This window comes from Paenibacillus sp. FSL H8-0332 (assembly GCF_037963835.1).
GTDB lineage: Bacteria > Bacillota > Bacilli > Paenibacillales > Paenibacillaceae > Paenibacillus_AQ > Paenibacillus_AQ rhizoplanae.
Map to the genome: position 1 here is coordinate 288,358 of NZ_CP150145.1, position 461,373 is coordinate 749,730.

Consider the following 461,373-nt stretch of genomic DNA (forward strand, 5'->3'; position numbering starts at 1 on the left):
GCTGCGAGTGCCATCATAAGGCATGGCTTGAAACATGAAGCATCACCTTCCTGTACCTTGAGTCAGTATGAATCCCATAACTGTTAACTATCAAGATAGTACAGGGAAGCGTAATACGTCAAGTATTAACGAAGGATTAACAGGTTTTTCCGCTTAGTGGAAGGAGAGGAAGATGCAAGCATTGCTTAAGGGCGGATGTTTCCGCGAACTCAGGGCAGGGTAATGCTTTTATAAATACAACAGGCTAGTAGCCAGAAGGAGTGAAACATGCGCGCCGACGTACAGAACTTGTTTATTGGAATCCACATGCTCTATTGTGCACATGAGAAGGATCTGAAACTAACGGAAATGCTGCCGGAGCTGGAGAAGCTGGGGTACCGGGTGGCGGAGCGCGAAGTGAAACAGGAGCTGGAACGGCTAACCCAGGAGAATTTCCTTACAGCCCATGGTGATGCTTATAGTATCACGGGAACGGGAATTGAAGAATTCAAAGCCATTCAGGCCAAGCTTGGCGTGCTGTGCACCGAGGTGCTTAAGCCGGTTAAGGCAGCGGGTGCGTCAGGTTAAGTCTGAATGCGGCTGCACGAAATGGGACATAACATTTGGCATTAGGTACAGCGTTTGACCCTGTGGCGGCAAGCCATGGGGGCAGACGCTATTTGTGATGGGTAAGCGGGAGTGACAGGTAAACGCGCCGCTCGGGCAGAATAAGATGTATACTGATAGGGTTGAAAGGGGACCGGAACATGTATGTGTGCGGGGGTGTTATCCCGGAATTAAGCGGACGGAGGGTGCGTCTGCGGGCGATGCTGCCCGCAGACGCGCAGGCGCTGTTTGGGATTTGGAGTCATCCGGCGGTAGCGCCCTGGCTGGATGGCCCGCCTCTGTCCTCTGTGGAGGATGCAGAAGCACTGATTGATCTGCTCGCGGAGTGGGCTGTGGAGGAAGAGAGCCTGCGCTGGAGCATCCTTGGCCCGGAAGGCATTGTCATCGGCAGCTGCGGCTATAACCACTGGCAGCTGCAAGGTGCCTACCGGGGAGAGATCGGCTTCGAGCTGTCACCGGCTGCTGTGCGCCAGGGGTTCATGCGGGAGGCGCTGGAGCTGGTGCTTGCGTTCGGCTTCCAGAGCATGGGGCTGAACCGGATCGAAGCCTTGTGCCATCCGGACAACCTTCGCGCAGAGCGGCTGCTTACGGGACTTGGCTTCCAGCAGGAAGGCTTGCTGCGGCAATACCGGCATACGGCGTCCGGTTATCAGGATGTAGTGATGTATTCCCTGCTGCAAGGAGATACGGGCGCAGAAGAGAGAATATAGAGAATATAGAGAATATAGAGAGAAGGTATGGATTCATTGAGTTCAATGGGGGACAAGCAGCGGAAGTTAATATTGACAGGCGTACTGCTGGCTACATTTCTGGCAGCGATTGAAGGGACGGTAACGGGTCCGGCGGGTCCGGCTATCGTAGGGGATTTCCAGGGGATGCAGTGGCTGAGCTGGATCTTTACAGCTTATCTGCTGGCGATGGCAGTGACCACGCCGATTTTTGGCAAGCTGAGTGATCTGATCGGGAGGAAGCCCGTGTTCATCGGCGGCGCCGTAGTTTTCCTGGCAGGTTCGCTGTTATGCGGAGTCTCGCAGAGTATGCAGCAGCTGATTATTTACCGGGGGATTCAGGGGATCGGTGCCGGGGCGCTGATTCCGATGACTTTTACCATTATCGGAGATATCTACAGCCTGAAGGAACGGGCGAAGACGCAGGGGCTGCTTAGCTCGGTGTGGGGGATTTCTTCGCTGGTCGGGCCGCTGCTTGGCGGTTATGTAGTGGATTACTTAAGCTGGCGCTGGGTATTCGTGTTCAATCTGCCCTTCGGACTGCTGTCGATTATCTTCATCTCACGGTATCTGAAGGAAGAGAAGGTCCGCCGCAAGACGAAGATCGATGTAGCCGGAGTGCTGCTGTTCGCTGCGGGCATGGGGGCACTGCTGTTTGGCCTGACGACTGGAGGACAGAGCCTGCCTTGGACTTCTCCGCTGCTGCTGGCCATTCTCCTGGCGGCTGTTCTGCTGCTGGTGGTGTTCCTGTTCGTGGAGCGCCGGGCCGCCGAGCCGATGCTGCCGCTGGAGCTGTTCTCCATCCGTAATATTGCGGTCTCTACAGGTGCGAATCTGCTGGTCAGTACGCTCATTATCGGCTTGTCTACGTATGTTCCGCTGTGGGTGCAGGGCGTATTCGGCAAAAGCGCCGCCCTCTCGGGCCTGCTCCTGGCGCCGATGTCGGTCGGCTGGATGCTGGGCTCTATCGCGGGCGGGCGGATGATTCTGCGTGCAGGCACGCGCCGCACGGGAATGCTCGGCCTGTCGCTGATTGTTATCGCAGCCGTGGGGCTTACGCTGATGAATGCAGACTCCTCGCAGCTGCTGCTTCTGGTGCTGATGCTCTTCTGCGGGGTGGGCTTCGGCTATGCCTCGACAGTCTTCACCATAATCGCCCAGTCCTCGGTGCAGCATGAGCAGCGCGGTGCGTCTACGGCACTGAACACCTTCACCCGCTCACTCGGGCAGACCGTCGGGGTGGCAATCTTCGGTTCTTGGCTGAACTTCAGTATTGACCGGAGCCTGGCGGAACAGCCGGGAGCCGCCGCCTCCGGCGCGGATATCAACCAGCTGCTTAACCCGCATAGCGGAAGCGAGCTGTCCGGGGAAGCCTGGAGCAGTCTGCAAGGTGCGCTGGAGGGCGGTCTGCACTCCCTGTTCATCGTAATGGCCGTGTTCGCTGTGATATCCTTGGTGATCTCGGTGCGCCTTGACCAAGGGGTGCCTTCCATACAGGAAGTAAGCACACCTTCGAAGCGTTAAGCTTCTCTTTTTGAACATACAAAGAAATCGCTCCTTTGGGGATGGATGGCGGACCTTCCATTTACCAAAGGAGCGATTTTAATGGTAGTGAATATAATCACAACCTCCGATTCCTCAACTACCCTTATTTGCGCGGGAGCGGAGAGAGCTTCTCAGCCTGCAGGCCCATCTTCTTCAGAAGCACAATCATCTGTTCCTTCTCTTCGTCACTGAGTCCGCTGAAGGCCAGGTGCAGGCGCTCCGAGTACTTCGGATACATCTCGTTCATCAGGCGTTCGCCCTCGGTAGTCAGCTCGGCAAAAATAACACGGCGGTCGCTAGGGCAAGGCTTACGCTGCAGGTAGCCGCGTTCTTCCAGCTTGTCGATCACATAAGTAACGTTACCGCTCTGAAGCAGCAGCTTGGCACCGATCTGCTGGATCGGCTGTGGTCCTTTGTAAAAGAGAACCTCCATGACTGCGAAGGCCGTCGGGTTGAAGCCTTCAATCTTGCTGCCGGTTACAGCATGCTCGTTAATACTCTTGAAGGATTTGGCAAAAACTCTGTACAAATGCAGGGTCAACTGAGTATCGCGTTCATAGGATTGTATCATGCTTCTCCACCTCTATTGTTAATCGTACGGGCTTATCCGCACGGTTTGGAATACTTGCTTCCTGATATCTAGCTTTACAATACGTCAAACAAAGTTTGAAGAACATGTCATTTGTCACAATAAGCACACTTTTAATAATGAAAAATTGAACAATCTTTTGAAGGACGGGTGAAGGGTGAAAATTATTGCAGCAAAGGTCCGTCCAGGGTGCTATGATCGCATTATATTGAATGACGATACAGGAGATGGAGAGATACATGGAAGAGACAGAAGGCTCAGAGGAACAGAAGGCTCCGAAGCAGACGGAGGACCGGATCAACAAGTATTACGACGACGATGATGACTACGATGATGAGGATACCGTGCTTGATGTAGTGATTGAGGAAGCGGGCTATGAGGCAGGAGATATCCGCATCTCAGGAATCTCTTTCCAGGTAAGAAAGGGCGAGCTGCTGGGACTGATCGGACCGAACGGGGCCGGCAAAAGCACTACGATCAAGACGCTGCTAGGTCTGCTGAAGCATGCCAAAGCCCGGGTGAAGCTGGGCGGCGAGAATAAGTCCTACGCCTACGTGCCGGAGCAGCCGGTATTCTACGAGGACCTTACGCTGTGGGAGCATCTTGATCTGGCCGCTGCCGCCTACGGCTTAAGCTATGAAGCCTTCGAGTCCACGGCTGAACAACTGCTTGTACAGTTCAGCATGACCCATGTGCGCGATGATCTGCCGGCGGGCTTCTCCAAGGGGATGAAGCAGAAGATGATGCTCATGCTCGGCTTCCTGGTACAGCCGGATGTCTATATTGTGGACGAGCCGTTCATCGGGCTTGATCCCAGGGCCACCAAGGATTTCCTGCGCCTGCTGGAGGCGGAACGGGAGCGCGGTGCCGGGGTGCTGATGTCCACGCATGTTCTGGATACAGCGGAGAAAATCTGCGACAGCTTCATTCTGATCTCCGGAGGCAAAATTGCCGCCGAGGGGACACTTGCGGCAATACGCGGGGAAGCGGGGCTGCCGGAGGGATCGCTGTTTGATTGCTTCGACGAATTAACATGAGCCGGAATTCATTTGCGTTCCCGGCTGCAAGGAATCTCTTAAGACGAAGACTATTTTCCCATTTCCGGGAGCAGACTGCTATTATCCGTACGGCTGTAGACTGGACAGTCCTGCTGTATATCCTCATCCCGGGGGGCCTCCTCGGCGGCCGCTTCTATTATGGCTACTGGAGCGGCAATCTTCCGGGGTGGTTCAGCCATGTACCCTTTGTTGTTGTGCCTTCGCTGCTGGCCATTCTGCTGGCAACCGGAGGGATCGTACTGCTGCTCCAGGAAGGCGATCTGCTGTTCCTGCGGCAGCGCCAGAACTGGATCAGTACGATCCTCAAGGGCGGAATGGTCTATAGCCTAGCTGTAACTGCGCTGAAGATGGCGGCGGTGTACGTCATTCTGCTGCCGTTTCTGATCCGCGGCTATGATCTGAGCGCGGCAAGCACCTATGGTCTGCTGGTGCTGACCATAACCTGCAGCTGGGCTGTTAAGCTGCTGGGCCATATCGTCAAGGTGCAGCGGCAGGGCTTCCGCCGCCGGCTGTGGCTGATCCTGGCGGTGGCCGTACCCTGCGGGATCTACCTGCGTCTCGCGCTCTTCTGGAAGGACAGTCCGGCCCTTCTGTTCCTGGCGGCTGCCGGCTACGCGGTTGTGACCGTCCTGGCATTCAGAGCCCGCTTGCGCCTGCGCGGCACGTTCGTGAACGATGTGCGCGAAGACTACAAGCAGCGGATGAGAATTGCAGCGATTCTGCTGCGCCGTGTGCTGGATAAGCCGCGGCCGACGCGCTATAAGCCCTGGATCTTCCGCAAGTCGCAGCCGCTGCTGGCTTCGAAGTTGCCCGAGAGCCGCTTCGCTGCCGCGGGGATGAAGGCGATGCTGCGCAATCCGGCCCATCTCAAGCTGTATTTGCAGTTCACCGGGGTGTCGCTGGTGGCCATCCTTATTGTGCCGGTAGTGCTGAAATGGCTGCTATACGCCATCTTGACGAGTATGATGGCCTACTGGCTGACCTCCTTCTGGAATCTGTTCTCCGGGGATGATTATATCGGCATTCTGCCGTTCACCAAGGAACAGAAGGCGGACGCCGGTTCCAAGGCGATGCCCATTCTGCTGACGCCCTTCGCCGTCCTGTGCTCCGCCATGCTCTGCATTCCTGCCTATGGCTGGTGGGGCCTACTGATCTTTATCCCTGTAGGAGCAGCAGCCGGAATCTGGATCGGACGTATCTTCAGTGTCATAAGATTTGCAAGATAACAGCAAAGAGCCTTCCTCCACAAGCCGGGGGAAGGCTCTTTGCTGTTCTGGCTGTTCTAACTATAAGCACTGCTTATCCGCCTTACTGCGCCGCCGCATGCTTGCCGGCCGTATAGCCGGTGGAGAAGGCGGCGGTAATATTATAGCCGCCGGTATACCCGTGAATATCAAGAATCTCACCGCAGAAATAGAGGCCTGCGGTCAGCTTGGACTGCATGGTCTTGGGGTCAATCTCCTTGAGCGCGACTCCGCCGCCGGTCACGAAGGCTTCCGCGAGGGAACGTGTTCCATGAACCTGAACAGGCATCCGCTTCACCAGGTCAGCCAGCGCCCCAAGGCCAGTCTTCGGCAGATGATGGCCTGTAATCTCCCCGTCCAGACTGCACCACGCCAGCAGCAGCGGGATCAGGCGCTCGGGCAGCAGGCCCTTCAGCGAGTTGCGGATAGCCTTCTTCGGCTCCAGATCCAGCTTATTCTGGAGCATAGACTCCGCCTCCTGGAGGGACAAGTCCGGGAAAAGGTCGATGGACATCTCTACGTTATCGGTTCCCGACTTCTGCTGAACCTGGCGCAGGAACTGGCTGCAGCGCAGCGCGATCGGGCCGGATAAGCCGAAATGGGTGAAGATCATATCTCCCCGGTGGGAGATCACCTTCTTGCCCCTCTGATTCCAGACACTCAGCGTGACATCGCGGAGGGACAAGCCCTGCAGCTCTCCGGATTTGATCCAAGCCTCCCGTGAGAGAATGGGGACTTCGGTCGGGAATAGCTCCGTGATCGTATGTCCGGCAGCGGCGGCCCATGGGTATCCGTCGCCGGTAGAGCCGGTCTGCGGCACAGACTTGCCTCCGGTGGCGATGATGACAGCCTTCGCGCCGAAGGCTTGGCCTGACTCCAGACGGATGCCCCGGACGGCTCCTTCCGCGTAGAGAACCTCCCGGACCGGGCTGTCCGTCATGATCTGCACGCCAAGGCTCCGCACCTTACCCACCAGTGCGGATACTACGCTTGCGGCCTTGTCCGATACAGGGAACATCCGCCCGTTATCCTCCTCCTTCAAGGCGATGCCCAGCCCCTCAAAGAAATCTATAATATCCCGGTTGTTGAAATGATCAAACGAGCTATATAAAAAACGGCCGTTGCCCGGAATATGGGCGATCAGCTCCGAGGTCTCCTTTATATTGGTAACATTGCAGCGCCCGCCGCCCGAAATTCCCAGCTTGCGGCCCAGCTTCGCCCCTTTGTCGATCAGAAGTACGGACGCCCCGTGTCCGGCTGCGGCTACACTGGCCATCAGCCCGGACGGGCCGCCTCCAATGACGATTACATCATAGCTATTCATTCATTTGCTCCTTTTACTTATTGCGACATTCTATTAACGGCATCATACCATTCCAGGGAGAGCGTAGCCAGACCCAGGCGACCGAAACCTGATTATCGTTGTCAGGAAAGCGCGGTTGTGCTTTAATCTAAGTGGAAAAGGAATTTTAACCAATTTGAGGAGTGATTTCAATTATTTATGCGGTAAAGGATATTTTATTGCAAATATCGGCTGCCTGCATTTTTCTGTTTCTCTTTCAGTGGAGGCTGGACCGGGGCGATCCCCTGCGCCGGAGCACCAAGTTTCCCGATGATCACACCTTTCTAATGATCTGCTGCGCGCTGGGCATTACGTTGTGCATGGCACTATCGGATACGATGTTCGGAGTGGTCTATTTGAATCTGGCGATTCTCCCGGCCTATCTGGGGATCTTATATGGCAATCTGCCCTCCAGTATCTACCTGGCGCTGTATTTCTTCTTCTGCACTGCATTGTTCTCGGTGCCGTCAGGGTTGGAGCATCTTTTCTTGAATACAGGGGTGCTAATGTATCCGCTGCTCTTCGGCATGTCCGGGCTGTTCAAGAAATCCGCGATACCCGGCAAAATCGCCATTCTGTGGGGCGCGCTTTTTCCAAGCATGCTGTTCATTGTCATTGTACCGAATATGCAGGGCCGGAGCGTCCTGGATATCCCTCCTGCTGAAGCCGCCCTGGCCGGGCTATATGCCTTAACGGCCTTAATTCTGGGCGCCTTGTTTATCCTCTATATCGATAAGGCCTGGGACAAGCTGCAAGTCAGGATACAGATGCAGGGGATCTCGGAGAAATTCCAGTGGGAATCGGAGAAGATGCAGCAGATCACGAATGTGGTTCCGCTGAATATTATGGAGTTTGATGACAACGGGTATGTGACGGAGCTGAATGAATACATGCTGACCCTGATGCAGCGTCATTGCCCCCTGTTGACCAGAGAGATTATTTTGTCGAGTCCGGCAAGTGAGATCTTCGGCAAAAGCATGGATCAGCCCGCCCTGACCCGGTTAGAGGAGGTTCTGCGCAGCAGACTGCGTTCCAATACCAAGATCAGGGTCGATTCGATGACCTATCATATTTTTACCGCGCCGCTCCGGCATGAATCGGGGCAGCCGGGCGGAATCGTCATGATTATTCAGGATTTGACGGAAGAGGAGAAAATCCGCAGTGAGCTGGACAATGTCGAGCGCCTGTCGCTGGTGGGGCAGATGGCTGCCGGAATTACGCATGAGATCCGCAACCCGATGGCGGTAGTACGCGGCTTCCTGCAGCTGATGCGGGAAAAGAGCCCGGAGGATCTCCACTCCTATTATCATATTGTCATGGAGGAGCTGGACCGGGCCAACAGCATCATCAATGATTTTCTGTCGCTGGCGCAGACCCGTGTATCGGACAAGGAGCCGGCCGGGCTCCAGCCTATTATGGAGGAGCTTACGCCGCTGATCTGGGCGGATGCCAATCTTCGCGGCCAGAGCGTGGAGCTGAAGATCAGCCCGACGATGCCGCTGCTACAGCTGAATGTCCGGGAGATCAAGCAGCTGATTCTGAATTTGGCCCGCAACGGCATGGAGGCGATGGAGGCCAAGGGCGTACTGACGCTTGCTGCCTGTGAGCATGAGGATAACGTGCTGCTGATTATTACGGATACCGGAGGCGGTATGCCCCAGAGCCAGCTGAAACAATTGTTCACCCCGTTCTTCACCACCAAGAGCCAGGGGACAGGACTTGGCCTGCCGCTCTGTCTTAGTATTGCGGAGCGGCATAACGGAACGATCCGGGTGGAATCGGAGGTAGGCTCTGGGACCTCGGTCATCGTTACTTTTCCGGTGGAGTCCAGAGAGGGAACTGTCCAAAGCCCAGTATATATGTAGCGGATTCCGTCGGGACTGGCACCGTTTCGAGGCTGTGCAGCGGCAGGCTGGAGACGGCTGCTTCTCTTGCTTTCACAGAGTATGTATGTATAATAAAGTTAGCAAGTAGTGCTGGAACGCGGTAACGTTATCCGGGTTCTGACCTTATCTCAATTCAAGTGATGAAGGAGAGTGCAGAGAAATGTCCATGTCTTTTAATCAATATATGAGAGATTCTATTCAACCTATGCGCGACGATCTGACAAGCATCGGATTTCAGGAGCTATTGACCCCGGAGGATGTGGAAGCAGCCCTTCCGGCAGCCAAGGGAACTTCGCTGGTTGTTGTTAACTCCGTATGCGGCTGTGCCGCCGGACAGTGCCGTCCAGGGGTAGCCCAGGCGCTGCAGAACGAGATTCTGCCGGATCACCTGTTCACCGTATTCGCCGGACAGGAGAAGGATGCTACCGCCAAGGCGCGTGAATATTTCGCACCGTATCCGCCATCGTCCCCGTCCATCGCGCTGATGAAAGACGGCGAGCTGATTCACTTCATCGAACGTCACGGTGTAGAAGACCGTTCGGCCGCCGAGATTGCTGCGGAGCTGAAGGAAGTTTTTGACCGCGTGTGCCAGTAATAATGTCCTGCAGCCTGAGGGCAGCAGCATGAATAAGTAATGATCCCGCATCAGCCAGCCGTCAGCCGGAGGCTTGGCTCATGCGGGATTTTTTTCTACTTGTACTAAGGGATTATAATTCTAAGAAACGGGGTGGTCCTGTGAGTCTGCAGGAAGAGATTATTGCTGCACTGGGAGTTAAGCCGGTGATTGATACGGATGCGGAGATACGGGGGCGTGTAGATTTCCTGAAAGCGTATGCGCTCCAGGCGGGAGCCAGAGGTCTGCTGATTGCGATTAGCGGGGGTGTGGACAGCGCGGTGGCTGCGGGTCTGTGCAAGCTGGCTACGGACGAGCTGACGGCGGAGGAAGGCAAGGAGTATATGACACTCGGGGTGTTCCAGCCTTACGGGGAGCAGGAGGATATTGAGCACAGCTATGCGGTGGCCCGGGCTTTTGAGCTGACCCATACGGTGGAGACCAATATTGAAGAAGCGGTGAACGAGATCGCCCTCGAGGTCGAGCATAGCCTGAAGGCCCTGGGACAGCACAAGCATATTACCCATCAGGGCAAGGGGAATGTAAAAGCGAGAACGCGGATGGTGATGCAGTATGCGCTTGCTTTTGAGAACAATCTGCTGGTGGTGGGTACCGATCATGCTTCTGAAGCGATTACCGGATTCTATACGAAGTGGGGCGATGGCGCCGTCGATATTACACCGCTGTCTTCCCTGAACAAACGGCAGGTACGGCAGCTGGCTGCGGCGCTTGGCGTGCCGGCGGATATCGTGACCAAAGCCCCTACGGCCGGACTCTGGCCGGGCCAGACGGATGAGACAGAGCTTGGAATCACCTATGAGGAGAACAGCGATTATCTGGAGGGGAAGACCGTCAGCCCTGAAGCGGCTGAGAAGCTGGAGCGCTTCTTCCGGAGAACGGCGCATAAGCGCGATAGTATTCCGGGGATCTAAGCAGGTTATGCCGGAGCCGCCGGGGCGCTGCGCTTGATGCAGACGCTCCGGCGGTTTTTTGGAAATATAAGAATTTATATGTTCCACACGATAACTTATCCTTCTATTTCTCGCTGAAACGGTACCGTCCTTTAAAAGGACGGCAATGCCGTTTCCACTTGTAAGAGTAAGAATCTACATCGCCAGCACCCGGTTGATGAACTCTCTGGTAGCGGATATCGCCTGCTCCAACTGGGGCGTCGTTCCGGCAAATGGGTGAACGGTGCCAAAGGTATGATTGCCGCCGGGAATCTGCACCCATTCGATATCCGGCCGCAGCCGGGTTAATTGCTCGGAGCCGCGCCGCAGATGCTCGCCGTCCTCACTGCCTTGAATCAGGACGGCCGGGAAGCTGGCCTGCTTCATCCGCTCTACAATCTGGTAACGCTCCGCCTGCTGCTCCAGATCTTCTATAATGATGGCATCCAGCGGCATTTGCTGTCCGGTCCGTCCGTTGAGCACATGTGTCCGGCCCTTCTCCCGCATTTCACTCTTCTGCTGCTCTGTGAACAGATCCAGGTTAGTGATTCCGTTCCAGGCGATGACCCCGGTGATTTCAGCCGGATGATCCAGTGCGTAGAGGAGTGAGTCGCCCCCGCCGCGGCTATGGCCTAACAGGAAAAGCGGGAGGCTGCCGAACCTGTGGTGCTGGCTCAGATAAGAGAGCAGGATCTCCATATCCTTGATCTCACGCTGGTAGGTGTTGCGGGCGAACTTGTCCAGCTCGGTGAAATTCTGCAGATCCTCGCCGATGCCGGCATGGGAGAAGTTGAAGCTGATCACTTCATGCTCGTCGCTGAGCGCCTGTGCCGTATACGGGAACATCCCCCAATCCTTGAAGCCTTTGTAGCCGTGAGCGATGACTATTACACTGCGGGCCTCTCCCTGAGCGGGAAAATGGGAGCAGCGAAGCACCGCATCCTCTCCTGCGGGTAATTCAAAATTACGGGACATAAGGTATTCTTCCTTTCCTTACTTTCCTTAATATCTTGGAAATGGCGGTTGCACTTCTTTACCAGATATAACTGATTTGCGGGTGATAGACTTTCAGTTTTTTTTCTTTTAAGATAGCAGAAAGCTGACGCTAAGACTATTATTAATAATACTTGGCCAAGAAGCTGACAGGCCTCACTGTTACATGAGATCTGTGGAGTCCTAGCAAGATCATATCATTAGACGCAGGGTAAGGATAGAAGGTAATATAAGAGGGTTAAGGAATGCAGAGCCAGGAGAGGTGTGGGAGTGTGATTTACGGAATCGGGCATGATGTGCTGGAAATCGACAGGGTTGCCGGGATTACGGAGGGCAGCCTGGGTAGCCGCTTCTCCCGGAGAATTCTGACCCGGCAGGAGCTGTGGCTGGCCGCAGGCAAAGGCGCGAAGACAGCGGAATTCATCTCCGGGAGATTCTCGGCTAAGGAAGCGGTTGTGAAGGCGCTGGGCTGCGGAATCGGACAGCTGGTGGGTTTTCAGGATATTGAGATTCTGCCGGATGCGCTGGGCAAGCCAGTCGCTATATTGTCAGCGGAGGCCTGGTCCCGTCTGGGGCTGCCGGAGCAGGAGTATATCATTCATCTCACCATTACGCACAGCCGCGGACTGGCCTCGGCCTTCGCGGTGGTGGAGCGGACGCCCGGCCACAGCCTGTAACTATATAATTATGAACGGCAAGGAGAATAACGATGACCACAGATGAGAAGCACATAGAAGCGCAGCAGGAAGCCAAGTTATTCTTCAGCCGGTTCCTGCTGGAATGGTATCACCTCCAGAAGCGGGACCTGCCGTGGCGGCGCCACCGCAACCCGTATTATATCTGGATCTCGGAGATTATGCTGCAGCAGACCCGGGTGGATACGGTAATTCCTTATTTCAACCGTTTCATTGAGCAGTTTCCAACCGTGGAGGCGCTCGCAGATGCACCGGAGGAAGAGGTGCTGAAATGCTGGGAGGGGCTTGGCTACTACTCGCGTGCCCGAAATCTCCAGCATGCGGCGAAGCAGGTCAAGGAGCTGTACGGGGGGCAGGTGCCGGATGACCGCGATGCCGTATTCAGCCTCAAGGGCGTAGGTCCGTATACAGCCGGTGCTATTCTGAGCATCGCGTTCAACCGTCCGGAGCCGGCGGTGGATGGCAATGTGATGCGCGTCTTATCCCGGTATTTTCGGATTGAGGATGACATTGCTAAAGGCCCGACCCGAGTGAAAATGGAAAAGCTCGCCGCCGAGCTCATCCCCGAAGGGGAAGCGGGCAGCTTCAATCAGGCGCTGATGGAGCTTGGCGCGCTGATCTGCACGCCGAAATCACCGCGCTGTCTTCCGTGCCCGGTGATGGAGCACTGCGCCGCGCGGCTGGCGGGCTGCGAGACCTCGCTGCCCGTCAAGACCAAGGCGAAGCCGCCGCGTCCGGAGGAGCGGCTGGCTGCCCTGGTGGAGGGCCGCGGCGAGCACGCGGGCCGGGTACTGATCCGGCAGCGGCCGGCTAGCGGGCTTTTGGCCCGCATGTGGGAGCTGCCGCACTGGCCTGCGCCGCCTGCTGAGGCTGGCGGCGCGCGCGGTGCGCTGCTGCCGGAAGCGGCAGCGCTGGACCGGCTGCGCCGGTCCATGAGCCAGGCCGGGATTCACGCCCGGCCTGAGGGGCACTGGATGGCTGCGGAGCATACATTCAGCCATATTGTGTGGACCCTGCAGGTGTACCGCTGCAGGGAAGAGGCGGCGCTGCCGCTGGCAGCGGAGAGCCGCGCGGTGTATGGGGCGGCGCTTGTGGAGCGCGGCGATAGCGCGCTGGGGGCAGAGTCTGGAGCGGCACATGCGGGACGCGGCGATAGCACGTTGGCTGCAGCGCTGGAAGCACAGCCAGCGGAAGACGCACCGCTGGCGCTGTTCGACAGCGGGGATGCCGCAGCCGATGCGGCAGACAGCGGAGCACAGCGCTGGATCAGCCGCGAGGACATGAAGAATTATGCCTTTCCGAATGTGTTCCTCAAGCTGCTGAACAGCTATTTCGATGAGCAAGGGACGTAGGCTCCCACCCACTACCGCGATGCTAATCCCTGCTGAGCCATACAATCCATCGAGGGACAAGCACCACTGCTGCCGATTGCAGTGTAAAGATTAGTATGTTTGGTGCTAGACGGGGGTTCTTCCCTCGTGTTCTCACCAACACTGCAACGGCTGCCGTCCTTCTAAAGAGAGTGCCGCCGCTTCCGTATGCTGTTGAGCAAATGTAGGGGCATCGGTTGTGGACAAACTGGAAGTATGTATTATCTGACCTCAACAGCCGAAAGTATAGTATATGTGCGCCACTAACCGCGCCGGAATTAGGCTGCAAAACCCCATTGAAAGTAACGGAAGTGAGCCGCACGGCGCAACCAAAGGGATAAATCCCATTAAAAGTACCTAAAGTGGGCCGCGCGGTGAAATCAAAGGGATAAATCCCATTGAATGTGCCAGAAGTGAGCCGCGCGGTGAAATCAAAGGGATAAATCCCATTGAATGTGCCAGAAGTGAGCCGCGCGGTGAAATCAAAGGGATAAATCCCATTGAATGTGCCAGAAGTGAGCCGCACGGCGCAACCAAAGGGATAAATCCCATTGAAAGTACCGAAAGTTGACCGCACGGCGAAATCAAAGGTATAAATCCCATTAAATGTGCGGGAAGTGGGCCGCACGGTGAAATCAGAGGGATAAATCCCATTAAAAGTGCCGGAAGTGAGCTGCACGGCCGAACCAAAGGTATAAATCCCATTAAATGTGCCGAAAGTGAGCAGCACGGCCGAACCAAAGGGATAAATCCCATTAAATGTGCCGGAAGTGGGCCGCAGGCGTAAATGAGGAGCACAAGTACCCCTGAATTCGCCGAAAGTTAGTGGTTGAGCGAAATGAGGAGCAGTTGGCGACTGGCACGAATAAAGGGCCTCTAAGCACCAGCCCATCCCCCGCGCCCTGCCAACTCTAACAGCACCCTGCCCCAACTCCCTCCCCCTGCCAACTCCTCCACCCCAACCCCCGCACCCATCCACCCCGGATGTAAGTTGCTATAAGCCAGGAACGCAAGACCAAGGAGGTAAAGGATGAAGACGATTACCATATATGATATCGCCAAGGAGGCCCAGGTGTCCGTAGCCACAGTCTCCCGTGTCCTCAACAATACAGCTCCGGTCAAGGAGAGCACCCGAAAGATCATCATGGCTGTGATTGAGAAGCACCAGTTTCAGCCGAACGCGCTTGCCCGCAGTCTGCTCAAGAAGGAGACTGGCACGATCGCCATGATTCTGCCTGACATCACCAACCCGTTTTTCCCGGAGGTCTTCTGGGGGGCCGAGAATGTAGCCAGAGAGAAGCATTATACCTTCTTCCTCTGCGATACGGCGGGGGAGCATAGCCGCGAGTCGGAGTACCTTAGCATTCTTCGGGAGAAAAGAGTGGACGGGATTATTTTCCTGGGTGGCAGAATTAACCTGAACCAATGTCCGCCGGCGTTGTCCCAGGAGGTCGTGGAGCTGTCGAAGCATGTGCCGATCGTGCTGGTCAACGGCAATCTGCCCCGGAGTGGCCTGCACCGTATTTACACCGATGAAGAAGAAGGGGCGGCGCTGGCTACTCAGCATCTGCTGGACCTGGGGCACCGGAGAATCGGGTTCCTCGGGGGGATGGAGGAGACCTCGACAACTCAGGTGAAGCTGAAGTCTGTACGGATGAAGCTGAAGGAGCAGGGGCTTACGCTGCGCAAGGATTGGGTCATGTTCCACGACTTCTCGATCGAGGGCGGACGGGCGCTGATGGACCGGATGCTGGAGCAGGAGGACCGGCCGACAGCGGTGCTGTGTGTGAATGATTTTACGGCCATCGGGGCATTAAAGTCTGCCACTCAGCATGGGCTGAAGATACCGGAAGATATGTCGATCGTGGGGTTCGACGATTCGCCCTTGTCCAGAGCGGTTATTCCGGAGCTGACCACGGTGTCGCAGAACACCAACCAGCTGGGGGAGCTGTCTGTAGAGATGCTTCATGAGCTGATTAGCGGCGGAAATCCCAGGAAACGCACGGTGCTCCAGCCTAAGTTGGTGGTACGCGACAGCACGGGACGCCCGAAAAATCCCGCAGAATAGCTCACGCAATAGCACGCATAGTAGCCTAACGGAAGCTGCTTACCAGATTAATCTGCTGCGCAAGCATTCAAGCATGTTCATCCAGGGCCGGGCAAGAACTTTCCAGGCGTATGTGGAGTGCGTCAGCACGAGGGGGCCTGTATTCTGGAAAGTTTTTGGATTGAAGCATGGAATTTGTGTAAAGTAGGATTGACCAGGGGATAAGCAGAAGTTATAATGAAATGGATTTCATGAAACCCATTTCATTATTTTTTAGGTTTTGAGTAAGCGGTTACTCTTGCGGTACATATGGGACAAGGCGATTTTTCAAATTTACTGACAATTTGAAAAGTATAAGGATTCGCAGCCGTAACCCACCAGTCATCCTGATATTTCCCACGAGAGAGGCGCCGTCCTCAGAGGGACGGCATGGGCCGTGCACAGTTGATCCTGATATTCCCTCTGAAGCAGTATCGCTCCTAATGGGGCGGCATGGCCCGTACAATAATCCTTATCCTTCCCTCCAGAGCGGCACCGCCCGTATCCAAGTTCATTTATTTCCAAGTTTTCTTTTCATCATTTCAAGACTTACCTTAAAGGCTTATATGCTGGCATCCGCCACTATATAAATATGACATCGGGAAGGGAGCGGGGGACGGACGCAGACATGCTTGAACAGTTCTATCTTGGATTAGCTTAACATCACTGAAATTAGGGGAGCGTGGCGAACAGTGAAACAGTTGAAGAAGAAAAGCTCGGCTTGGCTTATGCTGCTGACAGCCTTAGTTACACTTGTAACCGGTTGCAGCGGAGGGAATAATGCGTCTGCACCGGCAACACCGGCGGCGGAGGCGACTCAGGCTCCGGCAGCCAGTGAAACGGCACCAGCGGCAACGGAAGCGCCTTCGGCAACGCCGGTTGCTAATCTGAACGGGCGGGAGATCCGCATCTCCCACTGGTGGGATGCCACTCCTGTCGGGGATTCAGAGGCAGATGAGCTTGCCCGCGAACGGATCAAAGCGGTGGAAGAGAAATACAACGTCAAGATTAAATACCTGAATACAGAGTATTGGTCCACCGCCGAGAAGCTGTCCTCTTCCGTTATGGCGAGCGATCCGTTTGCCGAGATTGTCCGGCTGCCGGACGGCTTCATCTGGGGCCTGATGCATGGCGGCTTCCTAACACCGCTGGATGATTATCTGAAGGATTCACTCATCGATCAGAGTGTGATTGACTCCATGCGCTTCGGCGGCGACAAGGTCTATGGCCTGGAGAGCTGGTACAGCCCGAATGACAGCGGCGTGTTCTACAACAAGCGTATTTTCAAGGAAGCAGGCCTGAAGGACCCGCAGCAGCTGATGGATGAGGATAACTGGAACTGGAATACGATGCTTGATGCGGCGAAGAAGCTGACGATTGACAAGAACGGGGACGGGAAGATGGACCAATACGGTCTGGCCGGAGCCCATTATGTGATCTCGGAGCTGCTGATCGCCAGCAACGGCGGCAAAATCTACGACGAAGCTACTCAGAAGGCAGTCTTTGATTCACCGTCATCTATGGAAGCGCTTAACTTTCTTCATAAGCTCTACACCCAGGATAAGGTGTTTAAGCCTAACGAGGGCAATGACTGGGAAGACCCGGCTAAGTATTTTGGAGAAGGCACCGTGGCTATGTATCCGGGCGGTCTCTGGGAAATCGAGGGGCGTATTCTTGGCAAGATGAAGGATGAATGGGGATATGTCTATATTCCAAAAGGCCCGCAGGCCGATAAGTACTACGATCCGCTGGGCCAGACAGCAGCCTATGCCATTCCCAAAGGGGTTAAGGATGCGGATACAATCGTAAAGATCTGGGAGGATCTGCAGCCGTTCGACAGCTGGCAGGAGAACCGCAGATTGTCGATGGAGAATGTGTTGCCGGATGAAGCCTCAATCGCCAATGCGATGAATGATGAAGGTAAGGTGGAGCGGGTCTTCGGCGGACGCTACGGCGGTCTTGGCGTCAAGGATCAGCTGGATAAGGTAACCGAGAAATTCCTGAAGGGCGAGATTACACCGTCCACCGGGGTGGCCCAAGTCATTGGAACGGCGCAGGCCGCAGCCAAGAAGGTACTGAGCGGTGAGCAGGATAAAGAGAAGAAATAGGTAGTCGGACGGCTCATAACAAGGATAATACCTGCTTGTCTTGTGCAATACCTGCTGTGTTAGTCCGCAGAATCGGCAGCCGCCCTTATAGGGCGGCGTAGCCTTGTGCACCTGTATCACTCTTATTATGCAAGTCTGCTAGAGGAGGGAACCCGAGTGAGAATATCATTATCCCGGCGGATGATGAACCGGACACTTGTAACCGTCATGCTGATCTCCATGATGGCGCTGCCAGCGGCAAGCGCAGAGCTGCCTGCTGCCCAGGCGCAAGGTGTAACGGGGAACGGGCAGGAGGTGCGGCAGCTGCCTGAGGGCAGCTATGAGCATTATCTGCAGCAATACGAGCGCGAGGAGCAGCCCCGCGAAGAAATTATGCTGAAGGGAGCCGATTATACAGGGGCCGAGGGGATGAGCCCGGAGGTGCTGACGGAGCTTGGCGGGGAGACGGGAAGATACGTCAGAACGGAGGAGAGCGGTTCGGTGGAGTGGCAGCTGGATGTGCCGAAGTCCGGGCTATATCACATCTCTGTCCGGTATTATCCGGTGAAGGGCAAAAGCTCGGCGATTGAACGTGAGCTGCTGATCGACGGCAAGCTGCCGTTCACCAGCGCCCGCAATCTGTCCTTCGGGCGGATATGGGTCAATGAGAACCCGGAGATCCAGCAGGATAACCGGGACAATGATCTCCGTCCGCGCCAGATTGAGGCCCCGGCCTGGCAGGAGACCCTACTGAGAGATACGGAAGGCTACTATGAGGAGCCGTACCAATTCTATCTGTCGGCCGGAACGCACACCTTGACGATGGTGTCCAGCAGAGAGCCGATGGTCATCGACTATATTAAGCTGCACAGCTACGCTGCACCCGCTGCCTACGCAGAGGTGAAGCAGAGCTACGAAGCTAAGGGGTATAAGGCCACCAGCGGCCACGCGGTGAAGGTACAGGGGGAAGCGGCGGCCTACAAATCCTCCCCGACCTTGTATCCGATTACAGACCGCTCAAGCCCTTCAACAGAGCCGTACGATGTCTCCAAGATCAGAATGAACACGATTGGCGCCAATAACTGGCGGGTACCGGGCCAATGGATCGCCTGGGAAGTGGAAGCGCCGGAGGACGGTCTGTACAACATCACCATCAAAGGCCGGCAAGAGCTGCTAAGAGGGATATATTCCACACGCTCTATGCGGATTGACGGAGAGCTTCCGTTCCGGGAAATGCTGCAGATTCCGTTCTACTACGATTCGGATTGGCAGATGAACCGGCTGGGGAACGATGATGAGCCGTATTTGTTCTATTTAAGCAAAGGAAAACACGAATTGCAGCTGGAGGTCAGCCTCGGGGCAATTGCACCGCTCTTGCGCCAGGTGGAGGCCAGTGTGCTGGACATTAATGCGATGTACCGGAAAATCCTGATGATTACAGGCAATGTGCCAGATCCGTACCGCGATTACAGGCTGGAGGAGCAAATCCCGGATATGACGGCGGTCTTCCGTGAGCAGAGCCAGATTCTATATGGCGTATCGGAAGAGCTGGTCCGGCTTACAGGGGAAAAGAGTGATAAAACCGCAACCTTGAATAAAACTGCCTATCAGCTGGCCGATATGGCCGACAAGCCGGAAACAGTGCAGAAGCGGCTGTCGCAGTTCAAAATCAATGTCGGCAGCGTAGGCTCCTGGATTCTGGAGGTACGGGAGCAGCCGCTGGAGATTGATTATCTGCTGCTGTCTTCGCCGGATGTGAAGCTGCCGAAGGCGAATGCTTCCGGATTCAGGAAGCTTGTGCATGAGGTGTCGTCCTTCACTCATTCGTTCTTCGAGGATTACAACACAATTGGCAATACCACGGAGAACGGCGAGACCATTGATGTATGGATCGGAACCGGCCGCGACCAGGCGCAGGTGCTGAAGGCAATGATCGATGATACATTTACCCCGCTTACCGGCATCGGTGTCAATCTGAAGCTGGTGAGTCCGAATGTGCTGCTGCGCGCCTCGCTGGCCGGGGAAGGCCCAGATGTGGCGATGCAGGTCGGCAATGATATGCCGGTGAACTTCGGGATGCGCAAAGCGGCGGAGGATCTGTCGAAGTATCCCGGCTATGAGGATGTGGTGAAGCAGTTCAGAGACAGCGCGCTCGTGCCGTACCGGTTCGAGAATCAGGTCTTTGCCCTGCCGGAGCAGCAGATCTTCAACATGCTGTTCTACCGGAAGGATATTCTGCAGGAGCTGAACCTTGCGCCGCCGCAGACCTGGGATGAGGTCTACGCGATGATTCCGGTGCTGCAGAAGCACCGGATGGATATGGCGCTGCCGCTCGCGCAGACCACAGGCGTGCCGGTACTGGAGGTCAACCGCGCGTATGCCATGCTGCTCTATCAGATGGGCGGATCATTTTATCTGAATAACGGAGCCAAGAGCGGACTTGATACAGAGACCGGGCTGGCTGCCTTCAAGAACTGGACCAATTTCTATACCAGCTACAAGCTGCCGCTGATCTTCGACTTCCCGATGCGGTTCCGCACCGGCGAGATGCCGGTCGGCATTCAGGACTATACCTTCTATAACTATCTGACGGTATCTGCGCCGGAGATAAAGGGGCTATGGGAATTCATTCCGGTTCCGGGTACCAAGCAGCCGGACGGCAGTATCCGCAGGGATGTTGCCAGCGGGGGCACCGCCGCACTGATGCTGAGGCAGGCCAAGAACAAGGATGCCGCCTGGGAATTCATGAAGTGGTGGGTAGACAAGGATTCGCAGGTCCGCTTCGGCCGGGAGATGGAGGGCCTCATGGGCGCGGCTGCGCGGTATCCGACCGCCAACGTTGAAGCGCTTAAGGAGCTGCCGTGGCCGACTAGCGATTACCGCCATCTGGAGGAGCAGTGGCAATGGGTGCAGGGTGTGCCTGAGGTGCCGGGCGGTTACTTCACAGGACGCCATCTGGACAATGCTCTGCGCGAGGTCATCAACAATGGAACGAACACCGCTGATGCCCTGTACGATTATGTGCAGGAGATTGACTATGAGATTGATCAAAAGAGAGCAGAGTTCGATTTGAAACGAAGGGAATAGGGAGGGACTCTTGTGCAGAAAGTGAAAAATACGGCCGAACCCTTGATTCAGCCCCGGCTGTCCCCTTCCGGGCTGCGTAATTACTGGGCTTTGTTCGGCAAAGATGTGCGGCGGGATAAACATCTGTATGTACTGCTGGCTCCATATATGGTGCTGTTTCTGTTGTTTACCGTACTGCCGGTGGTGATTTCGATCATCTTCAGCTTCACGCACTTCAATATGCTGGAGATGCCGCGCTGGATCGGCTGGGAGAATTATTCCAAGCTGCTCTGGAACGATGATGTGTTCCTGATCGGGGTCAAGAATACACTGATTTTCTCGGTGGTTACCGGACTGGTCAGCTATATCGCCTGTTTTCTGTTTGCCTGGCTGATCAATGAGCTGAATCCCAAGCTGCGGGCGTTTATGACCCTGATCTTTTTTGCGCCGTCGATCTCCGGGAATGTCTTCTTCATCTGGCAGATCATCTTCTCCAGTGACTCCTACGGGATCATCAACGGACTTCTCATGCAGCTTGGCGTAATTTATGAGCCGATCCAATGGCTGCAGGACCCCAAGTATATGCTGGGGATCATCATGCTGGTGCAGCTCTGGCTAAGTCTCGGGACCAGCTTCCTGGCCTTCATCGCCGGACTGCAGACCGTTGACAAGACGCTGTATGAAGCAGGGGCTGTGGACGGTGTCAAAAACCGCTGGCAGGAGCTGTGGTTCATTACGCTCCCTTCCATGCGCCCGCAGCTGATGTTCGGAGCGGTCATTCAGATTACTGCCTCGCTGGCAGTTGCTGATGTGGCTATGGCGCTGGCAGGTTTCCCGAGTGTGCAGTACGGGGCGCATACGATTGTAACCCATCTGGTGGACTACGGTACGATCCGCTTCGAGATGGGCTATGCCTCGGCGATTGCCACCGTGCTGTTCGTGATGATGCTGGGCAGCAATCTGATTGTTCAAAAGCTGCTGAAGAGGGTGGGTGAATAAGCGGGATGAAGCTGGCAATACGTCTGAACAAAAAAGTAAACCGTTCCTGGCAGGTCGATGCCCTGCTGTTCCTGGCCCTGGCCGGATTCGGAGCATTCATGGCGATTCCGTTAATTTATGTCATTAACAATGCGTTCAAGCCGCTGGATGAGCTGTTTATTTTCCCGCCTACGCTATTTGTACGCAATGCAACGCTTGAGAACTTCGCCAATCTGTTTCAGGTGATGAAGAATTCCTGGGTGCCGTTCTCCAGGTATATCTTCAACACGGTATTCATTACCGCCGCCGGTACAGCCGGGCATATCCTGCTGGCCTCGGCGGCGGCGTACCCGCTGGCGAAGCATAAATTCCGCGGCTCTAAGGTGCTGTTCACCGTGGTTGTCCTGTCGCTGATGTTCTCGCCGCATGTCACCGCGATACCGAACTATATGATTATGTCCGCGCTGGGCTGGATGGACTCCTACCAGGCGGTTATCGTTCCTGCCTTCGCCTATCCGCTGGGACTCTATCTAATGAAGCAGTTCATGGAGCAGATCCCGGATGCGCTGCTGGAGGCGGCGAAGATTGACGGGGCAAGTGAATACCGCATCTTCTGGCAGGTCGTCATGCCGCTGGTGAAGCCGGCCTGGCTGACGCTGCTCATTCTGATGATGCAGATGCTATGGGGCACAGACGGGGGCAGCTTCATCTACAGCGAGCAGCTCAAGACGCTGCATTACGCGATGGGCCAGATTATTCAGGGCGGGATCGCCCGTGCAGGAGTCGGGGCCGCTGTGGCGGTGATTATGATGACCGTGCCGATTGTGACATTCATTCTCTCACAGAGCAATGTGATTCAGACGATGGCTTCGTCCGGCATGAAGGACTGAAGCGATGGAGGCGTTAGGGTTGAGAATAAAGTCATCGATACTGGTGCTTGTATCCGTGCTGCTGCTTGTGGGCCTGTGTCCTAGGCCGGCCGGGGCGGCGCCGTATGAAGGATATACCTACTCCTACTGGGGAGACGCGGTTCAGTCGCCGATTGCTTATCTTCCTTCGAGGGCCATCAGCGGGCTAGAGGCAGGGACGGGAGCCTGGAACGTCCCGGGAGACCTGTTTGTCTCAGCGGAAGGGCTGCTCTATGTGCTCGATTCGGGGAACGGGCGGATTGTGGTGCTGGATAAGGAGTGGAACACACTCCGTGTCATCGAAGGCTTCCGGAACGGGGAGAAGAAGGACAGCTTCAATAACCCGGAAGGGCTCTTCGTTACGGACGCCGGCCGGATCTACGTGGCGGATACGGAGAATAGACGGCTGGTCGAGCTGGACGGCACAGGAACCTTCGTGCGGGAGATCGGAGCGCCGAAGGCGGATGTGATCGGAGCGGGTTTTGAGTATTTTCCGCGGAAGGTGATTGTTGATAAGGCAGGCCGCATCTATGTGGTCGGCAGAGGGGTCTACGAAGGGCTGATCGAGTTCGACAGCGACGGGCAGTTCACAGGCTTCATGGGCACGAACAAGGTGCAGTTTGATCCTGTGGATCTGTTCTGGAAGTCCGTATCGACCAAGGAGCAGCGCGAGAAGATGGTGCAGTTCATTCCGCTGGAATTCAATAATGTCGATGTCGATGAAGATGGCTTCATCTATACCACTACCGTGGATAAGAAGACCTTCTCTCCGGTAAAAAGACTGAATCCCTCCGGCATCGATGTCCTGCGGGTCAGCAGCGAGATCCCGCCCATCGGCGATCTGAGCCTGGACCGCTCCGCCTTCATTGACATTGATGTGACGGGGAACGGAGTGTACCGGGCACTGGACACCACGCGCGGGCGGGTCTTCACCTACAATGAGGACGGCAAGCTGCTATATGTAATCGGTCAACTCGGCAGCCAGCTCGGCACATTCAAGAACCCGGCGGCGGTGGAGAGCTATGAGAATGCGCTCTATGTGCTGGACCGTGATCTGGGGAGAATTACCGAGTTCACGGTGACTCAGTTCGGCAGCATGGTTAATGAAGCCAACACCCTGTACAGCTCCGGCAAGCATGATGAAGCCGCGAAGTTGTGGCGGGAGGTGCTGAAGCTGGATGCCAACTATGAGATGGCGTATGTCGGTATCGGCAAATCGCTGCTCCGCCAAGGCGAATACAAGCAGGCCATGACCTATCTGAAGCTGGGCAATGACCGCGAATATTACTCTAAGGCGCTGGGGAAATACCGCAGGGAGTATATGCGCGATCACTTCAGCATCTATATGACCGGAATGATAGCCGTGCTGCTGGGCGGCTACGTGATCGTCCGCCTGGTGAAGCGGCCGAGAAAGGGAGGGAGGGTTCAGGATGCCGTTTCTTAAGGACATTAAATATTCACTGCATGTAGCAGTACACCCCTTCGACGGATTCTGGGATCTGAAATATGAGAATAAGGGCAAGCTGCGCATGGCACTGGGCATTCTTATCGCCCTTACCGTGACTATGATTGTGAAGCGCCAATATGTAGGCTATGTGGTCAATTATAATCACCCGCTAGCACTGAACAGCATCAATGAGCTCAAGTATATTATTTTCCCGTTCCTGCTCTGGTGCCTGGCGAACTGGTCCCTGACGACGCTGATGGACGGGGAGGGTAAGTTCGCGGAGATCGTCATTACTACTGGGTACGCCCTGCTTCCGCTGATTCTGATCAACATTCCCAATATCCTGCTCAGCAACGTGATTACGCTGCGGGAGGCTTCCTTCTATCATTTGCTGGATGCTCTGGCCACGCTGTGGTTCGTCTGGCTCTTGTTCATCGGGACTATGACGGTTCATCAGTACACGGTGCTCAAAACGATTACAACCATGCTGCTGACGCTGGCTGTAGTGGCCATCATCATCTTCCTGGGCCTGCTGTTCTTCAATCTGATCCAGCAAATTGTCAGTTTTGTCTACACCGTCTACCAGGAGCTTTCAATTCGCGGATAAGAAAGGAGGAGCCAGGCTTTGAAGAAGAAGCTAACCATCATTGCAATTGTGATTATGCTCAGCGGCGCAGCCCTGCTGCCGTACACAGACTTGGCGGAATCTGCGCCTGAAGCGGCGGTACAGTCCGATGCGGCGATACAATCCGAAGCAACGGTACAATCTTCAGCGCAGAGCGTGCAGGACACCCCGAAATCGCCGGAGCTATCCGCAGATCTGAAGGCGGCCCTGGACAACGAGTATTTGACCCTGTATCTGAATCAGACGACTACGGAGATTGCCGTTAAGGATAAGAAGAGCGGAGCGCTCTGGTATTCTAACCCCCAGGACCGCGAACAGGATGCTGTCGCCACCGGATATAACAAATCCAAGCTGAATGTGCAGGTAGAGCTGACCTATTATGACAGCAAGGGCAATCTGATGAACTACGACAACTACACTCACAGTGTGCAGGGTAGCCAATTTACCATCGAGGAATCGGGCGACAGCCTGAATATCGTGTACACACTGGGGGAGGTCAAGAGCAATATCGATGGGATTCCCAAATACATCAGTGAAGAACGCTTCCGCACCCTAATCATCGACCGCATTGAGAAGGAGCGTGACAAGAAGGAGATCGAGAAACGGTTCAGGTACGATGAATCCAATAAGCGGTATGAACGAAGAGATACCTCCTTCAAGGGAGTGGGGCTTAAGAAGGTGACCTCCCTGTTCGAGCAGGTGGGCTATGATGAGGAGCAAATCGCCATCGATAAGGCGGCCTACGGCGAAGAGGAGGACGGAGCCGCCCTGGTGACGCTTCCCCTGGAATACAAGCTGGACGGGAAGCAGCTGCGGGTAAGCATCCCGGGCGATAAGGTCAGATATCCGGATAATATGCACATTCAGACGTTGTCGCTGCTTCCGTTTTTTGGGGCGAGCGGGACGAAGGATGAGGGCTACAGCCTGGTGCCTGACGGCTCCGGGTCGCTGATACACTTCAATAATAACAAGCTCTATGCTGCCCCATACCGTACCGCGATGTACGGACCGGATGCTGCGCTGACCCAGCTGGGGCAAGTGCAGAAGGAGGAGACCGCACGGCTGCCTGTATTCGGCATGAAGGTTCAGGACCGCGGCTTCCTGGCGGTGATCGAGAGCGGAGATGCGGTTGCAGCCGTGGAGGCAGACGTCAGCGGGCGGCTGAATCAGTATAACAATGTCTTCTCCAGCTATACGCTGGGCAGTCTGGAGGAAGTGACGCTGACCAACGGCTGGCGCTCCAGTACGGTGAAGCAATTTCAGGCAGGTATCTTCTCCGGAGATATCACTGTAGCCTACAGCTTCCTTGATAAGGAGGGGGCCAGCTACTCAGGCATGGCCGCACATTACCGGGAGTACTTAATCGAACATACCGGGATGGCAAGGCTGGAAGGGGCAGAGGACGTTCCCTTCTACCTGGAATTGATCGGCGGCATTCCGAAGAAGAAATTCTTCCTGGGCATTCCTTACAGCGCTTATGAGCCGCTTACTTCCTTCAAGGAGGCTGAGGTCATTCTGGAGCAGATGCAGGAGAAGGGGATTGGAGACATTCAGCTGCGGTATACCGGATGGTTCAACGGCGGCATCAACCATAATTACCCGAAGGGCGTATCGGTGGACAGCAAGCTTGGCGGGACCAAAGGGCTCAAGGAGCTCCAGGCCTACGCACAGGATAAGGGGGTTACACTGTATCCCGATGCTTCGTTCCTGCAGACCTTCCCGGAAGCCAAGGGCCTCGGCAAGTCACAGGCCTCCCGGCTGATTACAGGCAAGCTGGCGCATACGTATCCCTTCGACTTCTCCATGCTGAAGCTGGATGTGAAGCAGCCCTCCGGTTATGTCGTCAGCCCCCGGGTACTGCCGGGTGTGGTAGACGGCTTCCTCGGGGATTATGCAGCGCTTGGAGTGGACGGCTTGTCCCTGCGGGATCTCGGCAGCGGGCTGAATTCCGATTTCAATGCGGAGGATCTGGTTGACCGCCAGCGGGCCGAGGGAATCGTCAAGGAGCAGCTTGAGCGCATGAGCAGCTCGGTGCCCCGCTTGATGGTGGAAGGCGGCAATGCGTACGCGGCGCCCTTCGCCCGTCATATAGTTGCTGCGCCCATGCAGAGCAGCGGGTTCAATATTACGGATGAGAGCATCCCCTTCTTCCAGATGGTGTACCACGGCTATCTGCAATATGCCGGAACCGCCTGGAATATGGCTGACGATCAGGATGCATCACTCAGCCTGCTGAAGGCGCTGGAGACCGGGAGCGCACCTTATTATACCTGGTTCTATGCAGATCCCTCTAATATCAAGATGACAGGCTTCGACCGGCTGTATTCAGCCGATTACCGCAGCTGGATTGACCAGGCAGCCGGGCAGTATCAGGCCTTGAGCCGTGTACTGAAGAGTGTCCAGTCCCAGACGATCAAGGAGCATAAGAAGCTTGCGGCCGGTGTCTATCAGACGACCTATGAAGCGGGTACCGCAATTATAGTGAATTATAACCGTGCACCGGTGACTGTGGGCGGAGTAACCATAGACGGACGGAATTACCGGGTAGGAGGTGAGCAGCCATAATGAAGCTTAAGAAGCTGTCCCTGGAGCAAAAAAACAGATATTACGGCCTGTACTTCATTCTTCCCTGGTTCGCGGGCTTCTGCTTCCTGTTCCTGACGCCGCTGCTGTCTTCCCTGCGGTTCAGCCTCAGTAACCTGCAGGTCAATGATGAGGGCTTCACGCTGAAGTATATCGGACTCGCGAACTTCCGGGAGGCGCTGTTCTCCCATGAATCCTATGTCCGGACATTAACGGAATCCGTGATGAATATCGTGCTGAACACCCCGCTTATTCTGATTTTCAGCCTGTTTTTCGCCGTGCTGCTCAATCAGAAGTTCCATGGCAGGGTGCTGGCCCGGGCCATCTTCTTCCTGCCGGTCATTCTGGCCTCGGGTATTATTGCCAGCATTGAGAACGGGGATCTGATGCAGTCCGTTGTGCGCAGCGCCAGTGATTCCACGGGCGGAGGCCTGTCGGTGATCAAGAATCTGGAGTTGACCACGCTGCTGATCGAATCCGGTCTGAGCCCCACTGTGGTGCAGTATCTGACTGGGGCAGTGAGCCGGATCTATGAGATTGTCAGCCAATCGGGCGTGCAGATCCTGATCTTCCTGGCGGGGCTGCAATCGATCTCCCCTTCCCTGTATGAGGCGGCGAAGATTGAAGGCTCCACAGGCTACGAGGCCTTCTGGAAAATTACGTTTCCGATGATCGGCCCGCTGATCCTGACGAATCTGGTCTATACCATCATCGACAGCTTCATCAGCGACCAGACCAGCCGCATGGTGGTGGATACAGCGTTTAAGAGCTTCAATTTCGGGCTGAGCGCAGCCATGTCCTGGATGTATTTTGCCATCATTGCGCTGCTGTTGTGGATTACGACGGCGCTGATCTCACGCAAAGTCTTTTATCAAGACTAGCGGTTAGGAAGGAGGAACATTCATGAAGACAGAGACCGCAGCAATGCCGCACCGCTCCAGGAAAGAGCAGCTGCACAGGCTGGCCTCGGCCGCTTATTGGGTAGAATTTTCGAAAAAATGGTTATGGGTCATCGCCCGCTTTGTGCTGGTCTTCGGTATCTCGTTCGTCATCCTGTACCCGATCCTGCTGAAGCTGTCGATTGCGTTCAAGAGTATGGATGATTTGTATGATTCCACCGTGATCTGGGTACCGCAGGCGTTCACCCTGGAGAACTTCAGGCTCGTATTCAAGGCGATGAACTATCCGGCAGTCCTGCGGAATACCATGCTGTTGTCGTCAGCGGTCATGGTGCTTCAGACGATCATCTGTGTGCTGGCCGGTTACGGCTTTGCCCGGATTAAGTTCAAGGGGAGCGGGCTGCTGTTCGCGGCAGTGATCTTTACGATCCTTGTCCCCTCCCAGACAATCATGATCCCGCTGTACCTGCACTTCAAGAATTTTGACCTGTTCGGCCTGATTGAGCTGTTCACGGGGAAGCCGGCGAATCTCATTAACACGTATTGGCCGTTTATTATTTCTTCAATGCTCGGGATGGGCGTTAAGACAGGGCTGTATGTCTATATTTTCCGCCAGTTCTTCAAGGGCATTCCACGGGAGATTGAGGAAGCGGCCTATGTGGACGGAGCAGGCTATTTCACCACCTTCGCCCGGGTGATTCTGCCCAATGCCATTCCGTCAATGGTAACGGTGATGCTGTTCTCCTTCGTGTGGCAGTGGAATGACTCATTCTTCACCAATATGTATCTGAATGAACCGAAGGTCATGTCATCGATGATGTCATCGGCCGGCTACGGCATTGCTACCTACATGACAGGCGGCGGACAGGCGGCGAATTCGCTCGTTCAGGACCCGTTCTTCATGTCCATGATGATGAATACCAGTGTGCTGATGGCGATTCTGCCGCTAATTATTCTCTATGTATTCGTTCAGCGGCATTTCGTAGAGAGTGTGGAGCGGTCCGGTCTGGTCGGTTAGGAGGAGGAAATGAGCATGAAGCGGCTGGCAGCTATGGCGGTTACCGGCGTTGTTCTAGCGTGTGTTGTTGTAATTCTGTTCAGTAATAGAAAAGAGGAGGAAATCCCTGTGCAGCACCAGAAACCGCCGGATGCGGCAGTGACGATAGACGGCAAACTCCGCTATCAGACTATCGATAACTTCGGCGCGTCCGACGCCTGGTCCATGGACCCCCTGGGGAAGGAGTGGACCGAAGAGAATAAGAACAAGGTGGCAGATTTGCTGTTCTCACGTACCGAAGGAATCGGGCTGTCGGCCTGGCGCTTCAATATAGGCGCAGGCTCGGTAGAGACCGATCAGGCGATCATTCCAGATCCGTGGCGAAGAACGGAAGCCTTCAAAATAACGGAGGAAGCGCCGTACGACTGGAGCAGGCAGGCAGGCCAGCAGTGGTTCCTGCGGGCGGCTAAGGAGCGCGGAGTCGAATCCCTGATTGCCTTCGTCAACAGCCCGCCGGTCTGGATGACCCGGAATGGTCATGCCCAGCCTGATCCAGAGGTAGGGTCCAGTAATTTGAAGGAAGGCTCTGAAGCGGCCTTCGCCTCTTTCCTGATTGAGGTGCTGGAGCATTTCAAGCAGGAGGGCCTTGAATTCGATTATATCAGTCCCGTTAACGAGCCGACCTGGGACTGGAATCATGCGCAGCAGGAAGCCAGCCGGTACAACAATGACGACCTGAAGCGGGTGATTCTGGAGCTGCATGCCCAGCTCCGCGCCAGCGGGCTGGAAGCGCAGATCAGTGCCCCGGACGGGGTGGAGATTACCTCTCTGCTGGATGATGAACACTACCGGGAATTCACGGGCAGCGGCGTCTATTCCAGCGGGGCTAACAGCCTGGGGCTGGGAAAATACCGTGAATACATTAAGGATCTGCTGGGTGACCCTGTGCTGAAGGAAGCGGTAGGCAACAAGATCGCCTCGCATTCCTACTGGTCCGACTACAGTCATTCTGGCGACGACCGGCTGGTGAAGCTAAGAAGGCTGTTGGAGCGCAATCTGAAGCAATATGATCCGCAGGCCAAATATTGGGTCACCGAATACTGCATTATGGGCGACTATGGCCCTGGACGGGATCTGGGGATGGAGCCCGCGCTGCAGGTGGCGCGCACCATTCACTTCGATCTGACCGAGGCGGATGCAGCCGCATGGCAGTGGTGGACGGCGGTGTCCAAGGTGGATTACAAGGACGGCTTGCTGTACACCGACTACAATCAGCCTGGAGACGGGCAGAACATCCTGACCTCGAAGATCCTGTGGTCGCTCGGCAATTACAGCAAGTTCATCCGCCCCGGAGCGGTGCGGATTGCGCTCTCCGGTCTGAGCCAGGACGCCGGAGGCGAGCTGCTCGGCTCGGCTTACGTGCACGAGGAGGAGCAGAGCATGACGGCGGTGCTGGTGAATGACAGCCTGGAGGAGAAGCGGGTGCAGCTCACGCTGAGCGGGCTTGGGCTGAAGGCTTCGGCCTTGCGTTCCTATGTAACCAATGCGCAGCTGGATCTGGCCCGCGGCGAGGATCTGGCCGTTGATGTAGCTGCTGATGGGACAGCAGATGGGGAGCAGGTATTCCAGGCCGTTATCCCGGCCAAGTCGGTGGTGACCCTGGTGGCAGGCGGGCCGGAGCTAGAGGAGCAGGCAGGCCAGCCGGGTGAGGTTGCCGGAACTCAGGTTAACGGAAATCAAGCTGCACAGGACATTCCGGCGGCGGCGGACTATGCGGGCTATCTGTTCAGCTATTTCACAGGCGAAGGGACCGGGGACGGCGAGCAGGTATACTTCGCCCTCAGCGAAGGCAATGACCCGCTGCATTGGAAGGAGCTGAATAGCGGGAAGCCCGTGCTTAGGTCCAGCTTAGGCAACAAGGGGGTCAGAGATCCCTTCATCATCCGTTCACCTGAAGGTGGACAGTTCTATCTGATCGCCACCGATCTGAAGATCAACGGCAATTGGGATTGGGGCGCAGCCCAGACACAGGGCAGCCGGTCGATCATCGTGTGGGAATCGGATAACCTCGTGGACTGGTCGGAGCCTTGGGAAGCCAAGGTCTCTCCAGAGGAAGCAGGGAATACCTGGGCACCTGAAGTGATCTATGACCAGGAGAGCGGGGAATATATCGTATTCTGGGCCTCGCGGATGTACGCCGATTCCGCTCACACCGGGGACGCCTACCAGACAATCCTGTACAGCAAGACACGCGATTTCCGCGCGTTCTCAGAGCCGCAGGTCTATATGGACTACGGGTATTCGATCATTGATACCACTATGGCTGCGTATAACGGGAAGATTTACAGATTCACCAAGGATGAACGCGAGCAAGGCCCGGAATCCCCTTTTGGCAAAATGGTGTTCCAGGAGTCCCTGGATTCGGTATTTGCCCCTGCGGTGAAGCTGCTAAGCGGGAGTGTCGGGGGACTGAAGGGCATTGAAGGGCCAACCCTGTTCAAATCCAATACGAAGCAGAAGTGGTATCTGTTTGTGGATGAATTCGGAGGGAGAGGGTACATCCCGCTGGAGACGGAAGATCTTGATTCGGGTCAGTGGACGGTATCCACTGATTATGAGCTGCCGGCCAGCCCCCGCCATGGAACGGTAATTCCGGTCACCCGGCGTGAGTACGACGCTCTGAACGCCAAGTTCAGGCAGTGAATTAAGCCTGGCTTAGCGTGGCAAGTGGAAACGGCAATGCCGTCCTTTTAAAGGACGGTACCGTTTCAGCGGGAAATAGAAGGATAAGTTATCGTGTGGAACATATAAATTCTTATATTTTAAATAAAAACAGGTTCACCCTTGCCATTACGGCAGAGGTGAACCTGTTTGCTTAGAGCATCATGCTGAAGGCCGATGCTTATTTCGCGCTTTCGTAACGCTTGCCGACTTCTTCCCAGTTCACTACGTTCCAGAACGCCTTGATGTAGTCAGGACGTTTGTTCTGGTAGTTCAGGTAGTAGGCATGCTCCCATACATCGAGGCCGAGGATTGGAGTTGCGCCTTCGCTGATCGGGTTGTCCTGGTTCGGTGTGCTGGTTACGGCAAGCTTGCCGTCCTTAACAACGAGCCAAGCCCAGCCGCTGCCGAAGCGTGTAGTAGCTGCAGCCGCGAAGTCTTCCTTGAATTTATCGAAGCCGCCCAGCTCGCTGTCAATGGCAGCAGCCAGTGCGCCGGTTGGTGCGCCGCCGCCATTCGGTCCAATCACTTCCCAGAACAGGGTGTGGTTGGCATGTCCACCGCCGTTGTTGCGGACCGCTGTGCGGATCGCTTCCGGTACAGCGTTCAGGTCGGTCAGAAGCTCATCGATGCTTTTGTTTTGCAGTTCGGGTGCCTTTTCCAGTGCGGCGTTCAGGTTCGTCACATAAGTGTTATGGTGCCTGTCATGATGAATCTCCATCGTCAAAGCGTCGATGTGTGGTTCAAGTGCGTTGTTCGGATACGGAAGTGCCGGTAATTGAAAAGCCATGGAAAAATCCCTCCTGATTATATGTTGGTTTTGGAATATATCCGTTGAGATACTATTATTAAAACGCATCTGGAACAATAATGCAACATTAAATAAACAAAAATGTTTAAAAAGTATTTTCTTGTCCTCCGTACACAGAAAGTGTTAAGGCTATGTTAAACTATTAAGGCTTAGTAACTGGGACGTTTTGACTACCAATTCTCCTAATACATGTTAAATATGAAACTATATTGCATGAAAACGCTTCATATCAAGCGCTTTCAAAAGAAAAATGATGATAACGCGAGAAAAGTGTGCTTTAATAGAGACAAAAGCAGGTATTCCTCGGTTTTTGATGCTTTTTTCCACTTATACTGTTATGGAAACCCCTTCTTTTTGTAAAATCATAAGCCATAGAAAAGGGAGACTTTTAAGTATGCACGTTCGTTCCTTTCAATTAAGCGATGTTACTCCAGTGACTGAATTGCTGCAGACCGCATTATCGGAAGAATGTTTCGAGAGCACGATCGAGCCTTTCTCCAGGCAATTGTCATGGGATTCTGATCTCATTGTAGTTGCTGAGGATGAAGGAGAAATCATCGGTGCACTGATTGGTACGATTGAGAAGAATCACGGCTGTTATTTCCGCATCGCTGTCCATCCTGATTACCGCCGCAGAGGAGTCGGCAAGAGTCTTGTAACGGCTATGGAGAACAGATTTCAGGCGCGGAAGGTCAGCGGTATCTATGTTGCCGTGGATGAACACAATTCTTTTGCAATGCCGCTCTATGAGGCCATGGGTTATGACGAGAACCATATTTTCAAATCCGTGCGCAAGCTGAGCATTGTCGGGTAACTGTTGCTGAACCGCTGCTGTAAGCGGAATCAAATCTTAGAGTAGAGAACTATTGCAGGGCCGGAACTTCGAATATATGGATATTCCTGCATAGTCTGTTTCATTATACTAAAGCATATCTTCCCTATGTCCATTGCAAATGGGCGGGAGATATGCTTTTCTATTGTTAAGGACCTGATAACCCAATTGAAGCAAGTAGGTGGCCTATGAACCGGGAGCTTGAAGAAGATTACACGCGGAGCCGCAGACAAAGATACAGATCAGTAACGCATAACAAGTCCAGACAGAAGTCCAGAAGAACGTGGGTTAGGGATATGCGGGAGTGGATCATTACGGCGGGGATTGTGTTCGCTGTGATGTCGCTGCTTAATATTTATGTGTTCAATGTGTCTACTGTAATCGGCCAATCCATGGAGCCTACCCTCTATCAGGGAGAGAAGCTGATTATTAATAAAATCGCACTTAGCTTCGGGAATCCGGGCCGTGGGGAGGTTGTCGTCCTTCATGATCCCAGTACGGGACCCAGCCGTAAGGAATATCTGGTCAAGCGGGTGATCGGTATTCCCGGCGACATTATTGAAGTACGGAAGCAGCAGCTCTATCTCAACGGCAAGCTGCTGGAGGAGCCTTATATCGATACATCTATAGAAGATCCCGATTTCAGCAGCCTGACCGTGCAGGCGGGGACCTACTTCGTCATGGGGGACAACCGGCATGCCGGAGCCAGTAAGGACAGCCGTTATTTCGGCGCTGTCGCAGGGGAGAGTATCGTGGGTAAGGTGTCCCTGATCTGGTGGCCTTTCTCTAAGATGAAGGCCCTGTAGAGCAACCTTATTCAATCTATAAAGGAGAGGCGGATATGCACCTCAACATCCAGAAAGGTTACGCTCCGCCTCCTTCCAAATGGGAGGAACTTAAGGCTGAGATTAAGGCGGCCGCACCTGCACTCGGTATCGATGATATCGGGTTCACCACTGCGGAGCCGTTTTTATATTTGAAGAACATTCTTCAAGAGCATAGAGACAAAGGGTACGAATCCGGGTTCGAGGAGCCTGATCTCGACAAGCGGACAGTTCCGGCTCTGCAATCTGGAGAGCAGCCGCTCTCTATCATTGCGATTGCAGTGGCCTATCCCTCCAAGATGGAGGACCCGCCCAAATCCGAGCCGGGTGCGCGCAGAGGTATTCTGGCCCGCGCCTCCTGGGGCCAGGATTACCATCATGTGCTCCGGGAAGCGCTGGCGAAGCTGGAGAGCTTCATCCGTGAGCGTGTCCCGGATGCCGTGCTGGAGAGCATGGTGGATACGGGGGCGCTTGTAGACCGGGCCGTAGCAGAGCGGGCGGGGATCGGCTTCAGCGCCAAGAACTGCGCGATCATCTCCCCGAAGTGGGGATCATGGATCTATCTGGGGGAGATGGTGACGAATCTCCCGCTTCCCCCAGACCAGCCTGTGCAGGAGGGCTGCGGCGACTGCACCAAATGCATCGACGCCTGCCCTACCGGCGCGCTGGTCGGCCCGGGACAGCTCAATGCCCAGGCCTGTATCTCTTTTCTGACCCAGACGAAGGGCTTCCTGAGCGATCACTATATGACCAAGATCGGCAACCGGCTGTACGGCTGTGACACCTGCCAAATTGTCTGTCCGCATAACCGGGGCAAGAACTGGAACCACCGCCCGCAGCTTCTGCCTGACCCTGAGGTGGTCAAGCCGCTGCTGCTGCCGATTCTGGACCTCAGCAACCGGGAGTTCAAGGAGAAGTTCGGCAGCAGCTCGGCGGCTTGGCGCGGCAAGAAGCCGATGCAGCGCAACGCAGTCATTGCGCTGGGCAATTTCAAGGAGGCTTCGGCGGTGCCGAAGCTGACGGAGCTTCTGCTGAAGGAGCCAAGGCCGGAAATGCGCGGAACCTCGGCCTGGGCGCTCAGCCGCATCGGCGGCGAAGCAGCGCTTGCGGCTGTCGAGCAGGCGCTGGAGAGCGAAGAGGACAGCACGGTGCGCGACATGCTGGAGCAGGCTGCAGGCAAGCTCCGCGAGCAGGGAGCAGCGGACGGGAAATGAACCGCAGGCCAGCGGGATTTGCCAATTGCTGTCCAGTTGTTGAAATGCTATGATAGATTCGCGTGCCTGAACAGGGTTATCGCCAGACAATAGAGTACAAAGGTGGATTACAGATGAATATTGCATTGCCTATTATTACGCTTGTTGTAGGGCTGATCGGCGGATTCTTCATCGGCGTGTATTATCTGCGCAGACAGATGACAACGATGCAGAATGATCCTGAAATGCTGCAGAAGGTTGCCAAGCAAATGGGGTATAACCTGAACGGGAAGCAAATGCAGCGTGCCCAGCAGATGATGAAGAACGGCAATCAGCCGGGGCGTGCTCCTGCTGCGGCCAAAGGACAGTCCCGCAAGAAGTAATAATGATGATCGTATGAAATAGATAAGAGTCAGCTGCAGGTGCGGAAGGGGGGAGCTTTCATGGGGGGCATCAAGGAGTACAAGAACGGGAAGGTTTCTGTAAACCGGGAGCAGATTGAGTATCATGTAGAGAAGATTCTGGAATTAATCGGTGAGGATACCAGCCGCGAAGGCCTGCTCGAAACACCGGCCAGAGTGACGCGGATGTATGAAGAGATCTTCGGCGGTTATTCCATTGATCCGCGCGAAGCACTGGGCGTAACCTTCGACGAGTCTCATGAAGAGCTGGTCATTGTGAAGGATATTGTCTACTATAGCCAATGCGAGCATCACATGGCTCCATTCTTCGGCAAGGTGCATATCGGCTATGTTCCCAGCGGCCGCATTGCCGGACTCAGCAAGCTCGCCCGGCTCGTAGAAGCGGTCAGCCGCAGGTTACAGGTGCAGGAACGCATCACGGCCCAGATCGCCGACATCATGACCGAGGTGCTGAATCCGCACGGTGTCATGGTTGTAGTCGAAGGGGAGCATCTGTGCATGTGTGCCCGGGGCGTGAAGAAGCCGGGCAGCAAGACGGTCACGATGGCTACCCGCGGCTCCTTCCGTGAGGATGCTGCGGCAAGAGCCGAGTTCCTGGCCTTGATCAAAGATTAGGAACGGATAAGCCTGCCTGCCACTTCGACAGTGGCGGCGGGCTTTTTTTGCGCGAAGGGGTGTGGCTCAATGCTCCGCAGAGCCTTAGAAAGGCTGCCAGACCAGCTTACGGGCGGCCCCGTAGCGTTCGGCGACATAAGGCCAGTTCACGACTCTCCACCAGTCCTGGATGTAATCGGCGCGGTTATTCTGATGCTTAAGGTAATAGGCATGCTCCCACACATCGAGCACCAGCAGCGGAACGACATCCCACTGGGACAGATTCTGATGCTTCTCAGCCGTCAGAATCTCCAGTCTGCGGCTGCGCGGGCTCCAGACCAAGAGAGCCCATCCGCCGCCCTCAACTTTATTGGCAGCTTCACTGAACTGGGCTCTGAAGGCATCATAGCTTCCGAAGCTGCGTTCTATGGCGTCCAGCAGCGCACCGGAGGGGCGGCCGCCTCCTTGCGGGGACATGACATTCCAGAAGATCGTATGCAGATAATGGCCGGCCCCGTTGAACGCAAGCTCCCGCTCCCAATGCTTAACCAGATCGTAGTCGCCACTCAGGCGTGCTTCCGCCAGCTTGTTCTCCGCCTTGTTCAGTCCGTCTACATAGCTCTGGTGATGCTTGTCGTGATGAATGATCATCGTCTTCTCGTCAATATACGGCTCCAGTGCATTATAGGCATAAGGCAGAGGGGGAAGCGTATGCCCGCCGATGGGAACCGAGCCTGCCTCGCGGGATTCCCATAACGGAACTGCGAAGCTTCCTGTTCCCTGGAGATTGTCTCCGCTTGCAGCCGAATCAGGCGAAGGAGCAGATTCAGCCTGCTCCGGCGGATTCATCCGCAGCATCCCGGGCCCGTAGTCCGCAGGGGTCAGCGCGGCCAGCACAGCGAGGAAATATTCAGACTCCCGGATGAAGTGCAGCAGCGTGGTGCCCGCCAGGGGGAAGGCATTGACGGCGGCGCTGGCCTCCTTCATGGCCTTCAGGTGCCGGATGAATTCGGCGGACTGGTCGCAGGCGGTGTACAGCAGCAGCCCGGCTTCGGCGGCTGGACTCCCTGGACCGCCTGCGTCCGGTGCCTGCGGATTGGCGAGCAGATGCTGCGCTGTCTGTTCTGTAGCCAGGAAGACAATGGCCCAGTCCTGCAGCAGCTTCACATAAGGCTCCTCCAGGCGTGGGATGATCTGGATCAGGACCTCGGCATGCTCCTTCTCCTGGTTTTTCCAGAAGGCGATTTCCCCTAGAATCTGTACTGGCGGCGGTGCAACGAATACATATGGCATGATTTGCAGTCCTCCCGTCCTAAAGTTTCATCGGTCCATTATATGCCGGAGAGGAACAGCTTATGAGACTGGCCTGTGCGGGGAATTGCAGCGGACTGGAGGTCCTGTGCCCCGCACAGTAAAAAGGCATGCACAGAATGTATCACAGGATACATCTGCATATGCCTTAGGTAATGATAAGACTATTTGCTTGCGGTGGGGTTGCGGGGGCTCCCGCTGATCTGGGCCAGCTGCACATTCCCGAGAAAAGCGGATACCCGCCGCAGATACTCACGCGGGTGCTCGCGGAACAGCAGCTCATGATGGCTGTCCTCTACGATCCATGAATCGGAATACGGATTACTCTGGTTCTCCGCCAGTTCTTCGGCAATCGGATAAGGCGCCTTGTCATCCTTGGTGCCGTGCATGAACAGCACCGGGAACGGATAATCCTCCGATTTGACCTTGGAGTAAGGAATCTGATTCAGTCCTGTGCCGTTCAGCACCGGGAAAAGCATCTCCATAATCTCCAGCGAAGGCTGGCGGGGAAGATTAATGTTCTGCTTGATGTTATGGTACAAGGTGTCCGGCTCCAGCAGGAAGGTGCTGTCCAGAATCATCGCATCCACATCTTTGGTTACTAGACCTGCCTGCAGGGCGGTGCCTGCACCCATTGAGAAGCCCCAGACCACGATCTGGTCTGCCCCCTTCTCCTTGGCGAACTCAATGGCTCCGAGCAACTGCTGGGACTCCTTTTTGCCGCCGGTAGCGATATCCCTGTCAGTCTTGGAGGCGAAGCCATAGTCGAACATGACGACATTGAATCTCAGGCTGTGCGCGTAATGGGCCAGATCGTACATAGGAACCCAGCTCTCTTCGCGGTTCGCGCCGTAGCCGTGGCTGAAGACAATGGTTTTGGTAGCTCCTTTGGAAGGAATATACCATCCGTCCATCATGCGGCTGCCGTCCTGGGCAGGGAAGGTGATGTCCTCGTAGGCGAGCCCCTTGGCCTGATAAGGATTGGAATAGATGGGGGCTACGGTAGGGTTCGAGAGCACCCAGGCGATATAGGCATGCAGGGCAATGAAGCAGAATACAAAGAAAAAGAATACGGATAACAGCAGAGCAACGACGATATGCTTAACGCGTATCATCCGCAGTGGAATTAAGGATGACGAAGCGGACTTATCCTCATTAGGGATACGGGAGACCGGCGCGCCGGGATGACTTGTTGCCAGATTCATAAGGTCCCCTCCTGAAAGTTTCAAGATTCAGAGCATGAATAATTCATATATTTAATCGTAAATTTATGCCCTTACAAAGTCAATGGAATTAGCGCTTTTGTAATGTAACTGTAAACTGCGGACGGCGGAATATGGATGTGGAATCTGCTGGACTTTATTTAGGCTTTTGCACTAAGATAGGGATATCTTAATAATTATGTAACCGGGTTTCAATAGGTGAAACATGTGAAGGGGAGATCGGGGTGGAAGACCGGAAACTGACTGTACGCGCCGTAGAACGTGCGCTGGATATATTGTTGTGCTTCACTCAGGATAATGATGATTACGACCTTAGTCTGACGGAGATTTCTGCAAAGATTAGTCTGCATAAAAGCACAGTGCACCGCTTGCTGACCACACTGGAGGAGAAAGGCTTCCTGCAGCGGGACGAGGGGACTGACAAATACCGCCTGGGTATCCGCATCTGGGAGCTGTCCACACATCTCCCGACGCTGAACGAACCGGCGGTGCTTCTGCTGCCCGCCATGGAGCGGCTGCGCGACCGTCTGGGAGAGACGGTCAGCTTGTACCTGCGCGACAATCTGGAGCGTGTGCGCATTCAGGCTGTGCAGAGCCGGCAGGCCATCCGCCGGGTAGCCCAGATCGGCGCAAGGCTGCCGCTCTCGGTAGGCGCATCGAGCAAGGTGCTGGCTGCTTACGCACCGCCGGAAGTGCAGGTGCGGCTGCTGGCCGACCCCGCATGGCCGGACAGCGTAGAGCGCAGTCAGTACCTTGAGCAGCTGAAGGAGATTACCCGCTGCGGATATGCGACCAGCTTCGAGGAACGCGAGCCCGGCGCGGCAGCCGTGGCCGTGCCCATTGCCGGACGGGCCGGGGGTGTGGTAGCGGCGCTCTCGCTGTCCGGCCCGGTCAGCCGTCTGTCGCGGGAGACCCTGGAGGAATATGCTGTTATTCTGGCCGAGGCCGCAGCTGAAATGGGCCTAATGATGGGCTGAACTGGAGGCTTCCGGCAGCAGATCCATGCAGGAAAACTTTAGGACATACAGGCTATTTAGCCTTCGTCTTTCATTGAATATCTAGTTAAAATGAACTATTATTAATCATGATTAGCTAAATTAAATTTGAAGAAATAAAAGGAATCTAGGGGCATGAGGTGATGGGATGAAAGTAGTTATACCCGATTCACTGATGGGAGAAATTCAAGAGCTCCAGGATACGTTCGGCTCTGTTACGGGTCAGGCGATTGTGCTTACGGATCAGGCTGGGAATGTAGTTACCCGCCCTACGCTTTCCGGAATATTCTATCAGAAGATGTTTAAATCCCTGCAGGGAATGGAGCGGCCCTTTGAGCCTGCATTGCTCAGGATAGGTCCCTTATCACATCCTGCTGTACTTGAGGAATGGGTTCCCGGACTGAAATATGTGGTCAGTCCGCTGGTCCCTGACTATGGCCAGACGTACTATTTATGGTCCGGCTTATATATGGAGGAAGGCACCCGTGGGCTTATGCTGCAGGCGTTCGAGGCCAAGATGCGGAATCACCCCGACTATGAGATGTTGAAGGATGTACTGGCGGCCATGCCTGAGCTTAGCCGGGAAGGCATCGCCAGCATCAGGGGGAAATTGAGTGTGCTCGGGAATGTGCTCTCCAAATTGCTGGCGGGGTGCGCAGTGAAGCCGCTGGAACAGAGACGGGGCCTTGTGATTTCCCAGCTGTTATCCAATCTGGAGAGTGAGTTCCTGAAGATAGAGGTTGTGCTGCAGCAGATGGCCGGTACGTTATCTGACGCAGAGCTGTATGCCTTTGCCCAAGAGCAGGAGGCTGGCCAGTTCACGGTGAAATATTCTGCCGGCAAAGAAGCGGGACTCCTCATGAATGCCGGGTTCCAGCAAGGAGACGGTTTTCTGGGACAGGCCGTTCTGGGCAGAGAGCCACGGCACTGGCAGGGCGTTGCCCAAGATCCGAGATCGTTATTCTTCACCCAGCGCGGGATGACGCAGCCGGAATATTTGTCATGTTATCCGGTGAGAATTCACAGCGGGAAGAGAGCATTACTGCTCGCTGTCGGCTTTGGGAAGAGCCGCCCGATACAGGACTATGCCCAGTATGAGCAGAATGTTACTGCGCTCCTGGGCTTATCCGGACGGGGAGAGCAACTGGTGCAGCGTGAAGCCCTGCGCAGGGAGGCCACTCTGCGTTTGAAGGAGGCTGCCCGCCTGCTGCCGCAGGCCGCATCCACTCAGGAGCTGGGCACCGGGCTGCTGGATATGATTATGGGCATGCCGTTCTTCCCGTCATCGGTACTCGTATTCTTCGAGGAGCAGCCGGGGGATACCCACTACGCCAAGGGGTGGAGGCCGGAGGAGATTGCGCCTTATGTCCAGGACCTCCAGTCCCGGTACTCCTCGCAGGCCTTTCTCTCTTCTGCGATCATCAACGGGGAGGCGGAGGGGCAGGTTTTGCTCGAATGTCCGCTGATTGCCGAGAAGGTATTCAAGGGCATTCTGTCTGTGGGCTTCAGACGCCGCAGTGAAGCCGAGGAGTGGCTGTCCTTAACCGGCTGTCTCGCCAGTCTGGCGAGTACTTCAATCCGTCTGATCGAGAAGGAAGCCAGACATATGAAGCAAGCAGGGGTCTTCACCGGGCAGACGCTTCATTATCTCCGGCTCAGTAATCCCGAGCTGCACCGCCTGTCGGCGGAGGCTTCTGCCATGGCGTATGAGCTTGCCCGTTATACAGGACTGCCGGAGCGGGAGTCAGAGCAGATGAGAACGGCCGGTCTGCTGGCACCGTTCAGTCTGGCCTTCCTGCAGGGGTACGGGTTTTATCCGGAGGAGCTTTCTTTGCTGAAGCAGGTGGACCAGTTTGCTTCGTTCTATTTTCAGATCAATAAGCCTTCGGTCTCTGTCACTGCCCAGCTGCTCACGCTAGTGCTTCATCATACAGGCAAAGGTGCGGATAAGGAGCAGCTGGCGAACACAGATCTGGAGTGGCTGGACCCCTCCCGCTTCAATCTGGATGATCATGTGGTCGGGGAGCTTTACAGTGAGCCGCGCAGCACCTTTCAATCCTTCTTGCGCAGCCGCTCGGAAGCGATGCCTGCCAGAAGAGGCGTGTCGGCAGGCAAGCTGCTGAACAATACAGCGCTGAAGACGCCCAAGGAAGAGTGGGGGATCTCGCCGCGCGAGGAGGAAGTGCTGGAGCTGATTATTCTGGGCAAGACGAATAAGGAGATTGCCGGTGCCTTGTTTATCAGCGAGCATACTGTTAAGAATCATCTAAGCCGCATTTTTAATAAAATGGACGTAACGGACCGTTCACAGATTATAGCGCTGGTCTACAAAAGAATATTTGATTCTGAGCATATCGAAATGTCCTGAAGGCTCCCCTGAGGCCGCGATAATTTATCCGCGTATGCCAGTAGAAGGGCTGTCCCAAAAGTAAATATTCTATAGGTGACAACAAAACCTTATAGCTTCAACAAAGCTTAACAGGTAAAAAAGGAGCGCTTCTCCGTTATTGGAGGAACGCTCCTTTGCGTTTCTGGTCGTTCGCTGCTTGCTTCAGCCCCGCAGCCCGTAACATTTTAGGGTAATATTGCAAGAATTGCAGCAATACTGCCCCATAGAAATGGTCTCTGCTGAAATCCTGCATGAAATGCAACAAATCCAGCGCTAAGTTACACTAAGCACCGGAGTTCCTGCAAATGATGCAACAATGTACCGCAGCCCGTAACATTTTTAGAAGAATCCTGCAAAATGTGCAACAATGCGATCCATACAAGCGGTCCGTGAGAGAAAACGCTCAGAATTGGCAATAAGGCGGAGCACCGCCCGGAAGGAAGAAACACTTCAGAAGGTATGCGGAAACCGGCTACAATGTGCAGCCAAAAGGCATAGGGGCTGGATGTATGTCATCAGAGGCGATGAGGCACCAGCATCCTTAACCCGTTAGGTTGATTTTGTTGTGAAAAAATTCCCGGGAGTGTTGTCAGCCTACAAACTCTGTGTTATATTACTGATGATAATGATTATCAATATCATACATACATAGGGGGATTATCTTGCGATACTCTAAACGAAGTCTTGTCCTGATTGTCTTTACTCTCGTCATGGCTGTCCTGTTGTCAGCCTGCGGTTCATCGGGTAACTCCGGCTCTGGCTCCGGGACGGCAGCGAATGCACCTGCACCTGCAGCTTCTGAAGCACCCACTGCTGCTCCGGCTGCTGGCGAAGCTCCCGCTGAAGCAGAGATGGTTACCTTCCAGGATGGCGCCGGTGAGGTTCAAGTGCCTAAGAATCCGCAGAGAATCGTGGATACTACAGCCTTTTATACAGGATATCTCCTGGCGCTGGGCGTGAAGCCGGTAGGGGTGATGCAAGGAGCCAAGGATAGTCCGTATCTTGCAGAGATGCTTGAAGGTGCAGAAGGGCTTGGTGATGATGTCACCCCGGAGAATATCCTGTCCCTGAACCCTGACCTGATTATTGTGTATACCGGCACAGAAGGCATCGACAAGCTGAAGGAAATTGCGCCTGTGGTACAGATTCAATACGGCGCCAAGAATTATAAGGATCAGATGCTCGACTACGGCAAGCTGGTGAACAAGAATGATGAAGCCAAGGCCTGGATCGCCCAGTGGGAGGCAAGGATTGCTGAGCTGAAGCCGCAAGTGCAGGCTGCTGTTGGTAATAAGACCGTATCCATCCTGAATCCATATGCCAAGGGGCTGTTTGTCTTTGGGCATAACTATGGCCGGGGCGGTGAGATTCTGTATGGTGAGTTCGGCTTGAAGGCTCCCGCTGAAGCGCAGAAGGAGGCCATCGACAGCGGAACAGGCTGGGCTTCCATCTCCATGGAGAAGCTGCCGGACTTTGCCGGAGACATTATCTTCACCTGCCCATGGTCAGGGGATACTACAGACCCGAAGATTGTCTATGACAACCCGCTGTGGAAAGGCCTTCCGGCAGTCAAGGCAGGGAATGTATTCCAGTTGAATCCTGCTGCCGATACGTACAATGACCCGATCTCCCTGGAGAAGCAGCTGGATTTCATTACGACCAGCCTGCTGTCAGTCAAATAGGGCTTACGTGAATATGACAAAAAGCTGCGCCGGTATCAGATTTCAGTCTGATACCGGCGCAGCTTGTATAATGATCTAATCTTATGAAGCCGACTTATTCTACCGGTTGAGCCGCTTCCGAAGCTGTAGCATCTGCCAGCATCTGGCGGAGGACTGTCTGCAGAATACCGCCATTGCGGTAGTAGTCGATGTCTACGGTACTATCGAGACGGGCAATGACCGGGAAGTCGAACTGGGTGCCGTCTTCACGGGTAGCAGTGACTGTCAGCTCCTGTCCGGGAAGGACATGGTTGTCAAGACCGGTAATGTCGAAGGTCTCGCGTCCGGTCAGCCCCATGCTGCTCCAGCCATGGCCTTCCTGGAACTGCAGCGGCAGCACGCCCATGCCGACGAGATTACTGCGGTGAATCCGCTCGAAGCTCTCGGCGATGACGGCTTTGACTCCAAGCAGGAGTGTACCCTTGGCGGCCCAGTCACGGGAGCTGCCTGTGCCGTATTCTTTACCGGCGATGACGATCAGATTCTGTCCGGCGGCCTGGTACAGCATGGAGGCATCGTAGATCGACATGACCTCGTCGCTTGGCAGGAAGGTGGTTACACCGCCCTCTGTTCCAGGCGCCACTGCATTGCGGATACGGATGTTGGCGAAGGTACCGCGCATCATCACCTCATGATTCCCGCGGCGTGAGCCGTAGGAGTTGAAGTCGGCGCGTTCCACGCCATGGCCCCGCAGATATTCTCCGGCTGGACCGGAGGTGGAGATATTCCCGGCCGGTGAGATATGGTCGGTAGTGACGGAATCGGCAAGCAGTGCAAGCACACGGGAATTTTTAATGTCCTTAATGTCAGAGACACCGTCTGCCAGATGCTCGAAGAATGGCGGATTCTGAATGTAAGTGGAGTTGTTATCCCATTCATACAGCTCGCCTTCCGGTACCGGAATGTTATTCCAGCGTTCATTGGCTGTGAATACATTCTCATATTTGCTGCGGAACATTTCCGGACTGAGCGAGAGCGCTACGGCTTCGCGGATCTCGGCTGTAGTCGGCCAGATATCGGCCAGGAAGACAGGCTCACCCTGCGGGTCATAGCCCAGCGGCTCGGTCTTCAGGTCAATATTCACCGTGCCGGCCAGGGCGTAGGCGACAACCAGGGGCGGTGAAGCCAAGTAGTTGGCTTTGACCTGGGCATGCACACGGCCCTCGAAGTTACGGTTCCCGGATATTACAGCGGCAACGGTCATATCATGTTCTGTAATCGCTTCGCTGACTTCATCCGGCAGCGGGCCGGAGTTACCGATACAAGTGGCGCAGCCGTAGCCAGCCAGGTAGAAGCCGAGCGCTTCCAGCGGCTTCAGCAGATCTGCCTTCTGCAGATATTCCGTAACGACCAGCGATCCGGGCGTCAGACTGCTTTTGACATAGCCGGGTTTGGTCAGACCGCGTTCTACGGCCTTCTTGGCTAACAATCCCGCTCCCAGCATAACGCTCGGGTTGGAGGTGTTCGTACAGCTCGTGATGGCTGCAATGACAACGGCTCCTGTGCTGAGCTTGCTGGAGCTTCCGTTCTTGTGCTGTATCTCAACCTCTTGGGCAATCTTCTCATCGCTGAGGCCATAGCCGCCCTTATCAACAGGTGTACGGATAATACCTTCGAAATTCTCCTTCATATGGGTAAGCTCTACCCGGTCCTGCGGACGCTTCGGTCCAGCCAGGCTGGGAACCACAGAAGCCAGATCCAGCTCAATGATATCGCTGAATGCAGGGTCCGGTGTCTCTGCGGTGCGGAACATCCCCTGCGCCTTATAATAATCCCCTACCAGCTCTACCAGCTCATCCGGACGTCCGGTGCTGCGCAGATAGGCCAGTGTCTCCTCATCTACAGGGAAGAAGCCGATCGTAGCGCCATATTCAGGAGCCATGTTGGCTACTGTCGCACGGTCTGCCAGACTGATGTTAGCCAGACCCGGACCGTAGAATTCGACGAATTTGCCGACTACGCCTTTTTTGCGCAGCATCTGGGTAACGGTGAGGGCCAGGTCGGTAGCCGTAGCGCCTTCCATCAGACTGCCGGTCAGCTTGAAGCCGACGACATCCGGGGTAACGAAATAGAGCGGCTGTCCGAGCATGCCTGCCTCAGCCTCTATTCCGCCAACGCCCCAGCCTACTACTCCAAGACCGTTGATCATTGTAGTATGAGAGTCCGTGCCGACCAGGGAATCCGGATAAACTACCGTTTCTCCGTCGATAACCTTAGTGGTGGCTACAGAGGCCAGATACTCCAGGTTAACCTGATGCACAATCCCTGTTGCCGGCGGAACCGCACGGAAGTTATTGAAGGCGGTCTGAGCCCAGCGCAGGAAGCGGTAACGTTCCTCATTACGCTCGAATTCAACATTCATATTATATTCCAGTGCATCGGCCGTTCCGAACGCATCAACCATAACCGAATGGTCAATAACAAGGTCAACCGGTACAAGCGGATTAATCTTCTTGGGGTCGCCGCCCGCCTTCTTGACGGTATCGCGCATAGCTGCGAGATCGACAACTACAGGCACGCCGGTGAAATCCTGCAGGACGATGCGGGCCGGAATGAACGGGATTTCCTTATTGCGGTCAATGCCGCCCGACCAGTTGGCGAGCTGCTTGACATGTTCTTCAGTAATCGCCCGTCCGTCATATTGGCGGACAGCTGCTTCGAGTAATACCTTAATGGAGAATGGCAGGGAGGAAATATCGCCTGCGCCTTGCTCTTCCAGAGCGTTCAAATGATAGTAGCGATAAGTTTTGCCACCTGAGTTCAGGTTCTTGGCCAATGAAAAATGGTCCTTGCTTGGCATATATGCGCCTCCTCGTTTCATCTGGTGAAACTACATTTCATAATTCCTATACTTTAAGTATAACGTTTACAATAGGGGGAGTAAAGTTTTTTTTGCTCTGCTATTGTCAGGTATATTCAGGGTTTCCAGTGATGCATTGACCCCCCTGGTCCCGGACTTCCTTGCAGTTAAATCACTCCCGCTTCCGTATAGGTGCAAGCAATCCTTCATATACATAGGACAGCGGCCATTACGGCGGTAATCCTTGAAGGAATATTCATAGCTTACATCATATACATTCTTATCTTTAAACGAAAGGGCGGAGTATGAATGGAGCAGCAGTGGAAGAAAAGTCTCTATGTCTATGTGGACCAGCTGAATAAGGGGCGGGTTGCACCTGGCGCCGAGCCGCGCCATACCTCGATCAGGGACCCGCGGTTCCTGGACGAACAGCGGGCGCGTTCCCGCCGGATCGCCCAGTGGTACAGCCGGCGGGGCATTACTCCGCTGCGCGGGGAGACGGGGGTGCGGACGCTGCGGACCGTGCGGCAGAATCCTGCCGAGGTGGTCGCCGATGTGGCGCTGCACAGCGCCTTCTATTATGAGAAGGGCGGGATGACGCACCGCGAGGATGTGGTGGAGTCGGAGCGCCTGACCTTTGTACGTGAAAAGGACGGCTGGGAGATTGTGAACGTGGAGCGCCGTGTGCCTGAACGGAGTGGAGTGCGCAAGGTGGTGGAGAAAGATCCGGCTCTGCGTCTCTCGGAGTGGGGGGAGGCTCTGCCCGATCCGCGTCCGTCCCAGCCGCTGCTGAACCGCCGTGTCCTGAAGGGCGCAAGCGGTGCAAGAGAGGTGCGCTACCGCCGGGAGGAAGCCGCAGCCTATGCCGACCTCTGGTGGAAGGAAGGGAATCCGGAGTTCGAGATTTTCGAGGTGGACTGCACCAATTATGTCTCCCAATGTCTCTTTGCAGGGGGAGCGCCTATCAACTATACTGGTAAAAGAGAAACGGGCTGGTGGTACAAAGGTTATAACGGGGCCCAGGAATGGTGGAGCTTCAGCTGGGCGGTCTCCGACAGCCTGAAGCGTTATCTGAGCGGGAGCCGCAGCAGCGGGCTGCGTGCGGAGGTTGTCGAGCGGCCGGAGCAGCTTGAGCTGGGCGACATTATTCAGTATGACTGGGATGGCAACGGACATTACCAGCACAGCACGATTGTTACCGCTTTTGATGCGGGCGGGCTGCCGCTGGTGAATGCGCGGACGGTTAGCAGCCGTCACCGCTTCTGGGATTACAAGGATTCCTACGCCTGGACGGACCGGACGGCTTATCGTTTTTTTCATATTAATGACTATTTATAGATCAGAAAGAGGTTAGGGCATGGGGAACGCTAAGACTACCGTAGGACTGGTGTACGGCGGCAAATCCGGAGAGCATGAGGTATCGCTGCAGACGGCTTATGCGGTTATGAACGCTTTTGACTACGATAAATATGAGATTATTCCGTTCTATATCTCCAAGCAGGGGGTATGGAAGGTTGGTGCAGTGCTGGAGGCTCCCTTCCCCGCGATTGAGCAGCTTAAGCTCTCCGGGGTGGCCGGAGATATGGGCACGGCCCTGAATGCCTTGTTCAGCGGGCTTAGCGGAGGCGAGCAGGTTATAGACGTCATGTTCCCGCTGCTGCACGGCACGAACGGCGAGGACGGCACCATTCAGGGGCTGTTCGAGATGGCGAATATCCCGTACATCGGCGCAGGCGTGCTGGCTTCATCGGCGGGCATGGATAAGGTGGTCATGAAGAAGCTGTTCGGTGAGGCGGGGCTGGAGCAATGTGACTATTGCTATTTCAATGCCGCGAACTGGAGACAACGCAAGCACGAGCTGATTGTAGATCTAGAGGATAAGCTGGGATATCCGGTTTTCGTCAAGCCTGCTAATCTGGGCTCCAGCGTAGGAATCTCCAAGGCCAACGATAAGGAAAGTCTGATCAAGGCTGTGGATTATGCCTTCCGCTATGACACGAAGGTGATCATTGAGGAATTCGTGGATGCGCGCGAAGTGGAGGTGGCCGTACTCGGCAATGAGGAGCCGGAGGCTTCGGTTCCGGGTGAAATCGTCTCTTCTGGTGAATATTATGATTATGCGGCCAAGTACACGGACGGTAAATCACAGATGCTGATTCCGGCACCTGTCGATCCTGAGGTAGCGGACCGTCTGCGCGAGTCGGCTATACTGGCCTTCAAGGCTATTGAGGGCAGCGGAATTACCCGGGCCGACTTCTTCCTGCGGAAGTCTGACGGCAAGATTCTTATTAATGAAGTGAATACCATGCCTGGCTTCACCCCGTTCAGCATGTATCCGCTGCTGTGGCGTGAGACCGGTGTGTCCTATAAAGCGCTGCTGGACCGTATGATCGGGCTGGCGCTGGAGCGTTACCGGTTCAGACAGGGCCTGAAGTACGATAATGAATAAACCACGGTGATCGGCGGGAGCATTCCGGCCGGGAAGGAGAGAGAAGCATGGGGTTTCAATCAGAATTCAATTCGGTGTGCAAGTTCAAGAATGAGCAGGAGCTGTACGAACTGCTGGAGTACGGACGTACCAAGATGGTGAAGCAGGGCTTCCGTGTCTATCCGACCGGTCAGAAGGTCATCGCCTATAATCCGCAGAATGTTGCGGTGGCGATTGTCAAAATTTCCGCGTCGATTGCAGAAATTAATTTTCAGGGCAACGAAGTTACGGCGGTGGAAATGGATCTGGTCCGTAAGCTGAATGAGGAAGAGTCACGTGTACAGACGGCTCTTGCCTACGAGATGTTCTTCGGGGAAGAGGGATGATTGTCCGCTTCGGCTATGTCGCCATGTCTACGGTGATCCCGGACTGCTCTCCCTCCAAAACGATGACTATGGCAACCTTCAACAAGCTGGGCGACCGGGAAGCGGGCCTTCGCAAGCTGGAATCCATCGCCCGGATGAATCTGCATAATACGCTCCGTCTGCTGAAGCATAATGTCGGCTCGGATATTAAGGTCTACAGGCTTACTTCCAAGCTTGTTCCGCTGGCAACCCATCCTGATCTCGCAGACTGGAATCCCCTCGCTGCTCTTGCGGAGGAATTCGCAGAGGTGGGCAGCTATGTGAAGAAGCACGGGCTGCGCGTCAGCTTCCACCCGGATCACTTCACGGTGCTGAGCACACCGCGGCCGGAGGTGCTTGTAAGCTCCATCCGCGATCTGCAGCATCATACGGACATGCTCGAAGCGATGGGTCTGCCGGCGACGGCTAAGAGCAATATCCATATTGGCGGTGCTTACGGGGACAAGCCTCTGTCTGCGCAGCGCTTCTGTGAGCAATGCTCCGCACTGCCGCTTGCGCTTAGAGAGCGAATGACACTGGAGAACGACGACAAGACGTTCAACGCGGTAGAGACGTTGGAGGTCTGCCGCAGGATGGAGCTGCCGATGGTGCTGGATATCCATCACCAATGGGTCAACAATGAGGGCGAGCTTCCGTGGGAGCTGTGGCCGGAGATCCGGAAGACATGGACAAGCCCCCTGGCGCTGAAGGATGTGCTGCCCGGCGGGCAGCTGCCGCCGAAGATTCATGTGTCCAGCCCGCGCAGCCCGTCTGATCCGCGCAGCCATGCCGATGGCGTAGAGCCGGCACCGCTGGTCGCTTTTCTGAAACGGATTGCTGCGGATACTCCGGCTGTAGATGTGATGATTGAGGCGAAGCTCAAGGATGGCGCCTTGTTTGGTCTGATGGAGGAGATGAAGGGACTGGCTGAGGGCGGGAATGGAATTATGGTACTAAACGGAGCCAGCGTGAATATAGAACCATAACTGGCAAAAAACATGACGGTTAGGCCTTGTAACGGCGTCAGTCATGACTTGATAAGTCGGCTGAAATGAGTTACGTTGGAAGAAAGTTGAGCAGTCATGTTCTAAGGCAGTGAAATGGGTATCCTGCGGAAACAGCGTTCCTAGGGAGAACAATCATGCTCAAAGAAAGCGGAGTGAAGAGATGAGTCCTGTAAGTCCTGATAACCGAAATGAACGGGAGCCCTATGTAGTTACAAGCAAGGGACATACGGCGGCAGCCATCAATGCTGCGGCCAAAGCGGGGGAATGGATCAAGAGCAGACAAGGCCAGGTGAAGGAGCTGGGCAGCAAGACATCGGCCCAGGATCTGGTCACGGAGGTCGATAAAGGTGTGGAGCAAATGATCCGCCGGCTGATCCTGACCCATTATCCCGACCATGCCATCCTTGGCGAGGAGGGTGTTCTGCCCGGTGCGGATGCACTGACGGCCGCCTTAGATGAAGCGCGGGAACATGATTATCTGTGGATTGTCGATCCAATAGACGGCACAACCAATTTCGTGCACGGCTTCCCGTTCTATTGCGTGTCGATTGCTCTGGTGGTCAAGGGCGAGCTTACGGTAGGCGTGATCTATGATCCGACCCGGGACGAGATGTTCGTAGCCGAGAAGGGAAAAGGCGCATACATGCACGGGATTCCTACGAAGGTATCAGCGGAGACACTGCCGGGCAACAGCCTGATTGCCATGGGCTTCCCGCCGGACCGTGTGGTGGCTCAGCCGGCGAATATGGCCGGGCTGCAGCAGATTCTGCCACAGGTTCGCGGCATTCGTGCCGGCGGCTCGGCAGCACTGCATCTGGCTTATGTTGCTGCCGGACGAGTGGATGGGTATTGGGAGGTTGGGCTAAGTCCCTGGGACTGCGCGGCCGGAGTACTGCTGGTGTTGGAATCCGGCGGTAAGGTCACGGATACGCAGGGCGATCCCTATGATATTAGTACACGCCATGTAGTCGCAAGCAATGGACGAATCCATGATTATCTGGTAACTTCCTTGCAGGCCGCAGATGCCACAGGCTTCAAGAAGCAGTAGGAGGGCTTACATTGTTATGAATGAGAATGATGATCTGGAGCGTAGGCTAAGTGAGCTTCTGGAGGACGGCGAGATGGAGCAGGCGGACCGGCAGGCCAAGGAGATCCGTCAGATTTCGCCCAAGTATGAGATTCGCATACAGACTACGCTCGATCCTATAGTCGAAGAGACGCTTCGTTACCGCAAAATCGCCTATGAGCTGGATGACCGGTATGATAAATATGTGAAGCGCTCAGGCCAGGCAAGCGGTCCGCCAAGCACTGGCGGCCAGAAGAAATCTTCAGAATCCGGCAGCGGAGAGCAATAAGCTGCTGTTATCCACAGGAGCGGTTTTCCGAATCATCGGGAGACCGCTCTTTTTGTGCAAAGATAAGCCGCTGAAGCGCTACCGACTCAAGTGGAAACGGCGTTGCCTTCCTTTTAAAGGACGGTACCGTTTCAGCGAGAAATAGAAGGATCATTTATAGCGTGAAACATATAATTCTTATATTTATAAAAAGACGGCAAAGCTGTTTCCACAGGAGCTGGGCGGGATGTTAGAATAGAATTATATTAATTTAGGAGGAATACGATGCTGAAGACATGGAGAAGGTTAATATCAGCTTCTGCTAGCGGACTGCTGTTGTTCACCGTATTAATCAATGTGCATGCAGGTCCGGCGGATGCCGCAGCGGCAGCCGTGGCGCAAGGAACAGAGCAGGATGTCTTTCGCATCGTGGCACTTGGAGATTCCATTACTGCCGGGTATGAGCCAGGGATGACTGATCCCAGCGTGAAGCCGTACGGATATGCTGAGAGATTACTGGAGCAAGGCTGGTATCACGGCAGAAGTGAGCTTAAGAATTACGGCATCTTGGGCCTTAGGTCAGCGGGACTGCTTCAATATACGGGAGCTATTAAGGACAATGCGGCCATTACGCCGGAGGCTATTCAGCCGGGGCTGTCTGATCCGCGTATCGGACAGTTTGCTGCTCTGGCCCCGCAGATTAGAACGGAGCTCGCTGCGGCGGATCTGATTACCATTACCATCGGCGGCAATGATGTCAGCAGCCTGTTCTTGAATTACAAGACGCTGACCGATGCTGATTTCGCATCCCAGCTTGAGGAGCGTCTGACGGAATACAACATGAATGTAACAGCGCTGCTGAAGAATATCCGGGAAGTGAATCCGCAGGCAACCATTCTGCTGGCCGACCAGTATCAGCCTGCTCCGCGAATCGCCCTGGGGGCTTCGTATGACAAGCTGATGAATGCGGCTGCACAGTTCACCATCGCGGCGGAGAATATCGCGGCTACCCTGAACCAGGCAGGTGCTCCTCTGAAGGTGGCTCATGTAGCCGCAAAGTTCGCCGGGGTAGAGGGATCGCTTACCCATATCATCGGGGCCGGGGCGGCAGACTTCCATCCTACGCAGCTTGGATATGAACGGATTGCCACTGTATTCGCTGAACTGCAATGGGGGGAATACCGTATGCCGGCAGTAACGGCGATGGCTTCAGAGACGGCGCCAATGTCCATCGTGGTGAAGGGGAAGGAACTGAATACGCCTAATAAGCCGATTCTGAAGAACGGGCAGAATTTTCTGGCGCTGAAGGATATTCTGAATGCGGCCTCGGCAACAGGCAAATGGGATAACAAAACCTCCAGTGCGACCGTAACTTACGGCGGAAGAACGGTAGTTATTACGATCGGCTCGAAAACTATGAAGGTTAACGGTGCGGATGTGGCGATCGATACCCCGGCATTTCTTCAAAAGGTTGGCAAAGAGGATAAAACCTATCTTCCGCTCGCCGCCCTCGCTACCGGTCTTGGTTTCGATGTGAATTACAGCAGTAAGCTGCGTACAGCCTTCATTAACCCATAATCAAGCATAATTTAACCATGTGCAGTATCAAATCAGACCCGTAACGGAAAAGGTGGATGAATCCAGTTGTCTAGTACAAAATTTAATGCTGAGTATATCATCTTGATGGATGATATCGTACGGGAAGGCGACCCTGTACTGCGTGCGGTAACGGAACCCGTACATTTGCCGCTGCAGGAGGAGGACCGCGGTGCGCTGAAGAGCATGATGCAGTTCCTGAAAAATAGTCAGGATGCCGAGATGTCTGCCAAGTATAAACTGCGTTCAGGAGTGGGCTTATCCGCCAATCAGATCGGACTATCGAAGCGGATGTTTGTCATGTATTTGAAGGACGATAATGGCAAGAATGTGGAATATACCTGGGTGAATCCCAAGATCATCAGCCATTCGATGGCAATGGTCTATCTGCCGGAGAGCGAAGGCTGCCTGTCTGTTGACCGGCCGGTGCACGGATTCGTACCGCGTTATGAGTCTGTGAAGGTCAGGGGCTTTGATCTGAACGGCGAGGTGATTACCCAGAAATTCAAGGGCTATCAGGCCATCATCATCCAGCATGAGATGGATCACCTGGACGGAATGATGTTCTATGACCGGATCAATCCGCAGAACCCGTTCAAGCTTCCGCAGGATGTAGAGATCCGCAGTCTCTATGAGCAGAAGGGCAAGTAGCGGTGGATATGAATATTGAGGGATTACCGTTGACCCTTCTCTACACAGGGTTGGCCTTCGTCATCGCCCTGGTGTTCATCTACAGGATGAGACAAGGAACCTTTCACAAGCACCTGATGTCCGAAGCAGCTATCGTAATAAGCTATATAGTGGTCGCCTTCACAGGCGGGAGCATGCCGCTGGCCGTAAGGTTGGTGACACCGCTTGTGGTGGCGGCGTTGTTTGTGTATGGGCGTTACTCAGATGAATCTTAATCTTAACTAAGCAAAAGGCTGCCCCAGGAAGTCATTATCTGACTCTTGGGACAGCCTATTCTTATAGTTGAGCGATTACTTCTCCGCAGCCATTGCCGCGAACGAAGCCTCTGCCGCCTCCAGGGTGAGGTCGATGTCAGCGTCCGTGTGGGCTGTGGTCAGGAACCACGCCTCATATTTGGACGGGGCCAGGTTGATGCCCCGGCTCAGCATGTGCCGGAAGAAGCTGGCGAACATTTCACCGTCGGTATCCTGCGCCTCTTCATAATTCGTAATAGGATGGCTGCAGAAATGCGTGGAGAATGCGCCGCGAATCCGGTTGATGGTGAGCGGAATGCCGTGACGGTCAGCGGATGCCTGAAGTCCTTCGGTCAGGCGGATGGCCAGCCGCTCCATCTCGTCATAGACGCCTTCCGCGCTAAGCACCTCCAGGCAGGCAATCCCTGCCGAGATCGAAGCGGGGTTACCGGCCATCGTGCCGGCCTGATACGCAGGACCGAGCGGAGCGACCTGCTCCATGACATGCTTGCGGCCGCCGTAAGCACCGATGGGCAGCCCGCCGCCGATGATTTTGCCCAGGGCCGTAAGATCGGGAATAATCTCCTCATGCCCGGCAAGACCGGCATAGGTCTGTGTGGAGCCATAGTGGAAACGGAAGGCGGTGATTACTTCATCATAGATAACCAGGGAGCCGTTCTCATGCGTCAGCTTACACAGGCCTTGCAGGAAGCCGGGGTGCGGCATCACCATACCGAAGTTGCCGACAATCGGCTCAACCATCACGGCAGCCACATCCTGGCCCCATTTCTCCAGCGCTTTACGCAGGGCGTCCAGATCATTGAAGGGAACGGTAATGACCTCCTGGGCGATGCTGGCCGGAACGCCTGCGCTGTCCGGGATACCCAGTGTCGATGGACCTGAACCTGCGGCTACAAGCACAAGATCAGAGTGGCCGTGATAACAACCGGCGAATTTGATGATTTTGCTGCGCTTGGTGTAGGCGCGGGCGACGCGGATGGTCGTCATGACGGCTTCTGTACCGGAGTTGACGAAGCGTACCTTGTCCATCGAGGGAATAGCTTCCTTCAGCATCTTGGCCAGCTTGATCTCAAGCCGGGTTGGCGTTCCGTAGAGCAGTCCGTTCTGCGCGGCCTCAGTAATAGCGGCGGTGATATGAGGGTGGGCATGTCCGGTAATGATCGGGCCATAGGCGGCCAGATAATCAATATATTCATTGCCGTCCTCATCCCAAAAGCGTGAGCCTCCGGCGCGTTTCATGAAGACAGGGGCGCCTCCGCCCACGGCCTTGAAGGAGCGGGAGGGGCTGTTCACGCCTCCGACAATATGCTGTAGAGCTTCCTCGTATAACTGTTCTGATGTGCTGCGGTTCATAGGTAATGTTCCTTTCTTCTTGGCTTGCGCCCATGGGAAAGGGCGAACCGCGGCTGATTCCCGCTGTCCGCCCGCCCCGTGTGCCAAGCATGGTTATATTGGAGTTTACTTTGTTCCCGGTGATGCGGAAGGGCTGCTGCCCGGTGAAGCCTCTGCTCCAGGAGTTGGCGATGGTTCTGGGGCAGTGAGCGTATCCTCTACGAACTGCTTCAGAGCCTTCTCGCTGCTGAAGCTGATCACCTGGGAGCCGTCCTTGAGGGTCTTCTCCCGGATCAGATTCATCGGCGGAATCTGCGCGCTGCCGCCCATAGAGCTGTCATAGCCTACCGCGCCGAGCTTCCACATGTCGCTAATATCCAGATTCGTGTCAATATAAGGTGTAACCTCACCTAGAATGGTCGGCAGCTTGATAATGGAGGTGGTGCTGATCACCTTATCTGCTACAGCCTTAAGGAAGCCGCGCTGGCGCTCTGTCCGGGTGAAATCGGAGGTCGCGTCATGACGGAAGCGCACATACTGCAGCGCCATTTTGCCATCCAGGTGCTGGAAGCCCTTCTTGAGATCGATATCGAACTCAGGCCCGTCCGCCTTGGTGGTATAACGCATATCCTTCTCGACCTCATAATCCACACCACCTACAGCATCCACCAGCTTCATGAAGCCCTGGAAATCGGTATAGACATAATATTGAATCGGGATACCGAGCAGGTCGCTTACCGTCTGCATGGCCGTATTGGGTCCATAAGTAATGGCGGCATTGATCCGCTGGGTCCCGTGGTCTGGAATATCAACATACGTATCGCGCAGAATAGAGAAGACATAGAATTTCTTCTTCACCGGGTCCAGAGAGGCCACCAGCATCGTATCCGAACGCGGCACTTCGCCCTTCTTCACCCCGCGCGCATCCACGCCCATGAGCAGGATATTGACCGGCTCTGTGCCCTCCCATACAGGGGGCTTAACCGCCTCCGCCGAAGCTGTGGGAACATTGGCGAACGGAGAATCTTCACCTGTCTTGTGGAGGTTATCGAGCTGATTGTAAATGGCAGTGAAATAGTAAACCAGACCTCCGATGATTAAAAGGAGTATGATTGCCAGAGTCCAGAGCAGCGTTTTCTTCTTTGACTTGCCGGCTTTGGCGTGCCGGTTCTTTCTTGGTGGCATTTCGTTCGTCCTTTCCAGTTCACATTCTCTACATTATAATTTCTTTTGGGAAGACACGCAATTTCAGAAATCAACAACTACTTTACGAGGAGTGAATAATAAATGAGTATCACAGTAGGCGACAAGGTTCCGGACTTCACAATCCCTGCCTCAACAGGGGGCAACATCAGCTTGGGCGATTATCGCGGCAGTAAGGTGCTGCTCTACTTCTATCCCAAGGACAGTACCTCAGCCTGCACCCAGGAGGCCTGCGATTTCCGTGATGCCCACGACACGATTGCCGCGAATGGGGCGGTTGTCCTTGGAATCAGCGCCGATCCGCTTTCCTCACACAGCAAATTTATTGCAAAGAACAGTCTGCCCTTTCCGTTATTGTCCGATGAGGAACATGTGGTGAGCGAATTGTTCGGGGTATGGCAGCTTAAGAAGCTCTACGGCAAGGAATTTATGGGCATTGTCCGCTCTACTTTTCTGATTGATGAGGAAGGGATTCTGAGAGCGGAGTGGCGAAAAGTCAGAGTGAAGGGCCATGTGGAGGCCGCATTAGAACAAATCGTGAAATAATTAAGTATGCTGGTAAATAATTGTATTTGTCTGTTACTTTTCTAACAGCTATAGCCAGGCTCACTCGTGATATAGTTGCCTCATATTACTTCAAATTTGGAGCAAGGTATGGGGGATGGCATGAAGAGACTGCGTATTGGGCTTGACGTCGGATCAACTACAGCCAAATTGGTGGTTATGGAACGAAATACAATTATTTATCAGGATTATGTTCGTCATTTCAGTGATATAAAAAAAGCGGCGATCGCCCTACTGTCCGATGTACAGCAACGATTCCCCGATAGTGAAGCAGCACTCACCGTCAGCGGTTCCTCCGGGTTGTCCTTATCCAAGCTGGGGGAGATTCCGTTTGTCCAGGAGGTCATTGCCTGCACGAAGGCGATCAGCGGACGGATTCCGGAATGTGATACCGCGATTGAGCTGGGCGGGGAGGATGCCAAAATCATCTATCTCAGCGGCGGCATTGAGCAGCGGATGAACACAGCCTGTGCAGGCGGTACAGGGGCATTCATCGATCAGATGGCCTCTCTGCTGCAGACGGACCCTGCGGGTCTGAATGAGCTTGCTGTGAAGCATGAGCGGATCTATCCCATCGCTTCGCGCTGCGGAGTATTTGCCAAGAGCGATGTACAGCCGCTGCTGAATGAAGGGGCGCGGCGCGAGGATGTGGCGGCCTCGATCTTCCAGAGCATTGTGAACCAGACGATCAGCGGCTTGGCCTGCGGGCGGCCGATCCGTGGGCGTGTTGCTTTTCTCGGGGGACCGCTGACCTTCTTGTCCGCTCTGCGGGACCGGTTCACTGAGACGCTCGGGCTGAAGGAGGACGAGGTGCTGTTCCCCGAGCACTCGCAATATTTCGTTGCCATCGGTTCGGCGCTTGCCGGGTCAGATCCCATATTCCTGCCGCTGAACGGCTGGATTGCCCGGATCATGGCTGTAGACTTCTCGCAGGACCGCGCTGAGGATGCGGAGCTGGCGCCGCTGTTCAGAGCGCCGGATGATCTGGCGCAGTTCAGACTCCGTCACGGTCAGGCGACAGCACCGCGTTCCGCGCTGGCTGCTTACCAGGGGCCGGTCTATCTCGGCATTGATGCAGGCTCTACCACGACAAAGCTGGTAGTTACCGGAGCGGCGGATGAGATTCTGCATACCTTCTACGGAAGCAATGGAGGGAATCCGCTGCAGTCGGTTACGGATGCTTTGAAGGACATTTACCGGATCCTGCCCTCAGGCTGCTATATAGCTGGAGCTTACGCAACCGGTTATGGAGAGGGTCTGGTCAAGGCGGCGCTGCGGATGGATGGCGGGGAAGTAGAGACAGTTGCCCATTACAAGGCAGCCTCCCGGTTCATGCCGGAGGTCGACTTCATCCTCGATATCGGCGGCCAGGACATGAAGTGCATCAAGATCCGCGGGGGAGCCATCGACAGCCTGATGCTTAATGAAGCCTGCTCGGCAGGCTGCGGCTCCTTCCTGGAGAGCTTCGCTTCCGCCCTGGAGCTTGGAATAGAAGAGTTCGCCGCTGCGGCGCTCGAATCGAAGGGACCGGTGAATCTCGGCTCACGCTGTACCGTGTTTATGAATTCCAAGGTGAAGCAGGTCCAGAAGGAGGGGGCGACACTTGCCGATCTCTCGGCCGGGTTGGCCTATTCCGTGGTGAAGAATGCGCTGCAAAAGGTGATCAAGATCCGTAATCCCGAGGATTTGGGCCGGAATATCATCGTTCAGGGCGGCACCTTCTATAATGAGGCTGTCCTGCGGGCCTTTGAGCTGCTGACAGGAAGAACAGTAGTCAGACCCGATATCGCCGGCGTGATGGGTGCTTACGGCTGTGCGCTGATTGCCAGAGAACAGGCTGCGCCGGAAGGAATCAGCACGATTCTGGGACCGGAGGAGCTGGAGACCTTCCAGTATTCAGTCGCTCCAGGCCGCTGCAGCCGCTGTGCCAACAACTGTGCGCTGACCATCAGCCGGTTCCCGGACAAGAGCTTCCATGTGACGGGGAACCGCTGTGAACGCGGCGCAGGCGGCAAGAAAGAGAAGAATACGCTGCCGAATCTGATGCAATACAAATATGAGCGATTCTTCGCCTACGAGGGTCTGCCTGAAGTGGCGGCGGTCCGGGGGACGGTTGGACTTCCGCGCACCATGAATATGTTCGAGAATTACCCGTTCTGGCACACCTTCTTCACCGCACTGCGCTACCGGACCGTGCTGTCTCCGAAGTCCAGTAAGAAGCTGTATGAGAGCGGAATGGATACGATTCCTTCAGAGTCCATCTGCTATCCGGCAAAAATGGCCCACGGACATGTGCAGCAGCTGATCGGCCAAGGTGTGGACTTCATCTTTTACCCGGCGGTGGTGTATGAGAAGAAGGAGGATGATGCGGCGCAGAATCACTTCAACTGCCCGGTGGTTGCCTCCTACCCCGAGGTGATCCGCAATAATATGGACGGCCTGAAGGAGCAGGGGGTTCCGCTGGTTAGCCCGTTCCTGACCTTCGACGATATTCCGGCGCTGACCCGGGTTCTGGCGCGAACCTTCGCCGAGGTGCCTAAGGAGGAGATTGCAGCCGCTGTTCAGGCGGGACTGGCGGAAGCGGAGCAGGCGAAAAACGATGTGCGCACCAAGGGCGAGGAGACGCTGGTCTTCCTCACGGAGACAAGTACGAAGGGAATTCTGCTCTGCGGGCATCCGTATCATGCCGACCCGGAGATCAATCACGGGATTGCCGATATGATTACCGGTATGGGACTTGCGGTGCTGACCGAGGATTCGATCTGCCATCTGGACCGCAGCGAAGGGGATGTTGGCGTGGTGAACCAGTGGACCTATCATGCGCGGATGTACCGTGCAGCCCGGCTGGCGGCGGGAAGAAGTGATCTGGAGCTTGTCCAGCTAACTTCCTTCGGCTGCGGGATTGATGCGATTACCTGCGATGCGGTTCAGGAGATTATGGAGCGCCACAACAAGGTCTACACGCTCATCAAAATCGATGAGATCAGCAATCTCGGAGCCGCGCGGATTCGCCTGCGTTCCCTTCAGGCCGCGATGCGCGAACGCGAGAGGGGCGAGGTTAAGCCGCAGCTGCTCTACAAGCCGCAAGTCAATGTGCCGTTCACCAAAGAAATGAAGGATACCTATACCATCCTTGCTCCGCAGATGTCACCGATTCATTTCGAGCTGTTCGAACGGGTCTTCCAGGGTGCGGGTTATCGGCTGAAGATTCTGAAATCGACCGGTCCGCAGGAGACGGAGGAAGGCCTCCGGTACGTCAACAATGATGCCTGTTATCCGGCGATTGTAACGATCGGGCAGATGCTGTCGGCACTGAAAAGCGGTGACTATGACCCGGACCGGACTGCTGTAATCATGTCGCAGACCGGCGGCGGCTGCCGGGCGACCAACTATATCTCCCTGCTGCGCAAGGCGCTGAAGGATGCTAATCTGGGGCAGATCCCGGTGATCTCCCTGAATGCCTCAGGGATGGAGAATCAGCCGGGCTTCCGCATCAGTCTGAAGCTTGCAAACCGCCTGATTGCAGCAGCCTGTTACGGGGATCTGATGATGCGCCTGCTGCACCGCTTCAGACCGTATGAGGCTGTCCCGGGAAGTGCTGAGGCCTTATTCCGCCGGGGCATGGAGCGCTGCAAGAACAGCCTGTCGAACTTCTCGTTCCGGGAGTATAAGCGGCTAACCCGTGAGATTGTTGCCGAGTTCTCAAGGCTGCCAGTTATCTCAGCAGATAAGCCCAAGGTGGGCATTGTCGGGGAGATTCTGATCAAATTCCATCCGGATGCCAACAACCATATCATCGACATGATTGAGGCGGAGGGCGGAGAGGCCGTGATGCCTGATTTCCTGGACTTTATTTTCTATTGTGTCTACAATCCGATCTACAAGGCTGAGCAATTCGGCAAAAGCAAACGGCTGGGCTATATTAATCCCATGCTGATCTCCTATCTCGAAATCTACCGCAAGCCGGTCAAGGTAGCGCTGGAGCAGGCTGGACTATCCAAAGGCCGGGAGAATATCTACGGTCTGGCCGAGAAGGCAAGCCGCCTCGTGTCGGTCGGCAATCAGATGGGCGAAGGCTGGTTCCTGACGGCGGAAATGATGGATCTATTGGATAACGGGGTGAACAATATTGCCTGCATTCAGCCGTTCGCCTGCCTGCCGAACCATATTACCGGACGCGGGATGATCAAAGGGCTGAAGGAACTGTATCCGGGCGCGAATATAGTCGCCATTGATTATGATGCCGGAGTCAGCGTCGTGAACCAGGCGAACCGCATCAAGCTGATGATGTCGATTGCCAGCGGCATTGCCGCCGGCACCCAGCCGTCAGCGGACGAGGTGGCGCAGCTCTTGCCGGTACTGGCCGGCAGTGTGGGGTGCCAAGGATAGCAGCTTCTGAATATACAGAGCGGACCGGTTATTACGCCGGTCCGCTTTTTTGCCTTCCAGGGCTCAACCCCCATGTGTGCGGAGAACCGAACACAGGGGGCCCGCAGGAGGCAAGTGGAGAGAATGTAGTCGAAAAACCGACTACATTGGATCTGTGTGAGGTGAGTGGGCCGAATGTAGTCGAAAAACCGACTACATGGAGCAGGCACGGAGCACGTGGGCCAAATGTAGTCGAAAAACCGACTACATGGAGCAGGCACGGAGCACGTGGGCCAAATGTAGTCGAAAAACCGACTACATGGAGCAGGCGCGGAGCACATGGGCCAAATGTAGTTGAAAAACCGACTACATGGAGCAGGCGCGGAGCACGTGGGTCAAATGTAGTCGAAAAACCGACTACATGGAGCAGGCGCGGAGCACGTGGGTCAAATCCTCCGGATACCCCGGAGTCACTTCTGGAGCTTCTGCTTCACCCGCATCGCTTTGTTCAGATGGACGAAGTTATGCCGGGTGGCCGGCATCAGTACCTGACCGGCAAAGGTCTTGCCGCCCCAATAATCCATTAGCCACTGCTCGCTGTCGAGTACCGCTTTCTCCTCCCGGACTCTCTCGAACTGCGCCGGAGTTGCCTTCATCCCGAGCTGTCCCGGCTTCAGAGCGGATAGGATGGAACGTGTTCTGCGGGCGACAGCGCGACGGTACTCGGCCAGCGCCTCAAGATTCACCTCTCTGCTGAGTGCAGCGACATCTTGTTCCCTCATCCCGTTGCCGGAATGAGGGAAAGGGATCTGCAGCCTATCTGCAAAGCTCTCTGTATGAAGCACCTGCTCGCGGTCTGCCCCCAGGATGTTCATGGTAATATCCTCTATTCGTGCACTGTGCCACAGATGCCAGACTATAGAATTACGGCTTCCGGGCGTACGCACGGGGTAGCTTCGTAAGGTGGACTCTAACAAACGGTCCCATAGGGAGTCCTCCAGAGTCGTCTGTTCCGCGCTCCTGCCTTCAGAAGCATAGAGGGCTGAGTGCAGCTCCAGAGACAAAGTGACTGCCTTAGCATGCTCATCCGTCAGGGAGATGATCCCCGACAAGATTTTGTGCTGCGCATTCCAGTGATGACGTTGTTCCGTATTCATTATAAACCCCTCTTTTCGTAAAATTCATATCGTGAAAATAAGTGATTTTCAGAAAATTTCTGCAAGAAAACCATTGACGAATAAATAGGTAAATAGTAAAATAGTTCGCATGCGAAGTATTATTGTGCATTATGCTTGTGGAGGGATAAGGCTTGGAAGAAAAGGAAAAGCAACTGGACGATATTCTATCCTCTTTCCGCTGCATTACCCATAATTTCCAGCAGCTTCTGTGGAAGGATGCAGAGGAGCTTAACATCACATCTACCCAGCTGATGGTATTGCGTAAGTTATCCTTGCATCCCGATATCGGGATCACGGAGCTGGCCGATCTTCTGCATCTGGGCAACAGCGCAGCCAGCGGTGTAGTGGACCGGATGGTGAAGGCCGGACTGATTACCAGGGAACGCTCGCAGAGCGACAGACGAATATTCAAGCTGGCAATGACCGAGAAAGGCAAGGAGATCCGTCTGCTCAGCAGACAGTCACTCCGAAGACATTTGCAGCCCTTGGCAGATATTCCTACGGAGGATGTACAGGAGCTGCTGCGGCTGCACGGTGAAATTATCCGAATTCTAGAACAAGGGAGAGACAACAAGAAGCTATGAGTACAATTACAGCCGGTAATGCACCGTCGAAGACGTTCCGCAGAGGCCCAATTATCGCAGCGCTCCTGATCGGCGCCTTCGTGGCGTTATTGAATCAGACACTGATGAATGTGGCACTGCCCAAAATGATGGAGGATCTGAATATCCTCGCCAATACGGCCCAATGGCTGACGACAGGGTTCATGCTGGTCAACGGTGTATTGGTGCCGATCAGCGCCTATCTGGTGGAGAAATTTACAACCCGTCAGCTCTTTACGACAGCAATGATGTTATTTTCGATAGGTACACTGGTGTGTGCAATAGGAACAGGCTTTGAGATGATTATGGTCGGCAGAGTCATTCAGGCCGTGGGTGCCGGAATTCTGATGCCGCTGATGAACATTGTGTTCCTGCGCATCTTCCCGATTGAAGAACGGGGCAAGGCGATGGGCCTGATGGCGGTTGCGATGATTTTTGCTCCGGCAGTCGGACCTACCTTGTCCGGTTGGGTCGTGCAGAATTATTCCTGGCGCGTACTGTTCTACATTGTGCTTCCGCTGGCCATCTTTTCGATGCTGCTCGGTATGAAGACCATGCAGAATGTCGGTAAGCTGACTTCTCCGAAGCTGGATAAACCGGGTGTGATCTTATCGACCCTGGGCTTCGGCGGGCTGCTCTACGGCTTCAGTGACGCCGGAACGGACGGCTGGGGAAGCACGACCGTTATTCTTTGTCTGATCCTGGGTATCGTGTCCCTGGGACTGTTCGTGTGGCGTGAGCTGACAGCGGATAAGCCGCTGCTTGAGTTCCGGATTTTCCGCTACAACATGTTCTCACTGACTACCGTAATCAACATTATTGTCACCATGGCTATGTATGCAGGGATGATCCTGCTGCCGATTTATCTGCAGACGATCCGGGGCTTCACACCGATGGAATCTGGACTGATGCTGCTGCCGGGTGCGATTCTGATGGGTATTATGTCACCGATCACCGGAATTATATTTGATAAAATCGGTGCCAGATGGCTGGCGGTTATCGGCCTTGCCATCACCGCCGTGACGACCTGGGAATTCAGCCAGATCAGCAGCACCACCACCTATACCCACCTGATTCTGACGTATACGGCACGGATGTTCGGCATGTCCATGCTGATGATGCCAATCGTCACCGCCGGTCTGAATCAGTTACCGCAGCGTCTGGCTTCCCATGGTACAGCCATGTCGAACACCCTGCGAACCGTGGGCGGCGCCCTGGGGATGGCCCTGTTCGTCAGCCTGATGACCAACCGTACGAAGAGCAACATTACCGATGCGCTGGTCAGTGGTGCGGTATCCAAGACCGATAAGGCCGCGATGATGAAGCTTACACAGGACGCAACGATTAACGGAATTACCCACGCGTTCGCTGTAGCAACCTGGGTGACTGTTCTTGCCCTGGTGCTGGCCCTGTTCATCCGCAAGACCTCTCCGCAGCCGGACTTCCTGAAGACGGAAGAAGCGGAAGGCGCACAGCCGCAGCCGAACCTGGCGAAATCACAGAGAGCATAATTCTGTATATAGTATAAAAAGAGACGATCCGCTATAACCGTTAACGGTTATAGCGGATCGTCTCTTTGCGTCTGGAGAGGATGTAGAACTGCCCCGCTGTCCAGCATCCTCCCAAGCAACCCAGCCAATAACCAGCTTATCCCTTAGAGTATATACCGGCAAACCTGACAGCATAGATTCAGGTTCGTATGCGGATGGAAAAAGATTGTGCATGTGCGAGTGGGGCGGTTATTGCGTCTCCGCCAGATCTGCTGAATATGCCGCCGCGACCCCGCGGGCCACCTCGCCTAATCTGCGGCGGACATGCTCCGGTCCCAGCACCTCCAGGACGGTCCCGAAGCCTAGCAGGAAGCCATAGAGCCAGTCATTCTCAGGGTACTGGAGCGTGATGGTATATCCGCCGGTATCATCCCGCTCTAGCGTCTCACAGTCGAAGTATTCCTCGGCGAGATGCTTGCCTTCCGGCGTGAAACGCAGCGTGACTGGTGTGAGATTCTGCGGTTCTTTCCAGCTACTACTCCACGGCAGCTCTGTAAGCGGAATATCCTGGCGGATATAGTGCCTGTTCTCCTTCACCAGCGCTTTCATCCGCAGCAGCTTGAAGAGGCGGAAATCTTGACGGTCCTGACAGAACCCGTATAAGTACCAGAACTGTCCCTTGAGGACCAGCGTATACGGCTCGACTGTACGCAGACTTACCCTGCCTTCGGCAGTTATGTATTCAAAAGTGACCATGACCTCCTCCTCCAAGGCTTCTTTAAGGAGGCCCAGCCGCTCCTTTAGCGGACCCGTCAGCTCCCAGGGGGAGAAATCGACGATCATCCGGGTGGTTTTGCTGCGGAAGGCAGCAACCTGTGAGGGAGGGACGACACTGCTGATCTTCTCCATCAATAGCTGATGGCCCGCTCCTCCGATGGAAGAGGTACTTTGCAGCGCATTGAAGATATCGGCCAGCTCGCGCTCCGACAGCACGTTGCGGTCCAGCCGGTAGCCCTGCATGAGGCCGATGCCGCCCCCTGCTCCCTGATAGGTAACCACAGGGATGCCTGCGCTGTTAATGCTGTCTATATCGCGGTAAATCGTTCGCACGGAGACCTCGAACATATCGGCCAGCTCCTTGGCCTGAATCAGCGGCCGGTTCAGCAGCAGAATAACAATGGAGAGCAGACGGTCTATTTTCACAGGAAAACCTTCTTTCAGGTGTTAGGTGAGGCTTTAGTCAGCGAGTCTTGGAGGTTTCTTTAACCTTCACTTGGACCTTGGGTTCAAGCGTTGCCACTGGCTTGCGCCGCCGCAGCCGGAGAGAAATGGCAGCCCGGTAACGGTAGAGGACAATCAGCGCAGCGATGGCCAGCACGCCTACCGCGATCCAGAGGGCGTAGGATTCGATCAGGTGGAAGATGCCCATCCACTGCGGGCCGAAGATTTTGCCGATTCCGAGGAATAACACCACCCAGAATATTGCGCCCCCATAGGCATACATAGCGAATTTACGGAAGGGCAGGGCGATTATGCCGGCGAAATAGCCGGTGAAGTGGCGGACGCCGGGAATGAAATAACCGATGGAGATCAGCACACTGCCGTATTTCTCGAACCAGCGTTGCGTCTTTTCCAGCTTGGCCGGAGAGAACATGAACCATTTGCCGTACCGTTGAATAAAGGGCAGACCGGCCCTCAGTCCGATGAAATAAGTAATGGTCATCCCGATTGTAGTCCCCAAGAAGGCTACGATCACCAGTGTGAAGAAATCCAGCCTCCCCGTGAAAGAGAGAAATCCTGCGAAGGCCATCGTGGTCTCCCCGGGAAAGGGGAGGGCGATAAATTCGAGCAAAAGCCCGAAGAACAACACGCTATATCCATAGCTCGCAAACAATTCCTGTATCCATTTCAGCATATCCATAGATTCTTCACTCTCCAAAGGCTGCGCGCCTATTCTATTCTGAAGCTTGTCTTCATACAATCTACCAAATGGTGCGGGTGCGCCAATAGAATGCTGGAGGTAGAGAAGATGAAGGACAACCTGGAAAATCCTATCCGCCGCATCATGATCTGCGGGTTGCTTGTTATTGCTGTTGTACTGAGTCTGGGTGTGTCAGCTTATGGAGGGCAGGGGAATTCTTCCGGTTCGCGGAGTAAGTACTCCCTACAGGCTGAAGCAGGCAGTACGTTAACTCTACTCTCTAAGAATAATCCTCCAGCTGTCCCGGTGCAAGATTTGCCCCCGGCAGTGGTCAGAATGACAACCGCAGAATCACGGCAGCCGCATATTTCCGGGGGCGGTTCAGCCCCTAAGGCAGGGGCAGAGCATCCTGCTCCCGCGATACATCAAGTATCCGCTGCTGCGGGAAAAGCTGCTCCAGCAGCGGGACAGCGCAAGGAGAAGGTGGTCTATCTGACTTTTGACGACGGGCCAAGCGCAGTTACTCCCAAGGTCCTTACCATATTGCAGGAGCAGGGGATTAAGGCGACCTTCTTCGTGCTGGGGGATCAGGCCGCAAGCCGTCCCGAGCTGATCAACGCCATCTGGGAGCAGGGGCATGCTATCGGCAACCATACCTATAATCATAACTATCATGATTTATATAGCGGATTCACGGAATTTTGGCGCCAAATCAAAATGGCGGAGGAAACGGTACGTGAGATCACAGGCGTCCGTCCGCAGTTGGTCCGTGCGCCTGGCGGTACGTTCGGCCATTTCGACAGCACGTACTTCAATCTGCTGAAGCAGGCAGGCTACGGGGTGATGGACTGGACCGTGGATAGCGGGGATTCCCGCCGCCGGGGAGTGCTCGCTGCGGAGATTGTGCAGGCTTCTGTTGCGGACCTGACCTCCTCCAGTGTGGTATTGCTGCTGCATGACGGATCAGGCCATGAACAGAGTGCCAAGGCGCTGCCTGCCATTATTGAACGCTACAGAGCGGCCGGTTATGAGTTCGGCGTTCTGGATGCGCAGAGTGATCCGGTACAGTTCAGGGTGTCCTCCAAGGCAGCCGCACTTCAGCGGGGCAAGCCGTCACAGGATTGGATATCAGCCAATATTGCTCCGAATGCGGAGCTGTTTGCACCAGGCAAGGCGCTTGCGCTTGAGATTGGCCGGATGGAGATCAAGCTGAAGCCCGGAGAGTACCGTCTCCAGGACGGGCAGTACTATGTTCCGCTACGCGCCACCGTGGAACGGCTGGGCGGACGGGTCGGCTGGAATGCGGCTACCCGCAGCGCAGCTGTAAGCTGGAACGGCCGCAGCATGACGTTAGACTCAGAGAAGCAAGAGGTTGGCATTCACTGGCCGGACGGAACGGCAGAGTACAAGGCGGCACAGGTGCAGCTCCAAGGCTCCTCCCTCTGGGTACCCCTGCGTACGCTGCTTGAGGCGGCTGGGCATCCGGGCGCCGAGGCCTTTGTTAATGTAGAGGAGCGCAGGGTTACAGCAGCGTAAGGCAGATATCAGGGTTAGGAGGAAGGCTGGGCGGCAAAGACGGCAAGGAGAGTAGGGAGTAGGGAGCGCTGGCGGGAAAAGCGGCTGCTGAATGTCTGGGCATCCTTTTTCGTGGAAAGAATAGATAGCAACAGGCCTCAGTAAGCGGTATAGCCAGTGGAAGTACAGGCTATCAGGAGGTTAGTCTATGACCATGGAAGGGTGTTCTCCTTGTCCTCATCATCATTGATAGATCCGAAATCACAGGTATATTCACAGCAGAACAGGTATGGGAATGCAGAGATTGCCGGGTTCCCCCGGAAGCGTGTGCGCCGCGCAGCCAAGGAGTGGGGGCGAATGCTGCTCCTGATGGCAGTTACCGGGGGACTGTATTTGTGGCGTGGAGGAGAATCGCTCCTGCTGCTGCTGACAGCTGGCGGAGTGGTCATGTCCGGCGGCCTGCTGATGCAGCTCTGCGGTCCCCGGAGAGTTAATGTCCAGCGCACGATTACTCCTGCGCATCTGTCTGCGGGGGACGATGCAGTTGTGGAAGTGGAGATTTCTTTTGCCGCCAGAATCCCGCTGCCCTGGATGATTGTGACCGATTACTGGAGCGGGGGCAGCCATCAGGAGCTGCTGTTTCCCGGCTTCCGGCGCTCCTTCAAATATTCGTATGAGCTACTGTCTGTTCCCAGGGGTGTACATCAGCTTCATGGGTGCAGTGTAACCTGGGGGGATCTGCCGGGGCTGTTCACCGGCGGCTGCCAGCCGGGCGGCAAGGCGGACTTCAAGGTGCTGCCAAGGGCACTATATATGGGCACAGTTGTGCCGGATACCGGCTTGCTGCCCGGGGACCGTGCATCTGGGCGGGGGAACCACAACAGCCCGCAAGCTGCGGATATCCGTGATTATGCGCCGGGTGATCCGTTCAGCCGGATTCACTGGAAGAGCAGCGCCCGTAAAGGCAACCTGCAGAGCAGAGTGCCGGAACGTGAAGCGGGGCAGATGACCTGCATCGTGCTTGCGAGCAGTCCGGCGGATTACGAGATTCCCGGCGGTGCGCATCCTCCCCGCAGCCAGCGGAGGTCGGTGATCCCGGCCTTTGAACAGGCGGTATCGGCTACGATGGGGCTGCTGCTCTCTGCCGAGCGTACCGGCAGCTACATCCAGCTCTTCAGTGGCGGCTGGCCGGAAGGGATGGCCAGACATGAGGGGCTGGGCCAGATTCCCGGGAGGGTCCGGGATCTGCTCACAGAGATTGCCCCCTCCGGTTCACAGAGTCTCAGCAGACTGCTGGAGGATGCGTCGCGGAGCTGGATTCCCGGGATGACGGTATCGGTCATTACCGGCCGGTTGGAGGAGGAGTCGGCGAGAACGCTGGCCCGCTTTCTGGTGCAGGGAATCAGGGTGGAGCTGTATTATGTCTGGGATCAGCCTGCTCCGAGCCGGACTCCCGGTAATCCTGTGCGGAGTCCCGCCGGAGCAGCGGGTACAATGCCGGAGCTATCCCGCAGCAGCAGGCTGGCACCGGAGGGGTGGGAAACAACCGGGCAGCATGATCCCGCAGCTTACGGGAACAGCAGACCGCCTGCCTCGGATACGATTGCGGGAAGTCTGATGCGGCTTGGAGCGAGGATTCACTGTCTGAGCTATGCTGCTCCTGCACAAGGGTACAAGGGGGCGGAGCCTGATGGATTCCCGGATAACTCCAACTCTCGTTAATGTGAGTACGAATGGCGCCAGTCCGAAGGGCTCAACCTACAGCAGGCAGCGGCGCTACGGAAGCATCTGGTTTTCAGCGGCAGGGATGCAGGAATCAGACCTTGCAGAGAACAGCTCCGCAGGTAAAAGAGAGAACAGCCCCCTGTACTATCGCGGCCTGTTCTCTTTGGCGATTATGGGCGTCTTTGCGCTGTGGCTGCTGCCGCTCTACAGATTGTCTGCGGCAGCGGACCATACACAGCTCCTGCGGCTCCTGATGCTCTCGGCAGCAGCATTACTCGCATGGGGCTGTCTGCTGCTGCCCCGTCTTGTCCAGGCAAGCGGGCAGTTTCTTCTAATCTTCATGACCTGGTATGCCCTTGGTGCTGCTGCGGGAGGTGGGGGCGGGTGGCTGAAGGTCTATGCCATGGAGAAAAGCAGACAGGATGCCTTGCTGCTCCTCTCTGGCCGGATCTCTGCATTAAGCGAGGATAGCAGGCTGCTGATTCTGGTGCTGGGCTGGGGACTGCTGGTATCCTCTGTCCAGCAGCTTGCGCTGTACAGAGGAAGTATTGCGCTGTTCACCAGTCTAACGCTGGTGTATCTGTTGGTGCTGGATATGGGTTATGCCGTTAATACTTCCGGGGATGTCCTGGTCACTGTTGGGCTGATCTTGTGGCTGCGGGCCTTAAGCGGGCTGCTCCACCTGCAAGAGAGGACAGGAAGGCCTGTTCTTCCTTATGCCCGCTGGGGAGCCAGGGCATTCTCAGCGGCTGTAATCGTAACGCTGGCCGCCTGGATAGCCGGGCAAGGGCTGGGAGCGCGCCCGGCTGCCCCGGTTACGCTGCAGCCGGTGCTGGACAAGCTGGAGCACTGGGCAGCGGCGCAAAAGCCGGAGGAGGCAGGCGTGCCCGGCACTGGCAGCAGTAGCAGTACTGGCTACAGCATGGAGGACAGAGAGCTCGGTATGCCTCTGACTCCCAGCCGGGAGGCGGCCTTCACGGTCACTGCTTCCCGTCCCTACTATTGGCGAGGGGAGAGCATGGCTTATTATGACGGCCGCCGCTGGATCAGGAGCGGAGCCGCGTATTCAGCACTGAATCTGCCCCGGCTGTCCGGGGCGGTGCCTGCTCTGGCGGATGCTGTATCAGCCGGGGGGCAGACGTTTATTCAGCGGATTCAACTGGCTTCGCCCTCCCCTGGAGGTGTGCCGCTGTTCAGTGCAGGCGCTATAACGGACGTACAGAACATCCGGCTTGCGGACGGAAGCCAGCTGGGTTACGTGCTGGCCAGTTCGGACAAGCTTAGCTTCCGCCTGCCGGAAGTCTACGGCTCTGCAGGGGTTACGGAGTATACTGTGAAGTCTGTTCTGCCGCCAAGCGATCCGGCGGTGCTGCGGACGCTGAAGGGGAGTGATCCTGAAGGGGTTCGCAGTCAGTATTTGCAGCTCCCCGCTGCTCTGCCGCCCAGAGCGCGTGCACTGGCTGGCCAGCTTACTGCTGCTGCGGCCAGCCGTTACGATGCTGCTGTAGCCGTAGCCGGCTATCTTCAGGACGGCTACTCCTATTCGTTGAAGACCCGCGTGCCGCCATCCGGTGCCGATTTCACCGATGATTTTCTGTTCGGGACCCGCCAGGGGTATTGTGTGCATTTTGCCACTGCGATGACGGTCCTGCTGCGCAGCAGCGGCATTCCGGCGCGGTACGTCCAGGGCTACGGCCCGGGAACCGCCGTGCCCGGCTCTGTGCCGCAGCGCTATAGCGTGACCGGCGGCGATGCCCACGCCTGGGTCGAGGTCTATTTCCCCGGCGCGGGCTGGGTCCCCTTCGACCCCACGCCCTCCGCCGCTGCCGCCGCTGCCCTCGGCGCGGCGGCTACGGACCCGGCGGCTGCCTCTGCGCCGCCGGACACCCGCCGCTCCGCTGCGCTGCACGCGGACGCGCTTACCGCCGCCCTGCCGCAGGCGGGCGGCCCGGACACTGCGCCGCTCGCGCTGGCGGCGCTGGTGCTGGCTGCCGCCATCCGCTGGCGGCGCAGCCTGGCCCTGCTGCCGGCGGTGCGCCGCGTCGGCAGGCTTGGCCGTGAGCGGCAGCTGCGCGCCGCCGCTCTGGCCTGGCACGGGCTGGCGGCGCGGTATGGGCCGCCGCTGCCCGGGGTTACCGCCAGGGAGTACGCAGACTCCCTGGCTATCGAGGACGGGCGGCTGCGCGCCGCCGTCCGGGGGTTTGTACGCCAGTGGGAGACCCTGGCGTATGGCGGCGCCGGAGGCGGCGTGCCTTTAGCGGCCGCGCGCTCCGCTGGAGACGTCGTGCCTTTGCCGGCGTCGGGCTCTGCTGGAGGCGCCGCTCCCTCGACGCCTTCCGCGTCCCCCGCGCCCCCTAACGCTGCCGATACCACAGACGCAGCGGCATTCATGGCCCGGTGCCTGATGATCACCTTCCATCTGACCTGAACAAGAAGCGGCGTTCCTGCATTTGCGGCGGACGTCTTTTCTTCAAATATAAGCATATATGCTTCATGCTATAAATTATCCTTCTATTGCGCGCTGGAGCGGAACCGCCTTATAAAAAAGGATGGCAAAGCCGTTTCCATGATTGGACTGAAAGTGCTTAAAGAGCCGGGAGGAGCAACAGTGCACCTGATTTCACCGGACGCAGGCCGAAGGAATAATTGAGGAGCCAAGAATATATGCGAAAAACCGAACACAATTGGACTTGGTGCGCCACGTAAGCCGAATGTAATCGAAAAACCGAACACAATTGGACGGGGAGCGCCACGTAGACCAACTGTAATCGAAAAACCAAATACAATCGCTGGCGCAAAGGAGAATAGGCCTGATGTATGTGGAAATCCGACTACAATAGAATGAAGTGTATTAATGCTCCACTCTATCTCTATATTCGTCACTGCAGTGAACTTTGGGCCGTTGTTGTCCCCCAATTTCCCCTTCGCTTCTCTTTTTGCTTTTCGTTAATATCTTTAGTGCTTCCTATCGCTTAGGTCCAATCGTGAAAAATCCGAATATTAAGCTGCTTGTTCCAGTCGTGGAGGCACCGTAAATCTCTGCCCAATACATATATCCTGCTGCACCCTGGCAGCCAGCTATTTCCAGCCCTCAGGCACTATGCTGCGATTCTCTCCAGACCTGCCGCCTACAGCCCAAAACCTTGAAGCAAAGGGACCCCATTTCCTTGACGCTGAGAATTAACCATGAGTATAATGAATCCAATAATCAAGGGAGGCAAGTAATGAACAAGCCAAATGAAATGATCGTTGTTCTGGATTTCGGGGGACAGTATAACCAGCTTATCGCGCGCAGAATTCGTGACCTGGGGGTATACAGCGAGCTTCTGCCGTACAATACACCGATGGAGAAGATTAAGGCCTTATCGCCAAAAGGGATTGTATTCTCAGGCGGGCCAAGCAGTGTCTATGCGGAGAATGCACCGCATGTAGACCCGGCAATTTACGAGCTCGGGCTGCCGATCTTCGGAATCTGCTATGGGATGCAATTGATGGCACAGCAGCAGGGAGGCAAGGTGGAACGTTCCGCCAAGCGCGAGTATGGCAAAGCAGATGTGGAGTTCGCACCCAGCTCCGTGCTTGCAGCGGGCCTTGAGAGCAAGCAGACCGTATGGATGAGTCACGGGGACCATGTAGTGGAGCTTCCGGAGGGCTTTAAGCTGGATGCCGGTACAGAGAGCGCGCCGATTGCAGCCATGAGCAATGATGCACGCAAATTCTTCGCCGTTCAGTTCCATCCTGAGGTACGCCACTCCGTGAAGGGGAATGAGATGATCTCGAACTTCCTGTACGAGGTCTGCGGCTGCGAGGGCAAATGGACGATGGAGTCGTTCATTGAGGATGCTGTTAAGGACATCCGTGATAAAGTCGGCGACCGGAAGGTGCTCTGCGCACTCAGCGGCGGCGTGGATTCCTCTGTTGTGGCAATGCTGATTCACCGTGCGATCGGCGACCAGCTCACTTGTATGTTCATTGACCACGGCCTTCTGCGTAAAGGTGAAGCGGAGAGCGTCATGGAGACTTTTGTCGGCAAATTCGATATCCATGTTGTCAAAATCGACGCCCGTGACCGCTTCCTCGGCAAGCTGGCCGGTGTGTCCGATCCCGAACAGAAACGTAAAATCATCGGCAACGAGTTCATCTACTGCTTCGACGAAGAATCGGCCAAGCTGGGTGACTTCGCGTTCCTGGCCCAAGGTACACTGTATACCGATATCGTAGAGAGCGGTACAGCAACGGCGCAGACGATCAAGTCGCACCACAATGTGGGCGGGCTGCCTGAAGATATGAAATTCAGTCTGATCGAGCCGCTGAACACCCTCTTCAAGGATGAAGTCCGTAAGCTGGGCGAAGAGCTGGGCATGCCGCATGCGATCGTGTGGCGTCAGCCTTTCCCGGGTCCGGGTCTGGCGATTCGTGTACTGGGTGAAGTGACCGAAGAGAAGCTGACCATCGTCCGCGATTCCGACTATATCCTGCGTGAAGAGATTGCCAAGGCGGGTCTCGACCGCGAGATCTGGCAGTATTTCACTGCACTTCCTAACATGAAGAGTGTGGGCGTAATGGGTGACGAGCGCACCTATTCCTACACCGTAGGCATTCGTGCGGTAACCTCCATCGACGGTATGACTGCCGACTGGGCGCGTATCCCATGGGATGTGCTGGAGAAAATCTCCGTCCGCATCGTCAACGAAGTGGATAACGTGAACCGCATCGTTTACGATATTACCTCCAAGCCACCTGCGACGATCGAGTGGGAATAAAATAATAAGAGCTGAGCATCCGGTAGCTACCGGACACTCAGCTCTTTTATTTTGTTAATCAACAATTGTATGTTGTATCCGGCTTCAAAATCAGGAAGTGAAGCCAAGCCATTGTGAATATCTCCCGCCAGAGTATGGTATATGGACTCGAAATAGCTTTGCAGAGAGGCTGCCCCGGTGTCCCTGCCAATGATTTGAAAGGAATAGCTGCTGCTTGACTTGATGAGCTGAAGATCTGGGTGGAGGCATTCTTCCAGCACTAAGTTTCCAAATTGAGGATGACCCATGGAGGCATCCTGTGTTAACCGCAGGGAACCGGCTTCTCCGCGAATCAATAGCGTAAATCCAGGCAGAGCGCCCCCGTGTATTGAAACGTTGCTGCTGATGCTGTTGTTTATTAGCCCGATCACTTCCCAGCTACTGGGTGCGCCTTGCCTAATATTCTGGTGAGTCTCGATATTGCGAATCTGCCCGAAGCTGCTTTGAGCAACGGCCGCAAGTGGGGTGAATTCCCCTAATAGCGAGGCCATAAGGTCTAAAGAATGGCCGCCGTTAATGTCCAGCAGCGTTGCCCCGCTTTCCCGATTGAACTGATATTCTGTCCGGTTTGTTGCTGTGTTTCCTTTTCCCTGTGTGGTGACTTGCATATGCGCAGATAGAATTTTTCCTAATCTCCCCTGATTAATTATGCTTTTAGCCTGCTTCAGCACGCTGGACTGTCTGGCCTGTAGACCAATGATATTATGAACCTTGGCATTTTGCGCTAACATCGTGAGTTCTTGAGACTGACGGATATGGTTGGTTAACGGCCATTCTGAATATACATGCTTGTGATGCTCAATCGCTTCTTTAAGTATTTCATAGTGCAATGGAGCCTTGACACTCACGACTACGAGATCAATCTCCGGGTTCTGGATAAGCTCCTGATAATGATCATAGGCATACTTGATATCAAGGACTTCTTTAGCCTGCTTCGCTGAGGCCGGATTTGAAGTGCTGACTGCCATTAAATCATATTGCTCATTGTTCATCAGCACAGGAATATGTGAATTGATCGCCCAGCTTTCAGGATTAACGGACCCGCCCACAATGCCGACTTTAATTTTTTTTGAATGGTTCATGGTATTTCGCTCCTTGTCTTCTGTGGTGAACCTAAGTATAATCTGGCTCAAGTATCATTTGAAATGCATGAATCGCATGGGGATATTACTTTTTTTGATATCTGAAGGAGAAGGCTATGCATATCGAGAACATGAGAGCTTTTATGAAAGTTGCAGAATTGCGAAGTATGACTGCTGCGGCGAACGAACTCAATCATCTGCAATCGAATATTACGAATAAGATCAAGAATATCGAGAAGCACTTTGAGGCTAAGCTGTTCTACCGGCATTCTTATGGGGTAGAGCTAACCCCGGATGGGGAAAGGCTATATGCACAATTCAAAAAAATAATCCTGCTATGGGAAGAAACAGAAGAGCTCCTCGCCCATAAGGAAGAGCATATTTTGATTGGCATTATGCAGTCTTCCTTTCCGCTGCACCTCAATAATATTGCTAAAGAATTTCATCAGGCATTCCCGAACAAAAGGTTGTCTTTAATGAGCGGAAGCACAGATGAATTAATATCCAAGATCCTCAAGGGAGAATTGAATATTGCTTACATTACCGAGCTTGAGAATACAATTTATAACCAGAGTAAATCCATGCTGGCGGAAATGCTGACAAGAGACCGATTGGTGTTTACGGGGAATACGAAGGGTAAGTCTCTCTACAGATTATTAAGTGAAGAGCCTATTTATGTGTTCAGTAAACAGTGCTCCTCTTATCAAGCACTTATGTCATTGATGGCTGATTTCGATGTGCATAACGCATCCATTTCAGAGGTAAATATTGTCGAAACACTGTTGGAGATTTGCAGCAACGGATTCGGTATAGGAATCATTCCTGAAAGTCTGGCGCTCAAATACCATTATCTGAACTATCAAGCTTTGCCGGATGGATATTCTGCACTCCGCAGAACCCTGATTTATCATCCGGAACATACACTATCCAGTGCAGAGAAGTGGTTTATTGAGAAAAGCAAGTCGCTCCTCCAGCAGTAGCTTTCGCTGCCCCTGTATCATAGAAAAAGGGCATAGTTCTACACCATGTCGTGTATCCTATGCCCTGGATCTTAGCTTATTGTAGGGTCAAGCTCTTCAATTCATACACCTTCTCCAGCGTATCCAGACACTCTGTCTTCTTGTCATCACTATCCGCATGAAGATATCCCTCCACCATCCGGTATCCGAACACGAGCAGAATGAATTCGTAGACACAGTGGTTGGCAAGCGGGGCAATCTCTCCCGCATATTCCGCGAAGCCCCCGTAATAAGCAGGGACACACCGCTGATAGTATTCAATCATGTGATCAAGATCCACCTCATCTGCAATCAGGCTGGCGATGTCCTCGCCGAGGTAGCCCCAGCCGCTGGTGTCCCAGTCGATCAGCGCGATGGTCCCGCCAGAATAGATGATGTTGGTTACCCAGAAGTCCCGGTGGCATAACACCAGAGGCAGGCTTTCAATCCGGGCAAAAATACCATCCGAATGCTCATCGATGTCGATGAGCATTTGCCGAATATGCTGCGGGAATTCGCATTCCTCAGAACGGATATAGTCGTAGACAACCGGCCAAGACCGGTAGTGCAGATAAGTATTCTTCATGAGGTCTGCATGGCTCAGGTTGGTCAGACTTTGCGGAACCTCAGGCTGCTCCGCGTACAACTTCCCTTGATACCGTCCCAACTCCAATGCCGCCTGTTCATACATGTCACCGGTCAGCTCCAGGCCGGAGATGCCATCAATAAATTCCAGCCACAATCTCATTTCATCCCCGGCGTCATTCATCTCAGCGTGATAACACACCGGCCAGCGGAAGGATTCAGTGAAGGTTGCCCCCAGTGGGGAAGCGTAGAGGTCATATTCCCGCCGCCAGGAATCCGGATCATCGTAACGTTCCCATTTCTTCTGAATTTTCAGCACAATACGGTACGGTAGTTGCTCTCCGTCAGCCGTTTCGGCCGTTCCGGTAACCAGCTGCACATCCCCCAGGGTCCCGCCATGTAGCTGTAACGTCTGGTAATCGGCAGATTTAATAGTTGTTGTAAAAAGCACACTTAGTGCATTATATAACGCTTCAGTTGGAATCTTCATTTTTTCCAGCCCCCGGTTTTCTTGGTTTGTTTTCTTTGCATCGCGATCGATTGATTGCGGGCATTTTTGTGAACAAGATAGCTTGTTCTATCTTGAACGAACTTGTTCTCATGCTGCTGGGCCTTATAATGCTCCCAGCGTTCACGCGGCAAGGAACCATCAGCAATCGCAGCGAGCACCGCACAGCCCGGCTCGGACTCATGGCGGCAGTCATGGAACCGGCACTCTGCGAACCATTCCTCGACATCGTTGAAGCCTGCAGAGATGCCTTCGTCAGCGTCGAATAATCCAAGCTCACGCATCCCGGGGGTATCGATTACCATTGCTCCCGAGGGGAGCATGAACAACTGACGGTGGGTCGTCGTATGCCGTCCCCGGCTGTCTTCCTCCCGGATGGCACTGACCTTCATAACATCCCGTTCCATCAGGGCGTTAAGCAGCGATGATTTGCCGACTCCGGACATGCCAAGGAAGACGACAGTTGAACCTGGCTTAAGGTAGACATCAAGCTCATTCAGCCCGAGACCGTTATGACTGCACACTGCGTGCACTGGAACATCCGGCATGCTCTGACGGACTTCTGCCAGCGGGAGGCTGTAGTCTTCTGTGAGATCAGCCTTGGTCAGAATGACGACCGGCTGGCCGCCGCTCTGCCTGGCCTGGGTCAGATAACGCATCATGCGGGTGACATTGAAATCCCAGTTCAGGGAGGACAGAATAAATACATAGTCAAAGTTGGTGGCCACGACCTGCTCCAGAATGGTTTTGGTATAGCCGGCGGCATGACCTGAATAATTGGCACGCGAGAACTTGGAGCGGCGGGGGAGCAGCGTAACAATGAGCGAATCCCCGCCCGCGTTCGGGCGCAGTAAGACAAAATCACCGACGCACGGGAAGTCCTCCCTGGATTCCGCACTATGATAGAAGGTGCCTTTGAGTATAGCGGTCAACTCGCCCCGCTCTGTGATTACCGTGAAGCGCTCCCGCCGGAGCTCTGTAATTCTGCCAGGCAATAATCCGGACGGGATTTCCTCTATTTCTGTATATCCATAGGTTTTTAGATCAATCATGGTTTTGGGTTAGCTCCTTATAATGTTGTTTTGTGGACGCAAAAATGCCGCGGAACAGCAGCCTCAATAAGAAGCTGCTGTTCTACGGCATCAAGATGCAAAAAAGATACGACCTTCATCGTATCTCGCAAACAGCAATATTCACGAAAGGTTACTTGGGATGGCATACCAAATAATCCAGGCGTTTGCCCGATTTTTAAGATGTATGCCTGCTATGCAGTTTTAAACGGAAACCACCATATAAGTAGTAGCCAATCGAAACATCCCCTTTCGGATAAGGAACTTGTTAGAAATTTAATGCTTATCGCTAAGCACGTTCAGATTAACATACATTTGGTATGCAAATCCATGTAGAGTTTGATTATAATCACTGTTTACCATATAGAGCTTGACTTAAGTGCAGTTCCGTCCGCATTTATGCTGCAAGGCTTGGCTGATTCTCCCTGAACCAAGCGGGATTTGTCATAAAAATGTTCAATTTACGAACATTTGTGTAAACATGACGGGCAATGTTCGTATTTACCATTGACAAGAGCTGTCATCTCCCCCTAAAATGATAAAGCGCTACAGCAAATATATTCGTATAATTCCGGGGATCGGCCTGGAAGTCTCTACGAGGTCACCGTAATGACCTGGCTACGATTAAGAAGAGCAGCTCGTTTTGGGATTACCGGCGATCGTCCGGAATTCCGGACAGCCATCTCTTTTTCGGGCCGGTGTCTTCCCAGATGCCGGCTTTTGTGTTGCTGTATTGGCACAACCAACATACAACCTTAGGGGGAGAACCATTTGAACCGCTTTTTCAAACTGAAAGAGAACGGCACCACAGTACGCACAGAGATCATGGCCGGTATAACCACGTTTATGGCAATGGCTTATATTCTGTCGGTTAATCCAAGCACCCTGACTGCCTTCGGCCGCATTGATATGGGCTGGTATTCTGTCTTCCTTGCGACGGCGCTGGCAGCCGGTATTTTCACAATTGCCATGGGGGTATTCATTAACTTCCCGGTCGCTCTGGCACCTGGTATGGGCCTTAACGCATATTTCGCTTCCGTAGTCTTATCCTCTGCCACCACTGAACATGAGTTCACCTGGCAAATGGGTCTTACCGCTGTATTTATCTCCGGGATTATCTTCATCATCCTGACCATTACTAGGGTCCGGCAAATTCTGCTCACTGCCATTCCTGACAGCCTGAAGCATGCGATTACCGTCGGTATCGGGATGTTCATCACCATTATCGGCCTGAAGAACAGCGGACTGATGACTATCGGCGTTGAAGCCGGTAACGATATCGCCGCTAACAAATTTACAGATGTTCTTTCTTTTGAAACTGTAATTCATATGGGCAGCCTGGAGAACACCAATGTTCAGCTCGTGATTATCGGCCTGCTGCTGATCTCCATCTTAATGGTACTGCGCGTTCGTGGCGCTATCCTGTTCGGAATTCTCGGTACTACCTTGGCTGCAATCCTCATGGGTGCTGTAGATTTCAGTTCACTGAGTAATCCGCAGACGCCATGGGTTCCTGACTTCACACAGCTTAACTTCTGGGAATTTGACTGGGAAGGCATTATGCACACCGGTATCGTATCGGCGATTGCCACCTTTACCTTCGTAGAATTGTTTGATACCTTCGGTACGCTGGTGGGTACTGCTGAACGTGCCGGAATCATGAAGAACCCTGAAGAGGGCAAGAAGCGTGTCGGCAATGCCATGTTCGTAGATGCAGTAGCTGTTGCGGGCGGCGCGATGCTGGGAACTTCCACCACTACCGCTTATGTCGAGAGTGCAGCAGGTGTAGCTGAAGGCGGACGTACGGGTCTGACTGCAGTAACTACAGGGATATGCTTCCTGCTTGCCTTGTTCCTGGCTCCGGTAGTCGCTCTGATTCCTGGTCCGGCCACAGCGGCAGCGCTGATTATTGTCGGTGTACTTATGGCTCAATCGATCCGTGAGATTGACTTCCAGGACATGGTGCTGGCGATTCCGGCCTTCCTGACCTTCGTGATCATGCCGTTTACGTATAACATTGCTAACGGGATCTCATTCGGGATTGTTACTTATGTTATTCTGGCTTGTGTAGCGAATATTGCCGGCAAGAAGAAATATGATATCCACTGGATGATGTGGGTGCTGGCGGTGCTGATTGTGCTCCGTTATGTTCTGATCGGCAGCCAAGGCTAATAAGCTCCACGGATTCTGACTTACATTCTACGGTCTCTTCATTATATGAAGGGGCCGTTTTCTTTTTGCTCTTGTAAGGGGGAAGCCGCCGGGGAGAAGCTGGGCTTTACCCTTTTCATCAACCAATATTTAGATTATATTGTTGAAGAGGTGATAAATGGTGTCCGGTGTATTCAATCGAGTGTACAAGTCCTTCCGTAGCCAGCCCTGGCCGGTGCTGCTGTTCCTGCTTGGGGCAATAGTCCGTATTCTATACATAACTTCTATTCCACCGGGACTGAATCAGGATGAAGCCTCTATCGGCTATGATGCCTACGCCATTCTGCACTATGGGATGGACCGGAATGGTGTTCATCTGCCGATTCATCTAATCGCCTGGGGGAGCGGGCAGAATGCGCTCTATGCCTACTTGTCCATGCCGTTCATTCTGTTGTTCGGACTGACGCCGTTGTCTGTAAGGGCGCTAAGCCTGATCATGGGACTACTGGGCATGCTGTTTTTCTATCTCATTATGAAAAGACTGTCGGCCTCGCCTGGAGCCGGGACCGCTGCCATGTTCTTTATCGCCATTAATCCTTGGCATATTATGATGTCCAGGTGGGCGCTGGAATCGAATCTGTTTCCAACGTTGATATTGATAGCCGTATACTTTCTGCTGCGCTCCTTTACGAATCCAAGGTGGCTGTACGCCTTTACCGGCATGCTGGCCCTCTCGCTGTATGCTTATGGAACAGCGTACTTTTTCGTCCCGCTATTTGCGCTCGCTACGGCAATTCTTCTATTATATAGCAAGGTCCTGCGACCCCGTACCCTGGCCTGGAATTTTGTATGGTTTGCGGCACTTGCGCTGCCTATATTACTATTTATTATCATTAACCGTTACGCCATGCAGGATATAACTACTCCGCTGTTCACGATTCCGAAGCTGACGACGCCGCGCGTGGAGGAGATTTCATCCCTATTTGGCGGCAGGCTGTGGCAGGCGGCTGCGGATAACCTTAGTGCCTTCAGTAAGCTGATGTGGAGCGGGAGCGACGGCTTGGCCTGGAACTCCATCTCTCCTTACGGGTATGCGTACCCGCTGGCGCTGCCTTTTGCGCTGCTCGGCCTGATCGTTCTCCTGCATTCCTGGTGGACAAGCCGGCGGGAGAGGGAGAGTGCTGGTAGGGGAGCCGTGTTGCTCTGGTTCCTGATAGCGGTGCTTATGGCGCTGATTACAACTGTGAATATTAACCGGATTAATATTATCTTTTATCCGTTCATTATGCTGGTAAGCACCGGATTCGTCTGGCTGGCAGGCAGAATCAAAGGCGTAGCCATCCTGGCCGCGGCCGGATTCGCCGTGATGTTTATTTTATTCTCCAATACGTATTTCCGCGATTTTCCTGAGCGAATCGGTCCGGCCTTCTATGAATCCTTAGGGGAGGCTGTCCAGTATGCTTCGGAACATAGCACCGGTGAAGTCTATCTTACGAACCAGGTGAATATGCCTTATATTTATGTGTTGTTCTATGAGCAGATCAATCCGCATGATTTCCTGAAGTCTGTTCAGTATGCCAATCCGGGAGAAGCCTTTCAGCGGGTTTCTTCCTTTGGAAGATACAGGTTTGATGATTTGAACAGGGTGCCTGCGAATGCCGCATATATCTATGCGAATACTGCTGCGCCACCTGCGGCAAGCGCCGGATCTAGAGTGAAGCGTTTTGCCAACTACAGCGTACTGCTCACCAGTGAACAGACAGCCGGGACTCTGGACACACCCAAGACTGCTGCATTTGAATTTGTAAATGGCGGATTTGAAGAAGGGACAGCGGGCTGGTCCTTCTCTGCGGGAACGGGAGTGGCCGGCAACAACCCCTTCGCCGGGAGTAAGCTGGCCTATCTTGATCCCGGAGCGGAGACGATCGTTTCGCAGAATTTTACCGCAACAGCCGGTGAGTACAGACTGACCATCATGGCTAGTAGCGGCGGCAGCGGCGGGAAGATTGGCATTCGGGCAGCTGGTAAGGTGCTTGCAGAGACAGAGCTGCCTGCGGCGGAAGCCTATCAACAGATCACACTTCCTGCGTTCACTCTGGAGCAGGGGATACAGGCAGAAGTATACATAACCGGCGGTAATGGCTGGATTAACATTGACGAGGTGAGGGTAGAACGATGACCAAGAATGTACGTGCAGCGGCAACCGTTATACTGATGCTCTTATTATTTATTCTTCCAGTAACTAGCACTTATGCCGAAGGGAATGTATTGCAGAACCCGGGCTTTGAAGAAGGCGAAGACGGGGCGCCTACAGGCTGGAGCAAGGATATGTGGATTGCCGGAGATGCGGCGGGCTCCATATCCGTTCAGTCCGAAGAGGTTCATTCCGGCAGCAAAGCGGCGGTGATTGAGAATCTGGAGCCCAATCACCTGAAGTGGGTGCAGACCGTTACCGTTGTGCCGGACAGCTACTACAGAATCTCTGGATATGTCAAAATAGCCAGCATCGCAGGCGGGGGAATCGGGGCCAATATCTTCCCGGTAGGCATTGGCGGCGGTTATCCCGCTACCAGCGATACCGGCGGTGAATGGCAGCGTCTGGAGTTCATCGGCCAGACCGGCAAGGAGCAGACCGAGATCGGAATCGGCGCTGCGCTGGGCGGCTATGCGAATCTCATCCAGGGTAAGGCCTATTTCGATGATCTGTCCGTAGAGAAGCTGGATACGGTACCAGAGGGATCGAACATAATCTCACTGGACAGCGGAGCCCAGGCTCCCCCGGCAGATGCGGACGGCGGAAGCAAGCCGGAGGAAGTGCCGCATAAGGTGTCTCCGGCCAAGCTGCTGCTGCTTTCTGGAGTATTCTGCCTGTTCTTTGCTTTTCTGTACACAAGAGCCTTCCGCAGTGAGCGTCTGCTGAGACAGGAGGACGTAATCTACACGCGCTGGCTGTACGTTTTGTTTGGAGCGGCATTCATCCTGCGGATCTGGATCGGGCTTACGGCACAGGGCTACAAAAATGATATGAATACCTTCATGGCCTGGGGCCAGCGCCTGACCGACCTTGGACCGGGCAAATTCTATGAGGAAGGTTATTTCGCCGATTACCCGCCGGGGTACTTATATGTGCTATACCTGCTTAGCCTGCTGCGCGGATTATTTAACTTCGCGGGCGGCTCAGGTGCCGAGACGGTTCTCTTCAAGCTGCCTGCGATTCTCTCGGATCTGGTGCTTGGCTGGATTATCTATAAGAGCGCGCGAATCAGGCTCGGCTCCGGGCTGGCTATGGGGCTGATGATGCTGTTCCTGTTCAATCCGGCTGTGCTGATGGATTCGGCAGCCTGGGGGCAGGCGGATTCCTTTTTCCTCATCTTTCTGCTGCTCAGTATGATCGGGGTTGTCGATAAGCGTTTTGTACGTGCAGCGATCTTTTTTGCCGTCGCTACATTGATCAAGCCGCAGGCGCTGATTTTCACACCTGTGCTGCTGTTCGCCTTCTACCATCACCGGGCCTGGAAGCAGCTTGCGCTGGGTGCCCTGTACGGACTGGGGATCTTTCTTGTCCTCGCGGCTCCGTTCTTCTGGAACAACGGCGGTTTTGCAGGCTTGATTAACCTCTACAAAAGCACACTGTCTTCCTATCCGTATTCCACAGTGAATGCATTCAATCTGTATGCCTTGACCGATCCGATGTGGTCGGCGCTGGATGTGACCTGGCTCGGCATACCGTATCGTATATGGGGCTTTATTTTCATCCTGGTGGCAGTTGCACTTGCTGCGTCTTATTCCTTCAATACCAAGGACCGCAAGGATCTCTCCAAGTCCTACTTCATCGCAATGGTGCTGATCACGATTGTCTTCGTATTCGGTACCAAAATGCATGAGCGTTACTTATATCCGGTACTGATCCTGTCCTTATTCGCCTTCATGGAGAGCCGGGACCGGCGGTTCCTGACCCTGTTTCTCGGGTTCTCCCTGACCCAGTACATCAATGTTGGTTATACACTTGCGTTCCTGAATACCGGCGGAAATCCGCCTGCTGACGGAATTGTTCTGGTTACAGCTATTACCACTATCATTCTTGCGATATATTTGCTCTATATTGGATACGATGTATATATCCGCAGAACTGCGAAGCTTTTGCCTGAGCCGGTTACTCCCAAGGAGGCCTATGCAGCAGATATGCTGCTTGTAGAAGGCATCAAGCCGCTTGCCCCTGCTGAGCGGCGTTCTCCGCTGAAGCTGAAGCGCAAAGACTGGATGTGGATGCTCGGTATCACCGTGCTATACGGGGCGCTTGCCCTCTATCATCTGGGAGATAACAAGGCGCCTGAGACTCTGTGGGAGCCAGCGGCCAGCGGCGAGAGCTTCTATGTGGATCTGGGGCAGGCCCATCAACTGGAGCGGGTCAATGTGTTCGGCGGTGTTGGAACAGGGAAGTTTCAGCTGGGATTCAGCCAGACCCCTGATAATTGGAGCAGCCCGCTTGAGGTAAGCGAGGATGTCGGCAATGTCTTCATCTGGAAAAGCCAGCCGCTTAACGTATCCGCAAGATATGTCAAGCTCTCGGTTACGTCTCCAGGCTTCACCCTCAATGAGATGGCTTTCTATGAGCAGGGGGCTCCTAAGGTTCCTCTGACCATAGCAAGCGTGACACCTGATTCGGGGGCAACAGCTAAAAGAGGAACGCCGGCCAATCTGTTCGACGAGCAGTCCGTCATACCGGAGAACTCTAATTTCATGAACAGTACGTATTTTGATGAGATCTATCATGCCCGTACGGCTTATGAGCATTACCATAATATTGTTCCTTATGAGAACACGCATCCGCCGCTTGGCAAGCTGCTGATCGGGGTAGGCATGGAGCTCTTCGGCGTCAATCCGTTCGGGTGGCGGATCATCGGCACCTTGTTCGGGATTGCGATGCTGCCGCTGATTTATATCATGGCCCTGCGGTTGTTCCGTAAGACTACCTATGCTGCACTGGCAGCAGGATTGTTCGCTCTGGACTTCATGCATTTCACCCAGACGCGGATATCGACCATCGATGTGTACGGTGTATTCTTCATTATGCTGATGTTCTATTTCATGCAGCGGTATTTCACGATGAATTTCTACCGGGTGCCGCTACGGACCACACTGGTTCCGCTGTTCTGGTCAGGACTATTCTTCGGAATCGGGGTTGCCTCGAAATGGATTGTCGTCTACGGCGGGGCAGGCCTTGCCATTATGCTGGCACTGGTGCTGTTTGAACGCTATAGGGAATACAAGGCCGCCGGACGCCTGCTGGCTGAAGGCAAGCTAACCGGACAGGACCTCAAAGCCGCCTGCAGGACGGCAGATCAGTCCTTCTGGAAGAATACCGTGATCACCCTGGCCAGCTGTATAGGATTCTTCATTGTTATTCCGGGGATCGTATATAGTCTGTCCTTCATTCCCTCACTGTCTGCGTCGGCAGAGGGCTTCACCGTTAAGGGGCTGATTGATGCCCAGAAGAATATGTACAACTATCACAGCCAGCTTGTAGCTACACATCCATTCGCCTCCTCCTGGTGGGAGTGGCCGTTCATGAAGCGTCCCGTATGGTTCTTCAGCGGCGGCGAAGGCTTGCCGGCAGGCAAGGCGAGCAGCATAGTAACGATGGGGAATCCGCTGATCTGGTGGACAGGAATCTTCGCGATGCTGGCCGCCGTATGGTTCACCGTGAAGCGCCGGGACAAGAACCTGTACATGATCTGGATCGGCTTCTTCTCACAATATGTTCCATGGATGCTTGTGCCGCGTGAGACGTTCCTGTACCATTACTTTGCAATGGTGCCGTTTATGATTCTATCCATTGTATACATCCTGAAGCTGCTTGACGGCAGGTTCCAGGGTGCCAGATATTTGCGGTACGCCTATGTTGCGGCCGCCGCCATCCTGTTTGTAATGTTCTATCCGGTATTATCCGGCATGCAGGTGAACAGCAGTTATATCATTCATGTCCTTCGCTGGTTCCCTTCCTGGGTATTCTAGGAGGGGAGCCTCAGAAGCCGGATATATGTTCAAAGCTGATATTGATGAAGCGCATCAAGGAAGCTGTGGCTTACAACAAATTTAGGAGGAACCCTTGTGAAGGCCAGATATAGTGTAATTGTCCCCATGTACAATGAGGAGGAAGTCATTCAGATAACCTACGAGCGGCTCAAAAAAGTAATGGATGGTTGCGGGGATTCCTATGAGCTTGTGTTCGTCAATGACGGCAGCCGGGACCGTACGGCTGAGATTATGCGCGGAATCAGTAATACGGATGAGCATGTCAAGCTGATTGACTTCTCGCGTAACTTCGGCCACCAAGTGGCGATTACGGCGGGTATGGATTATGCTGAAGGTCAGGCTGTTGTGGTGATTGATGCGGATCTCCAGGACCCGCCTGAGGTCATCCTGGAGATGATCGCCAAGTGGAAGGAAGGCTATGAGGTAGTCTATGCCAAGCGGCTGAAGCGCCACGGGGAGACCTTCTTCAAGAAGGTGACAGCCAAAATCTTTTACCGTCTGCTAAGCAGCATGACCAGTGTAGAGATTCCTACGGATACCGGGGACTTCCGGCTCATCGACCGTAAGGTCTGCGATGTGCTGCGCGGCCTGAAGGAGAAGAACCGTTATGTGCGGGGGCTGGTGAGCTGGGTTGGCTTCCGGCAGACCATGGTGGAATATGTGCGGGAGGAACGCTTCGCCGGGGAGACGAAATATCCGCTCAAAAAAATGATCCGCTTCGCGCTCGACGGAATCACCTCCTTTTCGCACAAGCCGCTCAAAATCGCCTCCTATGTCGGCTTCTTCCTGTCCTTCTCCAGCTTCCTCTACCTGTTCCTGGTCTTATTCCAAAAGGTCTTCACCTCCTGGACCGTGCCGGGCTGGGCGTCCATTGTCGGGGTTAACCTGCTGTTTAACGGCATTGTGCTGATGCTGCTCGGTGTAATCGGGGAGTACATTGGACGGATCTATGATGAATCGAAGGACAGACCGCTCTATATCGTTAGCGAGACCAAAGGCTACCCGGATGCGGAGACCGAAGACACGCGGAAGGAAAGCGATTATGCAAGATAAGGCTTGGCGTGCAGGCATGATCCAGTTTCTGAAATTCAATGCAGTGGGCCTGCTTAACACGTTCATTGATTTCGCGGTATTTACCCTGCTGCATTCCCTGGGGATGCTTAACACCCCTGCACAGATAATTTCCTACAGCGCCGGGACGGCAAACAGCTTTTTCTGGAATAAAAAGGTGACCTTCAAGGGCCGGGACAGAGGCGGGAATGGCGGATTTGACCGGATGCAGCTAGTGAGATTTATTGTGCTGAATCTGCTGGTGCTGGGCATTTCGGTGCTGCTGATTCATCTGCTGACTGATCGCCTGGGAATCCAGGTGCTGATGGCCAAGGTGCTGGTTACCTTCATTACAGTGATCATTAATTTCTTTGGAAGCCGGAAGTGGGTATTCTAGAGGTACAGTACATCTTCCTCGTGTCCTGGGGGGTTAGCACTTATTCTATATTGCGGAGGCGATTGTCATGCGGAAGTTATCCTATTTGATTATACTTGCCGGGGTCCTGATTATGCTCTACCCCAAAGGAAGCGAATGGTACGAGGACCGTCAGCAGCAGAAGCTGCTGGAAGAGGCTGAACAGGCCTATAGTGAAATCGTTCCTTCGGCTACGGCTCCTGCCAGCCAGGATCTGAGCAAGCCCTATGCGGAAGTCACCCAACTGCTGGCGGAAGAGTCCGGTGCGGAAGAGCCGGTGCCCACTACAGCGCCCGAGATTGAAGTTGGAGGCAAGATCACCGCCATTATTGAAATCGACAAAATCGATCTGAAGCTGCCTGTACTGGAGGGCGCCACCAAAACTAATATGAAGCATGCCGCGGCGCATATGAAGGAGACAGCTCCGATTGGTGAGGTAGGCAACGCAGCGATTGCGGCACACCGGTCAAGAACGGCAGGACGGCTGTTCAACAGACTGGATGAGATCGGTAAAGGGGATACCATTACTGTTATTACAAGCGGCCAGGAATACAAGTATGTTGTATATGATGTATCTATTGTAGAGCCTACCGATATTTCGGTACTGAAGGGAAAGGATGATGATAAGATTCTGACCCTCATTACCTGCGATCCGCTTGTCAACCCGACCCACAGACTCATCATTCATGCGAAGTTAACCTGACTTGTCCAAGACAAGGCAATAAAAGTCGAAAAAACATAAAATTTTAGACTATTTTTGTGGAATCTAGCGATTTGGGTCTTGCTAATAGATAGAGATATGGTAAGATATAACTATGAAAGCTAATACACGATAAACGGCAAACCTATCGAAAGGTAGGGACGCAAAGCTACAGGGCCTTCCCGTCATGGATGGCAGCCAGCTACCGAATGAAGAGGCTTTTTTTGTTTGTTTTAATTCTGAATCTGTAATTATATGGTAGTAGATTGGACAGATAAAGCTTATACGATAACGGCAAACCTATCGAAAGGTAGGGACGCAAAGCTAAAGGGCCTTCCCGTAAGGATGGCAGCCAGCTACCGAAAGGGGTTTTATCCATGAAAAAGTTATATTTAATGTTGATTACACTTTTTGTGATTGTCACTTCCGTGCAGACAGGCACTGCTCAAGCAGCTAATGCAGATTCAAGCTGGTTAAATGTTGGACAACTTGATCAAGGGGTTATCGGGGTTTCGTACGATGTTCCTAAGGACAAGAAGATGAAGCTCATGATTACCAAAGACAATAACAGCTATACTTACAACTTATACACTTCCAAACCAACCGAGACGTTCCCGCTGCAACAAGGAAATGGCTCTTATAAGGTCTCCGTTCTTGAGAATACTACCGGCAACAAATACAAAGTACTATCTTCCGAGACTGTATCTCTCTCAATGAGTAATGTGAATGCCGTATATTTGAGCTCTGTACAGAATGTGAAATGGAGTTCTTCCGATAAATCCGTTCAAAAGGCAGCCCAGCTTACAAAGGGTCTGACCACAGATGCAGACAAAGTTAAGGCCATCTACAATTACATCGTAGCTAACGTGAAATATGACTACTCTCTGGCTAACAGCGTAAGCACAGATTATATTCCGAACAACGATAACACACTGGCTACCAACAAAGGTATCTGCTACGATTACGCATCCTTGTTCGCTACTATGCTCCGCAGTGAAGGCATTCCTACCAAATTGGTTATGGGGAATACAAGCTATGTAACTTCATACCATGCCTGGAACGAAGTGTTCATGAACGGCAAATGGGTAACGATTGATACTACAGTGGATGCAGGTCTGGGTAAGAACACCGCGTCAACAGAACTGATCAAAGCAGCAAGCAAATATACTGCAGCGAAATTCTACTAAGAATAGCTGTGAACTATAGCATTTCCTGAGAATAACCCGCTTAAACATTAAGCGGGTTATTTTTATTTATAGAAAGGTTGCTTTTTAATAGAGGGATAGGTTATTATAAATAAGCGTTGTTGGAACGGCAAAGGAAATGAGAGATTACTTAAAAAAGTGATTTCAAAATAAAGCTTGCATTGTTCAAACGAACGTGATATATTATAAGAGTTGCTGGTGACGAAGTGATCGGCGCTGACAACGAGCTTGATCTTTGAAAACTGAACAACGAGTGAGTATCGGAAATCGCTTCGGCGAGATCCAAAAATGAGAATGAAAATTCTCGTCAGATGTTTCAAAATGAGCAATCGCTCTTTCTAAATACCAATTTGGAGAGTTTGATCCTGGCTCAGGACGAACGCTGGCGGCATGCCTAATACATGCAAGTCGAGCGGAGTTATGATGGAGCTTGCTCCTGATTAACTTAGCGGCGGACGGGTGAGTAACACGTAGGCAACCTGCCCTCAAGACTGGGATAACTACCGGAAACGGTAGCTAATACCGGATAATTTCTTTCCTCTCCTGAAGAGAGAATGAAAGGCGGAGCAATCTGCTACTTGGGGATGGGCCTGCGGCGCATTAGCTAGTTGGTGGGGTAACGGCTCACCAAGGCGACGATGCGTAGCCGACCTGAGAGGGTGAACGGCCACACTGGGACTGAGACACGGCCCAGACTCCTACGGGAGGCAGCAGTAGGGAATCTTCCGCAATGGGCGCAAGCCTGACGGAGCAATGCCGCGTGAGTGATGAAGGTTTTCGGATCGTAAAGCTCTGTTGCCAGGGAAGAACGTCCGGTAGAGTAACTGCTATCGGAGTGACGGTACCTGAGAAGAAAGCCCCGGCTAACTACGTGCCAGCAGCCGCGGTAATACGTAGGGGGCAAGCGTTGTCCGGAATTATTGGGCGTAAAGCGCGCGCAGGCGGTCATTTAAGTCTGGTGTTTAAACCTTGGGCTCAACCTGAGGTCGCACTGGAAACTGGGTGACTTGAGTACAGAAGAGGAAAGTGGAATTCCACGTGTAGCGGTGAAATGCGTAGATATGTGGAGGAACACCAGTGGCGAAGGCGACTTTCTGGGCTGTAACTGACGCTGAGGCGCGAAAGCGTGGGGAGCAAACAGGATTAGATACCCTGGTAGTCCACGCCGTAAACGATGAGTGCTAGGTGTTAGGGGTTTCGATACCCTTGGTGCCGAAGTTAACACAGTAAGCACTCCGCCTGGGGAGTACGGTCGCAAGACTGAAACTCAAAGGAATTGACGGGGACCCGCACAAGCAGTGGAGTATGTGGTTTAATTCGAAGCAACGCGAAGAACCTTACCAGGTCTTGACATCCAACTAACGAAGCAGAGATGCATCAGGTGCCCTTCGGGGAAAGTTGAGACAGGTGGTGCATGGTTGTCGTCAGCTCGTGTCGTGAGATGTTGGGTTAAGTCCCGCAACGAGCGCAACCCTTGACTTTAGTTGCCAGCAGGTTGAGCTGGGCACTCTAGAGTGACTGCCGGTGACAAACCGGAGGAAGGTGGGGATGACGTCAAATCATCATGCCCCTTATGACCTGGGCTACACACGTACTACAATGGCCGGTACAACGGGAAGCGAAGCCGCGAGGTGGAGCCAATCCCAGCAAAGCCGGTCTCAGTTCGGATTGCAGGCTGCAACTCGCCTGCATGAAGTCGGAATTGCTAGTAATCGCGGATCAGCATGCCGCGGTGAATACGTTCCCGGGTCTTGTACACACCGCCCGTCACACCACGAGAGTTTACAACACCCGAAGTCGGTGGGGTAACCCGCAAGGGAGCCAGCCGCCGAAGGTGGGGTAGATGATTGGGGTGAAGTCGTAACAAGGTAGCCGTATCGGAAGGTGCGGCTGGATCACCTCCTTTCTATGGAGAATCGTTTCCTGCAACGGAAACATTCAAATCGGAAGCTAAAGCTTCCACAATAGAACCCTTGGGTTCGAATACTCACTCGTTGGTCAGTTTTGAGAGTTTAAGCTCTCATCTTTAACTTTGATCCTTGAAAACTGGATACCGAAATGAATTTGCGTTTTAGAACATTCCTTTAAGCTGAACTTGTGTAAACAAGTTTCAATATTTTAGTGATGCTAAGCGAAGGTTTTCGATTGTGCAAACAAGCGAAACGCCGGAGCATTGGTTAAGCTACTAAGAGCACACGGAGGATGCCTAGGCGCCAGGAGCCGACGAAGGACGTGGCGAACAACGAAACTGCCTCGGGGAGCTGTAAGCAAGCTTTGATCCGGGGGTGTCCGAATGGGGAAACCCAGCTGTGGTAATTCGCAGTTACTCATTTCTGAATACATAGGAAATGCAGAGGCAGACCAGGGGAACTGAAACATCTAAGTACCCTGAGGAAGAGAAAACAATAGTGATTCCGTCAGTAGCGGCGAGCGAACGCGGAACAGCCTAAACCAAGGGGCTTGCCTCTTGGGGTTGTGGGACGTCTCACATGGAGTTACAAAGGAAGATGGTAGGCGAAGAGGTCTGGAAAGGCCCGCGATAGAGGTAAAAGCCCTGTAGCCTAAACTGTGTTCTCTCCGAGACGGATCCCGAGTAGTGCGGGGCACGTGAAACCCCGTATGAATCCAGCAGGACCATCTGCTAAGGCTAAATACTACCTGGCGACCGATAGTGAAACAGTACCGTGAGGGAAAGGTGAAAAGCACCCCGGAAGGGGAGTGAAATAGAACCTGAAACCGTGTGCTTACAAAAAGTCAGAGCCCTTTCTATGGGTGATGGCGTGCCTTTTGTAGAATGAACCGGCGAGTTACGTTTAACATGCAAGGTTAAGGTGAGAAGCCGGAGCCGCAGCGAAAGCGAGTCTGAATAGGGCGAATGAGTATGTGGACGTAGACCCGAAACCGTGTGATCTACCCCTGTCCAGGGTGAAGGTGCGGTAACACGCACTGGAGGCCCGAACCCACGCATGTTGAAAAATGCGGGGATGAGGTGGGGGTAGCGGAGAAATTCCAATCGAACTCGGAGATAGCTGGTTCTCCCCGAAATAGCTTTAGGGCTAGCCTCGGTGAATGGAGTCGTGGAGGTAGAGCACTGATTGGGTGCGGGGCCCGCAAGGGTTACCAAGCTCAGTCAAACTCCGAATGCCATGTACTTCTTGCCGGGAGTCAGACAGTGAGTGCTAAGATCCATTGTCAAAAGGGAAACAGCCCAGACCATCAGCTAAGGTCCCCAAGTGTGTGTTAAGTGGGAAAGGATGTGGAGTTGCACAGACAACCAGGATGTTGGCTTAGAAGCAGCCACCATTGAAAGAGTGCGTAATAGCTCACTGGTCGAGTGACTCTGCGCCGAAAATGTAACGGGGCTAAACACACCACCGAAGCTATGGCTAGATGCTTTGCATCTGGGGTAGGGGAGCGTTGTATGTAGGTTGAAGGTGTACCGTAAGGAGCGCTGGACAGCATACAAGTGAGAATGCCGGTATGAGTAACGAAAAGATCAGTGAGAATCTGATCCGCCGAAAGCCCAAGGTTTCCTGAGGAAGGCTCGTCCGCTCAGGGTAAGTCGGGACCTAAGGCGAGGCCGAAAGGCGTAGTCGAAGGACAACAGTTTGAAATTACTGTACCACCGTAATCCGCTATGAGCGATGGGGTGACGCAGGAGGGTAGTGACGCGGACTGATGGATATGTCCGTCTAAGCAGTGAGGCTGGTGTGTAGGCAAATCCGCACACTACTAAGGCCAGGCTGTGATGGGGAGCGAAAATTACAGTAGCGAAGGTCATGATCTCACACTGCCAAGAAAAGCCTCTAGCCAGGAGAAGGTGCCCGTACCGCAAACCGACACAGGTAGGCGAGAAGAGAATTCTAAGGCGCGCGGAAGAACTCTCGTTAAGGAACTCGGCAAAATGACCTCGTAACTTCGGGAGAAGAGGTGCCTCGGTAGGGTGAATAGCCCGAGGGGGCCGCAGTGAAAAGGCCCAAGCGACTGTTTAGCAAAAACACAGGTCTGTGCGAAGCCGTAAGGCGAAGTATACGGGCTGACGCCTGCCCGGTGCTGGAAGGTTAAGGGGAGTGGTTAGGGGTAACCCGAAGCTGTGAACCGAAGCCCCAGTAAACGGCGGCCGTAACTATAACGGTCCTAAGGTAGCGAAATTCCTTGTCAGGTAAATTCTGACCCGCACGAATGGCGTAACGACTTGGGCGCTGTCTCAACGAGAGATCCGGTGAAATTTTAATACCTGTGAAGATGCAGGTTACCCGCGACAAGACGGAAAGACCCCATGGAGCTTTACTGCAGCTTGATATTGAATTTGGGTACGATCTGTACAGGATAGGTGGGAGCCGGTGAGGCAGGAGCGCAAGCTTCTGCGGAGGCGCCGTTGGGATACCACCCTGATCGTATCTAGGTTCTAACCTGGTGCCCTAATCGGGTACGGGGACCGTGTCAGGCGGGCAGTTTGACTGGGGCGGTCGCCTCCTAAAGAGTAACGGAGGCGTTCAAAGGTTCCCTCAGAATGGTTGGAAATCATTCGCAGAGTGCAAAGGCATAAGGGAGCTTGACTGCGAGACCTACAAGTCGAGCAGGGACGAAAGTCGGACTTAGTGATCCGGTGGTACCGCATGGAAGGGCCATCGCTCAACGGATAAAAGCTACCCTGGGGATAACAGGCTTATCTCCCCCAAGAGTCCACATCGACGGGGAGGTTTGGCACCTCGATGTCGGCTCATCGCATCCTGGGGCTGAAGTAGGTCCCAAGGGTTGGGCTGTTCGCCCATTAAAGCGGTACGCGAGCTGGGTTCAGAACGTCGTGAGACAGTTCGGTCCCTATCTGTCGTGGGCGCAGGAAATTTGAGAGGAGCTGTCCTTAGTACGAGAGGACCGGGATGGACGTACCGCTGGTGCATCAGTTGTTCCGCCAGGAGCATGGCTGAGTAGCTACGTACGGACGGGATAAGCGCTGAAAGCATCTAAGCGTGAAGCCCCCCTCAAGATGAGATTTCCCAATTAGTAAGACCCCTTGAAGACGACGAGGTAGATAGGTTGGAGGTGGAAGTGCAGCAATGCATGGAGCTGACCAATACTAATCGGTCGAGGGCTTATCCAAATTTCTACAACGCAGATTCATTTCGGATTCAGTTTTCAGGAATCAAATTCCTGAAGCATTTACGCTGTAAATGCCCGTTTGGTGGCGATAGCGGAGGGGTTCCACACGTACCCATCCCGAACACGACCGTTAAGCCCTCCAGCGCCGATGGTACTTGGACCGAAGGGTCCTGGGAGAGTAGGACGTTGCCAAGCACACAAGACCACTGTTGATCACTCGACAGTGGTCTTTTTGTATTTTCGGGGAAGCGTTGTGGACAGCTTGTGAGTAGATTGCAGGTCTTTTTACAAGTGGCGCATAGTTATACACATGTGGATAGATTTAGTTTTTTTGATACTTCTCCCCAAATGATGTGGATATCCGGTAGAATAATGTGGATAGGCACGGAAAATTGGGGATAGATAGGTGAAGGAGCCAAAAGTTATGGACAAGCACAGCAGCCTTTTGTGGACAGAGCCATTCAGGGTTCAGGCAAGTGACACGGATTACCGGTCAAGAGTCAAGCTATCTTTTCTGCTGGATATTATGCAGCGTGCTGCGGATTCGGCTGTAAACAGTCTGGGGCTAAGTATGGAGAGTATGCTCAAGGCGGGCATGGGCTGGATGGTTATCACCCTGGATCTGAATCTGCAGCGTCTGCCATCCCCGGGTGAGCTTCTTGATGTACATACCTGGAGTAAAGGAAACAAAGGACCGCTCTGGCAGCGGGATTACCGGATCTATGATGCCCAAGGTGTAGAGCTGGCCTCGGCGCGATCGATTTGGGCACTTGTGGATATCGGGAAGCGAAAGATTTTGCGTCCGTCCGCCTTGCCTATTGTTGTCGAGCCGTATGTAGAGGATTCCGTAGGCAGTCTGCCGGATAAAGTGATCATACCACCCGAACTTCCCTTACAGGAGGTTTACCGTTATCAGGTAAGATATAGCGGTCTGGATAACAACAAACATCTTAACAATGCGAGGTATGCAGATTTATGCTGTGATGCACTGGCGCTGGAGGAGTGGGAGGAGTTAGAGCTTACGGGGCTTCATATCACCTATGCCCAGGAAGCCAAGTATGGTGAGGAGATCAGTGTTATGCGTTCTTCTCTGACTGAAGACGGTGTATATGTGCGCGGACAAGGCGGGGAGCGGATCTTTTTTGAAGCTTGCCTGAAGCTTAAGAGATAGGTTGATATCTAATAGAGATACTTACATAGCATCAATTCTAGACAGTTGCTCGAATCTCAGGGGAACTGTCTTTTGTCGTATTCGGCTATTTCCTTATATGTCACAAATACACAATTGGTAATCGTTATACAGATGTAAAAGGAAAATGGAGGTGATTTCTTTGGAGCAAGGCAACCCCGGGGGCCCATTGAATCCAAATAAGATTGAAGAAGCCATTCATCAGGTACACGCAGGTGACAGGCAAGCTTTCACAACAATAATTACGGAATATGAAAGAAAGATTTACACGTATTGCTACTATCTCCTAAGAAGCCGTGAAGAAGCAGAGGATGCTGTGCAGGATATATTCGTTAAGGTGTATCAGCAGCTTAGGCGTTATGAGAAGCGGGTTTCTTTTTCGGCCTGGCTATATAAGGTGGCTTATCATCATTGCCTGGACCAGCTTCGCAGGCGTAAGCGCCGCAGCCGGTTGCTGTCTCTATATAAGCTGCAACTGATGACGAATCAACAAGCGTTGCCGGAGGAGTCGCCGGTAGACCGGATTTTTGAAAATCTTACCTCGGAAGAACGAGGACTATTAATCCTTCGTGTCATTGAACAATACAGCTTCGAAGAGATCTCAATGATTACCGGAAGCAGTTCGGCGGCGCTGCGCAAAAAATATGAACGGCTGCGTAAAAAACTGATTCAGCAAAAAGCGGATGAAAGGGGAGGGTGTGCTCATGGAGAAGTGGCAGAATCAAACTGAGAAGCAAAGGCTGGAACGTATTCGCAGCAGCGTCGGAAGAGTAGAGCTTCCTGTAGATAGCTATAATGAGCAGATTATGAACCGGATCGAAAATTTGGAGACTAGAGGAGGAAGCAAATTGCTTAAAAAGACGTTGGCAGCCGCAAGTATAGCTGTAGTGATAGGATTAGGTACGATAACTGCAGGATTCATCTCCCCGGCCTGGGCCGATACCTTGAGTCAGCTCCCCGTGTTCAGCAGTATATTCAAGCATACGGAGAACCCAGGTTTGAAATTGGCGGCGGAACAGGGGCTAACCACTTCACCTAACATGAGCGTGACCAAGGATGGAGTGACGTTAAGTGTTACGGAGGTATTTTATGACGGAATTCAACTGGCTATTGGATTTGAAAGAGCTGGAGTAGCGGATAAGCGAATGCTGGCGGAAATCACTGATTATAAAACCCGGGAGTTTGATCAATCGACTAAAGGGCTGCTGGGGTTGCCTGAAGTTACCCTGGAATCTGGTGAGCCTATGGGCTTCGGTTCTTCTTCTACAGGCGACGTACAGGGGCAACCCAATACCCTTTTATTGGAAATGAGGGAATTGTGGAATACATCAGCTCTTGGAGATGAATTCAAGGTAAATATCAGTGTGCCGGTTGCCCAAATCGCCGAGCCCTTTAAGTTCCAGGTGACGGTGAAGAAGCTTGCGGAGGGGATTATCAATCTTACTCCGGGTCAGGGGGCAAGCAAAGACTCCTTCCATTATAAAGTAAAGAGTCTGGACATCACGCCTGCTGCGATGAGGCTGGTCGTCACCAGCGAAGGAGAGGTGCCTGCATCGCCGGAGCAGACAGGGGAATATGGTCCAACGGCGGTATTCTATGAGCTTGTGGATGATGCCGGTAATGTGGCTACTTCCGCTCAAGGATATGCCTTGAGGAAGGCCGTTCAGCATCCTATTGTGGATAGTCTGTACAATATCTTCCCGCAAAAACCTAAGACGATTACGGTCAGACCGTATACAATGACTTTGGATAATGAGCTGAAGCTCTTGTTGGATGCTAATGGGAAACCGGTGAGAACTTATCATAAGGATCTTGAGAGCACTATAGTGATCCCGTGAACCCGAGAAAGAAAGCGGGAATAGGTAAAATAGGCTGAGCCCTTGTCCGCGTCTGCTGTGCAGATGCGGGCTTTTTTGATAGATAAGAATTTATATGTTTTGGGGTCCCCGCAAAGTACCTGAGTCCTCATCGAAGCTAAAGCCCCACTTTGTGGGGTTATTTTGCTGATTAGAGCAGCGTTAATGGAATGTAGATTTCACTTATAGAGTTCGGATGGTGGGGTCCCAGATAGTCTTGACCGTAGTATTCAAATTCATAAGAGAGGTTCAGTCGGTAATCGGTTCTCGGCAGAAAAACGCCATAGATATATTTGTAGGTGGCAGAAACTTCTGCGGACGGTCCTGTATGCTTAAATCTGAGATAACGTGCTGGCGGCAGTGTGTGAATAGGCAGATTGTGGCTGGTTTGTTTGTAGCTCGACTGAACGATAGTGCCGGCACGTACAGATGCTATGGAGTTCAATTCGCAGGCAATGTGAAAGGAGATTCCCTGATCCTCATAGTTATCCGGCCAATAGCCTAGCTGGTAATATTGTTCTGGAAGCTTGCGATCCGGGATAGCGGAAATGCTGCTGAATAGCTGCTCCCAAGCTGATCCGATGATCGACTGATCTTGCATAACGGTAATGAATGGCCCCTGAAGTCTGATTTCCCCAAGCTCAATCAGGTCAGGAGAGGCGCCCTTTTGGTCTGACCAATGCGGCAAATCAGTCGGCTGCAAGGGATGGAGCAGTAGAGGGATATCCGGGTTAGCCTTGTGGCGAATATGGGTGGGAGTAGTGTGCAGCAGTCTTTTGAAGGCCCGGGTGAAGGTCTCGTAATCATTATAAGCATAGTCCAGTGAGATTTCGTGAAAAGTCCGCTCGGGTCTGCTTAGAATATCCCGGGCCGCCTCGGAAATCCTCCGTCTTGCTATAAAGTCGCCTGGTGTGAGTCCGGTAACCCCTTGAAACAGGCGGATGAAGTGGAACAGGGAATACCCAGTCTCTCTGGAGAGGGTCAGAACAGACAACGGCTGCTTCAGATTCGATTCAATATATTGGATGGCCTGCAGAATGAGCTGGCTGTTCTTCATAAAATCCTCTCCTCGATGGCTATTCTATAGTCCACTCTCCCCATGAGGCAGCCCATGCGGGCACTCTAGCCTGACGGACACGGTCAGTGGAAGGGAAATAAGCTTTGATATCAAGCACGGGCGTTCCCGGATAGGCATCCAGTCCACTGACCTCAACTATTCCCTGATCAAGGTCGACGGATATAATACGGGCAACCGTAAGTCCAATCGGGTTAGGGCGGACCGGAGACCGGGTCGCAAAAACACCGCTTACCGGCGCATTATAGGGAGGCTCGATCTGTGTAGTTCCCCGGAAGCAATCTTCTGCAAACTCATGAATCCACCACAGGATCTGGCAGTGGCTGAAAGCATCTAACCCCTTCAAGGCAGGTCTGTATTCGGGTCTAATCTCAAGTCGCAGGTTCTGTTGTGTTCCCGTTACTACTCCTACTGGTATAATATTATACGATTCTGAGGCGGGCATTGGCTGTGACTCCTTTCGGCTGGGGGATGATTCTAGTCTATCTGAAGTGAAAGGAATTCGGCCTGATGATAATTGCGGACTTGTATGTCATGGTATAATAGGTTGTTGATGACAGGGAGGGGTTTGGACGATGAAGGTATTGGTATTGGCTGAGAAGCCGTCGGTGGCCCGTGAGATTGCGCGGGTGCTGGGCTGCGGGAATAAACAGAAGAGTTATATGGAAGGTCCGAAATACGTGGTGACCTGGGCGCTGGGGCATCTGGTTGGCCTGGCTGAGCCTGAGGACTATAACAATAAATATGCAACTTGGGCGCTGGAGGATCTGCCGATTCTTCCAGAGAAGGCTAAGCTGAAGGTACTGCGCGAAACCAGCCAGCAGTATAAGGCTGTGCAGCAGCTAATGAAGCGGCAGGATATCGAAGAGCTGATCGTAGCAACGGATGCGGCGCGTGAGGGTGAGCTGCTGGCCCGCTGGATTATGAATATGGCTGGCTGGAAAAAGCCGTTCCGGCGGCTGTGGATCTCTTCGCAGACGGATAAGGCGATTAAGGAAGGGTTTGCTTCGCTGCGGCCTGGCCGGGATTTCGACCGGCTGTATGAATCTGCACGCTGCCGTGCTGAGGCGGATTGGATGATTGGGCTGAATGTGACGCGGGCCTTAACCTGCAAGTTCGGCGCGCCGCTCTCGGCGGGACGGGTACAGACACCTACCCTTGGAATGATTATGGACCGGGAGAATGAGATCACCGGCTTCCGTTCCCAGGAATTCGATCTGCTGACTGGGGATTTCGGGAATTTCCAGGCGGGGTGGCGAGCGCAGGGCGGGGACGGCCGGATTTTTGAGCGAGAGAAGACCGCCATTCTTAAGGATAAGCTCACCGGCCGCAGCGGACGGATTACCAAGGTCCAGAAGAGTGAGAAAAGCGAGCCGCATGCGCTGGCGTATGATTTGACAGAGCTGCAACGCGATGCCAACCGCAAATTCGGCTTCTCGGCCAAACAGACCTCAAGTGTGCTCCAGAAGCTGTATGAACAGCATAAGCTGGTCACTTATCCGCGTACAGACAGCCGTTATCTGACCGCTGATATGACGGGTACGTTAAAGGAAAGACTCGACAGTGTGGCTGTCGGGCCGTATGCAGCCCTCGCCAGACCGCTGCTGCGGAAGCCGCTGCCGGTCACGAAGCGGATTGTCGATGACAGCAAGGTCAGCGATCACCACGCGATTATTCCGACAGAGCAGACGGTACTGCTCAATCTGCTGAGTGCGGAAGAGCGGAAGCTCTACGATCTGATCGTACGGCGGTTCATTAGCCTGTTCTATCCTCCGGCCCGTTATGACGCCGTAGCTGTGACGGTAACAGTAGATGGTGAAAGCTTCTATGTGAAGGGAACTACCGTCAAGGATGCAGGTTGGCGTGAGGTATACGGCGGAGATATGAGCTCAGATGACGACGAGGAGAATGCGGGGGATGAACCCGCAGCAGGCAGTGTGAAGCTGCCGGAGCTACGGGAAGGCGACAGCGTGAAGCTTGCGCGCTGCATCATCAAGCCGGGACGGACACAGCCGCCGAAGCGTTATAATGAAGCCACGCTGCTGACGCAGATGGAGAAGCATGGGCTGGGGACCCCGGCCACACGTGCGGATATTATTGAGAAGCTGGTCAGCTCGGATACGATTGAACGGCAGGGCAATCTGCTGCATCCGACCGGCAAGGGCAAGCAATTGATTGAGCTGGTCTCGGGGCAGCTGCGTACACCGGAGCTGACGGCACGCTGGGAAGCGGAGCTGGAGAGAATAGCGCGCGGGCAAGGGCATCCGGAGCTTTTTTTGCAGGGTATCCGAAGTATGGCACAGGAGCTGGTGTCCGGGGTGAAGAACAGCGGAGCGGAATACAAGCCGCATAATGTCTCTAACAGCCATTGTCCGGAGTGTGGAACAAGGATGTTAGAAAAGAAGACCAAACGCGGCAAGCTGCTGGTCTGTCCGAAGGAGGACTGCGGCTACACCCGTGCGGGTGAGAAGCAGTTGTCGAACCGCCGCTGCCCGCAGTGCCATAAGAAGATGGAGATGAAGGAAGGCAAGGCCGGAAAGTATGTGCAGTGCCTTGGCTGCGGAATTACAGAGACTTTGGATAAGGACCACAAGCATATCAACAAACGCGAGCAGCAGAAGCTGGTTCAGCAGTATAGCAAGACGGAAAGTTCCGGCTCTAACCTCGGCGATTTACTGAAGGCTGCGATGGAAGCGCAGCAGAAGGGGAAGTAGCCGAAAGAAGCTGGAAGGCTGTCCAAGGGACGGCAGAGATGCTTTACTGTAGAAGATTGATACGGGAACAGGCGTTAAGGTACCGCTAAATAGAGTGGGGCAGGTGGAGAAGTGGCAGTGGTTGAAGGGATAGAGGGTGTGGTGAAAGCGGCAGGGACTCCGGGTACGAAGGGGAGCAGCCGGTTGTATTTTTTGGTTATAGTCTTCATGTTCTGGTTCTCTTCTTATATCTATGTTCCGGTGCTCTCGCCGTATGTGGAGCATCTGGGGGCTTCTTATGTCATGGTGGGGGCAGTGCTGGGCATATACGGCCTGATGCAGATTCTGTTCCGGCTGCCGATAGGGATGGGTTCAGATGTGCTTAACCGGCGGCGGCCGTTTATTTATCTGGGGCTGATCGCAAGCGGAGCGAGCTGTCTGCTGTTCCTGGCAGGGGCACATCCAGGCTGGGCGTTGGCGGCGCGGGCGGTCTCGGGGATAGCGGCATCGGCGTGGGTCGTGTACTCGGTGATGTTCGCGGGGTATTTTCCGAAAGAAGAGGCGGGCAGGGCTATGGGCATGCTCCAGTTCACCACGGTGATTGCCCAGTTGACGAGTATGATGATCAGCGGCTATATCGTAGACCACTTTGGCTGGAATACCCCGTTCATCATCGGAGGGATTGTGGCGGTGGCCGCGATGCTGCTGGTCGTCCGTCTTCCGGAGCAACAGCTGGAGAAGCGCACGGCGATTAAGCTCAAGGATCTGGCCGGTGTGGTGAAGGAGCCTTTACTGGTAAAAGTATCGCTGTTATCGGTGCTGGCCCATTGTGTGCTGTTCATTACGATGTTCGGCTACACGCCGAATCAGGCGCTCTATCTTGGAGTGAGCAAGGGGAGTCTCGGCTGGCTGACGCTGGCTTTTATGCTGCCTCATGCGGTAGCGACCCTCTATGGTGCGCGGCTGTTCGGCCGGTGGCTGGGGGACCGGGGGACGCTGATGCTCGGTTTTGCCGGAAGTGCGGTGTTCACGCTGCTCATTCCTTCGATGCCAACGCTTGCGGCGTTATGTGTAACACAGATCGGGAACGGCTTCATGCAGGGCCTGATCTTCCCGCTGCTGCTGGGTAAATCGGTCTCCGGGGTAGCTCCGTTCAAGCGGGCGACAGCAATGGGGTTCTATCAGGCGGTGTATGCGATTGGCATGTCCGGCGGTCCTTTTGTAGCGGGATGGATGAGTGCGGCGTACGGTCTGCGCGGAGGATTCTGGCTGGGCGCCATTGCAGCTTCGCTTGCGGCGGTACTGTCCTGGTTCTGGATCAGGGAAGCTGGAGCCGCAGGCGGGCGGAGCCAGAAAGAGCAGCAGTTGCAGGGCCGGTGATGTGAGGTTATTGGTTTTTTGCCGGAAAGGGTAATATAATAGAGAGCAGATAGGATGCTAGGAGGAGGGGCCGGGAGGATGGTCAAGGTGGTATTGCTGTGGTTCGCGCTGATCAACATTATCGGGTATGTAGTGATGTCGGAAGACAAGAACAAGGCCCGGAAAAGACGGGATCGGGTGCCGGAGAAAACATTGTTTCTGCTGGCGTTCATGGGCGGTGCGCTGGGTGTGCTGATTGCCATGTACCGCAAACGCCACAAGACAAGGCATACTTCCTTCAGACTAGGAATTCCGCTGCTGCTGCTGCTGAATATGGTGCTGTATGGATATTTTTTGAGGTAAGTCACTTGCAGGTTTGGTGATGATGTAAATAATAGAAAGAGGTGGCGTAAATGTTATTCTCTAAAATTCTGCTTGCCTATGACGGTTCAAAAGCTTCGAATCAGGCTCTGGAACGGGCGATTGAGCTGGCCAAGGTAACTCCAGGGTCCTCCCTGTACGTCGTACACGCATTTGAATTCCCGCGATTCTTCATCGGGGAAGCTCTCGCCCCTCTGCCGGCATCGGTGAACAAGGATTATTATGACCTCGCGGTCCAGACTACGGATGAAGTGAAAAGCCGCTTGGAAGCTGAGGGTCTGAATGCTACGGTAGAATTGCTGCAGGGATCGCCTGCGGAAATCATTCTGAATTATGCCAAGGAGCAGGATGCAGATGTGATCGTAATCGGCAGCCGGGGGCTGGGCGGTATCCGGGAATTCGTTCTGGGCAGCGTCAGCCATAATGTGGTGCAAAGTGCGCGCATTCCGGTGCTGGTTGTTAAATAATAGGAAGTTTAGTAGAGGGACGCTGCGGCGTTCCCCTTTTTTTAATGTGCAGATGGGCGGATTAGCGGGAATAAGATTTTCATTTGTGCTCAAAAGCGAACAATTTGCAGACATGATATGACAATGTTCGTGTTTAAGTTGACATGATGTGTAGGGCGTTGTTAAACTGAATCTATGAAGAGCTCGTATAAAACCGGGGATAGGGCCCGGAAGTTTCTACCCGGTAACCGTAAATTGCCGGACTACGAGGAAATAGGATAACTGGAACGACAGCAGATAGCCACCCCACAACCCGGGGCGGTGTTCCTGCATTCTCCTGCCCTGCAAGGACGCGGAGTGTGCAGCTGCCGGGCGGTTATCATCTGATTCCTTAGTAGTCCGGGTCCACCCGCAGCAGAATGCGTCTGGAGTCCGGGCTATTTTTCACGGTTCATGCGGGAATTGGCAGGAAACGGGACACACTTAAATCAGAGAATCTCTATAACGGAAATGGAAGGCTGGGTGAACGATGTCTGTGCAAGTAGGTGTCATTATGGGCAGCAAATCGGACTATGAAACGATGGAGCATACCTGTGCGGTATTGGAGGAGCTGGACATAGCTTATGAGAAAAGGGTTATCTCTGCACACCGCACGCCGGATCTGATGTTCCGTTATGCCGAGGAGGCGGCGGAGCGCGGCCTGCGGGTTATTATCGCCGGAGCGGGCGGCGCGGCTCATCTGCCAGGTATGGTGGCTGCGAAGACTACGCTGCCGGTCATCGGTGTACCTGTGCAGTCGAAGGCCTTGAACGGCATGGATTCGCTGCTGTCTATTGTGCAGATGCCTGCAGGCATCCCGGTAGCGACAGTTGCAATCGGCCGCGCCGGGGCTATCAATGCGGGGCTGCTGGCGGCCCAGATCATCGGCGCCTTCGAGCCGGAGGTGGCGAGAAGGGTGCAGCTGCGGCGCGAGGCCACTCAGCGCGAGGTGCTGGAAAGCAGCGAGAGCCTATGAGCCCGGAGGAGCTGAAGGCCGGACGGCTGGAGGGTGGCGCGGAGCGGACTGATGCGGAGCAAGTGATGAAGGCTGAAGGCGAAGCGGAAGGTGCCGGGGCTGGGGCGGAGGTAGCGATAAAGGCTGAAGGCGAAGCGGAAGGTGCCGGGGCGGAGCGGGTGATAGAGGCTGAAGGCAGAGCGATAGCTGCCGGAGCTGAAGCGGAGCGGGAAGAGACCGGGGCGCGGCTGCCACGGACGCTGCTGCCCGGCGCAACGATCGGCGTGCTCGGCGGCGGGCAGCTCGGGCGTATGCTGGCGCTATCCGGCAGCGCCATGGGGTACCGCTTCGTGGCGCTGGACCCTGCGCAGGATGCGCCCTGCGGGCAAGTGACGCCGCAGATTACAGCGGCGTACAACGACCGGGACGCCGCGCGCGCGCTGGCGCGGCGTGCGGACGTCATCACGTACGAGTTCGAGAACGTTGACGCGGGCGTAGCCGCGCTGCTGACGGAGGAATCGTACGTGCCGCAGGGCAGCGCGCTGCTGTATACGACGCAGCACCGGCTGCGCGAGAAGGCAGCAATTGAGGCGGCGGGCGTGCCCGTTGCCCCGTACCGCAAGGTCGGCAGCCTGGCGGAGCTGGAAGCGGCGGCTGCCGACCTGGGCCTGCCCTGTGTGCTGAAGACAGCCACAGGGGGGTACGACGGCAAGGGACAAGCCGTCATCCGCAGGCCGGAAGAGCTGGCCGCAGCGTTCCGGCAGGTCGCACTGGGGGCGCAAGCAGATGTACCGGAGCTGGTGCTGGAGAAATTCATCGCCTTTCAGTGCGAAATTTCGGTCATTGCCGCCCGGAGCGCATCGGGAGAGGTCAAGAGCTTCCCGCCTGCCGAGAACATCCACGTGAACAATATCCTTCATCTCTCGATTGTACCTGCGAGGGTACCGGAGGAGATTCAGCGGCGGGCCTGCGAGCTGGCCGAGAAGATTGTCTCGGGCATGGGCGCGGTTGGACTGCTGGCGGTAGAGATGTTCGTGACGGAGGACGGAGAGCTGTTCGTCAACGAGCTGGCGCCGCGTCCGCATAACTCCGGGCATTACACAATGGATGCCTGCGTCACCTCGCAGTTCGAGCAGCATGTGCGGGCCATCTGCAATCTGCCGCTGGGCGAGACCTCGCTGCTTACTCCTGTGGTGATGGTGAATGTACTTGGCCAGCATCTGGAGGGAGCCGTTCAGGCAGCCTGCCGTGCGAATGAAGAAGTGAGCAGGCTTGGAGTATCACCCAAGCTTCATATATATGGCAAGACCGAGAGCAAAACCGGCCGTAAAATGGGCCATATCAACCTGCTCTGCAAGGATACCGGCGACGGATTGTCCTGGGTAGAGCAAACTAACCTTTGGAGGAATTAACAAGCTATGATCGAACGTTACAGCAGACCTGAGATGCGGGCCATATGGACCGAAGAGAATAAATTCAACGCGTGGCTGGAAGTTGAAATCTGTGCCTGTGAGGCTTGGGCCGAGCTGGGAGTAATCCCGCATGAGGATGCCGCGAAGCTGCGCAAGGATGCCAAATTCGACATCGCGCGGATTGATGAGATTGAACTGGAGACGCGCCATGATGTCATTGCTTTTACCCGTGCGGTCTCCGAGAGTCTGGGGGCAGAACGCAAATGGGTGCATTACGGACTGACCTCCACGGACGTTGTCGATACGGCGCTGGGTTACCTGCTGCGTCAGGCCAACGAAATTCTGGAGCAGGATATCATCCGGTTCATTGAGATTCTAAAAGACAAAGCCATCGCCTACAAGGATACCCCGATGATGGGCCGTACCCATGGCGTACATGCAGAGCCAACAACATTCGGCCTGAAGATGGCGCTGTGGTATGAGGAAATGAAGCGGAACCTGGAGCGTTTCCGTCATGCCGCCAACGGCGTGCAATTCGGCAAAATCTCCGGGGCGGTCGGCACCTATGCCAACATCGACCCGTTCGTGGAAGAATTCGTCTGCCGCAAGCTGGGCACCAGCCCGGCACCGATCTCCACGCAGACCCTGCAGCGTGACCGTCACGCGGAATACATGGCGGCGCTGGCACTGGTTGCTACTTCCCTCGACAAGTTCGCTACCGAGATCCGCGCTTTGCAGAAGAGTGAGATCCGCGAGGTAGAGGAGGCTTTTGCCAAGGGTCAAAAGGGTTCGTCCGCCATGCCGCACAAGCGCAACCCGATCGGCTGCGAGAACATCTCCGGCCTGTCGCGTGTGATCCGCGGTCATATGATGACAGCTTACGAGAACGTGCCGCTGTGGCATGAGCGCGATATCTCGCATTCCTCCGTGGAACGGATCATCCTGCCGGATGCGACCATGCTTCTGAACTATATGCTGAACCGCTTCGGCAACATCGTGAAGAACCTGACTGTATTCCCTGAGAATATGAAGCGCAACATGAACCGTACCTTCGGCGTTCCGTTCTCCGGCCGCATTCTGACGAAGCTGATTGACAAGGGCTTCAGCCGCGAGCAGGCGTACGACACTGTGCAGCCGCGTGCGATGCAGGCCTGGGAGGAGCAGACCCAGTTCCGTGACATTGTTGAAGCAACCCCGGAGATCACGGCGGTGCTTAGTCCGGAAGAGATCGAGGATGCGTTCAATCCTACCTGGCATCTTAAGCATGTGGACACCATCTTCCGCAAGCTGGAACTCATTTAATTTTTAAAAAAAGGTAAGTCAGTGGTGAACTGATGAGCTGGAGAAGAGTTGGGCGGAGCGACGGGGAGTTGTTGTTCTGGAGCGGTAAGCGACAGAAATGAATTGTTTAGGCAAGTTAATAAGGAACGGAGAGGAATTTTGGAACTGGAAGAAGCGTTAGCGTTCGCCTTTATGGTCAGATTTCTACCACAGCAAGTGGTTAAATCAGAGAAATATGACCATAACAGCGATCGGAAGTCCAAAATTTTTTGTAGTGTTACCGATTAACTAGCCGTTCAGTTCATATCTCAAGCGCAGCGGAGAATGACGGCGCCCTAGGCGCTTTTAGCCCAAATATAAGCAAGATCATTTGTTCAAGGGAGGAAAGGTCATGACATCATCGGCCGTATCCACTGCCGTGGAACTCATAAATGCGCCGCTGCTCTACAAAGGCAAGGTTCGTGAGCTGTATGATTTGGGGGATGAAGTACTGATCGTGGTGACAGACCGGATCTCCGCATTCGATTATGTGCTGGACCCGGCGGTGCCGGACAAGGGCAATGTGCTCAACCGGCTCAGCGCCTTCTGGTTCGGCCAGACCCGGGAGCTGATCGAGAACCATGTGGTTCATATCGAGGTGGATAAGCTCGGGGATATTGTGAAGGACCGAGAAGCGCTAAGGAACCGTATTATGGTGGTCCGCAAAGCCCAGCGGATTGATATCGAGTGTGTGGTACGCGGCTGTATTACCGGCGGCGGCTGGCGGCAGTATCAGGAGACCGGCCAAGTGAACGGCATTGAGCTTCCCAAGGGACTGCGCAAGAATGCGGTGCTGGCCGAACCGATTTTCACACCGGCAGCCAAGAATGACGTTGGGCATGATGAGGATATCCCTTTTGAACAAATGCAGGAGCTGATTGGTGCAGAGCTTGCGCTGGAGCTTAAGGAGAAAAGCCTGAAGCTGTTCGCTTTTGCCAGAGAATATTGTAACGAGCGCGGCATCATTCTTGCGGATTGCAAATTCGAGTTCGGGCTGCTGGATGGCAAGGTTATCCTGATTGACGAGATTTTTACACCCGATGCTTCACGCTTCTGGGCCAAGGACAAATACGCGCTGGATATCGAAATTGACAGTATGGATAAAGAGCCTGTGCGGACGTACCTGGCGGCCTCTTCCTGGGATAAGAACAGCCCGCCGGACCCGCTGCCGCTTGAGGTAGTTGAGGAGACGTCACGCCGTTACCTGGATATCTATCACCGCCTGACCGGGAAGTCGTTATAAGAGAAGGCTTGGCATCATTCGCAGTCATAATCATTCGTAAGCGCAGGTGAGTGTTACTTTTCAGATAAAGGCCCATCAGTTCATTAAATTCTAGGAGGAACTACAAGCGTATGTTAAAAGCGACAGTCTACGTCACCATCAAGAAAAGCGTGCTCGACCCTCAGGGAGTTGCCGTGCAGGGTGCCCTGCATTCCGTTGGATTCCAGGAAGTGGAAAGTCTGCGGATCGGCAAGTATATGGAGCTGACCCTCGATACCGATAACCGCGCAGAAGCGGAAGGACGCCTGAAGGAAATGTGCGAGAAGCTGCTGGCCAACACGGTGATCGAGGATTACCGCTACGAATTGGAGGACTAAACGTCATGAAATTTGCTGTACTTGTCTTTCCAGGCTCCAATTGTGACATTGACTGCTACAAGGCAGTAGAAGACAGCCTCGGCGAACCAGTAGATTATGTATGGCATACAGCGACAGACCTGTCGGCGTATGACTGCATCCTCGTGCCAGGCGGCTTCTCTTATGGTGACTATCTGCGCTGCGGCGCAATCTCCCGGTTCGCTCCGGTAATGGCTGAAGTGGCTAAGGCGGCAGAGCAGGGCAAATTCGTGCTTGGCATCTGCAACGGGTTCCAGATTCTGACGGAAGCGGGTCTCCTGCCGGGCGCGCTGCGCCGCAACATGTCGATGAAGTTCCGTTGTCATGACACGGTACTTAAGGTCGTTAATAACACAACCCCGTTTACTATTGACTATGCGAAGGATGAAGAGATCGTCATTCCTATAGCGCATGGCGAAGGCAATTACTATTGTGATGAAGAGACGCTGGCTGAGCTTCAGGCGAATAATCAGATCGTATTCACTTACAGCGACAATCCGAACGGTTCAGTCGCTGATATTGCCGGAGTCAGCAATGTGGCGGGCAATGTAGTCGGCATGATGCCTCACCCGGAACGTGCAGCGAATAGCCTGCTTGGATCGGAAGACGGCAAACGGATGTTCACATCCATTCTCAAGACATGGAGGGATCGTTATGACGCAGCAAGTATCCGCTAAGGAGCCGACCGCAGAGCAGATCGCGGAGCAGAGAATCTACAGTCAGTTCGGGGTATCGGACAGCGAATATGAGCTCATTACCTCCTTCATGGGACGTAAGCCTAACTATACAGAGATCGGCGTATTCAGCGTAATGTGGTCCGAGCATTGTGCCTATAAGAACTCGAAGCCGCTGCTGAGCCGTTTCCCGACCAGTGGACCGAAGGTGCTGATGGGACCGGGCGAAGGCGCGGGCATCGTGGACATCGGGGATAACCAGGCGGTTGTTTTCAAAATCGAGAGTCACAACCATCCGTCGGCAGTAGAGCCTTATCAGGGCGCGGCGACCGGGGTGGGCGGGATTATCCGCGATATTTTCTCCATGGGTGCAAGACCGGTGGCCTTGCTGAACTCCCTGCGGTTCGGGAAGCTTGAGAGCGACCGGGTGAAGTATCTGTTCGAGCATGTCGTGTCCGGGATCGCAGGCTACGGCAACTGTATCGGTATCCCTACTGTCGGCGGGGAAATTATGTTCGATGACAGCTATGACGGGAATCCGCTGGTCAATGCGATGTGTGTTGGTCTGATTGATCATGATAAAATCCAGCGTGGTGTCGCCAAAGGGGTGGGTAATCCCGTATTCTACGTGGGTCCTCCTACCGGCCGTGACGGGATACATGGTGCGACCTTCGCCTCGGTTGAGCTTAGTGATGAGTCGGAAGCGAAGCGGACGGCAGTACAGGTCGGCGATCCATTCATGGAGAAGCTGGTCATGGAATCCTGCCTGGAGCTGATCGACAGCGGTATCGTGCTCGGGATTCAGGATATGGGCGCTGCCGGTCTGACCTGCTCCAGTGCGGAGATGGCAAGCAAGGCAGGCAACGGCCTGGAGCTGTACCTGGATCAGGTGCCGCAGCGTGAAGACGGCATGACCCCTTATGAGATGATGCTCTCGGAATCCCAGGAGCGGATGCTGTTCGTGGTTGAGCCTAAGGATGAGGCGCAGGCGCAGGAGATTTTTGACCGCTGGGGTGTAATCTGCCGCAAGGTGGGTAAGGTGACCGACGACGGCCGCTTGAAGCTGTTCCATCACGGCGAAGTGGTCGGCGATATGCCGGTGAAGGCGCTGGTGGATGAATGTCCGATCTATAACAAACCGTCTGCGGTTCCTGCTTACTACGAGGAGAATGCAGCGATTGATACGCTGCGGTATGAAGAAGTGACCGATCTGGGCGGCGCGCTGCGCACCGTACTGGGGTCGCCTACCGTAGCAAGCAAAGCATGGGTGTACAACCAATACGATTACATGGTCCGCACTAGCACGGCGGTTCGTCCGGGTTCCGATGCGGCAGTGGTAACCATCCATGGTACACGCAAAGGCTTGGCGATGACTACGGACTGTAACGGACGTTATGTCTATCTCGACCCTGAAGTAGGCGGTCGGATTGCCGTCAGCGAAGCCGCACGTAACATTGTCTGCTCCGGTGCCCAGCCGCTGGCGATTACGGACAACCTGAACTTCGGCAGCCCGGAGAAGCCGGAGATCTTCTGGCAGATGGAACGGGCGGTAGACGGTATGGCGGAAGCCTGCCGGGTGCTGGATACGCCGGTGATCGGCGGGAATGTCAGCCTGTATAACGAGAATGCCTCCGGGTCCATCTACCCGACACCGGTTGTCGGCATGGTCGGTCTCATTGAAGATACCGATCACATTACAACGCAGGCTTTCAAGCAGGAAGGCGATGCTGTATTACTGCTGGGCGTGACGAAGGCAGAGCTGGGCGGCAGTGAATTCCAGTATGCCGTTCACGGCTTGACCGAAGGCCGTCCGCCAGAGCTGGATCTGGCCACAGAGCGCAAGCTGCTGGATGCTGTGCTTGCTGCGATCCGCAGCGGTCTGGTCCGTTCGGCGCATGACTTGTCGGAAGGCGGCCTTGCTGGAGCACTCGCCGAGAGCTGCATCAGCGGCAGCATCGGCGCGAATATCGAGCTGTCTGCCGGCGGACTGCGCCAGGATGTAGCACTGTTCAGCGAGAGCCAGTCCCGTATTATCCTGACTTCGGCGCCTGAGCATGCAGAAGAGCTGAAGGCGGCAGTTGCCGCATACGGCGTGCCTGTAGAGATCATTGGAACTGTTGGCGGAGAACGCCTGCGCGTTACACTGGACGGTTCGTCTGCACTGGATGAAGCTGTTAACGAACTGAAGACCATTTGGGAGGATGCTATTCCATGTCTTATGAAATAAAGACCGGGAACAAGCAGGAAGCCCCTATCCTGTGGACCGGCGACTTTTACAATGAAGGAACGGGCTCGGGAGATATTTTTGACACGTTAAAAGAGGAATGCGGCGTCTTCGGGGTCTTCGGACACCCGGAGGCCGCCTCCATGTCCTATTATGGCCTGCATGCTCTGCAGCACCGGGGAGAAGAGAGCGCGGGCATCTGCGTGGCGGATGGACGCGACTTCAACTATCACCGCGGTATGGGCCTTGTAAAGGAAGTCTTCGACAAAGACAAGATTGCTTCGCTGGTGGGAGACATGTCCATCGGCCATGTGCGGTACTCCACCAGCGGAGACAGCCGGCTGACCAATGCGCAGCCGCTGGTCTTCAAATACCGTGACGGAGATCTGGCGATTGCCACGAACGGTAATATCGTCAACGAACCGCTGATCCGCAAGCAGCTGGAGCAGGGCGGCTCGATCTTCCAGACGACCAGTGATACCGAGGTGCTGGCGCATCTGATTGCGCGTTCGCAGAAGGATTTTGTCGAAGCGACCAAGGATGCCTTGTCGCAGCTGGTCGGCGGCTTCGCCTTCCTGCTGATGACCAATGACAAGCTGATTGTCGCATCAGATACCCACGGACTCCGTCCGCTCGTGATGGGCCGTCTGGGCGAAGCCTATGTCTTCGCTTCCGAATCGTGTGCGCTGGAAGTAATCGGTGCCCAGCTTGTGCGTGACATCGAGCCCGGCGAGCTGCTGGTGCTGGATCAGAACGGCTTCCGCGAAGAACGCTTCGCAGAGCCTAAGCGCAAAGCGCTGTGCGCGATGGAATATATCTATTTCGCCCGCCCGGACAGTGATCTGAACGGCTCCAACCTGCACTCCGCGCGTAAGCGGATGGGCAGCCGGATGGCGCTCGAAGCCTTCGTGGATGCCGATATCGTAACAGGCGTGCCGGATTCCAGTATCTCTGCAGCCATCGGCTATGCCGAGCAGACGGGCATCCCGTATGAGCTGGGACTGATCAAGAACAAGTACACCGGCCGGACGTTCATCCAGCCGAGCCAGGAGCTGCGTGAGCAAGGCGTGAAGATGAAGCTGAGCGCCGTGCGCCGTGTCGTGGAAGGCCAGCGCGTAGTCATGATCGACGATTCCATCGTGCGCGGCACCACCTCGCGCCGGATCGTCAACCTGCTGCGCGAAGCCGGAGCGCTCGAGGTTCACGTGCGGATTACCTCGCCGCCGTTCAAGAATCCTTGCTTCTATGGCATTGATACCCCGGACCGCCGCGAGCTGATCGCCTCGTATAAGACGATCGAAGAGATGTGTGAGGAGATCAACGCCGATTCCCTGGCGTTCCTCTCCCCTGATGGACTGATCCAGTCCATCGGCGGCTATAATAGTGACGATTACAAAGGCGGCCTATGCCTGTCCTGCTTCGACAATGACTACCCGACGCAGGTGGATTTCGGCGGGGAAGAGAAGGACGGATGCTCGTGTTAGGCGGGGCATCCCCCTAAGTCCCCCTTACAAAGGGGGATTCCGGAGGGCGCTGCCCTCCGGCCACCCGAAAGTTTGGCGGTAGGAGTTTGCTCTAAACTTGCTAAGAAGGCGTGGGTGCGGGTGCCCGCTTTGTCCCTGTGTGCTGCGCACGGCCGGGACACGCTTCACGGCGCTGCGGTGCCCTGGCGGCATGCTGCCCGCCGGGCCTTGGCTCCAGAATCTGTCCTGTTTGCTGCGCAAATCCGGAGATTCTGTCGCTTAAGAGATCGCACGGGCTTCGCCCCGTGCGCAGAAGAGCTCCCGCCCCTGTCCTGTTTGCTGTCGCAAAATCGGAGGAGCTGTCGTCTGAGAGATCGCACGGCTTCGCCCCGTACGCTTGGAGGCGCTGGGCTTCGCCCACAGCGCCGAGGTCTTGCTGCTGCAAGTACAAGGCGCGAAGCTTCGGCTTGCGGCAGGGGTTTGAAAACCCGGTGGTTGGAGTCATGGAGAGGAATTTTGGAACTGTAGGAGCGGTAGCGACCGCCTTTATGGCCCGATTTCTACCGCAAATAGCAGTATCAATCAGGAAATCGGGCCATAACAGCGGCCGGAAGTCCAAATATTCTTCGTAATGACGACTATAACCACCATATTATTTCAAATCCCTGCCGCCCCGAACCCGCGCTCTAAACTAATCTAAATGAGGTGTCCAAAAGTGTCAGAAGCGTACAAGAAAGCCGGAGTGGATATTGCGGCTGGCAATGAAGCGGTAGAACGCATGAAGAAGCATGTGAAGCGCACGTACCGTCCGGAAGTAATGACTGAGCTTGGCGGATTCGGCGCCCTGTTTGGCCTGAATAAGGACAAATACGAGGAGCCGGTCCTCGTATCGGGAACGGATGGAGTAGGCACGAAGCTGAAGATCGCGTTCGCTGCGGACCGCCACGACACGATTGGCATCGATGCTGTCGCCATGTGCGTGAATGACATTGTGGTGCAGGGCGCTGAGCCGCTGTTCTTCCTCGATTATCTGGCCTGCGATAAGGTCGTGCCGGAGAAGATCGAGTCCATCGTGGCCGGAATCGCCGAAGGCTGCCATCAGGCGGGCTGCGCGCTGATCGGCGGAGAGACCGCCGAGATGCCGGGCATGTACGCGGCAGGCGAATATGATATCGCCGGATTCACCGTAGGTGTGGCCGATAAGGCCAAGCTGGTGACGGGAGCGGACATCGCTCCTGGAGACACAGTTATTGGCCTGGCTTCGAGCGGGATTCACAGCAACGGCTTCTCGCTGGTGCGCAAGCTTTTGCTGGAGGAGGGCGGCTACGGGTTGAACGATGTAGTGCCTGAACTCGGCGCTCCGCTGGTGGACGTTCTGCTGGCCCCAACCCGGATCTACGTGAAGCCGCTGCTCGCTCTGCTCGAACAGCTTCCGGTCAAGGGCATGGCCCATATTACCGGCGGCGGGTTCATCGAGAATATTCCGCGCGTCTTGCCGGAGCATGTGAATGTAGAGATCAACTACGGCTCCTGGCCGATCCAGCCGGTCTTCAGCCTGATGCAGAGCAAGGGGCAGGTAAGCAACCGCGATATGTTCACAACGTTCAATATGGGCGTGGGGCTGGTGCTGGTAGTGGCGGAAGCGGACGGAGCGCGTGCGCTGGAGCTGCTTAAGGCCAGCGGGGAAGAGGCTTACCGGATCGGTACGGTTACTGAAGGAGAGCGCATCGTTACCTTTACGGGAGCTGAAGTCTGATGGAGTGGAGCCGAATCGCTGTTTTTGCCTCCGGAACGGGCAGCAATTTCGCTGCACTGGTCCAGGCACAGCGGGAGGGCAGGCTGGGCGGAGGCAGCATAGAGCTGCTGGTCTCGGATAAACCGGAAGCGCCTGTAGCACAGCGGGCAGAGGAGGCAGGAATTCCTGCTCTGCTGCTGCGGCCGAAGGACTTCGCGGGCCGTGAGCAGTACGAGGCCGCGATTGTGGCTGAACTACAGCGCCGGAACATCGGGCTGGTAGTGCTGGCCGGGTACATGCGGCTGATCTCGCCCGTGCTGCTTGCGCCGTATGCCGGACGGATCATCAACATCCATCCTTCGCTGCTGCCGGCCTTCGCCGGCAAAGACGCCATCGGTCAGGCGCTGGATTATGGCGTGAAGCTGACGGGAGTGACGGTGCATTTTGTCGATGGAGGCATGGATACCGGACCGGTGATTGCCCAGCGCAGCGTGGAGGTGAAGCTGGGAGACACAGCCGATTCACTTGCAGAACGTATCCACCAGGTAGAGTACGGACTGTATCCTGAAGTGGTTGCTGCTTTTGCCGCTGGGAAAGTGGAATTAAACGGAAGAATGACGACAATCGGCGAATAATAGCAGAAGCCATACCAGCGGGATCTGACACACGCAAAAATGTATTTCAGGCAGGTGCGGCTGATTCTGATATTTCTCGGGAAATATTGCACAAAGTCTGCAAGAAGTCGGATTGGCTGACTGAGCAGTTTGAAATTGCCGGAATTGCGGGCTTGCTGACATGCCGGTTGATGTCGATATAGCAGTTGGATTCACTCCACTTAATTTGTCTGAATACCAGCGATCGCGGAACGTAATTGGATACAGTACAACTAATTCTGGCGTTCGTAGGCTCTAAGGCGCATATGGCATCATTTAGATGGACATTTTCCAACTAATTTCTATCTGACTGATAACATGCCGAAATTAAATGACATAAATCCACTTATCTCATAAACACTATGAACTCAATTATAAGCACGGGCCAACCGGCGACAAAGATCCTGCGATCATAAGCCACCACAATAATCTAGCGTGAATCCAGAGGAGGACTATTCAAAGTGAGTATCAAGAGAGCGCTGGTCAGCGTATCGGACAAACAGGGCATCGTGGATTTTTGCCGCGAGTTGTCTGCATTAGGCGTAGAAATTATCTCCACAGGCGGCACCAGCACACTTTTGGCGAAGGAAGGCGTTCCGGTCATTGGCATCTCTGAGGTTACCGGCTTCCCTGAGATCATGGATGGACGCGTCAAAACCTTGCACCCAGCTGTACACAGCGGCCTCCTGGCCGTTCGTGACAACGAAGAGCATACCCGTCAGATGAATGAGCTTGGCCTTGATTACATCGACCTCGTTGTGGTGAATCTGTATCCGTTCGCGGAGACGATTGCCAAGCCGGATGTGTCTTATGAAGAGGCTATCGAGAACATCGATATCGGCGGACCGACCATGCTGCGTTCTGCGGCGAAGAACCATGCTTTTGTCAGTGTGGTGGTCGATGCGGCTGACTATGCGAATGTGCTTGAAGAAGTACGCGCCGGTGGAGATACAACCCTTGCAACCCGCAAACGTCTTGCGGCCAAAGTCTTCCGCCATACGGCGGCTTACGACGCCCTGATTGCCGATTATCTGGCGAATGTCACCGGTGAACCGCTGCCGGAGCGTTATACAGTCACTTATGAGAAAATCCAGGATCTGCGCTACGGCGAGAACCCGCATCAGAAGGCTGCGTTCTACCGCAAGCCGCTGGCGGCGCAGGATACCCTTACGGCTGCCGAGCAGCTGCACGGCAAAGAGCTGTCCTACAACAACATCAATGACGCGAACGCAGCGCTCCAGATTGTCAAAGAGTTCGAAGAGCCTGCCGTTGTAGCCGTGAAGCATATGAATCCTTGCGGAGTCGGCGTGGGCACGAGTGTCTATGAAGCTTATCAAAAAGCTTACAGTGCGGACCCTACCTCCATCTTCGGCGGAATTGTGGCAGCCAACCGGATTATTGATGCTGATACAGCTAATATGTTGAAGGATATTTTCCTTGAGATCGTTCTGGCTCCGGGCTTCACGGACGAAGCGCTGGAAATCCTGACGAAGAAAAAGAATATCCGCCTGCTTAAACTGGGCAACCTCAGCACCGCTGCATCCCGCAAGAGCAGCTTTGTGGTCACCTCCGTTGAAGGTGGAATGGTCGTGCAGGAGAGCGACGTACACTCTGTGAATTCCGAAGATTTGCAGATCGTAACCGACCGCAAGCCTACCGAAGAAGAGCTGAAGCAGCTGTTGTTCGGCTGGAAGGTCGTGAAGCATGTGAAGTCCAACGCCATCGTGCTGGCGGCTGACGATATGACGGTCGGTGTAGGTGCAGGACAGATGAACCGTGTCGGAGCGGCCAAGATCGCCATTGAACAAGCAGGCGAGAAAGCGAAGGGTGCTGTGCTGGCTTCAGACGCCTTCTTCCCGATGGGCGATACACTGGAAATGGCTGCGAAGGCGGGCATTACAGCAGTTATCCAGCCGGGAGGCTCGATCAAGGACGAGGAATCGATTAAGGTTGCCAATGAATACGGTATTGCCATGGTCTTCACCGGCGTACGCCACTTCAAACACTAGCACGCTGGGAGGATCAGAGCCTTATGGATATTTTAGTAGTCGGCGGCGGCGGACGCGAGCATGCGATCATCTGGAGCTTGTCCCGCAGTCCCCGTGCCGGTAAAATCTACTGCGCCCCCGGCAATGCCGGGATTGCGCAGCTTGCGGAATGTGTGCCGATCGGCGTCTTCGAGTTTGATAAGCTGACCGCTTTTGCCAAGGAACGGAAGGTGGGCCTGGTGGTCATCGGACCGGATGATCCGCTGGCGGCAGGCATTGTGGATGCCTTTGAAGCACAGGATATCCCTGTATTCGGTCCGCGCAAGAATGCTGCAGAGATCGAGGGCAGCAAGACCTTCATGAAGGATCTGCTCCATAAATACAGCATTCCGACAGCCGCTTATGAGAAATTCAGTGAGTACGGGGCGGCACTTGCCTATCTGCGGAGCCAGGAGCTGCCGATTGTCATCAAGGCGGACGGCCTGGCCGCAGGCAAAGGGGTAACCGTGGCGTATTCCCGGGAGGAAGCGGAGCAGGCCCTTCAGGAGATCATGGTCGACAAGGTCTTCGGGGAGGCCGGGGCGCAGGTAGTCATTGAGGAGTTCCTTGCCGGGCAGGAAATGTCGATTCTGGCGTTCGTGGATGGCGAAACAGTGCGGCCTATGGCTGCTGCCCAGGACCATAAGCCTGTATTCGACGGCGATAAAGGCCCTAATACGGGCGGCATGGGGACCTACTCCCCGCTCCCGCATATCGATGAAGCGATCATCCGTGAAGCGGTGGAGACGATTATTGAGCCGACAGCCAGAGCGATGGTTGCCGAGGGACGTCCCTTCAGCGGTGTGCTATTCGCCGGGCTGATGATCTCGCCGGACGGCAGACCGAAGACGATTGAGTTCAATGCCCGCTTCGGGGACCCTGAGACACAGGTGGTTCTTCCCCGGCTGCGAAGCGATCTGTTGGAGATTTTCCTCGCTGTGACCGAAGACAGACTCGCCGATATTCCGATCGAGTGGAGCGAAGAGGCAGCAGTCTGCGTGGTTCTGGCCTCGGAGGGTTATCCCGGACCTTACCCGAAGGGAGTGCCGATCAGCGGGCTGGAAGACAGCGGCTCAGCGCTGGTCTTCCATGCCGGAACCGCACGCAGCGAAGACGGCGGCTGGGTGACCACCGGCGGCCGCGTGCTTGGGGTGGTAGGCCTGGGTGCAACCATTGCCGAAGCACGTACATCGGCCTATGCCAGTGCGGAGAGTATTACGTTTGCGGGCAAACAGAACCGCAGTGATATCGCAATGAAGGCATTAGTCTGAGGAGAAAGTCCCAAAAAAAGGACTGACAAGTTGTAGGAGAAGTGCTATAATACAACTCGTACGGGGGAAAATGTGCGGATATATACAGATAAAGGGTCTTTCCTTTCTAGGGAAAGGCCTTTTTTAACAATTCCATAACGAATGTTATAATAGTACAATAACAGCGATACTTATGCGGATGTACAGTTACTGATTTAAGGGGGAATTAGTTTTGAGTAAGGTAGGAAGAAACGACTTATGCCCGTGTGGAAGCGGGAACAAATATAAGAAATGCTGCATGGAGAAAGACAGAGCGGCAGCCCAGTCGATGCTGAGGCTGGTTAACGCAGGGGATGCAGCGGCGCAAGCGCCTGTAACCATACCCGGTGTAATCGTGCACGAGGAACAGCCGGCTACGGTAAGTGCTGCACCTGCTGCGGGCAAGCTTACGCTGCCCAAGCTGAAGAAGATGGTGGCGAAGGAGCTGAACTGGGAGCATCCGGCCCATGAACAGCTGGCGCTGGAGCTGATCGAGCACATGAGAGAGCAGTATGACCGGGAGCTGATCCTGGAAGCACTGCTGCTGTGGAACGGCTTCTCCCGCCAGACCAAGCCGGCCGTGAAGAAGACAGGCTCCTTCTGTGCGGCGATCGAATACCTGCTGTCCGAGGAATACGGCTTCATGCTGTCACAGGCGGAGCTGGCGGACAAATACGCGGTTACTACGGCCACGATCTCCCGCAAGGTTAAAGAGATCTATAACTATGTCGAGGAATACGGCATGACCGGGGAAGCGGACGAATTGATGGCGCTGAACGGAGCAGAAACTCCGCAGGAGAAGGCACAGACCCTTCTGGCCCAAGCCATGGAGGCAACCTCTGCGAAGCGCCGGATCCAGCTGGCGGAGAAGGCGCTGGAGCTCTATCCGGACAGCCCGGAAGCCTACCTTATTCTGGCCGAGGAAACGGAGAATGAGGAGGACGCCCGCGAGCTGCTGAAGGCGGGAATCGCCGCAGGCAGACGGGAGCTGGGCGAGTCTTATTTTACGAAGCATAAAGGGTTCTTCTGGGGGCTCTATGAGACCCGCCCTTATATCCGTATCTGTCAGAGCTATGCGGAATCCTGCTGGTTCGGCGGTAAGGCGGAGGAAGCAACAGAGATGCTGGAGCATATTCTGGAGCTGAATAAGGATGATAATACCGGTGCCCGCTATCTGCTGACTGCTGTATACCTGTATAGCAACCAGCTTGAAGAAGCAGAGCGGATCATTAAGAACTACGGTGAAGAGGATGCGGCGGCGGCTTTTGCCTATGACCGAATTGTACTGGAGTTCAAGAAGAACGGTATCACCTCGCAGCTCAAAATGCTCTACCGCATAGCCCGCGGAGTGAACAAGCATGTGCCGGATTACCTGCTGGGCGTGAAGCGGCTGCCGCATAATCTTCCGGATTTTGTCGGTATGGGTGATCCCAATGAAGCGATTGAATATGTAATTATGCACTCGCGCTTGTGGGCGAGCCTGCCGGATCTGCTTAAGTGGATGCTGAAGCAATAGACGCTATAGATGAAATACCAGACACAGTCCTTCGGGGCTGTGTTTTTTTGGCAAAAAATCTGACATTAGCAAGCGGGAATACGGGGGATCGGGTGTTTGACATGATATTCGTGAGAAAATACCTGACATGGTCACAGTTTTTTCACAGCTTACGGAGAAACGGTAAAGGGATAAAGGGATTTTTTGCAGAAATAAGTCGAAAAGACAGAGAATAGCCGCAGGTAGAGCTTATGGCCTGAGTCTATTGACATGGGGATGGGGGAGTTCTATGAAAGCATTAAGGAATATGGGGATTCGCGGCAAGCTGTTTTTGTCAGTGATTTTGTCTGTGGTGGTTATTTTCATGGCGGTGTCTGCAGTGATCTACAGCAATGCCGAGCAGCTTATCGTGGACGGGCTGAAGAGCTCGTTGACGTATGAGAAAGGGGAGATCGGGGTGCAGGTCAATGACCTGCTGCAGCCTGCCGTGGACAGTGTGACGCTGCTCAATGCCAACGCCTACCTTCGCGACTTCATTCTGAGAGTGAAGGATACGCAGACGCTGAAGAATACGGACGGGTACGCGGAGCTGATCCAGACGCTGAACCTGATTAAGAACAACAATAAGGATCTGCTCAATGTATACATAGGTCTGGATGCGGTGAACAAGGTGATTACCCAGGATGAATTCGAGCCACCGGCAGACTATGTGCTGAAGGAGCGAAGCTGGTATTCGGCTACGGCTGCGAACAAGCGTGTTACGATTACCAATCCTTATATCGATGCCGGATCGGGGAAAATGGTCGTCAGTGTCAGCACACCGCTGCTTGATGATTCAGGCAAGCTGATCGGTGTGGCGAGTGCAGATATTTCGATTGAGCAGATTACAGCGGCGCTCGGCGCTTTTAATTATAAGGGCAGCGGCTATGCCGTGCTGGTTGATGAGACGGGGACCTTCATCTATCATCCCAATCCGGATCATATCCTGCTGAAGAAGATGGCTGATCTGGGTGGAGCGTGGAAGGCTGTCGGCGATAAAATGCTGCAGTGGGGCTCGAATGTCATCCGGACGGACATAGACGGCGAGCCCAGCTATGTATCCTATTCACCGGCTGTGGCTAACCAGTGGTCAGTCGCACTGATCGTACCGCAGAAGCATGCGGAGCTGGAGCTGAAGCGCTTCGAGCTGATTTTCTTCCTCTCCATTATTGCTTCAATCGCGGTGCTGTCTGTCCTGCTGTATCTGGTCTCGGGCAGTATTCTGAAGCAGATTCCGCTCCTCACGGCTGCGTTCGGGCAGGCGAAGGACGGAGACCTGTCGGTAAGGGCTAGGGTGACCGCGGGAGGCGAGATCGGGGTGCTGGCTGAGGGCTTCAACGATATGATCGCCTCGCAGCAGTCACTGATTCAGGAGATCATGCATAGCTCGCAGAGTATCTCTGGCGCGGTGGGGAATACAGAGCAGAACGTATTCGTGCTGGACGGCAGCATCACCGATATCTCGGGGGTTACGGAGGAGCTGTCGGCAGGCCTTCAGCAGACCGCCGCCTCGATGGAGGAGATGAACGCCAGCACGACCCAGATCGAGGCTGCGATCAACGGAATTGCCCGCAAAGCCCAGGAGGGGGCGGAAGCCGCCGGAGAAATTAACGTACGGGCGGAGCAACTGAAGGAAGAGAGCGTGGGAATCTCGCACACAAGCAGACTGGATTTCAGTCACCGTCTCACGCGAGTTGTCCGCGAGCTTGCGGATCTCCTCCGCCACTACAGCGAAACCACGGCCTGCTTCCCCGGCCCGTGCCGCCTCAATTGAAGCATTCAGCGATAACAGGTTGGTCTGGGCGGCGATCTCCAGAATGGCGCCCGTAAGCGTACTGATCTGCTAGATCGATCCCGACTGTTCAATGGCCGTGCGCAGCTTCTCTTCACTAAGCCCGTACACAGTAAATCTGGTGGAGGCTGCGGAGAGTATGCTGGGCTTCATGGACAGCCAGGTGAAGAAGGACTACGATGCCATGCAGGAGACTGGAGAGCGGTACAGTGAGGATGCCCGGTATGTCGAGGAGCTGGTGACGGACTTCAGCGCCACCTCGGAAGAGCTGCTCGCTTCCATCCAGAGCATGCTTACTGCGATCAGCGAGACGGGCAGTGCAACGAATGAGGGGGCAGAAGGAGCGGGAGTGATCGCTGCCGGAGCGGAGCAGATCATCGGGCGGTCCGGCAGCATCGTAGCGGAGATGGAGGAGATTAAGCTCAGCTCGGCGCAGCTGCTGAGTGCGGTGTCGAGGTTTAAGGTATAGGCTTCTATAATTCCTCTATCAGTGGATGCTATGTTGCGTGGAGAGGACAAGGGTTGAAAAAAAGTCCTTGGAAGAGTATGTTACAAGAAGCGAAACGATAAGAAAGAGACAGTGAGGCGGGGAAAACATGAGAGAAGGCGAAAACCGGATCGTAGGAATGGAAGATATTGTACGCGCACACCATGTGCTGCGGGAGGTTATCGTCCGTACGCCGCTCCAGCTGGATGCGGTATTGTCGGCCAAATACGGCTGTAATGTGTACTTGAAACGCGAGGATCTGCAGATTGTACGCTCCTTCAAAATCCGGGGGGCCTATAATATGATCCGCAGTCTGTCTGATGAGGACAGAGCCAAGGGCATCGTCTGCGCCAGCGCGGGAAATCATGCCCAGGGCGTGGCTTATTCCTGCAAGGCACTCGGTATCAAAGGCAAGATATTCATGCCGAGCACTACCCCTAATCAGAAGATTAAGCAGGTCCGGCGCTTTGGCGGCGAATTCGTTGAGGTGATTCTGAAGGGGGATACCTTCGATGATGCTTATGATGAAGCGCTGCAGGCTTGCATTGACTATAGCATGACGCTGATTCACCCGTTCGATGAGCCGCGTATTATTGCCGGCAACGGTACCATTGCCATGGAGGTAATGGAGAACCTGGACAAGCCTGCGGACTTCGTGCTCGTCACCATCGGCGGCGGCGGGCTGGCAGCCGGTGTAGCCACCTATATCAAGACGGTGAGCCCGGCAACCAAGGTGATCGGTGTGGAGCCTAGCGGCGCTGCTTCAATGAGTGAGGCCATGGAGAGCGGTGAGGTAATCACTTTGAAGGAGATCAACAAGTTCGTGGACGGCGCGGCGGTGAAGCGTGTCGGCGGCCTGACCTTCGATATCTGCTCGAAGCTTCTGGATGATGTGGTGAAGGTGCCGGAGGGCAAGGCGTGTACCACTATTCTGGAGCTGTATAACGAGAACGCCATTGTGGTGGAGCCTGCCGGTTCCCTCCCCATTGCTGCACTGGACATGTACCGTGATCAGATCCGCGGCAAAAGCGTGGTCTGCATCGTCAGCGGCGGCAACAACGATATTGACCGGATGCAGGAGATCAAGGAGCGTTCCCTGATCTACGAAGGTCTTAAGCATTACTTCATGGTCAACTTCCCGCAGCGCGCGGGTGCTCTGCGCGAGTTCCTGACCGAGGTGGTCGGACCGGACGATGACATTACCCGGTTCGAGTACACGAAGAAGAATGAGAAGGAGAACGGCCCGGCGCTGGTCGGCATTGAGCTGATGTCTACCGATGCCTACGCCCCGCTGATTGAGCGGATGAAGCAGAAGGGCGTCGATTACGTAGAGATCAACAAGGATGTTAATCTGTTCAGTATGCTGATCTAATCTGGTCTAATAAGAAGCAGCCCCGTCCGGCGTGATTGCGGATGGGGCTGCTTTTTGTATACGGGATGTAGTTAAACCGCCTACAGCTGAGGCACTTCAGTCTTCAGATACTGCTCAGCCGCATCGTCCAGCAGGTAGCCGTTACTCTTCATCAGCTTCATGAAGCCGTCAAGCTTCTGCAGGAAGGCGCTTGTACTGCTGTTCTTGGCCAGGATGCTGGTGTAGGCCTTCTGCGCCTCCAGATCCATCTCCAGATTATCGTAATGGAAGAGCGGGGTGTTGTTCTGGCCGTAGAAGGTGTTCACAGCATACTGGTTATACAGCTTCTTGACGGCTTGTACCCGGTTGGATTTGGGATAGGTCTGAATGAATTGCTCCTGGGTCAGCGCACGGTCGGCCACCTCGCCCCAGGCAATGATCAGCCCGTTATCCTTGGAAGGAGGCAGATCTGATTCAGCCGCCATAATGGAAATATAACTGCTGATATCCTCCGTTACATAAGGCTTATATTTGTGGTAAGCCGCATAATCAATCACCGGGTAAAAGGTGCCCTCGGCGGTATCCAGCTTGTACCCGCTCTCTCCCGCACTTTGCAGCAGGGCGCGCAGGGCAGCGTTCTCCGTACTCTCGGCCAGCTTCGCCATGCTGACTCCCCCTCTATAGACGGTGAGGAGCTTCCGCTGGACATCGCTGCTGCTGAACTTCTTCTCCCAGGAGGGGAGGAGAGCCTTATGCAGGTTCTCGAGCTTCAGGGTCAGCACTGTCGCCTGATAGGGAGTGACCGCATACAGCTTCGTCTTCATGTAAGCAATGGCTCCCGGAAGGTTGCCGCTGGACAGCAGCGGGAGCGCGCCTTTGTAGACCGCTTCCGCATGGCTGAGGGCGGCTGCTCCGCTTCCGGCAGTCTTAGCGCCTGCAGCTGCTCCGGAAGTGCCTGTCCGGCTACTTGCACTGCTTGCCGCACCGGCCGGAACGGATAGGCCTGCCTGAAGCCCCATGAGCAGGGCGATTGCGGCGGATAGAACGACACGCTTTTTCATTCAAGTCTCCTCCTGTGTGGAATAGATATGGGATACAGCCTCTAAGATGGGAAGAATATCAATTTCAGCCCCAAACCTCCGGCAGCCGCCAGAACCAGACTGACCCAGGGCGAGACCCTGATTACCGGGAACAGATTGTCCAGGAATATACCGGCGAATACCGCAACCACGGCAATTCCGATGTAGATGCCGAGGCCCTTGATGTCGAAGGTCTTGGGCTTCGGACTGTCGTCCTCCGACAAGGAGGTCATCCATTTCATAATCAGTTCAACCAGCAGGATGGAGCCTGCGCCGACGACAACCAGCGTGAATATACTGAGCTGGCCGAAGATTTCCTGCGGGCCGCCGCTCCACTGCGCAATCAGGCCGGCAATGCCCATCGTCCCGAACAGCAGGGTCAGTGCGGACCAGGAGATCAACAGGGAATTCTTCAGCCGGCTGCGCGGAGTGCGCCTGGGGGCGCTATCCATCACCGCTTTGAAATAATCACCAGGCTTCTCGCCAAAAACCTGCTTGGCATGCTTGCCCTTGGCTTGTCCCTTCAGCAGCAGCTCAGCCGCCTCAAGCAGCAGCTCCTCTGCACGTACAGCATCTACTGAACTGGCGCGCATCGCCAGAATCATATCTTCGAAATAAGAGCGGTTAGACGGCGTCATCTGCTCCCGCAGCAGGTTGTTCTGCTTAATCATAGCTTTGACTTTCATAGTGTGAACCTATACCTCCAGCATTGAGTGATCAGGATACCTTCAACCTAGAGTATACGTTTGTGTACCAGCCGTGTGCAAGGACAACGTTCGTTCACGAGGGTCTGAATAATCCTTTTGGAAGAGTAAACACTGAAGAGGTGGTGGCTTCACCAACTATAGCTAGAGGGAAGGCAGGGAGCGTTATGGAACAGGAGAACAAGCAGGAACCCGGCAAGGCTGTGAACGACGGCACCGCGCCTGCACCAACTAATGATGTGGGGGACTGGGGCAATTCTGACGGCTTCAGCCTATGGGATGCTGCGGGGCAGGGCCAGGAGAACGGGCTCGAGGATTGGGAAGGCCGGCAGGAGACGCACGATATGTTCCACGACAGCTATGACTGAGTGATGCCTAAGCGGACAGGGCCTCTTTTGCTCCTACGGGAGTGGAAGGGGCCTTTTCTATAATCGGGCTGAATGAATCGGCGGGCTACATGCTTATTGACAAGAAATTAGCGCAGATATTATAATAGAGGCATAAATCATACTAAATTAATCGGAATTATTATAATTTAAAATAAATCAGCATTTCAGGGGAGGACGCCGCAATGGAACGGAATATCATCATCCGGCATAACGGAGAGGAATTGACAGCGAGCATACACTACCCGGCCGCAGACCGGGCAGGGACAGGACGGTGCAAGAACCGGGTGCCGCTTGCCGTGATCTGCCACGGCTTCGTGGGCAGCCGGATCGGTGTCGACCGGATCTTCGTCAAGGCAGCCCGTGAGCTGGCGCAGGATGGCTATATGGTGATCCGCTTCGATTATGCGGGCTGCGGGGAGAGCAGCGGCAATTACGGCAGCGAGGATATGGAGTCGATGATCGGGCAGACACGGGCGGTGCTGGATTACGGTATCAGCTCAGCAGATGTGGACCCGCAGCGTGTAACGCTAATCGGCCATAGTCTGGGCGGCGCGGTGGCGCTGCTGACCGGTGTCCGTGACCGGCGGGTGAAGAACCTGGTACTCTGGTCAGCCGTCGGCTATCCCTTCAATGATATCGTCAAGATTGTCGGAAGAGAAGCCTTTGACCGGTCGGTGAAGAGCGGAGTAGCCGATTATGCCGGCTATTCGTTCACTCCGGTATACTTCAATTCCCTGGCCGCCTTCCAGCCGTTCCAGGAGGCGGGGAAATTCAGCGGCGATGTGCTGGTCATCCACGGAACCTCCGATGATGTGATCCCTGTAGACTATGCGTTCCTCTACCAGAAGCTGTTCTGGACCCGTCCGGAAGGACGGTGCGACAAGGAGATTATTTTCCAGGGCGATCATACCTTCTCTTCGGGTCCGGCCCAGGAGCAGGTGCTGAAGCGCACCCGGGATTGGATGAACCAGCAGGAGCACCTGCAGGAGGAATGGCAGAACTGGATGATATAGGAGCGGTAAACGCACTCGCAATGACTGGGAATAAGCTGTAAAATAAAGGGGCAGACCATGACTTGGAAATGGAGGCTCCCATCCTATGAAATTACCGGCCTTTTTTATTGCGCACGGCTCCCCGTTGCTGGTTCTTGAGGATAACGACTATACGCGTTTCCTGCAGCGGATGGGTTCTGATCTGGGGAAGCCCCGCGGCATTGTGATCTTCTCAGCCCATTGGGACAGTCCCGAGCAGCTGATTACAGTGGACGCACAACATGAAACGCAGCATGATTTCTACGGATTCCCGGAAGAGATGTATCAGCTGAATTATCCTGCTCCAGGTGATCCCGCACTCAGCAGCCGTATTTCGGAACTGTTCAAGGACCATAATCTGCCCCATCAGCCAGTGCTCAGCCGGGGGCTGGATCATGGCGCCTGGGTCATCCTGAGCAAAATGTTCCCGCAGGCGGATATCCCGGTCGTGGCCTTATCCGTGGATTCGCTCCGCTCGCCTGAGGAGCAGTATAGCATCGGACGGATGCTTGCCCCGCTGCGCGACGAAGGCATCCTCCTGATCGGCAGCGGCGGCCTGGTTCACAACCTCAGATTGCTGAAGCAGAAGGATCAGCCGGAGCAATGGGCGCTTGACTTCGACGGGTGGATTGCAGAGCGGCTTGAGGCTTGGGATCTTCCGTCCCTGTATGCCTATGAGAAGCAAGCACCGCATGTCAGGGAAGCCGTACCTACCTATGGTAAGGAACATTTCATCCCGCTTTTCTACGTAATGGGTGCAGCCGATGAAGGTAGACAGGCACAGCTAATGATTCAGGCCTACCAATACGGTACGCTCAGCTTGAACTGCTGGATGCTTGACTAATATAAGAATGAATAGAGGGTACAGCTGCTATATGGGCTGTACCCTTTTTCTGCTGCCGTTTCCACTTGACTCAAGACAAACTCTGCCAGCTATGATTAAATGAAGGAAGCGAGTTTCATAGAAGAGCATCGAGAGAAGCAAGCTGTAACTTACGATTAGGAGGAACAACGTGTCTATACCGATGAACCGTTATGTATCCCGTCCTGTATATGCTCTGGTCCTTGCTGCTGCACTGCTCTCTGCCTGTAGTAACGAGCAGGCCAGCCCTGTGCCTGTACCGACGTCTGCACCTACAGCAGCACCAACCTTGGAACCGTTGCCGACAGAGGCGGCGGAGCAGACAGCGACCCCTGCGCCTGCTGCCGGAGCGGTCTCCGGCTTAACGGGCCTGGCAGCTGAGGAGGGAAGCCTGCCCCGGCCGCTTGCGGTCATGATCAATAATGCCCCGGCGGCCCGGCCGCAGTCCGGGATCAGCGAGGCGGATGTTCTGTATGAGGTGCTGGCTGAAGGCGGGATTACCCGGCTGATCGGTATCTTTCAGAGTCATGCCGGAGTTGTGAAGATCGGGCCGATCCGCAGTATCCGCCCGTATCTGCTGGATATCGGCGAGAGCTACGGCGGCGTAACGGTCCATGCCGGAGGCAGTCCGGACGCTTATGCCATTCTGCAGCGGCAGAAGAAGGCGGATATGGACGAGATCGGCCGTGCGGGAGCTTACTTCTGGCGGGACAAGGAACGCAAGGCACCGCATAATCTATACAGCAATGCCGCTAAGCTGCGGGAGGGTGCAGCGAAGCTGGGCTATGCGGAGAGCGTGAAGGTGCCCGGTTTTCTTTTCAACGATCCGGATTACATCCCGGTGGAGGGCACCCCGGCGCTGGAACTGAGTGTCAACTTCCTGCTGAAGAGCTATAATGTCGGGTACAAATATAACGCAGAGCAGCGCACGTATGCCCGCTGGGTGAACGGCAAGCCGCATCTGGATCTGAATAATAACCGTCCGGTGGAAGCGGCGAACATCATCGTGATGGGTTCGGACCATAAGGTGCTTGATGATATCGGCAGACTTCAGGTGGATACGGAGCTGGGAGGCGAAGCGGTGCTGTTACAGCGCGGCGTCTCTATTAAGGGCAAATGGTCGCGCAGCCCCGGAGACATCATCCGGTTCGTGAAGAAGGACGGTAAGGAGGCGCTGATGTTCCCGGGATTGACACATATTCTGATCGTGCCGAACAGCCCTTCGTTCAGCAGTCATGTCGAATATACGCTGGCGCCAGCGTCCCGCTAAGTCCGGCCGGGGAATTGAATGTTCGGATGACTATTTTCGCAAGTTACAGGGAATTGTTATTATAGTGTAAAAAAGTTCGGTTTTTTGTCTTCTATCCCTTCTGTTGTTATGTTAAGATAACAAGGGTTGTCATTCATTTTCATGCTGTTTACATATGGGTGGCTGCATTTTTCACGGCAATTTTATGTAAAGGGGTTTAAGGCTAATGAGGTTTAGAAAAAAGGATATATTCTTTGAGACGCTGGAAAACATGGCTGACACCATTGTTCAGGCGGCCGATTATTTCGCTCAGAATATCTCGACTCTAGAGGGCAATGTGGAGAACTTCGCCGGGGTGATGAAGAAATACGAATCCCAATGCGATACGTACACGCACACTGTCATCAAGGAACTCAACAAAACGTTCATTACGCCGCTGGAGCGTGACGACATCATGGATCTGATCACCAGCATGGACGATGTTATTGATGGTCTGGAGGCCTCTGCTTCGCGTTTCTATATGTATAACCTGCTGGATGCGGATGAGTATATTATTCAATTCGCTGAGATTCTCCGCCAGTGTGCGTATGAGATCCAGAAGGCGGTTCATTTGCTCTCCCAGAAGAAGCTTCTGGCGATCCGGGAATACACCATCCGCCTGAATGATCTGGAGAACCAGGGCGACGAGGTCCTGCGTATCTGCACCAAGGTCCTGTTCGAGACTGTGAAAGACCCGATTGAGCTGATTAAGCGCAAAGAATTGTATGAGCGGCTTGAGACCACCACAGACAAATGTGAAGACGTAGCCAACATGCTGGAATCGATCATCATGCGTAACTCATAAGGGGCCTCAAATATGGATACATCTATATATATATTAGGATTTGTTATATTTCTTGCACTGGCGTTCGACTTCATCAACGGGTTCCATGATACTGCCAATGCCATTGCTACCTCTGTCTCCACACGTGCGCTGAAGCCGCGTACAGCCATCATGCTGGCTGCAAGCATGAACTTTATCGGAGCGCTGATGTTTGAAGGCGTTGCGAAGAAAATCGGCGGCAGCATTGCCGATCCGGCAACCCTGGATAACGGGATAGATATTCTTATTGCGACGCTTATCGCAGCGATTATCTGGAATCTGTTAACCTGGTGGCTGGGAATTCCATCCTCATCCTCTCATGCGCTTATCGGAGCTTTGGCCGGTGCGGTATATGTAGGTGCAGGTTCAGAGAACGTTAAATGGCATGGCTTCATTGAGATTGTGGAGGGGCTGATCTTCTCCCCGCTCATTGCGTTTGTTATTGGTTATATCGTCATGATGATCCTGAAATGGATCTTCGCGAAGCATAGTCCGCATACGGTCAATAAAGGATTCAGATCCATGCAGGTGATTACGGCAGCCTTGCAATCCTTCACGCATGGTACGAATGATGCCCAGAAGGCTATGGGGATTATCACCTTTGCGCTTGTAACCTCAGGACGGCTGGATACCATGCATGTTCCGCTCTGGGTTAAGATCGCAGCCGCTACATCGATGGCGCTCGGAACGTCTATCGGCGGCTGGAAGATTATTAAGACGATGGGCACGAAGATTTTCAAAATCGAGCCGATTAACGGCTTCGCGGCGGATATTTCGGCGGCCTCTGTTATTTTCACAGCCACGCTGCTGCATCTGCCGGTAAGTACGACACATGCTATTACTTCATCCATACTGGGTGTAGGTTCAGCCAAGCGCTTCTCCGCTGTCAAATGGGGAGTGGCCGGACGGATCGTGGTTACCTGGTTCATTACCATTCCGATCAGCGCCTTGCTGGCGGGAGTGATCTTCAAGCTCTTCTTCTAGATGGGAACAGAATAGATTGCCTGGACAAGATGTCGCAGAAGCCACGAATGGCTTTAGGACATCTTTTTTTGCGTTCAGCGGTAAGCCTCGGCCTAAGAGTGGGTTCTTTGATTTTTCAAGCGAGAAATGTCACAAAAAGTCACAACAACTCGATAAAAAAAGTTAATAGGCGTTCGAAGAAAATGAAATACATAACATGACTAAAAGAAAATAACATATAGTAAATTAATTTTGCGTAGTATTATGTAGGATTTGGTAGTCTCTGAAGTAAGGTTTGTTTTAAGTGTTACCATTGCTGACAAACATCCGATTAGACAAAGGAGGCCAAGCCGTTGATCGACTTTCATCAGGTAGACAAACATTACGGACAATTCCATGTACTGAAGGGCATTGACATGCATGTTCAGGAAGGGGAAGTAGTTGTTGTAGTCGGTCCTTCCGGCTCCGGCAAGAGCACGATGCTGCGCTGCATTAACCGTCTGGAGACGATCACGAGCGGCGGATTAACCGTGGACGGTATAACTGTAAACGAACGCAAGACAGATATCAATACCCTGCGTAAAGAGATCGGAATGGTCTTCCAGCACTTCAACCTGTACCCGCACAAAAAGGTAATTGATAATATCACGCTGGCTCCGGTGAAGGTGCTGGGCTTAAGCAAAGCGGAAGCGGAGAAGACCGCAATGTATTACCTGGAGAAGGTCGGCATTGCCGACAAGGCGCAGTCCTATCCTTCCCAGCTATCCGGCGGACAGCAGCAGCGGGTGGCTATTGCCCGGGGGCTGGCGATGAAGCCGAAGATCATGCTGTTCGACGAGCCGACCTCGGCGCTGGACCCGGAGATGGTCGGGGAGGTGCTGGATGTCATGCGTGCTCTAGCCCGAGAGGGCATGACGATGGTCGTGGTGACCCATGAGATGGGCTTCGCCCGCGAGGTGGCGGACCGGGTCATCTTCATGGATCAGGGACAGATCGTGGAAGAGGCGGAGCCGGAAGCCTTCTTCGCTAGCCCGAAGGAAGAGCGGACGCGAACTTTTCTCAGCCGTGTATTAAGCCATTAAACTAAAAATATAGGAATCCGGGGAGGAAACAAAATGAAAATGTCCAAGAGCTTCAAGGTGTTAAGTGTGCTGACGATTGCGGCCATGCTGGTCATTGCCGGGTGCGGCAACAACAAGGGCAAGAATGAACCTGCGGCAGGCGGCAATGCAGCCGGAGGGGCAGCTGCTGACTCTGAGGCAATTGCCAAGATCAAGGAGCGCGGCAAGCTGCTCGTCGGTGTGAAGTTCGATACCCGTCTGTTCGGTCTGAAGGACCCGGCCTCCGGCAACGTGGAAGGCTTCGACATCGATATTTCCAAGGCCATCGCCAAAAAAATCCTGGGTGACGAGAATGCCATTGAGCTGAAGGAGGTCACCTCCAAGACGCGCATTCCGATGCTGAATAACGGCGAGATCGATATGGTGGTGGCTACCATGACCATTACGGAAGACCGCAAGAAGGAAGTAGATTTCTCCGACGTCTATTTCCAGGCCGGTCAGTCCCTGCTGGTGAAGAAGGGCAGCCCAATTACAGGTCTTGCGAGTGTTACCAAAGATACGAAGGTCCTCGGCTCCAAGGGGGCAACCTCGATCAAGAATATCAAAGAGAAGGTGCCGGGCGTAACCGTGCTTGAATTCGATAACTACCAGGATGCCTTCAGCGCGCTCAAGGCGGGTCAGGGCGATGCGCTCACTACGGATGATGCGATTCTGTACGGGATGGCCTCCCAGGACCCCGGATTTGAGGTAGTAGGGAAGCCATTCACCGATGAGCCTTACGGCATTGCGGTCCAGAAAGGCAACGCCGATGTAGTTAAGGCGATTAATGATACACTGGCTGAACTGAAAGCAAATGGGGAGTATGATGCCATCTATTCGAAGTGGATTGGTAAAGCTCCGGCCAAATAAGCTGTTCCAAGCAAGGGCTTGCTGCATACAAGGTAAGAACGAATAAATCGGTTTCACACGAATTTCTCGTAGAAACGGTAACGCCTTGTCTAAGGACGGCAACGCCGTTTCTACTTGTTTGTAGAAACGGCTGTCATGCCGGGCAGGGACCGGACTCATCTATAGGTAAAGGCAGGTGAACATTGATGGATTTCTCAATATTAACGAACTACTTCGGACTGTATATGGAAGGCTTCTACGGTACGCTGCTGTCCAGTGTGCTGGCCCTGATCGGCAGCTTCCTGATCGGCGCGGTTGTTGCCGTCTTCCGCATTACTTCAGTCAAGGGACTACGCTGGTTCGGCGCGGTGTATGTGGAGTTCATCCGCAACATCCCGCTGCTGCTGGTCGTGTATATTTTCTATTACGGGCCTTCCGCTCTGGGCTTCACGCTGGACGGCTTCAAGGCAGGAACGATCGGACTCGCCGTATATACCTCGGCCTTCATCGCCGAAGCGATCCGTGCCGGAATTATGGCCGTTCCCAAGGGACAGATGGAGGCGGCACGTTCCTCCGGTCTCAGCTACATACAGACCATGCTGCATATCATTCTGCCGCAGGCGATCAAGCTGGTGATTCCGCCGCTCGGCAACCAGTTCATTAACCTGATTAAAAACTCTTCGGTACTGACTCTGGTGGCCGGTCTTGATCTGATGTACTTCGCGGACGGGATCTCTACAGAGACTTACCGTACCTTCGACACCTACATTTTCGTAGCGGTATTCTATCTCGTGCTTACTCTTCCGCTCAGCTATGGCGTGCGGATCTGGGAGCGCAGACTGCAGCGCAAATATTAAGAAGCATGATACAAGGACATCTGAAGCTAGAGGAGGGATATTATGGATTTCATAGGTGCATACTCCGCCGATAATCTGAAGTTTCTGCTGGACGGATTGTATGTGACGCTGATCGTTGCTTTTGTATCGATCTTCCTGAGCTTTCTGATCGGCTGTATTATTGGCGTCATCCGCTACTCGGAGGTGCCGGTGTTGTCTCCGGTCATGTTCTACCTGGTGGAGCTGATCCGTAATCTGCCGCTGCTGCTGATCATCTTCTTCATCCGCTTCGCCTTGCCGGAGGTCGGAATTAAGCTCGGACTGATTACTGCGGCCATTGCAGCACTAACCATCTTCGAAGCGGCGATGATTGCCGAGATTGTCCGCGGCGGGTTAACGTCAATCGACAAGGGGCAGATTGAGGCGGCGCGTTCCTCCGGTCTCAGCAATGTACAGACCTTATGGCATATCGTGCTTCCCCAGGGGCTGCGGCGGATGGTTCCGCCACTGGTCAGCCAGTTCATCTCCCTGCTGAAGGATACTTCGCTCGCCGTTGTCATTTCCCTGCCGGAGCTGATGCATAATGCCAACATTGTCATCGGTCACAGCTATAGATATGCCATCCCTACGCTGGCGCTGGTTGCCCTGATTTATTTTGTCGTCAATTACCTGCTGTCGCTGTTGTCCAGAAGGCTTGAGCAGAGGGCAGTATAACCCTTAGCCGAATGAGGATTAAGCCATATTCAATCCAGTGCGGCTATGATACTATAGTTGTCAACCTCTCTAGGCAGGAGCAGTGGCGATGGGACAATCGATTCTGAGCATGAAGGCGGTACAGATTCTGCTGGTAGCCGCCGTTACTGCGGTAGCCGGAGAATTCAAGATCAACCCGTTTGACGGAGATATCTTCCGGATTGCCATGGGCAGCAGCGCTTTTCTCCTCTTCCTGCTGTTAATGAGGCAACTGCCGTATATCCTCACAGGCTGCGCTACCGGGCTGGTCGTGCTGCTGTTCCGGACTGCCATGGATATGGTGGAGGGAAGCGGACTGACGGTGGAGCAGAGCCTTAGCAGCCACTTCTCGGCAATGATCTATTACATGATGTTCGGCGCGCTAATGCATGTCATCAAGAGTCGGATTGATACCTTTCATCCGCTGGTGCTGGGCGCCGTTGCCGCGCTGATCGATCTCCTGTCGAATGAAATGGAGCTGCTGACCCGGCTGATTGTGCTGGATTCGGCTACCTTCCGGCTGAACGAGTGGACGTACCTGATGGCGATTGCTGTCTTGCGTACGTATTTCACCACCGGGGTATATAGCAGTATCGCTGTCAGCCAGCTGCGTATCCGGGAGCGGGAGCAGCATGAGCGGACCCAGCAGATGCTCGGATTCGGCTCCGGCCTGTACGGGGAAGTGTTCTATTTGAAGAAGTCCATAGGTACCCTGGAGCTGGTAACGCTGAACAGCTTCGAGCTGTACAGCAAGCTGAAGGACGGAGAAGGCACGGGGCGTTACAGCCGGCAGGTGCTGGACATCACCCAGCAGCTCCATGAGGTGAAGAAGGATTCGCAGCGGATTCTGGCGGGGCTGGTGAAGCTGGTGGAGCGCGAGGTGAACGGGGACATGCCGTTATCAGGCATTCTGCAGTTCGCGGTCAAGAGCAATGCCAAATATGCGGAAATGCTGGGCAAAGAGATTAAGTTCCATTCTCACATCACCTCCGATTACACAACCGACAGTTACATTCCTCTATTGACCCTGCTTAATAATATCACCGCCAATGCGGTGGAAGTCATCCAAGGAACAGGCAGCATCCATCTGAACGCTTATGAGCAGGACGGCATGACGATTCTGACAGTGACCGATAGCGGGACAGGCATCGGGAAGCGTGATCTTGACCTGCTGTTCGAGCCGGGCTTCACAACGAAATTCGATGAAGAGGGCATCGCAGCCACAGGGATCGGGCTCTCTCATGTACGGGATATAGTGAATATGTTCGAGGGAAGCATTACGGTTCAGCCGGTATCGCCTACCGGAGGAGCGATGTTCCAGATTATGGTGCCGAGCGTGAAGCTGCGGAAGGAGGAATAGAGGATGCCGCTATCATTCTGTATTGTAGATGACGACGCGTCGGCGAGAAGAATGCTGCAGCATATTATTGAGGACAGCGGGCTTGGTGAGGTGACTGGTACTGCAGAGAGCGGGCAGGAGGGGATAGCCCTGATCCTGAGTGAGACCCCGGACATTGTGCTGATGGATCTCCTGATGCCGGACCAGGACGGGATTGAGACCATCCTCTCTCTTCAGGCACAGGGCTGCCGCTCCAAATTCGTAATGATCTCGCAGATTGAGAACGGGGATATGGTCAGCCGCGCCTACAAGAGCGGAATTGAATTCTTCATCCGCAAGCCGATCAACAAGATTGAAGTCGAATCTGTTCTATATAAAGTGAATGAACGTTACGCCATGGGCCGTTATCTGGATGAGATCAAGCTGACGCTGGGCAAGCTGGAGGGTCTCCAGTTCGGACTGCCGCAGCTGCCGCCGGGCAAGCGTACCGTCAAGGAGATTGTTCAGCCGATTCTGATGAATATGGGCATGATCTCGGAGAACGGCAGCCGTGATATTATCACAATCATGGAACTGGCGGTAGCGGAAGGGCAGAGCGGAAGTCTTCCGTCCCTGAAGGAGCTGTATGAGCTGACCGCTGCCAAATATAGACCGGTGCCTGCGGAGGCCGCCAAAGAGGTCAAGGCCATCGAACAGCGTCTGCGCCGCGCACTGGCGGCGGGTCTGACAAGTCTCGCGTCCATCGGTCTGACGGATTACGGCAATCCGAAGTTCGAGCATTATGCGCCGCTGTATTTCGACTTTGAAGAGGTGCGCCTGAAGATGAAGGAGATTGAACAGGGCCGGGATAGCGGCAAGGTGAAGGTGAATATTAAGAAATTCCTGCAGGTGCTGCATCTGGAGGTGCTGGAGGGCTTGGGCCGCTGAAGGGGATGGATGCCGGAACTGAAGCGGGATGACTGCGGGGGCTGGAAGCATAGCAATGCGGGAAATGAAGCCAAAATGATAGCATGATGACACAAGAAACCTCCGGAACTGCTGCCCAGCGGACTGGCGGTTATTTTTTTGGTGAAAGATGCGTTACAATGGTAGGAGAGCGTCAGGCAACAGAAGAGTTGCAATGCGGATAACAGACTTACGGGGGACTTATATATGATACGAACGCTTGTGGTAACTCATCAGGGTGAGGTGCTGACGGATCTGCCGCTACAAGATATAGCGCTGGATGATTATGCCTGGATCTGGGCGGATTTCACTATGCCGACGGAGGAAGAAACCTTGAGGCTGGACACGTATTTTCATTTTCACCCGCTGGCGATTGAAGACTGTATGCATGTCTTGCAGCGGCCGAAGCTGGATTATTACGAGGATGTGCAGTTCTTCGTGCTGCATTCGCTGAATGAGCGGACATTGGAGGCCGAAGAGATCGACCTGTTCCTAAGCACAAAATACCTCGTCTCCTACCATCACCAGGACAAACCGGAGATGGAGGAAGCGTGGCAGATGGTCAAGGCTGAAATCCATAGCCGCAAGGGCTGGTCGGGCGGGCCGATGGCCGCTGCTTATAGGGTGATGGACAAGCTGGTCGATAAGTATTTCCCGTCCCTCTATACGCTGGAGGATGAACTCGCTGATCTGGAGAGCAAGAGCGGCGACGAATCGGTGGAGGAGCTGATGAGCCAGGTCTTCAATGTGCGCGGAAGGCTGCTGAAGCTGCGGCGGACGATTGTGCCGATGCGTGATCTGATGTACCGGATTGTCAATTCGCAGCATGTGCAGAGCAACGGGGAGGAGCGGGTCTACTTCGGCGATATCTATGATCATCTGCTGAAGCTGACAGACATGATTGAAGTTGACCGGGAAATGACCGCCGACCTGCGTGACAGCTATATCTCGCTCAACTCCAACCGGATGAACTCCATTATGAAGACACTCACGGTGATTACCACGGTATTCATGCCGCTGACGCTGATCGCAGGAATCTATGGAATGAACTTCAGGGTGATGCCGGAGCTGGAATGGAGATACAGCTATTTCGCAGTGCTGCTGCTTATGCTGGTGCTGGGGATCGGGATGTTCGGCTGGTTCCGGCGGAGCGGCTGGTTTAAGTAAAATAAAAGCGCGTTAAACGCCGCCGCTTAGGAACGGCGGCGCTTAACGGAGGAAGGCCCACCGGATTTACGCTTCTTGGAGGTGGTATTGCGGCGCTTCGTGACGGGGCGTCTTTTTTTGCGCCGTTTGGGGCTATAGAGGGCTGCATCTTCTTCGGCGGCGAGCTCTCCCGCTCCGCTTCCCTTGCCTTTGCCGAACCCGCCCATCACAAGCTTCACCATCGGAGCCATCTGTGAAAAGCCCTGCATCACCTTCTGCACCTTGCCCATGGTGTTGACGATTCCGTCAATACCGCCCATCCGGTCAACGATTCCCTTGATCTGTTCCATATTCGCCAGACTTCCAAGATTGCCGAGTCCGCCAAGTAGGCCTCCGGCCTTCGCAGTAGAAGCTTCTGCAGCAGGGAGTGCGAGTGCCGTATCGGTGACTTCAGCGCCATAAGCAGGCAGCAGCTCAGGTTCTCCGGGAAGCGGGGCAGGCGTATAAGCAGATAGTCCCGGGTAAGGTGACGGATTGTAGGGTTCAGCCAGTGAACGGCCTTGCTGGCGGGAATGATTATAGTAATGCTGAGGCATAGGATCACATTCCTTCGTTAGTGGTTTGCTATACTGTATGTCATGGGCGAACAGACGGTATAGACGAATGCCCGGGTAACCGGGATACCAGCGGAAAAGGGCGGATGCCTATAGAGCGGCAGGTGGAAGTGAAGAAACCGTGTCCATGCTTGATTTCGCACGGTTTTGTAGTACTATGAGTAAGGCGGTCTAGCCTGGGAGCCGGAAGTAGAAGGTGGATTAACCCCGATTATGATGTGCGTCTGGGGTGGACGTTTGTCCATCGATTTCACTCTTTACAGCGTGAAACCGTTAATGCTTGAAAAATGTGCTCCAGTACAATATAGTAGAGGCAAGATAGTCACATTAAGTTAATGTTTAGGGGATGATAGGGCGATGCAGCTAAAGAAGCTAAACGATAAAAGTATCGATCAATTATTTGAGGCTATTTTAACATTGAAAAATATGGAAGAATGTTATGTATTCTTTGATGATCTATGCACAGTGAACGAAATTCAATCGCTCTCACAGCGCCTTGAAGTTGCGCGGATGCTAGGCAAGGGGTCTACATATAATCAGATCGAAGCCGAGACGGGGGCCAGTACGGCGACGATCTCCCGCGTGAAGCGCTGCCTGAACTACGGCAATGACGGTTATAAGCTTACGCTGGAACGTCTGGGCCGATAATTTATGGTTCCGGGTGTATTGTTAATCAGTCACGGCTCCCGTGATCAGGCCTGGGTGTCGATGGTAGATGAGGCAGTGAGCCATCTCACGCTCCGGGAGGAGCTGCCGGTGGCAGTGGCTTTCCTTGAGCTGGTAGAAGGACGATTGATACAAGATGGAATTGATAAGCTGGAACATGCAGGGGTCACAGATATTATTGTGATCCCCTTGTTTGTGTCTTCCGGCAGCACGCATGTCGATGAGATAGAGTATGCGCTGGGCGCTAAGCCGGTTCCTGAGCGGGAGACCGACCTTGCGCCGTTCAGGGTTGCAGCGAAGGTTCATTACGGCTATCCGGTCGATGATGATCCCGATATTGCACAGATGCTGTGGGATAAGCTCCGGGAACTGTCGCAGCATCCCGGGCGGGAGATGGTGCTGCTGGTCGGACACGGCAGCAGGCATGACGGCTTCCGGCAGCGCTGGGAGCAGGGCATCTCTTCACTTGCGGCGCGGGTATGCGAGGTAAGCGGGCTGGCTGCGGCTGATTACGGGCTGCTGAACCCGGACAGTGTAAGAAGCCGGGTGGAGCATTGGCAGGAGCAGGGCTATGATGTGCTGGTGGCTCCGCTTTTTTTGAGTGAGGGGTATTTCACCAAGGTGGTTATTCCGCAGCGGCTGGAGGGGCTGGATTATGCCTACTCCGGCCAGACGCTGCTGCCGCATCCGCTGCTGCCGCGCTGGATTCAGCGGCAGGTGGAAGCAGCGCTCCAGCGCCTTGAGAGTCAGGAGTAGTTAGTACGCGGGTAATGAAGCTGATTATGAGGGTGCGACCAGTGTTCAATGTAGCCACGGCTACCACTGCTGCATACATATATCTATACTTTCTGCCGATCTTCTAAGCTTGGAGCCCGGGCGGAGGGTATACTTATATTCCTCCTCAGTTCCTCCGAGATTGCTTGTGGGGTACAGAATTGGGTATAATCAGTAAAGTTATCCATTATATAAACAGGTGGCGTTCCGGTAATGAAAACTGCGAGATTGATTTATAATCCCACTTCTGGTCGGGAAGAAATGAAAAGACGACTCGCCGATATTCTAGACCGGCTGGATATGGGCGGTATCGAAGCTACCTGCCATGCAACAACGGGAGAGGGCGATGCTACTGCGGCTGCAGCCCAGGCTGTGGAACGCGGTACTTATGATCTGATCATAGCTGCCGGAGGCGATGGTACACTTAATGAAGTGATTAACGGGATGGCGGAGAAGCCGAACCTTCCCCCGCTCGGCATATTGCCGCTGGGAACGACGAATGATTTCGCGCGGGCCATGGGCATTCCGAAGAATTGGGACGAAGCTTGCGACCTGATTCTGCGTCAGGAATCGCGCCTGATTGATCTCGGCAAAGCCAATGACCGTTACTTCATTAATATAGCAGGCGGTGGACAGCTGACGGAGCTGACCTATGAGGTCCCCAGCAGGCTGAAGACCATGATGGGTCAGCTCGCCTATTACCTGAAGGGGATCGAGAAGATGGCCAGCCTTGCTCCGCAAGAGCTGTACATCCGCGCGAACGGCCAGGAGATGATCCATGACGAGTTCATGCTCTTCCTGATTGCCAATACGAATTCGGTCGGCGGCTTCGAGAAGCTGGCTCCGGGTGCGCGCATCGATGACGGCCTGCTCGACGTTATTGCCGTTAAGAAATGCAACCTGGCTGAGTTCATCCGGCTGGTGCGTCTGACCATTCGCGGAGAGCACCTGAATGACAAGAAGGTTATCCATTTCCGTACCGATGCGATGGAGGTTACCTCCCCAGGCCACGTCCTATTGAACCTGGACGGTGAGCTTGGCGGCACTTTGCCTGGCAACTTCAGCATCCTGCCGCAGCATCTGCGGATTTTTGCGCAGAACTAATCGTGAAGAACATGAAAGAAGTGAACCTACACACATGAATAAACAACGCAGCAGGCGCAGCGCAAGCCGCCGGGAGCAAGGGGCGGCCCCTGTCGCCGGACTGCCGGTGAATAAGAATGATGAGGTCCTGCTCGATATCATCGGCATGACCCATGAAGGTGAAGGGGTAGGCCGCGTAGAGGGCTTTACCCTATTTGTGCAGGGCGCTCTTCCCGGTGAGAGAGTCCGGGCCAGAGTGCTGAAGACCAAGAAGCAGTATGGCTACGCCAAGCTGCTGGAGCTGGTGCAGGCCAGCAGCGACCGCATCGCGCCGCCCTGCCCGATCTATGATCAGTGCGGCGGCTGTCAGCTGCAGCATATGGACTATACCGCTCAGCTCGCGTGGAAGCGCCAGCTGGTGGTGGACAACCTGCAGCGGATCGGGAAGCTGGAGGTGGCCGGTGCGGCGGGTGCAGATGCGGCAAGTGCATCTGGGACTCAAGGCGAAGGCATCCGCGTGCTGCCCACCCTTGGCATGGAAGAGCCCTGGCGTTACCGCAACAAGGCCCAGGTGCCTATTGGGGTTACGGATGGCGGTCTGGTTGGCGGCTTCTATGCACGGGGCAGTCACCGGATCATCGACATGGAGACTTGTCTGATCCAGCATGAGGACAACGACAAGGTCGTTGCCACCGTCAAGAGCCTCGGCCGTGAGCTGGGCATCACCGCCTATGACGAAGAGACCGGCCGTGGACTGCTCCGCCATGTAGTGGTGAAGAAGGCGTTCCGCACCGGTCAGATGATGCTGGTGCTGGTCACGAACGGCCGGGATATCCCGCACCTGGACGCCTGGCTCGGCAGTATCCGCGAGCAGCTTCCGGCAGTGGTCAGCATCTGCCAGAACGTCAACACCCAGCGCACCAATGTCATCTTCGGCAACGATACCCGTGTCCTCTGGGGCAGCGAGGTCATCTATGACTACATTGGTGAGGTCCAGTTCGCCATCTCGGCGAGATCCTTCTACCAGGTGAACCCGGCCCAGACCGAGGTGCTGTATGGCAGAACGCTGGAATACGCTGCACTTACCGGCAAGGAAACTGTGATTGATGCCTACTGCGGCATCGGTACGATCTCCCTGTTCCTGGCCCAGCATGCGGATCAGGTGTATGGTGTGGAAATCGTGCCCGAAGCCATCGAGGACGCCCGCGCCAACGCGAAGCTCAACGGAATGAACAACGTGAAGTTCGAAGTCGGCGCTTCGGAGGATGTCATCCCGGCCTGGAAAGAACAGGGCATCACCCCAGACGTCATCGTTGTCGATCCCCCGCGCAAGGGCTGCGACCCGCGCCTGCTGGAGACCATCCTGCTGATGCAGCCGGAGCGTGTCGTGTACGTGTCGTGCAACCCATCCACCCTGGCCCGCGATTTGAAGGTGCTGGAGGATGGGGGCTACCGGGCGGTGGAGGTCACGCCAGTGGATATGTTCCCGCATACGGTGCATGTGGAGAGTGTGGCTTTACTGGAACTTAAATAGTACAGTGGAGGAAATCCTTTTGTATCAAAGGTTTTTGCGATGATACAGGTGCGTGGAAGTTAGTGGAACAGTGAGCTTAACTGTACATTGGTGCAAATGTGGTGCGAAAAATTAAGATAATCGCCAGTAGCTGGTGATAATTCGACATAAAAGAAAGCAAGAAGGCGCTCGGGAATTACTCCCCGCAGCGTCTTTATTTTTGTGCTTTTGCTTGCTATTCTATGATGATTTTGTTCAGCAGCAGGTGGCGGTACCAAGCACTTCAACAACAATGAACTTGATTATGAAAATGATGCAATAGATATTCAAGAGAGCCAGAATGTACTCATAAAGCTGATATACCTCTTTATTCAGCTAAAGGACGTCCTGACTAGTGTTGCATAAAACTTAAAATCGTTGACAATTGGTATATTTGCAATTTATACTAAACATATCCATTTACGGGTGTCATTCACCGTAGTGAAGTAGAGCATTTTCAGCAGGGCTTTATCGCTTGGGAAAATGCTTTTTTCTGCTTTTCATTCTGCATCGAGTCATATTCCACATTGTCCATCGTTTTGAGATTATTCTCCTTCACACTCACTTTCACCTACTCATTACTGAATATCACCATGTATGCTATCCTCTCTAATCAGCCTTTCTAAAGATTATCTAACGGAGGAAACAGGATGTCTAAATCAATTGAATTTATTTTGAGAGATGAGATTTTTGCTGAGCTTGACATCCAGTATCCAGATGACCACGATACCCCTTTGTTGGATCAAGGGATCGATTCGGCGGGCTTCATCAAGCTTATTGTTTCAATGGAATCGAAGTTTAATATCTCGATCCCTGATGAGGATCTATTGTTTGAGAAGTTCTCCACGGCGGGATTAATCCTTAATTATTTGACCGAGAAAACGATATGATGACTATCATTCAACGTTTATTCATGGAGGCTTGTGATCGCAAGGATCATATTATCCTTCAAGATCTAAAGCAGCAGTGGACTTATGCGGAAGTGATGACAGAAGCATACTTAATTGCTCTATATATCCAAAAGAACTTTGAGCTTGAGGCCGGTAGCCATATAGCGGTATACACAAATAATGAGCCCTTGTTCATTACTGCTTCGCTTGGCATTCAGTTCAGCGGTCATGTACTAATACCGGTTCCTTACTCGGCATCCCTAACTGAGATTGAAAATATTTTACAAGCCAGTGACGCCAAGCTGGTTATCAGCAAATATGCACAGCCTGCACGGTTAAATTGTGATATTCATTGGGTTACCGCTCAGGATTTCTCGCAAGAACCGGTGCCTTCGTTTGAATCGATCTCGCTCACGAATCCGTCCGATCCCAATTCATGTGCTATTCTCCTTCCTACATCGGGCACAACCGGACCATCTAAAATCGTTATGTTATCCCATGAGAATGTATTAACGAATGCGTTGGCACATGGCGAAAAGGTTGGGTATACGGATCAAGATTCGTTTCTTGTAACGATGCCCGTTCATTTCAGTTCTACGATTGTCACGCAATTGATTTCTTGCATGCTATTTGGAACCCGAATTAGGCTTATCAGCTTGCCCTTGCTGCCGCGCACAGCGTTTAGACTGTTTCAGGATAAGGCGGTCACGGCATTCTCAGCGGTGCCTACGCAATTGATGCACTTTGTTTCCGATTATCATCAGACAACCAACTGGAGTGCCTTTGATTCCATTGAATTTATTGTGATAAGCGGTGCGCCGATTCCCGCGAGATTAGTAGACAATCTTCAGACTGTATTTCCTCAAGCGGACATTATTCAAACCTACGGATTGACAGAAGCTTCTCCGCGGGTGAGCATGATGGACCGGGGAGACCGAAGCCTGTCCTGTGGAACACCCGTCAGTGGCGTGTCTGTCCGGCTTGTTGACGAAGAAGAGAATGAGGTTATAGGACTTGCTGCTTCAGGAGAAATTTGGGTCAAGGGCCCAAATGTGATGCTCGGTTATTACAACAACCCGGAGTTAACGAACGTTACCATTGTTGATGGTTGGTTAAAGACAGGAGATCTGGGATATTGGAATGAATCAGGGTGTCTCATCATCACAGGCAGAAAGAAGAATATCATTATATCCGGCGGTATCAATATCTATCCGGAAGAAATTGAGGAGTTTTTATATGGCGTGAAAGAAGTGGAGGAAGTCATGGTTGTTGGTGTGCCCGATGATCTATTAGGCGAAGTACCCATCGCCTTTCTGAAAGTTAGTGAAGAATGTCTGGTTGATATAGATGCGCTGACCAAACATTGCAACTTGCATTTGTCCTCGTATAAGGTGCCTAGGCAATGGAGGATTATCAATGAAATTCCAAAAACAAAAACAGGAAAACTGGACAGGGCAAGTACGAAGCACTTATTGCTAAAGGAGTAGGGGTGAACGAAAAGTTGAAGAATACAACTCAAACCTTGGGCAGCGGAATATTGCCGGTAAGTTATCCGATGATTACAACCTATACGCAGCATGCGCATCTCTTGTCCATACTTACCCATTACGAGTGCGCACACCCATGGATATTCAGCAATTATATTCAATTATTTATTAACAAGGATTATAAACATAATTGGGGAGATTTTTATTTCCCTCTGACTTATGAGCTGCGGCCTTCAGATGCATGCAAATGGATTACTACTCAGAAGATACATAGAGATACTGTAACGACTAAATGGGACTCTGTTATTCATTTTATTATAGAAAATATTAATGCCAATAACTATATCCACACCATGATCAATTATTTCTATGTGCCCTTAAGCGACCGATATCATAGACTCCAATTGCATCATGACATATTGGTGTACGGCTATGATTTAGATCGGGAGATATTGTATGTTTCCGATTTCTTTAAGAACGGCGTGTACAGTCAGGCTGAGATCTCATTTGCCGATTTCAATCTTGCGTTCAACACTAATCATCTGACAACCAATCATGATTATCTAAGAGAAATGGTGTATCTGTATAAATTCAACGAACAAAATCAGGATAATTTCAGTGCAGATACCCTAGTGAATTCTATAAGAAATTATTTCACTAAGAGAACGCCGGAATATTGGGAGATGTTCAACTATGGCGGCGACAGGGATAATCTTGACTTTGGCATGCAAATATACACAACTCTATTTAATTATGTGAAAGAGACCTCAGAAAATAAGTCTAAGCTTGATATAAGACCCTTTCATTTACTTTATGATCATAAGAAGATAATGACGCTGAGACTCAAGTATTTGTACGATAACCGGCATCTTATTAACTTAAATCAAGAGCATATTGATGAATTCACAGCCATTGAAGTTAAGGCGAAGATACTTGTGAATGTAGCGTTTAAATATAATTTGACAAGGGATATGAGTATTTCAGAAAGCTTATATAGGCTGATAACGAATATAGAAAATGAAGAATCAATCTTCCTTGAACGATGGCTTGAAAAGGTAGGCATCCCGAAGCCGGTGGTCTTCTAGGTATATATGGAGGGAGTGATGCTGGGATTATATGCTTTGTTATACAGCGTATTGAATAAGCTCACACAGTTCCTGCTTGTTTGACAAACCTTAGGCAATGGGGGGATCTTTATTTTCATTGTATTAACAGGAGTCGCAGGCTTCATCGGTTCCAACCTTGCCGAGAGGCTGCTGCGGGAAGGACATACCGTTATCGGGGTCGATAATTTTCTGACCGGGTCCACTGTCAACATGGACAATCTCTTACGGTCGCCAAATTTCAAGTTTATCGAGCATGACGTCATTCATCCGCTCGCCGTTGAAGGCCCGGTCGATTGGGTGATGCATTTCGCAAGTCCTGCCAGCCCGCCCAAATATTTGTCCTATCCGATCGAAACGATGAGGGTCAACAGCGAAGGGACGATGCATCTGCTGCAGCTGGCCAAAGAAAAGCAGGCCGCTTTTTTCCTGGCTTCAACAAGCGAGATCTACGGTGACCCAACCGTTCACCCTCAGCCGGAGAGCTATTATGGCAACGTGAATTCGATTGGAGCAAGAAGCTGCTACAACGAATCGAAGCGGTATGCAGAGGCGATCACCTACTGGATGAACAGGAAATACGGCATACCGGTAAGAGTCATTCGAATCTTCAATACATTCGGCCCGAGGATGGATTTATATGACGGACGTGTCATTACCAATTTCATTAATCAAATCATGTCCAAGCAAAACCTTACGATTTATGGCGACGGCAGACAGACGAGAAGCTTTCAGTATATCGACGATTTGCTGGAAGGGATTATAAGACTGCTGGGCACCACGTATGAACAGCCAGTCAATTTGGGGAATCCGCAGGAAGTCACCATACTTGAAGTCGCCCAAGTCTTGAAGGAGCTCATGAAGTCGAGCGCGCAGATCGAGTTTCTCCCGCTGCCGGAAGACGATCCTAGGAGAAGGAAGCCGGATATTACCATATCAAGGACGATTATGGACTGGGAACCGGCGATCGGTTTGCATGATGCACTCGCTAGAACGATCCATTATTACCAAGGTCAATATATCCATTAAACGGGAGGTACCTATGCAAGAACAGATCATAGCGATGATAAGCGAAATCAAGGACGACGCCCAGCTGGCAAACCGCTTGAACGAACATTCCAGCATCATGGAAGACGGGGGACTCGACTCGTTACAGCTAATTACGTTCTTATTAAAGGTGGAAGAGCGTTTCGATATTGAAATCGATTTTGAACAATTCGACTTCGATTTTTTGGAGTCGGTTACAACCTTCTGCAATTATATCTCGGAGCTGCAGAAGACGGCATCTGTATGAACGATAGACGCAAGGGCGTCCGGGAATTTATGGGTAAGCAGAAAGTAACGATTCTATGCTCGGGTTTTGGTCTGGGTTTCTATATTCCCGGCCTATTAGCTGCAAGCGCATTCAAGAAGAGGGATATCGCGACGGAAGTGCTCGTGTTCGAAAGCTATTTGGAGCAAGACAAAAGGGAGCATATTGCAGACAGCAGGAAGGCTTACCACAATAATTTCGCACTTGCCAATTTTTCGGCCCGAATGCCGATGGATATCCGGGGCAGCCTTGATTATACCCAGGTAGAGCTATTGCTGGAGGCGTGGAAAGCGGAAGAACGGTACGAATTCATATCGCTATCCGGACACTGGGGCTATATTCTGGATTTGTACAGGGAGAAGATGCTGCCGAATCCAATTCATGTAGACCTGCTCTACGTCGATTCAGATCTGGCCCCGTCTTGGAAGAGCCTGAAGAAGTTTCATCCCCGGTATGACGAGCATTATTACAATGCTTGTCTCTATGACACCGATAAGATGGCGATTCGATACGAAATCCCGGTTCTTCCTGGTACGCCAATCCCCTTCGAATCAAGGAAGCGGCGGCTTGTTGTTCATGGCGGCGGCTGGGGGATGGGCACTTATCAAAGTAAAGTTCCGGAGCTTTCCAGCCATAACTATGGGCTTGATATCGTAGCTTACGACTGGAAGGAAGCGAAGCCCGATCCCGATCACCGGTATTGGATGAACGATCCGGATTGGTGTTCATGGGTGAAGAGCGGAAGCGGCCTGCACGAGTTCCCGCCATACATTGAAATAGCGGGAGAAGATACGAAATCATACGCTGCTGAGGCTGATCATCATTGGTTATTTGACGTCGCTTCGGAGGCGATGGCTATCGTGGCCAAGCCAGGAGCGGGCACATTGATTGACTCGCTTGCATCCGAAACCCCTCTTATTCTGCTGGAGCCGTTCGGAAGTCACGAGCTTAGCAATTTGGAATTATGGGAGTCGCTGGGGTTCGGAATACGCTATGAGAAATGGCGGGAGATGGATTTTTCCGTAGAGGTCCTTAAGGAGATGCATCAGGCGATCAAGAACAGACCCGGTGAACGGACGAATTATGTGGATCACTATTGTGCGAGGGTTGCGTTAACGAGGAGGTAAGATTTCAGTGGCAGAAGGGGTTATGCTATGAGCGTAAATAAATTGAGCGTTGCCCAGGATACGATAAGCTATCCAAGATGGATCGTCTTGCAACTGCTGGAGGAATGCAATCTGCGATGCAAGATGTGCTATGAGTGGGGACTCGAAGGGCCCTACAAAAGCAAAAAAACATTATCGCAGCTGGACCCGGATCTGATCAAAAAGATTATCGTGGAGTGCAGCCCCGGCAAGCCGTATTACGATTTCTTCGGCGGCGAGCCGCTGATGTACCCTTGGCTGAGCGACATTCTCGCCATGATCAATCATTATGGGAGCATAGCGGACTTCCCTACGAACGGCACATTGCTTGAGAAGCATGCCGAGATGCTTGTCGAGACTGCGCCCAATAAGATCTGGGTGTCACTCGACGGCCCTGAGGAAATCAACGACAGGCAGAGGGGCAAGGGCGTATTCAAGAAAGTGATTAAGGGGATCGAGAAGCTCTATGAGCTCCGTCAAAGCAAAGGCAAGCAATTTCCGAAGATGGGTGTATCCTTTATCATTACGCCCTTGAACTATATGTACATCGAGGAATTTTTCTTTAAGCATATCGACTTGTCGATGCTGGACCATATCAGTATGGAAGTGCAGCTCTATGCCACGGAAGAGCAGTATGCCCAATATGTGGATGTTCTTAGAGAGGAATTCGATGTGCATGAAGCTCCGTATGCCAAGGGGATGGTCTGGCAGGACATCAGTTCGTTCAGCCAGATCGATATTCCCGAATTGACGAGACAGCTCAATAATGTTAAAGCGTATTGCTTGAAAAACCGTATTCATGTGATCACTTATCCGAAGACTACAGATGAACTGAATTTGCACAACTACTTCTCGGGGCAATTCCATCAGATGGCGGATAAGCGAAGACAGTGCTCTCTTCCATGGACGTATGCTGAGATTACGGCAAGGGGCGACGTTTCGCCCTGCCATGCCTTCTATGATTTGACCTTCGGCAACGTAAATGAAGAGAATTTGGTAGATATCTGGCGCAGTGACAAGTACAAAGAGTATCGCGCGTATATGAAAAAAAATATGCTGCCGATTTGTACGGCTTGTTCAAGGTATTATATCTACTGATTCATGTGAATGACCTATTACGTTTAAGAAGGGTGTGTTGATATGAATCCGAAATCTGAGATTAAACATTCCGCAAAGGATTTGCAAATTTTGAAACGTACTATCAGGAATACGATGGAAACCAAGCGGAACATGGAGAAAATAGCGGGTTACGCGACACCGTTGCCAGAGTCGGTCGGGATTAAACTGACGAACCAATGCAACTTGCGCTGCAAGCATTGCTATCAATGGAACGACACCGGCTACCATCACTTCATGACACCGGAGCAGCAGCGGGAACAGCTCGACTACGGGCTGCTGGAGAAGCTGATCCTTGAGACGGAACCAGCCAAGTCGAGACTCTATATCTGGGGCGGTGAGCCGCTTGTATACAGCCATTTCGACCGGTTGGCCGATTTGCTTGAAGCCCATCCTCGTGAGACAACGATCTGCACGAATGCGGTGCTGATCGAGCGAAAGCTGGACGCCTTGCAGAGAATCTCCGATAACCTGGAACTGCTCATAGCGCTTGACGGATTCGAAGAAGAGAATGATGCGCTTCGCGGCAAAGGAGTATTCAACAAGGCGATAGATGCTATCCGGATGCTTGTCGAGCTGCGCAAGGAGAATCGGTTCAGAGGCAAAATTTCGATCCATACCGTTGTTAACGATGGCATGACCGACAAGCTGTACGATCTGCTGGACTTTCTGGAGGGCGTCGGCGTAGATCTGGTCATCGTCTGCTTCCCGTGGTACATCTCGGATGAATGCTCGCAGGGAATGGACGATTACTTCGACCAGAAGTTCCACTTCCTTCCGGCGAGCGAACACAAGGGTGAACGAAGCTGGCACGCTTTCAACTATAAGCTCGATCCGGAGCGTATTCCTGCTCTCATGAGCGAGTTGGACCGGGTGAATCATCGGGTCTGGAAAATGCGTTTGCGCTACCAGCCGAATCTGGATCAAGACCAGATCGAAGATTTCGTGCTCGGCAAAGAGGTGAAGGGTAAAGGCACGATGAACAAGAAGTGCCTGGCGCTCTCGAACCGAATGGATATTACGCCCGATGGAACAATTATCGCGTGCAAATTCTTCAAGGAGTTCGAGATCGGCAAATTACATGAAACGTCTGTACAGGAATTATGGCATAGCATGACCTACAGAAGAATAAGGGAAATGATGGACGAACGACTGACACCGGCATGTTCCAAGTGCAGTGTTTTGCATTTGCACGGTGTATAACTCTTCTAAATTCACATAAATGAGGTGCACCAGTGAGCATTATTCAGGTGGAAGGATTATCCAAAAGCTTCAAATACTACGAAAAAGAACTGGGACTCAAAAAATCGCTCAAAAATTTAGTGAAGCGGAAATCACTGATCAAAGAAGCGGTTAGCGATATATCACTTGTCATCGAGCAAGGTGAGATGGTCGGATTCTTAGGCCCGAACGGTTCCGGCAAAACGACTACGCTTAAGATGCTATCCGGCATCTTGTATCCGACAAGCGGACAGGCGACGGTATTAGGCTATGTCCCTTGGGAACGAAAGAAAGAATTCAAGATGCAGTTCTCGATCGTAATGGGGCAGAAATCGCAGTTGTGGTGGGATCTACCGGCGAACGAATCGTTGTACCTGAACAAATGCATCTATGAGGTCGAGGATAAGCCCTACAACCTTGTCCTGGATGAGCTTACGGAGATTCTTGACGTAAAGGACCTGCTCAATATTCAGGTGCGGAGGCTTTCGCTGGGGGAACGGATGAAGATGGAGCTTATTGCGTCGCTCATCCACCGGCCCAAGGTGATTTTCCTGGATGAGCCTACAATCGGACTCGATCTGATTTCGCAGAAGCGCATTCGGGAGTTCCTGAAGTATTATAACCAGCAGACGAAGGCAACGGTCATTCTGACAAGCCACTACATGGCGGATGTTGAGGATCTGTGCAAACGAACGATCATCATCAATCAAGGGAAGATCGTATACGACGGCGATCTCCGGCGTGTGAACGAGCTGTTCCATGCCAAAAAGATCATCAAGCTGCAATTTACGGACGAAGTACCGAGGCAAGCACTAAGCGACTATGGCGTTATTACTCAACATGACGGCCTGAATGCCGTCATGGAGATTGATAAGCATGACCTTCAGCGGCTCTCCAAGATGATGCTGGACCGGTTCCCGATCCTTGATTTCACAGTTGAAGATATACCTGTCGAGCGAGGCATCGAAAGCTTATATCAGAAAGATGGGGTCAGACATGAAAGCCTTGCAGAAGTATAAAAGGACGTACATCCTTGCGCTTCAGAATGAGATGGAATACCGGACCGATTTCCTGATGAGTATTATCAGCGGCGGCTTCATCATACTCGTCCAATGCTTCCTCTGGACAGCCGTGTTTCGCAGTTCACCGCAGGAGATTATTAACGGCTATACTTATTCGCAGATCATCATTTATTCCGTGTTGTCCGGCGTCGTCTCCAAGCTGGTTTCTGCCGGCTTCGAAGGGGAGATCGCGAGTGATATCAAGACGGGTGGACTGAGCAAATTTATCGCTCAGCCTATTCATTATTTCAGCTATCGGATATGCAATTTTTTCGGCGGGAAAACGGTTCAGACCGCGGTCGTCCTTGTCTTATTCGTCATCCTGATGATCGTGTTTACTCAGATTTGGGAGTTTCAGCTTAGAGCGGGGCAGATCGTTTTGTTCCTGGTCAGCATTCTGTTCGGGCTGCTCATCAACTTCCTGCTTTTTTATTCGATTAGTGCGCTCGCGTTCATTATTACTGAGGTTTGGGGCGTTTTTATCGCGTTCAACCAAGGCGTCTATCTGCTCAGCGGCGCCATCTTTCCGCTTAATATTTTCGGAGATACGTTTGCCAGAATTTCCAGCTATTTACCGTTTCAATATGTCGTATACTTCCCGGTTAAGATCATCAATGGGAGCTTGACGATTCATGAAATCGTGCCCGGACTCCTCTTACAGGCGGTTTGGGTAATTGTGCTTATGATCATTTCCAAGTTGTCTTGGGATTCCGGGATGAAGAAATATGTAGCCGTTGGAGGTTAGATCTGTGAGTATCAGCTTGTCGGAGATTCGGAAGCATGTACGTATGTTTTTTATTTTTGCGAAGAACAGCTTGGTTGGTTACATGGAATACAAAGCGAATTTCTACTCCGGTTTGATCATGGAGACCGTATTTCTGTTGTCCAAGCTGATCTATATCATCTTCGTTTACCAGCTAGGGATCGAAATTAATGGAATTTCTCCTGACCAGATGATGATCTTCACCGGGACCTATACGATTATGATCGCAATCTATACAGGACTGTTTATGGATAACTTTTATAGATTTGCCGGCCATATCCGCAACGGGACGCTGGACTTGTATATGACCAAGCCGCTATCGCTGCAGTTCATGATTTCATTCCGGCACGTGAACTACGCGTTTCCGATTCCGAATCTGATCGCCGGGATCACGATGATCGTATTGGCCTGGCGGCGTCTTGGCATCGAGCCAAGCTTTATCCACTTGGCCGGATATATCGGCGTGATCTTGAGTAGCACGATCGTGACCTACTCGGTGCTTCTGCTTCCGCAAATTCTTGCCTTCTGGACGGTGAAGTCCGGTTCGATCTTCGACATATTGGACAAATGTTGGGATTTGAACAATATGCCGATGTACATATACCCCAAATGGCTGCGGAGAATAGGACTGTATGTCGTGCCTATCTTGTTTATCACCAACATGCCGTCGGTTTATTTGATCGACCGGTTGGACATGTTCCTTGGGATATGGATTTTTGTAGCTCCTGTATTATCGCTTACAGTGGTCAGGCTGTTCTGGAAGCTGGCCGTCAAACACTATGAGAGCGCCAGCAGTTAGAGAAAAGCTAAAAAAATTGTTAAGAGGGTGAAGCGGATGAGCAGGATGGAGCGCAAGAGCTTTTCGCCGCAGACAGAGGCCACCGTAAAGAAGCGGCTGCACAACGGGATCGAAATCTATCAAAACAACGAAGGCGAGACCGAGTTCCTCTACAACGAGATTTTCCACAAGGAGATGTATTTCAAGCACGGGATTACGCTCCCGGATGATGGCACGGTCATGGACGTCGGGGCTAATATCGGCATGTTCACCCTATATGTAAGCAGCAAGAGCAACTGCAGGGTGTATGCCTTTGAGCCACTGCCTCCGACATTTAAGCTCTTGAAGATGAATACGAGCTCGCTGCCTCGCGTAACAACGGTTAACGTCGGGCTATCCAATGAGATCAAGGAAGCGGAGTTTGCCTATTTCCCCACGATGTCCACGGATTCTGTCCAGATCAAATACCGGGAGAACCACGATCAGGATCTCCGGTACGGGTTAATCAACCATTACCGGGATCATTTCGCTGATCCGCGCATGCTAAACCGGTTTGTCGATCAACTTATGTCCCCGAAGCTCCTGAATGAACAAATCCATCGCTGCAAGCTAACTACGATCTCCGAAATGATCCGCTATTACGATCTGAACCAAATTGATCTGCTCAAAATCGACGTGGAAAAAAGTGAGTTCGAGGTGCTGGAAGGCATCGATCCGGAGGATTGGGGCAAAATCAGGCAAATTGTAATGGAGGTGCACGGACTGGATGGAGAGCAGATCAGCAGGCTCGAAAATATCTTCCGCACTAACGGCTTCAAGGTCTCGATCGATTACTATGAAGACTTGAATATCCCAAATTACTTTAACGTGTATGCGTTGAATCAAATGCATATACAGGCTGGGTGATAGTCATGCTACAACATCTGCATGCAAGGTTGGTATGCTCCAGCTGCAAGGGTATGCTGGTCCAGTCGGAGGCGTTGCTGCAATGCTGCAACTGCGATGCGGTATATACGATCGATGATCGTTATGTATCGATGCTCGACCGGCGTGAGGAGGTTGTCCACCCGTCTGATTGGAAGCGAAAAGAGGGCGAAATTCGAGATTATAGCGAGATATCGAATTCCTTTGCGCTTTCCGGCATAGGCCGATTCGCAACCTTCTTAAACTATGGTTACGTCCCGCAAGGGAATGAGCAACATGCGGTGATCGAGCCCGACGATGTATGGAATAGAAATTCAGTCAAGCTGCTGCTCGAGACGGTGGGCAGGACGGCGATTCGGGAGCGCCAGGTTATCGACATCGGATGCGGCAGGGGAGGTAACATAGCAGCTTTGTATAAATATTTCAAGCCTCTGTCTATTGTCGGTCTCGACATCTGCCCGGCGAATATTGCGTATTGCAGTGCCAAATCCCGAGGGGGTGAAGCTTTCTATCTCGTCGGCGATGCGGAGAATATACCGTTTGCAGACGAGAGCTTCGATATTGTATTGAATATGGAATCCGCGCAAGCCTATCCGAACCGATCACGCTTCTATGAAGAAGTGTACCGGATAATGAGAGTTGGCGGTGTATTTCTGTATACGGAGCTGATGCTGGAAGATCAGGTAGCGAAGAATGTGAGGCTGTTAGAGGAAGCAGGTCTGTCTGTAATCCGCAATCAGGATGTGACTTCGAATGTCCTTCTATCATGTGATGAGAATGCAAAGCAACGTACTGGCCCACAAGGAATTGCGAATAATGCCAATGCGAGCATGAATAATGGAGATATCAGTGATTTCATCGCATTGCCCGGCTCGAAGAAATATGAAGAGATGAAGGCTGGGACGCAGCAATACCGTATGATGAACCTTATTAAGAGGTGACATAGCTTTAAGATCGACAATAATTTAGTATAGGAGAAATATTTTATGGAAGAAATTATTTCCCTGGATACGTTTCAACCATTCGACGGCATGATCAAAATGTTTCCTCATCATAATTTTCCTTATTTTAGCTGCGACTACAATTTGTTATTAACGCTTGCCAATTATTTCGAAAAAGATGAGCTGCCAATTCTGAATAATGTCATTAGTATTTATAGGTTTGATAAACAAAAAATACAAACAAGAGGATATTTCAAGTTAGAAGTGTTGAATCTCGAGGATGAAGAGAAGATACTTGAGGAAATGGGTATCTCTGTTCGTAGAACATCTCCTGCATTAGATACTTTACAAGATGAGATCATGAACTCTATCTCTAGTGGTCATCCGATTTCCATTTTTATTGATTTGTTTTATCAACGCGGGAGAGACTTTTACTATAACAAAAAACATGGACTGCACCCTGTTTTTGTCTATGGCTTCGATCTTACGAACGGAGAAATATATACGGTTGATGATATTACAGAATACAGACAATATTCTCTGCCATTTTCAGAATTTAAATGTTCATGCCTGACATCGGAACACGTTAAGATGCCAAATTACTTTTGGGAATATGCACTAGTGTCCCCCGGTGATCATGAGATCTTGAACCATAAGAAGTCAGCACACACCAACATCAATAAATTTGTAGAAAATATGTTCAGGTATCAAAATGAAATCACGGAAGGTTTGAATAATATACTGTTGTTGGCAGATAATTTCGAGCTCATTCTAACCAATGAAACGATTATAGAAACACTAAGCAGTACTATTTATAGAAAATGTTCTGAGAAATACAGGTTAAATACGCTCTATAAGTACAACCTTGATCATATCAATGCCAAAGATACGCTTGACCCGTTACTGGACCAAATTATTCATGACTGGAAGACGGTAAGGTTCTATTCGAATAAAGCCATCGTGTCCCAAACGTTCACTGGGGAAATCATAGATAAGTGTATGGGTTTATTCACAAAAATATATACGAATGAAGTACATTTTCATCAGCAATTTTATTTAATGTTAAAGGCTGCAAGCTTGTAAAGCTGAACCAACAATAGGAGTCAGGTAAAATCACAAGATCAACAAAGTACCAAGACTTTTAGAGCCTTGGTACTTTGTTAAGAAGATATGCCCTCATGCTCATGAACCCACATGTCCAATCGCCGTCACAAAGAGGAATAGGAATACAGCCATAGATGTGTTAATTACTTCGAGTAGCATAAGTGGCTTAGACATTTTGGTCGGTGATTTAGGAAATATACCAGCTAAATCGATAATATACACAATAAAATATAAAACGGCGATAATTTGCGTGACGAGAATGGCATTAGAATGGGAAACCAGGAGGAGATAACACGCGATAAACGAAACGATGCCCAGTGAGATCAGAAACAGATTAAACCCCCAAAATACAACCCCTGTTAATTTTGAAAAATCTCTATTTTCAATCGGCCCTCCCGGAACCAGTATCGTAAGTAATGTTACATTAAAAAACACCAGCAAACTTGCAAAAATCATGGTATCCTGCATCGTTAATTCTTCCTCTCCTCTTGTAGTCTCTCAAGACTAACAGATAGAAAAAAATTGTATTGTAAAAAATCAGCACTGATGCTCAGATGCTTATTGCTGCTGGTCATGCCATAAGTAAGCTAGAGTTAATTCATCCGGCAGATTGTTCAGTTCCTTAATCGTTTTACCTGCAAATTTTTTGGATGTTTTTATCAGATGGGACTGATCATAGTAATGATACTGTATATCCCTTCTCAGCTCTTCATCCTCAACATGTTTTCTGAATTCCATAATATTTCCATATGTCTTTGGTGTCAGGCCGATATTTTTATTGAACAACCGTTCTATTGAACTGACTGAGGTACCAAAGCATTTGGCCATGCTGACAATATTCAGGCTCTCATACTCTCGCTCCACATATGTCAGCATTTGCTCTATATATTCAGTATTCGTTTCATTGGACGCTAATTTATTCATCAAAAATTGGTTTATTGCCTGGATACGCTGCTCCGTATCTTTATAGATCATCATTAGGTATAATTCGTCCAAATCCGGGTCTACATCAGTGACCGGTGCAATTCGTTCTGTCAACTCGAGGCCAGGCTCGTGAAACAATTTTATAAACCCCAGCGGAGTTAATGAAATTCCTATCTGATTAAGATGTTGTCCGTATTGAACATGTTTAGCCTTTTTCATTTGACCAATCACTGCTACATCAGGGAATACCATTCCCTCTTCTTCTCCTACCAGCCTGTATGGGGACCCATAATTGAAAATAATATTGATATGCCCCAATGGCATAATAATATCTTTTCTATTTCCATCGGCAAGAAAACTAAAATCTGCGATCCAGATATAGTCCACAAGTTTGTATAAGACATTGTCAGGTTCAAAAGTTCGAATCATCGTAAGCCTCTCCTTACACATCGGTCTCACAAGCCTTCTTGACCCTATCTTACTCCTTGAGAGGCCTTACTGCCTCATAAGTGGTGAAAGCTTCTTCATACAGGAGACTTCGCGGGGAATTATATGAAATAAAGCACATATATCCTTTTTCCTGGAAACCTCAACTGAGAAATGTATCCACTTTCGTAATATATTAAAATCATTCGTGCATTACCCGTATTTAGACTTTCTCTTCCTGTTGTTAATATGAAAGCTATTACAGGCTAATCATCCGCTTTTGTGAATGCGTTTTCAAACATTGTCTGCCATTAGGTTCAGGGGAGGTGCAGGATTGAATGTCAAGCCAGACTTGGCGTAACCAAGGATAAGAATCTCCATAAGAAAAGGAGTCAAACTTAGATGAACAGTAGAAAATATGTAATCAGCATCTCCCGCCTTCTCATTATCATCATGTTGTTCTCCATCTTCACGTATACTCCCGTCCCGGCGGCTGCGGCTGGAGAGGAACCGTCCGTTGAACTGAACGGCCTCATTGCGCAAGCCGAAGCCCTAAAAACCGGTAATCTGGAGTTCCCGCTCCAAGTCAGCCAGTCTGTCTATGGGTCGGTCTATGGTTCCGATGTGAACCAGGCTTTACCATGGGTGCATGTTGACGAGCTCCAAGCTCTGAATGATGCGATTGAGCTCGCACGTAATGTGAACACTCCTGCCGAAGAAGCTATTGCAAGTCTTAAAGAAGCCATAATGAAATTTACTGCAAATATCAAATCTGACGGTTCTGATCCTTATTTCCGTCTTGATCCGGGTCCGGGTAAGGTTTCTGTAAAAGTTACCGCGCCTACGAATGCCTGGAAGGCAAGAACTCCGCTGGATAACCGTGTCCCGGCCGACTTTGCCGGTGGTTCATTCAAGACGATCCCGTATCCTTTTACAGATGCCCAAGGTAAAGCGGAAGTGCTTCAGATAAATTACGCCCACAATGGAAAAAGCACGTTCGGCGGCATCAGTCTGGAATCGCCGTTGTCCCCGGCCGTTAATGTCACAGCGGGATCAACGATTGAATTCGATGTATACTATCCCAAGAGCGCGCAAGGCAAATTCATGAGATGGAGAGTCAGAAATACCAGCGATAACCTCGACAGCTACCTCAGGGAATACCAGTACAACAACCTGAATCCCGACTGGGTGGGCAGCTATAACGGCGAATCCTGGTTGAAGGTGCATCACAGCATTAATGCCTCAACGGGCAATTCCTCGAACTTCATTCTGGAGCTTCATGGCGAGAATGCCCGTCCGGCAGAGACCGGTATGCTGCTTGTTGCCAACATTGAGATTACCGCACCTGACCCGAAAGGCGTTGCGCTTCCGAACGTAGTCAACAAGGAAAACCAGAGTGCCGTAGCTCCTCTAAAGAGTCTGTACAATAAGGAGAATGGCCTGTTCATGGTCGGCGCGATCGGCACCGGGCCCGTAACCGGAACCCGCGCCAATCACTATGAAATCTTCGTCGACGGCAACAATCTGAAGGCCGAGGGTACGCATCCCCGTGGCCCGGAATGGCTGAAGAACGTGAACGGCGAGGCGCTGAACGGCGCAACCACTGCCCCTGGCTTAGCGGAATACAGCTTCCCTACCAATTCTTATCAGGCGATCAGAGATTCGGGAACTCCCGGACAGTACAAGTCTCACGGCCATGTCCTGGCATGGTATAACCAGGCCCCTGGTTGGATGGCGCAGATGATTCCTGCGAACCTTCCTTCCGGTTATAACGGCTCTGCCAATTTCTACGGACTGGGCAATGGCGTTACAACCACGGTTAAGGTAGACAAAGAAATGGCGAGAAGAGTGCAGTTCAACCATACGATGTATGTGATGCGGCACTTCCTGACCACAGATACGAAGTACGGCTCAAGCGAATCCCGTGGCGTCATTCCCTTCAATTCCTGGGATGTACTCAACGAAGAGGTTCACGAGAGCCGCCATAGCGAACTCATCCCGCAGGATGCGAACAGCTGGAGAACGAGCCTGAAACACACCAACTGGCTTGCTGCCATGTCGGATGATCAGATTGGCGGCGACATCACTGACCATTACATTTACCTGCTCTTCCGAAATGCGCACATCGCGGCCCCCAACGCCAAGATGGCGGAAGCTTACAAAGCCAATTACGCTAACCTTCCAGAGTACATGAAGCTGGATGGACACGACACTAAAGGCAGCATTGACAGTTACATCGTTGACAATCCTCCGAAGCTGACCTACAACGATTACGGGGTTGCCACCCGCAGTAAAGCTAGAACCGTATATAACATGGTTCTTGAATTAAATACCGCATGGCGCTCCGATCCGCTGTATGACGGAAGACCCCTGATCGAAGACATCGGAATCCAGGGACATGACGCGGTGGGTAAGACCCTTGCAAGCGACAACCAGTATGCGATAGCTCTCTATGCCTCACTCGTTGACCGTGGTCTGCTGTCGGGTATTACCTATTCAGAGCTTGACCTTAAGGTGCCTACCGATGCCCCCGGAGGAGGCGCGACCGCTCCCGCAGTGCTCAATGTGAGACAGTCGGACGCCCTTGGTTATCAGTACGCGCTGCTGTACAAAACGTTCAATAAGTTCGCCCCGTATATCGATCACATCATCAGCTGGGGCGTAACCGGTTCCGGATGGCAGGGAAGCTATGTCCTGTTTGACGGCCAGAGTAATGCGAATGCCGGTTACTATGGCGCTATGAAGCCGGACCGGTTCATTCTTGGACATTCGTATCTGGATGATTACTTTGCCGGCGAATATCAGGCCATAGAGAACAATGCTATCGACCTTGGCGATCTTGGAGTCTATACACCTAATAGCGTGAACGCTGACCTCAGTAGCTTGTCCCTGAGTGCAGGCACACTAGAGCCAGCGTTCAACGCGGCCACCACAGAGTATGATGTTTCTCTAAAGGATGCTGACAGCATTACCGTGACAGCAGCGGCGGCAGACAGCAGGTCAACCCTTAAAGTAAACGATACGGTGGTTGCCAGCGGTACAGCTTCTAAAGCTATAGAACTCACACCTGGCACTAAAACAGATATAAAGATTGAGGTCACAGGGGCAGACGGCAGGGTCAAGACGTATACCCTGAAAGTAACCAACAGCAAGACGGAGACTCCGTCCACTCCGGAACCAGGAACACCAACTGCAGCACCTACACCTGCACCAACTGCAACACCTGTGCCTGCAACGCCTGCACCTGGTGGAACCTATTCGACGTCTGCACCTGTTGCATCTGCAACACCGTCACCTGCAGCACCACTTGTACAGGGCCAGAAAGTAACCCTGCCGGCGACTGTGAACAATGCGACTGCATCAGTTAAGGTATCGGATCTGGCACGAGCAAAGGAATTCATCGAGAAAAATGTGACGCTGGACATACCAGCGGCGCAAGGAGTGAATTCATACTCGGTAGGCTTGCCTGCCGCAGCGTTGACAAACGGAGCAAAGGATAACAAACTGACCATTTCCACTGAATTCGGTCAGGTTGTCATTTCCGGTAATATGTTGACAGGCACACCTGAAAGCAGCGGCAAGGAAGTAGCGCTGGAGATTGGAAAAGGCGACAAGTCGGGGCTCCCGGCTGAAGTGAAGGCGGCTCTAGGCGATAGACCGATCATTCACCTTAGCCTTAAAGTGGACGGCAAAGAAACAGCCTGGAGCAATCCCGGTGCACCTGTAACCGTATCCGTGCCTTACCAGCCGTCTGCGGATGAATTGAAGAATCCTGAAATGATAGTTATCCGGTACATGGATGAAAGCGGAAAGGTGATGACTGTACCAAGCGGACGTTATGCTTCCAAGACTGGTATGGTAACCTTCACAACTACTCATCTCGGCGATTTCGCAGTAGCTTATGTATCCAAGACATTCACAGATCTCGGAAAGGCAGCATGGGCCAAGAATGCGGTCGAAGTCCTTGCATCCAAGGATATTCTCAAGACTGAGGGCGGTGAATTCCATCCTTCAATGGATATCACCAGAGCAGATTTCCTGTACTCCCTGGTTAGAGCACTTGGCTTGACTGCGAAGGCAGATGGCAATTTCAGCGATGTACAGAAGAATGCTTACTACTATAATGAACTTGCCATTGCCAAGGCGCTTGGGATTACGAATGGCCAGAACAACGGCAGCTTCGGCAGCGATCAGAAGATCACCAGACAGGACATGATGGTGTTGACCGAACGGGCTTTGAAGCTGGAGAAAAAGCTGAATACCCAGGGGACGGCTGCGGATCTGCAGAAATTCTCCGACAAGTCCAAGGTGGCTTCCTATGCGATGGGCAGCGTAGCCGCCATGGTGAAGGAAGGGCTTATCCAAGGCAGCGGTAACAAGATCAATCCGGCCGGCAACACCACCAAAGCAGAAGCGGCGGTATTCCTCTACAGATTGTATAATAAGTAAAAGCTTCTTGTAGGAACAAGATATGCCCAAAAGACCGCACTCCTTTGCCGGGAGGGCGGTCTTTTGGCGTTGAATTAAAGCAAATGTCCGCCAGACACTTCAATGTCCTGGGCTGTAACCCACCCGAACTCATCGGACAACAAGCTCACAATAACCTTCGCTATATCTTCGGGGTGGCCGATTCTGCCAAATACAGATTGCTCCGCCAGAGGCTTAATGAATTCGGGATGTTTATCGAATACTCCATCGCCGAAATTGCTGTGTGTAGGACCAGGAGACACGGCGTTGACCCGAATTTGGCGAGGTGCAAGCTCCTTGGCAATATAGCGGGTCCAAGTTGAGAATGCTGCTTTTAACGAGCCATAGACGGAATAGCCCGGAAATGATTGAGTTTTGGATGAACTCGTGGTATTTACAATAGCTCCGGCGTCCTCTATGAATCCGGCAAGCTGTTGTGTTAGAAAAACAGGTCCTTTGAAATTCGTATTCAGAATCTTGTCGAAATATTCTTCACTCATCTCATTGAACAGCATAGGTCCGCCGATACCGCCATTATTCACCAAGTAATCAAAGCTTGTCCGGTTCCAAATGTTCTGGAGACTCTCTTTCACTTCTTGAATAAAGCCTGCAAAGGTTGATATCTGTGTCAGATCCAGCTTCAGTGCGACTGCCCGGACACCTGCATTTTTCTCAATTTCCTTAACAACATCTTCTGCACGTTCCTTGTAGGAATTGTAGGTGAGAATGACGCTAATTCCGCGCTTGCCAAGCTCCAGCGCCGCCGCTCTTCCAATGCCATTACTTCCACCCGTTACTATCGCAATTGTCATAAAATCCTCCTTGGTTTGTGTTCGGCCTGGTTCTAATTGTAGCCGCAGCTGACGGATCAAAATAGACCTGAAAGTGCCTATCGATTGCCTAAAAGCACCATTCGTATGATAAACTATGTGCATGAAAAACGTCCTTGAAGAGATGATGGATCTGATGAAAGATGCGGGCACCAGGCAGATTGAAACCGGAGTACCGGGGCTAAGTATGATTAAGGGAGCGATCCCTCATCATCAGCTTGCAGCGCTATACGAGCCGATGATTGGTTTTACGGTTCAAGGAAGAAAGATTCTATCAATAGGGGGGCGCAGCACGGAACTGGCAGGACCATCGTATTACGTGTTACCCGTGCATGTTCCTGCAACGGCGGTTGTACATCCAGACCGTGATGGCCATCCTTACATGTCCCTTGGTCTCAGGCTGAATCAGAATGTTCTTCAGAGTCTGCTAAGAGATCTCCAAGAGAATCTATTACCGGCTGCTTCCGGGCAATTTGCAGCTTGCGACATGGATATTGAATTGATGGAGGCATGGCTGCGTTTATTGCGATTATCAAAAGCTTCAAGAGATATTCCGGCTCTTGCACCAGCTTATGAGCGCGAAATCCTGTATCGCGTACTGATGGGACCACAAGGAGGGGAGCTGAGGCAATTTGGTCAGCGGGAAAGTGATTTATCCCGGATATCCCAAATTGTAAAATGGTTTCGGAGTAATTTTATGAGGCCCATAGACATTGGTGAGCTGGCATCGAAATCGGGGATGGCTATAAATACCTTTCACCGGCAGTTTAAACGGGCTACGGGGTTAAGTCCTATTCAATTTCAAAAGCAATTAAGGCTCCTGGAGGCCAGAAACCTCATTGCCTTCGAGGGCTATCCAGTAGCAAGTGCTGCATATCATGTTGGCTATCAAAGTCCCTCACAGTTTAGTAGGGAGTATTCCCGGTTCTTCGGTGCATCTCCAGCACGTGACACGGAGAGCTTGAGACAAATTGAAAGCATGAGGGATTAGAAGACCATGCCAAGAGCCAATTCCAGCTTAATAGAACGGCATGAAGAGCATAAGCAGCGCAGGGAGATGCATATTGCTGGCTTCAATCCGGTAACCTATGCTGCTGTCCTCAAGCCTTTTGCAGTGAACCGGCAAATGCAGGAATGCATCCCGTATGGTTCTCTCATCCAGACCGGCTGCTCTTACGATGTTCTCCATAGAAACAAAGGAGTCAAAAAAGAAGAGCATCTCCTGCCTGGCAATGGTAACTCCTTCCGGTTCGCTGCAAATAGAGGTTCCCCAAGTCTGCTGATCATACGTCTTATCCGGGTCCCAGGGCAGGTTGCCCGAATAGAAAGTCAAGGCTGACTCCGAAATAATTAGCGATCTCGGGTAATAAAGCGGTATCCGGATAGCAAGCCCCGCTTTCCCATTTGGATACGGCTTGATTGGTTACACCGAAGACCTCCGCGAGCTCTTCTTGAGTCTTTCCCTTGTCCTTGCGCAGTTCCTGTAATTACTTATGTATGCCCGCTGTTTTCATTATGTGCTCCTCCTTTACGCTTGTACGGAATCATTGTACATCCGGAGCCTAACGTTTGCCATGTAGTGTTGCTTGGATATCCCTAAGGATTTTCCAACATTGGGTTGGAAAGAAGCACAGTTACGTCTTGGGACTGGCACTCACAAATCTGTTAACCACTGTTAACATCCGTTAACGGCTGTGGTATAGTATAAGCAGAACGGGCGTACAATGCTAAGAGAGCCGTGCTCGAACACGACTCTCTAGAGCAATAGCCGCTTTTAAGGGCGGTAGGCCTCTGGCAAATAGGATACGACAAATAGACCGCAAACCTTTGCTTGAGGGGCGGTCTATTTGCGTGTATTGGACAGAAGCGCTACGATAAGAGCAGCTCCTCATTACAGGGGCTGCTCTTATTTGCGTTTGTCCTTTCAGACCGCCGCCGGAACGCAGGCCTACAGCTTCTCTATCAGCTCAGTATAGTAACTGTTGCCGTTGCGCTTATCCAGCTTCTCCGCTGTGGCGAGAGCTAACTGCTGGAAGTACTTCGCAAGCGAAGTGACGTCTTCGGACAGACGCTCACACGGGTGCCCGGCCGGAAGCTTGACCTGGAAGCGGATAGATTCTTCCGCCAGACGGCGGAACATTTTGGCGGAATAGGCATTGAAGATCATCTGATCGGCCGGGTTCTCATGATCGAGCGAGGAGGCGATATACTCTTCGAAGACCTCCAGCGCCTTGATTGGATCGGTCAGGGTCAGGTAACCAATATGCTCTCCCTGATGATACAAGAAGTCGCGGTTGCCTTTAACCAGCTTGTAGCCCTTCTTCTGAAGCTTATCCGCTTCCGCTTGGCGGCCCAGCCGCAGGAGAGGGAACAGCACCTTCGTGATGGTCACATGAGGGACCTCACCGCAGGTCATCCGGCCCTTGAGAATCGGCCCGGCTGCCTTCACGGTGGCTTCGTCGTCCCCCCGCTTCGCCAGGAACTCGACCAGGCCATGCTGTTCACAAGCCTCACAATCGCTCATCTCATCCCGCTCCATGGTCTGGACAATTGCCCATTCGGCCGCTGAAGCTTCCAGCTCCCCGAAATCTTCGAGGATATTCGCCCGGTAGTAGTGATAGGTTCGGCTGCTGTAGCCTTCCGCTGCGAAGCGGGTCTTCATATCCTCCAGCAGGTTCTCAATCTGAGTGCGGCTGATATCTGCAAAAGCAGTGATGCGGTCCAGCACCCACTTGTACGACCACATCAGACTGTAATCATCGAACCGGCCCGGGTTCTTGTCATACTGGCCCAGCTGCCAGGAAAAGGCGACCAGCGCCTTCATCGGATAGCCGTGGAAGCTGCCCAGTTCTACGATTTCGCTGCGGGCCTCATAGCCCTGATCGATATCGCCTGCGGCGTCAGCTACCCGTACCGCCTGCTCGAGCAGCTCCAGCTTAGCTTTTCCTCCGGGCAGGCCATAGGCTTCCTCCATCAAATCGTCGAAATCCATCTCGGTAAGATTCATCTATTCGTCTCCTCCTGTGGCTTGATTAGCCGTCAATCCCCAATCAATAAATTGAATAATGCCCTGGTTCAGCAGCGCGATCTCCTGGCGGTTCATCGGATAATGTCCCATCATCAGCGCATTGCAGTACAGCATCTCGACAATAGAGGGCAGCATCTTCTGGTTCGCCTGATGAAATGCCCGCCCGATGACAGGATTATTCAGGTTGAAGTAGAGTGTGGCGTATGCTGTCTCCTTAAGCGAAGCGCCCAAGCTGCCCAGCACGGAGGACAGGGCATCGGTGCTCACTTCTTTGGTCGCTTCCATTACACGCCACTGGGCGGACTCCTCAGACAGCGTGTAGAGGACAGGAATCTCCTCCGGCTTGAAGCGGCGCAGCTGCACCTGGCAGCGGAACTTCTGAAGTACACTGTCTGCGAGTCTTACGGATTCATAGTAGTCCAGCCGCTCTTGAGGGGTGATATCGGTGAAGGATAACGACACCTCCTCCGGCAGCAGCCGTTCCGTCTGCACATCCGGGTCAAAGAGCGGCAGCCGGGCCAGCAGCTCGGCATCATAGATATATCCGCCGTTCACCACCAGCATGGATTGGGCGGAAGCCACGTGGGTAATCTGGCGGTATTCGTCCAGCGTCGCCGTGAAGTACAGGGGAGACTGCTGCTTCAGCTCGCCAAGCGTCTTTCTGCCATAGGTGCTCTCAAACGGCAACCACTCGTGAATGATAGAATAGAATGATGAATCTTCCACCGCGAGCGCCTTCATCGATAAGGCGTGCAGTGAAATGATCGATTGCAGGCGGTCCGGGTCATACTCGGCCATCCGCATCAATTCCTGACGAATGGCATTCCCGAGCTCTTCCCGTACCTGCTCCAGCTGGGCATTCTCATAGAAATGCTCCCGGGACGCGGTCGGCTGCAGCTCATCAGTCCAGATCAGACATTTCACGAAGAAGGCCCATTCCGGCAGGATATTGCTGGCAGCTTCGGAGACCAGCATGTGCTTCAGGTACACCCGGTGATTACGTTTGGCGTTCAGATTCACCGCATGCGGCAGAATGAAGGCGATGCCTCCTGTCCGGCCCGAGGCGGTATGCAGGGGAATGAAATCGCGGAACGCCTCTCCCAGCACCTGCTTGCCGAAGGCCAGCACCTCGTCACGGTGTTTCCGGGCCAGCTGCGGATCTTTGACCCACGGCGGGGACTGCGGATTAATCAGGCGGGTGTTGCGATCCGACACCAACTCGATGGGATAAGGCAGCAGAGCGCCATAATGGAACAGCCCTTCTTGCAGATTATTTTCCTCGAAGTAGGCTTCGGCCCCTTCCTTACAACGCAAAAAAACCTTGGTGCCCGGAGCATGTACCCCTTCGAGCGTACGGATCGTATAAGTGCCGTCCGGCTTCCCGCGCCATTCCAGTGCAGGTCCGCCCTTGGCCGATTGAGTAACCATGACGATGTCGTCACTCACCATGAAGCAGGACAAGAGCCCGATGCCGAACCGCCCGATAAAAGAGGTATTGGTCGACAGAAAATCTTCGCCCCGCTTGGAGGATTGTCCGATCATGGCCAGAAACTCATGAATCTCTTTCTCGTCTAACCCGATCCCGTTATCTTCTACTAATAAGGTCGCCCCGGTGGAGGTTCCGCTTACCTCGACATGAATCTTGCCTTCGTATCCAGCGGGGGAATAGGCCTGCCGTGCAGTAATCGCATCGATGCCATTCTGGAGCAGCTCCCTTAAGAATACCTTCGGACTGCTATACAAATGGTTAGACAAAATGTTGATCATACCGCTTAGATTGACCTGAAAGCGATAAGTATCCTGGTTCTGATTCTCCATCTTTGTTCTCCTATTCTGTAATCAATTGATATGTAGACAGACACAACTCTATGTATTACCCAGAAGCCGCATTATAAGAAACAGATATTCCCAATCCTCCTAATTTCCCTGCCTTGAAAATACAAAGAAACCCAAGGTCTTGATTCACCTGGGCTTCCCGCCAATCTATTCTTAGTCCGCCTGCTTCACCGCGCAGACCCGCAGCCGCCGGTAGTCTGCGATCCATTGCCCCTGCCGGTAATGCTCCGGCCGCAGTTGATCTTCTACGGCTTGATAGATCGCTGCCTTGTGCTCCGTGCTGACATCGTAGAAGAAGTCATCGGCCATCATGTCCAGCCAATCACGGATTCCGCTCTCACCGTGCAAGGGTGTAGGCCGTTCAAAATGCTGGGCCAGCGTAACGAGGAAGCCATGCTCCTCCAGTACTGCCGCATATTGGCCGATGGTAGGGAAATACCACGGATTGCGTCCTTGCGGGTCATAGCCATGCGCGGTCAGTGCGCTCTCGGTTGCATTCACGAGAGCGGCGACGTTGCGATAGCCGCCGAATTCGGCGACGAACCGTCCGCCGGTCCGCAGTGCGCTTGCCACAGTCACCGCGACCGCATGCGCGTCCTTCATCCAGTGCAATGCTGCGTTGGAGAACACCGCATCGAAGGGTTGGGCTGCCCGGTAAGTGTACGCATTCTGGGCGCTTAGACTCAGGTGCGGGTACTTGTCGCTGCCGCGTGCGATCATCTCAGGCGACAGGTCGATGCCGACCGTCACCGCTCCGGCTGCCGCGATCTTAGCCGTCAGGTCGGCCGTCCCGCAGCCGATATCCAGCACGCGTTCACCAGGCTGAGGCTGTAGCAGCGAGAGGACGTCACCGCCCATTTTGGAGACAAAGTCCAGTTTGTGATCATACGTGTCCGCCTGCCATTGGTTATTGGAAGTCGAGTGAGTCATGGGCTTCCCCTCCTTTGAAATCCAGTATAGCGATGTACAGCTTATAAATGAAATATATAGTTGCTATTTAGTTTATATCTATTGCCTATAAGTGCTGCTCTTCAATAAATAGACCACAAACCTCTGGCGGTTAGCGGTCTATTTACGTATATTGGATTGGAATTAATACACCTGCACGCCCGCACCAAGCACGGACTTGTTCAGCACGGAATTGCCGGTAAGATATACCTTTTGCAGATTAGGCAGCTTGCTCAAGGTTTCTATGTTGGAAATGGCGTTGTTCTCCAGATGAAGCTCCTCGATGGCCTGCCACTTGCTCATGAATTCCAGAGAAGCCAAGTTGCTGTCCTGCAGGGTGAAGGAACGCAGGGCGGACAGGTTCGCGAAATAAGGCATCACCTGGTCAACCTCATTGACGGAGGTATTGTTTACGCTTAAGTAGGGCTGGTCCAAGGTCAAATATTCAAGCGCACGGTTCGGCGGGGCGGTTGTCTGCCTGAAATCCAGCCTGCATTCCGAGCAGACCAGCCTATTCACCTGCTTCAGACGGAATAGGGCATCGGTCTCTGTATACAGTGACGAGTCGTAGATGTTTAGGGTCTGCAGCCGGGGTAGATCGTTCAGGGCGTCAAGCCGGGTCATGTCGCCGATCTCCCAGAGAGACAGCTCGGCAAGCTCCGGGAATTTCCCCAGACCGGCCATGCTCAGCTCCCCGCTCCCGCCCCGGAGTGTCAGGTCCGTTACCGCAGGCGCCTTCAGCCCGGAGAGGAAGGAGGTTGGGATCTCCGCCCGCTTGACGCCCGGTAAGGTCAGTGCTTCTGGCTTCTCGTAGTAACCGGACAACGTGAATTCCCGCAGAGAAGACAGGTAGTTCACGGCCGCTACTGAGCCGAGCTTGCTTAAGGAAGCCAGGCGCAGGGTGGTAATGGAGGCCTTGCCGGCCAGAGGCTTCAGACTGGTGAAATTCAGATTCTCGATATCCAGCGTTTGCAGAGCAGGCATGTTCTGCAAGAAGTCGATGGATTTTACATTGGTTAAATAGGAAAGCTTAAGCTCCTGGAGCCCGGTTAAGGCGTATAACGGCTGCAGATCTGTGGTTTCACTGTGATAGATAGCCAGAGAAGACAGCCCCGTCATAGACGATAACCAACCCAGGTCATTGACGAAGGTAAGGGACAGGGACTTTAGCGGCAGCTTACTCAGCAGATGCAAATCCGTTATAGACTCGTCTACATAGGTAATGGACAGAGAGCTTAGATTGGGGAACTCCAGCAGCAGGGCCACTTCCTGATTACTGCGCAGTTGAGTGGACAGCTCCGTAATTTTAGATTTATCGCCGAAGTAGCCGGAGAAGGCACTGAACGATTCGTTGAAGGCGCCCCCGTAGCTTTTTAATCCGGTCATATGGGCAAGCGTTATTGGGTCCGACTGGTTGATCTCATAGGTGTTTGTCAGGTTCAGGGCCGTCAGTCCCTTAAAGGCCTCAAAGTCCCGCTGATCAATTCGCTGGTCATTCAGTCTCTTGTCCTGGGTAATATAAGTGATCTTCTCGGCCCGCTCATTGCTGAAGGGATCGGTGAGACTGTAAGTGAATTGCCACTGGTCATTCTTCGAACGCTCCACAGTTAAATAACGCAGTGAGGCCAATTCCTCCTCGGTCGGCATGGCAGAGCCTTTACCCAGGGTCTCCCGCAGGAAGGAGAGCAGGACCTCGCTTTCGGGCATCTTCCGCACAGATTGAATAGCCTTGGTTGCCTGCTGCGGAGAGCTGAGGCCGTAATAAAGATAAGTACCGATGGCCCCTCCCAGCACCAGCAGCAGAATTAGCACCAGCCTGACGGGGATGGATACGGAGACGGGCGGCTTCGGCGCGGCCTTGGGAGGGGGTGTCCCGTGATAATGGTTAATGGTCTGATCCACATAGTAGACATTATTTTGCTTGAGCAGAAGCTCAGTCTGGCAATAAGGGCACTTGAGGATGGTGCCTTCCTTGTATTCAATTCTTCCGCTGCAATTGGGACAGTTCAAGGGAATAAAAGCCACGAATGCCTCCTCCTTATGATGTAATGATAGCTCATATTGGGCGGTCCTCTGATCTCAGGAATCCGCTTTTATTCCATTATACCTGCCAGCGGGGAGAGAGCCAGCCATCGGATGGCAAAAAGAAATTTTTAAGGTTACTCGTCTGTACCTTTCCCCGCGAATCTGACAAATACGAAAACTCCAATCAGGACCACAACTATCCCCGACCAGAAGAACCAGAACGGAACCCCGAACCGGTCGGCCACAGGTCCCGCCAGTGCAAGCCCGATCGGCGAAGACAAGAGTCCGATACTTGTCACGAAGGAGAGTACGCGCCCTAGGAGCTCAGGCTCATAAGACTTCTGGATCATCGCCATATACGGGCCGTTGAACAAGGGGGCTGCGGCACCCATCAGGAAGGAGAGGACGGTAAAAGCAAGGAACGCCTCGCGCCCGACTATCCCGCTCAGGACACAGGTAAGCCCGATCACAACCAGACTCACACTCATGTAGGTGGTGTCCTTCCATCTGGAAGCAAGCGCCGACAGCAGCGCACCGCCAAGGATCATCCCGATCCCGAATACGGCCTCAATCAGGCTGGCGCTGTAACCGCCGCGTCCGAAATGGGACAGCGTCATCAGGGGAAACAGCATCGCCAGCGGCATGAATACAACGCTGAAGACCGCCATGGTAACCGTTATCGTGACAATGGGCTTTTGTGACAGGAATGCTCTCCAGCCAAGAATAAACTCCTTGCGGAACGAGGGGGTCTCTATCATCTCCGGTTTCGGCTGATGAATCTGAACGAACAGAAGCATAACGTTAGCGATTAAGGCACCTGCCACATCTAAAAGTAACACTGTTCCTAGTGAAGTTGCCGAGTATACCGCTATTCCAAGCGCCGGTCCAAGGACGCTGGAAGCAGAGAAGATGAGTTGGTTCCAGCCTGCCACCCGGGTGAGCTGGTCTTCCGGCGCAATCAGAGGAATCGCAGCCTGGAACGAAGGGGCATGGAAGGACGAAGCTGCCGAATGTATGAGCAGGATGGCGTACACGATCCATAAGCTGGGTTCGCCCCATAGATAATAAGCACCCAGAACCAGACTGGTTAGTGCAATGGCACTGTCAGCTGCGATCATGGTGAGCTTACGGTTCCACCGGTCCAGCCAGACACCGATGAACGGGCCTAAGAGTGCTTGCGGCAGGAACCCGGCCAGACCGGCAAGCATTAACACGGCAGCCGACCCCGTAGTCGCGGTCAAGTGCCAGATGATCGAGAACTGAACCATCGCAGAGGTCAGTATCGAGAAGATTTGTCCGCTGAAGATGAAGGCGAATGTCTTTTTCCATTGAGTATTCATAAGGTTTCAACCTCCCTAAATAAAGACAGACCCAAATCCGTAAGTGGACTTGGGTCTGCAACAATTACATGACGGGACAGTGCGAAGCCGGGCATAGTGAAATAAGCCGTAGCGGATCGCAACCGATGTCCTTAACGTAAATAGCAGCAGCTCAAAAAAGCCCACACTTGGTGAGAAATCAGCTTTTGTTGGGCGTACTTACCATATACGTGGAATCATCGGCGGCCATCCTCCTCAAATTTTATAGCCGAAGTTTATCATTGAACTGTTAGAGGTGTCAATAATATCGGAGTATTCTGCTTCTTCAGCCTAGTATGCTATATTGGGAATAATGAAGCGGATACAGGGGGCTGGGAGATGTTCTTTTTCATTGTAATGCTTATAGGTTTCGGTGTGTTCGTAGCGCTTGCCTATATATTCAACGCGAAGCATAAGATCATAATGCCGCTTGTCAGCGCGGTGGCGGTCAGTATGCTGGTGCAGGTGCTGGAGCAATTCTACATGAGCAGCATTATTATTGTGGCGTTCATTCTGTATTTCATCATAAGCAGTATCAGGACCTTCAAGCATGAACAGTTCCAGTTAATGGTGGCGATTCTGTTCAGCACATCCGTCGTCACTCTCATCATAACCTCAACCTACTTCAAGCAGCCCGTGGCTCCCTCCGAAGCGGAGATGGTCAGGGTGATGTTCATCTATTACCCGCTGCTGATTCTATTTATCTCCTGTTATGTCTACATGCTGCTTAGCGTGTTCAATTTCAAGCTGCTGCAGTCCGGGAACCCGCTCGGGTATATGATGGGCAAGGTGCGCGGCTTCAGGCGTATGGTCCGTCTGCTGTGGATCGCTTCGCGCAAAGGGCTGAACCATCTGCTCCAGCAGGATCATGCAAAACTGCCGCAGGTGATTGCTGCCGTTCTGGATAACATGGGCGGGGTCTTCGTGAAGTTCGGGCAAGTCTTATCGACCAAAAAGGACATGCTCCCTGCACAATACATCGAAGCGTTCTCCAGCCTGCATGACCAGGTTAAGCCACTCAGCCAGAAGGAGCTGAAGGAGATCATTGACAGCCGAATCGGCGATCTGGAGGAGACGTATGAAGACTTCGGGATGCAGCCTATCGCAGCCGCTTCGATCGGTCAGGTGCATCTGGCGCGGCTGAAGTCCACAGGCGAGAAGGTAGTTGTCAAAATCCTGCGTCCGGATGTGAAGCAGAAGATGAGCGTGGATCTGGATTTATTAATCCAATTCGTGACCCGGCTCTCCGAGCGCTCCCCCAAAATCCAAAGACTCGGCTTAATTCAGCTCGCCCAAGGCTTCAAAACGAATCTGATCGAAGAGACAGACTTTGATATTGAAGCGCTGAATACCAATCTGCTGCGCCAGGCGTTCCAGGAACACGATATTCCGATACAAGTGCCGAAGATCTACGCCGAATACTCGACCAAGCAGATTCTGACCATGGAATATATTGAAGGGCACCGGTTCACCCGAAAGGTTACAAATGACGTATCGGAAATGATCATGCACGCCTTCCTGCAGCAGATTCTGATGATCGGCATCTTCCACGCCGACCCGCATCCCGGCAATCTGATGCTGACCCAGGACGGGAAGGTTGCGCTGATTGACTTCGGTTCCGTGGGTTATCTGACGGAGGAGGAGCGGGCCGGGATGCGCAACTTCCTGATGGGCTACAGCCGGAAGGATACGAAGCAGATGGCCCAGGGCCTGGCCGGAGTCTGTGAAGAAGGGGAGCTGTTGGATGTGCGAATGATCGAGCGGCGCCTCGGCAGACTTTTATCCGAAGCCTCTTTCTCGCCTGATCCTACCAGTGTCATGATGAGACGGCTGATGTCGATGATTACCGAGCTGGGGATGTCCCTGAAGCCGACGGTGGCCGGGGCCTTCAGGGCGATTATTACCCTGGACGGGACCTTGTCCTCTGTGGATGATTCGTATTCCTTATCCGCAGCGAGCCAGTCCTTCGCAGAGCAGATGGATCAGGGGCAGATCGTCAAGGAGCAGCTAAGCAAGGTCAAGGGGCGGCTGGAGGACTATATCCCGAAGCTGCTGGAGCTGCCGCTGCTGAAGGAGAACCGGATCACCCTTGCGCGTGAGGACAATCATAGTCTGACGGATTTCGTGGGGACGCTGACGGTCGGGATGTTCACGGTGATCTGTATGGTGATCATGCTGGCAAGCTTCTGGGTGCAGGGGGAGATCATGCGGTTTGTGCTGGCACCCCTATCGATGTCAGGCTTCGGCACGGGGATGATCATCCTGATGATGTCTGTGATTAAGCAGTTGAAACCCAAAGGCTAGAGGAGGACAGAAGAGATTATGGCAGGTGTACTCTCGAACAAGAAGAAGATACGCGGCTGGAGGCGCAGGGTGAAGCAAATTGAACATTGGAAAAACCGGAGACACAAACAACCTCAGAGAATTCTCTGGGGCTTATTGTCTATAGAGGGGCGGCTACCAATCCCCCGGAGTTATGATATAATTTAGCTTTATTACGGCCGGATAAGGGATTATCCTGGCACGCATAGAGAGGTACTTCATATGATAAATAATTTCTGGCGTGAATTGCCACGCCCTTTTTTCATACTGGCCCCGATGGAGGATGTGACGGATGTGGTGTTTCGTCATGTCGTTGCTGAAGCGGGCAGACCGGATGTGTTTTTTACGGAGTTCGTGAATACAGAGAGCTATGCCCACCCGGAGGGGAAGCAGGCGGTGCGGGGGCGGTTGACTTTTACCGAGGATGAACAGCCGATGGTCGCACATATCTGGGGGGACAAGCCGGAGTATTTCCGGAAGATGAGTATCAGTATGGCCGAAGAAGGCTTCAAAGGCATCGATCTGAACATGGGTTGTCCTGTAGCAAATGTAGCCGAGAACGGGAAAGGCAGCGGCCTGATCTGCCGTCCCGAACTCGCAGCGGAGATCATCCAGGCGGCGAAGGCCGGGGGACTGCCCGTCAGCGTCAAGACGCGGCTCGGATTCAGCAGCGTGGACGAATGGCGGGGCTGGTTGACTCATATTTTGCAGCAGGACATTGTGAATCTGTCCATCCATCTGCGTACGCGGGAGGAAATGAGCAAGGTGGATGCCCACTGGGAGCTGATTCCTGAGATCAAAAAGCTGCGGGATGAGATCGCGCCGCACACCCTGCTGACGATTAACGGCGACATTGCGGACCGGGAGACTGGCCTTAAGCTGGCCGCAGAGTATGGGGTGGACGGGATTATGATCGGGCGCGGGATTTTTCATAATCCGTATGCGTTCGAGCGGGAGCCGAGGGAGCATAGCAGCGGAGAACTGCTTGATCTGCTGCGGCTGCATCTGGACCTCTATGATCAATACTCAGGACAGGCACCACGTTCGTTCAGCCCATTACAGCGATTCTTCAAAATCTACGTCCGCGGCTTCCGCGGCGCCAGTGAACTCAGAAATAATCTAATGAACACCAAGTCCACCCGCGAGGTGCGTGCGCTGCTGGATGAATTCGCAAACCAAGAGCAGGACGGAGCGGAGGGGCCTAATGAATAAGGGAGGGCGTATGCGAAACTTTATTATTTTCGGAGCAAGCAAGGGCTTGGGAGAGGCCTTCGTCAAGGCGCTGCCGGTGCCGGGCGATCAGGTCTGGGTGGTCTCAAGAACATACCCGGACAGCATGAAGCTGGAGGATGGGGTTCAGCGGACCTGGATTGAGGCTGACTTGGCGAAGCCGGATGCTGCGGGGCGAATTGCAGAATCATTGAACGGCGTTACCCTGGACGTATTCATCTATAATGTTGGCGTATGGGAGAGCAAGGGGTTCAGCGATGACTATGATTTTGAGCAGGATGATCCGGCTGAGATTGCCAGTATCATTAATATTAATGTGACTTCGGCGATTACGTGTATCCAGAAGCTTTTGCCGAATCTGAAGCAGTCTGCGCATGCCAACATTATCTTCATCGGTTCTACGGCAGGCCTGGATCATAATGACTACACCCAGGTATCATTTGCCGCGTCCAAGTTCGGTCTGCGCGGGATTGCCAATGCCATCAGGGAGCATGTGAAGCCGTACGGCATCGGGGTGACTATCATTAATCCAGGGGAGATTGCTACTCAGATTCCATTGGAGGCCGGGGTGGAGCCCGTCTTGTCTGCCTACAACGGCACGCAGATTCCGCTTCAGGATATCGTATCCCTGGTGCAATGCGTCATGAACCTGTCCAAGGCTTCTTGTGTGAAGGAAATCAACATCCCAGCAATGTTGGATACGAATGCGTAAATGAACTGAGGACCGGATGAATGGCAAGGGATAATCCTGGAGCCAACAAGCCTGTCCTCTATTTTGTTATATCTACCCAATCGTAATACTTCCGCCATGTACCTGGGACCCGATATAAGCGAATATAGACACAGAAGCGTCGGGTGATCCCGAACATAGGAGGTTGAAAAGATATGGCTTATCAGAATATTGACGGTGTGCGGGTGTGGGGGAAGCCGGACGACGGCGCGCTGGTGCAGGCACGGATGTGTGCGGAGAACGGGAATGTGGTGCAGACCCTGCTCATGGCAGATCATCATAAAGGCTACAGCCAGCCGATCGGCGGCGTTGTCGTATACGATGGACAGATCTCCCCGTCTGGCGTGGGTTACGATATCGGGTGCGGGAATAAGGCGGTGCGGACCGGCTTGAAGATAGAGGAGCTGTGGCCGCGGCTCTCAGGGATTATGGATGAGATTGCCCGCAGAATCTCCTTCGGCATAGGCCGGGTTAATAACGAGCGTGTGGAACACGAGCTGTTCGATGACCCGGATTGGGCGGTGTTTAAGGCGGTGGGCAGCGGAGTACATGATAAGCTGAAGGCCCTGGCGCAGAATCAGCTCGGTACGGTCGGCAGCGGCAACCACTTCGTAGATATACTTGAAGAAGAGGCAACCGGCCGGGTATGGATTGCCAATCATTTCGGCAGCAGAGGGTTCGGGCATAAGACAGCGAGCGGGTTCCTTAACCTGGCAGCAGGCAGAGACTTTCTGGCGAATGCCCCAGGGGAAAAGATGGATCAGCCGCCCGTTCTGCTCGACCTGAACAGTGAGCTGGGCGATATGTATTACAGAGCCATGAAGCTGGCCGGTCGCTATGCTTATGCGGGAAGAGACTATGTCATCCAGCAGGTCTTGGCGATTCTGGGAACGGAAGCGGATCTGGAGGTGCACAACCATCATAACTATGCCTGGAAAGAGACACATCACGGTAAGGAAGTCGTCGTTGTTCGCAAAGGGGCAACTCCATCCGCACCGGGCCAGATGGGCTTCATCGGCGGGAGCATGGGAGATATCTCCGTAATCGTCCGGGGTAAGGACAGCGAGGAGAACCGGGATGCTTATTACAGCACTGTTCATGGAGCAGGACGGATTATGAGCCGGACCCAGGCAGCGGGCCGTATGAACTATAAAACCCGTACCCGCAGCGGCGGTCAAATTACGACAGCGCAAATGCTGGAGGCGGTCCGGCAGTTCGGCGTAGTGCTGCGCGGCGCGGGGACGGACGAGAGTCCTTTTGTCTACCGGAAGCTTCAAGAGGTGCTGGATGCGCACGCCGGGACCATTGAGGTCATGCATGTTCTGAAGCCGGTGGGCGTATGTATGGCTGGCGCGGATGAGTTCGATCCGTATAAGGATTGAGAGGGATATCCATCACGAAGTCTCCACAGGCGGGCAGCAAGGACGCGAAGTATGGTAACATAGAACTTCAAGAAGAGGCCGACAGGCCTTTTCCCATTTTCAATAGGGAGGGATTACATGTCCTGGAGTAAACTCAAGCAACAACTGGAGGGCTTCCTCAGCCCATCTATAGAGGGACGGGTAGAGTACCGCGCGCCCGCTTACCGCTATGCGCCGGATAAATCAGGCACCTGTTATATTACGGTGGACAAGAAGAATATCCTCAGCATGACCGACAAGTCCAGCCCCATCCGCTGGTATTCGTCCGAGCTGGAGGTCAAGAATGACCCGGAGCTCCATATCTCCATTACCAATGAGGATATTGAAGCGGTTAGACAGACGGCCAAGGGACCCATCCCTGAGGACCGCCTAATCATCATGGCCCGAAGCCGCTTAACCACCGAACACGCCAAGGCATTAATGTTGGCCCAGGCTGGCCTGACGAAATCGAATTTCATTGTGGTGGCGAATAAGTTCCTGGTTACTCCTATCGAGGAGAGTCTGGAGAGCAGCGATATCATCTTGAATATTCTGGCCCTGATGGACCGGAGAGTCGGGCGGAAGCGGATCGAGGGGATGGCCGTGAAGATGCAGCGGAAGCATCCGGCGGTGGAGTATTTCTATGATCTGCGGCGCGGGGCATTATGATTGTTATAGCCGTTTCCGCTTGTGCTCAGCGTTTTCCGGCCACCAGCATATATCCGGCCCCCCGGACTGTAATGATCCGCTCGGGATGGACAGGGTCGTCCTCGATTTTTTTGCGCAGATTACTGATGTGGACAGCCACCGTTCGCGTATCCTCCAGACTCTTCATCCCCCAGATGAGATGAAACAGCGTATCGACAGTGACCACTTGATTCACGTTCTGTGCCATGTAGGAGAGCAGGCTGAATTCTTTTTTTGACAGAAAAATCGTTCTGCTGCCCATATGGACAGACTGTGCATAGAAATCCAGCGTTAGTCCCGGCAGCTCCAGCAGCTGTTCCCTTCTGCCTGTGGATACCCTGCGGAGGTGGGCCTTGATCTTAGCCATGAGTACGCCCGGACTGAACGGCTTGGTCACATAATCATCCCCGCCATACGATAAGGCGCTGATCTTCACCTCATCCTCCTCCTGGCTGCTTAGGAACACAATCGGAGCATTCGTGTAATTGCGTGCGTTCTTGCACCAGTCAATGCCGTTCTCATTGGCCAGCAGCACATCCAGCACAATCAGGTCCGGGTTAAATGACCCAAGCTGCAGCATAGCATCGGCCCCGCTGTGGCAATACGAGGACTCGAAGCCTTCCCGCTGGCAGTATAGCTCAACAATCTCACAGATATGGGGATCGTCGTCGACGATCATAATTCGGTATGTGTCCATTCTATTGTCACTCTCCTGCTTCCTGAATCAATGGCAATATGACCTGGAAAATCGACCCCGTCTTCCCGTCGCTCTCCGCCCGGACACTCCCGCCATGCGCTTGTATAATTTCCCTGCATATCGCCAGCCCCAGCCCGCTACCTTCTACGCCCATGTCCAGCCCCGGCCGGTCCACCCGGTAATTGCGGTCGAAGATCTGCTCCAGCTGCTCTGGAGGAATACCCATGCCGGAGTCTTGTACGCTGATGACCGCACAGCGGGTATCATTCACCTCGTCCACGGCTAAGGCAAGACGCACTAACCCGCCGCCAGGGGTAAACTTCATCGCGTTCGACACCAAATTGAATAATGCCTGCTCTAATCGTTGCGTATCGATCCTGGCAACAGGCCGGTCAGCGCCTGGTTCTGCTGTATCCCCGATGTCCAGATCGAAATCCAGCCCCGCATCCCGCACCACCAGCTCATATTGTTCATAGAAGCCGCGCAGGAACTGAGCCACCTGAACCGGCTCCATCCGGTACTCCACTTGCCCTGTCTCCAGATGGGACAAGAAGCTCAGCTCCCCGATCATCCGGTTGATCCTTATCGTGTTATCGCGGATATATTTCAGATACTGTTCATTGCGCTCCGGCTTGACCCTGTCCATCACCGCCTCGACATAACCCAGCATACTGGACAGCGGCATCCGCAGATCATGTGTAATGTAGGCGAGCAGCTTCTTCCGGCCTTCCTCGGAGTGCAGTAACCGCTCATACGACAGGCGGAGATCCTCGTGGGCTGCGGATAAGGCATGGGTGCGCTCCAGCACAATCTGCTCCAGATTGGCATTCATCCCGGTCAGCTTGAGATTGGCCTCCTGCAGCTCCCGCGCGATCCGCTCTTCATTCGTTGCTGCCTGCGTGAATCTGGAAGAGAGCAGCAGCATCTGGGCGACCGTGAAGATGAGCAGCCCGAACGGCGAGCTGTTCCCGATGGGGGACCATTCGTTGTAATACAGGAAATCGTTGATCACCGTAGCCAGAGCCACCACCGACACCAGCAGGAAGATCAGCGCTCCCTCCATCCGCCGCAAGGCCGCATGAGCCAATCCCGCCATCAGATACACCATATGAAGAACCACGACCACACCGATCAGCAGCAGCATCCGGGAATAGACGAGAGCAGGGGTCACCACAACCACCAGACAGAGTGTGCCGGTGACGATCCGGGAGCCATAGCGGAACCAACGCGACACGTAATCCGGGAAAATGCACTCAAAATACATCGTGATTATCCACCCGCCGAGGCATAGGATCAGATACTCGAGCTTGAACTGCAATTCCCACGGAAAATGAGGCAGCCACTGGGTAAGCATAAGCTCGCCGTTCAGCAGGGAGCGGATAGAGAACAGCACAGTGAACAGACCGAAGTATAGCGGTGCCCGGTCTTTGCGCCGCAGCATGAACAGCAACAGATGATACACGCCGATCACCAGCAGACTGGCGGTGATGAACATATCCGCAGCAATCCTCAGATGGGTCCGCACCGTTAACACATTACTGCCGCCCAGCTCGATGTCCTTGGTGATGCCACCCCGCTTATGATGGAAGTTCGCTACCTGCATCACCAGCTCCACCGTGTCGCCTTCAGGCTGGAAGAACACCAACTTCGTCGCCAGACGCGGAGTCATGCCCTCTTTGTCCTGATCCACAACACCGACCTCAGCTAGCAGCTCTCCATTCACCCATAATTTATAGCCGTGAAAAATAGTAGGCAGCCGCAGAGCCAGCCGCTCCTGACTATCCTGCTCACTAAGCCGGATCACCAGCCGGAAGGTGGCATAGCCTTCGCCCTTCAGCGCTTGACCGTCCAGCGGGTAACCGAGCCAGGAGCCGGGGATGTTGATATACCGGTCCCGGACGGCCGGTTCCCCGCCTGCCATCCGGGTTCGTATATCCTCGGGTGAGAGCAGCTCGTGCCAATAGAAGGCCCATTCTCCCTGTAACTTCAGCGGATTCGTACGGATAGAGGTATGCGTTAGATCCAGAAGGCCTTCCTTGCTTCGAGGCTTGGGGGCATCCGGCGTTGCAGACAGGATGGCATAGCTTGCGATCAGTCCCATAACTACAACCACAGCGATATGTAACCAGATATTACGAGAACCGGACCTTAGTATACCCCTCATCATGAAGCCGACCCCAATCTACAAGATTCGTCATTCTTAAGCTCATTGCCTTAATGATAGCATCATTGCCGAAAATTGTGTGAAATTGCACGATGTAAAGTTTGCTTTTCTTTCATTAACATTCTAAATTCCTGTGTAGAATGCTAGGCAAGGAGACGGAACTGTCGAAAGTTGTAAGTTTCTCGGGGGGATTAAGCGAGGATTTATCGTACAGGGGGGCAAGGGGAGCTTCTCCATGCCATTCTAATTAAAAGGAACAAGGGCTTCTCAGTGATCAATCACTGTGAAGCCCCTTGTTCCATTTGCGCTTGAAATCTTCTAATATATTGGAGATTCTTAGAACCATGTTGATATCTTTATCTGCTTCTGTAGGGTTGTCTGGTAGATACAAGCCCCACTCCAAATGCTTACCCTCCGACAGAACAAATCCGGATACGTTAGCGCCGAAGCCGTCTATTCTTGCTGCATCAAGGGTTAAACGGTCATCCAGAAATACCTTCGCTAACAAATTCTCCGTCCCCATGAAAAATACCGGATACGTTAGGTTGCTAAAGAAATCTCTATATTCTTGCTTAGCTGCTTCAGCCAGATAATCCTTAGTAATAATTAATCCGTCATAATGAATAGTAGGGTCTTCGACAATATCCTTGAGGTTCTTAGAGATGTAGTTAACATTTCTGACGGAATCAAAAGGGACTTTACCCACAATTGCAATCTCTAACAGGGAAGAAGGCGGGTGATAAAGTTCTGCTTGAGGGAGAGGATCATTTACATCATTAATGTCACAGCCCACAAACAAGATAACGAATATAGAAAAAAGTAACATTATTTTGAATTTCATGAAAGAGCATCCTCGTTTCTTTGGGATAAGGGTATTTAACTTTTAATATATGGGAATATAATCCTCTCAGCAAGCTAATTAAAAACTACAAAAATGTTGGAATGAATTAGGAAATCGGTAATAAAATAAAGTACCCTGATGGATGGCCCCTTGAAGGGGCCTTTTTTGAGCCACAGTATCACTTTGTGGGGTTATTCTGTGGGTAAACGATCTAAGGAGGCTTGGCTATTGTATACCAAAGTATCAGCTAGAGCTGTATCCCTGTTGGCCGCATTCGCATTACTGCTCTCCGTATTCTTCACCGCCTTACCGAATGCAAGTGCAGCCGCGAGAGGAGCATGGTCGCCGAACACGGCCTATGCGGTGAATGACACCGTAACCTATGGGGGAGGTACATATACCTGTCTGCAGGCGCATACGTCACTGACCGGCTGGGAGCCGACGAATGTTCCAGCACTATGGAAAAGCGGCAGCACCACCACACCCACGCCCACCACACCCCCAGCTACGAACGGAGCCATCTTCTATGCGGACAGGGACTATGGCGGCAAGGCCGTCACCCTGGGAACAGGCAATTATGCGCTGTCCCAGTTGAACAATGCGGGCATTCCGAACGACTGGATGTCCTCGCTCAAGGTGCCCAGCGGCTGGACGGTGGAGGTGTATGCGGACGATAATTTCGGCGGCACGAAGTGGACCTACACGGCAAGCTCCTCCTGGGTCGGTGACAGTGTGAATGACAAGATGTCTTCGGTCAAAATCTACACCGGTTCACCGCCCACAACCGGCGTCACCCGCCCCTCCGAGGTGCCCAGCCAGATCTGGACATATGCCATGAATGTGGACAATAAATTCGGCAAAGGCGGAGATTTCGCACTACTACTGAGCGCGGTGATCAAGAAGGAGAGCAGCTTCGGAGCAGGTCTGCCGGGCAGCCCATCCGCCGGTGACGGATTGATGCAGGTCGAGCCGAACACCCGTAACGCCTATCTATCCCAATTCAGCGCCAAATTCGGCCGCACGTATAATCACAGCAGCGAACAGGATCAGGTAGCCTTAGGCGGACTGATTCTCGATGAGAAGATCTCCAGATTCGGCAACATTTACAACGGACTCTTACACTACAACGGAGGCGATAACTGGTATCCAGGCGCCACCGATTCCTACGGCCGCCCGATTCTGGCGGATCAGTATGCGAATGCCGTCTATGGAACGTATAAGGGCTATGGGGGACAGAATTAAGGGAGTACTTCCTTCCATAAAAGAAGCAAAAAGACGCTCGGGAATTCCCGCAGCGTCTTTATTTTTGCGCTTGTACCAAGCCTGGTGAAGGTTTATTCCCAATACGGCACTCCGCTAAATAGGAACGATTCATTGTTTAAGTAGGCCGTAATCTCTCTACTGGCTAATTTACCGATATGCCCGGGCAGCCATTCCTGCCAGTCCGGCAGGCCCAGCCAGAAATTCATGGTCTCCAGCTGTGCTGCAATGAAAAAACCCTCTAACCGCCGGGTATAGTTATCAGGTAACGGATGATGCATGGAATAAGACTGAAGCAGCTGTTCTCTGAACGAAGGATGGATGTAGGAGAACGTCCAGCCCAAATCCATTAAGTAATAACCGAACCCGCAAGCACCAAAATCAATAGGCCGCACATCTTCTCCCACAAACACTAAATTACTTGGAATCAAATCAGCATGAATCATGCCCCAATGGCTGGCGGTCCGCTCCATAGAATTCATCATGTGAATGACCCGCTCGCCTGCATGCAGCAGAAGCTCCGTATCTCCTGCATCAAGCAGTCCGGCATTAGCGCGTTCCTTAAGTATATTAAGGGCTTGCCTGATCCGGGAGGGATCAAAGGCCGGGCGTTCAAAGGCAGCGGGGATGCTCCAGTTCGAGGCTTGCTTATGTAACTTGCCGATCAATGCACCTATGGCCCCGGCGTCTTCTATAGTAGGAATAAAAGGCTTCTGCTCACCCTCCACCCATCGTAACAAAGTGCAGTGAGTATGGTTCACCTCCGTAATGAATTCTCCGCAAATATTCTTACAAGGTGAAGGCAGGGTCACATCGGTATCCAAGGTTAAGGCTTCCAGCCAGACCATCTCAGATTGAAGGACTTCTCGCTTACTCCAGATTTGCTCAAGGGCGTCACCTTTAGAGATATGTAACCGGAGGCTGTAACTATTGTTGTCCAGATCAGTGACTTTGTAGATCGTATTGCCGCTCTGTGCAATGAAATCAACCGACTTGCAGCTTATAGAGTAGTGCTCCAGTGCTTCCATTGCGGTATTCAAGTGTGCATCCAATCGCAGCTCGCTCCCTTATTTATCAAAGTATAATAGGTACGATATCATAGTTGTTCATGGGCGGGAATGGAACTGTTGACTATATTTGTTTTTTATTGATAGGGGGAAGTCTTAGACCCCCGCTGCTATTCAACTAACATTTCCCGTTAGCTTAATCGCATTCCTTCACTTTTCATATGAAAAAGTCAATTGTACCAAGCTTATTCCGGAGCTGTAGATGTTAGTATTTCTGCTCTTTGACTCTCTTGGCGCGACCGATAGCTTATCCTGCCGAACAACGCAGCAGAAATCATAGCCGCTACAGCAACGGAGGCAGCAGCGACCCACGTAATGGCTTGCAGCGATAAATAGTTAATGACAATGCCTCCGAGTCCAGCCCCCGCTGCTATCGCCAGTTGCAGCACAGATGTGTTGAGGGCAAGCATGACACCAGATGTCTTGGGAGACAAGGTAAGAAGATCATATTGCTGGCTTGGAGAAGCTGCCCAGGAGAAGAGCGACCAAAGCACCAGCACCGAGAAAACAAGGAATATGGAAGTGCCAGAGACTACCGATAACAATATCAGCATCACCATATTTAACAACGTTGCTCCAGTTAACGTTCTGGCTACACCCCATCGATCGGTGCCGCTTCCCCCTGCCTTTGACCCGATTAGACTGGCAATGCCGTATGCGAACAGGGCTCCGCTTACCCATCGATCGCTCATTCCGGCAACTTCCAGCAGATAAGGCGACAAATATGTGAAGGCAATGCCATAACCCATCGTCATAAAAAAGTTAATGGCGAGAGAGAGTGCGATTCGCGGTCTCTTCACCATAGCCAGTTGTTTGGCAAAGGAGATCGGCTCATCACCTTCCATCCGCGGTATTGCGCTTGCCAGGACGGGCAGACTGACCATAGCAAGAAGGCTAATGCCGCCGAAAATCAGCCTCCAATCGTACGCTGCGGCAATCACCCGGCCAATGGGCACGCCCAAGATAAGTGAAGCGGTGACACCCATTAACACCGTTGCAATCGCACTCCCCTTCTTGTTCGAAGGCGCTAACTTAGCGGCTAAGGCAAGCGATGTCACGACAAATACACCAGTTCCGAGCGCCATGACTACCCGTGCAAGCAGCATAAATCCATATCCCGGAAAAATCATGATTAGCGCATTACTCACGATGATTAAGCCAAGCGAGTACAACAACAACTTTCGACGGTCAAACCGGGCGGTGACCCCCATTAGGACCGGGGTACCTATGGCGTAGGCTAGTGCGTAGACGGTCATTAACTGTCCAGCCTGAGATAATGTCACTCCGGTATCTGCGGCAACTTTATCTAGAATGCCCGTGATCATGTATTCGGATGTCCCGACAATAAAGCAGACCACAGCAAGTATGAAGATTTTCCAGTTTTGTCCCAAATTAATCATTCCCCCTCGTTAATCAATGGCTGATGTTAGTGTAAACAGTAAATAAGAAATGTAGAAGTACGCACTTTTAAGTCCTATAGGATGATGCTGGTGCTATAGGAACATGGAAGTTCCCTAAAAAAGAGGACAGAATTAAATAGAAGGAACACGAGATGCCCAGGTTCGCCTGCGGCGTCTTTGGTGTGGGAAGGGGAGGGAATAACCAGATTATGATATAATTAGGGATGAATGTAAGGATGATATCAAGAGGAATGAGGAACAAGGAGGGGTAACCTTTTATGCGTAAAGGAAAGGGTTTTTTAATACTGAGAATTCTAGTTGCCGTCCTTCCCATTGTCCTGTTGATCCAAAATTATGGTACCACCATTCGGATCTGGCTCCATCCTGCAACAACAACGATAGGGCAGATAGCACCCGCCTTACCTGACAAGGAGATCACTACACTGACTTTCCTGCCTGGAAATGATGCAGAGAGCGAATTCAAGATTAAGGGCGATGATCATCTTAGCGACCTGCTGAACCGGCTCTCCAGCCTGCAAATAAAGGAAAAGACAAAAAGCGATTATAAAAAGGCTGACCAGTTCGACTCCATATGGTTAGACATCCAGGGTAGCCTAAGAGTGATTCTGAACGTCTCCGAAGATAGGACTGAGCTGCTTCTGCTGACAATTAGCAAGGATAACACAACGACCCGCTGGTATTCTATCCTGAACCAAGAGGAGATGAAGCAGATCGTCAGCTTAATTATGGCAAAAAGAACAGATTGAAGCTTACGATTTCTTGCATACGCTGATAAGGAGAGGGGCGGAATGGGTGCACGGTGTATGGTCCCAGTCCGCTTATAGCCCCAATCGGAAAAGTTACCCAGTGCATGATGGGACGTTCCGCATCGTAGGTCGTGTGCCCGATACCTTGACTACGTTGCCGTCTGAATCGATGAATTGGCCCCAACCCGTCTCCCCTTCATCGGACAGGTCAGTTCCTGCGGGATTACGCGTCTCGAAGATCAGACGTCCTCCGGGCTCCAGATGATGGTAGACGGTACGGAGTAAGGCGGCCTGCAACGCTAGTGAATATGTTCAGCTTAAACAGGTTCACTGACAGCAGTTGTCAGTGAACCTGTTTTATAATAAAAAAAGAAAGAAACTTGAAGGAGGACGTACTAATGAATAATAAGGTATATCTATATGTGTTAGACACCATGGCCGACTGGGAGGTAGGGTATCTAACGGCTGAACTGAACTCGGGAAGGTGTTACAAGGAGGGACAAGCCCCATCTACAATAGTAACCGTAGCCAATGAGAAGACACTGATCACTACCATGGGCGGACTGAAAATAATGCCTGACATCACGGTGGATGAGTGCAGCATGGCAAGCGGAGATGCCTTGATTCTACCCGGCGGTGAGACATGGACCGAAGCCATCCACAAGCCGATCCTTGGGCTCGCTGAGAGATGTATACAGGAGGATATATTAGTGGCAGCGATCTGCGGGGCTACCATGGGACTTGCCCAGACCGGACTGCTGAACTCACGCCCACATACAAGCAATGACCTGGAGTATCTCAAAATGATCTGTCCCACCTACACCGGCGAAGAGTTCTATCAGAACCAGCCTGCTGTAACGGACGGCAAGCTGATCACAGCAACCGGCATCGCCCCGCTGGAATTCACCATGCATGTATTGAAAGCCCTGGATGTATTTGCACCAGACAAATTAGATGCCTGGTATGGTCTGTATAAGACACAGGAAGCGAAGTATTACTATGCGTTGATGGGATAAGAGCAGTTAAGCAAGACCGCCCTCTCTTCACGGACGGGCTGAACACCCACCACTCGGAAAGGTCGGCTACTTCCACGTATAGCCGACATGAAGCGAATTCTGCAAAGGTGGAACGAATGGTTGAGAAGGCGAAAGGGGATGTACATCTGGAAACAGTGGAAGAAGCCGAGGACGAGGTGCAGAACCTGCAAAAGCTGGGCGCGCCGGAAGCGCAGTATTGAATCGCTCTGTAACAAACTAAAGACTCGCACAGGCAGGGTATTATGACTTCCCTGCGTAGTACGAGCGCTTACGTCCCCACTCGATTCATTATGGTGAAATCATTCTCGATGTCTGCCACGATAGGCCATTTCCTCGCTGCTCTACGACTACTTCCCGAGCGCTTGGACGATATCGTTAATTTTCAGATCATCGGCCAACATGCCATCGCTTATCCAGTGTTTGGCTCCAACCATATAGATATTCCCTTGCTGATAAGCTGGAAGCGCCTTCCAGACAGCGGATTTCTCAATTTCGGCGAAGCCTTCGAGATCCTTCTTATAATCTTCCGGCCCTCCACTGGCGCTGCCAACTGTGACGAATATATAGTCGGCCTTAATTTGTGGTAACAACTCCATCGATATTGTCGCATTTTCTCTTTCGGGTTCCTTCTTCTGCAAATCCAAGGCAAGTGGATCGGCCTGCAGACCAAGATCATGGTACAGGGCGGTCGCATAGCCTTGCACCTGCTCAGAGGACAGAATCGACGGGAAATACAGGCGGAAATCTTTGGCCGTAACCCGAACTAACGCTACCGTAGGTTGGGCCGCTATAACAGGTGCCAGATCCTCCCTAGCCTGCGCCACCTTCTCTTCATGGGCTTTGAGAGCAGCTACCGCTTTCTCCTCCTGACCTAGATCTTTGGCGATCTCAGTAATTGAACTTCTCCACGTCCGGCGGTTATAGACGATTGTCGGCGCGATTTTGGACAGGGCATCGTAATCTTCCTGTGTGATAACATCGAATGCAATGATCAAGTCGGGGTTCGACTCAAGCACCGCCTCCGGCGAAAGGGATGGGAGCACCTGGATATCCCGGGCTTGCAGCTGTGGCATCAAGTAATTGTCCGACCCCGCCGTTACAGCCAGCACGACCGGTAAATCAAGAGAGAGCAGCATATCCTCCAGATTGATCGAAGCAATCCGTTGCGGATGGACAGGAATATCCGTTTCACCGAATTTATGCTGAACCGTGAGAAATTGGGGAGCCAAAGAAGTGTTTTGTGTGGCGACTCCCCCTTCTTCTCCTCCACAAGCGGTCAGAAATACAAGCAAAAGTGCAATACATGCATGAATAGCAGCTTTACGTTTGAAAAGCAAAATATACCCTCCCTCAACATTGATAATCATTATCAATGTTGATTTTAGCATAAGCCTATGTCCCTATACATGGACAATTGTGCGGGATACCCATGGACACCGATGCTAAGTCGTTCAGCATCCTGTGCCGCCGAACAACGTAACGACCCGATCGATAATCATGTTGTGAGCGAGCGGGGAATAGTCGAGCCAAGGCATCTCATGCTGTTCGTAGACATGTCCTTCTCTAACAGCCACTAGCCTGGTCCACTGTTCTAATTCGCGAAGGGTCTCCCATGTGTGCTTGGAAGCGGGGTCCCCATCGACGATCAGCAGCAACCGGTCGCCCGTATACGAAGCAAGGTCCTCGATGCCGATATTGCGATAGGTCTGAATGTCGTGCACATCATATGCAGGGTTCAAGCCAAGGTCCTCGAATAGCACGGCTCCGGCATTCCGGCAGCCATAGACAAGCAACTCGCCAAGCATAATGTGCAGCACAGACACTGTATGCTCTCCGAGTCCCGATCGAAGCAGCGCGCCGGCTCGCTCCGCTTTTGCCTTATAGGCGGCCAACCACAGCTCCGCCTCCCTCATCTTGCCAACCACCAGCGCTACTTGGCGAAAATGACTGCGCCAGTCCAGCCGGTTCCACGCAATGACTACGGTGGTAGCCAATTGGCGGATACAGCCCTGGGAGATTGCATCTTCATATTCACTGCAGATGATGATCTCAGGACGAGCTTCAGCAAGCACATCCAGATTTGTTCTCCACTTCTCAAAGCTCATGGTCTTGGAACGCGACAACTGATACGGAATATGTTCCACGTAATCTAATCTGTGCAAATCCCGGCGTTTGTCGACAAGCGCCACATAAGGAGTTATACCCAAGGCAAGCAGATGACCCGTATAAGGAAAGCTGATGGCCGCTATTTTCTCGAGCTTTTGCTTGATATAGTTCGTGGGGGAAAGTCCGACCGTTTTTTTGAATTTGCGGCTGAAATAAAATTCGTCGGCAAACCCAACCTGGCGAGCAACGTCGCGAACTTTTCCTCCACCAGTGAGCAATCGTTCCTTGGCCTGATTCATCCTGATTCCGTTCAAATATTCCATAGGACTGTGTCTAGTCCTTGCCTTGAACAAGTGGGCGTAATGCCAGACACTCATATCGGCCAATTCGGCGAGCTTCTCACGTGTAATGAGCTCAGGGTAGTGGGTATGCATATAATCCATTGTTCGCTCGAGCCGCGATATATTCTCAGCTGTATCGGCGGGTTGTGACAGAAACAGCTGGTTCAGCAAGTCGAAGAGCAGCATCTGACGCCGAAAGGAGAAGCTAGACCTGTGTGGAGTTGGAATCGACTGTTCGCCGGAATTAGAGTCAATTCCCTTGCCGGAGACGCCAATCTTGCACAGCTCCTCAGTCCGTCCGAGCACCTCCGCGCTCTGCTGGACCTGTAGCTTGCCATACAACTCATCAGCGAATCTTGCTTGACAGAACAGGGCCTCGTTATCCTTGACACCCCCCGCCTTCATGACCGGATTCCACAAATCGAAGCTGATTCTGTAATAATTCAGTGGATTATTCGCGGATGTTCGTAATTCCATAAACATCCCGGGAGCCAATAGATAAGCGTGGCCCCGCTCCATTGGATAAGTCTGTCCGTTATATTCAAGCTCCCCCTTGCCGCTTACAATGAGAAGCAGCACGTGAGATTTGACAAATTGTCTTTCCGGGAGCGACATTCTTGTAGAGAGGATATGCTCCTCAGTTCCAGGCTGTAAGAGCATGTTGTCCAAGCTGTTCGTTTCCGCTTGCCTATGTTGATCCACCGTTGCACCTCCCCCTGCCTTGATTATATCAATAACAAAAACGAATTGTCATATGCGTTCATCTGATGGAGAACCCATAGAACCAGACGGATGAGAAGGTCAAGCTTCGCTCTTTTTTCTACGGGAAAATCCTCTCTCCGATCAAGCGAACCAAAGGTTAGCATAAGCATCATTGCTTCAAACATTTCAGAATTAAGCGACTTGTAGACGATGTAGACCATATTCAAAGAATGATTCAGAACGCAGATGTAATTATAAGTGCATGGCATGAAGATAAACTTGACGCTGGTCACTACAATGGGCGGGTTGAAAATAATGCCTGACATCAGTCTGAAGGAGTGCAGCATGAGGGTATTTCTGTTGGTCGGGCTAGGCGTGGTAGTACATGAATTCCAATATATGGTACGATGTGAGGGATGCTTAATTGAAGGTTGGAGGCTAAGGAGGAAGGCAAATGAATGAAATAACCTCTCATAATTGCAATCTGAACATATGGTATTATCTACCCGATGAAGTATGGAATAAAGTTGCCAACTTATATGAGCGTATGCCTGGTTGGATCGGGTACATAGACGGAATTCCACACTGGTATGGACAGGAAGAGGATGAGGTTTATATTCAGGCATCCGTTGAGCCAAGCGGGTTATCATTTTATGCGCAGATGGATCAGAGCGGTTGGGATTCTTGGATCGGAAGGTTTAAAGCAGAAGCTACAAAGGTATTAGGGTTTGAGGTGGGGGAGCCTGAGGATGGGTTTGAATAAAGGTTATGTACTGCACGCCTGATTACTACGCTGAGCCTACCGGCTTCACCGTAAAGGTTAATTAGCTTAACTGAACCGATAAGGAGGATAATGACATGTCTGTTCCCGCTGCTTCCAGATCATTGCTATCGTGGTGTGCCGTGTTGACGGTCATTATCCTCTTGTGCATTATTGTCTACCGCACAGGTTCCGCATTGTATCACAACCATCAATTACGTAAGGACTTCTCTACTGCGGCAACTGCCAGTCCCTATGGACAAGGCATTCCGCTGGAGCAAATGGACCTGAGCACGTATAGCTTCTATTTTCCCGGCATTTCTGCAGAGCCTACGTATTCCTTAACACATCGTATAGAAGCACCTGTAACCTTGCAGTATTATACTGAGCTTCCATCCGGCGAAACTCCTGTTGCCTTAGAAATCCCGAAGGGTACGATGATTGAGGCCATTCCGGAAGGAACACAAGCCTCCTCATTCTACGAGTTAGGGTACGGCTATACCAGCTATCCTACTTATGAGAAGGGTTGGCGGTATGTCCGGCCGTTCAAGACGGCAGAGGATGCAAATCCTGCATTGAGCGAGAAGTATTACTATGTGCAAATGGACAGCTTAGAGGCTGTATTGGATTCAGCGATTAGAGCAAACAAGCCATTTCGTGCTGCTGTACGTCAGCAACATTGGACCCTGGACCAGGGGAAGCATACCTTTGCACGGTATATTGACGACGTACTGTATCAGAATGGAGCGTACCTCTCACCGGATTTGTTCTACCGGACCTTTGACCGCTGGAACATCATGCTGCTTGGGGCGGTGGTGGTGATCACCATTGTCCTGTTAAGTCCAAGTTCATGGTTTGTCCGAAATCGAAGATAGAGAGACATTAGAAGCTACGTGATACTGAATGATTAAGAGAACGCCGTGGCGTTCTTTTTTTCTGCGCCAGCCTATTATTCACGAGCCCGAATCACCAGGAAAAAGGGTATAATTGATTAAAAATGGAATTAATATGGATTATATGGGGAGGGGTTACAAATTTCACTTCGCGTTCTAAAGGCTTGTGAACCCGATGATGATAGAACATTCATGAAGAATTTATATGAGAACCACTATCCTTTAATGAGAAAGAAAGCATTTAATATTATTAAGGATCAAGAGGTCATTGATGATCTAATTCAGGAAGCTTTTATTAAGCTGATCCCCAAAACATCTCTATTGCGCTCCTTAAGCGGCTGCAAAGTTACCTCTTATGTCGTCAATACCATTAAGCATTACTGTTATGACCATATCCGAAGGCGCACCCGCCGTTCCAGGAAGGTCTATACCGGCTTGAAGAACGATGTAGCAGAGCAAATCCCTGATCTCGCAGCCGCAATCAACAAATCGGGGAGCTCTTGAATATTCCCACGCAGCATGTTCGGCAGTATATATCGAGAGCTAGGGGGCGGGTGCTGCGGGTTTTAAGGGAAGAGGGTGGCTGATGGAAACATGAATGTAATCAAGCGATAAAGAAGGAGAATTTATAATGAAAAAACAAACCAAGTACCTTATAGGAATCGGGGCTTTAATCATTATTTTGGTTGCATCTGTTTTTGTATATAATGCTCAGAAGACGACTTCTTTTAAGAAAGTAGTAACTGATAAAATTAATGTTAATGAAGTATCCACCATTTATATCACCCAAAGATCTTCAGGTGTTGAAGTTACTCAAGATGAAATTAAAATTGAAAATCGGGAAGAAATAAATAAGATCATAGCTGAGTTCGATAAGTTAGACTTGAAGAATGCACATGACAGAAAAATTAAGTTTGATCCCTATACGTATACCATTCGGATATATGTAAATAAGGAGGCTAGATTCGGGATTGATATATATAACACAATGAATATCTCCTTATTTGACGGTAAGGCTACAAAGAATAGACTACGTCAGTATTCAACCAGCAATGCTGAAATAATCAGTAAGCTAGAGAATTATTTTAAATAAACTATATTCAAAAAGGTGTTCTCGAAGGAGCGCCTTTTTGTCCATCGTTTTTGATACCCCCAAATGCCTTTATCATCATCTGAGGGGATGAAGAAAATAAAGATTCTATGGAGGAATAACATGAAAAAATTAATAGGGATTTCTCTATTATTACTATTGATCGCTTGCTCAAATTCTCAAGAATCTAATACAACAAAGAAGGATATTTCCTTTACAGAGATTAAATCCTCTCAAAGTAACGCAGCTCCTATCTTAAAATGGAATGACCAAATTTATTTAGTAACTGACGAAAACGTATCTGCCAGTGAAGTTGAGTTGGAAATCGGAAAAGTTACCAGTTACTCTATCACAGGCGAAAAAATAACACCGAACAATTTTTCGAATTATTATGTTACTGGCACACCTTTTTTCATTATTAAAGGGAAAGACAAATTAAAAGAACTAGCGATCCAAACTAGTAAAGAAACCTTTGTGAAGGCAATAACTTCAAAGGCAGTTACCAGCTCCAATTCGGAATTTCAACTCTAAATATGGTTCTAGAACAAAAGTAGCGAACGAATATTGAAAAACCAAAAATGAAGACCATATCAAAAATTAGTTTTAAGACACGCCCTAAGGCCAAGCTCATGGTTTTCCTGAATTCGAAGGTATTGTGACCAGACTCAAAAAAAAGCAAAGAAGACGCCAGGGAATTCCTGTACGTCTTCTTTATTTTTCTTGGTCAACATAGAGTATAAAGAACGCTTGAGATTTAACAATTACATTTTGGCTGCCAAAAGAAATTATGAGTATCAGAAAAATACCTTTTGTTATCAATAGATTCTTTAAGTCGGAGCATAGTTTGATATTGATTTTTCTTTTTTAGGTCGCACTCCCAGATTCTAATGACAGTCCAGCCACAGCTATTGAAAATATTTATGACTTTTTTATCATGTAAGATATTATGCGAACGCTTTTCATCCCAATATTCAACATTTTCTTGGGGTTGTGTGTTTCGACAAGTGTGTCCATGCCAAAAGCACCCATCAACAAAAGTAGCAATCTGCCGATCTAAAATACAAAATCAGGATGTCCTTTCACCGGGTAGTTACGTCGCCATCCGGTTATGCTGTGTTCCTTAAACAAGTGAATCAGATGTAGTTCGATTGATTTGTTACCTTTGGACCTTATCTTTTGCATGATAGAATAGCGCGTTCTTTTATCATAAACATCAACCATTGGCGTTTAATTCTCTTAGGATTTACCCTCAGTAGGTAATAAGAGTGGGTAGGCCCCTTCAATAATGTCGTGAATTACTACGTCAATTTGTCCAACCAAAGATACATATTCAATTAATTTATTAATTAAATTAAGCAAATCTATAACGTCATTTGGTGAAAAAACACTATGGGTAAAGTTATAAGAGTTAAATTTCATCCAAACGTTTTTAATGATATCATAACCAGCAATATTGATACTCTGAATGTAAGAAGGGCAGGGGATCTCAACTTTAGTTAATCCGTCCGTAAGAATTAAAATCTCTCGCTCTTCATCGAAAAGATGATCCAGGAGTTTTAATTTGAATCCCTCTGGAATTTCTGCCTGAATAGCTTCATAATCAAAGCCCATATGATTTGCTGGAAAGTAGTCTCGTTTTTCAAGTTCCGCTACCTGTTGTCCAAGCGAACTTAATCGACGGAATACATCGGCATCATTAACAATAGGAATTCGTGGACGCATATCAGCACGATTTACTGTAAACAAAGCACCTTCAAACTCGTCCAGATATACTTGGGAGCAAAGAACGGCAAAAGTATAAAATACCATCTCCGTTGCTATATTATTTATAGGGACTGCTAATAATTGAGATAAGAGCACTCCCAATTTAGGATGAATATTGTTTTCTATAACTCTATTTCGTGTTCCCTTCACAGGATATTGGTTAAGGTAAATATAAGAATTGCCTCTTCTACATAAATCATTATCAGGGTGGTACCAACAAAAAGAAGCAAATTGTCTAAGCCTATCCTTTTGGTCTTTAGGGGAATGAGAAAGTGCAAATCCGATAGTTCCTTTTGCACTGAATGCAGCACTAATTTCGGGTCTTCTGCGAGTCCCACCACCACCAACTCGACTAAATTTGTGTAATAGGTCTTGCCATAAAAATGCTTTCATAGTCAAAAAAGGTCTAAAAGCATAATTTACAATATTGGCGTTAAGCAAAGTGTCAACGGCTTGCGGATCTCCGTGAGAAATCAATTCATTGGCAAAGAAACTTATCTCCTCGTCTTTAGGAGGTTTATCTTGATGCGCCATCCACTCTTTAGCAGCAGCGTTCCCCCGGAACATAATTTCCTTGCTTCTCCGTTTCAGCATAGGTGCTTTTAAGTGCGTGAAGATACTAGTTGGGGCTAGTTTTATACCAGAACAATATTGCTGAAAGATCGAAATCTCATCATTTTCGTTGCTTACAGGCCAAAATGAAGAATAAATTTCATGATTAAAAGGTATCGATGGACATAAGCTATAACTAGCTTCGTCTATATCATGTTCAGTGAGCATTCCAAAAATTTCATCAGCACTTTTCGCAAGTGTTTTTGTTTTATCTGATTTTGCAAACCGGGAGAGATCATAGTACCTATATTTTTCTACTCCCAAAGTTTCCTCATAACGACGCGTTGCAAAAAGTATAGCTCGTCCTTGTTGGGTATTAAATAAACTATCTGAACGAATGCCGGCTCTTGCATCAGCATCTATCGATATAATCCACATATTAGAAAAATGTTCAATAATGTACTTTCTAGCAAACTTGTAAGAATCGGCTTCAAGAAAACTAGAGGGAACAATTAATGCTAAAACAGAATGATTTTGAGCAGTATCAAGTTTCTCACAGGCCCAACGCAAAAATTGTAAGTGAGGATTGTTAATTTGCTTTTGAATATTCTGGCGTAAATGACGTTTTTGAACCGGTGGTCTAAAATCATCCATAAGGTCCAGGATTACAGAAAAATCATCTCCTGTGTTAATCTTCGATGAATCTGAGGATGGAGGGTTTCCAATGACAAGAGTTATAGGCCTTGAAGCTATTTCGTAAGCTCTATTTAACTCATATCCCTCAACCGTAAGGGGGTTTACAGGCGTACCAAATAGGTAGTTGCTTAATGTGTTAGCTAGTAACAATTCATTGTGGGAACGTGATTCGTTAATCTCTGTATCAAGTATCGCCATTCGGTAATTCGCAAGCATATATGGAGCGGGTAATATTTCATAGCCGCACAGCAAGTAAGCTCCCTTTTTCGCATCGTTTCTTCTGATACTTTCAAGAAATGATCCAGTTCCACAACATGGATCAATAATTATGTTCCCGTCTGAAAAAATACTATTTCCTTCAAAAGAACGTTTTGTGATAGTTTCGGTAAATCTAACTATAAAGTCAGCTAGCTCAATGGGGGTATAAAACGCACCATAGTCAAAGCGAGAACGAGCATCAAATTTAGACAAAAATAGTTCAAACAGCTTATGATAATCAGGATGTTGTCTTTGTTGTTCAGTCATGTGAACGAATGATAGGAAGCTTATACACTCATCAGTCCAGGAAAGAATGAAACTACTCTCATCTTCTTGGTTATTTATATAATGAATGATAGTAAGGAATGGGCGAAGAACTTGTCCTTCCACAATTTCACGGGACAGGTACTCTCTAATTTTTCTTTCTTTTTCTACTGCTGAATCAGCATCAGTACATTCAACTCGATGTGCAAATAAAATTGTAAACATAATGACTTGAGCTGCAAAATCTGCAAACACACTGTCAAAACGCATATTAGAATCGTTATGGTTATAAACTAATTGTTTTAACCCATCTAACAAAATGATTGCATTTTTCTCCTCAGTATCCATTGCCTCATCTAATGGAATTGACGAAAAACGAAGTATTTCATCTGAGAGATAACGTGTTCTGATTGCAATTTGCTCCACCAAAGATCCTTCGTCATAATACTGAGGCGATGGTTCCGAAAAAAATCTACGCATCATGTGCTCGAATTCTATATTTGGAGTAATAGAAGACCAATCAGACTGAAGTATAAGCGATTTATCAATCAATGAAACAACTTTTGGTTTCATGCCATCAGTAAATGAGTAAACAAAGTCAATGCCATCAGTAATTATTAGCTTGTGTCCTAATGAAAGGTAACGATTAAATTGCTCTTCATACGGTGCAATATCAAAAGTATTCTGGCTTAAGCCCTTAGCTTCAATATATCCGTATACACCTAGAGTATTTCTGTCATGCATTCGCCAATCAGGCCTACCCATACGAGCTTGGTTCTTAGGTTCTAGTATAACTACAATATTTGGATTTCCGTTAAGAACAGTAGCCAGCTCTCTAAACATAGTATCCAAAGGAGGCCTGAAAGAGAGCTCGGCAGTATGTTGATTACCTGATAATGAGTCTTGATAATCTTGTTGGAGGCTTGATAAATATTTTTTAATAATTACCTGATAAGACACAAGCTTTTACCTCTTTTCTAAGGTAATATTCTATAATGCTTCCACCAATTATTTTTGCGAGTGTTGGAGGGACTGCATTTCCTATCTGTCGAGCAATTTCAACTTTTGTACCAGAAAACTTATAATCGATTGGGAAAGTCTGCAATAAAGCTCCTTCACAAAGTGATATGCTCCTCAATTGCTCTGGGTGGCCGAACATTCCCCGAGTGAAGCTATCAAAACGTGCTGTAATAGTAGGTGCTACATCGTCCCATGACATTCTGCCATATACATTTCGGTGGCCTATAATTGCACTATCGATCCGATGACAATCTGCCAATAAATCATCAGGTAGGTGATCACGTCCCTGGCCTTGTTTCAATACCATGAGGCGTTGAATATTTTTATCAGAAAGTCGATCTCTCCTGTGATGAAGGTAGTCAGGGTGAGTAGTTCCATCTTTTGGGGGCTCGGGTAAGAACTCTATTGTTTCACGTACTGTCTGCCGTTTGCCCGTTGGTTTTGGGAAAGTATACTCTGAGCCTATATCTCGTCTTTCTCCAACCAAAATAATGCGCTTCCTGCGTTGAGGTATGCCATAGTCTTCTGCATTTATAAGTTCCTTATGAATTACATAGCCGATGTCCTCCATATGGCGTATCAGTTCAGTAAGAGTTGCTTTACCTCGTTTTCCTTGTAGGCCTGATACATTCTCCATTACGAAGAACATTGGTCGAACTTCGTCGATGAGGCTTCCGTATTGAAGAACAAGATCATTTCTGCTGTCAAGATCTTCGCCAATACGTTGAACGGAAAACCCTTGACATGGTGGCCCGCCTGCGAGTAAAAAGAGTTCACCTTGTCTTAAACCGATCTCGTTTAACAACCGTCCTCCGAGCATATCCTTTATGTCTGCACTTATCGCAGGGTGTGAGAAGTATTTGTTATTATTATTAATTGTATCGATACATTTAGATTCAATATCAAAACTAAGTAGTACTTCAAGTCCGGCCTGCTGAAGACCTAATGATAGGCCTCCTGCACCTGAAAAGCTATCAACACAAGTTAACCGCATTTTTGCCCCCCCTTTTACTTTTAACATCTGAAATAACATTCGAGTAAGAATTGCTCACGGGTAAATCTTGAGGTTGAATACCAGCACTTAATTGAGCTTCGGTTGGTTCACATGAAAGAAATTCAATCAAAACGCTTGACGCAATGCCGCATGACATAAGCGGAGGGACAGCTTCTCCAATTTGACGGTAAATGTCATCAAATTTCCCTTCGAATGTAAAACCGTCTGGGAAACTCTGAAGGCGAGCAGCTTCTCTTGCGGTAATCCCTCTATCTTGAACAGGATGTGTAAATCGTCCGCTTGCAGGATTCCGGGCATAATGAGTAATTGTAATAGAAGGTTTATCCCAACTAAGTCTTCCGTAAACATCTGAAAATCCTTTAATCCTAGTTAAGCTCTCCGGGCCAATTCCTTGGGGTAATTTACCGCCATCATGAGGCACCTTCCTAATTATTTCGAGAGTACTTGGCTTATGGGCAACAGCCTTATGCATCCAATCTTCTTGGGATGTTTCACCCGCAGCAATTGTACTTAAGGAACTTATTGCATCTCGTACGGTCTTAAATGAATCTGGTGTATATATGCCCTCAGGCAACAAAAATTCTTTTTTCATTCCAATAACGATCGATCTAAAACGTGCCTGGGGCACACCAAATTCGGCTGCATTGTGAATGTGTTGCTTTACTGTATAACCTGCATCAAGAAAAGTTGATCTAGCTTTACTGAAATATTTCCAATACTTATTAGATAGAAATTCAGGGACATTTTCCATGATAAAGACGGCGGGATTCACTTCTGAAACAATACGAGAGAAAGCCACTACTAGGTTATTTCTATCATCGTCTTCCTCATCCCATCGTGTTTTTCTATGAGAGGAGAATCCCTGACATGGAGCACAACCAATTAGTATTGTTGGAAGTTTAGGATTAAAATCTATACTTTCTAAAAAGCTCCTAATACTATTTTTATTTTTAGAAATTTCAAGAATATCTTCATTTATTAATGGGGTTCCATAGTTTTTACTATAACTAGCGGCAGACATTGAATTAATATCGCAACCTCCAAGAAAACGGAAAACTGGGTAAAGACGGTTTATTGCAGCGAATCCGAGAGAAGTTCCTCCTGCACCGCTAAAAAAGTCAAGTACTTGAATAGGGTTAAGGGCTGTCTCGCCAATACTCAGCGGTTCAAAATTCTGCAACTCTCTTTCGCATTCTTTAAACAAGATAGTCTTATAATCCCTGTAATCTTCTGAACCAACAGGTTTGGAAATTGCTTTATGAAGTAATTCTTGTGTTTGCATATTCACACCTCAAAGAAACTTTATTTATTATTAATAGTGGGCAAACTTAAAACTTTAGTTTTAGCAACTTATGCTAACTTTTAACGTGAACTTTCTCTGGTTTAGTGCGAGAATTCTCTCTGTACTTAACTTTCATTAATACCAGAGTATTTGATCCTTATTAACAAGTTTTCTTGTGATTATTATACAAGACTTTGACTTGTATTTTAATGTTTAATGAAAATTTAAAATGAATTAAATTTGATCTCTTATGAAATGATCAAAGGGAAAACATGTTTATTTTGGGTTTTATAAATTAGTTGAAAACATAGATTTAAGTCCAATCCACCCAATAGAAAACGCTTTTTTGATATACGTACTCTCTAGGATCTAGACCTTATGAAAATCTTCTTACATTACGCCCCTTTTTTATGAACGTACAACGACATTTTATTAACTTGTACAATTATAGCATACATATGTTCGTATCAAAAGGGGAGATGAATAGGTATGATTTTCAATATATAAGATGTATAAAGCGATTATTTGGCTATGAAGCCTTTTGAAATCATAGGAGTTGTAAAGTTATCCATGTAGGTCAATCGATTTGTTATGCTGAATAACTAATTATATCAAATTAAGTATTTTTGGGAAAATATCTCATTTTCAAGGCGTGAAAATGAACAAATCAAATGACTATAGCTATGAAAAAAGAGCAAATAGAATTCTTAAAGAAGGAATATATTTGCCTCAATGTTGAAAGATTAAATCAGTATTTTTAATTCTGCAGTAAACAGTAAGTAGAGTTATCTTTATTTCTTTTCACTATCTCCCAACAACTCCCCAACCGAAACCTCCAGTGCTTTCGCAACAGCCACCACTTCATAATCCTGTACAAGCCTATGTTGACCTTCCAATCTTGATAAACTGGTCGGGCTAATGTCCAATCCAAAGGTTTGTAACCGAGCAAGAAAATCTTTCTGCTTCATTTTATTAGCTTTGCGAATTGATACAACTCGGCTCCCAATGATGTTTTTGTCACCAGGGGGCTCTTTGCGATGTCTCATTTCCGTGTCACCTCACAATTTAACTGAATTGTATGCGAGGTAGGAGTTGTTTTAATGCGAATATCGAATTAAAATAAAATAAACCGATAAACGCATTAAAAATTTTATACATCGTCTACAACTATAGCTTTGCCAGAAAGGTGAGGATGCAATGCACAATTTAATGCACAAGTACGAGGAGGAGAAGCGCAAGTTGGACGAACTCGGGCAGCAACTAATGGAGCAAGGAATTCCGTTAAGCACCAATGAGGCACTTCAGACTCAGAGTCGTAAAGTGGATGAACTTATTAATCGGATGTATCACGAGAAGAACGGATATTCAGAGAGTTTGCTTTTAAACTTCTGTTCTGGGGGAGATGCAGTGAGTTTTCCGGCATGGTTTATACAGACGATTCAGGGACGCTTAGACGAAGTGACTGCACAAATAGAATATCAGTCGGAGCCTAGACAAGCTTTTGAAGAAGAGAACGAGGCGTTTCAGGCGTTGTTCGACTCCATAGATATTGCACGTATGCCGCAATTTGAGGATTGGGAGAATAAGCTTCAATTAAAGCAAGCCGTTCTTAATGAACGTCTATATCTACAGGGGCTCAAGGATGGAATGCAGCTTGCAAATGCCTTTACTGCTCCTTCTGTTCTCTCGGAATAAGATACGATAAAAATATAAGCTTACACATGTTTGGGCTGTTCACGCGACAGTCCTTTTCTTATGCTCACTAATGGAAGGGAATCCTTCCCATATTGTCGAATTACCATATATATTGTAAATCCAGAGGATGTGAGGTTGGGCTATGTTTGAGGCATTAAGGGCACTCTTCCGAAAATCAGATTCTAAGCCGCCACAGGCATTACATAAGGCACATACTCCAAAGGCTAAGCCCAAGGTTGCTCCCACCCGAATTGGTCAGCTAGGCGAGCATAAAGTTAACATTCAGCTTGACCAGCTACCTAAGGACTGTAAATTCTTAAGCGATCTGCTGCTCCCTAATCCCAAATCTAGAACAGGCTACGCCCAGATTGATCATGTTGTTATTTCCCCATATTGCGTATTTGTTATTGAGACGAAAAACTACATTGGAGAAATTAAAGGTGGGCGGGCGGATCAGCAATGGTCGGTGAGTAACCGGTATAAGATGTATAATCCGCTGAAGCAGAACTATGGGCATATCAAGGCCATTGAGAGTCTGCTAAAAGATGTAGCTGCCGTAAAATACATCTCTATGATTTCATTCACGATGAGATGTCGCTTCAGTATTGACCCGGAGCTACGGAAGATTCACTCGGACGAAATGGTTGTGTATGATGTGGAATTAAGTGAGTTTATCTCTAGGAAGCTGATCAGTTTGAAGTTGGGGAACCCTGAGCCTCCTATTTCTGCGGCACTGGCCCAAACTATATATGATTATTTGGTCCAGGCCAACATCACCGATGCTGAGATTCGTAAGCTTCATGTGGACAAAATCAAGAAAAGGAGCTGAATGAAATGACGATCTACAACAAGCTTGTTCGCGACAAAATCCCTGAGATTATTCAAGAGTCGGGTAAGGACTGTAATTGCATAACGTTGGAGTACGAATCCTATGTTTCTGAATTGAAAAAGAAGCTTCGTGAAGAGGTAGAAGAGTATAATCAAGCTGCTGGTGATGCAGAGGCGGTGGAAGAGCTGGCCGATATCCTTGAGGTGGTTCATGCTCTTGCTCAAATACATAAGATCCTGCCTGAAGATCTAGAGAAGGTAAGGGCAAAGAAAGCTGAGGAACGTGGAGGCTTTGCAGATCGAACTTTTCTAATTGAAGTGACGGAGTAGACACTAGGCATTTAATTCTATTCAAATTATTCACGACAAAGGGAGAGAACAATTATGAATGATCGCCATCATCCATTCTTTCGGCTGGCTATGAAAACCTTGATTATGCTGCTGTGCGCCGGTCTGTTGCCGGTCATATATACGGCGGCTCCGGCGCAGGCCGCACCGGTAGTGGGGAACCAGATTAGTCCGCTGCTGATCAATAGCCAATATGTGCTGTTTCCAGGTAAGCTGGCGCCCTATATACAGGCAGGCAAATTGATGGTACCTGTCCGTGCGTTCGCAGGTGCGCTGGGTGCACAGCTGACGTATGATGCCGTCACAAAGAGCACCACGGTATCGCTTCTTGGGGAGAGTGTGGGGAAACTGCGGGCCGGACAGGCCACTGCGGTAACCAAAGACGGCAGTACAATAGCGCTGGGGACATCCCCACAACTGCTGGAAGGCGTACTGTTTGCGCCCATGAACCCGATCCTCACTGGGCTAAAGAAGGTGAAATGGGAGAACATGTATAAGGTGCTCAGACTCAAAGTACTGATAGTGCAGGGCCGGGGAGATACGGAATTGCCGCAGGCCAAGTCTTGGCAGAGCGTGACCCCGTTTGGAGATTTGGGAGGGGAGCACCACAATCCCTTTTATCCGACACTACTGACGCAGTCTGCTGATAGCAAGGGCTTCCGGCTGAGTCTCAGTGTGATTAATGCTTCCGGGTTTGTCATTCCCAAGGGTGCTTCCCGCTTGGAGTTGGTCGCTGTGGACAGCCAAGGACAGGCCGTAGTCCGGCAGCTTCCCGGGCCTTCGCAGCCGACTCCCAAGGCAGGAGCCTTGTCATTCACGATTAATGTGCCCACAGCGCCGGATTATGTGATTTTTAATTCACGGATTGAGTAAAGAAAACAAGGAGGCCAGGCACGGAAGAGTGGGCTCGGGCTAATGAGAAATTCTAAGAGAGCGGTGCAATAGGCAGGAGAAAGTATAATAAAAAGAGAGCCGTGCTGGTAACACGACTCTCGGAGCAATAGCCGTTTATAAGGGCGGCGGCTTCTAAAGGTTATCCATTGAAATAGGACGCTTACCGTTGGCCGGGGTGGCCTGATTCTTTTTGTGGAAAGAGAGAATCAACACAACCAGATAATGAAAAAAGAGAGCCGTGCTCGATACACGACTCTCGGAGCAATATCCACTTTTAAGGGCGGTGGCTTTCGGAATAGCAGTCAAAGAATAGACCGATTCCTTTGGTGAGGGCGGTCTATTTTTTTGTAGTAATTTTTAATACACAAACCAAATCCCCTACCCAAGCTCAAAAGCAGGCCGACACCTGCTCTTGGGCTTTTTCCTGTGCCTCTTAAAATCCCCCCTGGAAATTTTTTCTCCCATCGTAATACTTCCGCCATGTTCGCCCCGCTGGATATCAGCGATGATAGACCCTGTAAGATAACGCCGGGCGCGTTGATCCTACATCCGGTTCTTATCCGGGCGGACGTAACGAGGCGGGGATCTCTGGTGATCCCGCAGTGCCGGCATGTATGTTACGGTATCCTGTACGGTCCGTTGCGGTAAGAGCAGAAAAGGGGTTCGATTCCCCGATCGCCTTCACAGCGACGTTGGTTACACTACTCGATTTCCATCGAGCCACAATTGAAGCACAATCTGAGTAAGGAAACCAATGGACAGAATCCCTGGCGGCTGGTCTAGCGCTACTGTGGCAGGGCTTTGTAATCCGTGGATACCGGCAGCAGGGAAGCTTGCGGAGACTAAGGTAAGGACAGAAGGGAACGAAGGCTGGCTGAAGGTTGGGTCAGCTCAGGTCTCAAGTAGTCCTCCCGGATCTCCCGGCAGATCGGCTGTCTCAAGCGTGATTCCGTCCGGGTCCGCAGCGGGATTCTGTCTTCCATTGGTCCAATCATGAAGGGGGTAATACATACTATGTTGAAGCCAATCACGATTCAAGCGGACCAGCGCGGTCTGCTCTTTCATAAGGGAAGTTATGTGAAGCGCCTGCTGCCGGGAACCTACCGTTATTTCTCCTGGTCGCAGCATACTGTGTTGGTGCTGGATATTGCTAAGCCTTTTAGCGCTGGCGGAAAGGACCTGCAGCTGTTCTTACAGGATGATGAACTCCTGCGGGAGCTTGAGGTGGTCCGGGTACAGGATCATGAGAATGTGCTGCACTATGAGGATGGTCAATTCATGCAGCTGCTGAAGCCGGGGGTGTATGCGTATTGGAATCTGCTGAGGAAGCATACCTTCGTCCACACGGACATCCGTGTGCCGGAGCTGCCCGCCGGAATTGACCGCTCAATCATCGCGAGGCTTACGCCGTATGTACAGAGCTGCGAAATCGCCAGCCACGAGCTGGGGTTCCTGTTCTATGATCATACGCTTCAGCGGGAGCTTACGCCGGGTAAGTATTATTTCTGGAAGGGACCGGTCTCGGTGCTGACCAAGAAGGTCGATCTGAGACAGCAGCAGATGGATCTGCTCGGCCAGGAGATGATGACCGAAGATAAGGTTACGCTGCGCCTGAACTTCGTCTGCCAGTACCGGATCGTAAGTCCGCACCGTGTGCTGGAGATGAAGGATTTCGATGAGCAGATTCACATCCAGCTTCAGCTCCTGCTGCGGGAGTATGTCGGGACGCTGAGATTGGACGATCTGCTGAAGCAGAAGGAGGATGTGGCGACGTTCATCCTCGAACGTATCCGGGAGAAGGAAGAAGAGTTCGGGGTGCGCTTCCTCGGGGCGGGGGTGAAGGATGTGATTCTGCCGGGAGACATGAAGGACATCCTGAACACCGTACTGCTCGCTGAGAAAAAAGCCCAGGCCAATCTGCTCACCCGCCGGGAAGAGACAGCCTCGACACGCAGCCTGCTGAATACGGCGAAGCTGATGGACGAGAACCAGACGCTGTTCCGGCTCAAGGAGCTGGAATTCCTTGAGAAAATATGCGACCGGATCGGTTCTATCTCGGTTACGGGCGGCGGCGATCTGCTGGAGCGGTTAAGCTCGCTCATCGGCGCAAGTAAATAGACAAGAATCGCCCTCCGTACAGCTCAGCTTATGAGCTAATGGAGGGCGATTCTTGTTATATGATAAGCACCTTACATCTGTACGATTCCGCTTAATCTACTCCACCAACCCCGTCAAATACCCGTAATGCTCCCCCTCCATCTGGTCCAGAGGGATGAAGCGGATAGAGGCGCTGTTGATGCAGTAGCGCTTGCCGCCGCGATCTGCGGGACCGTCGTCGAAGACGTGGCCCAGGTGGATGTCGCCGGATTGGCTGCGGACCTCGGTACGTTCCATGCCGAAGCTGGTATCCGTATCATAGGTGACGACCTGCGGGGTAATCGGCTTCGTGAAGCTCGGCCAGCCGCAGCCGGAATCGTATTTATCCTTGCTGGAGAAGAGGGGCTGACCCGTGGCGATATCGACATACAGGCCGGACTCGTAGTTATCCCAATAGTCGTTGCTGAAGGCACGCTCGGTGTCATTATTGACGGCTACCGCGTATTGGTCGGCGGTTAACCGCTCCTTCAGTTCTGCGTCGGAAGGGCGCGGGTATTGGGCCGGATCGATAACCGGCTCTTGCTCATCCAGGATGCTTAAGTCAATGTGGCAATACCCGTTCGGGTTCTTCGCCAAGTAGTCCTGATGATATTCCTCCGCCAGATAGTAGTTCTCCAGAGGAAGGACTTCCGTTACGATCTTCTTGTCATACTTGGTCTGCTCCTGCGCTACAGCCTGCTGGATAACTGCTACATCCTCCGGGGACGCATAGTAGATTCCTGTCCGGTATTGAATGCCCCGGTCATTGCCTTGCTTGTTCAGGCTGGTCGGGTCAACGACCTTGAAGTAAGCTTCCAGGAGCTGCTTCAGGGTGACCTGCTTCGGATCATACTTCACATGCACAGTCTCCGCGAACCCCCGGTCCCCGCGAATAACATCCTCATAGGTCGGATTCTCGCCTGTCCCGTTGGCATAGCCGGAGGTGACGTCCTGAACTCCTTGAATGCGGGCCATATACGCTTCCACGCCCCAGAAGCAACCGCCCGCCAGGTACAGGCTACGCAGATCCTTCTCGGCTATAGCTGCGGTCTTGACCGCTGGAACCGGAGCGGCGGCTGAGGCGGAGCTCATTCCCGCGAAGGTATCCTTAATCTGCTCGTTGGAGGCATGACCCGGGAGGGATTTTACCAGCAGCCCTTCTTCATCGATGTAAAAAGAGCTGGGATATGCCCGTACCTGAAACTCCTTAGCCCATGTCCCGTCTTCATCGAGCAGCACAGTCAGATTGTCATACGACTGCTTGCTGAACCAGTCCGTGAACTCCTTGGCAGATTTCTCGCCTTTGTAGCCGGGAGTTACAATCGATACCACCTGGAAATCCTTCTCCTGTCCGGCCAGCGTATTCAGGTCCTCCAGACCGGCAAGACAGATGGAGCACCAGGAGGCCCAGTATTTTACATAGACCTTTTTGCCTTTCAGATCCTCGAGCTTCATAGGGTCGCCCTTCAGATCATTTAACGCGAATGCGGGTGCTGGCTTCCCTTTGCTCATGGCAGCCGGGGAGTCCATCTTGCCGGATGCTGTATCGGGCTTCGCACCGCATGCGGCCAGGATCGACAGCAGACCGCCAATCACCAGCATATATCCCATCCACTTCCATATCTTTTTCATGCCTGATTCCTCCTCCCGTTATTGAATCCAGCTCACAATCGTATTCAGCTGGTCTGTCATTAGCAGCAGCCCCATGGCGATCAGCATACAGCCGGAGGCGATCTTGATCCCTCCCATGAACCGGTACAAGCGGCGAATCCGCTGCACCAGAACTTCCGAGAAGACGGATAGTATGAGAAAAGGAATCGCCAGACCCAGCGTGTACAGCAGCATGAGGAACCCTCCGTAGGCAGGGGAGCCTTCCCCAGCGGCGATGCTGAGAATGCCCGCAAGTACCGGGCCGATGCACGGCGTCCACCCGAAGCTGAACGTCAGGCCGAGCAGGAAGGCCCCGATATAGCCGCCGCGTGCTGCGCGGGGACTGGACAGCTTTTTTTCCCGTTCCAGCCAGGAGATCTTGATCAGTCCGGTCTGGTAGATTCCGAATAAGATGACAATCGCTCCGCAGACGGCAATGAACCTGGAGCTTGAAATGACACTGCCAAGGATACCGGAGCCGAAGCCCAGGGTAATGAAGACCACAGACAGTCCAAGCACGAATATTAGCGTCCGCAGCATGAATACCGAACGGAACCGCATGGAGCCTGTGTCCACCCCTCCCTGATTCACATTGCCCGCCAGGCTTCCGGACAGATACGAGACATAGACCGGAAGCAGCGGCAGAATACAGGGTGCAAAAAACGATAATACCCCTGCGCCGAAGACGCCGAACAGGAATACAAAATCACCAGCCATCTCTGTCACCACCTATATGAATACTGCTTCTCTAACGCTAAGGCTTACCGGCTGGTGTAGATGGGGACCGTGAACCAGAAGCAGCTTCCAGAACCCTTAGTGCTCTCTACACCAATCTTGCCGCCATGCAGCTCCACAATGGATTGTGCAATGGCAAGACCCAGACCGGCGCCTCCGCTATTCTTACTGCGTGATTTATCTATCCGGTAGAACCGCTCGAAGATCCGTGAGGTCTCTGCCGCATCGATTCCCTGACCCTCATCGCTCACAGCGATCCGCAGGAACGGGCCTTCCTCAGCGGCGGACAGCACGATATGGCCTTCTTCAGGAGAATGTTGAATCGCATTCTGCACAAGATTGGACAGCACCCGCTTGATCTGCGTGGGCATCATCAGGGCCGCGGGCAGCTTATCCGGCAGCTCAATCTCGACCTTCAGCCGCTTCTCCGCCAGATGGAAGGAGAAGCTCTCCAGCGTGCTGATCAGCAGCTCATCTGCATGGCAGGGCTGCGGGTCGAAGGTTCCGCCGCTGGCCTCCAGGCTGGATAGTTCAAAGAGGTCCTGGATCAGCCCCGCCAGCCGCTTCGTCTCCAGCCGGATCGTATTCAGATACCGCTGGAAGGTCTCTTCGTCCTTGATCACATCATCCTCCAGCGCTTCCACGAATGACTGAATGGAGGCAAGGGGGGTCCGCAGATCGTGCGAGACATTCGCGATCAGCTCCCGCCGGGCGGACTCGGACTGGTGGAGATGGTCGAAGCTCTCTTTTAACTTACTGCTCATCTCATTGAATTGCCGGGCCATCAGCTTGAACTCGTGCGGGCCGATAGTGGGAACTTCGGTGTGGAAATCCCCCTTGGCAATCCGTACCGTCTGCTCGGTAATCCGGGCAATGGACTTCTCCACCGGCCGCGTCAGCAGATGCTGAACGATGAAGGAGAACACGCCGATCCCGGCTGTGATGCCGGACAGATAATATAGCTGATCGATGGTCAGCAACATTTTGGAATAACTGACGAATAGACAGATCAACAATACGCCGATCCCCGTGAGACTGGACAACATTAGATACGTACGCAGTTTCATTAGATGCCATCACCCGCAAACTTATAGCCGATTCCCCAGACCGTCTTGATGTATTTCGGGTCGGAGGGAGTCTGTTCGATCTTCTCGCGTAATCTCCTTATATGCACCGTAACGGTAGTCGTATCTCCTTCATAGCTGAAATCCCAGATCTTGCTCAGCATCTGCGTCCGGGAGAACACCTGCCCCGGATGGCTCGCCAGCAGATACAGCATTTCGAATTCGGTCACCGTCAAGTCAATCGCCTGCCCGCTGATCTCCACCGTACGCTTCCCGACATCGATAGTCAGTCCTTCGTACTTGATCGTGTGCTCAGCGGCGGTAGCCGGCGATACCTGAACATATCTCATTCTGCGCAGAATCGCCTGCACCCGCAGTACGAGTTCCCTTGGACTGAAGGGCTTGGTCAGATAATCATCCGCCCCCATCGTCAGCCCCATTAGCCGGTCTTGTTCCTCGCCGCGCGCCGTCAGCATGATGATCGGGAGATCTTCGGTCTGCCGGATCTCGCTGCACACTTCCCAGCCATTCTTATGCGGCATCATGAGGTCGAGCACAATCAGGCTTGGAGACTGGCTGCGCCATAGCTCTAGCGCCTCCAAGCCGTCCTTGGCGGTGGTGACCAGATACCCTTCCCGTTCCAGATATCTGCGGCACACATCGGTAATATTCGGATCATCATCCGCGACCAGCACTCGTTCATTCATCCTAACCCACCCCATATCCGGAAAAATCCATTTGATTCCATCATATCACAGGGTGAGGGTATCGCTCATCCCGTCTTATTTCATGGCCTTGGCAGGCTTCATGTACATGGTCACTACCGTATCCGCCACATAAGTGCTTCCATCGTACAGGGCAGGGGCCATGCTCAGATTAACCGTCTTACCGTCGACCATCATTTTTTTCGACCCGATCATTACCTTGATCATCTTACCCATCGGCTTCATGCCGTCGTCCATCATCTTGCCGTCATCCATCATCTTGCCGTCGTCCATCATCTTGCTGTCGTCCATCATCTTGCCGTCATCCATCATCTTGCCATCATCCATCATCTTGCCGTCATCCATCATCTTGCCGTCGTCCATCATCTTGCCGTCATCCATCATCTTGCCGTCGTCCATCATCTTGCCGTCGTCCATCATCTTGCTGTCGTCCATCATCTTGTCCATGTACATCAGCGATACGGAGCGGTCCTTGCTGTTCCATTCAATGCTGTAGCCGTACATCATGGCGGCCTGTCTTAGGTTCATTAGCTCCATGCCGTCTTTTTTCATCGTCTTGATGCCTGCCGCTGCGCCGGAGATGCCGGACACCGCCAGAGAAAGTACCAATACTGCCGCCATCATGAACCGTTTGCCTGCTTTGCTGTTACCCATGCTTATCACGCTCCATATCTTTTTAGTGGTTTACATGGAACAGCATAAGCGGAAGAGCTTACGATTCTCTAAGCGAAACCTTACGATTGTATTACGGCAGCGAAAAGAACGTATAACTTCTCCCTATAGCCAGATATCAGTTATAAGTGTTACGTCTCTGATCGTACTCCATGCTAGAATTTATACACAAAGACAGAACAGTGGAACTAGAGGAGGGCTAATCATGTGTGATAGATTTCAGATCGTAGGCAGCCTGCTGCGTCCGGCGGAGCTATTAGAATATAAGCAGCAAATCGAACACCGGGACGATATTCAGTATCCTTTTTACGAGGATTTCCAGGGCTATGAGCAGTGTGAGGCGAAGGCGATTCAGTCGGTAGTCGAGCAGGCGAGCGAGAATGGGCTGAGCATTCTGACGGATGGGGAGTACTCCAAGTCGATGTGGCATCTGGACTTTGTCTGGGGCTTCCAGGGCATTGAACGCTATATTGCGCCTCACGGGTATTTCTTCAGAGATATTGACGGCACCTCCAAATACGAGACGCGAAAAGACATCGGTCTGCGCATCACAGGTGAACTCGGCGGGAAGAATCACCACTTCCTTCAGGCGTACCGCCAGCTTCAGGCTCATGCCGGAGACCGGGAGACGAAGCTGTGCGTGCCTTCGCCGTCCCATATCTTCGGAGAGCTGTCCTGGTCGGATAACCTTGGCGGCGAGGGTGCAGTGTACCAGAACCGTGATGAGCTGAAGGCCGGTCTGGTGACGGCGTATAAGGATTTCGTAGGGGAATTCGCAGCCGCTGGCGGTAAGATTCTGCAATTCGACGACTGCCTCTGGGAGCTGTTCGCGGACGATAATCCGAATTCACCTTTTACCGGCGAGAAAATCAACCATGAAGAAGTACAGAGTCTCGCCACAGAGTTCATCGATATTAATAACACCATTATTGATTACGGACATAGCCTGGGGCTGAAAATGTGGACCCATAACTGCCGCGGCAATTATGATTCCCGGAATATGGGCGGCGGCTCTTATGTGAAGATTGCCAACCTGTTCCTGAAGCAGCTGAAGTACGACCGCTTCTTCCTGGAGTGGGATGACGAACGCGCTGGCTCGCTGGAGGCACTTGCTGTGTTCAAGGATAGACCGGAGACGGAAATTGTACTTGGCTTGCTGTCTTCCAAAACCAGTACGCTGGACGATGAGACCCGTGTCCTCCGCATGCTGGATGAGGCGTCCACGATCATTCCGAAGGAGAGATTACTGCTCTCCCACCAATGCGGCTTCGCCTCCTGTGACGGAGGGAATGAGCTGACGGAAGCGGAGCAATGGGCGAAGATTAGACAGGGGCAAAAGATTGCCCAGCAATATTGGGCTTAACTTCATTAATAGGTAGCAACTGTTCTTAAAAGCAAGCCCGCATCTGGCAACAGGATGCGGGCTTGCTGCTGTTTAGGGAATTGAGTAGTCTTTGAATCATTTGAATGAGGAGCAGAGGGAATGTATATGAAAAACCGAATACACTGGGTGCTGCCGCGATAAAGCATCGCCCCATGCTCCACAGCCAGTAACATTTATAGAGAAATCCTGCAGGAAATGCAACAATTCTGCCCCATAGAAGCGGTTTATGCTGAAATCCTGCAAGAAATGCAACAAATCCAGCGCTAACTTGCTCTAAACTCCGAAATTTGTGCAAATAATGCAACATTGTACTTCAGTCAGTATTAGGGTATAGAGGAATCCTGCAAGAAGTGCAACAATTCTTTATACAAGCGGCTGGAAACATACGCTAATAGCAACCCATGTCGCATTTATCCGGCTGCAATGTCGCAAAAGTACATGGAAACAGAGGTGGCAGATCGGCTATACTCGCTGTAACAATTATGATAATGAAAATCATTATCATATAATACATAACAGGGGGAGTCAGCGTGAACAGAGCAACACAGAAACAAGAGGCCGGCAGGAAGAAATTCGCCGCTGGGCAATCAGGATTATTCATGGTATGGATGCTGGCGCTGGTACTGGTACTGACAGCTTGTGGATCTGGAGGGGGAGCTAATGCAGGTACAGCCGCACAGCCCTCTGCGTCAGTGGAGCCGTCTCCATCGCCTGAAGTACAGGCGCAGGCATCACCGGAGGCACAGGCTACAGCAGCCTACCCGGTTACCTTCACACATATCAAGGGTGAATATACGCTGAGCGAGAAGCCGAAGGTGATCGCTGTGCTTGATGTGAAATTCGCCGATCAGCTGATCGCGCTTGGAGAGAAGCCGGCAGGCAGCGTAGTTGCTGGAACAAAGGACGAGTTCCCGGAATATTTGAGTGTTCAAATGGACGGGGTGAAGGTCCTGGGTACACGCGATGAGCCCAATCTGGAGGCGATAGTGGCGCTGAACCCGGACCTGATCTTAATGACCGATTTTCAGGAAGAAGCTTATGAGAGTGTGAGTAAAATTGCGCCTACTATCGTACTGGACTTCTACGAGGATTGGCGGGATACGCTGGCTACCATCGGTACAATCACAGGCAAGCAGGCAGAGGCTGAAGTGGTGAAGAAGGCCTATGAGGACAAAATCACTGGACTGCGGGAGCAGCTGTCAGCGAAGCTGGGCGACGAGACGGTGGCGCTGATTCGTCCGAGACCGGAAGGGATTCGGGTACATGGTCCCGAGCACCGGACCGGAAGCATTCTGTATGAGGATCTCGGATTAAAGGCTCCAGTGTTCGTTCAGGCGATCAAGGATGATACCTCGGTTGAAATATCGATGGAGACTGTCTCTGATATCGGGGCAGATCACTATTTCCTGCTCTCGGATGATCTGTTCGCCAAAGAGGCAGAGACTCTGGCCAGCAGTCCGATCTGGAAATCCCTTGATGCAGTCAAGAATAACCGTGCCTATGACGTAAATTCAACGCTCTGGATCGCGTACTATGGTCCCCTTGCGATCAATATTATTGTAGATCAGGCCTCGGAAGCGCTGCTTGGAGCTCACTGAGATGGACCGCTATCTGTCGTCGGCCCCCTGGAGGGAACTGGCGGAGGATTACCGGATGAGGCTGGGGGAGCCGCCTGCGGGCAGCGTCCGCACCATCGCTCTGAGTGAGCTGCAAGATGAAGCGGTATGCCGCGAATATGTTAGCTGGCTTAAGGAGTATATCGGTGCGCCGGACATGCAGGTTGCGGCTTCCATGCTGGCCAAGCGGATCGGCTATCTGTGGATCGCTCCAATACTGACCGCCATGACCGTTCATAATCGTGAAGTCTTCTTCCCGCTGGACAGAAGCTTCCTCTATCATCCGGCTTCTACAGAAGAGACGACATTCCCATTCCTGGCGCTGGACGGGCTTCAGTCAGCCTCACCACCGGAGGATAGGGCCGTGTGGCGCGAAGCTGTTATTGAGAAGAATTTTGCGGCACGGCTTGCGCCGCTGCTGCAGACGCTTGCCACCGTGGGCCCCGTCTCCATGGCCGTGCTGTGGGAGAATATTATGGTGCGCATTGCCCCGCTGTATGCCCTTGGAGCAGACCCATCCGGCGAAGAAAGGCTGCGGATGCAAGAGGATTTTGTGTATCTGACCCGGACGGCTCCCGGCGCATTGTTCGGCGCAAGACGCAATCCATTCACCCGGTTCACCGAGGGGAATGACGGGGCTCCGGTTGCGAAGAGCAAGCGCATTACCTGTTGCTTTTACTACCGGATGTCCGGGGAATATTGCAGAAAGTGTCCGAAAATTGACAATGAGAATGAATCTCAATTAAAATGACAGCAGGTCTATCCGTTTAGCAAAGGATACTGTTGTCAGGAGATGAGAGAAATGCCGCAACAAGAACAGGCAAGTCTATGGAGTGATACGGCGGTCAAGATGCTTGATGTGCGCAGCGGCACTGTGCCGCCCGGCGGTATGCTGATTGAAACGGAACTGGCGTCTAATCAGCTGCTGCTGGCCATCGGCGGGCAGGGAGGGCTTGTGATGAATGGTGAAGGCTGCCATGTCCAGGCCTCTTTTGCTTGTCATGCTGCCAAGGGATCAGCCTACACTCTGAGTGCGGGATCAGACAACATTCATTATACAGCTATTAGCTACAAGGCCATTCCTGTGGCGGGAGCCGCCCATGTGCTCTTCCCGGAGCGCAATCACCCGCTGCGCACTTCGTTTGTGCATCATTCCGCGCCTCCGGCGGAGCTGCATATGGCGGCGGAGAGAATTGCAGCGAAATGGAGCCGGGGAGAAGGGCTGGAACGGTTCCATGCCAATGCGCTGCTGCAAGGCATGCTCTATGAGCTTATTATGGAGCATGAGCGTGGTCAGGGCGGCAAAGAGCCGGATATAGTGGAGGTTGTTGCCGCCTATATCGCGGGGCATTATCGGCAAGAGCTGGGAATTAAAGAGCTGGCTGCCCTGGCCGGCTGCGGCGTGCGGCAGCTCCAGCGGCGGTTCAAGCAGGAGAAGCGGCTCGGGCCGATGGAATATGTAATCCGGCTGCGGATGGAGAGCGCAGAGCGGATGCTGCGTTACACGGACGCTTCCATCGGCGAGATCGCTGAGCGGACAGGCTACCGCGACATGTATTATTTCAGCAGGGCGTTCAAGAAGCATTATGGAGTCCCCCCGCAGCTCTACAGGCGTACTGCCGCTTCAGCTCCAGCTGCGCTCTCCGCTTCTTCGGGACGGTCAGAGCGATTGGCCTCCCCGCACGAGTCACCACAGAGTCCGGTGATCTTCCATCTGCGGGGCGAGTATCGTGTCACCGCTGCCCCGCAGCGGATCGCCGTGCTTGATGTCCAGTATGCTGACCATTTGCATGCGCTGGGGATATCCCCCGCAGGAAGCGTAGGCTTCGGAAGCGGGGCGTTGAATTTCCCCGCTTATTTCCGGGAGAGACTATTGGAAACGGAAATGCTCGGAACCTATGAGTACCCGGACCTGGAGGCTGTAGAACGGCTGCGCCCGGATCTAATTATCTGCACCGAGGTGCATGCTCCGCACTATGAACGCTTAAGCCAGGTGGCGCCAACGATCATGTTCAAGCGTAATGAGAGCTGGCAGACCATTCTGAAGCTATTCGGCGAACTGACAGGCAGGCAGACGGAGGCGGAACGGATTATTGCCGATTATCTGCGCCGTACGGCATTGCTGTCCGCAGAGCTGGCTCCGGTACTCGCGGGTAAGAGTGTGGCTCTGATCCGTCCGCGCGAGTCCATCGTCCGGGTACATACGGCTTCGCACCGCACAGGCGCTGTACTGTACCGCGACCTTGGTCTGCCTGCTCCGCGATTTGTGGCGGAACCCGCCTCCGACACGGCCTATCATATTTCCGTTGACAGACTGCCGTCTGTGCATGCCAACTACTACTTTTTGCTTAGCAATGAGAGGATGCAGGAGGGAATATCGATGACAGAGCACAGTGTGAGGGGCATGCTAGGTGCAGACCAGCGGCAGCTTATATACCCGGTAGATGCTGCTACCTGGATCGGCTGCTACGGACCAACGGGCATCAACTGCATTTTGGATCAGGTGGCCCAGGCCTTGCTGGCTTGAGCGGACTAGCGGCAGACGGAACGGCTGCCAATCACATCTCCCGATCATACTTGAACCGGTAATAGATGCCGTATCCAATTGTGAACAGGTAGCCGAATACCAGTAACAGCACAACGGTGAGTTCAGTTTCCATTAAGGCGAGAGCCAACATTAAGGCCCCGAACACAAAGATCATCATGTCGTAGGCCTTCGCCTTCGCCCGGGTTGCAATGGCGATATTGCGCTCATCTTGCTTGTTGATCTCCATCTGCTTGGCGATGGCGGGGCTATTCTTCAATGCGCGCCGTCCGATGAGTTCCCCCATCCCGCTGCCGAACAGGCCGGAGCCCAGTCCGATACAGATATAAGGCAGTGTCCGCAGCACCCCCTCAGGCTCATGAACCGTTCTAATGAAGTACAGACTGCCTGCCAGCAGGACTACACCTGCAATAACCAGAAGATAAGCCGAGACGGATTTCTTCATCAATTCTCTTCCTCCTCATAAACCGTGGCCCAACCCAACCCAGCCCAATACACAATGGAAATACTCACTCCCTATGTACGAACGTCTGTGCTACAATACTCATTGTGAATATATGGAAGGCGGTGGGGCAGTGACTCCGAGACAGTGGATCATCAAGTTCATACGGATGCATAAGTGGGTGTTTGTATGCGGTTTCTTTGTGACTACTTTAATGACCCTGGTGAACCTGCTGTATCCGTTCCTGGGCGGACGGCTGATTAATATCGCTTTTTATGACCAGGATCTGAATGCCTTCCTGAAGCTGTGTCTGATCTATGCCGGAATTCTCCTGTTCAATCAGTTCATTGTGGCGACGCTCAATAATCTGATCTCTTCTCAAATAATGACGGGATTCGTGTTCGATATCCGGCGGACGCTATTCCGCAAGATTCTGCATCAGAAGGGGAAGGATCTCTCCGGGATGTACAGCGGCGATCTGATCAGCCGGATGAACCGCGATGCCAAGGACATTATGAACCTCGTCTTCTGGAGCGGACTGTGGGGGTATTCGAATCTGCTGCATATCGTGTTTGCCGTGGGCTTCATGTTCTATTATCATGTCCTGCTGGGCGTGTTCACGGTGGTGCTGGTTCCTGTCGTGTTCATGGCCTCCAGATATTTCAAGCGGAGAGCGCTCCGGGTCAACCGGGATCTGGCGGCAGAGCAGGGCAGGCTGTCCTCGTACTTATTCGAAATTGTGGCAAATCTGCGGGAGATCAAGCTGCTGAATGCCGGGAGGCTGGTAACCCGTACCTATCTTAGGCGGACAGTCTCTATCCATCACAAGAATGTGGACAATGGAAGAATCGAGGTAACGACCGAGCGGGTGAACGCATTTATCATGCTTGCCGCACAGCTACTGCTGTTCATTATCTGCGCCCGGCTCATTGTGAAGGGGCAGATGCAGCTTGGTGTTTTTGTGGCTGCCGCCAGCTATTTCAATATGGCTGTGACTTACTTCAGCTCGATGGGCAGCAAGATTACCGATACTTGGGGGCAGACGGTGTCCTTGCAGCGTGTTGCGGAGCTCCTGAATGAGCAGGAGGAGGACTACAGAGAAGCCCAGATGCCTACACTGATTAAGGAGGGGACGATTGAATTTCGTAATGTCAGCTTCGGATATACGGAGGAGAGGCGGGTACTGGACGGGTTCAATCTCCGTGTCGAGGGAGGAAGCACCGTGGGCATTGCCGGAAGGAGCGGAGCCGGGAAAACAACGCTCGGAAGCCTGATCTGCAACCTGTATCCTGTTGACGGCGGCGAGCTTCTGATCGATGACCGCAACGTGAACGAATATAACCTGCACAGCTTGCGGAGTCAGGTGGGCGTGGTTCATCAGGAGACGGTTCTGTACGATAACACGCTGCGTTATAATCTCTCTTTTACGAATAACCGTGATCAGGACAGTATGCTAATTGAAGCACTTAAGAGAGCTGCGCTGCATGAGCTGGTCCTGAATCTCCCGGACGGGCTGGACACGGTGCTGGGGACTTCCGGGCAGGCATTATCGGGCGGCCAAAAGCAACGTCTGGCTATTGCGCGAATCCTGGTCAAGAATCCGAAAATTCTGGTCTTCGATGAAGCGACTTCGTCCCTCGACAGCAAGAATGAAGCGCTGATCCGGCAGATGACCCGTGAGCTTGCGCAAGACCGGACGCTGATCATCATCGCCCATCGTCTGTCCACGCTTAGAGGCTGTGACAGGATTGCTGTGCTGGAGGATGGCCGGGTCACAGGCTACGATACTCACGATGTGCTGATCAGAAGTAACAAAACGTACATAGATCTATTCAGCGAACAGTGCGCAGGAGGCGAAGCGGTATGACCATGACAAGATGGGCCGCCTATAAGGCGCTGACACAGGGAATTGAAGGGGTCCGTAAGCCGCTGCTGGCGCTCGCGCTGTTCAAACTGTGGAATCTGGTCTGCGGATTGCTTCCGTTATTCCTGTACTCGCTGCTTGTCAATCGCGTGCTGGTGGAGAAGCATCTGAGTGAGCTATGGCCGGTTATCGCGGGTTATCTGGGGGTATTCCTGCTTACGACAGCCGGGATTGCGGTCAGCAAGCGCTACTCCAACCAGCTGCTCCTGAAGTATGACCTGAGGCTTAAGCGCAAACTGCTGAATACAGTGAGCAGCCTGGACTATGAGGAATATAGCGGGTACAGCATTGGTGATCTAAAAAGCCGGATCGAGCAGGATTCAGCCGCCGCCGGACGGTTCTTCACGGTTCATCTGTTAGATTTCAGCTACGCTGTTCTGTATGCTGCTGCGCTGGCTGTGATCCTTGTATGCTATGACTGGCGGATCGCCCTCCTTAGCTTCGTCTTCGTTCCGCTCTCCCTGCTGACCGTGAATATCCTGGGCGAGAAGACGAGGAAGGCGGGGGAGGAGCTATGGAGGCTGCAGAACAGGTACGAATCCTTTTTACATGCGAGTCTGCAGAACTGGAAGGATATTAAGACCAACAATCTGGAGGCTGCCCAGCTAGAGGCATTGAACGGGCATTATGCAGCCATCCGTCCGGTGTGGTTCCGCAGCCAGCTCTATCAGCATCTGGGCGTTACCTATTCGTTCTTCACCAAGAACTTCATTACCCAGCTGTTCATCTATTTCATTGGCGGACTCTTCGTGATTAAAGGCTATTCGGAGGTTGGTGTGCTGCTGGTGTTCATCAGCTTCTACGGGCAGTTCTTCGGGTTCATTGAGACGATCAGCAATGGCTTGATGAATTACAAGAATGATTCGGTGAATATCAGTAAAGTGATCGGACTGTTGCAGGCAGAGGCGGACCAGCGGCCTTACAAACGCATTAGCGGACAAAAGATTGAGGTTCAGAATTTGCAGTTCCGCTATGAGGGGAAGGATGCCTTCGCACTGGACGGGATTTCGTTCTCGGTGGGGAAGGGGGAGCATCTAGCCATCGTAGGGCAGAGCGGCAGCGGCAAGTCTACCCTTGCCAGGCTGCTGACCGGACAGATGAAGCCTCAGGGAGGGAGCGTCAGCATCGGCGGCACGGATCTGCATGCGGTGAACAGCGGGAGTGCGGCGGCCAAGGTCAGCATTGTGGTGCAGGAGCCTGTTCTGTTCAATATGACGATCCGGGAGAACCTGCTGCTGGCGGGGGACGGGGCAACGGAAGCAGAGCTGATAGCCTGCTGCCGCAGCGCCAATATCTATGACTTCATTGCATCCTTGGAGCAGGGGCTGGATACGGTTATCGGGGAGAAGGGGATGAAGCTCTCCGGGGGACAGAAGCAGCGGCTGTCGATTGCCCGGGCGCTGCTGCAGGAGCGGGACATTATTATTTTCGATGAAAGTACAAGCGCCCTGGATTCTGAGAATGAGAGCGACATTAGGAATGAGCTGAAGCGTCTGTCTGCCGGCACAACCATGATCTCAATCGCACACCGCCTCTCTACGATTCAAGACTGTGATAAGGTGCTGGTTCTGCACAATGGTAAGGTGGCAGCCTGCGACACCCATGCTAACCTGCGTGGCCGGAATGAAGCCTATGATCTGCTGTTCCACAGCCAATACGCCGCCTTAAGCCATACGACAGAACTTGTTCATTGACGGCGTCTCCGGCCGGTAATATATTAAAATTAAGATTAACTATGTCCGTGACAGACTGTAGAGGAGAAGAGAAATGAGCCCGACCCATGTGTGGATACCTGTCGTAGTTTATTGGCTGCCGATGCTCTTCTTTTTCTACATGGGAATGGATGTGCTGCTGCGCAACCCGCGGAAGATTGAACATCGTCTGGTAAGCGCTACAATTCTGTGCTATTTCCTGCTGTTCCTGGAGGAGTACATCCGGTATATGCTGCCGATTGAATATAGTCCGTTGCTGGCTGCGGTCTGGTTCGCCAATGCCGGTATTCTCATTCCAGGGCTTGGCTTCCATCTGATTGCCCGGTTAATCGGCTTACATAAGCGGATGCCCCGGCCATGGTACCCCTATCTGTTCCACATATTAACGCTGGCTATTCCGGCGGGACTCATTGGTCAACGCTCCTATACCTCCGTCCAGCTGTTCATGGTATCCGGGGTGTGGAAATGGCCGGTGGCCAATGCAGCCTATTACGGGACCTTGACGGCAAGCCTGCTGCTTAGCTTAGTCCCCATCGTCATGCTGCGAAGTAGGCGCAAGTGGAGTGCCGCCGATCCTGCCTACCAGGAGCATGACGGTATCTTCAAGCTGCTGGAGTATGGCTCCTGGGTGACATTCCTCTGGGTAGCGGTGTTCGGCTATTTCCGCTTCAATGAAGTGCTGCCGCCCTATACATATATCTACGGAGGATTGATCTGGTGCTTCGTGCTGCGGCTGTCCATGCAGCGGTATGAGTTCCTTAATCATGCAGGACAGCGCTACAAAAAGATGTTCCAGATCAATTCACAGGCTGCGCTGCTCGTCTCATTGTCAGGCAGCATTAAGGAAGCGAATCCGAGTGCCGGTAGGATGTTTGGCCGTCTGACTCTGGGGAAGGCTAACCTTACCGAACTGGGCGGTGCAGAGATCGTGGCGAAGCTTAAGGCACAGGACGATATCGGTGAGCTGGAAATGGTTCTGCATAACGGGGATAGTCCGGTCGAGGTGATGATTAACGGGGATTACGTGACCGTGGATCATGAGATTCAGGCTGTGCTGCTCATCCGGGACATCGGGCTGCGCAATCAGCATGTGCGGCAGATTGCCTTCATGGCCTACCATGATCCGCTCACAGGGCTGCCGAACCGCAGGCAATTCTATGATAAGCTGGAGGAGACTCTTGCGGAAGCAGAGCGCAGCGGCGGGGAAGTAGCCATCCTGCTGCTTGATCTCGACCGGTTCAAGCAGGTGAACGACCGCTGGGGTCATGAGGCCGGAGACCAGATGTTATGCAAGGTAGCGGCCATGATCCATCAGCTGGTTCAGCCGGACGGGCTGGCGGCCCGCTTCGGCGGCGACGAATTCGTGCTGTTCTGCCCCTTGGGCCGGGATGGGCTGACCGCCGCAGAGCTGGAGCACCGGCTGCTGGCGGAGGTAGCACAGGCCACGCTGGATTATGAAGGTGAAGAGCTGAAGATCGATATGAGCATCGGCATTAGCCTGTATCCGCAGGACGGAACGGCTCCGGATGCTCTACTGCGCCAAGCCGACAAGCGGATGTATGCGATCAAGCGGGGAGAGGCGGAGGGAAATCATGAGATTTGAGATTAGCGGGAGGATGGATTTAATTGAGGAGACTGTGCGGCAATTCCTGTCTGATAAGGCGAAGGTCCTTGATATAGAAAGCACCCCATTGCATTCGGGCTATCAGGCGGTGGACTTATTCCGGCACAGGATTCTCGTGGAGATTGAAGGCAGACAAGAGTACAGCTCTGTAATTACCAAAATGGCGAATGGAATTGAACGCCGGGTAATGAACCGGTTATTGGATCAGGGGGCTAACGTTCCTTTTAACAGAGCGGGTAATCTGGATTTGGGCCATAGGGCGCTCCTGTGTATTCAGGACGTAGATTATAAGACGAATTATCAGAATCTGGATATCGGGAGGCTTCAGCACAAGGAAATGCAGGCGTTGGCTTATATTCATAACCGTAATCGGGGATTGCAGGAGGAGTTATCCTGGCTCCCCCGGATTAGCCGTGCATACATAGAGACTATAATTGATGGACTTTGGAGACCCGCATGGGAAGAGGCCAAGCACAATGAACGGTTTGTGGAGACCTTCGGGACGTATTTTTCTGAGATCGATGCTGTATCGGGGAAAATAGTGGACGAGCTTGAAGCCGTCTGGAAGGATGAGACCACACACACGCTTATACATAATGACCTGAATCCCGGAAATGTATTGGTACACAATAATGACGACGTTATGTTCATTGACTGGGAAGAAGCGCGGTTCGGCTCCCTGTTTCTGGATATCCCGATGCGGGTTGACCGGTCTCAAGCTGGAGAATACCGTGAAGTGCTGGCTTCGCTTGGATGGGAGCTTCCTGCGGATACGTTCGAGCAGAGGTATAGAGCTGCTTCGCGGTATCTCGGCCTGCGTTATATGACTTGGAGCTTGGGGGCCTGGCTTAAGGACCCTGGTAATGAGGCGGGGCTGCGGCGGTATTTGGATATGGTTGTTGTGTAACCATATGATTTCTCCAAATTAAGAAGTCGATTAAGTGAATACCTGGGCTATACTTAGTGATAGGTAAAGAAAGGAGTGAGCCGCATGGGCTACCCTGAAATTCTGCGCAAAAAGGCCTTATATGATCAGGCTAAAGATCAAATCCCGGACCTTACTGTCCAAAGCTATGTGAAGGCTTTTGAACTTGAGTATACGCATAACTCAACGGCTATAGAGGGCAATACATTAACCCTTCTGGAAACCAAAGTGGTACTGGAGGACGGGATATCCGTAGGCGGGAAAATGCTTCGGGAAATATATGAGGTTATTAATCATAATAAAGCATACCAGTATATTAAGTCCTGCATTAATGATGAAAAACCATTGAATGAAGGGATCATTAAGGATATTCATGCTCTGTTAACTGAGAATATTATGGTAGGTGGCGTATACCGGAATGTAGAGGTTTATATATCCGGAGCAGCGCATACACCTCCAGTACCCAATGAAATGTACCAGCAAGTGAAAAACTTTTATGCCGATTTGGCTGAAAAGAATAACATAGATATTATAGAGCTTGCAGCCTGGACTCATGCTGAATTCGTCCGTATCCATCCATTCGCCGATGGAAATGGCAGAACCTCGCGTCTGATTATGAATTATCAGTTGCTGGCAAATGGCTATCTTCCTATCTCTATTGCCAAAGAAACGCGGCTGGAATATTTCAATGCCCTCGAGGCCTACGCTGTACGCCGGGATTTGAAGCCCTTTGCGGATATGATAGCCTTACTGGAGGAGCAGCAGTTGGACCGCTATCTTGGGATGATCGAGCGGCGGGGATAGATGAATCATTGGATAGTCCAACCCTTCTAGCGAAGGCTTATGCTATCGTTTATACTGATACAACCAATTCATTTCATAGGAGCTGTGTTCCAAGCCATGATTAAGAAAGAAGCCGCACATATACGCAAGCAGTTCAAGATGGACCATGATCAGCTGAATCTGTACGATATTCTGAATGTCTATATTATGAAAGAAACGAATGAAATCTACCACTTCGAACGCCAGCCGTTCGCCATGCTGGAACGCGAGAAGCAGGAGCTGTATATGAGCAACTTCCGGAAGCTGCTGACGGGCGAGCTGGATCAAAAGCTGTTCGAGCTGAAGTTCCTGGAGGAGGCGGAGGAGCCGTCCCAAGTGATGCTGCACCAGGGGCTGATAACCGGTGACCCGGAGGAGTGGCAGGACCTGATGCTCATGCTGGTGGACAAAATGCTGGTGGATGCCAAGTATGAGAAGGATGCGGTCATCACCTTCGTGCGGGGGCAATACTTCCGGCCGACTAAGGCGCGTAATGACGAAGCAGAGCAGACCGGGAAGGACGAGGTATTCGCGCATCCGTTCATTTTGTGCAGCGTGAATTCGACGGAACAGCAGCGTAAGACGCTCTTGTTCGATTATGTGGAGCGGGAGTTCAAATATAATATCATGGTTGATCCGATCATCAAGCTCAGCACGCCAGAGCAAGGTTTTTTCTACCCGAGTGTGACCGACAACTATTCGGATATCAACCGTGTGCTGTACTGCACGGGAAGCGCGAATAATCCGAACCCGCAGTTTATCGAGCAGGTGCTGAATGCGGAGCGGTCGGTGACGGCGCTGGAGGAACGGTCTATTTTTGAAGATATTGTGAAGGAAGTGGCGGGCGAACAGATCGATGTGGCGACGATTGCCCAGGTGTACGAGGAGATTCATCAGGTGATTGAAGACAACGCGGAAGAGGAAGAACCGCCGAGACTCGATTACCGTGATGTGGAGCGTGTGCTGAAGGCCAGCGGCGTGGAGGATGTGACGGCGGAGAAGGTAGAGCGCGCGTTCGAGACCATCGTGGACAATAAGCACTATGAGCTGAAGGCCAGCAGCGTCATCCCGAAGTTCACCTCCAAGTCGATCAAGATCGACACGAAGGTTGCATCCATCACGATCAGCCCGCAGGACCTGAGATATGTGCGGCAGGTGAATTACCAGGGCAAGCGCTGCATCATGATTGAGATTGATGAAGATGCGGTGATTGAAGGATTTACGCTGCTGACAGAGAACTTATCCTAACCTGTACACATGTATATTGAAAAGGGCTATCCCGATGTCTCCTTACGAGAGCGGGAAGCCCTTTTATTTGTGGAGGGTGGGTGCGCTAGGAAGAGCTTCCGTATTTCTCCCAGACCGCTGCATACTTCTTCTCCAAGATCGCCCAGCGCTTCTCGGCGCCGTATTTCGCTTGGAGCTGCTTCAGGTATTGCTCCGCAGTCTCTGTATCCCCTGTATCCAGCAGGAACCCGAAGGTCTCCTCACTTAAATGCAGTGCTATCTTCGGCATATAGTATTCAATAATGGCCCTGGCATCGGTTAGGGTATACATGAATTGGAGCCCCTGATCCAAGTGGAGCAGCAGGTCTGCCGTGAACTTGTCCACATCTACCTCCGGAGTCAGGAAGTAGCGTTCAGGGGCGGCGGGGACGATGTTCCTGATCCGGACATAGAAGTGAGGCAAGCCCAGAGACGAAGCAGGCCTATATTGCGCAAGCTCTTCGGAATTAAGGCTGTAATTCACATAGAAGCTGAGTTCCTTGTGTGTATTGTACTTGAATTTCTGGATATTGATTTTATAGCTGAGTTGGCCTTCTGTTTTGTAGAAATTCAGATCCTTTGTGCGATAACCCCGTTCGGAGAAAAAAGGTTTGACGTCCTGCTTGATGATCTGCGTGAACAATTCCTTCATATTTAATAATTCATTCATAGTAAGTAAATCCTCCTTCACCTGGGTTGATAATAGGCTGCATATTATAACGTGTTGGCTGACAGCTATAATTGTACTATAAACAGAATAACCTCAAATGACTTCATTCTGGGTAAATATAGGATAGGAGGCAGGAAAGGAGAATGAAGGTGAGGTCCAGGAGTATGTCCGTCAGCTAAAAAAGGATGGACAGCTCATTTCCTCCATCAAGCGGGTAGACGTCGGCATACGGATATATCCGTGAAGGAAGCCAAACGGTATGTGGAAGAAATGTAGAGGATATTTATCAGCCCGTTCTGTTCAATCGACAGAGCGGGCTTTTTTGCGCGCATTTTCGTCTTTTCACATCCCGCAAGGGCCTAAAGCATACTTATTAACGAAATGCCTAAATTTATTTGTCGAATTAGTTAACTTTAACGCGAAAAATGTCGATAAACCAGTATGGAAAACTAATGCTTGCTAATGCCGGGCATGTGCAGAGTGTGTGCAGCATGTTCAGAGTTTTACGGAAGCGTTATCAATATTATGGAAATGGTCATTCGACAAGGAGGAAAGCGATGTTTAAGAAATTGGGGAAGATCGGGCTGGCTGTGGTATTGGTGATCGGGCTGCTGCCCATGATGTCACTCCGTGCCTATGCGGCGGTGCCGTCGTTCAATGAAGCGGCTGATTTTGTCATTGAGCCTCCGGTTACGTATTCGGCAGGCAAGAATCTGGCGGATGCGCAGGGCCTGCAGGATGGAAGTACGGCGGTTCTGCTGAATTCATTCGTTTATCAGGGGAATTCTTACACGGCCTCTAATTTCTTAAGGGTTTTTAACAGCGCAGGAACGCTTATAACGGACGTTAACCTGGGCAACCTGATGGACACCTATTACAAAATGACGTATGTGAGTATGCTTGCTCTCAATAACGGCAATCTGCTGATTATGTACAGTAAAAGCGACTCTGGCCAGAACAACCTGCAGCTAGGCACAGTTACTGAGAGTACGCCAAATGCCTATTTCATGGTGCTGGATAAGAACGGCCAGAAGGTGACCGGCCAGACCCGGCTGAATACCTTCAGTGCGGCCAGTCTGCCGCAGCTAACGCGCTTTGTATCTGCGGCGGAGTTATCTAACGGCGATATCGCTTTTTCCTGGCAACGAAATGACAATAAAAGCACGGTTACCCGTGTGTTCACTGCTGCGGGCGTACCGGTGTCAAGCGAAACCCTGCTGGTAGATGCTAATGCGAGCATGTCCTACGTAGCTGCTGGTGACGGCGTGTATATGGCGGCTTACAATTCAGGACCCTCGAACGATAATATCTTTCTCCAGTTATTTAATAACAGCGGAACCTCCATAACCACTATTAATATTGGAGCGAGAACGAATGAGAAGCAGTTGTATCTGTCAACGCTGAGCAACGGGAATTTCATGTTCAGTCAATACAGCTGGCAAACCGGAATCACCAGTGTCTCCCTATATGACAACGCGGGTGTAAGCCAAGGCGGATTTACCGTAAATGGTTCTCTGGGCGTAGCATCTGCCGCTGTCTATAAGAAAGGCGCACTGCCGGGATTCGTTACAGTAAGCACCGACGCTGCATCGAATCAGGCTATTAATGATGCCTATAACTACGGTACAGAGTGGGCGGGAACCCAGTACGCTTACCTGAATTACTATGACAATGACGGGACCCTGCTGTATACAACCGACCAGCCTGTGGATTCCGCTCCGGCCGTATTTCAGGGATACAATGAAGACAGCTGGATGTTCGATGTGGAATATTCTCCGAAGTTCGCTGTATATCCGGCCTTCGGCGACAAGATTGTTTTCATCACAACGGATAATACAGATGCCACTCATTTCAGAATCACCGGCAAGCTGTTCAACAGAGAGGTCTTAACTCCGGTCGTGCTGCAATCGGCTGTAGCGGACGGTGTGCCGGGAACAACCACTTCAACGAAGATTGACCTGACCTTCGATGCTGCGCTTACCGGACTGACGGCAGACGATATCACCATTACAGCTGGTACAGGCTCTGCGGTAAAAGGTTCCTTGAGCGGGTCAGGAACCGCCTGGAGCCTTGCGCTTACTTCAGTGACCGGCGAGGGCGATGTATCCGTGGCTGTGAATTCGCCAAGCGGATACACAGTCAGCGGTTCGCCGCTGACGGCAACCGTATCGCTGTTCAAGCCAGCGCCGGAGCCGACTCCGGCAGCGGTGATCGACTACACAGCCGAGCAACTAAGCGGTCTGACGGCGAATGGCAAGTATACCGTGAACGGTACAGCGGTAACGGCGACTGCGGCTGGCACACTGGTGCTGGAGCAGAGCTGGCTGGGAGAGTCCCTGAGTATTGTGAAGCAGGGGAATGCTTCGACAACCGTAGACAGTGCGGCGCAGGTGCTGAGCATTCCATCCCGTCCGGCGACACCAACAGGTGTGACGGCAACGGATGAAATGGGAATAGAGGCGAACAACGGTACACTTACGAATGTGACTGCTGCGATGGAGTATAAGCAAGGCGCATTGGGAACATGGACGGATGTGACCGGTACAACGGTGACGGGGCTTGCTCCGGGTACGTACGAGGTCCGTGTGAAACGGACGGCGTCGTCTTTTGCCTCGGAAGCACATAGCGTAACGGTGAATGCATATGTGCCAACGGCAGAGACAACCCCGGCAGCGGTGATTGACTATGGGGCCGAGCAACTGGGCGGCCTGACGGCGAATGGCAAGTATACCGTGAACGGTACAGCGGTAACGGCGACTGCGGCTGGCACGCTGGCGCTGGAGCAGAGCTGGCTGGGAGAGTCCCTGAGTATTGTGAAGCAGGGGAATGCTACGACAACCGTAGACAGTGCGGCGCAGATGCTGAGCATTCCATCCCGTCCGGCGACACCAACAGGTGTGACGGCAACGGATGAAATGGGAATAGAGGCGAACAACGGTACACTTACGAATGTGACTGCTGCGATGGAGTATAAGCAAGGCGCATTGGGAACATGGACGGATGTGACGGATACAACGGTGACGGGGCTTGCTCCGGGTACGTACGAGGTCCGTGTGAAACGGACGGCGTCGTCTTTTGCCTCGGAAGCACATAGTGTAACGGTAAATGCCTACGTGCCAATGGTAGAGACGATCCCAGCAGCGGTGATTGACTATGGGGCCGAGCAACTGAGCGGTCTGATGGCGAATGGTCTCTATACGGTGAATGGCACGTTATCGATATACGCGGATGCGGCGGGCAAGCTGGCACTGGATAGCTCTTGGCTCGGAACTTCTCTGAGCCTTGTGAAGCAGGGAAATGCGTCCACGACCATTGATAGTGCAGCGCAAACCGTGAGCATTCCTGTTCGTCCGGCAGCACCTGCCGGAGTTGCAGCAACGGATGAGACGGCGATTAATGCGAAGAACGGTACGCTTACGAATGTGACTGCGGCCATGGAGTACAAGCAAGGTGCCGCAGGCGTATGGATGGATGTGACGGGTACAACGGTGACGGGGCTTGCTCCGGGTACGTACTACGTCCAGACCAAGGCGACTTTGACGGCTTTTGCTTCGGAAGCACAAAGCGTGAATGTGGTAGCATATGTAGCGATACCGGAAGCCATTCCGGCAGCGGTCATTGACTACGAAGCTGAACAGCTGAGCGGTCTGACGGCGAACGGTATGTATACACTGAATGGTACGTTGACAGTAACAGTGGATGCAGACGGTAAGCTGGCACTGGATAACGGCTGGCTGGGCAGTTCCCTTAGTCTTGTGAAGCAGGGGAATGCGTCAACGACCATCGACAGTGCGGCGCAGACCCTGACCATTCCTGCCCGCCCGGCAGCACCTGCCGGAATGGCGGCAACGGATGAGACGGCGATTAACGCGAAGAACGGTACGATCACGAATGTGACAACAGCCATGGAGTATAAAAAAGGTTCAGCAGGCGCTTGGACAGATGTCACAGGCACTAGCGTAAGCGGGTTAGTCCCGGATACGTACTATGTCCGTACGAAGGGTACGGTGACTGCTTTTGCCTCGGAAGCACAAGCTGTAACAGTGAATGCCTACGTGCCCATTCTGGAAGCCACGCCAACAGCGGTCATTGACTACGAAGCTGAACAGCTGAGCGGTCTGACGGCGAACGGTACGTATACAGTGAATGGTTCGTTGACAGTAACAGCGGATGTTGACGGTAAGCTGGCACTGGATAACTCTTGGCTGGGCAGCTCTCTGAGCCTAGTGAAGCAGGGGAATGCGTCAACGACCATAGATAGTGCGGCGCAGACCGTGACTATTCCTGCCCGTCCGGCAGCACCTGCGGGTGTAGCTTCAACGGACGAAACGGCGATTCATGCGAAGGATGGCACGCTCACGAATGTGACTACAGCCATGGAATATAAAAAAGGTACAGCAAGCGCATGGACAGATGTTCCAGGCACCACCGTTACAGGCCTTGCACCAGGCATTTATGATGTCCGCACGAAGGCGACAGCAACGGCGTTCAGCTCAGCTGCGGTGGAAGTGACAGTGACCTCCTTTGCATCTGAGGCGGAAGTGACGCCTGCGGCGGTGATTGATTACGCCGCTGAGCGATTGACAGGTCTGATTCCAGAAGGGGTATACACCGTAAATGGTATGGCTGTAACGGCCGCCACAGATGGAACGTTGCTGCTAGACAGCAGCTGGCTGGGTACCACCCTAATTATCGTGAAGACGGGCGACGGGGTGACCACCACCGATAGTGAAACGCAAGTGTTGAGTATTCCCGCGCGTCAGGCCGCTCCAGTCGGAGTGAGTGTAACGGATGTCACCTATAACGGAGCCAATGACGGAACACTGCAGAATCTGACCGTCCAGATGGAATACCAGATTGGGGACACAGAGGCTTGGACAGAAGTTACAGACACTTCGATTACCGGCCTTGCACCGGGCACGTATTATGTGCGGGTGAAGGCTACGTCAACGGACTTTGCTTCTGCTATTGCTCAGGTGACTGTGCATGACTCGGATGCCGTGATCCCGGCGGCTCCAGAAGTGGTGGCGGATGATCTGAACAATACGATTATAGGTCTGAACACCAGCATGGAATTCTCCGTGGATGACGGACCTTTCGTACGTTATGACGGAACGAACCTGCCGGATCTTAGCGGTGAGCATACCGTGAAGGTACGGGTGGCGGCCAGCGGATCGCTTCCGGCGGGACCGGCAACTACGCTGACTTTTACAACGAATGTCTTGGTCCCTGCCGGGGACTTGGCTGTGAGTGCCAGTGATCCGAGTGGTGCAGAGAGTAACGGCTATACACAAATCAAGGTTACGCCTGCACCGGCTGATGGACATAAGCTGCTGTATAAGAATTTTGGTGCTGGCAGCATCATCGTGCCGAATGTGGGAGATCTCCTGAGCGGATACACGCTTGTAGGCAGTGAAGGGCTGATTCCGGCAGCCGATGGAGATACGCTTGGCATTGCTGAGGTAGATGCAGAAGGTAGGGTGGTAAAATACGGCAGCGTAATTGCAGTAGTTACGATGACTACTCCGGTAACGCCAACTCCCGAGCCAGTCAGCCCGGGAAGCGGAAATAACCCAAGTCCCGGGACCCCTTCCGGGAATCCGTCCAGTACGGTCACCGATGTGATTGTCCTGGTGAACGGCAAAGAGGAGAACGCGGGCAAAGCAACGACCACGACCTCCGGTAACCTTAGAACAACGACCATCGCCGTAGATCCGGTCAGATTGCAGGCGAAGCTGGATGCGGAAGGGAATGGGGCTGTAGTAACTATTCCGATGATGCTGGATTCGAATGTGATTGTCGGCGAATTGAGCGGCCAGATGATCAAGAATATGGAGAATGTGGCGGCAACCCTGGTGCTTCAGACCAGCAAGGGAAGCTATACGTTACCTGCATCCGAGATTAACATCGGCGCATTGGCCGCAAGATTAGGTAACGGGACTAAGCTGGAGGATATTACGCTGAGAATTACCATTGGTGATGCTTCGGCTGCCATGAATCAGTTGGTCACCGCTGCGGCAAGCAGGGGCGGCCTCACCCTTGCAGCGCCAGCCCTGGATTTCATAGTTACCGCTTCTTCCGGGACCTCGACAGTAGAGTTGAACCGGTTCAATGCTTATGTATCGCGGACAGTGGCGCTTCCGCAGGGGATTAACCCGAACCGGCTTACAACAGGTATCGTTGTCGATCCGGATGGAACGGTTCGTCATGTACCCACCAGAATCATCCTGAAGGATGGTAATTATTACGCAGAGATCAACAGTCTGACCAACAGCACCTATTCGGTGGTCTGGCATCCGCTGACGTTCGCGGATGTGGAGAAGCATTGGGCGAAGAATGCTGTGAATGACATGGGCTCCCGTCTGGTCATTAACGGGGTGAACGAATCCGCGTTCAACCCGAACGCCGACATCACCCGGGCAGAGTTCGCAGCGATTATCGTACGCGGTCTGGGCCTGAAGCTGGGCGAAGAGACCGCGAAGTTTGCAGATGTTCCGGCGGATAGCTGGTATGCAGCAGCAGTCGGGACAGCCTCCGAAGCGGGTCTGATCACCGGCTTCGAGGACGGAACCTTCCGTCCCGGAGACCGGATCACACGCGAGCAGGCCATGAACATCATCGCTAAGGCGATGAAGCTGACAGGTCTCGCAGAACAGACCGGCACAGTGGACACCGCAGGCGTGCTTGCCGCCTTCACGGATGCAAGCCGCACGGGAGCCTGGGCGAAGGATAGCCTGGCGCTCGCAGCATCCGCCGGCTTAATCACCGGCCGCGGCGGCAATAAGCTGGAGGCCAAAGCCAACGTTACCCGCGCAGAAGTGGCGGTGCTGATCCAGCGTCTGCTCCAGAAGTCGGAGCTGATTGATTAATGGTATAAACTAAATTGTACAAACCCAAAAAAAGCGGATTCAGGCATAAGCTGAATTCGCTTTTTTGGCGTTTTATACACTTGCTGATTACCCGGGCGATTGGAAGCCTTGTATTTGCTATATGAGGTCTGGTATTTGCTATAATTGGCTTCAACAGAATTTTCAGGAGAGGGGCATGGAGGTATGTTCATTGTTAACGTAGAAGGTGCAATCTATAAGGATGGTAAATGGCTTGTGATTACTAGAAGTACCAAAGAAGAACATGCCGGAGGGACTCTGGCTCTTGTAGGGGGAAAAGTGGACGTTGAAGGCAATACGCTCGAAATCCTCGAACGGACGGTAAAGCGCGAATGCGATGAGGAGGTTGGCATCATGATCAAGGATGCGGTTACTTTTGTGTATAGCTCCTCCTTCGTAACTGAGGATGGGCGCCATGTCATCAATATGGTGTTCCTATGTGAATATGAGAGTGGTACAGCCACTAACCGGAGTCCTGATGAAGTCGAAGCCGTACATTGGATGACCCACGATGAAATCATGGATCATCCCCTGACCCCTCCCTGGACCAAAGAAAGTATAAGAAGAGTAGCACTGGCAAGAAAATAACATTTAGGCTGTGCGGCAGACCTACCCTCCATTAGAGCTTTAATCCTTCCTCACCGTCAGTCTTCCATAGGTTTATTCGTCCGCAGGGAGTAGGACGAGCGTAAACCAAGCTCCTTCATGAACTTGCCTACGGTCCGTTCGCTGATAATGTAGCCTTCTTCTCTTAAGAGAAGGGTGATTCTGGGACTGCCGAATTGGCCATGGTTAGCTTCGAAAAGGTCGGTGATCCGCGTCAGCAGCAGAGCCTTGCGCTTCGCCTGGTTGCTGACCTCGGCATTTCTCCATTTGTAGAATCCGCTTCGTGAGACTTCAAGCACCTTGCACATCTTCTCTACAGGGAACTCGGAGCGGTGGTCTTCGATGAACTGGAACCGCAGGGACTTGGACAGCGGGTGCTCAGGCAGACTCTTTTGCAGGCGGGTAAGCTCCTCTTCATTTGCTGACACCGGCTCTGTCGAATCCTGCCTTTGATCTGTGTTTTTCATGGGAAAGACCTCCTAGTTACGTTCAGTATAGGGCTCACACCCACCCCGTGAACTCCAAAATACTCGCCTTCGCCGATTGCGCCTCCGACTGCGCACCCTTGCGCCATTCCTTGGGAGGGATGCCCATCAGCTTGGAGAAGCAGCGGTTGAAGCTGGAGATGGAGTGGAAGCCGACCTTCTCTGAGATCTCCAGAATCGAATCCTCGGTGCTCTTAAGCTGCTTGCAGGCTTCCTCAATCCGGGTGCTGCTCAGGAAATCCAGGGGGGCGGTGCCCATGATGTCATGGAATTTGCGGCGGAAGTGGGTGGTGCTTAAGTGGCACAGCTCGGCCAGATCATCAATGGTCATCGGCGTCATATAGTTCCTGGTGATATACTCCAGCGCAGGGGAGATCACGAAATCGCTCTTCAGGCTATGCCCGGCCTCCTGGCCGCTCAAGGCTTCGTTCGTAGAATGAATGCGGAGCAGCTCTATGTACAGGGACAGCAATAAGCCGTACGCACTCTCCTGATAGTAAGGCTTCTGCTGCTGCAATTCGAGGACGATGGAGGTAGCCAGCGTATAGACCAGGGGGTGCTTTTCCCTGCTTAGGATACAATTGCTGCCCTGCACCGCCCAAAGATTCGGCTCGAAGTTGCTGTAGGCGCTCTTGAAGGAATGCTGAAACAGATCCTCCGGCGAGAAAAACAGATAGGACCACAGACTGGCCTCACCCGGCGAACTGTACGTCGTATGGGGCAGATACCGCGGCAGGAAGGTCACATCCCCGGCAGCAAAAGGCACGCTCTCGCCCTTAATCTCCATAATCCCGCTATCTGAATAGCAGATCCCGATCTCCAGATGGTTGTGGAAATGCAGGTGCTCGCTCTTGATATCGGAGATCTTCCAGCGTTCGCCGCTGAGCAGCAGAACAGGGAAATGGATCGGCAGGCTGTAGTGTCGGTATTCGATGACGGGTTTCTTTTTTCTGGGCATCTTCAGCAGCTCCTGTTCTTCTTGCGTTAGAATAGGAATGAAGAATAAAGGGTCGAAATTGCGCAGTTTTGATGTGAATGTGCTTAGATGTAGAACATTTTACTGCTTACAATAGATTCTGTAAAGCGCTTGCACGCGGATGGACGGATGGTAGCTGCCTTCAAGAGACACAGGGAACAGGAGAGGGGAATACACATGCTTCAAGTTAAATATAACCGGGATGAAATCTTAAGTGTAATCGATAAGGTTGCAAGGAAGACACTGGCGATGGATTTAACGTGGGAGTGGCCTTGCGGCGTTGCCTATTACGGGGTGTCCAGAGCCTACCAGACCACGGGGAACCAGGAGTACCTGAACCAGCTGGTGAAGTGGGTGGATGAATATATCGAACTGGGGCTGCCCGACTGGACGGTCAACACCTGTGCAATGGGCCATATGTTGATCACCTTGTACGAAGAGACCGGAGACCAGAAGTACTGGGATATTGTGATGAGTAAAATCGGCTATATCCGGGGGAGCGCGCTGCGGTTCGGGGATCAGGTATTGCAGCATACGGTCTCGGTGTCCAATGACTTCCCGGAGCAGGCCTGGGCGGATACGCTGTTCATGGCGGCGTTCTTCCTGCTGCGTGTGGGCAGCAAGCTGGAGGATCAGGAGCTGATCCAGGACGCGCTTAACCAGTATTACTGGCATATCAAGTACTTACAGGACCCGGGCACCGGCCTCTGGTTCCACGGCTATAACCATGTGAAGCAGGACCATATGTCCGGGCTGTACTGGGGCCGGGCGAACGCCTGGGGAGCCTATACAATGTCGCAGGTGAAGCCGCTGCTTAAGGAGTGGTACCTGTACCCGCAGTGTATGGATGTGGAGTGCTCGCTCCGGGATCAGCTGGCGGCGTTGAAGCTGGTGCAGACGGAGAACGGCCAGTGGCGTACGCTGCTGGATGATGAGGAGTCCTATGAAGAGGTATCGGCATCCTGCGGGATCGCGGCGGCCATGGTGAATAACGGCAATCCGCTACATACCAAATATGTGCAAAAGGCTCTGAAGGGCATTCTGGAGAACATCACTGAAGACGGACGCGTATTGAACGTATCGGGCGGCACCGCCGTCATGAAGGACCGTGAAGGGTACCGCCATATTCCCAAAGACTGGACTCAGGGCTGGGGCCAGGGCCTCGCGCTTGCGTTCCTGTCAGATTTGCTCAAATAGGAGGAATTCCGTTGCCGACACCATCTACAGGCTCCACAGGAGCTTTTACCCTGCCGGGGGAAGCCGGTTATGAAGCACTGACGCTGAAGCTTGCCGAACGCTGGGGGGCCGATGTCATTCGTGACAGTGACGGCACACAGTTGTCGGAAGAGATTATCAATGCCGGTTACGGCATCTATTCGACCCTGTGCATTATCCGCGACCATAACGGCTGGGCGGTGAGGAACCCGGACAAGCTGCAGCAGACCTTCCTGATTACAAGTCCGAAGGTGGCTGTGCAGGATTACATATCCATCTACCTGCTGGAGGATTTCTTCGCAGAGCAATTCAGGGTGAATGATTCCCGTGAAGCGTTCAAGTACTGGCAGGTGTACGACCGGACGACCGGGGCGGAGGTGCCGAAGGAGCAGTGGAATTATGACCGGGAATCCGGCAATGTGGTGCTGACCGGCATTACGCCTTGGCATAAATATACCGTCAGCTTCATGGCCTACCGGATCTGGGAAGAGATCTCCATGTACAACCACACGACGAATCACTGGGACAAAGAGCATCTGATGCAAATAGATCCGATGTATCCCGAGACCCGGCAGTACCTGCTGGACTGGATGGAGGACTGGTGCGGGGAGCATCAGGCGACGACAGTGGTCCGCTTCACCTCCCTGTTCTACAATTTCGCCTGGATCTGGGGCAGCAGCGGGCAGAACCGCCATCTGTTCTCGGACTGGGGGGCCTACGACTTCACGGTAAGTGCCCGGGGGCTGGATCTGTTCGCGGAGCACTACGGCTATTCGCTGAGCGCAGAGGATTTTGTGAACGGCGGCAAATACCGTGTCAGTCATATTCCGGCAGAGCAGCGTAAGCTCGACTATATGGCTTTTATCAATGATTTCGTCATCGGGTTCGGCAAGCAGTTAATTGACATTGTCCATAAGCACGGCAAGCTGGCATATGTCTTCTACGATGACAGCTGGGTGGGCGCAGAGCCATACAATGACCGCTTCGGGGAGTTCGGCTTCGACGGGATGATTAAATGCGTGTTCTCGGGCTATGAAGCCAGACTCTGCTCAGGGGTGAAGGTGGAGACGCATGAGATCCGGCTGCATCCGTATCTGTTCCCGGTTGGCCTGGGCGGCGCACCTACCTTCATGGAAGGGGGCAATCCCACGCTCGATGCGAAGCAATACTGGATTAACATCCGGCGTGCCCTCCTGCGTGAGCCGGTCGACCGGATTGGCCTGGGCGGCTATCTGCATCTGGTCGAGCCTTACCCGGATTTCTGTGCGTACATTGAGAAGATTGCGGATGAATTCAGGGAGATCAAGGAGCTGCACCGGCAGGGGCAGCCTTATCACATCAAGACTAAGGTAGCTGTTCTGCACTCGTGGGGCAAGCTGCGGTCATGGACCCTGTCGGGCCACTTCCATGAGACGTATATGCATGACCTGATTCATATTAATGAGGCCTTGTCCGGCTTGCCGGTGGAGGTGCGCTTCATCGACTTCGGGGATATCCGCCAAGGGGTATTGCAGGATGTGGATGTGGTGATCAATGCAGGCAGCGCCGGTTCAGCATGGAGCGGCGGGGACCACTGGAAGGACAGCCAGGCAGTGGATGCCTTGACGGAATGGGTATATAAGGGCGGTGCGCTTATCGGAGTGAATCAGCCTTCCGCCGTGGACGGCTATGATCACTACTTCCGGCTGGCGCATGTTCTCGGGGTGGATGAGGACACCGGCGCGCGGGTAGCGCATGGTAAGTGGGCTTATGAGGCTCAGCCGGTGCAGGGTCTGGTGCCGGATGGCGTCAGCATCCGGCCGAAGGACAATGTCTATCTGACCGACGGGGCTGCTGCCGTGATTCGTGAGGCAGAGGGCAAGCTGGCCTTGACGGTGAATTGCTTCGGGAAAGGGAAGGGCATTTACCTGCCGTCCTTTGCCTTCAGCTGGGAGAATACCCGCCTGCTGCTGAATCTGATCCGCTATGCCGGCAATGAGCTGGAGGAGACCCGCTACCTCCCGGATAATCTTTATACTGAGTGTGCGTATTATCCGCAGAGTAAGCGCCTGGTTGTGATTAACAATAGCGACCAGCCTCAGAAGACCACCATCGAGACGGACTACGGTCCGCAGGTTGTGGAGCTGGAAGCTTTTGATACGGTGATTCGGGAAACGAATGACTAAGATCCGTTGAACCTTTAGAGTTACTCATGTATAATAATGGTAACCAATCCCGCCGCGCCTCTTCATAATGCGTACCAAGGCGGGACTTTTTTTGCAACCGTAGCCGCTACGACTTATATGAAAATGCATGCTGTACTTCCCGGAGGAATGCCTATGCCAGGGTCCGCCCGATTCAGACAATCCATCGCCTTCATCGAGGAACATCTGCATGAGGAGATTCCGCTTGAACAAGCTGCGCAGGCCGGATACACTTCGCTGATGCAGCTGTACCGTGACTTCTATACCTACACCGGACACTCGGTCAAAGAGTACATCCGCAAGCGCAAGCTCTCGGTGGCGCTCGGGATGATCAGGAGCTCACAGCGTCCGCTTGCCGAGATTGCATACGCCTGCGGCTACAGCTCCCAGCAAGCCTTATGCAAGTATGTGAAATTAGCCACAAGCCTGACCCCGCTAGCCTATCAAAAAAATACTGCCTGTTATTTCTTCCCCAGATTCGACAGTGAAGCCGTCCGGCAGGTAACCGTCAGTACAGAGATCCTTCCTGCGACCATACATATGAAATACTATTCAACCAAGCACGGCGGCATTGAACAGCAAGCACGTTCTGCGTCATCCAGCACGGCTGCCACTATACCTGCGGAGCACGGCTGGAACGGGGGCAAGCGATTGCGCTGGCCGGGGATAGCGGCCTTCAGATTCTGCAGGCTCCCGCCGGCAGGTATGCGGTGCTTGAGAGCAGCAGCTTTAGTGACCGGGGAATGTTTATCGCGCTTTTGGAGAGCTGGGTACAGGAGAGCGGATGGAGCAGGGAGGGGGCGCTTGCTTTTACAACCTATGAGACAGTAGCCCCGGGCCGCCCGGATGCCATAACCATGAGCGTGTGGATGAAGCTGAAAGATGTTAAGAAGTGATAATATTTACGAACCGCAAGCTACTATACTTGAGCTTAACCAGGAGAGGAGCTGACCTATGAATCTGAGTAAGCAAGCAGTTGAAGGCTATAGTCCCCGTGTGAAGCCGGCAATCCTGAGAATGGTGGAGGAGCTGAAGCAGATGGAGATGTCGAGTGAGGTTCATGTAGAGCAGGTTACGGAGCTGTGCAGCATTGTGGACAGGCCGGAAATGAAGGTCGTGGGGATTGCGCTGCCGATATCGTATGAGAGCCGGGGCTATGGGGGGTATTATGATTCCGGGCAGGCGGGCGGTACGATTAATGATTACTTTTATACGAAAAAGCTGGCGGCAGAAGGAGAGATTGCACTGCTCTCCAGTCTGATAGAGCACCAAATTAAGGGCCGGGAGATCGTCACAGTACGCACCGAGGTTCAGGGGGATGGCAACTACAAAGTGATTGTGGGCATGGAGGTGAGCAGCTTCGAGGGGCTGCCTGCGCATTTGCCGGAGTATACGGAGACGCTGACCGTACCCGCTTGCCGGTATGCCAAGGTTCTGATCAATGAATCGAAAAGTGCCGGGCGGACCGGCTACGAGGAACGGATGCACGCCGATGAATATTTCGTGGGTGAATTCCGCAAGGATACGGGTTATGTCTATAATCCCGCTGGCCTTAGCTTCAATACATATGACCAGTCCGGTGATATTCTTACCAAATACGAGCCGGTGATCCTGCCGGGGAATACGGCCGAACAGTTCAGCTCCCTGCGCTTCAAGCCGGTGACGCTGCCGGAGATGAAGATTGCCTGCAGCATGACGCTGCCGGAGGATGAGGAGTTTGTGATTACCAAATATTTTGGCGTGCAGGATCAGGTGTTCGCCACCGGGGCAGCGCGGTATTACCTGCATGACTATTACGGCTTCCCGGTGAACAGCGGGGAGGAAGGGAAGGTGAATTCCTGCTTCGGCACAAGAGTCAGCAGCTTCGATGGCCTTCCTGATAGTGTGGAGAAGGTAACTGTACCCGGGGGCATCTATCTGCATATTACCCAGCTTGAGGTGAACGGCGATAATCCGGGCATCCCGTACGATGCCGCGTTCAATCATCTGGAGGAGCTGTACCTGAGCGCCCACCCTGAGTATACGCGCGACTGGAGCAGGCATGTGATTGCCCGGTTCCGCCAGGCGAACTGTGCCTCTGTCTTTGTCCCGCTTGCTGCTGAATAACTTGGCCGGGGGCCGGCGGAGGGATAATATGATAGTATAGAGGTACATTTATTTTCCCGTAGGGGTAGAAAAGAGCGTATCATGAGAATCATCATTTCACCTGCCAAAAAGATGAAGACGGACACGGATTTCCTGGAATCCCGCCAGGCTCCGCAGTTCTTAAGTGAGTCACAGACGCTCCTGGCCCTGCTCCGTAAGCTCAGTTACGCAGAAGCCAAGGCGCTGTGGAAATGCAATGATGCTATTGCTGCGCTGAATATGCAGCGGATTGAAGAGATGGACCTCACCCGGAATCTGACCCCGGCGATCTTCGCCTATGAGGGCATCCAGTACCAGTACATGGCGCCGGGGATTTTTCAGACGGAGGAGCTGGACTATCTGCAGCAGCATTTGCGGATACTGTCCGGGTTCTATGGCATTGTCCGGCCGTTCGACGGGGTGGTCCCTTACAGGCTGGAGATGCAGGCCAAGCTGGGCGGGCCGGGCTTCAGTACCCTCTATGAGTTCTGGAACAGAAGATTAGCGGACCAGCTGTTCGCGGAGAGTGACACTATAGTGAATCTAGCCTCCAAGGAATACAGCAAGTGCATCTCTCCGTACTTGAGGAGCCATGTCCGGATGGTTAGCGTTGTATTCGGGCAGGAGATCGGCGGCAAGGTGGTGGAGCGGGCGACGCTGGTCAAAATGGCCAGAGGCGAGATGGTCCGGTTCATGGCGGAGCAGCAGATTACCAGCGTCGAGGAGATTCAGGGCTTCAGCGGGTTTGATTTCCGGTATGAAGCGGCCTTGTCGGACGAGAACACGTATGTGTTCGTTCAGGCCAAGCATGACAAAGAGTAGACTGATAGAGCAAGCAGTATATAGGGTAATCTTGAAGATGGTGGAAGCACCGGATTCGGGGTTACCCTTTGGTTTGTTGCGGGCGGAAGCTCGCTTTTTGTAAAATAAGGATTAACTCAGAACATATTCAGGAGGAGGACTTATGATTAGGAGACGAGACCCACTTACCAAACAGCGCTTACTGAAGGAACTGGATGCACTGGGGTATTCCGATAGAATCAGAGCAATCACAGGATTAGGCCGGGATCACCTGGGGTCCCGGGAATACTCACAGTTACTTACCTCCTTACTGGAGGGCGGGGCTTATGAGTCGCGTCTGGCCCTGATGGGGGCGATCGCCACGCTGGATGCTTCTGTGATCGGCTCTGCGCTCCATCATCCTATGGCGAGCATCAGGAATATGGCTGCGGGCCTGCTGCCCAAAGTCGCCTCAGCCGAAGAGATCGAACGCGAGCTTCCGCAGCTGTCACAGGACTGCCGCCGCAAGCTGCTGCGTACGGTTGCCCTGATGAACCGCCAGGAGCTGGCGGAACGGCTATTGCCTGTGGTACAGGCCGGGTGGGGCCCGGAGGAAGCGGCGATTGTGCTGCAGGCCTGCTCTGCGGCAACCGTCCGCGCGCGGCTTGTCGAGCTGGGGTACGCCATTAAGGATTGGAAAAAACTGGCCAGCCGCCATCTGGAAGTGGTCGCTGAGTGCTTCACCAGAGAGCTGGAAGCAGCCCCGCTTAGGGCCAAGGGGATGGTCTGGTCGCGCTTCTCCTCCGCGATGGAGCAGCTGTCCAATCACAAGCCTGACCTGGTGCTGGCCTATGCAGTGAACCATGGACCGGCAGACATGCTGCCGCCTTCGCTTAAGGCGAATCTCGGCATACTGATGCGCCTGAGACCAGGCGCGGTGTATGAGCTGCTGATCCGGACGCAGACGCGTGGTGAGCTTATGAATTATGGTCTGCCTGAAGCTGTGCTTAAGCGGGCGAAGCTCCTGACCATGGACCAATGGTCGCAGCTTGCCAAGCTGCTGGCGGACCAGCCCCAGCATGTGGCGCGGCTGCTGGAGCATCTTGCGCCATCTAAGCGCCAGGAGATTTTCGATGCTGTGTATGAGGAGGAGAAGCGCCGGGAGTGGATTTTTCCGGAGAGGTTACTGTATGTATTGCCACATGCGCTGCGTGATCGGGAGGCTGCCCGGATGTTGGGTCTGCGTGAGATCAGGGAGAACCGGGAGCGCTCCCTGCGCATCACCGCCGCCCGCTCAATTCTTCAGGTCCGTGAGCAGCTTGAGCAGGCAACCCGGGTATCGAATGCCGACGAACGCGCTACGGCGCTGATGCAGCTGATCCGCAGCACGGTTCTGGCAAGGCAGGGCATGGATGCTACACTGCTGACCTTAAGCCGTATCCGTAATGATCAGGACCCTGTGCGGAGCGCGGTGTTCAAGGAGCTGTCGGAGAGTCCGGCGTCTGTATACGAGGCTGCTCATGTCCCTGCGCTTACTGTGCTGGTGGACAGTGTAATTGATGCCAGAGACACCTCCTACGGTACTAGGTACTCTGTGCAGCAATTGGCCTTTTCGATTCTGCGCCATCATGCGGCGGAGCCGGGCAGGGAGCTGTTCAAGTTCGCGCTGAACACGCTCCAGAAGCTGGCGAAGCAGGATGGGCAGCTCTCGCTGCCACCCCTTGCGAAGAATATGCCGCGGGGTGTGGAAGAGATCATTTTCAGCGGAATCTATGCTTATGCTGCACAGGCGGGCAAGAGAGAAAACTATGATTTGGTGCTGAGCCTGGCGAATTCTATTGGCAAAAGGGGGCACGGGATCGTTAAGCTACAGCAGCTCTTACGGGAAGCTGCCCGAGCCAAAACAGAGGCAACCGCAATACAGGCAACCAGGCTCTGGCTGAAGCCGCTGCAGACGCGCGATGAACGGGTGAAGGAACTGCTGGATGCAGATCCATCGTATATTACCATCTACGAGGTGTTCGTGCATCTGCATCTGAAGCGTCAGGAATGGCTGGACCCTTATCTGTCGGGGGCTGCGATCAAGGGCAAGTTCCTCTCAGGCAAAACGGTATATTCTGTTCCGGCTGCGGACGGATTCCACCGCTGGCTGCCGCGCCAGCAGGAGGCGTATGGCTCCCTGTTGAGCATCATTGCCTTCGGCCCCAAGTACAGCTTGTTTGAACGTTCGCGGGCGATCAGAATTATGGCAAGTATGCCGGATGTGAATCCGGAGCGTCTGTATGTGCTTGTTCAGGACAAGGAGGTGGCTGTGGCGGAGGCAGCGCTTCATGCCCTGTCCCTGCTGGAGGAGCCGGAGAAATCCTTACCTGTGCTGCTGGAGCATCTGGATAGCGACCGGGCACGTGTAGCGATGTACTCCATCCCGAGGTGCATCCGCCGGGTCAGTCCGCAGCAGCTGTCTCAGGCATTGAAGGCGCTGCTGAGCCGGGAGAAGCTGAAGATCACCGTCCGCAAGGAAGCCATCCGCCTGCTCGGTGCGTATAGAAGTGAGGATAGTCTTCCGCTGCTCTTGAAGGAATTCGCTAAGCCTGCTGTGCATAAGGATGTGGTGATTGCTATAGGGCATGCTGCCAGAGGGCTGCTGGACGATGAACGGAGCTGGGAGGTGCTGCGTGCCATCGCGGCTTCTCCAGAGCGTGATATCGCAGTGAGCTTGTTACACCAGCAGCCTGATGCCCTTCCGCTTGCCTACAGACCGCGCTATCTGGACTTAATCATAGAGATTGCCGATCATCCGGATGTATCCGTCAGCAGCCAGGCTTATAGTTCCATGAAGTGGTGGACAAGCGGTTATGAAGGCACTGTTGCGGCAACTGCGGCCCAGGCGGTTGCGGGTCTGAAGGACAGCTCGGGCTGGGAGTTTGCGATGATAACACTGATTGAAGCCGCCCGGGACGGCAAGGTGAATGCGGTTGTGGCCGGGATCTGCCGTCAGCTGGCGGCTACCGCCATAAGGCAGGAATGGAATGCAGCGGCGGATAGAGACCTGCCGCACCGGCAGCGCCTGCAGGTGCTCATCAACCAGCTTACCGGTCTGCCCAGGAGTACAAGGGTGCAGCTTACCCCGTTGTACCTGGAGCTAACCGATATTCTGGCCGCTGATGAGACATTACAACAGCTGGTCCTGACCTTATATATTGCAGTGATCGATTGGAGTAAGGCAGAGGAAGCGTCCGTGTATGTGAAGCGGATCGTGCAGGAGGTCACCCGTCAGCCGCAGCTCTTGAGCGAGGTGTATCGCGGGCTTGCCGCTAGCCTGGAGAACAGTGCCGGATACTGGACACCGGAGACACTGCTTGAGATTGTGGATGTGCTGCGGGCAGAACCGTCTTATGAAGCGCCGTATCTTGGACTGTCCTTACTGGAAGCAGCGGGAAGCGCGCTGCGCTGGAGCCCGGAACCGTCAGAGCGTCTGCGGGACTACAGGAATCATGCGAATCCCGCAGTCCGCTCGCAGGCGCTGAATATTTGGACGGCGAGGGAGTCCCGGCTGTTCATGCTATAACCGCATATGCAGGATGGGCCAAGGCTTACCTTGCTCATCCTGCTCGGAGCGGCCGTAGACGTGAAAGCCTAAATGTTCATAGAAGCCGGCAGCCTGGGGATTGTCTTCGTTCACATCCACAGCATGCACATTCAGAGCGTGTATGACATAGTTCCCAGACTTTTGCCTATCCCCTGTCCCCGGGCAGCCGGGTCTACGAACAGCATTTCAATCTTCTGATCCTGAACGCCGATGAAGCCGAACGGCTGCCCCTCGGGATCGGTATATACAAGCAGATGCTGGATCTCTGCGATTCCTTGCTGGACTAGGGGACGCAGGTCTTCAATCCTGCGGGGTGATTATAGCATACGGCAATCGGAGGAGAAGACAACTGCTCTTCGCCGGGGTCCGCCGTTCTTGGAACCAGGAATCCGAAAAGAATAATGACGAAACTCCCAATCATTGGTACAATAGAATCATCATAGTGAAAATATTCACAAGTAAAACAGTCAGATGATTGCCAAAACGGGTGTGATTACATATTATATGTATACAGATTATAAAGTACATTTGTAAAAGTCGGAGGAATCCAAATGGCGACACATCGCTTGAACAGTATGGAAGTTAAAAAGATGAACCGAAACGCCATTTACCGATACCTGTTTCACCGTGAGGCCACTTCCATTCAGGAGATCGCGCAGGCGCTAAGTCTAAGTCTGCCCACCGTGACACAGAATCTTAAGGAGCTGCAGGAACGCGGGCTGATTGCGGAGACCGGGCTGTATGAATCCACCGGAGGGCGTAAGGCCAAGTCGATGGCCTGCAACAGTACAGCGCGATATGCCGTCGGGCTGGATGTCACCCTGAATCATGTGGGGATTGTCATCATTGACCTGAGCGGCAGAATCATCAAGAATGTCAGAAATCACTTTCCGTTTGCGAATGAAGACACCTACTTCCAGGGGGTCGGCAAGCTGGTGGAGGATTTCGTAGAGGAATGTCAGCTGGACCGCGGCCGGATTCTGGGAGTAGGCATTGCGTTGCCTGCGATACTCTCCGGTGACCGGCAGACGGTGAGCTATGCTACGGTCATTGATTTCAAGGGAGGGAGCGTCCGGCGGTTTGCCGAATACATTCCTTACCCCTGTGTTCTGAGCAATGATGCGAATGCGGCGGGACTCACTGAACTGTGGGGAGAGCAGGACATGCATAGTGTGGTCTATCTGTCCCTTAACAATAGTGTGGGCGGTTCCATTATCGTTAATAACGAGATCTATGCGGGACAGAACCACCGCAGCGGAGAGTTCGGGCATATGACGCTTGTGCCTGAAGGGCGTGCCTGTTATTGCGGACAGAAGGGCTGTGTAGATGCCTATTGCTCAGCGGGAATTCTCTCGGATAGCACGGGGGGCAGCATTCCGGAATTCTTCCGGCTGCTGGGAGAGGGTAAGGAGCAGCAGCAGGCCATCTGGCAGAAATATCTTAGCTATCTGGTGATCACGGTGAACAACCTGCGAATGCTGTACGACTGCGATGTGATTCTCGGCGGCTATGCCGGAGCTTACATGGAGGAATACATCGATGAACTCCAGGCGCTGGCAGCGCGCAAGAACACTTTCGAGCAGGACGGCTCCTATCTGCGGGTCTGCAAATATAAGCTGGAAGCCACCGCTGTAGGCGCTGCCCTGGAGCTGGTAACTGAATTTATATACAGTATCTAGATCTGTGGTTACTTTTACCCTAATAGAACACCTGCTTTTCCCCGCTCCTCCAGAAGAGGGACATTGCTGCAACTGCGGCCCTGTCCTTCTCCGGGGGAGTTTTTGTTGACTTCATCCTAATTCGGATTATAATCTTATTTAAATAGTTTTATAAAAGTATATTATTGAATAGTTGAAGAAGGCAGAAGTCTTGAAGTAACAGTAGTTTTTATAAGAGTACCTAATGTTCCTGAGGAGGAGAAACGGATGAAGAACAGAGCTTTTTATATGACGGATTTGAAAAAGATGCAAATGAAGGACACAGAGATGCCTATCACCCGGGAGGGCGAGGTGATTGTGAAGCTGGAGGTTGTCGGCATCTGCGGCTCGGATGTGCATTACCTGGAGCATGGCCGGATCGGTGATTTCGTGGTGGACGGAGATTTCATTCTGGGGCATGAGTGCGCCGGGGAAGTGGTGGAGCTTGGCCCTGGTGTGAAGCATCTGAAGGTGGGGGACCGGGTGGCGCTGGAGCCTGGTGTGACCTGCGGACAGTGTGAATTCTGCAAAAGCGGCAAATATAATCTGTGCCCGGATGTACAGTTTTTGGCGACTCCGCCTTACCATGGCTGCCTGATGGACTATATCGCTTACCCCGAGAACATGGCGTTCAAGCTGCCGGATAATGTCTCGTCAGAAGAGGGCGCGTTGGTAGAGCCGCTGGCGGTGGGACTCCATGCTGCGGCGCAGGGCGGCATTAAGCTGGGAGACCGGGTTGTGATTCTGGGAGCGGGCTGTATCGGACTGGTTACACTACTGGCCTGTAAGGCTTATGGGGCTACGGAGATTGTGGTGGTGGACATCATCGAGAAGCGGCTGGAAGCAGCGATGAAGCTAGGGGCTACGCGTGTCATCAACGCCAAGGAGGAGAATGTGCTGGAGGTAATCGCTGCTTGGACAGATGGCGCGGGCGTGGATAAGGTCATCGAGACGGCAGGCAGCGAGCATACAGTGAAGCAGACCCCTTATCTGGTCAAAAGAGGCGGAACCATCGTCCTCGTAGGCCTCGCAGCCAAGGATATCATCGACTTTAACTTCATGCAGATTATGTTCAAGGAAGCCGACATCAAGTCGGTATTCCGATACCGCAACCTGTATCCGGCAGCCATTGGCGCCATCTCAGACGGCAAAATCGATGTCAAGGGCATCGTCACCCACGAATTTGGCTTTGAGGAGACGCAGAAGGCCTTCGATTACGTGATCGACAATAAGGAGGATGTAGTCAAGGTTGTAATTAAGATGGGCTGAAGAGAGAAGAGGCAGACGGTGGATGATTAGAAAAATAGTTAGATATTAGAATAGTATATAGCTGCCCATTAGCGGGGCGGCTTTTTTTGTATTTGGCCGATTATGAGAGGGATAGATCCAGTATGAAAAGATGATATGAAATACGCGACGATCAATGGGATAGAATAAAATACTTACTCCGTCTCGAACGGAAAAAAACATGGTGTTCGGGCCATCTTTGAAAGAGGTACAAATTAAGTTTCGTAGTTGGCAAAAGGCTGGCGTATGGGGAACGGTTTGGAGGCAAAGGGGGCAGCGATTCCAGTCCATTGGATGCTCGAGAGCTGGAATAGGTGGAATAAGTTTACGCCTTTGTGTTCCCATGGAATCTTCATTTTAGAAAGTTTCCGAGTCTGAAATTATTAGTTGAACCTATATGATAGAAAACAAAAAAAAGAGAATAAGCTGGTTGTTTTGTAAACTGCAGGAATGGATCGCTGGTTTTGCCCGAAAATTGAGTTTACAAATCAAAGGGGGATATCTTAAAACCGATATTAATGTAATATTCTGTAGACAATTGTATAATAATGTTTTATAATGAAAAAAATTAAATGGATAAATAATACTTAAATACAATGAGGAGGGATTTGTAGTTTGTATTTAGTTAAAAATTTATTTTTTTACTTTTTTGTATATTTTATATGTATTATTATGACTGCAACATTATCAATTCATAAGAGGGGCTAAGGTGGTATGAAATGAATTTACAATATTTTCGATTTAAGTTGTGGTGAATCAAAATATGGGGGCCGCTCGCTATGTTGTATCCTATTCTCTTTATTATCTTTACCTAGAGCTCGACTGTGAATGGCTTTCCGTTTCTACCATATGACAACGTTTTCTTTCCTGTTGACTTTCTTTTTTTATTGTTATTTTAATCAGGAGAACATTCATTATTGCATGCCGTTTTAATTACTTTTGTACTGGATTCAAAAGTAAAGATCGCTTCTCTTTTCATACTAGGCATGTTGAGCCGCTTCACATGTGGAGTGTGTGTACGTGCCAATATTATGAGGTAATCATACAATTATAAAATTAATTAGAGAGTAGGTAGTCAGGTATGAAGAAACATGTCCTTAGACTATGTTCTGTAGTCTCATCAGATTTAGAATTATTCCCGTTTTTTATAGATCACTATAAAAAAATGGGAGTTGATTATTTTCACATAATTTTACATTTGCCTGAGGATATGAGTCATTTAATCGATGAAAAACTATTAGTTTTTCAAGAACAAGGAATAACTCCGGAAAAAATATATACAGGAAATTGGAGTGGTGCAAAATCAACGTCGTTGATAAATGAAGTGAAGAATAAATATAACGATGATTGGTTTATTATTGCTGATTCAGATGAATTTCAAGTTTATCCAAATGATATAAAAGAAATAATTAACTCTAAAAATGTTGATTATATTTCAGGTTGTTTTTTAGATAGATTTGCAGAAGATGGGGATTTACCCTTAATAAATTATGATAAATCAATATGGGAACAATATCCGATATGCAGTTTTTTTGCTTTTCCTATTGCTTATTCATGGCCCTATAAAATAACCGCATGTAAAGGATACATACCGTTGAGTGAAGGTAACCACCATGTACTTATTACTGAGGAGCATCTAATGGAAAATGAAATAATTTGCCAAGTTCATCATTTCAAATGGACAGGCTCGTTTATTAGTAAAACCCTTAAGAAACTTAATCAAGAATCTGATGGAGAATGGGGAGATGATTTTTACCCATTTTATGGTGACGAGCTAAGACGGACTTTAGACTATTTAAAAAAAAATAACAATAAGTTTGATATTAGTTCTGAATTATTAAGAGTTGAATATTCTCCTGAACCTAAATATGAAGGTTATTCGAAATGGTATGAGATAGCACATAAATTAGAAAGCTGGGATAAGCAAGATAGAGACAAATTTATAGCTACTTTATTACAAAAGAATTTGTGAAAAAAGAGGTGCACCCTACGTGAGAAATGCATTTAATTTATATTACATCACAATTGTCAAAGGTGTCCGTCAATTTACAACCTATCGCACCAATGTTTTTGCTGGGGTTACTTCAGCATTGTTTATGTTGGGGGTACGTTATGCATTGTGGATTGCTTTATTTAGGACAGGAAATGGTGGGAATTCAACATTAATAGAAACTATAACCTATTTTGTAGTAATGGATATTCTTATGGTGTGGACAACATCAACGTTTAGCGAACATATCGGAAAAGATATTCATTCTGGGGATATTTCTCACGCACTTACAAGACCATGTTCATATCATTTTCAACTTGTGATGGCTTTGCATTCAAAGGCAGTTGTAAGTACATTTACAAGTTCCCTTCCTATTTTAATTGCAGCTACTGTGTTTATAGGAATTTTACCTCCCGTATCCACAGTAACATTTGGCTTATTTATTTTAGCAGCAATATTGGGAGGAGCAATATATATCTTAATCGACCTGATAATCAGTTATTCAGTCTTTTGGCTTATGGGTTATTGGTATATTCGCCTATACAAAGGGGCATTGTTTATGTTGTTTGGTGGCACGGTATTACCACTTTGGTTTTACCCTGATTGGTTAAGAATGATTAGTAATGTTCTACCTTTCCAGTTCTCCTTATTTATTCCTATGGAAATTTATTTGGGGCGTATACGTGGTGAAGATGTAGTTACTCTTCTTGTAATGCAATTATTTTGGATTGGATTACTCTTTGCTATAGAGCGATTTGTTTGGTATAGAGTTCAAAATAAAATTGTGGTTCAGGGGGGATAAATTCTGCATACTTTACGAGTATTTTTAACAATTATTAGATATGTGTATAAATCGAGTTTTGAATACTCTGGAGCGTTTTTTGGGGGTATTGTTGCACAATGGTTTAGCTATAGTATTTCAATACTAATGTTGTTTTTAATGGTTTGGAATTTTGGTTCATTGGCTGGTTGGGAGTCAACGGAAATCATTTTTATGTATGCTGTATGGTTATTAACATATGCTTTGGGGGCATCTTTCACTACTCATATGTGCAGAAGTTTCCCTTCTATGGCTATAAATGGACAACTCGATGAGGCCTATACTCGCCCGATTTCACCATTTTTATATGTTATGGCTACCACGTATAATGCTGGATTTATTTCGCATATTTCATTATCATTAGTGGTTTTGGTGTATAGCATTGTGCAACTTGGTATCTCTTGGACTGTATTACATTGGTTATGGTTTGTAATAGCCATTATCAGTGGGGCGGTTATTAATGCTTGTATGATGCTTATATGCGACATGCCTGCGATCAGGACTCGTTCTAAATCACCTACGAGCATGTTTTATACGGAAGGGCGGGGGTTTACTCAGTATCCTATTACCATTTATCCCCGAGCTATTGTATTGGTATTTACAACAATACTGCCCTTCGGGTTTACAAGTTACTATCCCATTCAAGTTTTGCTTGGAAAAAAAGATGGTATAATGCCGCAAATAACTATGTGGCTGTCACCAATTGTTGCTGTTTTATTAGTCGGGATTACAGCTTTGTGTTGGCAGGTTTTAAGCAGCAAGTATGAAAGTGCAGGTACGTGAAAGTCAAACTTATTTAATTTCATCGTCGGAGGTGGGCTTGTGCCACAAATAGAATTATCTAATGTGACAAAGGATTATAAAATACGCAATCGTGAAAGCAATCGTTCTATTTTTAAAGAATTCATTAGACCTAGCTATACAAAAAAATGTGCTGTAAGAAATATCAACTTTACAATTGAACAAGGGGAAATGGTAGGTTTTATAGGTCCAAATGGTGCAGGTAAATCTACAACAATTAAAATGCTTACGGGTATCCTTACCCCTAGTTCAGGTACAGTGCGTGTGTTTGGTCAAGATCCTTGTAAGAACCGCACATTGAACGCTCTTAAGATTGGGGTATTGTTTGGACAGCGTTCTCAAATGCTATGGGACCTACCTGTGCGTGATACTTTTGAAATGTTTAAGATTATGTACAGAATCAAGCCACAGGATTATAAACGCCAGCGAGATAGACTAATTGAAATGCTGGATATGAGTGATTTTTTATCTCAGGCGGTGAGACAGTTAAGTTTGGGGCAACGTATGCGGGCTAATTTGGCATTATCCTTTTTGCACCAACCTCAAGTAGTTTTCCTTGATGAGCCAACCATAGGTTTAGACGTACTTGTTAAAGATAGAGTCCAGGAATTTTTAAAACAAATTAATAAAGAGCAGAATACTACTATTCTACTTACCACACATGATACTAAAGATATTGAAGAAGTAGCTCAAAGGCTTGTGTTAATAGATAAGGGAAAACTGTTATTTGATGGTGAACAAGTTGAATTCCATGAAAAATATAAAGAAACTGAGTATATTTTAGAGGTTGTATTCGATCAGTCTACACCACCAATAATTCACGAACATTTTCAATTACAAAGTGTCGAAACGCAAAAACATTTCTATAAAATTCTACATAATCAAATGCGTAAGGGAGAAGCTATCAGTTATGTTGCTTCCCGTTATAATGTGGTGGATATTCGGGTGCGTGAGTCATCGCTTGAAGGGATTTTGAAAAACTTATATAAATAGTAAAAATTCACTTGAAGGAAATTGTCGAATAACAATTATATAGACTTTTTGGCACTGCTTTTTCTTTCTGTTTGTGCTGATGTAGTCGGAATGGAGTTTATTATGAAAAAAGTTGGGATCATTACTCTTTATTACAAAAATTATAATTATGGTGGGCAACTCGGAGCATTTGCTCTACAAAAAGCTATCTCTAAGCTAGGTTTTCATTGTGAGCAGATTGCATTCAAGTGGCTAAACGAACATACGTTACAAACATATGAAAGCGCTAAAAGTGCTGAACAGTTTAGAGTGTTTTCCGAAAGTATTCCCCATAGTGATCGTTTATATACAGTATCTGATATTGCAGAGTGTGTTGATGATTACGATATTTTTGTTTGTGGCAGCGATCAAATATGGGGTTTGCCATGGGTTATTTCCGATGAGATTTTACCCTGTATGGCACTTTCTTTTGTTACAGCATCAAAACCGAAAATTGCTTACGCAGCAAGCATGGGAGGAGCAGAAATAGGAGAGGAACGAATGAATATCCTTGCTCCACATGTTAATTCCCTAGACTTTGTTTCTGTTCGTGAAAAAAGTGCAGTTCCTTTTGTGGAAACAATGAGTAATGGAGAGGTTACTCATGTATTAGATCCTGTAATGCTTCTTGATAAGTCTGAATGGGATGATATAGCTGCTACTCCTCCAGAAAAAGCCTATATACTCACGTATGATTTACGAGATATTCCAGCGATTAGAGAATATGCTGAAGCCCTTTCAAAAAAGTATGGATACGAGATAATATCTCTTGCGACTGCGGGAGCAGCTACGGTCGGTCCGAAGGAATTTGTTGGGTATATCAAACACGCAAAGTATTTTATTACTAGTGCTTTTCATGGGGCTGTTTTTTCCATTTTATTTAAGGTTCCATTTTTAGTTTTCCCGGTTTCAGATAATCCAAAAGATCCGAAGTCAATGGATTCAAGATTGATAGCTCTGCTGGATACATTTGGTTTATCTAATTGCTATGTTTTTAATAAAAATGATATTCCAAATATTGAAGATATTACTTTTCATCACATTGACGAAGTGAAAACAAGTGCATTTCGTCATGATTCAATTCAATTTCTTAAAGGTGCTTTGGAAACTTAAATAAAGGTGCATGGGCCTTCAAGTTTGCCCTTGAAGGTCCCGGTATTTTCACTGAAGTCATGTTACATACTTGGTAGAGCGTTATTGAATAGAATGTGATATTTGCAGCAAATAGGGGGAATATAAATGACAAAAGTTTCTGTTATCACTAGTACTTATAATAAAGATAAGTATTTAGATATTACATTGGCTGGGTATACGCTTCAAGATAATGATGATTTTGAAATAGTCATTGTAGATGATGGAAGTACTGACGATACTCAGAAGGTAATTCGTAAATACAGTAACAAATTGAACATAGTAAATATACATCAGTCAAATAGTGGAATCGCTGTAGCAAGGAATAAAGCATTGGATGCAGCAAATGGGCAGTATGTCATTGTAACGGATGATGATAGGATCCCATCTCCATCTTTTATTTCGGAACATAAAACAGCTCTTGATCGAGATGAAAAAACTGTAAGTATTGGCCTGCAGTATAGAATATTATCCTATTATACTAATCATTTTCCACTTGAATTTTCGGAGTTTGTAGACTTGTTTGAAAAGCATCCACTATTGTCAAAAATTGATGATGTTGTTCAAGTTTTCACTGCAGAAGATTTAATGAATAGTTTTGCTACAGTAATAGAAGAATGGGCACTCTCTGTGTTCGACCCAGGATCTTTGTTGCCCATAGTAGATCGTTTCGGCGAAGATTTAATTGGATATAACTTTGGCTGGACAAAAGCCTATGGAGGTAATATTTCATTCGATAAAAGTAAATTAACCTCCAGTATATATTACGATACGAATTTCAAAGGTTATGGAGCAGAAGATGTTGACATTTCCTATCAGTTATATTTGCAAAATTATACTTTTAGGTTTACTAGAAAGGCTATTAATTATCATCAAGAACACCCTAGAAATCCAAAGGAAAGACAGCAACAATTTGCGAACATTCAGTATCTTTTGAATAAATATAGTAGTTTAGAAATGTATCTATTAAATGCTGATGTAAAGGGAGAGGCAAGTGCTGAAGCGATTAATTTCACATTGAATTTATTGCAAAAAGATCCCTTTGTATTATTGCCAAAAATAAATGAATTTGTCAGTCGTAAAAGCAAAATAATGAACTGAAAATAAAGGAGAGTAATTATGGAAAATAATATATTAGAAGAAATCAAGATCACTCTTAATGAGATGCTTTTAGAGAATACAGGGGATACATATCCTAAACTAAATATAAATAATAATTTAAGGGAAGATTTACATTTTGATTCCTTTGATATGGCGGAACTGACGGTTAGAATTGAAGCAAAGTTTGGTGTTGATATCTTTGAAGGGGGACATATATATACGGTAAACGATATACTCCAAAAGCTGGAGTTAAAGAGATGAATAAAATCTTCATGAGCATTAATGGACTGGACTATACTTATGCAAAGCTGATCTCAGATTTAGGTGAAATGAATGAGTGTCGTTACTATGTATATTACAAAGATAATGACCCGTATAAAATTTTTAAGCATATCATTCACAGTTTAATTTATGACTATGAAATTGAGGTAATAGATGGAGACTTATCTAGATTAGAATTAATTGATCGTGGAATAGATTATGATTGTTTATCCCAAGTCGTAGAGATAGTAGAAGGAAAGAGGAGAAAAGTTCACACCCTGCCAGAGATAACTGAAATTGAATCAAGTTGTGTAAATTGGCGCATCACATTATATACATCAGGGACAACTGGAATACCTAAACGAATATCCCACCACATAAATACTTTTGTGAAAAATACAAAATGTACAGATAGGCATTCAGATGATATTTGGGCGTTTGCATATAATCCAACGCACATTGCGGGTTTACAGGTTTTTTTTCAGGCCTTCTTCAATAAAAACTCAATAATATATGCGTTTGCAAACTGTAAGGAAATGTTGGGGGATCTATTGGAGAAATACAATATAACACATATATCTGCAACACCTACCTATTATAGGAATACTCTATCTTATTTGAGTAAATGTTATCCTTTGGTAAAACGTGTGACTTTTGGAGGGGAAAAATATGATGCTTCACTGGAAAAATTGGTAGGCTTGACTTTTCCTAATTCAAAAATATTGAACATTTATGCATCAACAGAAACTGGTAGTTTGTTTGTTGGTCAAGGTGAATTTTTTGAGAGAAATGAAATGATTCAAAGGTACACAAGGGTCTCCGAAGAGGGGGAACTTAGTATACATCGTTCGTTATTGGAAGGCTCAACAATTCTTCAGAGTGACGATGATTGGTATTCAACGGGAGATATTGTGGAGTTGAGTGGAAGTAGGATTCGGTTTATTACTAGAAAGTCTGAATTATTTAATGTTGGTGGATATATGGTTAATCCCACTGAAATAGAATATATTCTACGAAATGTTGATGGTGTCTTAGATCTAGTAATTAGAGGAGAAGAAAATCGCTATACAAATAATATTGTAGTTGCAGATATCATTAAAACCCATGATGTTGATGAATTTTTCATTAAGTGTGCTGTTAAACAATACGCTAAAGAACACTTGCAAAGCTGGAAAGTACCACGAATCATTAATATAGTCCAACAATTAAGCGAAACCAGATCAGGGAAGAAAATGAGGTGAAATAATGGTTGTTATAGTTACCGGTCACTCAAGAGGTGTTGGCAGAGAGGTTGTTAATAAAATACTCACGGATACCAACTATACTGTTTTAGGGATAAGTCGTGCTAGTCATGAAAATTTTAAAGACCTTACTAAAGAATATGGAGAACGGTTTCATCACGTTACTTATGATCTGAGTGATATTAAAGGTATTAAACATCTATACCTAAGCAAGTTGAATCTTTATGGGCCAATTGTTGGATTAGTTAATAATTCGGCTATCGCATATGATGACTTGGTTACGAACCTTAATAATGATCAGTTAACAGAAATGTTTCAAGTTAATGTTTTTGCAGCTATGCAACTGACGAAATATGTGATTAGAGACATGATATTGAATAAAAGCAAGGGATCTATTGTTTTTGTATCATCAGTGAGTGCACATACTTCATACAAAGGGCTAAGTATGTATGCTGCGACAAAAGGTGCAATTGAGGCTTTCTCCAAAAGTGTTGCAAGGGAATGGGGAGGGCTTAGTATCCGTTCAAATTGTATAGTTGCAGGTTTTATGGACACCGCTATGAGTTCAACTTTATCAGAGGAGCATAAAAAACGGATTTACCAAAGGACCTCCCTAAAAAAAGGAACAAGTATAGAAAGTGTGGCTGAAACAGCTCTTTTTCTATTGGGTGGAAAATCAGAATCTATTACAGGTGCCAATATATTTGTTGATAATGGGACAATCTGAAGTATTTACCTAGGGGGATTAAATATAAAGCCAGATTTATAAGAGCATCGGACTTGTTAATTCCCATTAAGTTTGCAGATAATCGCTTGAGATAAATGCAGTCATTCATTTGAGTGAAATTGGCAAAGCAGTCTGTTGAAACAGATCAAGTGAGGAAGAACAAATCGAGTCTTTCATGAATATAACTCCACAGGTGAAGATTTACTGAACTTCGTATTTTATATAGTTAATTAAGCCTCAGTTACAGAAATAATGATACATTACTTTGAAATCAAACGCTGCGTATAGATGACGCTTTAGCAATGTATAGTTTACCATCCCTAAAATCAGGGTCGGAAAGGGAGGACTGAAATTGGCGGATTTTACTAAAATAAAGCCATTCAATGATTTGTGGTTAGACTGCATTAAGAACAATATGATTTCTATGCTTATGTGTATAAATGATAGCTTTAAGAATATTATTTTTCAAGCAGAAGTTACCTACCACAATAAATATATTAATCAAAAATTCAATTATGATGGGGAAGAAAAAAAATTTTTTATTGAGGGGTTCTTTACACCCAAAGTTATGTTTTTTATTGATTTTTTAGATCAGCTTTTTGAAAAGAAAGAATATATTTTTAATGAATATAATCCAATAATCTTGCATGATTTTATTAAAAAAGCACTTGATAATGAATGTTGTGTGTTTTTTAAAGTAGATAGATTTTTTTATCTGGACGGAAGAGAAGCGGGGAAATATCATATGGAACATCCCGTATTCATCTACGGATATGATCCATCAAAGCAATGTTTTAAGACCATTGAGGACTGTAAAATACCTGGGACAATGCAGTATTACAACCTTCCTTACTCCGTAATTGAGGCATCCTGCAAAGATTTTATTTCTAAGGGTGAAAGTATTGAATTCGAAGTTGTTCTATATAGACAGGATAACAATTTTGATTTAATGAGTAATAAAGAAGTTTCTTTATTAAATGCAAAAAAAATGTGCAATAATTTATTGGCTCATGGAGGTGTGGCAACCGAATATAATTTGCTATACGAAACCGGTTTAGCCGGAATAACATCGTATGCAAAGAATTTTATTGATTTGTTTTCTGAAATTGAGGAGTTTGGAGTATTTAAGACAAGGGTCGCTCAATTTCAGCAATTTCATGCAAGAAATGTAAACTTAATTAAACATTTAAATAAGCATGGATATATTAATGATCCGGATTCTAAGGACTTGTGCGATCAATATGAACAAATCCGAAGTCTGTGGGGAGATTTTAAACAAAAGAGTTATCAGCTAATCGCAAGAAAAAAATTGAATATACGTACAAGTCATATCAAGAATGATTTATTTTTTTTGTCTATGATAATCTATGAAATAGTAAAATACGAAAGAGAAGCCTTAAATACAATGTTAAGGGTTCTTCCCTAGAAATTAATATTATCTCATGTTTACTTACTCGTTTCTCGGTTTTCATCCATTGAGAGTTGGAATAGTCATGTAAGGATATCATGATTTTCTGGCAAAGCTGGTGGTGGCAATAGAAAACTGTAGAGATATTCCCAAGACATGCTCTAGTCAGGTTTTCCCGATTCTTAACAGGCGAACTATCTTTATTATGTTATATTTATACAAAATTAGTATTTTATTATTACACTAAAAAGTTATTTGTTACCTTATAGGATGATCTAAACTCATCTAAAGTTATTGATTCAAGCAATTCAATTTTAAGATTGTTTAAATATAGGTTAACAATATTTTATTAGGGGCGTGAATATAAGTGTATTCTTCTGTGATCATTCCAACTTATAATAAATCCTTTTATTTAGACTTGACATTATCTGGATTATCTAAACAATCAATGAAAGATTTTGAAGTCATCATTATTAATGATGGTAGTACTGATAATACCGAATCTATTGTGAAGCGGTATGAGCATCAACTTGAGATTAAATACCTTGTTCAAGAAAATGGTGGTAGATCAAAAGCGAAAAATCTTGGAATGGAAAATGCTGGAGGAGAAATACTTATTTTTTGCGATGATGATCGTATTCCAGTAATTAATTTCGTCAGTAATCATGTAGATCACATTGAACATAACAAAAATAGTGTTTCAGTTGGGTTAAAGGAAGCTATCTTGTCGCGTTACACAAACTCTATTAAAACATTCTACATCGATCCTTCTATAAATCTTATTGAGTGTTTTGCCGATTTCTTTCGACGAAATCAAGAACTTTTACATCAAATAGGCAAAGAAAAAGCAATAGATCTGATTTCAGCAGAAAAGTTGCAACTTGACCTTAACTATTACCTTAATAAATATCGTCTGTACACATGCATTGAGAATTTTCTTGAAGTCGTAGAGTATTTCGGCACTCAACTAAATAAATTCCCTATGAATTGGATGTTGGCGACAACGGGTAATCTGGCACTTCATAAATTAAATTGCAATAGCATTTCATTTGATGAAAATTATCAGGGATGGGGTATTGAAGATAATGATTTTGCTTACCAATTAAAAAATGCTGGTTTTGATTTTTATTTCAACACTAATGCAATAAACTTCCACCAAGAACATCCCAGAAACACCCGAATTGATAGAGCACAAGGAGAAGAAAATATACAAAGATTTTTTAATAAATATCGTACAAATGATATCAAATTATATGAAAGGTTTTTTAACGGAGAATACACCTTACATGAATTAATTGAGTTGTCTATGAAATAGAATTAAACACTTGATCTCTTTCAAGAAAATGGCCAGTACCTACTTCAGTTGTCGCGTATGCATCGCCGCAAACTGAACCCAAGACACGTACCCCAGTAGCTTCATAGATTCGTTTCCCGTTGCAGAAAAATTAAATGTAATGGTAGATAGCATCATAGGTTTGTTGCTTTGTTTTAAACCTGATTCAGATGAGCGTCCTGGTTGGGCTTGTTCATAAGAAATTGCTGTTTCAACAGATAGGAGCAATGGGCTCATTCTGAAACTGTCGATACTTCACCATAGCCATACTTTCACTGATTAGCTTTAAGCGGAGCAAAACCCCCCTGGTTTCGACCCAATAATTCCATAATATCAATAAAAATTGGGGGTTAATCTTTAGTTTGCAGAGAGTAATGTAAACGCTTACTAGATATAATTTTCTCGAAAGGAGGACAAGTAAATATATGGGATAACCATCAGGATAAGTTATATTCTGCTGGGAGCAGCAAGCTGCAAGCAAACACATTATAATCGGGAGGTATTAATTTACAATGAAAAAGAAACTTCTTACGGTATTAATGACAGCGGCACTGAGCTTCAGCGCGTTCGCAGCCACTGCAGGCGCAACAGATTATTGGCAGAACTGGACCGATGGCGGCGGAACCGTGAATGCGGTGAACGGAAGTGGCGGGAATTACAGTGTGAACTGGTATAACACCGGGAACTTCGTAGTCGGTAAAGGCTGGACCTACGGCACGGCGAACCGGGTCGTGAATTATAACGCGGGTGTCTTTTCACCTTCTGGCAACGGTTATTTGACCTTCTACGGATGGACCCGAAATGCCCTTATTGAATATTACGTGGTAGACAGCTGGGGGACTTACAGACCTACCGGCCAGTTCAAAGGTACTGTGAACAGTGACGGAGGTACCTACGACATCTATACCACGATGCGTTACGATGCTCCTTCGATTGACGGAAATGCTACATTCCCTCAGTACTGGAGTGTAAGACAATCGAAAAGACCGATCGGCAGCAATGTTCAGATCACGTTCAACAACCACGTGAATGCCTGGAAGAGCAAAGGCATGAATCTGGGAAGCAACTGGTCTTACCAGGTACTGGCTACCGAAGGATACCAGAGCAGCGGCAGCTCCAACGTAACCGTGTGGTAATGGACAAGCTGACCGGCACCTTGCCGTTCCGGCAGTGGCGTAAGTTCAGCTAACCGTTGACAGGCTAAGGCCGGCCGGGTGTACAAGCTGCCGGCCTTATCATTTTCGCGCACCGAACTGCGCTTAGGTCCTGTACCTTGCCCATCTGCTCAAAGGAGAGGTATTCATGAGAAAACCATTAATGATTCTGATTCTATGCATGGCAATCGCGGTTATAGCCAGTGCCTGCGCGCAGGAGAAGCCTGCCGCGGATGAGCGTTTAGTGCGGGTAGAAGGCGGTACCTTTAAAGATACGAAATCCAATTACTACGGGACAGAGATGACCCTCCCGGACTTTTACATCGGTAAATATGAGATCACCCAGCAAGAATGGCTGGAAGTGATGAAGAATAACCCCTCGCAGTTCCAGGGGGACAAGCTGCCGGTAGAGAGCGTAACCTGGTATGATGCCGTGGAGTACTGCAATGAGCGGAGTGTGAAGGAAGGCCTGACCCCCTATTATAATATAGACAAGAATACGGTCGATCCGAATAATACAAGTGAGCGGGATTTCATGAAATGGACTGTAACGGCCAATGAAGGGGCGGACGGTTACCGTCTGCCGACAGAAGCCGAGTGGGAATATGCAGCAGGCGGAGGCCAGATGAGCAAAAGCAACCCGTATAGCGGAAGCGGCAACCCGGAGGAGGTAGCCTGGTACTGGAGGAACTCCGGCGATCAATTCCTGACCGGGGACTGGAACTGGCCTGCGATTGAGAACAACCATAGCCAGCCGAGAAATACCGGCCTCAAGCAGCCCAATGAGCTGGGAGTGTACGATATGTCAGGCAACGTAAGGGAATGGTGCTGGAACTGGTACGGAGAAGGGGATTCGAATAGCAAGGCCGGCTCGGTCCGGCTGGTGAAGGGAGGCGGCTGGATCGGCGGGGTGAACAATACAGAGGTATCCTTCCGCGGCAAATTCGAACCGAGCAGCCGGGGGAATGACCAGGGCTTTCGTGTGGTTCGTGCTGTTGCTGGCAAGTGATTCACCCGCAAGTATTCAACAGGAACAGAATAGTGTAAGCAGCAAGCCTTCGGGAAGCTTTTCCGGCATGAGCGCATCTATGGATGCGGCGGCTGGAGAGGACCCGGAGGTTTTTGCGCGTCCTGTGAATCCTTTTAACTTACATCACCTTAATCATTAGTGTGCTTAGCTGTTCGCTGCTGCTCACTTCCTGCGAAGCGGTCACTGCTCAGAATATTACAAGTGCAGACTTCAATTCCCGGCCCGGCGGGTTCCCCGGCATGAACGGCGGCGGCACCAACTTCAAGGACGGGAGCAGGGGAATGAACCGGGAAGACCCTGGCAGGAGGGAGATGCAAGGGTCAGACGGGAGAGCAGACAGCACGCAATGATTGCGAAGCAGTGGACGCTAAGCTGCTAGGCGACTTTGTAATACTGCCACTATGTCACTCTGCCAGTCCCTCAGGACAATGCTTTTTCCATTTCCGGATCTTCCCCCGGAAGGTCTTGAACGGAGCGGCAGAGTTAATGTGAATCCACCGGGCCATCGGCCAGTTCTCCTTGGTTCCGGTCCATTGACGTGCGCCCTGGATGAACAGTTCCTCTTCCGTCAATGTGCTGATCCAGTCCAGCCACTGCTGCTCGGATTGCCGGAAGAGCTCACGCAGCTCGGATAGAGAATACTCCGCATATTTGCTATAGAAGGACTGATACAACCCGCCGAGCTGATTCCACTTGTAATCCGCAGCAGGCATGGAGAAGGTCTGTCCTTCCAGCTCACTCCGGTCCCAGCTCCGCACCAGCTCCAGCCAGCCCAGCTGATAAGCGATGATCTCGGCAGGGGTTTTGTCCACCTCGGGAATTCGCGTATCCTTATATGTATTGTTAATTCCGTCATACTCGGCATCCAAGAGCAGGTACAGATTATGGATCGTGTCCATCAGCTCCTGCCGGGACGAGTATTCATAGCTTGCCATAACAATCACTCCTTTCTTCTGGTTATACCACAGGGTTGTGACAACAGTCTGTCCAGTTTAACCGGGCGCATCGAAACTATATGTGTGGCCAAAGGGAGTCTAGCGCCAAATTCGCTGTACCCCCACAAGCTTGTCCTCATGGAAGCTTAGCTTATAAATGTCGGGCATTTCTAACTGCTTCCAGAAGCTATAATCATAACGCTTATCCAGAGCATTCATGATCAGGACCATAATGTTACCGTGCGTTCCGATAGCGATCGAATTACCTTTATATTGCTGCATTACGTTATAGAGTGCTTGTACGCCTCTCTTTTGGGCAACCAGATTGGATTCTCCTCCCGGCCAGGCGAAGGAAAAGTCCTCCCATACCCTGGAGATTGCCTGCCCGAAGTCGGGTACAGGTTCTGAAGACAAGATTCTTTCTTTAAAATCATCTTCGATTACAATCGTAGTCCTAAGCGGTTTCTCCAACCCCTCGATGGTCTGTATAGCCCGTGTATAGGGACTTGAGATCAGAATGTTAATATTCTCATGGAGGAGTAGACGGGTAACTCTCCGTGCGTCTGCCCGTCCATCCTCGGATAAAGGTCTATTCAATTCGTCGGTAGAATAAGTAGAGTGGGCATGCCGTACGAAGTACAGAGTGGTAACCATTGACTATCGCCTCATCTATTAATATTTGTACAGTATTGTAACACGAAGGAGACGGGGGATTCAGTGATGAAGGAGCAGTATGGGGAGAGGATCGAGCAGGTCATTGCCTACATAGAAAATCACAGCAGCCAGCCGCTGCGGCTGGACCAGCTGGCGGATATCTCCCATTTCTCCAAATTTCATTTCACCAGAATATTTACAGCCTTCACCGGCATGACGCCCATGGCCTTCGTAACCAGGAAGCGTATCGAGCGGGCATTGGTGCTGCTAACTGAGACGAACCTGACGATTCTGGAGATCTCGGGGAATTGCGGGTTTGAGTCCGTATCTGCGCTGGGCGTTCATTTCAAGCGGCACTACGGCTGCCCGCCGGGCACCATCAGAAGCAGGAACCGCAAACATAGCAATTTCCCGTCAGTCCTCAGCAATAAGCAGGCAGAGCCAGCGGCCCTGGCGGATTACAATAAAGCAGAAGGGAATCCGCTGTTAAGGAGGGCATGGGACAGTATGGTGGAACTCAGAGAAATTGCAGAAGTTGAAGTCGCTTACGTCAGGCATATTGGAAGTTACCTGGACACGCATAACGCATGGGACAAGCTAACTGGCTGGGCTGCTCAGCAAGGATTCCATCCGGCGAATCAGCAGTTTATCGGAATCTCACTGGATGACGGAAATCTTGTTCAAGAGTCCGTTTGCCGGTACGACGCCTGTGTGACGCTCCCCGGAGATTTTGAGCAGGAGGCCCACCGGGAGGAGGTAGAATATAAGAACCTATCCGGCGGGCTGTATGCGGTGTATTCCTACTATGATACGGTAGATAGATTTGTCCTTGCGTACGATACTATGTTCAGCGTATGGTTACCCCGCAGCGGCTATGAAGCCGATGACCGGCCATGTCTGGAATTCTGTCTGAATAATCCTGCGCAAGACCCGCAAGGCAAGTGCAGGGTTGATCTGTACGTCCCCATTAGGCCAAGCGCTTAAGGATCAGAGAAGGGAGTGCCCCGGGTGAAGATGGAGATTGTGTTTGACCAGTTCCCTGTCTTAAGGTCAGAGGAGCTGGTACTGGGCAAGATTGAGGAGCAGCATCTGGACGGGCTGTTCGAGATTTACAGCAATGACCAGGTGTTCGAATATTGCGGGATTATCCCCAAGCGCAACAAGACGACGGTGAAGAGCATGATCGGTCATTATGAACGGGATTATGGCAAAAGATCAAGGATCAAGTGGGGCATCTTCGCCCCAGCGGATGATACGCACCTCCTCGGGATCATTGAAGCCTGCGACTTCAATCAGAAGGTCAATATGGTGACCATTGGCTACTTCCTCGCGGAAGCCCAGTGGGGGAGGGGCCTCGCCTCCAAAGCCGTTGAGCTGTTGACTGCATTCCTGTTCCAGCAGGCTCAGGTGAACAGAATTCAAGCGGAAGTGATGCTGAATAATGAGCCTTCCAAGAAGGTGCTGCTGAAGAACGGATATGTCAAGGAAGGAATGCTGCGGCAAGCGGCCCTCTGGTCCGGCAAGGGAGTGGTCGATCTGGAGATCTACAGCATGCTTAGGGAAGAGTATATGAAGGTTCTATAACCGGACCATGAGGCCCTTATCTTTTGGAAAAGACAGCTTTACAGCTCGCCCGCGGACTGAGAGGCCGTTATAAGGCCAGTTGGTGATGGAAATGAGGCAAGAGCGACTAGTTAAGTGCATGTGAGTCCGCTTAGCCCCCAAAATGGTGCAATTTACAGGAATAGCGGCTCTCCAGTCCGCATGGATCGCAGCAGGAGTGCTGCTTAATTGCACGAATTGATGAAGCCAGCAACCAGCAGACTTAGGTGGTAACGGATCGTGCATACAGCACACATTCTTCACAGAATATGTGCTGTATGGTCCATCCAAGCACGCCAAAAACCGCAGACAGGGGAGAACCCCTGCTGCGGTTTTTCGTGTACGCCTATTCGTGTCCAAGCCTTATCCTGCGTTGCCCATCAGGCTTCCATCTTCTGCGCCGTATACAGCCGGTGGTACAGGCCGCGCAGGGCGATCAGCTCGTCATGGGAGCCGCTCTCGGCAATGCCCTTGTTCGAAACGTACATAATCCGGTCGCAGTTCTTCACCGTAGACAGCCGGTGCGCGATGATGAACGAGGTGCGTCCCTTCAGCAGCTCGTTCAGCCCCTTCTGGAGCAGACGCTCGGTCTGTGCATCGATGGAGGAGGTGGCCTCATCCAGGATGAGAATCCGCGGGTTGGCCAGCAGCGTTCTGGCGAACGAGATCAGCTGCCGCTGTCCCTGGGAGAGCTTGGAGCCGCGTTCGTTCACCTCGGTCTGGTAGCCCTGATCGAATTCGCGGATGAAGTCGTCCGCGCAGACCGCCTTCGCGGCGGCGATGATCTCCTGCTCGGTCGCATCCGGTCTGCCATAGCGGATATTATCCAGAATGGTTCCCGAGAAGATGAAGCTGTCCTGCAGCATAATCCCCATCTGGCTGCGCAGCGATTTGAGCGTAATCTGCGAGATATCCTGTCCGTCGATCAGAATGCGTCCGCCGGTCAGGTTATAGAAGCGCGAGATCAGGTTGACGACGGTGGTCTTGCCCGCTCCGGTCGGACCGACCAGAGCAATGCTCTCTCCCGCTGCGACATCGAAGGAGATATTCTCCAGGATATTCAGGCCCGGATCATAGGCGAAAGTGACATCATCGAACGTCACCCCGCCCTGAACGGGCGGAAGGGCCTTAGCGCCGGGAATATCGCTGACCGTCACCGGCTCATCCAGCGTCTCGAAGATCCGCTCCAGGTAAGCTACCGCATTGATGAAGTTGTTGTACAGGTTCGACAGGTTCAGGATCGGCTGCCAGAAGCGGGCCGCATAGCTGCTCATGGCGAGAATGACGCCCAGCGTCATATTCTGCGGGTCCAGAGTCAGCAGGCCGACCAGGAAAATCATAGCCGTAACAATGGTAGACAGGTTATCGACACTGAACGGAATCAGAATGTTGTAACGCAGAGCCTTCATCCAGGCCGTACGGAAGTTACCGGCCAGACGGGTGAAGATCCCTTCATTGCGTGTCTCCCGTGAGAACATCTGTGTGACGCCGATGCCGCTGATGCTCTCCTGCAGATAAGCATTCAGGTTGGAGCTTTTGTTCGATACCGCCTGCCAGGCCCGGCGCTGCCGGGTCTTGATCAGCAGCATGACGCCGAGGAATACCGGCAGTCCGGCCAGAATGATGAAGGAGAGCCGCACATCCACGGCGAACATGAACACCGCGATGAAGATCAGGTTCACGATTTCCAGGATGAAGTTGATAATCCCGTTGGATAACACATCGGAGACCCCGTTGACGTAGTTCACGACCCGGATCAGGATTTTGCCCTGCGGACGGTCGTCATAATATTTGAAGGGCAGCTCCTGCAGATGCTTGAACAGGTCGGTGCGGATATCGAAGATAATATCCTGTCCGACGCTTGTCATTATCCGCGAGCGGATCGTAGCCAAGATTACACTGACCACGATGGTCGCCAGCATCAGCAGGGACCAGCCGGTCAATGCGCCCATGTCTTTGGCCGGAATAGTTACATCCACCACATGCTGCATGATCAGCGGAGCCGACAGGGCGATCGCCGCTGACAATGCGCTGAGCGCGAATGCGATCAGCATCGGCTTCTTTTTGCGTCGGATATAGACCATGGCCCGCCGGAAATGCTTGATATTGAACGGCGATTCCAGATTCTCATCAACATCGAATTTATTCCTGGCCATTCACGGTCACCTGCCTTCCAATACCCTCGTTCTGAAGCATGAATACATCATAGTAATAACCCCGCTTCGCCAGCAGCTCGGCATGGGTCCCTTCCTCAATCAGCCGGCCGCCCTCCAGGATCAGAATGCGGTCAGCCTGGGCGGTAGTGGATACCCGCTGCGCAATGATGATCTTCGTGCAGGGGTACTCCAGATCACGCAGGCTGCGCTGAATATGCTCCTCCGTCTCCAGATCGACCGCAGAGGTCGTATCATCGAGGATCAGAATCGGACGTTGGACCGCCAGAGCACGGGCCAGCGCAATCCGCTGCTTCTGGCCCCCGGACAACCCGACACCGCGTTCCCCGACTACGGTATCGTAGCCTTCAGGCATTTTGACAATGAAATCATGGGCAGCGGCCAGAGCCGCGTAAGCCTTCGCATCCTCTTCAGGCAGATCAGGATCGCCGTAAGCGATGTTGCCGTCAATGGTATCGGAGAACAGCAGGACATCCTGCGTAGCCATCCCGATGTTCCCCCGCAGCTCATCCAGCTCCAGCTCCCGGACATCTCTGCCGTCTACCAGCACACGCCCTGCAGCCACATCATAGAAGCGGGGGATGAGGTTGATCAGTGAGGTTTTGCCGGAGCCGGTGGCCCCCATAATTGCAATGGTCTCTCCGGGCTCAATTGTGAAGCTCACATCATCCAGCACGGTAGCGTTATCATATTTGAACCGGACATGGTCGAATTCAATCCGTCCCTCATAGCGGCGGCGCTCCACCGGGTTATGGTCATTGGCAATCGCCGGACGGGCGTAATAGATGTCTACAATTTTGGATAAGCTGGCAAAGAAACGCTGAATATCATTAATAATTATTCCGATATTGCGCATGGGATTCGAGACCGCCCAGATCAGCGAGGAGAACGCCGTGAACTCACCGAAGGTAATCCGCCCCTCCATCACGTAGTAACCGCCGGCCAGCATCAGCACAACGTTGAAGCCTTGAGCGAAGGTCTCCAGATAAGGGAAGTAGTCAAGCCAGACGAGGGCCGCTTTTTTATTCGCCACCGCGTAGTTGACATTCTTCTCTGTGAACTTGGCAATCTCGAACTCCTCACGGGCAAAAGCCTTCACCACCCGGTTCCCGGAGATATTCTCCTGGGTCGTCGTGTTGAGCTGGGACAGCCGTTCACGCAGGTCGATGTACATCGGGCGCACTTTTTTGGCGAAGATGAAGGCCACGACGAAGATCGGCGGTGACAGGATCAGCATCCACAGCGTCAGCTTCACATCAATCGTGAGGAAATAAATGACGGCTGCCAGGAAAATCGTCAGCGATTCAATAATCGTCTTGAAAATCCACGCCATCGAGTGGCGGACCATATCCAGATCCCCCGTCATTTTGGTCATCAGGTCTCCGGTGCGGTTGCGGTCATAATAGTCCCGGTCCTGGCCCTGAATCTTGTTGTACAGATAAATCCGGATATTGTACATCATATTCTGTGAAGAAATTTCGTACTGCATGGTCGTGAAGTATGCCAGCCCTGTACGGAGCAGAGAGAAGCCGATCATGCCCAGGCAGAGTGCAATGAGCAGTCCGCGTCCTGTAGCAAGATTCTCTCCTGCGTGGTCACCGGCAATGAACGTATCGACGATGCGCTGGCTGATGTAGGGGTTCACAATCGTAAGACTTGAGCCCACCACTGAGAGGCAGAGCGCCACGATATACCGCGCCCGGTTGCCCTCCAGGTTCTGCCACAGCCATTTGATTTCAAACATCTGATCACCTGTTTCCTGTTGTTCTTGATAAATAAACACAGTGATTATAACACTATGGTTCAAAATGTATAGGTTTTCGGGCAATTTTTTGTTACAACTCACCAAACTTTTTGCCGGAGTAATTCTGCATTGCGTTAATGTAGATCACAGCTTACAATGACTCTTACAGATTATGATAGTTACGTTTTTCACATGCGAAGCATACATATGAGGGGGAGCATTTCGTTGGAATCCAAACAGTTAACCAGAGGACTTAAGCCGCGGCATATCGAGCTGATCGCCCTGGGCGGCACAATTGGCGTGGGATTATTCATGGGCTCGGCAAGTACGATTAAGTGGGCGGGGCCTTCCGTGCTGCTTGCGTATCTTTTGGCAGGAATCATTATGTTTTTTGTGATGCGGATTATGGGGGAGATGCTGGTGGTGGAGCCGGTGACCGGTTCGTTCGCCACTTTTGCCCACAAATATATCAGCCCGCTGGCTGGCTTCCTGACCGCCTGGAGTTATTGGTTCCTGTGGGTGACAGTCGGGATGGCGGAGGTTACGGCGATTGGAATCTATGTCGGGTACTGGTTCCCGGATATTCCGCAGTGGATTCCGGCGCTGATCGGTGTGGGCATCATTGCAGCAGCCAATCTGGCGGCGGTGAAGCTGTACGGGGAGTTTGAATTCTGGTTTGCGATGATCAAGGTGGTCGCTATTGTCGTGATGCTGGTGATCGGCACCGGGGTGATTTTCTTCGGGCTCGGGAATGGCGGGCAGCCGCTCGGACTGTCCAATCTGTATAGCCATGGCGGTTTTTTTGCCGGAGGGCTGAAGGGCTTCCTGTTCGCGCTCTGCATTGTCACGGCGGCCTATCAGGGGATTGAGCTGGTGGGGATTACGGCAGGGGAAGCGGAGAATCCCAAGCAGACGTTGCGAAAAGCGATCAAGAATATCATCTGGCGCATTCTGATTTTCTACGTGGGGGCCATCTTCATCATTGTGACCATTTATCCGTGGAATGAGATCGGCGAGATCGGCAGTCCGTTCGTGTTGACCTTCGCCAAGGTAGGGATTGTCGCTGCGGCCGGCATTATCAACTTCGTGGTGCTGACAGCGGCGATGTCGGGCTGCAACAGCGGAATCTACAGTGCGGGAAGAATGCTCTACACGCTGGCCCAGAACGGACAGGCTCCGAAGTTCTTCGGCAGAGTCTCTGCCAGCGGAGTGCCGCGTAACAGTATTATTACAACGATTTCCCTGCTGCTGGTCGGCGTATTGTTCAACTATCTGATGCCGGACTCCAAGCTGTTTCTCTATATTTACAGTGCCAGCGTGCTTCCGGGAATGATTCCGTGGTTCGCCCTGGCCTTCAGCCAGTTCAGATTCAGAGAGCGGTGGGCAGGCGAGATGGCAGCCCATCCGTTCAAGTCCCGCTTCTTTCCGGTCAGCAACTACATTATTATTATCTTCCTGTCGCTGGTCATCATCGGCATGTGGTTCAACCCGGATACCCATCTGTCGCTGATCGTCGGCGCGTCCTTCCTGGCTATTGTTGTGGCGGGGTATTATGCGTTTGGGATCGGCAAACGCCGGATGCCTGGGGATGGGGAGGAAGTGTAGTTCTTCTAATTTGGATTGGAAACGAAGTGTCGGATTTTATGAGCGGCATGGCTTCAAGATGTGGTATGTCCAAATGTATCGTTAATAAAAAGGCTTCCGAAGCAAACTACGCTCCGGAAGCCTTTTGCATGTCAACCCTTAAGACGAAGCTGCCGCCGCAGCAGAGGCCGCAGCTACAGCAATCGCTGTCTGCTGGGCAATGATGATGTTGGTCAGGCTGGTAGACAGCGTGGATTGAATAATGCCGTTTCTCACATCATCTACATATTGATAGGAGACGAGCGCGGCAGACAGCAGGAGCAGCTCCTGCTTGTTGATCGACCAGCCGCCGAAGCCCTTCTGCGGGCGCAGGAACTCATAAGTATCCGAGACATCGCTTACCAGCTGCTGCTGCTCGTAGGGGATCAGGGACAGGATGCCAAGGGACGAGAGAGTATACTCTTTATCCATCCGGATATCCCGTGCCCGGAACGCTTCACGCAGGCTAAGCACCCGGCTTGCAAGATCCCCGCCGCCCAGCACCAGTACCTGTGTCAGCGCCTGAACACTGTTGCCGGAGAAGAACTCGGGCTTCAGCGTAACATAGAGCTGTTCCAGTTGCTCCAGTCCTTGCTCTACAGGGATATCGGAGAGCCCGAGCATGGCAGCGAAGATATAGTCGTCCCGTCCGGTCAAGAAACGGTGCTTCGACCGCATTCCTTCATAGAAAGCTTGAGTGCGGTCTATGGCTGCGGCATATTGATCGTACGGAGTATGGGCAGCGATCTGATAGGCGGCAATGACCAGGTAGTCGGAGGCCCGGAATTTGCGTTCCTTGAGCAAATCATATACAGCCAGCGTATTTGCAAGCTGCTGCTGCGGCTGGGGAGACAGGGAGAGCAGCGCAGCAATACAGATGGCTGAGGTTCCCCGGAAGGACGAGAAGCCCCGGGTGTTATCCTTGACCATCTCATGGTACATGCGGATCGCCTCCACATTGGCCATCTTGTCCTCCACCGCATAGAGCAAGGCGGCCAGCCGGTTCACGGAGGCATTTTGCCAGGGGAATTCCTGCTTAATCTGCTGGGCGTTAGTGACGAATAATTCAAGTCTGGCTATGTACGATTGCTTCATATGATGCACCTCTCATCTAGTGGTAGTTATTTGGGTTTATTCTACTATAAAAACCAAATCGATGAAATTGAATCTCTCCCTACAGACTTGCCCCCAAACCTATGAGAGCGTATTCTTGAATAAAGTAGACTAGAATGATAGATAATTATTCCGGAAAGAGAGGCACGAGAATGATAAGAGCATCTGAAGATAACGAATATTATGAGCTGTCCAGTCCCACCATTCTCCCTAAGGCTTCGGGGTTCCTGTGGAATGAGCAGATGATGATTCATATGAACTGCCGGGGATATGCGGTAGCCCAGTTCATGCAGCCCGAGCCTGCCAAGTACTCCTATGCGCCGAATCTGGAGGCCAAGACGTTCATGCAGCCGGAGCAGCCTTATTATGCCCACCACCCCGGCCGCTTCGTCTATGTCAAGGATGAGGAGAACGGAGAGCTGTTCTCTGCCCCTTATGAGCCTGTCCGCAACCCTCCGGATCATTACACTTTTGCAGTCGGTAAACATAATATTGTATGGACCATCGAGAAGAACGGGATTGCGATAGAGATGACGCTAAGCCTGCCAAAGGATGAGCCGATGGAGCTGTGGCGGGTGAAGGTGACCAATCTGTCTGCGGCGCGGCGGAGTATTAGCATCTACCCCTACTTCACCATCGGCTACATGTCATGGATGAATCAGTCGGGCGAGTATAAGGAAGCCTTGCAGGGAATCGTGGCTACAGCGGTCACACCTTATCAGAAATATCAGGATTATGCCAAAATCAAACATCTGAAGGACAAAACCTTCCTGCTGGGCGACCATGCCCCGGCCTCCTGGGAAGTGAATCAGGAAGCCTTCGAGGGCGAAGGCGGAATCGGCTCACCGTCCGCGCTTAAGAGTAAGCGGCTGGCGCAAGGCGAAGCCCGTTATGAGACCCCGGTTGCCGCTATGCAATACAGTCTGGACCTGGATGCGGGGGAAGAGCGTGAATACCGCTTCGTCTTCGGCCCGGCCCGGAGTGAGCAGGAGATTGCAGAGATCCGCCGGGAGCTGTTCCTGGACACCGACGCGGCGGGCGAAGACGGATTCGTGCGCGCCGAGCGGGAATATGCGCAATACATCGCGGAAGGCAGAGGAAGCATTGAGATTTCCACGCCGGATGCGGATCTCGACAATCTGGTCAACCACTGGCTGCCCCGGCAGATGTATTATCACGGGCAGACCAACCGTCTGACGACCGACCCGCAGACCCGGAATTATCTGCAGGATAATATGGGGATGAGCTATCTTAAGCCGCAGACGGCAAGAGCGGCGTTCCTGACGGCTTTAAGCCAGCAGGAGGCCAGCGGAGCGATGCCGGACGGCATTATTTTGCATGAAGCGGCTGAACTGAAATATATCAATCAGGTTCCGCATACAGACCATTGTGTCTGGCTGCCGATATGCCTAAGTACCTATCTGGATGAGACGGATGATTACAGTATTCTGGATGAGGAAGTATCGTATGCGGGCGGCTTGGAGACAGGACCAGTGCATGAGCATATCGACCGGGCAGTGCAGTGGCTGCTCCATGAGCGGGATGAGCGCGGCCTGAATTATATCAATCAGGGAGACTGGTGTGACCCGATGAATATGGTGGGGTACCGGGGACAAGGCGTGTCCGGCTGGCTGACCATCGCTACCGCGTATGCCTGTATGGTCTGGGCGGATATTTCTGAGCGGAGCGGCCGCACGGATACCGCCAAGACCTTCCGCCAAGCAGCGGAGGAGACGAATGCGCTCGTCAATCAGTACTTCTGGGATGGCGAGTGGTATGCGCGGGGAATTACCGATGACAATGTAGTGTTCGGAATCAGCAGCGACAAGGAGGGCCGGATCTTCATTAATCCCCAGGGCTGGGCGCTGCTCAGCGGTGCGGCGGATGAAGAGAAGCGGCAGAAGCTGATGAAGTCGGTCACGGAGCAGCTGGAGACCCCATACGGAGTGGAAAAGCTGGCACCGTCCTATACCGCCATGCGCGAGGATGTGGGCCGGGTGACGCAGAAGCATCCGGGGACAGCCGAGAACGGCGCAGTCTACAACCATGCCGCAGCCTTCTATATCTATGGCTTGTATGCAGTGGGTGAGCAGGATGACGCGTACCGTCTGCTGCGCAAAATGCTCCCCGGGCCCGATATCGAGGATATCATCCGGCGGGGCCAGCTGCCAGTGTTCATCCCTAACTATTACCGGGGCGCTTACAAGCAGTTCCCGCAGACCGCCGGACGTTCCAGCCATCTGTTCAACACCGGAACCGTTCCGTGGGTGTACCGTTGTCTGATGGACGGACTGTTCGGCCTGCAAGGCTGCCGGGAAGGACTCCAGGTGAAGCCGCAGCTTCCTTCCGGCTGGCAGGAGGCAACCGTGAAGCGTAGCTTCAGAGGCGCCGAGCTGCAGATTGAGATGAAGCGTGAATCTGGCGTAGCGGCAATCGAAGTATATCTGGACGGCAGCTTGGCGGAAGACGGTGTTCTGAAGGAGCTGAAACCGGGTAAGCAGTATCAGGTGCTGGTTAAGATTCCGGCAGGGGCTGCTACTATCTAAACACAGGAGGCTGCATAAACATGACAAATCATATTCCGGAAGTACTGCTGAACGATGGACTGAAGGTGCCTGCGATTGGCTACGGAACGGCCTGGATCAAAGGTACGAAGGGCGTGCAGAATCTGAAGACGGCCCTGGATTTGGGGTATCGTCTGATTGATTCTGCATTCAACTATGAGAATGAAGGCGTTGTCGGGGAAGCGGTACGGCAGAGCGGGGTACCCAGAGACCAGCTGTTCATCACATCCAAGCTGCCCGGACGCCATCACAAGTATGTTGAAGCGGTCGAGACTGTTCAAGAATCGCTGTACCGTGCAGGACTGGATTATTATGACCTGTATCTGATTCACTGGCCGAACCCCAAGGTGAACCTGTATGTGGAAGCATGGCAGGCGCTGATTGATGCGAGAGAAAAGGGATTGATCCGTTCGATCGGAGTCAGCAACTTTTTGCCGGAGCATCTGGATCGCCTGATTAAGGAGACGGGTGTCGTGCCAAGCATGAATCAGATTGAGCTGCATCCCTATTATAATCAGGCAGAGCAGCGTGCTTACCATAAGAAGCATGGAATCATTACAGAATCCTGGAGCCCGCTGGGACGCGGCACGGAGCTGCTGAAGAATGAACAGCTGAGTGCGATCGCCGCAGCCCATGACAAATCGGTCTCACAGATTGTTCTGCGCTGGCACGTTCAGCTGGGAGCGGTTCCGATTCCAAGATCGCAGTCGGAGGAGCATCAGCGGGAGAATCTGGATATTTTTGATTTCGAGCTGTCAGAGGCTGAGATGAAGGTGATTTCGGAGATTCCGACAACCGGACCGCTGTGGGACCAGGACCCGGCCGTGTACGAGGAGTTCTGATCCATTAATGTTATAGAGATACGGCCCCTTGCTCTTTGGCAGGGGGTTTTTGTTACAGCGCTCATACATAATTCGTTTAAGAAAAAGGGAAGCTGGTTACATAGAAAGAGTCAGAAGCCTACAAAAGTTCAGAAGCGAACAGAGGAGGAATATTATCATGAGTAATCAATATAAGATTCAAGATCCTGTGCAGCAATATGAAAAGGCTACGCCTGAATTCGAGCAGCAGCAGCCCAGTCCCGGCCTGGAGACGAAGATGCATCCGCGTCCAGATGACGGGGCGGGCACCTACAAGGGCAGCGGGCGGCTCACCGGACGGAAGGCCGTCATTACGGGAGCGGATAGCGGAATCGGGCGGGCGGTAGCGATTGCTTTTGCCCGTGAAGGCGCCGATGTGGTGCTGGCCTATCTGCCGGAGGAAGAAGCTGACGCGAAGGAAGTGGTTAAGCTCGTGGAGGAAGCCGGCCGCAAGGCAGTGGCCCTGCCGGGCGATCTGAAGGACGAGAAATACTGCGAGCAGCTGATTGCCAAGGCCGTAGAGGAGCTGGGCGGAATTGATATCCTGGCTAACATCGCCGGTAAGCAGCAGTTCGTCAAAGACATCGCCGACCTGACCACAGAACAGTTCGATGCTACCTTCAAGACGAATGTCTACTCGCTGTTCTGGCTCTGCAAGGCAGCGGTGAAGCATATGAAGCCGGGTAGCACGATTATTAATACATCATCGATTCAGGCCTATGAGCCTTCAGAGATTCTGCTGGATTATGCCACTACCAAGAGCGCGATCAACACGTTCAGCAAAGCGTTCGCTCAGCAAGTGGCGCCTAAGGGAATCCGCGTGAACGTTGTCGCCCCGGGACCGGTGTGGACTCCGCTTCAGGTAAGCGGCGGACAGCCGGAGGAAGTCCTGAAGGAGTTCGGAGCCAAGACCCCGCTGGGACGTCCCGGCCAACCAGCTGAAATGGCTCCGGCCTATGTATTCCTGGCCAGCCAGGAATCAAGCTATGTCAGCGGCGAGACCCTGAATGCCAACGGCGGAATGCCGACCCCATAAATTAAGGTTGAGTAGTAAACACGCTTGAGCAGGAACCTCCGTTAGGAGGTTTTTTGCTGTGAAAGAAATAATTGGAGGCAGTCTGCGTCACCTGGATCCAGCTGAGGCGGGCGGACTCCCTCCACTTTTGCCATCATAGGGGGTTCATGTGCTACACTTGAGTAATTGAATCGGTATCTGCCAGTTCTGGCGCATTAGCGGTTTGTGGAGAAGACAGGAGGAGACAGCATGGCGTTCGTAACGGTGAAGGGCGAATATAAGCGCTATAAGATGGGGGAGACCCTGATAGTTGCCAATGACGGCATTGAATTTGAGATTGAAAAGGGTGAATTTGCTGTCATTGTTGGACCCAGCGGAGCGGGGAAATCAACAGTGCTTAACATACTGGGCGGAATGGATTCCGCCGACGAAGGCCAGGTCATTGTGGACGGTACGGACATCGCACGTTTCAGCGCTAAGGAATTGACCGGCTACCGCCGTAATGACGTAGGTTTCGTGTTTCAGTTCTATAACCTGGTTCCAAACCTGACGACACTGGAGAATGTCGAGCTGGCTTCGCAGATCTCGCCCCGGGCCCTCGATGCCCGGAAGGTGCTGGAGGATGTGGGGCTTGGCGCCCGGCTGAATAACTTCCCGGCCCAGCTCTCGGGCGGGGAGCAGCAGCGCGTGGCTATCGCCAGAGCGCTGGCGAAGCAGCCGAAGCTGCTGCTCTGTGATGAGCCTACCGGTGCGCTCGATTACAATACCGGCAAGCAGGTGCTTAAACTGCTGCAGGATACCTGCCGCGACACCGGCACAACGGTAATTGTGATCACGCATAACCTGGCAATTGCTCCGATGGCCGACCGGGTCATCGAGATCAACAACGCCAAGGTACGGAAAATGGTGAAGAATCCAGCACCGGTATCCGTGGAAGATATCGAATGGTAAGGAGCCGGGAACGATGAAGAAACGGGCACTATGGAAGGATGTTTTTCGGGAGATCGGCCGCACCAAGGCGAGGTTCCTCTCGATTTTTGCAATTATTATGCTGGGGGTCAGCTTCTTCTCCGGGATCAAGTCGGCCGGGCCGGATATGCTGGACACCGCAGCAACGTATTATAAGGATCTGCGGCTGATGGATTTGCGGGTCCAGTCCACTTATGGGCTGTCGGAGCAAGGAATCGAGCAGCTTCGGGGGATTCCCGGGGTGCAGACGGTTCAGCCTGTATACAGCTCCGATGTATTTCTTGGCGACAGCGGGCTGATTGCCAAGGTCTATTCGTATGCGGACAATAATGAACTGAACGGTTACAAGCTCACCGCCGGGCATCTCCCGGCAGCCTCTGGAGAGATTGTGCTGGATGAACACCTGCGCGAGGAAGAGAAATTCGCGCTCGGAGATTCCATCACCTTCGGCGGCGAGGCCGGGGAGACGCCCGAACAGAGCTTCCGGACCAAGACTTATAACGTAGTAGGCTTCGCGCAGAGTCCGCAATATATTGAGACCGCGAACCGCGGGACGAGCCGGATTGGCAAAGGGACCGCCGATGCGTTCGCCGTCATCCCGGAAGGGGATTTCACGCTTCCGGTGTACACGGAGGCCTATCTCAGCTTCAAGGATACGGCTGCACAAACAGCCTATACGTCTGCTTATGACAAGCTGATTGAGCAGCATCTTCCCGAAGTGGAGGAGGCGCTCAAGGATTACCCGGCGCAACGCCTGGAGGAGCTGAAGACGGAGGCGGTAGCGGCGGCCAAGCAGGCTGCGGCTCAGCAGGGGACGCAACAGCCGCAGCCGCAACAACAACAAGCAGCATATGCCGCACAGAGCCAGCCGGAGCTGCCCAAGGTATATGTGGCAGACCGCACAATTAACCCGGGATACGCCGAATACAAGGATAATGCGGACCGGCTGTCGGCGATTGCGTCGGCTTTTCCGGTATTCTTTTTCCTGATTGCAGCGCTTGTCAGCTTAACCACGATGACCCGCATGGTGGAGGAGCAGCGGCTCCAGATCGGGACGATGAAGGCACTCGGATACGGCGCTATGGACATTATGACCAAGTTTCTGGTGTATGGAACACTTGCCAGCCTAGCTGCATCCATCGCGGGCCTGGCGGTTGGCTTCACGTTCTTCCCGGATATTATCTATAATGCCTACAGCTCGCTCTATAACCTGCCGGATGTGATCAAGAGCTTCTATCCATCCTACGCCGTTATTTCCATCATCGTGGCGCTGGTCTGTACAACGATGACGGCCATGGTCGCTTCACGGGTGGAGCTGCGGAGCAACGCGTCTGTGCTGATGCGGCCCAAGGCGCCCAAGAGCGGGCAGCGGATTATGCTGGAGCGCTTCAAGTTCCTGTGGACCCGGCTCAGCTTCGTGCAAAAGGTGACAGCCCGCAATCTGTTCCGCTACAAACAGCGGATGTTCATGACCGTTATCGGGGTGGCAGGCTGTACCGCGCTGATTCTGACCGGCTTTGGACTGAAGGATTCCATCGGCAGCATCGCCGAGCGGCAGTTCGGCGGCATTATGAAATATAGCGCCCTGGTAGCCCTGCATGATAATGCAACTCCTGCAGATCAAGCTTCCTATAAGGAACTGATTGAACAGGAGACTGCAGTTACAGGCACGCTGAATGTGCTGCAGGAGGCTGTGACGGCCCGGGCCAAAGGCGTGAACGACCAGGAAGTGCGGATCTTTGTTCCCTCGGATACAGCTGAGCTGGCGTCTTTCGTTAATCTTAAGGACCGCAGCACCGGTAAGCCGCGTGTACCCAGTGACGAGGGCGCGGTCATTACAGAGAAGCTGGCCAAGCTGTATGATGTGGCACCCGGAGGTACGTTGACGCTTCTGGACAGCAACAATGAGCCATTCCAGATCAAGGTAGCGGCGGTCACCGAGAACTATGTGCTGCATTATGTATACATGACTCCGGCTTACTACACAGAGGTGTTCGGCAAGGAGCCGGTCTATAATACTCAATTATTGAATTACAGCGGCAAGGATACAGGGTGGGAGAGCGCCTTCGGGGAGAAGCTGACTGCGAATGGACAGGTGGCCTTGGTCAGCTTTTCCAGCGGAGTGGGAGAAGCATTCGAGGGAACCATGGACAGTATGGATATCGTCATTGTGGTGCTGATTGTCTCTGCTGCCGCGCTGGCCTTCGTGGTTCTCTACAACCTGACCAATATTAACGTGTCCGAGCGGGTCCGCGAATTGTCTACGATTAAGGTGCTCGGCTTCTATGATAAGGAAGTCACTCTGTATATTTACCGGGAGAATATCCTGTTGACTCTGCTCGGCATCCTGTCCGGCAGTGCCCTGGGGGTGATCCTGCACCGGTTCGTCCTGTCGACTGCCGAGCTGGATGCCACCATGTTCGCTCCGCTCATCAAGTGGCAGAGCTACATCTATGCAGCGTTGCTGACCATACTATTCTCAGGCATCGTAATGGTATTCATGCACATCAAGCTCAAGCGGATTCATATGATTGAAGCGCTGAAGTCGGTAGAGTAGTTCAGTCACGATTTTGTCAAAAAAGATAAAAAAAGCATCAGCATATAAGGAAGGATAATGAGCCGGGGGCAGAGGGAGCCCGGAGCCGTTATCCTTCTTTTTTGTGCCTGAAAAGGAACCGATGGCTGGGGGATTAGCGCTGAAACATGCGAAAATATGACGAACAGTGTCGTAAAATCGCGAAAATGATAAGAAAGTGTCAATAAAACTAACCCGATTAAACTCATTATAATGATGGGTAAAAGGTGTTTTTACAGTTATTTCAAGATACATTGGAAGTAAATGTTTCGGGAGCAAAAAAGTAAGATTGTACAGCGGTAAATAAATATATTGACGTAAGATATATTCACATGTAATATAAACCATAATTTATGAGGGAAGTTGTGAGGCTTCCCGCCGGGAATGTTATCCCTGACCTTAATTGACCCGCGGTCTATTCAACGCATTTCTACAATATATATTAGGTGTGATGTTATGTCACATGTAATGCGTAGGCGGTCATTAGTGGTCTTAGACGGATAACGATCCGGAGCATCCCAGTCTCCCGAGAAGCTTTGAAGAGCAGGTACAAGCACTTAACTAAGGAGGAGTAAAGGAATGGCGAAAAAGAGAAAATGGTGGTCAGGTTTACTAGTCTTATCGTTGGTAGGGGTTCTATTTACAGGTTGCAGTACGAATAACACTGCGGGTTCTTCAACAAATGCGCCTGCAGCCACTACAGCACCGGCAGAGAGTGCGGCGCCTGATGCTACGGAAGCACCTGCAGCTGACGCGCCTGTTGACGGCGGAACACTAGTTACAAGCTCATTCTCCGATATTGTTAATATTAATCCGCTCTTAGTTAATGACACCGCGTCTGGTGATGTGGCCCAGTTCGTCTTCGCCAAGCTGTACAACCTGGACCGTGAAGGTAATGTACAGGCAGAGGATTGGTCGCTGGCTGCCGCGCTGCCGGAGATCTCTGAAGATGGCTTGACCTATACTGTGAAGCTGAAGGATACCGCCAAATGGAGTGACGGTCAGCCCGTCGTCGCAGATGATGTAATCTACACCGTTGAAATGGCCAAGAATAAGGAGACAGGCTCTCCGCTGATCAGTGCCTTTGACAAGGTGAAGAGCGTTGAGAAGGTGGATGACCACACCGTCATGATCACAATGTCCCAAGTCTATGCGCCGTTCCTGTATGCGCTGGTCCAGGAGATTGTTCCAGCCCATGTCCTGAAGGATGTGAAGCCGACCGAAATGCAGAAGAACCCCTATGGTACTGATCCGGCCAAGACCGTTACAAGCGGACCGTGGAAGTGGACAGCCTGGAAGCAAGGCGAGAGCCATACCCTGGATGCTGATCCGAACTACTGGGGAACCGTGAAGCCTCATATCGCTCAGGTGATCTACAAGATCTATGCTGACCAGAACACTGAGGTTCAGGCGATTATGAAGGGCGACACGGATCATATCAGCGCGATTCCGGTAACCCAGGTTGAAGCAGTTAAGGCTGACGGGAAAATCGATATCATCCAGAAGCCGGGCGCGCAGTACGAATATGTTAACTTCAACTTTGACGGCAAGAACTTCCCGGATGGCTACGGCCTGTTCCAGGGACAGAAGACCAGACAGGCGATTGCCCATGCCTTGAACCGTCAAGGAATGGTGGATAATATCCTGAAGGGCGTAGGCGCGCTGATGAATGCGCCGTTCCTGCCGGATACGTGGGCTGACCCGGGTGATGCTGCTGTGAACTATGATTACAATGCTGAAACGGCCAAGAAGCTCCTGGCTGAAGACGGCTGGGTTGCGGATGCCAAGGACGGCATTCTGGTCAAAGACGGCCACCGCTTCTCCTTCGAGCTGCAGTATAATGCCGGCAACAGCCGCCGTGAACAGGTAGCCGCTGTTATCCAGCAGAACCTGAAGGATGTCGGCATTGAGGTGAAGCCTAAGGCGATCGACTTCGCTGCATGGATTGACCAGAACGTAACGCCGGGTAAATATCAGGCCCTGCTGCTGGCATGGTCCCTGAATACACCAGACCCGGATGCAGAGAGCATCTTCTCCTCCAAGTACTTCCCGCCTGCCGGACAGAACAGCGGCTGGTATAAGAATGAGAAGCTGGATAAGCTGTGGGTAGACGGATATTCTACGGTAGATCAGGCTAAGCGCAAAGAAATCTACAAAGAAGTAGGTAAGGAAATCTCGACCGACCTTCCTTATGTATTCCTGTATCAGTATGGTCAGGCGATCGGAACAGGACCTAGAGTGCACTGGGCAGAGGAGGATGCTCCTGAGCCGTCACTGGGCTACGGACAGTTCTTCCACGCTATCAAATGGTGGGTAACCGAGTAACGTACCGACTAAGTGAATAGACTTGCGGGAGGTGAAAGAGAATTCTCTTTCACCTCCCCCTTTTGTATAAATAGGGGGCCTTCCGTAATCTATCGCCTTACCATCTCTAGGAGGATAGCCAATGACAGAATACCTGATACGTCGAGTGCTTCAATCGGTACTGGTCATCTTTCTGATTACCATACTAACCTTTCTTCTCATCCATGCGGCTCCGGGCGGACCCACACAAGTGATGCTGGCCCCGGGCTTGACTCCCGAAATCTTCGAGCAGCAGGCCAAGAACCTGGGTTTGGATCAGCCCATTCCCGTACAGTATTTTCACTGGATCGGCGACCTGCTGCAAGGGGACCTGGGGTATACCTTCAAGAACCATATTGCGATCTCGGACCTGCTCTGGCCGCGTATCGGCAACACCATAATCCTGATGGGTGCGGCTTGGCTGGTATCCCTGCTGATCGCAATCCCCTGGGGAATCTACAATAGTACCAAAGTCTATGGTTTATCGGATCAGACGGCTTCCTTCATTTCATATCTGGGCTTCGCCATGCCGACCTTCTGGTTCGGGATTCTGCTGCAGCAGTGGCTGTCGCTCAAGCTGGACTGGTTCCCATTGTCGGATATGCATACAAGAGGCAAGGAAGACAGTATCGCTGATTTATTCATGCATCTGGTGCTGCCGGTAACAGTGCTGGCACTTGGTTTCCTGGCTTCTTATATGAAGTATGCGCGGGCCAGTATGCTGGAGGTGCTGGATCAGGATTATATCCGGACGGCACGGGCCAAAGGCGTCAAGGAACGGAAGGTCGTCTTCCGCCATGCCCTGCGCAATGCGCTTATTCCAATTATTACGATACTCGGCCTTGATCTTCCGATCCTGGTGGGAGGGGCCGCACTAACAGAGAATGTATTCAACTGGCCAGGAATGGGCCGTTGGTTCGTGGAGATGGCAAGTGCGCGCGAATATTCGGCACTGATGGCTGTGACTATCGTAACGGCTGTGATGGTCGTCATTGGCAATCTGCTGGCAGATATACTGTATGTCGTAGTTGATCCCCGCGTGAAGCTCGGCAAGCAAGGGGGGAAGGCAGCATGAGTACAGACAATACAGAGCTTACCAAAGGGAAGGTATCCAAGCCGCTGGGAACGCCGGATATGAGTCCGATGCCGGGCGGGACTGACCCCGAAATTCCGGTGGTTGATTTGGACAGACCTCCCGGCCCGTGGAGAGTGCTGTGGAAGAAGTTTTCGCGCAATCCTTTTGCTATGGGCGGGTTGATCGTCCTGCTTATCTTTGTGCTGCTGGCGATCTGCGCACCGTTCCTGACCTCCTATGGGCCGGAGAAGATTGATCTGATGTTCGCCAACCTGAAGCCGGGAGCGGAGGGGCATCCCCTTGGCACCGACGAGCTGGGCCGCGATATTCTCAGCAGACTGCTGTACAGCGCGCGGATCTCGCTGCTTATCGGTTTCTCGGTTGCGGCTGTATCCGTACTGGTCGGATCGGTGGTCGGAGCCATTTCGGGTTACTTCGGCGGATTCGTGGATACGGTATTCATGCGGATTGTTGACGTCATGAACTCCGTACCATCCCTGTTCCTGAATATCCTGGTGATGGCGCTGTTCGGAACACAGATTAAATTCATGATCCTGATTCTGGCGTTCACGAGCTGGATGAGTATTGCCCGGCTGGTCCGGGGAACCTTCCTGCAGCTGCGGGAGATGCAGTATGTGGAGGCGGCCAGAGCAATCGGGGTATCCAGCTGGGGGATCATCTTCCGGCATCTGCTCCGTAATGCGAGCTTCCCGATCATTGTCAATGCCACATTGATGGTCGGCGGCGCGATTCTCAGTGAATCCGCGTTGTCCTACCTGGGCCTTGGTATCCAGGCTCCGGCTACGAGCTGGGGGCTGATGCTAAGCAGTGCACAGGAATTCATGCTGATTGATCCGATGCAGGCCGTATATCCGGGTCTGTGTATCCTGCTCGTCGTGCTGGCGGTTAACTTTATCGGCGACGGCATCCGCGATGCCCTTGATCCCAGACAGCAAGTGACCAAATCCCGGAGGAGGCTGGAACAATGGCGCAAAAACTACTCGAAATCCGGAAACTAACCGCCGGCTTTGCGACCGAGAAGGGACTGCTCAAAGCAACCGATGGCATCTCCCTCACGGTGGATAAAGGGCAGACGGTCTGTATTGTAGGCGAATCCGGCAGCGGCAAAAGTGTGACCTCGCTGGCGATTATGCGCCTGATTGATTACGCGGGCGGGATGATTCTGGAGGGAAGTATTGACTTCCATGGACAGGATCTGGGGAAGAAGACGCAGGAGGAGATGCGGGGAATCCGCGGCAACCAGATCGCCATGATCTTCCAGGACCCGATGTCTTCGCTGAATCCGGTCTTCACGATAGGCGAACAGATCGCTGAGAGTCTGCGGCTGCATCAGAATAAGAAAGATGCAGAAGCGCTGAAGCTGGCGGTCGATCTGATTAGATTGGTGGGCATACCGGCACCGGAGATCCGTGCGAAGCAGTACCCGCATGAGCTGTCTGGCGGGATGTGCCAGCGCGTGGTCATTGCGATTGCGCTGGCCTGCAACCCCGAGCTGCTGATTGCCGATGAGCCGACCACCGCGCTTGATGTGACCGTGCAGGCGCAGATTCTGGATCTGCTGCGCAAGCTTCAGTCGGAGCTTGGCATGTCCATCCTGTTGATTACCCACGACATGGGGGTTGCCGCCGAGATGGCTGACCGCATTGCGGTCATGTATGCGGGCGCTATCGTGGAAGAGGGCGGTGTAGAAGAGATCTTCGACCATCCCAGCCATCCGTATACGGTAGGGCTGCTCCAGTCCATTCCGGGGTTTGAAGGCGGACGGGGAGGCGAGCTCTATACGATCAGCGGAACGATTCCGCCGATAGGGCAGCTGCCTGCGGGCTGCCGCTTTCACCCGCGCTGTCCGCATGCTATGGATATCTGCAGAAGCGAGGAGCCGCCGGATTTCATGATTACAGGTGATCACCGGACCGCCTGCTGGCTGTTCAAGGATAAGCCGGTTTCAGCGGATACCAGCAGGGAGGCGAAGCGCGCATGATGAACAGGGCAGCAACCGTACCAGACCGTAAGCTACCAGCTTCTTCTGAAGTGCTGGTGGAAGTTAAGGATATTAAGAAATATTTCCCGATCACCAAGGGCCTGCTTAACCGGACCGTTGGACAGGTGAAGGCCGTGGATGGGGTCAGTCTGTCGATCCGCCAAGGTGAGACGTTCGGGCTGGTCGGGGAATCCGGCTGCGGCAAATCCACCTTAGGGCGGGTACTCCTCCGGCTGCAAAGTGCGACCGGGGGGCAGGTGTTATTCAAGGGCCAGGACATTCATTCGCTGCGTTCACGTGACATGCGGAAGCTGCGGGAAGAGATGCAGATTATTTTCCAGGACCCGTTCGGGTCACTCAATCCGCGCTTCCTCGTCAAGGATATTATCGGCGAGCCGCTGCGTATTCACTTGAATATGTCCGCCAAGGCTATCGATGCCCGGGTGGTCGAGCTGATGGAGCTGGTGGGTCTGGATGCCAGCCGCCGGAACCGCTATCCGCATGAATTCTCCGGCGGACAACGCCAGCGGATTGGCATCGCCCGGGCGATTGCGCTGAATCCGCAGTTTATTGTGGCCGATGAGGCCGTGTCCGCGCTGGACGTATCGGTGCAATCCCAGGTCATTAACCTGCTGATGAAGCTGCAGAAGGAGCTGGGTCTAACCTTCCTGTTCATCGCGCATGGTCTTAACGTAGTCCGGCATATCTCTGACCGCGTTGGGGTTATGTACCTGGGCAAGCTGGTGGAGGTGGGAGAGACGGAGGAACTGTTCGCTGCTCCGCTGCATCCGTATACTGCCGCCCTGCTCTCGGCTATTCCGAAGCCGACACCAAGGCGCAAGCAGGAGCGCATTATGCTGGAGGGAGATGTGCCCTCCCCGGCCAATCCGCCCTCCGGCTGCCGGTTCCATACCCGCTGCCCGTTCGTCCAGGACAAATGCCGATCGGTGGAGCCGCTGCTGGAAGAGGTCCTGCCGGGCCGTCCGGTAGCCTGTCATTTCCCGTTGCTTCCGAAATCCTGAACGAGGATTACCCTATGCTGTGCCGAAGAGGAACGCTGCTGAATCTTACGCGGTGTTCCTCTTTGCTTGTCGTACCGTCCTAAACTAATCATTGTGTTAAAGGCATTTCTATAAGAAAATGAGAAAAAGACTAATCAATACCGCAAAGGTTGCGGAACCGGAGGTTAGGGTGAAAAAGGTCAGTACAGCAATTTCAGCGCTCTTTATACTAGTTATGATCATAGCCGTCTGGGTATGGGCAGTGTCAGTACATACCTGGACCCTGGCGGGGACCTTGGCATCCCTGCTTTGTCTGGCCCTGTTTATCTGGACGGGCTTGCGGGCCATTCCCGCTATAACCGGGTACATCATGAGCCCCGGCGCACTAAGGACGTTGAATACGGACGACTCGCCGGAGGAACGGCAGCGGATCTGGTGGAAGATTGTGCTGTGGGTGATATTCAGCCGGGTGCTGCTGATCCTTGCGGCTTATGTATTCTGGGTGCTTCGGGAGGGCGGCTCCGGCAGTCTGTTCTCCCGCTTCATCGAGATGTGGCATATCCGCGGAATTGATGCGATGTCTTATCTGGGCATTGCCGAGCGGTGGTATGTGACGGAAGGGGACCCCAGATTTCATATTGTATTTCTGCCGTTCTTCCCCGTTATGATCAAGCTGGCGCAGTTCTTCACAGGCAATTATATGGCTGCCGGGTTCGCCGTAGCCAATCTTTGCACGCTTGCAGCGGCGTTGTTCGCTTATGAACTGGCCCGGCTGGATATGGGACGCAGGCACGCCCTGCGGGTAGTGAAGTACATCTTCATCTTTCCGTCAGCCTTCTTTTTCTTCTTGCCCATGACTGAGGCTTTGTTCCTGCTGCTCTCCCTGATGGCGCTGTATTTTGTGCGCAAAAAGCGCTGGCTGCTGGGCTGCCTCTGTGCGGCGCTGGCCGGATTCACCCGTTCCCCGGGGATTCTGCTGGCCGTACCGATTGCCGTGGAATTTGCCCGGGAGCTGGCCGCTGGTTACAGGTCTATGGACCGGAAGGCTTTTACGAATAAGCTGATCTTGGCCATGGTCTCCCTGGTGAGCGTCTCCTTCGGTCTGCTGGCTTATCTCTACATCAACTACAATGTGACGGGCAACGCGTTCCAGTTCAGTATTTATCAGCGGGAGCACTGGTCGCAGCGCTTCTACTTCTTTTTCGATACCGTGAGATATCAGATAGAGTATGCGGTGAATACCTTCAAGGATGCCGATTACCGGTCGTTCCTGGGGCTGTGGCTGCCGAATTTGAGCGCGATCTTCCTGGTCCTCTTCATGATGCTCCGCAGTGCGAAGAAGCTTAATCCCGCATACATGGCGTACATGATCGCCTATTTCGTCTATGTGGTGGCCCCGACTTGGCTGCTGTCTGCCCCGCGTTATTTTGCCGTAGCTTTTCCGCTGGCCTTCGCGGCTGTGCTGTTGACGGAGGATAAGAGATGGAAGGATATCCTGCTTACCACGCTATTTATTGCGGGGGGTCTCCTGTATCTGGCGGTGTTTGTATCCGGTTATCCGGTATATTAGTGTGTACTAGAAATTACAGAAACGATGGTGGCTATGCAGATTCAACTAGAAGATCAGATGGTGACGTTACATGTCCAGTATGCCAAGCGTAAGAAGCTTTCCGTAACGGTAGACGGCTCGGATCTCATTACCGTTAAGGCGCCGAAGGGAACGAGTGAAGAGACGATTCTAGGTGCGGTAGCAAGTCTAGGCCCGAAGATTCTGGAGAAGTTGCGCAGCAATGCGGCGGCCCGGCAGGTGCCGAAGGTTAAAGCTTATGAGGGCGACGAAGAAACCTTTTTGTACATGGGGAAGGAGCATGCGCTGCATGAGTTAATTGGGGACAGGCAGGCGGATGCCGGGGAGCTGAAGCTTGCGCTGAAGAAGTTCTATACGGCCAGTCTGAAAAAAATCATCGCAGAGCGCATCAAGCCCTACCAGGCGCAACTCAGAGTGAAGCCAAAGAGTATTGAGATTGTGGAATCACGGACCAAATGGGGGAGCTGCAGCTTTGACGGCAAGCTGACGTTCAACTACCGCCTGGCCATGGCGCCGCCTGAAGTGATCGACTATGTCATTGTTCATGAGCTGTGTCATCTGCTGCATATGAATCATGACCGTTCCTTCTGGCGGCGCCTGGGAAGCATAATGCCGGACTATAAGGAGAAGGAAGCGTACCTGGCCCGGCAGGGGCAGTTTATGACACTGTGAACATTTTACAGGTTAAAAGTGTAGCGTACGCCTAGGCGATGGAAGTAGCCGGATGCTTGATGTTAGCAGGATACTGCAGTCCGCCCTGAGTCCGGACGAATAGGCCCTCAGAATGGCTGCTGCCTGACAATTCCAGGCCAGGGTCATCCGGGGTGAAGTGGAAAACGATTGTCTCCGTGTCGCTGTCCGCAAGCTTTAGGGCGATTTCGCGGCAGGAGAAGGGCTGTGTGCTGATCAGATCGAAGAGCTCAAGCTGCCCATTCTCCTGCTGGCAGATGGCAATGAGATTCTCGTCCTCCAGGTAGTAGAGCTGATCGCTGAACACATTCAGGCAGTAGAACATCAGGAGTCCATGGGCGCCGCTGACGCCAAGACGCTCAGATACCGGTACCCGCTGTGCTCCAAGGGTAGAGACCAGGCTCAGATCATGCGGGTCGGCGAGATTCAGCTTGCGGATTGCCGCAGATCCGGCAGCGCCTCCGGGGCAGGCCATGGAGAAGATCTGCTCTTCCACCGGGTGGAAGCCGAATTTAGGATAGAACTCCAAGACTGACTCATTGGCGAAAAGATACATGAATTCACATGCTTGTCCGTAATCCTCCAGCACCTTGTCCATCAACCGGGCAGACAGGCCGCGTCCTCTATAGTCAGGATGAGTCATCACCGTTCCGATCTGCACAGCATGGGACTTCACCCCATTAATAATTAGCTCTATGAGATTCACCGAGACATTGGCCACGATCCGGTCTCCCTCCGCATAAGAATAAGGAACATACTTATCCGTCCAGCAGCCCCCCTCATACCAGCGCTCCAGCTCTAGCTCGAACGTGTCTTTTGCCAGCTCGAAAAAGCTATTCCGCAGCGGCTCTATATCTTTGTAATCCCTAACAAACTTCAATTCTTGCATGGTCTATCACTCCATATAGTATATTTGTCCTCATTCACCCATTTAATATTCAACCCCGCGAACCTTTGAGTAGACCATTGTGTCTCTCAAGCTCCCCTGTACATCAGTCTTGTCATTGCGCAGGATACCTTCCAAAGTAAAGCCAGTACGTTCGGCTACGCGAGCGCTCTGTGTATTGCGGGAATCGCAGCGGATCTCCAGCCGGTTAGCTTGTAGCTCCTGTATGGCGAAATCCGCAATGGCATTCACCGCTTCCGTGATGTAACCTTGACCCGCGAATGAGGTGTGTACCCAATATCCGATTTCAAATTTACGCACCCGCCAATCGATCCGGTGCAAGCCGCTGCTCCCGATAAGCTGTCCCGTCTTCTTATGAAAAAGCAGCAGCCGGATATCGCTGCGTTCCAGGAACTGCAGCCGTGATTTCCGGATGGATACCTCTGATTCTTCCACAGAAGGGACCTGCTGGGCCCAAGGCATCCAGTGCCGTAATTCCGCTGCGCTTTCCTGTACTGCTTTATGTACAGCGGCACCGTCTCCCCATAATACTGAGCGGATTTGCAGGCGGCTGCTTTCGAAGCTTTCCGGTACGGGAATCAGGATGGGGTCCGTTGAATAATTGTCCATGAATCTAGCTCCTATTAAAGGTATTTGGTGAATCAGTCAATATCAGTATAAGCCATTATATACCATAGGTCATATTTCAGGGTTTTAATACCATAGATTATAACTATAGTCAATACGCTAAAGGATACCTAAAAGTACTCTCTGGTACTATTCACATTTAATGGCAAGAACGTTATCGTAGGTAATAAGAAGTGTTCACTGTAACGAATTTATAGACAGCTGGAGGTTAACCCATGAGTGCAATCGCCGGGATCTATTCTATGCAGCATGGGCCGCTGGACCCGGAGCTTGGCCCGCGCCTGATGCAGGAGCTGCAGCGTTATCCGGCGGATGATGCTCGGGGCTGGAATACGGAAGGGCTGTTCCTCGGGTGCCACGCACAGTGGATTACCCCGCAGTCCCGGGGCGAGGTCCTTCCCTACTATGATCCGCAGCGGAAGCTGGCGATCGTAGCTGACGCCATCCTTGATAACCGCAGCGAGCTCTTCGGACAACTTCAGGTTGTCCGGGAGGATCAGGAGTCGATGCCGGACAGTCTGCTGATTCTTCTGGCCTATGAGAAATGGGGAGATCAGGCTCCGGTGCATCTGGTCGGAGATTTTGCCTTCATGATCTGGGATGCCGGCAGGCAGACGCTGTTTGGAGCGAGGGATTTCTCGGGGAGCCGTACGCTGTACTTCCACCGCTCAGGCAGACAATTCTCCTTTTGCACCGTGATTCATCCGCTATTCACGTTAATGGATGGAGAACACACGCTGCATGAAGGCTGGATCTCGGAATATCTGGCGGGCCAGGGCCGGATGGATGTCGCGGATATGTTCTCCACGGTTTATCAGGGTGTGGAGCAGCTGCCCCCGGCACATTCGATGACAGTCAGCGCGAAGGGGATTACCTTCTCCAGATATTACACCTTCCAGACGCCGTCTCCACTCCGGCTGCGCAGCAATGGCGAGTATGAGGAAGCATTCCGTGAGGTATTCGGACGGGCCGTCCGGGACCGGTTGCGTACCCATCTTGAAGCTGGTGCGAACTTAAGCGGCGGGCTGGACTCGGGGGCGGTGGTGAGCTTTGCAGCGGAGGAGCTTCGCCGCACCGGCAAGCCACTGTACACCTTCAGCTCGTATCCCCTGGATCACTTTACAGGGTTCAAGCTGGGCCAGCGGGTGACCGATGAGCGTCCATATATTCAGGAGACCATCGACTATGTCGGGAACATTGAGCCTAGCTTCTACAATTTTCCTGACCGCAGCTCTTATGGCGAAATCGACGAATGGCTCGATATTATGGAGATGCCCTACAAATTCATAGAGAATTCCTATTGGCTCAAAGGTATATATGAACAAGCCGGACTGAAGAATGCCGGTGTGCTGCTCAGCGGACAGCGGGGCAACTGGAGTATCTCCTGGGGACCGGCGCTGGATTACCAGGCGAAGCTGCTGCGTGAATTCCGCTGGTTCCGCTTTTACCGGGAGAATAAGCTGTACAGCCATTCGATGGGCGTAAGCCGCAAAAGAATGCTGAAGATTGCCGGGCGCAAGGTATTCCCCGCCCTGGGCCAGCTGATGGCTGGGAAGCAGGAGGCTGCGCCGGAGCTGATCCATCCTGAATTTGCCCGGCGGACCGGGGTGCAGGAGCGGCTGAAGGAGCTGGACCAGTCGCCTGCTTCCCAGACCGTGTACGATATCCGCAGAGAGCATTTCCGCCAGCCGCATGTCTGGAATGTGAACGGAACGGCGGCTACCAAGCTGTCGCTGAAGTACAGGGTATGGGACCGGGATGCGACGAATGACCTGCGTGTCATCAACTTCTGTATGTCGGTGCCTGAGGAACAATACGTCCAGAACGGTATGGATCGCTCGCTTATCCGCCGGGCGATGGAAGGGCGGCTGCCGGATAAGGTCAGGCTTAACCAGACCCGGCGCGGTATCCAGGGGGCGGACGGCATTACACGAATGCTGCCCGAGTGGCAGAGGTTCCAGCAGGAGCTGAGGGAGATGCTGCAAGACCCCCGTACTTCGTCTTATCTGAATCGTCCCGGGCTCGCCGGATGTTTGGACCGGCTGGGTAGTGAGCCCGAACCATTATTAATCTTTAACACGGATTTCCGCCTTCTTACACGAGGACTGGTGTTCTACCGCTTTTTGAAGCGGCTCTCCTGAAGGACGTTTCTTGAAAGGGGGTGACAAGATGAAAAAGGAATACAGCAAGCCTGCATTGGAAGTGTTGGATGTGAAAATGACTATGGCTGGCCCAGGGGTATCCATTGCCGATGCGTTCCAAGCCGATCCAGATGAAATCGTTAGTCACTCCTAGTCTTCTGCATTACCGCTCAGCCCTAATCCCTCTTAGCTTGCTGGAGGGGGATCAGGGCTATCCCTTTATCCGAAGTAACGTTCCGACTTGAAATATAAGAATGTATAGGTTTCACGCTATACATTGCAATGCCGTTTCCACTTGTCATCCGCAAGACAACGGGTGAAATTGACTGAGATGGAGTGAGCAGTATGGCTGGCACAGTGCAATGCCTCGGTTATAAGGCTTTTGGCCTGCAGATCCTCAGTGAGTTCCCGTTGCCGGAACTTCCCCGTACGGATCACCCCGGAAGGATAGGGAGCCTGTCGGTAGTTGAAGGTCATCTAACGGATCGCTGGGAAGATATACCGAAGATTACGCCGAATCTGGGCATCGCGGAGCATGAAGTGATGTTCATGGTGAAGGGCACCGCTATTTTTTCCATACAGAACGGCAGTACCATTACAGTCTCTCCAGCAGCAGGCGCAGATCCGGATAGTATCCGCTTGTTCATTCTGGGCAGCTGTATGGGTGTAGTGTTGATGCAAAAAGGCATACTGGCCCTGCATGGCAGCTCGCTTGTGCTGGACAATAAGGCCTATGCGCTGGTGGGGCGTTCAGGTGCGGGTAAATCCACGCTTGCCTCCTATCTGATGGATCAGGGACATCTCCTGGTCAGTGACGACGTTATTCCCGTGTTGGTGCATAATGGACATCCATTAGCTGTTCCAGGTTATCCGCAGCAGAAGCTGTGGCAGCAGAGCCTGGACTATTTGGGAATGAATTCGTCTGCGTACCGTCCGTTATTTCAGCGGGAGACCAAGTTCGCCGTACCGGTGCATGACCGGTTCCAGAGTGAGCCGCTGCCGCTGGCCGGCATATTTGAACTGTCTGTGGTGCAGGACGGGCCGGTGGCCGTAGAGGCGATAAGCGGCTTGGACCGGCTTCATACCTTATACAATCATACTTATCAAAAAGCGCTGGTTGACCCTATGGGTGTCAGAGAATGGCACTTCGGGCTGCTGGCCTCGTTCGTGAACCGGCTGCCGATGTACCGGCTGACCCGCCCTGAGCAGGGCTTCAGTGCACCGCAGCAGACAGAAATGATTATGGAGACGATTATGCCCAAGGTGAAGGAGATGAACCTATGAATATGAATACTACAGAAGTGTTGTCGCTGGATTCGGTACTGGTTCAACGGGAAGGCAATATCGCAAGTGATATGGACGGCGAGAAGGTCATGCTGAATGTGAAGAACGGCAAATACTACAACCTCGGCGAAGTCGGCGGTGAGATCTGGGAAGCATTGGCTTCACCGGTATCGATTCGGCAGATTGCCGGGAAGATGCAGGAGATCTTCGAGGTGCCCGCAGAGCTGGCGCAGCAGGATGTCATTGATTTTGTACAGAATCTGCTGAATGAGGATCTGGTCTCCATCGTTAGCGGACCATGATGACCCTCCGGCGGCTCCGTCTTCTGCTGGTGCATGACAAGGCGTTGCTTGCGCTGCTTCCCGAGACATTGTGGCGGCTGATGCTGGTCCGAATCCAGCTGTTGTTCCCCTTTGCCAGGACGGCCCCGCAGCTTGGGGTGAAATCCCTGGAGACTCCCTCAGTATCCAAAGCTTCCGATATTCGCCGCATCCAGCAGATTACCAAGGCGATCCGGGTGATGAGCCGCTATACTCCCTGGAAAAGCACCTGTATGGTCCGGGCGGTAGCCGCCCTGAAGATGCTGGAGAAGCGGGGCATTGAGAGTACCCTCTATATGGGGGTGGCCCGCGATAAGCAGGGACAAATGATTGCCCACGCCTGGCTGCGCAGCGGAGCCCATTATGTCTCCGGGGATGATGCTATGCAGGGCTTCGTGGTGGTGGAGAAGTTCGCGAAGGTGTTACAAGCCGAGTAATCGAGGTGGGTCCATGCAAGTTATAATCTACTACGTCCGGCAGCTTCAGCGGTTGTCGGGCGTGAAGCTGTATCTTAATCTGTTGGGCATGGTGATCAGCGGTCTGCTCGAGAGCTCCGCCATTCTGCTGCTGGTTCCCATGCTTGGCATGGCCGGTATTCAGCTGGGCGGCGCGGCGGCGGGCTATCATCTTCCTATGCTCGGATTCATCAGTGAACTGCCGCAGTCCACAGCGCTGCTGCTGGTGCTGGGCAGTTATGTTCTAATTGTGCTCTGCCAGAATCTGATCGCAAGGTTCGTGGCGATCCGCAATGTTGAGATTCAGCAGACCTATGGCAGGCAGCTGCGCTATGAGGTCTATAGCGCATTGCTGCGGGCGCAGTGGTCTTTTTTTCTTAGGAAGCGCACCTCTGATCTGATCAATATGATGACCACCGAGCTGGCCAGAGTCCTGGCGGGTATCAGCGGCTTCCTGCAGTTGCTCACTTCGCTGTTGTTCACTCTGGTGCAGATTGCCTTTGCCTTCTGGCTGTCCCCCAAGATGACACTGGCGGTTCTCGTCTGCGCGGCGCTGCTGTCCATCTTCTCCCGGCGGTTCATCCGTAAGGCGAAGAGGCTGGGCAGCCGCAGCACGGAGCTGGGCAAGACGTATTTGGGCGGCATTACCGATCAGCTGAACGGAATCAAGGATATCAAAAGCAATAATCTGGAGCAGTCCCGCCTCGAATGGCTGCATGCCTTCACCGGCGAGGTCAAGCAGGAGCAGCTGGACTACACGCGCCTGCGCTCCAACTCCCAGCTTCTGTATAAGCTGTCTGCCACGCTGCTGATTGCCCTATTTATCTTCGTCTCCTTCCGGTTCATGCAAGTGGCGGGGCCGAATCTGCTGCTGGTTATTCTCGTCTTCACCCGGTTGTGGCCGACCTTCTCGACGCTACAGTCGCTGTTGGAGCAGCTGGCCTCGGTAGTGCCATCCTTCAAACAGCTGCAATCGCTGCAGGAAGAATGTCTGGCTGCTGTTGAGCATGAACCGGATCAAGGCGTAGAACAGGTGTCGCCTATGACGCTGGAGCACGGTCTGGAGGCCCGGAATGTCGATTTCCGTTATCATGCGGACGAGCCGCAATATTCACTCCAGAACGTGAATGTGCGGATTCCCGCCCGGAAGATGACGGCGATAGTCGGACGTTCAGGCGCCGGCAAAAGCACGCTCGTCGATCTGCTCATGGGACTGATGCAGCCGGAGAACGGGGAGATTCTGGCGGACGGTCAGCCGGTCACGGGGGAGCGGCTGCTGTCCTACCGGAGATCCATCGGGTATGTGGCACAGGACCCGTTCCTGTATAACGCGACCATCCGCGATAATCTGATGATGATCAAGCCGGATGCAGAGGAAGCGGAGCTGTGGGAGGCGCTGGAGTTTGCTTCCTCGGCGGACTTTGTCCGCAAGCTGCCGGACGGATTGGATACACTGCTGGGTGACCGGGGCGTTCGCCTGTCAGGCGGGGAGCGGCAGCGTCTGGTGCTGGCACGCGCCATTATCCGCAAGCCGTCGATTCTGGTGCTCGATGAGGCGACAAGTGCGCTCGACACCGAGAACGAGCAGCGGATTCAAGAGGCGCTGGAGCGGATTAAGGCTTCCGTGACCGTCATTGTCATTGCCCACCGCCTGTCCACGATCCGTGGAGCCGATCAGATTCTGGTCATCGACCAGGGCCGGGTCATCCAACAGGGAGTCTACAGCGGCCTGGCTTCGGAGAAGGGCGGCATGTTTAGCCGGCTATTGAAGGGGCAGGAAGAAGCAAGATACACAAATGGAGACATAAGGACTCAAGCGTAACTACGGTGAATATTTGGACTTCCGGCCGCTGTTGTCACCATATTTCATGATTTGTACCGCTACTAGCGGTTGAAATCCGGTGACAAAGGCGGTCGCTGCCGCTCCTCCAGTTCCAAAATTCCCCTTCGTTACTTCCGCCTTATGTTGCCATTCATAGTTCAAGCTATATCCAGCTTGAAAGTAAGTAAAAAGGCACGTGCTGCATTTACTAGTAGCACGTGCCTTTCTGTGTGCAGTGGTGGGCCCCGCTAATTCCCCTTCTCCGCACCCGTCACCTTCCGCCAGCTCCACAGCAAAGGCCGCAGCGGGAAATACAAGAAATGCAGCATCCTTGGCAGCGGCAGCGTTTTGGCATCCGCAGCATAAGGGTACAGGAAGCTGGCGGAACGGAGCATCCGGCTTCGGGTGGATAGAATGCTTGGCAGATACCGCTTGAAATGCTGCTCCACCTCCGGCTCCAGCGGTGGGGTATTCAAATTCACGATCCGAGGGAGATAGAACAGAATGTCCTGCGCCAGCCTGCGGGCCTTGGGGCTGTCCATCAGAGGGGCGAGGCTGGTATCGACCGGCGTCTCCAGCAGCTCTCTGGCCAGAATCAGCGTCTGTCCTCCTATGGCGTTGTGATCATAGCGCTGTAGTAAGCGGACCAGCTTGGCGGAATCGGGCGGCTGCTGTCCCATTAGCAGCATCTTGATGTCCTGCAGCCATCTCAGCCGGGACCAGGCATGTCTGGCACCGTGTACAGCCAGGAACATGAACAGATCCTCCGGCCCCAGATAGCGGACATTCTGGCCGAAGGTGCTGCTGGTCCGCGAGTGACGCCAGAGCTCGTCGAACGCAGGCTCTTTGGCAGGCCCCGGTCCCAGCCGCCAGTGCAGCTCCAGGTTGACATTACTGACAGGATGCACGAACGTCGAATGATGCTCCCGCCATTTCCAGTCCCCAAGCAGGCTCTCGAACTTGTCCTCCTTCTCATAGCCCAGCCGGATCAGCAGGGTTTCGGCATCCTCCAGCTGTTCCATCGGCACCAGGAAGTCGAGATCCCGGGAGGTGCGCTGCGACAGGTCTCCGTACAGCTCCTGCCCAAGCACCGGCCCTTTGAGGAACAGGCAGCGGATATTCAGCTCGGCCAGCTGGCCCGCGATATTGCTCATTTCACCGCTAAGCTGGAGCATCTGCACCGTATTCCTGCGGTATTGCCATTTTAGCTGCTCCAGAACCTCAGAAGGGACCACCTTCTCTTCCATCTTGCTGAGCCTGGAATAGAGGTAGGGATAGACCCTATGCTGCCGGTTCAGCTCCACGAATAAGTCCCAGTTCACCTCTGTGAACAACTGTGGATGCTTCCGCGCCGTCTCATCTGGATTTCCGGAGTTCAGTAGTGCAAGAATAAGGTGTACTTCCTTGGTTAAGCTTGCCTGATTAAGGATCTTCCGGTCAGTCATAGAGACGCTCCTTGCCTGATTTGTTCTATTAAAAGAACGATATTAGTGAGCGTACCATCGCTAACCGAAATTTGTCAATTTTTCGCCGGTGCGCCTCGGAACCTGTCATTCCTGTCAGTAGAGAATAGTCTTGACTCCACAGTGACGGCTGCCCTTATAATGCAGATTAAGAGTGAAATGAATCGACAGGAGAGTTGCTGAGGAATGGTACTGCTCGGAGCAATCGTGAATGGAATAGCAATTATTGCCGGAACTCTGCTGGGCAAGCTGCTGGAGCGGATACCCGAGAGTATGAAGAACACCGTGATGCAAGCGATTGGGCTGGCGCTTATGCTGCTCGGGGTGCAGATGGGCCTGAAAAGCGGGAATTTCCTCATCGTCATCCTAGGTCTAGTGATCGGCGCTGTAGCCGGGGAGTGGATCAACATTGAAGACAAATTCACCCGCGCGGGCGATTGGCTGGAGCGCAGAGTAGGCGCAGGCGGGCGGGGAAGCATCTCGCTGGGCTTTGTCACGGCAAGCCTGGTGTTTGTTGTAGGGGCCATGGCTATTCTAGGCGCGCTGGACAGCGGCATCAAAGGCAATCATGAGATCCTCTACGCCAAATCCATCATGGACGGCTTCATTGCCATGATTCTGACTTCAACGCTGGGTATTGGTGTGATGTTCTCGGCCATTCCGGTTGTTCTGTATCAAGGGGCCATCGCTTTACTGGCTACACAGATTACCCGGTTTGTGCCTGATGCACTGCTGAACGACTGTATTGCAGAGATGACTGCTACAGGCGGGGTGATGATTATCGGCATCGGGCTGAACCTGCTCGGGATCACCAAGATCAAGGTAGCTAACCTGCTGCCCGGTATTCTGGTGGCTGTGCTGCTGGTCGTGCTGGTACATAACTTTTAACTGAATTGTTGCTTTTCAATTATCGTAATAGCAATAACACCCCGCGCCTTCCCGCTTGCGCTGAGCGTATGTGCAGTGCGCAGCCCTTCTTCACTCAGCGGAAAAGAACCGCCGATCAGCGCCTGGAGCTTCCCTCCAGCCGTCAGCCGGGCCAGCTCGCTCAACTGGTAAGGATCAGCGGCCGGAGTCAGATAAGCTGCTGTAACTCCTTGCTGTGCTGCCAAGGCTGGGTCGGGCTGTTCAGCAGTGGAGATCAGCCTTCCGCCCGGAGCCAGTACCGCGAAGCTTCTGCTTAACACACTGCCTCCTGCGGTATCGATCACCACATCGATGCTCTGGCCCAGAATCGCGGCAAAATCCTGCCCGCCGCTGTTAATCGCCTGATCGGCCCCGAGGCCCCAGGCAACATCCAGCTCATCATCGTCGCTGACGGTAGTAATCACCGTGGCGCCCCGGAGCTTGGCCAGCTGTACCGCGAAGCTGCCCGTTCCGCCTGTACCGTCCTGCACCAGCACGCGGTCCCGGCTGGAGACCTTGGCGGCAGCCAGCGCCTGCCAGGCGGCAAGTCCGGCAGCGGGTAACACCCCAGCTGCTGCGAAGGATAACCCCGGGGGCTTAAGCGCAAGCTCATCCTCCTTGGCCAACGTATATTCTGCGTAACCTCCGCTCTCACCGGCGGACTTCAGACCGAATACCTCGTCGCCAGCCTTGAAGCGGCTCACCCTTGCGCCGGTGTCCGCAACGATTCCGGCTACAACAACGCCTGGAATGAATGGACAGGCAGCAGGGCGTTCCACGCCGGCAATCCGAGCTTCATCCAGTATGCTGCAATCTGCCGGATGAACAGAGGTCGCATACATCTCAATCAGCACCTCATGCTCACCCGGAACAGGCAGGGGAAGCTCTATCTCCGTTAGATCCCCGTGTGCTCCGGGCATATGTATAGCAATGGCTTTCATCTATAGTGGGCCTCCTGTATCTACTGGCGGATGATTTGGTACATACTATACTCATACGGCTTCTGTTAGTCAAAATCCGTCCTCCAAGTCTTTTTCCATGAATGTTTGGACAAAAGATTGAAATCAAGCAGCGCAGTACGGTAGAATTGCACTAGGTAACGTTCTATATATCAGATTTAACCAAGAAGGGGATTGTAACGCTTGAATAATGAAGAAGTAATCCAAGAGCTGCCCGAGAACTATGACGAACTGAAGAAAGCCGCCGGCCGTTCCGCAGACTGGAGAGCGCGTCTTGAAGCGGTAGAAGAGCTGGGCCGCTACAACCACAAACAAATTATCGATATCCTTAATCGCCTGATGATCAGCGATCCTGTATATACCGTGCAAGAAGCCGCATATAACAAGCTGGTGGCTTTCGGCGAAGAGGTCAAGGTTCCATCGAAGAACAAAGCCGAACTGTTCAAAGGGTTGTCCAAGATTATTCTGCGGATTAAGAAGAGCCTGCCCAAGGACCATACCTACGAAGAGTTCAAAGAGAAGCTGAAGAAGATGCGGGTTGATATCTATGATGCCTATGAAGGCGAGAAGGGCGCTGATTTCGATCAGTGGCTGGAGAAGATGTGGGCTTCGGCTGCCAAGTAACCAATCTCAAATAACATAGCAAATTAGCATGGCAGAACCAAGCGGAGAGATAGGGGCGTACCTTATCGCTCCGCTATATTTTTGTGAGAAAGGATGATTATATGCTTACCGGTACATTTCAGGAATTCCTTAAGCTGTCCACGCAGCTGCGTCCCGGGTACACCGCCAGTCTGGGGAAGGCTCCGGCAGGTGGCAGTGATGCGATATTAGAATTTACACCCGAAGTTCCTGTGCTTCTGCGGGCGGTCTATGATACCGTTCTTGGAACAGGCGGCGCCGAGGAAGATCCCAGTCTGCTGGAGTTCATTCCGGGCTACCGGCTGATTCATATCGGGGAATACGGCCATGAAGTGAAGATACTGTCAGGGATTCTGCAGGAGAAGGGATACACCGGCGGTGGAATCGTGTTGCCGTTGCTGACGAACTATGGGAGTGATTTCATTTGCTACTACCGCTCTGAAGAAGGGGTGGAACGGATCTGCGATCTGCTGCACGACTACGGCGATTTGGTGGTGATGTATGATTCACCGGAGAAGTTCCTGGAGACGCTGTGTGAATTCTATAAGCAGGAGGTCTATTTCCTGGATGAGGAAGGCTACCTGGACTGCGATCTGGTAAAAGAAGGCGAAGTAGGCGCGGCGCTCAACCCGGATGCGGAGTATTGGTCCGAGTAAGGAACGCACTGCACGCTTAGGCGTCCAAACACACAAAAATCCCCGTCCTGCATCACTGTAGGAACGGGGATTTTATAGTTTCGGCTGGCAATATAGCTGCCTGATTTGCTGCCCTCCCAGGACAGATTAGCATTTGCTACAGATTAGCGCGCTTCTCCTGCTCACGCAGCTCGATTCTGCGGATTTTTCCGGAGGTAGTCTTCGGCAGATCCGTAATATATTCGATTTTGCGCGGATACTTGTAGGGTGCGGTCTGCTCCTTGACATGAGCTTGCAGCTCTTTGGTCAGCTCCGGTGTTCCGGCATGGCCGTCTTTGAGTACGATAAAAGCCTTGACGACCGACCCGCGGATCTCATCCGGGCTTGCGACTACGGCACATTCCTTAACGAGGGTATGCTTCATCAGCGCCTCTTCCACCTCGAACGGCCCGATCGTGTAGCCCGAGCTGATGATGATGTCATCGCCGCGCCCCTCGAACCAGAAATAGCCATCCTCATCCTTGCGCGCCCGGTCGCCGGTTACGAAATACTCTCCATGTGAGCAGTTCGCTTTGCGCTCGGGATCTTTATAGTAGTTCTGGAACAGCGCGGGCATGCTCAGATGTACGGCGATATCGCCGACCATTCCGGCAGGCAGCGGATGTCCAGCCTCGTCGATCACCTCGACAATGCCGGGAGCAATCGATTTACCCATGGAGCCGACCCGGATCGGTTCATCCTTCAGTGCTGCGATGATGAGTGTGCTCTCTGTTTGTCCATAGCCGTCACGGATTGTAATATTAAAGTGTTGCTGGAATGTATGAATGACTTCCTGATTCAGCGGTTCACCGGCGGATACGGCGCAGCGCAGATTGGACAGATCGTATTCTGCCAGACCTTCCGTCTTCGCCATCAGGCGATATTCCGTCGGTGTGCAGCATAATACCTGAATCTTCTCATCCTGGAGTAATTGCAGGTAGCGTTCCGGATGGAAGGCTCCGTTATAGACAAAGCCAGTTGCCCCGTTGCCGAGTACCGTCAGGAATGGACTCCAGATCCACTTCTGCCAGCCCGGTGCGGCTGTAGCCCAGACCGTATCTGATTCACGGATATCGAACCAGAGGGAGGAAGTGATCCGCAGATGGGCATATCCCCAGCCGTGCGTGTGAACTACTGCTTTCGGATTGCCGGTGGTTCCGGAGGTATAGGCCAGAATAGCAATATCATCGCGGCGGCTGGCAACCGTAGGGTAAGCATCAGCTTGTCCTTCCATTAGACTCTCCAGGTCAATCCAGCCTTCTTCAGGCTCAGCTTCACCGCTGGAGACGGACAGGCGGTAGTCCAGTGCGGGCAGGTCGTCGGAGATTTTGTTGACTTCCCCGGTAACCTCAGACCAGACAATAACAGCCCGCGCTTCGGAATGGCGCAGCCGGTACGACAGATCCTTCGCCCGCAGCATTTCGGACGAAGGGATAACAGCCAGTCCCAGCTTCAGGCAGGCCAGGTAAATCGCGTAGGCGATAATCCGGCGGGGCACCATGACCAGGACGCGGTCGCCTTGCGTAAGTCCCAGTCCGGCCAGCCCGCCGGCGAGACGGTTAGCCTGAGCCATGAGCGCACCATAAGTGATTTGCTCCAGGCTCCCATTTTCATGTAACCATTTAATTGCAATCTTATCTTCAGGATGCTGCTCCATTTCCGAAGTGAGATTGTAGAATTCAGGTGCGATCCAACGTTGATTATCCAAATGAACCTCTCCTATATAAGTGTGATGATGTATCTGTTGACTACAGTATAGCATGTTCTCCTAGTACCAGATGCTAATTGGCCCCTAGGACACCGGAGAATGTTCTGTGACAGTCTTTATTTTGAAGTATCTTGATGCGTACAGAATCCCTGAAGGTATTTTTAACCGGATAAGGGAACCATACATTAGAGCCCTTCACGCAGCGAAGCGGCAGAAAGCAGGCAGCGGCCATGGACGAGCACACAGTGATCAATGAGACAGCCATTAATGAAGCAAGCATTAGTGAAACGGAATTCAATGAGATATTCGCTATAATGGAAGCTTCTTTTCCGGTAAGTGAGATTAGAACCCGCAGCGGGCAGCAGGCTTTGCTGGATCATCCCAACTATCATCTCTATTCCAGCAAGGATACGGAGGGGCACATACTGGCTTTTTTGGCGGCATGGGAGTTACCTGAACTGCGGTTCATCGAGCATATTGCCGTGAATCCCCAGCGCCGGAGCGGAGGGATCGGCCGCAAGCTGATGAGCAGCTACCTTATGCGTTCGGACAAGCCGGTGCTGCTTGAGGTAGAGCCGCCGGACGGGGAATTGGAGCAGAGAAGAATCGGATTCTATGAGCGGCTGGGCTTTTACCTGAATCCCTATGACTATATGCAGCCGCCGCTGCGTACGGGGCAAGCCGATCTTCCACTGCGCATTATGACCTACCCGGAGCCGGTGACGATGAAGGAGTTCCTCCATTTCAGAGATGTTTTGTACACAGAGGTGTATGGGGTGAGCATTTGAATTACTTCTTTACAATCCGGATACAAGTTAGAAACAAGTTAATGGTTTAATAAGTCTATAGCAAGGAACACACACAACAACAACACACCTAAGGGAGACGATATTCAATGAAAAGCAAAAAAATGATCATAGCAACGATGGTATTCGGAATGGCCGTTACAGGTTCAGCAGGGGTCTACGCAGGAACGAATATGCAGAAGATCAGCGCCTATCTTAACCATAGCATCGGGTTCAAGGTTAACGGAGCAGCCTACACCCCGGTTGATAACAACGGTAAAACGATGGCGCCCATCACTTATAAGGATACAACGTATCTTCCGGTCCGGGCGATGGCAGATGCACTGAAGGTGCCGGTGACATTCAATGCCTCCACGAATGAGGTTATCCTTGGGACTGGAACAGGGAGCACAACGCCGGATAATGGTTCAGCTGTGAAGCTGACGGCGGTTCAATACACTGCAGCGCAGAAAGAACAGATTATCAAGGCTTTTGCCAACTACGAGGGGTTTGAGACTGCATATGCCCCGACACAGATGGTCAGTGGAGATGCCTTCCAGAAGGTTGCGGGCGGCGATGACGGGGTAAGCTTCCTGTTCAATAAAATGCGTGTGAATGTCTCTCCGCGTGACTATTCCAATGGTTATGACGGCAGCACAGTTAAGCTCTCCAATGGAACTGAGGCGAAATGGTACACCCCTTCGGATACGCCGATGCTGACCTTCAAGCTGGCAGACCGTTTTGTAACCATCAGCTCCGCGGATAAATCACTTAGCAAAGCGCAAATCGAGAAAGTGGCTGTAGGCGTAACGAAAATGAGCAAATAATTACTGCTGCTTCTATAGAATAGAATGCAAAAGGGATGTCCGCAGAGCCGTAACTGGCCGCGCAGACATCCCTGTTTTGTTTTAAAAAAGTCGGCAAAGCCGTTTCCGCTTGTGGCGTGCTTGTTGCTGTTATTTGTTAGAGCTATGCTGTTTATTGGCCAGCCGTGAGCCAGGGGTGCCTTTACCCCGCTTTCTGTTCTTTAGCGCTTTACGCTGGTTCTCCTGGAACTTCTCCACGAATTCATGAGTGTCCACAACAATCCCCCTACAAGGTTAGATAACGTATGCTTGTGGCTTCCATAGCTTACGTTTAGATATTCGGTTATTCTGTCCAGTTACAGCTAATCTCATTCGAAGATAATTGTTATAAAATAATGCTTGCAATGAATCTCTAACCATGATATATTCTATTTCTGGCCGCGAAACATCAACGGTTTGCTCGAAAAGAAGTTGAAAAAAGAGCTTGCATTGATCGACTGGATGTGATATATTATAAGAGTTGCTGGTGACGAAGTAATCGTCGCTGACAACGAGCTTGATCTTTGAAAACTGAACAACGAGTGAGTATCGGAAATCGCTTCGGCGAGATCCAAAAATGAGAATGAAAATTCTCGTCAGATGTTTCAAAATGAGCAATCGCTCTTTCTAAATACCAATTTGGAGAGTTTGATCCTGGCTCAGGACGAACGCTGGCGGCATGCCTAATACATGCAAGTCGAGCGGAGTTATGATGGAGCTTGCTCCTGATTAACTTAGCGGCGGACGGGTGAGTAACACGTAGGCAACCTGCCCTCAAGACTGGGATAACTACCGGAAACGGTAGCTAATACCGGATAATTTCTTTCCTCTCCTGAAGAGAGAATGAAAGGCGGAGCAATCTGCTGCTTGGGGATGGGCCTGCGGCGCATTAGCTAGTTGGTGGGGTAACGGCTCACCAAGGCGACGATGCGTAGCCGACCTGAGAGGGTGAACGGCCACACTGGGACTGAGACACGGCCCAGACTCCTACGGGAGGCAGCAGTAGGGAATCTTCCGCAATGGGCGCAAGCCTGACGGAGCAATGCCGCGTGAGTGATGAAGGTTTTCGGATCGTAAAGCTCTGTTGCCAGGGAAGAACGTCCGGTAGAGTAACTGCTACCGGAGTGACGGTACCTGAGAAGAAAGCCCCGGCTAACTACGTGCCAGCAGCCGCGGTAATACGTAGGGGGCAAGCGTTGTCCGGAATTATTGGGCGTAAAGCGCGCGCAGGCGGTCATTTAAGTCTGGTGTTTAAACCTTGGGCTCAACCTGAGGTCGCACTGGAAACTGGGTGACTTGAGTACAGAAGAGGAAAGTGGAATTCCACGTGTAGCGGTGAAATGCGTAGATATGTGGAGGAACACCAGTGGCGAAGGCGACTTTCTGGGCTGTAACTGACGCTGAGGCGCGAAAGCGTGGGGAGCAAACAGGATTAGATACCCTGGTAGTCCACGCCGTAAACGATGAGTGCTAGGTGTTAGGGGTTTCGATACCCTTGGTGCCGAAGTTAACACAGTAAGCACTCCGCCTGGGGAGTACGGTCGCAAGACTGAAACTCAAAGGAATTGACGGGGACCCGCACAAGCAGTGGAGTATGTGGTTTAATTCGAAGCAACGCGAAGAACCTTACCAGGTCTTGACATCCAACTAACGAAGCAGAGATGCATCAGGTGCCCTTCGGGGAAAGTTGAGACAGGTGGTGCATGGTTGTCGTCAGCTCGTGTCGTGAGATGTTGGGTTAAGTCCCGCAACGAGCGCAACCCTTGACTTTAGTTGCCAGCAGGTTGAGCTGGGCACTCTAGAGTGACTGCCGGTGACAAACCGGAGGAAGGTGGGGATGACGTCAAATCATCATGCCCCTTATGACCTGGGCTACACACGTACTACAATGGCCGGTACAACGGGAAGCGAAGCCGCGAGGTGGAGCCAATCCCAGCAAAGCCGGTCTCAGTTCGGATTGCAGGCTGCAACTCGCCTGCATGAAGTCGGAATTGCTAGTAATCGCGGATCAGCATGCCGCGGTGAATACGTTCCCGGGTCTTGTACACACCGCCCGTCACACCACGAGAGTTTACAACACCCGAAGTCGGTGGGGTAACCCGCAAGGGAGCCAGCCGCCGAAGGTGGGGTAGATGATTGGGGTGAAGTCGTAACAAGGTAGCCGTATCGGAAGGTGCGGCTGGATCACCTCCTTTCTATGGAGAATCGTTTCCTGCAACGGAAACATTCAAATCGGAAGCTAAAGCTTCCACAATAGAACCCTTGGGTTCGAATACTCACTCGTTGGTCAGTTTTGAGAGTTTAAGCTCTCATCTTTAACTTTGATCCTTGAAAACTGGATACCGAAATGAATTTGCGTTTTAGAACATTCCTTTAAGCTGAACTTGTGTAAACAAGTTTCAATATTTTAGTGATGCTAAGCGAAGGTTTTCGATTGTGCAAACAAGCGAAACGCCGGAGCATTGGTTAAGCTACTAAGAGCACACGGAGGATGCCTAGGCGCCAGGAGCCGACGAAGGACGTGGCGAACAACGAAACTGCCTCGGGGAGCTGTAAGCAAGCTTTGATCCGGGGGTGTCCGAATGGGGAAACCCAGCTGTGGTAATTCGCAGTTACTCGTATCTGAATACATAGGATACGCAGAGGCAGACCAGGGGAACTGAAACATCTAAGTACCCTGAGGAAGAGAAAACAATAGTGATTCCGTCAGTAGCGGCGAGCGAACGCGGAACAGCCTAAACCAAGGGGCTTGCCTCTTGGGGTTGTGGGACGTCTCACATGGAGTTACAAAGGAAGATGGTAGGCGAAGAGGTCTGGAAAGGCCCGCGATAGAGGTAAAAGCCCTGTAGCCTAAACTGTGTTCTCTCCGAGACGGATCCCGAGTAGTGCGGGGCACGTGAAACCCCGTATGAATCCAGCAGGACCATCTGCTAAGGCTAAATACTACCTGGCGACCGATAGTGAAACAGTACCGTGAGGGAAAGGTGAAAAGCACCCCGGAAGGGGAGTGAAATAGAACCTGAAACCGTGTGCTTACAAAAAGTCAGAGCCCTTTCTATGGGTGATGGCGTGCCTTTTGTAGAATGAACCGGCGAGTTACGTTTAACATGCAAGGTTAAGGTGAGAAGCCGGAGCCGCAGCGAAAGCGAGTCTGAATAGGGCGACTGAGTATGTGGACGTAGACCCGAAACCGTGTGATCTACCCCTGTCCAGGGTGAAGGTGCGGTAACACGCACTGGAGGCCCGAACCCACGCATGTTGAAAAATGCGGGGATGAGGTGGGGGTAGCGGAGAAATTCCAATCGAACTCGGAGATAGCTGGTTCTCCCCGAAATAGCTTTAGGGCTAGCCTCGGTGAATGGAGTCGTGGAGGTAGAGCACTGATTGGGTGCGGGGCCCGCAAGGGTTACCAAGCTCAGTCAAACTCCGAATGCCATGTACTTCTTGCCGGGAGTCAGACAGTGAGTGCTAAGATCCATTGTCAAAAGGGAAACAGCCCAGACCATCAGCTAAGGTCCCCAAGTGTGTGTTAAGTGGGAAAGGATGTGGAGTTGCACAGACAACCAGGATGTTGGCTTAGAAGCAGCCACCATTGAAAGAGTGCGTAATAGCTCACTGGTCGAGTGACTCTGCGCCGAAAATGTAACGGGGCTAAACACACCACCGAAGCTATGGCTAGATGCTTTGCATCTGGGGTAGGGGAGCGTTGTATGTAGGTTGAAGGTGTACCGTAAGGAGCGCTGGACAGCATACAAGTGAGAATGCCGGTATGAGTAACGAAAAGATCAGTGAGAATCTGATCCGCCGAAAGCCCAAGGTTTCCTGAGGAAGGCTCGTCCGCTCAGGGTAAGTCGGGACCTAAGGCGAGGCCGAAAGGCGTAGTCGAAGGACAACAGTTTGAAATTACTGTACCACCGTAATCCGCTATGAGCGATGGGGTGACGCAGGAGGGTAGTGACGCGGACTGATGGATATGTCCGTCTAAGCAGTGAGGCTGGTGTGTAGGCAAATCCGCACACTACTAAGGCCAGGCTGTGATGGGGAGCGAAAATTACAGTAGCGAAGGTCATGATCTCACACTGCCAAGAAAAGCCTCTAGCCAGGAGAAGGTGCCCGTACCGCAAACCGACACAGGTAGGCGAGAAGAGAATTCTAAGGCGCGCGGAAGAACTCTCGTTAAGGAACTCGGCAAAATGACCTCGTAACTTCGGGAGAAGAGGTGCCTCGGTAGGGTGAATAGCCCGAGGGGGCCGCAGTGAAAAGGCCCAAGCGACTGTTTAGCAAAAACACAGGTCTGTGCGAAGCCGTAAGGCGAAGTATACGGGCTGACGCCTGCCCGGTGCTGGAAGGTTAAGGGGAGTGGTTAGGGGCAACCCGAAGCTGTGAACCGAAGCCCCAGTAAACGGCGGCCGTAACTATAACGGTCCTAAGGTAGCGAAATTCCTTGTCAGGTAAATTCTGACCCGCACGAATGGCGTAACGACTTGGGCGCTGTCTCAACGAGAGATCCGGTGAAATTTTAATACCTGTGAAGATGCAGGTTACCCGCGACAAGACGGAAAGACCCCATGGAGCTTTACTGCAGCTTGATATTGAATTTGGGTACGATCTGTACAGGATAGGTGGGAGCCGTTGAGGCAGGAGCGCAAGCTTCTGCGGAGGCGCCGTTGGGATACCACCCTGATCGTATCTAGGTTCTAACCTAGTGCCCTTACCGGGTACGGGGACCGTGTCAGGCGGGCAGTTTGACTGGGGCGGTCGCCTCCTAAAGAGTAACGGAGGCGTTCAAAGGTTCCCTCAGAATGGTTGGAAATCATTCGCAGAGTGCAAAGGCATAAGGGAGCTTGACTGCGAGACCTACAAGTCGAGCAGGGACGAAAGTCGGACTTAGTGATCCGGTGGTACCGCATGGAAGGGCCATCGCTCAACGGATAAAAGCTACCCTGGGGATAACAGGCTTATCTCCCCCAAGAGTCCACATCGACGGGGAGGTTTGGCACCTCGATGTCGGCTCATCGCATCCTGGGGCTGAAGTAGGTCCCAAGGGTTGGGCTGTTCGCCCATTAAAGCGGTACGCGAGCTGGGTTCAGAACGTCGTGAGACAGTTCGGTCCCTATCTGTCGTGGGCGCAGGAAATTTGAGAGGAGCTGTCCTTAGTACGAGAGGACCGGGATGGACGTACCGCTGGTGCATCAGTTGTTCCGCCAGGAGCATGGCTGAGTAGCTACGTACGGACGGGATAAGCGCTGAAAGCATCTAAGCGTGAAGCCCCCCTCAAGATGAGATTTCCCAATTAGTAAGACCCCTTGAAGACGACGAGGTAGATAGGTTGGAGGTGGAAGTGCAGCAATGCATGGAGCTGACCAATACTAATCGGTCGAGGGCTTATCCAAATTTCTACAACGCAGATTCATTTCGGATTCAGTTTTCAGGAATCAATTTCCTGAAGCATTTACGCTGTAAATGCCCGTTTGGTGGCGATAGCGGAGGGGTTCCACACGTACCCATCCCGAACACGACCGTTAAGCCCTCCAGCGCCGATGGTACTTGGACCGAAGGGTCCTGGGAGAGTAGGACGCCGCCAAGCGGACCATCCACACACACTGTGGTATTTTTTTTGCCCGTCTTGTTTACATATTCCCTGATAGCTCAGTTGGTAGAGCACTCGACTGTTAATCGAGTTGTCACAGGTTCGAGTCCTGTTCGGGGAGCCATATGGAGAGGTGTCCGAGTTTGGCCGAAGGAGCACGATTGGAAATCGTGTAGGCGCCACAAGCGTCTCGAGGGTTCGAATCCCTCTCTCTCCGTAGCAATACTTCTTTGAAAAGGGATGAGAACCCTCAGTGGTTCGTTGGAGCATAAGCTTCGTTAGCACTACATCGCAATCTCGTAACGAAGTGAAGAGTATCCCTCTCTCTCCGTAGCAATACCTTACAAGTAATAGAACAGCGTGGCTCGTTGGTCAAGGGGTTAAGACACCTCCCTTTCACGGAGGTAACATGGGTTCGAATCCCATACGAGTCATATATGGAGGCTTAGCTCAGCTGGGAGAGCATCTGCCTTACAAGCAGAGGGTCGGGGGTTCGAACCCCTCAGCCTCCACCATCTATCTTTAACCGAATAGATTTTGTTCAATGACGCGGGGTGGAGCAGCCCGGTAGCTCGTCGGGCTCATAACCCGAAGGCCGCAGGTTCAAATCCTGCCCCCGCAATATTACTTTGGAACCGTGGTGTAGTTGGCCTAACATGCCTGCCTGTCACGCAGGAGATCGCGGGTTCGAATCCCGTCGGTTCCGCCATTTTAATGGCGTAAGGGATGAGAAATCCCTGGATTGAGCATCCTATATCTCGAAGTATAGAGTATCCCTCCGATTCCGTAGTATTTTGCTAATTATAATATTGGGGATTAGCCAAGCGGTAAGGCAACGGACTTTGACTCCGTCATTCATAGGTTCGATTCCTATATCCCCAGCCATCTATTTTCGGTTGTTTCTCTTATGAGAGCCATTAGCTCAGTTGGTAGAGCACCTGACTTTTAATCAGGGTGTCGAAGGTTCGAATCCTTCATGGCTCACCATTTTCTTGTAACGTGTGCGCGTGTGGCGGAATGGCAGACGCACCAGACTTAGGATCTGGCGTTTCACGACGTGGGGGTTCAAGTCCCTTCACGCGCACCATGTTTTTGCGGACGTGGCTCAGCGGTAGAGCATCGCCTTGCCAAGGCGAGGGTCGCGGGTTCGATTCCCGTCGTCCGCTCCATATAGATTTTGCGCCCTTAGCTCAGCTGGATAGAGCGTTTGACTACGAATCAAAAGGCCGGGAGTTCGAATCTCTCAGGGCGCACCATTTTTACTTCATGGATTCAACTTTTGTATTAACGGGATGTAGCTCAGCTTGGTAGAGCACCTGGTTTGGGACCAGGGGGTCGCATGTTCAAATCGTGTCATCCCGATATTTTATTTCACCTGTGCGGGTGTAGTTCAATGGTAGAACTTCAGCCTTCCAAGCTGATAGCGTGGGTTCGATTCCCATCACCCGCTTATATCTGTACCACCTGAGTCCGTCAGCCCTATGGGGAAGGCGGACTTTTTTTGCTATTTAGGAAATGTATTAGGGTGATGATTTTGTTGCAAGGGCCGGGATTGCAATAGTATTGGAGGGCGTTATGTTTCTATAGAACTGATATAGTATAACTATTGGATCATAGGCAACATTTACTTGGAAGCTGAGGAGCATTTGTTATGACAGACAAAGTAATACGGATTTTCAGAATCATTAACGCCATTCAGTCGAACCCCGGGATTACCGCAGCAGATTTGGCCTTTAGGTGCGAGGTGAATATTAGGACGATCTACAGGGATCTTGAGGTGATCAGTCACTTTGCTCCGGTTACAAATGAGGGGAGAGGCACGGGATACCGGTTCATGGGGAAGTTCTTTTTGTATCCGCTGGATTTCTCGGAGCAGGAGTCGCTGGCCTTCTCTCTGCTGCCTTCGGTCCTGAATAAGGATAGGATTCCGCCGGGTTTTCATTCTGCGTATGACAAGGTGATGGGTACTCATCTGAAGGAGAAATCGAGGCAGAATGGCCTGCTGGAGAATATCGCGGATATTATTCAAATGGGCACACCGGCCTACCGCAAGGAGAGCCGGAACTTCCTGCAGCCGCTCATTGGAGCGATTCTGGAGCAGCGCAGCATTCGAACGGTCTACCACTCGCAGTCACGCAACGCCACTACAGCGCGGGAGATTGATCCGTATTATCTGATCCCGCGGGATCAGCGCTTTTATCTGATTGGCTATTGCCATCTGAAGGGGGCGATTCGCACGTTCCGGATCAGCCGGTTTGAGCAGGTAGAGATGACGGCGTCCACTTTTGATAAAGGGAATTTCAATATTAAGCAATATCTGAAAAATACCTGGTCGATCAACCGGGGGACCCGGAATATCACGTTCAAGGTACGCTTCCATCCGGATGTTGCCCGTTACATTAAGGAAGAGGAGCTGTTCGTACAGCCCCGGATGAGTGAAGAAGGCGATGGAACGCTACTGTTCGAAGTCACGGTTAATAATGAGAAGGAGTTCATGAAATGGATTCTGCAATATGGCCTGAATGCGGAGATTCTGGAGCCGGAATCGGCCAGGGCGCGGTTGAAGGAGCAGCTGGGGCAATGGCTGGATGTGTATAAGCGCTAGTCGCAGATTATGATATTACATATTATGGAATAAAAATGTCGAAAAGGTTAAATTGAATAGCTCAACTAGAGAATAAAGGGTTTTTTAGAGATATATATGTCGGGAATGAATTGACCGGAGCGAAGAAGCAGAGTATTATTGGAATATAATGGAATGATAGGAGGCAAGATAGAAATTGCTGGAACTGGATGGGATGAATGAAGACTCTTTGACAGATATGCTTAAAGTTTCGTTCTCATGGGAGAACTGGACAGCAATTCTCGAGATTTCAGACAAGCTCTTTGAACTTGCAGTTCTAACCTACGGCTCCCATCAACAGGGTACAAAGAAGTATTTTTTGAAAAAAAATATAGCGTATTATCTCGGGTACAGCGCGTGCATGAAGGGGATTGCCTATCAAAAGCTCGGTAACCTGGCTGAATCAAGAAAGTGTATAGGCTTGTATTCGGATTTGAGCTGGATCACGGATGTGGATCATGAAGCTGCTGTGGAAGTGGAATACTACAAGAATATTGCGATAGCGAATACCTTCGTCATTGATCTGCTGGAAGGGAAGGTAGAAGTTCTTCCTGATTATGTTGAATTCATTCGCACAGGGGACCAGGAAGAGCTGCTTGCCTGCCTGATTACTGTGCTGGAATCTGCCATTAAGTATAACTTTTCTATCGACTGGGTACTGGATGAGTTCAATGAGCCGTTGCAGGAACTGAGCTGCAGAGCGAAGCAGGAAGACATCAGATACTACATAGACTATATGCATCTTAGTGCAATTTATTTGTATAAAAGGGAAAAAATTCATGATGCAATTAATCTGACTCTCTATATTTTGGTAATAAGTAGTAAACTTTATGATGGGACAGGCTTTAGGAAGATCGTGTCGTTTTATGAACATATCCGAAGCCATGCGACCGCAGAACAACAAGAATCTTATCAAAATATAATGAAAAATATCTTAGAGAGGGAGTTTTTAAAAGATGAAAAAGGCGATCTCGTTATTAACAGCCGTATTGTTGATTAGCACAAGCGTAGTGGTAACAACGGCAAGCGCAGGCGGTCATTTATCTGCATCCTCCGGTACTATCTCTGTTAACAATCATGGCGCTGGGCACTAATCTGAATTCTCTCTGTCTTATTATTCTGGAAATATAAGCTGCATAATAAAACAAAGAAGGGGTAAGCGATGCTTATCCCTTCTTTGCTGTGGATAGGGGTTATTCTGCTACAGACAATCCCAGTCCTTCTGCGATTCTCCGTCCAAATTCCGGATCGGCTTTGTAGAAGTGGCCAATCTGGCGAAGCTTGATCTCATCGGACTGCACTGGAGTCATGGCACCTACAATGTTGCGCACAAGCCGGGCACGTTCCTCTTCACTCAGCAGACGGTACAGGTCACCCGGCTGGGTGTAGTGATCGTCATGGTCATAAGGAACACTGTCCGCCTGGCCGGAGACTTCGAATGCAGCCGGTTTATGCTGCGGTGACTCGGTGGCTCCGCCGGAGCTGTTAGGCTCGTAATAGACGGAGCCTCCTCCGTTATTCGTAGCATTCATCGCGCCGTCGCGCTGATTATTGTTGACCTCTGCGATAGGCCGGTTAATCGGCAGGTGGTTATGGTTCGCTCCTACCCGGTAACGGTGAGCATCCCCGTACGCGAACAGGCGGCCCTGAAGCATTTTATCTGGAGAAGCTTCTATGCCTGGAACGAACGAGCCTGGGGAAAAGGTGGCCTGCTCCACTTCGGCGAAATAATTCTCAGGGTTGCGGTCCAGCATCATGCGGCCTACCTCAATCAGCGGATAATCCTTCTGCGACCACACCTTGGTGACATCAAACGGATCGAAACGGTAGGTGTCAGCATCCTCTACAGGCATGATCTGCACATGCAGCCTCCAGGCAGGGAAGTCCCCCTTATCAATAGCATTGAACAAGTCCTCCGTATGATAGTCCGGGTTGTCAGCGGCGAGCTGTGCAGCCAGTTTAATATCGAGGTTCTTGACACCTTGCTCTGTCTTGAAATGGTACTTCACCCAGACGGCTGCGCCTTCAGCATTGACCCACTTGAAGGTATGACTGCCGAAGCCGTGCATATGACGGAGGGTGGCCGGAATGCCGCGGTCAGACATCAGAATCGTCACCTGATGCAGAGACTCGGGGGAGAGGGACCAGAAGTCCCAGACCGCATTCGGGTTCTTCAAATGGGTCTGCGGATGACGTTTCTGGGTATGGATAAAGTCCGGGAACTTAATGGCATCACGGATGAAAAAGACAGGCGTGTTATTGCCGACCAGATCGTAGTTGCCTTCTTCGGTGTAGAATTTCACAGCAAAGCCGCGCGGATCGCGCACGGTGTCAGAAGACCCGGATTCTCCGGCTACGGTGGAGAAACGGATGAACATCGGGGTGCGTTTGCCGACCCCGGACAAGAAGGAAGCCTTCGTATATTGGGAGAGATCATTGGTGACTTCAAAATAACCATGGGCACCGGCGCCTTTGGCATGGACGACACGTTCAGGAACACGCTCACGGTTGAAGTGGGCCAGCTTCTCCAGCAAGTGGACATCCTGCAGCAAAGAAGGCCCGCGTGAGCCTGCTGTCATAGAATTCTGGTTGTCGCCTACAGGGGCGCCCCAGCTTGTGGTTAGCTTGTTGTTATTGTTTGTGGTCATGAACACAATCACCTCGTATAGGATTTGATTTTAGATTAAGTATAAGTATTATAATAGCAAGAATTTAAATAAAATCAATCCTTTTTTATAATTATTATAATTAACATTATGCGGAAGAAAGCAGGTTCATGCTAGAGCTGGAGGTTACAGACAAGGAAATTTGGCTTAGATGAAGCGGAAGCGGAGAGTGGAGAGTGGGCAAAAAAACTCCCGCCCGCAGCAGCGGACAGGAGGAGAGATTCTTGAACAGTAACGGACCAGCAGCAACGGGGTGCGGGTGACGGGAGCAAGAGCTACTGCATGTTAGCTTGGGATATACATCCGGTTATAGTATTCATCCAGCATGCGCTTGGTGGCGAATTCGGTGCGGGTGGTCTCGATGCTGCGGTGCATCATCTGTACCCACTTGGCCTGATCCTCATAGAAGACCGGGAGGACGCGGTTCAGAAGGGTCTCGTACAGTGCATCGCTGTCATGCTGGTCAAGCACCGTAAAGTCGGTGGTCTCGAAGCCGTCTCCGATCTGCCAGCCGTTCTCGCCGTCGATGCAGGCCTCCGGCCACCAGCCGTCCAGGATGGAGCAGTTCAGGACGCCGTTCATGGCGGCCTTCATGCCTGAGGTTCCGCTTGCTTCCAGCGGTCTGCGCGGATTGTTCAGCCAGATGTCAGAGCCGCGGGTCAGCTGGGCTCCGATGGTCATGTCGTAGTTTTCCAGGAAGACTACGCTCTTCGGATATTTGCGCATCATGGCTACAAGGTTGCTGACGATCCGCTTGCCGTTGTCGTCGAGCGGATGCGCTTTGCCGGAGAATACAATCTGGATCTTGCCGCTCTCCAGGTACGGCTCAATAATGTCCGGCTGGGAGAAGATCAGGTCACTGCGCTTGTAGGGAGCCGCCCGGCGGGAGAAGCCGATGAGCAGATGGTCCGCATTCAGGGCGATGCCGGAGCGTTCCTCAATGAAACCGATCAGCTCCTGCTTGATCTCCTTATGCACCGCCCACAGGTCGCCGCCCTCCTCAAAAGCACGGGTCATCCGCTCATCTACCCAGGTAGGGGTATGAATCGCATTGGTGATGCCGATGATCTCTGATCTGCCGGCGACTTCCTTCCACATTTTGTTCGCGGTATCGGCATGAAGCTGGGCAACCGCATTCGAGATCCGCGACAGCCGCAGGCCGGCAACGGTCATGTTGAAGGGTTCTCCGCCGATCCGCTCCATTTGTGCCTGTGTTAAGCCATTAAAGGCCCCCATGTATTCCAGCCGATCCAGCGGATGGGTCTCGTTTCCCTCCTTAATCGGTGTATGTGTAGTGAACACAACCTCTTCCCGTGTAGCCTTCCAGGCTTCTTCAAAGGTACTGCCGCCGCACATCTTCTCCCGGATCAGCTCGATCGCTGCGAGCGCCGCATGCCCCTCGTTGAAGTGATAGACATCGACCTTAATGCCCAGGGCGCGCATGGCTTTGACGCCGCCGATGCCCAGAACGATCTCTTGGGCAATCCGCTCCTCCCCGAACCAGCCGTAGAGCTGGCCGGTAATCCAGGCATCACTGTTCTCCGGGATATCGGTGTCGAGCAAATAGAGCGGGCGGTTGCCGAAATGGTCTGTTTTCCACACTTTGCAGACCACATCGGTCTTTCTGACTTTTACCGTGACCTTGACGCCCGTATCTTCCAGGAAGTCGTACACATAGTTGTGGTAAGAGTCGTAGGGGTTGCCGTCCGCATCAATCTTCTGGTCCGTGTAGCCCTGCTTCCATTTGAGTCCGATGGGGATGATGGGTGCCCCGATATCCTGCGCGCCCTTGATGTAATCTCCGGCCAGAATGCCCAGGCCTCCGGCGTACATTTTGAAATCGGAATGCAGTCCATACTCCATGCTGAAATAAGCTACTGACGGTAAGTGGTTCTCGCTCACGTGATAAGCCTCCTAAATGCGATTTAGATCATAACGAGTTACTGCAGGCTGTATCTAAGGTGCAAACGTTTGCTCCATGAGGCAGGACGGGCTCTGGAAGCGATTGCACCATCATTCTAGCATATTTATCCTTAAAAAGCACAGCGGAGTTTCGGTGACAACTGGCGGCATGCGGACCCGATAAATAAAATTTGATAAACCTGCCGGAAGGCCATAAGATAAGGGGAGAATAATTGTACATGGTTCATCTAAATCATAAGCTAAACCATAAATAAACAATAAACCAAGTGGTGGTGTAAAGGATTGAGTATAGTCGTAATTGGAAGTCTGAATATGGATATGGTAGTGCGGGCAGAGCGCGCGCCGGAGGCCGGTGAGACCCTGTTCGGTCAGGGGTTCGCTCTGTCTCCGGGCGGAAAAGGGGCGAACCAGGCTGTCGCTGCGGCCCGGCTTGGTGCGGATGTTACGATGATCGGCAGAGTGGGCAAGGATGCTTTTGGCAGCGGGCTGCTGGAGATTATGGAGCAGGAGCAGGTTCATACCGCGTATATCTCGCAGAGTGAATCCCAGGCTACAGGGGTTGCTTCCATTGTAGTGGACGGGGCCGGGGAGAACCGGATCATCGTAGTGCCTGGTGCGAATGTGGAGATGAAGCCGGAGGATATTGAAGCGCTTGTGACAGTGATCAGCGGGGCCGGGATCGTGGTGATGCAGCTGGAGACGGATCTGGCGATGTGCGAGTCTGCGGCAGTTATGGCGTTCCGGCATGGGATTCCGGTGATTCTTAATCCGGCTCCGGCCCAGCTGCTGAGTGATAAGCTGCTGCACCATGTCACCTACCTGACTCCGAATGAGACAGAGGCGGGCATTCTGGCCGGTATCTCTGTGGAGAGTGTGGAGGATGCAGAGCGTGCGGCTCGGATCATGCTGCAAAAAGGAGTCCAGCACATGATTGTAACGCTGGGCTCCAAAGGGGCATTAATCGTGGATGCTGCCGGAAGCCGGCATGTCCAGGGGTTCCCGGTGCAGGCGGTAGATACGGTGGCAGCCGGTGATTCCTTCAACGGGGCGCTGGCCTGGCAGCTGACCTGCGGCAGGACGCTGGAGGAAGCGGTCCGCTTCGCCAATGCTGTCGGTGCACTGTCGGTTGGCAAGACCGGTGCGATTGCTTCTCTGCCCAGACTGGAAGAGGTAGAGCAGTTCCTGCGGACAGCTGCTAATGCGGAGTCTCATGAGCAGTAGATGCCTGTAGATTCCGTATGTGTGATAGAGGAAGCAGATGCTATATAAGACGCACTAAAGAAATTAACGAAAAGCAAAAAGAAGCGGAGGGGAAATTTGGAACTGTAGGAGCGGTAGCGTCCGCCTTTGTCAACGGATTTCATCCGTGAATAGCGGGAAAAAATCAAAGAAATCTGTTGACAACAGCGGCCGGAAGTCCAAATGTTCACCGCAGCGACGACCAAGCTTCGAGTTCAAACCTTAAGTGCGTTTTATATAATAGACAAATTAAGCGGGGAGCGTCAGAGGAAGCTCTGAGACTCCGGGTCCGCTAAGGAGCTGACAGGATGAGCGGTACAGTAACCGTCAAGAATATAACCCTCGGAGAAGGGATGCCCAAAATCTGTGTTCCGCTGGTCGGAACGACGCGGACGGAACTGCGTGAAGAAGCTGAGGCGCTGATCGCACTGGCGCCGGATGTAGTGGAGTGGCGCAGTGATTTCTTCACGGAGGTGGAAGATATTAATGCCGTAACCCAGGTGCTGGAGGACATCCAGCGCGTGCTGCCGGAGATTCCGCTGATCTTCACCTTCCGCAGCGCCCGGGAAGGCGGCGAGAAGGAAATCTCCTCAGCATATTACTTCCGGCTGATCCAGGCGGCGGTAGAGAGCGGGCTGGTGGATATGGTGGATGTGGAGCTGTTCCAAGAGGAAGCGGAGGTCCGCAGACTGATTGCAGCAGCGCATGGACAGGCGGTGTTCGTGATTCTCTCGAATCATGACTTCGACGGGACGCCGTCCGAGGATGAGATTGTCTCCCGGCTGCGCCGGGCGCAGGAGCTGGGCGGCGATCTGCCGAAGATTGCCGTAATGCCGCAAGGTCCAGCCGATGTGCTGACCCTGCTGGCGGCAACGAACCGGATGCAGGAGCAGTATGCAGACCGTCCGATCATTACGATGTCGATGGCCGGGGAGGGCGTGATCAGCCGGCTGGCCGGAGAGATCTTCGGCTCGGCGCTGACCTTCGGTGCGGCGCATAAGCCTTCGGCACCGGGGCAGGTGGCGGTTGCCGACCTGCGCCGGGTGCTTACGCTGCTGCACCGCAGCTTGTAGCGGCTGCCGGTTCAGACGCAGCAGGAATGGGGATGGACAGGGGTGTTTCCGGCCGGTATTACGGTGGAAGCACCCTTTTGCATATAGAGGGAGATAGTAAATAGCGGGCGGAGTTTGAAACTGTAGCTGCCCATGCCCTACAATGGAGGCAACCAAGTAGAAGGGGCGGAGCGCCGATGACAGAATTGATCCTGGTTGTGGAGGATGAGGTGAGAATTGCCCGTCTGCTGCAGATTGAGCTGGAATGCGAGGGATACCGTGTGTGTATTGCCGGCAGCGGCCATCAGGGGCTTGAGATGTACCAGGAGCAGCAGCCGGATCTGTTATTGCTGGATGTGATGCTGCCTGGATTCAGCGGCATAGAGCTGCTGCGGCGAATCCGGGCGGGCGATCCCGATACGCCGGTTCTGCTGCTTACAGCCAAGAGCTCAGTAGAGGATAAAGTGTCGGGCCTGGACCTTGGGGCCAATGATTATATTACGAAGCCGTTTCAAATTGAGGAGCTGCTGGCGCGTGTCCGTGCTGCGCTGCGGCTGGCCTCGGGGCGGAGGAAAGAGGAAGCCGTCAACCTGCTGATGGCAGATGATCTGGAGCTGAACGAAGTTACGCGGGAGGTGAAGCGGGCAGGCCGGAGCATCGAGCTGACTCCCCGGGAGTTCGACCTGCTGGTCTACCTGCTGAAGAATAAGCGTCAGGTGCTGAACAGGGAACAGATCATGGCCGCCGTCTGGGGGTACGATTATTACGGTGATACGAATATTGTGGATGTCTATATCCGCTATGTCCGCAAAAAAATTACGCTGGACCCCCAGCCTGAATTGATTCATACCGTGCGGGGCGTTGGTTATGTGTTGAAGGATACCCCATGAAGCTGCGGAGCACCATTCATCTGTATTCCAGCGTGCTGTTCGCCGTGCTGCTTATCCTCATGAATCTGTTCATCTACGCCGTATTCAGCCGGATGTCACTAGACAGCCAGCTCGGGCAGGCGTCTGCCGAGACGGCCAGAATCGCTGCCGCGATGAGAAAAGCCGGAGCTGGGGTAACGGCACCGGAGCTGCTCCGGGCTTATGTGCCGGTGGAGGGAATGCTGCGGCTGCTCGCTGCGGATGGTAGCGGATCGGCGCCGGTTACCTCAGCCTCCGGGCAGGAGATCAGCCGTATGAAGCCGGTCTACCATTCCGGGAAGGAGGCGGAACGGGTCCGGGTGGACGGACGCTTGTATGCGTTCGTGAGCATTCCGGTCATCTGGACGGACGGGAACGTCCTGAATCTCCAGATGACCAAAAGCCTGGAGAGCACGATGGATACGTTGCGGGTCCTGCGGCTGGTCCTGGCCGGGGCTACGCTTGCGGCGCTGCTTCCGCTGCTGCTCTCCAGCCGTCTGTTGTCGGGCCTGATTATGCGGCCCATCGTCCAAATGACGGCGACCATGCGGGAGATTCAGCGCAGCGGGAAATTCCGCAGGCTTCCGCTGGAAGCACACTCGAAGGATGAGCTTGTGGAGATGGGGCATACCTTCAACGAAATGATTGGCCTCTTGGAGAGCAATTATGTGAAGCAGGAGAAATTCGTGTCGGATGCCTCCCATGAGCTGCGCACACCGCTGACGGTTATTGAGAGCTATGCCAGTCTGCTGAAGCGCAGAGGGCGGGATCACCCGGAGCTGTTCGATGAATCGGTTGAGGCCATACATTCCGAAGCTGTGCGGATGAAGGAAATGACGGAGCAGCTGCTGCTGCTGGCAAAGCACCCGGAGCAGTGGGATCTGGAGCTAAAGGTGATGGATCTGGAGGCGCTGGCCCGTTCTTCGGCGAAGGCTTTTTATAATGCGTACGGGAGAGAGGTCACGATTCAGGTCAAGGGGCCGGTCGAAGGCTACAGCGATGAAGCGAAGCTCCGGCAGCTGCTGTTCATCTTCCTGGACAACGCCCGCAAATACAGCGATGAGCAGATAACCGTGCGTATTGAGGCTTCCGGGCAGGAACGGATGATTGTGATTACCGACCGCGGCATTGGAATTCCGCCGGAGGAGCTGCCGAAAATATTCGACCGTTTCTATAGAGTGGATGAGGCGAGAACCCGTGAGAACGGAGGGGCAGGCCTGGGGTTGTCGCTTGCCGCAGAGATCGCGGGGGCGATCGGAGCGGAGTTGTCCATGGATAGTACGGTAGGCCTGGGAACCTCGGTGACGATCCGTATGGCTGCGGACCGCAGGGGAGGTGGACAATGAACCAGCATCCAAGGAACAAGAGCAAAATGTCTAAGGCAGTCATAGGTATGGTTGTCTTCCTGCTGCTGGCTTGGGTTGCCTTCCGGATATTCGGGAAGGATTCGGAGCCGCTGTTATCCAGAGATCAGGCTACGCTGGCTGTGCTGAGTGAATATGCCGGTAAGGTAGACAGTCTGAAGCTGCAAGCCGGAGCTTATATAGCGGTGCTTCAGACGGAGCAAGGACGGTATGAGCTGAAGCTGGACGGAGTTACTGGCGAGATTCTCTCCATCGTGCTGCTGAAGCGCACGGACGAACCGGCGGTGCAGCCTACGTCTGCCGCTACTCCGGTTCCATCTGGCGGAGCTGACGCTACCCCGTCACCAGCACCTACCCCGTCAGCGCAGAGCGTAGTCTCCAAAGCGGAGGCTGTCAGACTGGCTCTGCTTGAGGTACCGGGGGAGCTGGACGATGTGGATACGGGAATCGATGCGGCGGGCGCTTTTTATCTGGTGGAGATTCATACTTCAGACGGGCGGGAGGCCGTAGTTCAGGTCAACGCAATCTCGGGACATATTATGTCTGTGACCTGGGAAGAGCCGGATAGGGAGGATTCCTAGTGTTCTATTTATTTGTTTTCTCAGCGAATTCTAATGTTGCTCCCGCTGTTCTCTCAGATTGTAGCGTTATAGTTACTACATGAAGCAGCGAAGAATGAACTTAGGAGGCGTTAACATTGAAGACCAAGATATGGAGTAGTATCACGGCGGCAGCACTTATTCTCGGAGGCGCTTATGGTATAGGCGAGCTGAAGGGCAGTACGGCAGAAGCAGCCGCAGCAGTGAAGAGTCAGAGTACAACATTGATCAGTGTAAGCAAAGCTGAGCAGATTGCCTTGAAGGCAGCACCGGGACAGGTGGAGAGCGTCGATCTGGAGAAGAAGGCCAGCGGCACGTATTACGATATCGAAATCCAGCAGACCAAGCAGGAGATAGATGTCCGGGTAGATGCGTATTCGGGAAAAGTAATCAGCGTGCGCAAGGATGTAGACGATGATGGTTCTTACACGGCAGCTCCGGCTTCAGGCGGGAAGTTGATTACCGCAGGCAAGGCGGCTGAGGTGGCTCAAACTGCTGTGAAGGGGACGGTCACCGAGATTGATCTGGACCGGGACCATGGAGGCGCTGTCTATGAGGTTGAAATCAGGAACGGGCAGGTCAAGACAGAAGTAGGTGTCGATGCGTATACTGCCAAGGTTGTGTACACCGATACGGATTCTGACGAGGATGATGATTGATATGTAAAAGAGAGGCAGCCGGATGAACGGCTGCCTCTTTGCTAAACTATTACGTCTACTGCTTCGCTCCCGTATACACGTGGACAGCATCCCGCAGGAACGCGGCCATGCCCGGGCGGCGCTGGTCGTAATAAGCGGTGAAGCGCTCATCATCGACATACATCTGGGCTACGCCTGCATGGGCTTCCTTGGTGTAAGTATCCCAGTAGAAGCTTAGCCACTGGCGGTGCAGGTCAGCGGCCTTCTGCGCCAGCTCGCTTGCCGAATCGCCTTCCTCCATCGCCTGCTCCAGTGACGCGAACATGTCGGCCTCCAGCTGCTGAAGCGCAGCGTATTGCTCCTCCGTCATATGGCTCAGCTTGCGGTTCGACTGCTCCACGGCTTCTCCGCCGTATTTCTCCCGGATCTCCTGGCCGTACTTCTGCTCGTTATCGTCAATCAGCTTCTGCTTGAAGCCTGCGAATTTCTCCTGATTGCTCATTGGACTTCTCCCTTCTGTGTGTGCAATGGTCTGCTCAACGTTCGCGATGAGCCGGTCCAACTGCTGTCTCCGCTGAAGCAGCTGGTCATGGTGCTCACGCAGGGCGCGGGCGTCGTCGAAGGAGGGTGAATGGACAATGTCTCTGATCGCCGCAAGGCTGAGGCCCAGCTCCCGGTAGAACAGAATCTGCTGCAACAGGTCTACCTCGGCCTGGCCGTAGATCCGGTATCCCGAGGAGCTGATTCTGGCCGGCTTCAGAATACCGAATTCATCGTAATACCGCAGGGTCCGTGCACTGATCCCCGCAAGTGTCCCCAGCTTCTGCACCGTATATTCCATGGTCCTATCTGCCTCCAATCTGTCTTGGCGTATACAGCAGAGAACGGGTTCAAGGCGTTCCCGCCGTGTAAGCGGCCGCTTACAGATCTAACTGTATACTTTGACGTAACGGCAAGGTCAACTCTTAATTTGTAGAATAACCAGACAGCGGGGCGGGTAACCGGAGTGGACTGACAACAGCAAACAGCGGCGACCGCCCGGGCTATGCCTTGGGAGATTGCCGCTGTTGCGCGGGCATATGGGTCTATTTCTTGCCAAGCTGGGCGGCGAAATACGCCTTAAGCTCTGCCAGCTTCCGGGGGTCCGCCAGGGCATCCTCCGCAGGGAAGTAATGCTCGGCGACCAGCTCCCAGGTGGGGACGATTTTCTGGCCGGTCATCGCTTTGATAGCGATCTTAACCGTCTTGCGCTCCCTGGCGTTCGAGAAGGTATCGACATAATGCTGCGACCGCTCGAAGTCCAGCTCGCTGAAGACTGCGCGGAAGATCTCAGCCGTCATCTTGGCATCGTCCAGCGCGCGGTGGGCGGAGCCGGAAGGCTCCAGGCCGAAGAGGGCCATAGCCCCTTCAACGCTGATGTCGTTACTGAGGCTGCGGGCGCGCAGGACGCCCTTGAGCAGATCGAAGTAGGTGGCTTCCATCCAGTAGGCATCATCCATCTTGTGCATCCGCACATCCTGGATAATCCGCTTCATATCCTCACCGCCCCAGGTGAAGAGCAGCACACCGTCAGCGCTCTGGTCAAGCCACGCTCTGAAGGCGGTAATGACCTTCGGGAACCGGCTGGCGACGTCGATATCCTCCTGGGGGATGCCGGTTTTTTTCTTGATGAATGAATTCAAGGTGGAGAAGTATATGGGTCTGATTAAGGCTGAGAATTCATCCTTAACCTGCAATGAAGCGTCTAACCGGACCGCTCCGATCTCAATGACCTCCATGGGATGCTCACTGGCAAATTTGCGGCCGTTGAATTCGATGTCCAGAATAATATAATCCACAGGTAATGCCTCCGTTTCAGTGACTGGCGCCAAGATTGCTCGGAAATGCGCCGACCCTTCTATTTTAGCAAAAAAAGAGCTGTACAGATACCGGATGTCCTGTATCCGCACAAATTTGAATTTTCAGCCGGGAGCGGGTTGGTTTCTGCGAAAATGGGTAATGAACTAGATCATCTGTCGAATAGAGCTATTGAGGTAAGGAGGGAAGGCCATGAAGCTGTATGTAACCGTCAAAAGCCTGGGCAAACGCAGGCCGGTGCTTGAGCGGAGGGAGCTGCTGCTTGCTGATCGTCCGCAGACGCTTCGCGAGCTGATCTCGGAGATTGTAGCCGGGCAGGTGCAGGCGATGCTGGAGCGGCAGGAGCGGGGAGATCTGATCCCTTACCTGACCGCAAATGAAATTGTGGAGCAGGGTGATAACGGCAAGGTCGGGTTCGGCACGGTGTACGGCGAGACGAAGCCTGAGGTAGAGCAGGCTACGGCTGCGGAACTGCTTGCTTTTGAAGACGGATTGTACAAGGTGTTCGTACAGGAAGAGGAATGCTCCGCGCTGGATGAGCCGCTGAGGCTCGAAGAGGGCGATGAGCTGACGCTGATCCGGTTCACGATGCTGGCAGGAAGACTATGGTGAGGGAGATGACAGGATGAAAATCGGAAATGCAGAGTGGGAGACTCAGTGGTATGCGGATGTTGAGAACAAAGCCAAGGGGCTGAGGGGGGAAGGCGCGGAACTGGCAGGTCTGCTCGCGGAGTTCAGCAAGAACCGCTACCTTCATGAAGGGGAGGATTCGCTGGACCGCTTCCTTGTTATCATGGATGATCGCGCTGCGGCGGCTCAGGCTGACTTTACCGGATACTGGGCGCCGCTGATTGGGGTCATGCAGCAGCTGTACAGCACACATACCGTTGAGCTTGCCCGTTACATAGTTAAACATGCAGTGGAGTACCCTTATTCCATAGGGTATCTGCGCCGGCCGTTCCGGACCCGGGAGGTTCAGCCGCACCGGCTGCAGATTCTCCGCAAAATCAATGCCCTGATCTATATGGAGCTGATTGAATTCTCGTTGCCGGAGTATCTGAAGGGGGATTATGAAAAGGATTACAATATCTCTTACCGCGTAGATGTTGCCGTTCCCGATGTAGTCGCCTATGAGCTGAACCGCAGCGGCAGCGGAATGGAGGATCTGCTTAAGGAGGCGGTATATGGGGACAATCAGGGGGCAATGCTCAGCCGCAATATGATAAAAGGTACATTCCTCAGCCATAACCAGGCTGCTGTTCAGATGATGGGCGAGCTGCTGCTCGCTGCCCGGCTGCAGGAGGGACTGCGGCAGTCCATTATGGAGACGATGGATGAGGGGACGATAGAGAACAACCTTCATATGCTGAAGGTCATTCTGGAGAATGATCTCGTGCGCTACAGCTCGGTGGTGCGGGCCCTGGGCGTATGGACCGGGATGGGCCTGGAAGCCCAGAACCAGCGGGTGGCGAAGCAGTTGATTGAAGGAGCCTATCAGGTGCTGACGGATGAAGCGCTGCGGGCTGAGTGGCTGACCAGTGAGAATGCCAACCATGTCTACCTGAGCTTGTGGGGGACGGCTGTCTATGAGGAGAATGAACTGATCAGCAAAGTGGATGTCCTGATGGAACAGGGCCAGTCCTACCAGAAGATCGTAGCCCAGTATGTACTCTCCGGCAGCCAGAACCGGGAGGTGCGCCTGAGCAGCGCCCGGAAGTATCTGACAGAGCAAGAGCCGGAGCTGCTGTACTGGATTCTGACGAACTACAATTATGAGTATAACCGGATGTGGAGAGGACCGAAGGATAAGGGGCCGAGAATCGAGGTCGTAGCGAGCCCGCAGCTTGAGGATAAAAGCGAGCGGCAGCGCGACTTCAGTCTGCTGATGGGCATCTTCCTGAACCCGGACAGCCGGGAGCTGACCGGCACCTCCAAGGTGCTGGATTTCCTGCAGGTCAGCTATACCCGTGATCTGCCGGTCCAAAAGATGCTCTATCTGATCTCCTATGATATGGACCCGGCCTGGGTGAATAAATTGCTGGCACTGAAGGACAAGCTCAGCACGGATATACGTGGGGAGCTGTTGAATTACTTCGTGCAGCATACGGAGGATACCGTGCAGCGCGAATTCATTTTCGCGAGTCTCTCCGACAAGAGCATAAAGAACCGGGAGCTGGCGCTGGACCTGGCGCAGGGGCTGACCCTGGCGGAGGATGAGCTGCTGATGGCCGAAGGGCTGCTGAAGCTCAAGACCGGTACGCTGCGGCAGAGCGTAACCCGGATGCTGCTGAATCAGCCGGATGAAGCGCTGAAGGACTCCGTCCGCAGACTGGTGCAGGGCAAGAATGCCCTGCAGCGTCAGGCGGGACTGGAGATTATGACCGTGCTGTTCCAGGATGAGGAGCGTCAGGTGCTCTTTGAAGCGGTACGTCCGCTGGCGGAGGGGCTGGATAAGCCTTCCGACCAGGAGCGCGAGCTGATTGGGAGGCTGAGCCAGAAGAATGAGTATACCAAGGTGAACGGCTTCGGCTTGTTCGATCCGCAGCAGACGGAGGAGTGGCTGACTCAGGGGCCGGTACTTGACGGATTTGCCTGGGATCAGGTGTTCAAGCTGTCCTTGGAGCAGATCAAGACATTCCTTAAGGGACTGGACGACATGATTCACAAGCACCGCGATGTGGAGTATGAGGTCGAATACTACAGCGGATACAAGGATACGCTGCTGATCGGCACTAATCTCAGACCGCTGCAAGGGTACTTAATTAATGATGAGGAGAGCGGCAAATCCGCTCTTGAGCAGTACCCGCTGCATGAAGTATGGACTGAATACTGGGAGAAGAGCGGCTGGAGCGCCCGGGATCTGATAGAGCTGAACTTCTATACCAGCCTGGATGAGCTGGATGAGACCCTGGATAACTATGACGGTTACGATACCTTAGGGATCGATGATCAGGAACTCAGCAAGCAGAAGCTGTTGTCCGGCTGGCGCAAGGCATTCGCGGCAGAGATCTACCCGCTGGAGCAGACCCTAGCTGTGGTGAAGCTGGTGGAGAAGCTGAAGTACAGATGGCAGGTAGAGGCGCTGGTGGATGCGTTCCGCGCGGACCACAAGAGCCCGGAGGGCTTCCGTCTTGCCGATGGTGCGGTGAATGCGCTGATGGCTGGATTCCCGGAGGAGAAGCTCGCGGCGGATTGGCCTTTCCTGTCTGTGCTGGCTGATCCGTGGGTTGATATGGTGCAGAAGCTATGGGACGGAACAGAGGAGTTCAAGGAGATGTTCCGTACCTGCTACAGGTTCGAGAGAATCAGCGGAGACGGAGAACGGTCCAGCATCATCGGGCTGAAGCACTATGTCCAGGCCCTTACGGATGGAATCATCGGCGAAGACACGCTGCTTAAGGAGCTGCTGCTGAGTACGGATGCACGCAACCATATGAGCTGGATCAGCTCACGCAGATACGATTGGATCGAAGATAGTCCGCAGATGGTTGCACTGCGTGCACGGATCATCGACCGTCTGCTGGCGATTGAGCTGGGGCGCGGCGATCTGCCGACTGAGGTGACCGGCATGACGATGGGGCTGCAGCGGATTGAGGGGCTGGACTACTGTATCCGCATCCTGTCCGGGCTGAACAAGGATACCTTCATACGCGGATATGTGTACGGTTACGGCAACAATATTACGAAGAAGGAATCCTTCAGCCATCTGCTTAAGGTATGTTATCCGCGCGAGGGCGACAATGCGGAGCGGCTGAAGACCTTGCTGCAGGAATACAAGTTATCCGATCAAAAGCTGCTGGAAGCCGCCATGTACGCCCCGCAGTGGATCGAGATTATTGCCGAGTACCTGGGCTGGGAAGGGCTGCGCAGTGCTGCCTGGTACTTCCATGCCCACATTAACGAGAGCTTCTCGGCCGAAAAAGAGACGGTGGTGGCGCATTACTCGCCGATCACGCCGCAGGAGTTCAACGACGGCGCCTTCGATGTGAACTGGTTCCAGTCCGCCTACAAGGAGCTTGGACAAGAGCGGTTCGAGTTGCTCTATGACTGTGCCAAATATATCTCCGCCGGTGCGAACCACCGCCGTTCCCAACTGTTCGCCGATGCCACGCTCGGCAAGCTGAACCTGGAAGAGATGAAGCAGTCTGTAGAGCAGAAGCGGGGCAAGGATCATCTGCTCAGCTATAGTCTGATTCCGCTGGGAGCAGACCGCGAACAGGATATCCGTGTGCGTTATGAGTTCATCCAGCGCTTCCTGGCGGAGAGTAAGAAGTTCGGCGCACAGCGCCGCGCCAGCGAAGGACAGGCCGCACAGATTGCCCTGGGCAACCTGGCGCGCAATGCCGGATATGCCGATGTCACCCGCCTGATCTGGGATATGGAGGCACGCAAGCTGGACGATTATGCTGCGTACTTCGAGCCTTATGAGCTGGACGAAGAGACCTTCGTCTCGCTTAGTATCAATGAAGAAGGGCAAAGTGATTATGTAGTCACCAGCAAAGGGAAGGCGCTGAAGTCGGTGCCGGCACGCTTCAAGAAGCATGAGTGGATCGAAGCGCTGAAGGAGGCCAAGTGCGAGCTAACCGGGCAGTTCCGGCGTGCCCGGGCCGAGCTGGAGCGGTCGATGGAGTCCGGCAGCGGCTTCACACCGGCAGAGATTGCCGGGCTGAGCCGGAATCCGGTGCTGGCTCCGCTGATTAGCAAGCTGGTGCTGATGAGCGGCGACGAGCTGGGGTATTACGATGCGGATCAGGGGGCACTGGTCAGTCCTGCGGGCGAATCCACGGCACTGAGCGGGGAGGCTGCGCTGCGGATTGCCCATCCGCTGGACCTATACCGCAGCGGACAATGGAGCCTGTATCAGAAGGATCTGTTCGACCGTCAGCTCCGCCAGCCGTTCAAGCAGGTCTTCCGCGAGTTGTATCTGCCAAATGAGGATGAGCTGGCCCAGGGCGTGCTGTCCCGCCGTTATGCAGGCCATCAGGTACAGCCGAGCAAGACGGTCGCCCTTCTGAAAGGGCGGCAGTGGACGGTCAGCTATGAGGAAGGGCTGCAGAAGGTGTTCTATGCCGAGAACCTGATCGTCCGGCTCTATGCCATGGCGGATTGGTTCTCGCCAGCGGATACGGAAGCGCCGACACTGGAGACAGTGCAGTTCTTCGACCGGAAGACCTACAAGGGCGTGCCGCTGGATCAGGTGCCGCCCGTGCTATTCTCAGAGGTTATGCGGGATGTGGATCTCGTCGTCAGCGTAGCCCATGTCGGCGGCGTCGATCCGGAAGCGAGCCTGACGACTGTAGAGATGCGCCGGGTGATCGTCAGTGAGTCGCTGCGGCTGCTGAAGATTGAGAATGTGCGGCTGGACGGCAATTATGCGCGGATTGAAGGTACGCTGGGCGAGTATGCCGTGCATCTGGGCAGCGGCCAGGCGTACAAGCAGGCCGCGGGCGCCCTGTCCATTATTCCGGTGCATTCGCAGCACCGGGGGCGGCTGTTCTTGCCTTTCCTGGACGAGGACCCGCGCACAGCGGAGGTACTCTCCAAGGTCGTGCTGCTCGCTGATGACACGAAGATCAAAGACCCGCAGATTCTGGCACAGCTGAGTCGCTGAGTCGCTGGGCAGATGAGATGCTGAGCTGCTGGGCAGTAAGGGTTAAGGGCTAAGCGTCTGCTTAGCTAGGGGATATATGGCACCGGCGCTGGAACTTGAGCGCCGGTGTTTTTTTATAGTTGGTTAGGAGACTCAGATTTTTCGTGGGCCGAATGTAATCAAAAAACCGAATACAATGGGTGCCGCTGCGCGGAGGGAAGGGCCCCATGCATCACAGCCAGTAACATTTTAAGAGGAATCCTGCAAAAATTGCAACAATACTCCCCCAAAGAAGCGGTCTATGCTGAAATCCTGAAAGATGTGCAACAAAGCTGCTCCTTACAAGTGGTTGGTGAGAGAGGCGCCAGTATCCTTCACCCGTTAGAGTAATTTTGTTTATTTACATATGGCTTAAAGATAAGTATATCGATCATTGTGATAAAAACACCTTACATTATGATCCAAATATATTACTGTGTGCGCAGGGGGATTCTCATGATTTTACTACGCTTAGGAGGCTAAATTATGTTCGAATACAAATTTGTGCGGATTGAAAAGAAGAATACTGGATTTCTTCAAGGGCCAACGGAGAACTATCAGGAGATTATACATACTCATGCAGCGGAGGGATGGCGGTTCGTTCAGTTTGTTATCATGCCCAGCGCACAGGCTGTGGGTTTCCCGGAATATTATGATTTGATTTTTGAAAAGAAAGCGGATTAGTCTTCCTCAAAGGATCAAATTCAAATATGTTTTGGCTTGTCCTGAGCTGTCCTAAATGCCTGAAATTGGCTTGGGATAGCTCTTTTTTTGTAGGAACAAGATGACAGGAATATTTTCGCATATGCGCATTTTTTCACTAAGATTCCTGGGCTATAATGCTATGTTTGTAGAATGAAAGGGTGTAAAAGCAGGGATACAGTCAGGCTATGGCGAATTTTGGAGGGGAAAGCGAGGAATAAGCAATGAAGAACAGGCTCCGCCAAAATCTGCAGTCTTTGCAAGACGCATACGCCTCCTTATGCGGATTGACAATTATTATTACCGATCAAGCGGACAAACGGATAACAGAACCCTCCGGCTTAACCGAGATGGCATCTCTGTTGTTCGGTTCTCCTTGTGCAACCGCTGAACATGCAATTGCGAACCTGCTGGAAAAGGTCAGGAATGTATCGAAAACTATTGTCTATGAAACCCGCTCCGGGCTGAAAATGCTGATTACCTCCATCGGGCTCAGTAAGCAAAGGCCCTATTATATTCTGACAGGCGTCTGGGTGGACGGTTGTACGAAAGAGCTGATTACCGGCAGGATTCATGAAACCGTTCCCTCCGGAGAATGTGAGGACTGGATTCAGGCTCTGGATAAGGTGCCGGTATTGGATCAGGAGGGCGTCGCCAGGATTATCGGCCAATTGGATATACTTGCTGATACCGTGCAGGCTCTGCTTGAACGGGAGCAGGGCGGAGAATATTCTGCGTATGACCTGCAGCTTATGAATCTGATTTATCTGCTGGACCCGGCAAGCCCGGAGTGGCTGCAAGGAATACTGGGCATTGTGGTACGTATTCTTGGAGTAGAATTTGCGGGCTATGCCATGAATGCAACAGACGGGGACCAATTCACAGTGGTTGAGACAACCGGTATGCCTAAGGATAACTCCCTGCGGGGGGCTTCTTTTTTTTACGGAGAAGGATTTCTGGGGCAGGTGGGGCTCTCCAAGCAAATGGGGTATTGGAGGAATGCTGACCGTGATCTGCGGATTTCTTTTTTTGCTGCGCATGGGGTAAGGCCGAAGGTGTTAATCTGCTATCCCATCAAATACAAGGACAAGCTGTATGGATTATTGTATGCCGGAGATCCGGCCCGTCCAGAGCTGACGGAGGAGCAGGCGGATATGGGTATGCTGGTGGCCCATCAGCTCGCTGCTTCCATGTATCATATGGAGAGTGAAGCGCTGTATGAACGTCAAAGGAAGAGGCATGATACCTACAAAGAAATTGTCCAAGGGATTCTGGTTACTCAGGATAAGGAGGATTACCTGCAGCTGTTCATTGAGTTTTTCCAGCAGCAGCTAGGCAGTCCGTTCATGTGCTTGTTATTACATACGCCTGCCGAAGGCGGAATGAGGATCTACTCCTCTTCTTCTGCTCCGAATGAACTTTACACCCTCTACGCTGAAGATGCTGAACAGATCTATTTCGCTGACGGGATACCGGGGTTCAACCTGTTGAACAAGCCGATCCGCCGGGAATGGAAGAGCTGGCAGCTGGTAGAGCATCCTATGGTATTTGAACAAAGGCTGCTGGGGTTATTCACGGTCCAGTTCAGTGATGAGGGGCAGCGGCGGGAATATGAAACGATTTTTCATATGACCAATGTGCTGCTAGTGACCAAGCTGCTTGCCCAGCAGCCTCAGAACACGCCCTCTAGAACTGACTTCATGCGGCTGCTCCAGGATAATCTGCTGATACAGCAGCCGGTAGTACATAGCAGAGCTGCGGAGATTCAAAGACTTGCACATGACTTGCTGGGGCCGCTAAATCATTCAGCGGAAGAGATCGAATGGATCGGTCAGGCCGCGCTCCTTGCTCCATATCCTATAGGGCTGCTCCGCGAATATTTGGGTGACCTCCCGGCGGTATGCATTTTGCGCCATATGCAGTATTACCTGTCGGATTCTGCCGGGGAAGAGGATGTAGGAGAAAGTCCCCATCTGTACCTGGCGAAGGTCTTGCTTTTGCTTACGAAGTACACGGAGCAGGGCGGCAGGCAATGGAAGGAAACACTTCCTATACCCGTACCCGAGCCGCTTATGCGGTCCTTTGAACAACTGATAGCTCCTTCGCGGGTTGCAGCGCAGAAAGAGGGAGGCGTACGTTTTACTACCCGGGAAAAGGATATTCTGGATGGTCTGCTGACCGGCCTCAACAACAAGCAAATTGCGGAGAGGCTGTTTATCAGTACGCATACTGTCAAGAATCACATCACTAAAATTTATGAAAAGCTTGGTGTACATAGCAGATCACAGGCCATCTCTCACATGTATCAAACCACGGGCAACCAGATTCTCTAAAAAGCAATGATTACGCAGGATGTAAGCGTACATTGCTTTTTTTGTGCAAATATAAGAATTTATAGGTTTCACGCTTCGTTTCCACTTGATAAAGGAAAGAAGGCCTGTAGAAAACAGGAAGATTATGTCGAAACTTAGGAACCAGTGGCGATGGCGTAGAGGCCATACGGTATACATAATAGGGGAAGCTTTGTAGGCTCGACAAAATACATATTGAGGAGTGCTTCATTTGAAACTAAACATCCGCACCAAATTGTTGGGAGGCTTTCTGGTTATTGTAGCGTTGCTTGTATTTATCAGCGGGCTATCGATTATGAAAATGGCGGGCATGAACAGTAACTCTCTACAGATGCAGAGCTACAACTTTCCCGCGCTCGTCAATGTTGCCGAGATTCGGACGGAGCTGTACAAGCTGCGTGGTGACTTGTTCAAGCTCCTCCTGGAAACAGATGATGCCATGTTAGAAGAAATCCAGGGAGCTATCAGGGAGGACCAGGCTAAACTGGCCGACCGGATTAAGGCCTATGGAGAGCTCTCGCTGACTGCCGATCAACGGGCTACGCTGGAGACGATTAAGGAAAGTGTGGACAGATACAATCAGTTCGTACCCAAAGTCAATGAGCTGCGGGTGAAGGATCAAAATGTACAGGCGTACGGCGTCTTAATCGACGCACTGCCTGATTTGCAGAAGGCTCAGGACACCGCCGATCTGGCCGTCAGTAATGTCATTCAAGGTGCTGATGACCGGATTGACTCTACGGTTGCCAGCTATAGCTCCGGAAGATTGATGATCCTGATCATCTCCAGCATTGCGGCAATTGCAGCCATTGTGCTTGGTGTCGTGATCTCGCAGGGCATCGTTGGTCCGGTATCCAAGCTGCTCGCTGCAATGGTCCGCATGGCAGGCGGTGACCTCAGGGAGGAGGTTGCGATCAAGAACCGGGATGAGTTCGGCCGGCTGGCCGCAGCAGCCAATGAGATGATTACCAGCCTGCGCAAGCTGATTGGCGGGACTGTCGAAGCAGCGCAAAGTGTCGCGGCCTCCTCTGAGGAAATATCGGCAACCACCGAAGAAATCGCCAGCGGCAGCCAATCCCAGGCCCAGGCGGCGCAAAATATCAATCAGCTGGTTCAGGATCTGACCCGGGGCATCGATGAGGTTGCGAAGAATGCCGAGCAGGCATCGGAGCTGTCCCTGCTGACGCGTCAGGGCGCTGAGGAGGGTAGCACTGCAGTAAGAGAATCCGGCCTTGGCATGAGTAATCTGTCGGAAAAGATGGAGCTGCTTGAGCAGGATTCCCAGAAGATCGGCGAAATTATCGAAGTGATTGATGAGATTGCCGAGCAGACCAATCTGCTGGCGCTCAATGCAGCGATTGAGGCAGCGCGTGCCGGTGAGCAGGGACGGGGCTTCGCCGTTGTCGCTGATGAGGTCCGCAAGCTGGCTGAACGGAGCAGTGAAGCGACCAAACAGATTGCCCTGATCATCCGGGTGATGCAGAAGAATACGGTTCTGAGTGTGCAGGCTGTTAGTGACGTATCGGCCCTGTCCGAGCGCACTGAGCGGCTGATCGACGGTATCGTTACCCGCGTCAATGATACAACCCAGCAGATTACAGGCATCGCTGCGGCTTGTGAGGAACAGGCGGCACAGACGAACGAGGTGCTGATCTCGATTGAATCCATTGCGGCCGGAAGCCAGGAATCCGCCGCCGCAGCGGAGGAGACAGCCTCCTCTTCGCAAATGCTCGCCTCTTTGGCGGATGAACTGAATAGCTCTGTCTCGGTGTTCAGATTGTAGAGGGGGAAGTAAGCTATGCTGGCTGTACGAACAGAGCAGTACATCATCTTCCGGCTGATACAGGAGAAGCTGGCCATCGATATCCGGGAGATTGACGAGATTATCAAGATGGAGCCTATCACAGCCGTGCCTAACAGCAAGTCTTTTATTAAGGGCGTGATTAATTTACGCGGTAAAATTATACCGGTGGTCAGTCTGTGCAGGCGGTTTGGCCTGGCAGAATCTCCACCGGATACCCGGTCAAGGATCGTAGTGGTGCATTACCGGCAGGAGGCTATAGGTATTATGGTGGATTCCGTAGAGAAGGTGGCTTCCTTTCATGAGGTGGAGCCGCCTCTGGAATCCCATGAAGTGCAGGGCGTGCAGTACATGGACGGGATCGGCATGTGTGCCGAGGAGCTGATCAGCATTCTGAACATCGGGCGTCTGCTAAGTGACGGGTGAAGGCCAACGCATGAAGGCGGGGAGGAGAATAGAGATGAACGAGTTTCATAATAGTGTGTATTTGGGTGTTTTTCTGGACGAAATGGACGAGCAGCTGCGGTATTTGGATGAGGCCCTGCTCATGCTGGAGAGCAAAGGGTATCAGAATGACATTATTCAGAGGCTCTTCCGGGTCGCGCATACGCTCAAGGGCTCATCAGCGGTCATGGGATTCAAGCAGCTTAACCGGCTGACGCATCAGATGGAAAGTGTGCTAGAGCTGCTCAGGGGCAGACAGCTGGACGTCACCTCCGAATTATTGAACATTCTCTTTGATTGCGTAGATTTCATTAAGCAGCTTCGTCAATCCATTCTGAGCGGTGAGCTGGAGGAGGGGGACACCTCAGAGCTGTTGCGCCGGTTAAAAGAGTTGCAGAAGACAGCAGCCGAGTCGCCCGCTCCTGCTGCAGAGGGGCTTCCGCAGGGAGAAGCGGGGGCTGAGCAGGATATTATCTTCGATGATATCCGTAAAGAGCAGATCCAGGCAGCCCTAGATCAAGGCTCTGCGGCCATGGCGATTCATATTCAACTGGCTGCTGAGGAGCCGATGAAATATGTCCGCGCGAAGCTTGTAGAAGCCAAGCTGCGGGAAACGGGCGAGGTTGTTGCCACCTACCCCGAACTGGAATCCATCGAGAGGGATGCGCAGTTCTCCGGTCCTGTTGTATATATATTGCTTACGCAGCAGTCCCGGCAGGATATGCTGGCCAGTCTGCAGGAAATCTCACAGATTGAAATTATACATACAGAGCTTATTACGAAAGCGAACCAGAGCATCTTCACCGCAGGAAAAGAGGCTCAAAAAAATAGCAGCTATGCGGCCCAGACGGTCCGTGTGGATGTGGAGCGGCTGGAGGGGCTGTTGAATCTGGTAGGAGAGCTGATTATAGATAATACCAGGCTGCACAGTGTCCGTTCCAGATTAAGCGAGCAGTTCAAGAACAACAGTGATGTTCATCTGCTTAATGATATCGCAGGACATTTGAATATGGTCATTAGCGATCTTCAGGAGGGGATGATGAAGACCCGGATGCTGCCAATGGAGCATCTGTTCGGCCGCTTCCCCCGGATGATCCGGGATTTGGCGCAGAAGTCGAACAAGGAGATCAAGTTCATCATCGAGGGCAATGAGACCGAGCTGGACCGCAGCCTCATTGAGGAGATCAGCGATCCTCTGATCCATATTCTGCGCAACGCCGTGGACCATGGGCTGGAGCTGCCGGAAGAACGTGCAGCTCTCTATAAGCCGCGGAAAGGAACCATTACTCTGCGTGCAAGCCATCAAGGGAACATGATTGTGATTACGATATCCGATGACGGCAGGGGCATTGATACCGGCAAGGTCAAAGAAGCCGCTGTGCGTAAAGGCTTCGTCACCGCTGATGAAGTGAAGCGTATGACGGAAAAAGAGCTGGTGATGCTGATTTTCCGCTCCGGCATCTCGACAGCCCGTACGGTCACCGATTTATCCGGCCGCGGAGTGGGCATGGATATTGTCAAAGCGCATATAGAGAAATTAAACGGCATCATAGATATTGAGACGGTTCCTCATCAAGGGAGTGTATTCACGATCAAGGTCCCGCTGACTCTTGCCATCATCCGTTCCCTGCTGGTTAAGCTGGGGAGCAGTACCTTTGCCATTCCGCTGATTAATGTCATTGAAATATTCAGAATAACGGCGGAGGATATTGTTACCATTCAAGGACAGGAGGTCTGCCGGTTCCGCGACCAGGTGCTTCCGCTTGTCCGTCTGCACCGTATGCTGCAAGTGGAGGAAGAGGAGCCTACGGTGAACGGCCGGCTGTTCGCAGTCATCGTCGGCTTCGCGGATAAGCGGGTCTGTCTGGTGGTAGATGAGACGATCGGCAATCAGGAGATTGTCATCAAGTCACTGGGAAGTTACATAGGCAGCGTTCCTTATATTGCAGGCTCAACCATACTTGGCGACGGCCGTGTGGCCCATATCCTGGATATAGGTTCGATTGCAAGGAAAACAGGCTCGGCCTGCGATACATTGCTGCAAGAGAACACAGTTACGGCAGGGAATCAGGATAGTCAGAGCGAGAAATATATCACCTTCAAGCTGGAGAAGCTGGATTTCGGGATTCCGATCCGTCAAATGAAGGAGATTGTACCGGTTCCCGAGATTCATTCGCTGGTGTCCGCCCCGGCTCATGTCCTCGGAATGATCAATCTGCGCGGACTGCTGTTCCCGGTCTATGATATACGGCCCAAGCTCGAAATGGACTGCGGGGAACAGACCGCCGGCTCCCGGATTCTGATCTGCGAGGTGTCGGGACAGGAGGTAGGGGTGTGGGTGGATCAGGTGTCGGCGGTGCAGCTGCTGGCAAGGGAGCACATGGATGAGGCGCCCGATCATATTCTCCAGAATCCGGAGGTACTGGATGCCGTCTATAAAGACAACCATCAGTTTATTCACTTGCTGAATTTGGAGAACCTGCTGGATCTGGACGCTTGCGGCATCACCGGTCCCGGATCACATGACCCGGCACTGGAGTGATCTCGCTGAAGCCGGCCATGTGGCGGGACTGGCAGGGGATCGGCCGGGCGCTGGCAGTCATAAGGATATTGCAGAGATCCGCCCTGCCCTCTCCCGGAAGGGCGAAGGTTCTGGTATATGGATACACTTCACGAAGTGTGGTATGGATGGCACTGATTAAGCGGTCATTGCCGCTGCGGCCCATCAGATTCATGATGATCTGGCCGTGTCCGTTCAGCTTGGCGCGGGTTAGGCGGAAGAACTCCAGTGTGGTGAAATGGGGCGGTGTCCCGGCAGCGGTGAAGGCATCAAGCAGGATGTAGTCATGGCCCTGGTCCGGGGCGGCTTCCAGCAGGCTGCGGCCGTCACCGATCAGGATGTTATCCTGCGTGTAGCCAAAGCGGGTTCTGCTGTACTCCACTACCTTCGTGTTCAGCTCAGCCACCGTAAACTGCTTCTCGGCGAAATAACCGGCAATCGTACCAATCCCGTGTCCGATCAGGAAGACATGCTCGAAATAAGGATTACCCGCCTCCATCAGATGGATCATCGCCCGGGGATACTCGAAGATCACCCGGCGCGGATGGTCCAGATCCATTGCGCCCTGAACAGCTTCCCCCGAGAATTGCAGTACCCGGAACCGTCCGGTCTCGCCGTATAGCTCGGTTGTATCGTAGACCTCGATGTCCTGAGAGTCGTGGTTAGTATGGAGTGGTGCGTGCAAGCGGATCAGACTCCTTCTGCAGATGGAATGCGTTACAACCTTCATAGTAACATAAAAGCATAAAGCAGCCGCAGGAAGGGCCTCCCTGCGGCTGCTTGTGCTTCTCAGAGACTGCTTAGGTTTACTTAATGTACCAGACTCTCTAGTTCGGGCTGCAGCTTGTGCCGTAGGGCGTACAGCATGGCGGCACCGACCAGGAAGGCAGCGGCATCGGCAATGACCAGCGACCACACCACTCCATGGAAGCCATTCGTCTGGTTGGCGAAGAAGAGCACAGGAATCAGTGTGACCCCTTGAATAATGGACATTACGAACGCGGCCGTTCCCTGCGCGGTAGCTTGGAAGATCCCCATGAACAAGGTGGTCAGCCCTGAAATGAATAAGGACAAGAAGGTGACATGCAGAATGTAGCTGCCCATTTGAATCATTTGCGGGTCCTGGGTGAACAGACCGATCAGATGGTCGGATATCAGATAGACGATGATGCCGAATACGGCAGCCATGGCGGCCATCGCTTTTACCGTGAATCCGATGGTATGCTTCATGCGCAGCTTATCCGCTGTGAATGAGAAGGCAATGAGCGGCACCACTCCCTCGCACAATCCCATCAGAATAAACTCGGGAAATTGCAGCAATCTTGAGGATATCCCGTAAGCGGCTACAGCCGAATCTCCATATTCGATCAGGAACAGGTTGAAGATCAGCGACATGGCTCCCAGAAAGACACTCATGATAAAGACCGGAACGCCGATTTTGAACACATTGCTGAGAATATCCTTGGTGGCCTTGAACCATTTGAAGGAGATCGTCAGGAATTGGCTTTTGTAGCCCATATGGAAGGCATAGTAGGCACTCGCAACCATGTTGGCAACAACCGTTGCCGACGCTACGCCAATTACACCCCAGTGGAGCACGAAGATGACCAGTGCATCGAGCAGGATATTAACCACCACGCTGAGCATCATCCCGATCATGGACACGATGGCGGCACCCTCGGAGCGGACCATATTCTCCAGCGTAAAGAACAACACGACAAACGGCGCGCCAATCAGCATGACAGTGACATAATCCTTCGTGAATCCATAGGAATCCGGTGTTGCCCCCAGACTGTGAAGGATCGGGCCGATCAGCGGCAGACCCACGGCCATCACGAGGAGGCCAAGCACGAGACTGCTGTAAAAGGCGAAGGAAGACACTTGCTTGACTTCATCATATTTGTGCTCACCAAGCAGCCGTGAGATATATGTGCCGCTGCCTATGCCCACCAGATTGCCCAGCGCCATGATGATGGCGAACAGCGGCAGGGTCAAGGCGAGTGCGGTCAGCATGGCCGTATTGTGGAGAGTGCCCAGGAAATAGGCATTCAGAATCGAATAGATGACGTTCATGGATGTGCCTAACATCATGGGCACGGCGAAATGGGCGACGGCTTTGGTGATGGGTGCTTTTTCAAAATAATAAAGGTTTTCGGTATCCATTAGGGATCACTTCTTTCACTGATTTTTGTTAATCTAACAGCGTTAGATTGAACCTTACAGTGTTAGATGATATCATGAACCTAAGAGGCTGTAAAGCATAAACTTACACTGTTAGATAAAAGGGTGGATAGCGATGAAAAAAGCACAACCTCAAATCTCGGAGGACCGGATTCTGGAGGCTTCATGGGAGCTTCTCAGGGAGGAGGGCATCGAGAAATTCAGTATGCGGCGGCTGGCGGACCGGCTGGGGATTCAGGCTCCCTCGCTGTATTGGTATTTCAAGAGCAAGCAGAACCTGTACCAGCGGCTGGCCAACCACATCTCCAGAGTCATCCTGGAGGAGCACCGCCCGGAGGGCGACTGGAAGGAGCAGCTGACAGAATTTGCGGTAACGGTACGGAGTGTGCTCAGCCGGTATTCCTGCTCTACGCAGCTTATGATGATGACACTGCCCCACGAGCCGGATATTATCCGCTTCAACAACCGGATGCTGCACTGTGTGGAATCCACGCCGCTTGAGGAGGCGCAGAAGGTGCAGGTGGTTACTACACTTGTGAACTTCGTGTTCTTCTTCGTGCTGGATGATTATGAGCATGAGCGCAATGTCTCCATGATGGTTAAGGAACAGCAGGAGCCGCCGGGCGAGGAACTGCTTCGCCTGATGGAGTCGATGAGCGAGAAGGAGGTTGGGTTGTTCCGCAGGATGTTCAAGAACGGACTGTTCGAGCTGCTGGGGACCGATGGGGCCTTTGAATTCGGCCTGAGGCTGATACTGCTTGGGACGGAGCAGGTGATTAAGGAGCATGAAGAGCAGCAGAAGCAGAAGTAAGCGCAGGGGGAAGATAACAAAAATAACAAATGGTAAATCGGTGATTGGGGCTTGATATAGTGGGACATGTGGTTGAGAGGTTTTGATGGGATGATTGTTTTGTTTGTATTGTAGCTGCTTAAAATATTGTTATTGCTAACGTAATTATAACAAAATATAATGAGGGTAGCTAAGCGCCGTAGTGCGCAAAAACAGTATAGGAGGAACTATGAAGCAACTACAAATCGACCTGTCGAACTGGGAATTCAGAGCCTGCGGAGATGAAGAATGGCTTACGGCTGTTGTACCGGGAACGGTGCATACGGATCTGCTGCGCAATGGCGTTATCGATCAGCCCTTCTATGGAACGAATGAGCATGAGCTGCAATGGATTGATAAAAAGGACTGGGAATACAGAACCGGATTTGTATTAGAAGAGGCATGGCAGACGCTGGCGGTAACTGAGCTGGTGTTCGCCGGGCTGGATACGTATGCCGATGTGTATGTAAACGGAGTTCATGCCTTGTCCGCAGACAATATGTTCCTGTCCTGGACCGTGAATGTGAAGGGGCTGCTGCGGGCGGGTGAGAATGAAATCCGCATCGTCTTCCGCTCGGTGGTGACGGAGGATCTGCCGAAGCTGGCGGCGCTGGGCTACGCTCTGCCTGCACCTAATGACCAGTCTGAGTTAGGTGGTCTTCAGGAGCAGCGGATCAGTGTATTTGCCCGCAAAGCACCGTATCACTACGGCTGGGACTGGGGTCCCCGATTCCTGACCAGCGGGATCTGGCGGGAAGCTATGCTGACAGGCCGTAACGTTACGGCGATTGAGGATCTGTACATTCGCCAGCATGCGGTGAATGAGCAGGAGGCCCGGCTGACGGCCGTGATTGAGGCGGACGCGCCGGAAGCATGGAACGGGATGCTGCGCGTGAGCACTGAAGGGCAGGAATGGATGAAGGCGGTTACGCTCGTTCCGGGCAAGCAGATGCTAGAGCTTGAGCTGGTAATTGACCGCCCGCGCCTGTGGTGGTGCAATGGCCTGGGCACACCGGAGCTGTACGATTTCCGTGCAGAGCTGCTGCAAGGAGCGGAGGCTATAGCGGTATCGGAGGTAACGACGGGAATTCGGGAAATCAAGCTGGTGCGTAAGCCGGATGCGCAGGGGGCTTCGTTCCATTTTGAGCTGAACGGGGTGCCGGTCTTCGCCAAGGGTGCCAATCATATCCCGAACGACAGCTTCATTACAGAGGTTACGGAAGAACGTTACCGCCATGAGATTGCCACGGCCGTGGCATCCAATATGAATATGCTGCGGGTGTGGGGCGGCGGCTTCTATGAAGAAGAAGTGTTCTACCGGCTGTGTGATGAATACGGGCTGCTGGTCTGGCAGGATTTCATGTTCGCCTGCAGCATGTACCCGGGCGATGAGGCGTTCCTGAATAATGTCCGCACAGAAGCGGTATATAATGTCCGTAAATTGCGTAACCACCCTTGTATCGCACTCTGGTGCGGGAACAATGAGATTGACTCGGCCTGGTCGCAGTATGAGGAGTACATGGGCTGGGGCTGGAAGGAAGGATATACGGCTGAGATCAGGGAGACCCTCTGGCGGGCTTATGAAGAGATTTTCCACCGGATTCTGCCGGAAGCCGTGGCTGCGAACCATCCGGGTATGGACTACTGGCCTTCCTCACCGCTGCGCGATCTCACTGGTGGTCTGGATCAGCATGCCACGCGGATTATGGGCGACGGGGATATCCACTATTGGGGTGTCTGGCACGCCAAGGAGCCGTTCGAGAACTATAATCTCAAGGTCGGCCGCTTTATGAGCGAATACGGCTTCCAGTCCTTCCCGGAGCTGAAGTCGGTGCTGAGCTATGCAGAGGAAGAGGAGCTGGAGCTGGAATCGAAGGTAATGCTGGCCCATCAGAAGAACGGATCGGGCAATCAGCTGATTAAGGAATATATGGATATGTACCTGCCGCAGCCGAAGGATTTCCGGGGCTTCCTGTACATGAGCCAGATGCTTCAGGCCGAGGCGATCCGCATGGCTATGGAGAGTCACCGCCGTAACAAGCCTTATTGCATGGGCACACTGTACTGGCAGATGAATGACTGCTGGCCGGTAGCCTCCTGGGCGGGCATGGATTATTATGGGCGCTGGAAGGCGCTGCAATATACGGTGCGCCGCAGCTTCCAGGAGGTGCTGCTGTCTGTAGACAGCACAGATGGGGAGAGCGTCAAGGTCTATGGGGTGTCTGACCGGCGGGAGGCATTGGACGCAGAGCTGGTGCTGCGGCTGCATGATATCAGCGGCGCGCTGCTGCGCGAATGGTCACAGCCGGTAACCCTCGCTGCGGATTCGTCGGCTGTGGTCTTCACGCTGCCGCTGGCCGAAGTGTTGGAGGGCCGCGAACCGGCTCAGGTGCTGCTGATAGCTTCCCTGCTGGAGAGCGGGCAGGTGCCGGAGGCAAGGCAGGTGCTGGAGCGCAAGGAGCATTACTTCGCGGCTGCCAAGGATATTCCGCTGAGCCAGCCGGTTATCACAGTGAGCGAGGTACCGGGAAGCGGCGGGCAGAGCTTCACGCTAAGCAGCGATGTACTGGCGCGGGGCGTGCACCTGACGGTGGAAGAAGAGGGGATCTTCTCCGATAATTACTTCGATCTGTTGCCGGGCGAGCCGAAGACGGTCAAGTTCTCGCTTAGAAGCAGTGGCAATGGAGGAGGCGACTTCATCCCGGCAGCGCCGACAGGACTCGTAGTCCGTTCGATGGCGGATTATATCTAATCACGAACTTTCACGCAGATGCAGACACTTCCGCAACCGTGGACTTGCCCGCAACTGTGATTCCGCCGCAGCGTGGAATCACCTTTGGAGCCATGGCTCCCCTCACCCACAGCCGGTTTGCGGACTCAGTCCGCATGGGCATCATAATTCAGTATATGGGCATCATGATTCAGTATAATCAAACAAACAGCGATCCTCCGATGAAGGGGATCGCTGTTTGTTGATTGTAAATGAAAGGATGGCCGTCTTCAGGCTGGTTCGATGAACATCTCACCCAGGATCTGCCGCGTGCGGTAAGACTGCTCGGGAAGTGCAGCGGCGGTGAAGGCCTCCACTTCCTCTGGATTGATATCGTACATGGCTTCAATTTCTCTGGAGAAGAGAAGATGTCCTTCGGCCAGCAGCTCAGGCATAGCCGGGACATCAGCAGGAGCAAGCGGCTCAGGGATAAGCTGCTGCAGTGCATCTACGTAGTTTTGCAGTGTCCGGGAACCGACGAGCTTGAGGCCTTGGTTCTCTTCATTGACCATGACAAGGGTCGGGAAGCCGCGTACGCCAAGCTGGGCTGCCTTTTGGAAATCTGCTTCCAGCAGCTCCTGCGCTGCTTCCAGACCTGCGGCCTCAACGATCTCATCGCCGGGTAATCCCAGACTATCCACAATATCCGCGAGGACCTCGTCTTCCCCGATATTCCGGTTGAAGACGAAGACAGCTTCTCTGGCGCTCCGCAAGTAGGCCAGTTCCTTCCCCGGATGTCTCTGCTGGATAACCTTGAACACTCGGGAGGGCGGATAAGAGGACATGATCGGATTATTCAGCCATAGGGTACCGTCAATAGGCATGCGGTAATGCTCTCCGACTTCCTTCCAATGTCCCGCTACATCGGAGGGCTGCTGTATTCCATTTGCCTTGTCAGCAAAGCCGTTCCACCCGGCTAATAATCCGCCCATCAGAGGCTGTAAATGAAAGTACTTGCCATATTGCTGGATAAACCGGTTCAGGGTAGGCTCGATGGCCCAGCAGTGTGAACAGATCGGATCAGTCGCATAATAGAGAGTAACTTTGGGCTGCTGCTGGGGATTGAAATCTATAATTTGTGTAGCCTCATCGTCGCTGACCCCGCATACACCTGTCTTCAGATCACAGATCATTGGATTTGTATTCATAATAAGGGGTTACCTCCTCCGTTTCTACTTGTAGTATGATTATAATATCTGGCATCAGATTAACAAGTACTATTGTTTTTAATACCTGGTATATAAAATATACTAATGGAGGAATCCCTATGAAATATGAGGTTGACTTAACGCAGATGTGCCCCGCCACCTTTGCTTTTCATGTCATCGGCGGAAAATGGAATCTGCCTATCCTCGCTTTACTGAGCGAAGAGGGGCCGATCCGGTATAACGAACTAAAAAGAAGGCTGAACGGCATCACCGGAACAACCCTGACCCATTGTCTGAAGGATCTCATCGACTACGGGATTATCCACCGTGAGCAATATCATGAGGTGCCTCCGCGCGTCGAATATTCCCTTACCCCCTCCGGGCAGGAATTGGTTCCGTTAATTGAAGAGATTGTAGCCTGGGGAGCGAGTAACATTCATGCCTTAGGCGGACAGAAGGTATAGGATTTTTTTCCCGGCGAATCTAATCCCTCCGGTTGACTTGCGTATGACCCGCCCCTATGATGATAAATAATATGTAACATTAACGCTCGCGTAAAGCTCGCACACAGAGGAGAGAAACAGCATGGCTATGGAGATTGAACGCAAATTCCTGCTGCCGGAATACCCGGAGCGGCTGATTGAAGAAGGACAGCTGAAGGTGCTGACCCGTCACAGTATTGACCAGACGTATCTTGCAATTGAGGACGGGCAGGAGCTGCGGGTGCGGAAGATCACGGATCTGGACACGGGCGAGGTTACTTACACGCATACGTTCAAGGATGGCAAGGGCATCAGCCGCCAGGAGATTGAATATTTCATTTCCGCAGGCTTGTATAACCAGATGATTGAGATGGCGAAGGCTATCCCGCTGGTCAAAACCCGCATTACAGGCGTATGGAACGGCACAACGGTGGAGATTGATCTCTACACCCAGCTGGAGCTTACCGTGCTTGAGGTAGAGTTCGATTCGCTGGAGGAGGCGGAAGGCTTCGTGGCCCCGGAATGGTTCGGCCTGGATGTCAGCACAGAGAAGAAGTACAGCAACAAAACCGTCTGGAAAGAGCTTCAGGGCAAATAGCCCCGGGGGCCTTAATCTTATAGAATCAGCGGACTTTAACGCGTAAACGTGGTACTATGTACAGTAAATAAAGAGGGTGTTCAGGAGGATGAGACGGGTATGGAGTATATAAGCACAAGAGGCAAGGTAGCGGCCAGAGGCTTTATTGATACGGTTCTGATGGGGCTGGCGGATGACGGCGGGTTGATGGTGCCGGCTGAGATTCCGGTGATTTCCCCGGAGAAGCTGGAGGAATGGAGAAGCCTGAGCTTTCAGGAGCTGTTCCTTGAGATTTTCTCCTACTATACCAATGATGAAATTCCCTATGATGACTTGAAAAAAATGGTCTACACCAGCTATGGCAACTTCCGCGCTCCGGAAGTCACGCCACTGCACCGGGTGAACGATTCTCTGTACGTGCTGGAGCTGTTCCATGGGCCGACGTTTGCCTTCAAGGATGTGGCGCTGCAGTTCATGGGCGAGCTGTATTCCTATATTGCCAAGGTGCGGGGCGAAATTATCCATATTCTCGGGGCGACCTCCGGCGATACCGGTGCTGCGGCCATTCAGGGTGTGCGCGGCAAGGAAGGCATCAAGATCTGTATCCTTCATCCGCACGGCAAGGTCAGCAAGGTGCAGGAGCTGCAAATGACTACCGTAGATGACAGCAATGTGCTGAACCTGTCCGTAGAGGGCAACTTCGACGATTGCCAAAAGATTATCAAGGAGCTGTTCGCCGATCTCGACTTCAAGGGACGGTATCACCTGCGGGCAATTAACTCGATTAACTTCGTGCGCATTCTGGCGCAGACGGTCTATTATTTCCATGCTTATCTGCAGCTTCCGGGAAGCGATCAGAAGAAGGTCAATATCAGCGTGCCTTCGGGCAACTTCGGCAATATTTTCTCAGGCTTCCTGGCGCAGCGAATGGGTCTGCCGATCCACAAGCTGATCATCGCCACCAACGAGAACAACATTCTCGAACGGTTCGTGGTCACCGGCGAATACAAGCCGGGCAGCTTCACGGGCACCTACAGCCCGTCGATGGATATCCAGGTGGCGAGCAACTTCGAACGCTATCTGTATTATCTGCTGGACGAGGATGCGGAGAAGCTGTCCGGGTACATGGCAGCCTTGCAGAGCGAGGGCGCGATTACGGTGGACGGCGAGCTGCTGGCCCGGGTACAGGCAGATTTCTCCGCGCTGGGCGTAAAGAACGCACAGTGTCTGGAGATCATCAGCAAGTACCAGCAGGAATCCGGCTATCTGCTCGACCCGCATACGGCATGTGGCGTAGCCGCTTACGAGAAGTTCAGTGCGCCGGACGAGATAAGCATTGCTTATGCTACAGCGCACCCGGCCAAGTTCGATGAGGCGATTGCCTTGACCGGCATCAAGCAGGAGTTCCCGGCGCCGATCGCCGCCCTGTTCGAGCTGCCGCAGCATCAGGTCGTGGTCGATCATGATAAGGCGGAGATCGTGCGCCAGCTTGTGGCTTTTTACGGGTAAAATAGCGAGCCGGGGCCAGTCTGGCCCGTCCGCATTATGGAGACAGCCCCCGCCGGGATGAGCGGGGGCTGTTTGCTGTCGCTCGTATTGTGGGACACTGGATAGTACGTGCGCTGTCCGCAGTAGCGAATCAGATGTGAATTTGTGAGAAGGACGTTAACTAATCGCTTACTGAGGGTTTGCTGTGCCACGGTTAAGGTGCAAGGGGGATGCTGAGTTGCAGTATGTACAACTAAATCGCCTGATGTGTCGCCGAATATCTGTTTAGCTGTATTTGGTGCAATTAAAATCCTACTATAACTGGGTTCTCGCCCATTCGGGGAGATTTAGTTGTACAGACTACAGTTAGAAAATGAAATCCTTCATATTCGCTGTTTATAATTGCACAGACTACAACTATCTCCAAATGTTTGCTCTGCGCACAGTCAGTACCCAACTGCCCACTGCTATTGCGCTCTGCTCGTTGCCCACTACGCATAACCTGCCCCCACCAGTCGGGTGATTGCATTTTGTGCAGTAGAACTTCCCAAAAACACCTCTAAAATCGATTCTAATGTATTTGATACAGCAGATTTATGGGGGAAGGCCTGCTACAGGCCCAAACTCCGAATTCTGTTGTACGAAATACAGCAGAATAGCAAAAGGGGAGCTTTACACCGGATTCTATTGTACGAAGTACATTTGCAGGGTCGACTGTGGGAGATGCAAGGCTAGGTTGGAGTAGAATGGCTCGATGGGAGGAGATGCAAGGCTAGGTTGGAGTGGAATGGCTCGATGGGAGGAGATGCAAGGATAGGTTGGGAGTGGAATGGCTCGATGGGAGGAGATGCAAGGCTAGGTTGGGATTGGAACGGCTCGATGGGAGGGGATGCAAGGCTAGGTTGGAGTGGAACAGCTCTGTGGGAGTATATGCATGGCTCCATTGTGGGGGATGATTCTGCCTGAGATTAATGCATGGCCCCCAAGAGGTAACGGCTGGACGAATGGCCTCGTGGTCCGAGCGGCGTTGGCCGATTCAAGGTAAATCCTGTGCTTATCCGCAGGTGTTTTTTTTCACAAGTGAAATCTAGCGGAATTTGTCGGAAATTACGGTATATAAGTGGACATACCTATCATGGAATGAGAAAATAACAGTTATAGCTTATACTTCAAGTGGAAACGGCTTTGCCTTACTTTTAAAGGACGGTACCGTTTCGGAGAGAAATAGAAGGATAATGCATAGCGTGAAACATATAAATTCTTATATTTGGGAAAAGGACGGGATCATTCATGACTATTCGTTTCGGGGTTGTAGGAACTAACTGGATTACAGACCGCTTTATACAGGCGGGACTTGAGCATGAAGAGTTTCTGCTTACGGCCGTGTATTCCCGCACAGAGGAGAAGGGACAGGCTTTTGCCGCTAAGTATGCCGGGGCTTCGATCTATACGGATCTGGAGGCGATGGTAGCAAGCGCAGAGGTGGACGCAATCTATATCGCCAGCCCCAACTCGATGCATGCGGAGCATTCATTGATCTGTCTGAACCATGGCAAGCATGTGATCTGCGAGAAGCCGGCGGCCTCCAACAGCCGGGAGCTGAAGGCGATGATTGAAGCAGCGCGCAGCAATGATGTGCTGTTCATGGAAGCGATGAAATCCACGTTCATGCCGAATTTTGGCGTGATCCGGGATAACTTATATAAGCTGGGTCAAGTCCGGCGCTACTTCGCAGGCTATTGTCAATACTCTTCGAGGTATGATGCTTACCGCCAGGGGACGGTGCTGAACGCATTCAATCCTGAATATTCCAATGGCTCGCTGATGGATCTGGGCATCTATTGCTTATATCCGATGGTCGCGTTGTTCGGCAAGCCGGATTCGGTCAAGGCCGTTGGGCTGATGCTCGCTTCGGGAGTGGACGGGGAAGGCAGTATGGTTATGCGTTACCAGGACATGGACGCGGTGGTCATGCATTCCAAGATTGCCGATTCCTATCTGCCTGCTGAGATTCAGGGCGAGAACGGAACGATGGTCATCGACAAGATCAACCAGCCTTATCAGGTCAAAATCCACTACCGCGACGGAACCGTCGAGGAGCTTACGCTGCCTCAGGTGTTCGAGCCGATGTATTATGAGGTGCAGGAGTTCATCCATCTGCTGAAGAGCGGTCAGCGGGAGAGCGCGACCAACAGCCACGCCAATTCCCTGGCGGTGGCAGAGCTGATGGAAGAGGCGAGAGCCCAGATCGGTCTGCGTTACGCCTCGGATCTGTAGGAGCACGGGCAGTTTGGCCTTATAATATTGAAGCTGAAGCTACACTTTGGATGAAATGGGGAGCGGAACTTGAAGACGTTCAAAAAGGTATACATCGAGATCACAAGCGTCTGCAACCTGGCCTGCAGCTTCTGTCCGCCCACGGAGCGGCAGAAGAATTTCATGAAGCTGGAGACGTTCAATACCATTCTTGATGAGATCAAACCGCATAGCAATCATATCTATCTGCATGTCAAAGGCGAGCCGCTGCTGCATCCGAAGCTGGGCGAGCTGCTGGATGCCGCGCATGCCAAGGGCTTCAAGGTCAATATTACGACCAACGGCACGCTGATCCGTAAAGCAGGGCCGAAGCTGCTCGGCAAGCCGGCACTGCGGCAGATGAACTTCTCGCTGCACAGCTTCGACGGCCATGCAGGCTCGGAGAACCGTGAGGGCTATCTTACAGAGATTATCCAGTTTGTCCGGGAGATCTCTGCTCAGGGCGTCATTGTCTCGTTCCGGCTCTGGAACCTGACGGAGGACAACCGGACCAACCTGGAGAAGGAGCGTAACCGCGAGACGCTGGCTCTGCTGGAGGAGGCCTTCGGACTCGACTACAGGATTGAGGAGAAGGTGGTGCCCGGCAGCGGCGTGAAGATTGCTCCGCGCGTGTACCTGAACCAAGATCATGAATTCAGATGGCCGGCGCTGCATGAGCCGGAGGATGACGGCAAGGGCTTCTGCCATGCGCTGCGCAGCCAGGCGGCGGTCCTGGTAGACGGCACCGTTGTGCCGTGCTGTCTGGATGGCGAAGGGGTGATCAACCTCGGCAATATTCATGATCAGCCGTTCTCCGAGATTGTCGAGGGGGAACGGGCGAACAATCTGTTCTATGGCTTCTCGCGCCGGGAGGCTGTTGAGGAGCTGTGCCGTAAATGCGGCTACCGGCAGCGGTTCGGCACCTAGCTGGAGCCCTAGGCCGGAGTGGGTGTCGGTGTCGGTGCATACCGGCAAGGCAGCAGGGTGATGCTAGAGGGTAGAGAGATATATTTATAAGGCTGGATCATACGAAAAGAGGGAATAGATGCCTACTATACTTGTTGCAGACGACGATGCGAATATCCGCGAGCTTGTCTGCCTATTTCTGCGCAATGACGGATTCGATACCGCTGAAGCGGCAGACGGCCAAGAGGCGCTGGCGGTCTATGCCAGAACGCAGGTGGATCTGGTCATCCTGGATATTATGATGCCGGTGATGGACGGCTGGGCGCTGTGCAAGGAGCTTCGCAGAGCGGACCCGGAGCTGCCGCTGTTAATGCTGACGGCAAAAGCGGAGACCTGGGAGAAGGTGAAGGGATTCGATCTGGGGACCGATGATTATCTGACCAAGCCCTTCGATCCGCTGGAGCTGACGGTCCGCGTCAGGGCTTTGCTGAAGCGCTTCGGAATCGGAAAATCACATATAATCCGTATCGGAGAGGTAACGCTGGACCGGCAGACCTACAAGGTGATGAACGGGACAGAAGCGCTGTCCCTGCCGCTTAAAGAGTTCGAGCTGCTGTATAAGCTGGCCGGAACACCAGGTCAGGTCTATACCCGCGAGCAACTGATCGACCAGATCTGGGGCATTGACTACTCAGGGGATGACCGGACGATAGATGTACATATTAAGCGCCTGCGTGAACGGTTTGCGGCTTCGCCGGATTTTCGAATCGAGACTGTACGGGGGCTTGGCTACCGGCTTGAGGTTACTGAATGATCAAATCGCTCTATACCCGTGTGGTCCTGACCTATCTGATCTCCGTAATCGGGGGGACAGTGATCTCCTTCAATCTGGCGATCTGGATATACAAAGATGAATTGAACGAGAATCTGCAGGTTCAACTGATGCGCTTCGCACAAGATGTCGTACAGATCTATGATGCCTTCCCGCTGACTGAAGCCGACAAGTTCGTAAGCGGCATGAAGCAGCTTGAGACCTACCATGTGCGGATTTACGATGCGAACGGCGGGGTTAAGTCTTATGGCGGGCCTGCCGGAATGAAGCTGGAGACCGTGACCGCCGAGCAAGTGAAGCAGGTGCTGGCCGGAACCATCGTTCAGGTCAATCCGACGGGCATCTCCATCAGCCTGCTGGGGCTGAAATTAACTACGGATACGGGAAAAAAAGCGTTGTTCGTAGAGCCTGTCGGCGCCCCCTCTTCCGCCTTTGTGCTGAAATGGCTGGTGAATTTCGTGGTGTATTCGCTGTTATCCGGGAGTCTCGTGATCTTGGTGGCGGCCATGTTCGTGGTCCGGCCGATTAAGAAGCTGACCAACGCGACGCGCAGGATCGCAGCCGGGGACTTCAACGTGAAGCTGAATATCAAGCAAAAGGGAGAGCTGGGCGCCCTCGCGCGCAGCTTCGAGGAGATGACGCATGATCTGCAGCAGCTGGAGCAGATGCGCCGTGACTTCGTGTCGAATGTATCTCATGAGGTGCAGTCGCCGCTGACCTCCATCTCCGGCTATGCCCTGGCGCTGAAGCAGATGAATATTCCAGAGAGCGAGCGGGGCCGCTATATCGATATCATCATCGGGGAAGCCGAACGGATGTCCAAGATGAGCGACAGCCTGCTGAAGCTGAGTCTGCTTGAATCGCAGTCCCAGCAGCTCCGGTTCACCACCTTCAGCCTGGATGAACAGATCCGGCGCGTGATTGTTGCTCTTCAGCCGCAATGGTCGGCCCGGCGCATCAACTTCGATCTTCAGCTGACGGCTGCCACGCTGACGGCGGATTATGACCTGTTGAGCCAGGTATGGACGAACCTGCTGGGCAACAGCATTAAGTTCTCCGGGGATGGGGGAGTAATCAGTGTCCATACGAAGCAAGATAATAAAAGTGTAACCGTTCGTGTATCCGACACCGGCATCGGGGTCGCTCCCGAGGACCAGAAGCGGATCTTCGAACGCTTCTTCAAGGCGGACCGCTCCCACAGCAACAAGTATAACGGCAGCGGGATGGGGCTGGCCATCGTGAAGCAGATCGTCCTGCTTCATCAAGGAGATATCCGGGTCGAGAGTGAGCTAGGCGCAGGCACAAGCTTCATTGTAACGCTGCCGCTGAATACACCGGCAGATTAGATTATTACACCGTTCATCCTCCGTTCATATTACCGTCACGGAGAGTACATTTTCATTATATATACTATCCTTAGCACTTCATCAAGGCAGTACATCCGATTCATAGGGACAGGTGATTGTATAATGAAAAAAGCACTCAGAATCCTGCTTAAGTCTATAGCGGCATTGATGATTGTGATCGTATTGTTTTTTGCTGTAGTATTTGTGGTCAATATCATTAGCAGCAAATCGGAGCTGAAGAAGATTGAGCCGTATGGGCAGCTTGTGCCAGTCGATGGCAAGAAGATGAACGTACTTGTCCAGGGATCGGGTGAGGAGACCGTGGTGCTGCTGACAGGTTATGGCACCGGCGCTCCGGCGCTTGATTTCAAACCGCTGGTAGACGAGCTGTCTCCTTATTATAAAGTAGCCGTGGTGGAGCCGTTCGGCTATGGCTTAAGTGACCGGACAGAGAAGGAACGGACCTCAGACAATATCGTCAGTGAGATTCATGAAGCGCTGCAGCAGCTTGGAATCAAGCGTTACACGCTCATGGGGCATTCCGTTGCCGGAATCTACGGACTGGATTATGTGAACAAGTATAAGGATGAAGTGCAGGCTTTTGTAGGGATCGACAGCAGTGTGCCGACCCAAGGAGGCTTGGACGATGAAATACCGGTGGGGACGCTTAAATTCCTCGACAAATCCGGCATTGTGAGATTGTTCCAAAAGATAGGCGGCGACCCGTATGCTGGGCTTGCGTTCGACGAGCCTACCAAGCAGCAGATGAAAATAATCGCCACCAAGAACTCAAACAATGACACTGTCGTGAATGAGAGCAAGCATTTCAAGGAGAATTTCATCGCAGCCCAGGCGCTGTCCTTCCCCAAAGAGCTTCCGCTGCTGCTGTTCGTACAGTCGAATAATACCGATGTTGAGGGCTGGATGCAGCTGCATGAAGAACAGGTAAAGGATTCCGTGTACGGTAAGCTGGTGCCGCTCAAAGGCGGCCATTATCTGCATCATACGCTGTCCAAAGAGATTGCCAAGGATTACAGAGAGTTCATGGCAGGTGTGAAATGATATAATTGAACAAGAGCTCTTCGCCGCCGCAGGCTTCTATCCAGAAGCTTGCGGTTTGTTGCATTCTGCGGACTCTCTGATTCAAACCTGAAGCACATGGGCTATTGTATATAGATTGCTATTACTAGGGAGGCATGCAAATGCTGAAATCATTAAGGGCTATAGAGGCGTATCGTGAAGGAGGGGGGCCTGCCGGAGAAGGCTATCCGTGGCTGGAGTACATCGTGCAGGCAGAGCAGACGATTGTGAACCTGGAGCGGGTAGAATCGCTGCAGTCGCTTGCGCAGCAGAATCCGGTGCTGGATTATGTAGAGCGGAGCCTGCGGGTGCTGGACAGTCTGCCGCTGTCGTATTGGATCAAGGAGCTGGCCGAGGAGACGCTGATCTGGTCGGAGACGGCCAAGGGCGGGACTCTCCGTCAGCGCCGGAGCTGGCAGGAAGAGGGCGTGAATATCTTCGTTCATAACATTGGCTCCGCGGAGTTGTACCAGCGATATGCGGAAGGTGTGGAGCAGGAGGAGGCAGGCTCTGCTGAGAAAAGACGGGTTATACATACGCTGATCGAGACTCATGGGTTGATTGGACAGCAAATCCGCGGCGAGGTTCCGCCTTCCGTCAATCTTCCGTTGTCCGCAATGGTGGAGCAGGGACTGCTGGGCGCAGAGGAGCTGGAGCGGCTGCTGTTCGCACTGAATCACTGCATCATTGCTGCGGTGTCCCCGGAGCTGTGGCAGGAGGTCCGCCTGCAGGTCATGGAGCTGATTGCTGTAATTGCTTCAGGAAATCTGCAGCCTGAGATCCCGATGAAGGAGCGTCTGCGGAGAATGCGCGCCGGGTCCATTGCGCAGGGGGAGGATTATGAGACGGACTGGGACGGACTGGTGCAGGAGGGCTTCCTGCCTGCTGCGCTGGAGCCGCTGCAGCCTGCCACCTTCTGGTATGTGGAATCGGCGCTCCAGACCTTCTCGCTGGAGCAGTTCCTGAAGGTCATGAGTCTGGTGGCCGGCAGCAGCCCGCTTCAGCTAAGCCATTTGAGCCATCTGAGCTTCGAGGCGGTCATGAACAGTATTCATTATGACTATAAAGGCAGCAAGAAGATCAACGTCTATAAGAAACGGATTATTGAGAAGTATCTCTCGGAGCTGAGCTGGGAGGAGATCTACAGCGGCGTGAAGCCTTCCGGCGGCAACCCGCATCTTACGCACCGGCTGCTGGGCAAGGAGCATCTGCCGGATACGCTATTCTTCCAGTTCGAGTTCTCAGCGGCAGCGGAGAAGCTGATTGAGTTCTGTATGGAGGCGGAGAAGTCAGCACTGTATGAACGGGCAGTCCTGCTGCTGTTCGACCTGTTCGATCTGCGGCGGGATGCCTTCGACCGCTTCCACAATGAAGACACGTACCTAAGCCAGATGAATGATACGGCAGATTATAAGGCGGTCATTCTGGACTATGTCACTGGACGGAAGGTGCTGGATATCGGCCCTGGCGGCGGGGTGCTGCTTGATCTGATTGAGGAGCGGATGCCGGAGGTGGTGCCGGTGGGAATTGATATCTCCAGCAATGTGATCGAAGTGCTGCGGCAGCGCAAGCAGCGGGAGGACCGCCGCTGGGAGGTGCTCCAGGGCGATGCGCTGAACCTGAAGGATTACGTGGAGCCGGGCACGGTGGACACGGTGATCTTCTCATCGATTCTGCATGAGCTGTATTCCTATGTGCCGCTGGACGGCCGGAAGTTCAATTACGGCACGGTGGCAGCAGCCCTGACCAGCGCCTTCGATGTGCTGGCAGACGGCGGGACGATCATTATCCGCGACGGGATTATGAGCGAGCCGGAGGAGGAGCGGCGCAGAGTGCGGTTCCTGGAGGGGGACGGGATGGCGTGGCTGGAGCGGTACGCGAAGGATTTTGCCGGACGGAAAATCCGTTATGAACAGCTGGGCGAACAGGAAGTCCTGATTCCGGTGAACGATGCGATGGAATTCCTCTATACCTACACTTGGGGGGAGGAAGCCTACATTCATGAGGTTCAGGAGCAGTTCGGTTACTTCACACCTTCGCAGTACACCGCATTTATTCAGCAGACGCTGGGGGACCGGGCTAAGATAGAGGTCTTCCGTCATTACTTGCAGGAGGGGTACACGGAGGCGCTACAGGACCGGGTTGTGATCATGGACGAGAGCGGAGAGCCGGTGCACTTGCCGGATAGTACTTGCTTCATTGTGGTTCGTAAGGCGGGTTGAACAAAAAAAGGCTGTCCCTAGTCATATCTGACTTACGGGACAGCCTCTTTTGTTAGGGAGGAACACTATACGCTTATTTTAGCGTGATGATCAGCTCGCTGATTGTACCGCCGTGTACCTTGAATTCATGGGTGAACTGCTGCGGGGCGGGAACACGGTTCTTATTGAACTCTCCCTCCATCTCAGCGGTCACCGCAATGCGGCCCTGGATTTCTTCAATTTCCATAATAGTAAAGCGGACTTTAGCAGAGAATAGCTCGGATTCTGCCCAAGCCGCAATGGCTTCTGTGCCTTCGGCCGACTTCCCGTTATCCTTCACAGTAGCGCCGGGAGCGAACAATTCGATCAGAGCGTCGGGCTGGTATTGGTTCACTGCGTTGTAGAAGTCCTGTACCTCAATTGGCAAGGTAACATGTTGATTCATGAAGATCTGCCTCCTGTAAGTAGATTAGTGGGGACGGCATGTCCACCGGAATGAGCCATTAGGCCACCGCTGAAGCGGCAGGTGCCGTGGTCATCCATACACTACCTTAAACGTATCCGGGCATCCGTAAGCAGGAAAAAGTATGCGGCGGGGTTCAGCCTAAGGATAAAGCTGGTTCTGCCCGGCGAAGGGACCGGCGTCCTTGCGGAATTCCGAAGGTGAGCAATTCATGACTCTGCGGAACACTTTGATGAAGTAGCTGACGTTGTCGAAGCCGACATCCATGGCAATATCGGAGATTTTGCGGTCCCCCTGCTTCAGCAGGGCTGCGGCCTGGCGGACCCGGTAGGAGTTGATGTAATCGACGGGGGTCTTGCGGGTCATGCTTTTGAAAAACCGGCAGAATTGCCCTTCGCTCATCGGAATCAGCCCCGACAGGTCACGGGTACGGATCGGCTCCTGGTAGTTGTCCTGGATATAGAGAATTACCCGCTTCAGGCGGTCAATCTTCGTGGGTTCCGCGCCTTCGGACTGGCTGTGGTTGACGAAGCGCCCCGGCTGCGCAAGCTGTGAGAGCATAATCAGCAGGGTTCCTTTCATAAAGGCTTCGAATCCGGGCATTTGTTGATCATAGGCCTTCATCATGTGGTTCAGATGCAGCAGCAGCTCCGCCTGCCAGGGAACGGAAGGGGTGAGGTGGCGCGGAAAGCTCTGGCGTTTCTCCTGTAGCGGCAGAATAACACTCTGCTGGATGGTATCATATTGGGCGCTGGCCAGCAGGTCGGGGTGGAAGACAAGGGCGCAGAAGCGGCAGGGGATCTCCGTAAGCGCGTATGCAGCATGGATATCCCCGGATTCAATGAACACAGCCTCACCGGGGCGAAGCGTGAAATAGTCGGTGTCCACCTGAAACAGAATCTCGCCTTCCAGCAGCAGGAAGAACTCGGCTTCCTCATGCCAGTGGGTGTCCAGGACATGTGCTCCGGCGGGAAGGTCGATCCAGTAGGCAGCCAGGGGGAACATGATATCCCCGTGTTCGCGGTCTTCTTTGAGCAAGCGCTGCGAGGTACGGTCCATTAGGGGCCTCCTTGTCTGATGACGTCAAAATAGTGTTATAAATGAGCTATATATTATTAGTTTTGGGATTTTATTATCGGTATAATGCAACTATATACACCAAATCGAAGGGTGGCAAGTGCACATATGAAATTTACAGACGGCTTATGGCTGGTTCGTGACGGAATTACAATCAATGGTGCAGTGCAGAACTATGTGGTAGAAAAAACAGAGGAAGGCCTGACTGCGATCACACAGACGACTCCCATCACGGGACGTTCGGCGACACTCAACTCCACACTGCTGACTGTGAAATTCCATTCCCCGCTTCCGGGCGTGGTAGGCGTCAAAATCATTCATAACGACGGCGTTATTCCACGCGGACCTTCGTTCGAGCTGACAGAGGGAACCGGCGATCATGTGGAAATCGAGGAGACAGAGGCGCAGACGGTGCTGATCAGCGGCGGACTCCGCGTGGTCATCAACAAGGGCACTCACTGGTCTGTGGACTTTTACCGCGGCGACGAGCGGATTACCGGTAGCGGTTACAAATCGATGGCCTACATCACGGATCAGGACGGCAACACGTTCATGCGTGAAGAGCTGGATCTGGGCATTGGTGAATTTGTGTATGGTCTGGGCGAGCGCTTTACGGCTTTTGTCAAAAACGGCCAGGTGGTTGATTTGTGGAACAAAGACGGCGGTACAAGCTCTGAGCAGGCGTACAAGAACGTTCCGTTCTATGTGACGAGCAAGGGGTACGGCGTTTTCGTGAACCAGCCAGAACTTGTATCGTATGAGATTGCGTCTGAGAAGGTGAAGAAGGCCCAGTTCAGCGTAGCCGGAGAGAGCCTGGAATACTTCGTGATTGAAGGACCGACGATTAAAGAGGTCATCACCAAATACACCTCCCTGACCGGCAAGCCTGCGCTGCCTCCGGCTTGGACCTTCGGCCTGTGGCTGACGACTTCATTCACTACAGACTACGATGAAGCTACGGTGAACTCCTTCGTGGAAGGGATGGCGGAGCGCGATCTGCCGCTGCATGTGTTCCACTTCGACTGCTTCTGGATGCGTGAATATCAATGGACGGATTTCCAGTGGGATTCCCGTGTATTCCCGGACCCGGTGGGTATGCTGAAGCGTCTTCATGACAAAGGCCTGAAGATTTGCGTATGGATCAACTCCTATATCGGACAGCGCTCCCCGCTGTTTGAAGAAGGCCGCAAGAACGGTTATCTGCTCAAAAAAGCCAACGGCGACGTCTATCAGACGGACCTCTGGCAAGCAGGTATGGGACTGGTGGACTTCACGAACCCTGCGGCTTGTGAATGGTATGCCGGTTACCTGCGTGACCTGGTGGATATGGGCGTAGACAGCTTCAAGACCGACTTCGGCGAACGGATTCCGACCGATGTTGTATACTTTGACGGCTCCGATCCTTACAAGATGCATAACTACTATACCCAGTTGTATAACAAGGTTGTCTTTGAAGTGCTCGAAGAGAAGCTCGGTAAAAATGAAGCGGCCGTGTTCGCACGTTCCGCTACCGCTGGCGGCCAGCAGTTCCCGGTTCACTGGGGCGGTGACTGCTATGCCGACTATGAATCGATGGCAGAAAGCCTGCGCGGCGGCCTGTCACTCGGCCTCTCCGGCTTTGGCTTCTGGAGCCATGATATCGGCGGGTTCGAGAACACCGCTCCGGCGCATGTGTTCAAGCGCTGGCTGGCCTTCGGCCTGCTCTCCAGCCACAGCCGCCTGCACGGCAGCACCTCGTACCGTGTGCCTTGGGCTTACGATGACGAAGCTGTGGATGTTACCCGCTTCTTCACCAAGCTCAAATGCAGCCTGATGCCGTACCTGTATGATGTTGCCGGACAGGCGCATGAGCAGGGCTGGGCCTCGATGCGGGCCATGGTAATGGAATTCCCGGAAGATCCGACCTGCGAAGTGCTGGACCGCCAGTACATGCTGGGGGATTCCCTGCTGGTGGCCCCGATCTTCCAGGAGAACGGCGAAGTGAAGTACTACCTGCCGGCTGGCCGCTGGACACACCTGTTGAACGGTGAGACCGTACAGGGCGGGTCATGGCGCAAGGAGAAGCATGACTTCTTCAGCCTGCCGCTGTTCGTCCGCCAGAATTCCCTGCTTGCTGTGGGCAGCGAGGACAGCCGCCCGGATTATGATTTTGCAGACGGTGTGAAGTTCGGCCTGTATTCCCTGGAGGATGGCAAGTCTGCTGCGGCTACTGTACGCGATATCCACGGCGCTCCCGAGCTGAAGGTAGAAGCTGTACGCAGCGGCAGCACTGTAAAAGTAACTGCCGAAGGCAGCGGCAAAGCATTCACCCTGGCGGTGAAGGATCTTGGCGCTATCGCCTCCGTGGAGGGTGCGGAGCAAGCAGATGAGACTACAGTGACAGTGGGCGCGGGCGAGAAGTCAGTATCGTTCACGATTACGCTGAAATAAGTGAACTATAGACGGAATTAACACACCCGCAAGACTAAATTAACACAACTATAGACCAAATTAACACACCCGCACGCTGGCTTAGCATATGGCTGTGCCCTTAAGTAACCAAGCTCTCTGATGACAGGGGACATTCGTCTCCTGGATCGGGGAGCTTTTTGAAAATTGGCGGCACGCTGTCTGGTTGTTGCGCACATTGACCCACAATGGACTAATTCCTGCACGAAATGTAACAATCCCCGCAGCAGGAGCAGGGCTATGGCAAATTGTTGTCAAAAAAGCAGCATTTCGGCTTACCTGAACGAATCAGGGGCGAAATTACTGCATTTTGTCCAACATTGCAATGGAATAGCCGATTTTACAGGCATCATTGTTGCAGAGAATGCAAGATTAGTGGTTCCAAAGGAATGCTGAAGGGATGCTTAAGGGTTGCCAAGTTACTGTTAAGTTACTGTATAGCATCAGCTGTACCACCCGCCGCAGCCCATCAGCCAGAGAAGCAGTACCAGAATAAAGGAGTGGATGACTATGAACAATATTGAGGATAGTGGGACAGTGAACGGTGGAGAGGAGAATTGGGAGAATAGTCCAAACGGAGTGCTGAGCCAGCCGGAGTTCACCTCTGCTACTGCGCTGTCCACTGCCGCTAATTATATTATGAACGCGGCGGAGCCGTTCACTCATACGTACCGCACCTATATCCGTCTGCGGGAGAACGGAAAGCTGACGCTGAAGTTCTGGCACAGCAATGCGGTGGATTCGACCTGGGACCTGGGAGCGGATGCCGTAGCCAGTGAACCGGGGGGCGAGTGGAGCATCGAAGCAGCATATGTCGCCGATGGCGGAGCCGCGCCGGACGGCAGCGTTGTGCCGGGCTCGCGGGTTCCGGTTACTTTTGGCGGCGAATTGTCGCGGCATGTGAAGCCGGGTGAGCAGTTCTGGAGCGACGAAGCGCTTCTGGAGCTGCCGGAGGACCATATGCTGGCCTTCACCTGGACCTTGAAGACGGCTGGCGCAGGCAAGTCTTTCCCCTTCAATGTGGAGGGAATGCTGGCCTCCGGTTACGATGTGCCGGGCATACTGGCAGCGCAGGAGTCAGCGGCGGGGTTCAGCGAATCGGATAAGCTGCAGGTGCTTCCAAGCTTCCTGGGCTACAAGAAACAAGTGGCGAAGAGACTGGTATTCCTGGGCGACTCGATCACGCAGGGGGTACGGACCGCCAAGGATCAATATGAGCACTGGGCGGCAAGAATTGCGGAGGGGCTGGGAACACAGTTCGGAGTGTGGAATATCGGCTCCGGCTGGGGCCGGGCTTACGATGTAGCCACCGATGGCCCCTGGCTGCATAAGGCGCAGCAGGGCGATGAGTTGCTGATCGTGCTGGGCGTGAATGATCTGGATATCGGCCAGCGTTCGGCAGATGAGTTGCTTCTGGACTTGGCGCACATTATCTCCCGGATCAAGGAAGCACAGCCGGAGGCAGCGGTAATTCTCAGCACGGTGCCACCTTTCAATTTCGCGGGCGAACAGGAGAACCATTGGCGCAAAGTGAATGAATGTATCCGCACAAGCCCTCCGGCTGGGGTGGACCGCGTGTTCGACATCGCTGCTGTACTCTCTGTTGCGGCCCCCGCTGACCATAGAATTAAGCCGGAATACATGAGCGACGAGTTCGACCCGCATCCGAACGGTGCGGCGGGCAAGGCGGTGGCGGCGGCTTTTCTGGCGTGGTACGGGGAATCTGCAACAGGCAGACCGTAATACTGCCACACTGCCATACTGCCGCGGCATGGAAATTCTGCCTCGACAGGGCAGTTGGCAGAAATGTTGTACATTATGCAGCTTTGATTGTTGATAACCGGGGGTTAAAGGAAGAATGTTGCAAAAAATACAAGAATAGCTCCGCAGAACCGCCGGGAGGTGGAGAAATGCTGCCTTTCCTGCAACAATGCTGAATTAATGCGCCAACAGGAAGGAAATGTTGCATTTCGTGCAGGATTCCATCATTCACTTAATGCGCCGCCTGATCCCGGTAGTCCTTAGGCGAATGGCCGGTGTGCTTTTTGAAGACCTTGCTGAAGTATTTGACGTCGTGGAAGCCGATCATTTCCGAGATTTGGGCCAGCTTGAGGCCCGGATTCTGCATCAGCAGCTTGGCCTTCTCGATGCGGACGCTGACGATGTAGTCGGAGAAGTTGATCCCGTATTCCTGCTTGAACCGGCGTGAGACATACTCGCGGCTGACCTGGAATTTGCCCGCCACCTCCTGAAGGGAGAGATCTGACGGGTAATTCTGCTCAATGTATTTTACGATCTCCGTCATCGGGTTCCGCTCTTTCTGCTGTCTGTCCGTGAGCGCACGGGATAACTGCTGCATGAAGGCAAGGGACCAGTCGCGCCAGGCGAACAGGGAGAAGGAATAGCCGCTGGGCTGCGGAGAGGGGTTCTGCTGGTCCCCGTGCTCAAGCTCAGCCAGCACGTTAGCCGCCCGGCTGCCAAGCGCTTCCCGGACCAGACGGGAGCGCATCAGCAGCGCATCGGCCTTCCAGTCGTTCAGCATCTGCGGGGTAACCACCCCCCGGCGGCTAAGCTCCTGGGTCCAGTGCTGCGCCGCCGCGGTCAGGGCCTCGGGCGTCCCGCTGATGACCGCCATCCGCCAGTCCTCCTGGACATCGGCGAAGCTCAGCGGGACCGCGTTCTCCCGCTTATCAAGCTGCTTCCCGCCGAGCATCGCCCCCGGCCCCTTGCGAGTCCCCGCGCCCGCATCAGTCCCCCCGCCTGCTGACGCCCCCGCACCCCGGCCGCTTTCAGCTCCCGCAAAATGGCAGTAATCCTCATGCCGTAACAGATTCCGCCGCAGCAGGGCTTCGGCGGCTTCGACGCGTCCTGCCGGCAGATGCGCGGGGAAGGCGCCCGGCGTGCTGATTCCGAAATGCATGCGGAACTGCAGCGTCAGGAAGATGCCCTGGTTCATCCGGCTAATCAGCGAAGTGACAGATTCATGCGGCTCCCAGAGCAGGATGGCAATCTCCGGCGGCCCGCCCCAATAGCGGAACGCTATGCCCGTGCCCTGCTGTTGCAAAAATTCGTTGCAGATGTTCACGATGGCATAGTAGAGCAGCTCGCTGTCGCCGCCGAAGCGCCGCAGCAGCGGATTGTTGCCGCTGTCCGTCTGCACAAGGAGCAGGCGTGAAATCTTAATGTCCGGCGGAATGATGCCGTCATGGATCAGGCGGCGCAGCGAGGCCTCGGCATTCACCTTGTCATCGATCAATGCGGACAGCAGCTTCTCCCCGAAGATCGGCTTGATCTCATTCAGCCGGAGGCTCTGGTGCTGGCGGTGGCTGCGTTCCGCCTCCTCGGCCCGCCAGGCGGATACTGCCTTGGAGACCGCGCTGTTAATCATATCCGGCTCAATCGGCTTCAGGATATAATCGATGCCGCCATGGCGGACGGTCTGGCGGACGAAGTCGAAATCATTATGCCCGCTGACCACAATGAACTTGGTGCTGCCTGCGAATTCATCCACCCAGGTCATCAGCTCCAGGCCGCTCCCGGACTCCATCATCATATCCATAATGACCAGCGCAGGCTTCTCCTGGCGGATCAGGCCGATGGCCTCATTGCCGTTACCCGCCTCCAGAATCTCCTCAATCTGATGGGCCTCCCAGTCCACCAGCAGGCGGACGGCCTTCCGGACTCTTGCTTCGTCATCTACAATCAGTGCCTTCATATCCGTTCACTCTCCACTACGATATCGATTTCCAGGCGGATAATTACCCCGCCTGCCTTCAGATTATCCACGGTCAGCAGGGCGTTATCCCCGCAGACCAGCCGCAGTCTGGCCAGCACATTCCCGAGGCCGATGCCCGCGCCCGGAGCATCGCGTCTGCTAGGGCTGTCCTGTCCGGCATTCTGCAGCAGTTCCCGTTCCTCAGCGGTGCTGGACTGCTCCAGCTCCTTGCGCAGCGCCTCCAGCCTGCCTGCCGGAATGGGGAGGCCATTGTTGGCGATGCTGATCTCCATCCGCTCAGGGGTTAGTCCAGTTACGTTAATCTCCATGTATCCGTCCTGCCGGCCAAGCTGGAAGCCGTGCTTGAAGTAATTCTCCACAATCGGCTGGAGGATCATTTTGGGCATCAGCGCCTGAAGCAGCGGCTCCTCCACCTCACAGCGGAAGCTGAACTTGTTCTCAAAACGCTCCTTCTGCAGCTGGATATACGCTTTGACATGGTCCAGCTCATTCTGGACCGTAACCACCTTCTCATCATTGTACATGCTGTAGCGCATCATTTTGGCCAGAGCCGACAGCAGGCCGTAGATCTGCGGCACCTTCAGCTCCAGGGCCAGCGTACCGATAATCTGGAGAGTGTTGTTCAGAAAATGCGGATTAATCTGGGACTGGAGCGCCCTCAGCTCATTGGTCCGGCTCGCCAGCTCCAGTCTGTACTCCCGCAGAATGAGATTGTTGATCGTGTCCATCATACTGCGGAAATGCTCGGTGACCACCCCGATCTCGTCGTTGCCCGCCGGGCGGATCTCAATGTTGAGATTCCCGGTCTGGACCTGATTCATATACCGGGTCAACTGCTTGATCGGCGCGGTAATCCGGAAGGAGACGAGGATCGTCAGAACAATGATCGTCACCAGCAGCAGCGCCAGCAGCAGCAGGTTGATGGCGGCGGCCTCCTTGGCTTCGCGGAACAGGTAGGAGACAGGAATCTGCTTGACGAGCGTCCAGCCGAGGCCGATGCTGTCGATCTTTTGATAGATGAATACAGAGCTGTCCTGTTCAAAATAACCCTGCATCTGCGTGCTGTCCGCAATCTGGCTGTTATACCAGGCGGCATTCAGCGGTTTGCCGAGCAATCCGGAATCATGGCTGTAGACCAGCCTGCCGCTGCTGTCCACAAGATAAAGCTTCTCCTGATCCTGCTCGTACAACTGGTCTGCAATCTCACTGAGGGCAGCCAGCTTGACATCAATCGACAGATAGCCGAGTGCCTGCGAGGTAGGGATGCGCTCGATTCTGCGGTGCAGCGTAAAGACCGGCTCCGGTATGAACTGCGTTAATGGCAGCCTTAGCCCGTAAGCATTGCTCAGATGCGTACTCTGCACGCTTACCGGAGAGCTTCCGCTCAGACTGGACTGGTGGTAGGGTGCAGCAGCCAGCCAGCGCTTGGGTGTTGTGTTGTCGGTAATCAGCGTAGCCTTCGAGTCTTTCACACTGTACAGGTACACCTGCGAGAGGTGGGGCAGCGAGGTAGAGATATAGCTGAGCGAGTTATAGATGGCAATATCGGAGGACAGATCGTCGTACCCTGCTTCAAGCAGCCGGTAGAAATCGCCGTCAGAATACACGTTCAGCGACAGACGGTTGATCTCCTGCAGCAGACTGTTAATGTTCTTGTAGCCCTGATAGAGCAGATTCTTGTTCTCATCGACCGCCCGGTCCCGCAGCGACTTGGTGGTGTGGGAATAGCTGACATACATCGTAGCCATAATGCAGATTAAGGTGGGCACAAGCAGGAAGACGATCAGCTTCGTGCGGATACTGGTCCATTTCATGGGGCGGGTCACATCCAGGTCAATATTTTACACCCTAAAGATCACTTGCGTAGGTGTAAGAGGCTCTGCAAAAAACAGATAATATCTTTAGATCATAAACAAGTGAGTGAGTAAAAGAAAGGGGGGCCATACATGCGCAGCAATAAATTGTCCCAGTTCGGTCAGCAGGTATTTTTCGTTGGCCCGGCATTATTGTTTTTTACCTTGATCATGATTGTTCCGTTTCTGATGGGGATGTACTACTCCTTCACGGACTGGAACGGCGTATCCGGTAATGTAAGCTGGGTCGGCTTTGAGAATTTTAAAAGTATTTTTACGAATGATCACGACTTCTGGTCATCCTTCTGGTTTACCGTGAGGTTCACCGTGCTGGGTGTGATCTTGACTAACGTAGTAGGCTTCTTCCTGGCCTATCTGTTGACCAAACCTTTGAAGACACGGAATATGCTCCGGACCATTTTTTTCATGCCGAATGTGATCGGGGGCCTGCTGCTCGGGTTCATCTGGCAGTTCATCTTCATCAAAGGCTTCGCCACTATGGGCGATCTTACCGGCCTGTCCTTCTTCAACCTTCCCTGGCTCGGGGATGCGACCACCGGCTTCTGGGCGATTGTCATGGTCTTCATCTGGCAGTCCTCCGGCTATCTGATGGTCATCTACATCGCTTCGCTCAGCAACGTCTCCAAAGAGGTGCTCGAAGCTGCCGAGATTGACGGAGCCTCCCGGATGCAGGTGCTGCGTAACATCATCCTTCCGCTGATTATGCCTGCGGTTACGATCGGACTGTTCCTGGCGATCTCCTGGTCCTTCAAGATGTTCGATCTCAACCTCTCGCTGACCAAGGGCGGACCGTTCAAATCTACGGAATCTGTAGCGATGAACATCTATAACGAAGCCTTCCTGAACAACCGTTATGGTCTGGGTACGGCTAAGGCGCTGTTATTCTTCCTCATTGTAGCGCTGATCACTGTCATTCAGGTTCGTATAACGAAGAGCAAGGAGGTAGAAGCTTAATGAATGCCAAGACCAAAAGCAGATGGAATATCGGCATTGAAGTGATTATGATCCTTCTGGCGCTTCTGTTCCTCTCTCCGTTCTACTTCCTGCTGGCGAATTCGGTGAAATCCTTCGGCGAGATTCTGAGCGACGCGGCAAGCTGGCCGCAGACCTTCATGTGGTCGAACTATGCGAATGCCTGGAAGCTGGCCCGGTTCTCCGAGGCCTTCCGCAACTCGCTGATCATTACGATCATCAGTGTAGCACTCATCTCGCTATTCAGCGCGATGGCGGCGTACCGCATGGTGCGTGCCAATAACCGGTTCAACCAGATTCTGCTGCTGCTGATGGTAGCGGCGATGGTGGTTCCGTTCCAGACGATTATGATTCCGATCCTGAAGGTTGTGAATGTCCTGGGCGTGAACAACTCCTTCACAGGTCTCATTATCTCCCATCTGGGCCTTAGCATTCCGATGGCGATCTTCCTGTTCCACGGCTTCATCAAGTCCGTGCCGCTGGAGATTGAAGAGGCGGCTACGGTAGATGGCTGTAACCCGATCTCGGCGTTCTTCCGGATTGTATTGCCACTGCTGAAGCCGATGCTGATGACTATTATCGTGCTGAATGCCCTGGGAATCTGGAATGACTATCTGCTGCCGTCCCTGATTCTTCAGGCACCCGGACTGCGTACGATTCCGCTGGCGACCTTCTCCTTCTTCGGCCAATACACGAAGCAGTGGGATATGGCGCTTCCGGCACTGACCATCGGGATTGCCCCGATCGTCATCTTTTATCTGTTCATGCAGCGTTACATTGTTGAGGGAATAGCGGCTGGCTCGGTGAAGGGTTAATTCACCGGGCTCCCGTTCCACATAAGAAGCAGTTAAATTATTCAAGGGGGAAATATCAAATGATGAAGAAACATTCTGCACTGATGTTGTCATCCGTAATGCTAATGTCAGTAGTGCTCGCGGCTTGTGGCGGCAATGCCGATAAGTCTGCCTCAAATAATACTTCTAATGGAAGCGCTGGCAATAGCGGCGCTGTGAAGACCGTTAAGATTTTTCAGTTCAAGACCGAGATCGTGGAAGGCCTGAATGAGCTGAAGGTGGAATTCGAGAAAGAGCATCCTAACATCAAGCTGGATATCCAGACCGTGGGCGGCGGCGCAGACTATGGTGCAGCGCTCAAGACCAAATTCGCGTCCGGCGATGCTCCTGATATTTTCAGTAACGGCGGGTATGCCGAAATGGCACTGTGGGCTGACAAACTGGAAGACCTGTCGGACCAGCCTTGGGTAAAGGATCTGATTCCACTTGCAGCAGAGCCTATGACCAAGGACGGCAAAACCTACGGGATGCCAATGAACCTTGAAGGAATCGGTTATGTATACAACAAGGACCTGTTCGCCAAAGCCGGGATTACAGAGACGCCAAAAACCATTTCCCAGCTTGAAGAAGCAGCTAAGAAGCTACAGGCCATTAACGTAACTCCGTTTGGCAACGCCTATCAGGAATGGTGGCTGCTGGGGATTCAGGGGATTAGTGTAGCTTTTGCACAGCAGGATAATGTAGATGAATTCATCAAGGGCCTGAACGACGGAACTGCATCCATTGTGGGGAATGAGAAGTTCAAGGATTGGAGCAACCTGTTGAACCTGACGGTAAAATACGGCCAGAAGAATCCTCTGACCACGGATGCTAACACTCACCTGGCGCTGTTCGCCAAGGGCGAAACGGCTATGATGCAGGAAGGCAACTGGGCACAGACGCTGGTGGACAACATTACGCCGAACATGAACATCGGGATGTTCCCGATGCCAATCAACGACGATGCGGCCATGAACGATAAGCTGTCGGTGGGCGTTCCGGCGAACCTGGTAGTGAACAAGGAATCCGGCTCCAAGGAAGAAGCGAAGACGTTCCTGAACTGGCTGGTCACTTCGGATATGGGGAAAGAGTATATCGTGAAGAAATGGAAGTTCATTCCTGCGCTGTCCACCATTCCGGCAACTCCTGAGGATATCGGTCTGCTGGGTGCGGATGTCTGGAATTATGTAAAAGAAGACAAGGTCTATGGATTGCAAGCATCCAAATTCCCTGATGGCGTCACTCAGGAATTCGCCAGCTCCATTCAGGAATTGATTGCCGGCAAAGTGGATGAAGCCGGCTGGGAGAAGGGCATGCAGGCTGCCTGGGATAAGCTGAAGAAATAAGCAGCAGCGCTTAAGTAAGCGAAGCAATGAAGGACGCTCCAGTCTCCCTCCGAATAGGAGAGAAGACAGGGCGTCCTTCGTGTATCCGGTGGCGGAGGGCGATTCATCAGACGGAAGGATAGCGTTGATTTCCAGAGGTGCGGGAGAGGGCAGGGGTAATCTGCGGAGTCTGGGACTGTGCTTGCCGCAGCCTGTCCAGCAGGTCATAGACGGTGGTAATCTGCTTCGTATCTATAGCTAATGCGGTATCTTCCGGGCTGCCGGGGATCTTGAAATTCCACTGTTTATTTCCCATGAGTATCACTCCTTCTTTGGTATTTTTATCATAAGCTGTGGAGCGGATCATGTATAATGAAGGGAAATGATGGTGGCCATCACTGCGGCTGATGGGTGATCCGGGGGGAGCGATGCAGCATGGATACGGGTCTTCTCAAAGTGTTTCTAGCGGTTGCCGAAGAAGGAAGTATCTCAAAGGCAGCTCAAAGCCTGAACTATGTGCAGTCTAATGTGACCGCAAGAATCCAGCAGCTGGAGCAGGAGCTGAAGACTCCGCTGTTCTACCGGCATAGCCGGGGAATCACCTTGACCTCGGCCGGACGGACGTTCCTGGAGTATACGGTCAAGATTCTTAATCTGCTGGATGAGGCCAAGCTGGCGGTACTGGATTCGCCGGTTCCGACAGGCTCTATTAGCGTTGGCTCGGATACGACGGCGGCAGTGTGGCTGCCTGCTATCCTGTCCACATACCGCGGGTGCTACCCGGATGTGGAAGTTCATCTTAAGGTTGGACGGGCGGGAGAGCTTCTCGAGTCGGTTCTGCAGCATAACGTGCAGGGGGCCTTGATGGACGGACCGGTGGAGCACCCGGAGCTTGTTCAGGAGCTGCTCATCCAGGAACGGATCGGGCTGGTGATTCCTGATACGATGGACTATCAGGGTATCCGCTCTGTTCATGACAAGACCCTGCTGATGCTGAATTCAGAATGTCTGTACCGGAGCAGGCTGGAGAGCTGGCTGGCGGAAGAGGGCGGACGGCTGGGCAAGGTAATGGAGTTCGGGACAATGGAAGGACTGCTCGGCTGCGTAAGGGCGGGAATTGGCTATGGGGTGCTGCCGTTATCCTATTTCACGCGGATGAATGTCACGGAGGGGATCCGGATCTATCCGTTCCCCGAGCAGTATGCAGAGGTGCCGACGGTATTCATCCGGCGGCGCGACCTCTATATGACGAGCGCGTTCCGGATGTTCATAGAAGAGCTGAAGGCAGGGCTGCCGGAAGCGGTGAGCGGTACAGACAGGCTGCAAGGCAGCGGCGGTGCCGTGGAGGAACAGGCGCAGTGAAATTATACGCGCAGTATAAGATCATATATTCATGCCGCAAAAGACGGATACCCCACTTAGGTGGAGGGTATCCGTCTTTTGCATGTTCAGGGGTTAGTGCAGCTTCCGGAACTGCTCCGGCGTAACCGCCGACTGCTTGCGGAAGGTGGCGACGAAATGGCTGACATCGCGGAAGCCGACCAGCTGCGAGATGGCCTTGACGGTAAGCAGAGGCTGGGCGACCAGCAGTTCCTTGCTCTTGCGGATACGTAGCCGGACGAAATAAGCATAGGGCGAGAGCCCGAAGGTCTGCAGGAACAGGCTGTTCAGATATCTGCCGGACACCTCAAGCCGGGAGGCGAGATCACTGAGACCTATCTCGGGATCGCCATAATGGCTGTCCATCCATTTCAGCAGCGGCTGAAGCTTGTCTACATTGCGGGAGATCGCCGTGTTGTTATGCAGCTGCCCGTATTTGTTCAGGGTCAGCAGGAACCGGTAGGCATCGCTGGATTCGCCGAGGCTGAACATGTCATTCGAAGCATCGTGGCGGTCCAGCATCTCCTTCAGCATCCATTGCAGCGGCGCCCCGCTCTCCCAGCGGTAGAACAAGCTGGTGTTCATGCCAAGCGACTCCAGAATATGCCGGGCTGAAGTCCCGCCGAAGGTGAGATAATAGGTGCGCCATGCCTCGGATGAGAGTGCTTCATAGCGGTGCGGAGTACCGGGCATCAGCAGAATGCCGCTGCCTTCGGTGAGGGTGAGCTTCTTGTTGTCGAAGTGGAACATCCCTTCGCCATACGCCGTTTGCAGCCAGTGATAGGTGTGATAGCCTTGCGGCCGGGATACTTTTTCCTGATCGGGATTATAGCCCATACTATCCAGCGTGATGGGGAGCAGCTGGCCGCTCTCCTGGGCGAATACGATTCTGCGGACGGCATCCAGTGACATTCTGGTTCATCTCCTGTTGTTCCATATTATTATATTCAAATTCATTAATATTATATTTATAGCGATAGAGATAGAGATTAAAATAAGAATATACTTATACTATAAAGGATGTGCGTAGTGTGATCAACGAGAAGTTACCTAAGATCTGGTACGGTGGAGATTATAACCCGGAGCAATGGGAGGCCCCGGTCTGGGCGGAGGACGAACGGATGTTCAAGCTCGCGGGCATTGACGTAGCAACCATCAACGTGTTCTCCTGGGCGCTGATTCAGCCGTCTGAGGATACGTACGATTTCAGTGGTCTGGATGAGTTAATCGACCGCTTATATAAGAACGGCACATATGTATGTCTGGCTACGGGTACCGGGGCACATCCGGCCTGGATGGCTCACCGCTATCCGGAGGTAACCCGCGTGGATGTTCAGGGCCGGAAGCGTAAATTCGGCGGTCGCCACAACTCCAACCCGAACAGCGCAGTCTACCGCAAATATGCGTCATTGCTGGCCGGTAAGCTGGCTGAGCGCTATAAGGATCACCCGGGCCTGGTGGCCTGGCATATCTCCAATGAATATGGCGGATATGATTACTCCGAGCAGTCCGAGGCTGCTTTTCGTGTCTGGTTGAAGGACCGCTATGGAACGCTGGATGCGCTCAACAAAGCCTGGAACACCCGGTTCTGGGGCCATACCTTCTATGACTGGGAGGAAATCGTTGTTCCGAATGAACTCAGTGAAGAGTGGGGCGGCAACCGGACCAACTTCCAGGGAATTTCTCTGGACTACCGCAGATTCATGTCGGATAGCCTGCTGGAATGCTACATCCTCGAATATGAGGCCATCAAGGAGCACAGCAAGGATATTCCGGTTACGACCAATCTGATGGGTTTCTACCCGGAGCTGGATTATTTCAAATGGGCCAAATATCTGGATGTAATCTCTTGGGATAACTATCCGTCCTTGGACACCCCGGTCAGCTATACGGCGATGACGCATGATCTGATGCGCGGCCTGAAGAACGGCCAGCCGTTCATGCTGATGGAGCAGACGCCAAGCCAGCAGAACTGGCAGCCGTACAATTCCCTGAAGCGTCCCGGCGTCATGCGCCTCTGGAGCTATCAGGCGGTAGCGCGCGGTGCTGACACCGTGCTGTTCTTCCAGCTGCGGCGGTCCATCGGCGCTTGCGAGAAATACCACGGAGCGGTCATTGAGCATGTAGGGCATGAGCATACCCGCGTATTCCGCGAATGTGCCGAGCTGGGCCGGGAGCTGGAAAGTCTGGGCGGCGAACTGCTGGATGCACGCAGTGCGGCGCAGATCGGGATTGTCTACGACTGGGAGAACCGCTGGGCGCTTGATCTCTCCAGCGGCCCGTCTGTTGCACTGAAATATGTGGACGAGGTCCATAAGTATTATGATGCGCTCTATCAGCAGAATATTGAAGCGGATATGATCGGCGTAGAAGAGGATCTGTCGAAATATAAGATTGTCATTGCACCGGTGCTGTATATGGTGAAGCCGGGCTTCGCCGAGAAGGTCGAAGCCTTCGTCCAGGCAGGCGGCACCTTCATTACGACCTATTTCAGCGGCATCGTCAATGAGAACGATCTGGTCACGGTTGGCGGTTATCCTGGAGAGCTGCGCAAGGTTCTCGGCATCTGGGCCGAGGAGATCGACGCCCTGCTGCCGGGCATGAGCAATGAGATCGTGATGAACAAGGAGTGGGGCTCCCTTAACCGTTCATATGGCTGCGATCTGCTCTGTGACCTGATTCATACCGAAGGCGCAGAAGTGCTCGCTGAATATGGTACGGACTTCTATAAAGGAATGCCGGCCCTGACCGTGAACCGCTTCGGCGCAGGCCAAGCCTATTATGTGGCGACAAGCCCGGATGCCGCCTTCCTGCGCGGATTCCTGGGGAACCTATGCGCTGATAACGGCATTGCTCCACTGGTCAGCGCACCGGCAGGCATTGAATCCGTCCAGCGTGTGAAGGATGGCGTATCCTACCTGTTCCTGCTGAACCACGCCGCTGAGGATCTTAGTGCGGATATCGGCACCGGCGAGCGGACCGATCTGCTTACCGGGAAGAAGTTCAGCGGCTCCACTCCAGTTCCTGGGCGCGGCGTGCTGATTCTCTCGGATAAACAGTAACCGGCTACACCGACGTTAAAAAAGCAGCGATTCTCCCGTAATAGGAGAATCGCTGCTTTTTGTTTTTGTATACTCCAGCATGAAAATGAGCAGCGCGCCTAAAAACAGAACGTCATCTGTTCATCTATTTAACAAATTTTAACGAAAAACCGAACACAATTGGACTGGACGCGCCACGTAGGCCGAATGTAAACGAAAAACCGCTTAAACAGCGGAGAGGACGGAACGAATGTGAAAAAGCGATAGCGGTCGCCTTGGTCTCCGGATTTTTACCGATTAGGAAAATAAATAAAATCTGGAGACCACAGCGATTGGAACATCGGTCCGTTCACGCAGCGTCCATCCAAGTGCTTAAGTTGTTGATCCTGCTTGTGCTATAGCGTGAAGGAACCGAAGTCTGTAATCTTCAAATCCACTTCAAGATGAATGGGAGTCCGGCTGAACACCTCATCCCAGTGGTCCTCCAGCTTGCGCCATAGGGCGGGTTCCTGAATCTTGAGCATGCTGGAGAATCCGATGGCATCTGCCTTGTAATCGGACTGCAGCTTGTGGAACAGGCTCTGCATCATCTGCTCCAGCCGTTTTTTGAACAGCTTCTCTGTTTGCCCAGGCAGATGTGTGGCCGCAGGGTATTCCTCTTCGTTCCAGGTCTCACTCAGCCGTCCTTCCGTGGTAAGCTTGACGTCGAAGGACAGATGGTCACCGTCTACTTTGGCAGTGATTTTACTTTTCATGGCCTTGAGTTCATAGGTGATCGGCTCATTGCTCCAATCATAGGTTTTGATGACACCGCTCTTCCCTCTGTTGGTCAGCCAGGACAGGCATTCGGTGTCCTCCTGATTCAGCGCTCCCACCCAGTGCCCGGTATCTCCCTTGATCACCCCGGCTCCAGAGAACTCCACCTCGCCGTTCGCCGTCACCAGGTTCTGCAGCGCATAACTGCGTTTGGAGTACATGAAGGAATCCAGCTTGGATAAAATAACCGGGGCCAGCACCTTGCTGGTTCTCTTCTGATTACGCATCATATCTCTGATGTGAAAGGCAGGGATTACACTCTTTTGCTTGGAAATCATCGTCTCCTCAGCCCGGCCCTGGCTTATGAATACCATTGTACTGGGGCGGATGTCATTGTCCCGAAGCACGAAATCCATTAGCTGGTCCATCGTCTGCTGCTTAAGCAGCTCGCTGGACACGACAATCACCTTAAGGTGATGCCCGATAATGGGCCGTTCACGCAGGATGGAATACTGGCGGAAGATCTCCAGCACAGAGTCTCCGGTTCCTCTTACATTCATATAAGGAGCTTCGCTGCCGTTTGTACTCTCTACACCTCCTACAGAATTAGCCGGAACCATCTGAACCGTAGCTGTTAGCTTATTCCGCTTGGTATAAGTTGCGCCTAGTTCCTCCAGCTTCTGCTCTGTGGGCGACAGCTCCGCAGTATCCAGAGCCAGCCCGGCGTATAGAGCCAGATCCTCAATCTCCTTGCTGCTCCAGCAGGAGGTCTGTGTAGCAAGAATCATCAGGCTGCACAGCAGTACCAGGATTCGTCTACACATGCTGCTTCAGCCCCTTTGCACGGACGAGCCACACCATCGAGAGCAGGGCAGGTACGAGCAGGAACAGAAGCGCGCCCAGCCTGCCGATGGCATCCCCGAGTGCAAACAGGTCGTTTAAGGACTTCGGCACCATCGCCGAGATGAACAGAAGCGGAACCAAGGCATAAATAACCGGATGGACCTTAAGCTTGAATATCTGTGAAATGCCCAGCGAGGCCTGGAAGAAAAAGCTGCTGAAGTTGCAGAACATCTGCATCAGCCAGATGACCATGAACGGGAATTCCATCCGCTCGAAGAAAAATCCCGGCACCTCAAAGGTGCGCATCAGGTCGATGGTGGGCCAGGTGCTGGTGCTGGCGGAATTAATAGAAATCCCGCCGATGACTATAACAACGGTCACGAAGTAGATTCCTACCATAATGGACAGACCTCCAAGGATAGCTTTGACAGCTTGCTTAGGTTCCTGCATGAATGCTACAAGCGTCATAGTAACTTCACAGCCTGTGAATACAAGCACTGTGGATTTCAGTCCTGCGAATACGGGAGCCATTCCATTGCCAAGTACAGGCCGCAGATGCTCGATATCAAATATCCGCAGGCTGAGGACGAAGGAGATCAGCAGAATCATAATACTGATTGGGAACACAATGGTATAGACACGGGCAATGGAATTGATCCCCCCGTACACCAGATAGGTGCTCAGCCAGATAAAAGGCAGAATCACCGCCCAGATAGGGGTCCCTTCCAGCAGGAAGAACAGGGTGACCTCAGCCAGTGTGCGGATCTCAAAGCCGGCGATAATGATGAAATACAGAATGAGCAGCAGGGACAGGGCTCCCCCGATGAACCGGCCGGTGATCCGGCCGGCATATTGGAAGACGGTTTGTCCCGGGAACTGCTGGCTGATCTTCACCATGACTAGTACAGCGAGCATTACAATCGCTCCGCCCAGCAGGACGGAAATCCAGCCATCCGGAGTTTTGACACTCTCGCTTACACTGCGCGGCAACGTAAGAATCCCCGCGCCCAGCAGCGTATTGTTCAAGAAAACGGCGGTTTGTGCAGCTGAAATTTTGTCATCGGTGCGTATGAACATGATACGTCCCCTCCTTACGCGCAGGCGCGTTTATGACTTACGTTTGTTCTGCCGGGTCTTCATCATGAGAGGTCTGCGCTTCATCAGAGCCATCGGAGCGCGCAGGAACAGATCCTTCCAGTCACTGAGACGGAAGGGGGAGATCGGCGACAGATAAGGCACGCCGAAGCTCTTGAGCTTGCTCAGATGGCAGCAGATCAGCAGGAAGAACAGAATGGTACCGTACATCCCCAGCACAGCTGCAAACAGCATGCCGGCGAAGCGCAGCAGCCGCAGTGTGATCCCCGCGCTATACATAGGAATGGAGAAGGAGGAGATGGCGGTTACGGCAACCGTAATAACCAGAAACGGACTGACGATACCCGCCTGTACCGCTGCATCGCCGATGATCAGACCGCCGACGATGCCCATCGCCGGACCGATCGGCTTCGGCAGCCGGATACCAGCTTCCCGCAGGATCTCGATGGAGACCTCCAGAATCAACACTTCAATCAGTGAAGGGAAGGGCACGCCCTGCCGGGTCTTGATGATCGTAATCGCAAGCTCCGTAGGGATCAATCCCGGATGATAGGAGATGAACGAGATGTAAAGGGCAGGAGCCATCAGGGCAAAGAAGGAGGCGCCAAAACGCAGCAGCCGCAGCAGGGTGCCCGGAAGCCAGCGCTCGTAGTAGTCTTCCGGCGACTGCAGCAGCATACTGAAGGTCACCGGCGCGATGAGCACGAAAGGCGTACCATCCAGCATAATGGCAATCCGTCCTTCGAGCAGGGCGCTGATGACTCGGTCCGGCCGTTCTGTGTTCTGAAGCTGCTGGAAGGGACTGAGGTAATTATCCTCAATCAGCTGCTCGATATAACCGGATTCGGCCAGGAAATCAAAGTCGATTTTGCAGATCCGGTTCTTGACCTCCTCCAGCAGGTCGGGATTGACGATATCCTTCATGTAGGCGAGGACAATGTCCCGCTGAATCGTGTTGCCTGCCCGGTAAGACTTCATCTCAAGCTGGTCATTGAAGCCCTGGCGGCGGAGCATGGCCGTATTCTCGCTAAGCACCTCGGAGAAGCCCAGCCGGGGGCCGCGGAGCAGCGCTTCGGAGACCGGCTCGCCAATCGAGCGGTTAGCAGATCCGGGCAGCTCTACCAGGAGCCCGCAGGGCAGGCCTTCAATCAGCAGACCGCCATGTCCGAAGAGGAGGAGTTTATTGAAGTTGTCTATAGCCGCCTCTTCTTTAAGCTCACTGAAGGGGAGCAGCCGGCCGGCAATTTCTCCGGAAGACAGAGGACCGGCGGGCAAGTCGTACATCAGAAACTGCATAATTTGCATATTCAGCACCCGGTCATTCTGCATGCCGCTAATATGGATAAGCACGGCCCGTGCACCGGAATGGGCGATCGTGAATTCTCTGAAATGCAGATCGCTGTTGCCTCCGATGGCGGCTTTCACTGCAAGCAGGTCCGAATTGTAGTTACCGCTGAAGGAAGCAGGGCGTGGTGTGTCAGAATGCGCAGGAACCGGCGGCTGTGACTGGCGGGCGGTTTTGGTGCCATAGCCAATCTGCCCCCGGCCGCTTCCTACGAACCGGTAGAGCGATCTGTATATATATCTAAGGAACAATGGAACAAGCAGAGCCGCACCCGCCTGACCAAAGATTGCCCAGCCGGGTATAAACGATACAATGGTAGCGAACAGTGTGATCATCCCCAGCCGTAGAAATTAAGAATCCTTGACGCGAACATATCCTTGTTCATGAAGTTTTCCAAAGTTTGTTTGAATTTAGTCATTTTACCGAAAAATATAAATCAAAACCGGATGAGTTACAGGGTATATAATATTTAATAGAGCTAATTGTTCAGCACAGCGGAAATTATGCGTTCAGGAAAGAGGCAGCACATGAAAACTCTACTAGTCACAGGCTACCGTGCCCACGAGCTGGGTATTTATGACAGCAAGCATCAGGGCATTCCCTATATCAAAAAAGCGCTCACGAACAGGATTGTACCGCTGGTGGAGGAGGGGCTGGAATGGATCATCACGCCCGGACAATATGGCGTCGATCTGTGGGCCTGCGAGGTGGTACTGGAGCTGAAGCAGCAATACCCCGGACTGAAGCTGGGCATTATTACGGCACATGCGGCGCCGGAGGAGAAGTGGAAGGAAGAGAAGCAGAATGAGTACCGCCGTATTGTTGCCGGAGCCGACTACTACGGTGCCGTAAGTAATGCGCCCTATGACGGAAGCTGGCAGTTCCGCGCCAGAGATGATCTGCTTTTCCGCAAAAGCGACGGGATACTGTTGTTCTATGACGAGGACGCCGCAGAAGGCAGTGCGAAGTTCACTAAGGAGCGTGCCATGAAGCTGCATGCCGAAGGCGAGTACGAGCTGTATCTGATGCACGCGGAGGAGATTCAGAACATCGCTGACGAAGAGAGCCAGCGGCACTATGAATAAGGGGGACCAGCTATCCGCAGCTACGAGCTGCGCACCTGGGGCCTGTCCCATGAAGGCAACAGGCATATGGGTATAGCCGCAGATTAAGGCGGGGCAGGGTCAGATGAAGCTTTTCAGCGAGGGGGCCTTCCGCACCTTATAGTTCTGTTCATACGCGTAAGCGAGTCTGATCAGCACCGGCTCCTCATAAGCGCGGGCAGAGAAGGTTACGCCGAAGGGGGCACCGGCTGAGGTATAGCCTGACGGCACAACGATGGATGGGTAGCCGGCTCTTGAGGTAATCCGTGCGCCGAAGTCAGCGGGAAACAATAGGGCGTCGAGCTGATGCTCACGCATCGTGGCGTCGATCCCCTGCTCCTTGCAGAGCCGGAGATCCGTCATGCGGTCACGCAGATATTGCGGCTCGGTGAAGGTGCCCGAGGTCGTATATTCAGCATCCAGCAGCGTAGCTTGCCCGAACTTCAGCGTTTGCACCGGATGGGCATGGTTGAAGTCGATAATATCCTTCAGGGTGCGCATTGGGGCACCCGGACCCAGGCGGGCCAGGTAAGCGTTCAGCGAGGTTTTGAATTCATTCAGCACCACGGACGAATAGCCGATCTCCCGCGCCGTTGTAATCTCTGCCGGATCTATGATGGTTGCCCCAAGCTCGCGCATTCTCTCCACAGAAGCATTGAACAGCGCCAGCTGCTCCTCCGTCAGCTCCTCGAAGTAATAATCGCGCGGAATTCCGATTCTTGCTCCCCGCAGACCATCTGCATCCAGGAAGACAGTATAATCCTCATGAACCTTGCCTCTGTTAGGGCCCATGGCGGCATCCTTCTCATCCTGCCCGAGCAGGGCATTCAGCAGAAGAACAGCATCACGGACCGTTCTAGCCATAGGTCCGGCGGTATCCTGTGTACTGGAGAGTGGCAGAATGCCGGAGCGGCTGATCAGCCCCACCGTGGGCTTAATACCGATAATAGAGCCGAGATTGCCGGGATTGAGGATCGAGCCGGAGGTTTCTGTTCCAACGGATACCGTGCAGAAATTGCAAGCGACCGCTACCGCAGACCCGGCGCTGGAGCCGCCTGTCGGTGTGGAGATATTGTAGGGGTTAAGCACCTGTCCGCCCCGGGAGCTGTAGCCGGAGGGCATACCATTCGTCATGAAGTTGGCGAATTCCGTCATGTTGGCTTTGCCCATAATCACGGCCCCCGCTTCGCGCAGCCGGACAGTGATGAAGGCATCCTCTCCGGCAAAAGAATCCGCCAACGCCAGCGAGCCCGCGCTGGTATGCATGTTGTCCCCGGTATTAATGTTATCCTTCAGCAGCACCGGTATGCCGTGCAGCGGTCCGCGCGGGCCTTGATGCAGACGCTCGGTATCCAGGGATTCAGCGATGAACAGCGCATCCGGATTAATCTCCAGCACGGAATTGACGGTCAGGCCGCTTTTATCATGATCGGCAATGCGCTCAAGATACATCAGGACTAATTGTCTGGACGTAATCTCTCCGGAATCCAGAGCAGCCCCAATCTCAGCAATAGTAGCCTCTACGATTTCAAAACTCATGCGGTCCACGCTTCTTCCCTTTAGGATTTATATAGATTGTTCTTGTAAGTTTTTCGGACCGGGAATGCGTGACTCCAAAGAATGTTTGGCCCTCCGGCCGCTGTTGTCCCCAGATTTCTTAATTTACACCGCTGTATGCGGTAGAAATCCGGTGACAAAGGCGGACGCTACCGCTCCTACAGTTCCAAAATTCTCTTCTGTCACTTTCCTTGTCCTTGTGTTTCCAAATTCAATATATATATTGGTTTCTCCATATATAAGCATAGTTTTGCCTGTCTTCATAGTCTTCTTTTTTCACCTGGACGACCATGACTTTGGATGTAACTTTTAAAAGGCTGATTAAAAGGGGTACTCCTGTGGTTAATACATCACAAGATTTAACAATACTACTTGCTGATATTACTAGGAGGAATCGAACTTGAAGAAATGGACTACGATATTTATGGGTGTTATGCTAAGTGCTGCCTTGGCTGGCTGCGGCAATAATGAGGAGCTCAAACCATCGGAGGGGGCTGCAACGGCTGCGCCTGCTGGAAATGCAGCTCCGGAAGCGACCGCATCGGTTGCGCCTGCTGAACAGACATCGGACGGAGTTCCAAGTGTGGAAGAACTGATCCAGAAGACGGCTGAAGCGGGAGCTGAGCTGAAGGGCTTCGCCATGGAGTCGCAGGTGAAGCAGAAGATTATGATTAAACAAGGCGACCAGAATACAGAACAAGCGACTGATATGACAATGAAATCTCAATACACCAAAGACCCGCTGCAAATGCATCAGGAAGTGGATATGAAGACCAGTCAAGGCGACCAGAAGATGGAGCAATATGTTACGGCTGACGGCTTCTACTCGCAAGTGAACGGCCAATGGATGAAGATGCCTTCTTCCATGAGTGAGCAGGTCGTAACGGCTATGAAGCAGTCGGCTAGCCCTGAGAAGCAGCTGGAGCAATTCAAGGCGATTTCCGAAAAGACGAAGGTCACCGAGGATGGTGATAACTATATGCTGGAAGCAGAGGTATCCGGTGATGATGTCAAAGAACTGGCGAAGACTTATATGAACCAGGGCGGCAGTTCCGATCCGCAGATGGCTGCCATGATGGAGCAGATGAACATCAAGAGCATGAATATCGCGTATGCGGTGGATAAGAAGACTTACTTCCCGACCCGTACAGATGTTACCATGGTCATGGATATGACCAGCGGAGATCAGACCGTATCGATTGATATGAAGATGAATGCGACCATCAGCGATCACAACAAGGTGGATGAAATCAAGATTCCGCAGGAAGCGCTGGACGCGAAGGAAGTTGAAATGCCGGCAGCACCGGCTGCCCCAACCACTCCGTAACAGGCATACCCAGCTGAATACAAGTGCAACACATGCAACCGGCGCTGCCGCCCCTACTAAGGACGGCAGCGCCGGTTTTGGTGTGCGTTGTCATTTTACAGATTAAACGAGTTGCTTATCATACCAAAGGCTGCTCCGGCTATGACAGAGGTGATCAGCTTGTAGAAAATATATCCGGTCACAATGTTGGCGATGGCAATCGGGTATAAGGTATCAATTCCCCGGCTGCCGGCGGTGTTCAGCGGATATTGAAACAAAGTCGTGTTCATGCTGATGAAGACGAACAGGAAGGACAACGTCAGCAGTGTGGTCGAGAAGGAGTACAGGCTGACAGCGAGCGACAGGATCGCCAGCACCAGCAGCGCTACCGCCGGAACCAGCAGCGTCCCCATCCGGGTAATCAGCAATTTGAAATCGAAGCTGACCTTCTCCAGCCGGAGAACGGCATAAGTGGCTCCGCAAGCAACGGCAAGACCTGCCGCCGTCAATAGCAGGGGCTTCAGGAAGCCGGGGCCGAAGATAGCCGAGACATCCCATTTAATGAACAAGGTGAGGAAATATAAGGCCGTCAGTAATGCCGTAAGCCCCATAGTGATCAGGCTATTCATGAAATGGGCCACAGGAATTTCCCTCATTGTACTGTAAGGGCGGGTAAGGGCTCTCAGGTAAAAGCTCCAATACTGCTTGCCTACCGCCTGTGCCTGCTTTACACGTTCATCCTTGAGCAGGTTATTGAACTGTTCACTTACCTTGCGCTGGGGCTGCGGTTGCGGTTGCCCAGGTTGGTTGTTTGGCCCCTCAGGATTCGTGAAGGGTGCTCCGCCTTCCGGATTGTTCATTGTGATTCCTCCTTGTGAAATATATGGAAAATGCCATTGGCTCTAGTATAAGGGGACTCACCGGGAAATTCTATAAATTTGCCGGAATATGCAGAAATTCATGCCAAAAAGCCCGTAAATCGTCGATAGACGTCGATTTACGGGCCCGGGCTATTTCTATTCGTGTGGTTCGTCCGCCACCCGGGCAAAGCCCTCTTCAGCGAGATATTCCTCCGCTTCAGCCGTCGTCTCGAAGGCCATCTCAAGCTGCAGTCCGGCATAGAGATACCACAGATCCTCCTCGAATCTCAGGCTCAGCGTATGCCCGTCCTCATTCGTCCACAGCGACTGCGCTTCAGCTCCGCCAGTCTGTGCTTTTTTCTTTCTTTTGGAAGGAGCAGGGGCCTCGGGAATGTACATCAAGAGAGAAGTGATGGACGCATCCAGCAGCTCGCGCAGTGCAGTCTCCGAATAATCGCGGATATTAACCAGTCCCTTATCATCCGTCTCATAGCCCCGCAGCAGCCCTGCATACACGAAGCCGTTCCCGTTCGGGTGAATATGCGAAGCCACGGTCTTCTTGTCGTGACGGCTCTGCTCCAGGTGATAATTCACCCTTCCCAGCGAGACCTTCCGCGCCTCCAGCTGGGGATAGGAATCAAGAATAGCTATTTTCTGTTCAAAAGTAAGCATATACGCCTCCGGTTTCCACTTGAAATATAAGAATTTATATGTTGCACACGATATATTATCCTTCTATTTCTCACTGAAACGGTCCCGTCCTCTAAAGGACGGCAATGCCGTTTCCACTTGTAGTCAGTTGATTATACCATGCAGCGGGGTGCTGGACTACCACGCGCTTCCCCGGTTTATGACTCTGCCAACGGGAGCCGCAGCACGAAGGAACAGCCCTGCGGCGGATGGCTGCCCAGCTCCAGACTGCCGCCCATAGCCTCGGCCAGCAGTCTGCTGAAGGTCAGGCCCAGCCCGAGTCCGCGAAGCAGGCTCTGCTTGCCCGAGCTGCGGTAGAAGGCTTCGAAGATCCGTTCCCGGCTATCCGGATGGATGCCCGGCCCGTTATCCGTAACGGTGATTTGGGCCTGTCCCTGCGGCGTAGCCGTAAGCTCAAGCTTCAATTGAAGCTTGCGGTCCGGCATCTTCGCCTGCAGGCTGTTGCCCAGCAGATTCACGATAATCTGCTGGATGCGCAGCGGATCTCCCCGCAGCACAAGCGGGGTCTCCGGCAGTAGCAGGACGGGCTTACTGACCTCTTCGCTCTGGGTCAGCATCCATTGATAGAGGATTTCCTCCAGCAGCGGGGCTGCTTCAAGGTTATCATGACGGACGGCAACCATGCCCGCTGTCAGTGCGTTGTAGTCCAGCAGATCAGCGACCATGTGCTGCAGCCGATCGGTCTCAAGCAGAGCGATATCGAGGAATTCCCCGGCCTCCTCGCCTTCGACAACCCCCTCGCGTACCGCATGGAGCAGTCCTTTGATCGAGGTGACCGGTGTCTTCAGCTCATGGGATACGCCGGCCAGCATGATGGCCCGCGATTGCTCGAACTGCTGCAGCTTGCCCGCCATCTCCTGGAAGGAGACGAGCAGCTCCTGAATCTCGCGCTCCCTGGCCCCGGTCTCAAGCACGATATTATACTGGCCGCTGCTGATCTGCGCGGCGGCGGCAGCCACCCGCTGAACCGGCTTGGCCAGCTTGATCGACAAGAGATAGATCGTCAGCCAGCTTAAAATAATCAGGAAGACGATGATAATCGAGAAGAAGGTGATCTCCTCCGTCGGAATGTGGCGCAGGGAGCGCTTGGACTGCATAACCAGCACTTGCCCCAGCGTGCCCTGATCCCCCTGGATCTGTGCGGCAGCGGCTTTGTATTCAGAGGTCCGTGAATCAGTCAGGCTATCATTGAGCTTGTACCGCATCTCCTCGTCTGTCATCGGGGGCTGGGAGTACAGCAGCTCGCCTTCAGGTCCGGTGATAATTACACACATCTCCTCGGTTACCTTGAAAAAGCGTTTGCGGTCCTCCACCAGCTTATTCAGGCTCGGGGTAATCGCTAATTGACCGTCTGTGTCCACGCTGCGGTCAGCGATCTCCTGCGCCAGCAGGCCGGTCGTCTGCATCCGGTTGTTCATCGCCTCCTGCTGAATCCACCAGAAGGTGAACAGCGCCGTCACCAGCAGCCCGATGCTGATGATCAGCAGATACCGCAGAGTCCAGTAAGTGAGGATGGAGGTGGTCTTCTTCTTTTTGTCGTCGTTCTTCTTACTCTTATTTATGTTGTCCATAATTGATAACCTGTTCCTCTCAGTGTGCGGATCTCGCCTTCACGGTCCGGCCAGTGCGACAGTGCCTGACGGAGCCGCTTGATGGAGAGATCAACGGCCCGGTCGCTCCCATCGTAATCCATCTCCCACACATGCTCCAGCAGTTGGTCACGGGTGCAGATCTGATTCGGGCGCTCGGCCAGGAACAGCAGCACCGACATGTCGCGCGGGCTGAGGCTGACCTCCGCCCCGTTCAGAAAGATGCTGCGCGCCGAGAAATCGATGAACAGGCTGCCGAAATGGCGCTTGCGGCTGCCGTCCGACCACTGCGAGGGACGGCGCAGCACGGCCTTCACCCGTGCGACCACTTCCTCGGGAATGAAGGGCTTGGACATATAGTCGTCGGCCCCGCCGTCCAGTCCCGCGAGCCGGTCGTGGATGCCGTCCCGGGCGGTGAGCATGATGACCGGGCAGCTGCTCCGCTCACGGATGAGCCCCAGCAGCTCGAAGCCGTCCATCTCCGGCAGCATAATATCGAGCAGGACCAGCGAGGGAGGCGCCTCCTCGAAGGCGTCCAGGGCACTCCGGCCGTTTGCGGCCCGGGTCACGTGGAAGCCTGCTTTTCGCAGATAGGCACTAAGCACCCGTGCGATGGCTTCTTCATCCTCTACGATGAGTATCGATTTCATGAGCTTCAGTCTCCTATTTAAAATTACGACAATTCTATCACATTGCAGGACGGCGTGCTTTGACTTATTCCCGACATATTCCTTTGTTAGAATGGGAGCCAAGCCAATAGAGCAGAGATAAGAATATGGAATGGAGGAGATCGTATGAAGAAGAGAACCATCGCTATAACCGCAGCCATTGTAATTATTGCAGGAGCCATCACCGCCTTCATCTTAGTGAATAACAGTCTTGGCAATAAGGTGGAGATTGAATCGGTAATTCCTGAGCAGGCCCAGGACAGCGGAGCCCGGAAGGAAGGAACGGCCAATGCGGCTGCGGCCGCTGCTGCTGTAAGGCCGGAGCAGTTGAACGGAAACTGGAACATTACAGAGCCGTCCAAGGTCTACTTGTCCGTGACCACATCCAAAGAAACCGTGAACTTCGTAGACCCCTCCGTTAAGGGAACCTGGAAGGTGAATCTGGAGGATGCCTCCGCGATGACCGGGGAAGGGACGGTCGACATGAGCGCGCTTGATTCGGGAACCGCCCAGCGGGATGAGCATGTCAAGGGAGCGGACTTCCTGTCTGTTACGGAGTTCCCGCAGTCCACCTTCGCAGTCAAGTCCTTCTCGGAGCTGCCGAAGGAATGGACAGAAGGCACGGCGGTGCCGGTGAAGCTGCAGGGTACATTGACGGTTAAAGGTATCGAGAAAGAGGTTACCTTTGATGCACAAGCCTTATACAGCGGCGGACAGCTGAAGCTGTCAGGTACAACCATGGTTACCTTTGAAGATTTCGGCATGAGCAATCCGCATTCGATCGTGCTGGATACCGAGAATGACCTTGAGGTGCGTCTGGAGCTTACACTGAGCAAATAAGATACGCTGAGCAAAAAAGATTAGCTGAGCAAAAATAATACAAGACTCTCCCTGTTACCGTGGATTTGCGGCGGCGGGGGGAGTCTTTTTGTTTTTAGAAAATTATAATTTCCGTCCAAAGGCTGGATGTACGCGGAAAACCGAATACAATCAGTGCTGTTGCGATTAGATATGGGCCCCATGCTCCACAGCACGTAACTTTTTAGAGAAATCCTGCAAGAAGTGCAGCAATACTGCCTAATAGAAGTGACCTATGCGGAAATCCTGCATGAAATGCAACAAAGCCAGCGCTAACTTGCTCTAAACACCGGAATTCTTGTAAAAGATGCAATAATGTACCGTAGCCAGTAACATTTTGTAGAGAAATCCTGCAAGAAGTGCAACAATCCATCCATTACAAACGGCCGGTGAGAGAAGACTCTCAGAACTGGCGAGAGGGTAGGCTGAGCACCGCCATTCTTTCAAAGGACGGCAAAGCCGTTTCCACTTGTGACGGTGCAAATCCCGATCTCCAGGTTAAGTATAAGAGATACATAATTAAGGATCAGGACGGGAGCTAGTGAACTTGGATAAAAGAGCCAAAACTATACTGCAAAAATCGTTCTGGAGCGCGAATGGCTGGAAGGGGACGTCCGGGCCTTTTTCCGGTGAGGATTTCGACTATGCCAAGAGCAAGGGGGTCATGTTCGATCCCCTGACGATCACCCATGATGAGCTGGTGGAGAAGCTGCGGGAGCTGCACAGCGGAAGCGTGACCCGGGACAAGGTGGCGGCCGCCTTCCTGCACAGTCTATCTACCCGGAAGGTTCATCTGCGGAGCGCCTTGTCCAGTTGGGCCTTGACCTCGGAGCTGCCAGCGCATGCCTACGCCCAGCCTCCTGCTGAGCAGCCAAGGTATAGCAGCTGTGCAGCCTGTGATGCCGGGCATCTGATGTCTGACGGGCAATATACACATGTGGATCTGAATGTGCTCAATTTCGAGCGTGTCAAATGGGGCGGCATCCGCCTCAATAAGCTGCTGTATTGCTGGCTGGATCTGGAGCTGTTCAGCCGGGAAGAGGAGGTGGAGGCTACTCCGCAGGATCTTCGTATTTTGCAAGACATGGCCGAGGCCGTTAAGCTATGCGGCAGCAAGGACGGGGCACGGAAGCTGGAGAAGCACTGGAAGAATATTTTCCCTTCTAATCAATATGAGCGGGATGTGGTGATGGAGATCTGGGGATATGCTGGTATTCTGGTTCCGCAGGAGGAGCCGCGTCAGGGCCGGGGCGGAGGCAATGACTTCAACGCTGTAGCCAACTGGCGCGGGGAGGACGGTTATTCGGAGGAACGCCTGAATTTGTTGTTCGGGCTGTAATACACACTTGTATGGAGCTGGAGGGTTCTGGCGGGAGGCGGACATGTACACACCAGGGAGATTTTGATAGAATCAGAGGGACCTGAGCTTCATTAAGAGGAGGATATTACTATGGCAGAAGATAACGCTTACACGATAAAATGGGGCATTCTCAGCACAGGCTGGATCGCCCATCAGTTCGCAACGGATCTGGCCCACGCCAGCAATGGGGTGGCCTATGCAGTCGGCTCGCGCTCACAGGAGAGCGCGGATAAGTTCGCCGCGGATCACGGCATTCCTGTGGCATATGCCACCTACGAAGATCTGGTGAACGACCCGGAAGTGGACGCGGTCTATATTGGCACACCGCACCCGTTCCACCGGGAGAACGCGCTGCTGGCGCTGCGTGCAGGTAAAGCTGTGCTGTGCGAGAAGCCTTTTACCGTTAATAGTGCTGAACTGGAGGAAGTCGTGGTCTATGCCCGGGAGCATAAGCTGTTCCTGATGGAAGCGATGTGGAGCCGATATATCCCGGCGCATGTGAAGGTGCGGGAGTGGCTCGCAGCCGGGAGAATTGGTGAAGTGCGGCTAGTAAAAGCGGACCTGGGCTTCCGCGCTGACTGGAACCCGGAAGGACGTCTGCTGAATCCGGCCCTTGGCGGCGGAGCGCTGCTGGATGTCGGCATCTATCCGGTCTCCTTCGCCTCAATGGTCCTTGGACCCCATCCTGAGAAGGTCAGCAGTACCGTTCATATCGGAGAGACTGGTGTGGACGAGCACTTCTCACTGCTGTTGTCCTACGGCGATGGCGTGTCCGCTTCCCTGAACGGGGGCGTGCGCCTGAATATGCATGAGGAAGCCTATGTCTACGGAACGGAAGGGCATATCGTGGTCAAAGGAACTCTTGTGAATCCGAAGTCTGCTGAGCTGTACGTGAACGGCGAATTAGCAGAGATGTTCGAAGATGACCGCGCTTCGGTCGGCTATGCCTTCGAGGCGGAAGAGGTGGGCCGCTGCCTTCAAGCGGGACTTATTGAGAGTCCGGTAATGACCCTGGATGAATCCTTAGCCATAATGAAGCTGCTGGATACAGTCCGGGCACAGTGGGGGCTGAAATACCCTGGGGAATGAGTGTAGGGATGAAGCTTCCGGGAAGGGGGATACACAAGTGACATTGATGATTGACCGTTATCAGGGCTGTCTACAGGGGCTGGCCGCCGGAGATGCGCTGGGCACGACTGTAGAATTTCAGGCGCCTGGCACCTTCAAGCCAATGACGGATATTGTCGGCGGTGGGGTATTCGCTCTGCAGCCGGGTCAATGGACGGATGATACCTCCATGGCTCTCTGCCTTGCGGAGAGCTTGCTGGCGGTGCAGGCCTTCGATCCGGCAGATCAGATGCAGCGGTATGTGAAGTGGTACCGCGAAGGCGCACTCAGCAGCACCGGCAGATGCTTCGATATCGGGAATGCAACGCGCGAAGCGCTGCACCGGTATGAAGCAAGCGGGGAGGCGTACAGCGGTTCAGAGGACCCGTTCTCTGCCGGGAACGGCTCAATTATGCGTCTGGCTCCTGTAGTAATGTACTACGCGGAGCAGCCCGCTGAGGCGATCCGCTATGCAGCGCTTAGCTCAAGAACAACACACGGGGCCGCCGAGTGTCTTGCTGCCTGCCGCCTGCTCGCGGCGTATATCCTTGCGGGGCTGCATGGCTGGAGTAAGCAGGAGATGCTGGCGCCGGATGCCTTCCGCGAATGGCTGGATGAAGATACGCTGACCCCGCATATGCTGAACATCAAGCAAGGCTCCTATAAGGTGAAGGAGCCGCCGCAGATTCAAGGCTCGGGTTATGTCGTGGAGTCGCTGGAAGCGGCACTGTGGGCGTTCCATAAGTCGGCCAGCTTCGCGGAAGGTGCGCTGCTCGCTGTGAATCTCGGCAATGACGCCGACACCACCGGGGCCATCTACGGTCAGATCGCCGGAGCCTACTACGGCCTCAGCGGCATTCCGGCCGAATGGAGCCGCAAACTGGCGCTGCGTGAGCTGATTAGCGACTATGCGGGGCGGCTGTTCACGGAGCGGTGCAATAGGCGGGGATAAGCTGTGTTAGATAGGCTGGGTGTGTTTGTTGAGCGCCCAGCCTATTTGTTGTGCAAAGTATGAGGTTACGTTCGAAGTGTATCTCCAGAGATAGGTGTATTGTGTACAATTAAAAACCGTGAAAAGGCAGGAGTTCCTCTTCTAACTGTAGTCTACGCTTGAATTGAAAGTAGCCGATTGTATTTCCTGCAATAGAAAACGCATAGTTGACTGAGAAATGAGGTTCTGTTGTATTTCTTACAGTAGAATGTTGCGTAATGGGCGAAAAGTGGCCTTTTTTCAACATTCAAATGTACCGAATACAATAGAATCTATTTCGATGCCATTTTTACAGCATTCCATTGTACAAAATATAGTTACTACTGTTCCAGCGCCTATAGCATACGTATGACTGTTGTGGGAATGAGGCGCTAGTCATCTTTTTCGGAACAAGGCTGTCCACAGTAATCCATAATACACTTTGAGACAATCCAGACAGTAACCCTCCTAAATTATGTTATAATATTCCGGAAATATGTTCTGTGCGGTTGGTTGCAGGGAGCGGGAATTTTATGAGAGGGAGGGAAAAGTGTGCTATGGACGGCAAGTCTATCCAGTCTGCTGCTGAAGCCTGAAAACCGGCAGCGGTATAGCGAATTACTTCAGGAAATCGCCAGCTATATTAGCATCCATATCCTGAATCACCCGCTGCTTGCGGAGGATTGCGGGCATATCAGCATCCTGCTGGATGGATCAACAGCCTTGGGGATTGTGGACGACAGCTCGGACATCGATCTGATCCTGGTCTGCCGGGATGAACACTATGAGCCGATTACGAGCCGGTTTGCACGGGCGGGGCTGATCCCGGAGAGAAGCAGCTTGTTTGTAGATGTTCATCTGCCCAGCGGCAAAATCGGACACTACACCCTGCTCAAATTATCGGAGCTGGAGCAGGCTCTGGGGAAGGGGCAACTGGACTGGCTGTGGAATGCATCGGTCTCCTGTATCTATCATGATCCGCTGGACCTGAAGGCGCTGTTCGCGCAAATGGTCCCGCTGCCCTCAGACCTTCTGATGAGCCTGCGGAAGAAGACCTACATAGACCTTCGGAGTGCTGCCAAAAGCCTGGATAATCCCGTGCGCCGGGGAGAGGCTTTTCCGGTTCTTTTTCAGGCGGTCGAGGTGTTCAAGCAGGCCTTACGCTGCGCCATCACGGTGGAGGGCTACCCCTATCCGTATGACAAGTGGCTTGTACAGGTAGCAGAGCAGCTTCCAGTAGGGAAAAGGGTACTTGATTGCATGAAGGACTTCCGGCAATTCCTATCAGAAGATCTGTCCTACGCGCCAATGTACCAGGAGGATAACAGCTTTGTGAAGATGGAGAAGCGGGTGCGCCAGGTGCTGCTGGAGGGATTCCGCCTGCGCGCCGTAGATGAGCCTTGGCTGGTGGAATGGTGGAAGTACTTCGAGGATTGACGGGATTAGAGATTAAGGGAGAGGTGAAATGATGAAGGACAAGGTGTGTATTCTGGGAGTCCCCTTCTCCAAATTGACGCTGGAACAGACGACTTCGCTGCTGGACGAGCAGATCATGGACGGGCAGGGAGGGCTGTTTCATCTCATTACGGCGAATCCGGAGATTACCCTGGCGAGTCAAACGGACGAACAGCTGCAGGAGATCATCGACTCGGCAGATCTGATTGTCCCTGACGGGATCGGCATTCTGATGGCTGCGCGAAGACAAGGCAATCCTATTTCGGAGCGGGTGACCGGCTACGACCTGCTGCTGAGTTTACTTGCGAAAGGGAATGAGCGGGGCTGGAGTTTTTATTTTCTGGGAACAGATGAGCCTACTAGCAGACTGGCGGTGGAGCAGATTAATCTGCGCTATCCGAAGGTGAAGATTGCCGGGAGGCATCACGGGTTCTTTGCACCTGACGAAGAGCCAGGGATTATCGCCAGTATTCAGCAGTCCAAGCCGGATGTGCTCATTCTTGCCATGGGTGCTCCGTACTCAGATAAATGGCTGTATAAGCACAAGGACGAATTGCAGGGGATTAAGCTTGTTTTTGGCGTGGGCGGAAGTCTGGATGTGATCTCCGGGAAAGTACGACCGGCACCGGCCATCTGGAAAAAAATGAATCTGGAGTGGGCGCACAGACTGTTGTTCTCACCCGTCGCCAAAGGCCAGAAGTCACGCTGGCGCAGACAATCTGCGCTGCCGAAGTTCGTCTACCGGACGATGATCCGTAAATGAAGTCTGCAAGCTTTAGAGAAAGGGGCTAAACCCATGTCCAAGAGCTTTGAAGTAACACTCCAAAAAGTAGTCGATCACTCTTACTTAATTGAAATTGGTGAGCATCTGTTTGCCTCATTGATCCGTGATTTGCAGCAGGGGCTGCTTATGGGGATTAGCAAATATGCGATTATTACAGACTCTACGGTGGAGCCGTTATATGGCCGTCCTTTACTAGAGCTGTTACGTCATGAGGGATTCCAAGTGGAATTGTTCTCCTTTCCGGCGGGCGAGAGCTCGAAGACCCGGGAGACGAAGGCAATGCTGGAGGACCAGTTGCTAAGCCATGCCTACGGCAGAGACTGCTGTATTATTGCGGTGGGGGGCGGAGCGGTGACGGATCTGGCAGGATTTCTGGCCGGGACCTTTGGCCGGGGAGTACCTTCTCTGAATTATGCCACCACCTTGCTGGCAGCAGCAGATGCCTCCGTTGGCGGCAAAACAGGCGTGAACACACCCGTCGCCACCAACCTGATAGGCGTCTTTCACCAGCCCCGTAAAGTATACATAGATTTGGCCGCTTGGCGCACACTCCCTTCCCGTGAGTTCAGAAGCGGTTTGGCCGAGACCATCAAGCACGCTTGTCTGGGCGATGAGCAGTTCTTCGGTTACCTGGAAGCGAACATGGACAGAATCATTACGGAAGATGGGGAGCTGATCCTGGATGCCGGGGTGTGCGAGCATATTGCGCTGACGAATTGTCGGATCAAATATGAAGTGGTAGAGCAGGACGAGCATGAAAGTAATCTGCGGCAGATTCTGAATCTGGGGCATACGGCAGGCCGGGCGCTTGAGGCGCTCAGCGGTTACCGGCTGCTGCATGGCGAGGCCATTGCAGTGGGGCTGGTCATCCAGGCGAAGCTGGGTGTGAAGTTTGGTTATATGACGGAGGAAGAGGCTAACCGGGTAGTGGCTTTGCTGAAGAAGGCGGGTCTGCCAACAGAGCTTCCAGAGTACATTTCAAACCGGGCGTTAGTGGACAAGATGTACACGGACAAAAAAGTGCGCAGCGGCCGCATCCGCTTCGTCTTCCAGGAAGGTATCGGGAGGATGAAGCTTTTCGCTGACGGCTCTTATTCGGTTCCAGTTGAAGAATCGGAGGTCATGGAGCTGCTGGAGGAGCTTCGTGGGAGCTGAAGCTGAAGCCGCATCCCTCCATTCTGGGTAATATAGAGAAATAGAGCTTAGGAGGGACGAACATGGGCAACCCGCTGAAGGAATTCAAGAACAGCATGGATGGGCTGAAGCAGTCACTGGACGGGGTAAAGCAATCCGTCGATGGACTGAAAGCTCCGATGGATGAGTTCAAAGCGAATATGCAGGAGACGGTGGAGTCGGCAAAGCTGCGGAGTGACGGGGTGAAGTCGGAGCTTGGGCGGATGAAGCAGTCGGTCAAGGATACTCAGGAGGTGCTTGGCGAGGTGAAGGAGACGCTGAGCGCATCGGCGGAGGTGCTGTACAAGAGGAAGCGATATCTAAGACTGTTCAGCCGCAAAAGAAAACCGCAAACCGCCAAGGCCCTCCGTTTGTAATCTACACCCCACTTGTGCTGGGACATATTCCACGCGCCAAAAGAAAACGCAAGAGTCATGCGGCATCCGTACCGTGTGGCTCTTGCGTTTTTGGTATTCCGGTCCATGCGGACTGAAGGGCCGTTTCCGCACATCAAGGCGGCGTCAAGCTTAAGCTTCCCATCGAATCGACTACAAACACAGGTACAGACTCCTCACCAAGCTCCGTTTCCACCGTTCCATAACCGTTCTCGAACTGGCCGTTGACTGTGGCTAATCCAGTGATTTGGCTTATCTCGCCCTGAAGCAGCAGATAGCGGCCGTTCGAATGGGCGACGGCTCTTCCGGCAGCGTCAATAGAGATATCGCAGGACAGCGTAACCTTCTCATAAGGAAACAGCTCAAGCTGTGTAGCATCTATAGGAGTGTATGTGAACTCCTGATAGAGTTCCGAGAATTCATAGGCCCCGTTTACCTGGCGGAAGATAGCAATCCTGCCCTCGACACCATTGGCCAGATCCGTGTTCATTACGCGGATGGAGCCATCCTCCGCCATCAGCTCATAGCTGCTGCCTGTGAAGCTGAACAGCAGGGAGATTCCCTCCGGCCGGATGGCATAACCTGTGAAGGTGCTGCGTCCGTCAGCCTCGCCGCCGTTAGCTGCAACTACGGGAACTTCGGAGTAAGCAGACAACGCTTCGTCAAAAGAAAGAGCGCTCAGCATCCCCGAACCCGGGATCACCTCCCCGGTCCGGGTGGAGACCGTGCCGTCCCCGCTCATCTCGGCGTAGACCAGCTTGCCGCCAGCGTCTACTCCGGCTACGGCTACCTTGGCACCGTACTTGTCAGTAACGGAGGCTGTAAGGGAGTAGCTGCCCGGCACTTCGCCGCCCGGCAGCAGCCGGACAGGTTCGGCCGTATTCCAGGCCAGTGTTGCGGCAGCGGTCTCCTTGGAGGTATCCTGCACTGGAGCCAGCTCCGCATAGAGCCTGATGGCATCCGCATACCGGCCGCCGCGCACATGGCGCGCGCCCTCGCGGAGCAGTCGGGCGATGCTGTTGTCGATCAGCTTCAGTACCTTGGAGCTGGTAATGCCGGCTGATGCCGCATAGCTGCGGTAGTCTACCGCATGTCCGGCGAAGGCTGTGATATTGCTGCCGTCCAGATCCTTGTTCAGGATGAGCGAAGCGCTCTCCTTAACCTGCTTGCTAAGCCAGGGCGCGGTATAACTATGATTCTTATAAGCTTCTTCCATAGAGAGGGCGCTCTCCAGCATAGGCCCGAAGCTTCCGGCTGCGGCCAGAGCCTTGAGTCTCGCGGTATCATGGGCCTTGAAGCTCGCAGCCAGCATCTTATCCTTGGCGGCGGTTCCCCCGTAATAGTCTGCCGGAATCTGCAGCAGGCTCCATTTGAGACTGTCCGTACTGTCGCTGCCCGTCCCCGAATCTGCCCCCTTAGACGAATCTGCGGCGAGTCCGGCCAGGTACTCATCCTTGAACTGCCGGAACCCGGCTGTCATCTTGTCTGAGAGGCCAGAATCCGCCGAGAGCCGGCGATAATAGGCTTCATAGGGACCGCCCGGCGTCATATACTTGCTCTTCAGGCTGAGCAGGGAGGCATAGCTCTCCATCATCCCTGAGAAATCCTTCACAGTCAGCTGGTCCTCCAGCGTTAAGGACAGTCTGCTTAGACTGCTGCGGATGCTCGTGATGGGAGCAAGCTCTGCCAGTCTTGCATTAATTTCTTCTTCTTTATAAGAAATTGCGTGATTGGCCGCAGCCAGACGGTACCGGTTCTCGGCAGCGATAAGCTCCCCGGCAGCGTACAATTTTCCGGCTTCTTGTACATCCTGAAGCTTGTTCTTAATCCCCAGCGCCTTCTGTCCCAGCGGGAGCAGCATCAAAATACACAGAATAATCATAATATTCCGCAGGGTTACAGCCCGTATGATCGTCATATAATATAGCCCCTTTATTTCATAGATAAGGATTAGAGCGACAGTCCGTCTAACCTTATACTTCAGGGTCCCAGCGGTACTTAAGCTCACGGATCTCCTCCACCTTGGCATCCAGGCCGTTCCACGGCTCATAAGGGTTCGCGGCAATGAGTCTGGATAAGCGCAGGAAGCGGTCCTTGGGCAGCTCCTGCACATAGCGGCCGATCATGCCGGAGTAGAGCAGCGCGTATCGCTTCATGCGGACCGCAGCACTGGCAACGGCGGCCATAATGACCAGCCCCGTATCCATTTCGAGAATCTGCACCTCGTAATTCTTGACATAGCGCAGGGTGCGGTCTTTGATCAGCTCGGGGCGGACCCTGGCGATCTCACCGATATATTCAGCCAGCAGCGGCTCGAAGTCCTTCAGCAGCAGCTGCTCCAGCTCCAGCGTCATGTCCTTGCGCAGCTGGAAGCCGTGCAGCAGGGCGACACGCTGGCGGGAGATCCGGTCTCCGCGCAGCAGCACGGAGATCTCGCGCAGCTTCTCATAAGCGAGCACATCATTCTCGCGCAGTACCGTCACGGCTTCCTGGCGGTTCAGCTCCAGATCTTCCTTGATGCTGAAAATATTGCGGCCAAGCAGTTTGTTCAGCGCATACAGATTTTCGTTCTGACGTACTTTCCGCTGCGTATAGTAGACCAGTCCGGCTAATATTAGGCCGCCTGCGCCGCACAGCACCATCTGCTGCAGATTCTGCCCGAAATAGATTCCAGCCAGGGTCAGCAGGAGAATAACGAGCAGCCGGGTCTGTACCCTGCGCCCGGCCTGAGACACTGCATACTTCTCTACCGGAGTCAGCGAGGCGCGGCCGCAGCGGGTGCAGCGTTCCTCGCCCAGCGCGGTGTAATGGTGACAGCGGCGGCAGATGCGCAGCTTCTCGAAGGAGTAGCGGGGAGCTTTGAAGGGACGGAAGATCACCGGTTTCTTTTTACTCACGGGCCGTATCCCCTCCGTTCAATGCAGCCAGCAGGCGCTCGTCGATATCCTCACGGGTGAGCGGCTTCCGCTGGCGGGAAGCATATAGAATAATCTGAATCACAGCATAGAGAAACGTTATCCCGAGTATGGCGTATGTAATCATGGAACTCTTCCTTTCTGCTCTGGTTACGGTCTTTTAATCAAATATTCAGGATTGCGGCGTATACTTAGAATAGTCTATCCGGCTCAGGATGGCGATTGCCACTAGCGGAAGTGCCGGTCCAGCGGTCACTATGTTGAAGTTTACAAGGTTTAATTATATCATAATGGCATGCTATTGACAGAATTTAGCTATGCGTTACGGATCTGCCATATCCGCCTAATTTCACACAAGAGGAGCCCAATTTATGCTTCGTAACGAACGTTATTTCAGCAAGGCCAAGAATAGACTGCAGCGCATATTGCCTGTATTGCTCATGATCTTATGCATCACTGTATCTCCATATGCTGCTTCGAGAGCCAGCGCGGCTTCGGCCGCACCCTCACATATCGATGCTGTGCTGCTGATCGATGTCAGCAACTCGATGAACAAGAGCGACAAGAACAAGATAGCCAATGAAGCGATGAAGATGTTCATAGATATGCTGTCCACCCAAGGCGATAAGGTAGGTATTGTGGCCTACACCGATAAGGTGCAGCGCGAGAAGGCGCTGCTTGGCATCAAATCCGCCGGCGACAAGGAGGATCTGAAGAATTTCATCGACGGGCTTAGCCGCGGACCCTACACGGACCTGGCGGTCGGGATGGAAGAGGCGGTGAAGGTGCTGGAGAACGGCAGCGACCCCGGCCATGAGCCGATGATCGTGATGCTGGCGGACGGCAACAATGACCTGAATGAAGCCAGCGGCCGGAAGCAGTCTGATTCCGACAAAGAGCTGAAAGCGGCAGTAGAGGCTGCTAAGCAGAAGGGGTATCCCATATATACCATAGGGCTGAATGCGGACGGCAAGCTGAACAAGAATATTCTGGCCGGACTGTCCAGCGAGACAGGCGGCAAGGCGTTCACCACGAATTCTGCCGATGATCTGCCGCAGATTCTCAGCGAGATTTTTGCCAGCCACTTGAAGCTGAAGGTGGTGCCGGTGCCGTCCATTACGGCAAACGGCGATTATCAGGAAGTTACGGTCAATGTGCCCAACGGCAGCGTACTCGAAGCGAATATTTCCATCATGTCCTCTAAGCCGGTGACCGCAAAGCTCAGTAATCCTGCAGGGAAGGAAGTAGCAATTCCCTCCGATAAAGTGCTGTTATCCAAGTCGTCCAGCTATACGCTGATCAAGCTGCTGTCGCCGGAGGAGGGAGACTGGAAGCTCCAGGTCAAGGGAGTGCCGAAGGACAAGATCGATATTAACCTGGTATTCAACTACGATCTGGAGCTGAAGCTGGATGCCCTGCCCTCCAAGTCTTACGGCAAAGGCGACACGGTGGATATCTCCTCGCATTTGTTCAGCAACGGGACAGAGGTAACGGAGAGCAGCCTGTACCAGGATATGAAGGCTGTGCTGCTGGCTACAGATAAGGACACCGGCCAGGTCCAGGAGATTCCGCTGGATAACTCGGGTGCCGAGTTCAAGGGTGCTTTTGAAATCAAGGATAATCATGAATACGAGCTGAAGGTCCGGGCCGAAGAGAGCAGCTTCTATCGGGAGAGCGATGTGCTGACCATCAATGCCAAGACCGGAACGGTGGCGACTACCCCGCCGTCAGCAGGTACTCCTACGGGCGAAGAGCCTGCTGAGGAGAAGACCTCGAACACGCTGTACTATATCATCGGCGGGATTGTACTGCTGCTGGCTGCGGCTGCCGCATTCTGGGTGCTGCGCAGTAAGGCAAACCGGGGGTTCGTCGGACAACTGGTAGTGGAAGTGGTGGACGGCAACACCGGAGAGAAAACCTATCCGCAGTACAAGAAGCTCGCCGCCTTCCGCGGCAAATTCACCCTGCATCAGCTCCTGCAGCTTGCTCCTGAACTGAAGGAGAGCGAGAAGCTGATCTTCACCCCGGGAACCCATGACCGGCTCCTGCTGCGCGGGGGCGAAGGGATCTCGGTGGAACGCTCGGGGCGTGCTGCTGATACCTCGCGGGGCCTAGAGATGAAGAGCGGGGATCGGGTAACGGTCTCTCTGCAGACGGTAGACAAGACGATTCTATTGGAATATTTGATCTGATAAACAGGCTAAGTGTATGCTCCCGAAACGATTATGCGAAGTGATTCGGGATGCATAGGCTATCACAACTTTTGGGGGAGAACCTATGAAACCGGTAGTAAGAGAACATATTCAACAGCTGGATGTATCGCTTGGCGGAGGGATCGTCAGCGACAAGATTAGAGTGGATACCATCGACAATCCGATCCTCATTATTGGGCTTGGCGGCACGGGCATCGATGCCCTGCTGCGGCTCAAATACCAGATTAACCGCCGCTTCAAGCTGCCTGAAGATCCGTTGTCCAAGAAGAAGCGGGATAAGCCCGACAACGTGGAGTTCCTGGCGTTCGAGACCAATGAACAGGACCGCGGCAAAAAATACAAGGGCATCGGCCTCGACCCGCAGAATGAATTCGTGCTGCTGGCCAATGCCGAGATCGGCGGACTGCTGCAGAACCGCAGCATCCTGGATTCTTACATTACAGACTGGCTGTCGCCGGAGCTGAGCATCACAGACGGCATGAACGGAGCCGCCGGGGTGCGCCAGGCCGGACGCCTCCTCTTGTTCACGAAGATCAACCAGGTGGTTGCCGCTATCGATAAGAAGATCAAGACGCTGTCTGTCGGCACCAGCAAGAAGCTCATGGTCTTCCTGCTCACCGGTCTGTCCGGCGGAACCGGCAGCGGGGCGTTCCTGGATATTACCTACATCGTGCGCGGTATTATTGAACGTGACTACGGCGCAGCCGGGATCGACCGTGTCAATACGCTGGGTTATCTGTTCACACCGGACGTCAATTTGTCCAACAAAAGCCTCAGCGAGCATACCCGCGAGTATATCCGCAAGAACGGGTATGCCGCGCTCAAAGAGCTGGATTACTGGATGAACGTGGACAGCCGGGGCGAACGCTTCCGCCAGAAATACGGCAATATTCTGAGCGTCAACTCGCCGCTGCCGCCGTTCAATCTCTGTCATCTGATCTCCGCAACCAATACGGAAGGCAAGCTGCTGGAGAATGCCTACGATTACTGCATGAACGTGACGGCTGAGAACATCACCAACTTCATGGCCAGTGAAGAGAAGGCCTCCGGCGAGGAATTCGCCATCCATGACTATATCAGCAACATCCGCACGAATATTGCCCAGATGAACAAGACCTATCCTGCCAACTATGAATACAACATTATCGGAGCATCCTCGGCCGTGCTGCCGATTGAGGAAATGACAACCTACCTGGCCTACCGCCTCTTCGACAAAATGGACAAGATGTTCCATCACGCCCCGAATCAGGAGGATGTGGAGAAGATGGCGCGTAAGCTCGGCATTGATCTTGATACGATGATCAAGACGTTCGAGTCCCGTGTGCCGGAGCCGCTGCCGGGCTATCAGAACAGCGAGCGCCTTAGCCATGCGAATGTGGTCAAGAATCAGGTCGTCAGCATGGATACGGAGCTGGAGCAGAACTTCCTGGCCCGTGCGCGTGAGGAATATATCAAATCCAAGAAGCAGCTTCCAGGCGAGATTGCCGGACAGTTCGGCGAAGAGCTGGAACGCATCTTCCTGCATCCCGAGCAGGGGCCGTTCTATGTGTCGCGGCTGCTGTACACCGAGAAGGGCTTCTGCATCCTGAAGCTGATCCAGTCTTATATTGAAGCGCTGCGCGAGAGTCTCTTGCGCCTGCCGCGTGATATTGAGACCGCACAGGAGAGTGCAGAGGATAAGCTGGGCGATGCGCGGAGCGCTTTTGTGTCCAAAGAGAAGAAGAAGAATGCCTATATTGAAGCCAAAATCAATGAATACTGGCTACATGCCGATGTGGAGCGCACCGAGCAGATGATCCAGTTCTATGAAGATCTGTATGAGCTGCTGAATGAAGAGAACAGCCGGATCTACGGTGTGTTCACCGAGATTCTGACCGCGCTCAGCTCGATCTTCGAGAAGAACGGCGACATTCTGATTAACGGCGAAGAGCAGGCAGATCACAAGGGCAACAAAACCTACTACTGGAATATCGTCAATGTGCCGGATATTTCGGCAACCATCTCCAAGGTGATGGACCAGAAGGACGGCGACGATCTGATCCGTGATTTCACGCGCGAAATGCTGAAGCATTCTGGACGCTGGGTCAAAGAGCAGGAGATTGATATCGTCCGTTCGATCTCTGAATTCCTCAGCGACAAGTTCGGGGATCTGATTACCCGCTCGATGGAGGATTTCCTGGTGATGAAATACGGGCACGAGGAGCCGCTGGATAAGTTCGTGGAGCGGATTATTGCCGGACGTCTGGATGAGGATGCGGTACCGATTTTCCACCTCAGCAACAGCTCTGGCAGTCTGCACTTCCCGTCCTGGGGCTTCGTCTCTGTGCCGGTGAAGGCGCCGGGGATTCTGAAGGGTGTGCGGAATTATCAGAACAATGCACTCGGCAAATCGCAGTTCACGATCAAGGAGAGTCAGGTGAAAAACCGGATTTTCTGGCTGAATACACGCAACGGGGTACCGCTGTTCGTATACACGCCGCTGCGGGTTTTCGAGGAGAACTATGAACGGACCATCCTCGATAAAGAGGGTATTGGACGCCATCTCGTGATGACCGACAAGGACAACTGGACCTATCTGCCTTCACCGATCCCGGAGAAGTCATGGGGCGATACTTACGTGAATCCGCGCGTCCGTGATTATAATGCCAGAGTGCGTGCAGATTTCGGCCGGGCGCTGGAGTCCGGTGTGATTATAGAGAAGGGTGTAGATGAGAACACCAGCAGCCGCTTCTCGGTGATCTTCACGAAGCCGCTGGATCTGGGCAAGCTGCTGGGCGCTTATGATCTGCAGCTGGATGCGCCGCGTCCGAATCTGGGTGAAGTGCGCAAGGCTGCTGAAGAGCTCAAAGCGCTTCGCACAGGAGGTCTTGAACGCGAAGCCGTGAAGGATATCTTCGGCAGCATTAATCTGGAGCTGGCCCAGGAGAACCTGATCCGTTCCCCGCAGCTCATCGCCCGTGTCCGTGAGGAGCTGGCGAAATATGATGCGCTGGCAGCCAAGTCACAGGAGCTGGAGGCGCTGGTGCATCAGCATCTGGATGAAGACAAATGGCTGGACCAGTTCATTGAGGCGCTGTACACCGATACCATCGCCAAAAAAGGTGCGCTCTATGTCTATGACCGTGACGAGGACGAGGATGCCTGGGAGCCGTTCGCCAATCTGATGAAGGAACGCAGCTATGTGGAGTATGCCGTCTACCGCCATTTCCGTGAGCTGGATGAGAAAAGCCGCAGTCTCCTGCTCCGCAAGGCAGCGCGCCGGGCCGGAGAAATGACCGCAGCCGAAGATGTAACTCCGCTGCTGTATAAGCTGGAAGGGATGTATGTCTCGTTCCTGGAGGCACGTGACTCTCTGGAATATGAGCGGGTAGAGCATGCCAACGGAGATGAAATGTACGGCTTCTACAAGAGCCTGACCGGCAAGCTTGGCAGCATCCGCAGAAAGCTGAAGTAGGCCTATGATCAGAGATCAGGCCTTACAATATGCGGAGCAATACGCTGCCCAGGAGGAAGCGCAGCATAATAAGGGGGATGGGCGCAGCAGTATCCATTACCCTGCGCTGTTCCTGTTCCTTGGCGATAAGGTGACCCCGGCCATCGGTCCGGTGCTGGAACGCTGCCAGCGCAAATGGGACAATGCAGGCGGCGTCATGGCACTGCATGCCGGTTCGCATAACGGCAGCGGCAGTACGCAGGAGAAGGAGGGGGTCAAGGGGCGGATCGGCAGCGGAAACAGCAGTGTCCATGAACGCGTGATGCACATGACCCTGCCGGATACGGCAGGGCGTGATCCGCGTACGGTTCGGCGTGAGCTGTACCGTGAATTTCATGAGGATAGCCAGTATTTGGCCGGAATGAACCGGACGTTGCGTCAGTTAAGCAACAGCATAGCGGATTACGGAAGGCTGTATTCTTCTTTTGACGTCATCCATCTATCTGTCATTACACGGGTCGATGACCCGCAGAATGTTCTGTTGCCGGAGATCGTGCTGCTGGCCCGCGCAATTCTCAGCCAGTCGTTCAAGTCGGTACAGATTGATTTGTACGCGCTGATTAACGAACGTGAGCAGGGGGATAACTTCGGCTATTCCAGCTCGGTCGGGCTGGCCTTTCTGCGTGAGCTGGACGGGATGCAGGCGGCAGAGTATGCCTTAAGCGCTCCGCTGCTGGTGACGGAGGAGGGGCTGTCCATTCCCGTGACACATGGCCCTGCTCCGCTGTTCGACCTGGTTTATCTGCTCTCGGACAAGAACGAGCGCGGACTGATGTCGGTCCATGGCATGGACGACAATTACGAGATTATCGCCCACATCAGCTTGCTGAAGAACCGGGTCCGGCCTGCGGCCGATCAGGCCTCCGGGCACGGCGGCTACAATAATATGACGTTCAAAAGCGGCATCCGAGGCAGCACAGGCAGACAAGGCTACGCGTCTGCCGGCTTCTCGGCGGTGCGGCGGCCGAACCGCCAGATTGCGCTGGCGGTGCTGTACCATGCACTGCATTATCTGTCCGGGCGGCTGCGTACAGGCCATACCCGGAGTCTTAAGGAGCGGCAGGCGATGCTTGGCCTTGGAGCGGATACCCTGCGGGACCGCGCGGCGGAATTGCTGCCGGAGCAGTCCGCTCTCGCGGAGATGACCGGGCTGATGAGCCACGGACGCCCGTCCTATTCACAACTGCGGATGCTCTCGCTGCGCGAGGCTGAGGAGCTGCTGTTCGGGGAAGGGGCGCAGGCTTACTTCCGCAGTAATTTTGCGGAGGTGTCTGCTCGTAGGGCTGCCGGGATTGATCCGGCCCGGGAGTGGGCCGGAGTGCTGGCTGCCGGGGAAGCGGGAGCCTCCCCGGTCACCTTCTACCAGCTGGCGGAATGGACCAGCGAGAAGACGGGTGAGGGCAGCGTGCTGCAGGCCTTGCGCCAGCATATGGGCGGATTGCGTTCCGCTCTGCTCTCCGCGCAGGAGGAGCTGGAGCGGCTCTATGCGGAGAGCGTGGAGCGCCAGCCGTTCCAGCGGGTGCCGCTGCTGGACAAACGGACGGTGCGCAATTTCATTCATTACCTGTTCGAGTCCGTCTACGGCAAGAAGTATGAGATTCTGCTGCTGGAGAGCGAGCTGGCCCTCTGTCTCCGCTATGACGCTGCACTGGAGCAGCTGCACGCAGACAGCAGAACGAAGGTTGCGGCGATGGACGCTTTGGAGGAGGAGTTGCACAGCGTGGCCCTCGTCAGCATCGGCCGCAGCAAAGAGACCGTGGATCAGAACATCATGGAGTATTACCGCAGTGTGACGGATGAGGTCATGAAGGACATCGAGACCCGGCGCGGTGCGGGGATCTTCTTCAGCGAGCGGTTCATGGGCAGTCTCTCCGGACTGCTGGTGCACGGAGGCGGCCAGACGGTGGCCGAGCGGCTGATCGAGCTGTGCCGCCGGGAGCTGCTTACGGCGGGGCCGTTCACGCTTCCGTTCGAGGAAGAGCTGCTGCGGCGCGCTAATGTTGCAGCCGCTTACGAGAACCGGGACATCGTCTCCAAGGAGGAGCTGTTCAAGCAGCTCTACCGCAGTCTGGAGGAGGAGGCGGCGATGAATGTCCGCCTGTTCGAGTATACGCAGGAGCACCGCCACGAAGAGAAGTACTTCTTCGGCGACAGCTCCTCCGAATTCCTGCGCTATGCCTTCAGTGCAGACGAGACCACCCGCATCTACCGGCTCGGCTTCGTGCATGAGCAGCGCCGCAGCGGCGTGGAGAAGCTGAACCTAATGGGCGGCTTCCACCTGGAAGACCTGCTCTACCACCGCAACGGTAAGGTCTATTACGAGACATATGCCGGCAACGGATACCAGCTTCACGGTCTGGAAGAGGAGCAGCTGCCGGAGATGAGATGAGTGGAGACTAGATGAGTGGAGTGCTGATGTGCGGAAATGAGATTAGATGAGTGGAGTGCTGTGACTAACTATTATATTTGGTCAGGCTACCACAGCCTCAGGATCTATAGTTCTGGTGAATGTGGGCCGGATGGCGGGAAAGAGAGGGATAAATCCCTTTAATGCTGGTGGAAATGGGCCGGATGGCGGGAAAGAGAGGGATAAATCCCTTTAATGCTGGTGGAAATGGGCCGGATGGCGGGAAAGAGAGGGATAAATCCCTTTAATGTTGCTGAAAGTGGGCTGGATGGTGGAAAGAGAGGCATAAATCCCTTTAATGTTGCTGAAAGTGGGCCGGATGGTGGAAACAGAGGGATAAATCCCTCTAATGTTGCAGAAAGTGGGCTGGATGGTGGAAACAGAGGGATAAATCCCTCTAATGTTGCTGAAAGTGGGCTGGATGGTTGAATGAAGGGGATGAATCCCTCTGGTGCTGACGTGTGTAAGTAATAGTGATCTCGATTTCGCCGTACGCGCGCCAGATGAGCAAATGAGGAGCATTAATGCCCCTGATTTCACCGAAAGTGTGTAAAACCACCAAATGAGGAGCATTAGTGCTCCTGAATTCTCCCGAGAGTGGGCCGAACCACCAAATGAGGAGCACTAGTGCCCCTGATTTCAGCGAAAGTGCGCCAAACCTCTTAAGCCCCCTAATCAAAGTGGAGACCTTGACATGTAAGAGGTACACTAAGAAGAGGGAGTGGAGCCGATGAGAAGCAACAAGTTGTATGACGAACAGCGGATCAAAGTAGCCCAAGAAGCGATCAATGGAACCAAGGTTTCCTTCCTGGCCCGAAAGTATTCCGTCTCTCCCAGCACCATTGCCAATTGGGTGAAGTTCTACAAAGAACGATTTGGAGAAGAGGCCACTCCGTCCGTCCAAGAACGGATTGAAGATGCGGAGCGTGTCCAAGATCTGGAGACGAAGATGGAGACGGCCATTAAGTTATTGGGTGAAAAGGATCTGGAAATCGAACTGCTGCGTGAACTCTTAAAAAAAGCCAACCCCGCTTACAAGACAAACTCGAACTGGCCGACGAAGCGATAAAGCGGGGTTATTCGGCTACACTGGTTCTACGTATCGTGGAGGTTCAACCTTCCACCTATTATGCGCATAAAAAACGTTTCCTGGGGCTTTGGAGTGCCCCGGATGCGGTCGTGACTTCGGGTCGTCCGATCCCCGCCTATTCCCTCACTACCGGCGGTCTGCGGGTCAGTGACCTACAGATCGAGGAGTGGCTGAGTGAGCTGGTAGAGGGCGAGGAGAACGGCTATGGCTACCGGAACCTGGCGTATGCCCTATCGGTCCAGCAGGGCTTAATCCTCAACCACAAGAAGGCGTACCGGCTGTGCAAGAAGCTCGGATTGCTTCAGAAAAAGCCGGTGAGGAACCTAAAATACCCTCGACGTTTAGCGCGAAATCGAGTGGTCACCGGCCCCAACCAACTCTGGCAGATTGACATTAAATATGGATACATTCATGGCTACGACCGCTTCTTTTTTATCTTTGATATGATTGATGTGTTTGACCGCTGTATCGTCGGCTACCACGTGGGCGCGAGCTGTACAGCGAAGCAAGTCTGTGCCACGTTAAGGGAGGCGCTGGGCCGACGTTTACAGCCTGGAGATCCCTCACCGGTGATCCGTTCCGATAACGGCCCGCAATTCCTAAGCGACGTCTTTGGCGAGCTGTGTGCGGAAACGCAGCGTCCTCTGGAGCATGAGCGGATTCCTCCAAAAACGCCGAATATGAACGCCTACATTGAGTCGTTTCACAGTATTTTGGAGAGAGATTTGTACACGAAAAGGTACTTTGAAACGTTTGAAGAAGCCTATGAAGCGGTCGCAGTTTATATTAATTTTTACAACGAGCGCCGTTTTCATGGCAGTTTGCAGCGCATGAGCCCCAAGCAATACCACGCCGCATGGAAAGCAGGCAAGCTAAAACCGATAGAAATAAAGCTGTAAACAAGATCCTGCGAAAACACGAGTTTTTAGCAGAATGTCTCCATAATTAGGGGGCCGAACCGAAACCAGCAAATGAGGAGCATTAGTGCTCCTGAATTCTCCCGAAAGTGCGCCGAACCACCAAATGAGGAGCACTAATGCCCCTGATTACAGGGGTGCGGCCGAAATCCGAGGGTTCACCATAATAATGCCCAGGCTCCGGGTCTCGGACCTGGGTACGGGCCTACACTAACAGGCTTTGTAGGACAATTCTCATTCATTCTGCTGCCGGATGTGCAATAGAATGGAATGGGGAAGCGTGTGTTGATCAAGCTTTTCCCGGAAAGGATGAAATGCAATGCAGCGAAAAATCAATCTGCTCCTGCTGCTGTTCAGTCTGCTCGGCGCGGGTGTAGCGTTTGTGCTCGGTGAGCTGCTGCTGGACCGCAGGCCGTATGATTTACCTCAGATGGTGCTGGTCGGCATTTATTTTGCCATCGTGGCCTTATGTGTTGGAATAGGCGCTTTGGTCGCAGAGACGATCTCGCCGAGGCTGAACGGACAGTCCTGGAAGCTGCGTTACCTGGGCACCTCGTGGAAAATGTTCCCGCTCATGGTCGTGCTGCTGCTTGGCGTGGGCACGCTGACCGAGTTCGTGTACGAGCTGAACTTCGGCGGCAGCAAGCCGGTTAAGAATGTCGTCATGGTGATCGATGATTCCGGCAGCATGTCGCAGAGCGACCCGTCAGACCGACGCTACGCGGCGGCCAAGAATCTGGTGCAGCAGCTCAAAAAAGACAACAAAGTCGCTGTAGTCACCTTCAGCAATGAAGCTTCCGTGGTCCAGCCGCTGCTCCCGCTCTCCAAAGCGGCGAACCGTGAGAAGGTTATGGAGGTCATCAGCAGTCTGAAGACAACTGAAGGCGGAACGAATATCAGCGGCGCGCTGGCCGAAGCGATGAAGGTGATTCATGAAGACGGCGCGGACCGCGGGGCGATGGTTATTCTTTTATCCGACGGCGTCAGCCAGTTCAATACCTCTACGGAGCTGACAGATTATGTGGCGCGTGGAATAAAAGTGAATACAATCGGGCTGGCCCTGGATGATCCATCCGGCGCAAGTCTGCTCCAGAATATCGCCAGCGGTACCGGCGGACAGTATTATGATGTGGCCGATGCGAACCGGCTTGGCGATGTATTCCAGCAGATTTATGACCGTCTGGGAGACCGGACACTGCTAACCGAACGCAGCGACCAGACCGCGGACAGCCCTTATTATGCTGTGGTGCGTGTGCTGGCCTTGATGCTGCTCGGCACGGCGCTGGGTCTGGGCCTTGGCATTGTGTTCGATAACCGCCATCTGGCCCGGAGCTTCAGTATCGGGGGCGCGGTATCGGGACTTATTGCGGGGCTGATTCTGGAATCCGGCCTGAATGGCGATACACTCTGGGACCCTATGACCCGGCTGATGGCGCTGCTCGTTCTGGCGGCCATTCTCACCTTGTTCACGTATATCGTGCCTGTAGGGGAAGGGCGCTTGTCGCGCCGGGGAAGAGCTGCCGGAGCTGCTAATGCGCCGGCGGACAGTGTTCATTCACCCCGCCGTAACCGCGGCAGTAAAGGGTTCTAAAGCCAGATGCAGGGAAAGGGGCAGGTTGCCATGAAGTACGCCGAGGCAGACGCTGGAGCACCGGTGATTACCGAAGTTGTATCCAGAGTGGAGGACCGGTTCTGTACGCTGCGCTGGCGCTGGCCGGACGGTGTACAGGCGGTATATATTCATAAGGCCTCTGCGGAGGCACCGGACAGTCAGGAGCATCCGCCCCCGGGCATGAAGCTCTATACGCGTGAAGAGTACAAAGCGAATAACGGGTACCGGGACCGGCTGGACGAGATCGGGATGGTGGCTTATACCATTTACGTGCGGCTTAGCGGTAATGGGGAGACGCTGCTGGTCCGCCAGCAGGATGGCGGTAACCGGGCGCTCGTCAGCGCGGGCAAAGCGAGGATCTACTACGCGGTCCAGCACAAAAAAGGGTTGTTCAGCAAGCTGAAAACCGTGCAGATGACGATTACTGCCGAGGTGCCGGTGCCGAAGGAAGTGCTCTGCTACGTCAAAAAGCGGGATGCGCACCCATCCTCCAAGGAGGACGGCGCAAGGTTCCCGTTCGTCCAGGACTTCGCTCCCGGGCGGAACCAGCTCCCGCCGATTGAGGTCGGCAAGGACGACTTTATCCGTATTTTTTTCACCGATGGGCCTAAATACGGGACGTATTATGAGCTGGTTCCCGAGTGAGCGGGAGCAGCATACCGGGTGCTGACACAACCCTGAGGAGGATGAGAGATGTCTTTTTTTAGCCGTTTCATGAAGAAGAATCAGCCCGCAGCGAGGCCGCTGTATTACGATATTGTCTGCCCGTTCTGCTTCACGCGCTTTGAGCCGGAGCAAGTGGTGTTCCGGGCCATGCACAGCCGTGAGGATGATGAGAATTATGCGCTCGGTGAGGATGATCTGCTGAATAAATACCGGGAGCGCTTCGGCCTCGATACGGTGGATGATATGGAAGCGGTTCTGCAGCCGGCGGATATCCCGGAGGAGTACCATCATTATACGGACCATGTGCTGACCGGGCTCACCGACCGCTACGGGGTGATGACCCGCAGACGGCTCTGTCCGTCCTGCCATAACGAGCTGCCTGTAACGGCCGGCAAGGTGCCTAGCAATATTATCTCGATTATCGGGGCTTCCCAAGTCGGGAAGTCTGTCTATATGACCTCGCTGATCCATACGCTCCAGCATACGACGGCAGGGCATTTCGACGCAGCCTGTATGCCGCTGAATGCCGAGATCAGCCGCAAATTCCGCACCCTGTATGAGGAACCGCTGTTCGAGCGGGGGGATCTGCTGGCGTCTACCCAGAAGGAGAAGATGCAGGAGCCGTTTATTTTCCAGTTCGTGTTCAAGGATGAGTCCAAGCCCCCGCTGACGCTGGTGTTCTTCGATGTAGCCGGTGAAGGCATGGTCGATCAGGATTATCTGGGCCTGCACGGCCAGCATATCAAGAACTCCGCAGGGATTCTGTTCATGGTCGATCCGCTGCAGATCCGTTCCGTCCGGGAGAAGATCCGCATTAATTTCGGTGACCGCCCAGGGGAGTGGGTATCGCAGTATGATGAGCCGCGTGATGTGGTGCTGACCATGTTCGGTGATTTCATCGCTTATCAGGAGAAGAGCAAGACTGAGATTCCGACCGCAGTCGTCTTGGCCAAAAGCGATATGCTCCACTCCCTCAAGGATGAGGATGGCGACTATATCAAGTCGAACAGCAATGTGTTCAACAACTATGTGCACCGCAAAACGCTGAACCTGGACGAGTTCCACAACATCGACGGTGAAATCCGGCGCTTCATTGAGAAGGTAGACCGTCCGTTCAAGGATACGATGGATGTTTATTTTGCCAATACGGGGTATTTCGCCGTGTCTGCGCTGGGCAGCAATCCGGTCAATCAGAAGGTGGAAGGCGTGGTCAGTCCGATCCGGGTCGATGAGCCGTTCATCTGGCTTCTGCACAAGCTGAATTATATTGAGGGGAGCGACGGGCCGTGAACAGATTGTCAGGGTCCATGATCACCCAGCAGATGTATACCCGCGAGCGCCGCGGTGTATACCGTTCGACAGAGGGCTTCGATACGGTGGCGAAATCGGAGAGTCTCGATAATAATTTTGTCAAAAAAATCCTGCACCCCTTCTGCCTCTACGATGCCCCGGCTGAGCTTACGGCACGCGGCGAGAAGGATGAGGAGCTGTATCCGGCTGCGCTGCATCTGTTCCATACGGAGAGCAACGAGACAGTGATCGGAGAGAGCCGTTATCTGGCGGCGGATTTCACGGGGCAGCGGAGCGCTTTTTTTGCCCATAATTTCGTGGTGCCGCCTATCCGCTCCGAAGAGATTGTCGAAGGGTATGGAAGCTGGCTGCACGCGGGGTTTGCCCGGAGCTATGAGGGGGAGCCTGGCGGAACCCTGCCTGAGCTGGAGTCGATTCCCGTGGCAACCCGTTCGCTGGACGAGCCGTCAGATCCGCGTACGGTGCTGTCCGGTCTAGGATTCACAGAAGTGCTGTTCAAAGCCCTGCTGCAGGCGGTGATGCTGTCCGTAGCCGGGAAGAAGAAAATCTATGTAGCGCTGGATGTGCCCATCAGTGAGTTGTCGCAGCATGCGGTCCGGCTGACGGAGGTCATCTTCGCTGCGCTGCCGTATGACTTCCGCCGCAGGCTGGGAGTGATCACGTATGCCAAGGAGCCGCAGAGCCGCAAATATATTCACCTGACCTTCGTGGAGAAGGGCTCTCTGCGTCCGGGCGACCGCAATATCGAGAAGGATTATATCTTCGATCTGGCAGGTGCAAGGTTTCTGAATACCGACTTCGGCGAGTCGCGGCAGATCTATGCCGATCTGGCCTGGAAGACGCTGGTGGAAAAGGGCGGAAGCCTCCGTGATTTCGCTAAGTTTGCCGACAGCCTGCTGCTCGGGGAGAGTGCGGACCGCAAGCTGTCGCTGGCGCTCTACAATGAGCTGGCGGTTTTTTATGAAATCGAGCAAGGCAACGAAGCCTTATATACAGACAACAAGAATGCTATACTCGGCGGCCTGCTGTCCTATCTGAAGCCGGAGGGGAAGCTGGACTCGCGGGTGCGGCTGAATGATATGTTCCTGGAGCGGTTCGACCGCGAATATGATCTGATCCGTAAGAAGGGGATTCCGTCAGTGGAGATCCTGGAACAGTTCAAGTCGTATTACGCGCTGCCGGGCCATAATTACCGGGTGAAGATCGTCGATTACTTCATCAACGGGATGCTGAATTGCCAGTCCGGTGGCCGGGAGGATGTGCTGGCGGCGGCTTACGGGATTATTGAGAGCAATGCGGAGCTTAGTGAGGCGTTCTTCAAAAAAGTGCTGTCGCAATCGCTCTTCCGCAGAGCGCTGTTCGAGCCGTATCTGGAATCCCGGCTGGCGGCCGCTGCCGGAACGGCAGATATCCTCCGCCTCGTGGGCCACTTCGGCCGGAGCCTTCCAGAGGTGCTTCAGCAGCCAGCGGTACGGGATACCTTCAAGGAATATCTGCTGGAGAAGCTGCAGCGGGAGTCCGATCCGGTATCGGCGGTAACGGCTGTTCATGAAGCGGTCCAGCAGGCAGAGAAGCAGCGCCGCAGAGGCGGCGTATACCCGGAGGCCTTGTCCGTTATGGAGGAGCTGGGCACGGTTGCCGACCGCTTCCTGTTGAACCGGCTTTCGCTGGACGAGCTGACGATGGAGCAGCTGCTGGAGATCTCGTTCTTGCGTTACCGGGATACGGCAGACTGGCAGCCGCCGCTCGACGCGATTGCGAAGCGCAAAGCGAATGCGCTGCGCGCGGCCTACCGCTGGTTCGGGGAGGAGTCGCCGGACGAGGAGATTTTTGCGGGACTGACACCGCGTGAGCTGGACGATGTACAACTGCTCGGTGCGCGGTGGCTGAAGGAAGCGCGAAGCCTTGAGCCGTTCGACCGGCTGCCGCTGGCCTTCTATCACAGCAGTGAACGCGAAGGCGGACCGCTGGATTATGATGCGCTGCTGGATCTGGTGGTCCGCAAGGCGGGCAATGACAAGGAGACAGTGTACCGGTTCCTGGACTGGTCGCAGCATAGCTGGCTGTTCGCAAGCTCAGGCAAGAAGCTGTGGCCGAATTACAAGCGGGCCGTGCTGAGATACTTCCTGAAGAGCGACCGCGAGGCATTCAAGAACCGGGAATTCCGCAAAACCCATCTCGACACAGCAACGCCTGCTATGCAGACTGTCTACAATGAAGCCCGCGCCCAGCTGGCTTCGCCGCTGGCGCGGTGGGTCAGCCGCAGCCGATTTCAAATCCTGATCTCAGGGAGCATCCTCGGGATCATTCTGATTGCGGCGGTTATCCTGCTGAGCCAGCTAGGGGGACGCGGCAAGGATACAGCTGCGCCGGTGGCCAGCCCCAGCTCGCTTCCGGCAGTGACCGGACAAGCCGCTGTAGCGGTCCCGGTCTCTGTCCGGCTTGTCGGCGGGAATAGCGGGGGTGATGTAGGAACTGGCGGGGATAACGGCGGTGATGCGGGAAGCGGAGAAGCGGGCAAGAATAACGGCGTGAAGCTGTTGTTCAGCTTCACTGATGCGGCGGAATGCTCCGCCTTCAAGCCGGAGCGGATCGGCGTGGAGTCCGCCAGCGGCGTTACGGACTACGAGGTTAAGGCAACGGTTAACAGTTGCCAGGTTGCAGCAGGTGCCGGAGTAGACGGCGATGCGAAGGGTAATGCAGGCGCCGGAGCGGACGGCGATGCGAGTGGTAAAGCAGGTGCCGGAGTAGACGGCGATGCAAAGGGCGAGACAGGAGCCGGAGTGGATGGCGATGCGAAGGGCGAGGCAGGCGCCGGAGTAGACAGCGATGCGAGCGGTAGGGTAGACGCCGGAGTGGAAGGCGGTGCAGACAGTGGAGCCACCGCCTCTCCAGCGGCGGCAGGGACTCCTCCGTCACGCGTATACGAGGTGACGGTGGAGCTTTCAGCAGGCGCGAAGCTGGCGGTAGGTGATATGATCACCGCCGGAAGATACTCGCTGCAGCTGGCGGCAGATCCGGGCAGCGCCCCGGAAGCTACAGCTACCGCCGCGCCTAGCGCGGAGCCATCCGCTTCCGCAAGCCCGGAAGCGGACGCGGAATAACACAGCGGCCATAAGCAGGCCGCGTAAGCTTGTAACTATTGCGATCAGGTAACATTGCAGAGATAGGTGTACTCTATACAACTAAAAACAGTGAGAAGGAAGGCATACCTCTCTAAGTGTATTCCATACAACTAATTTTGCTCGAATGGGCGAAAAGCTGGGTACAGAAGCATTTTAGGTGTACGAAATACAACTAAAAGTACATTTGGTGGTAAATCAGACGATTTAGTTGTACAGATTGCATTTAAGAATAACGTTTGGAGCTAGAATAGCACCTTAATCGGGGTACGGCAGACCCTCAGCAAGCGAGGGGATTAAATGAATGCTGTTAGTTTAAACCTGATGATCGACTAGCTGCTCGATTGTACTTTGTACACTAGAATGAGGCATATTGATCCTTATATGGTGTTCTGTTGTATTCGGTACATTAGATTTTGGGAATTTGGCCCGGCGGAGGGGTAGTTGCCACAATCGATTGTATGAAATGCAGCAGAATGCGTTATCGGCCGCTTTTACACGAATTCTAATGTACATAATACAATCGCCTGCTGCCGCTGTCTCTGCTAGTACCGCCAACGTCTTAATTGACAACAGAAGAATGACTCCATAGTCCTGAATAGTACGATGTGCCGGGGGAGCGGGCATGTGCTGTTCAGGATTTTTGTGCAGAATGGGCTGAGCTTTGGGGGAGCTGGAATAGATATAGCTTGTCTATAGACATACAGGGGAATAGTCGATATGATGGTTTGAGAATATTAAAATTTAATAAGCTTGAGGAAAAGGTGCAGATTGCCTTAGAGACCGCGCGCTGTCGCTAGCAGATGCTGGCAGGGCTATGTCTAATAGAGGAATCTGCTTAAAAGGGAAGCCCGGTGCAAGTCCGGCGCGGTCCCGCCACTGTAAGTACGGAGCAACTCCTGAGGAGCCACTGTCTGCTAAGCGGATGGGAAGGCGGGGGAAGCGGTGAAGTATGAGCCAGGAGACCTGCCTTTTTCGTTGTTGTTTCTATTCTTCGGGGGTAAGAATGTGGAAGCAGATGCTGATATTGGCGAGGGCTGTATATTGCTGCATTGTATGTAATGTGGGAGAGCAATCGACTCCTTCAGCCGCCCTGTATTGTATTCTTCCCCGGCCGCCCTGCACAGGGCGGTCTTTAGGTTGCCGCTCTATTTGCGGAGGAAGCAGGATTCATCCATTCTATTTCAGGAAAGAGGTTAGTTATGAAGAACCATTCTCTATCATCCAGGTTCACACGGCTGGGACTTGCTGTGGTTATGCTGTTCGCAATGCTGGGAGCAGCCGTAGCCCCGGCAGGACAAGCTGCTGCTGCACAGGCAGGCGGGACTTCCGCACCAGCGGTATCCGCTCTGCCCGCAAAAGAGGCAGCCAGCGTAACCGCTGCAGTCTATGCTACTGCGGAATTCATGCTGAAGAACGGAGTCCAGTCGGACTGGCAGGCAATTGGCCTTGCGCAAGCGGGCTATAAGGTTCCTGTCAGCTATCTGAAGGCGCTTGAAGGTAAGGTGAGTGAGGCTAAGGGTGTTTTTGCCAGAGCTACGGACTATGCCCGGATTACGCTTGCCGTTAAGGCACTGGGCGGCGACCCGGCGAATGTGGCAGGCTATAACCTGATCGAGAAGCTCTACAATCACGATGCAATTACCGGCCAGACGCTGAATAATCCAGTCTATGCACTGCTGGCTCTGGATTCCGGCAGCTATACGATCCCGGCAAATGCAAATTGGACACAATCTAAGCTGCTGGCAGAGATTCTGGCAAAGCAGAACCCGGACGGCGGCTTCACCCTGACCACGGGTGCGAGTGATCCTGACATGACAGCGATGGTGCTGAACGCACTGGCTGGACACAAGCAGGAAGCAGCAGTGAATACTGCCGGTCAGCGGGCAGCAGCCTGGTTGTCTAAGGCACAGGACAAGAACGGCGGATATGGCGACAGCAGTGAGAGTGTAGCTCAGGCCATTATCGGTCTGTCTGCCTTCGGCATTGATCCGGCAGGAGCAGAGTATACCAAAGGCCAGATTAATCTGGTCAGCAAGCTGATGAGCTTCAGCGCAGCTGATGGAGGATTCGTCCACACTGCGGGCGGCAGCTCCAATGCTCTCTCTACGGAGCAGGCACTGGAGGCTATGGTAGCGTACCAGCTGTTTGGTACAGGCGGTAAGCTCTTTGATTTTAGCGGCACACCAGTGAAGAATCCTCAGGTAAGTGTCTCGGTTACTGTTGAAGGTCCGAATGGAACCTTGGCTGAGGGCAGCGTGTACGCCGGAAATGTGCTTAAGGCACTGGAAAAGACTGCAGCAGCCAAGCGCCTGGCCCTGGTCAATAAAGCAGGCAATTATGTGACGGGGATCGGCGGCGTGATTGCGGGTACTTTTGGCGGATATGATGGCTGGATGTATGTGGTTGCACGCGGCGGAGCATGGATCTATCCAAGTGTAGGGATGGGCGACTTCGCGCTGGAGGAGAATGACCGCATCGTGGTCTATTATGGCGGGGACAACACGCAGGTGGTTGATGCCGTAACCGTGACTCCCGCACAGCCGCAGCCTGGACAAGATCTGAAGGTGCAGGTAACCCAGAAGCAATGGGTCTGGAATGAGGCGACCTTCACCTCCGATCCGGTAACTTCACCGGCAGCAGGCATACAGGTAACCATCGGCGGCAAAACAGCAGTTACAGATGCTGCGGGTGTGGCTGTTGTGGCTGGTGGTCTGCCGGCGAATAAATATAACCTGACGGTTACGGGATATCTGAAGGATAAGACCCCTGCCATCGTGCGTCATACGGTCCCGGTAACGGTGGCTTCTGCGGCGGAGGACCGTCCGGCTTTTGCCGATGTGAAGTCGATCTCGCCTTGGGCGCTGGAGTCGGTATACACGGCGTATGACCGCAAGCTGATGAATGGTGTGAGTGAGGGCAGCCTGCTGTTTGCACCGAAAAAGAATATTACCCGTGCTGAATTTGCAGCACTGCTGCTTCGTTTAACCGGCAACGAGCCGTCTGTGGCGGCTTCCGCTGGGGCCTTCAGTGATGTTAAGGCCGGTACATGGTATTATGGAACAGTGAACCGGGCGAAGGAGCTAGGAATCATCAGCGGCGTGACGGCCACGACGTTCAAACCGGACGGACTGGTTACGCGCCAGGATATGGCTGTGATGATGGTTAGAGCTTTTAAGCTGGATGCGGCATCAGCTGGAGCAGGGGCTGGTAAGTTCAGCGACGAAGATAAGATCAGTGACTATGCATTGTCCGCTGTCCGTACGGTGACGGGACTTGGATATATGAGCGGCACCGGCGGCGCATTCGAGCCTTCCGCTGTGGTAACCCGTGAGATGGCTGCTGCTGTGGCGGTTAGATTGCCATAGTTCTTAGTTGGAGTTGGGAGCAGACAGTACTGCACGCTGGGGCCGACGATAAGTGGATAAATGACATCTAATTTAGCTGGATTTGCTGCAGAGCGGGAGCTAGTTGGATAAATGACACTTATTCAGGTCTAAAGCTGCAGAAGGATGAGGTATGGGCAGAATTAGATGCCTTAATTCCAACTAATTTCTGTACAGATGCGTAACCGGGAGAATTAAGTGTAGAAAATCCAACTAACGCACCCGTGCCGATGAGCCGTTGAGGCGTATAGGGTTGCCTAAGCGCTGGAGGCTCGTTAGATGGGCGGATTTGGTTGGAATTCGTTTGGATATGTGTTGAAAAGTAAGCATAAGGTGTATGAAGGAACGGGGAACAGGCTGACTGCCCCCGTTCTTTTCCCTTTTTGTGGAGGTGTGCAGGTAATGTTCAATCTATTTAAAATGGGCCGTGGAAGGCTGGCTCCGCTGCTTCTCCTGCTGATGGTATTGCTGCTCCCCGGCTGCTCCTCTGCGCAGCCGGATCAGGCAGGCGGCGGCCCGCAGCCGCCCGCCGGGACCCCGGCCGCGAAGACGCCGCGGCCTGGAGACGAAGCGGCTCCGCTGCCGGGAGCCGCTGAGGGCACTGCCGTACCATCCGCCCCGGCGGAAGGTACGGCAGCTCCAGCGCAGGCGGGCGCAAGCGAGCCCGCCAAGTCCCCGGCGTCGCCAAGCGCAGCCGCGACGCTGCCATCGGCGGGCGCAAGCGAGCCCGCCAAGCCCCCGGCGTCGCCAAGCGCAGCCGCGACGCTGCCATCGGCGGGCGCAAGCGAGCCCGCCAAGCCATCAACGGCGGCCACACCCAAGCCGCCGACCCCCAAGCCCGCTCCGGCGGCTACGGCCAAGCCGCCAGCCGCCACGCGCTCTCCGGCCGCTACACCCAAGCCGGACAACGTGGTCACCCTCTCCATTACCGGAGATGAGGAGCATGGCGTGATTCTGGCTGCCGCCCAGTATGAGCTCAAGAAGGGCGAGAGTGTGCTGGAACTGCTGAAGCGGATTACGCGGGGGCAGAAGATTCAGATGGAATATCAGGGCCGCGCAACATTTGCTTATGTGGAAGGTATAGATAATTTGTACGAGGGTGATCACGGGTCAGAGAGCGGCTGGATGTACAAGGTGAATGGAGAATTTCCGTCCAAGGCTGCGGGCAGCTGGATCGTGGAGCCCCGGGATACTATCGAGTGGCTGTATACGCTTGATCTAGGCAAAGACCTGGGGGCCAAAGCGCCATGAGCAGCGGCTTCCGTTCCATGCATCCTCTGGTAGCCCTGCTGTATTATGCAGGGCTGCTGCTGTTCGCCCTGCTGGTTTTCCATCCGTTATTTCTGGCTACAGAGATAGCCGGACTGCTGGCGCTGCTGCTGTTGCAGGGACAAAGGCGGTTGCTTATGCGCGGCTTGCCTTTTATGCTGCTGATGGCAGCCTCAGTAGCCTTGCTGAACCCGCTGTTCTCACATCGAGGGGCGCATATTCTGTTCTACTGGCTGGATCAGCCTATTACACTGGAAGCTGTGCTGTATGGACTGATGATGATGACTATGCTGCTTACTATTTTTATCTGGTTTATATCCTACAATTACACGGTGACTACAGATAAATTCATGTATCTGTTCGCGGCCGCTGCGCCGAGAACGGCGCTGCTGACGCTGATGGCCATCCGGTTCGTGCCGTTGTTCCAGCGGCGGCTGCGCCAGATTACCATGATCCAGCGTCTGCGCGGGGTAGATACCGGTACGGGAAGCCTTAAGAAAAGAATGACAGACGGAATGACGCTGCTCAAAGTGCTGCTGACCTGGTCGCTGGAGGAAGCCCTCCAGACTGGAGACTCCATGACAGCCCGCGGCTACGGCAGCACCAAACGCAGCACTTACACGATATACAAGGCCGATTCGCAGGATAAGCTGGTGATGCTGCTGTTAACCGTTAGCGGTGTGGTTACGCTGCTGTTCTGGGTGCAGGGCTACGGCAAGCTGGAGATCTATCCCCGGATGAGACCGGCGGACTTCGGCTGGCAGGAGGCCGTCATGTACGGCAGCTTCTGCCTGTTCGTGCTCATTCCTGCGGGGCTGGAAGGAAAGGAGAAATGGTTATGGAGATCCTCAAAGCACAGCAATTATCCTTCAGATACCCTGAAGAAGACAAAGACACACTCCATGAGCTATCGTTCGTCATAGGAGAGGGTGAATTTGTCGTGCTCTGCGGCCCGTCCGGCAGCGGCAAAACCACCCTGCTGCGCCATCTGAAGCGGGAGCTCGCCCCGGTAGGTTCAACCAGCGGAACTTTGACCTACAAAGGGCAGCCGCTGTCCGGGCTTCCGGCAGCGGTGGCCGCCGGGGAGATCGGGATGGTCTTCCAGAACCCGGATGCACAGATCGTGATGGATACGGTCTGGCATGAGCTGGCCTTCTCCATGGAGAACCTGGGGCTACCGCCTGCTGTCATGCGGACCCGGCTGGCGGAGATCTGCGGCTTGTTCGGGCTGGAGCCGTTGCTCTATCGTCCGGTACATGAGCTGTCAGGCGGACAAAAGCAGCTCATGAACCTGGCTTCAGTACTGCTGCTTCAGCCCAAGGTGCTGCTGCTGGATGAGCCAACCTCCCAGCTTGATCCTGTTGCTGCGCGGGAATTCATTATGGCGCTGCAGCGGCTTAACGAGGAAATGGCGGTCACTGTGATCATCAGCGAGCACAGGCTGGAGGAGGTGCTGCCGCTGGCAGATCGTGTGCTGATGCTGGAAGACGGCAAGCTGCTGGCAGATGCTGCTCCCCGCCTGTTCGCCCGGCAGACCGGCAGCGGGGCCTTGACCTCTGCTGCGCGTTACTTGCCAGCCGCCGCACGCCTCTATTTGTCTCTGTCCCCGGAAGCGGATTCGGCTGCGCCGGAGAATATTCCGCTGACCGTGCGTGAGGGCAGACGCTGGCTGCATTCCCTGATGGCAGGTACGGACGCTGCCGCAGGCGCTGAACTGGTTAATAACTTGAATAGTCCGGAAGCACCAGCTCCCCTAACTTCCCGCATACTATCTGCCCCAGGGGCGTCTGTACCTCCAATCCCCGCCGCATCGTCACTGCTTACCTGCCGCGAAGTGACCTTCCGGTATGAGAAGGAGGGCAGGGAGGTCCTGAAGAAGCTCTCGCTGACGCTTAACCAAGGCGAGTTCCTGGCAGTCATGGGCGGGAACGGTGCGGGCAAGTCCACCCTGCTGCATGTGCTGAACGGGCTGATGAAGCCGCAGCGCGGCAAGATAGAGCTGACCAAGGGCAAGACAACAGGTCTGCTGGCGCAGAATCCGCTGCTCTATTTCAGCTATGATACGGTGGCCGAGGAGCTGGAGCACATGGGCAGCTACGCCGGGTTATCTCCTGAGGCAACAGCAAGCCGGATTGAGGCTTTGCTCGAAGTGTTCCAGCTCCGGGAGGTGCTGCAGAGTCATCCGCATGACCTCAGCGGCGGGCAGCAGCAGCAGACCGCTCTGGCCATGATGCTGCTGATGAATCCGGATGTTCTGCTGCTGGATGAGCCGACCAAGGGGCTTGATCCGGCAGCCAAAGACAGGCTGGCCGCCTTGCTTCAGCAATTACGCGGGCAAGGGATCAGTATTCTTATCGTAACGCATGATGTAGAGTTCGCAGCGAAGCATGCTACGCGCTGTGCGCTCTTGTTTGACGGGGGAATTACGGCAGAGGGCACACCCGCTGAGTTCTTCAGCAGCAATTACTTCTATACCACGGCAGTCAACCGGATGGTGCGGGACTGGCTGCCGCAGGCATTGACCATAGAGGATGTGATTCACACATGGCCCGTTTCCGCATACCGCTGCTAGTTGCCCTGGGACTCTTCACCGCCGGGCTTGCGCTTACCGCAGCATTCACTGACCGGCATTATGTGCTGCTTAGCGTGGTGCTGCTGCTGGCCGCTCTCCTGCCGCTGTTTATCCGTTTGGAGCGCCGCCCGCGCAAGTCCCGTGAACTGGTACTGCTGGCTGTGTTGTCCGCTATTGCTGCGGTCAGCCGGATTCCTTTTGCCGCGTTGCCGGGGGTCAAGCCTGTGTCAGCCGTTGTCATCCTCTCGGCTTATGTCTTCGGGGCAGAGGCGGGGTTCGTCATCGGAGCAGTCGCTGCGCTGGTCTCCAATATTTACTTCGGGCAAGGGCCGTGGACGCCATGGCAGATGTTCGCCTGGGGCATGACCGGACTTACAGCCGGGTGGCTGCGGAAGAGTTGGCTATTGCGCCGGCGCGCCGGGTTGCTGGTTTTTGGCTTCATCTGGGGGTTCCTGTTCGGCTGGATTATGAATATCTGGGTCCTGCTCAGTCTGCCGGATGCCTTTAGCTGGCGGCTGGTTGCCGTTACGTTTGCTGCAAGCTTTTATTTCGATCTGGCCCATGCCTTGTCGAATGTATTCTTCTTAGCGGTGCTGGCCGGAGGCTGGACCAAGGTGCTGCAGAGATTCCGCAAGAAATATGGCTTGCTTCAAGAGTGAATGGAATTATAATTAATAGATATCGCTCTGCCAAAACGATAATTTTCTTCTTTTTTCGACAAATTTCTTAGCAGGGCCATCAACAATTCGATGTTATTCTCCGATAATTAAGGTTACAGCTAGATTCGATAAGGCGGGATAACGGGAAATGAGACATCTGAAGATTAAGCATAAAATGATTGTACTGATCGCAGCGGTTATTCTTCTGCTGATCGGGATTGGAACAACAGGTATTCTGACTACAACCAGAATGGCTGACAGGTCTGAAGAGACGTACAAGCAGAACCTGCAGCCTATTTATTTCGTAACGGAGATCCGCGGGAATAACCGGGCGATTGAGTCTTTTCTGCTGGAGGATCTGATCACCACGGATGACGCGAAGAAGCAGGAGCTGAAGGCGAGAATTCAGGAGAACATCCAGACGAACAATGAGCTGATGGCTGAACTGAGGAAGATTGATTTCAACAATGAGAAGATTGCTGCTTATGTGAACGAATATACCCTGCTGCTGCCGGATTACCGCTCACAGCGTGATAATATTATCCATCTGGCCGATAACGGCCTTAACGATGAAGGATATCAGGTGTTCACGGGCAAGACCTTTAACGAGCTGCGCGACAAAATGGTCCGGCTGCTTGAAGAGACAGCGACGTTATTCATTCAGGATGCGTCTGCCCATAATACACGGACGGCTGACAGTGCCGAGAGCTCTGTTACGCTTAGCAGCATTCTGGTTGCGCTGGCTTTGCTGCTCAGTATTGTCCTGAGTGTGATCATCACACGGTTGATTACGAGACCGCTGAAGGAATTGCAGGGGCTGATGAAGCGGGCGGAAGAAGGGGATCTGACGGCCTCTGCCGCTTACCGGTCCAAGGATGAGATCGGCCAGATCAATACATCGTTCAATACCATGCTGGACGGGTTGAAAAATATGATGCGCGGCGTTTCGGAGAGCGCCGAGATTCTCTCGGCCTCCTCCCAGCAGATGAGCGCCAGTGCCGACCAGACAGCGCACGCCTCACAGATGATCGCTGAGACCTCAGGCGAGATCGCAGCCGGATTCGATGTGCAGGCGGAGAGCATTACCCTTACTACGCAGTCTGTGCGGACGATGTCCTACGAGATTGCCGAAGCCCGGCATAGCGGAAAAGAAATGACCCGCTTGATGGAGCAGGCCGCCTCCTCCACGGAACGCGGTGTGGACGCAGTGGAGCAGATTCTGGCCCAGATGCGGGAGATTGATTCCAGTGTCTCGGCGAGCCGGCAGATTGTCGGCAACCTGGGCAGCCTGTCCGAAGAGATTAATACGATTATTACAACCATTAATGAGATTGCAACCCAGACCAATCTGTTGTCCCTGAATGCTTCCATAGAGGCGGCACGGGCGGGTGAGCATGGCCGTGGCTTCGCAGTAGTTGCCGGTGAGATCCGGAAGCTGGCGGAGGCTACCGGAACAAGCTCGCTGCAGATTACGGAGATCATTAACCATATCCGTCAGCAGACCGCCAGTGCCGTTGAATCGATGGAGCAAGGCTCCGGGATTGTCTCTCATGGCGTAGCGCAGAGTGAAGTGGTATCGGCAGCCTTTACGGCGATCCAGACCTCCATTCAGGCAGCCAGCGAGCAGACAGAGCAGATTACAGAAGTCATCGGCCATGTTGCGCAGGAATCGGAGGAAGCAGCCAAGTCCATGTCGACGGTGAATGAAATCTCGCGCAAAGGCGCCGCAGACGTTCAGGGCACCAGCGAAGCAAGCCTGGAGCAGTTGACGGCGATGGGAGAGATGTCCTCCTCCGCGCAGTACCTGGCTACCCTGGCCGAGGACCTGCAGAAGCATCTGGCGAGGTTCCGGCTGTAACACCCCAAGGAGGCGGTCTCTATAATGAACACTCGAACATGGAAGCTGGCGGTAGTTCCAGCTTTGTTAATGACACTTGCAGCTTGTAGCTCGAATCAGGCTAGTACACCGGCGGTTAGCCCCAGCCCACAGCCAACAGCGGCTCCTGTAGAAGCGTCTGCTCAGCCGACGGAAGGGCCGAAGATTACACCTGCACCAACAGAAGCTGCCGGTGTAACGGTAGGGGAAAGTAAACAGTATGAGAAAATAGCAATTTCCGACTGGAAGGACGATCAAACCGTTGTCGTGTCCAAGCAGAACGATAAGCTGGGGCCGATCAGCTCGGGAGAGCTGAAGGGTTCCTATCCGCAGAGCCTGTATTTCTTACATCTGGATACCGGCGAATACGAATTGATTACAGAGAAGGCGAACATGATGCTGGGGGATGCCAAGCTGTCCGCCGACCAGTTATTTCTGCTTTATAGTGAATTCTCCCTGGGTGATCCTGCCTACAATGTGATGGACCTGGGTTCCAAAAAGACCTTCACCATCAAGGGCGATAGCATTGCCGGAGCGATGGGTGCCGATTGGGCGGATAAGGATACTGTAGTGGGTCCGGCATACAGCGGCGGTGCTTATACAGCGACTACTTCCATGAAGATTGCGCCGGTGGAGGGACTGGGCGGGGAAGGCCTGATTGTTGTAAGACAAATTAAGGATAAGATCTATTACACCAGTAATTCGAAGGACTCGCTGCAAATGCTGGACCTGAAAACTAAGGCGAAGGCTGACTTGAATATTCCGGGTACCAACAGCGTAATCCCTTCACCGGACGAAGAACAAATGCTGATCCTGCAGTATAAGGAGAATACCCAGGCGCTGCTGCTCAGCGGCACAGACGGTAAAAATCCGCGGACCCTGGTGGAAGGCGCCGAGCTTGGGGCTGTCTCCTGGTCCCCGGATCAGCGGCTGATAACCTATAGTGTAACTATTGAGGAGAAGGGTACAACGAATAATACCTTATATGTCTACGATCTGTCTTCTGACAAGTCCGTCCAGATTGCGGAGAGCAACGGGACGATGACCACCTCATGGAGCCCCTCGGGCAAGCAGCTCGCTTATACGGAGCGGGATGACAGCGGCAGCAGCAGCAGTATAGTTCAGTTAAAGTATTGATCAAAAAAAGCGGTCCGTACCGGTAAATCTACCGGATACGGACCGCTTTTATTATAGATTACTAGAAGGAGCATAACGCCCCTCTGCTTCTTACGTTCTAAGCATACCAGCCCCATACGAAGATGAACAGGGTGCCGAAGATGGTGACCAGAGCCACGAACATGGCGTATGCGATGTTGATATACAGTTCTTTTTTGGAATCGGCCGATTCTCCGATGTGCATGAACACAAACAGCTGCAAGGAAGCCTGGATCAGCGCTGTGATTAGCAGCACCACCATATTGGCAGTGGAGGACAGGTCTCCGTAAATAACAATCAGTGCAGCGGCAGAGAGGACCAGAGAGGCTACATAACCCATCACATGCTTCATTGGGAATAGTTGCTTCATCATGTCACATCAGTCCTTTCAGGTAGACGAAGCTGAAGATAAAGATCCAGACCACGTCTAAGAAGTGCCAGAACAAGGAGAAGATGAACGTTTTGTTGGCGGTAGCGGGAGTAATGCCGCGCTTCCACAGCTGAATCATAATGCCAATTCCCCACAGCAGACCGAAGCTGACGTGAAGACCATGCGTTCCCAGTAGAATGAACAGACTGGAGAGGAAGCCGCTGGTCTGCAGGGTAGCTCCTTCATGCACGTAAGTGAAGAACTCGTCGATTTCGATACCGACAAAAGCCAGACCCATCACCAGCGTAATCGCCATGAAGACCATCATGGCTTTCTTGTAGCCATGCCGCATAGCATGGACAGCCAGACCGATGGTGAAGGAACTCGACAGCAGGAGGAAGGTCTCCATCAGCACCGGGCCGATCTCGAACAGCTCGCTGCCGCTCGGTCCGCTGGCGAAGCGGTTAACCATTACGAAATATACAGTGAACAGCGTTGCGAAGAGAGGAATCTCGGCTCCGAGAAAGACCCAGAAGCCGAAGATCTTGTTACTGTTCTCTTCTGTTGAATATTCGAGCGGCTTGGACGCATCTATTTTCATACAGTCTCACCCCGCATCAGTTTCTTTTCTGTAGCTATAACCTCTTCTACAGGAATGTAGTAGCCCTGGTCCTTATCGAAGGACATGAAGGCCAGCACGACCAGGATTCCAATCCCGGCGACAATTGCCGGAATCCACATGCTGAATACCAGGAAGAAGCCAAGGAAGAAGAAGACTACACCCAATATGAACGGCTTGCCGGTATTGCTTGGCATATGAATCTTGGTGTATTTGGTGTCTGTATACAGCGGGATATTCTCCTGCTTCGCAGACCATAGAGCATCACGCGTCTCAACCTTAGGCACAATCGCAAAGTTGTAGAGCGGGATCGGGCTGTGCGTAGCCCATTCGAGCGTCCGGCCATCCCAAGGATCGTTGGTTGTATCTCTTGGCATGTAGCGGGTACTCCAGTAAATATTGTAGACCAGGATCACGAAGCCGATGGCGAGACCGACAGCCCCGACGAAGCTCAGCATATTGAGCGGACCGAAGCCTGATTCCTTAGAGTAAGTATACAGACGGCGTGTCATTCCCATCAGTCCCAGGAAGAACATAGGGAAGAAGGTTACGTTAAAGGAAATGATGATCCACCAGAAGGCATGCTTGCCCAGCCGTTCATTCAGGCGGAAGCCGAACACTTTAGGGAACCAATAGTGGAACCCGGCGATGACGGCGAACACGGCACCCGGAATCAGCACGTAGTGGAAATGCGCAACCAGGAACATCGTGTTGTGATACTGGTAATCGGCGCTGGCCATCGCCAGCATGACGCCCGTTACTCCGCCGATCGTAAAGATCGGGATAAAGGCTAGAGTATATAGCATCGGGGTCGTGAAGGTAATCCTGCCCTTTCGCAGGGTGAATAGCCAGTTGAATATTTTGACCCCGGTAGGTACCGCTATGGCCATCGTTGTGATTGAGAAGAAGCTGTTGACCATGGCACCTTGACCCATTGTATAGAAATGATGCGCCCATACAAGGAAGGACAGGAGCGAGATGATCAGCATACTGAATACCATGGAGGTATAGCCGTACAGATTCTTCTTCGAGAAGGTAGCGATAATCTCACTATAAATACCGAAGGCAGGCAGGATAACGATATAGACCTCCGGATGTCCCCAAACCCAGAACAGGTTGGCCCAGAGCATATCCATCCCGCCGTTGGCCATCGTGAAGAACTGGGAGCCGAAGAGTCGGTCGAACATCATCATCGCCAGCGCTATGGTAAGAACCGGGAAGGCGAAGACAATAATAACGTTGGTGATGAGTACGGACCAGGTGAACATCGGCATCTTCATCAGCGTCATGCCTGGTGCGCGCATCTTTAGAATCGTTACGATAAAGTTAACCCCGGTGATCAGCGTACCGATACCGGATATCTGCAGAGCCAGAGAGTAGTAGTTGTTCCCTACGGTCGGGCTGAATTCAAGACTTGCCAGCGGGAAGTAGGCTGACCAGCCCGCATCCGGCGAGCCGCCGATGACGAAGGAAATGTTCAGCAGCATGGCGCCCATGAAGAAGAGCCAGAAGCTGACGGCGTTCAGCCGCGGGAAGGCAACGTCACGTGCACCGATCTGCAGCGGAATGATCACGTTCATCAGACCGATGATGAACGGCATGGCCATGAAGAGAATCATGATCAGACCGTGGGTGGTGAAGACCTCATTGTAATGCTGCGCATCGAGGAATTTCATTTCCGGCGCAGCTGTCTGCAGACGCATCATCATCGCATCTACACCGCCGCGGAACAGCATCAGCAGCGCCGCGAGGATGTACATGATCCCGATTTTTTTGTGGTCAACCGTGGTCAGCCATTCACGCCACAGATAGCCCCATTTCTTGAAATAGGTAAGCCCTACGAGAATCCCGATGGTTGCCAGTGCAATACTGATCATGGCCCCGTATATCAAGGGTTCGCCGTGAACCTTAAATTTGTCCAAATCCATTAGGGTAGCTCCTTTCAGTGTGTTGCATTAGGCTCTTCAGAGAGCTAGTGTCCTTCATGTGTGCTTTCATCCACCGGGGAGCTGGGCAGCGGCTGATCGACTTCCGGATCAGGCTTGCTGTCGAATTCCGTTCCGCTGGACGGCTCGGGAGACGGATGGATTTCCTTGTTATCCTGATGCTCCTGATTGCCGTTGTCCATATCCATCTCTTTGCCGCCACCGCTCATATGCTCGCCGTGGTCTCCAGGAGGCGGGCTGAACTCCAGATGAGTGGAGGAATACGTTTTGCGTCCGAGGTAATCCGTGGCCAGCAGGCCCTTGAATTCTTCCTCAGTCAGCTTAGGCGCAGTTTCCTTTACTTCCTTCACCCAGTCCTCGTAACCCTTGTTACTCAGGACAAGCGCTTCGAATTCCATGTGGGCAAAGCCTTTACCGCTGAAGTTCGCATTTTTCCCGATATAAGAGCCTTCGGTATCTGCGGACAGATGAAGCGTTGTCAGCATGTCGCTCATGGCGTACTTTTGACCGGCAAGCTGTGGAATCCAGAGACTGGTAATGGTGCCGAATGAGTACATTCTGAATTCTACCGCACGATGCACCGGCATATTCACGTAGTTAACCGTCTCGATCCCTTCCTCAGGGTAGCTGAAATGCCATTTCCAGTTGGAAGAGGAAGCATAGATGACCAGCGGAGTCTGATCTTGATAGTCCGCAGCCACATTCTCCACTTCGTTAGTCGTCTTGACGGTAACAACGGACAAGAAGGCTACGATAATAATCGGGATGATAATCCAGATGGCCTCCAGTACCTTGTTGCCTTCCTCATGTTCAGGGATGTAGCCCTCATTACTCTTCTTCGCACGATATTTCACCAGTACAAAGATATACAGAATGTAGACAACAGCCAGAACCCCGAGCATAACAAGAATAGAGAGCAAGATGGTGTCAGATAACGTCCTTGCAGACGGCCCCTTCGGGTTCAGAACAGCGATTGAGCTGCATCCCGGCAGGAGAAGGATCAGGCTTAGAAACAAAGCGTATAACGGTCCCTTTTTTTTCATATAGAACTCCTTCCTTCAATACTACTTTTCATTCGCCGTTCATTAACGGGAGTACATTGATCTGTATCTATAGTAAGAACTACTTACCCATAATGCAAAATACATATTTTGTATAAAAGTATAAAAAAGACCTTAAAAATGGCGAACAAGTTAAATATGTGTGATCAAATTGTTACAGCTATCTAAGAGTATGATAAAGATCACTGTAGTGGCGCACTTTAGCTAATTTTAAGGTTGTTCAATTTTTGTTCAAAATTCCGATATTGTTATTAATATTGTCACAATTATTCTGCGCCAAAAACCGCTGATTTAACCGCCCAGCGCCTGGTGTGACAGCATTCGACGATTATTGCGTTCTTTCTGAAAATACTAGCGCAACCTCATTTATCATTGCATAAGAGTGACAATTTCTTAGCTTGCGGTTACAATCTCTCAAATTACGTTAATTGTATATGTGATAAAGTGATAGACAAATATACATAGATTGGAGACTGCTGCTGTGCGTATCAAGAAAACTCTGCTTTTATTCATGTCTTTATTCCTAATTATGGGGCTTGTGCAGGTCCCGGCTAACGCCAAAGCTGCTAGCACTACACTTAAACTCGGAGTCAACGATAAATTAAGTGCGATTGAAGCTGTATCCGTAAAAGGCACCTATTATGTACCGCTGCGTAAGCTTGCGGATGAGCTGAAATGGACCCTTACCGGGCTGACGGACGGTATTCACGTAGCTGGCGGAACTGGTTCGCTTACCCTGCTGAGCAAGGACGGGGGTGCGGTGCTCAAAGACGGCACGACCGTGCCTATGAGCACTTTTGTGCAGGACGGCAACCTCATGGCTCCACTGAAGGTCAGCGCATACCTTGGGTATAGCATTTCCTATGCGGGAGATAAATATTTACTTCGGGTGAAGGACGGCTCGGCGCAGCTTACCGATGCAGCCTATACCGATAAATATGCTGCCGAGCTGAAGCCGAAGGCTCCAGTGGTTCCAGTGACTCCTGTCACTCCGGCTGAGCCGGGCAAACCGGGCCGGACCGTATACCTGACCTTCGACGATGGCCCGTCGGCAACAACTGGCGAGCTGCTGGATATCCTGCACAAATATGACGTACAGGCAACCTTCTTCATGCTGGGGAACAACATGAATGAGCATCCCGCCCAGGTGAAGCGGATTGCGAAGGAAGGGTATGGCTTGGCGCTGCATGGCGTGACCCACCGCAAGGAGAAGTTCTATGCCTCTCCTGCAGCGGCGCTAGCCGAGATGTCAGGGGCCAATGCGACACTGAAGAAGCTGACGGGAGTCAGCACCACTCTGATCCGTACGCCCTACGGAAGTAAGCCTTATTTCACCAAGTCCTTCCGCGATAAAGTCCTGACGCAGGGATATCATCTCTGGGACTGGAACGTGGATTCCTATGACTGGAAATACAAACAGAACAGCGACAGAATCTATAACACCGTAATGGATCAGGTGAATAAGCTGAAGGCGTCCAAGACCAACCCGGTAATTCTGATGCATGACCAGAAGGCTACACTCAAGGTGCTGCCGCGTATTCTGGAGAAGCTGAAGAAGGAAGGCTATACCTTCAAGCTCATTACGAAGGATATGGAGCCGCTCAACTTCTGGAAGGATAAACGCTGATCCGTAAGGGTCAATAGAGAAGAGCAAGCTGCGGGGTACTCTGCGGGCTTGCTCTTTTTTTGGCGAAAATGTAAAGAGAAAACGCTGCTGTTACTTGTACAGATATTGCACCAGCATATGAACCAGCTCTGATTTCAGCCGGTCCACAGCGATTCGCTGCGGCGAGAAGGAGATGAAGTCCACAATCGCGCTCACAGACTCGAACACAATGATCGACGCTGCCTCCGTATCTTCGGTCTTCAATTCATCCTGCCCCATCTGAAGATAGGTCAGCGTCTTGAGCCGGCCTGTCTCGTACTGGGCATCCATCAACTGCTTGATGGCCTCATCACTGTGATACATAATGCTTAGATCCTTGTGATACCCGATAAAAGCCTTATGCGCGAGCAGAAGCGTATCTATCAGATGCAGGATCAGGTCCGTACGTTCGATCGTATTGAAATTAATCTCAGACATTGAATCCTCGATTCTGGCAAGCAGCTCATCCCCGTACATGTGGAGCACCTCTATGAATACGGCCCTTTTATCCACAAAATAGGAGTAGAAGCTCCCGGTCGAGACCCCGGCGGCGGCGGCAATCTCCTTCGTGTTCGTCTGATAGAAGCCCTTGTCCGAGAACAGCTGCATCGCGGCCCGGATAATGGCTTCCTTCGTTCTAATACTGCGCTCCTGCTGCGGAGTTCTAATCTTGTCCTCTGTTTCACCCATATCGTAAGGTCCCCCTCATAGTACAGATTGTAGTGGAGCGGTTTTGAGCTGTCAATGAAAGTTGAACTATAGTTCATTTTTTCGATTGACAAATATGAACTATGGTTCATATAATTTGAATATGAACTCTATTTCATATTTCGGAGGATGATGAAGATGGGGATTGGAATGCGCAGAGCTTTATCTTTTACGGCGATTGTACTGGGCTTTTTCATGGCGCTGCTGGATACGACCATTATTAATATTGCCTTGCCGGAGATGACACGCCAGTTCGGCGGCAGTGTGTCACAGGTCTCCTGGGTGATGAACGGCTATAACCTGGCATTTGCAGTGTTCATCCTGACTGCTTCGCGCCTGGCCGATCAATTCGGACGGAAGAAGGTGTTTCTCATTGGAGTGGGGCTGTTCACCCTGAGTTCCCTGCTGGCCGGACTCTCCACTTCCCTTGGCATGCTGATTCTGTTCAGGGTCATTCAAGGCTTGGCGGGAGCGATTATTGTGCCGGTTACGATTCCGCTGAGCACCACTACCTTTCCCAAAGAAATGCACGGACTGATTATAGGCATATGGGGGGCCGTCTCGGGAGTGGCTGCGGCAAGCGGTCCGGCACTTGGGGGAATTCTGACACAGAAGCTGAGCTGGGAGTGGATTTTTTTTGTGAACGTACCGCTTGGGCTGCTGAGCATAGGGCTGACCGCTATGTTCATTCAGGAGTCACGGGATGATTCAGCAGGGCGGTCCATAGACTATGGCGGAATGCTGGGGATTACGGGAGGGATGTTCTGCATTACATATGCTCTGATTAAAGTGCAGGATTTCGGCTGGAGCTCGCGCCCGTTCCTGGGTCTGACGGCTGCGGGGCTGCTGTTTCTGGTGTTCTTTTTTCTTACGCAGTATAAGGGGAAAGAACCGATGCTGCCCCTGTCCCTGCTGAAAATCAGAGCCTTCAACAGTACCTCAGTATCGATGATCGTGCTGGGGGCGGCGCTGATGAATATTTCACTGCTGACCTCCTTTTATCTGACCCGGGTGATGGGGGTCTCGGAGCTGAGGGCAGGGCTTGTCCTCTCAACTATGGCCTTGGGCTCCATCGCCAGCTCAGCTGTATCCGGGCCGCTGTCTGCGAAATATGGCAGCCGTCTGTTCGCCGCAGCGGGAATGGTGCTGATTGGCGGTGCTACCTATTCCATGAGCGGACTTGAGGCCGATTCTACGCTGGGTGCGGTGATGCTCCGGCTTGCAGTGACTGGCTTTGGCGTGGGACTCTCAATGGCGCCTGTGATGTCATCGGCGATCCGGGTCGTTCCTGAAGATAAGGTGGGCATAGCCTCGGGGGTGACGAATATGGCAAAGGCGCTGGGGAGTGTGCTCGGTGTGGCCATCATCGTCACTGTGCTTCAGCATAATACTACCCAGGAGCTGGGCGCGGCGAACTCCGCAGGCACAGAGGCGGGGGCCGGGGTAATAAGACAGCAGCAGGCGGCTGTGGATGCGTTCAGTCAGACCTATAAGTTTGCAGGCTACCTGCTGCTCCCGGGTATAGGCGCTGCCCTGTTCAGCGATGAACGCAGACAGCGGCGGAGCAGCAGTGTCCATGTTCAATAGAACAGTCCCACTAAGCAATCATAACCCCCATCTGTCCAACAGGCAGGCGGGGGTTATTGGCGTGACACGCTGAAACTCTATAAGACACACTAAAGAATAACAAAAAGCAAAAAGAAGCGGAGGGGAAATTTAGAACTGGAGGAGCGGTAGCGTCCGCCTTTGTATTTGGATTTCTACCGCGAAGAGCGGTTCAATCGTTCATCGCAGCGACGACTAGGCTTTGAATTCTAATCTTAAGTGCGTCTTATATAGACAAAGTAAAAGTTAATCATTGACATTAAACCTCAACTGTATTAATAATAGTAGTACAGTTAACACAGTTTAACGGCCGGATCATAGATCCGAAGAAGGGAGGACTGTCATGTTCGAGTTGGATGTACGCAGCCGCAAGCCGATCTATGAGCAGCTGACCGACAAGGTGAAGGAGTTGATTATGCATGGTATTCTGCGGGCGGATGAACAGCTGCCTTCGGTGCGGGCGTTATCCTCGCAGCTTACCGTGAATCCCAATACGATCCAGAAGGCTTACAGAGAGCTGGAGCGCGAGGGGTATATCTATTCGCTGCAGGGCAAGGGCAACTTCGTAGCCGCGCTGCAGCAGGGGCAGAGTGAGAGCAAGCGGGCAGAACTGAAGGAAGAACTGCTGCGGCTGATGGCCGAAGCAGTCTACCTCGGGTTCACGGAGACAGAGATTAGTTCCCTGTACCGCCAGGCGCTGGATATGAGAAGAGAGGAGAGCAGCCATGATTGAGATACGCGGAGTGAGCAAGATTTTTCAGGAGGAAAAGGCTGTGAACGGCCTCTCGCTGACAGTACCCAAGGGGGCCATCTACGGATTGCTGGGATCTAACGGGGCAGGTAAAACAACGCTTCTTAAGATGCTTGCGGGCATCTATCGTCCAGATACAGGAAGTGTCGAGGTAGGCGGGCAGCCCGTCTATGAATCACCGGAGGTGAAGCGCAGTCTGTTCTTCATGCCGGATAGCCCATACTTCTTCCAGCAGGCTACGATGAAGAGTATGGCGGAATTCTACCGCTCGATCTATACACAGTGGAGTCAAAAAAGGTATGAGGAGCTGGTTACAGTGTTCCGGCTCGATCCCCGGCGCAGACTCAGCCGCTTCTCCAAGGGGATGCAGCGGCAGGCCGCCTTCCTGCTGGCGCTTAGCTGCATGCCGGATGCGCTGATTATGGACGAGCCGATCGACGGTCTGGACCCGGTGATGCGCCGCCAGATCAAGAATCTGCTGTTCCAGGAAGTCGCCGAGCGCGAGCTTACCGTGTTGATCTCCTCGCATAATCTGCGCGAGATTGAGGATCTGTGCGACCATGTCGGCATTATGCATGAGGGAAGGATGCTGGTGGAGAAGGATCTGGATGATCTGAAGGCCGACACGCACAAGATTCAGGTTGCATTCCGGGATGTGCGTCATGCGGCGGCGCTGGAATCCAAGCTGCAGATTCTCCATCAGGAGCAGCGGGGAAGCGTCAGCCTGTACATTGTAAAAGGAGAGCGGGAGCGGATCAGTCAGGCCTTTCATGTCTATGACCCGTATGTGTATGACCTGCTTTCGCTGACGCTGGAAGAAATCTTTATTTACGAAATGGGGGATGCAGGTTATGACGCGCAGCCGATTATTCTTTAACAGCAGCATTATCCGCCAGAACCTGCGCCAGTATGGCTGGATTGGAATTTTGTACACACTGGCGCTATTATTCATACTCCCGCTGCAACTGTTCATTAACGGTGACCGGCTTAAGGAGCCTGTCGTAATAGACGGACTATTCAATCTTGGCATGGACATTCCGGTAATCCTTATTCCTTTTCCGATCATCACCGGGTTGTTTCTGTCCCGTTATCTGCAGTCCAAAGGCTCCTCCGATCTGATTCACAGCCTCCCGCTGCGCCGCTCGCATCTGCTGTCTTCCTATACGCTGAGCGGTCTGCTTCTGCTTCTGCCGCCCATCTGGATTACAAGTGTGGTTACGATGCTGGTCCGCCCGCTGGAGGGCAATATGTATATCTATCACGGAGCGGAGGTCTGGCAGTGGTGCCTGACCCTTACTGTGCTGACCCTGTTCTTGTTTGCCTTCACTATTTTTGTGGGGATATGTGTGGGACAGACCGTACTGCAGGGAGTGGTGACCCTCATTCTGTTAGTCCTCCCTGCGGCAATTTTATTGTTTATAGATATGCATCTGAACAGATATTTGTATGGATACCCTGGTGGGATGGGGGCGCGGGCAGATATGACGGAATGGGCACCGATCCTGCGGATTGCAGATATGTCCTTCAAGCCTTTTGGCCAAACAGAGCTGTGGGTGTATGCTCTACTGTTTGCAGCCTTCTTAACGCTGTCCTTCGTGCTGTACCATAAGCGCCACAGTGAGAAGGCGGGACAGGCGATGGCCTTTACCTATTTCGATCCGCTGTTCAAAGCCGGGGTAATGCTCTGCAGTATGCTGCTTGCGCTCAGCTACTTCGGCAGTATCAAGCAGGGAACGGGCTGGATCATCGGCAGTGTCGTCGCCGGAGGAATTATCGGCTACATCGTAGTAGAGATGCTTCTCCGCAAAACCTGGCATATCCTGAACCGCAAGCTGCCGCTTGAATTGGCAGTATACAGCATCCTGCTTGGCTTGCTGCTCTATGTTCCTGTATCCGGCTTGACCGGATATGAGACTCGGGTTCCAACGAACGATAAGGTGAGTGCGGTATTCGCCGGAGGCAATTATGAAGACCTGATGCAACGCCCGTACAACGCTCCGAATACTGCACCTGCGGAGGAGGCTGATATCTATTCCAAGGACCCGAAATATATTGAAGCTGTAACCGCACTGCATCATGCTGCCGTAACGGCGAAGCCGGGACAGGACAATACTATGTGGGATTCTGTATATCTCTCTCGCCACCGTTTCACGCTATCATACCAGCTTAAGAGCGGAGGGATGCTGATGCGGACCTATATGGTTCCGTCAGCGGGCTTCGAGCCGGAGTTGAAGGCGGTCATGGGACATGTGGACTACAAACGTGTGCGATACCGGATATCCCAGATGAACAAGAACGCAGAGAGTATCCATATGAGTAATCTGGACAAGGCCTTCAGTATTTCTGATCCGCAGGAGGTGAAGGAGTTCAAGGACATCCTAATCCGTGAAGTGCTGAATATGTCCTACGAGGATCAGGTTTCGGATCAGCGGTCACGGGCGTCTATCCGCGTTATTCAAAAGCCGGATAAGTATGGAAATCATGCGTATTTCACTTATGACTGGTACCCGTCCTATCATGAATTGGGGGCTTGGCTGGAACAGAAGGGATATGCGGATAAAGTTCGGATTACCGCAGCGGACGTCCGGTCTGCCGAGATGTTCATAGATATGAATCACAGTAAGCTGCCACCCGGGCTGATGTATGATCCCGAGACCCGCCTGGAGTTAGCCCGCAGTGAGAAACGGGCGGTCATGGTCTCAGACAAGACGCTCATTAACGGTATTCTGGAGCATCGCCGCAATTACAACCGCAGAGAGGGAGCATATGCGGTGAAGATAGTATATAAGAATAATTCATCTAGTTATATTTCGCTGGATGAGCAGGAGATGTCTCCGGCGCTGAAGGCTCTTCTTCCTTAGTCAGTTTAATCTGTTGCAGTAACTAAACGCTCTATTCCCCCCGTTAACGGATGCAAATCCTGTGCGGGGGGATTTTTTTATGTTGCAGCGGGAAGCCAGTGTCGGTGCCATGTCAGCGCCATGTCAGTGCCAGCGTTATGTTCTCTGCTTCTGCTTCAGGTGTACCTGTGTCCATAGCATGGGTATATTAGATTAGGGTCTGCAAAATAATGCGGCCAGTGTAAGGAGGAACGAACATGGAAGAGGTACGGGATCATCTGGATCATGGACTCCAGATTGTCTTCATCGGGTTCAATCCCAGCATCCGCTCCGGCGAGTTGGGTCATCATTATGCCAATCCGCGCAATAACTTCTGGCGCATACTGCACAAGTCCGGGCTGACGCCGCGGTTATACGAGGCCTCCGAGGACGGGGAGCTGCTGAAGCTGGGATACGGCTTCACCAACATCGTTGCCCGCCCCACCGTAGGCGCTGAAGATATCACCCGGGAGGAGTACGCCAAGGGCCGTGAGCTCCTGCGGGATAAGCTGGAGGAGTACCGCCCGGAGATTGCCTGTTTTGTCGGCAAGGGCGTGTACACAGAGTTCAGCCGCAGGACTACAGCCGCCTGGGGCTTCCAGGAAGGCATCGCTCCCGTGGTGGACGGCGTCCGGGAGTTCGTCGCCCCTTCATCCAGCGGGCTGGTCCGCATGCCGATGCCGGAGATCATCGGCATTTACTCGCAGCTGCGTGACTTCACGCAGGAGCAGGAGCCTTGAGGCCGGAGAAACGCGTCAGATGGTTGCGTGGACTCGATGTATGCTAAAAACCGAACAAAATAGAGGCGTATGGGGGGCGCGGGCCCAATGTATATTAAAAACCGCATACAATGTGGAGGCGTGAGGGTGCGCGTGCCAAATGTATGTTGAAAACAGCACACAATGTACAGACGCGAGGGTGAGTGGGCCCAATGTATGTTAAAAACCGCATACAATAGGGGCGAATGGGGGTGTGCAGCCCAAATGTATGTTAAAAACAGCATACAATGTGGAAGCGTGAGGTTTGGTAGGTGGGGCCTAGGTTTTAAATCGTATCCCGCTTAAACAGCGGAGAGAACGGAACGATTGTGGAAAAGTGATAGCGTTCGCCTTTGTCTCCGGATTTTCACCGTTAAGGGGAATGAAAAAAATCTGGAGAGCACAGCGATTGTAACAACGGTCCGTTCGCGGAGCGTCCATCCAAGCGCCCACGTTAATCCTACTCGAACTAAAAGGCGTCCACCCCAGCGCCAAACTAAAAAGGCTGTCCCCGCAGCCATTTCATGACTTGTGGGAACAGCCCTTGTCATACATAGTAACTTCATTACGTCTGGATCAGCAGCAGGATGATGGACGACAGGGAGAGGCAGACGCTGGCCAGATAGAGTACGCCGACCACCTGTCTCTGGTTCAAGCCGGCCTTGAGCAGGCGGTAATGAACCTGAGTGGCGTCTGCCTGGTAGATGGCTTGTCCCTTCAGGAAGCGTCTGATGACGACGAAAATATTGTCGAAGATCGGTACGCCCAGCGCGAGAATCGGAATGAACAGCGATAATATCGTGGCCTGCTTGAAGGCGCCGTCCAGCGCAATCACCGCCAGGATGAAGCCTAGGAAGGTGGCGCCGGCATCGCCCATGAAGATTTTGGCCGGAGCCTTGTTGAAGCGCAAGTACGCCAGGGTAACCCCGATCAGCGAAACTGCCATGAAGGCTGAAGTGGATTGGCCCATGGTGAGTGCGACGACGAACAGGGTTACTGCCGAGATCGCTGTAAGTCCGCCGGCCAAACCGTCCATGCCGTCGGAGAAATTAATGACCGTAGTGACGCCGAAGATCCAGATGATCGTCAACAGGAACTGCAAAATGAACGGCAGTGAGATATAATCACCTGAGAACGGATTAATGAAGCCGGTAAACGCATTGCCGGAAAAGAACACCAGAACGGCGGCGGCAATCTGTACGATGAATTTGGGCAGAGCCGGGAAATCCTTGCCTTTGGTTTTGTACCAGTCATCGATGGTTCCTATAGTCAGCAGAAGCACACCGCCAATGAACAGGGCGAGCGTCTCCAGGTTGAATTCACGTGCGAAGAGCAGATATGTAATGAAAAAACCTACGAATATGGCATAGCTTGCCGTTAGCGGGATAGGCTCCCTATGGATTTTGCGTTCAACATCTTCCCTTGGCCTGTCCACGAAATCGAGCCGGAAAGCGAGCCTGGCCAGAGGAGGAATCAGCAGATAAACGATAAAAAATGACACAAGAAAAGCTAAACCGTATAAAATGACAATCACCCCGTTGATTTTTTTAAGGCCTATCCCAGATTATATCGCAGAAGGATGTATGTTGTCGAACTACATAAGCGAGATGGAGGAAATGATGAACTACGAATGTATCTTATTTGATGCCGATGATACACTGTTTGATTATGGAATGGCCGAGAGTCACGCCTTAAGCCATGCCTTCGCCCACTTCGGGCTGCCGACAGGCGCGCAGGAGTATGCGGCTAGCTACCAGGAGATTAACCACGCTTTATGGAAGGATTTTGAGCAAGGGAAGATCACCTCTGCCGCCCTGCGCGTGGAACGGTTCAACCGGCTGTTTGCCGCCCGTCAGCTCACGTTCAAGCCGGAGGAATTCAGTGAAGCATATCTGCGCTTTCTCGGGGAGGGTACCTTCCTGATTCAGGGGGCAGCCGAGCTCTGCGGCGAGCTTGCAGGGTGCAGGCTGGCAGTAATTACGAACGGAATCAGCGATGTGCAGCATTCCCGGATTAAGGGTTCCCCGCTCAGCGAGGTATTCGAGGCGGTAATTGTATCGGAGGAGACGGGCTATCAGAAGCCGGAGACCGGAATTTTTGATTATGCTTTTGCCAAGCTGAATCTGTCCGATAGACGCAAGGTGCTGATTGTCGGGGACTCCCTGACCTCGGATATCCGGGGCGGGAACAATTACGGCATCGATACATGCTGGTTCAATCCGCTGGGCAAGCCCGGTGATCCTGAGATAGTGCCTACCTATGAAATCCGCAGTCTGGACGAGCTGGTGGAGATCGTGAACCGCGAGTAAGCGGAATAAACGGCGGCAGGCAGGTTGAAAGTTTCGTTTTCGTGTTAAATATATAGGTACGCTAAGTTTATACTTTTTTAACAACAACATACGGGAGTGGATATTATGAGAAAAAAATGGCTGATTGCCGCGGTGGTCACAGGCATGACGGTAACAGGCTCGGCAGGGGTGTATGCGGGCACCAAGCTGGAGCAAATTAAGGCTTATCTGAACCATAGTCTGGGTATTGTGGTGGATGGTAATCCTTTTTGGATGAAGGACGGCAATGGCAAAACCCTGACGCCGATCACCTACGAGGGTCTCACCTACCTGCCGGTCCAGTCGATCGCTACGGTGCTGAAGGTGCCTATCAATTATGACTCGGTCAACTATAAAGTGAGAATTGGTGCCGGCAGCGCGGATATTCCTGCTCCGACTCCTGCTCCGGGAACCTCTACCGGCGGGGGGAAACCAACTCCTGCTCCTGTAGTGGAGGGAACGGCCAGACCGGTTAATCTGCCTAAGGATTTTCCGATTCCCCAGGATGCCCTGATTTCGATTACCCTGGATACGGATGCTGACGGTTTGAAGAAGGTAGCGTTCACTTATTCAACGCAGGAGACGCTGGACATCATGGGCTTCGTGTACAGTGAATATGCGCGGATTAAAAAGCTGGAGAATGCCTCAGAGTCGGTATCGGCCAGCAATGTCAAAATTTCAGGCAGACTTGGCGGGACAAGTCCTGTATCCATTACAGGCAAAGCCTCCACGGCCCGGCCCGGCTTCAACCTCTTCACGATCACCTGGTCGGAGAGCTGATCTGAGCCAGTAAGCCTAAGCTGTTATGCAGGCTTGGCTAACCCAAAAAGAAACTCCGGCTTGTACGACAGCCGGAGTTTCTTCATGTGCAATTTGCCAAGGCTATTTCGCCAGGGTGCTATAAGGTTAGTCCTGCGGGCGGGTATCCAGCGGCTTCAGGTGAGCCTCAATCTGTTCGCGCCTTGCTTCCAGGAACGGCGGCAGGGCCAGCGTCTCGCCCAGATGCTCGACCTCCTCATCCGTGGCGAATCCCGGTCCGTCGGTGGCCAGCTCGAACAGAATACCGTTCGGCTCCCGGAAGTACAGCGAGCGGAAGTAGAAGCGGTCTACAAAGCCCGAGTTCGGGAGCTGTACGCTGCGGATGCGTTCAATCCACTGCTTCAGCTCCTCTTCGTTGTCGACGCGGAAGGCTACATGATGTACGCCGCCCCGTCCCAGGCGCTCCTGCGGAAGATCGCTGCGTTCCTCCAGATGGATCTCCGTGCCGGAGCCGCCTTCACCGGTCTCGAACACGATAATATCCGGCTGGCCCGCCACCGGAGATGGATAACTTCCTGCGCGGCGGAAGCCTAGCAGGTCCTCCAGAATCAGGGCCGTATGCTCCGCGGTCTCGACAGTCAGATGTGCCGGTCCCAGTCCGACAATCGCATACTCGGCAGGAACCGGGCTCTTGGCCCATGGCTTGCCGCCGGGCATGCCCTCGTTATGTTCATCCGAGACGAGGATAAGGCGCTGGCCCTCATGGTCGGTGAAGGCCAGTGTCTTGCGGCCGCCGCGTTCGGTGATTTCCTCATGCTCTACGCCGAACACCGTGAAGCGCTGTGTCCAGAAGAGCAGAGCATCGTCCCCGGGAACGCGCAGGGAGAGCGCGGAGATGCTGTTATTGCCATCGCGGTTGCGCCCTGCGTTAGGCAACTCGAAGAAGGTAAGCTCCGTACCGGGATTCCCGGTCTCATCCCCGTAGAACAGGTGATAGACGGATACGTCATCCTGGTTGACGGTCTTCTTGATCAAGCGGAGTCCGAGCACTTCGGTATAGAATTTGTAGTTCTCCGGCGCTTTGGCGGTAATGGCAGATACATGGTGAAGCCCTTTTAGTGTTAAACTCATGGGAATACCTCCTGAGATATGGGTTGATTGTTATATATAAAAATTACTTATTAATATTAAGTTACTATAATTTTAATAGTAAATGAGTAATTTTGCAAGGTGTATTTCAAGGTCTATTTCAAGCTGGTATTTATTATTCAGGAAAGCGGGGTTAATCATGCATACCAGATCAAGTCTGATGAAGCAGCTGGAGGGGATGGGAGTCGATCCGCAGGGGACACTGCTGGTCCATTCCTCGCTCAAAAGCATCGGTGAAGTGGAAGGAGGAGCGGATACCGTACTGGATGTTCTCTCAGAATATATGAAGGAGGGGCTGCTGGTCCTGCCCACCCATACCTGGTCTTATATTGACGGGCAGAATCCGCGCTTCTCGGTGCTGGAGTCACCCGTCTGCGTGGGCATTCTGCCGGAGTTGTTCCGGAAGCGGCCGCGCGTGATCCGTTCCTGGCATCCCACGCATTCGGTGGCGGCGCTCGGCAGGGATGCAGCGGTGTTCACAGCCGGAGATGAGCGCTGGGATACGCCTTGCGCACGCGGGTCGGTCTATGGCAAGCTGCTGGACCGGGGAGCGGAGATTATGCTGCTCGGTGTGGATCTGCGGCGGAATACGTTCATTCACGGCATTGAAGAGTGGGTGGATATTCCCGGCCGGATGACGGACGGGCATGAGGATCTTTATACCGTGACACCTGAAGGGGAAGAGATCGCGGTGCCTTCGCGCAGACACTGCGGACTGTCCTGGTCGCAGCATTTTTGGAAGGTGGAATCTGTGCTGGAGGATGGCGGAGCGCTACGCAGGGGCAGCTTCGGTGATGCGGAGGTTATGCTCTGCGGCACCGTGGAGACCACCCGTATCCTGAGCGGCATGCTCAGAGAGAACCCGGATCTGTTCTCGGATAACGAGCCGCTCTTCGGGGAGAATGCGCCTGAGACGCTGCCGAAGACGAAGCGGGGGCTACTTTTACAGCCAGTACAGGAGCCTACTCGGGGTTAATCTTAGGCCGATATGTACAGGTCTCTGGCAGGTCTCTATCAATGTATGGTATATTATTCTCACAAAAAACATAGTAAGGAGATTGGAAATGACAAAAACTTTGATCTTTGGTCACAAAAACCCGGATACAGATACGATCTGCTCGGCCATTGCTTATGCGGCACTGAAGAAGGAACTGGGCTGGGATGCCGAGCCGGTCCGGCTTGGAGATATCAGCGGAGAGACGCAGTTCGCCCTCGACCACTTCGGGGTAGAGGCGCCGCGTCTGGTGGAGAACGTAGCCGGCGAAGCTGAACAAGTGATTCTGGTTGACCATAATGAACGCCAGCAAAGTGCGAATGATATCGATCAGGTTCGTGTGGTTGAGGTTATTGATCATCACCGGATTGCGAATTTTGAGACGGCCTATCCGCTGTATTACCGGGCTGAACCGGTGGGCTGTACGGCTACCATTCTGAATAAGCTGTACAAAGAGAATGGCGTGGCCATTCCTAAGAACATCGCCGGTCTGATGCTGTCCGCTATCATTTCCGATTCCTTGCTGTTCAAATCGCCGACCTGCACGGAGCAGGATGTAGCTGCTGCGCGTGAGCTGGCGGTCATTGCCGGAGTGGATGCTGATAGCTATGGGCTGGACATGCTCAAAGCCGGTGCAGACCTGAGTGACAAGAGCATTGCTCAACTGATCTCTCTGGATGCGAAGGAATTCAAGATGGGTGAATATAAAGTCGAGATTGCCCAGGTTAACGCTGTGGATGTGAATGATGTTCTGTCCAAGCAGGCGGAGCTGGAAGCGGCGCTTACCGCGATTATTGACGACAAGGGACTGGATCTGTTCCTGTTCGTGGTTACCGATATCCTGAACAACGATTCCGTGGGCCTCGCCCTGGGCCGCGTAGCTGGTGCTGTGGAGCAGGCTTACAATGTGAAGCTGGATGACAACAAGGCTGTGCTGAAGGGTGTAGTGTCCCGTAAATCACAGATTGTACCGATTCTTACCGAGACGATCGCTAAGCTGTAAAAGGGTCTCCTAAAGTAACCGGAGGCGTACATCCTCCATTATTTCCCGTAACCGGTTGTGCCTTTTCCTCAGGAAATTGTACAACCGGTTTTATTTTACAATTCACAGCAACTCCTTGCCCCCTGAAGGGTATAAACAGCATAGGACATTATAGAGGAGGACGGGAATAATGGGGAAGATGCGCAAGCTGGCGATTTCAACAATGTGCCTGATGCTGGTCTCGGGAGGAGGCCTGCTGTATGCTGCTGCGGGCAAAACAGATCTCTCATTCTATGTGAATAATACGCTGCTTAAGCAGCCTGCATTATCCTCGGAGGGCGGGGTCTATGTGCCTGTGGATCAGGTTTCTGAGAATATGCAGGCGATTGTATCCGTGGACGAGTCAGCGGGGACGGTCAAGATCTACAAGCCTAATGTGAACACGGTGCTGCTGGATGAGCAGGGCAAGATTTTCGGCAAAGTCAGAAGCGACACCAGCAATACCTTCTCTGCCCTGGTGCAGGTGGATGATCTCAAAACAGATATAACCGATCTGAAGATCACCATCACAGACCCGGCAGGCAAGACGGAAGTTGTGGATAACCAGCCGATCACAGAGAAGAAGGACAGCTTCTGGTTCAAATCGGCAGCGTATAATTATAAGGTTACCGACAAGGGGAACTATACGATCCAGGTGTATTTCAAGGATACTGCGTCCAAGAAATGGTTCATCGTTTCTGAATTGCAGATATCGACCACTTCATAATAACCATTAGGAGGCGATTCCATTGATTAAAATCTACCCGGCTGCGTCTGCGCACCAGTTCGATCTCGGCTGGCTGAAGGGCAGTCATGTATTCTCCTTCGGGGATTTCTATGATCCGGACAACACGGCATTCGGGCCGATGCGGGTCTGTAACGATGATACGATCGCTCCGGGAAAAGGCTTCGGCGCCCACCCGCACAGTGACATGGAGATTGTCTCGATTGTGCTGTCCGGCGTGCTTCGTCATGAGGACAACCTGGGCAATGTTGCGCAGACGTCCTTCGGCGGGATTCAGCGGATGTCGGCGGGCACCGGCGCGATTCATACGGAGCATAACCCTTCGGACAGTGAGCCCGTCCGTCTGCTTCAGCTATGGTTCATGCCCCGGACCCGTGGAACGGCTCCCTCCTATGCAACCGGACGCTTCGATCCGGCCAAGCTTGAAGGAAACCTGCTTCCGGTAGTAGCGGCTGAAGCGTCGGAGGAGATTGTCGATATAGCCCAGGATATGACGATTTATCTCGGAAAGGCTGGGGCAGGAGGGCAACTGGATTTCCGGCAGGAGCCGGGGCGGCGCAGCTTTGTATATCTGGTCGAAGGACAGCTTACCCTGAACGGGGATAATGTGCTGCAGCCGGGAGATTCGGCGAGAATCGAGGACATAGCACAGCTTGAGCTGAAGGCTGATGAGGATATACTGGTCATGGTGATTGATCTGCCGTAATGAGCGGCGGGATACAGACATGAAGGAGGAGCTAGGATGGCAGAACAGGAAAGAGTGCTGGTGAAGCATTCCGTCACCGGACGCATGCTAGTGAACAGCATGGAGGGAGTAGGGTACACCTTCGATGAGCAGGGCGGGCTGACCTTGATTACCCTGACGAATGTGGCGGCAGATAAGGGCGCTGCGGTAGTTGAGCTGAAGGCGGAGCTTAATGTATTCCGCTTCGAGGAGCCTGCGGACGGGCCGGTCATCAAGCATTGGTACTACGTTGGAGATCAGCCTGTAACCTATGATGCTGACTCCGGGCGCTTAACGATAGCTGTGCAGTCCGAAATCGAATACCGGCCAGATCAATACTGGGCCTGATCCCTTCGCAGACTAGACTCCACCACATGTGCTTACAACAGGCGTGAGGTTCGGGGTCTGCTGCACAAGATGGGGATTGTCTACGCTCCGGGTTAGAATTGTGAGAAATGTAGTAGTGCTCGCCGTGGATAATAAGGAAAATAGAACCAGGAATAATTTTGCATGAATGAAAGGCGGAGACCCATGGGAGCACTGCATATGAATACGGCTGCGATGAATTATGGAAGCAGGGAATCTTATTTTGACGGGAAGCTTATTGAGTACATTGGCTGGTGTCTGGCCGGCTGGCTGGTTACCGTATGTACCTTCGGCATCTGCTATCCCTGGTCTGTAGTAATGCTCTACCGCTGGAAGGTCGAGCATACCGTGGTGGAAGGCCAGCGCCTGCGGTTCGACGGTACAGCCGTCAGCCTGTTCGGACAATGGATCAAGTGGTTCCTGTTGACGGTGATTACACTCGGGATCTACGGCTTCTGGGTTGTCATTAAGCTGGAGCAGTGGAGAACGAAGCACACCCACTTCCAATAAGAAGTCGCGTGCTTCAAGTATACGCAAGATGCTAAGAGCCATCCTCCGGTTATGGAGGATGGCTCTTCTGCGTAGATTCTTGGAGCAAGACACGGCCTGTACAGCCAGCTTGCGGGTTGTTTATTGAGCTTTTTGCGGTTCGGGATAAGTAACGCCAAGGGTATCTACCGTTACCTTCTTCATCACCGGCGGCTGATCCGGCCGGTCATTCTGGCCACGCGGCAGACTGACGATAGCTTGGACCGCTTCGAGTCCTTCAGTAACCTTACCGAAGGCAGCGTAATCGCCGTCCAGGCTTGGATAAGCAGCGGCCATAATGAAGAACTGGGAGCCAGCAGAGTTCATATCCTTGCTTCTCGCCATAGACAGCACACCCTCTGTATGCAGCAGATTGTTAGTGAATCCGTTGTTATTGAATTCTCCGGCAATGCTGTAGTCCGGTCCGCCCGCTCCTGTGCCATCGGGGTCCCCGCCCTGGATCATGAAGCCCGGAATGACCCGGTGGAAGATGGTTCCGTCATAGAAGCCCTTCTTGATCAATGAAATGAAGTTGTTGACCGTATTGGGGGCAACCTCGGGATACAGCTCGGCCTTAATGACGGCGCCGTTATCCATCTCAATCGTAACCACCGGATGACTGGCAGTGGCTGAAGGCACACCTTCTGTAACGGCGGCGCTCTCCTGCGGTGCTGCTGTAGCCTCGCTGCCCGCTCCGGTACTGCTGTTACCATATCCGGCGGCATTATTATTCACTGGCTTGTTGCCGCAGCCCGCCAGAATGACGAGCATCAGGCACATCATCGCAAGCAGGATGACGGGTTTTTTTGTGATAGACTTCACTTCAGAATCTCTCCTTTTATCCAAATATAAGAATTTCTATGTTGCACACGATAAATTATCCTTCTATTTCTCGCTGAAACGGTACCTTCCTTTAAAAGGACGGCAAAGCCGTTTCCACTTGTTGAATAATCTGGTGCATTCACCTCTGTATCATACCTTCTTTGTCCTGCTTCTGGCAAAGCCTGCTTCTGCGGCCGGACGGATGCGGTTATTTGGGTGCGGGCTGCTCTTTGGCGGCGGCGAGTGTCGTTCCTTCAGGAACCGGCAGTAAGGCGCTTTTGGAGATGCCGATGAGCTGGGAGCTGTAGATTCCGCTGTGCCCGGAGAACAGATAGCTGATGACGCAGGCAATGAACATATAGACCGCTCCGCCGGAGCCGAACAGCTCGATGCCCATAATGAAGCAGGCAAGCGGTGTATTGGTTGCTCCGCAGAAGACAGCGATGAAGCCAAGCGAAGCCAGAAAAGGCCCATATAGATGAAGCACTCCGGCCAGTGTGCTCCCCAGAGAAGCTCCAATAGCGAATAGCGGCGTCACTTCGCCGCCCTGGAAGCCGGCCCCCAGGGTGAAGGCGGTGAAGATAAGCTTCCACAGAAAGGCGAAGGGCGATACGCCGTCTTCGAAGGAGCTGCTGATCAGCGGAAGGCCCAGCCCCAGATAGTCCCTGGAACCGGCTATGTAGACCAGGGCGATGATGATCAGCCCGCCGGCGGCACTTTTGAGCATAGGATTACGGATTATGGCGGTGAAGGTCCGCTTCAGGTAATGGGTAAGCTCACTGAACAGCAGGCTGCACAAGCCGAACAGGATGGAGGCGAAAATAACCTTGACCAGCACCAGCGCATCCATACCGGGGAAGACATCCACCTGATAGTGGATATGGTGAACGCCCCACAAGCGGGAGGCAACCAGATCACCGGTGAAGCTGGCGGCAAAACAGGGCAGCAGCGCCTTATGGCTGATCAGCCCGATGGCGATCACCTCCAGGCCGAACACCGTTCCGGCCAGCGGGGTGCCGAAGATAGAGCCGAAGCCGCCGCTGATGCCGCACATCAGCAGGATTCGGCGGTCCAGCGGACCGATTCTGAGCCAGCGTCCGAGTGCGTCGGCAAGACTGCCGCCCATCTGCACAGCCGTGCCTTCACGTCCGGCCGAGCCGCCGAAGAGATGGGTAATCAGCGTCCCGCCAAGGACCAGCGGGGCCATACGCAGCGGAATCGCTTCGTTGCCCTGGCGGATCTGCTCCAGAATCAGATTGTTCCCTTTGCTGCTGCTCTTGCCGTAACGCATATACATTCCGCTGACGAGCGCGCCTCCCGCCGGAAGCAGGAAGAGCAGCCAGGCATGCTCCAGCCTTACCTGGGTGACCGCGTTCAGACTGGCCAGGAACAAGGCCGAGGCACTTCCTGCCAGCAGCCCGACCATTCCTCCCAGAATCACCCATTTCACGAATGTACTCCAGAGCGCAAGCTGGCTCCGGCGCGCTGCCAGCGCTGCCCACCGTTCATACTTCCTCTTCATTATGGCTAATGCCCCCTGACCCGAAATAAATAATACCCTGAAATCAAAACAGACTCCTACCAGCGTAGTTAACCACTGGTAGGAGTCATTAGCCCCGAAGGGCGGTTATGGCGAACTCCATCGCCGCAATTGAATGAAACTATCGTAAGCCGATTGTCTCCAAAAGTCAATATGGATCTGCGGACCGCTTAGCCGTTTCTACTCGTCACCGTTCGAGCCGTTCAGCACATCGGTTCCGGGCATGGCGTCAGGGTCCGGGGAGACCGGGTCGATGCTGCTTCCGGGAACCAGCTCGTCAGCATCCGGGACATCCTCCAGCGGTGCGGCTTCCTCCGCTTCTTCCGCCAGCCCTTCCTCAGCGTCAGCATAATTAATGACACTGCCGGTTAATCCAGCCGCCCCGGCCGTGTATATAGCCTCCGACTCCAGCAGCTCATCCCGCTGCGGACCGGGGGTGGCAGAAGCAGGAACAGGGCGGTCTGCCCGTGGGCCAAGCCCGGCGTCCGGTACATTCAGCCCGATATCGGCCGCTAGAATAGGGTCGCTCTCCAGCGCCGGATCAGAGCCGTCATCTACTACACCGTCGAAATCGATCGGTGTGAAATGGGCAGGGTCATGACTGGCCAGTGCGGACTCCAGCGGGCGGTTCCCGGCGGCGCCAGGGGTCTCCTCACTGGGGCTTTGCTCAGTAATCGTGCCAAGCGGACGTAATTCTTCCAGCGGGATATCCTGCTCGGGGGAGACACCGCCCATTTTGGTATAGCGCTCATATGCAAAGTCGGCTTCCGTCTTATTGAATTCATTACCCATCGTCAATCAGCTCCCTTTTCCCTTGTTGTAGGCCTTCTACATCTTATAGTACAACTATACCCTTTTAGGCAGCGGCTTAAGCGGCGGCGAATCTGCCAGGCATCCGGGCTGCTGTTCTGCTTAATATATTCATTCCTGCGGCAGAATAACCGGAATAGATGAATTAACCGAGCCGTTTCGAGGTTATTTGCAGTCTGATGGCAGGTATTGTGCAAACGTTGTCGAAAATAAGAGTCATATGGACTACATAAATACAACTAAGGATTCACTGAGGTGCCACAATGAAGTTAGCATCAACCAAAACGGCCGCAGTCTTCATTATGCTGCTGCTCGTGATCACCCTAATTCCGGTGGGAATCGCCATGGAATGGGACGGACATACAGAAGCAGAAATTCCGGCATGGGAGCTGAAGTGGGAGACGGCCGAGATCGACGGCATAGAAGCTGCAGCGGCATGGTCAGCTGCCGAGTGGACATGGGTGCAGGCCAGGAATGACAGACCGTCTCCGCCTTCAGGTACTGCCTCCGCCTGGCTGCGGCTAACCTTGCCCCCTGCCGGAGCAACTCCTGCTATTCTGATCGATAAAGTATTTGGCGACAGCCTGAAAGCATATATAGACAACCAGCTTATCTACGATTCCAGCGACGATGTGGAATATAGCGGCAACAAAGTGCTGATTCCGCTACCAACACATGGCAGTGCCAAGACGCTCTATCTATGGAATGCGGGCAGCGGAGAGTTTGGGATCGAAGGGGATGTAAGGGTCGGCAGCTACACTAAGCTGCTGTCCTTTTATGTGAAGCAGGATCTGGTGGATCTTGTGCTCGGAGCAGCCATGATCTTCATGGCCGGAGCCTTATTGATCTGCCTGTTGTTTCTTAAGCCGGAATTATTCTACAGCGGTTTCTATCTAATCCTGGTCATCCTGTCCTTTGGGGTGCTGCTGATTACCTACTCCCCGTTTCTGTCACTGATCCTAAGCGGCGGGGAGCGCCTGAGGCAGATTTGTTTTGATCTGGCCTTGTTTACGCTTCTGCCGGCATTCACACTCTATTTTGAACAGTTGTTCGGACCCGGCAAGCGGGGGTTCACTACCCGGGTGCGTAATTTTCAGCTGGCGTACTCCCTGTTCTGTGCCGCTGCGCTTATTCTGAATGCACTGCTCTCTTTCCGGCTGGACTCCCTGTATTCGGTGCTGACCATTAACGCAACCGGTGTACTAATGATTGTCCAGTTTGTTTACCTGCTGTATCTGTCGCTTTCTTATGCCCGCAGGGGCAATTCAGATGCCACCCTGTTCTCCGGCGGTTTCTCTGTGTTTGCCGTGGTATCCTTGGCGGAGCTGCTGCGGTACTTCATCTCTGCGGAGAGATATCATCTGTACTGGTGGAAGTGGGGAATGATGGTGTTTGTGATATCCCTGATCGTTATTATGGGGAAACGCTTTGCGGAGAGCCATGAGAAGGCGCTGGAATACGCCAGGGAGCTGGAGAAATTCAATAATGATCTGCAGCGTTCGGAGAAAATGGGAATTATCAGTGAACTCGCCGCCTCCGTGGCCCATGAGGTACGTAATCCGCTCCAGGTCACCCGTGGGTTCCTGCAGATACTGGGCGAACGCTCCGGCAATAAGGAGAAGGAATATTTGCAGATGGCTGTGGAGGAGCTGGACCGGGCCTCGGTAATCATTACCGATTTCCTGACCTTTGCGAAGCCGGGCGTGGATGCCGTGGATGTATTCGAAGTCTCGGGCGAGCTGAGGCATGTGTCGGGAATTCTGCTGCCGCTGGCTAATCTGCAGGGCGGTTCTATAGAGCTGCGGCTGCAGAAGGAGCTTCACGTGACGGGCAGCCCGGCCAAATTCAAGCAGGCGTTCATTAATCTGATCAAGAACAGCATTGAATCCCTGCGGGAGGAGGGAATGATCGTGGTAACGGCCTGGAGGACAGGCGGCTCGGTAATTATCAGCGTGAAGGATAACGGCGTGGGAATGAAGGTCACTGAGCTGGCCCGGTTGGGGGAGCCGTATTATTCTAACAAGACCAAGGGCACAGGACTTGGCCTCATGGTCACCTTCCGTATTGTTGAAGCGATGAACGGTACCATTGAGTTCAACAGCCGCAAGGGTGAAGGAACTGAAGTGCTTATTAAATTGCCAGCCTCCTTCAGTAATTAGAAAATATTTTTGTTTATTCCGTTTTTTTGAAGGGATGGGCCGAGCATGGGGCGAAATATTAACACTAACAGAACTTTGCTTCTGAAACTTTCCACTGAGGTGCGTGCATGTCTTTGATGGTCAAAAGTTTACATACAGCGTTAGTGTTTTTTCTGCTCAGCATTACCTGCGGGAGCCTTCTGGTGTCAGCGCAAAGCGCCTCCCCCGCTGGTGAGATCAGACATTGGCAGATGAAGTGGCAGGAGGGACCGGCGGATGGCGGACTCCGGGCTCCGGTAACGGAAGAGCAGGGGTGGATCGATGTGGAGGCGAAGGCCGAGATGCCGCAGAAGCCTCCCGGGGTATCGTCCGCCTGGACCAAGATTACTTTGCCTTCCTATCATTACGTGTCTCCTTCCGTCTATATTCAGACGATCTATGCGCTGCATGTGAAGGTGTACGTGGAGGACCGGCTGGTTTTTGAAGGGGACAGAGGCTTCATTATGGATAACTATTCCCTGCTTGTGCCTCTGGATATCCGGGATAATGGCAAGACGCTCTATATCTGGACGCAGACGCTCCAGGACCGGATCGGAATCAAAGAGCAGGTGATACTCGGGGAGCACAGTATTCTGATCAAGGATTATATCAAAAACGGACTCATAGATGTGATTCTGGGCGGCGCTTTTATCTTTGTGGCGGCGGTTCTGTTTGTGTGCGCATTTTTCCTGAACAAGGAGTATTTCCCGGTGGCGGCCTCGCTGTCCATTGTCATCGCCTCTACCGGTGTGCTGTCTGTAACCTACTCGCCCTTCATGTATACCTTCTACAGCTATTTGGGCGGGCTCAGTGTGTTTTTGTTCGATGTGGCGCTGTTGTCCCTGTTACCCGCACTGACCTTTCTGTTCGAGAAAATATTCGGCGGGGGCAAATACGGCATCATCCGCAGATTTCGTAAATTCCAGATGTTTTATTCCTTATTCTGCTGTGTACTCCTCATTATAAATGCACTCTCCGGGGGGCGGTATGTGGAATTCTACTATTTCATCTCGACCAAGATTGTCGGCATTATTATGATTCTTCAATTCATTCTGCTGATCGGCTGCGTCATCGTGTTCTCCCTGAAGCGCAACAAGGATGCGATCATCTTCGCATGCGGCTTCGGTACGGCTGCCCTTACCGGGATCTTGGAGCTGCTGTGGTATTATTTCAAACGCGGAAATTATGATCTCTTCTATTGGAAGTGGGCGCTGGTCGTGTTCATTCTCTCGCTGATTGTAATTCTGGGGCGGCGGCTCGCGCAGAATCATCAGCAGGTAGTGAAGTATTCGCAGGAGCTGGAGCTGTTCAACAACGAATTGCAGCGGTCGGAGAAAATGGAGATCATCAGCGAGCTGGCAGCATCGGTAGCCCATGAGGTGCGCAACCCGCTCCAGGTGACCCGGGGGTTCCTCCAGCTGCTCAGCGAGAAGTCGAGCGGGGACGAAGAGAGATATCTGTCCATGGCGCTCAGTGAGCTGGACCGGGCGGCGAGCATCATCACCGATTTCCTGACCTTTGCCAAGCCGGAATTTGAACAGGTCTCCCTGCTCCATGTGAATGAAGAATTCATGCATATCCAGAGCATTCTGTTGCCTCTATGCCATCTGAACGGAGGCAAAATGATTCTGGAGGTGGAAGACGGTCTGTGGGTCAAAGGGAATTCCTCGAAGTTCAAGCAGGCGATGATTAATATCATCAAGAACAGCATTGAATCCCTGGGCGAGGAAGGCACGATTCATCTGCTGGCCTATAGCCGGGGGGATAAGGTACATATTCATATTAAGGATAACGGGGCAGGCATGGAACCGGCTGTGCTTAGCCGTCTGGGTGAGCCGTATTTCTCCTCCAACAAGACGAAGGGCACGGGGCTCGGGCTAATGGTCACGTTCCGTATTATTGAAGCGATGGAGGGCGAAATCCGTTTTATGAGCAAAAAAGGAGCTGGAACCGAGTCCATCACCCTTCTGCCGCGTGCAGAAGGACTGGACGATTCCAACTCCCGATAATAGTATGACTTGAGTATGCTACCAGGTTCCCATTGGGGTGATACGTGTCTTCATTACATCCGAAGACGGGCTTGGGGGAATGACCAGGTAGAATTCATTCGAGCCTTCCTCCACGGTCTTCAGTGTAATGTTGTCAGGAAGGTTGATGCCCAGCGCTTCCTGGAGCGCTGCCTTCGGATCTTCAAGCAGTCTTTGTTTGAAAGCCGGATCTTCCCACGCCTTCTGAATCACCTGATTCTTAAGAACTCCTACTGACAATACAATCACCCTTTCAAAATGGTTATAATTGCCTTTTTAGTATAGCATAGGCCATTCTATAATTCTATTGCTTTATGTATAAATTATGAGAGATTTGCGTGCGTAGATAGCCAGTAATCGAGCCCTCCGCCTAGCAGTAATTGCTTCTGCGCTTCGATGGCTGCGGCGATCTGCTGGAGGTTCTGCACCAGCACCAGATGGAAGGATACCAGCAGGGGCAGCTGTAAGGTGGCTTCCTCCAGCATAAGGTGGTTGGCCTGGGCCGTTGCCGCATATCCCGCAAGCCCGCCTGCTACATATATGAAGTTCTTCACTGCTGCTTCAGTGAGCCGTTCTCCAGCGGCAATTCCGGCACAGGAGCGTGCCAGTGACAGCAGGCAGTTGTAGCTGCCGTCCTCCAGATCCTGTTGCCAATCCTCGTAGTCGTCAAGCATCTGCAGGGTCAACAGTACAGTGTGAATCATCTCCTCGGCCTCGTAAGTGGAAGAAGTCTGGCCTGAGAGCAGCAGCGCAGCCGTACTGCAGAGCTTGAGCGGACTGGCCTTATGGGAGAGACGGGTGCGGTCATTCAGGAAATAATCGCTGCCGGCTTCACCGCTCACGCTGTCTGCCCACTCCCGGATATAGCGGCTGAAGCAGGACCAGAACGGAGAGTCCGCCGGGAACAGTGGAAGGTAGGTAGCCAGAAACTCCACATAGAGCAGATTGGCAAGCGGGAGCGCCTGCGCAGCTGAGGCCTCCGGGCTGTCCATCAGATCATCCTGAAGGAAGAAGTAGAGCATGAGGAAGACGTTACCTGCGGACATCCTGCGGGCCAGTTCAGGACTGAGGCTACACGGATCCTGGAGCCAGAAAGGCAGCAGGTAACAGATGTAATTCTTATGGCTGTCCGGGTTGAACACGTTGAACTGATCGAGATACGCCAGACCGCGGGCGTTAAGCGGCTCTGGAAACGCTGCGATTACCCTGCGGTTCTCCTCAAAGACCACACGGAGCTTGTCCTCATAAGCATGAAGCCAATCCATAGGCTTGTCTCCTGTCAATTATGTATCGTCCTTCTAAAAATATACAAAAAGTGGTTATTTGATCATATTATAATCCTGCGCTGAGCCTATTACAATCCAAAGTTTGTTGCTGAAGGTCACATTTTTAACGGGGAAAACCAAAAGAAACCGCCCTTTGGTGAAATGGAGTAACCACATAACCATTTCAATGGAGAGGTTTCTTTTGTACGTTCCATGGTGTCTTACCTAATGTAGTCTACCGAACTGCTGCCGCGCCTAGTTTCGCGGCAAGATCGGCGTATTCTCCGCGCAGGCGGACCAGCTTCGAGACGCTGCGCTCCAGGCCGCCCGGCCGGTTGCGGCGGGTCCATAGCTGGCGGTACTGGTGGAGCAGCAGATCCAGATCCTGCATCAGCGCCTGAACCTGCGGTGCTTCAAGCTGCGGATCTCCGCCAGCGAGCTGTTGTTTGAGCCGGGTCAATTGCACGGCATGTCTCACGAAATGGATTCCGTTGCTTAGTTCTTCTACGACCAGACCGGCATCATTGCATTCCAGGGCAAGTTGTCCCAGCCTTACTTCAATGCCGCCGATGTACTGCTCCAACTGCTGAAGCTGCTCCCCGGAGAGCTTCGCGGCCAGCAGCGCATTATCCAGCTCGCTGCGCAGCAGCATGGACATCTCCGTATCATTCGGATGGCTGGTCCCTGATTCAAGCTTGTAGTAATTTCCCAGATCCAGAAGCAATTGTCCGATCAAGCCGGACCGGTCCTGGAAGATTGAATGATTCAGGTAAGGGGTTACATCCGTTTCCAGATTCCCCTCCACATTCCAGGCGAGTGCAGCACCGTATACGAATCCTGCGTAGCTGACCGGCAAATGCTGCCAGTGTCCGAAATCGCCCCAATCGGTAATCAGGTAACCGATTGCCCCGTTTCGTTTGCCGTGAACTGCAGCATTACGCAGATTGGCCAGCATATTATCGGTCCGTCCGGTAAGGGAGTTCCAGGAGCTGGTCCCGGGGCAGACATAGAACGGAATCTCTGCTTCACGGAATTTCAGGGTATCCGCTTCAAAGGGATGCGTGTCGCCGTAGCCCCATTCCATAGCGATAATGTCCTTCGGCAGCCGGGGAATCAGCTCCGGATGCTGGATAATGATATCGCCCCAGAACTGCATGGTTTTGCCGCGCTGCTTGACCAGGCCATGAATCTTTTGCAGGAAGGACAGATAGAGTTCTCCCTTTCCGGTTGCCTCAGCCAAGGCCTTGTTTTTCCCCAATCCCACTTCATAAGTCTCATCGCATCCGACATTGACTAGATTCGAGGTGAAGTACGGCAGGAGGTCATCGTACATGGTGTCCAGGAGCTTCAGCACTTCCGGATCTTCCGTATCGAAGGTTCCGGGATGCATGAACAGTCCGCCCGGATATAAATCGCTGTTGTACATATGCTCGGGGAGCATGAAGCCTTCGGGGGCTTCCGCCAGGTGATTGAACTCCGGCCGGGTCAGCCAGCCCTCCATATGGCCGAAGCTGTTCTGATTAGGCACAAGCTCGATATAGCGCTCGCGGCAGTACGCATCCAGCAGCAGAATTTCATCGCCGGTGATCGGACTTTCCAGCTCCCATACCTGGGGGAAGGACTCGTAAGCAAATGGAGCTCCTTCTATATATAGCTGCAACTGATTGAGCTTCAGATCGGCCATCAGATCGATGATCCGGTACAGCGTTTCCAGCTTGGGAATTTTGTTGCGGCTGATATCAAGCATCAGTCCTCTGGCCGCGAAATCCGGCTGATCGCGGATATGCAGATAAGGCAAAGTTCTGCCGAACTGCTCCAGGAGCTGCTTCAGCGTCGTGGCTGCATAATAAGCGCCTTGCGCAGAGCCATAAGCGGCAGTGATTCCCTCTTCATTAATGTGAAGCTCATAAGCTCCTTCTGTAAGCAGTGCGTTATAGCGGAAGGTACAAGCCGGAACTGTGGCAGAACGCAGCCCTATAGACAAAGGCAGGCTCAACCGGATCACCCCGGAAGTGATCTGCTGAAGCCTGCGGGCTGCGGGAAGTGCGGAGACCTGGGACTCACCGGCCAGAACAATGCTGCCATTGCCGGGAATGTGAAACAGACCTTCAGAGACCATGACCTTCTGCGGACGGGGAAAGAGCTGTAAATGAATAACCTCAGGCATAGCGTGACACCCCTTATTCATGTAAAATATGATCATCTTCATTACAAACATATCACTCCTGAATAGATGGAGGAATGCAATGTATGCCCAAGCTCATGGATTATATGATCAGTCCTTATCCGATACGTATTATTGATCCGAAGGTCGAGCCCTCCAGGCTCCGCTTGAAGTCGATTCGCATAGGGCAAGCCGGCCATCTGCCGGGAAGAACGCTGTTTCGTTCCGGTGCGGTGTTTGAACAATGGGCATTTGTGTATATAGTCTCCGGAAGCGGGACGTATATGGAGAACGGAGGACAAGAGCAGCAGGTCCGTGAGGGTAGCCTGTTTTTTTTCAGACCCGGCTGCAGCTACAGCTTCGGACCGCCGCCTGGCGGGTATTGGGACGAATATTATGTTAATTTCAGCGGAAGCCGTGTAACGGAGTGGTTGGAGGCCGGAATGATTGCCGGAGGAGAGGTGACCCGGGGGGATAAGGCGGAAGGGCTGGACGCGTCCTTTGAGCAGATTCTGGAGTTCATGGCCGGGGGAGTTCCCGGTGATGCGGACCGGGCTGCGCTGCTGCTGGAAGAGATGCTGCTGGAATGCTCGCTGCAACTTCAGGGCAGTAACCGCCTGTGGCAGCAAGGGGCGATGCCGCTGATCCGGGAAGCGCTGAATGCCTGCATCTATGAGAAGCCGGATCTGCAGCGGCTGGCTGAAGGCCTGCACCTCTCCATGTCTACACTCCGCCGCACCGTGCGGCGGAGCAGCGGGTACCCCTTGCATGAATATATCCACCGGCTGAAGATGGCCGAGGCCAAGCATCTCTTGCTCAATACCTCCCTGCAGGTGCAGGAGATAGCAGGGATGCTTCATTATAGAGATAGTTTTTATTTCTCAAGGCTGTTCAAGAAATATATGGGCCTCTCTCCACAGACCTGCCGGAATCATTTATGACTGAATTTACGACAAAATTCTACTTTTTACCGCAAAATCATCTCAGAACAATGTCGTATTTTGTATTTTTTTGTTGACATGCAGAAAAAAACAGTGATATGATTTAGAACATATTAGCAGTTCTAGATTAGTTCTTCTAGACTATGCCGGAGATGAGACTATTGAGAGAATATTACTGCATCAGTTGCCGCAGTCTCCATAAGGTGGTAGGACTTAATCATACCTTGCGTATTCTGTCCACCGGGTATCATATCGTTGGCGAACAACGCTACCAAATTTGTATATGCAATGAGACCAAGCTGGAGCAAGCCTTGCCGGCGGTGACTGAATAGACTGTAACGGGTGAAATGAACCTGATGAACGAAGACATCGCGTCTTTGAAGAGCCTGTCCCTGCTGGGAGAGGCTCTTCGTCATGCCCGGAGAGGAATTGGATAATATTGCATACGCTATCATTTTCGAAGTTGGATAGAGTTGGTTAATTTCTCTTGAAAAAACAATAATAATACCCATTTTATTTTTAAAGTAAACGCTATCATTAGAAAACGAAACTTGTTATTGTGATTTTTCTCATGTATGATGCTTTTAAACATAGCTTAGAATAAACTCGAATTTTCCACAAACTGGAGAATAGGGTGGTGGGATGAACATTAAATTAACCGTAGAAGATCGTACGATCGCCTTTTTCAGAATCTTTTCTTTGTCCCTCACATCATTTATGTACCTCATGGTTCCTGTGGGGCCTTCCGTAATATACAAATCCCTACTAATCATTGTGCTATTCTTATTTGCTCAACTATTCCCTTATTATTACCGGAGGTTCCAGACAAGAGCCCGTGCTCTCATGCTAATGATCAGTGTGGAGACGGCACTTATTGTGGTGTTGATGTTATTTACTGGAGGATACGACAGTCCTTTTAAGCTATATGTCCTTAACCCGGTGCTGTTTGCGGCGGGGGCACTCTCTTTTTATTACACATGGAGTCTGATCCTGGGCTATATTGCCATGGTAGCAGTATCCGGCTATATGACTTCCGATTCGCCCGGTCTTACGATTGCTGAAATTATACTTGCCAATGGTAACCTGTTTCTAGCCCTGTCTCTCGCGGTTATAGTTATGCAGATGGTTAAGGGGATAAAGCGGCAGCGGGAAGAAGCGAACGCGCGGACCAACGATACCATGGAACATATCAAATCGCTTTATCACATCGTGGAAACATCAAGCCAGCATGACTTCATGAATATAGGCCAAGTGATTACCGACTATGTAGTCAAGCTTACCAAGCTGGAGAAGGCCCTGTTCTGGTTCGCCAAAAAAAGCGGGGAACCTGCTCCGCAGAGCCGGCAGACGGGGTGGCAGCATGAAGAGGAGCGTCTGCTGTTCATGGAACTGGAGAAGCATGAGCATGAATGGAGGCTGCAGCGTGAACCGGTATTCAAGAGTATGCCGGGAATCGGCGACTTCCTGCTGATGCCGGTAAGAATGAGTACCAGGTTCGTCGGTATGATTGGTGTGAGGCTGGAAGCCTCAGAAGGGCTGGAGGGCCGCAGATGGTACATCCAGCAGCTGATGTTCCTGTCGGAGCTGAGTGCGATTATTCTTGAGCGCCATGAGCTGGGCGTGATCGAGAACCGGCTGATCATCACGAACGAGCAGAACCGGATAGCCGATGAGATGCATGACAGTGTCTCCCAGAGTCTTTTCGGCATTGTCTATGCGACTCATTCTCTGAAGCAGACCTGGCGCAAGATGTCTGAACGGGAGCTGGAGGAGCAGATCGAGCTTATCCACGATTCAGCCACGAAGGTGGCCAAGGAGCTGCGGATTACCATCTACAGCCTCAGCTCCAAGAAGAGCGGCGGCCCGAGCTGGCTTGGGATGGTGCGCTCGCATCTGAAGAGCCTGTCCAGGCTTAACGATGTTGAGATAGAACTAAAAATAACGGGGGATGATTTCAGTCTCCCTTATCCTTACCACAAGGCACTCTTCCGGATTATTTCCGAAGCTACCGGCAATGCCATACGACATGGTGCTGCCAGCCGGGTGGATGTCGAACTGTCACTTAAGCCGAAATGGATCAGATTATCGATTGTCGACGATGGTGTCGGCTTCGATAAGGATCTGATTTTGACCGAATCTGAGGAGCACTCAGGCGGACTGGGAATGAAGAATATGCAATATCTGGCACAGTCCCTTGGCGGTGATTTCCAGTTATCCAGCAGCGAGAATGCTGGAACCCGAATTATGATCTCTATACCTGTTGGTGTGGCTGAACTGAAAAATGCATAAACTTTAGGCAGGAGGTCGTTCAAGTGAAAATCGTCATTGTTGATGATCACCCTTTGGTGAGAAGAGGATTGGCATCTGTGATTTCCATGCAGTCCAATCTGCAGTTTGCCGGCGAAGCAACGAATGGCCAAGAAGCTCTGCTCGTGATTGA

General features: G+C 52.8%; 369 protein-coding genes, 13 tRNA genes, 6 rRNA genes, 3 pseudogenes and 6 riboswitches (2 of these 397 cut by a window edge). Of the genes and pseudogenes, 287 read left to right on the forward strand and 104 right to left on the reverse strand.

The features are described from left to right. Positions 1–36 carry the 5' end (the start) of a GAF domain-containing protein gene (locus NST43_RS01260; protein ID WP_339222022.1) on the reverse strand. The gene continues 444 nt to the left of window position 1, outside the view, so the window shows 36 of its 480 coding nt (coding positions 1–36); its start codon is at positions 34–36; the stop codon falls past the left edge of the window. A gap of 231 nt (positions 37–267) precedes the next feature. On the opposite strand from NST43_RS01260, the gene NST43_RS01265 reads away from it, so the two are divergent. The 3 genes from NST43_RS01265 to NST43_RS01275 all read left to right on the forward strand — a co-directional run bounded on the left by NST43_RS01265 (position 268) and on the right by NST43_RS01275 (position 2,858). Continuing rightward, positions 268–567 carry a hypothetical protein gene (locus tag NST43_RS01265; RefSeq protein ID WP_209993707.1) on the forward strand — a complete coding sequence of 100 codons (300 nt, stop codon included), beginning with the start codon at positions 268–270 and terminating at the stop codon, positions 565–567. A gap of 179 nt (positions 568–746) precedes the next feature. Next, a complete protein-coding gene (locus NST43_RS01270; protein ID WP_339222023.1) occupies positions 747–1,316 on the forward strand; it encodes a GNAT family protein in 570 nt (189 codons plus the stop codon). A gap of 27 nt (positions 1,317–1,343) precedes the next feature. Then, complete coding sequence (locus tag NST43_RS01275; RefSeq protein ID WP_339222025.1) at positions 1,344–2,858, forward strand: MDR family MFS transporter; 1,515 nt, start codon at positions 1,344–1,346, stop codon at positions 2,856–2,858. 124 nt (positions 2,859–2,982) lie between these two features. Here the strand turns inward: NST43_RS01275 and NST43_RS01280 are convergent, their stop codons facing one another. Then, entirely contained in the window at positions 2,983–3,450 is a 468-nt protein-coding gene (locus NST43_RS01280; protein WP_036700143.1) for a MarR family transcriptional regulator, read from the reverse strand. A gap of 230 nt (positions 3,451–3,680) precedes the next feature. Here NST43_RS01280 and NST43_RS01285 point away from each other — a divergent pair, with 230 nt between their 5' ends. Further along, entirely contained in the window at positions 3,681–4,505 is an 825-nt protein-coding gene (locus NST43_RS01285; protein ID WP_339222027.1) for an ABC transporter ATP-binding protein, read from the forward strand. Further along, positions 4,502–5,752: an ABC transporter permease gene (locus NST43_RS01290; RefSeq protein ID WP_339222028.1), complete on the forward strand. Its 1,251-nt coding sequence runs from the start codon at positions 4,502–4,504 to the stop codon at positions 5,750–5,752. Before NST43_RS01285 ends, NST43_RS01290 begins: the two co-directional genes overlap by 4 nt. Before the next feature lie 82 nt (positions 5,753–5,834). Here the strand turns inward: NST43_RS01290 and NST43_RS01295 are convergent, their stop codons facing one another. Next, entirely contained in the window at positions 5,835–7,094 is a 1,260-nt protein-coding gene (locus NST43_RS01295; RefSeq protein ID WP_339222030.1) for an NAD(P)/FAD-dependent oxidoreductase, read from the reverse strand. A 161-nt stretch (positions 7,095–7,255) separates the two neighbouring features. On the opposite strand from NST43_RS01295, the gene NST43_RS01300 reads away from it, so the two are divergent. From NST43_RS01300 to nadE, 3 genes are all read left to right on the forward strand, one after another. Then, on the forward strand, positions 7,256–8,977 hold the full coding sequence (locus NST43_RS01300) for an ATP-binding protein (protein WP_339222031.1): 1,722 nt from the start codon (positions 7,256–7,258) through the stop codon (positions 8,975–8,977). Between the two features lie 181 nt (positions 8,978–9,158). After that, positions 9,159–9,593 (forward strand): BrxA/BrxB family bacilliredoxin, encoded by a 435-nt coding sequence (locus tag NST43_RS01305; RefSeq protein WP_209993713.1) that lies wholly within the window; start codon positions 9,159–9,161, stop codon positions 9,591–9,593. Between the two features lie 140 nt (positions 9,594–9,733). Next, the gene (gene nadE, locus NST43_RS01310; protein WP_209993714.1) at positions 9,734–10,543 is read left to right on the forward strand and encodes an ammonia-dependent NAD(+) synthetase; all 810 of its coding nucleotides are present in this window, start codon (positions 9,734–9,736) and stop codon (positions 10,541–10,543) included. A 174-nt stretch (positions 10,544–10,717) separates the two neighbouring features. Here nadE and NST43_RS01315 read toward each other — a convergent pair whose 3' ends face one another. Next, complete coding sequence (locus NST43_RS01315; protein ID WP_339222033.1) at positions 10,718–11,536, reverse strand: alpha/beta fold hydrolase; 819 nt, start codon at positions 11,534–11,536, stop codon at positions 10,718–10,720. A gap of 290 nt (positions 11,537–11,826) precedes the next feature. Here NST43_RS01315 and acpS point away from each other — a divergent pair, with 290 nt between their 5' ends. Both acpS and mutY read left to right on the forward strand, forming a co-directional pair. After that, positions 11,827–12,231 (forward strand): holo-ACP synthase, encoded by a 405-nt coding sequence (acpS, locus tag NST43_RS01320; protein ID WP_339222035.1) that lies wholly within the window; start codon positions 11,827–11,829, stop codon positions 12,229–12,231. A gap of 32 nt (positions 12,232–12,263) precedes the next feature. Further along, on the forward strand, positions 12,264–13,601 hold the full coding sequence (gene mutY / locus NST43_RS01325) for an A/G-specific adenine glycosylase (RefSeq protein WP_339222037.1): 1,338 nt from the start codon (positions 12,264–12,266) through the stop codon (positions 13,599–13,601). Positions 13,602–13,623: 22 nt separating this feature from the next. Here the strand turns inward: mutY and NST43_RS01330 are convergent, their stop codons facing one another. Then, complete coding sequence (locus tag NST43_RS01330; protein ID WP_339222039.1) at positions 13,624–14,511, reverse strand: hypothetical protein; 888 nt, start codon at positions 14,509–14,511, stop codon at positions 13,624–13,626. A gap of 138 nt (positions 14,512–14,649) precedes the next feature. Between NST43_RS01330 and NST43_RS01335 the strand changes: the two genes are divergently transcribed. The 11 genes from NST43_RS01335 to NST43_RS01385 all read left to right on the forward strand — a co-directional run bounded on the left by NST43_RS01335 (position 14,650) and on the right by NST43_RS01385 (position 31,998). Then, complete coding sequence (locus tag NST43_RS01335) at positions 14,650–15,687, forward strand: LacI family DNA-binding transcriptional regulator (RefSeq protein ID WP_209993718.1); 1,038 nt, start codon at positions 14,650–14,652, stop codon at positions 15,685–15,687. 710 nt (positions 15,688–16,397) lie between these two features. Beyond that, the gene (locus NST43_RS01340) at positions 16,398–17,813 is read left to right on the forward strand and encodes an extracellular solute-binding protein (protein WP_339222041.1); all 1,416 of its coding nucleotides are present in this window, start codon (positions 16,398–16,400) and stop codon (positions 17,811–17,813) included. A gap of 156 nt (positions 17,814–17,969) precedes the next feature. Continuing rightward, positions 17,970–20,879: an extracellular solute-binding protein gene (locus NST43_RS01345; RefSeq protein WP_339222043.1), complete on the forward strand. Its 2,910-nt coding sequence runs from the start codon at positions 17,970–17,972 to the stop codon at positions 20,877–20,879. A 57-nt stretch (positions 20,880–20,936) separates the two neighbouring features. Next, entirely contained in the window at positions 20,937–21,857 is a 921-nt protein-coding gene (locus tag NST43_RS01350; protein ID WP_339225312.1) for a sugar ABC transporter permease, read from the forward strand. Positions 21,858–21,862: 5 nt separating this feature from the next. Beyond that, complete coding sequence (locus NST43_RS01355) at positions 21,863–22,726, forward strand: carbohydrate ABC transporter permease (RefSeq protein WP_209993721.1); 864 nt, start codon at positions 21,863–21,865, stop codon at positions 22,724–22,726. 19 nt (positions 22,727–22,745) lie between these two features. Further along, the gene (locus NST43_RS01360) at positions 22,746–24,188 is read left to right on the forward strand and encodes a tetratricopeptide repeat protein (protein ID WP_339222045.1); all 1,443 of its coding nucleotides are present in this window, start codon (positions 22,746–22,748) and stop codon (positions 24,186–24,188) included. Then, the gene (locus NST43_RS01365; RefSeq protein ID WP_339222047.1) at positions 24,175–24,798 is read left to right on the forward strand and encodes a Yip1 family protein; all 624 of its coding nucleotides are present in this window, start codon (positions 24,175–24,177) and stop codon (positions 24,796–24,798) included. Before NST43_RS01360 ends, NST43_RS01365 begins: the two co-directional genes overlap by 14 nt. 18 nt (positions 24,799–24,816) lie before the next feature. After that, positions 24,817–27,381, forward strand: coding sequence for a DUF5696 domain-containing protein (locus tag NST43_RS01370; RefSeq protein ID WP_339222049.1), 2,565 nt, complete (start codon positions 24,817–24,819; stop codon positions 27,379–27,381). Beyond that, entirely contained in the window at positions 27,381–28,280 is a 900-nt protein-coding gene (locus NST43_RS01375; protein ID WP_076085557.1) for a sugar ABC transporter permease, read from the forward strand. The genes NST43_RS01370 and NST43_RS01375 overlap by 1 nt, the downstream gene beginning before the upstream one ends. 22 nt (positions 28,281–28,302) lie before the next feature. Then, on the forward strand, positions 28,303–29,316 hold the full coding sequence (locus tag NST43_RS01380) for a carbohydrate ABC transporter permease (protein WP_339222052.1): 1,014 nt from the start codon (positions 28,303–28,305) through the stop codon (positions 29,314–29,316). A 15-nt stretch (positions 29,317–29,331) separates the two neighbouring features. Further along, positions 29,332–31,998 carry a glycoside hydrolase gene (locus tag NST43_RS01385; protein ID WP_339222054.1) on the forward strand — a complete coding sequence of 889 codons (2,667 nt, stop codon included), beginning with the start codon at positions 29,332–29,334 and terminating at the stop codon, positions 31,996–31,998. 199 nt (positions 31,999–32,197) lie between these two features. On the opposite strand, the gene NST43_RS01390 is transcribed toward NST43_RS01385, so the two are convergent. Beyond that, the gene (locus NST43_RS01390) at positions 32,198–32,806 is read right to left on the reverse strand and encodes a superoxide dismutase (RefSeq protein WP_036723775.1); all 609 of its coding nucleotides are present in this window, start codon (positions 32,804–32,806) and stop codon (positions 32,198–32,200) included. Between the two features lie 415 nt (positions 32,807–33,221). Between NST43_RS01390 and NST43_RS01395 the strand changes: the two genes are divergently transcribed. From NST43_RS01395 to folE, 5 genes and pseudogenes are all read left to right on the forward strand, one after another. Further along, positions 33,222–33,641 (forward strand): GNAT family N-acetyltransferase, encoded by a 420-nt coding sequence (locus NST43_RS01395; RefSeq protein WP_036700038.1) that lies wholly within the window; start codon positions 33,222–33,224, stop codon positions 33,639–33,641. A gap of 206 nt (positions 33,642–33,847) precedes the next feature. Beyond that, positions 33,848–34,465 carry a signal peptidase I gene (lepB, locus tag NST43_RS01400; protein ID WP_339222056.1) on the forward strand — a complete coding sequence of 206 codons (618 nt, stop codon included), beginning with the start codon at positions 33,848–33,850 and terminating at the stop codon, positions 34,463–34,465. A 35-nt stretch (positions 34,466–34,500) separates the two neighbouring features. Next, positions 34,501–35,694, forward strand: a pseudogene (gene queG / locus NST43_RS01405) (tRNA epoxyqueuosine(34) reductase QueG); the annotation flags it as partial. 116 nt (positions 35,695–35,810) lie between these two features. Next, positions 35,811–36,059 (forward strand): YneF family protein, encoded by a 249-nt coding sequence (locus tag NST43_RS01410; protein WP_209993728.1) that lies wholly within the window; start codon positions 35,811–35,813, stop codon positions 36,057–36,059. Positions 36,060–36,119: 60 nt separating this feature from the next. After that, on the forward strand, positions 36,120–36,713 hold the full coding sequence (folE, locus tag NST43_RS01415; RefSeq protein WP_209993729.1) for a GTP cyclohydrolase I FolE: 594 nt from the start codon (positions 36,120–36,122) through the stop codon (positions 36,711–36,713). A gap of 84 nt (positions 36,714–36,797) precedes the next feature. Here the strand turns inward: folE and NST43_RS01420 are convergent, their stop codons facing one another. Continuing rightward, a complete protein-coding gene (locus NST43_RS01420; RefSeq protein ID WP_339222058.1) occupies positions 36,798–37,985 on the reverse strand; it encodes a Fe-Mn family superoxide dismutase in 1,188 nt (395 codons plus the stop codon). 182 nt (positions 37,986–38,167) lie between these two features. Beyond that, positions 38,168–39,208 (reverse strand): alpha/beta fold hydrolase, encoded by a 1,041-nt coding sequence (locus NST43_RS01425; RefSeq protein WP_209993731.1) that lies wholly within the window; start codon positions 39,206–39,208, stop codon positions 38,168–38,170. 242 nt (positions 39,209–39,450) lie between these two features. On the opposite strand from NST43_RS01425, the gene NST43_RS01430 reads away from it, so the two are divergent. The 3 genes from NST43_RS01430 to NST43_RS01440 all read left to right on the forward strand — a co-directional run bounded on the left by NST43_RS01430 (position 39,451) and on the right by NST43_RS01440 (position 44,292). Then, positions 39,451–40,203, forward strand: coding sequence for an IclR family transcriptional regulator (locus NST43_RS01430; RefSeq protein ID WP_209993732.1), 753 nt, complete (start codon positions 39,451–39,453; stop codon positions 40,201–40,203). A 166-nt stretch (positions 40,204–40,369) separates the two neighbouring features. Beyond that, positions 40,370–42,589: a helix-turn-helix transcriptional regulator gene (locus NST43_RS01435; protein ID WP_339222061.1), complete on the forward strand. Its 2,220-nt coding sequence runs from the start codon at positions 40,370–40,372 to the stop codon at positions 42,587–42,589. Between the two features lie 683 nt (positions 42,590–43,272). Beyond that, complete coding sequence (locus NST43_RS01440) at positions 43,273–44,292, forward strand: ABC transporter substrate-binding protein (protein ID WP_339222063.1); 1,020 nt, start codon at positions 43,273–43,275, stop codon at positions 44,290–44,292. A 94-nt stretch (positions 44,293–44,386) separates the two neighbouring features. On the opposite strand, the gene acnA is transcribed toward NST43_RS01440, so the two are convergent. After that, a complete protein-coding gene (gene acnA, locus NST43_RS01445; protein WP_339222064.1) occupies positions 44,387–47,131 on the reverse strand; it encodes an aconitate hydratase AcnA in 2,745 nt (914 codons plus the stop codon). Between the two features lie 309 nt (positions 47,132–47,440). Between acnA and NST43_RS01450 the strand changes: the two genes are divergently transcribed. From NST43_RS01450 to NST43_RS01490, 9 genes are all read left to right on the forward strand, one after another. Then, positions 47,441–48,469, forward strand: a complete 1,029-nt coding sequence (locus NST43_RS01450) for an amidase domain-containing protein (RefSeq protein WP_339222066.1) — start codon at positions 47,441–47,443, stop codon at positions 48,467–48,469. Positions 48,470–48,488: 19 nt separating this feature from the next. Further along, on the forward strand, positions 48,489–49,580 hold the full coding sequence (locus NST43_RS01455) for a D-alanine--D-alanine ligase (RefSeq protein WP_339222068.1): 1,092 nt from the start codon (positions 48,489–48,491) through the stop codon (positions 49,578–49,580). Between the two features lie 47 nt (positions 49,581–49,627). Further along, the gene (locus tag NST43_RS01460; protein WP_036700056.1) at positions 49,628–49,945 is read left to right on the forward strand and encodes a hypothetical protein; all 318 of its coding nucleotides are present in this window, start codon (positions 49,628–49,630) and stop codon (positions 49,943–49,945) included. Next, the gene (uvsE, locus tag NST43_RS01465; protein WP_209993736.1) at positions 49,942–50,949 is read left to right on the forward strand and encodes a UV DNA damage repair endonuclease UvsE; all 1,008 of its coding nucleotides are present in this window, start codon (positions 49,942–49,944) and stop codon (positions 50,947–50,949) included. Before NST43_RS01460 ends, uvsE begins: the two co-directional genes overlap by 4 nt. Positions 50,950–51,130: 181 nt before the next feature. Next, positions 51,131–52,018, forward strand: coding sequence for an inositol monophosphatase family protein (locus tag NST43_RS01470; RefSeq protein WP_209993737.1), 888 nt, complete (start codon positions 51,131–51,133; stop codon positions 52,016–52,018). Between the two features lie 16 nt (positions 52,019–52,034). After that, complete coding sequence (locus tag NST43_RS01475; RefSeq protein ID WP_339222071.1) at positions 52,035–52,325, forward strand: hypothetical protein; 291 nt, start codon at positions 52,035–52,037, stop codon at positions 52,323–52,325. A gap of 264 nt (positions 52,326–52,589) precedes the next feature. Next, positions 52,590–53,882, forward strand: coding sequence for a stalk domain-containing protein (locus NST43_RS01480; protein ID WP_339222072.1), 1,293 nt, complete (start codon positions 52,590–52,592; stop codon positions 53,880–53,882). A gap of 105 nt (positions 53,883–53,987) precedes the next feature. Continuing rightward, on the forward strand, positions 53,988–54,551 hold the full coding sequence (gene def / locus NST43_RS01485) for a peptide deformylase (protein ID WP_209993772.1): 564 nt from the start codon (positions 53,988–53,990) through the stop codon (positions 54,549–54,551). A 2-nt stretch (positions 54,552–54,553) separates the two neighbouring features. Further along, positions 54,554–54,805 (forward strand): hypothetical protein, encoded by a 252-nt coding sequence (locus tag NST43_RS01490; protein ID WP_339222074.1) that lies wholly within the window; start codon positions 54,554–54,556, stop codon positions 54,803–54,805. Between the two features lie 75 nt (positions 54,806–54,880). Here NST43_RS01490 and NST43_RS01495 read toward each other — a convergent pair whose 3' ends face one another. Beyond that, positions 54,881–56,197 carry a glutamate-1-semialdehyde 2,1-aminomutase gene (locus NST43_RS01495; RefSeq protein ID WP_339222076.1) on the reverse strand — a complete coding sequence of 439 codons (1,317 nt, stop codon included), beginning with the start codon at positions 56,195–56,197 and terminating at the stop codon, positions 54,881–54,883. Between the two features lie 105 nt (positions 56,198–56,302). Then, positions 56,303–57,361, reverse strand: coding sequence for an LCP family protein (locus tag NST43_RS01500; protein WP_339222078.1), 1,059 nt, complete (start codon positions 57,359–57,361; stop codon positions 56,303–56,305). Between the two features lie 102 nt (positions 57,362–57,463). Here NST43_RS01500 and bcp point away from each other — a divergent pair, with 102 nt between their 5' ends. After that, positions 57,464–57,925, forward strand: a complete 462-nt coding sequence (gene bcp, locus NST43_RS01505; protein ID WP_339222080.1) for a thioredoxin-dependent thiol peroxidase — start codon at positions 57,464–57,466, stop codon at positions 57,923–57,925. A gap of 120 nt (positions 57,926–58,045) precedes the next feature. Further along, complete coding sequence (locus NST43_RS01510; protein ID WP_339222082.1) at positions 58,046–62,332, forward strand: acyl-CoA dehydratase activase-related protein; 4,287 nt, start codon at positions 58,046–58,048, stop codon at positions 62,330–62,332. 449 nt (positions 62,333–62,781) lie between these two features. Here the strand turns inward: NST43_RS01510 and NST43_RS01515 are convergent, their stop codons facing one another. Next, entirely contained in the window at positions 62,782–63,468 is a 687-nt protein-coding gene (locus NST43_RS01515) for a DinB family protein (RefSeq protein ID WP_339222084.1), read from the reverse strand. Positions 63,469–63,620: 152 nt separating this feature from the next. Between NST43_RS01515 and NST43_RS01520 the strand changes: the two genes are divergently transcribed. Continuing rightward, positions 63,621–64,073, forward strand: a complete 453-nt coding sequence (locus tag NST43_RS01520; protein WP_339222086.1) for a MarR family transcriptional regulator — start codon at positions 63,621–63,623, stop codon at positions 64,071–64,073. Further along, positions 64,070–65,602, forward strand: a complete 1,533-nt coding sequence (locus NST43_RS01525) for a DHA2 family efflux MFS transporter permease subunit (RefSeq protein WP_209993748.1) — start codon at positions 64,070–64,072, stop codon at positions 65,600–65,602. The genes NST43_RS01520 and NST43_RS01525 overlap by 4 nt, the downstream gene beginning before the upstream one ends. A 228-nt stretch (positions 65,603–65,830) precedes the next feature. Here NST43_RS01525 and NST43_RS01530 read toward each other — a convergent pair whose 3' ends face one another. Both NST43_RS01530 and NST43_RS01535 read right to left on the reverse strand, forming a co-directional pair. Further along, complete coding sequence (locus NST43_RS01530) at positions 65,831–66,784, reverse strand: YafY family protein (RefSeq protein WP_339222088.1); 954 nt, start codon at positions 66,782–66,784, stop codon at positions 65,831–65,833. A 37-nt stretch (positions 66,785–66,821) separates the two neighbouring features. Continuing rightward, positions 66,822–67,502 (reverse strand): DedA family protein, encoded by a 681-nt coding sequence (locus tag NST43_RS01535; RefSeq protein ID WP_339222090.1) that lies wholly within the window; start codon positions 67,500–67,502, stop codon positions 66,822–66,824. A 108-nt stretch (positions 67,503–67,610) separates the two neighbouring features. Between NST43_RS01535 and NST43_RS01540 the strand changes: the two genes are divergently transcribed. The 4 genes from NST43_RS01540 to guaA all read left to right on the forward strand — a co-directional run bounded on the left by NST43_RS01540 (position 67,611) and on the right by guaA (position 75,505). Further along, the gene (locus NST43_RS01540; protein WP_339222092.1) at positions 67,611–69,038 is read left to right on the forward strand and encodes a polysaccharide deacetylase; all 1,428 of its coding nucleotides are present in this window, start codon (positions 67,611–67,613) and stop codon (positions 69,036–69,038) included. Positions 69,039–69,263: 225 nt separating this feature from the next. Further along, positions 69,264–70,739 (forward strand): DUF58 domain-containing protein, encoded by a 1,476-nt coding sequence (locus NST43_RS01545; protein ID WP_339222094.1) that lies wholly within the window; start codon positions 69,264–69,266, stop codon positions 70,737–70,739. Between the two features lies 1 nt (position 70,740). Beyond that, on the forward strand, positions 70,741–73,170 hold the full coding sequence (locus tag NST43_RS01550) for a transglutaminase domain-containing protein (protein WP_339222095.1): 2,430 nt from the start codon (positions 70,741–70,743) through the stop codon (positions 73,168–73,170). 796 nt (positions 73,171–73,966) lie between these two features. Next, entirely contained in the window at positions 73,967–75,505 is a 1,539-nt protein-coding gene (gene guaA / locus NST43_RS01555; protein WP_209993753.1) for a glutamine-hydrolyzing GMP synthase, read from the forward strand. Positions 75,506–75,531: 26 nt separating this feature from the next. On the opposite strand, the gene NST43_RS01560 is transcribed toward guaA, so the two are convergent. Then, positions 75,532–76,626, reverse strand: a complete 1,095-nt coding sequence (locus NST43_RS01560) for a Gfo/Idh/MocA family oxidoreductase (RefSeq protein ID WP_339222098.1) — start codon at positions 76,624–76,626, stop codon at positions 75,532–75,534. 116 nt (positions 76,627–76,742) lie between these two features. Between NST43_RS01560 and NST43_RS01565 the strand changes: the two genes are divergently transcribed. Then, entirely contained in the window at positions 76,743–77,606 is an 864-nt protein-coding gene (locus NST43_RS01565) for a LysR family transcriptional regulator (protein ID WP_339222100.1), read from the forward strand. A 76-nt stretch (positions 77,607–77,682) separates the two neighbouring features. Here the strand turns inward: NST43_RS01565 and NST43_RS01570 are convergent, their stop codons facing one another. Beyond that, on the reverse strand, positions 77,683–78,699 hold the full coding sequence (locus tag NST43_RS01570) for an aminoglycoside phosphotransferase family protein (RefSeq protein ID WP_339222102.1): 1,017 nt from the start codon (positions 78,697–78,699) through the stop codon (positions 77,683–77,685). After that, on the reverse strand, positions 78,696–79,769 hold the full coding sequence (rsgA, locus tag NST43_RS01575) for a ribosome small subunit-dependent GTPase A (protein ID WP_339222104.1): 1,074 nt from the start codon (positions 79,767–79,769) through the stop codon (positions 78,696–78,698). Before rsgA ends, NST43_RS01570 begins: the two co-directional genes overlap by 4 nt. Before the next feature lie 559 nt (positions 79,770–80,328). After that, a riboswitch (purine riboswitch) is annotated at positions 80,329–80,428 on the forward strand. A 130-nt stretch (positions 80,429–80,558) separates the two neighbouring features. Here rsgA and NST43_RS01580 point away from each other — a divergent pair. The 13 genes from NST43_RS01580 (at position 80,559) to NST43_RS01640 (ending at position 99,474) form a co-directional block, all read left to right on the forward strand. Continuing rightward, a complete protein-coding gene (locus tag NST43_RS01580; protein ID WP_339222106.1) occupies positions 80,559–81,959 on the forward strand; it encodes an NCS2 family permease in 1,401 nt (466 codons plus the stop codon). A gap of 157 nt (positions 81,960–82,116) precedes the next feature. Then, on the forward strand, positions 82,117–84,117 hold the full coding sequence (locus NST43_RS01585; protein ID WP_339222108.1) for a hypothetical protein: 2,001 nt from the start codon (positions 82,117–82,119) through the stop codon (positions 84,115–84,117). Next, on the forward strand, positions 84,114–87,953 hold the full coding sequence (locus tag NST43_RS01590) for a glycosyltransferase family 39 protein (RefSeq protein WP_339222110.1): 3,840 nt from the start codon (positions 84,114–84,116) through the stop codon (positions 87,951–87,953). Before NST43_RS01585 ends, NST43_RS01590 begins: the two co-directional genes overlap by 4 nt. Positions 87,954–88,049: 96 nt before the next feature. Then, complete coding sequence (locus NST43_RS01595; RefSeq protein ID WP_209993761.1) at positions 88,050–89,027, forward strand: glycosyltransferase family 2 protein; 978 nt, start codon at positions 88,050–88,052, stop codon at positions 89,025–89,027. Continuing rightward, positions 89,017–89,421, forward strand: a complete 405-nt coding sequence (locus NST43_RS01600) for a GtrA family protein (protein WP_209993762.1) — start codon at positions 89,017–89,019, stop codon at positions 89,419–89,421. The genes NST43_RS01595 and NST43_RS01600 overlap by 11 nt, the downstream gene beginning before the upstream one ends. A 67-nt stretch (positions 89,422–89,488) precedes the next feature. Then, complete coding sequence (locus NST43_RS01605) at positions 89,489–90,142, forward strand: class D sortase (RefSeq protein ID WP_339222113.1); 654 nt, start codon at positions 89,489–89,491, stop codon at positions 90,140–90,142. 125 nt (positions 90,143–90,267) lie between these two features. After that, a riboswitch (cyclic di-GMP riboswitch) is annotated at positions 90,268–90,349 on the forward strand. Positions 90,350–90,422: 73 nt separating this feature from the next. Beyond that, positions 90,423–90,503, forward strand: a riboswitch (cyclic di-GMP riboswitch). A gap of 13 nt (positions 90,504–90,516) precedes the next feature. Beyond that, the gene (locus tag NST43_RS01610; RefSeq protein WP_339222115.1) at positions 90,517–91,326 is read left to right on the forward strand and encodes a transglutaminase-like domain-containing protein; all 810 of its coding nucleotides are present in this window, start codon (positions 90,517–90,519) and stop codon (positions 91,324–91,326) included. A 365-nt stretch (positions 91,327–91,691) separates the two neighbouring features. Beyond that, positions 91,692–93,250, forward strand: a 16S ribosomal RNA gene (locus NST43_RS01615). 269 nt (positions 93,251–93,519) lie between these two features. Beyond that, a 23S ribosomal RNA gene (locus NST43_RS01620) occupies positions 93,520–96,448 on the forward strand. A 77-nt stretch (positions 96,449–96,525) separates the two neighbouring features. Then, positions 96,526–96,642: ribosomal RNA gene (gene rrf / locus NST43_RS01625) — 5S ribosomal RNA — on the forward strand. Together the 16S, 23S and 5S rRNA genes form the textbook arrangement of a ribosomal RNA operon. Before the next feature lie 229 nt (positions 96,643–96,871). Further along, positions 96,872–97,618, forward strand: coding sequence for an acyl-ACP thioesterase domain-containing protein (locus NST43_RS01630; RefSeq protein ID WP_339222117.1), 747 nt, complete (start codon positions 96,872–96,874; stop codon positions 97,616–97,618). Between the two features lie 145 nt (positions 97,619–97,763). Beyond that, complete coding sequence (locus NST43_RS01635; RefSeq protein ID WP_339222119.1) at positions 97,764–98,366, forward strand: RNA polymerase sigma factor; 603 nt, start codon at positions 97,764–97,766, stop codon at positions 98,364–98,366. Continuing rightward, positions 98,341–99,474: a DUF4179 domain-containing protein gene (locus tag NST43_RS01640; protein WP_339222121.1), complete on the forward strand. Its 1,134-nt coding sequence runs from the start codon at positions 98,341–98,343 to the stop codon at positions 99,472–99,474. The genes NST43_RS01635 and NST43_RS01640 overlap by 26 nt, the downstream gene beginning before the upstream one ends. Positions 99,475–99,643: 169 nt before the next feature. Here NST43_RS01640 and NST43_RS01645 read toward each other — a convergent pair whose 3' ends face one another. Both NST43_RS01645 and tsaA read right to left on the reverse strand, forming a co-directional pair. Further along, positions 99,644–100,549, reverse strand: a complete 906-nt coding sequence (locus NST43_RS01645; protein ID WP_339222123.1) for a helix-turn-helix domain-containing protein — start codon at positions 100,547–100,549, stop codon at positions 99,644–99,646. Positions 100,550–100,568: 19 nt separating this feature from the next. Further along, positions 100,569–101,012, reverse strand: a complete 444-nt coding sequence (gene tsaA, locus NST43_RS01650) for a tRNA (N6-threonylcarbamoyladenosine(37)-N6)-methyltransferase TrmO (RefSeq protein WP_339222125.1) — start codon at positions 101,010–101,012, stop codon at positions 100,569–100,571. 130 nt (positions 101,013–101,142) lie between these two features. Between tsaA and NST43_RS01655 the strand changes: the two genes are divergently transcribed. The 18 genes and pseudogenes from NST43_RS01655 to NST43_RS01740 form a co-directional block, all read left to right on the forward strand. Continuing rightward, the gene (locus tag NST43_RS01655; RefSeq protein WP_339222127.1) at positions 101,143–103,281 is read left to right on the forward strand and encodes a DNA topoisomerase 3; all 2,139 of its coding nucleotides are present in this window, start codon (positions 101,143–101,145) and stop codon (positions 103,279–103,281) included. A gap of 111 nt (positions 103,282–103,392) precedes the next feature. Further along, positions 103,393–104,640 (forward strand): MFS transporter, encoded by a 1,248-nt coding sequence (locus tag NST43_RS01660; protein ID WP_339222129.1) that lies wholly within the window; start codon positions 103,393–103,395, stop codon positions 104,638–104,640. Positions 104,641–104,718: 78 nt separating this feature from the next. After that, positions 104,719–104,982, forward strand: a complete 264-nt coding sequence (locus NST43_RS01665; protein WP_036693313.1) for a DUF1294 domain-containing protein — start codon at positions 104,719–104,721, stop codon at positions 104,980–104,982. 50 nt (positions 104,983–105,032) lie between these two features. Beyond that, positions 105,033–105,467 (forward strand): universal stress protein, encoded by a 435-nt coding sequence (locus NST43_RS01670; protein ID WP_209992053.1) that lies wholly within the window; start codon positions 105,033–105,035, stop codon positions 105,465–105,467. Positions 105,468–105,630: 163 nt separating this feature from the next. Further along, positions 105,631–105,732: riboswitch (purine riboswitch) on the forward strand. 243 nt (positions 105,733–105,975) lie between these two features. Next, positions 105,976–106,461, forward strand: a complete 486-nt coding sequence (gene purE / locus NST43_RS01675) for a 5-(carboxyamino)imidazole ribonucleotide mutase (protein WP_339222131.1) — start codon at positions 105,976–105,978, stop codon at positions 106,459–106,461. Beyond that, positions 106,458–107,852 carry a 5-(carboxyamino)imidazole ribonucleotide synthase gene (gene purK / locus NST43_RS01680; protein WP_339222133.1) on the forward strand — a complete coding sequence of 465 codons (1,395 nt, stop codon included), beginning with the start codon at positions 106,458–106,460 and terminating at the stop codon, positions 107,850–107,852. The genes purE and purK overlap by 4 nt, the downstream gene beginning before the upstream one ends. 6 nt (positions 107,853–107,858) lie before the next feature. Further along, the gene (gene purB / locus NST43_RS01685) at positions 107,859–109,154 is read left to right on the forward strand and encodes an adenylosuccinate lyase (RefSeq protein WP_339222135.1); all 1,296 of its coding nucleotides are present in this window, start codon (positions 107,859–107,861) and stop codon (positions 109,152–109,154) included. Between the two features lie 370 nt (positions 109,155–109,524). Then, the gene (locus NST43_RS01690) at positions 109,525–110,415 is read left to right on the forward strand and encodes a phosphoribosylaminoimidazolesuccinocarboxamide synthase (protein ID WP_339222137.1); all 891 of its coding nucleotides are present in this window, start codon (positions 109,525–109,527) and stop codon (positions 110,413–110,415) included. A 110-nt stretch (positions 110,416–110,525) separates the two neighbouring features. After that, positions 110,526–110,771, forward strand: coding sequence for a phosphoribosylformylglycinamidine synthase subunit PurS (gene purS, locus NST43_RS01695; RefSeq protein ID WP_019913657.1), 246 nt, complete (start codon positions 110,526–110,528; stop codon positions 110,769–110,771). Between the two features lie 5 nt (positions 110,772–110,776). Further along, entirely contained in the window at positions 110,777–111,466 is a 690-nt protein-coding gene (gene purQ / locus NST43_RS01700; protein WP_173141348.1) for a phosphoribosylformylglycinamidine synthase subunit PurQ, read from the forward strand. Next, positions 111,444–113,690, forward strand: a complete 2,247-nt coding sequence (gene purL, locus NST43_RS01705) for a phosphoribosylformylglycinamidine synthase subunit PurL (RefSeq protein WP_339222144.1) — start codon at positions 111,444–111,446, stop codon at positions 113,688–113,690. Before purQ ends, purL begins: the two co-directional genes overlap by 23 nt. Then, complete coding sequence (purF, locus tag NST43_RS01710) at positions 113,675–115,171, forward strand: amidophosphoribosyltransferase (protein WP_209992048.1); 1,497 nt, start codon at positions 113,675–113,677, stop codon at positions 115,169–115,171. The genes purL and purF overlap by 16 nt, the downstream gene beginning before the upstream one ends. Before the next feature lie 694 nt (positions 115,172–115,865). After that, positions 115,866–116,906, forward strand: a complete 1,041-nt coding sequence (purM, locus tag NST43_RS01715) for a phosphoribosylformylglycinamidine cyclo-ligase (protein ID WP_339222147.1) — start codon at positions 115,866–115,868, stop codon at positions 116,904–116,906. Further along, positions 116,906–117,520, forward strand: a complete 615-nt coding sequence (gene purN, locus NST43_RS01720; RefSeq protein ID WP_339222148.1) for a phosphoribosylglycinamide formyltransferase — start codon at positions 116,906–116,908, stop codon at positions 117,518–117,520. Before purM ends, purN begins: the two co-directional genes overlap by 1 nt. 479 nt (positions 117,521–117,999) lie before the next feature. Further along, a complete protein-coding gene (gene purH, locus NST43_RS01725; protein WP_339222150.1) occupies positions 118,000–119,547 on the forward strand; it encodes a bifunctional phosphoribosylaminoimidazolecarboxamide formyltransferase/IMP cyclohydrolase in 1,548 nt (515 codons plus the stop codon). Between the two features lie 23 nt (positions 119,548–119,570). Continuing rightward, positions 119,571–120,836, forward strand: coding sequence for a phosphoribosylamine--glycine ligase (gene purD / locus NST43_RS01730; RefSeq protein ID WP_339222152.1), 1,266 nt, complete (start codon positions 119,571–119,573; stop codon positions 120,834–120,836). A 211-nt stretch (positions 120,837–121,047) separates the two neighbouring features. Continuing rightward, on the forward strand, positions 121,048–122,370 hold the full coding sequence (locus NST43_RS01735; RefSeq protein ID WP_339222154.1) for an SEC-C metal-binding domain-containing protein: 1,323 nt from the start codon (positions 121,048–121,050) through the stop codon (positions 122,368–122,370). A gap of 343 nt (positions 122,371–122,713) precedes the next feature. Beyond that, positions 122,714–123,730: pseudogene (locus NST43_RS01740) on the forward strand (cache domain-containing protein); the annotation flags it as partial. A gap of 321 nt (positions 123,731–124,051) precedes the next feature. On the opposite strand, the pseudogene NST43_RS01745 reads toward NST43_RS01740, so the two are convergent. After that, positions 124,052–124,270: pseudogene (locus NST43_RS01745) on the reverse strand (methyl-accepting chemotaxis protein); the annotation flags it as partial. Here NST43_RS01745 and NST43_RS01750 point away from each other — a divergent pair. Beyond that, the gene (locus NST43_RS01750) at positions 124,254–124,649 is read left to right on the forward strand and encodes a hypothetical protein (RefSeq protein ID WP_339225578.1); all 396 of its coding nucleotides are present in this window, start codon (positions 124,254–124,256) and stop codon (positions 124,647–124,649) included. The pseudogene NST43_RS01745 and the gene NST43_RS01750 sit on opposite strands and share 17 nt — an antisense overlap. Before the next feature lie 127 nt (positions 124,650–124,776). Then, a complete protein-coding gene (gene ilvA, locus NST43_RS01755) occupies positions 124,777–126,039 on the forward strand; it encodes a threonine ammonia-lyase IlvA (protein WP_339222155.1) in 1,263 nt (420 codons plus the stop codon). An 80-nt stretch (positions 126,040–126,119) separates the two neighbouring features. On the opposite strand, the gene NST43_RS01760 is transcribed toward ilvA, so the two are convergent. Further along, complete coding sequence (locus tag NST43_RS01760) at positions 126,120–127,079, reverse strand: hypothetical protein (protein WP_339222156.1); 960 nt, start codon at positions 127,077–127,079, stop codon at positions 126,120–126,122. A gap of 41 nt (positions 127,080–127,120) precedes the next feature. Continuing rightward, complete coding sequence (locus NST43_RS01765; RefSeq protein WP_339222157.1) at positions 127,121–127,768, reverse strand: DUF1129 family protein; 648 nt, start codon at positions 127,766–127,768, stop codon at positions 127,121–127,123. 200 nt (positions 127,769–127,968) lie between these two features. On the opposite strand from NST43_RS01765, the gene NST43_RS01770 reads away from it, so the two are divergent. The 13 genes from NST43_RS01770 to corA all read left to right on the forward strand — a co-directional run bounded on the left by NST43_RS01770 (position 127,969) and on the right by corA (position 140,125). Further along, on the forward strand, positions 127,969–128,169 hold the full coding sequence (locus tag NST43_RS01770; RefSeq protein ID WP_339222159.1) for a hypothetical protein: 201 nt from the start codon (positions 127,969–127,971) through the stop codon (positions 128,167–128,169). Positions 128,170–128,372: 203 nt separating this feature from the next. Further along, on the forward strand, positions 128,373–129,203 hold the full coding sequence (locus tag NST43_RS01775) for an alpha/beta fold hydrolase (protein ID WP_209992037.1): 831 nt from the start codon (positions 128,373–128,375) through the stop codon (positions 129,201–129,203). Between the two features lie 85 nt (positions 129,204–129,288). Further along, a complete protein-coding gene (locus tag NST43_RS01780) occupies positions 129,289–130,065 on the forward strand; it encodes a class III extradiol ring-cleavage dioxygenase (RefSeq protein ID WP_339222161.1) in 777 nt (258 codons plus the stop codon). Between the two features lie 169 nt (positions 130,066–130,234). Next, positions 130,235–131,353: a DUF3048 domain-containing protein gene (locus NST43_RS01785; RefSeq protein ID WP_339222162.1), complete on the forward strand. Its 1,119-nt coding sequence runs from the start codon at positions 130,235–130,237 to the stop codon at positions 131,351–131,353. Between the two features lie 205 nt (positions 131,354–131,558). Beyond that, entirely contained in the window at positions 131,559–132,176 is a 618-nt protein-coding gene (locus tag NST43_RS01790; RefSeq protein WP_339222164.1) for a DUF47 family protein, read from the forward strand. 12 nt (positions 132,177–132,188) lie between these two features. Continuing rightward, entirely contained in the window at positions 132,189–133,178 is a 990-nt protein-coding gene (locus NST43_RS01795; RefSeq protein ID WP_209992034.1) for an inorganic phosphate transporter, read from the forward strand. A 332-nt stretch (positions 133,179–133,510) separates the two neighbouring features. Next, on the forward strand, positions 133,511–134,239 hold the full coding sequence (locus NST43_RS01800; protein WP_209992033.1) for an amino acid ABC transporter ATP-binding protein: 729 nt from the start codon (positions 133,511–133,513) through the stop codon (positions 134,237–134,239). A gap of 33 nt (positions 134,240–134,272) precedes the next feature. Next, positions 134,273–135,127 carry a glutamate ABC transporter substrate-binding protein gene (locus tag NST43_RS01805; protein ID WP_339222165.1) on the forward strand — a complete coding sequence of 285 codons (855 nt, stop codon included), beginning with the start codon at positions 134,273–134,275 and terminating at the stop codon, positions 135,125–135,127. A 185-nt stretch (positions 135,128–135,312) separates the two neighbouring features. Further along, positions 135,313–135,963, forward strand: coding sequence for an amino acid ABC transporter permease (locus NST43_RS01810; RefSeq protein WP_339222166.1), 651 nt, complete (start codon positions 135,313–135,315; stop codon positions 135,961–135,963). Positions 135,964–136,005: 42 nt separating this feature from the next. Beyond that, positions 136,006–136,656: an amino acid ABC transporter permease gene (locus NST43_RS01815; protein WP_339222168.1), complete on the forward strand. Its 651-nt coding sequence runs from the start codon at positions 136,006–136,008 to the stop codon at positions 136,654–136,656. A gap of 88 nt (positions 136,657–136,744) precedes the next feature. Continuing rightward, positions 136,745–138,034: an ATP-binding protein gene (locus NST43_RS01820; RefSeq protein WP_339222169.1), complete on the forward strand. Its 1,290-nt coding sequence runs from the start codon at positions 136,745–136,747 to the stop codon at positions 138,032–138,034. A 3-nt stretch (positions 138,035–138,037) separates the two neighbouring features. Then, positions 138,038–138,940 carry a DNA-binding domain-containing protein gene (locus tag NST43_RS01825; protein ID WP_209992029.1) on the forward strand — a complete coding sequence of 301 codons (903 nt, stop codon included), beginning with the start codon at positions 138,038–138,040 and terminating at the stop codon, positions 138,938–138,940. Positions 138,941–139,165: 225 nt separating this feature from the next. Further along, a complete protein-coding gene (gene corA / locus NST43_RS01830; protein ID WP_339222170.1) occupies positions 139,166–140,125 on the forward strand; it encodes a magnesium/cobalt transporter CorA in 960 nt (319 codons plus the stop codon). Positions 140,126–140,151: 26 nt separating this feature from the next. On the opposite strand, the gene NST43_RS01835 is transcribed toward corA, so the two are convergent. Continuing rightward, entirely contained in the window at positions 140,152–140,700 is a 549-nt protein-coding gene (locus NST43_RS01835) for a tyrosine protein kinase (RefSeq protein ID WP_209992027.1), read from the reverse strand. A gap of 375 nt (positions 140,701–141,075) precedes the next feature. Between NST43_RS01835 and NST43_RS01840 the strand changes: the two genes are divergently transcribed. The 18 genes from NST43_RS01840 (at position 141,076) to NST43_RS01925 (ending at position 158,617) form a co-directional block, all read left to right on the forward strand. Continuing rightward, positions 141,076–141,366, forward strand: a complete 291-nt coding sequence (locus tag NST43_RS01840) for a YerC/YecD family TrpR-related protein (RefSeq protein ID WP_019913624.1) — start codon at positions 141,076–141,078, stop codon at positions 141,364–141,366. Between the two features lie 3 nt (positions 141,367–141,369). Next, on the forward strand, positions 141,370–142,140 hold the full coding sequence (locus tag NST43_RS01845; protein ID WP_339222172.1) for a CbiX/SirB N-terminal domain-containing protein: 771 nt from the start codon (positions 141,370–141,372) through the stop codon (positions 142,138–142,140). A 231-nt stretch (positions 142,141–142,371) separates the two neighbouring features. Next, positions 142,372–143,262, forward strand: coding sequence for a diacylglycerol kinase (locus tag NST43_RS01850; protein ID WP_209992025.1), 891 nt, complete (start codon positions 142,372–142,374; stop codon positions 143,260–143,262). A gap of 34 nt (positions 143,263–143,296) precedes the next feature. Further along, positions 143,297–144,775, forward strand: a complete 1,479-nt coding sequence (rlmD, locus tag NST43_RS01855; protein ID WP_339222174.1) for a 23S rRNA (uracil(1939)-C(5))-methyltransferase RlmD — start codon at positions 143,297–143,299, stop codon at positions 144,773–144,775. Positions 144,776–145,443: 668 nt separating this feature from the next. Beyond that, positions 145,444–145,683 carry a phosphopantetheine-binding protein gene (locus tag NST43_RS01860; protein WP_209992019.1) on the forward strand — a complete coding sequence of 80 codons (240 nt, stop codon included), beginning with the start codon at positions 145,444–145,446 and terminating at the stop codon, positions 145,681–145,683. After that, positions 145,680–147,170, forward strand: coding sequence for a class I adenylate-forming enzyme family protein (locus NST43_RS01865; RefSeq protein ID WP_339222176.1), 1,491 nt, complete (start codon positions 145,680–145,682; stop codon positions 147,168–147,170). Before NST43_RS01860 ends, NST43_RS01865 begins: the two co-directional genes overlap by 4 nt. A gap of 2 nt (positions 147,171–147,172) precedes the next feature. Next, positions 147,173–148,255 carry a hypothetical protein gene (locus tag NST43_RS01870; RefSeq protein ID WP_339222178.1) on the forward strand — a complete coding sequence of 361 codons (1,083 nt, stop codon included), beginning with the start codon at positions 147,173–147,175 and terminating at the stop codon, positions 148,253–148,255. 117 nt (positions 148,256–148,372) lie between these two features. Continuing rightward, positions 148,373–149,302, forward strand: coding sequence for an NAD-dependent epimerase/dehydratase family protein (locus tag NST43_RS01875; RefSeq protein ID WP_339225313.1), 930 nt, complete (start codon positions 148,373–148,375; stop codon positions 149,300–149,302). 13 nt (positions 149,303–149,315) lie between these two features. Beyond that, positions 149,316–149,567 carry an acyl carrier protein gene (locus NST43_RS01880; RefSeq protein WP_036730883.1) on the forward strand — a complete coding sequence of 84 codons (252 nt, stop codon included), beginning with the start codon at positions 149,316–149,318 and terminating at the stop codon, positions 149,565–149,567. Next, entirely contained in the window at positions 149,564–150,712 is a 1,149-nt protein-coding gene (locus NST43_RS01885) for a UDP-glucuronosyltransferase (protein WP_339222180.1), read from the forward strand. The genes NST43_RS01880 and NST43_RS01885 overlap by 4 nt, the downstream gene beginning before the upstream one ends. A 27-nt stretch (positions 150,713–150,739) precedes the next feature. Beyond that, positions 150,740–151,828, forward strand: a complete 1,089-nt coding sequence (locus NST43_RS01890; RefSeq protein WP_339222182.1) for a radical SAM protein — start codon at positions 150,740–150,742, stop codon at positions 151,826–151,828. A gap of 114 nt (positions 151,829–151,942) precedes the next feature. After that, positions 151,943–153,049 carry a radical SAM protein gene (locus tag NST43_RS01895; RefSeq protein WP_339222184.1) on the forward strand — a complete coding sequence of 369 codons (1,107 nt, stop codon included), beginning with the start codon at positions 151,943–151,945 and terminating at the stop codon, positions 153,047–153,049. Between the two features lie 32 nt (positions 153,050–153,081). Continuing rightward, the gene (locus NST43_RS01900; protein WP_339222185.1) at positions 153,082–154,086 is read left to right on the forward strand and encodes an ATP-binding cassette domain-containing protein; all 1,005 of its coding nucleotides are present in this window, start codon (positions 153,082–153,084) and stop codon (positions 154,084–154,086) included. Continuing rightward, the gene (locus tag NST43_RS01905) at positions 154,073–154,873 is read left to right on the forward strand and encodes an ABC-2 family transporter protein (protein ID WP_339222187.1); all 801 of its coding nucleotides are present in this window, start codon (positions 154,073–154,075) and stop codon (positions 154,871–154,873) included. The genes NST43_RS01900 and NST43_RS01905 overlap by 14 nt, the downstream gene beginning before the upstream one ends. 4 nt (positions 154,874–154,877) lie before the next feature. Beyond that, positions 154,878–155,690: an ABC-2 family transporter protein gene (locus NST43_RS01910; RefSeq protein ID WP_209992012.1), complete on the forward strand. Its 813-nt coding sequence runs from the start codon at positions 154,878–154,880 to the stop codon at positions 155,688–155,690. Between the two features lie 36 nt (positions 155,691–155,726). Then, on the forward strand, positions 155,727–156,575 hold the full coding sequence (locus tag NST43_RS01915) for an FkbM family methyltransferase (RefSeq protein ID WP_339222189.1): 849 nt from the start codon (positions 155,727–155,729) through the stop codon (positions 156,573–156,575). A 29-nt stretch (positions 156,576–156,604) separates the two neighbouring features. Continuing rightward, entirely contained in the window at positions 156,605–157,534 is a 930-nt protein-coding gene (locus NST43_RS01920) for a class I SAM-dependent methyltransferase (RefSeq protein ID WP_339222191.1), read from the forward strand. A gap of 45 nt (positions 157,535–157,579) precedes the next feature. Continuing rightward, on the forward strand, positions 157,580–158,617 hold the full coding sequence (locus NST43_RS01925; protein WP_339222193.1) for a hypothetical protein: 1,038 nt from the start codon (positions 157,580–157,582) through the stop codon (positions 158,615–158,617). Positions 158,618–158,716: 99 nt separating this feature from the next. Here the strand turns inward: NST43_RS01925 and NST43_RS01930 are convergent, their stop codons facing one another. Further along, positions 158,717–159,106, reverse strand: a complete 390-nt coding sequence (locus NST43_RS01930) for a hypothetical protein (protein WP_339222195.1) — start codon at positions 159,104–159,106, stop codon at positions 158,717–158,719. Between the two features lie 90 nt (positions 159,107–159,196). After that, entirely contained in the window at positions 159,197–159,991 is a 795-nt protein-coding gene (locus tag NST43_RS01935) for a DUF6597 domain-containing transcriptional factor (RefSeq protein ID WP_339222197.1), read from the reverse strand. Positions 159,992–160,390: 399 nt separating this feature from the next. Between NST43_RS01935 and NST43_RS01940 the strand changes: the two genes are divergently transcribed. After that, on the forward strand, positions 160,391–164,437 hold the full coding sequence (locus NST43_RS01940; protein WP_339222199.1) for an S-layer homology domain-containing protein: 4,047 nt from the start codon (positions 160,391–160,393) through the stop codon (positions 164,435–164,437). A gap of 74 nt (positions 164,438–164,511) precedes the next feature. On the opposite strand, the gene NST43_RS01945 is transcribed toward NST43_RS01940, so the two are convergent. Beyond that, positions 164,512–165,267 (reverse strand): SDR family oxidoreductase, encoded by a 756-nt coding sequence (locus NST43_RS01945; RefSeq protein ID WP_339222201.1) that lies wholly within the window; start codon positions 165,265–165,267, stop codon positions 164,512–164,514. 121 nt (positions 165,268–165,388) lie between these two features. Here NST43_RS01945 and NST43_RS01950 point away from each other — a divergent pair, with 121 nt between their 5' ends. Beyond that, positions 165,389–166,276 (forward strand): AraC family transcriptional regulator, encoded by an 888-nt coding sequence (locus tag NST43_RS01950; protein WP_339222203.1) that lies wholly within the window; start codon positions 165,389–165,391, stop codon positions 166,274–166,276. 27 nt (positions 166,277–166,303) lie between these two features. Here NST43_RS01950 and NST43_RS01955 read toward each other — a convergent pair whose 3' ends face one another. The 7 genes from NST43_RS01955 to NST43_RS01985 all read right to left on the reverse strand — a co-directional run bounded on the left by NST43_RS01955 (position 166,304) and on the right by NST43_RS01985 (position 174,462). Further along, the gene (locus tag NST43_RS01955; RefSeq protein ID WP_339222205.1) at positions 166,304–166,618 is read right to left on the reverse strand and encodes a hypothetical protein; all 315 of its coding nucleotides are present in this window, start codon (positions 166,616–166,618) and stop codon (positions 166,304–166,306) included. Continuing rightward, complete coding sequence (locus NST43_RS01960; protein ID WP_339225314.1) at positions 166,578–166,763, reverse strand: helix-turn-helix transcriptional regulator; 186 nt, start codon at positions 166,761–166,763, stop codon at positions 166,578–166,580. The genes NST43_RS01955 and NST43_RS01960 overlap by 41 nt, the downstream gene beginning before the upstream one ends. Before the next feature lie 470 nt (positions 166,764–167,233). Then, positions 167,234–168,292 (reverse strand): hypothetical protein, encoded by a 1,059-nt coding sequence (locus NST43_RS01965; protein ID WP_339222207.1) that lies wholly within the window; start codon positions 168,290–168,292, stop codon positions 167,234–167,236. Beyond that, positions 168,293–170,131, reverse strand: a complete 1,839-nt coding sequence (locus tag NST43_RS01970; RefSeq protein WP_339222209.1) for an HSP90 family protein — start codon at positions 170,129–170,131, stop codon at positions 168,293–168,295. A gap of 171 nt (positions 170,132–170,302) precedes the next feature. Continuing rightward, entirely contained in the window at positions 170,303–171,079 is a 777-nt protein-coding gene (locus NST43_RS01975; protein ID WP_339222210.1) for a methyltransferase, read from the reverse strand. Positions 171,080–171,241: 162 nt separating this feature from the next. Then, on the reverse strand, positions 171,242–173,122 hold the full coding sequence (locus NST43_RS01980; protein WP_339222212.1) for a leucine-rich repeat domain-containing protein: 1,881 nt from the start codon (positions 173,120–173,122) through the stop codon (positions 171,242–171,244). A 134-nt stretch (positions 173,123–173,256) separates the two neighbouring features. Then, positions 173,257–174,462 carry an MFS transporter gene (locus NST43_RS01985; protein WP_339222214.1) on the reverse strand — a complete coding sequence of 402 codons (1,206 nt, stop codon included), beginning with the start codon at positions 174,460–174,462 and terminating at the stop codon, positions 173,257–173,259. A 357-nt stretch (positions 174,463–174,819) separates the two neighbouring features. On the opposite strand from NST43_RS01985, the gene NST43_RS01990 reads away from it, so the two are divergent. The 5 genes from NST43_RS01990 (at position 174,820) to NST43_RS02010 (ending at position 180,831) form a co-directional block, all read left to right on the forward strand. After that, positions 174,820–176,784, forward strand: coding sequence for an AarF/ABC1/UbiB kinase family protein (locus tag NST43_RS01990; protein ID WP_339222216.1), 1,965 nt, complete (start codon positions 174,820–174,822; stop codon positions 176,782–176,784). 240 nt (positions 176,785–177,024) lie between these two features. After that, positions 177,025–178,014, forward strand: coding sequence for a tRNA-dihydrouridine synthase (locus NST43_RS01995; protein WP_339222217.1), 990 nt, complete (start codon positions 177,025–177,027; stop codon positions 178,012–178,014). A 10-nt stretch (positions 178,015–178,024) separates the two neighbouring features. Then, a complete protein-coding gene (locus NST43_RS02000; RefSeq protein ID WP_339222218.1) occupies positions 178,025–178,744 on the forward strand; it encodes an SDR family NAD(P)-dependent oxidoreductase in 720 nt (239 codons plus the stop codon). Between the two features lie 173 nt (positions 178,745–178,917). Beyond that, entirely contained in the window at positions 178,918–180,144 is a 1,227-nt protein-coding gene (locus NST43_RS02005; protein WP_339222220.1) for an RtcB family protein, read from the forward strand. 117 nt (positions 180,145–180,261) lie between these two features. Continuing rightward, the gene (locus NST43_RS02010; protein WP_339222221.1) at positions 180,262–180,831 is read left to right on the forward strand and encodes a hypothetical protein; all 570 of its coding nucleotides are present in this window, start codon (positions 180,262–180,264) and stop codon (positions 180,829–180,831) included. Between the two features lie 25 nt (positions 180,832–180,856). On the opposite strand, the gene NST43_RS02015 is transcribed toward NST43_RS02010, so the two are convergent. The 3 genes from NST43_RS02015 to NST43_RS02025 form a co-directional block, all read right to left on the reverse strand. Continuing rightward, positions 180,857–181,546 carry a response regulator transcription factor gene (locus NST43_RS02015; protein ID WP_339222222.1) on the reverse strand — a complete coding sequence of 230 codons (690 nt, stop codon included), beginning with the start codon at positions 181,544–181,546 and terminating at the stop codon, positions 180,857–180,859. Positions 181,547–181,553: 7 nt separating this feature from the next. Beyond that, entirely contained in the window at positions 181,554–183,659 is a 2,106-nt protein-coding gene (locus tag NST43_RS02020) for an ATP-binding protein (RefSeq protein WP_339222223.1), read from the reverse strand. Between the two features lie 325 nt (positions 183,660–183,984). Further along, complete coding sequence (locus NST43_RS02025) at positions 183,985–184,551, reverse strand: hypothetical protein (protein ID WP_339222224.1); 567 nt, start codon at positions 184,549–184,551, stop codon at positions 183,985–183,987. Between the two features lie 228 nt (positions 184,552–184,779). Between NST43_RS02025 and NST43_RS02030 the strand changes: the two genes are divergently transcribed. Then, on the forward strand, positions 184,780–185,793 hold the full coding sequence (locus NST43_RS02030; protein WP_339222226.1) for a carbohydrate-binding protein: 1,014 nt from the start codon (positions 184,780–184,782) through the stop codon (positions 185,791–185,793). A gap of 92 nt (positions 185,794–185,885) precedes the next feature. On the opposite strand, the gene NST43_RS02035 is transcribed toward NST43_RS02030, so the two are convergent. Together NST43_RS02035 and NST43_RS02040 are read right to left on the reverse strand one after the other, a co-directional pair. Beyond that, a complete protein-coding gene (locus NST43_RS02035) occupies positions 185,886–186,863 on the reverse strand; it encodes a phosphotransferase (protein WP_339222227.1) in 978 nt (325 codons plus the stop codon). A gap of 200 nt (positions 186,864–187,063) precedes the next feature. After that, a complete protein-coding gene (locus tag NST43_RS02040) occupies positions 187,064–188,278 on the reverse strand; it encodes an MFS transporter (RefSeq protein ID WP_339222228.1) in 1,215 nt (404 codons plus the stop codon). Positions 188,279–188,556: 278 nt separating this feature from the next. Between NST43_RS02040 and NST43_RS02045 the strand changes: the two genes are divergently transcribed. Continuing rightward, positions 188,557–189,045 (forward strand): hypothetical protein, encoded by a 489-nt coding sequence (locus NST43_RS02045; RefSeq protein WP_339222229.1) that lies wholly within the window; start codon positions 188,557–188,559, stop codon positions 189,043–189,045. Positions 189,046–189,138: 93 nt separating this feature from the next. On the opposite strand, the gene NST43_RS02050 is transcribed toward NST43_RS02045, so the two are convergent. Continuing rightward, the gene (locus NST43_RS02050) at positions 189,139–189,342 is read right to left on the reverse strand and encodes a hypothetical protein (protein WP_339222230.1); all 204 of its coding nucleotides are present in this window, start codon (positions 189,340–189,342) and stop codon (positions 189,139–189,141) included. A 101-nt stretch (positions 189,343–189,443) separates the two neighbouring features. On the opposite strand from NST43_RS02050, the gene NST43_RS02055 reads away from it, so the two are divergent. Then, complete coding sequence (locus NST43_RS02055; RefSeq protein WP_339222232.1) at positions 189,444–190,061, forward strand: type 1 glutamine amidotransferase family protein; 618 nt, start codon at positions 189,444–189,446, stop codon at positions 190,059–190,061. 368 nt (positions 190,062–190,429) lie between these two features. Here NST43_RS02055 and NST43_RS02060 read toward each other — a convergent pair whose 3' ends face one another. Both NST43_RS02060 and NST43_RS02065 read right to left on the reverse strand, forming a co-directional pair. Next, complete coding sequence (locus NST43_RS02060; protein ID WP_339222234.1) at positions 190,430–191,470, reverse strand: ABC transporter substrate-binding protein; 1,041 nt, start codon at positions 191,468–191,470, stop codon at positions 190,430–190,432. A 63-nt stretch (positions 191,471–191,533) separates the two neighbouring features. Continuing rightward, a complete protein-coding gene (locus NST43_RS02065; RefSeq protein ID WP_339222235.1) occupies positions 191,534–193,231 on the reverse strand; it encodes a helix-turn-helix domain-containing protein in 1,698 nt (565 codons plus the stop codon). A 454-nt stretch (positions 193,232–193,685) separates the two neighbouring features. On the opposite strand from NST43_RS02065, the gene NST43_RS02070 reads away from it, so the two are divergent. The 5 genes from NST43_RS02070 to NST43_RS02090 all read left to right on the forward strand — a co-directional run bounded on the left by NST43_RS02070 (position 193,686) and on the right by NST43_RS02090 (position 196,505). Further along, the gene (locus NST43_RS02070) at positions 193,686–193,994 is read left to right on the forward strand and encodes a hypothetical protein (protein ID WP_339222237.1); all 309 of its coding nucleotides are present in this window, start codon (positions 193,686–193,688) and stop codon (positions 193,992–193,994) included. Between the two features lie 95 nt (positions 193,995–194,089). Next, positions 194,090–194,866 carry a hypothetical protein gene (locus tag NST43_RS02075; RefSeq protein WP_339222239.1) on the forward strand — a complete coding sequence of 259 codons (777 nt, stop codon included), beginning with the start codon at positions 194,090–194,092 and terminating at the stop codon, positions 194,864–194,866. Between the two features lie 210 nt (positions 194,867–195,076). Continuing rightward, entirely contained in the window at positions 195,077–195,388 is a 312-nt protein-coding gene (locus tag NST43_RS02080; protein ID WP_339222240.1) for a sigma factor, read from the forward strand. Between the two features lie 127 nt (positions 195,389–195,515). Next, the gene (locus tag NST43_RS02085) at positions 195,516–195,977 is read left to right on the forward strand and encodes a hypothetical protein (RefSeq protein ID WP_339222241.1); all 462 of its coding nucleotides are present in this window, start codon (positions 195,516–195,518) and stop codon (positions 195,975–195,977) included. 120 nt (positions 195,978–196,097) lie between these two features. Then, positions 196,098–196,505 (forward strand): hypothetical protein, encoded by a 408-nt coding sequence (locus tag NST43_RS02090; RefSeq protein ID WP_339222243.1) that lies wholly within the window; start codon positions 196,098–196,100, stop codon positions 196,503–196,505. Positions 196,506–197,210: 705 nt separating this feature from the next. On the opposite strand, the gene NST43_RS02095 is transcribed toward NST43_RS02090, so the two are convergent. The 4 genes from NST43_RS02095 to NST43_RS02110 form a co-directional block, all read right to left on the reverse strand. Next, positions 197,211–200,468: an N-6 DNA methylase gene (locus tag NST43_RS02095; protein ID WP_339222244.1), complete on the reverse strand. Its 3,258-nt coding sequence runs from the start codon at positions 200,466–200,468 to the stop codon at positions 197,211–197,213. After that, complete coding sequence (locus tag NST43_RS02100) at positions 200,446–201,549, reverse strand: DNA cytosine methyltransferase (protein ID WP_339222246.1); 1,104 nt, start codon at positions 201,547–201,549, stop codon at positions 200,446–200,448. Before NST43_RS02100 ends, NST43_RS02095 begins: the two co-directional genes overlap by 23 nt. Next, positions 201,503–202,825, reverse strand: coding sequence for a DNA cytosine methyltransferase (locus NST43_RS02105; RefSeq protein WP_339222247.1), 1,323 nt, complete (start codon positions 202,823–202,825; stop codon positions 201,503–201,505). The genes NST43_RS02100 and NST43_RS02105 overlap by 47 nt, the downstream gene beginning before the upstream one ends. 791 nt (positions 202,826–203,616) lie before the next feature. Continuing rightward, positions 203,617–203,871: a helix-turn-helix transcriptional regulator gene (locus tag NST43_RS02110; RefSeq protein WP_339222249.1), complete on the reverse strand. Its 255-nt coding sequence runs from the start codon at positions 203,869–203,871 to the stop codon at positions 203,617–203,619. Positions 203,872–204,064: 193 nt separating this feature from the next. Here NST43_RS02110 and NST43_RS02115 point away from each other — a divergent pair, with 193 nt between their 5' ends. The 5 genes from NST43_RS02115 (at position 204,065) to NST43_RS02135 (ending at position 208,708) form a co-directional block, all read left to right on the forward strand. Further along, positions 204,065–204,520 (forward strand): hypothetical protein, encoded by a 456-nt coding sequence (locus NST43_RS02115; protein WP_339222250.1) that lies wholly within the window; start codon positions 204,065–204,067, stop codon positions 204,518–204,520. Between the two features lie 142 nt (positions 204,521–204,662). Next, positions 204,663–205,349: a nuclease-related domain-containing protein gene (locus NST43_RS02120; RefSeq protein WP_339222251.1), complete on the forward strand. Its 687-nt coding sequence runs from the start codon at positions 204,663–204,665 to the stop codon at positions 205,347–205,349. A 5-nt stretch (positions 205,350–205,354) separates the two neighbouring features. Beyond that, the gene (locus NST43_RS02125) at positions 205,355–205,678 is read left to right on the forward strand and encodes a nucleoside triphosphate pyrophosphohydrolase (protein ID WP_339222252.1); all 324 of its coding nucleotides are present in this window, start codon (positions 205,355–205,357) and stop codon (positions 205,676–205,678) included. 54 nt (positions 205,679–205,732) lie between these two features. Continuing rightward, on the forward strand, positions 205,733–206,569 hold the full coding sequence (locus NST43_RS02130; RefSeq protein ID WP_339222253.1) for a copper amine oxidase N-terminal domain-containing protein: 837 nt from the start codon (positions 205,733–205,735) through the stop codon (positions 206,567–206,569). 1,035 nt (positions 206,570–207,604) lie between these two features. Beyond that, positions 207,605–208,708, forward strand: coding sequence for a slipin family protein (locus NST43_RS02135; RefSeq protein ID WP_339222254.1), 1,104 nt, complete (start codon positions 207,605–207,607; stop codon positions 208,706–208,708). A gap of 96 nt (positions 208,709–208,804) precedes the next feature. On the opposite strand, the gene msrAB is transcribed toward NST43_RS02135, so the two are convergent. The 5 genes from msrAB to NST43_RS02160 form a co-directional block, all read right to left on the reverse strand. Continuing rightward, positions 208,805–210,358 carry a bifunctional peptide-methionine (S)-S-oxide reductase MsrA/peptide-methionine (R)-S-oxide reductase MsrB gene (msrAB, locus tag NST43_RS02140; RefSeq protein ID WP_339222255.1) on the reverse strand — a complete coding sequence of 518 codons (1,554 nt, stop codon included), beginning with the start codon at positions 210,356–210,358 and terminating at the stop codon, positions 208,805–208,807. Positions 210,359–210,376: 18 nt separating this feature from the next. Then, positions 210,377–211,093 carry a cytochrome c biogenesis protein CcdA gene (locus tag NST43_RS02145; protein ID WP_076158670.1) on the reverse strand — a complete coding sequence of 239 codons (717 nt, stop codon included), beginning with the start codon at positions 211,091–211,093 and terminating at the stop codon, positions 210,377–210,379. A gap of 44 nt (positions 211,094–211,137) precedes the next feature. Next, on the reverse strand, positions 211,138–212,178 hold the full coding sequence (locus NST43_RS02150) for an ATP-binding protein (protein WP_076158673.1): 1,041 nt from the start codon (positions 212,176–212,178) through the stop codon (positions 211,138–211,140). Next, a complete protein-coding gene (locus tag NST43_RS02155) occupies positions 212,178–212,882 on the reverse strand; it encodes a response regulator transcription factor (RefSeq protein ID WP_339222257.1) in 705 nt (234 codons plus the stop codon). The genes NST43_RS02150 and NST43_RS02155 overlap by 1 nt, the downstream gene beginning before the upstream one ends. Before the next feature lie 75 nt (positions 212,883–212,957). Continuing rightward, a complete protein-coding gene (locus NST43_RS02160) occupies positions 212,958–213,554 on the reverse strand; it encodes a stalk domain-containing protein (RefSeq protein WP_339222258.1) in 597 nt (198 codons plus the stop codon). Between the two features lie 223 nt (positions 213,555–213,777). Here NST43_RS02160 and NST43_RS02165 point away from each other — a divergent pair, with 223 nt between their 5' ends. The 4 genes from NST43_RS02165 to NST43_RS02180 all read left to right on the forward strand — a co-directional run bounded on the left by NST43_RS02165 (position 213,778) and on the right by NST43_RS02180 (position 219,099). Continuing rightward, on the forward strand, positions 213,778–214,935 hold the full coding sequence (locus NST43_RS02165; RefSeq protein WP_339222260.1) for a 5-methyltetrahydropteroyltriglutamate--homocysteine methyltransferase: 1,158 nt from the start codon (positions 213,778–213,780) through the stop codon (positions 214,933–214,935). Positions 214,936–215,486: 551 nt separating this feature from the next. Next, entirely contained in the window at positions 215,487–216,554 is a 1,068-nt protein-coding gene (locus tag NST43_RS02170; RefSeq protein WP_339222261.1) for an iron-siderophore ABC transporter substrate-binding protein, read from the forward strand. A 1-nt stretch (position 216,555) separates the two neighbouring features. Continuing rightward, complete coding sequence (locus NST43_RS02175) at positions 216,556–217,323, forward strand: (2Fe-2S)-binding protein (protein ID WP_339222263.1); 768 nt, start codon at positions 216,556–216,558, stop codon at positions 217,321–217,323. Positions 217,324–217,374: 51 nt separating this feature from the next. Further along, on the forward strand, positions 217,375–219,099 hold the full coding sequence (locus tag NST43_RS02180; protein ID WP_339222265.1) for a helix-turn-helix domain-containing protein: 1,725 nt from the start codon (positions 217,375–217,377) through the stop codon (positions 219,097–219,099). Positions 219,100–219,130: 31 nt separating this feature from the next. Here NST43_RS02180 and NST43_RS02185 read toward each other — a convergent pair whose 3' ends face one another. Then, positions 219,131–219,562, reverse strand: a complete 432-nt coding sequence (locus NST43_RS02185) for a hypothetical protein (RefSeq protein ID WP_339225315.1) — start codon at positions 219,560–219,562, stop codon at positions 219,131–219,133. A gap of 166 nt (positions 219,563–219,728) precedes the next feature. Between NST43_RS02185 and NST43_RS02190 the strand changes: the two genes are divergently transcribed. From NST43_RS02190 to NST43_RS02215, 6 genes are all read left to right on the forward strand, one after another. Next, positions 219,729–221,426, forward strand: coding sequence for an ABC transporter ATP-binding protein (locus NST43_RS02190; RefSeq protein WP_339225317.1), 1,698 nt, complete (start codon positions 219,729–219,731; stop codon positions 221,424–221,426). Beyond that, complete coding sequence (locus tag NST43_RS02195) at positions 221,423–223,177, forward strand: ABC transporter ATP-binding protein (RefSeq protein WP_339222267.1); 1,755 nt, start codon at positions 221,423–221,425, stop codon at positions 223,175–223,177. Before NST43_RS02190 ends, NST43_RS02195 begins: the two co-directional genes overlap by 4 nt. 73 nt (positions 223,178–223,250) lie before the next feature. Continuing rightward, positions 223,251–224,798, forward strand: a complete 1,548-nt coding sequence (locus NST43_RS02200; RefSeq protein ID WP_339222269.1) for a GGDEF domain-containing protein — start codon at positions 223,251–223,253, stop codon at positions 224,796–224,798. A gap of 13 nt (positions 224,799–224,811) precedes the next feature. Beyond that, on the forward strand, positions 224,812–225,726 hold the full coding sequence (locus tag NST43_RS02205; protein ID WP_339222270.1) for a phosphotransferase: 915 nt from the start codon (positions 224,812–224,814) through the stop codon (positions 225,724–225,726). An 84-nt stretch (positions 225,727–225,810) separates the two neighbouring features. Then, a complete protein-coding gene (locus tag NST43_RS02210; protein WP_209991964.1) occupies positions 225,811–226,548 on the forward strand; it encodes a Fic family protein in 738 nt (245 codons plus the stop codon). Positions 226,549–226,644: 96 nt separating this feature from the next. Further along, positions 226,645–227,814 carry a DUF4317 family protein gene (locus tag NST43_RS02215; protein ID WP_209991963.1) on the forward strand — a complete coding sequence of 390 codons (1,170 nt, stop codon included), beginning with the start codon at positions 226,645–226,647 and terminating at the stop codon, positions 227,812–227,814. Positions 227,815–227,899: 85 nt separating this feature from the next. On the opposite strand, the gene NST43_RS02220 is transcribed toward NST43_RS02215, so the two are convergent. Then, positions 227,900–228,502, reverse strand: coding sequence for a DUF4304 domain-containing protein (locus NST43_RS02220; RefSeq protein WP_209991962.1), 603 nt, complete (start codon positions 228,500–228,502; stop codon positions 227,900–227,902). 557 nt (positions 228,503–229,059) lie between these two features. Here NST43_RS02220 and NST43_RS02225 point away from each other — a divergent pair. Both NST43_RS02225 and NST43_RS02230 read left to right on the forward strand, forming a co-directional pair. Continuing rightward, positions 229,060–235,371 carry an S-layer homology domain-containing protein gene (locus NST43_RS02225; protein WP_339222272.1) on the forward strand — a complete coding sequence of 2,104 codons (6,312 nt, stop codon included), beginning with the start codon at positions 229,060–229,062 and terminating at the stop codon, positions 235,369–235,371. Positions 235,372–235,554: 183 nt separating this feature from the next. Then, on the forward strand, positions 235,555–235,977 hold the full coding sequence (locus NST43_RS02230) for an NUDIX domain-containing protein (RefSeq protein ID WP_339222274.1): 423 nt from the start codon (positions 235,555–235,557) through the stop codon (positions 235,975–235,977). A gap of 56 nt (positions 235,978–236,033) precedes the next feature. On the opposite strand, the gene NST43_RS02235 is transcribed toward NST43_RS02230, so the two are convergent. Together NST43_RS02235 and NST43_RS02240 are read right to left on the reverse strand one after the other, a co-directional pair. Next, positions 236,034–236,462 carry an IS3 family transposase gene (locus NST43_RS02235; RefSeq protein WP_339222276.1) on the reverse strand — a complete coding sequence of 143 codons (429 nt, stop codon included), beginning with the start codon at positions 236,460–236,462 and terminating at the stop codon, positions 236,034–236,036. A 34-nt stretch (positions 236,463–236,496) separates the two neighbouring features. After that, positions 236,497–237,438 (reverse strand): AraC family transcriptional regulator, encoded by a 942-nt coding sequence (locus tag NST43_RS02240; RefSeq protein WP_339222278.1) that lies wholly within the window; start codon positions 237,436–237,438, stop codon positions 236,497–236,499. A gap of 195 nt (positions 237,439–237,633) precedes the next feature. Between NST43_RS02240 and NST43_RS02245 the strand changes: the two genes are divergently transcribed. The 22 genes from NST43_RS02245 (at position 237,634) to NST43_RS02350 (ending at position 264,689) form a co-directional block, all read left to right on the forward strand. Further along, positions 237,634–238,653, forward strand: a complete 1,020-nt coding sequence (locus NST43_RS02245) for a glycoside hydrolase family 88 protein (RefSeq protein WP_339222279.1) — start codon at positions 237,634–237,636, stop codon at positions 238,651–238,653. A gap of 11 nt (positions 238,654–238,664) precedes the next feature. Beyond that, positions 238,665–240,836 (forward strand): 1,3-beta-galactosyl-N-acetylhexosamine phosphorylase, encoded by a 2,172-nt coding sequence (gene gnpA, locus NST43_RS02250; protein WP_339222281.1) that lies wholly within the window; start codon positions 238,665–238,667, stop codon positions 240,834–240,836. Between the two features lie 153 nt (positions 240,837–240,989). Continuing rightward, positions 240,990–241,685 (forward strand): AraC family transcriptional regulator, encoded by a 696-nt coding sequence (locus tag NST43_RS02255; protein WP_339222283.1) that lies wholly within the window; start codon positions 240,990–240,992, stop codon positions 241,683–241,685. 123 nt (positions 241,686–241,808) lie between these two features. Then, the gene (locus NST43_RS02260; RefSeq protein ID WP_339222284.1) at positions 241,809–242,960 is read left to right on the forward strand and encodes a GyrI-like domain-containing protein; all 1,152 of its coding nucleotides are present in this window, start codon (positions 241,809–241,811) and stop codon (positions 242,958–242,960) included. Positions 242,961–243,041: 81 nt separating this feature from the next. Beyond that, the gene (gene yaaA / locus NST43_RS02265) at positions 243,042–243,800 is read left to right on the forward strand and encodes a peroxide stress protein YaaA (protein WP_339222286.1); all 759 of its coding nucleotides are present in this window, start codon (positions 243,042–243,044) and stop codon (positions 243,798–243,800) included. A 142-nt stretch (positions 243,801–243,942) separates the two neighbouring features. Continuing rightward, positions 243,943–247,326, forward strand: coding sequence for a HEAT repeat domain-containing protein (locus NST43_RS02270; RefSeq protein ID WP_339222288.1), 3,384 nt, complete (start codon positions 243,943–243,945; stop codon positions 247,324–247,326). A 572-nt stretch (positions 247,327–247,898) separates the two neighbouring features. Continuing rightward, positions 247,899–249,026 (forward strand): ROK family transcriptional regulator, encoded by a 1,128-nt coding sequence (locus NST43_RS02275; protein ID WP_339222290.1) that lies wholly within the window; start codon positions 247,899–247,901, stop codon positions 249,024–249,026. 246 nt (positions 249,027–249,272) lie between these two features. Then, a complete protein-coding gene (locus NST43_RS02280) occupies positions 249,273–250,313 on the forward strand; it encodes an NAD(P)-dependent alcohol dehydrogenase (RefSeq protein ID WP_339222292.1) in 1,041 nt (346 codons plus the stop codon). Positions 250,314–251,412: 1,099 nt separating this feature from the next. Next, positions 251,413–252,303 (forward strand): glycosyltransferase family 2 protein, encoded by an 891-nt coding sequence (locus NST43_RS02285; protein WP_339222294.1) that lies wholly within the window; start codon positions 251,413–251,415, stop codon positions 252,301–252,303. A 19-nt stretch (positions 252,304–252,322) separates the two neighbouring features. Next, positions 252,323–253,123 carry an ABC-2 family transporter protein gene (locus tag NST43_RS02290; RefSeq protein WP_339222296.1) on the forward strand — a complete coding sequence of 267 codons (801 nt, stop codon included), beginning with the start codon at positions 252,323–252,325 and terminating at the stop codon, positions 253,121–253,123. A gap of 42 nt (positions 253,124–253,165) precedes the next feature. Beyond that, positions 253,166–253,924, forward strand: coding sequence for an ABC-2 family transporter protein (locus tag NST43_RS02295; RefSeq protein ID WP_339222298.1), 759 nt, complete (start codon positions 253,166–253,168; stop codon positions 253,922–253,924). A 39-nt stretch (positions 253,925–253,963) separates the two neighbouring features. Further along, positions 253,964–254,935, forward strand: a complete 972-nt coding sequence (locus NST43_RS02300; protein WP_339222300.1) for an ATP-binding cassette domain-containing protein — start codon at positions 253,964–253,966, stop codon at positions 254,933–254,935. Positions 254,936–254,983: 48 nt separating this feature from the next. After that, the gene (locus NST43_RS02305) at positions 254,984–256,066 is read left to right on the forward strand and encodes a polysaccharide pyruvyl transferase family protein (RefSeq protein WP_339222302.1); all 1,083 of its coding nucleotides are present in this window, start codon (positions 254,984–254,986) and stop codon (positions 256,064–256,066) included. Positions 256,067–256,192: 126 nt separating this feature from the next. After that, entirely contained in the window at positions 256,193–257,185 is a 993-nt protein-coding gene (locus NST43_RS02310) for a glycosyltransferase family 2 protein (RefSeq protein ID WP_339222304.1), read from the forward strand. Between the two features lie 18 nt (positions 257,186–257,203). Further along, positions 257,204–257,446: an acyl carrier protein gene (locus tag NST43_RS02315; protein WP_339222306.1), complete on the forward strand. Its 243-nt coding sequence runs from the start codon at positions 257,204–257,206 to the stop codon at positions 257,444–257,446. Then, a complete protein-coding gene (locus NST43_RS02320) occupies positions 257,443–258,687 on the forward strand; it encodes an AMP-binding protein (RefSeq protein ID WP_339222308.1) in 1,245 nt (414 codons plus the stop codon). The genes NST43_RS02315 and NST43_RS02320 overlap by 4 nt, the downstream gene beginning before the upstream one ends. A 4-nt stretch (positions 258,688–258,691) precedes the next feature. Then, positions 258,692–259,414, forward strand: coding sequence for an SDR family oxidoreductase (locus tag NST43_RS02325; RefSeq protein ID WP_339222309.1), 723 nt, complete (start codon positions 258,692–258,694; stop codon positions 259,412–259,414). A 352-nt stretch (positions 259,415–259,766) separates the two neighbouring features. Beyond that, on the forward strand, positions 259,767–260,840 hold the full coding sequence (locus NST43_RS02330; RefSeq protein ID WP_339222310.1) for a hypothetical protein: 1,074 nt from the start codon (positions 259,767–259,769) through the stop codon (positions 260,838–260,840). A gap of 349 nt (positions 260,841–261,189) precedes the next feature. Next, complete coding sequence (locus NST43_RS02335; protein WP_339222312.1) at positions 261,190–262,137, forward strand: glycosyltransferase family A protein; 948 nt, start codon at positions 261,190–261,192, stop codon at positions 262,135–262,137. Positions 262,138–262,667: 530 nt separating this feature from the next. Continuing rightward, positions 262,668–263,291 (forward strand): glycoside hydrolase family 11 protein, encoded by a 624-nt coding sequence (locus tag NST43_RS02340; RefSeq protein WP_339222314.1) that lies wholly within the window; start codon positions 262,668–262,670, stop codon positions 263,289–263,291. 166 nt (positions 263,292–263,457) lie between these two features. Next, the gene (locus NST43_RS02345) at positions 263,458–264,318 is read left to right on the forward strand and encodes an SUMF1/EgtB/PvdO family nonheme iron enzyme (RefSeq protein WP_339222316.1); all 861 of its coding nucleotides are present in this window, start codon (positions 263,458–263,460) and stop codon (positions 264,316–264,318) included. A gap of 161 nt (positions 264,319–264,479) precedes the next feature. After that, the gene (locus NST43_RS02350; RefSeq protein ID WP_339222318.1) at positions 264,480–264,689 is read left to right on the forward strand and encodes a hypothetical protein; all 210 of its coding nucleotides are present in this window, start codon (positions 264,480–264,482) and stop codon (positions 264,687–264,689) included. Between the two features lie 54 nt (positions 264,690–264,743). Here NST43_RS02350 and NST43_RS02355 read toward each other — a convergent pair whose 3' ends face one another. Further along, complete coding sequence (locus NST43_RS02355) at positions 264,744–265,274, reverse strand: ClbS/DfsB family four-helix bundle protein (RefSeq protein ID WP_339222319.1); 531 nt, start codon at positions 265,272–265,274, stop codon at positions 264,744–264,746. A 99-nt stretch (positions 265,275–265,373) separates the two neighbouring features. After that, entirely contained in the window at positions 265,374–265,928 is a 555-nt protein-coding gene (locus NST43_RS02360; protein WP_339222320.1) for a histidine phosphatase family protein, read from the reverse strand. Positions 265,929–265,994: 66 nt separating this feature from the next. Between NST43_RS02360 and NST43_RS02365 the strand changes: the two genes are divergently transcribed. Then, positions 265,995–266,912 carry an AraC family transcriptional regulator gene (locus tag NST43_RS02365; RefSeq protein WP_339222322.1) on the forward strand — a complete coding sequence of 306 codons (918 nt, stop codon included), beginning with the start codon at positions 265,995–265,997 and terminating at the stop codon, positions 266,910–266,912. A gap of 24 nt (positions 266,913–266,936) precedes the next feature. Further along, complete coding sequence (locus NST43_RS02370) at positions 266,937–267,512, forward strand: GNAT family protein (RefSeq protein ID WP_339222324.1); 576 nt, start codon at positions 266,937–266,939, stop codon at positions 267,510–267,512. Positions 267,513–267,910: 398 nt separating this feature from the next. On the opposite strand, the gene NST43_RS02375 is transcribed toward NST43_RS02370, so the two are convergent. After that, positions 267,911–269,686: an ABC transporter ATP-binding protein gene (locus NST43_RS02375; RefSeq protein WP_339222325.1), complete on the reverse strand. Its 1,776-nt coding sequence runs from the start codon at positions 269,684–269,686 to the stop codon at positions 267,911–267,913. After that, positions 269,673–271,448 (reverse strand): ABC transporter ATP-binding protein, encoded by a 1,776-nt coding sequence (locus NST43_RS02380; RefSeq protein ID WP_209991938.1) that lies wholly within the window; start codon positions 271,446–271,448, stop codon positions 269,673–269,675. The genes NST43_RS02375 and NST43_RS02380 overlap by 14 nt, the downstream gene beginning before the upstream one ends. Before the next feature lie 225 nt (positions 271,449–271,673). Here NST43_RS02380 and NST43_RS02385 point away from each other — a divergent pair, with 225 nt between their 5' ends. After that, a complete protein-coding gene (locus NST43_RS02385) occupies positions 271,674–273,053 on the forward strand; it encodes an amino acid permease (RefSeq protein ID WP_209991937.1) in 1,380 nt (459 codons plus the stop codon). Positions 273,054–273,191: 138 nt separating this feature from the next. Here the strand turns inward: NST43_RS02385 and NST43_RS02390 are convergent, their stop codons facing one another. Then, a complete protein-coding gene (locus NST43_RS02390) occupies positions 273,192–274,166 on the reverse strand; it encodes a DUF4003 family protein (RefSeq protein ID WP_339222327.1) in 975 nt (324 codons plus the stop codon). Between the two features lie 170 nt (positions 274,167–274,336). Here NST43_RS02390 and NST43_RS02395 point away from each other — a divergent pair, with 170 nt between their 5' ends. The 12 genes from NST43_RS02395 (at position 274,337) to NST43_RS02450 (ending at position 290,848) form a co-directional block, all read left to right on the forward strand. Further along, positions 274,337–276,730, forward strand: a complete 2,394-nt coding sequence (locus tag NST43_RS02395) for an amylo-alpha-1,6-glucosidase (protein WP_339222328.1) — start codon at positions 274,337–274,339, stop codon at positions 276,728–276,730. Between the two features lie 20 nt (positions 276,731–276,750). Further along, entirely contained in the window at positions 276,751–277,590 is an 840-nt protein-coding gene (locus NST43_RS02400) for an aldo/keto reductase (protein ID WP_339222330.1), read from the forward strand. 157 nt (positions 277,591–277,747) lie between these two features. After that, on the forward strand, positions 277,748–278,644 hold the full coding sequence (locus NST43_RS02405) for an SDR family oxidoreductase (RefSeq protein ID WP_209991933.1): 897 nt from the start codon (positions 277,748–277,750) through the stop codon (positions 278,642–278,644). A gap of 228 nt (positions 278,645–278,872) precedes the next feature. Next, a complete protein-coding gene (locus tag NST43_RS02410; RefSeq protein ID WP_339222333.1) occupies positions 278,873–279,574 on the forward strand; it encodes an ABC transporter ATP-binding protein in 702 nt (233 codons plus the stop codon). Positions 279,575–279,587: 13 nt separating this feature from the next. Further along, positions 279,588–282,149, forward strand: a complete 2,562-nt coding sequence (locus tag NST43_RS02415) for an ABC transporter permease (RefSeq protein WP_339222335.1) — start codon at positions 279,588–279,590, stop codon at positions 282,147–282,149. Between the two features lie 597 nt (positions 282,150–282,746). Next, positions 282,747–284,492, forward strand: coding sequence for a peptide-binding protein (locus tag NST43_RS02420; RefSeq protein ID WP_339222337.1), 1,746 nt, complete (start codon positions 282,747–282,749; stop codon positions 284,490–284,492). A gap of 121 nt (positions 284,493–284,613) precedes the next feature. Further along, positions 284,614–285,585, forward strand: coding sequence for an ABC transporter permease (locus NST43_RS02425; RefSeq protein WP_339222339.1), 972 nt, complete (start codon positions 284,614–284,616; stop codon positions 285,583–285,585). Positions 285,586–285,644: 59 nt separating this feature from the next. After that, positions 285,645–286,604, forward strand: a complete 960-nt coding sequence (locus NST43_RS02430; RefSeq protein ID WP_339225318.1) for an ABC transporter permease — start codon at positions 285,645–285,647, stop codon at positions 286,602–286,604. Further along, a complete protein-coding gene (locus tag NST43_RS02435; protein WP_339222341.1) occupies positions 286,571–287,587 on the forward strand; it encodes an ABC transporter ATP-binding protein in 1,017 nt (338 codons plus the stop codon). Before NST43_RS02430 ends, NST43_RS02435 begins: the two co-directional genes overlap by 34 nt. Further along, the gene (locus NST43_RS02440) at positions 287,584–288,609 is read left to right on the forward strand and encodes a dipeptide ABC transporter ATP-binding protein (protein ID WP_339222343.1); all 1,026 of its coding nucleotides are present in this window, start codon (positions 287,584–287,586) and stop codon (positions 288,607–288,609) included. Before NST43_RS02435 ends, NST43_RS02440 begins: the two co-directional genes overlap by 4 nt. Positions 288,610–288,823: 214 nt before the next feature. Further along, on the forward strand, positions 288,824–290,158 hold the full coding sequence (locus NST43_RS02445) for a hypothetical protein (protein WP_209991928.1): 1,335 nt from the start codon (positions 288,824–288,826) through the stop codon (positions 290,156–290,158). Between the two features lie 33 nt (positions 290,159–290,191). Then, on the forward strand, positions 290,192–290,848 hold the full coding sequence (locus NST43_RS02450) for a SprT family zinc-dependent metalloprotease (protein ID WP_339222345.1): 657 nt from the start codon (positions 290,192–290,194) through the stop codon (positions 290,846–290,848). A gap of 31 nt (positions 290,849–290,879) precedes the next feature. Here the strand turns inward: NST43_RS02450 and NST43_RS02455 are convergent, their stop codons facing one another. Then, entirely contained in the window at positions 290,880–291,755 is an 876-nt protein-coding gene (locus NST43_RS02455) for a GNAT family N-acetyltransferase (protein ID WP_339222347.1), read from the reverse strand. A gap of 42 nt (positions 291,756–291,797) precedes the next feature. Next, positions 291,798–292,382 carry a GNAT family N-acetyltransferase gene (locus NST43_RS02460; RefSeq protein ID WP_339222349.1) on the reverse strand — a complete coding sequence of 195 codons (585 nt, stop codon included), beginning with the start codon at positions 292,380–292,382 and terminating at the stop codon, positions 291,798–291,800. A 233-nt stretch (positions 292,383–292,615) separates the two neighbouring features. Here NST43_RS02460 and NST43_RS02465 point away from each other — a divergent pair, with 233 nt between their 5' ends. From NST43_RS02465 to NST43_RS02490, 6 genes are all read left to right on the forward strand, one after another. Beyond that, complete coding sequence (locus NST43_RS02465) at positions 292,616–294,541, forward strand: asparagine synthase-related protein (protein ID WP_339222351.1); 1,926 nt, start codon at positions 292,616–292,618, stop codon at positions 294,539–294,541. A 28-nt stretch (positions 294,542–294,569) separates the two neighbouring features. Next, positions 294,570–294,695, forward strand: coding sequence for a paeninodin family lasso peptide (locus NST43_RS02470; protein ID WP_036694602.1), 126 nt, complete (start codon positions 294,570–294,572; stop codon positions 294,693–294,695). A 191-nt stretch (positions 294,696–294,886) separates the two neighbouring features. Beyond that, positions 294,887–295,825: an aldolase gene (locus NST43_RS02475; protein ID WP_339222354.1), complete on the forward strand. Its 939-nt coding sequence runs from the start codon at positions 294,887–294,889 to the stop codon at positions 295,823–295,825. Beyond that, positions 295,822–296,127: a lasso peptide biosynthesis PqqD family chaperone gene (locus tag NST43_RS02480; protein ID WP_209991923.1), complete on the forward strand. Its 306-nt coding sequence runs from the start codon at positions 295,822–295,824 to the stop codon at positions 296,125–296,127. Before NST43_RS02475 ends, NST43_RS02480 begins: the two co-directional genes overlap by 4 nt. After that, positions 296,124–296,582, forward strand: coding sequence for a lasso peptide biosynthesis B2 protein (locus tag NST43_RS02485; protein ID WP_339222356.1), 459 nt, complete (start codon positions 296,124–296,126; stop codon positions 296,580–296,582). The genes NST43_RS02480 and NST43_RS02485 overlap by 4 nt, the downstream gene beginning before the upstream one ends. 13 nt (positions 296,583–296,595) lie before the next feature. Next, complete coding sequence (locus NST43_RS02490; RefSeq protein WP_339222358.1) at positions 296,596–298,422, forward strand: ABC transporter ATP-binding protein; 1,827 nt, start codon at positions 296,596–296,598, stop codon at positions 298,420–298,422. Here the strand turns inward: NST43_RS02490 and NST43_RS02495 are convergent, their stop codons facing one another. Beyond that, positions 298,423–298,584: a hypothetical protein gene (locus tag NST43_RS02495; RefSeq protein WP_209991920.1), complete on the reverse strand. Its 162-nt coding sequence runs from the start codon at positions 298,582–298,584 to the stop codon at positions 298,423–298,425. It lies immediately after the preceding gene. An 86-nt stretch (positions 298,585–298,670) separates the two neighbouring features. Beyond that, entirely contained in the window at positions 298,671–299,867 is a 1,197-nt protein-coding gene (locus tag NST43_RS02500) for a nucleotidyltransferase family protein (RefSeq protein WP_339222360.1), read from the reverse strand. Positions 299,868–300,071: 204 nt separating this feature from the next. On the opposite strand from NST43_RS02500, the gene NST43_RS02505 reads away from it, so the two are divergent. Continuing rightward, positions 300,072–300,773, forward strand: coding sequence for a DUF554 domain-containing protein (locus NST43_RS02505; protein ID WP_209991918.1), 702 nt, complete (start codon positions 300,072–300,074; stop codon positions 300,771–300,773). Here the strand turns inward: NST43_RS02505 and NST43_RS02510 are convergent. Then, entirely contained in the window at positions 300,770–301,732 is a 963-nt protein-coding gene (locus NST43_RS02510) for an NADP-dependent oxidoreductase (protein WP_339222362.1), read from the reverse strand. The genes NST43_RS02505 and NST43_RS02510 overlap by 4 nt on opposite strands. A gap of 201 nt (positions 301,733–301,933) precedes the next feature. On the opposite strand from NST43_RS02510, the gene NST43_RS02515 reads away from it, so the two are divergent. Next, positions 301,934–302,374, forward strand: coding sequence for a HEAT repeat domain-containing protein (locus tag NST43_RS02515; protein ID WP_076161608.1), 441 nt, complete (start codon positions 301,934–301,936; stop codon positions 302,372–302,374). An 83-nt stretch (positions 302,375–302,457) separates the two neighbouring features. Beyond that, positions 302,458–303,048, forward strand: coding sequence for a hypothetical protein (locus tag NST43_RS02520; protein ID WP_339222365.1), 591 nt, complete (start codon positions 302,458–302,460; stop codon positions 303,046–303,048). A gap of 136 nt (positions 303,049–303,184) precedes the next feature. On the opposite strand, the gene NST43_RS02525 is transcribed toward NST43_RS02520, so the two are convergent. After that, positions 303,185–304,723 carry an AMP-binding protein gene (locus NST43_RS02525; RefSeq protein WP_339225319.1) on the reverse strand — a complete coding sequence of 513 codons (1,539 nt, stop codon included), beginning with the start codon at positions 304,721–304,723 and terminating at the stop codon, positions 303,185–303,187. 281 nt (positions 304,724–305,004) lie between these two features. On the opposite strand from NST43_RS02525, the gene NST43_RS02530 reads away from it, so the two are divergent. Together NST43_RS02530 and NST43_RS02535 are read left to right on the forward strand one after the other, a co-directional pair. Further along, positions 305,005–305,562 (forward strand): GNAT family N-acetyltransferase, encoded by a 558-nt coding sequence (locus tag NST43_RS02530; protein WP_209991914.1) that lies wholly within the window; start codon positions 305,005–305,007, stop codon positions 305,560–305,562. 107 nt (positions 305,563–305,669) lie between these two features. Continuing rightward, complete coding sequence (locus tag NST43_RS02535; RefSeq protein WP_209991913.1) at positions 305,670–306,386, forward strand: hypothetical protein; 717 nt, start codon at positions 305,670–305,672, stop codon at positions 306,384–306,386. A gap of 129 nt (positions 306,387–306,515) precedes the next feature. Here NST43_RS02535 and NST43_RS02540 read toward each other — a convergent pair whose 3' ends face one another. Then, a complete protein-coding gene (locus tag NST43_RS02540) occupies positions 306,516–306,641 on the reverse strand; it encodes a DUF4023 family protein (RefSeq protein WP_209991912.1) in 126 nt (41 codons plus the stop codon). A gap of 399 nt (positions 306,642–307,040) precedes the next feature. Here NST43_RS02540 and NST43_RS02545 point away from each other — a divergent pair. The 18 genes from NST43_RS02545 to NST43_RS02630 all read left to right on the forward strand — a co-directional run bounded on the left by NST43_RS02545 (position 307,041) and on the right by NST43_RS02630 (position 315,617). Beyond that, a 16S ribosomal RNA gene (locus tag NST43_RS02545) occupies positions 307,041–308,599 on the forward strand. Positions 308,600–308,868: 269 nt separating this feature from the next. Continuing rightward, positions 308,869–311,797: ribosomal RNA gene (locus NST43_RS02550) — 23S ribosomal RNA — on the forward strand. 77 nt (positions 311,798–311,874) lie between these two features. Then, positions 311,875–311,991 (forward strand): 5S ribosomal RNA (gene rrf / locus NST43_RS02555). A gap of 51 nt (positions 311,992–312,042) precedes the next feature. Continuing rightward, positions 312,043–312,118, forward strand: a tRNA-Asn gene (locus NST43_RS02560). A gap of 3 nt (positions 312,119–312,121) precedes the next feature. Continuing rightward, positions 312,122–312,211: transfer RNA gene (locus NST43_RS02565), tRNA-Ser, on the forward strand. A gap of 145 nt (positions 312,212–312,356) precedes the next feature. After that, a tRNA-Glu gene (locus tag NST43_RS02570) sits at positions 312,357–312,428 on the forward strand. Between the two features lie 5 nt (positions 312,429–312,433). Next, positions 312,434–312,509: transfer RNA gene (locus NST43_RS02575), tRNA-Val, on the forward strand. 33 nt (positions 312,510–312,542) lie between these two features. Beyond that, positions 312,543–312,616 (forward strand) — tRNA-Met (locus tag NST43_RS02580). 9 nt (positions 312,617–312,625) lie between these two features. Next, positions 312,626–312,703 (forward strand) — tRNA-Asp (locus NST43_RS02585). Positions 312,704–312,804: 101 nt separating this feature from the next. Then, positions 312,805–312,879: transfer RNA gene (locus NST43_RS02590), tRNA-Gln, on the forward strand. 26 nt (positions 312,880–312,905) lie between these two features. Beyond that, positions 312,906–312,981, forward strand: a tRNA-Lys gene (locus NST43_RS02595). A 16-nt stretch (positions 312,982–312,997) separates the two neighbouring features. Then, positions 312,998–313,081: transfer RNA gene (locus tag NST43_RS02600), tRNA-Leu, on the forward strand. A gap of 7 nt (positions 313,082–313,088) precedes the next feature. After that, positions 313,089–313,163 (forward strand) — tRNA-Gly (locus NST43_RS02605). A gap of 10 nt (positions 313,164–313,173) precedes the next feature. Then, positions 313,174–313,250: transfer RNA gene (locus NST43_RS02610), tRNA-Arg, on the forward strand. 32 nt (positions 313,251–313,282) lie between these two features. Continuing rightward, a tRNA-Pro gene (locus NST43_RS02615) sits at positions 313,283–313,356 on the forward strand. Positions 313,357–313,373: 17 nt separating this feature from the next. Beyond that, positions 313,374–313,444, forward strand: a tRNA-Gly gene (locus NST43_RS02620). Positions 313,445–313,645: 201 nt separating this feature from the next. Continuing rightward, positions 313,646–314,599 (forward strand): WYL domain-containing protein, encoded by a 954-nt coding sequence (locus NST43_RS02625; protein ID WP_339222367.1) that lies wholly within the window; start codon positions 313,646–313,648, stop codon positions 314,597–314,599. 175 nt (positions 314,600–314,774) lie between these two features. Then, on the forward strand, positions 314,775–315,617 hold the full coding sequence (locus NST43_RS02630; RefSeq protein WP_339222369.1) for a DNA-binding protein: 843 nt from the start codon (positions 314,775–314,777) through the stop codon (positions 315,615–315,617). A 193-nt stretch (positions 315,618–315,810) separates the two neighbouring features. Here NST43_RS02630 and katA read toward each other — a convergent pair whose 3' ends face one another. Together katA and glgP are read right to left on the reverse strand one after the other, a co-directional pair. Next, positions 315,811–317,265 carry a catalase KatA gene (gene katA / locus NST43_RS02635; RefSeq protein ID WP_339222370.1) on the reverse strand — a complete coding sequence of 485 codons (1,455 nt, stop codon included), beginning with the start codon at positions 317,263–317,265 and terminating at the stop codon, positions 315,811–315,813. A gap of 303 nt (positions 317,266–317,568) precedes the next feature. After that, positions 317,569–319,185 carry an alpha-glucan family phosphorylase gene (gene glgP / locus NST43_RS02640; RefSeq protein WP_209992218.1) on the reverse strand — a complete coding sequence of 539 codons (1,617 nt, stop codon included), beginning with the start codon at positions 319,183–319,185 and terminating at the stop codon, positions 317,569–317,571. 303 nt (positions 319,186–319,488) lie between these two features. Here glgP and rbsK point away from each other — a divergent pair, with 303 nt between their 5' ends. From rbsK to NST43_RS02670, 6 genes are all read left to right on the forward strand, one after another. Then, complete coding sequence (gene rbsK, locus NST43_RS02645) at positions 319,489–320,427, forward strand: ribokinase (RefSeq protein ID WP_339222372.1); 939 nt, start codon at positions 319,489–319,491, stop codon at positions 320,425–320,427. A 326-nt stretch (positions 320,428–320,753) separates the two neighbouring features. Then, the gene (gene aroD / locus NST43_RS02650) at positions 320,754–321,518 is read left to right on the forward strand and encodes a type I 3-dehydroquinate dehydratase (RefSeq protein WP_339222374.1); all 765 of its coding nucleotides are present in this window, start codon (positions 320,754–320,756) and stop codon (positions 321,516–321,518) included. A gap of 176 nt (positions 321,519–321,694) precedes the next feature. Further along, on the forward strand, positions 321,695–322,387 hold the full coding sequence (locus NST43_RS02655; protein WP_209992215.1) for a response regulator transcription factor: 693 nt from the start codon (positions 321,695–321,697) through the stop codon (positions 322,385–322,387). Continuing rightward, complete coding sequence (locus tag NST43_RS02660) at positions 322,384–323,751, forward strand: HAMP domain-containing sensor histidine kinase (RefSeq protein ID WP_339222375.1); 1,368 nt, start codon at positions 322,384–322,386, stop codon at positions 323,749–323,751. Before NST43_RS02655 ends, NST43_RS02660 begins: the two co-directional genes overlap by 4 nt. After that, positions 323,748–324,350 (forward strand): PepSY domain-containing protein, encoded by a 603-nt coding sequence (locus NST43_RS02665; protein WP_339222377.1) that lies wholly within the window; start codon positions 323,748–323,750, stop codon positions 324,348–324,350. The genes NST43_RS02660 and NST43_RS02665 overlap by 4 nt, the downstream gene beginning before the upstream one ends. Before the next feature lie 116 nt (positions 324,351–324,466). Next, positions 324,467–325,027, forward strand: a complete 561-nt coding sequence (locus NST43_RS02670; RefSeq protein ID WP_339222379.1) for a PepSY domain-containing protein — start codon at positions 324,467–324,469, stop codon at positions 325,025–325,027. A 55-nt stretch (positions 325,028–325,082) separates the two neighbouring features. On the opposite strand, the gene NST43_RS02675 is transcribed toward NST43_RS02670, so the two are convergent. Beyond that, positions 325,083–325,847, reverse strand: coding sequence for a MerR family transcriptional regulator (locus NST43_RS02675; protein ID WP_339222380.1), 765 nt, complete (start codon positions 325,845–325,847; stop codon positions 325,083–325,085). A gap of 244 nt (positions 325,848–326,091) precedes the next feature. Then, complete coding sequence (locus NST43_RS02680) at positions 326,092–326,844, reverse strand: 3'-5' exonuclease (RefSeq protein WP_339222382.1); 753 nt, start codon at positions 326,842–326,844, stop codon at positions 326,092–326,094. A 211-nt stretch (positions 326,845–327,055) separates the two neighbouring features. Here NST43_RS02680 and NST43_RS02685 point away from each other — a divergent pair, with 211 nt between their 5' ends. From NST43_RS02685 to NST43_RS02715, 7 genes are all read left to right on the forward strand, one after another. Then, positions 327,056–327,475 (forward strand): hypothetical protein, encoded by a 420-nt coding sequence (locus tag NST43_RS02685; protein ID WP_339222384.1) that lies wholly within the window; start codon positions 327,056–327,058, stop codon positions 327,473–327,475. Between the two features lie 13 nt (positions 327,476–327,488). After that, positions 327,489–332,474 (forward strand): DUF4132 domain-containing protein, encoded by a 4,986-nt coding sequence (locus tag NST43_RS02690; RefSeq protein WP_339222385.1) that lies wholly within the window; start codon positions 327,489–327,491, stop codon positions 332,472–332,474. A gap of 504 nt (positions 332,475–332,978) precedes the next feature. Next, positions 332,979–333,176 carry a DUF4177 domain-containing protein gene (locus NST43_RS02695; protein ID WP_209992207.1) on the forward strand — a complete coding sequence of 66 codons (198 nt, stop codon included), beginning with the start codon at positions 332,979–332,981 and terminating at the stop codon, positions 333,174–333,176. A 242-nt stretch (positions 333,177–333,418) separates the two neighbouring features. Then, the gene (locus tag NST43_RS02700; protein WP_339222388.1) at positions 333,419–335,527 is read left to right on the forward strand and encodes a LuxR C-terminal-related transcriptional regulator; all 2,109 of its coding nucleotides are present in this window, start codon (positions 333,419–333,421) and stop codon (positions 335,525–335,527) included. Positions 335,528–335,756: 229 nt separating this feature from the next. Beyond that, on the forward strand, positions 335,757–337,328 hold the full coding sequence (locus tag NST43_RS02705) for a methyl-accepting chemotaxis protein (protein ID WP_209992205.1): 1,572 nt from the start codon (positions 335,757–335,759) through the stop codon (positions 337,326–337,328). Between the two features lie 15 nt (positions 337,329–337,343). Next, on the forward strand, positions 337,344–337,772 hold the full coding sequence (locus NST43_RS02710; RefSeq protein ID WP_209992204.1) for a chemotaxis protein CheW: 429 nt from the start codon (positions 337,344–337,346) through the stop codon (positions 337,770–337,772). 34 nt (positions 337,773–337,806) lie between these two features. Then, on the forward strand, positions 337,807–340,332 hold the full coding sequence (locus tag NST43_RS02715; RefSeq protein ID WP_339222391.1) for a chemotaxis protein CheW: 2,526 nt from the start codon (positions 337,807–337,809) through the stop codon (positions 340,330–340,332). Here the strand turns inward: NST43_RS02715 and NST43_RS02720 are convergent. Together NST43_RS02720 and NST43_RS02725 are read right to left on the reverse strand one after the other, a co-directional pair. After that, positions 340,295–341,080, reverse strand: coding sequence for a fused MFS/spermidine synthase (locus NST43_RS02720; protein WP_339222393.1), 786 nt, complete (start codon positions 341,078–341,080; stop codon positions 340,295–340,297). The two genes, NST43_RS02715 and NST43_RS02720, sit on opposite strands and share 38 nt — an antisense overlap. Before the next feature lie 80 nt (positions 341,081–341,160). Next, the gene (locus NST43_RS02725; RefSeq protein ID WP_339222395.1) at positions 341,161–342,513 is read right to left on the reverse strand and encodes an MATE family efflux transporter; all 1,353 of its coding nucleotides are present in this window, start codon (positions 342,511–342,513) and stop codon (positions 341,161–341,163) included. A 133-nt stretch (positions 342,514–342,646) separates the two neighbouring features. On the opposite strand from NST43_RS02725, the gene NST43_RS02730 reads away from it, so the two are divergent. Beyond that, positions 342,647–343,342 carry a TetR family transcriptional regulator gene (locus tag NST43_RS02730; protein ID WP_339222396.1) on the forward strand — a complete coding sequence of 232 codons (696 nt, stop codon included), beginning with the start codon at positions 342,647–342,649 and terminating at the stop codon, positions 343,340–343,342. 208 nt (positions 343,343–343,550) lie between these two features. Further along, positions 343,551–346,112: a glycoside hydrolase family 2 protein gene (locus NST43_RS02735; RefSeq protein ID WP_339222397.1), complete on the forward strand. Its 2,562-nt coding sequence runs from the start codon at positions 343,551–343,553 to the stop codon at positions 346,110–346,112. A 10-nt stretch (positions 346,113–346,122) separates the two neighbouring features. Here NST43_RS02735 and NST43_RS02740 read toward each other — a convergent pair whose 3' ends face one another. After that, positions 346,123–346,248: a hypothetical protein gene (locus tag NST43_RS02740; RefSeq protein ID WP_339222398.1), complete on the reverse strand. Its 126-nt coding sequence runs from the start codon at positions 346,246–346,248 to the stop codon at positions 346,123–346,125. A 112-nt stretch (positions 346,249–346,360) separates the two neighbouring features. Next, positions 346,361–347,278 (reverse strand): DsbA family protein, encoded by a 918-nt coding sequence (locus NST43_RS02745; RefSeq protein WP_339222400.1) that lies wholly within the window; start codon positions 347,276–347,278, stop codon positions 346,361–346,363. A 119-nt stretch (positions 347,279–347,397) separates the two neighbouring features. On the opposite strand from NST43_RS02745, the gene NST43_RS02750 reads away from it, so the two are divergent. The 9 genes from NST43_RS02750 to NST43_RS02790 all read left to right on the forward strand — a co-directional run bounded on the left by NST43_RS02750 (position 347,398) and on the right by NST43_RS02790 (position 358,506). Further along, a complete protein-coding gene (locus tag NST43_RS02750; RefSeq protein WP_339222402.1) occupies positions 347,398–347,742 on the forward strand; it encodes a helix-turn-helix domain-containing protein in 345 nt (114 codons plus the stop codon). A 121-nt stretch (positions 347,743–347,863) separates the two neighbouring features. Further along, positions 347,864–348,358: a CYTH domain-containing protein gene (locus NST43_RS02755; protein ID WP_339222403.1), complete on the forward strand. Its 495-nt coding sequence runs from the start codon at positions 347,864–347,866 to the stop codon at positions 348,356–348,358. Between the two features lie 99 nt (positions 348,359–348,457). Beyond that, positions 348,458–349,846, forward strand: coding sequence for a threonine synthase (gene thrC / locus NST43_RS02760; RefSeq protein ID WP_339222405.1), 1,389 nt, complete (start codon positions 348,458–348,460; stop codon positions 349,844–349,846). A 1,269-nt stretch (positions 349,847–351,115) separates the two neighbouring features. Then, positions 351,116–352,102, forward strand: a complete 987-nt coding sequence (locus NST43_RS02765) for a Gfo/Idh/MocA family oxidoreductase (RefSeq protein WP_339222407.1) — start codon at positions 351,116–351,118, stop codon at positions 352,100–352,102. 69 nt (positions 352,103–352,171) lie between these two features. Further along, complete coding sequence (locus NST43_RS02770) at positions 352,172–353,047, forward strand: radical SAM/SPASM domain-containing protein (RefSeq protein WP_339222409.1); 876 nt, start codon at positions 352,172–352,174, stop codon at positions 353,045–353,047. A 118-nt stretch (positions 353,048–353,165) separates the two neighbouring features. Further along, entirely contained in the window at positions 353,166–353,840 is a 675-nt protein-coding gene (locus NST43_RS02775; protein ID WP_209992191.1) for a response regulator transcription factor, read from the forward strand. Then, positions 353,837–355,204, forward strand: a complete 1,368-nt coding sequence (locus tag NST43_RS02780; protein ID WP_209992190.1) for a HAMP domain-containing sensor histidine kinase — start codon at positions 353,837–353,839, stop codon at positions 355,202–355,204. The genes NST43_RS02775 and NST43_RS02780 overlap by 4 nt, the downstream gene beginning before the upstream one ends. A gap of 123 nt (positions 355,205–355,327) precedes the next feature. Next, complete coding sequence (locus NST43_RS02785) at positions 355,328–356,266, forward strand: alpha/beta hydrolase (RefSeq protein ID WP_339222410.1); 939 nt, start codon at positions 355,328–355,330, stop codon at positions 356,264–356,266. 140 nt (positions 356,267–356,406) lie between these two features. Then, on the forward strand, positions 356,407–358,506 hold the full coding sequence (locus NST43_RS02790; RefSeq protein WP_339222412.1) for a class I SAM-dependent methyltransferase: 2,100 nt from the start codon (positions 356,407–356,409) through the stop codon (positions 358,504–358,506). Between the two features lie 73 nt (positions 358,507–358,579). Here the strand turns inward: NST43_RS02790 and NST43_RS02795 are convergent, their stop codons facing one another. Both NST43_RS02795 and NST43_RS02800 read right to left on the reverse strand, forming a co-directional pair. Beyond that, positions 358,580–358,930, reverse strand: a complete 351-nt coding sequence (locus tag NST43_RS02795; protein WP_339222413.1) for a nuclear transport factor 2 family protein — start codon at positions 358,928–358,930, stop codon at positions 358,580–358,582. Between the two features lie 159 nt (positions 358,931–359,089). Then, complete coding sequence (locus NST43_RS02800; protein WP_339222414.1) at positions 359,090–360,007, reverse strand: AraC family transcriptional regulator; 918 nt, start codon at positions 360,005–360,007, stop codon at positions 359,090–359,092. 126 nt (positions 360,008–360,133) lie between these two features. Here NST43_RS02800 and yicI point away from each other — a divergent pair, with 126 nt between their 5' ends. Beyond that, complete coding sequence (yicI, locus tag NST43_RS02805) at positions 360,134–362,455, forward strand: alpha-xylosidase (RefSeq protein WP_339222416.1); 2,322 nt, start codon at positions 360,134–360,136, stop codon at positions 362,453–362,455. A 528-nt stretch (positions 362,456–362,983) separates the two neighbouring features. Beyond that, the gene (locus NST43_RS02810) at positions 362,984–364,216 is read left to right on the forward strand and encodes an SGNH/GDSL hydrolase family protein (RefSeq protein ID WP_339222417.1); all 1,233 of its coding nucleotides are present in this window, start codon (positions 362,984–362,986) and stop codon (positions 364,214–364,216) included. Between the two features lie 250 nt (positions 364,217–364,466). Here NST43_RS02810 and NST43_RS02815 read toward each other — a convergent pair whose 3' ends face one another. Both NST43_RS02815 and NST43_RS02820 read right to left on the reverse strand, forming a co-directional pair. Continuing rightward, positions 364,467–366,188, reverse strand: coding sequence for a helix-turn-helix domain-containing protein (locus tag NST43_RS02815; RefSeq protein ID WP_339222419.1), 1,722 nt, complete (start codon positions 366,186–366,188; stop codon positions 364,467–364,469). Beyond that, a complete protein-coding gene (locus NST43_RS02820; protein ID WP_339222420.1) occupies positions 366,185–368,023 on the reverse strand; it encodes a histidine kinase in 1,839 nt (612 codons plus the stop codon). The genes NST43_RS02815 and NST43_RS02820 overlap by 4 nt, the downstream gene beginning before the upstream one ends. 132 nt (positions 368,024–368,155) lie before the next feature. Between NST43_RS02820 and NST43_RS02825 the strand changes: the two genes are divergently transcribed. From NST43_RS02825 to NST43_RS02835, 3 genes are read left to right on the forward strand one after another with little or no spacing between them, the layout of a single operon-like run. Next, positions 368,156–369,037 carry a sugar ABC transporter permease gene (locus NST43_RS02825; RefSeq protein WP_339222422.1) on the forward strand — a complete coding sequence of 294 codons (882 nt, stop codon included), beginning with the start codon at positions 368,156–368,158 and terminating at the stop codon, positions 369,035–369,037. Then, on the forward strand, positions 369,037–369,870 hold the full coding sequence (locus NST43_RS02830; RefSeq protein ID WP_036731277.1) for a carbohydrate ABC transporter permease: 834 nt from the start codon (positions 369,037–369,039) through the stop codon (positions 369,868–369,870). The genes NST43_RS02825 and NST43_RS02830 overlap by 1 nt, the downstream gene beginning before the upstream one ends. Before the next feature lie 59 nt (positions 369,871–369,929). Next, positions 369,930–371,234 carry an extracellular solute-binding protein gene (locus tag NST43_RS02835; protein WP_339222423.1) on the forward strand — a complete coding sequence of 435 codons (1,305 nt, stop codon included), beginning with the start codon at positions 369,930–369,932 and terminating at the stop codon, positions 371,232–371,234. 106 nt (positions 371,235–371,340) lie between these two features. Here the strand turns inward: NST43_RS02835 and NST43_RS02840 are convergent, their stop codons facing one another. Beyond that, positions 371,341–371,529 (reverse strand): hypothetical protein, encoded by a 189-nt coding sequence (locus NST43_RS02840; RefSeq protein WP_339222425.1) that lies wholly within the window; start codon positions 371,527–371,529, stop codon positions 371,341–371,343. Positions 371,530–371,648: 119 nt separating this feature from the next. Between NST43_RS02840 and NST43_RS02845 the strand changes: the two genes are divergently transcribed. Further along, entirely contained in the window at positions 371,649–372,575 is a 927-nt protein-coding gene (locus NST43_RS02845) for a LysR family transcriptional regulator (protein WP_339222426.1), read from the forward strand. A gap of 93 nt (positions 372,576–372,668) precedes the next feature. Here the strand turns inward: NST43_RS02845 and NST43_RS02850 are convergent, their stop codons facing one another. Next, positions 372,669–373,505: an AraC family transcriptional regulator gene (locus NST43_RS02850; RefSeq protein WP_339222427.1), complete on the reverse strand. Its 837-nt coding sequence runs from the start codon at positions 373,503–373,505 to the stop codon at positions 372,669–372,671. 119 nt (positions 373,506–373,624) lie between these two features. On the opposite strand from NST43_RS02850, the gene NST43_RS02855 reads away from it, so the two are divergent. After that, entirely contained in the window at positions 373,625–375,655 is a 2,031-nt protein-coding gene (locus NST43_RS02855; RefSeq protein WP_339222428.1) for a beta-galactosidase, read from the forward strand. A gap of 374 nt (positions 375,656–376,029) precedes the next feature. On the opposite strand, the gene NST43_RS02860 is transcribed toward NST43_RS02855, so the two are convergent. Genes NST43_RS02860 through NST43_RS02870 form a run of 3 tightly spaced genes read right to left on the reverse strand, consistent with a single transcriptional unit; the run spans position 376,030 to position 379,999 of the window. Further along, on the reverse strand, positions 376,030–377,214 hold the full coding sequence (locus tag NST43_RS02860) for a Ger(x)C family spore germination protein (RefSeq protein ID WP_339222429.1): 1,185 nt from the start codon (positions 377,212–377,214) through the stop codon (positions 376,030–376,032). Next, positions 377,207–378,310 (reverse strand): GerAB/ArcD/ProY family transporter, encoded by a 1,104-nt coding sequence (locus NST43_RS02865; RefSeq protein WP_339222431.1) that lies wholly within the window; start codon positions 378,308–378,310, stop codon positions 377,207–377,209. Before NST43_RS02865 ends, NST43_RS02860 begins: the two co-directional genes overlap by 8 nt. Before the next feature lie 30 nt (positions 378,311–378,340). Beyond that, positions 378,341–379,999: a spore germination protein gene (locus tag NST43_RS02870; protein WP_339225320.1), complete on the reverse strand. Its 1,659-nt coding sequence runs from the start codon at positions 379,997–379,999 to the stop codon at positions 378,341–378,343. 201 nt (positions 380,000–380,200) lie between these two features. On the opposite strand from NST43_RS02870, the gene NST43_RS02875 reads away from it, so the two are divergent. Further along, entirely contained in the window at positions 380,201–380,758 is a 558-nt protein-coding gene (locus NST43_RS02875; RefSeq protein ID WP_209992173.1) for a DUF1273 domain-containing protein, read from the forward strand. A gap of 99 nt (positions 380,759–380,857) precedes the next feature. Here NST43_RS02875 and NST43_RS02880 read toward each other — a convergent pair whose 3' ends face one another. Then, positions 380,858–382,315 carry an amidase family protein gene (locus tag NST43_RS02880; protein WP_339222433.1) on the reverse strand — a complete coding sequence of 486 codons (1,458 nt, stop codon included), beginning with the start codon at positions 382,313–382,315 and terminating at the stop codon, positions 380,858–380,860. Positions 382,316–382,733: 418 nt separating this feature from the next. Between NST43_RS02880 and NST43_RS02885 the strand changes: the two genes are divergently transcribed. Next, positions 382,734–383,660, forward strand: coding sequence for a DUF6612 family protein (locus tag NST43_RS02885; protein ID WP_339222434.1), 927 nt, complete (start codon positions 382,734–382,736; stop codon positions 383,658–383,660). A 95-nt stretch (positions 383,661–383,755) separates the two neighbouring features. Here the strand turns inward: NST43_RS02885 and NST43_RS02890 are convergent, their stop codons facing one another. From NST43_RS02890 to NST43_RS02905, 4 genes are all read right to left on the reverse strand, one after another. Continuing rightward, a complete protein-coding gene (locus NST43_RS02890) occupies positions 383,756–384,499 on the reverse strand; it encodes a hypothetical protein (RefSeq protein WP_339222435.1) in 744 nt (247 codons plus the stop codon). A gap of 156 nt (positions 384,500–384,655) precedes the next feature. After that, positions 384,656–385,171: a hypothetical protein gene (locus tag NST43_RS02895; protein ID WP_339222437.1), complete on the reverse strand. Its 516-nt coding sequence runs from the start codon at positions 385,169–385,171 to the stop codon at positions 384,656–384,658. 176 nt (positions 385,172–385,347) lie between these two features. Next, complete coding sequence (locus NST43_RS02900) at positions 385,348–386,781, reverse strand: ATP-binding protein (RefSeq protein WP_339222438.1); 1,434 nt, start codon at positions 386,779–386,781, stop codon at positions 385,348–385,350. After that, a complete protein-coding gene (locus tag NST43_RS02905) occupies positions 386,769–387,449 on the reverse strand; it encodes a response regulator transcription factor (RefSeq protein WP_339222440.1) in 681 nt (226 codons plus the stop codon). The genes NST43_RS02900 and NST43_RS02905 overlap by 13 nt, the downstream gene beginning before the upstream one ends. Before the next feature lie 144 nt (positions 387,450–387,593). On the opposite strand from NST43_RS02905, the gene NST43_RS02910 reads away from it, so the two are divergent. The 8 genes from NST43_RS02910 to NST43_RS02945 all read left to right on the forward strand — a co-directional run bounded on the left by NST43_RS02910 (position 387,594) and on the right by NST43_RS02945 (position 395,551). After that, positions 387,594–388,307 (forward strand): YceI family protein, encoded by a 714-nt coding sequence (locus NST43_RS02910; RefSeq protein WP_339222441.1) that lies wholly within the window; start codon positions 387,594–387,596, stop codon positions 388,305–388,307. 565 nt (positions 388,308–388,872) lie between these two features. Continuing rightward, positions 388,873–389,664: a hypothetical protein gene (locus NST43_RS02915; protein ID WP_339222442.1), complete on the forward strand. Its 792-nt coding sequence runs from the start codon at positions 388,873–388,875 to the stop codon at positions 389,662–389,664. 111 nt (positions 389,665–389,775) lie between these two features. After that, positions 389,776–390,774 (forward strand): Gfo/Idh/MocA family oxidoreductase, encoded by a 999-nt coding sequence (locus NST43_RS02920; RefSeq protein ID WP_339222443.1) that lies wholly within the window; start codon positions 389,776–389,778, stop codon positions 390,772–390,774. A 37-nt stretch (positions 390,775–390,811) separates the two neighbouring features. Then, positions 390,812–391,744, forward strand: coding sequence for an ADP-ribosylglycohydrolase family protein (locus tag NST43_RS02925; protein WP_339222445.1), 933 nt, complete (start codon positions 390,812–390,814; stop codon positions 391,742–391,744). A 570-nt stretch (positions 391,745–392,314) separates the two neighbouring features. Further along, positions 392,315–393,199, forward strand: coding sequence for a hypothetical protein (locus tag NST43_RS02930; protein ID WP_339222446.1), 885 nt, complete (start codon positions 392,315–392,317; stop codon positions 393,197–393,199). 28 nt (positions 393,200–393,227) lie between these two features. Further along, the gene (locus tag NST43_RS02935) at positions 393,228–393,980 is read left to right on the forward strand and encodes a WecB/TagA/CpsF family glycosyltransferase (protein WP_339222448.1); all 753 of its coding nucleotides are present in this window, start codon (positions 393,228–393,230) and stop codon (positions 393,978–393,980) included. Between the two features lie 33 nt (positions 393,981–394,013). Further along, positions 394,014–395,156, forward strand: coding sequence for a 3-dehydroquinate synthase (aroB, locus tag NST43_RS02940; protein WP_339222450.1), 1,143 nt, complete (start codon positions 394,014–394,016; stop codon positions 395,154–395,156). 62 nt (positions 395,157–395,218) lie between these two features. Beyond that, positions 395,219–395,551, forward strand: coding sequence for a hypothetical protein (locus tag NST43_RS02945; protein WP_339222452.1), 333 nt, complete (start codon positions 395,219–395,221; stop codon positions 395,549–395,551). Positions 395,552–395,684: 133 nt separating this feature from the next. Here NST43_RS02945 and NST43_RS02950 read toward each other — a convergent pair whose 3' ends face one another. From NST43_RS02950 to NST43_RS02960, 3 genes are read right to left on the reverse strand one after another with little or no spacing between them, the layout of a single operon-like run. Further along, entirely contained in the window at positions 395,685–397,487 is a 1,803-nt protein-coding gene (locus tag NST43_RS02950) for a hypothetical protein (protein WP_339222454.1), read from the reverse strand. Between the two features lie 55 nt (positions 397,488–397,542). Then, positions 397,543–398,466 carry a hypothetical protein gene (locus NST43_RS02955; RefSeq protein ID WP_339222455.1) on the reverse strand — a complete coding sequence of 308 codons (924 nt, stop codon included), beginning with the start codon at positions 398,464–398,466 and terminating at the stop codon, positions 397,543–397,545. Continuing rightward, a complete protein-coding gene (locus tag NST43_RS02960; protein WP_155991665.1) occupies positions 398,459–398,611 on the reverse strand; it encodes a hypothetical protein in 153 nt (50 codons plus the stop codon). The genes NST43_RS02955 and NST43_RS02960 overlap by 8 nt, the downstream gene beginning before the upstream one ends. Before the next feature lie 244 nt (positions 398,612–398,855). On the opposite strand from NST43_RS02960, the gene NST43_RS02965 reads away from it, so the two are divergent. From NST43_RS02965 to NST43_RS03045, 17 genes are all read left to right on the forward strand, one after another. Then, positions 398,856–400,676, forward strand: a complete 1,821-nt coding sequence (locus tag NST43_RS02965; RefSeq protein WP_339222458.1) for a vWA domain-containing protein — start codon at positions 398,856–398,858, stop codon at positions 400,674–400,676. Between the two features lie 85 nt (positions 400,677–400,761). After that, on the forward strand, positions 400,762–404,151 hold the full coding sequence (locus tag NST43_RS02970; protein WP_339222460.1) for a tubulin-like doman-containing protein: 3,390 nt from the start codon (positions 400,762–400,764) through the stop codon (positions 404,149–404,151). 4 nt (positions 404,152–404,155) lie between these two features. After that, entirely contained in the window at positions 404,156–406,579 is a 2,424-nt protein-coding gene (locus NST43_RS02975) for a transcription initiation factor TFIID (protein WP_339222461.1), read from the forward strand. 213 nt (positions 406,580–406,792) lie between these two features. Continuing rightward, entirely contained in the window at positions 406,793–407,026 is a 234-nt protein-coding gene (locus NST43_RS02980) for a hypothetical protein (RefSeq protein ID WP_339222463.1), read from the forward strand. A gap of 301 nt (positions 407,027–407,327) precedes the next feature. After that, positions 407,328–407,666, forward strand: coding sequence for a helix-turn-helix domain-containing protein (locus NST43_RS02985; RefSeq protein WP_039310863.1), 339 nt, complete (start codon positions 407,328–407,330; stop codon positions 407,664–407,666). A 20-nt stretch (positions 407,667–407,686) separates the two neighbouring features. Further along, on the forward strand, positions 407,687–408,586 hold the full coding sequence (locus tag NST43_RS02990) for an IS3 family transposase (RefSeq protein WP_339225321.1): 900 nt from the start codon (positions 407,687–407,689) through the stop codon (positions 408,584–408,586). Between the two features lie 337 nt (positions 408,587–408,923). Beyond that, complete coding sequence (locus NST43_RS02995) at positions 408,924–410,195, forward strand: VWA domain-containing protein (RefSeq protein WP_339222465.1); 1,272 nt, start codon at positions 408,924–408,926, stop codon at positions 410,193–410,195. 30 nt (positions 410,196–410,225) lie between these two features. Beyond that, positions 410,226–410,861: a beta-mannanase gene (locus NST43_RS03000; RefSeq protein WP_209992152.1), complete on the forward strand. Its 636-nt coding sequence runs from the start codon at positions 410,226–410,228 to the stop codon at positions 410,859–410,861. Positions 410,862–410,909: 48 nt separating this feature from the next. After that, on the forward strand, positions 410,910–412,172 hold the full coding sequence (locus tag NST43_RS03005) for a hypothetical protein (RefSeq protein WP_209992151.1): 1,263 nt from the start codon (positions 410,910–410,912) through the stop codon (positions 412,170–412,172). Next, a complete protein-coding gene (locus NST43_RS03010) occupies positions 412,169–415,297 on the forward strand; it encodes a hypothetical protein (RefSeq protein ID WP_339222467.1) in 3,129 nt (1,042 codons plus the stop codon). The genes NST43_RS03005 and NST43_RS03010 overlap by 4 nt, the downstream gene beginning before the upstream one ends. Before the next feature lie 813 nt (positions 415,298–416,110). Beyond that, a riboswitch (cobalamin riboswitch) is annotated at positions 416,111–416,304 on the forward strand. Between the two features lie 213 nt (positions 416,305–416,517). Beyond that, positions 416,518–418,683 carry an S-layer homology domain-containing protein gene (locus tag NST43_RS03015; RefSeq protein ID WP_339222469.1) on the forward strand — a complete coding sequence of 722 codons (2,166 nt, stop codon included), beginning with the start codon at positions 416,518–416,520 and terminating at the stop codon, positions 418,681–418,683. A gap of 420 nt (positions 418,684–419,103) precedes the next feature. Further along, positions 419,104–419,952, forward strand: a complete 849-nt coding sequence (locus tag NST43_RS03020; protein WP_339222471.1) for a DUF4430 domain-containing protein — start codon at positions 419,104–419,106, stop codon at positions 419,950–419,952. Then, the gene (locus NST43_RS03025) at positions 419,949–420,893 is read left to right on the forward strand and encodes an energy-coupling factor transporter transmembrane component T (RefSeq protein ID WP_339222472.1); all 945 of its coding nucleotides are present in this window, start codon (positions 419,949–419,951) and stop codon (positions 420,891–420,893) included. The genes NST43_RS03020 and NST43_RS03025 overlap by 4 nt, the downstream gene beginning before the upstream one ends. Continuing rightward, positions 420,809–422,542: an ABC transporter ATP-binding protein gene (locus NST43_RS03030; RefSeq protein WP_209992146.1), complete on the forward strand. Its 1,734-nt coding sequence runs from the start codon at positions 420,809–420,811 to the stop codon at positions 422,540–422,542. The genes NST43_RS03025 and NST43_RS03030 overlap by 85 nt, the downstream gene beginning before the upstream one ends. Next, a complete protein-coding gene (locus NST43_RS03035) occupies positions 422,515–423,201 on the forward strand; it encodes an ECF transporter S component (protein WP_209992145.1) in 687 nt (228 codons plus the stop codon). The genes NST43_RS03030 and NST43_RS03035 overlap by 28 nt, the downstream gene beginning before the upstream one ends. 148 nt (positions 423,202–423,349) lie before the next feature. After that, on the forward strand, positions 423,350–425,059 hold the full coding sequence (locus NST43_RS03040; RefSeq protein WP_339222474.1) for a methyl-accepting chemotaxis protein: 1,710 nt from the start codon (positions 423,350–423,352) through the stop codon (positions 425,057–425,059). Positions 425,060–425,083: 24 nt separating this feature from the next. Beyond that, a complete protein-coding gene (locus NST43_RS03045; RefSeq protein WP_339222476.1) occupies positions 425,084–426,214 on the forward strand; it encodes a hypothetical protein in 1,131 nt (376 codons plus the stop codon). A gap of 97 nt (positions 426,215–426,311) precedes the next feature. Here the strand turns inward: NST43_RS03045 and qoxD are convergent, their stop codons facing one another. From qoxD to qoxA, 4 genes are read right to left on the reverse strand one after another with little or no spacing between them, the layout of a single operon-like run. After that, positions 426,312–426,605 (reverse strand): cytochrome aa3 quinol oxidase subunit IV, encoded by a 294-nt coding sequence (qoxD, locus tag NST43_RS03050; RefSeq protein WP_209992142.1) that lies wholly within the window; start codon positions 426,603–426,605, stop codon positions 426,312–426,314. 1 nt (position 426,606) lies between these two features. Further along, positions 426,607–427,203 (reverse strand): cytochrome aa3 quinol oxidase subunit III, encoded by a 597-nt coding sequence (qoxC, locus tag NST43_RS03055; protein ID WP_209992141.1) that lies wholly within the window; start codon positions 427,201–427,203, stop codon positions 426,607–426,609. Further along, positions 427,200–429,149: a cytochrome aa3 quinol oxidase subunit I gene (qoxB, locus tag NST43_RS03060; RefSeq protein WP_339222479.1), complete on the reverse strand. Its 1,950-nt coding sequence runs from the start codon at positions 429,147–429,149 to the stop codon at positions 427,200–427,202. Before qoxB ends, qoxC begins: the two co-directional genes overlap by 4 nt. Positions 429,150–429,193: 44 nt before the next feature. Then, a complete protein-coding gene (qoxA, locus tag NST43_RS03065; protein WP_036693562.1) occupies positions 429,194–430,210 on the reverse strand; it encodes a cytochrome aa3 quinol oxidase subunit II in 1,017 nt (338 codons plus the stop codon). A 529-nt stretch (positions 430,211–430,739) separates the two neighbouring features. On the opposite strand from qoxA, the gene NST43_RS03070 reads away from it, so the two are divergent. Beyond that, a complete protein-coding gene (locus tag NST43_RS03070) occupies positions 430,740–431,855 on the forward strand; it encodes a polysaccharide deacetylase family protein (RefSeq protein ID WP_339222483.1) in 1,116 nt (371 codons plus the stop codon). A 90-nt stretch (positions 431,856–431,945) separates the two neighbouring features. Here NST43_RS03070 and NST43_RS03075 read toward each other — a convergent pair whose 3' ends face one another. Then, positions 431,946–432,563: a TetR/AcrR family transcriptional regulator gene (locus NST43_RS03075; protein ID WP_339222484.1), complete on the reverse strand. Its 618-nt coding sequence runs from the start codon at positions 432,561–432,563 to the stop codon at positions 431,946–431,948. A gap of 156 nt (positions 432,564–432,719) precedes the next feature. Here NST43_RS03075 and NST43_RS03080 point away from each other — a divergent pair, with 156 nt between their 5' ends. From NST43_RS03080 to NST43_RS03100, 5 genes are all read left to right on the forward strand, one after another. Beyond that, the gene (locus tag NST43_RS03080; protein ID WP_339222485.1) at positions 432,720–434,168 is read left to right on the forward strand and encodes an MFS transporter; all 1,449 of its coding nucleotides are present in this window, start codon (positions 432,720–432,722) and stop codon (positions 434,166–434,168) included. A 361-nt stretch (positions 434,169–434,529) separates the two neighbouring features. After that, entirely contained in the window at positions 434,530–434,919 is a 390-nt protein-coding gene (locus NST43_RS03085) for a GntR family transcriptional regulator (RefSeq protein ID WP_036693565.1), read from the forward strand. Then, positions 434,912–435,814: an ABC transporter ATP-binding protein gene (locus tag NST43_RS03090; protein ID WP_339222487.1), complete on the forward strand. Its 903-nt coding sequence runs from the start codon at positions 434,912–434,914 to the stop codon at positions 435,812–435,814. The genes NST43_RS03085 and NST43_RS03090 overlap by 8 nt, the downstream gene beginning before the upstream one ends. After that, positions 435,789–437,798: a hypothetical protein gene (locus NST43_RS03095; RefSeq protein WP_339222489.1), complete on the forward strand. Its 2,010-nt coding sequence runs from the start codon at positions 435,789–435,791 to the stop codon at positions 437,796–437,798. The genes NST43_RS03090 and NST43_RS03095 overlap by 26 nt, the downstream gene beginning before the upstream one ends. A 236-nt stretch (positions 437,799–438,034) precedes the next feature. Next, on the forward strand, positions 438,035–438,556 hold the full coding sequence (locus tag NST43_RS03100) for a mismatch-specific DNA-glycosylase (protein ID WP_339222491.1): 522 nt from the start codon (positions 438,035–438,037) through the stop codon (positions 438,554–438,556). Between the two features lie 583 nt (positions 438,557–439,139). Here NST43_RS03100 and NST43_RS03105 read toward each other — a convergent pair. Next, positions 439,140–440,108 (reverse strand): MraY family glycosyltransferase, encoded by a 969-nt coding sequence (locus NST43_RS03105; protein ID WP_339222492.1) that lies wholly within the window; start codon positions 440,106–440,108, stop codon positions 439,140–439,142. A gap of 85 nt (positions 440,109–440,193) precedes the next feature. Between NST43_RS03105 and NST43_RS03110 the strand changes: the two genes are divergently transcribed. Together NST43_RS03110 and NST43_RS03115 are read left to right on the forward strand one after the other, a co-directional pair. Then, the gene (locus NST43_RS03110; protein ID WP_339225322.1) at positions 440,194–440,883 is read left to right on the forward strand and encodes a YjjG family noncanonical pyrimidine nucleotidase; all 690 of its coding nucleotides are present in this window, start codon (positions 440,194–440,196) and stop codon (positions 440,881–440,883) included. Positions 440,884–440,988: 105 nt separating this feature from the next. Next, positions 440,989–441,681, forward strand: a complete 693-nt coding sequence (locus NST43_RS03115) for a hypothetical protein (protein ID WP_339222493.1) — start codon at positions 440,989–440,991, stop codon at positions 441,679–441,681. A gap of 126 nt (positions 441,682–441,807) precedes the next feature. Here the strand turns inward: NST43_RS03115 and NST43_RS03120 are convergent, their stop codons facing one another. After that, positions 441,808–442,791 carry a ring-cleaving dioxygenase gene (locus NST43_RS03120; RefSeq protein WP_339222495.1) on the reverse strand — a complete coding sequence of 328 codons (984 nt, stop codon included), beginning with the start codon at positions 442,789–442,791 and terminating at the stop codon, positions 441,808–441,810. Positions 442,792–442,948: 157 nt separating this feature from the next. Here NST43_RS03120 and NST43_RS03125 point away from each other — a divergent pair, with 157 nt between their 5' ends. The 6 genes from NST43_RS03125 (at position 442,949) to NST43_RS03150 (ending at position 447,169) form a co-directional block, all read left to right on the forward strand. Continuing rightward, on the forward strand, positions 442,949–443,785 hold the full coding sequence (locus NST43_RS03125; protein WP_339222497.1) for an AAC(3) family N-acetyltransferase: 837 nt from the start codon (positions 442,949–442,951) through the stop codon (positions 443,783–443,785). A gap of 88 nt (positions 443,786–443,873) precedes the next feature. Then, complete coding sequence (locus tag NST43_RS03130; protein ID WP_209992131.1) at positions 443,874–444,806, forward strand: manganese-dependent inorganic pyrophosphatase; 933 nt, start codon at positions 443,874–443,876, stop codon at positions 444,804–444,806. Positions 444,807–444,975: 169 nt separating this feature from the next. Continuing rightward, positions 444,976–445,551, forward strand: a complete 576-nt coding sequence (locus tag NST43_RS03135; RefSeq protein ID WP_339222499.1) for a hypothetical protein — start codon at positions 444,976–444,978, stop codon at positions 445,549–445,551. Positions 445,552–445,573: 22 nt separating this feature from the next. Beyond that, complete coding sequence (locus tag NST43_RS03140) at positions 445,574–446,275, forward strand: pirin family protein (RefSeq protein ID WP_209992129.1); 702 nt, start codon at positions 445,574–445,576, stop codon at positions 446,273–446,275. Between the two features lie 36 nt (positions 446,276–446,311). Continuing rightward, the gene (locus NST43_RS03145; RefSeq protein ID WP_339222501.1) at positions 446,312–446,641 is read left to right on the forward strand and encodes a hypothetical protein; all 330 of its coding nucleotides are present in this window, start codon (positions 446,312–446,314) and stop codon (positions 446,639–446,641) included. Positions 446,642–446,824: 183 nt separating this feature from the next. Continuing rightward, complete coding sequence (locus NST43_RS03150) at positions 446,825–447,169, forward strand: DUF898 family protein (protein ID WP_339222502.1); 345 nt, start codon at positions 446,825–446,827, stop codon at positions 447,167–447,169. A 120-nt stretch (positions 447,170–447,289) separates the two neighbouring features. Here the strand turns inward: NST43_RS03150 and NST43_RS03155 are convergent, their stop codons facing one another. From NST43_RS03155 to NST43_RS03165, 3 genes are all read right to left on the reverse strand, one after another. After that, positions 447,290–447,958: a peptidylprolyl isomerase gene (locus tag NST43_RS03155; RefSeq protein WP_339225324.1), complete on the reverse strand. Its 669-nt coding sequence runs from the start codon at positions 447,956–447,958 to the stop codon at positions 447,290–447,292. 259 nt (positions 447,959–448,217) lie between these two features. After that, a complete protein-coding gene (locus NST43_RS03160) occupies positions 448,218–449,531 on the reverse strand; it encodes a voltage-gated chloride channel family protein (protein ID WP_339222504.1) in 1,314 nt (437 codons plus the stop codon). A gap of 72 nt (positions 449,532–449,603) precedes the next feature. Further along, positions 449,604–449,665: riboswitch (Fluoride riboswitch) on the reverse strand. 64 nt (positions 449,666–449,729) lie between these two features. After that, on the reverse strand, positions 449,730–450,341 hold the full coding sequence (locus NST43_RS03165; protein ID WP_339222506.1) for a hypothetical protein: 612 nt from the start codon (positions 450,339–450,341) through the stop codon (positions 449,730–449,732). 281 nt (positions 450,342–450,622) lie between these two features. On the opposite strand from NST43_RS03165, the gene NST43_RS03170 reads away from it, so the two are divergent. Both NST43_RS03170 and NST43_RS03175 read left to right on the forward strand, forming a co-directional pair. Then, positions 450,623–452,518, forward strand: coding sequence for an ATP-binding protein (locus NST43_RS03170; protein ID WP_339222508.1), 1,896 nt, complete (start codon positions 450,623–450,625; stop codon positions 452,516–452,518). A 182-nt stretch (positions 452,519–452,700) separates the two neighbouring features. After that, positions 452,701–454,545 carry an ATP-binding protein gene (locus tag NST43_RS03175; RefSeq protein WP_339222510.1) on the forward strand — a complete coding sequence of 615 codons (1,845 nt, stop codon included), beginning with the start codon at positions 452,701–452,703 and terminating at the stop codon, positions 454,543–454,545. Positions 454,546–454,563: 18 nt separating this feature from the next. Here the strand turns inward: NST43_RS03175 and NST43_RS03180 are convergent, their stop codons facing one another. The 3 genes from NST43_RS03180 to NST43_RS03190 all read right to left on the reverse strand — a co-directional run bounded on the left by NST43_RS03180 (position 454,564) and on the right by NST43_RS03190 (position 457,995). After that, positions 454,564–454,803, reverse strand: a complete 240-nt coding sequence (locus NST43_RS03180; RefSeq protein ID WP_209992123.1) for an NHLP leader peptide family RiPP precursor — start codon at positions 454,801–454,803, stop codon at positions 454,564–454,566. Between the two features lie 83 nt (positions 454,804–454,886). Next, complete coding sequence (locus NST43_RS03185; RefSeq protein WP_339222512.1) at positions 454,887–455,828, reverse strand: hypothetical protein; 942 nt, start codon at positions 455,826–455,828, stop codon at positions 454,887–454,889. 235 nt (positions 455,829–456,063) lie between these two features. After that, complete coding sequence (locus tag NST43_RS03190) at positions 456,064–457,995, reverse strand: family 20 glycosylhydrolase (protein ID WP_339222513.1); 1,932 nt, start codon at positions 457,993–457,995, stop codon at positions 456,064–456,066. 83 nt (positions 457,996–458,078) lie between these two features. Between NST43_RS03190 and NST43_RS03195 the strand changes: the two genes are divergently transcribed. From NST43_RS03195 to NST43_RS03210, 4 genes are all read left to right on the forward strand, one after another. Further along, positions 458,079–458,933, forward strand: a complete 855-nt coding sequence (locus NST43_RS03195) for a helix-turn-helix domain-containing protein (protein WP_209992120.1) — start codon at positions 458,079–458,081, stop codon at positions 458,931–458,933. Positions 458,934–459,085: 152 nt separating this feature from the next. Beyond that, the gene (locus NST43_RS03200; RefSeq protein WP_209992119.1) at positions 459,086–459,265 is read left to right on the forward strand and encodes a hypothetical protein; all 180 of its coding nucleotides are present in this window, start codon (positions 459,086–459,088) and stop codon (positions 459,263–459,265) included. Between the two features lie 511 nt (positions 459,266–459,776). Continuing rightward, a complete protein-coding gene (locus NST43_RS03205; RefSeq protein ID WP_339222514.1) occupies positions 459,777–461,222 on the forward strand; it encodes an ATP-binding protein in 1,446 nt (481 codons plus the stop codon). 23 nt (positions 461,223–461,245) lie between these two features. Further along, on the forward strand, positions 461,246–461,373 hold the start of the coding sequence (locus NST43_RS03210) for a response regulator transcription factor (RefSeq protein ID WP_173136668.1). It continues 508 nt past the right edge of the window; 128 of the gene's 636 nt are visible here — the first part of the coding sequence; it begins with the start codon at positions 461,246–461,248; the stop codon falls past the right edge of the window.

Bases quoted from the DNA above. Each gene is read 5' to 3' on its own strand.
- NST43_RS01265 (WP_209993707.1), top strand. From the start codon at position 268: ATGCGCGCCGACGTACAGAACTTGTTTATTGGAATCCACATGCTCTAT.
- NST43_RS01270 (WP_339222023.1), top strand. From the start codon at position 747: ATGTATGTGTGCGGGGGTGTTATCCCGGAATTAAGCGGACGGAGGGTG.
- NST43_RS01275 (WP_339222025.1), top strand. From the start codon at position 1,344: ATGGATTCATTGAGTTCAATGGGGGACAAGCAGCGGAAGTTAATATTG.
- NST43_RS01280 (WP_036700143.1), bottom strand. From the start codon at position 3,450: ATGATACAATCCTATGAACGCGATACTCAGTTGACCCTGCATTTGTAC.
- NST43_RS01285 (WP_339222027.1), top strand. From the start codon at position 3,681: ATGACGATACAGGAGATGGAGAGATACATGGAAGAGACAGAAGGCTCA.
- NST43_RS01290 (WP_339222028.1), top strand. From the start codon at position 4,502: ATGAGCCGGAATTCATTTGCGTTCCCGGCTGCAAGGAATCTCTTAAGA.
- NST43_RS01295 (WP_339222030.1), bottom strand. From the start codon at position 7,094: ATGAATAGCTATGATGTAATCGTCATTGGAGGCGGCCCGTCCGGGCTG.
- NST43_RS01305 (WP_209993713.1), top strand. From the start codon at position 9,159: ATGTCCATGTCTTTTAATCAATATATGAGAGATTCTATTCAACCTATG.
- NST43_RS01315 (WP_339222033.1), bottom strand. From the start codon at position 11,536: ATGTCCCGTAATTTTGAATTACCCGCAGGAGAGGATGCGGTGCTTCGC.
- mutY (WP_339222037.1), top strand. From the start codon at position 12,264: ATGACCACAGATGAGAAGCACATAGAAGCGCAGCAGGAAGCCAAGTTA.
- NST43_RS01330 (WP_339222039.1), bottom strand. From the start codon at position 14,511: ATGGGCTGGTGCTTAGAGGCCCTTTATTCGTGCCAGTCGCCAACTGCT.
- NST43_RS01335 (WP_209993718.1), top strand. From the start codon at position 14,650: ATGAAGACGATTACCATATATGATATCGCCAAGGAGGCCCAGGTGTCC.
- NST43_RS01355 (WP_209993721.1), top strand. From the start codon at position 21,863: ATGAAGCTGGCAATACGTCTGAACAAAAAAGTAAACCGTTCCTGGCAG.
- NST43_RS01365 (WP_339222047.1), top strand. From the start codon at position 24,175: ATGCCGTTTCTTAAGGACATTAAATATTCACTGCATGTAGCAGTACAC.
- NST43_RS01375 (WP_076085557.1), top strand. From the start codon at position 27,381: ATGAAGCTTAAGAAGCTGTCCCTGGAGCAAAAAAACAGATATTACGGC.
- NST43_RS01380 (WP_339222052.1), top strand. From the start codon at position 28,303: ATGAAGACAGAGACCGCAGCAATGCCGCACCGCTCCAGGAAAGAGCAG.
- NST43_RS01385 (WP_339222054.1), top strand. From the start codon at position 29,332: ATGAAGCGGCTGGCAGCTATGGCGGTTACCGGCGTTGTTCTAGCGTGT.
- NST43_RS01390 (WP_036723775.1), bottom strand. From the start codon at position 32,806: ATGGCTTTTCAATTACCGGCACTTCCGTATCCGAACAACGCACTTGAA.
- NST43_RS01395 (WP_036700038.1), top strand. From the start codon at position 33,222: ATGCACGTTCGTTCCTTTCAATTAAGCGATGTTACTCCAGTGACTGAA.
- lepB (WP_339222056.1), top strand. From the start codon at position 33,848: ATGAACCGGGAGCTTGAAGAAGATTACACGCGGAGCCGCAGACAAAGA.
- NST43_RS01410 (WP_209993728.1), top strand. From the start codon at position 35,811: ATGAATATTGCATTGCCTATTATTACGCTTGTTGTAGGGCTGATCGGC.
- folE (WP_209993729.1), top strand. From the start codon at position 36,120: ATGGGGGGCATCAAGGAGTACAAGAACGGGAAGGTTTCTGTAAACCGG.
- NST43_RS01420 (WP_339222058.1), bottom strand. From the start codon at position 37,985: ATGCCATATGTATTCGTTGCACCGCCGCCAGTACAGATTCTAGGGGAA.
- NST43_RS01425 (WP_209993731.1), bottom strand. From the start codon at position 39,208: ATGAATCTGGCAACAAGTCATCCCGGCGCGCCGGTCTCCCGTATCCCT.
- NST43_RS01435 (WP_339222061.1), top strand. From the start codon at position 40,370: ATGAAAGTAGTTATACCCGATTCACTGATGGGAGAAATTCAAGAGCTC.
- acnA (WP_339222064.1), bottom strand. From the start codon at position 47,131: ATGCCAAGCAAGGACCATTTTTCATTGGCCAAGAACCTGAACTCAGGT.
- NST43_RS01450 (WP_339222066.1), top strand. From the start codon at position 47,441: ATGGAGCAGCAGTGGAAGAAAAGTCTCTATGTCTATGTGGACCAGCTG.
- NST43_RS01455 (WP_339222068.1), top strand. From the start codon at position 48,489: ATGGGGAACGCTAAGACTACCGTAGGACTGGTGTACGGCGGCAAATCC.
- NST43_RS01460 (WP_036700056.1), top strand. From the start codon at position 49,628: ATGGGGTTTCAATCAGAATTCAATTCGGTGTGCAAGTTCAAGAATGAG.
- uvsE (WP_209993736.1), top strand. From the start codon at position 49,942: ATGATTGTCCGCTTCGGCTATGTCGCCATGTCTACGGTGATCCCGGAC.
- NST43_RS01470 (WP_209993737.1), top strand. From the start codon at position 51,131: ATGAGTCCTGTAAGTCCTGATAACCGAAATGAACGGGAGCCCTATGTA.
- NST43_RS01475 (WP_339222071.1), top strand. From the start codon at position 52,035: ATGAATGAGAATGATGATCTGGAGCGTAGGCTAAGTGAGCTTCTGGAG.
- NST43_RS01480 (WP_339222072.1), top strand. From the start codon at position 52,590: ATGCTGAAGACATGGAGAAGGTTAATATCAGCTTCTGCTAGCGGACTG.
- def (WP_209993772.1), top strand. From the start codon at position 53,988: ATGGATGATATCGTACGGGAAGGCGACCCTGTACTGCGTGCGGTAACG.
- NST43_RS01495 (WP_339222076.1), bottom strand. From the start codon at position 56,197: ATGAACCGCAGCACATCAGAACAGTTATACGAGGAAGCTCTACAGCAT.
- NST43_RS01500 (WP_339222078.1), bottom strand. From the start codon at position 57,361: ATGCCACCAAGAAAGAACCGGCACGCCAAAGCCGGCAAGTCAAAGAAG.
- bcp (WP_339222080.1), top strand. From the start codon at position 57,464: ATGAGTATCACAGTAGGCGACAAGGTTCCGGACTTCACAATCCCTGCC.
- NST43_RS01510 (WP_339222082.1), top strand. From the start codon at position 58,046: ATGAAGAGACTGCGTATTGGGCTTGACGTCGGATCAACTACAGCCAAA.
- NST43_RS01515 (WP_339222084.1), bottom strand. From the start codon at position 63,468: ATGAATACGGAACAACGTCATCACTGGAATGCGCAGCACAAAATCTTG.
- NST43_RS01525 (WP_209993748.1), top strand. From the start codon at position 64,070: ATGAGTACAATTACAGCCGGTAATGCACCGTCGAAGACGTTCCGCAGA.
- NST43_RS01535 (WP_339222090.1), bottom strand. From the start codon at position 67,502: ATGGATATGCTGAAATGGATACAGGAATTGTTTGCGAGCTATGGATAT.
- NST43_RS01540 (WP_339222092.1), top strand. From the start codon at position 67,611: ATGAAGGACAACCTGGAAAATCCTATCCGCCGCATCATGATCTGCGGG.
- guaA (WP_209993753.1), top strand. From the start codon at position 73,967: ATGAACAAGCCAAATGAAATGATCGTTGTTCTGGATTTCGGGGGACAG.
- NST43_RS01560 (WP_339222098.1), bottom strand. From the start codon at position 76,626: ATGAACCATTCAAAAAAAATTAAAGTCGGCATTGTGGGCGGGTCCGTT.
- NST43_RS01565 (WP_339222100.1), top strand. From the start codon at position 76,743: ATGCATATCGAGAACATGAGAGCTTTTATGAAAGTTGCAGAATTGCGA.
- NST43_RS01570 (WP_339222102.1), bottom strand. From the start codon at position 78,699: ATGAAGATTCCAACTGAAGCGTTATATAATGCACTAAGTGTGCTTTTT.
- rsgA (WP_339222104.1), bottom strand. From the start codon at position 79,769: ATGATTGATCTAAAAACCTATGGATATACAGAAATAGAGGAAATCCCG.
- NST43_RS01585 (WP_339222108.1), top strand. From the start codon at position 82,117: ATGGTGTCCGGTGTATTCAATCGAGTGTACAAGTCCTTCCGTAGCCAG.
- NST43_RS01590 (WP_339222110.1), top strand. From the start codon at position 84,114: ATGACCAAGAATGTACGTGCAGCGGCAACCGTTATACTGATGCTCTTA.
- NST43_RS01600 (WP_209993762.1), top strand. From the start codon at position 89,017: ATGCAAGATAAGGCTTGGCGTGCAGGCATGATCCAGTTTCTGAAATTC.
- NST43_RS01605 (WP_339222113.1), top strand. From the start codon at position 89,489: ATGCGGAAGTTATCCTATTTGATTATACTTGCCGGGGTCCTGATTATG.
- NST43_RS01610 (WP_339222115.1), top strand. From the start codon at position 90,517: ATGAAAAAGTTATATTTAATGTTGATTACACTTTTTGTGATTGTCACT.
- NST43_RS01630 (WP_339222117.1), top strand. From the start codon at position 96,872: ATGGACAAGCACAGCAGCCTTTTGTGGACAGAGCCATTCAGGGTTCAG.
- NST43_RS01635 (WP_339222119.1), top strand. From the start codon at position 97,764: ATGGAGGTGATTTCTTTGGAGCAAGGCAACCCCGGGGGCCCATTGAAT.
- NST43_RS01640 (WP_339222121.1), top strand. From the start codon at position 98,341: ATGGAGAAGTGGCAGAATCAAACTGAGAAGCAAAGGCTGGAACGTATT.
- NST43_RS01645 (WP_339222123.1), bottom strand. From the start codon at position 100,549: ATGAAGAACAGCCAGCTCATTCTGCAGGCCATCCAATATATTGAATCG.
- tsaA (WP_339222125.1), bottom strand. From the start codon at position 101,012: ATGCCCGCCTCAGAATCGTATAATATTATACCAGTAGGAGTAGTAACG.
- NST43_RS01655 (WP_339222127.1), top strand. From the start codon at position 101,143: ATGAAGGTATTGGTATTGGCTGAGAAGCCGTCGGTGGCCCGTGAGATT.
- NST43_RS01665 (WP_036693313.1), top strand. From the start codon at position 104,719: ATGGTCAAGGTGGTATTGCTGTGGTTCGCGCTGATCAACATTATCGGG.
- NST43_RS01670 (WP_209992053.1), top strand. From the start codon at position 105,033: ATGTTATTCTCTAAAATTCTGCTTGCCTATGACGGTTCAAAAGCTTCG.
- purE (WP_339222131.1), top strand. From the start codon at position 105,976: ATGTCTGTGCAAGTAGGTGTCATTATGGGCAGCAAATCGGACTATGAA.
- purK (WP_339222133.1), top strand. From the start codon at position 106,458: ATGAGCCCGGAGGAGCTGAAGGCCGGACGGCTGGAGGGTGGCGCGGAG.
- purB (WP_339222135.1), top strand. From the start codon at position 107,859: ATGATCGAACGTTACAGCAGACCTGAGATGCGGGCCATATGGACCGAA.
- NST43_RS01690 (WP_339222137.1), top strand. From the start codon at position 109,525: ATGACATCATCGGCCGTATCCACTGCCGTGGAACTCATAAATGCGCCG.
- purS (WP_019913657.1), top strand. From the start codon at position 110,526: ATGTTAAAAGCGACAGTCTACGTCACCATCAAGAAAAGCGTGCTCGAC.
- purQ (WP_173141348.1), top strand. From the start codon at position 110,777: ATGAAATTTGCTGTACTTGTCTTTCCAGGCTCCAATTGTGACATTGAC.
- purL (WP_339222144.1), top strand. From the start codon at position 111,444: ATGACGCAGCAAGTATCCGCTAAGGAGCCGACCGCAGAGCAGATCGCG.
- purF (WP_209992048.1), top strand. From the start codon at position 113,675: ATGTCTTATGAAATAAAGACCGGGAACAAGCAGGAAGCCCCTATCCTG.
- purN (WP_339222148.1), top strand. From the start codon at position 116,906: ATGGAGTGGAGCCGAATCGCTGTTTTTGCCTCCGGAACGGGCAGCAAT.
- purD (WP_339222152.1), top strand. From the start codon at position 119,571: ATGGATATTTTAGTAGTCGGCGGCGGCGGACGCGAGCATGCGATCATC.
- NST43_RS01750 (WP_339225578.1), top strand. From the start codon at position 124,254: ATGGCCGTGCGCAGCTTCTCTTCACTAAGCCCGTACACAGTAAATCTG.
- ilvA (WP_339222155.1), top strand. From the start codon at position 124,777: ATGAGAGAAGGCGAAAACCGGATCGTAGGAATGGAAGATATTGTACGC.
- NST43_RS01760 (WP_339222156.1), bottom strand. From the start codon at position 127,079: ATGAAAAAGCGTGTCGTTCTATCCGCCGCAATCGCCCTGCTCATGGGG.
- NST43_RS01765 (WP_339222157.1), bottom strand. From the start codon at position 127,768: ATGATTAAGCAGAACAACCTGCTGCGGGAGCAGATGACGCCGTCTAAC.
- NST43_RS01770 (WP_339222159.1), top strand. From the start codon at position 127,969: ATGGAACAGGAGAACAAGCAGGAACCCGGCAAGGCTGTGAACGACGGC.
- NST43_RS01775 (WP_209992037.1), top strand. From the start codon at position 128,373: ATGGAACGGAATATCATCATCCGGCATAACGGAGAGGAATTGACAGCG.
- NST43_RS01780 (WP_339222161.1), top strand. From the start codon at position 129,289: ATGAAATTACCGGCCTTTTTTATTGCGCACGGCTCCCCGTTGCTGGTT.
- NST43_RS01790 (WP_339222164.1), top strand. From the start codon at position 131,559: ATGAGGTTTAGAAAAAAGGATATATTCTTTGAGACGCTGGAAAACATG.
- NST43_RS01795 (WP_209992034.1), top strand. From the start codon at position 132,189: ATGGATACATCTATATATATATTAGGATTTGTTATATTTCTTGCACTG.
- NST43_RS01805 (WP_339222165.1), top strand. From the start codon at position 134,273: ATGAAAATGTCCAAGAGCTTCAAGGTGTTAAGTGTGCTGACGATTGCG.
- NST43_RS01810 (WP_339222166.1), top strand. From the start codon at position 135,313: ATGGATTTCTCAATATTAACGAACTACTTCGGACTGTATATGGAAGGC.
- NST43_RS01815 (WP_339222168.1), top strand. From the start codon at position 136,006: ATGGATTTCATAGGTGCATACTCCGCCGATAATCTGAAGTTTCTGCTG.
- NST43_RS01820 (WP_339222169.1), top strand. From the start codon at position 136,745: ATGGGACAATCGATTCTGAGCATGAAGGCGGTACAGATTCTGCTGGTA.
- NST43_RS01825 (WP_209992029.1), top strand. From the start codon at position 138,038: ATGCCGCTATCATTCTGTATTGTAGATGACGACGCGTCGGCGAGAAGA.
- corA (WP_339222170.1), top strand. From the start codon at position 139,166: ATGATACGAACGCTTGTGGTAACTCATCAGGGTGAGGTGCTGACGGAT.
- NST43_RS01835 (WP_209992027.1), bottom strand. From the start codon at position 140,700: ATGCCTCAGCATTACTATAATCATTCCCGCCAGCAAGGCCGTTCACTG.
- NST43_RS01840 (WP_019913624.1), top strand. From the start codon at position 141,076: ATGCAGCTAAAGAAGCTAAACGATAAAAGTATCGATCAATTATTTGAG.
- NST43_RS01845 (WP_339222172.1), top strand. From the start codon at position 141,370: ATGGTTCCGGGTGTATTGTTAATCAGTCACGGCTCCCGTGATCAGGCC.
- NST43_RS01850 (WP_209992025.1), top strand. From the start codon at position 142,372: ATGAAAACTGCGAGATTGATTTATAATCCCACTTCTGGTCGGGAAGAA.
- rlmD (WP_339222174.1), top strand. From the start codon at position 143,297: ATGAATAAACAACGCAGCAGGCGCAGCGCAAGCCGCCGGGAGCAAGGG.
- NST43_RS01860 (WP_209992019.1), top strand. From the start codon at position 145,444: ATGTCTAAATCAATTGAATTTATTTTGAGAGATGAGATTTTTGCTGAG.
- NST43_RS01865 (WP_339222176.1), top strand. From the start codon at position 145,680: ATGATGACTATCATTCAACGTTTATTCATGGAGGCTTGTGATCGCAAG.
- NST43_RS01880 (WP_036730883.1), top strand. From the start codon at position 149,316: ATGCAAGAACAGATCATAGCGATGATAAGCGAAATCAAGGACGACGCC.
- NST43_RS01885 (WP_339222180.1), top strand. From the start codon at position 149,564: ATGAACGATAGACGCAAGGGCGTCCGGGAATTTATGGGTAAGCAGAAA.
- NST43_RS01890 (WP_339222182.1), top strand. From the start codon at position 150,740: ATGAGCGTAAATAAATTGAGCGTTGCCCAGGATACGATAAGCTATCCA.
- NST43_RS01895 (WP_339222184.1), top strand. From the start codon at position 151,943: ATGGAAACCAAGCGGAACATGGAGAAAATAGCGGGTTACGCGACACCG.
- NST43_RS01915 (WP_339222189.1), top strand. From the start codon at position 155,727: ATGAGCAGGATGGAGCGCAAGAGCTTTTCGCCGCAGACAGAGGCCACC.
- NST43_RS01925 (WP_339222193.1), top strand. From the start codon at position 157,580: ATGGAAGAAATTATTTCCCTGGATACGTTTCAACCATTCGACGGCATG.
- NST43_RS01930 (WP_339222195.1), bottom strand. From the start codon at position 159,106: ATGCAGGATACCATGATTTTTGCAAGTTTGCTGGTGTTTTTTAATGTA.
- NST43_RS01935 (WP_339222197.1), bottom strand. From the start codon at position 159,991: ATGATTCGAACTTTTGAACCTGACAATGTCTTATACAAACTTGTGGAC.
- NST43_RS01940 (WP_339222199.1), top strand. From the start codon at position 160,391: ATGAACAGTAGAAAATATGTAATCAGCATCTCCCGCCTTCTCATTATC.
- NST43_RS01945 (WP_339222201.1), bottom strand. From the start codon at position 165,267: ATGACAATTGCGATAGTAACGGGTGGAAGTAATGGCATTGGAAGAGCG.
- NST43_RS01950 (WP_339222203.1), top strand. From the start codon at position 165,389: ATGAAAAACGTCCTTGAAGAGATGATGGATCTGATGAAAGATGCGGGC.
- NST43_RS01965 (WP_339222207.1), bottom strand. From the start codon at position 168,292: ATGAATCTTACCGAGATGGATTTCGACGATTTGATGGAGGAAGCCTAT.
- NST43_RS01970 (WP_339222209.1), bottom strand. From the start codon at position 170,131: ATGGAGAATCAGAACCAGGATACTTATCGCTTTCAGGTCAATCTAAGC.
- NST43_RS01975 (WP_339222210.1), bottom strand. From the start codon at position 171,079: ATGACTCACTCGACTTCCAATAACCAATGGCAGGCGGACACGTATGAT.
- NST43_RS01985 (WP_339222214.1), bottom strand. From the start codon at position 174,462: ATGAATACTCAATGGAAAAAGACATTCGCCTTCATCTTCAGCGGACAA.
- NST43_RS01990 (WP_339222216.1), top strand. From the start codon at position 174,820: ATGTTCTTTTTCATTGTAATGCTTATAGGTTTCGGTGTGTTCGTAGCG.
- NST43_RS01995 (WP_339222217.1), top strand. From the start codon at position 177,025: ATGATAAATAATTTCTGGCGTGAATTGCCACGCCCTTTTTTCATACTG.
- NST43_RS02000 (WP_339222218.1), top strand. From the start codon at position 178,025: ATGCGAAACTTTATTATTTTCGGAGCAAGCAAGGGCTTGGGAGAGGCC.
- NST43_RS02005 (WP_339222220.1), top strand. From the start codon at position 178,918: ATGGCTTATCAGAATATTGACGGTGTGCGGGTGTGGGGGAAGCCGGAC.
- NST43_RS02010 (WP_339222221.1), top strand. From the start codon at position 180,262: ATGTCCTGGAGTAAACTCAAGCAACAACTGGAGGGCTTCCTCAGCCCA.
- NST43_RS02015 (WP_339222222.1), bottom strand. From the start codon at position 181,546: ATGGACACATACCGAATTATGATCGTCGACGACGATCCCCATATCTGT.
- NST43_RS02025 (WP_339222224.1), bottom strand. From the start codon at position 184,551: ATGAAATTCAAAATAATGTTACTTTTTTCTATATTCGTTATCTTGTTT.
- NST43_RS02040 (WP_339222228.1), bottom strand. From the start codon at position 188,278: ATGATTAATTTGGGACAAAACTGGAAAATCTTCATACTTGCTGTGGTC.
- NST43_RS02045 (WP_339222229.1), top strand. From the start codon at position 188,557: ATGCGTAAAGGAAAGGGTTTTTTAATACTGAGAATTCTAGTTGCCGTC.
- NST43_RS02055 (WP_339222232.1), top strand. From the start codon at position 189,444: ATGAATAATAAGGTATATCTATATGTGTTAGACACCATGGCCGACTGG.
- NST43_RS02060 (WP_339222234.1), bottom strand. From the start codon at position 191,470: ATGCTAAAATCAACATTGATAATGATTATCAATGTTGAGGGAGGGTAT.
- NST43_RS02070 (WP_339222237.1), top strand. From the start codon at position 193,686: ATGAATGAAATAACCTCTCATAATTGCAATCTGAACATATGGTATTAT.
- NST43_RS02075 (WP_339222239.1), top strand. From the start codon at position 194,090: ATGTCTGTTCCCGCTGCTTCCAGATCATTGCTATCGTGGTGTGCCGTG.
- NST43_RS02080 (WP_339222240.1), top strand. From the start codon at position 195,077: ATGAAGAATTTATATGAGAACCACTATCCTTTAATGAGAAAGAAAGCA.
- NST43_RS02085 (WP_339222241.1), top strand. From the start codon at position 195,516: ATGAAAAAACAAACCAAGTACCTTATAGGAATCGGGGCTTTAATCATT.
- NST43_RS02090 (WP_339222243.1), top strand. From the start codon at position 196,098: ATGAAAAAATTAATAGGGATTTCTCTATTATTACTATTGATCGCTTGC.
- NST43_RS02100 (WP_339222246.1), bottom strand. From the start codon at position 201,549: ATGTTAAAAGTAAAAGGGGGGGCAAAAATGCGGTTAACTTGTGTTGAT.
- NST43_RS02105 (WP_339222247.1), bottom strand. From the start codon at position 202,825: ATGCAAACACAAGAATTACTTCATAAAGCAATTTCCAAACCTGTTGGT.
- NST43_RS02110 (WP_339222249.1), bottom strand. From the start codon at position 203,871: ATGAGACATCGCAAAGAGCCCCCTGGTGACAAAAACATCATTGGGAGC.
- NST43_RS02120 (WP_339222251.1), top strand. From the start codon at position 204,663: ATGTTTGAGGCATTAAGGGCACTCTTCCGAAAATCAGATTCTAAGCCG.
- NST43_RS02125 (WP_339222252.1), top strand. From the start codon at position 205,355: ATGACGATCTACAACAAGCTTGTTCGCGACAAAATCCCTGAGATTATT.
- NST43_RS02130 (WP_339222253.1), top strand. From the start codon at position 205,733: ATGAATGATCGCCATCATCCATTCTTTCGGCTGGCTATGAAAACCTTG.
- NST43_RS02135 (WP_339222254.1), top strand. From the start codon at position 207,605: ATGTTGAAGCCAATCACGATTCAAGCGGACCAGCGCGGTCTGCTCTTT.
- msrAB (WP_339222255.1), bottom strand. From the start codon at position 210,358: ATGAAAAAGATATGGAAGTGGATGGGATATATGCTGGTGATTGGCGGT.
- NST43_RS02145 (WP_076158670.1), bottom strand. From the start codon at position 211,093: ATGGCTGGTGATTTTGTATTCCTGTTCGGCGTCTTCGGCGCAGGGGTA.
- NST43_RS02150 (WP_076158673.1), bottom strand. From the start codon at position 212,178: ATGAAACTGCGTACGTATCTAATGTTGTCCAGTCTCACGGGGATCGGC.
- NST43_RS02155 (WP_339222257.1), bottom strand. From the start codon at position 212,882: ATGAATGAACGAGTGCTGGTCGCGGATGATGATCCGAATATTACCGAT.
- NST43_RS02160 (WP_339222258.1), bottom strand. From the start codon at position 213,554: ATGGGTAACAGCAAAGCAGGCAAACGGTTCATGATGGCGGCAGTATTG.
- NST43_RS02165 (WP_339222260.1), top strand. From the start codon at position 213,778: ATGTGTGATAGATTTCAGATCGTAGGCAGCCTGCTGCGTCCGGCGGAG.
- NST43_RS02175 (WP_339222263.1), top strand. From the start codon at position 216,556: ATGGACCGCTATCTGTCGTCGGCCCCCTGGAGGGAACTGGCGGAGGAT.
- NST43_RS02180 (WP_339222265.1), top strand. From the start codon at position 217,375: ATGCCGCAACAAGAACAGGCAAGTCTATGGAGTGATACGGCGGTCAAG.
- NST43_RS02185 (WP_339225315.1), bottom strand. From the start codon at position 219,562: ATGAAGAAATCCGTCTCGGCTTATCTTCTGGTTATTGCAGGTGTAGTC.
- NST43_RS02190 (WP_339225317.1), top strand. From the start codon at position 219,729: ATGCATAAGTGGGTGTTTGTATGCGGTTTCTTTGTGACTACTTTAATG.
- NST43_RS02195 (WP_339222267.1), top strand. From the start codon at position 221,423: ATGACCATGACAAGATGGGCCGCCTATAAGGCGCTGACACAGGGAATT.
- NST43_RS02200 (WP_339222269.1), top strand. From the start codon at position 223,251: ATGAGCCCGACCCATGTGTGGATACCTGTCGTAGTTTATTGGCTGCCG.
- NST43_RS02205 (WP_339222270.1), top strand. From the start codon at position 224,812: ATGGATTTAATTGAGGAGACTGTGCGGCAATTCCTGTCTGATAAGGCG.
- NST43_RS02210 (WP_209991964.1), top strand. From the start codon at position 225,811: ATGGGCTACCCTGAAATTCTGCGCAAAAAGGCCTTATATGATCAGGCT.
- NST43_RS02215 (WP_209991963.1), top strand. From the start codon at position 226,645: ATGATTAAGAAAGAAGCCGCACATATACGCAAGCAGTTCAAGATGGAC.
- NST43_RS02220 (WP_209991962.1), bottom strand. From the start codon at position 228,502: ATGAATGAATTATTAAATATGAAGGAATTGTTCACGCAGATCATCAAG.
- NST43_RS02225 (WP_339222272.1), top strand. From the start codon at position 229,060: ATGTTTAAGAAATTGGGGAAGATCGGGCTGGCTGTGGTATTGGTGATC.
- NST43_RS02230 (WP_339222274.1), top strand. From the start codon at position 235,555: ATGTTCATTGTTAACGTAGAAGGTGCAATCTATAAGGATGGTAAATGG.
- NST43_RS02235 (WP_339222276.1), bottom strand. From the start codon at position 236,462: ATGAAAAACACAGATCAAAGGCAGGATTCGACAGAGCCGGTGTCAGCA.
- NST43_RS02240 (WP_339222278.1), bottom strand. From the start codon at position 237,438: ATGCCCAGAAAAAAGAAACCCGTCATCGAATACCGACACTACAGCCTG.
- NST43_RS02245 (WP_339222279.1), top strand. From the start codon at position 237,634: ATGCTTCAAGTTAAATATAACCGGGATGAAATCTTAAGTGTAATCGAT.
- NST43_RS02255 (WP_339222283.1), top strand. From the start codon at position 240,990: ATGCCAGGGTCCGCCCGATTCAGACAATCCATCGCCTTCATCGAGGAA.
- NST43_RS02260 (WP_339222284.1), top strand. From the start codon at position 241,809: ATGAATCTGAGTAAGCAAGCAGTTGAAGGCTATAGTCCCCGTGTGAAG.
- yaaA (WP_339222286.1), top strand. From the start codon at position 243,042: ATGAGAATCATCATTTCACCTGCCAAAAAGATGAAGACGGACACGGAT.
- NST43_RS02270 (WP_339222288.1), top strand. From the start codon at position 243,943: ATGATTAGGAGACGAGACCCACTTACCAAACAGCGCTTACTGAAGGAA.
- NST43_RS02275 (WP_339222290.1), top strand. From the start codon at position 247,899: ATGGCGACACATCGCTTGAACAGTATGGAAGTTAAAAAGATGAACCGA.
- NST43_RS02280 (WP_339222292.1), top strand. From the start codon at position 249,273: ATGAAGAACAGAGCTTTTTATATGACGGATTTGAAAAAGATGCAAATG.
- NST43_RS02285 (WP_339222294.1), top strand. From the start codon at position 251,413: ATGAAGAAACATGTCCTTAGACTATGTTCTGTAGTCTCATCAGATTTA.
- NST43_RS02310 (WP_339222304.1), top strand. From the start codon at position 256,193: ATGACAAAAGTTTCTGTTATCACTAGTACTTATAATAAAGATAAGTAT.
- NST43_RS02315 (WP_339222306.1), top strand. From the start codon at position 257,204: ATGGAAAATAATATATTAGAAGAAATCAAGATCACTCTTAATGAGATG.
- NST43_RS02320 (WP_339222308.1), top strand. From the start codon at position 257,443: ATGAATAAAATCTTCATGAGCATTAATGGACTGGACTATACTTATGCA.
- NST43_RS02325 (WP_339222309.1), top strand. From the start codon at position 258,692: ATGGTTGTTATAGTTACCGGTCACTCAAGAGGTGTTGGCAGAGAGGTT.
- NST43_RS02340 (WP_339222314.1), top strand. From the start codon at position 262,668: ATGAAAAAGAAACTTCTTACGGTATTAATGACAGCGGCACTGAGCTTC.
- NST43_RS02345 (WP_339222316.1), top strand. From the start codon at position 263,458: ATGAGAAAACCATTAATGATTCTGATTCTATGCATGGCAATCGCGGTT.
- NST43_RS02355 (WP_339222319.1), bottom strand. From the start codon at position 265,274: ATGGCAAGCTATGAATACTCGTCCCGGCAGGAGCTGATGGACACGATC.
- NST43_RS02360 (WP_339222320.1), bottom strand. From the start codon at position 265,928: ATGGTTACCACTCTGTACTTCGTACGGCATGCCCACTCTACTTATTCT.
- NST43_RS02365 (WP_339222322.1), top strand. From the start codon at position 265,995: ATGAAGGAGCAGTATGGGGAGAGGATCGAGCAGGTCATTGCCTACATA.
- NST43_RS02375 (WP_339222325.1), bottom strand. From the start codon at position 269,686: ATGGCCAGGAATAAATTCGATGTTGATGAGAATCTGGAATCGCCGTTC.
- NST43_RS02380 (WP_209991938.1), bottom strand. From the start codon at position 271,448: ATGTTTGAAATCAAATGGCTGTGGCAGAACCTGGAGGGCAACCGGGCG.
- NST43_RS02390 (WP_339222327.1), bottom strand. From the start codon at position 274,166: ATGAAGCAATCGTACATAGCCAGACTTGAATTATTCGTCACTAACGCC.
- NST43_RS02395 (WP_339222328.1), top strand. From the start codon at position 274,337: ATGATAAGAGCATCTGAAGATAACGAATATTATGAGCTGTCCAGTCCC.
- NST43_RS02400 (WP_339222330.1), top strand. From the start codon at position 276,751: ATGACAAATCATATTCCGGAAGTACTGCTGAACGATGGACTGAAGGTG.
- NST43_RS02405 (WP_209991933.1), top strand. From the start codon at position 277,748: ATGAGTAATCAATATAAGATTCAAGATCCTGTGCAGCAATATGAAAAG.
- NST43_RS02410 (WP_339222333.1), top strand. From the start codon at position 278,873: ATGGCGTTCGTAACGGTGAAGGGCGAATATAAGCGCTATAAGATGGGG.
- NST43_RS02415 (WP_339222335.1), top strand. From the start codon at position 279,588: ATGAAGAAACGGGCACTATGGAAGGATGTTTTTCGGGAGATCGGCCGC.
- NST43_RS02420 (WP_339222337.1), top strand. From the start codon at position 282,747: ATGGCGAAAAAGAGAAAATGGTGGTCAGGTTTACTAGTCTTATCGTTG.
- NST43_RS02425 (WP_339222339.1), top strand. From the start codon at position 284,614: ATGACAGAATACCTGATACGTCGAGTGCTTCAATCGGTACTGGTCATC.
- NST43_RS02430 (WP_339225318.1), top strand. From the start codon at position 285,645: ATGAGTCCGATGCCGGGCGGGACTGACCCCGAAATTCCGGTGGTTGAT.
- NST43_RS02435 (WP_339222341.1), top strand. From the start codon at position 286,571: ATGGCGCAAAAACTACTCGAAATCCGGAAACTAACCGCCGGCTTTGCG.
- NST43_RS02440 (WP_339222343.1), top strand. From the start codon at position 287,584: ATGATGAACAGGGCAGCAACCGTACCAGACCGTAAGCTACCAGCTTCT.
- NST43_RS02445 (WP_209991928.1), top strand. From the start codon at position 288,824: ATGATCATAGCCGTCTGGGTATGGGCAGTGTCAGTACATACCTGGACC.
- NST43_RS02450 (WP_339222345.1), top strand. From the start codon at position 290,192: ATGCAGATTCAACTAGAAGATCAGATGGTGACGTTACATGTCCAGTAT.
- NST43_RS02455 (WP_339222347.1), bottom strand. From the start codon at position 291,755: ATGCAAGAATTGAAGTTTGTTAGGGATTACAAAGATATAGAGCCGCTG.
- NST43_RS02460 (WP_339222349.1), bottom strand. From the start codon at position 292,382: ATGGACAATTATTCAACGGACCCCATCCTGATTCCCGTACCGGAAAGC.
- NST43_RS02465 (WP_339222351.1), top strand. From the start codon at position 292,616: ATGAGTGCAATCGCCGGGATCTATTCTATGCAGCATGGGCCGCTGGAC.
- NST43_RS02470 (WP_036694602.1), top strand. From the start codon at position 294,570: ATGAAAAAGGAATACAGCAAGCCTGCATTGGAAGTGTTGGATGTGAAA.
- NST43_RS02475 (WP_339222354.1), top strand. From the start codon at position 294,887: ATGGCTGGCACAGTGCAATGCCTCGGTTATAAGGCTTTTGGCCTGCAG.
- NST43_RS02480 (WP_209991923.1), top strand. From the start codon at position 295,822: ATGAATATGAATACTACAGAAGTGTTGTCGCTGGATTCGGTACTGGTT.
- NST43_RS02485 (WP_339222356.1), top strand. From the start codon at position 296,124: ATGATGACCCTCCGGCGGCTCCGTCTTCTGCTGGTGCATGACAAGGCG.
- NST43_RS02490 (WP_339222358.1), top strand. From the start codon at position 296,596: ATGCAAGTTATAATCTACTACGTCCGGCAGCTTCAGCGGTTGTCGGGC.
- NST43_RS02500 (WP_339222360.1), bottom strand. From the start codon at position 299,867: ATGACTGACCGGAAGATCCTTAATCAGGCAAGCTTAACCAAGGAAGTA.
- NST43_RS02505 (WP_209991918.1), top strand. From the start codon at position 300,072: ATGGTACTGCTCGGAGCAATCGTGAATGGAATAGCAATTATTGCCGGA.
- NST43_RS02510 (WP_339222362.1), bottom strand. From the start codon at position 301,732: ATGAAAGCCATTGCTATACATATGCCCGGAGCACACGGGGATCTAACG.
- NST43_RS02525 (WP_339225319.1), bottom strand. From the start codon at position 304,723: ATGGAGCAGCATCCTGAAGATAAGATTGCAATTAAATGGTTACATGAA.
- NST43_RS02530 (WP_209991914.1), top strand. From the start codon at position 305,005: ATGGACGAGCACACAGTGATCAATGAGACAGCCATTAATGAAGCAAGC.
- NST43_RS02535 (WP_209991913.1), top strand. From the start codon at position 305,670: ATGAAAAGCAAAAAAATGATCATAGCAACGATGGTATTCGGAATGGCC.
- NST43_RS02625 (WP_339222367.1), top strand. From the start codon at position 313,646: ATGACAGACAAAGTAATACGGATTTTCAGAATCATTAACGCCATTCAG.
- katA (WP_339222370.1), bottom strand. From the start codon at position 317,265: ATGACCACAAACAATAACAACAAGCTAACCACAAGCTGGGGCGCCCCT.
- aroD (WP_339222374.1), top strand. From the start codon at position 320,754: ATGAGCGGTACAGTAACCGTCAAGAATATAACCCTCGGAGAAGGGATG.
- NST43_RS02655 (WP_209992215.1), top strand. From the start codon at position 321,695: ATGACAGAATTGATCCTGGTTGTGGAGGATGAGGTGAGAATTGCCCGT.
- NST43_RS02660 (WP_339222375.1), top strand. From the start codon at position 322,384: ATGAAGCTGCGGAGCACCATTCATCTGTATTCCAGCGTGCTGTTCGCC.
- NST43_RS02665 (WP_339222377.1), top strand. From the start codon at position 323,748: ATGAACCAGCATCCAAGGAACAAGAGCAAAATGTCTAAGGCAGTCATA.
- NST43_RS02675 (WP_339222380.1), bottom strand. From the start codon at position 325,847: ATGGAATATACGGTGCAGAAGCTGGGGACACTTGCGGGGATCAGTGCA.
- NST43_RS02685 (WP_339222384.1), top strand. From the start codon at position 327,056: ATGAAGCTGTATGTAACCGTCAAAAGCCTGGGCAAACGCAGGCCGGTG.
- NST43_RS02690 (WP_339222385.1), top strand. From the start codon at position 327,489: ATGAAAATCGGAAATGCAGAGTGGGAGACTCAGTGGTATGCGGATGTT.
- NST43_RS02695 (WP_209992207.1), top strand. From the start codon at position 332,979: ATGTTCGAATACAAATTTGTGCGGATTGAAAAGAAGAATACTGGATTT.
- NST43_RS02700 (WP_339222388.1), top strand. From the start codon at position 333,419: ATGAAGAACAGGCTCCGCCAAAATCTGCAGTCTTTGCAAGACGCATAC.
- NST43_RS02710 (WP_209992204.1), top strand. From the start codon at position 337,344: ATGCTGGCTGTACGAACAGAGCAGTACATCATCTTCCGGCTGATACAG.
- NST43_RS02715 (WP_339222391.1), top strand. From the start codon at position 337,807: ATGAACGAGTTTCATAATAGTGTGTATTTGGGTGTTTTTCTGGACGAA.
- NST43_RS02720 (WP_339222393.1), bottom strand. From the start codon at position 341,080: ATGAAGGTTGTAACGCATTCCATCTGCAGAAGGAGTCTGATCCGCTTG.
- NST43_RS02725 (WP_339222395.1), bottom strand. From the start codon at position 342,513: ATGGATACCGAAAACCTTTATTATTTTGAAAAAGCACCCATCACCAAA.
- NST43_RS02730 (WP_339222396.1), top strand. From the start codon at position 342,647: ATGAAAAAAGCACAACCTCAAATCTCGGAGGACCGGATTCTGGAGGCT.
- NST43_RS02735 (WP_339222397.1), top strand. From the start codon at position 343,551: ATGAAGCAACTACAAATCGACCTGTCGAACTGGGAATTCAGAGCCTGC.
- NST43_RS02740 (WP_339222398.1), bottom strand. From the start codon at position 346,248: ATGCGGACTGAGTCCGCAAACCGGCTGTGGGTGAGGGGAGCCATGGCT.
- NST43_RS02745 (WP_339222400.1), bottom strand. From the start codon at position 347,278: ATGAATACAAATCCAATGATCTGTGATCTGAAGACAGGTGTATGCGGG.
- NST43_RS02750 (WP_339222402.1), top strand. From the start codon at position 347,398: ATGAAATATGAGGTTGACTTAACGCAGATGTGCCCCGCCACCTTTGCT.
- NST43_RS02755 (WP_339222403.1), top strand. From the start codon at position 347,864: ATGGCTATGGAGATTGAACGCAAATTCCTGCTGCCGGAATACCCGGAG.
- thrC (WP_339222405.1), top strand. From the start codon at position 348,458: ATGGAGTATATAAGCACAAGAGGCAAGGTAGCGGCCAGAGGCTTTATT.
- NST43_RS02765 (WP_339222407.1), top strand. From the start codon at position 351,116: ATGACTATTCGTTTCGGGGTTGTAGGAACTAACTGGATTACAGACCGC.
- NST43_RS02775 (WP_209992191.1), top strand. From the start codon at position 353,166: ATGCCTACTATACTTGTTGCAGACGACGATGCGAATATCCGCGAGCTT.
- NST43_RS02780 (WP_209992190.1), top strand. From the start codon at position 353,837: ATGATCAAATCGCTCTATACCCGTGTGGTCCTGACCTATCTGATCTCC.
- NST43_RS02785 (WP_339222410.1), top strand. From the start codon at position 355,328: ATGAAAAAAGCACTCAGAATCCTGCTTAAGTCTATAGCGGCATTGATG.
- NST43_RS02790 (WP_339222412.1), top strand. From the start codon at position 356,407: ATGCTGAAATCATTAAGGGCTATAGAGGCGTATCGTGAAGGAGGGGGG.
- NST43_RS02795 (WP_339222413.1), bottom strand. From the start codon at position 358,930: ATGAATCAACATGTTACCTTGCCAATTGAGGTACAGGACTTCTACAAC.
- NST43_RS02800 (WP_339222414.1), bottom strand. From the start codon at position 360,007: ATGGACCGTACCTCGCAGCGCTTGCTCAAAGAAGACCGCGAACACGGG.
- yicI (WP_339222416.1), top strand. From the start codon at position 360,134: ATGAAATTTACAGACGGCTTATGGCTGGTTCGTGACGGAATTACAATC.
- NST43_RS02810 (WP_339222417.1), top strand. From the start codon at position 362,984: ATGAACAATATTGAGGATAGTGGGACAGTGAACGGTGGAGAGGAGAAT.
- NST43_RS02815 (WP_339222419.1), bottom strand. From the start codon at position 366,188: ATGAAGGCACTGATTGTAGATGACGAAGCAAGAGTCCGGAAGGCCGTC.
- NST43_RS02820 (WP_339222420.1), bottom strand. From the start codon at position 368,023: ATGAAATGGACCAGTATCCGCACGAAGCTGATCGTCTTCCTGCTTGTG.
- NST43_RS02825 (WP_339222422.1), top strand. From the start codon at position 368,156: ATGCGCAGCAATAAATTGTCCCAGTTCGGTCAGCAGGTATTTTTCGTT.
- NST43_RS02830 (WP_036731277.1), top strand. From the start codon at position 369,037: ATGAATGCCAAGACCAAAAGCAGATGGAATATCGGCATTGAAGTGATT.
- NST43_RS02835 (WP_339222423.1), top strand. From the start codon at position 369,930: ATGATGAAGAAACATTCTGCACTGATGTTGTCATCCGTAATGCTAATG.
- NST43_RS02840 (WP_339222425.1), bottom strand. From the start codon at position 371,529: ATGGGAAATAAACAGTGGAATTTCAAGATCCCCGGCAGCCCGGAAGAT.
- NST43_RS02845 (WP_339222426.1), top strand. From the start codon at position 371,649: ATGGATACGGGTCTTCTCAAAGTGTTTCTAGCGGTTGCCGAAGAAGGA.
- NST43_RS02850 (WP_339222427.1), bottom strand. From the start codon at position 373,505: ATGTCACTGGATGCCGTCCGCAGAATCGTATTCGCCCAGGAGAGCGGC.
- NST43_RS02860 (WP_339222429.1), bottom strand. From the start codon at position 377,214: ATGTGTAGACGAATCCTGGTACTGCTGTGCAGCCTGATGATTCTTGCT.
- NST43_RS02865 (WP_339222431.1), bottom strand. From the start codon at position 378,310: ATGTTCATACGCACCGATGACAAAATTTCAGCTGCACAAACCGCCGTT.
- NST43_RS02875 (WP_209992173.1), top strand. From the start codon at position 380,201: ATGAAAACTCTACTAGTCACAGGCTACCGTGCCCACGAGCTGGGTATT.
- NST43_RS02880 (WP_339222433.1), bottom strand. From the start codon at position 382,315: ATGAGTTTTGAAATCGTAGAGGCTACTATTGCTGAGATTGGGGCTGCT.
- NST43_RS02890 (WP_339222435.1), bottom strand. From the start codon at position 384,499: ATGAACAATCCGGAAGGCGGAGCACCCTTCACGAATCCTGAGGGGCCA.
- NST43_RS02895 (WP_339222437.1), bottom strand. From the start codon at position 385,171: ATGCTTACTTTTGAACAGAAAATAGCTATTCTTGATTCCTATCCCCAG.
- NST43_RS02900 (WP_339222438.1), bottom strand. From the start codon at position 386,781: ATGGACAACATAAATAAGAGTAAGAAGAACGACGACAAAAAGAAGAAG.
- NST43_RS02905 (WP_339222440.1), bottom strand. From the start codon at position 387,449: ATGAAATCGATACTCATCGTAGAGGATGAAGAAGCCATCGCACGGGTG.
- NST43_RS02910 (WP_339222441.1), top strand. From the start codon at position 387,594: ATGAAGAAGAGAACCATCGCTATAACCGCAGCCATTGTAATTATTGCA.
- NST43_RS02920 (WP_339222443.1), top strand. From the start codon at position 389,776: ATGGCAGAAGATAACGCTTACACGATAAAATGGGGCATTCTCAGCACA.
- NST43_RS02935 (WP_339222448.1), top strand. From the start codon at position 393,228: ATGATGAAGGACAAGGTGTGTATTCTGGGAGTCCCCTTCTCCAAATTG.
- aroB (WP_339222450.1), top strand. From the start codon at position 394,014: ATGTCCAAGAGCTTTGAAGTAACACTCCAAAAAGTAGTCGATCACTCT.
- NST43_RS02945 (WP_339222452.1), top strand. From the start codon at position 395,219: ATGGGCAACCCGCTGAAGGAATTCAAGAACAGCATGGATGGGCTGAAG.
- NST43_RS02950 (WP_339222454.1), bottom strand. From the start codon at position 397,487: ATGACGATCATACGGGCTGTAACCCTGCGGAATATTATGATTATTCTG.
- NST43_RS02960 (WP_155991665.1), bottom strand. From the start codon at position 398,611: ATGATTACATACGCCATACTCGGGATAACGTTTCTCTATGCTGTGATT.
- NST43_RS02965 (WP_339222458.1), top strand. From the start codon at position 398,856: ATGCTTCGTAACGAACGTTATTTCAGCAAGGCCAAGAATAGACTGCAG.
- NST43_RS02970 (WP_339222460.1), top strand. From the start codon at position 400,762: ATGAAACCGGTAGTAAGAGAACATATTCAACAGCTGGATGTATCGCTT.
- NST43_RS02975 (WP_339222461.1), top strand. From the start codon at position 404,156: ATGATCAGAGATCAGGCCTTACAATATGCGGAGCAATACGCTGCCCAG.
- NST43_RS02980 (WP_339222463.1), top strand. From the start codon at position 406,793: ATGCTGGTGGAAATGGGCCGGATGGCGGGAAAGAGAGGGATAAATCCC.
- NST43_RS02985 (WP_039310863.1), top strand. From the start codon at position 407,328: ATGAGAAGCAACAAGTTGTATGACGAACAGCGGATCAAAGTAGCCCAA.
- NST43_RS02995 (WP_339222465.1), top strand. From the start codon at position 408,924: ATGCAGCGAAAAATCAATCTGCTCCTGCTGCTGTTCAGTCTGCTCGGC.
- NST43_RS03000 (WP_209992152.1), top strand. From the start codon at position 410,226: ATGAAGTACGCCGAGGCAGACGCTGGAGCACCGGTGATTACCGAAGTT.
- NST43_RS03005 (WP_209992151.1), top strand. From the start codon at position 410,910: ATGTCTTTTTTTAGCCGTTTCATGAAGAAGAATCAGCCCGCAGCGAGG.
- NST43_RS03015 (WP_339222469.1), top strand. From the start codon at position 416,518: ATGAAGAACCATTCTCTATCATCCAGGTTCACACGGCTGGGACTTGCT.
- NST43_RS03020 (WP_339222471.1), top strand. From the start codon at position 419,104: ATGTTCAATCTATTTAAAATGGGCCGTGGAAGGCTGGCTCCGCTGCTT.
- NST43_RS03025 (WP_339222472.1), top strand. From the start codon at position 419,949: ATGAGCAGCGGCTTCCGTTCCATGCATCCTCTGGTAGCCCTGCTGTAT.
- NST43_RS03030 (WP_209992146.1), top strand. From the start codon at position 420,809: ATGGAGATCCTCAAAGCACAGCAATTATCCTTCAGATACCCTGAAGAA.
- NST43_RS03035 (WP_209992145.1), top strand. From the start codon at position 422,515: ATGGCCCGTTTCCGCATACCGCTGCTAGTTGCCCTGGGACTCTTCACC.
- NST43_RS03040 (WP_339222474.1), top strand. From the start codon at position 423,350: ATGAGACATCTGAAGATTAAGCATAAAATGATTGTACTGATCGCAGCG.
- NST43_RS03045 (WP_339222476.1), top strand. From the start codon at position 425,084: ATGAACACTCGAACATGGAAGCTGGCGGTAGTTCCAGCTTTGTTAATG.
- qoxD (WP_209992142.1), bottom strand. From the start codon at position 426,605: ATGATGAAGCAACTATTCCCAATGAAGCATGTGATGGGTTATGTAGCC.
- qoxC (WP_209992141.1), bottom strand. From the start codon at position 427,203: ATGAAAATAGATGCGTCCAAGCCGCTCGAATATTCAACAGAAGAGAAC.
- qoxB (WP_339222479.1), bottom strand. From the start codon at position 429,149: ATGGATTTGGACAAATTTAAGGTTCACGGCGAACCCTTGATATACGGG.
- qoxA (WP_036693562.1), bottom strand. From the start codon at position 430,210: ATGAAAAAAAAGGGACCGTTATACGCTTTGTTTCTAAGCCTGATCCTT.
- NST43_RS03070 (WP_339222483.1), top strand. From the start codon at position 430,740: ATGTCTTTATTCCTAATTATGGGGCTTGTGCAGGTCCCGGCTAACGCC.
- NST43_RS03075 (WP_339222484.1), bottom strand. From the start codon at position 432,563: ATGGGTGAAACAGAGGACAAGATTAGAACTCCGCAGCAGGAGCGCAGT.
- NST43_RS03080 (WP_339222485.1), top strand. From the start codon at position 432,720: ATGGGGATTGGAATGCGCAGAGCTTTATCTTTTACGGCGATTGTACTG.
- NST43_RS03085 (WP_036693565.1), top strand. From the start codon at position 434,530: ATGTTCGAGTTGGATGTACGCAGCCGCAAGCCGATCTATGAGCAGCTG.
- NST43_RS03090 (WP_339222487.1), top strand. From the start codon at position 434,912: ATGATTGAGATACGCGGAGTGAGCAAGATTTTTCAGGAGGAAAAGGCT.
- NST43_RS03095 (WP_339222489.1), top strand. From the start codon at position 435,789: ATGACGCGCAGCCGATTATTCTTTAACAGCAGCATTATCCGCCAGAAC.
- NST43_RS03100 (WP_339222491.1), top strand. From the start codon at position 438,035: ATGGAAGAGGTACGGGATCATCTGGATCATGGACTCCAGATTGTCTTC.
- NST43_RS03110 (WP_339225322.1), top strand. From the start codon at position 440,194: ATGAACTACGAATGTATCTTATTTGATGCCGATGATACACTGTTTGAT.
- NST43_RS03115 (WP_339222493.1), top strand. From the start codon at position 440,989: ATGAGAAAAAAATGGCTGATTGCCGCGGTGGTCACAGGCATGACGGTA.
- NST43_RS03120 (WP_339222495.1), bottom strand. From the start codon at position 442,791: ATGAGTTTAACACTAAAAGGGCTTCACCATGTATCTGCCATTACCGCC.
- NST43_RS03125 (WP_339222497.1), top strand. From the start codon at position 442,949: ATGCATACCAGATCAAGTCTGATGAAGCAGCTGGAGGGGATGGGAGTC.
- NST43_RS03130 (WP_209992131.1), top strand. From the start codon at position 443,874: ATGACAAAAACTTTGATCTTTGGTCACAAAAACCCGGATACAGATACG.
- NST43_RS03135 (WP_339222499.1), top strand. From the start codon at position 444,976: ATGGGGAAGATGCGCAAGCTGGCGATTTCAACAATGTGCCTGATGCTG.
- NST43_RS03145 (WP_339222501.1), top strand. From the start codon at position 446,312: ATGGCAGAACAGGAAAGAGTGCTGGTGAAGCATTCCGTCACCGGACGC.
- NST43_RS03150 (WP_339222502.1), top strand. From the start codon at position 446,825: ATGGGAGCACTGCATATGAATACGGCTGCGATGAATTATGGAAGCAGG.
- NST43_RS03155 (WP_339225324.1), bottom strand. From the start codon at position 447,958: ATGCTCGTCATTCTGGCGGGCTGCGGCAACAAGCCAGTGAATAATAAT.
- NST43_RS03160 (WP_339222504.1), bottom strand. From the start codon at position 449,531: ATGAAGAGGAAGTATGAACGGTGGGCAGCGCTGGCAGCGCGCCGGAGC.
- NST43_RS03165 (WP_339222506.1), bottom strand. From the start codon at position 450,341: ATGGGTAATGAATTCAATAAGACGGAAGCCGACTTTGCATATGAGCGC.
- NST43_RS03170 (WP_339222508.1), top strand. From the start codon at position 450,623: ATGAAGTTAGCATCAACCAAAACGGCCGCAGTCTTCATTATGCTGCTG.
- NST43_RS03185 (WP_339222512.1), bottom strand. From the start codon at position 455,828: ATGGATTGGCTTCATGCTTATGAGGACAAGCTCCGTGTGGTCTTTGAG.
- NST43_RS03190 (WP_339222513.1), bottom strand. From the start codon at position 457,995: ATGCCTGAGGTTATTCATTTACAGCTCTTTCCCCGTCCGCAGAAGGTC.
- NST43_RS03195 (WP_209992120.1), top strand. From the start codon at position 458,079: ATGCCCAAGCTCATGGATTATATGATCAGTCCTTATCCGATACGTATT.
- NST43_RS03200 (WP_209992119.1), top strand. From the start codon at position 459,086: ATGAGACTATTGAGAGAATATTACTGCATCAGTTGCCGCAGTCTCCAT.
- NST43_RS03205 (WP_339222514.1), top strand. From the start codon at position 459,777: ATGCTAATGATCAGTGTGGAGACGGCACTTATTGTGGTGTTGATGTTA.